This is a genomic window from Pseudoxanthomonas sp. F11 (assembly GCF_037046485.1).
In the GTDB taxonomy this organism is placed as follows: domain Bacteria; phylum Pseudomonadota; class Gammaproteobacteria; order Xanthomonadales; family Xanthomonadaceae; genus Pseudoxanthomonas_A.
Window position 1 is genome coordinate 60,001 of record NZ_JBANLZ010000003.1, and the last position, 434,040, is coordinate 494,040.

Sequence of the window (434,040 nt, forward strand, 5' to 3'; positions counted from 1 at the left end):
GTAGCTCGATCCAGCGCCACATCAGGTCGTCGCCGATCTTCATGGTCTTGGTGACGATGTCGATGGCCGGCTCGCTGACGCCGATGTAGTTGCCCAGCGACTTGGACATCTTGTTGACGCCATCCAGCCCTTCCAGCAGCGGCATGGTCAGCACGATCTGCGGCGCCTGGCCGTGGTGCTCCTGGAGTCCCCGGCCCATCAGCAGGTTGAACTTCTGGTCGGTGCCGCCAAGTTCGATATCCGCCTGCAGCGCCACGGAGTCGTACCCCTGCACCAGCGGGTACAGGAACTCATGGATGGCGATGGACTGCTGGGCCGCATAGCGCTTGGCGAAGTCGTCGCGCTCCAGCATGCGGGCCACGGTGTGCTGGCCGGCGAGGCGGATCATGTCCGCCGCGCTCATCCTGCCGAACCATTCGGAGTTGAAGCGGACTTCCGTCCTTTCGCGATCCAGCACCTTGAAGACCTGGTCCTCGTAGGTACGCGCATTGGCCAGCACGTCCTCGCGGGTCAGCGGCTTGCGGGTGACGTTCTTGCCGGTGGGGTCGCCGATCATCCCGGTGAAATCGCCGATCAGGAAGATCACCTGATGCCCCAGGTCCTGGAACTGCCGCATCTTGTTGAGCAGGACGGTGTGGCCCAGGTGAAGATCGGGCGCCGTCGGGTCGAACCCGGCCTTCACGCGCAACGGGCGCCCCAGCTTCAGGCGCGCCTCCAGTTCTTCGGGCTTGAGGATTTCGTCGGCACCGCGGCCGATCAGGGCAAGAGCTTCAGCGGAGGACACAGGGAACAGTTCCAGTCAGGGGGCGCCCGTGAAGGGCAAGTCAGTGAGGTGAAGTTACCGTTAAAAGAAGGTAAACAGTGATACCAATCAAAAAAACCATTCGACTCAATGGTTTGACGCGAAGTCTTCGCGTGTCTATGGTACGCCGATTGGGGCTTTGCCTTGGCCCCGGGGTGCAACCTTGATGCAGAGTCATGGGGGCGGCAACAGCCGCAAGCAACAGTTCCGCGAGCGCCTTGGCGTGCTTCGGGAGACCGCCGTGAAGCGGCACCTGCCGGAAGGCCGCTGGACGCGCCGCCACTGGATCCACGCCAGCCTGTTCACCACCATCGGCGTGCTGATGGCCACCATCGTGCCGGGCTTCTCCAGCGCCATCCAGGCACCCGTCTCCCAGCCCCGCAACACCCTGCTGCTCGAACTGCCCGAACTGTCCGCCGCGCGCCAGGCCGGTACCGCCGGCGACAGCTGGCAGGTGGTCCGCGTGAAGCCGGGCCAGACCATGGGGGCGATCTTCGAGGAGCTGGGCATTCCCGCCGCCACGCTGCATCGCATCCTGGAGAACAGCGATGCGAAGAAGGCGCTGACGCGCCTGAAGCCGGGCACCGAGATCGCCTTCGACCTGCCCGTCACCGGCGGCCTGCGCACGCTGCGGTACGACCGCGACCCCAGCCACCGCGTGGAACTGGTGGTCGGCGCCGACAAGATCACCGAGCGGGTCATCGCGCGCGAAACCACCACTCGTACCGTCGTGCTGAGCGGCAAGGTGGGACGTTCGCTGAACCGGTCGGCACGCAAGGCGGGGCTGACGTCGGCCAACATCAACTCGATGACCGACGAGATCTTCAAGTACGACATCGACTTCAACTCCGACCTGGGACCGGACGACCGTTTCAGCGTGGTGGTCGAGCAGACCTGGCGCGAGGGCGAACTGATCAGCACGGGACCGGTGCAGGCGGCCACCTTCACCGTCGACGGCAAGCTGTACTCCGGCTTCCGGTTCACCCGTCCTGGCGGCAAGCCGGAGTACTTCACCGCTGCCGGCCGACCGCTGAAGAAGAACTTCATCCGCATGCCCATCGCGTATGCGCGCATGAGTTCCAAGTTCGGCGCGCGGCGCCATCCCGTGCTGGGCACCATGCGCATGCACAAGGGCGTGGACTACGCGGCGTCGACGGGCACGCCGATCATGGCGGCAGGCGACGGACGCGTGCAGTTCGCCGGCTGGCAGGGCGGCTACGGCCGCACCGTGATCCTCGACCACGGCCGCGGCCACACCACGCTGTACGCGCACATGTCGCGGCTGGGCAAGATCAAGCAGGGCCAGCGCGTGGCGCAGGGCACCGTGATCGGCTACGTCGGCACGACGGGCCTGTCCACCGGCCCCCACCTGCACTACGAATTCCGCATCAACGGCGTGCACCGCAACCCGCTGTCGGTGACGATGCCGCCCCCCGAGCCGCTGTCCGGGGCGCAGCTGGCGGCATTCCGCACCTACACCTCGAATGCGCTGGCGCGCATCCGCACCGTCGAGGACATCATCTACGCCGATGTCGGCCCCGCCGAAGATGCGGCGAAGCCCGCCACGGCCGTGGCGTCCGCCAAGCCTGCCCCGGCCAAGAAGAACGGCAAGGGCTGACCCGGCCGCACATGGCGGGATATCCGAAAAGGCGGGACACTGTCCCGCCTTTTTCTTTGCCCGACCCTCCCGCATGACCGAAGCCACCGACGCCTCCGCCTCCGCGCTCTACCTGGGCCTGATGTCCGGCACCAGCGCCGATGGCATCGATGCCGCGCTGGTCCGGTTCGAGGGCGAGGGGCGTGCGCTCCGCTGCCAGCTGGTGCATGGCCGCACGTTCGCGTGGGACGAGGCGACGCGTACCCGGCTGGTCGCCCTGGGCCAGGGCGCTGACACCGTGTCGCTGGATGCGCTCGGTGCGCTGGATGCGACGGTGGCGCTGGCCTTCGCCGACGCGGCCCTGGCGCTGCTGCAGGACGCCGGCGTACCGCGGGGCCGCGTGCGGGCGATCGGCTCGCACGGCCAGACCATCCGCCACCGTCCGCAGGCCGATCCTCCCTTCACCTGGCAGCTGGGCGATGGCCACGTCATCGCCGAACGCAGCGGCATCGATACGGTGGCCGATTTCCGCCGCCGCGACGTTGCCGCCGGCGGCCAGGGCGCACCGCTGATGCCCGCCTTCCATGCCGCGCTGCTGGGGTCGCCGCAGGAAGACCGGGCGGTGCTCAACCTGGGCGGCATCGCCAACTTCACCTTGCTGCCCAGCGCCGGCCCGGTACGCGGCTTCGATACCGGTCCGGCGAATGCGCTGATGGATGCCTGGTGCGAGCGCCACACCGGTCGTGCCTACGATGCCGACGGCGCGTTCGCGGCCGGCGGACAGGTCGACGCGGCGCTGCTGGCGCGCCTGCTGGCCGAACCGTGGTTCGCACTGCCACCGCCCAAGAGCACGGGACGCGAGCATTTCCACCTGGACTGGCTGCAGGCACGCATGGGGGAGACGGTCCTGCCGCCCGCCGACGTACAGGCGACCCTGCTGGACCTGACCGCACGCACGGTCGCCGACGCGCTGCAGATGACGCAACCGGACACCCGCCGGGTGCTCGTCTGCGGGGGAGGCGTGCGGAATGCGGCGCTGATGGCGCGACTGGCCGCCTACCTGCCGCAGGCCATCGTGGAGTCGACCGCCCAGCACGGCCTGGACCCGGACTACGTGGAGGCGATGGGCTTCGCGTGGCTGGCCCGCGAAACGCTGTCGGGTCGCCCCGGCAATCTGCCGGCCGTCACCGGCGCCTCGGGGCGCCGCATCCTGGGCACCGTGTTCCCCGCCTAGAAACCCTTGCCGGGCGGCACGTCCTTCAGAGCGCTGATGGCTTCGGCCAGCACGTTGACTTCACGATCGTCGAAGCCGCCGCGCACTTCCGCTTCGCAGACGAACAGGCCCTGCTCCAGCAGGTTGAAGATGGTGTCGTGGATCGGCCATCCCCGCGCCTGCGAGACGCGGCGGATACGCTCGGCGAGGATCGGATCCACGTCCTTCAGCACGATGTCGGTCATTGCCCCGTCCCCTGCATGCCCCTTGGCCGGACTTTAGCGCACGCGCTCAGTCCGGTGCGCCGTCCACCGACCGGTCGATGCCGCTTGCCGGCTCGTGGTCGCCGCCGAACCGGATGCGCGGCGCCAGCCAGAAGAACAGCGCGACCGCCGGGATCGCCACCAAGGCAGTGATCCAGAAGTAGACCCCGTAGCCCGTCTGCTCCACGATGCCGCCCGACACCGCGCCCAGCAGCTTGCCCGGCAGCATCACCAGCGACGAGAACAGCGCGTACTGGGTGGCCGTGAAGCGCTGGTTGACCAGCGCCGACAGGAACGCCACCAGCGTGGTGCCCTGGAAGCCCTGGGCGAGGTTCTCGCCGGAGATCACCAGCGTGAGCTTCCACACGTCGCCGTCGGCGCCGATCAGCCACACGTACAGCAGGTTGCTGATCGCCCCCAGCACGATGCCCGCCAGCAGCGGCCACTTGACGCCCCAGCGCGCGACGGCGATGCCGGCGATGAACACGCCGACCAGGCCCACCCAGACGCCCCAGATCTTCGATACCGCGCCGATCTCGGTCTTGGTGAACCCCTGGCTGAGGTAGAACGGCGCCATGATGCCGCCGCCCAGCGACTGGTCGGAAATCTTCGCCAGCAGGATGAAGGCGAACAGGGCGATGGCCAGCGCGGCACCGAAGCGGCGGAAGAAATCGACGAACGGCTCCACGACGCCTTCCCGCAAGCCCTCGCTCCACGTCGTCATCCGTATCCGCACCACATCCGGTTCGCGCGACAGCAGGACCGCCACCACCGGCACCAGCATCACGACCGCCATGGCCTGGTAGACCAGCGGCCACGACACCTGATCGGCCAGCATCAGGGCCAGTGCACCGGTGATGATCAGCGCGATGCGGTAGCCCAGCGAGTAAGTGGCCAGCAGCGCGCCCTGCGATTCCTGCGGCGCGATTTCGATGCGGTAGGCATCCACCGCAATATCCAGTGTGGCGCCGGCGAACGCCGTCATCAGGGTGACCCAGACGAAGGGCGCCAGCCGGCCGGGTGTCAGATGCGCCATCAGCAGAAGGCCGACGATGACCACGGCCAGCGCGAACAGCAGCCAACCGCGCCGCTGGCCGAGACGACACAACAACGGCAGACGCCAGCGATCCACCAGCGGCGCCCACAGGAACTTCAGCGTGTAGCTCAGGCCGGCGCTCGCGATCAGGGTGATGTTCTTCAGTTCCAGCCCGTTCTCGGTCAACCAGTACGCCAGCGTGCCAGCCACCAGCAGGAACGGCATGCCCGAGGCGAAGCCGAAGAAGAACATCGTCCACGCCGACGGCTGCGCGAACGCACGCCAGACCGAAGGCTTGCCGGGACGTTCGCTCGCCGTCGTCGTCATCAGGTGTAGTCCACCGTGAAGGGGGCATGGTCGGAGAAACGCTGCTCGCGGTAGATCGAGCAGGCCTTCAGGCGGTCGCGCAGCGACGGCGTGACGAACTGGTAGTCGATCCGCCACCCCACGTTGTTGGCGCGCGCGGCGCCGCGATTGCTCCACCAGGTGTAGTCCTGGCCTTCCGGATGCAGCACGCGGTAGGCATCGACCCAGCCGCCGTCGTCCATGCACATCGCGTTCAACCAGTCGCGCTCGGGCGGCAGGCAGCCGGAGTTCTTCTGGTTGCTGGTCCAGTTCTTGATGTCCAGGCGGCTGCGCACGATGTTCCAGTCGCCGCACAGCACGTAGTGGCGACCACTGCGGCGCCACTCGTCCAGCACCGGCGCCAGCCACTCCATGACCCTGAACTTGAACCCCTGGCGCTCCTCGCCCGACGAGCCGGACGGGATGTAGAACGAGACCACGCTCAGGTCGCCGAAGCGCGCCTCGATGTAACGCCCCTCGTCGTCGAACGGCCCCCAGCCCAGCGCCGTGCGCACTTCATCGGGCTCGCGCCGGGCGTAGATCGCCACCCCGCTGTAGCCCTTCTTGGTGGTCGCGTCGCGGAACCAGGCCTTGTAGCCGGCGGGCAGGAATTCCGGCCCGGCCAGCTGGTGTTCCTGCGCCTTGGTCTCCTGCACGCACAGCACGTCGGCGTCCTGCGCGGCGAACCAGTCGAAGAAACCCTTGGTGGCCGCCGAGCGCAGGCCGTTGGCGTTGAAGCTGATGATGCGCATGGATACGTCGTTCGTCGGAAACCGGGCAAGCGTACCCGAACCGGCGGCCGGACCGCGCGGCGCGCAGGCCGCGGCGGTTATCCTGTCCCCTGTCCTGTTCAGTCCCTGCCCCCATGACCGACCATCGCGCCCGCTTCCTCCAGCTCGCCCTGCATGCGCAGGCCCTGCGCTTCGGCCAGTTCACGCTGAAATCGGGCCGGCAGAGTCCCTACTTCTTCAACGCCGGCCGCTTCGACAGCGGCTCGCTTCTGGCCGGCCTGGCCGCCTGCTATGCCGACGCGATCGAAGAAGCCGGCCTGCCGTTCGACCTGCTGTTCGGCCCCGCCTACAAGGGCATCCCGCTGGCGACGGCACTGGCCTGCGAGTTCGCCCGCCGCGGGCGCGACCTGCCCGTGGCCTTCAACCGCAAGGAAGCCAAGGACCACGGCGAGGGCGGCCTGCTGATCGGCGCACCATTGGAAGACCGGCGCGTGCTGGTCGTCGACGACGTGATCACCGCCGGTACCGCGATCCGCGAGGCGCTGGGCCTGATCCGCGCCGGTGGCGGCACCCCGGCCGGGATCGTCGTCGCGCTCGACCGTCAGGAAGTGCTGGGTGAACCGGGCGCGGCCGCGCCGCGCCGTTCGGCGGCGCAATCCGTCGCCGAGGAAACCGGCGTCCCCGTGGTGGCCGTGGCCAACCTGCACGACCTGCTTGCATTTGCCGGCGAAAGCGCCGACCTTGTCCGCCATCGCGACGACCTGCTGGCCTACCGGGCCCGCTACGGCAGCGCGACCCAGGACTGATGCAGCAGGGGGCTGCCATGACTGTCCGCACATCCATCCTGCTGGCCACCGCTGCGCTGGTGGCGATGCCCTGCGCGCTGGCGCAGGACAAGGGCGCCGCTGGCGCCAAGAAACTGTTCTGCTGGCAGGAGAAGGGCCAGCGCGTCTGCAGCGACGCCCTGCCCGCCGACGCCGTGAATGCCGCGCGCGACGAGATCAGCGCCAGCAGCGGCCTGCGCACGGGTGGCGTGGAGCGGGCCCTGACCGCCGAGGAGCGCGCCCAGGCCGCCGTCGAAGCCCAACAGAGGCAGATGGATGCCGCCGCCGCCGAGACGCGCCGCCGCACCGATGCCGCCATGCTGCTGTCGTACCGCAGCGAGGACGACCTGCGCCGCGTGTTCAACGAACGCACCGCCATCGTCGACAACAACGTGCAGACCGCGCGCTACAACGCGGTCAGCCTGCGCGAAGGCCTGATCAGCCTGCTGCAGACCGCTGGCGACCGCGAGCTGGCCGGCAAGCCGGTCACTGCCGAGATGGCCGCCGCGATCCACCAGCGCCATGCCGAACTGGTACGCACCCGCCGTCTGCAGCAGAGCTTCGAAAGCCAGCGTGCCGAGCTGGACGTGGAGATCGCCGACACCCTGCAGCGCTTCCGCGCGATGAAGGGCGTCACCGCGGAGCAGGCCGAAGCCGCCGCTACCGCCCCGTCGGACACGCCTCCCGACGCGCAGGCACCCGCCCGCCGCTGATCCGCTTTCTGACCGGCGCGATAGCCGGTGCCGGACACGACGACGCCGGGCATGCCCGGCGTCGTCGGCTTCCCGTTCCGGCGGCGGCCTCAGAACGTCATCGTCAGCTCCGGTGCCAGCGCCTGCAGGCGTGCGCGGAACTCGTCCTTGATGCGCTCCAGCGCCGCGCTATTGTCCGCCTCGAAGCGCAGCACCAGGATCGGGGTGGTGTTGGAGGCGCGCACCAGACCCCAGCCATCGTCCCAGTCCGCGCGCAGGCCGTCGATCGTGGACAGGCGCGCACCCTCGAAGCTGGCGCCCTCGACGAACCGCGCCACGATCTCGTGGGGCGTACCCGTCGGCACATCCACCTTGATCTCCGGCGTGGACACGCCGTCGGGCAGGGCCGCCAGCACCTCGGATGGCGTTTCGGCCCGGTTGGCGAGGATCTCCAGCAGGCGGGCGGCCGAATACAGGCCGTCGTCGAACCCGTACCAGCGCTCCTGGAAGAAGAAATGTCCGCTCATCTCGCCGGCCAGTTCGGCACCGCTTTCGCGCATCTTCGCCTTGATCAACGAGTGCCCGGTCTTCCACATCATCGGCGTGCCGCCGTGGCGCAGCACCCAGCCCTGCAGCTTTCCGGTGCACTTCACGTCGTAGATGATCAGCGCGCCGGGATTGCGTTCCAGCACGTCGGCCGCGAACAGCATCAGCAGGCGGTCGGGGAAGATCACCTCGCCTTCCCTGGTCACCACGCCCAGCCGGTCGCCGTCGCCGTCGAAGGCCAGACCGATGTCGGCATCGAAGCGCTTGACCGTCTGGATCAGGTCCTCGAGGTTGTGCGGCTCGCTGGGGTCGGGGTGGTGATTGGGGAAGGTGCCATCGACCTCGCAGTACAGCGGGATCACGTCCGCCCCGATCGCCTCCAGCAGCTGCGGCGCGATGTCGCCGGCCACGCCGTTGCCGGCATCCACCACCACCTTCAGCGGACGCTCCAGCTGCACATCGTCGGCGATGCGCTGGATGTAGTCGGCCGACACGTCGCGCTGCTGCAGGTCGCCGGGCACGTTGGCGACGTGCAGCCGGTTGTCGCGGATGCGCTCATACAGGTCGGTGATCGCATCGCCCGACAGCGTCTGGCCGCCGACCACGATCTTGAACCCGTTGTAGTCCGGCGGGTTGTGGCTGCCGGTCACCGCCACGCTGCTGCCGGTACGCAGGTGATAGGCGGCGAAGTACGCGACCGGCGTGGGCGCCAGGCCGATGTCGATGACGTTGCGACCGGCCTTGCGCAGGCCGCTGATCAGCCCGCCGACCAGATCGGGCCCGGACAGGCGCCCGTCGCGTCCGACCACGATGTCGGCCAGGTCTTCGTCGCGCATCACCGAGCCGATCGCCAGGCCGATCAGTTCGGCCACCTCGATGTTCAGCGTCTTTCCGACGATGCCGCGGATGTCGTAGGCGCGGAAGATGCCCGGGTCGACCTCGATCGCGCTGCGATCGGGAGGGCCGCCCTCTTCCTGCGCGCGCGCCTCGCGGGCGGCAGGCGTCGGCGGCGGTTCGCGCAGCAGCGCTTCGCCCAGGGTGGGCTCGTCGGTTTCGTCCATGAGGTCTCCTTTCTTTCCGAGTCTGGGCAAGCGTATACCGCCCCGCGCGACCAGCAAGGCCAGTACGGCCAGTGCCGCCAGCAGGCCGGCGGCCACCAGCGCGGAAATCGCGCCCAGGCCCAGCGGGCCCGGTTCGCTGTCCGGCACGGCGGTGGCCACGCGCAGGCCGGTCTTGCCGACGGCGTGCGCCATGCGTTCGGCGCCATCCTGCAGGCCGGCGTTGCCGCGCTCGCGCACGTTGAAGGCACCCTGCCGCAGCGCCAGGTAGCCACCGCCGGGCACGGCCACACCGTCGAACCCGCTGGTCAGCTGCGCCAGGGGCAGGCGTACGTACACCACGCCCTGCGGAACGGCCGCCGCCAAGCCGAAGGCCGTGGTCGTGCCATCCTTCACCACCCGGGCCGCCACCGCCTCGCCCTGCATGCCCGCTTCGAGCAGAGCGAGCTTGCTGAAGCCGAAGGCCGCCGCGTCGGCATAGGCCGACTCCAGCGCGCCGTCGTGGATCTCGACCTGCTCCACGCCCGTCCATCCCTCGCGCAACGCCGCGACGGCGGCGGCGGTGTCGTTCCGGGCCAGTGCGGCCTTTACCGGTGCCGACGCCAGGCGCTGGGCCAGCTGTCCGGTCTGCGCGCGGTACGCGCTCTCCACCGCCGAGGCTGCCGCGTCGCGGACACGCTGCATGTCCTCAAGCAGGGCCGCATCGCGCCATTGGCGCACCCCACTCCAGGCCAGCAGGCCGGCCAACAGCAGCAACAGCACCGCCAGCAACGGCAGCGCACGCCGCGTATCGCCCACGGGCATGCGCAGACGCTTGTCGTTCGTCGTGTTCATCGGCTTATCCCCTGTCACCGCACGCCGGTGTGGCCGAAACCACCCGTCCCCCGTGCGCTGTCGGCGAAAGTATCCACCACCTGCAGGCTCACGCGCACGACCGGCAGCACCATGATCTGGGCGATGCGGTCGCCCGGCTGGATGGTGAAGGCCTCGTGCCCGCGGTTCCAGACGCTGATCAGCAGCGGCCCCTGGTAGTCGGCGTCGATCAGGCCGGTGCCGTTGCCCAGCACGATGCCGTGCCGATGCCCCAGCCCCGAGCGGGGCAGCACCACCGCGCACAGCTGCGGGTCGCCCAGATGCAGCGCGATGCCGCTGGGCACCAGCGCGGCGTCGCCCGGCTCCAGTACCAGCGGTGCATCCAGCGCCGCGCGCAGGTCCATGCCGGCGCTGGCCTCGGTGGCGTAGGCCGGCAACGGCCATTCGTCGCCGAAGCGGGGGTCCAGCAGCTTCACTTCCACCGTGCGGGATGCGCTCATGCGTTCAGTCGCTCCACGATCAGGTCGATCAGTTCGTCCGCCAGCTGCGTCTTGGGCGCCGAGGCGAAGCTGCGCTCGCCTTCCTTCCAGTAGGCCGTCATCGCGTTCTGGTCGCTCTCGAACCCGCCATCGGCGATGCCCACGCGGTTGGCCACGATCATGTCCAGCCGCTTGGCTTCCAGCTTCTTGCGCGCGTACTCGGCCACGTTGTTGGTCTCGGCGGCGAAGCCCACCACCAGCTTGAGCGCCTGCGTCTGCGCCGCGACCTCGGCCAGGATGTCCGGGGTGCGCACCAGGTCCAGCGCCAGCGATTCGCTGGATTTCTTGATCTTGTCGGCGGCCGGCACGCGCGGGGTGTAGTCGGCCACGGCCGCGGCGCCGATGTAGACGTCGGCCGGCAGGGCGGCGAACACGGCCTGGTGCATCTGCGCGGCGGAACGCACATCCACCCGGGTCACGCCCGCCGGGGTGGGCAGGTGCACGGGGCCGGCGACCAGGGTGACCGCCGCGCCACGCTTTGCGGCACTGGCGGCGACAGCGAAGCCCATCTTGCCGCTGCTGCGGTTGCCCAGGTAGCGGACCGGATCCAGGTCCTCATAGGTGGGACCCGCGCTGACCACCACCTTCAACCCGGCAAGGTCCTGCGGCACCGATGGGGCATCGCCGGCGCGGTTGGCCAGTGCGGCCACGATCTCGCCTGGCTCGGCGAGCCGGCCGGGACCGGATTCGCCCTCGGCCAGCGGCCCGTCGTTCGGCCCCACCACCCGCACGCCACGGCTGCGCAGCGTGGCCAGGTTGGCCTGGGTGGCGGGATGTTCCCACATGCGGTGGTTCATCGCCGGCGCGATCATGACCGGCGCGGTGGTCGCCAGGCACAGCGTGGTGACCAGGTCGTCGGCCAGCCCATGCGCCAGGCGCGCCATCAGGTCGGCGGTGGCGGGCGCGACGATCACCTGGTCCGCCCAGCGCGCCAGTTCGATATGGCCCATGGCCTGCTCGGCCGCGCTGTCCCAGAGGGAGGTGCGGGTGGGGTGCCCGGACAACGCCTGGAAGCTCAGCGGCGTAACGAACTGTTGTGCCCCGGCGGTCATGGCGACCTGCACCTGCGCGCCCGCATCGCGCAGGCGGCGCACCAGTTCAAGCGCCTTGTAGGCGGCAATCCCGCCCCCCACGCACAGCAGCAGGCGACGTCCCGCCAGGCCCTGTGTCTTGTCCGATCCCGTCACGTCGGCCCATTCCTACATTTATACAGGCGATTAGCTTACCCGAACGGCCGTTGCCGCCCGATGCCGTACAGCCCGCACGTGCACCACAGTGCGTCCATGCACATCCGCGACTGGCCCCACCACGAACGCCCCCGCGAAAAGCTGCTGGCGCGGGGTGCCGGCAGCCTGAGCGACGCCGAACTGCTGGCGATCTTCCTGGGCTCGGGCCTACACGGGCGCGATGCCGTCGCCACGGCGCGCGAACTGCTGGCCCAGCATGGTCCGCTGCGTGTCCTGCTGGAACGCCCCCCGTCCGAACTGACCACGCTGCCCGGCCTGGGCCCGGCCCGCGCCTGCGCCCTGGCCGGGGCGCTGGAACTGGGCAACCGCCTGCTGCACGCCTCGCTGGAACGCGGCGACGCCATCAGCGACCCGGAGGCCGCCGGCCGCTATTTCGCGCAGCGGCTGCGCGGCCGGTCGCAGGAGGTGTTCGCCGCCCTGTTCCTCGACACCCGCCACCGCGTGCTGGGGTTCGAGGAACTGTTCCAGGGCTCGGTGGACAGCGCCGAGGTGCATCCCCGGGAGGTCGCGCGCCGCGCGCTGGCCATCAACGCCACCGCCCTGATCGTGGGGCACAACCATCCCTCCGGATGCGCAGAACCCTCCGTCGCCGACCGTGCCGTCACCCAACGGCTGAAGCAGGCGCTGGCGCTGGTCGACGTGCGCCTGCTGGACCACTTCGTCGTCGGCGACGGGCCGCCGCAGTCGATGGCGGCGCGCGGCTGGGTCTGACGGGCGGGACTACCGGGCCCGCCTGAACCGCGACGAGCCCACTCAGGGACCGGGAAAACCTAGAATAGGCGGTTCCCACGCAACACGACGGTCTCCCGTGAAAGCTTCCCTCCGCGCCTTGATCGCCCAGGGCATCGATGCCCTGCGCTCCGCCGGCACCCTGCCGGCCGACACCACCACACCGGATTTCGTGGTCGAGCGCCCCAAGACCCGCGAACACGGCGACTTCGCCACCAATGCCGCCATGCAGCTGGCCAAGGCCGCGCGCAGCAATCCGCGCGCCGTCGCCACCGCGCTGGTCGCCGCACTGCCGGCGAGCGAGGAAGTGGCCAAGGTGGAGATCGCCGGCCCCGGCTTCATCAACTTCCACCTCAGCCCCGGCGCCTACCAGCGCGAAGTGGCCACCGCGCTGGCGCAGGGCACCGCCTACGGCCGCAACGAAGGCGGCGCCGGGCGTACGGTGGGCGTGGAATACGTCTCCGCCAACCCGACCGGCCCGCTGCACGTGGGCCATGGCCGCGCCGGGGCGATCGGCGACTGCATCGCCCGCGTGCTGGCAGCCAACGGCTGGAACGCCCAGCGCGAGTTCTACTACAACGACGCCGGCGTGCAGATCGACAACCTGGCCAAGTCCACCCAGGCCCGCGCCCTGGGCCTGACACCGGACAGCGAGGGCTGGCCGGAAGACGGTTACCGCGGCGACTACATCGCCGACGTGGCGCAGGCTTACCTCAACGGCGACTCGGTCGAGGTCGAAGGCCACGTGGTCACCGGCGCGAAGGATCCGCAGGACCTGGACGCCATCCGCCGTTTCGCCGTGGCCTATCTGCGGCGGGAGCAGAACCTGGACCTGGCCGCGTTCGGCGTGTCGTTCGACCGCTATTTCCTGGAAAGCTCGCTGTACGCCGACCACAAGGTCGAGGAAACGGTGCGCAAGCTGATCGCTTCCGGCCATACCTACGAGGAAGGCGGCGCGCTGTGGCTGAAGTCCACCGACTTCGGCGACGACAAGGACCGCGTGATGCGCAAGTCCGACGGCACCTACACCTACTTCGTACCGGATGTGGCCTACCACCTCAGCAAGTGGCAGCGTGGCTACGAGCGCGCGATTACTGAGCTGGGCGCCGACCACCACGGCTCACTCACTCGCGTGAAGGCCGGCCTGCAGGCGCTGGGCGAGGGTATTCCGGTCGGTTATCCCGAATACGTGCTGCACCAGATGGTCACGGTGATGCGCGGTGGTGAGGAAGTGAAGCTGTCCAAGCGCGCCGGCAGCTACTTCACCCTGCGCGACCTGATCGAAGAGACCAGCGCCGACGCGACGCGCTGGTTCCTGATCGCACGCAAGCCCGATTCGCAGCTGACGTTCGACATCGACCTGGCCCGCCAGCAGAGCAACGACAACCCGGTGTTCTACGTGCAGTACGCGCACGCCCGCGTCTGCAGTCTGCTTCGGCAGGCCGGCGAGAAGGGTTACGCCTACGACCAGGCCAACGGCCTGGCCAACCTGGCGCGGCTGGACGACGACACCTCGCTGCAGCTGATGGTGGAACTGTCGCGCTATCCGGAAGTGGTGGAGGCCGCCGGCGACGCGCTGGAGCCGCATCTGGTGGCGCAATACCTGCGCGAGTTGGCCTATGCTTTCCACACGTGGTACGCCGCCACGCCGGTGCTGATCGACGATGCGGCCGCGCGCGATGCGCGCATGGCGCTGGCCCTGGCGGTCCGCCAGGCGCTGGCCAATGGATTGGATCTGTTGGGCGTCAGTGCGCCCGAGAAGATGTAAGTGGAGAAGCAGTACATGGCAGCAAGACGCGGCAAGAACCAGGCCACCCGCAATTCCGGTCACGCCACGCCCGCCTGGGTGTGGCTGGTACTGGGCCTGCTGATCGGCCTGGCGGTGTATTTCATCGTGCCGGGCCTGGGCAAGAAGGATGGCGACAGCTTCTTCCGCCCACAGCCCAACCCGGACGCGCAGCCCGCGCCGATCGACAGCGCCGATGTGGAAGCGGTGGTGCCCGACGCGCCCGCCAGCGATGCGCCGGCCACCGCCGCAATGCCCGACGAAACCGGCGCCAAGGAGACACAGTACGACTTCTACACCCTGCTGCCCGGCAAGGAAGTGCAGATGTCCGATGCCGAACTCGCCGCCAGCGCGCGCGAGGAAGAAGCCCGCAAGGCACGTGCCGCGCTGAGCGGCCAGTCGACGACCGTCGTGCCGACGCCTGCCGGCAACGACACGACACAGCCGGCACCGATCAACGAGACGCCGACGCCCCGCGCGACCGTAGAAACGCCGCGCGTACCCGACACGGCGCCGGCACCCAAGCCCGCCGCCATGGTGGCCAGTGCCGACAGCGGCGCCCGCTACATCCTGCAGGCCGGCGCCTTCGGGGCATCCGGCGACGCCGAAGCCACCAAGGCCAAGATCGCCATGCTGGGCCTGAGCGCACGCGTGGAATCGGCGCAGATCAACGGCAAGACCGTCTACCGCGTCCGCATGGGGCCTTACGGCACCGCCAGCGAACTGGCCGAAGCCAAGCAGAAGCTCGCCAGCGGTGGCCTGCCGGCCATGGCGGTGAAGGCGCAGTGAGCCGCCTTCGCCCCTGGCAGCGCATGGCGCTTGCCACGGCGCTGGTGCTCGTCGCCCTGCTGGCCGCGTCCTGGATTGCGTCGCGGTTCCTGCCGCCCGCCTGGCAACAGATGGTGCCCACGCCGCTGGGCTACCTCGCGCCGATCAGCTATCTGGTCACCGCCGCCTGCATGGCGCTCGGCGGGGTTATCGCCGGGCGGCGGTTCCTGGTGGTGGCGCTGGGGCTGACGTTCGCCCTGTGGATCGCCACGTTCGTGCTGTTGGCGAACATCGCGCTGCCAGCCGCCGATGGCGGGCGCCCGCTCCTGGCCATCTTCCGCATGAATGCCACCAGCGCCGTGTTGTCGCTCGCCGCGGCGGCGCTGGGGACCCATCTGGGTGCCCAGTGGCAGGCGCAGCGCACGCTGCGCGCGACCGCCTGGCCCGCCCCTTCCCCGTTTCCGCAGGATCGCCCATGACCCGCACCGCCCTCATCACCGGCGCCACGTCAGGCTTCGGTGCCGCTGCCGTCCGCCGCTTCGTGGCCGCCGGCTGGCGTGTCATCGCCACCGGACGCCGCGCCGATCGCCTGCAGGCACTGGTGAACGCGCTCGGGGCGGACAAGGTGCACGCCGCTGCATTCGACATCCGCGACGAAACGGCCCTGGACGCCGCCCTCGACGCATTGCCCGCGGCCTTCCGCGACATCGACCTGCTGGTCAACAACGCCGGACTGGCGCTGGGCACGGCACCTGCGCAGCAGGCTTCGCTGGACGATTGGCGCACGATGATCGAAACCAACGTGCTGGCGCTGGTCACCGTCACCCGCCGGCTGCTGCCGCTGCTGGTGGAGCGCAAGGGCGCCATCGTCAACATCGGCTCGATCGCCGGCAGCTACCCGTATCCGGGCGGCAACACGTATGGCGGCACCAAGGCGTTCGTCCGCCAGTTCTCGCTGGGCCTGCGCAGCGACCTGCACGGCACCGGCGTACGGGTGACCGACATCGAACCCGGCATGGCCGAAACCGAGTTCACCCTGGTGCGCACGCACGGCGACCAGGCGGCGTCCGACAAGCTCTACGCAGGCGCGCAGCCGATGACCGCCGACGACATCGCCGAACAGATCTTCTACGTCGCCACCCTGCCACCGCACCTCAACATCAACCGGCTGGAGATCATGCCGGTGACGCAGTCGTTCGCGGGATTCCAGGTGCATCGGGACGTCTAGGGCGGACGTCGGCGCCGGTCGCGCTGCAATGTCTCCCTGCCGGATTGAACCGTTTTCCTCGAATCCGGCACCTTGATTCCCGACAGACGGAGACGGGGACAGACGCGTGCAGCGGGACACGGAACGGATACTGGACGAGTACCTCGCAGCGGCGGCCCGCACGGGCGATCGCCCCGCGTGGGAGCGTCTGGTCGCGCGCTGGCAGCCGCGCCTGCTTCGGCACGCATGGCGGCTGACGGGTCATCCCGACCTTGCGCGCGACATGGTCCAGGAAGCCTGGGTCGAGATCCTGCGCGGACTCCGCCGGCTGGACGACGTAGCGGCGTTTCCGGCCTGGGCCTTCCGCATCGTCACCCGTCGCTGCGCACGTGCGATCCGCGGACGGCAGTTCGAGCGCGCTTGCTTCGTCGAGGCTGACCTCGATGCCGTGATGCCAGGCGAACAGGACGCGGCGGGCGAACGCGCGTCGGAGCTGGCCATCGTCAGGGCGGAAATGCGGGCCCTGCCCGCGCCCCAGCGCGCGGCGCTGTCGCTGTTCTATCTGGAAGACCTGAGTGTGGCGGAGATCGCCGTCGCGCTCGACGTGCCCCCGGGAACGGTCAAGACCCGGCTGATGCATGCGCGGCGCAAGATCCGCGCACGACTGGAAGGAAGCACCGATGAACAAGACTGATGACCTGATCAAGCAGACCCTCTCGGCCGAGGATCGCGACCTGTTGGCGCGGCATGGCGAACCCGGCTATTTCTCCCAGGCGTTCGGGCTGTTCCACGGCTCGCTGGGCTGGGTGGTGTGGGTGGCCTATCTGTGCGGCATCGCCGCCTTCGCGGGCTTCGGTGTTTCGCTATGGCGGAGCTGGCATGCCACCGAAGCGCTGGTCGCCGTGCAATGGGGCGTGCTGGCGATCGTGCTGTTCCAGTTCACGATGATCATGAAGTCGTTCCTGGGCAGCCACATGGAAGCCAACCGCATGCTGCGTGAGCTCAAGCGCGTGGAACTGCAATTGGCGCTGCTCAGGCAAGAGGCGTCGAAGACGTCGTCATGAACAAGCCGAACCGCAGAGGACGTACCCGTGGCTGACGTATGCCCGTACCTGCTTGCTCAGGCTGATGGTCGCGCTGCGGCAGGCCGCATTGGCCTGCTGCAGCATGCCTGTGGCCGGGTGACCGGCCTCAGCCCAGCGGCTCGTCCGACAGGTAGGTGTACCCAGTGAGGCCGGCTTCCAGCGCCTCGGACAGCGCCGCAGATTCCTCGGCCGAGAGGTTCGCTTCTTCCACCCGGGTGCGATACACCGTGCGCAGGTCGTCCAGCCGGTAGCCCACATAGTCGAGCATCACGTCGGTGGTGTCGCCGCGGCGCTGCTGGGTGATCAGGTAGCCGCTGCCGGCGTCGGCGCTGACTTCCACCGCGTCGGTGTCGCCGAACAGGTTGTGGATGTCGCCGAGGATTTCCTGGTAGGCGCCCACCAGGAAGATCCCGAGGCGATAGCTTTCGCCGGGCTTCATGGCATGCAGCGGCAGCGAGGAATCCAGGCCCTCGTTCTCGACATAGGTCTTCACCATGCCGTCCGAGTCGCAGGTCATGTCGGCGATGATGCCGCGACGCGCCGGCGCTTCGTCCAGGCGCTCGATCGGCACGATCGGGAACACCTGGTCGATGGCCCACACGTCGGGAATCGACTCGAACACGCTGAAGTTGACGAAATACTTGTCGACCAGCCGTTCGTTGAGTTCGTCGAGCAGGTCGCGGTGGCTACGCTCGTCGCTGCTCAGGCGCGCACGCACGGCATGCGCGATGGCGTAGAACAGGTCGTCGATGCGCGCACGGTGGACCAGGTCGATCTGGCCCAGCGCATACAAAGACAGTCCTTCGCTGTGGTGATGCTGTGCTTCGTGGAACAGTTCGACGGCCGGGCGCGTGTCGAGCTCGCCGTGGATCTCGCGCAGGTGGCGGATCACCGCCGGCTCGTCGTCGTGCGCGGGCGGCACGCGGCCTTCCGGCGCCTGCTCCACTTCCGACACGTTGACCACCAGCACGGCGTGGTGCGCCGTCATCGCGCGACCGCACTCGGTGACGATGCGCGGCGGCGCCAGGCCGTGCTGCTCGCAGGCCTCCGCCAGCGGCTGCACGATGTTGCTGGCGTACTGCCCGATGCCGTAGTTGATCGAGCAGTAGCTGCGCGAACGCGTGCCTTCATAATCGATGCCCAGACCGCCGCCAACGTCGACATGGCTGATGCTGGCGCCCAGCTTCGACAGCTCGATGAAATAGCGCGTCGCCTCGCGCATGCCGTTGGCGATGTCGCGCACGTTGCTGATCTGCGAGCCCATGTGGAAATGCAGCAGGTTCAGCGTGTCCTGCAGGCCCACGTCGCGCAGCTGCTTCCACAGGTCCAGCACCTGGCGTGGGGACAGGCCGAACTTGGCCTTGTCGCCACCGCTGTTCTGCCATTTGCCCGCGCCCAGCGTCGCCAGGCGCATGCGCACGCCGAGGCCGGGCTTGACGCCCAGCGCGCGCGACTCCTCGATGACCAGCGCCAGCTCGGACGGCTTCTCGATGACGATGAAGGTCTGCAGGCCCAGCTTGCGGCCGATCAGCGCCAGGCGGATGTACTCGCGGTCCTTGTAACCGTTGCAGACGATCAGCCCGCCCGGGCGCGACAGCGCCAGCACGGCCATCAGCTCGGGCTTGCTGCCGGCCTCCAGACCGAAGCCCTCGCCCGCATGCGAAGCCAGCGTGCCGGCGACGCCGCGATGCTGGTTCACCTTGATGGGATAGACCGCCGTGTAGCCGCCCCTGTAGTCCCAGTCGGCCTGCGCCTGCGCGAACGCGGCCTGCAGTTTGCCCAGGCGATCGCCCAGGATGTCCGGGAAGCGCACCAGCAGCGGCAGTTGGGCGCCCTGCGCGCGCGCGGCGTCCACCACCTCCGGCAGCGGGATCACCGGGCCCTGCGCGCCCTTGGGCGACACCACGATACGGCCGGCGGCGTCCACGTCGAAATACCCTTCGGCCCAGTGCGGGACGGAGTAGGTCTTGCGGGCGTGGTCGGTGGACCAGGACATGGCGGTTTTCCAAGGCAGGCGAGCGGACGCGCATTCTACAGGCTGCGGTCACATGGGTCCGTTACAATGCGCCGCCGCAGCGGCAGACCCCATCGCCGTTGCCATTCCCTTCATGCAGGACAGCCCCATGACCGCCAACGACACCTGGTTCATCGAACACTTCTCGCACACCGGCTCCGCCATCGGTTTCCGTACGACCGGCAAGCTGGACGAGGTGCAGTCGCCGTTCCAGAAGATCGAGATCTACGACAGCACCGACTGGGGCAAGCTGATGGTGATCGATGGCGCGATGATGCTGACCACGCGCGACAACTTCTTCTACCACGAGATGATCAGCCATCCGGTGCTGTTCACCCATCCGGCGCCCAAGCGCGTGGTGATCATCGGTGGCGGCGACTGCGGCACGCTGCGCGAGGTGCTGAAGCATCCTGGCGTGGAGAAGGCCACGCAGTGCGACATCGACGAGCAGGTCACGCGCATGGCGGAGAAGTACTTCCCCGAGCTGTGCGAGTCGAACAGCGACCCGCGCGCCGAACTGTTGTTCGACGATGGCGTGGCCTACATGGCCAACTGCGAGCCCGGCAGCGTGGACGTGGTCATCGTCGACTCCACCGATCCGGTGGGTCCGGCGGAAGGCCTGTTCAACAAGGCATTCTTCGAGAGCTGCTATCGCGCGCTCAAGCCCGACGGCCTGCTGGTGCAGCAGTCCGAATCGCCGCTGGCGCTACTGGACCTGATCAAGGACATGCGCGCCGAGATGGGCAAGGCCGGCTTCCAGTCGTTCAAGACGCTGCCGTTTCCGCAGCCGTGCTACCCCACCGGCTGGTGGAGCGTGACTCTCGCCAGCAAGCAGGCCGGCTTCGATTTTGCGTTCCGCGAAGCGGATGCCGCCGCCAAGCCGTTCGACACGCTGTACTACACGGCGCACCTGCACACCGGAGTGCTGGTGGCGCCGCCGTTCGTTGCGAAGGCGCTGGGCGAGTAATAGCGCTCGCTAGACCGTAAAAAAGCCCCGCAGCGCGGGGCTTTTTTTATCTGCCATCCAATCGCGGGCCAAGCAATTCTTCTATTTCGAGACGTTCCTGGGTGTCGCGCTGGAATCCCGCCGGGTAGACCGGCTCATGTGCGCCACCTTTGAGCAGGAAGATTCCTTCCGTACCGGTGAGGTCATCCTGCATCGTGCCGAGTTCGTAGTGCCACATTGACCACAACGGCACCTGCAGCGACGATGCCTCGGCTTCCGTGCGGTCGAAGAGCACTTCCTGCACGCGCAACGTCAGCCACATCCGGTTGTCCGATCCAGGCCCCGTGCGTGCTCGCCGGTCCGTGATCGGACGCCCTTTGCCGTCCACCATGCTGACCGCTTCGATGGTGGCCACCACGACAAGATCGGCCTCATGCACCATTTCGTCGAGTGGCTTCGGACGGACGGACGTGGCGATCGCTGCCAAGGCCATGCAGGCGAGCAATGCGCCCGTTGACCATAGCGCAAAGGACTTCATTACAACGCGTCCGCGTCCAATTCGCCCGTCCGGATGCGCACCACCCGCTCCAGGTCGTAGACGAACACCTTGCCGTCGCCGATCTTGCCGGTACCCGCGGCCTTCACGATGGCCTCGACCACCTGCTCGGCCTGATCGTCGGTGACGGCGACTTCCAGCTTCACCTTGGGCAGAAAATCCACCACGTACTCGGCGCCGCGGTAGAGCTCGGTGTGGCCCTTCTGCCGGCCGAAGCCCTTCACCTCGGTGACGGTGATGCCGGCGATCCCGGCTTCGGCCAGCGCTTCGCGCACGTCGTCCAGCTTGAACGGCTTGATGATGGCCATGACCATTTTCATGCAGGATCCTCCCGTGAATGCGGGGTGCAGGATAACGCGCCGCGATGGACCGCGGTTGCGGCAACGGGGCTTGTCGCGGTTCAATGGCCGCCTCGCCGCCCGGACTTTTCCGACAGTGCTGCGCAGCGATCCCCGATGGCGCGCCCTCCTGCACGCCTCGCAAGCTCGATGCACTGCCGGAGACCAGACATGATCGACCTCAACCACATCGACGACCTCGCCCGCCGCCTCAGCCAGCTGGTGCCGCCCGGCCTGCGCGACTCGCAGGAGGAACTGCAGCAGACCTTCAAGTCCGCGCTGCAGGCGGGCCTGGCGAAACTGGACCTGGTGACGCGGGAGGAGTTCGACGTGCAGCAGGCCGTGCTGCTGCGCACGCGCGAGAAGCTGGAAGCACTCGAACGCATCGTGGCCACGCTGGAAGCCCAGCTGGCCGACAAGCCCGCGCAGCCCTGATCCCGCCGCCATGAGTCTGGCCCTGGTGAACAGCCGGGCACGGGCGGGCGTGTCCGCGCCCCCGGTCCGCGTGGAGGTGCATCTGTCCGGCGGCCTGCCCTCCACGCAGATCGTCGGCCTGCCGGAAGCCGCGGTGCGGGAGTCCCGCGACCGCGTGCGCGCCGCCATCCTGTGCGCGCAGTTCGAATTCCCCACGCGCCGCATCACCGTCAACCTGGCGCCGGCCGACCTGCCGAAGGATGGCGGGCGCTTCGACCTGCCCATCGCGCTGGGCATCCTGGCGGCCAGCGGACAGATCCGGCGCGAGAGCCTTGCGGACTACGAGTTCCTGGGCGAACTCAGCCTGACCGGCGAACTGCGCGCGGTCGACGGCGTGCTGCCGGCCGCGCTGGCGGTGGCGGCCAGCGGGCGCACCCTGGTCGTCCCCGAGCCCAGCGGCGCCGAGGCCGCCCTGGCGCACCAGGGGCATGCGTTCACCGGCCGGACCCTGCTGGAAGTCTGCGCGCTGCTGGAAGGGCGCAAGGCGCTGCCCGCGGCCGTCGCCCCACCGCCGCTACCCTCCACCGTGCCCGACATGGCCGATGTGCGCGGCCAGGTGCACGCGCGGCGTGCGCTGGAAGTCGCCGCCGCAGGCGGGCACCACCTGCTCATGTGATAGCTGATTACAATAGCTTGAGGCGCCCGGCAGCCCCGCTACTCTGCCCAAGGATTAGGGGCTATGATCCACGTATGCCACTAGATGTTGTAGCTGCGGCGCGTCTCAGCAATTGCGAAGGCATAAGTCTAGGATGCGCTCGGTTATTCCAAGACGATCAACGCCAGGTTCGCTTGGTGCGATATCCGCCCCCTGTCCTTCAGGATTTGCCGCAGGTCCTCTATGGAGCAAGACTTCAACCGATGAACCATCCGATGGCAGTTTGCGCAGAGCATCGCTAGGTCATCGACTGTAGTAGCCACATTCTCTTCGATGGTGCTCAGGGGGACTCGATGGTGAGCCTCCATGAACTCCGAACCCAGTGGACCGTAGGTGTCCTCAAAATCTATGCCGCAACACTCACAAAACAGTTTTCCGTACGTAAGCCTGAATTTCTTCTTGGCTAGCTTCACTAGCTTTGCGTCCCGTTCCTTGTGGCGGTGTATCCGAATCTTCACCTTTCCTTCAGTGCCAACGTATTCCTCGATGATCTGGTCAGCCGAGTCCGCCGCCGCAGATTCCGGATCGAACGTTTCGGGTGCAGTTTCACTGTCCAGATACGGCAGAGCTTCATGTAGCTGCGTCGCAGCTTCTACGAGAACTTCCGCACTGTTGACCCCCGCGCCGATCGAGCCAATCCACCGATCTACAGCCGGATGTCCAGCATGCGCCAACATGTCCTCGACTCTAGCTTCGATGTCAATGTAGCTATCGGAGTTTCTTGGCTTCAGAAGAACTGGCTTGGCAACAATTCGAGTTTCGTCCTGATGGACAACTTCGAAGAGAACCTCGTCGACGACATAGGATTTGTCGGAGAGCGGAAACGATACCTTCCCCTCTTGATCCTCTCTGCGCGGAGTTGGCAATGCCGCAATCGCAGCGACCAACGGAGGCACGTTCAGCAGCGACCGATCGTTCGGCTTCTCTCTCCTCAGACGAGGCTTGCCATCCTTGATGCGGAAGCTAACGTCTGTAGCAATGATTGATTCGATGCCAGGAACTACAATGTCGATACGCTTACCAAGTACATTGAGGTTCTTCGCAATGTACTCATACTCTCCCCGTCCGCCGCTTGGTCTCCACCTGATGCTAAGCACTGGATGCACTCCTTGTCTGGAATGAGGAGCAAACCACAGTGAAGATTCTTATGGAAGTAGGAACCTGTTGAAATGGCCGACGGAAGCTCACGCTCAGACAGGAAAACTCCGGCTGCCAAGCAGCTTCGCCACGCGTCTTTTTTTTCGGGCATTGGTGGCTTTGATCTCGGCTTCGAGCTCGCAGGCATGAAGAGCGTCTACATGTGCGAGAAGAAGACCTTTTGTCGCACGATACTTAAGAAGCATTGGGATCACGTCCCCTGCGCCGAGGATATTAATGATGTCAACCCGAAAGAAGTCCCCAAAGCCGACGTCTGGTCAGGCGGGTTCCCGTGCCAAGACCTCTCCCTTGCACGAATGGGCGCGCGCGCAGGGCTTACCGGAAGCCAAAGTGGACTCTTCTATCGCTTTGCGGAAATTCTGGGAGAACGGCTTCCAAAAGTCGTTGTCCTCGAAAACGTCCATGGCCTTCTCACTAGCCACCGAGGAAGAGACTTCGCCATCGTACTCAAGACGCTGGATGAACTCGGGTATGGTCTCGCATGGCGTGTGCTTAACAGCAAAGATTTCGGAGTCCCCCAATCACGTCGGCGAGTCTTCGTTGTTGGAGTGCTTGGAGACGTCGGACGTGCCGGCAAGATACTTTTTGAGCCCGAACGCAGCGACTGGGATTCTCAGGCGAGTGGATCAGCAGAAGAGGAACCTACCTCCCTCTTTCAGAAAATCGTTGGAGATCCTGTCAAAGGACCCCTGACCAAGTCCATGGCTCACTGCATCTATGCGGAGTCAGCGAGACATACCGGCACAGACTGGTCGCGCAACTACGTTTGGTATCCAGACGGACGTGTACGCCGACTTACATCATCAGAAGTGGAAAAAGTGCAGGGGTTCCCGGAAGGCTGGACCCTGCCTACGAGCATGGCCAATGAAACGCCTAAGCTCGAGTCGCTGCGATATCACGCCGTCGGAAACAGTGTCACACCGGCTGTTGCACACTGGCTTGGGCGGCGCATAACTTCCGTGATGTCTCCCCAACCAGTTTCTTCATCACGCAAGAAATTGGAAGTAGCTTAGGAACAGAAGCCGGCACCCGCCGGCTTTTGTTTGACTAACTCCAAGGAAGCGTGAGCGCTGCTAGCTTTTTGCCCCGTCTTCCGCATCACGAATGACTTCCCAGATCCTGTGCCCGAGTCCACGGCATACCTTCTGGAGAGTGTCGAGCTGAAGGTTCTTCTCTCCCCGCTCGATTGCACTGTAGTACGTCCTATGCATACCGATGTGGTCTGCAAAAGCCTCTTGGCTGTACCCAGCGGCTTCGCGGCGGCTACGTATCGCTTTGCCCAGCTTCGAAAGGAGAGTGGCGGCAGTCATGCTGACCACCGTATGGAAACGCTCCTTTTGACTCTACAGATTCAGGAGTAGACTACCTATGGGTATAGTTAAATAGGGGGGATGGACGATGCGGAACCGGATCGGGCTTGGTGCTCTGATGCTAGTGGGCTTACTGCAGGGGTGCGGTCAGTCGCAAGAACCATTGGACTTTCCTGAGGATCAGCGAGCATTCTTCTCTTTGAACAAGGAGTGTAGGCACGCCTACTCAGCTGGCGCGAACGAAATCCAGAAGTCGCGAACCTTCAACGAATGCAATGAGCAGCGAGCGCGCTTCAACCGCAGCATTGATGGTTGGGTTGGAAAGATCACCGATATAAGCACCGACCAAGGTGGTGACTTCGCTTCGCTTACGGTGGAAGCTGACATCGACGATCACGAAATTTCGTTCTCGACTATCGGCACAGCACTAGCGGATCTTGATCAATCAACCTTGATCACACCGAACAGCCACCTGTTCGAGGTTCTTGCCGAGATGAAAGAAGGTGACATTGTTTCGTTTGATGCAACCTTCCTACCGCATCCTGATGATGCACGAGGGATCTGGGAGTCTAGCTTGACTGAGCGCGGCTCAGTTGAGAGCCCCGACTTCATCGTAAAGTTCAGCGGGATACGCCCCTATGGTTCACTGCGCGAAACGGTTGTAAAGCAGGAAAACGGTACCGTCGACTTAGATCGGACTGAGAGGACGGACTCTCAGACTTCTCATCTTCCTAGCACATCTCCGCCTGAGTTGACTGAGTTGTCGACGGCTGAACCGACCTCGACACCGAGTTTTGATTGCCGTTTAGCGCGCACGGACGCAGAGCACGCGATCTGTGAAAATTCGACTCTAGCGCGAGTTGATGTGTACACCGCTGAAATGTACCGATGCTTGAAAGAGATGCCAGGCTCCGATCCGAGCAGTCTTCAAGAAAAGCAACAAGCTTGGATAGCAGAACGGGAGCTATGTTCCGCAGATGTCGGCTGTCTGCGCTCGGCATACGGCAGAATCGCGGAAGAGTACATGGAGCTGAGCCAATTCGATCAATGTCAGGAGCGCGTGACTGGTTCGCTCTAGAGCTAATCTCGGTGAAGTCGTCCTTTACCGAGCTTCTCAAGTCGCGAAAGAATGTTCTTTACGCCAGCGGCGGACCAGCGACCGCCACGCTGAGTTCTGACCCTGCTGGCTTCAAGTGCAGCCGCAAGCCTTGCGTAGGAAGTTATGCCGCTTGCGCGCAAGGAATCAAGGGTAGGTTTCAACGCTAGCGCATACTCGTCGGCGCTCGCCTGTGCGCTTGCCACTCCTAGTGCGGAGACCTCAGCCGCTCTAGGATTGCCGAGAAGCACCCCACGTGATCTCGCTGCTGCAAGTGAGGCTTTCGTCCTTTGAGAGACCACATCGCGCTCGTACTCTGCCATCGCGGCGATGATGTGGATCGTTAGTTTGTTTGCGGAAGGCATATCCGCCGCGATGAACTCAATGCCTGACTCGAGCAGCTGCGATATGAAATGAACGTTGCGAGCGAGGCGGTCGAGTTTCGCGATGACTAACATCGCCTTCTGGGCGCGGCATTGTTGAAGGGCTGCCTTCAACTGTGGACGGTCAGAACCTTTTCCAGACTCCACCTCCTGGAACTCAGCAAGCAGTTTGCCGCCTACGCTGCTCACGTACCGACAGACAGCATCGCGCTGCGCCTCAAGTCCTAGACCGCTGCGCCCTTGAGCTTGGGTCGACACCCGGTAGTACCCGATGAATGCCGTCATCCGCCCCAACCTTATAAAACCCAAATGACCGTTTGGTAATTATAACCTACTGCATGCCTTTGGGGCGGGCTCCAGCCTGGTGGGCAAAACATTGAGTGACGGGTTCGTAGGGTGAGCTCACCAAGCCCAATGGAGCCACTCATGCGAATCTCAGATCGGTATCACCCCCTGCCCGCCGCTTTGCGGGACCCTGAACTCAGGCGCCGCCTCAGGTCCCTGATTAGCGAGGATCAGCCCAGCACGAAGAGCGGCGGCATGCCGGCTCCCCGTGCCGCGGATACGACTTCTTCTCTCCCCAAGTGGAATGGTGCTTACAAGCAGCGGGCTGTCGACGCGCTGCAGCATGCTGCCAACGAGCACTTCTCCCTCTACCCCTTCAATGGCGCCGCCGTCACTCTGACCTTTCGACCTTCGTTCAACGGATTTCCGTTGACGGAGGAAATTGCTGAGGCGGCGATTCGGGAGTTCTTGAAAAGGCTCGGGAGGTTCGCCGAACGCAAGATCAAGGGGCGGAGGCTCAAGGTCATTGCCATCAGGGAGGGAAGCACTAGATCACGCAGCGGGATGCCTAGGCTTCACTACCACCTGAAGATTGAGATCCCGCCCGGAATGGACCCGGAAAACTTTGCCTCGAAGATGGAGCAGTATTGGACCAAGCTTGACTGGGCTAGTCGCATCCAGAACTCGTTCGAAGCGGAATCCGACGCCGGCTGGGTCAGCTATATATTGAAGAGTCGCAGTAAGCCGGACTATGCGTACGCCATCGACTGGATGAATACGCAGGTCTAGCCCCACCCGATTGCCGAGGGCTCCCGTGGAGAACAGCCGCTCTATTGACCGCATCGAGGCGACGGCGTCGCCTTGATAGCTTTTGCGTGGGCGCTGCTCGTCTCGAGACGGTGGCGATTGAACTTGTAAACGAATTGAAGTGATCGCTCTGCGAAGCGAAATGACGGAATCCAGCAACGTCGCCGGAAAGGTCCCCTGCAGCTGCCAGCGTCTGGTTCTGTACCACTCTATTCGGCACGAAACTCGAGAGTCTTCATTCGCACATCCTTCTTCACTCGTGACACCTCACCTTCCATCGCGTCGTAGTGGACAACATCACCCCCCCGGTAGACTAGCGTCAGGTCGAAGCATAGGTCGCGGCAGAGTCTCTCTAGGTCTGCCATTGAGTCAACGCCGAGGTTAGCTCGCCAGTTCGTGTCCCCGTCCGCGATCTCCCACGCCACTCTCATGGCTGGGTGTACTACAACCTTTACTAGCAAACGCCTAAGCTCCGCCGAAATTGCACGTCGCGCCGACTCTCGATCCTCATTCGGATTGGTCAAGTGCGCCTGAAGCTTGCGGATGACTTCTAGCCTTCGCTCCGGATCTATTCTCGTCAGTTCGATGAGTTCTTCGTCCAGCACCTCAATTCTCGAAGTCGCTACAGCTATCGAGTCCTCAGTACTTTTCAGCTCAGCACCAAGAATTCGGCTTCCCGAGCCGCCATTCTTTACCGCATCCAAGATATTGTTGGCTTGGATTCTCAGTCTTTCGACCGAATCGATGAGCTCGGCTCTCCGTTGCCTGATGCTCCTGATCTTGTCTCCCAATCGAATTTCCCCAAAGACAACTCCCACATCGAGGTCTTCAACGGCTTCCAGCACGATCGATTCAAATAGGTCATAGCGTATTGCTTTGGCGCTACACGCTCCCTTCGAGAACGAAACTGAGCACTGGAGGTACTTCCCACCTTTCGGTGGTGACCCTTTGTTAATGTAGAGGTAGCCAGCTCCGCAGCTGCACCTCAGAATTCCTGTGAATAGGTTCGCATAGGTGGCGCCTTTCCTGCCTCTTCCTGTGCCTCGGCGGAGAGCTACGGCGCTACCTGCCTCAACAAAGTCCGCTAGAGAAACCACTGGAGGGTAGTAGTCTTTCAGCGGTTCCCCCTCAGGCAAGCGAACCCTCTTGCCTGAGACTTTGGTCATCACGTGTGGCTGATACTCGCCCAGTACAGTTCGACTGTTGAGAATTTTCTTAACGTACGACTCTCTCCATACAGCGTTCTTTCTTGTGCTCCAGGGGAGTTCTTTTCGCTGATTAAGCCGCCGTGCAATCGAGTAGGCGCCGAATCCATTCTTCGTCATATCAAAGATCTCTTGAACGATCTTTGCGCGCTCCGGAATAACTTCTACAACGCCGTTCTTCACTCGCAGCCAGCCAGGCACCTTGCTAGTCGTAACGACCCCGCCGCTGCGCGCATCCTTTCGCTTCTTTTTCCAAACTTCCGCTAGCATCGAAGACTTACGTCTGGACTCTTCGTGCGCTCTCGACATCGAGAGGAGGGCGCTCATCAGCGCGAACGTGTCCTCCTCGTTTGAGGTGTCAGAGTAGACCTTGTTGTCATCAATCGTAACTACACGAATTCCGCGGCTAGTAAGACCCAGCAAAAGACTCATCGCGCGGGGAACCGCCTGACGAGTCAATCGATCCATCGACTCAACCAGCAGATAGCTGCCTCGCTCAATCGCACCCTCGTCCACGAGCCTCGTGAACTCGCTTAGTGCACCAAACTCTGCGTTCCTGCCCGTGAATGCCGAGACCCCGAAGTCGTCGAAGCGCTCAACGATCTCCAGCTGGTTTGCCTCAGCGTATTGCCTGGCACTGTCGTCCTGACGTCGTCTCGAGTCACCCTTCATCTGGTCAGGCGTAGACATCCGGGTATACGAGTAAGCCTTCGGCACGAGACTCTCCATGGCTGGGCATAGGCAGCATTTAATCAGCTATTATATGCTGCTGATCGGCTCGCCCGGCTGCGGCAAGACGCTGCTGGCCTCGCGCCTGCCCGGCCTGCTGCCCGAAGCCAGCGACACCGAGGCCATGGAGAGCGCCGCCATCGCCTCGGTCAGCGGGCGTGGGCTGGACCCGGCCCGCTGGCGCCAGCGCCCGTACCGCGCCCCGCATCACACCGCCAGCGCGGTGGCCCTGGTGGGCGGTGGCGCGCAGCCGCGGCCCGGCGAGATTTCCCTTGCGCACAACGGCGTGCTGTTCATGGACGAACTGCCGGAATGGTCACGCGCCGCGCTGGAAGTGCTGCGCGAGCCGCTGGAATCCGGCACGGTCACCGTCTCGCGCGCCGCGCGGACCGCGGAATTCCCGGCCCGCTTCCAACTCGTGGCCGCCATGAATCCGTGCCCATGCGGATGGGCCGGCGATCCGAGCGGTCGCTGCCGCTGCGGGCCCGACCTGGTGCGCCGCTATCGCAGCCGCCTGTCCGGCCCCCTGCTGGACCGCATCGACCTGCACGTGCACGTGCCACGACTGCCGCCACATGAACTCCGGCCCGATGCGCCGGACGGCGAAGGCACGGCCGCCATCCAGGCCCGCGTCGTCGCCGCGCGGGCCCGCCAGCAGGCGCGCTGCGGCAAGCCCAATGCACGGATGGGCCAGTCGGAGACGATGCTCCATTGCCGGCTCCAGGCGCGCGACCAAGCGCTGTTGGAACGCGCCGTCGAGCGCCTGCAGCTGTCGGCACGCAGCCTGCACCGCATCCTGCGCGTGGCGCGTACCATCGCCGACCTGGCCGGCAGCGAGGCGATCGCCACCGCGCACGTGACCGAAGCCCTGGGCTACCGGGGACTGGATCGCGGCAACGCAGCATGACCTCCGGCCACGGCGGCGGACGATGCGGTGTGCTTTACTCGGGTCACACCTCGTGCCGGCGGACGTCCTGTCCGCTGTTCCCACTTCGCCACCCTGGAGTCCGCCCATGCGCCACCCCGCATTCCGCCTCACGCTGCTGGCCTCGACTGTCGCGTTCGCCCTCGCCGCGCAGGCTGCGCCGTCGGCCGCCGACCGCATCGCCGGTACCGAACTGATCGCGCGCGACGCCCTGTTCGGCAATCCCGAACGCGCCAACGTGCAGATCAGCCCCGACGGCAAGTACCTGAGTTGGGTCGCCGCCGTCGAGGGCGTGCTCAACGTCTGGGTCGCCCCGGCCGACAACCCGGCGCAGGCCAGGGCCGTCACCCAGGACAAGGCGCGCGGCATCCGCAGCTACTTCTGGTCCTACCAGCCCGACACGCTGCTGTACCTGCGCGACAGCGGCGGCGACGAAGACTTCCATCTGTATGCCGTGGACCTGAAGACCGGCCAGGCGAAGGACCTGACCCCCTTCCCGAAGACCACCGCGCAGGTCGTCGGGGTCAGCCCCAAGCACCCCGGCACGATCCTGGTCGGCATGAACGACCGCGACGCACAGTGGCACGACATCTACAAGGTCGATCTGGCCAGCGGCAACCGCACGCTGCTGGAGAAGAACGACGCGCAGATCGCCGGCTACATCGCCGACGCCGACTACACCCTCAAGTACGCGCAGCGCTCGCGCCCGGACGGTGGCGCCGATGTGCTGAGGCGCGGCGCCGACGGCGCATGGGAGAAGTTCGACGACATCCCGTTCGAAGACGTGCTGACCACCAGCCCCGGCGGGCTGACGCTGGACGGCAAGACGCTGTATTTCACCGATTCGCGCGGCCGCAACACGGCGGCGCTGTTCGCGATCGACGTGGCCAGCGGCGCGCGCACGCTGGTGATGGAGGACGCCCGCGCCGACGTGGGCGGCACGCTGGCCGACCCGGCAACGGGCAAGGTGCAGGCCGTGTCCGTGGACTACCTGCGCGACGAGTGGAAAGTGGTCGACCCGGCGATCCGGGCCGATCTGGAGAAGCTGAAGGCGATCGGCCCCGGCGATGTCTCCGTCAATACGCGCACGCTGGACGACAAGACCTGGATCGTCGCGTACTCGGCGGCCGAAGCGCCGCTGGTCTACTACCGCTACGACCGCGGCACCGGCACGCTCACCAAGCTCTTTTCCGCGCGACCGAAGCTGGAAGGCAAGCCGCTGGTCCCGCAGTGGCCGGTGGAGATCGCCTCGCGCGACAACAAGACGCTGGTCAGCTACCTGACCCTGCCGCGCAGCGCCGACGCGAACAGCGACGGCAAGGCCGAAACGCCCGTCCCGCTGGTGCTGCTGGTCCATGGCGGCCCATGGGCGCGCGATTCCTATGGCTACGGCAGTTACAACCAGTGGCTGGCCAACCGCGGCTATGCGGTGCTGTCGGTCAACTTCCGCGGCTCCACCGGCTTCGGCAAGGACTTCACCAACGCCGGCAACGGCGAGTGGGCCGGCAAGATGCACGACGACCTGATCGATGCCGTGCAGTGGGCGGTCAAGCAGGGCGTCACCACCCAGGACCAGGTGGCGATCATGGGCGGCAGCTACGGCGGCTACGCCACGCTGACCGGCCTGACCTTCACGCCGGATGCCTTCGCCTGCGGCGTGGACATTGTCGGCCCGTCCAACCTCAACACCCTGCTGAGCACGGTGCCGCCGTACTGGGCCAGCTTCTTCGAGCAGCTGGCCAAGCGCATGGGCGATCCACGCACCGAAGCGGGCAAGAAGTGGCTGACCGAACGTTCGCCACTGACCCGTGCCGACCAGATCAAGAAGCCGCTGCTGATCGGCCAGGGTGCGAACGACCCCCGCGTGAAGCAGGCCGAGAGCGACCAGATCGTGAAGGCGATGCAGGCCAAGAACATCCCGGTGACCTACGTGCTGTTCCCCGACGAGGGCCACGGCTTCGCCCGGCCGGAGAACAACAAGGCGTTCAACGCGGTGACCGAGGGCTTCCTGGCCCAGTGCCTGGGCGGTCGCGCCGAACCGATCGGCAAGGACTTCACCGGCTCCAGCATCAGCGTGCCGGTCGGTGCGGACGGCGTGCCCGGGCTGGCCGAGGCGCTGAAGGGGCATACGCAGGAAGTGAAGAAGTAGACCCGTTCCCTCTTCCGCTGCCGTAGAAGAGAAACGCCGGCGAACGCCGGCGTTTCTTCATGCGCATCCCTGCGATCGGCACTCAGGCCGCCTTTTCCTTTTCGTAGAACTGCTCTTCCTCGGTCGAGCCCTTCAGCGCGGTGACGCTGGAGCTGCCGCCCTGGATGACGGTGGTGACGTCGTCGAAGTAGCCCGCACCCACTTCCTGCTGGTGCGAGACGAAGGTGTAACCCTTCTCGCGTGCGGCGAATTCCGGCTCCTGCACCTGTTCGACGTAGTGCTTCATGCCCTCGCCACGCGCGTAGTCGTGGGCGAACTTGAAGGTGTTGAACCAGTTGATGTGGATGCCGGCCAGGGTGATGAACTGGTACTTGTAGCCCAGCGCCGACAGTTCGTCCTGGAAACGGGCGATCTGCGCATCGTCCAGGTTCTTCTTCCAGTTGAAGCTGGGCGAGCAGTTGTACGACAGCAGCTTGCCCGGATGCTTGGCATGCACTGCCTGGGCGAACTCGCGTGCGAAGCCGATGTCCGGCGTGCCGGTCTCGCACCACACCAGGTCGGCGTACGGCGCATAGGCGACACCGCGGCTGATCGCCTGCTCCAGGCCGTTCTTCACCCGGTAGAAGCCCTCCGCCGTGCGCTGGCCGGTGACGAAGGGCTGATCGTTGGCGTCGAAGTCGGACGTCAGCAGATTGGCGGCTTCGGCGTCGGTGCGGGCCAGCACGATGGTCGGCACGCCCAGCACGTCGGCCGCCAGGCGCGCGGCCTGCAGCTTCTGCACCGCTTCCTGGGTGGGCACCAGCACCTTGCCGCCCATGTGGCCGCACTTCTTCACCGCGGCCAGCTGGTCTTCGAAGTGCACGCCCGCCGCGCCGGCGATGATCATGTTCTTCATCAGCTCGTAGGCGTTCAGCACGCCGCCAAAGCCGGCCTCGCCGTCGGCGACGATGGGCAGGAAGAAGTCGATCGCGTCGGCTTCGTTCGCCTTGCCGTCGCAGATCGCCTTCCACTGGATCTCATCGGCGCGCTGGAAGGTGTTGTTGATGCGGCGGACCATCGTCGGCACCGAGTCGTAGGCGTACAGCGACTGGTCGGGGTACATGGTCTCGGAGGTGTTGCCGTCGGCGGCGACCTGCCAGCCGGACAGGTACACCGCTTCCAGCCCGGCCTTGGCCTGCTGCATCGCCTGGCCGGCACTGATCGCGCCGAACGCGTTGACGTAGCCCTTCTTCGCCTCGCCGTTGACGAGCTTCCACAGTTTCTCCGCGCCACGGCGGGCCAGGGTGTACTCCGGCTGCAGGCTGCCGCGCAGGCGGACGACATCCGCGGCGGCGTAGTCGCGCTTGATGCCGGTCCAGCGCGGGTTGCTGTCCCAGTCCTTCTGGATGGCGTCGATCTGCTGTTGCTTGGTGCTCATGGCGATGCTCCGTGATGTGGGGTGCTTCAGTGCGGTGCGGATGCGCGGGCGGAGGTGATGGGGTGGGCGCTACGAATCCCGATTCCCCATTCCCGAATCCCGGCCTTCAATCGATGCGGTCGTACGCGGGCAGGGTCAGGAAGTCGGCCAGCTCGTCGGCGCGGCTCAGCGCGTCGAGCAGGGCGATGGCCTCGGAGATGCGCTCCCCGCCCGGCAGCCGGCTGTGGTCGCCCAGCCTGGCGGGCAGCGCGGCCAGCGTGCGCTGCAGCAGGGCGTAGTCGATCTGGGTGCCGTCGCACAGGTGCACGTCGGCGACGTGCAGCCATTGCCAGATCTGCGTGCGCGAGATCTCGGCGGTGGCCGCGTCTTCCATCAGCCAGTGGATCGGCACGCAGCCGTTGCCGTCCAGCCACGCGGCCAGGTAGCGCACGCAGACCTCCACGTTGCCCTCGAAGCCGGCGCGGGTGATGGTGCCGGTGGACGGACGGATCAGGTCGTCGCGGGTAACCGTCACGTCCTCGCGCAGCACCCCGCGCTGGTTGGGCTGCGGCATATGCTCATCGAAGATCGCCTTCGCCACCGGGATCAGCGCCGGATGCGCCACCCAGGTGCCATCGTGGCCGGCGGTGACTTCACGCAGCTTGTCGGCGCGCACGCGGGCCAGTGCCTGTTCGTTGGCCGCTTCGTCGTTGTTGATCGGGATCTGCGCGGCCATGCCGCCCATCGCGTGCGCACCGCGCCGGTGGCAGGTCTGGATCAGCAGTTCCGAATACGCTTTCAGGAACGGCTGCGTCATCGTCACCTGGCCACGCTCGGGCAGCACCTTGTCGGCGTGGCGACGGAAGGTCTTCAGGTAGGAAAAGATGTAATCCCAGCGGCCGCAGTTCAGGCCCACGATGCGCTCGCGCAGCGCGTGCAGGATCTCGTGCATCTCGAACACCGCCGGCAGCGTCTCGATCAGCACGGTGACCTTCATCTGCCCGTGCGGCAGGCCCAGCGCCGACTCGATGTGCGACAGCGCGGTTTCCCACAGCGCGGCCTCTTCCATGCTCTGCAGCTTGGGCAGGTAGAAGTACGGGCCGCGGTCGCGGGCCTGCAGCGCGCGGGCGTTGTGCCAGGCGAACACCGCGATGTCGAACAGCCCGCCGGCGATCGGCGCGCCATCGATCAACACGTGCTTCTCGTCCAGGTGCCAGCCGCGCGGGCGCACCAGCAGCACCGCCTGCTCGTCCTGCGGCTTCAGCGCGTACTGCTTGCCGTTCTCGGCGGTGAACGCCAGGTCGCCCTGCACCGCGCCGATCAGCGCACGCTGGCCGGTCAGCAGGTTGTGCCAGGTCGGCGAGGTGGAATCTTCGAAATCGGCCATGAACACCTTCGCGCCGGAGTTCAGTGCGTTGATGACCATCTTCGGATCGACCGGTCCGGTGATCTCCACCCGGCGGTCCTGCAGGGCCGTCGGCACCGGGGCCACGGTCCAGTCGCCGTCGCGGATGGCGCGCGTGTCCTCGCGGAAGTCGGGCAGGCCACCGGCGTCGAAGAAGGCCTGGCGCTCACGGCGCGCCGCCAGGCGGGCCTGGCGCGCGGGCTCGATCGCGCGATGCAGCGAGACCAGCAGGGCCAGCGCGCCCGGGGGCAGCAGGGCGTCCTGCCCCACCAGGTTGGTGGTCAGGGCGATGCCGGGGGTGGGCCGATCGGCACGGGCGTCGCGCGGCGGCAGTGCGAAAGCGGTAGCGGACATCATGTGGAACTCCTGGCGTCTTGCTGGACTGGCACAGTGCTCCCCGCCTCAATTATTTGACAAAACAGTTTTGTCAATGCATTAAATAAGCTGTGCTTATATCTCGCTAGAACATGAGCTCTAAAGAAGCGCCAACCCCTCGATTTCCCTACAAATCCGATCGACTGAAGCCCCTGCGGGCGTTCTGCCAGACGGTGCGCCTGGGGTCGGTGTCGCGCGCCGCGGAGGCGCTTTTCGTCAGCCAGCCCGCCATCACCCTGCAACTGCAGGCGCTGGAACGGGAGCTGGGGGTCAGCCTGTTCGAGCGCAGCGGTCGCCGGCTGGCACCCAGCCGGGAAGGCGAAGTGCTGTACGAACTGGCCCAGCCGCTGGTGGCGGGCCTGGACGGGCTGGACGCGACCTTCCGCGAGAAGGTCAGCGGACTGGAGGCCGGCGAACTGAACGTGGCCGCCAACAGTTCCACCATCCTGTACCTGCTGCCGAAGATCGTGGAGCATTTCCGCCAGCAGCACCCCGAGGTGAAGCTGACCCTGCACAACGCCGCCAGCGCCGATGGCACGGATCTGCTGCGCTCGGACGCCGTGGACCTGGCCGTGGGCTCGGTGCTGGACGTGCCGGCCGACCTCAGCTACGCGCCGGTCTACCGTTTCGAACCGATGCTGATCACGCCGCCGGACCATCCGCTGGCAACCAAGCGCGACCTGCGCCTGGAGGATCTCTCGCCCTACGGCCTGATCCTGCCGCCCAAGCGGCTGGTCACCTACCGGCTGGTGGACCTGGTGTTCCAGCAGGCACGCGTGCCCTATACCGTCGCGTTGGAGGTGGGCGGCTGGGAAGTCATCAAGCAGTACGTCAGCATGGGCATGGGCATCTCCGTCATCGCCTCCATCTGCCTGACCGAGAGCGACCGCGACCGACTGACGGCGCGCTCGCTGAGCCAGTGGTTCCCCTCGCGCAGCTACGGGGTGGTGGTGCGCAAGGGCAAGTTCCTGTCGCCGCAGGCGCGCGCCTTCATCGAACTGATCCAGCCGCACCTGTTCGAGCGCCGCGACTACGATGAGAGCGGACATTCCGAACGCTGACGCCCAGCCTCCATGAGCGGCCGTTACCGACAACACGATTTCGCCCGCGACCAGTCCCTGCTCTGCCGCTGGGACTACGTGCAGGGCGCGCAGGCCACGCCCGCGCTGGTGCTGCCGGATGCCTGCATCGACCTGCTGTGGGATGGCGCGCGACTCAGCATCGCAGGGCCGGATACGCACGCCCAGTACGCCCGCATCGCACCCGGGGGTCGCGTGCAGGGCCTGCGGTTCGCACCGGCCATCGCCGCACGATGGCTGGGCGTCCCCTTGCATACGCTGGCCGACCAGCGCGTGGATGTGGGCGATCTCGGCAATCCTCGCCTGGCGACGCTGGCCGACCGGATGGCGGAGCGCGACACCGATGCGATGGGCTGGCTCGCCGAGCGGATCCTGCTCGACGCGCCGGCACGTGACGCCGCGATGCAGGCGGTGCATGCGCGACTTTCATGCGTGCAGCCCGCCTCGGTCGCGCAGCTCGCGCGCGATCTCGGCATCACCGAACGCACCCTGCTGCGCCGGTGCGACGAAGCGTTCGGCTACGGACCGAAACTGCTGGCACGCATCCTGCGGCTGCAACGCTTCCTGCACCGGCGACACGACGACACGACGCGGATGGAAGCGGCCCTGGACGCGGGCTATTACGACGCCGCCCAACTCGCTGGCGACACGCGACGCCTTACCGGCCTGACGCCGACGCAACTGGTGGCGCAGGTCGCGCGCTGACTGTCCGATTTCGCCAAGACACGCCGCTCGGACTTCGCCAGACTGGTGGCCTCTCTCATCGGGAATCCGCCATGAGCACCGCCGACCAGCACCACCGCATCGACTACCTCGAATTCAACGTCGCCTCCATCTCCACCTCGAAAGCCTTCTATGGCGACGCATTCGGCTGGACGTTCCAGGACTATGGCCCCGACTACTGCGAATTCCGCGACGGGCGTCTGACGGGGGGGTTCGCTCACGGCGCGGCGCAGCCGGGCGGCGCCTTGGTGGTGCTGTATTCGACAGCGCTGGAAGACAGCCTGGTGCGGGTGGAGCAAGCCGGAGGCCGCATCACCAAGCCGATCTTCGCCTTCCCCGGCGGACGGCGTTTCCAGTTCGCCGATCCCGACGGCTACGAACTGGCCGTGTGGTCGGCCGCCTGAGTCAGCGCGCGTCGTAGCGCGCCAGCAGCGCGCGGTGGCCCGAGCGCCACTGCGCGAGTCCGGCAGGCGAACCCTCGAACGTGCTGTCGAGGAACGCCAGCGACAACGATTCGGTGGCCCGCTTCACGTCCTCGCTGACCTCGCGCGAATCGAAATAGCGGTGGTCGGTGAACACGTTGTGGGTGCCGTACCGGTAGACCGCCAGTACCTTCCGCGTACCGCCGATGGCGTCGAACACCTTCAGGCGGTCGTCCACGCCCGAGCCGAAGCCGGGGATGCGGATGATGTCGTCGGCGGTGGTCACGTGCAGGGTGGGAATGCGGATGCCGGACAGGATGGGGCGGAAGTCCTGGTCGCCATAGAACGGCGGCGCGGAAATCACGATCGCGGCGCGGATGCGCGGGTCGCGCAACTGGATCGCACGACCGTGGCGCACGACACGCGCGCCGGCCGACATCAGGGTGGTGTTGGCGCCGTAGGAATGCCCCGCCGCGACGACGCGCGCGCGGTCGATGCGCGCGCCCCACTCGCCCGCCAGTACGCGGTCCAGGGCGAAGCGCTGGTCGCGCACGCGCTGGATGGCTTCGGCATCGCCTGCCGCGCGCTGGAAGCGGGACACCAGGGTGAACGGATTGCCTTCCCATAGCGCACGGTCGCTGCCGACATGCTGGACGTGGACGCTGGCGATACCGTGGCGCGCCCAGTAGCGCCCCAGGTAGGTGTAGCCGTCGCGCGCGCTGCCGATACCGTGCGAGAACACCACCAGCGGCACGGTGCGCGTCCGCGCCGCGTCCGGCCAGAACAGCTTGACCGGCACCGCGCGATCACGCGCCGGGTCGAACCAGTCCAGGTCCTGCACGCGGTAACCGGCGTGAAGGCCCGCATCCGCGTCGCCACCGGCGGGCGCGTGCGAAGACGCCGCCAACATCGGCGCCAGCAGCAAAAACGACAGCAGGGCCACCACGCGGTGGCGATGGAGGAAGGCGGCAACGTTCATCGGCAACACATCACGAAAGGAAGACCGCGCGCCTGGGCGACGCACGGGACGACACGCGCGCGGATCGCGGCGCCTATTTTTTCTTCGGGCGTCCGGCCTTCACCGGCGCCAGGGCATCCAGCGCCCGGGCGAGCGCCTGCGGCGACAACCCGGCCAGCGCGTGCAGGCCCGCGCGCAGCAACTCGCTCTTCTTGGCCGGCCGCTGCACCTGCAGGGCGCGGCCCTTCAGTACACCGACCAGCGCGAAGTCATCGGCCGGCATGGTGAAGCTGTCGCGCACGAGTTTGGCCAGTCGGTCATCGGCGCGGGCGGGCGTGCCCGTTCCGGCCGCTTCACGCACTTTGCGGGACCTGGCCATGCGGACTCCTGAAATCGTATAAACGATTTATACCTTTTTCCGATGTCCACCGCCAAGCCCATGGCCGCCGACGAACGGCCGTCGTTCATCGGGCGTCGTCCGGCGCCGGAGGCGTCCCACAGTCGTAGACTGGACCCCTGCCCCCGTGGGTCCTGCCGATGAGCCACCGTGTTGCCTCCCTGCGCACGGGCGAGCGTGCCGCCCTGCTCGCCGCCGAGGAAGCGTGCGCGCTGGTCACCGCGCTGGCCGTCGCACCGCACGATCCGACCGGCGTGCACGAAGCGCGCAAGAGTCTGCGCCGGCTGCGCTCGCTGCTCGCGCTGGTGCGCGACGCACTGGGCAAGGAGGCGGTGGACGCCATCGACGACGAACTGCGGGCCATGACCCGCGACCTGTCCGCCCTGCGCGACGGGCAGGTGGTGCAGGACCTGGCGCGCCTGCTGGCACGCGAAGCCACCGACCCCGGTGAACGGGAGAACTGGCAGGCCCTGCTGCCGGCACTGGCCCGGCGCCATGAGCAGGTGCTGGCCGCAGCCTTGTGCGAGGACCCCGGTTACATGCGCCGCCAGGCCCAAGCCCACCGCCAGGCCGAGCAGCTGCGACAACTGCCGTGGCAGCGGCTGAAAGCCGGCGACCTGCGCCACGCGCTGGCGCGCTCGGAGCGGCGCCAGGCACGCGCGCAGGCGAAAGCGATGGCCAGCGGCCAGGTGGACGACCTGCACGACTGGCGACGCAAGTCGCGTCGCCTGCGCATGCAGCTGTCGGCCTTGCGCAAGCTGCAGGTGACGCCGCGTGGCAAGGCCGCGCGACTGCCACCGCGGTTCATCAGCCAACTGGTCGACCAGTTGGGCACCCTGCAGGACCTGGTCCTGCTGCATCGCGCGCTGGAGGCGCTCGAACCCGCACACGCGCGAGCGAAACGGGTCATGCCGCGACCGCGCGTGCGCTTCGCTTCACCGATCCAGCCACTGGCGTAATTGCGTTTACCGCTTAATCGACGGCACGGTAACCCTCGTCAAGAACGACCCCCTGGGGCCGATACTGACGCATGAGGCCCTCCCGGCGCCGGCGGAACGCCAGACGCACGGCGACGCCTCGATCCGACGGGCTTGGCACGAAGCCTGCATGCCTCCGTTGGTCCACCCCATCGGGGCGGATCGCCTCTCACGCAGGAGTATTCCCCGCAGGTGGACGCCCCCTCCACGATCGCCGACGACGTATCCCCCCAGCGCCTGTCCTCTCCGCGCGCGCGGATGCCGCCGCTGGCGTGGGCGACGGTGGTGGTGCTGCTGGGCCTGTCGAGCACCGCGGTGGTGGCCCATCGCGAGTGGCGCGACCTGCAGGAACGCGCCGAGGAAGCCAGGCGCGAACTGGCCGACGCAGGCGCCGCGCGCCTGCGGGTGCCGCTGGAGCAGGCGGCCCTGATGCTGCGCGCCATGCAGACCGTGTTCCTGGCCAACGACCAGATGGACCAGGCGCGCTTCAGCCAGTACCACGCCAGCCTGCGCAGCCCGCTGCCCCCGACCGCCTACACCTCGGTGGCGTTTGCGCGCCGCTCGCCCGCGGGCGAGCCCCTGGCCGATCACGTGTCCTACCGCTACGAATTCGTCGCCCCCTACAAAGCCAACACGTCGCTGATCGGCTTCGACATGGTGACGCAGAAGGCCAACCTGGCCGCCCTGCTGCGCGCGCGCGATACCGACACCGTGGTCATTTCCGCGCCGTTCGCGCTGCAGCAGTCGGTACCCAGCGGGCAGAACCCGCTGGGCGTCACCCTGCGCCTGCCGGTGTATTCCGACGGCCCCACGCCGACCACGCCCAACCAGCGGCGCGCCCGGGAGATCGGCGCGCTGGCCATCGGCATCCGCCTGCAGCCGCTGGCGGAATCGGCCCTGTCGGGCCCGGTGCTGGACGGCTTCCGCGTGCGCATCTACGACGCCACCGCCAGCGCGCACCCGTTCTACGATTCCGGCACGCCCATGGCCGCCGGCATGCCCGTGCAGCAACGCCGCCTGGACATCGGCGGGCGGCAGTGGCGCATCGAGATGCTGCCGCGCCCGCAACCGCTGGAGCTCGGCCGTCTGCAGGCGCTGCTGGCGGGCGGCGGCACCATCAGCCTGCTGCTGGCCGCACTGGCGTGGTCGCTGGCCAGTACCCGGCGACGGGCCGAAGCGCTGGGCGAACAGATGAGCCAGCGCTACCGCGAGAGCGAACTGCGCTTCCGCGCCCTCAATGAGCTGCTGCCTGCCCTGGTCCTGCTGGCCGATGCGCGCGATGGCCGCATCGTCTACGCCAACCAGGCGGCGCGACTGCGCCTGGGCGACCCGACCGGACTGCCGCTGTCGGCCCTGTTCTCCGATCCTCAGCTGCAGCAGCGCGCACGCGACGCCGACACCATCGGCAACGACTGGGGCAACCTGGAGGCGGTGCTGCTCAGCCCCGGCGGCGACGCCTTCTGGGCCAGCGCCTCGATCGCGCATGTGGACGTGGAGGAACGGGCACACCTGCTGATGGTGGCCACGGACATCTCCGAGCAGCGCGAACTGACCGAACGCCTCAGCTACCAGGCGACCCATGACGCGCTGACCGAACTGTGCAACCGCCGCGAGTTCGAGCGTCGCGTCGAGGAAGCCCTCAGCGAGCGCAAGGGGCGCGCGGCGTGCGATCCCTGCGCACTGCTGTACATCGACCTGGACCAGTTCAAGCTGATCAACGACGTGTCCGGCCACATGGCCGGCGACCAGCTGCTGGCGCAACTGGCGCTGGCCATGCGCCAGCAGCTGCGCGGTGGCGACGTGCTGGCGCGCCTGGGCGGCGACGAATTCGGCCTGATGGCCTTCCACGTGGATGCCGAGGGCGCGCGCGCCCTGGCCGAACGACTGCGCGAGTGCATCGAGGCGCTGATGTTCGTATGGCAGGACCGCACCTACACCGTCAGCGCCAGCATCGGCGTGGTGGTGGTGGACCAGCAGGAGCCCACGCTGAAGGACCTGCTGGCCTGGGCGGACACCGCCTGCTACCTGGCCAAGGAGAACGGCCGCAACCGCGTGCACGTGTACCGCCAGGACAACGAGACCACGCGGCGCCAGGGCGAGATGGAATGGGCGGGCCGGCTGCGCTGGGCCGTCGAACAGGACCGCCTGCTGCTGGACTACCAGGAGATCGTGCCGCTGGATGGCAGCGACACCGCCACCAGCATCGAACTGCTGCTGCGCCTGCGCGACGAGGACGGCGGCGTGGTACTGCCCGGCGCCTTCCTGCCCGCAGCCGAGCGCTACGGGCTGATGCCTGCCATCGACCGCTGGGTGATCCGCAATGCACTGGCGCATTTCGGCCAGCTGCACGGTACCGGACTGCGCCTGGGCACCTGCGCGATCAACCTGTCGGGCGCGAGCATCGAGGACGAGGGCCTGGCGGACTTCATCCTGGCCCGCATCGCCGAGTACGCGGTGCCGGCGCACCGGCTGTGCTTCGAGATCACCGAGACGGTGGCCGTGCGCAACCTGCTGAAGGTGGTCGCCGTGATCGAGCGCCTGCGCCGCGCAGGCTGCCGGATCGCGCTGGACGACTTCGGCGCCGGCATGTCGTCCTTCGGCTACCTGAAGAACCTGCCGGTGGACCTGATCAAGATCGACGGCAGCTTCATCCGCGACCTGGAAACCGACCCGATGAGCCGCACCATCGTCAGCGCCATCGCCCAGATCGGTCACCAGCGCGGCCTGAAGGTGGTGGCCGAGTGGGTCGCCAGTCCGAAGAGCTGCGATGCGTTGCGTTCGCTGGGCGTGGACTACGGCCAGGGTTTCGCGCTGCATCGCCCGGAGCGGGTGCTGTTCCAGCGCGAACAGCCTCCCCCGCGCCGGCTGGCCGTGGTGCGCTGATCGCGCGCAACGCGGTTCAGCGCGCGGGCGTCTCCACTGCCCGCGGCCGCACGTGCTCCAGCAGGCTGACCAGCACCTTGCCCGGCTCCTCCCACGGGATCATGTGCGCGGAATGCTCGAACCACACGCCCTGCTTGTAGGGCGCGCGCACCTTCGCCAGCCAGGCCGCAGTGGGCTCGGATGGCGTGGTGTAGTCGTGCCGGCCCATGAACATCACCACCGGGATGGGAAACGTCTCCACCGCGTCGAAATCGACCTGCAGGAATTCGTCCAGCAAGCGTTCCAGCGTGAACAGGCTGCCGGCATGGATGGCACAGCGGGCGGCATCGTCGTAGTCGGGCGACAGGCGCGGCCCGCGGTAGAAATAGTCCGAACTGTCGCGGTAGGCGGTCAGCCCGCCATAGTGCTGCGGCCACTTGCGTGCGATGACGATGCGCTCGCGGGTGATCGGCTGGTCGCCCGGATACGGGGCGATGGCCTCCATCTCCCGCACCGCTTCCAGGTTGCCCTTCCCGCGTGCGGTACGCAGGCCGTAGTCGAAGCTGACCTGCTCGTTGGTCCGCACGTTGATCACCTGGCCGATGCCTACATAGGCGTGGAACAGGTCCGGCCGCTGCAGTGCCGCGTGCATCGCCACCACGGTGCCCCAGCTGTGCGCCATCAGCACCAGCTTGCGCTTGTGGTAGCGCGTGCGCAGGTATTCGGCCAGCGCGATGGCATCGTCGACATAGCGCTGGATGTGCAGGGTATCGGCGACCGCGTCGCGGTCGTTGAGCAGCAGCGTCCGGCCAGCGCCGCGCTGGTCGTAGTTGACGACCGTGAAGTACTCCTCCAGCGGGCGCTGGAACTGCCACAGCGTGGGGATGATCGGCGAGGCCGGACCGCCGTGCACGAACAGCACCATCGGATTGTCGCGATCCTGCCCGCGCACGTTCACCCACTGGCGGATACCGCCGATCTCCACCGCGTACGCCTCCTGCACGCCGGTGGGCGCGGTGATGCGGCCTAGGTCGGCGATGACCTCGCGTGCCGGCGCGTAGGCCGAACGGTCCGGGCAGCTCTCCTGCGCCTGCACGCCCAGCGGCAGCCAGGCGAGCAGGAAGGCGGCGAATGCGTGTTTCATCCTCATCTCCATCCGGGGGATGCCGCCATTGTCGGCCAGGCCAGGCGGAGACGACCGTGTCGTTGGTCCCTGTCGGCGATCAGAGATGCGTCATCCACTGCCGCAGCAGGGCCTGCAGGGCCGCTTCGCGAACCTCCACGTCCCCGGGGCAGCCGAAGTCCAGCGTCGCGCGATCGGCGCCGAGCCAGGTCAGCAGTCCCTGCGGATCGGCGATCGCGTCCGCCGGCAGCGCGCGCCTGCCCGCGCCCAGATGCAGCACCAGCAGCACGCGGTCCGCCCTCCTCAACTGCATCGTGGCGAAATGGCGGCCCTCCACGTGGAAACTCGGTGCGTTCCACTTGATGGCCTCGCCGATGCGCGGATCGGTGGCGCGGATCGCGATGCGCAGTCGCTGGAGGGTGGCGTCCTGCGGATGCGCCAGCGCGGCAAGGAACGCGCCGACATCGGCGGGCGCGGCGGCTTTCTTCCCTGGCATCGGGTCTCCGGAACGGGGGCAGGCGCGGATGTGTACCCGCACCACGGTACACGGCACGGCAGGCGATGCCTACGTCGGATGCGACCGTGGGACGGTCCGACGAGCGGCCAGCCAAGGTGGGCAAGGCTTGATCGGAATCAACGCGCCCCGTGCGTCCTCCCCGTAACGTGGGTGGCCTGTCGGGCCACTACCGGAGCAGCAGATGGACAGCACCATGAAGGCCGCCGTCGTGCGGGAGTTCGGCAAGCCGCTGGTGATCGAGGAAGTCCCTGTGCCGCGTCCCGCGGCCGGCGACATCCTGGTCAAAATCCAAGCCTGTGGCGTATGCCACACCGACCTGCATGCCGCCGAGGGCGACTGGCCGGTGAAGCCCAATCCCCCCTTTATTCCTGGCCACGAGGGCGTCGGCCATGTGGTGGCCGTCGGCGCCGGCGTCCGCCACGTGAAGGAAGGCGACCGCGTGGGCATCCCGTGGCTGTACTCGGCCTGCGGCCATTGCGAGCACTGCCTGGGCGGCTGGGAGACGCTGTGCGAGACGCAGCAGAACACCGGCTATTCGGTCAATGGCGGCTTCGCCGAGTATGCGCTGGCCAACGCCGGCTACGTGGGCCACCTGCCGGACAACGTGGGCTTCGTCGAGATCGCGCCGGTGCTGTGCGCGGGCGTGACCGTCTACAAGGGCCTGAAGGTCACCGACACGCAGCCCGGCGACTGGGTGGTGATTTCCGGCATCGGCGGACTGGGCCACATGGCCGTGCAGTATGCGAAGGCGATGGGCCTGAACGTGGCGGCGGTGGATGTGGACGATACGAAGCTGGCGCTCGCACGCCGCCTGGGCGCCACGGTCACCGTCAACGCCCGGACCACCGACCCGGTGGCGTACCTGAAGAAGGAAATCGGCGGCGCGCATGGCGCCCTGGTCACCGCGGTATCGCCGAAGGCGTTCGAGCAGGCCATCGGCATGGTCCGCCGCGGCGGCACGGTGTCGCTCAACGGCCTGCCGCCGGGGCAATTCCCGCTGGACATCTTCGGCATGGTGCTCAACGGCATCACCGTGCGCGGCTCCATCGTCGGCACGCGCCTGGACCTGCAGGAGTCGCTGGCCTTCGCGGCGATGGGCAAGGTGGCCGCGACGGTGGCGACCGACCGGCTGGAGAACATCAACGATGTGTTCGCGCGCATGCACGCCGGCACCATCGAAGGCCGCATCGTGCTGGACTTCGCCACCTGAGGGTCCCCGGATGGCACCGCCCCTGACCGACGCATCGCCCCGCGCAGCCACCCCTCCCCTGCAGGCGATCGCGACAGCGGCGGCGTTGCAGCGGATCGACACGGGGTCCACCGACGAGGAATGCGCTGCGCCGGCCACGGCCGGGCGCGCGTGATCACCCGGGGCTGGCCTTGCCGGCGATCATGCGCGCCGCCTGCGCCTTGCCGGCGGCCAGCGCGTCGTAGCAGGTGAAGTAGTCGCGGCCGTCGTGCCACGCCTCGCCCCAGGCGCCGCCCTGCGCGGCGCGCACGCGCACCGCCAGCGACCACGGCTGCCGGTCGTCGGTCCGCTCGATCACCACTTCGACCAGATGCCCCTGGCAGGTCGACAGGTCCACCTTCTTCTGCATGCACGGATCCCCGGCGGGATGGAGGTTCGCCCTGCCTGGCGTGCATTCCGGTCCGCCCTGGTCCATAACGGCCAACGCGGAAAGCCGACGACGCGGGCCAGCTACTCCGATGCCACGCCCGCGAGCTGCAGCACCCAGCCCGGCACCTCGGGTTCACCGGCGTAGAAGTCCTTCGGCTTGTTCTCCGCCATCGCCCAGCGGTGCAGCCAGCTGGGACCGTAGCGCCCGTTGTAGCCGTCCTCGCCGCGCGCATAGGCGGGGTCGCGCATCGCCTCGTCCAGCGTCACCACGCGGTAGCCGCGGCGCTGCACACCGGCCACCAGGTCCGCATAGGCGACGGCGTTCAGTTCGTTCGCATGCAGCAGCCACACCTGCGGCAGCGCGTAGCCCAGCAGGGCCTGCGACTGCCGCTCGTAGTAATCGACCTTGTTGAGCATGTAGGGAACATAGCCGCGCCGCAGCCGCTCCAGCGTGGCCGCGCGCGCGGGCGTGTCGGGCTGGCCATCCAGCACGTTCGCATAGGCGAAGGCCCACACCCATTCGCCGTTGTCGACGGTAACCGGCGCGATGCGGTAGCCGTGCTGGTCAAGGAAGGCCGACAGCGCGGCCCGCTCTTCCGGCGTGCGGCCGGCACGCAGGTAGGGGTGGCGGAACCAGCGCGGCACCTGGCCGCGTTCGGCCAGCAGCGGACGCAACACGCGCTCACCGTCCAGGATGTCCTGCTGGAACGCCGGCAACCCGACCGCATGCAGGTCGAGGTGGCCATGGGTGTGGTTGCCCAGTTCGTGACCCGCATCCCGCCAGTCGCGCAGCATCGCCACCCGCGCCGGCTGCGCCTGCCCGTCGATCTCCAGCTTGCCTTCATTGACGAAGCCCACCACGGGCACGCCGGCCTGCTTCAGCTGCGCCATCAGCTGCGCATGGCGCAGCGGCAGGTCTGCCGGCGGGGTCTTGTCCATGCGCTGCCATGGCAGGTCGTCGATCGTGATGGCGATGCGGCGGTCGGGTTCGGCGGCGCCCGCGCCGAAGGCGAGCAGCACCAGCAGCCAGGCGGTCATCGGAAGGCGCATGCGGTCGGCTTCGGGAGGGAGGGCTTGAAGCTTACCCGCGCATCCCGATCCGGTCACCGACGCAACACGTCCCGATCACGCGCTGGCCGACGCGCCGCTGCCCCGCCACGCCTCGATGACGGCGTGCAGGCCGGGATGCGCCGGCACGCGGATACCGAAGCCCTGCTGCAGTTCCGCGATCACCGCGTGCGCATCCGCCAGCGGCCAGCGCTCGCTGGCAAGGCCGATGCGGTGCAGCGCGACCCCGCCACTGCCCAGGGTCCTGCGCCACCCCGGACCGGTACGCGCCACGCGCAGCTGGCCCATGAACGGCGAGTCCGGGTGCGTGCTGACGTACCAGTTGCCGACCACCTGGTCGATCTCGGCCTGCGGCTGCAGGTCGAACGCGTACATTCGGCGCCATTGCCCGGCCACCTGCGCGTGCAGGGTGTATTCGTCGCCGTGGCGGGTGATGCGGTACGGCTCGTGCGGCGTGGACTGCACCGCTTCGGTCTCCAGGCGCAGTGGCGCGGTCGGCACCATGCCGCCGAAGCCGACATCGACGAGGTAGCGCTCGCCGTCCACCCTGACCAGCAGAAGCAGATGGGTCCGCGCGGGCACGGCGTCCTCGGCCTCACCCATCAGCACGCGGGCGGCGATGGCGCGTGCGTCGTAGCCCAGCGTGCGCAGCAGGGCCAGGAACAGCCGGTTGAGTTCGTAACAATAGCCGCCGCGCCCGTCGTGCAGCAGCTTGCGCTCGATCGACGGCAGGTCCAGCGGCACGGGCAACCGCAGCAGGCTGGACAGGGTCTCGAACGGGAACACGGCGGTATGGCGCGCCTGCAGCGCGCGCAGGGTAGCCAAGGTGGGGGCGGGCGGCTGGTCGTGGCCCAGGCGGTGCAGATACAGCGCGGCATCGGTGAGCAGCGGGGGCATGGGGACTCCTCGGAGGGCGGGACGCCAGCCTGCGACCTCGAGCGCGGTTGAGGTCAAGCGCGCTTGCGGAGCAGGCCTTTTGCATACCTTCACGCCGCGTGAGGATGCCGTGTCCTGCGGATGCGGCATGATGCGTAGGTAAGGATCACGGACCCTCAAGGATCATCTGATGCGTGCATGGCTGTTGCTGCCCTTCCTGCTGCTGACCTCCCTGGCCGCGCACGCGGCCGACCCCTGCCCGCAGCTGGCGCAGCAGACGCCGTCCGACGTCGCCACCCGCATCGCCGCCGTCGCCTGCCGCGAGCACCTGATGTGGTATCGCCCCTTCATCGACCGCGACGGCCGGCTGGCGAACGCGCCGGTGATGGAAGCCGAATCGTCGCTGTTGTCCATCGGCGAAGACCGTGCCTGGCAACGCGTGGCGCGTTACTGGCGCGACAGCGGCCTGCTGTCCGCGATCGGCCATCGCCGCGGTGCGACCGAGTGCCTGTATGCCTCGGCGACCGGCCCGCAGGCCGAAGCCTGCCGCGGCTTCGTGGTGGACACGCCGTGGTCGGCCGCCTTCATTTCCTGGGTGATGCGCGAAGCCCGGGTGCCGGGTTTCCGCGGTTCCAGCCGCCATTTCAGCTACGTGCGGGCGGCTTACCAGGACCCGTCGACGAACGCCTTCGACCTCATCGACGTGGCCCGCGCCACACCCATGCTCGGCGACCTGATCTGCTACGTGCGCCAGGCCGGCCGCCTGTTCGGCCATGAAGGGGTGCTGCCGCTGCTGCGTAGCGGCACCGGCCTGGACATGCATTGCGACATCGTGGTGGCGGTGAACCCCGGCAACGACAGCACCGCGTACGCGATCGGCGGCAACGTGCAGCAGGCGGTGACGATGCGGATGCTGCCGCTGAACCGCAACGGCGAGTTCTGGGGCGGCCTGCCGCTGCGGATCGGCGACGGCACGCTGTGCGCCCCCGACAACGAAGCGGCCTGCAACATGAACCGCCAGGACTGGGTCGCGATCCTGCGCCTGAAGTCGCCGGCGGAACTGGCGAAGCTTCCGGGCTATCTGCCGCCGGTACAGGACGCGCCCGAGGCGTCGCCGGAAAAGCAGGAATGCTGCGTGAACTGCGTGGTCGGTTCGGGCGTGCCACGCTGCCCCGCCGCGGCTACCCAAGCCACCGAACCTGCCGCGAACCCCTGAGCCGCGCCCTGGAGCCCTTCCATGAAGCCATACCCCACCGCCTCGACCGTCCGCCTGACCGCCACGATGGGCGCGTGCCTGGCGCTGGCCGCCTGCACCACCATGCCGGCCGCCCCCGCCTGGGTGCCGGGCCAGCAAGTCACGGTAGAAGGTCAGGTGGCCACCATCGACACCACGCCCTGGACGTACGACGGCAGCGCGGTGGTCACGCTCGCCACGCCGACCGGCAGCGTCGACGTACACCTGCCGGCGCGCTGGAATCTGTGCAAGGCACCGCCGCCAGACAACGTACAGGCGCTGAAGGCCGGCGACCGCGTGCGCGCCACCGGCACGGCATCCGAACCGCATACGCTGGTGGTCTGCGAGCACACCGGGCACGGCCTGCACCGCGCGCCGTGACGCTGGCCGGTGCGTGGATCGCTCAATCCGCGATCACCCACCGCCCATTGTCCTGCAGCACCACTTCGAAGCGCGCCCATTGCCGCAACTCGTCGGGACTGGCGACACCGGACGTGCCCGGCTGCTCGCCTGCGACCACGCGGTACTGCAATGTGGGGCCTTCGCCTTCCAGCACGTGGCGCACGCTCCACAGGCGGCCGAGTTTGCCGTTGCTGTAGAAGCGGCCGCGGATGATCGCGTCGGGGTGGGTGATGTTGCGTTCAGCGTGCTGCTTGGCGAGTTCCAGCAGTTCGGTGAGGTTCTCGGTGGTGATGTCGACGTAGGAGTTGAGCTGCGCCATCGCCGCGGAGAAGTCTTCCTGGGTCAGTTCGAACTGGCGCTGCGCGGGCTGGGTGATGCGTGAGGCCTGGCGGCGGCGATGCAGGTGGGCCGGGTAACGGCGCCACGGGAACAGGGCGTTGAAGGCGATGGCCATGGCCAGGATGGCCACCACGTTGATCAGCACGGGCATCAACAGATAGCCGTAGCCCAGCGCATGCACGTCCGGGCCACCGATCACTGCGGCCAGTGCGGTGGCGCCGCCGGGCGGGTGGATGCAGCGCAGGTAATACATGCCCAGCACCGCCAGGCCCACGGCGACGGCGGCGGTCCAGGCGTGGCCGGGGAACAGTTTCTGGCAACTCACGCCAATGAAGGCCGACAGCAGGTGCCCGCCCAGCACGGCCCACGGTTGCGACAGCGCGCCCTGGGGCACGGCGAACAGCAGCACGGCGGAGGCGCCCATCGAGGTGACCATCAGCGCGCCGCCGACGGCGGACGCAGCGTCGCTCGGAAGCGTCAACCGTGTCAGCGCGTACACCGCCAGGATGCCGAGCAGTGCGCCGACGCCCGATATCCACTTCTCGCCGTGACGCGTGGTGTTGCGCTCGATGCCCAGCAGCAGGCGCAGCTCGGTCAGGCGGGAAGGGGGGCTCATGGGCAACAGGGTGGGGCTGGGCGCCGCAGTCTATGCGAATCCGCCCGGGGCCCGGGGGCGCGAATAGGCCCTGGTGGGCCGGGTTTCCCCCGGCGGCGGCGGGGCCTACACTCGGGGCAGGCCGTGGGGGCACGGGCCGAATGCGACAGGGGACCAGGCTGATGATTCTGACGCTTCCCGATCTGATCACCCCCGAGGAGCTTGTGCTGATCAAGCAGAAGCTGGCGGCGGTGCCGTTCGCCGACGGCAAGGCGACGGCGGGGGAACTGCTGCACGCGAAGAAGCAGAACCAGCAGATCCCCTGGGACCATCCGGTGATGAAGGACATCACCAACCTGGTGATGCAGGCGTTGGGGCGCCACGATGCGTTCATGAGCGCCGCCCAGCCGCGGCGGCTGGCGGCGATGCTGGTGAGCCGTTACGGGCCGGGCATGGCCTACGGGTCGCACGTGGACTCGGCGGTGATGGGGGCGCCGCACCATGTGCGCAGCGATGTGTCGTTCACGCTGTTCCTGAGCGAGCCGGATACGTACGAAGGCGGGGAGCTTGCGTTCGAGGTGGCTGGCAGCGAGGTGTCGTTCAAGCTGCCCGCGCGGTCGGCGATCTGCTATTCGACCGGGCAGTTGCACCGGGTGCGGCCGGTGGAAAGCGGGGAGCGGCTGGCGGTGGTGGGTTGGGTGCAGAGCCTGGTGCGCGACCCGGGCATGCGCGAGCTGCTGCACGATCTGTCCACGGCCCGCGAGCTGCTGGTGGGCAAGGAAGGCGTGGAGCGTTCGCTGGAACTGGTCAACAAGTGCTATTCCAATCTCCTGCGACGAAACGCCGAGCCGTAGGACGCGGCTATCCCACGTAGGGCGGGCCCCGGCCCGCCGTCATGCGAATGTCAGGCGCGGGCGCTGAGCAATCCCATGCGGCGGAACCCCATCTCCAGCGGCACGGTCACCAGCGGCGGCACCGCGGCGGCGACCGCCAGCAGCGTGGCCCACCACGGCCAGCGCAGGCGCAGCGCCGACAGCACGGTGGCCACGACATAGAACAGGAAGGCGCCGCCATGCAGCGGGCCGAAGATCTTCACTCCCAGCTCGTTGCCCACCGGTCCGTACTTGAGCCACATGCCAATCAGCAGACCGGCCCAGGTGAAGCCTTCGATGAAAGCGGCGACAGCGAACAGGCGCCCGGCGGGCGCGAGGGGTCGGGACATGCTGGGACTCCAGTGAGGGAATGCCGCGACGCGATGGCGGCGGCGACGCTCGCTGGCGTTGGGATTCTAACGAATTAACGCGACAGGAAATATGTTGGGATTGAGTGAGGCAAGGCCTTCTTCACTCTAGTACTGACTTCAATGCAACTTGAGAGACGACCCCTCAATATCATTAGGCGACCCTCGGACCACCACCATCCTCTGGAGCGAGGTTGCCCGCGGCTTCAATGCCGATTGTCTTCAGATGCTTGACCACCCTCGATTCCACATCAATGTACCCCTCTAGGAATTGAGGAATTCTTTTCTCCGCTGACCTTGAGTAGAACTGAACTGCTCTACCACTCGAGGGGTCTTTTCGCTCCCCATGAACCGAGAACAGATCCAAATATCGTCTCGGAGCCACACCTTCAAAATGTAAGAAGCTAACTTTGCTACCCAATCTCCCATCTCTCTCCCACTGCACAAATCCAGGCTCTTCGTCTGCAGTGTGATCTATCGCATCTCCATGCAGCTCCACCGCCAAGCTTTTCTCATATGGCTCGATGAAGTACACCGCCCGAATGCCTGCTGCAATGATATGGCGCGCACAATTGTGGCAAGGATAGGTAGTTGTGTAGAGAACTCCGCCAGAAGCGGAAGCAGACCCGGTCCTGGCTAGTGCGACCAACGCATCCATCTCAGCATGCACCGAACGAGAGAACTCAAGTAGATCTTTGATTCTGGATTCTTCTCGCAGCTGATTAGCCACCGAACTAGCCAACAGATTAGAAATCTCCCGCACTCTTTGCTCTTTTCCAGCCAACTCTTCAACTTTACTCAACTCTTTGAGAAGAGAGACCCGAGCAAGCTGCTCCACCTCGGACCGGAGAGTGTCCTTCTCACGATGGTTGAAACACATCCCTCCATCCAAATGTACGCAACGATGATCATTTAAACCGTCGCCTTCCTTATAAAGTCCCCCACCCCCTTTGGGAACATCATTGCAGCCTGTTGCTATCAACTTCCCGTCTTTGTCCTGGATAGCTGCACCAACCTGCCTAGACAAACAAGCCGAGCCAAGAGCCGCGGAGTAGGCTGCGTACATTCCTTGCTCTTGTTCCGTTGGCGTAACGCCCACCTTTCCATGCATTAGGTGAAGAAATCGCACGATAGGCTCTTCTATCTGCAATGTATTTGAGCGCGCATTCCTGAGGAAAAAATCTGCATACTGGAGGGTCTTCTCAAGCTTTTGTCCATATTTTTCCTGCTGCTTCCTGTCTCGCTCCATGAGGTTCTCAGCCTCACTTGCCGAAACTCCTTCGGACTTCAAATTCTGCTTCCGCTGCTCGTAGCCGCACAGCACGCCAAGAAGAAAGAAATTGGCTCCGTATACGCCTCTAAGTAACTCTATTTCTTCTGGGTGCTTTAGCTGATCGATCAGGTACGCCACCTTCCCAGGTGTTACCTCACCAAGATCCTGACCTGGGTGACGCTTTGCTCGATCGACTGATATATGCATAACAGCCAACTGAGCAAGAATGTTGTTTTCCTTGTCGCTTCGAAGAGCGTTTCCCTGCTCCTGCAGATACTCGTAGCGATAAGCCTTGGACGTCTGCGTGAGATCCGGCTTGCTAGTTGCGTATTTCTGGATGAGATCCGAAATCTTTACGCGCACTACTGTGTAACCAATCTCCAAAAGATTAGTTTCGAACAAATTTATGACCGATTTCAGGCCAGAGCCGATAGGCCCACTAAAGCCTAGGACTAGCTCACGCGACTGAAGCGCATTGAGCGTTTCTCGAAGCCGCTTGTTATTGCCACCGCCTGGAACAGCCTTTAACTGCGGCGCCCCAACATCTCCAATAGCTGCCATCCATGCGTCCCCATAGAACCCAGGGCGCTGTTACATCACAGTTAACACCGCGTGACAAGTCTTCTCGTCAAGGGCGTCGTTTCAAACTCTCTGCATGGATTAAGACACGGCGAAGTGCTTCAGACTCGACGCTAACGGTCCTTGCCCCTCTGTGGTCAGCAAACGACAGGACCCTTGCGGTATTCGAACGAGGGGTTGGCAAGCCGACGCTGCGTTCAAAGGACAGCGACAGCTGGTCCTTGTTGCTTGGCTTTTTCATAACGCTCTCCGTGGGCAGTGGCAGCGTAGCACAAGAATTCAAATCATCAAACCTTTAAAAACAATAAGTTACGAGGTGCATGTCGAAAGATTCTGAAATAGAGCAGGCAGCTTAGGGTGTATCAACCTTCGCGTCGTCCTCTATCGCTCTCAACGAAAGCGGCGGATTCAACCGTCCATTCCTAAGAAGAAGCGGATGCGATCCAACTCTGCCTCTTGCCCAGTACGAAATACGCTCTCCCGCCCACGCCCCTCCACATACCCAAACGCCGCCAGCAGTTCCCCCTCAACCACACTGAGATTCCCCCACCCGATCACCCGGTCACCCCACAGCACCGGCAGCGCGTAGTACCCCAGCTTCCGCTTCGGTGCCGGCGTGTACGCCTCGAAGCGATACGTCCAGCCCCAGAACATCTCGAATCGCCGCCGGTCCCACACCACCGGATCAAACGGCGTCAGCAGCCGCACCTGGTCATCCGGCTTCCAGCGCCGTGAGCGCGGATCCTCGTCCGCCGGCCAGTACCAGTCCACCCCATCGACGCGGGCCGTGCCCAACCGCTGGCGCGCCCGCTTCAGCGCCGCCGCGCGCAGGCCTTCCCATTGCGGCACCCCGCGACGCAGATACGCCAGCAACTGACCCAGACTGGCCGCCGGCAGCGGCGCGTACTTGCGCACAATGATGTCGAGCAACGCATCCAGCCGCGCCTCCGCCTCGGACATCTCAACGGGTGACGCGTCACCGATGCGCGGCGCATAGACCCGCGTGCCGCCCTCGCGACGCGCGACCCGCAGCAGGCCCCGGTAATGCATGGCATCCAGCAATTGCGTGCTCGCGTTCGACGAACCCCCGAACCAGTTGGTCGTCTTGCCATGCCCGAAGTGCGCATCCACGTCCCGCGGATGCGCGGTGCCGCGCTCGCGGACGAAGGCCAGCACCGCCTGCGCCTGCTTCCAGCGCGCGGGCGTCCACGCCTCGCGCGCGGTGCGCGGATGCATCAGCTGGTGATGCGCGCGCGGCAGGAAGCCGTAGTTGACGAAGAAGTCCTCTTCCAGCGGCAGGCGCGGATACCGCCTTTCCAAGTCACCGGCGCGGTAACCGGCGACGCGGTGGCGCAGGGTCAGGTCCTGCGCACGTGCCGGCGCGCGGATCGGGTCCGCCTGCACGAAGCCCAGCCGCTGGATCGCCCGCGACAGCGTGGTCGGCTTGAACAGGCTGCGGGCGACGGCATAGCGGCGCAGGTGATCGAGGGTGAGCGTCATCGAGAGGAGGCACGCTGCCGGACGGTGTTGACACTCATCACTGCTGCTTGGCCTGCGCGACACGCCGCTTGCCTGCACCGGTTGGTGCAGCCGGGGCCACGGTCCGCTTGCCCGCCCTGCGGCTTGGCTTGGCGCGCTTGCTGACCAGCGCGAACCGGTAGCCCATCGCATCGGCCACCTTCAACACCGTGCCGAAGCTGGGGTTGCCGCTGCTGGACAGCGCCTTGTACAGGCCTTCGCGCGTCAGTCCGGTATCGCGCGCGAGCTGGCTCATGTTGCGTGCGCGCGCCGCCACACCCAGCGCATGCACCAGGAACGCCGGATCGTCGCCGGCCTCCTCGAAGCAGGCGTCCAGGTAGGCGGAGATATCCGCCTCGGTCTTCAGGTATTCCGCCGAATCCCAGAGCGTGGTCTTCAATGCCATGTCAGTTCTCCAACGCGTTCGCCAGCGCCAACGCCGCCTTGATGTCCGTGCGCTGCGATGCCTTGTCGCCTCCGCACAACAGCACGACCCATGCATCGCCGTGGCGGGTGAAGTAAACGCGATAGCCCGGACCGCAGTCGATCTTCATCTCGCACACCCCGCCGGTCAGCACGCGGTGCTGTCCCGGGTTGCCGAAGGCGAGCCGATCGATCCGCGCCTGGATACGCATCCTCGCCTGCCGGTCGCGCAGCGAAACAAGCCAGTCCTGGAATATCCGCGTCTTCCTGACCTCGATCATGCAGCGTCATCCATGACGTCGATCTGGCCCAGACTGTGAACCCTGGTTCACGGCCTGTCAATCGGTCGACCAACAAAAAAGCGGCCATGGGCCGCTTCTTCGTCCGGTCATCCTTCCCGCGTACGGAAAGGAACGGCGTGCATCACACCGTCACCGGGTTCGCCTTCTCCACATCGATCTTGTACTGCTTGATCGCGCGGGATACGTCCTTGGCGGTCATCTTGCCTTCCTTCGCCAGGGCGGCGATGGCGGCGTGGGCGATGTAGTAGCGGTCCACTTCGAAGTGGCGGCGCAGGTTGGCGCGGGTGTCGCTGCGGCCGAAGCCGTCCGTGCCCAGCACCGTGTACGCCATCGGCACGAACGCGCGGATCTGGTCCGCATACGCCCGCACGTAGTCGGTGGCGGCGATGGCCGGGCCCTGGCGGCCTTCCAGCAGCTCGGTCACGTAGGCCTTGCGCGGCGACTTCGCTTCCGGGTTGAGGCGGTTCCAGCGTTCGGCATCGAAACCGTCGCGACGCAGCTCGTTGAAGCTGGGGCAGGACCAGATGTCGGCGGTCACGCCGAAATCCTTGTCCAGCAGCTCGGCCGCGGCGATCGCCTCGCGCAGGATGGTGCCGCTGCCCAGCAGCTGCACGCGCAGCTCGCCCTTCTTCGGCTTGCCCGCGTCGGTGAGCAGGTACATGCCCTTGATGATGCCCTCGGCCGCACCTTCCGGCATGTCCGGGTGGGTGTAGTTCTCGTTCATCAGGGTGACGTAGTAGTACTCGTCCACCTGCTCCTGCAGCATCTTCTGCATGCCGTGCTGCAGCACCACCGCCACCTCGAAACCGAAGGTCGGGTCGTAGCTGCGCACGTTGGGGATGCCGCCGGCCACCACGTGGCTGAAGCCGTCCTCGTGCTGCAGGCCCTCGCCGTTGAGCGTGGTGCGGCCCGCGGTGCCGCCCAGCAGGAAGCCGCGCGTGCGCATGTCCGCCGCCTGCCAGGCGATGTCGCCGATGCGCTGGAAGCCGAACATCGAGTAGTAGATGTAGAACGGCAGCATCGGCACGTTGCTGACCGAATAGCTGGTGCCCGCCGCCATCCACGACGACATCGCGCCCGGCTCGCTGATGCCCTGCTGCAGCACCTGGCCGGACTGGTCCTCGCGGTAGTACATCAGCTGGTCGGCATCGACCGGCTTGTACTTCTGCCCGAACGGCGCATAGATGCCGATCTGGCGGAACATGCCTTCCATGCCGAAGGTGCGTGCCTCGTCGGCGACGATCGGCACCAGGCGCGGGCCCACCTGCTTGTCGCGCAGCGCGATGTTCAGGCCCTGCACGAACGCCATGGTGGTGGAGATTTCGCGGTCGCCGGTGCTCTTCAGCAGGCGGTCAAAGGCCTCCAGCTTGGGCGTCTCGAACGACTGGCTGGCCTTGCGGCGGCGCTGCGGCAGGTAGCCGCCCAGCGCGGCGCGGCGTTCCTTCAGGTACTGCACTTCCGGCGAGTTCTCGCCGGGGTGGTAGAACGGGATCTGCGACGCTTCTTCCAGCTGCTTGTCGGTAACCGGGATGTTGAAGCGGTCGCGGAACGTGCGGATGGCCTCGTCGTCCAGCTTCTTGGTCTGGTGGGTCGGGTTGAGCGATTCGCCCGCCGAGCCCATGCCGTAGCCCTTCACCGTCTTGGCCAGGATCACCGTGGGCATGCCCTTGGTGTTCACCGCCTCGTGATAGGCCGCGTAGACCTTGTGCGGATCGTGACCGCCGCGGTTGAGGCGCCAGATGTCATCGTCGGACAGGTTGGCGACCATGGCCGCCGTCTCCGGGTACTTGCCGAAGAAGTTGTCGCGCGTGTACTTGCCGCCGAACGCCTTGCAGTTCTGATACTCGCCGTCGACGGTCTCCATCATCAGCTTCTTCAGCACGCCGCCGGTGTCGCGGGCGAGGAGCGGATCCCAGTAGCTGCCCCACAGCAGCTTGATGACGTTCCAGCCGCCGCCGCGGAACACGCCTTCCAGTTCCTGGATGATCTTGCCGTTGCCGCGCACCGGGCCATCGAGGCGCTGCAGGTTGCAGTTGACCACGAAGATCAGGTTGTCCAGGCCTTCGCGGCCGGCCAGCGCGATGGCGCCGAGGGTTTCCGGTTCGTCGCTCTCGCCGTCGCCGATGAAGCACCACACCTTGCGGTCGGACTTCTCGATCAGGCCGCGGTGCTCCAGGTACTTCATGAACTGCGCCTGGTAGATCGCCGCCAGCGGGCCCAGGCCCATCGACACGGTGGGCGTCTGCCAGTAGTCCGGCATCAGCCACGGGTGCGGATAGGACGAGATGCCCTGGCCGTCGACTTCCATGCGGAAGTTGTCGAGCTGCTGCTCGCTGATGCGGCCTTCCAGGAACGAACGCGCGTAGATGCCCGGCGCGCTGTGGCCCTGGATGAACAGCAGGTCGCCCGGATGGCTGTCGCTGGGCGCGCGCCAGAAGTGGTTGAAGCCCACGTCATAGAGCGTGGCGCCGGAGGCGAAGCTGGCGATGTGGCCGCCCAGGTCGCCGGGCTTGCGGTTGGCGCGCACCACGGTGGCCATCGCGTTCCAGCGGATGATCGAACGGATGCGCCATTCCAGCGCAGCGTCGCCCGGGCTCTTGGCCTCGTTCTGCGGCGCGATGGTGTTGACGTATTCGGTGGTCGGCGAGAACGGCAGGTAGGCGCCGGCGCGGCGGGTGACTTCCACCATGCCTTCGAGCAACTGGTGAGCACGCAGGGCGCCGTTCTTCTCGATCACCGCCTGCATGGAATCGATCCATTCGCGGGTCTCCTGCGGATCCGGATCGCTCTGCAACATGTCGTTCAACCAGTTCATTCCCACTCCTGTTGCGCCGCGCGTGGGGCACGGCGTTGCCGTTCTTGTAGAGCCTTGAAGTGTAACGCACGCACCCGCGCCCAACCCGGCTACGCAGGCGTATGGAAGGGACGTAGCGTGCCTGTCCCGGGACAGCGACCACACCAAAATCAGACCTTTTCGCTATTGCAATGCAGCATGCCGCAGCGGCGTATGATCGGGATCCAGGGGAAGGCAGCGATCAGGGTCGGCATGCGCAACGCAGTGCCCAACGATGTCGTGCCACAGCAGGAAGCCGCCGGTGCCGGGCACTGGCGCAGCAGCCTGCGCACGCGCATCGCGCTGTGGGCCGGCCTGGTGAACGTGGCGCTGCTGCTGCTGCTGGTGCTGGGGACGGCGTGGTTCGCCCGCCGGCTGATCCTGGACGACGCGCGCCGCGATACCCACGCCACCACCCAGGAGGCGGCGCAGCGGCTGGACGGTGCGCTGCACGTGGTCACCATCACCACCCACGGCATCTCCGACCTGGTGAGCGGTGCGCAACTCTCGCCCGACGAACTGACGGCCACCCTGCGCGCCATGGTGAAGGCCACGCCCGGTTGCGCCGGCGGCCTGCTGATCCTGGAGCCGCGTACGCGCCGCGACGCGCCGTTCGCCCGGTACGTGGCCGCCAATGGCCGCGACCGCGACTTCATCGCCGACGGCTACCCGTTCCGTGCGCAGGGTTGGTATCAGCGCACCGTCGCCTCGCCCGGTGGCTGGTGGTCCGAGCCGTATCTCAACCAGACCGCCGGCGGTGTGTGGATGGTCACCTACAACATGCCGCTGCGCGATCCGGGCCGCGGCGCGCTCACCCGCGGCATGGTCAGCCTGGACCTGCCGCTATCCGACCTGACCGGGATGGTGGACGCGCTGGCGCACCTGCCGGGCTGGCGGGTCTCGCTGGTGGCGCCGGCCGGCACCCTGGCACTCAACCCTGAGGTGGGCGTGGAGCGGGGGGAGACGCTGGACGACTACATCGCCCGCGTCGGCCGCCACGACCTGGACGAGGCCGCCCGCGCGGTGCGCCAGCGCCGACCGCTGCAGTACGCGCATACCGACGCGATCAGCCAGGAGCGCCGCTTCACCGTGGTGGAGCCCGTGGGCGACAGCGGCTGGACCCTGCTGGTGGCACAGTCCTACGAACTGGTCATGGCACGCCTGACCGAGGCGCTGTGGCAGCTGGCCGCGGTGGGCGCCCTGCTGGCGCTGGTCTGCATGCTGGTGGTGCGCAAGCTGGCGCGCCACGTCAGCCAGCCGGTGGAGCGCCTGTCCTCGGCCGCCGCGCGGCTGGGACGCGGCGAATACGACATGCCCGTCCCATACGTGGCACGGCGAGACGAGGTGGGGCAGATGGCACGCACGCTGGAACATGCGCGCGGGTCGATCCAGCGCCAGCTGCGCGAGATCGCGGACATGACCGCCGCGCGCCAGAAGCTGGAGAGCGAACTCTCGATCGCGCGCGAGATCCAGCAGGCCATGCTACCGCCGGGCCTGGCCATCGACCGCGAGCACGCGCACCTGGAAGCCTATGCGCGGCTGGAGCCGGCCAAGGCGGTGGGCGGCGACTTCTACTGCTTCACCCAGACCGATCCGGACTGCCTGTGGTTCGCCGTCGGCGACGTGTCCGACAAGGGCGTGCCGGCGGCGCTGTTCATGGCGCGCACGGTGACGGTGCTCGAGGTGGCGGCCAGCACGCACGATTCGCCCGAGCGTGTGCTGGCCGAGGCCTCGCGCCGGCTGGTGCAGGGCAACGACGCCTGCATGTTCGCCACCGTGCTGTGCGGGTGCGTGGACGTACGCACGGGCGCCTGCGTACTGGCCAGCGCGGGCCATGATGCCCCGCTGCTGCTGCATGCGGACGGACGCGTGGAGGCGCTGCCCGTACAACCCGGGCCGCCGCTGGGATTCGAGGTGGGCGACGCGTTCCCGCTGTGGTCCGGGACGCTCCCCTCCGGTGCCACCCTGCTGGCCTGGACGGACGGCATCACCGAGGCCTTCGACGCCGGCGACCAGGCCTTCGGTGCGGAACGCATTCCCGACGCACTGCAGCCGGGGGCGAGCGCACGCGAACAATGCGAAGGGCTCATCGCACGGGTTCACGCATTCGCCGGCACCGCACCGCAGTCCGACGACATCACCGCGCTCGCCCTCCGTCGCCGGCTGGACAACGCCCCCGCTTCCCCCGAAGCTCCGCCACCCAAGGAGACCGCACATGCAGATGCGACTGTTCATTCCCCGTGAGCACGCCCGCGTCGACGACCTCAACGCGTCGCTCGAGGCCGTGCTGGCCAACAACGGCGTCAGCCGGGCCATCCAGGGCGACGTGCGCCTGATCGTCGAAGAGCTGGCGAGCAATGCCATCGACCACGGCGATCTGGCACGCGTGGAGGCGGAGGAACACGAACTGTGCGTGGACATCGCCATCCGCGAGCACCTGCTGACCCTTGAGTTCCGCGAGAGCGGCGCGCCCTTCAATCCACTGGAACAGCCGCCCCCGGACCTGGACGCCGACATCCTGGACCGCCCCACCGGCGGCTTGGGACTGCACCTGGTGCGGCAGGTGTCGGAACAGGCGACCTACCAGCGTGTCGGCAACTACAACGTGGTGCGCCTGACCCTGCGCATTCCCACCGAGGAGAACGGACCATGAGCCTGCGCATCGAGATCCTGCCGCCCGGCAAGGGCAGCCAGCGCGTCGCGGTGGATGGACGACTGGACACCCACACCTACGAAGACCTGGACGAGGCACTGGCGCCCCTGCTCACGCGCCAGCTGCACTCGCTGGTGCTGGACCTGTCGGGGCTGGACTACATCAGCAGCGCGGGCATCCGCTCCATCTTCAAGGCGCGCAAGGCGTTGGCCCCGCACGGCGGCAAGGTGCTGCTGGTCAACCCGCAACCGCAGATCCAGAAGGTGCTGGACATGGTCAAGGCGGTGCCGTTGAACGAGATCTTCTCGTCCACGGCCGAAGCCGACGCCTACCTGGACCTGATGCAGCGCCGGGTGCTGCAGGCCGACGAGGACGAGGACTGACGAACGCCATCCGCGTCGTCTCACTTTTCCATTACGATCCGACCTCCCCCTCCTCCCGGGGCCGCCCCCACCTGGGTACATCCGCTGCACCGAGATGCCTGATGACATTGGAGATTGAGGTCTACCCCGCCGTGAACGGCAACCAGTACGTGATGCTGGGGGGCCGTCTGGACACGCTGAGCCACGGGCAGCTGGACGAGGCGCTGGCCCCGATGCTGGCGGCGCGCCCGCAGGCGCTGGTGCTGGACCTGGCGCATCTGGACTACATCAGCAGCGCCGGCGTGCGCAGCATCCTGAAGGCGCGCAAGGCGCTGGCCCCGCACGAGGGCCGGCTGCTGGTGGTGCACCCGCAGGAACAGATCCGCAAGGTGATCGAGATCGTGCAGGCGGTGCCGATGGACGAGATCTTCGAGTCCACCGCCGATGCCGATGCCTACCTGGACGCGCTGCAGAGGCGGATCCTCGACGGCGAGGAGTGACCCTTCGCCGTGTCCTGGCCGCGCACGACAGGAAACACCGATATCCCCATCTTTCCGTAGGGCGGCGCGCGCCACGGAAAGTGCGTCGTCGTCGACGTCGCCGGGATACCGCGCATCTTTCGGCGGACATGCGGACGTACCGGAACGGTCGGGCGGCCGCGGCCGTCCTGAAGAATCCGGCGGCGCGCATGACGGCCGCCGCCAAGGGAGAGAAAGCCTGTGTGTCCGGCGGCCCGTACCTGCGGTGTCGCCCTTGGCCACAGGCTGAGGATCGCGCCCGCCCGCCGCATGCCCCGTACCTCACGGTGACTTGCATCCGCCGCCATTCGTCATGCCCCTGGCCGAACGTCACCGTGACTTTCGGCCGCACCGGTTTTTCATCCTGACCACCTGCATTCGCAGCGATGCGGCCGCGCTCCCTAACGTCGCGACCTCTGGCCGGCGGCATCGCGCCAGTGCCCCGCTTTTTCCCAAAACATGGAAAGGACCGATGAACAGAGGCCGCATACGAAAGCAGTTCCGCATCACCACCCTCAGCCTGGCACTGGGCGCGTGCTTCGCCAGTGGCGTGCATGCGCAATCCAATACCACCGGCAGCGTGTTCGGCCAGGCCGCCGAAGGCGACCGCATCACCGCCACCCACCTGGCGACGGGGCTCGAACGCTCGATCAGCGTCGGCGCCAACGGCGATTTCCGGGTCGGCGCCCTGCCGCCGGGCCAGTACCGCATCACCCGCATCAGCGCGACCGGCGAGACCAGCACGCGCGAAGTGGCGGTCAACACCGGTGCGGGCAGCAACGTCTCGTTCGTGGCTGCCGGCGACGCCGCCACGCTGGACACGATCACGGTGGTCGGTGCCGCCGCCGTCAATCCGATCGACGTCTCGTCGGTCGAGTCGGTGACGATCTTCACCGAAGCGCAGATCGACCGGCTGCCGGTGTCGCGCGACGTCACCAACGTCGCACTGCTGGCGCCCGGCACGGTCAAGGGCGATCCGCGCTTCGGTAACGTCGCTTCGTTCGGCGGCAGTTCGGCCGCCGAGAACGTCTACTACGTCAACGGCTTCAACGTCACCAACATCGTGACCGGGCTGGCGTTCAACCAGGTGCCGTTCGAGGCGATCGCCGAGCAGCAGGTGAAGACCGGCGGCTACGGCGCGGAGTTCGGTCGCTCGCTGGGCGGTGTGCTGAACATCACCACAAAGCGCGGCACCAACGAGTGGAAAGGCGGCGCCAACGTGTTCTGGAGCCCGGACTCGCTGTCCAGCGGCCGGGCGCTGGCGCACGACCCAGACCGCGACGGCCGCTATCGCATCGTGGAGAGCGGCTCCAAGGTCGACTCGACCACGTACAACCTTTACGGCGGCGGCCCGCTGGTGAAGGACAAGCTGTTCTTCTTCGGCCTGTTCCAGGGCCAGCGCGACGAAGAGGTGCTCGACTACGAGAACGGGCATGACAAGTCGAAGATCGATTCGCCTCAGGGCCTGGTGAAACTGGACTGGTACATCAACGACGACCACCGCCTGGAGCTGACCGCCTTCCGCGACAAGGCGGTCGAGGACGGCGTGACCTACCAGCGCCCCGCGGGCGACCTGTCCGTCGGGGGCGGCGATCCGATCGGCACCTTCCGGCGCACCACCGGCGGCGACAACTACATCGCCAAATGGACTGGCTACATCACCGACACCTTCACGCTCTCCGCACTGTACGGTTACGGGAAATACTCGCGCGGCAACGAGAACTCGAACTCTGAGGACTGCCCCTACGTCTACGACGGCCGTAACGCCGGCACCCCGCCCATCGGCGTGGCCGGTTGCTACATCGACTACCAGGTGGGCATTCCGGACGCGGGCGACACCCGCAAGGCCTTCCGCTTCGATGGCGAGTGGCTGCTCGGCGACCATACCGTCCGCTTCGGTCTGGACAACGAGGAGTTCGTCACCGTGGACGGCTCTTCGTATTCGGGCGGTGTGTACTGGCGCTACTACAACACCACGCCGGGAACGACCGTTGCGCCGGGCGTCGTGGTCCCCGACGGCGTCACCGAGATGGTCCGCCTGCGCGTGCTGGACAATGGCGGCACGTTCACCACAAAGAACAAGGCGTGGTACGTGGAGGACACCTGGCAGATCAACGACCGCTGGATGGCATACCTGGGCATCCGCAACGAAGCGTTCGAGAACCTCAACGCCGAAGGCGGCACCTTCATCGACATCAAGGACACCTGGTCGCCGCGGCTGGGCTTCTCCTGGGACGTCAGAGGCGACTCCAGCCTGAAGGTGTTCGGCAATGCGGGGCGCTACTACATCCCCGTCTACGCCAACACCAACGTCCGCCTGGCCGGCGCCGAACTCGACTACAACGAGTGGTACACCTTCACCGGCATCGACCCGGTGACCGGGATACCGACGGTGGGCCCGCAGGTCGGTCCGCGCAACTACAGCAGTGACGGCGAGATCAAGGATCCGCGCACCGTGGTCGACAACAACCTGGAGCCCATGTACCAGGACGAGTTCATCGCGGGCTGGCAATGGCAGTTCGCGCCCAAATGGACCGTGGGCATGCGCGGCGTCTACCGCGAGCTGAAATCGGGGATGGACGACATCTGCGCAGGGAGTGGCGCGGAGACGTGGGCACTGGCCAACGGCTACTCGGCCGCGCATGCGGCCGCGATCGCGGAGGCGTTGTCGCACTGCTTCCTGACCAATCCGGGCAAGGACCTGTCGGCCAACGTCGATCTCGACGGCACGGGCGAGCTGACCGTCGTCAACATCCCGGGCAGTGCGCTCGGCCTGCCGGTGGCTACGCGCAAGTACAAGGCGGTCGAGTTCATGCTGGAACGCGCCTGGGACGACGGCTGGTTCATGCAGGCCTCGTACACCTGGTCCAAGAGCCGCGGCAACACCGAGGGCTACGTGAAGTCGGACATCGCCCAGGACGATGCCGGCATCACCCAGGACTTCGATTTCCCCGGGCTGATGGATGGCTCCTATGGCTACCTGCCGAATGATCGCCGCCACAGCCTGAAGGTGTTCGGCGCCTACCAGATCAACGAACAGTGGCGCGTGGGCGCGAACCTGATCGCACAGAGCGGGCGCCCGGTGAACTGCTTCGGCGTCTACCCGTCCGATGGCCCTGACGGCGAAGCAGTGCAGTACGGCGCCGGCTCGTTCTATTGCGGTGAAGGCGTAGGAACGCCCTATTCGGTCGACGACAGTCTGCATCCGCGTGGCACCTCGGGTCGCGTGCCGTGGGCGACCACGGTGGACCTGCGGGTCGACTATGCGCCGACCTGGGCCAAGGGACTGAAGCTGGGCCTGATGGTGCAGAACGTGTTCGACAGCCAGGACTACTACCGCGTGGTGGAAATCTGGGACGACGGCGGCGGTGCGGCGGCCTACAACTACAAGCACCCGCGCAGCTTCGTGGATCCGCGCAGGATCACCCTCAGCGCAAGCTACGAGTTCTGATCCATCGGGGCACGGCATCGAGACGCGATGCGCCCGGTCCACCGGCGGCGATGCCGCCGGTGGACCGACCGGACCTTCTGCATTCGCCACCTCATCGCGATGCTTGCACGCGCTCCTCGCATGACGTTCGTCATGCCTGCGTACCGCATGACCACCGATCACACATGAAACCAATTACCTGCGGTGCGCACGCAGCGTGTGCCGCCTGACCGGCATCGCGCGGCGACTGCGTTCCAGCGGATTACAGGGGCCATTGTTTGGAACAGCATCCGGTGACACCAACCACGCATCTGGGCGCGCGTGCGCCCGATCCGCCCCCGCATCGCGCCGCCATCGGCGCAACGCCCAGCAATACACGCGTCGTACTCGCCCACCGGCCGTCAGGTCGTGACATCGCCGACTGCTTCCGCATCGAGCGGATGCCGTTGAGGCTCCCGCAGAACGGCCAGCTGCTGCTCAAGACGGAGCTGGTGTCGATCGACATCTGCTCGGCCAGCCGCATGCAGGAGCACGCACCCGATAGCGACATCCTGGCGCTCGGCCAGGTGATGCCCTGCAGCACCGTGTCGCGCGTGGTGGCGTCGCGGCACGCCGGCTTCAAGGCCGGCGACCTGGTACTGGCGCACACCGGATGGCAGAGCCATCAGGTAGTCGATGCCACCTCGATCCGGCGCAAGCTGTATCCCGGCGTGGCGCCGGTCAGCACGGCACTCGGCATCTACGGCATGTACGGCTTCATCGCCTGGTCGGCCGTGCGCGAAGTCTGCCAGCCAAGGCCCGGCGAAACCATGGTGGTGGCCGCGGCCAGCGGACCGATCGGTGCCACGGCGGGGCAACTGGCGCAGATGCGGGGCGCGCGCATCGTCGCCGTGACCAGCAGCGAGGAGAAGTGCCGCCATGTGCGCGAAACGTACGGCTTCTCCGTCGCGCTGGACCGCCATGCCGACGATTTCGCCGACCGGCTGCGGCTTGCCTGCCCGGACGGCGTGGACGTGTTCCTGGAAAGCGTGCATGGGCACTGCATCGATACGGTGATGCCGCTGCTCAACGACGGCGCCAGGATGCCGTTGTGCGGAATGATGGAAGGCGAACTGTGGCCGGAGCCGGCCACCGACCGGCTGCCCGCCTTCCTCGATGCCATCCTGATGCGCCGCCTGGTGGTGCGCTCGTTCACCCATCGTGACATCGCCCGCCTGCATCCGCAGTTCCTGGTCGATCCGGGCTTCATCAGCGACATGGGCGCCCTGCTGCGCAGCGAACGGCTGCGCTGGCACGAGGAATATGTGGACGGCCTGGAACTGGCGCCGCTCGCCCTGTCCCGGCTTGTCCGGGGCGACAATCTCGGCAAGCTGATCGTGCGGGTCGGCTGATCGCCCGACCCGCGACGAGCGTCGGCGCTTGGTGATCCACCCGCAGGAACGGATCCGCAAGGTGATCGAGATCGTGCAGGCGGTGTCGATGGACGAGATCTTCGAGTCCACCGCCGATGCCGATGCCTACCTGGATGCGCTGCAGAGGCGCATTCTCGATGGCGAGGAAGAGCCCTGATCGTATTCTGTAGAAGCGACGTCAGTCGCGACCGCATGAATCACGTGTCCAGGGTGTCTGATGGCATGCGGTCGCGACTGATGTCGCTCCTACAGGGATCCCCAACAGAAAAAAGCCCCGCATGCGGGGCTTTTCCTCTCCTGGACGGACCGCTCAACCCGGCCCGCTGCGCTCGGCCTCGCGTTGCTGGCGGATCTGCGCGTCGACGGCGGCGATGGCGGTCATGTTGATCACGCGGCGCGGCGTGGCGCTGGTGGTCAGGATGTGCACCGGCTTGGAGATGCCCATCAGGATGGGGCCGATGGCCACGCCATCGGTGACCACGCGCACCATGTTGTAGGCGATGTTGGCCGCGTCCAGGTTGGGCAGCACGAACAGGTTGGCGCGCCCGCTCAGCGTGCTGCCCGGCATGATCCGGTTGCGCAGCACTTCGTCCCAGGCGGTGTCGCCCTGCATCTCGCCGTCCACGTTGAGGTCCGGCTTGCGCTTGAGCAGCAGCTCGCGCACCTTGCGCATTTTCAGCGAGCCCGGCGTTTCGTGGCTGCCGAAGTTGGAGTGCGACAGCAGCGCGATGCGCGGCTCGATGCCGAACAGCTTCAGCCGGTAAGCCGCCTGCAGCGTGGCCTCGGCGATCTGTTCGGCGGTGGGGTCGTCCTGCACGTGCGTGTCCAGGAAGAAGTACGCGCCCTGGTTGTTGATCACGCCGGTCATGGCCGAGGTGGACTGCACGCCCGGATCCAGTGGGATCATGCTGCGCACGTAGCCCAGCTTCTTGTGGAAGCGCCCGACGATGCCGGTGATCAGGGCGTCGGCCTCGCCGCGCGCCACCATCACCGACGCGATCAGCGTGGGCCGCGAACGCATCAGGTTCTTCGCCGCGGCCGGGGTCACGCCGCGACGCGCGGTCAACGCATGGTAGTGCTGCCAGTAGTCGTTGAAGCGCGGGTCGTCGTTCTGGTTGGTCAGCTCGAAATCCACGCCCGCACGCATCCGCAGGCCCAGACGCTGGATGCGCGCGTCGATCACCTCGGGGCGGCCGATCAGGATGGGGAAGGCCAGCCCCTCGTCGATCACCGTCTGCACCGCGCGCAGCACGGTCTCCTCCTCGCCTTCGGCGTACACCACGCGCTTCTTGTCGGCGCGTGCGCGGTCGTACACCGGCTTCATCATCAGGCTGGTGCGGTAGACGAACTGGCCCAGCTTCTCGCGGTAGGCCCACATGTCGGCGATCGGGCGCAGCGCGACACCACTGTCCATCGCCGCCTGCGCCACCGCCGCCGCCACTTCCACCAGCAGGCGCGGATCGAACGGGCGCGGGATGAGGTATTCGGGGCCGAAGCAGGGCACATCGTCGCCGTAGGCGCTGCCCAGGTCGGACGCTTCGCGGCGCGCCAGGTTGGCGATGGCATGCACGCAGGCGACCTTCATCGCCTCGTTGATGACGGTGGCACCCACGTCCAGCGCGCCGCGGAAGATGTACGGGAAGCAGAGCGCGTTGTTGACCTGGTTCGGATAGTCGCTGCGGCCGGTGCCGATGATGGCATCCGGACGCACGGCCTTGGCATCGGCCGGCGAGATCTCGGGATTGGGGTTGGCCAGCGCCAGGATGACCGGCTTGTCCGCCATCGTGGCGACCATTTCCGGCTTCAGGATGCCGCCAGCCGACAGGCCCAGAAAGATGTCCGCGCCGGCGACGATCTCCGCCAGCGAGCGCTTGTCGGTGTCGCGCGCGTAGCGCGCCTTGTCCGGATCCAGGTTCGGGCGGCCGGTATAGATCACGCCATCGCGGTCGAAGGCGAGGATGTTCTCCGGCTTCAGGCCCAGCGCCACCAGCATGTCCAGGCAGGCGATGCCGGCCGCGCCGGCGCCGCTGGTGGCCAGCTTCACGTCGCCGATCTTCTTGCCCACCACCTCCAGCGCGTTGACCACCGCCGCGCCGACGATGATCGCGGTGCCGTGCTGGTCGTCGTGGAAGACCGGGATGTTCATCCGCTCGCGCAGCTTGCGCTCGACGATGAAGCATTCCGGCGCCTTGATGTCCTCCAGGTTGATGCCGCCGAAGGTGGGCTCGAGCGAGGCGATGATGTCGACCAGCTTGTCCGGGTCGGTCTCGTCGATCTCGATGTCGAACACGTCGATGCCGGCGAATTTCTGGAACAGCACGCCCTTGCCTTCCATCACCGGCTTGCCGGCCAGGGGGCCGATATTGCCGAGCCCCAGCACCGCGGTGCCGTTGGTGACCACGGCCACCAGGTTGCCGCGCGCGGTCAGTTCGCTGGCGCTGGTGGGATTGTCGACGATCGCCTCGCAGGCATAGGCCACGCCCGGCGAATAGGCCAGCGCCAGGTCGCGCTGGGTCAGCATCGGCTTGGTCGGTGCGACCTTGATCTTGCCGGGCGGGGACAGCCGGTGGTATTCCAGCGCGGCCTGTTTGAAATCGTCGTTCGTCATTGCGGACACGGTGCCTGTGGTGAAGGCGGGGGAGCGGCAATTCTAACCGGTCCCCGCCGGGGCCGGATTTCGTGGATGCGGCGCTGCATCACGCAGTACGCCCCCGTGCATCACCTGCGAAGATCAAGTGGCTGCAGGTGATCAGCCGTCGGCCGACAACTTGTCCAGCCGGATGCGGTTGGCGAACAGCGAGAACGCCAGCACGCCGGCCAGCCCGTTGGCGCGGCTGACCCAGCGCGGCAGCCAGCGCGGCGGAGCCAGCACGCCGTCCTCGAACAGCGGCTCGAAGGCGGTGACGTCCTCCAGGGTCATCTTGCCGGCGAACAGCCGCCGGCACAGCCGCAGCCGGTCCTGCTGCAGCGAGCGACGGAAGAAGGTATGCACGCCGATCAGGCCGCGCAGGTACACCGTGTCCTTGGTGAACGCCGATCCGCCCGCGGTGGGCACGCCGCGGAACACCCGCTGCGCCGAGGAGAAGCTTTCCGCCGCACTCTGTCCCTGGTCGCGGAAATAGTCGAAGACCTGGATGAAGTCGGCCCCGGCCAGGGCCATGGCTACCGCTTCGATGCGCAGGCTGATGCGCTTCATGCGCTCGATGTCGATGCTGCCGGTGATCTGTTCGGCAAACGTGGCCAGGCCCTCCTGGGTGGCGGTCACCCGGGGCGAGGCCAGCGCCAGGCTGGGCAGCACCGTCTGCTCGCGCCCGTTCAACGCGGTCAGCGAATGCACCAGCGCCTCGTGCTGCAGCAGCTGGCGGCGGTCGTAGTCGCTGAAAGCGGCGCCGTGGCGCAGGCGGATGCGGGTGGCGCCGGCCGCCGCCTTCGCGATCAGCGTGGGGTCCAGCTCGACAGTGATGACGCGACCGTCGAAGAACTCGTCCAGGTCGGCCTGCAGCTGCAACTGCAGGGCGGTGGCCGATACCGGGACGTGCTCCTCCGGCGCCAGCAGTTCGTGGTCCAGGTCGTTGGCGATGGCGATGAAGTGCCCGGCCGCTTCGCGCGTGGTCGGACCGTCGCCGGGCAGGCATGCTTCCGGGGTGCCGAACAGCGCCACCGAATGCGTGGTCACGGTCGGCGTCCCCAGCGACTCCAGCAACTGCGCGGCGATGTCCCAGCTGCGCACCGAATCGCGCAGGTAGCAGCCCAGCGGATGGTCGGGGTCCGCGGCGGCCGCGATGGCGGCCAGTTCCCGGCGCGCATCGCCGAAGTCCAGGCGCGGGTATTCGATCGCCGGCAATGCCGGCTGGCCGCGCGCCACGCCCGCCAGGAAGCGGCTCTGGGCGTCGGCCGGCCAACTGGCCAGGCTGAGCAGCTTGATGCCGCGCACGGCCTTGACCAGGCGCTCGTCGAGCGCGGCGTGATGGGCGATATCGGGCTGCATGGATCCTCCCTGGCGCACACTGTAGCCCAGCGCATGCGGTGGACGGCACAAGCGCCCACGCCTGGACTATGCTCGACGCTCTTCCATCGGTGCGGGGGCGGCATGCTGGAACTCGATGCGGTGCAGACGCTGGCCTTCGCCGGCCTGGCCCTCTTCCTCGGTTATGCGCTGTGTCGCGTGGTCCCGCTGTTCAACCGCTACAACCTGCCGGCGCCGGTGATCGGCGGCCTGATGGTGGCGCTGGCCGTGCTGGTGGCGCGCAGCCGCGAGGTCACCCTGTTCACCCTGGACACCAGCCTGCAGGCGCCGCTGATGATCGCCTTCTTCACCACCATCGGCGTCAACGCCAGCGTGGCGCTGTTGAAGCTCAGCGGGCGCCAGGTGCTGGTGTTCCTGCTGCTGGCGTCTGCATTCGCGATCGTGCAGAACCTGCTGGGCATGGCGGTGGCGTTGGGGTTCGGCCTGCATCCGCTGTTCGGCGTGCTGGCCGGCTCGACCACGCTGACCGGCGGGCCGGCGACGGGCCTGGCGTTCGCGCCGCTGTTCGAGCAGGCCGGCGTGACCGGGGCGGAATCGATCGCCGTCGCTTCGGCGATGGCCGGCATCCTGTGCGGCGGCCTGCTCGGCGGTCCCGTGGCGACCGTGCTGATCCGGCGTCACAAGCTGTATGGCGGCGTGCGCCTGGGCGCGCCTGACGAATCGGCGGCCGAACCGCTGGGTGCGCGCGATACGCCGGACTTCGCCACTCGCGAATCCAATGCGCTGAAGAGCATCGTGGTGATTCTGGTGGCCATGTGGCTGGGCGCTGGCGTCAGCGCCGGGCTGAGCGCGGCGGGGCTGACCCTGCCCGCCTACGTCGGCGCGATGATGGTGGGCGCGCTGATCCGCTACCTCGACGATCGCACCGGCTGGATCCGCCTGCCGGTGGCGACCACCGACCTGATCGGCAACGTCTGCCTGTCGCTGTTCCTGGCGGTGGCGCTGATGAACCTCAAGCTGTGGGAACTGGCCGGCCTGGCCGCACCGCTGCTGGTGAACCTGACGCTGCAGGTGGCGCTGGTGGCGCTGTTCTGCGGCGTGGTGTTCCGGGTGATGGGGCGCGACTACGACGCGGCGGTGATGGGCGGCGGCTTCATCGGCTTCATGCTGGGCACCACGGCCAATGCGATGGCGGTGATGCGCACCCTGGTGGAACGCTACGGCATGGCGCCGCGCGCGTTCCTGGTGGCGCCGCTGGTGGGTGCGTTCTTCATCGACTTCACCAATGCGCTGATCATCACCGGGTTCATCAATCTGTGGGATTGAAGCCGGACACCATCGCACTCAAGAAGGTGTTTGCGCCTTCATGACGCTGCCCCCTTGGCAAGGGGGCGACTCGCGCCTGCGGCGCGAACGGGGATCGGCCGCGTGGGCTGGGGCCCGCGCTTTGCGAAGCGAAGCGTGGGAGGTTCTTCGCGCGACGCGCGGAGGACCTAGCGCTTCCCGTACTTGTCCGTCAGGCGCTTGTTCAACGCCTTGTTCTGCACCTTCGCATTCGCCTTGTCGGCCAGGCGCGCGGCCAGCTTGTCCGCCGCCGCGGCGACCTCATCGCGCAGCTTGAGATAGTTGAGGAAGCGGCCCTCGTCCAGTTCTTCGCGCTCGATGGCCGCGCGCACCGCGCAGCCCGGCTCGCGGTCATGCGAGCAGTCGCGGAACTTGCACTGCTCGGCCAGCACTTCGATGTCGGCGAAACCGCCGTCGGCCAGGTCTTCCTCACCGGTGGGCTTGAGTTCGCGCATGCCGGGCGTGTCGATCAGGCAGGCGCCGGCCGGCAGCGGGATGAGGGCGCGGAACGTGGTGGTGTGGCGCCCCCGCGAGTCGCTTTCGCGCACTTCGCCGGTCTTCATGCGTTCGTCGCCGAGCAGCGTATTGGTCAGCGTCGACTTGCCCGCGCCCGACGACCCCACTAGCACGACGGTATGACCCGGTTCCAGCCACGGGGCCAGCTGCGCGACGCTGTCGGCATCCTTCGCATTGACGGTGAACACCGGCACGCCCTGCGTGGTGAGGTCGGCCAGCACCTCGACCGCGTCGTCGGCATATTCAGTGCGGTCGGCCTTGGTCAGCACCACCACCGGCTGCGCGCCGCCGCCACCGACCAGCAGCAGGTAGCGCTCGATGCGGCGCGGATTGAAGTCGGCATCCAGGCCGCAGACGATGAACACCGTATCGATGTTCGCGGCGATCACCTGCTGGTGGTAATGCTCGCCGGCCGCGCCACGCTTGATGCCGGTATGGCGCGGCAGCAGCGCCACGATGCGCGGGCGCTTGGAGGCGGCATCCTCCAGCAGCACCCAATCGCCGACGGCGGGGCGTTCGTGGGCGGGAAACCGCGGGCGCTGCCATTCGGGAAGCGATTCGGCCTTCACGCCCACGCCGGGGGCGTCCGCCACGACATAGCCCGAGCGGTGCTGCTCGATCACGCGTGCCGGGGTGGCGCCAGGGTGGGCCTCCATGGCGGCCCGCCACGCGCTGTCCTCCGGTTTCCCCATATAAGGCCAGCCGATCGATCTCAGCAGGGTGACGTCGGGCACGCGGGGGACGGGGGTTTCGGGCATGGCGCGCATTCTAGACGGCCCCTGAAGCCGACGGGGCCGGACAGGCCGAATATCCGCTAAGCTGGCCCTCCCCAGCTCATTCGCCCTTCTGCGGTCCCGCCATGCCCACCCCGCCCGTCAAACCGCTCGCCACGCGCGAACGCCTGTCCGAAGTCCGCTACGAAATCCGGGGCGAACTGGCGCGGCGAGCCCGGGAGCTGGAGGCCCAGGGGCAGAAGCTGATCAAGCTCAACATCGGCAACCCGGGCGCGTTCGGTTTCCGTGCGCCGGAACACCTGCAGCGCGCGATCGCCGACGACATGGGCCGCACCGATCCGTACACGCACCAGCAGGGCCTGCCCTCGGCGCGCGATGCGATCGCCGCGGCGTACGCCCAGCGCGGCACGCCGGATGCGCACCCGGACCGCGTATTCGTCGGCAACGGCGTGTCGGAACTGATCGACCTGTCGCTGCGCGCGCTACTGAATCCGGGCGACGAAGTGCTGGTGCCCTCGCCCGACTACCCGCTGTGGTCGGCGGCCACCATCCTCAACGACGGCCGCCCGGTGTACTACCGCTGCGATCCGGACAACGACTTCCTGCCCGATCCGGTCGAGATCGAGCAGCTGGTCAGCTCGCGCACCCGCGCCATCGTGCTGATCAACCCCAACAACCCCACCGGCGCGACGTACCCGCGCGAACTGCTGGAGCGCATCGTCGCCATCGCGGCCAAGCATCGCCTGCTGCTGATGGTCGACGAGATCTACGACCAGGTGCTGTACGACGGCGCGAGCTTCGTGCCGGTCGCCCCGCTCGCCGGCGACGTGCCGTGCATCACCTTCAGCGGCCTGAGCAAGGTGCACCGCGCCTGCGGCTGGCGCGTGGGCTGGGGCGTGGTGTCCGGCCACGGCGACGTGGTGCGCGATTTCCTGCATGCGATGGACCTGCTCAGCGCGCTGCGCCTGTGCGCCAACGTGCCCGGCCAGTACGCCATCGAAGCGGCGGTCAACGGCCCGGACACCATCAGCGCGCTGTGCGCGCCGGGTGGCCGCCTGTACGAAACCCGCCGCGCGGTGATCGAGGCCTGCGAGGCCAGCCCACACCTGGCGCTGGTGAACCCGGCCGGCGCACTGTATGCATTCCCGGCGGTGGTCGGCGATGCCGCCAAGGGCTTCGACGACCACACGTTCGCGCTGGAACTGATGGAAACCGAAGGCGTGCTGGTCGTGCCGGGCTCCAGCTTCAACGTGCCCTACCGCCACCACTTCCGCGTCACCCTGCTGCCGGAAGCGGCTACGATGCGCGAAGTCTTCGCCCGCATCGACCGCGCCCTGTCGCGCCGCGCCGAGGCCGCCACCAAGGTGGTGCCGATCAAGGGCACGTCGCGGCCGGCGGCGGCGTAAGCGCGTTGCCCCTGTAGGAGCGACGTGAGTCGCGACCGCACGCGGCGACCAGACGTTGCTCTGTTCGAGCGCGAGCAGGGCACCGCCGCTGGCGAAGTATCGGGTGCTCGACATCTTCCAGGCCCACCGGATTCACGGTCGCGACTCACGTCGCTCCTACCGTAGATCCGAAGAGCGCATCATTCGCCCATGACCACGATCTCCGCCCCCCACACCACTGCCCTCACCACCGAACTGCGCTACCTCGCGCTGGGCGACTCCTACACGATCGGTGAAGCCGTGGACGAGACGGGCCGCTGGCCCATGCAACTGGCGCGCCTGCTGCGGCAGGAAGGCGTGCTGCTCGGCGACCCACGCATCATCGCCACCACGGGCTGGACCACCGACGAGCTGGATGCCGCCATCACCGCCGCCGAGCCGCTGGGCCAGCACGACTTCGTCAGCCTGTTGATCGGCGTGAACAACCAGTACCGCGGCCGCGAGGTGGAGGAATACCGCACGCAGTTCGCCGCGCTGCTGTGGCGGGCCATCGGCTTCGCCGGCAACCGGCCCGAGCGCGTGCTGGTGCTGTCGATTCCCGACTGGGGCGTGACTCCGTTCGGGGCGAAGTCCGGCCGCGATGCCGCACAGATCGCGCGCGAACTGGATGCCTACAACCTTGCGGCGCGCGAGGCCTGCACGCAACGCGGCGCGGCCTTCGTCGACATCACCCCGGTCAGTCGTGCGCGGGGCGCCGAGCCGGCGATGGTGGCGGACGACGGCCTGCATCCGTCCGCTGCGATGTACACCGAGTGGACGCGGCTGGCGTTCCCGGTGGCGCACCGGTTGCTCGCCTAAGCCTCTCTGCCCCCGGGAGAGGGGCGGGGGCGCCCCCACAGCGCCTCCGATCCGATGAGGACGAACGAGCCGCAGCGCAGATGCCGGATAGGCGACGGTGGCACACCCTCATGCGGCGCTTCGCGCCACCTTCTCCCGGCGGGAGAAGGGATTCAAGCCGTCACGATCGACGTATCGCGTTGCACATGCTCATCCGGCAGCACCGTGCGATAGCCCTGCGCGTCCAGCCACGCCAGCAACTGCTCGAGGATCGCCACGTTGTGACCGTGCGCCGCCCCTTCATGCAACAGCACGATGGCGCCGGGCGCGATGTCGCGGGTGATGCGCGCAAGCACCTGGTCGGGCCGGCAGTTCACGCCGTCGAAGCCGCGCGCACTCCAGGCCACGCGCGCCAGGCCGTGCCGTTTCAGCGACAGCCCCACGAACGGGTTGGTCATGCCCACCACGCTGCGGTACCAGCGCGGGGTCTGCCCGGTGATCGCGGTGAGGATGGACTGCGTGCGGCCTATCTGGTCTTCCATGGCGGCCGGCCCCAGCCGCCAGAAGCGCGTATCGGGGTGATCGGCGCTGTGGTTGCCGATGCCATGGCCGCGGTCGCGGAGGGCCTGGACCAGGGCCGGATGCGCCCTGGCGCGTTCGCCCACCAGGAAGAACGTGGCCCTCGCCTGGTGGCGATCCAGCAGTTCCAGCATCGCAGCGGTGTCGTCGGAGGGACCGTCATCGACGGTCAGCCAGACCACGCGTTCGGCCGTCGGCAACCGCGCCAGCGCCGGGCAGAACAGGGTGGCGCGCGGATGCAGCGTGGCGGCCACCACCATCAGATGGGTGGCTACCATCACCGGCAGGCCGACCTGCCAGCCGAACCGCCACCAGAGGCAGGCCACGCCCACTTGCGACAGCACCAACAGGCCCAATATCAGGCCGGGACGGCGCGGCGGACGATGCAGTGTTCCTGTCGTGCTCATCCCCCATGATGCCATGGGGCGTAGAATTCCCCTCCCGCTGACCGGTACCCGTCCATGTCCCTCGACCCCGCCCTGCGCTCGCGCATCGAATCCCTCCTGCAGTCCAACCGCGTGGTGCTGTTCATGAAGGGCCAGCCGACCATGCCGCAGTGCGGCTTCTCGGCCAAGGCGGTGGGCGCGCTGTCGGCGCTGGGTGTGGACTACGCGCACGTCAACGTGCTGGCCGACCAGGAGATCCGCGAGGGCATCAAGGTCTATGGCGACTGGCCGACCATCCCGCAGCTGTACATCGACGGCGAACTGATCGGCGGCAGCGACATCATCGAGCAGATGACCAACTCCGGCGAACTGGCCACGCTGCTGGGCTTGGAAGCGCCGGACCGCACGCCGCCGGCGATCACCATTACCCCGGCCGCCGCCGAGATGCTGCAGAACGCCGTGGCCGATGCCGGTCCGGGTGCCGCGCTGGCACTGTCGATCAACGCGCAGTTCCAGCCGAACTTCCAGCTGGCGCAGTTCGACGCCAACGCCATCGCCGCCGAGTCCAATGGCGTGCGCGTGCAGTTCGATCTGGCCAGTGCGCGCCGCGCCGACGGCATCACCATCGACTGGGTGGACGACATCCGCGGCAAGGGCCTGGCCATCGACAACCCGAACGCGCCCAAGCCGGTGCAGGCGCTGTCGCCGATGGATGCCGACGCGAAGGTCCGTGCCAGCGAAGTGCTGCTGGTCGACGTGCGTCCGGCCGACGAACGCGCCATCGCCTCGGTGAAACTGCCGTTCAAGACCTTCGACGGCAACGGCCGTGCCGAACTGGAAGCGCTGCCGAAGGACACGGCGCTGGCCTTCCTGTGCCGCAGCGGCGGCCGCAGCCAGCAGGCCGCGGAAGAGTTCCGCGCACTCGGCTTCACCAACGTCCACAACGTCACCGGCGGCATCAATGCCTGGGCCGATGACGTGGACGGCACGATCAGCAAGTACTGAGCCGGCACGATTCAGGGTGTGCATGGGAAAGCGGGCTTCGGCCCGCTTTCTTTTTTTCCTCGGCGTAAAAGCATCGCGCCCATGGAGCGCTCCTACAGAGAAACCGGCTTTGTAGGAGCGCCCCATGGGCGCGATGCCTTTCCTTCACCACCTGCGACGCATCCGCAAGCCACCACCACCCGCCTATCCCGAGAAGCCGCCGCTGGCAAGGTAATCGCGCTCTTCCTGCGTGGAGATGCGGCCCATCGCCTCATTGCGATGGGGGAACCGGCCGAAGCGGGCGATCAAGTCGTAGTGCAACTGCGCGTACTTGATGTAGTTCTCATCACCGGTGGCACGGAACAGGTCCAGCGAACGCTGCTGGTCGTCCAGCGCTTCGGAATGCTCGTACGGCATGTAGAAGAAGATCTTCAGCGCCGGATCGACCTGCGCGTCGAATCCCGCCTCGATGGCCCGCGCGGCGTAGTGCCGCGCCAGCCCGTCGGTGGCGTACGAATGCGCGCTCTGCCGGAAGCAGTTGCGCGTGAACTGGTCCAGCAACAGGGTCAGCGCCAGCGCGCCCTCGGCATCGCCCATCCAGCCCTCGAGCTCCCGCCGCGCTGCGCGGAAGTGCAGCCCGCGGAAGCGCTGGTCGAACTCGGCGTCGAAGGCGTCATCGCGCGAGAACCACTTCTCGTAGCCGGCGTTGCGCCAGAAGGTGATGACGTCGCTGCTGTTGTCCATGTTGTTCTCCTGTGGAGACTGCGCTCGATACACCTTAATACACCGGTGCGGTGTGCAAGATTACGTAGGAGCGGCCCATGGGCGCGATGCTTTGCTTCTCGAATCTCGACAACGGCATCGCGCCCATGGGGCGCTCCTACAGGTGGGGAGGGCGGCCTATTCGTCAAACCGCAAATGCCGCACCGACTTCCCGTTACGGCGGATCAACCGCAGCGCTTCGATGCCGATGGTGATGTGGTTCTCGACGAACGAGGAGCTGACCTTGGCGTCGCTGGCTTCGGTCTTCACGCCTTCCGGGATCATCGGCTGGTCGCTGACCAGCAGCAGCGCGCCGACGGGGATGCGGTTGGCGAACCCGGCGGCGAAGACGGTGGCGGTTTCCATGTCGATGGCCATGCAGCGCATCGCCCGCAGGCGCTCCTTGAACGCGGTGTCGTGTTCCCACACGCGGCGATTGGTGGTGTATACCGTGCCGGTCCAGTAGTCGTGGCCCAGGTCGCGGATCATCGTGGAGACCGCGCGCTGCAGGGCGAAGGCGGGTAGCGCCGGCACTTCCGGCAGCAGGTAGTCGTTGCTGGTGCCTTCGCCGCGGATCGCCGCGATGGGCAACACCAAGTCGCCCAGCTGGTTCTTGCGCTTCAGCCCGCCGCACTTGCCGAGGAACAGCACCGCCTTGGGCATGATGGCCGACAGCAGGTCCATCATCGTGGCCGCGTTGGGACTGCCCATGCCGAAGTTGATCATGGTGATGCCGTCGGCGGTGGCGCTGGCCATCGGCCGGTCAAGGCCGACGATAGGCGCGCCGGTCAGCTGCGAGAACACGTTGAGGTAGCCGCCGAAATTGGTCAGCAGGATGTGTTCGCCGAACTGGTCCAGCGGCACGCCGGTGTAGCGCGGCAGCCAGTTGTCGACGATCTCGCTCTTGTCCTTCATGAAAGCCTCTTCTTCTTGTTGTTGTACCGGGATTCTGGCACGACTGCGACGCCTGCACTTGGCAAGGCGCGGCGCCGCCGGTTAGGTTTCGGGTCTCTTTCAGGGGAAACACGATGCGAACGACCTTGCTGGCCGGGCTGATCCTGGCCTCGCTGGGCGGCGGCGCGCTGGCCGCCACGCCCGCCTCCCGCTTCACCCAGGACCCGTACCCGAGTACCTACCGCGCCATCCCGGCCGCGCCGGTGCTCCTGGCCAACGCGACGGTGCTGACCGGCACCGGTGAACGCCTCGATGGCGCCGACGTACTGCTGGCCGATGGCAGGATCGCGGCGGTCGGTCGCGGCCTGTCCGCGCCCGAAGGCGCCACCCGTGTCGACGCGACCGGCAAGTGGGTAACGCCCGGCCTGATCGACGTGCACTCGCACCTGGGCGTGTATCCCAGCCCGGGCGTAAAGGCGCACAGCGACGGCAACGAGATGACCGCACCGGTGACGGCCAACGTGTGGGCGGAGCATTCCATCTGGGCACAGGATCCCGGGTTCCACACCGCGCTGGCCGGTGGCGTGACCTCGCTGCAGATCCTGCCCGGATCGGCCAACCTGGTCGGCGGCCGTGGCGTGACGCTGAAGAACGTGCCGTCCACCAGCTACCAGGGCATGAAGTTCCCTGGCGCCCCGTGGGGCCTGAAGATGGCCTGCGGCGAGAACCCCAAGCGTGTCTACGGCGGCAAGAGCGGTCCGGCCACGCGCATGGGCAACGTGGCGGGTTACCGCGCGGCCTTCATCGATGCCAGCGAATACCTGAAGAAGAACGCGCCCAAGCCCCAGCAGCCGAAAAAGAAGCGCTGGTGGGAGCGCGCCTCCGGCGACGACAAGGCCGACAGCTCCGGCGACAGCGGCGGTAAGCGGGACCTGAAGCTGGACACGCTGGCGGGTGCGATCAATGGCGAGATCCTGGTGCACATCCACTGCTACCGCGCCGACGAGATGACCACGATGCTCGATCTGGCGAAGGAGTTCGGCTTCAAGGTGGCCGCGTTCCACCACGGCGTGGAGGCCTACAAGCTGGCCGACCGGCTGGCGCAGGAAGGCGTGTGCGGCGCGCTGTGGGCCGACTGGTGGGGCTTCAAGATGGAAGCGTTCGACGGCATCCAGGAGAACATCGCGCTGGTGGACCGCCCCGCGAACGGCTGCGCCATCGTGCATTCGGATTCGGATGAGGGCATCCAGCGTCTCAACCAGGAGGCCGCCAAGGTGATGGCGAACGCGCGCCGTGCCGGCATGGGCGATATCCCGCCCGAGCGCGCGATCCGTTGGGTGACCAGCAACGCGGCGAAGTCGTTGGGCATCGCCGAGCGCACCGGCACACTGGAGGCCGGCAAGATGGCCGACGTGGTGGTGTGGAACCAGAACCCCTTCAGCGTGTACGCCAAGGCCGAGCAGGTCTACATCGACGGGGCACGTCTGTACGACCGCAACGACCGCAGCCGGCAACCGGTGTCGGACTTCATGCTGGGGCAGGAGGTGATGCCATGAGCCGCGCGCAGGATGTGTCCTTGCCGTCATCCCAGCGAACGCGGGGATCCACCTTGCTTGTGCTTTCAACGACGAGCGCAGCGGAAAAGACGAAAGCCATATGGGTCCCAGCGTTCGCTGGGACGACGGTGAGGGCGTGGGCGGTAGCTGTCGCACTGGCGTCGACCTCGTTCGCCGCCTTCGCGCAGGACGTGCTGATCCGCAACGCCACCGTGCACACCGCCGGGGCGCAGGGCACGTTGAAGAACGCAGACGTGCTGGTGCGCAATGGCGTGGTGCAGGCGGTCGGTACCGCACTGGCCGCACCCGCCGCCGCGACGGTGGTCGAAGCCGACGGTCGTCCGCTGACCCCGGCCTTCTTCGGCGGCATCACCGAGATCGGCATCGAGGAGGTCTCCGGTGAGTCGTCGACGGTGGATGCGGCGGTCACGCTGGAAGACCAGCCCATGCGTCCCGAGTTCGACGTGACGCTGGCCTACAACCCGGCGTCGGTGGTGATCCCGGTGGCGCGCGTGGAAGGCATCGGCTTCACCCTGCTGGCCGCAGCGACCGGCGGCTCCTTCATCGCTGGCCAGGGCGGCGTGATGCGGCTGGACGGCAGCGCCGACCCGGTGGGCCCGCGCGCCCTGTTCGTAAGGCTGGGCGGTGGCGCGTCCGAACTGAGCGGCAAGTCGCGCGCGGCGCAATGGATGCTGCTGGACCAGATGGTCGCCGAGGCGCGCGGCCGGGTGCCGGTGGATTCGCCGCATGCGCTGCTGACCCCGGCCGGGCGCGCCACGCTGGCGCGCTACCTGGCCGGCAATGGCCGCATCGTGGTGGCGGTGAACCGTGCCGCCGACATCCGCCAGCTGCTGCGCTGGGCGCAGCGCGAGAACGTGCGAATCGCCATCGCCGGCGGTGCCGAGGCCTGGAAGCTGGCAGCGCAGCTGGCGCAGGCCAGGGTACCCGTGTTCGTCGACGCGCTGGCGGACCTGCCGGCGGACTTCGACCAGATCGGCGCCACACTGGAAAACGCGGCGCGGCTGGATGCGGCCGGCGTGGGCGTCGGCTTCTCGCAGGCTGGCGATGCCTCGCACAACGCACGCAAGATCCGCCAGCTGGCGGGCAATGCGGTGGCCAACGGCCTGCCCTGGGAGGACGGCCTGGCGGGACTGACCCGGGTGCCAGCGGAGACGTTCGGCGTGGGCGACCGCGTGGGCACCATCGCGCCGGGCAGGCTGGCCGACCTGGTGCTGTGGAGCGGCGACCCGCTGGACGTGGCGAACACCGCGCAGCAGGTGTGGCTGGGCGGCCGCGCGATACCCATGCGTTCGCGCCAGACCGAACTGCGGGACCGCTACCTGGAACAGGCAGGCCCACTGCCGCGCGCGTACTCCAAGTAGTTCGGGGGTGTCGGATCAGTCGACGGAGGCGCCTTCGGGCGCCTTCGTGTCTTCCGGGACGCACGCCGGGGCGTCTTCCGTCATCACGCGGTCGCCGCCGGCACGCTTGGCCGCATACATGGCCTGGTCCGCACGCGCGATCAGCGACGCCACCGAATCCCCGTCACGCGCCTGGGCGACGCCGATGCTGGCGGTGACGGCGACCGCCACGCCTTCCACGCAGGCACAATCCCGGCGGATGCGCGCGCCCACCTGCTCGGCGATGCGCAGGGCCACCGGCCGCTCCACCCCCGACAGCACCAGGACGAACTCCTCACCCCCCAGCCGACCCAATTGGTCGCCGTACTGGAACTGCTCGCTCACCGCGCGCGTCACCGCGCGCAGGCAGGCGTCGCCGAGCGCATGGCCGTGGCGGTCGTTGATCTGTTTGAAGTTGTCCAGGTCGATGAACAGCAGCGACACCGGCATGCGTTCGCGCTCGCGCTCGATCAGCGCCCAGTCGAGCCGGTGTTCGATGCCGCCGCGGTTGAGCACGCCGGTCAGGCCGTCGCGCTCAGCATGGGCCTTGGCGCGGTCGCGTTCGCGCCGGAAGGTCAGCATGCGGTCGGCCAGGCCCAGCGCCAGCACCACCGCGGTGAATGCCTGCACCCACGGCAGGCCGTACTCCAGCCAGGGCTCGGCGCGTTCGCCCACGCTGAAGCGCAGCGCGCGCGCCATGGTGAAGGCGAGCAGCGGCACCCAGGCGATCAGGACGTAGGCGGCGTGCCGCTGGCCGCGGCGCCAAGCCACCACCAGCGTCACCAGCGCGATCGCATTGGTGAGCAGGAACAGGGCGTTGGCGATGTCCGGAAACCACGCCTTGTCGGCCGGCCAAGGGGAGACCAGTAACACCAGCGTCAGGCCGCCGCCATAGGCGCCGACGACACGTACGGCGGCCGCCAGCCGCGGCGTCACCTTGCGCAGGCCGGCATAGTCCAGCCACAGGTAAACCAGCAGGATGGTGGCCAGCGTGCCGACGGCCCAGATGCCCTGCGCGCCGAAACGCGCCAGCACCGAGAGTCCCGGCCATGCGTAGGCCTCGCCGTACGAGCACAGGGCATACAGCAGCTGGAACAGCATCGCGCCCGCGTACAGCAGGTAGACGCGGTCGCGCAGCATGGCCCAGAACAGCAGCACCGCCAGCGAGACGCCCAGCACGATGCCGATCGCCGGCAGTACCAGGCGGACATGCCACAGATCGGCGGCCGCGTAGTCCGGTCCCGGCTCCACGGCCACGCGCAGGGGATAACGCGCGCCCTCCACCTTCACATGGACCGGCCCGTCATCGCTCAGCGGGAACACCAGTGCCCGTCGGCTGTAACGTGGATCGAGATCGGGACTGAAGATGTCCTGGCGTCGCACCGCCCTGCCAGGCGCGTCCTGCACGCTGACCCGCGCCGTGTAGGGGTGGTAGAACACCAGCAGCGGTTCGCGCACGTCCGGACTAGGCGCGATACGCCACTCGCCGTTGCCGATCACGCGCAGCGACGCACCACCGCTTTCGAAGCGGCGTTCCGAGAACAATCCGGCGCGCTGTCCCGCCTGCTGTTCCAGCGCCTGCGGCTGGATGCGGTCGATGCGCACGATGTTCTCCGCTTGCGCGCCTGCCACCGTCAGCAGGGCCAGAAGCAGCAGCAGCGTCCACCGCCCCTGTTTCATGTTGCCCCATGCGTTCGGTGCGAGTGTCGGGCGCGTCCCGGTCATGGACAAGCGGGCGCGCACCGCATTTGTGACACTTGTCACATTAATACTGCGGAACAGGCCCGCATGCAAACGGGATGCACCCGAGAGTTTCCCACCCCCGGCCACCGCTCAAAAAGGTGATGCGAATCACACTTCATGCGTTTACGCGACGACTTGCCCGCTGTTGTCCGCTAGTTTTGCGGAGATAAGCACAAATGCGACGGATGCCGGGAGGGGCTGAAATGCGCATTGGGATAGTCGTCGACTCTGCGTGCGATCTGCCGCTGGAGTACCTGGAACGGAACAACATCGTCATCCTGCCCATCACGGTGCGCATCGGCGAAGCCGTATTGGCCGATCACCGCGATGAGCAGGCCACGCTGAGCTTCCTGCATGCCCACGTGGCCGAGCGCGGCCACGAGGCCGAGACCACGCCGTTCACCGTGAACCAGATCCGCGACCTGTTCCTGGGCCGGCTGGTGATCGATTACGACCACGTGTTCTGCATGACGATCACCAAGACGCGTTCGCCGATCCACGACAACGCGATGCAGGCCAGCTTCGCGATCCTCAACGATTACAAGCCGGTGCGGCAGGCCGCGGGCCACAACTCGCCCTTCGCCTTGCGGGTGATCGACACGCAGAACCTGTTCGCCGCACAGGGCATCACCGCGGTGGAAGCCGTGCGCATGCGCGACGCCGGTGCCAGCGTGCAGCAGATCCGCGTGCGGCTGGAAGAACTGGCGCAGAACACGCACGGCTACATGATTCCGCGCGACCTGTACTACCTGCGCAATCGTGCCCGCACCAAGGGCGACCGCAGCGTGGGCCTGCTGAGCGCGGCGCTGGGCAGCGCATTGGACATCAAGCCGGTGCTGTACGGCCACGCCGGCAACACCGAGCCGGTGGCCAAGATCAAGGGTTTCGAGAACGCGGTCGAACAGATGTTCAAGTTCACCGGCAACCGCGTCATGGCCGGCCTGATGACGCCCACCGTCTGCCTGAGCTACGGCGGCGAACTGGCCGAGATGCGGGCCCTGCCCGGCTACCAGCGCCTGCGCGACATCTGCGAGAACAACAAGGTGGAGGTGTTCGAAAGCGTCATGAGCCTCACCGGCATGGTCAACGTGGGCAAGGGCGCCGTGGTCGCCGCCTTCGCCGCGCCGCCCGCCCCGTTCAAGGCCGCATAACGGCGGCCTAACGCGGCGACGCTACGCTATGCCCCTGGCTCGAACCGGGGGCGCCATGGCGGTCCGTTACTACATCAGTCTTCCCGATCCCGCCCGCGCGCGCGGCGGCGATCCGGCTTTCAGCTTCGATGCGCATGGCGCGGACGAATTCGCCGCGCAGCTGCAGCATGCGCTGCGCACCAGCAGCCTGTTCGAGCGATGGCGCGCGCGCCAGGACGATCCGGATGACGTCGATCCCGGCCTCGCCGCCGTGGATCCGGAGGCCGCCGTCTCCGGCCAGCAGGACGACCTCAGCATCCTGCTGGTCGCACGCTCTTCCATTCCCGGTCATGTCCTGAAGCATCGCCTGCGCCTGCTCGCCGGCGGCGCCTGGGAATTGCGCGACGTCGCCGCGGCTTGAGCCGCACGCCCGTCCTGCTGGCCTGGAGCGGTGGCAAGGACGCCGCCTGGACGCTGCACCTCCTGCGGCAACGCGGTGATGTCGATGTCGTCGGCCTGCTGACCACCGTCACGCGCGAGTACGACCGCGTATCGATGCAGGGCATCCGCCGCAGCGTCTTGCATGCGCAGGCACGCGCGACCGGCTTGCCGCTGCTGGAAGCGATGATTCCCGCGCAGTGCTCGAACACCGACTACGAGCACGCCATGGCCGATGCCATCGCCCGAGCCCGGGATCGTTGGCCAGGGCTGCGCACGATGGCGTTCGGCGACCTCTTCCTCGAAGACATCCGCGCCTGGCGCGTGGCGAACCTGGCCCGCGTGGGCTGGGACGTCCTCACGCCGCTGTTCGGCCGCCACACCGCCTCGCTCGCGCAAGAAATGATCGACGGGGGACTGCGCGCGCGGCTGTGCTGTGTCGATACGCAGCAACTGGATGCCGGATTCGCAGGTCGCGACTTCGACCGGGCATTGCTCGGCGAGCTGCCTGCCCACGTCGATGCCTGCGGTGAGAACGGCGAGTTCCATACCTGCGTATCGGCTGGCCCGATGTTCGATGCGCCTCTGATCCTCGCGCAAGGCGACACCGAGCTGCGCGAGGGTCGCTTCGCCTTCACCGACTACGAACTCGCGGCTGCCACGTAGGGTGGGTCTCGGCCCACCGTCGCACACGCGGGCGGATCATCGGCAGGCGGGAGGCCGCCCTACGCCTTCAATGCCGCGGCGTGGTGCGCGATGTGGTCGCCGATGAAGCTGGCGATGAAGTAGTAGCTGTGGTCGTAGCCGGGCTGCAGGCGCAGGGTCAGCGGATGGCCGGCCGCTTCGGCGGCGGCCTGCAGTCGCTCCGGCTTCAGCTGCGTGTGCAGGAATTCGTCCGCATCGCCCTGGTCGACCAGTAGCGGCAGCCGTTCCGTCGCCCGCGCGATCAGTTCGACCGCGTCGTACGACTTCCACGCCGCGCGATCCTCGCCCAGATAGGCGGCGAATGCCTTTTCGCCCCACGGCACCTGCGTCGGCGCGACGATCGGCGAGAACGCCGAAACGCTACGGTAGCGGCCGGGATTCTTCAGCGCGATGGTCAATGCGCCGTGGCCGCCCATCGAATGCCCGCTGATCGCACGCCGGTCGCTGGCCATCGGATCGGCCTCGACCCAGGCCGGCAACTCGTCGACGATGTAGTCGTACATGCGGTAGTGCGTTGCCCACGGTGCCTGCGTCGCGTTGACGTAGAAGCCCGCGCCCTTGCCCAAGTCGTAGCCCTCGGCGTCGGCCACGCCCTCGCCGCGCGGACTGGTGTCCGGTGCGACGAGGATGATCCCGTGTTCGGCCGCGTAGCGTTGCGCCCCGGCCTTGGTGATGAAGTTCTGTTCGGTGCAGGTCAGGCCGCTGAGCCAGTACAGCACCGGGCACGGTCCCTGTTCGACCTGCGGCGGGAGGTAGACGCCCACCGTCATGTCGCAGCCGAGCACCTCGGAGCGATGGCGGTAGACGTCCTGCCAGCCGCCGAAGCAGGCACGGTGTTCGATGCGCTCGGTCGTCATGTCAGGCGACTCCCGTTGCGGGCGCCAGACGGATCTCGAAGGTCTTCAATGCACGCGCATCGCCTTTCGTCTCGATGCGCGATGCCTCGGCAAGCAGCCGGATCCGGGACGCGTAGAACATCTCCGGCAGATCCTCGTATTCGTCCGGGGCGGCAATCATGACGCCTGCGGTGATGAAACCCGCCTTCTTCCACTCCCGACCCAACGAAGACAGGATCGCCTGATCGATCTTCTGCAGGTCGTGTTCACCCAGTCGCGCAATCGCATCGCGGGCTTCCTGGTCGAGCGCGCCGCCCTCCATCGCTGCATCAGGCGTCGCGTCAAAGGGGGACTTTTCAAGGGACATTGTCATCTCAGTAATGCACCACCGACCGGATCGATTTGCCCTCGTGCATCAGGTCGAACGCTTCGTTGATCTCGTCCAGCGGCATGGTGTGGGTGACGAACGGCGCGAGTTCGATCTCGCCATTCATCGCGTCCTCGACCATGCCGGGCAGCTGCGAACGGCCTTTCACGCCGCCGAACGCCGTGCCCATCCACTTGCGGCCCGTCACCAGCTGGAAGGGACGCGTGCTGATCTCCTGCCCCGCCCCTGCCACGCCGATGATGACGCTCTGGCCCCAGCCACGATGCGCGCACTCCAGGGCGGCGCGCATGACGTCGACGTTGCCGATGCATTCGAAGGAGTGGTCCACGCCCCAACCCGTCATCTCCACGATCACCTGCTGGATGGGCTTGTCGTAGTCCTTGGGGTTGACGCAGTCGGTGGCGCCGAACTGCCGCGCCATCTCGAACTTGGACGGATTGGTGTCGATGGCGATGATGCGGCCGGCCTTCGCCTGGCGCGCGCCCTGGATCACGGCCAGGCCGATGCCGCCCAGGCCGAATACCGCGATCGAATCACCTGCCTGCACCTTGGCGGTGTTGTGCACGGCACCGATGCCGGTGGTGACGCCGCAACCCAGCAGGCAGACGTGTTCCGGATTCGCCTCGGGGTTGATCTTCGCCAGCGAGACCTCGGCGACCACCGTGTATTCGCTGAAGGTCGAGCAGCCCATGTAGTGGTACAGCGGCTGGCCTTCATAGGAGAAGCGCGAGGTCCCGTCGGGCATCACGCCCTTGCCCTGGGTGGCGCGCACCGCCGTGCACAGGTTGGTCTTGCCGCTCGTGCAGAACAGGCATTCGCCACATTCGGCGGTATACAGCGGAATCACGTGGTCGCCCGGCTTCACGCTGGTGACGCCTTCGCCCACCTCGACCACGATGCCTGCGCCTTCATGACCCAGCACGACCGGGAACAGGCCTTCCGGATCGTCGCCCGACAGCGTGAACGCATCGGTGTGGCAGACGCCGGTGTGGGTGATCTTCACCAGCACCTCGCCCTTCTGCGGCGGGGCGACGTCGATTTCGACGATCTTCAGCGGTTCGCCAGCGGCGAAGGCGACGGCGGCACGGGATTTCATGGTCAGTCTCCTGGGGGAAGGGCGATTTTCTGTAGGAGCGGACCATGCCCGCAATGCGTTTCCCGTCCTTGGCCGAGGAGCATCGCGGGCATGGCCCGCTCCTACCTCAGATAGGAACGGACCAGCGCGACGGCGGCATCGATGCCGGCCTCGCGCTGTTCGGGTGTCGAGGCGGGATGCGCGAATTCCTCGCGCAGATGGCTTTCCAGGATTTCCGACATCAGCCCGTTCACCGCACCGCGCACGGCGGCGAGCTGCTGCAGCACGGGCGCGCAGTCGGCGCCGTCCTCCAGCGCACGCTCGAGCGCATCCAGCTGACCACGGATGCGGCGCACGCGCGTAAGCGCCTTCTTCTTGTCGGCGGGGGAATGGGGCATGTCGGCCACGCACCTAGATAGTGGGGGGGAGTATAAGTCACTCACCCCCGCACATGAAGCCCCGCCCGTCCGGCTATCGCTACGTGGTGGCGCAGCAGGCGGGACCGCAGCAGGGACTGGCCGGTACGGCGGCGGCCTCTTCCTGACGCGCTTCGGCAAGCGGGGTCGCTACAGGTGCGGTCTCTTCCGCCACGCCGGACGCGGCTGTCACGGCGCGTGCCGCCAGGTCGCCCTTGCGTTCGCTGTAGCGGCTGGTCAGGTAGTCGCTGCGGTCGCGTACCAGCAGGGTGAACTTCACCAGTTCCTCCATCACGTCCACCACGCGGTCGTAGTACGGCGAAGGCTTCATGCGGCCTGCTTCGTCGAACTCCTGCCAGGCCTTGGGCACCGACGACTGGTTGGGGATGGTGACCATGCGCATCCAGCGGCCCAGCACGCGCAACGCATTGACCACGTTGAACGACTGCGAGCCGCCGCACACCTGCATCACCGCCAGCGTGCGGCCCTGGGTGGGGCGCACGCTGCCCTCGGACAGCGGCAGCCAGTCGATCTGGTTCTTGAACACCGCCGACAGAGTGCCGTGGCGTTCCGGACTGACCCAGACCTGGCCCTCGGACCACTGCGACCACGCGCGCAACCGCTGTACCGCCGGATGGTCCGCACCCACGCTGTCCAGGATGGGCAGGTCGTGCGGATGGAACACGCGCGTCTCCGCACCGAAATGCTGCAGCAGGCGCTCGGCTTCCAGCGCCAGCTTGCGACTGAAGGACTGCGGGCGCAGCGAGCCGTACAGAATGAGGATGCGCGGCGGATGCCCCGAACCGGCGATGGCGAGCTTGTCGGCGTCCGGCATGTCGAAGGCCTCGGGCGCGAGCTGCGGCAGCAATGGAACTGTCATGTCGGCTTGTTAGGCTTTGATTGTTCGATTATTCTAGAATTATGGAAATAACAAACGCAACCGTCGCCCTGGCCGCCCTGGGCCAGACCACCCGCCTGGCCGTCTTCCGCCTGCTGGTCGAAGCCGGCCCGGCCGGCCGCATGGCAGGGGAGATCGCCGAAGCCTTGGGGCTGCCGGGCGCGACGCTGTCCTTCCACCTAAAGGAACTGGTAGCCGCCGGACTGGTGCAGAGCGAGGCGCGGGGACGCCATGTCTGTTATCGCGCGGACTTCGCGGCGATGAACGGGCTGATCGAATTCCTGACCCGTAACTGCTGCGGTGGCGACACGGCACAGTGCGCGCCTGCCGCGCCGTGCGGCCCTGAAGGTTGCGCATGACGGTAGCCGATACGCCGCCGCTGTCGCGCCGCATGGGCGGTTTCGAGCGCCACCTGACCTGGTGGGTGCTGGGCTGCATCGGCGTGGGCACGGCGCTGGGCTATCTGCTGCCGGGCGCGTTCGCCACCTTGGGAGCGGCGGAAATCGCCAAGGTGAACCTGCCGGTGGCGGTGCTGATCTGGCTGATGATCATCCCGATGCTGCTGAAGATCGACTTCCGCGCGATGGGCGACGTGAAGCGGCACTGGAAGGGCATCGGCGTCACCGTGTTCGTGAACTGGGCGATCAAGCCGTTCTCGATGGCATTGCTGGCGTGGCTGTTCGTGCGCCATGTATTTGTCGATCACCTGCCTGCAGCGCAGATCGATTCGTACGTGGCCGGGCTGATTCTTTTGGCGGCAGCGCCGTGCACCGCGATGGTGTTCGTATGGAGCCACCTGTGCGATGGCGAGCCGCGCTTCACCCTCAGCCAGGTCGCATTGAACGACGCGATCATGGTGGTGGCCTTCGCACCCATCGTCGGCCTGCTGCTGGGCATCTCGTCCATCAGCGTGCCGTGGGCGACGCTGATGCTGTCGGTGGCGCTGTACATCGTGGTGCCGGTCATCGTCGCGGCGATGCTGCGTGGCTGGATACTGCGCCGCGGCGGCGAGGTGGCGCTGCAGGCGTTGCTCAGGCGGTTGGGGCCGGTCTCGCTGGGCGCGCTGCTGCTCACGCTGGTGCTGCTGTTCGGTTTCCAGGGCCGCCAGATCGTCGACCAGCCGCTGATCATCGCGATCCTCGCGGTGCCCATCGTGATCCAGGTGTATTTCAACGCCGGCGTGTCCTACTGGCTGAACCGCAGGCTGGGCGTGGCCCATTGCGTGGCGGGCCCGTCGGCGCTGATCGGCGCCAGCAATTTCTTCGAACTCGCCGTGGCCACGGCCGTGGGCGTGTTCGGCGTGCATTCCGGCGCGGCGCTGGCCACGGTGGTCGGCGTGCTGGTGGAGGTGCCGGTCATGTTGTCCGTGGTCCGCATCGTCAATGCGTCGAAGCCCTGGTACGAACGCCGCGCCTGATTCCTTCCTCCGTACCCACTCCTTTCCCTTCAGGACTCGCCCATGGACCGCCCCTACAACCTGCTGTTCCTGTGCACCGGCAATTCCGCCCGCAGCATCCTGGCCGAGGCCATGGCCAACCACCTGGGCAAGGGCCGCTTCCATGCCTACAGCGCAGGCAGCCATCCGCGCGGACGCGTGCATCCGATCGCGCTGCAGATCCTGCAGGACGCCGGCCTGCCGACCGCGACACTACGCAGCAAACCGTGGGATGAGTTCGCGACCGCCGACGCGCCAGCGATGGACCTGATCATCACGGTCTGCGACAAGGCCGCGGGCGAAGCATGCCCCGTCTGGCCTGGCCATCCCGTCACCGCGCATTGGGGGGTCGAAGATCCCGCCGCCGTCGCCGGCTCACCGGAGCAGGTACGCCAGGCCTTCGCCCATGCGCTGCACCTGCTGCAGCACCGCATCACGTTGCTGTTGGCGCTCAAGCCCGAGGCGCTGGATCGCCTGGCGCTGGAGACGCGGGTGCGCGAGATCGGCGCCTCGTCCTGAACGCAACATCCACCCGTCATTCCTTTTCCATCAAAGAACCTTCCATGAGCATTCGCGTTGGCATCAACGGCTTCGGCCGCATGGGCCGCCTCACCCTGCGTGCGGCCTGGGACAATCCCGAACTGCAGTTCGTGCAGATCAACGACCCCGCCGGCGACGCCGCCACGCTGGCGCATCTGCTGGAGTTCGATTCGATCCACGGCCGCTGGGACCGCGGGATCACTGCCGACGGCGAGGCGCTGGTGATCGACGGCACACGCATTCCGGTGACGCGCAACAAGGACATCGCGGCGACCGACTGGTCGGGCTGCGACGTGGTGATCGAATCCTCGGGCAAGTTCCGCAAACCCGACGTGCTGCAGCCCTACCTGGACCAGGGCGTGAAGCGCGTGGTGGTGACCGCGCCGGTCAAGTCGCCCGGCGTGCTGGACGTGGTGGTGGGCGTGAACGATCACCGCTTCGATCCCGCCCAGCATCGCATCGTGTCCGCCGCCTCGTGCACGACCAACTGCTTCGCGCCGGTGGTGAAGGTGATCCACGAAGGCATCGGCATCCGCCACGGCAGCCTGACGACGATCCACAGCCTGACCAACACGCAGGTGATCGTGGATGCACCGCACAAGGACCTGCGCCGTGCGCGTGCGTGCGGCAGCAGCCTGATCCCGACCTCCACGGGCTCGGCGACCGCCATCGCCGAAATCTTCCCCGAGTTGAAGGGGCGACTGAACGGCCATGCCGTGCGTGTGCCGCTGACCAATGCCTCGCTGACCGACTGCGTGTTCGAAGTGGAGCGTGCCACCACGGTGGAGGAAGTGAACGCGCTGCTGAAGACCGCCGCCGACGGCGTGCTGGCCGGCATTCTGGGCTACGAAACGCGACCACTGGTGTCGATCGATTACCGGACCGATCCGCGATCCAGCATCGTCGACGCGCTGTCCACCCTGGTGATCAATGGCACTCAGGTGAAGCTGTACGCCTGGTACGACAACGAGTGGGGCTACGTGAACCGTACGGCCGAACTCGTGCAGCTGGTCGGCAAGGCGGACTGACGGCATGCTCGCGCGCCTGTCGGCCGATGTCCGCCAGTACCTGCTGATCACCGGCAACTACTGGGCCTTCACCCTGACCGACGGTGCGCTGCGCATGCTGGTGGTGCTGCACTTCCACCAGCTGGGCTACAGCCCGCTGCAGATCGCGATGTTGTTCCTGTTCTACGAAGTCTTCGGTGTGATCACCAACCTGGTGGGTGGATGGCTGGGCGCGAGGATCGGCCTCAACCGGACCATGAACATCGGGCTGGCGATCCAGGTCGTGGCCTTGTCGATGCTGCTGGTGCCCGCGGCCTGGCTGACGGTCCCGTGGGTCATGGGCGCGCAGGCCCTGTCCGGCATCGCCAAGGACCTCAACAAGATGAGCGCCAAGAGCAGCATCAAACTGCTGGTGCCGGGCGACAGGCAGGGCCTGCTCTACCGCTGGGTCGCTGCGCTCACGGGCTCGAAGAACGCGCTGAAGGGCGTCGGCTTCTTCCTGGGCGGCGCGCTGCTGACCACCGTGGGCTTCGCCGCCGCGGTGGCGATCATGGCCGGCGCACTGCTGCTGGTGTGGCTGCTGAGCCTGTTGCTGCTCAAGCGCGACCTGGGCAAGGCCAAGGCCAAGCCGAAATTCCGCGACATCTTCTCGAAGAGCCGCTCCATCAACCTGCTTTCAGCCGCGCGCATGTTCCTGTTCGGCGCGCGCGACGTCTGGTTCGTCGTCGCATTGCCGGTGTTCCTGGCCTCCACACTGGGCTGGGATTTCTGGCAGGTGGGCGGATTCCTGGCGGCGTGGATCATCGGCTACGGGCTGGTGCAGTCGTTCGCGCCGTCCATCACCGGGCGCATGGCGCGCAGGATTCCGGACGGCCGATCCGCCGCCCGCTGGGCGTTCGTCCTGGCGGCCGTCCCAGCGGCCATGGCCGCACTGCTCGCACAAGGCGCACAGGCGGCGGGAGTGCTCGTGGCAGGGCTCACGATCTTCGGCGTGTTCTTCGCGCTCAATTCCGCCCTGCACAGCTATCTGATCGTCAGCTACGCCGATGAGGACGGCGTGTCGCTCGATGTCGGCTTCTACTACATGGCCAACGCCATGGGCCGCCTGCTGGGCACCCTGCTGTCGGGGTGGGTTTTCCAGCGATGGGGGCTGGAGGCCTGCTTGATGATTTCCGCCGCGCTGATCATCCTCGCAGCCCTCGTGTCCTTGGCATTGCCCCGCGGCGCATCCGATATGCCGGCCACGTAACGCCGGGCCATGCCATGGCCATCGGGCTCCCCATCATCGCTCCCCCTACGAGATACAGGTCCACATCGCATGAACGCCATTCGCTCCGCCCGCGCAGAAGACATGCCCGCCATCACCGCCCTGCTTGCCGGTGCGGCATTGCCCACGACGGATCTGGGAACGTCGCAGATCGCCTTCTGGGTGGATGAGACGGCAGGCGGCATCGTGGCGGCGATCGGTTTGGAACGGCACGTCGATGCCGGCCTGCTGCGCTCGCTGGTAGTCGCGCCCGCACACCGAGGCAGCGGACGTGCGCAGAGGCTGGTCGAGGCGGTGGAAGCCGCGGCACGCAGTAGCGGGCTTCGTGAGCTGGTGTTGCTGACGCAGACGGCCGAAGCCTTCTTCGCCAAGGCCGGTTATGCCGTGATCCCACGCAGCGAAGCACCGTCCGCCCTGCAGGAAAGCGCCGAGTTCCGCGCGCTGTGTCCGGCGTCGGCCATCTGCATGCACAAGGCACTTTGAGCGCGCCGGCCCACGCGCCGCGCGTTCACTTCACCCGCTGGCCGTGCTTGACCACGATGTCGACCCGCTGCAGCAGCGCCACCTGCTTCAGCACGTCGCCCTTCACCGCGATGATATCGGCGTACTTGCCCTCGGTGACGGTGCCGTAGTCCCTGTCGGCCTTCATCGCCACGGCCGGCCAGTAGGTGGCGGCGCGGATGGCGTCGATCGCCGGTACGCCGAGCTTGTTGACCCACACGTCGAGCTCGTTCCAGGTGCTGCCGCTGTGGAACTTCATCGGGATGCCGGAATCGGTGCCGATCAGCAGCAGGGCGCCGCTCTCGCGCAGCTGCTGGAACTTGCGCTGCAGGGTCGGCCAGCGCTGCGGGGTCTGCTGGAAGTAGCTGATGCGCTCCGGATGCTCCAGCGAGGCGCGGATGTCCTCGATGATCGCCGGGGTCAGACCGACGTGCCAGTCCGTGCCGTCGATGAATTCATGGTTCTTCACCGTGTACGGGAAGTTGTAGAGCCCCTCGATGGTCGGCGTCCAGAACAGCGGCCCGGCGGCCATGTTGCCGGTACGCTCGCGCAACGCGGCGATCACGTCCGGCGGATACTCGGGCGAGGCCGCGAGCCCGGTGTGTTCGAAGCAATCCACGCCGGCCTTCAGGCCGCGGCGGATCTCTTCCGGCCGGTGCGCGTGCGCAACGACGGGAAGGCCGTGCTTGTGGGCTTCGTCGACGATGGCCGCCAGTTCGGCGTCGCTCATGCCGTCCTGGTCGATCAGCTTCACCACGTCCACGCCGGCCTGCGCGATGCGTTTGATCTTCGCGCGCGCGTCGGCGGGCGAATCCACGCCCCAGCGGAACTGCTCGGTGCCGGGATAGGGCTTCTTCTGGATGAAGGGCCCCGACACGAACAGGGTCGGGCCGGGGATGCGGCCGCTGTTGATCGCATCGCGCACGGCGATGCTGTCCTCCAGCGGACCGCCCAGGTCGCGCGCACCGGTCACGCCGGCCAGCAGCAGTTGCCTGGCCGAGGCCGGCATGATCACGTCGCGGAACTGCGAGGGGTAGGTCTTGTCCCAGTGGTCGTAGTCGGCGTGCCCATTGATCATCAGGTGCACGTGCATGTCCCACAGGCCAGGCAGCACCGTCATGCCCTCGGTGGAGATGACCGTCGCGTCCGCCGGCACGGGCAGCGTCTTCACCGTGCCTACCGCGACGATGCGCTCGCCTTCGATCAGGATGACGCTGTCGCGGATCGGGTCGCTGAGCGTGCCGTCGACCAGCGTGCCGCCCACCATCGCCACGCGCTGCGCCTGCGCGAGCGGCACCAACGCCATGCACACCAGCACGACACCTGCCTTCCACCACATTGCCGCCCGCATCGGCCTTCCCCTGCATGGAAAGGCCCAGCCTAACCGGAGTGCGGTCAGTACGCGAATTCGCGGAAGACGCGGTCGATGTCGCCCTTCCAGGGTCCGTTGAACAGGGCCAGCTTGCGCTCGGCCGGGGTCTGGTTCGCCTCGACGATCTCCACCAGCGCATCGAGGAAGCCGGCTTCGTCCACGCCCTTGCTGTTGAGGCGTGCGCGGCGCTGCAACCCGCCGATGGCGATCTTCACCGCCTCGCGGGCGAGGTCGCGGACGGTGCCGCCGCGGAACGGCAGCTTCAATGCGTGCTTCGGCACGCCGTCGCGCAGGGCGTGGCGCTCGGCCAGCGAGAAGTCCTTGACCAGGTCCCAGGCCGCATCGAGCGCGGCATCGTCGTACAGCAGGCCCACCCAGAACGCGGGCAGGGCGCAGATGCGGTTCCAGGGGCCGCTGTCGGCGCCCCGCATTTCCAGGAACTTCTTCATCCGCACTTCCGGGAAGGCGGTGGTCATGTGGTCGGACCAGTCGCGCAGCGTGGGCAGCGCGCCCGGCAGCACGTCCAGCTCGCCCCGCAGGAACTTGCGGAACGACTTGCCGCTGGCATCGTGGTAGATGCCGTCGCGGTAGGAGAAATACATGGGCACGTCGAGCAGGTAATCGACGTAGCGCTCGTAGCCGAAGCCGTCCTCGAACACGAAGTCGAGCATGCCGGTGCGGTCGCCGTCAGTGTCGGTCCAGATGTGCGAGCGGTAGCTCTGGTAGCCGTTCGGCCTGCCCTCGGTGAAGGGCGAGTCGGCGAACAGCGCGGTCGCCACCGGCTGCAACGCCAGCGACACGCGGAACTTCTTCGCCATGTCCGCTTCGCTGGCGTAGTCCAGGTTGACCTGCACGGTGCAGGTGCGCGTCATCATGTCCAGGCCCAGCTGACCGACCTTGGGCATGTACGCCTTCATGATCTGGTAGCGGCCCTTGGGCATCCACGGCATCTCATCGCGACGCCATTTGGGCTGGAAGCCCATGCCGAGGAAACCGAGCTGCAGTTCGTCGGCGACCTGCTTCACTTCCTTCAGATGCGTACCGACTTCCACACAGGTCTGGTGGATCGTTTCCACTGCGGCGCCCGACAGTTCCAGCTGCCCGGCCGGCTCCAGGGTGACCGAGGCGCCGTCCTTCGAGAGGGCGATCACGCGCCCCTTCTCTTCAATGGCGTCCCAGCCGAAGCGGGTCAGCCCCTTCAGCAGCGCCTCGATGCCGCGGTCGCCGTCGAAGGTCGGCGGGCGCAGGTCGTCCAGGCGGAAACCGAACTTCTCGTGCTCGGTGCCGATGCGCCAGTCGGCACGCGCCTTCTCGCCGGAGGCGATGTAGTCCACCAGCTGGGCGCGGTCGGTGATGGGCGTGTCGGCGACGTGGCTGGGACTGGACAAGGGCAGGACTCGCAAGCAGAAGACGCGACGCCGGGCATGCGGGCCCCATCGCAAGGCCGGCACTATAACGTGACCGCCCGCACGCGATCGTTGCCACGGAAACGCCGCAGTATCCCATCCATGGAGACGATGACGTCCGGTCGACGCGCGGGGGCGGACCGGCGTACGCTGTCCGCATGCCACGCCATCCACGTACTCCAGCCACGCGTCACCGCGAACTGCACCGCACCGACCGCGTCGGATGGCTGCGCGCCTCCGTGCTGGGCGCCAACGACGGCATCGTCTCGGTGGCCGGCCTGGTGGTGGGCGTGGCCGCCAGCGGGGCGACGCCGTCCACCATCCTGCTGACCGGCGTCGCCGGCCTGGTCGCCGGCGCCATGTCGATGGCGGCCGGCGAATATGTCTCGGTGCAGTCACAGGCCGACGCCGAAGCCGCCGCCCTCGCTCTGGAGAAGAGCGAGCTGCGCGACATGCCGGATAGCGAACTGGCCGAGTTGACCCAGATCTACGTCGGCCGCGGACTGGAGCCCGCACTGGCGCGCCAGGTGGCCGAACAACTCACCGCACGCGATGCCCTGACCGCGCACATGCGGGACGAGCTGGGCATCACCGAGGAACTGCGTGCGCGCCCGGTGCAGGCGGCGCTGGCGTCCGCCGCCGCCTTTACCGTCGGCGCGCTGCTGCCGATCGCCACCACCGTGCTGGCGCCGGCCGGGAAGGTGGCCATGGTCACCACCGGCGCCACCTTCATCGGCTTGCTGTTGTCCGGCGGCCTGGCGGCGCGCGTGGGCGGCGCGCCGGTCCTGCGCGGCGCGTGGCGGGTCGGGTTCTGGGGGGCGATGGCGATGGGGGCGGCTGCGCTGGTGGGCCGCCTGTTCCACGTCTCGATCTAGCGCCTACAGGCCCAGCCACCCGGCCACGACGGCACGGGCCTCTTCCACGCCCTGCTTGGACTCGGCCGAAAAGGTCTGCACGCCGACGGTGTCGCCGAAGGAGGAGAACAGCTCCTTCTTCACCGCCTGCAGCGCCTGCCCCTGCTGGCCGCGCCCCAGCTTGTCGGCCTTGGTCAGCAGGGCATGGGCGGGCAGGCCGCGCTGCACGGCGTAGCCCAGCATCTGGCGGTCGTAGTCCTTCAGCGGATGGCGGATGTCCATCACCACCACCAGGCCCCGGAGCGCCTCGCGCGTGCGGAAATACTGGTCGATGAAGGCCTGCCAGTGCGCCTGCAGCTCCTGGGGCACCTTGGCGTAGCCGTAGCCGGGCAGGTCCACCAGATAGCGGTCGGGCTGGACCTGGAAGAACACCAGCTGCTGGGTGCGGCCGGGCGTCTTGGACACCCGGGCCAGACCGTTGCGGTGGGTCAGCGCATTGAGGGCGCTGGACTTGCCGGCATTGGATCGGCCGGCGAAGGCCACCTCCATGCCGCCATCGGCCGGCAGCTGCCGGGTGGTGTGCGCCGAAAGCAGGTACTGGGCGGGATTGAGCGGGTTCGACATGCCGCTAGGATCGCACGCGGCGGGCCGGATGCGCGGCTGAATTGACCGCAACGGCCGGCCGCGACGATAATTCGCGGGTTTCGCGGTGGCCTCGGGCGCCGCATCAGTCAAGGGTTTCGGAGCTTTAGCATGCGCCACGCTCGCGTTATGGGACTTGCCGGACTGGCCGTGTTGGCCGTGGGCGCAGTCGCTTTTGCACAGACCACCGTGGTCCCGGTGCCGGACAATGCGCCGGTCGAGACCGCGCCGCTCGACATCAACCTGGCCAAGACCACCTGGGGCGACGCCAAGGCCGGACAGACCAAGGCGGCCGCCTGCGCGGCCTGCCACGGCGCCGACGGCAACCCCAGCGATCCGCAGTACCCGCGCCTGGCGGGCCAGAGCGAGCGCTACATCGCCCAGCAGCTGGCGCTGTTCGCCTCCGGCGAGCGCAACACCGGCATGGCGGCGGTGATGGCGCCGTTCGCCCAGACCCTCAACGCGCAGGACATGCGCGACGTGGGCGCCTACTTCGCCACCCAGAAATCCGGTGCCGGCCTGGCCGACGACAGCCTCGTGGCGGACGGCCCGTACCAGGGCATGAAATTCTATGAAGTCGGCCAGCAGCTGTACCGCAACGGCGACGCCAAGCGCGGCGTGCCGGCCTGCATGGCCTGCCACGGCCCGACCGGCGCCGGCAACCCAGGCCCGGCCTACCCGCATATCGGCGGCCAGATGCAGGACTACACGGTCCGTCGCCTGACCGAATACAAGGCCGGCACCACCACGCTGAAGGACCCGGCGCACTTCAACATCATGGCCCAGGTGGCCGCGCCGCTGACCGAGCAGGAAATCCAGGCGCTCGCCAGCTACCTGCAGGGCCTGCACGCGCGCGCCGACGACCTGGCCGCGGCGAAGGCCGGCGGCAAGTAACCCCCGCGAACTTCCCCCGCCCCGCGCGGTCGGAAGTGCAAGCTCCTGTTCATTGCGCCGGCCCCACCATGGCCGGCGTTTCTTTTTCCTGCAATGGAGAATGCCGATGGCCTCGCGCCTGCTGCCCGTGCTGATCACCCTGCTGGCCCTGCTGCCGGCCACTGCGCTGGCCGCGGCGCCGGCGCTCGCGCCGCTGGTGGAAGGGCAGGATTACGAACTAATTCCGGAAGGCACGCCGTTCGCACCGGCCAAGGGCAAGATCGAAGTGGCCGAGGTGTTCGGCTACACCTGCATCCACTGCGCGCACTTCGAACCCACCCTCGCCGCGTGGAAGAAGACCCTGCCCCGCGACGTCCAGTTGACGCCGGTGCCCGCCGCCTTCGGCGGGTACTGGATTCCCTATGCCCGCGCCTTCTTCGCCGCGCAGCAGCTGGGCGTGCAACCGCGTACGCACCAGGCCGTGTTCGACGCCCTGCACAAGACCGGCGCCCTGCCCATCCAGAACGCCTCGCCCGAGGAGATCGCCGGCTTCTACGCCAGCCAGGGCGTGGACCGCGCCAGGTTCATGGCGGCCCTGCGCGGACCGCAGGTCGATGCGCAGCTGGCCCGGGCCCGCGACTGGGTGGCCGCCGCCGGCGTGGAAGGTACGCCCACGATCATCGTCAACGGCAAGTACCGCGTCATCGGTGGGCGTACCTACGACGACATGCTGAAGATCGCCGAGCGGCTGGTGGCCCGCGAGCGCGCCCGCAAGTGACGATCCCGTCATGGCGGCCTTCGCGGACGCCATGCAGAATGTCCCATCCCCGGCCCGGCCGGCGCCCCTCTTCTTTCGACCCGTTGGAGTACGCGCGATGAAATTCCGCCACGCCTTGATGCTGTCCCTGCTGCTGCCGGTGCTGGCCGCCTGCGGACCGAAGCCGTCCACCGACACCACGCCGACGGGCGATGCGCCGGCCGCCACGGCCCCGGCCGATACCGCCGCGCCGCCGCCGGCCGACGCCCCGGCCGCACCGGGCGATGCCGCCACGCCCTCCACCGACACCGCGCCGGATACGGCAACGGCCGCCAACACCAATCCGGTCCTGCCGCCGGAAGGTCCGGCGCCGGTCGCCGGCCGCGATTACGAGGAAATCGCCGGTGGCCAGCCCTATGCCCCGCTCAACGGCCAGGTGGAAGTGGTCGAAGTGTTCGGCTACGTGTGCCCGGCCTGCGGCGCGTTCGCCCCGCGCATGGCCGCATGGAAGGCCCGCCTGCCGGCCGACGTGCGCGTGAGCTACGTGCCAGTGGCGTTCGGCAAGGCCTGGGAACCCTACGCCAAGGCCTTCTATGCCGCCGAGGCCAAGGGCCTGGTCGACAAGACCCACGACGCCGTGTTCAACGCCATCCACCTGCAGCGCACGCTGCCTGGCGAAGGCAAGCCGCCGGCGGATCCGGCGCAGCTGGCCAAGTTCTACGCCGGCTATGGCGCCGACCCGCAGGAGTTCGTCGCCCTGATGAACAGCTTCGCGACCAACGCCAAGATGGGCCGCGGCATGCAGTTCGCGCAGCGCTCCGGGGTGACGGGCACGCCCACCCTCATCGTCAACGGCAAGTACCGGGTCACCGGCGGCAGCAGCTGGGACGACGTGCTGCGCATCACCGACCACCTGATCGCGATGGAGCGCGCCAAGCGCTGAGGCGCGGAAGCCCCCACTTCCATGACCGGATCCGCTCCTGCCGCCGCGCGCCGCCTGCGCGTGCTCAGCGCCAACATCCAGGCCGGCTCCAGCACCCGCCGCTACAGTGACTACGTGACCCGCAGCTGGTCGCACGCGCTGCCGGCGGGCAACAAGCGCGGCAGCCTGGACGCCATCGCGCAGCTGGCCGGCCAGCACGACATCGTCGGCCTGCAGGAAGCCGACCCCGGCAGCCTGCGCTCGGGCTTCACCAACCAGACCCACTATCTGGCCGAGCGCGCCGGCTTCGACTACTGGACGCACCAGCCCAACCGCAATGTCGCGCGGGTCGCGGGCAGCGCCAACGGCCTGCTCAGCCGGCTGGAACCGGTCGAGGTCACCGACCACAGCCTGCCCGGCCGCATCAGCGGCCGCGGCGTGCTGATGGCGCGCTTCGGCGAGGGCGCGGAGGGCCTGACGGTGGCGGTCGCGCATCTCTCGCTGGGCGCGAATTCGCGGCGTTCGCAGTTGGCCTTCATCGGCGAACTGCTGGCGGACCATCCCCACGCCGTGCTGATGGGCGACTTCAACTGCGTACCGGATACGCCGGAGATGGACCTGCTCTACAAGCGCACCCGGCTGCGCCCACCGGCGTTCTGCGTGCCCACGTTCCCAAGCTGGCGCCCGCAACGCGCCATCGACCACATCCTGGTCAGCGAAGGCCTGCGCGCCGACAACGCGCGCGCCATGCCCGCCGCCAATTCCGACCACCTGGCCCTGGCGATGGACATCGACGTCCCTGGCAGCGCGCTGCGCTGAAACCGTCGCGCCCCGGAAGACGTCATGCGCCCGGGCTCCGTCCGAAAGCAGGAGAGCCGCCCATAGGCGGCTCTCCTGTACGGCAACCACGGGCGATCCTCAGAACCGGTAATCCGCGCTCACATACCAGAACGCACCCGGCAGGTCGTACGTACCGGCGTCGTAGCCGTTGAGCGAGCAGGTCACGCACACCGGCGGCTCCTTGCCGAACACGTTGTTGGCGCCCAGCGACAGCTTCAGGCCGGTCAGCGCGAAGGCGTCCTTCCAGCCGAACTGCACGTCGTTGTAGGTGGTGGACCCCAGCGTGTTGACGCCCTCGTCGTTGAGGCAGCCCGGTACGGCGGAGATGACCGCGTTGCCGCAGTCTTCCTTCACCGCGCTGATGTAGCGGATGTTCCAGGTGGCATCGAAATTGCCGCGCTTCCAGCCCAGCTGCAGGTTGCCCTGCCAACGCGGGATGGCGCTGTCGGAGACTTCCCAGCCCACCTGCCGCTGCGAGCGGTTGCCGTCGATGTCCACCGCCTCGTAATTGAAGACGGTCGTGGCCTGCAGCGCCGCGGTCAACACACCCCAGCCCCAGTCCGGACTGGCCCAGTTGACCTTCACGTCCACGCCATCGGTCTCGATGGTGGCCAGATTGTCCAGGAAGTTCTCCGGCGGGTTGAGGTTGCCGCTGCTGCCGCGGGTGAACGGCGAGCACAGCGCCGGATCCTGGCCGCCGGCCGCGAGGCAGGCATTGAGCAGCGCCTGGATGTCGCGCGGGGCGATCGCATCATCGATCTTGTGGTGGTAGTAGCTCAGTTCGAAGTCCAGCTTGTCCGACCACGACAGCCCCTCCGCCCAACCCGGGCTGTACACCACGCCCACCGTATAGCTGTCGGATTTCTCGGGCGAAAGATCCGGGTTGCCGCCGGTGAAGGTGGTGATCTGCGTGTTCGCCTGCTCGAAGTTGTTCGGCACGCCCTGCGCCACGCACGCCGCCTCCAGCCCCGCCGAAACGCCGTTGGTGGTGTCCACCACCGGCGAACCGGTCGGACCGCAGGGGTCGACCAGCGTGGCGCCGAACTGGGTCAGGCCGTACAGCTCGCCCAGGTTGGGCGCGCGGAAGCCCTGCGAGTAGGTGCCGCGGAAGACCAGATCCTCGATCGGCTGGAAGCGGAAGCCCAGCTTGCCCGTGGTCTCGCTGCCGAAGGTGGAGTAATCGGAGAAGCGCACGGCGGCACTCAGGTCCAACGAGGCGAGCACGGGGAAGTTGAACTCGGTGTAGACCTCGCTGACGTCATAGTCGGCCGACACCGGCGCGGCGAAGGAGTCCTGCGACTCGCCCGTCTGGCGCAGCGGATCCGGGTTGAACTCGCCCTTGTAGCGGCGGTGCTCCACGCCGGCCGCGAACTGCGCCATGCGGTCGCCGATGCCGAACAGATCGCCGGTCAGATTGGCCGACGCGATGTCCAGCACCTGCTTGCTGCTGTCGATCTGGCGCGTGCGGATCCAGTCGATCATCGCCTGCGTCATCGGCCGGCCCTGCCCGCCGAACAGGTCCAGCGGCACGCAGCCGGGCACCGCCGCGCAGACCGTCGGATCGCCCAGCGCCAGCGCGATGTTGGCCATGTTGTAGCCGTTGAGGAACACCTGCTCGGCCTTGTTCTCGGCATGCACGTAGTTCGCATCCCAGCTGAAGCTGCGCTCGCCGAGGTTGAACAGCCCATCCAGGCCGATGTTGAAGTAGGTGGTGTCCACATCCTGGTTGAAGATGCGTGGGCCGACTTCCACCGGGCGCTTGGTGATCCAGCCGAAGTTCTGCCCGGGGATCAGGTCGATGCCGAACGGGTTGTAAGGATTCGCCGCCGAGATCGAGATGGTGTCGGCGATGCCGCCGGTGCCGGCGTACGGGCCGACGAAGATCGGCTCGGGTGCGGCCTGGTTCGCGGACTGGCGGTTGTTGTAGAGCATCTTCGCGTGCAGGCGCACGTTGTCGGTCAGGTCGAAATTGACCGAACCGAACATCGACTTGCGCTTGCTCGGCGTCAGCAGCAGGTTGTACGGCGCGAAGTTGAAGCGGTCGGCCCCAGTGAAGTCGTGGTACGTGCCCGCCGAGGGATCGGCCGGATTCCAGACCGGCGTGGTGGTGCCATCGTCCAGGGCCAGATCGTAGAAGAACTCCTCGCTGGGCGTGCAGGACCCATAGCTGCCGACCGGTCGCGCCGGATCGCAGAACGTGAAGCGGCCCTGCGGGATCGCCGAGCTGCCGGCGGCCAGACCCGCACCGGGTTCCGGCCATGCGGACTGCTCCCAGTCGCCCGCGCTGATGCGTTTCTGCTCGTAGTAGCTGGCCGAGAACACGCCGTTGAAGCGGTCGCCGCCACCGCCCAGCGTCAGCGAGGCCTCGGTGGTTTCGCCGCCACGGCTGTATTCGCCGTAATAGGTGTGGACCTCGACGCCATCGAACTTCTTGCGGGTGATGATGTTCACCACGCCGGCGATGGCGTCCGAGCCGTAGATGGCCGACGCGCCGTCTTCCAGCACTTCGATGCGGTCCACGATGGCCAGCGGGATGGTGTTGAGGTCGGCGCTGCCGCTGACGCCCGAGGCGGACGATTCGTTAACCCAGCGGATGCCGTCCACCAGCACCAGCACGCGCTGCGAGCCCAGGTGGCGCAGGTCGACCTGCGCGGAGCCGGCGCCGATGCCGCCACCATCGGAGGGATAACCGAAGTTGCCCGAGGAATTGAACTTCGCATTCAGCGCCTTGCCGCCGGCGGTGAGCTGCTGGAGGATTTCGCCGACGCTCTGCACGCCGGTCTGGGCGATCTTCTCGCGGTCCAGCACGAATACCGGCTGCGCGGTCACCGCATTGGTCTGCTTGATGCGGCTACCGGTCACCGTGACCGTATCGAGGGTGGTGGCTTCCTGCGCCACGGCCACGGCAGGAATGGCGAGGAGTACGGCAAGCTGGATGGCCGAAACCAGTTTTTTGCGGCGTGCTTTCATGGATGCTCTCTCCGGAGGGACGGGCCGCCCGGCCGATGCCGGACGTCGTGCGCCTTCGTTGTAAAGAATCCGTAAAACCGCCACAACGGAAACAAGTCACCCTTTCAAAAATGGTAACGGAGATTATCTTGGAGTAAATGCATATACCGAGAGTTTCTACACGCGGGCGTCACAAGCATTAACACGTAAATGCATGTAGATAATGCTGTCAGCCGCTGGCCAGGATGGCGATGCCCATCATCACCATGAACGCGGCGAACACCTGTTTCAGCGCCCTCCCGCCGATGCGGTGGGCCAGGCGCGTGCCGTAGGGCGCGGCCAGCACGGAGGCAATGGCCACCCCGATGGCGGCGGGCAGGTAGATGTAGCCCACGGCATGCGCCGGCAATGCGCCGGCGGGCGCATGCAGCGCATAGCCCGCCGCGCTGGCCAGGCCGATGGTCACACCGCACGCGCTGGAGGTGCCCACGGCACGCACCGGCTGCACGCCGCGCCACACCAGCAGCGGCACGGTCATGCTGCCGCCGCCTATGCCGACCACGGCCGATACCGCGCCGATGACCGAGCCGGCCGCACTGATGCCCACGCCACGAGGCGCAGGTACGCCACGTCCTTCCGGATGCGCGCGGCCACCGAACACCATCTGCGCCCCTGCGATGAAGCAGTAGCCGGCGACGATCCAGCGCAGCACCCGGTCGTCCAGCTGGACCGCCAGGCCGCTGCCCAGCCAGCCGCCCAGCAGCAGGCCCGGCACCATCCACGCCACCGTCGGCCACAGCACACTGCCGCGGCGATGGTGCGCGTACGCCGACGAGGATGCGGTCAGGATGATGCTGGCCAGCGAACTGGCCAGCGCCGCATGCATCGCGGCCTCCTTCGGAATGCCGTGCAGGGGCAGTATCCACGCCAGTGCCGCCACCAGCACCAGGCCTCCGCCGATGCCGAGCAGGCCTGCCAGGATGCCGGCCACCACGCCGAGCACGGGGAACATCCACACACCTTCCAAGCCTCACCTCGACGTCGTGTCCATCTACAGGGACGTTCAGCCGGCATGGGTATAGTCCCGGCATGGTCCGTATTCCCCTCATCGTACTCGCTGCCGCCACCGCCCTGTGCCTGTCCGTACGCGCTCACGCGCAATCGCTGGAGGCCCAGCGTCCCGCATTCCGCACCGCGCTCGCCAATGCCGAAGCGGGTCGCCTTGAACCCGCCAGCGCGGCCGCACTGGCGCGCCATCCCCTGTCCGGCTGGCTGGAGTTCGCGGCGCTGCGCCACGACCCTGACGTCGTGACGAGCGCGCAGGCGAGGGACTTCCTGCGCCGCCACGACGGCCAGGTGGTGGCCGCCCAATTCCGCACCCTGTGGCTGGCGGCGCTCGCCCGGCGCCAGGAATGGCCGACCTTCCTCGCCGCTTGGCAGCCCACCGACAGCGTGGCTCTGCAGTGCGCCCACCTGCAGGCGCGCCAGGCCACCGGACGCCTCGATGCCGCATGGACGGAACAGGCGCAGGCGATCTGGCGCAAGGGTGCCAAGTCGCTGCCCGACGGCTGCGACCCGGTGTTCAACCTGCTCGCCACCCAGGGCGGCCTTCCAGCGGCGCTGCGGTGGGAGCGCATCGAAGCCGCGGCCGCCGAGCGCCAGACCGGTGTCATGCGCAGCGCCGCACGCGGCCTGCCGACCGATGAAGCGGCGCTCGCCAACGATTACGCCGCCTTCATCGATGCCGTCCATCCGCGCGCGCTGAACTGGCCCAAGACCGACCGCAGCCGCCGCATGGCCGCCCATGGACTGGCGAAGCTGGCGCAATCCGATCCGGACACCGCCGAACGCCTGCTGCCGCAGTACGCGGATGCATTGGGCATGGGCGACACCGAGCGGGGCCAGGTGCTGTACCAGATCGCCCTGTGGACCGTCGCCTCGTACGGACCGGATTCCGCACGCCGGCTCGGCAACGTGCCCGAATCGGCCTACGACGAGCGCCTGCACGAATGGCGCGTGCGCGAGGCGATGGCGCGCGGCGACTGGCCGGCGACGCTCGCGGCGCTGCGGAAGATGCCGCCGTCGCAGCGTACGGACTCGCGCTGGCGCTACTTCGAGGCGCGCATGAGCGAGAAGACCGGCGACCGCGCCGGTGCGCAGCGCCTGTTCCGCGAGGCCGCCACCAGCCCTACCTTCCACGGCTTCCTCGCCGCCGACCGGCTGGGACAGGACTACGCGCTGTGCGCCTGGATCCCCCGCGATCCGCCCGAAGCCCGGCAGGCGGTGGCGCGCGATCCGGCCATCGTGCGCGCGATGGAACTGTGGCAGCTGGAGCGCCCGGGCTGGGCCACGGCGGAATGGAACGAAGCGCTGTCGCGCTTCAACGATACCCAGCGGCGGATCGCGGTGGAGGTGGCGCGCGACAACGGCTGGTTCGACCGCGCCGTGTTCTCGCTGGGCAGGCAGCCCGAGGAGCAGCGGCTGTACGAACTGCGCTTCCCGCTGCACCACGGCGACACCATCCGCCGCGAGGCGGCCCGGCACGCCATCGATCCGGCCTGGGTCGCCGCCGAAATCCGCGCCGAGAGCATCTTCAATCCGAAGGCCCGCTCGGGCGCGAACGCGATGGGCCTGATGCAGGTGCTGCCCGGCACGGGCGCGGGCGTGGCCAAGCGGCTGGGCATTCCCTATGCCGGCGCGTCCAGCCTGTACGACGCGGACACCAACATCGCCATCGGCACGGCCTACCTGCGCGAGATGGAGGACAAGTATGGCGTGCCCTATGTCGCCATCGCCGCCTACAACGCCGGGCCCGCACCGACGGCACGCTGGCAGTCGCAGCGCCCCGGTTTCGATCCCGACCTCTGGATCGAGACGATCAGCTACAAGGAAACGCGCGAGTACGTGGCGCGTGTGCTGGCCTTCAGCGTGATCTACGACTGGCGCCTCAACGGCAATGCATTGCCGGTGAGCGACCGGATGATGGGGCGCGTGCAGGCCAAGCGCAAAGCGTTCACTTGCCCCACCGCGCAGATGCCGAAGAGCTGAGCATGACCTGCGCCGCTATCATGGCGGCATGAAGACTTATCTCGTCGGTGGCGCGGTACGCGACCGGTTGCTGGGCCTGCCGCCCGGCGATCGCGACTGGGTGGTGGTCGGCGCCACACAGGCCGGGATGGAAGCGCGAGGCTTCAAGGCCGTGGGTCGCGACTTCCCGGTGTTCCTGCATCCCGATACCGGCGAGGAGTACGCGCTGGCGCGGACCGAGCGCAAGAGCGGACGCGGCTATCGCGGCTTCGTCGTCGATGCCGATCCTTCGGTGACGCTGGAAGAGGATCTGCAGCGGCGCGACTTCACGATCAATGCGATCGCGCAGGCCGACGACGGTACGCTCGTCGATCCGTACGGCGGTGCGCGCGACATCCAGGCTCGCGTGCTCCGTCATGTGGGCCCGGCCTTCGTCGAGGATCCCCTGCGGGTGTTGCGGGCCGCGCGCTTCATGGCGCGGTTCGCCCCGCTGGGCTTCACCCTCGCGCCGGAGACGGTGGCGCTGATGCGTGCGATGGTCGACAGCGGCGAACTGGATGCGCTGGTGCCCGAACGCGTCTGGCAGGAACTGCGGCGCGCACTGGGCTCGGCGCAACCCTCGGCCTTCGTGCGCACGTTGCGCGATTGCGGTGCGCTGGCCGTGGTGCTGCCCGAAGTGGATGCGCTGTACGGCATACCCCAGCGCGCGGAGTACCACCCGGAAATCGACACCGGCATCCACCAGGAAATGGTCTGCGACATGGCGGCGCGGCTCGCGCCGGGCGACGCGCGGATCGGCTTCGCCGCACTGGTGCACGACTTGGGCAAGGCCTTGACGCCGGTCGACGTGCTGCCGAAACACATCGGCCACGAGCATGCCGGCGTAAAGCCGGTGATCGCGCTGTGCGAGCGGCTGAAGGTCCCGGTCGATCATCGCGAGCTGGCGGTGATGGCCTGCCGGGAGCACCTCAACGTGCACCGCCTGTTCGAGCTGCGCGATGCCACCGTGGTGGAACTGCTCGCACGCTGCGATGCGTTCCGCCGGCCGGAACGCATTCCCTGGCTGGCCACGGTCTGCGAGGCCGACCAGCGCGGTCGCGGCGGCCAGGAGGAGGCCGACTATCCCCAGGGGCGCGCCCTGGTCGACCTGCACCGCGCCGCGCTGCAGGTCAGCGCGCGCGATGTGGTGCGGGAGGGCATGACGGGGGTGCAGATCGGTGAGGCGCTGCAGGCCGCGCGGGTGGCCGCCGTCCGGGAGCGACGACGGGCGGACAGCTGACGGACGGTCGCGATTTCGGCTCACCTTCGACGCGCGCCGAAGGTATGGTGGCGACGTGGCCGAGGGCCGCACCCCGCTACCTTGCGAAGGACCCGTCATGGAACGCATGCGCATTCTGCTGTCCGCCTGTCTCGTTGGTACCGGCCTGTGGAGTGTCGACGCCCGCGCCGACGACTACGTCACCTGCGAGAGCCGCAACGACCGCTACCAGCGTTGTCCGATCGAGACCGCCGGCTATGTCACGCTCGACCGGCAACTGTCCGGCGCGTCCTGCACGCAGGGCCGCACCTGGGACTACAGCCGCCGCGAGATCTGGGTGGACGACGGCTGCCGTGCGACGTTCCGCGTGCATACCGGTTCGTCGGGACACCACGACGACCACGACGCCAAGGTCGCCGCGGGCGTGCTGATCGGGGCCGCCATCCTGGGCGCCATCGCACACAACGCGAACAAGCACGAAGACCGCTACGACGACGACCGCTACCAGGGTGCGCGCCATACCTCGTACGTGCCCTCCTGGATGGTCGGCACGTTCGAGGGCTACAACGCGGTCTACGACCGCGACATCACCCTGACCATCGATGCCGATGGCCGCGCCACGGCGCGCACGCGCGACCAGACCGTCGACGGCTGGATCAACGAGGGGCGCCTCAACGTGGGCAACACCGTGTTCGACATCGACCAGACGCGCAATGGCCTGGTGACCACCCAAGTGGGCGACCGCCACAACGAAGTCCGTTATCGCCGCGTGCGCTAGAACGGCGCGCCCTTACGGCGCGGGCCTGCAACTCAGCTTGTTGCCGAAGAAGTCGACGCTGGCTTCGCCCTGGTGCTCCCAGTACTCGATGCCGACCCGGCCGTACTTCGCGCCGCTGGCGGCAGGCTGGAGGAACACGATCGCCTGGTCGTTGCCCCAGGTCATCACCGCCGCCTGCGGATCGATATCGTTGTAATACACCATGGTGAACGGCTTGCGGTTGTCGCTGCAGCGGTATTCCACGGTCTTGGGAACGACCCGCCCGGGCTCGCCGATCGCCAGTTCCACCAGACGGGTCCGGTACGCCTCCAGCACGCACAGGCGCAGGTCCTCCGCCTTCCAGCACGCGTCACGCCCCTTCACCCACCCGCGCTGCACGGCCGGGTCGACGTCCGTGGCTCGGGCGTAACGCTCGGCCAGCCGCCGATCCAGCGCTGCCAGCTCGGCATCGGCGCAAACCAGTTTCTCGGCGCTGCTGCCCGCCTTGGCGCAATCGAAGGAGGGTGGTACCCGCGCGGGCGCAGTGGGCGAAGCAGCCGATGGCGCCTTCGGCGGCGCAGCCGGCACGGCGGGCGGTGGAGGCGGCGCCGGCGCGCAGGCCGCCAGCAGGATGAAGGCAGGACACGACAGCGGCAGCTTCATGGCGATGCGCTCGACTCGGTGGCGACGGACCATGCTAGCGCCATCCGGACGAACGTCCGCGTCAACGCGACAGACGCAACCGGCTGATCGTGCCGCGCCCCGGCGCAGACTGGATGGACAGGGTCCAGCCCAGGTGTTCGCACAGGCGCGCCAGCAGGTCCAGGCCGATGCCGCCGCCCTCGCGGCCGCCACCGCGGGCCATCTGTGCGTACAGCCGACTGATGTCCTCCGGCGTCATGCCGTGGCCGGGGTCCTGCAGAGTGACCGTGGCGTCGGCATCCAGCCGCACGTGGATCTGTCCGCGGTCGCTGTTCTCGATCGCGTTGCGCAGCAGGTTGCCGATCGCGGCCTGGACGATGTGGAGCGGAGCGGACACGCTGCAGGGCTGCAGGTCGTCGACGATCACCTGCAGATCCTTCCCCGCCAGCAGGTGGCGGTGGTCGTCGATGATGTCGGGCAGCAGTTCGTGCAGCATCACCACGTCGCTGCTGCGCGACAGGCGCGCGGGATCCTTCGCCAGCGTCAGCAACAGTGCGATCAGGCGCTCGACGTCGCGTGCGGTGCGGTGGATGCGCTGGACCTGCTGGCGCGCCGGCGCCGGCAGGTCCGGCTGCTCCAGCGCCAGTTCGCTGGCGCCGGCGATGATGGCCACCGGCGTGCGCAGCTCATGGCTGGTGGTGTCGATGAAGATGCGCTCGCGCTCGACGAACGCTTCATGCCGACGCAGGTAGTCGTTCAGTGCGCCGGCGATCACCACCAGCTCGGTGGTCGCTTTCTCCGGCACCGTGATGCGCTGCCCGGTCCTGTCCGGCGACAGCGTGCCGATGTCCGCTGCGAGACCCGTCAGGGGACGCAGCGAACGACGCAGGCCCCAGGCCACCAGCGCGCCCATCACCACCACCAGGGTGATGGCCAGTCCGAGCACGATGAGCGTCAACGTGTCTTCCTGCGATTCGAGTTCGGTGATGTCGAGCACCAGGGTGTACTTCACGCCCTCGACGGTGCGCACCAGCACCAGTACCTCGCGGTCGCCCATGACCAGTTCGTCATGGATGCCTTCCGGCAGGCCGATCACCTCGCGCGGCAACGGGCGCGCATCGGTGGAGGCGTACAGCTGCAGATCGTCGGTGTCGCTCCAGCGGTAGCGCGGATCGTCGGCGTGGCGCTGCAGGTGGTGCTCGAGTTCGGTCTTCAGCAGCGAATCCCAGACCAGGCGCTCGGCGATCTCGTTGACCAGGAAGCCATGCAGCATCACCGCCGCCGTCAGCAGCAGGGCATAGCCGCCCAGCCACATCAGGATGTGCGCGCGCAGGCTGCGCCGGACCCTCACGCGTCCCCCGACGCGTGCGGCACGGCCAGCCGGTAGCCGGTCCGCGGCAGCGTCTGGATCAGCTTCACCGGGAACGGGCCGTCCACGCTGCGGCGCAGTTCGTAGATATGCGAGCGCAGCATGTCGCCGTCGGGCGGATGGTCGCCCCATAGCGCATGTTCCAGCTGCTGGCGGGTGACCGCGGCCGGGCTGGCCTGCATCAGCGTTTCCAGCAGCTTGCGGCACGCCGGGTACAGATGCAGCGGCTGGCCGGCGCGCGTGGCTTCCAGCGTGGCGAGGTCGAGCTTCAGGTCGTGCACCTCCAGCACCTTGCGGCGCTGGCGCCCGTGCACACGCGCCATCAGTGCCTCCAGCCGCACTTCCAGTTCCGGCAGCGCGAAAGGCTTGGTCAGGTAGTCGTCCGCGCCGGCACGAAAGCCGGCGATCTTGTCGGGCAGCTCGTCGCGCGCGGTCAGCATGATCACCGGCACGTCCGAGCCGTGGTCTTCGCGCAGGCGGCGCAGGACCTCGGGCCCCTCCAGCCGCGGCAGCATCCAGTCCAGCACGATCGCGTCGTAGACCTGGGTGCTGGCCAGGTGGAGGCCGGTGAGGCCATCCGGGGCGGCATCCAGGGTGTGTCCGCGCGCCTCGAAATAGTCGAAGAGGTTCGCCACCAGACTCCGGTTGTCTTCGATGACCAGCAGCCGCATCGGCGGATACCCAGCTACGCACAGGGGACCGGCAGTCTCGCAGGCCGGATGTCGAAGCGCCGTCGGAGTTCCGACGGTTCTCTTACGCGCCATGATCCACCATGATGCGTTCCGCTGCAGGCCACCGCGAACGCCGATGACCCCGATGCACCTCCGCAACGCCCCCCGCTGGCAGACCCCGCTGCTGCTCCTGCTGATGGCCTGGGCGCTGCTGGCCGGGCTGGGCATGCGCGAGCCGATGCCGGCCGACGAACCCCGCTTCGTGCTGGCGGCACGCACCATGGTGGAGACCGGGCAGTGGCTGTTCCCGCACCGGGGCATCGAGCTGTATGCCGAGAAGCCGCCCGTCTTCATGTGGCTGCAGGCCGCCAGCTACCTGCTGGTCCGCGACTGGCAGGTCGCCTTCCTGCTGCCGTCGCTGCTGGCGGCCCTGCTCACCCTGTGGCTGAGCGGCGACCTGGCGCGGCGCCTGTGGGGGCGCCATGCCGTGCCGTACGCGGTGTTCGGCCTGTTCGTCTGCCTGCAGTTCGCGCTGCAGGCCAAGCGCGCCCAGATCGACATGGTGCTGGTGGGCATGACCACGCTGTCGCTGTGGGCGCTGCTGCGCTACCTGCTGGAGAAACCCAGCCCCTGGCTGCTCGCCCTCGGCACGTTCGCCGCAGGCCTGGGCACGGTGACCAAGGGCGTGGGCTTCCTGCCGCTGCTGGTTTTCATCCCCTGGCTGTGGGTGCGGCTGAAGTCGCGGCAGGCACTGCCCCCGCATCGCGGCCTGCATGCGCTGGCCGGCGTGGCGGGCTTCGTCGCGGGCGCGGGCGTGTGGCTGGTGCCGATGCTGTCGGTCGCACTGACCTCCACCGATCCCGCCCTGCACGCCTACGCCCGCGAGATGCTGTTCAAGCAGACCGGCACCCGCTATGCCAACGCCTGGCACCACGTGAAGCCGGCCTGGTACTACCTGCAGACGATGCTGACGCTCTGGTTGCCGGGGGTGCTGCTGGCGCCCTGGTTGCTGCCCGCCTGGTGGCGGCGGGTGAAGCGCGTGGACGCACGCCATGCGCTGCTGCTGGGCTGGGCGCTGCTGGTGCTGGTGTTCTTCAGCGCCAGCCCCGGCAAGCGCGAGGTCTACATCTTCCCGATGCTGCCGGCGCTGGCGGTGGTCGCGGCGCCGTTGTTGCCCGGGCTGCTGCGCCGACGCGCAGTGCGCGCGACGCTGTGGGCTTACATGGCGGTGCTGGTGGTGGTGGCCGGCGCATTGGGCGCGTGGCTGCTGGCGGCGCCGCCTGAACGTCTGCAGTCGCTGGTCGAGGGCCGCGGCATGGACATGGACACCGTCGTCCAGCTGGGCCGGTGGCTGGTGGGTTTCGCGATGGTCGCCACGGTGGCGATGTTCGCCATTGCGCGTGCCTCCCGCCACCGCGTGGGGGTGGCCCTGGTGACCGTCACCGCCGCCCTGTGGACGGCCTACGGCATGGGCTTCATGCCGGCGCTGAGCCCCGACAGCTCCGCCCAGGCGCTGATGCAGCGCGTGGGACAGCGGATCGGGCCGGACGCGGAGCTGGCCATGCTGGGCTGGCGCGAACAGCACCTGCTGCAGGCGGACCGCCCCGTCACCGACTTCGGCTTCAAGCAGCCGTGGGTGGACCAGTGGCAGCACGCGCATGCCTGGTTGCTGGAGGCGCCGGAGCGTCGCTGGCTGTTCCTGCGCAAGGAGGCCATCGGGCCCTGCCTCGATCCGGCGAAGGTCGTCGACATCGGCGCTTCCAACCGCCGCGCATGGATCCTTGCGCCGGGCGACGCATGGCGAGAAGGCTGCGATGTGCCGGCCGACTGGTCGGCCGACGTCAGCGAAGACTGAATCCGCAGCAACGGCACACGCGCGCGAGAATCATTCGCGCGCGTTTTAACGGACTTCCGACGGCTGTCCGACCGCGTTACGACATCGCGACCACCAGCATGCGCGGACCTTCTTTCCGCGCCCGTACTGCATGTCGGCTTCCCCTTCGTACGCCCTGTCCTTCCCGCGCGATGGAACGTCGCGCCTGTTGTTCGCCTCACTGCCGCTCCTGCTGCTCGCATGGTGGGCCGCGCGGCAGATCGACCTGCACTGGGCGGGTTGGCTGTTCCAATGGGAGGGCGGTACGTGGGCGCTGAAGCGGAGCGTGCTGCTGGAGGGCGTGCTGCATCGGGGTGGACGCCTGTTGAGCCAGGTCGCCTGGACCGGCGTGCTGGTGGCCACCCTGTGGCGCTGGCGCTCGCCCACCGCCGTGTGGACGCGGCCGGCGGCGCGCCTGCTGCTGGCCGTGTTCGCGTCCATCGCCTGCGTGGCCGCGCTGAAGACGCTGACCCACATGGACTGCCCGTGGGATCTGGCCGGACTGGGCGGGCAGCGGCCCTTCATCGACCTGTTCGAAACACGCCCCGCCACACTGGGGCCGGCCGCGTGCTTTCCCGCGGCGCATGCCGCCGGCGGCTTCGCGTGGGTGGCGCTGTATTTCTTCTTCCTGCGTGTGGCGCCGCGCTGGCGCTATGCGGGCCTGGGCATCGGCCTGCTGGCCGGCGCGGTGTTCGGGCTGGCGCAACAGTTGCGCGGCGCGCACTTCCTGTCGCATGACATTGCCAGCCTGGCGGTCTGCTGGGGCGTGGCATGCGCGGTCGAGGCCTGCTTCGGCCGCAGCGGATCCGTGCCGACGGAGTCGCGCGCATGAGCACCGCCACCCTGCACGACTCGCCGTTCGTCCGCGTGTGGCAGCGCATGCGTGCCCTGCTCCTGGCGCGTCCGTGGATCGGCACCGAGACGCTGATCGTCGGCGCATGCCTGTACTTCAGCCTGTTCGCCAATGGCGTGTTCTGGCGGGCGGCCGCGCCGCAGCCGCTAGCGCAATGGCAATGGACGCTGTCGCTGTTCCTGCTGGTCACCGCGGCGAACGGCGTGTGGCTGACACTGCTGGTATGGCGACGCACCGCCCGCGTGGTGTTGTCGCTGCTGGTGGCGACGTCCGCGCTGGCCGGCCACTACATGGCGGCCTACGGCATCTACATCGACGCCGACATGGTGCGCAACGTGCTGCACACCGACTGGCGCGAAGCCAGCGAACTGGCCGGCGTCGACGCACTGCTCCCGCTTCTCGCCACGCTGCCCGCACTGGCGGTGATCTGGCGCGTGCGGCTGCGCGAACGTACGTGGAAGCGCACGCTTGCCCTGCGCGTCGCCCTGCTAGCCGGCATGGTCGGCACCGCCGTACTGGGCGTGCTGCCGGTGACCCAGCCCCTGACCGCGTTCCTGCGCAACCAGCGCGAAGTGCGTTACCTGGTGACGCCCGCCAACGTGCTGGTATCGCTGGCGAAGGTGGTCAGCGAGGAACCCCCGGGCCGTGCGCGGGTGCAACGACCGATCGGCGAGGATGCCGTGCAGTCGCCGGCGGCCACCATGCGCCGGCCGCGCCTGCTGGTGCTGGTGGTGGGCGAAACCGCCCGCGCCGCGAACTGGGGCCTCAACGGCTATGCGCGGCAGACCACCCCGGAGCTGGCGCGACGTGACGTGCTGAACTTCCCCCGCGTCACCGCCTGCGGCAGCAGCACGGAGGTCTCGCTGCCGTGCATGTTCTCGCCGTACGGGCGCGCGAAATACGACGAGAAAGCCATCCGCGGGCACCAATCGGTGCTGCACGTCCTGCAGCGCGCGGGCGTGGCCACGCTGTGGCGCGACAACCAGTCCGGCTGCAAGGGGGTGTGCTCGGGACTGCAGGTGGAGGACATGCACGCCCGCCAGGACGCGGCGCTGTGCAACGGCGTACGTTGCTACGACGCCATCCTGCTGGAGGGATTGGCCGAGGCCGCCCGCCGCCACGCGGGCGACCAGGTGATCGTGCTGCACATGCTGGGAAACCATGGCCCGACCTACTTCGAACGCTATCCGCCGGCGTTCCGGCGGTTCACCCCGGTCTGCGAGTCCTCGGACCTCGGGCGCTGCAGCCGTGAGCAGATCGTCAACGCCTACGACAACGCCCTGGGCTACACGGACCACGTCCTGGCGACGGCCATCGATACGCTGGCCACACTCCCCGACTACGACACGGCGCTGCTGTACGTGTCGGACCACGGCGAGTCCCTGGGCGAAAAGGGCCTGTACCTGCACGGTATGCCCTACTCGATCGCACCCCGCGAGCAGCTGGAGGTGCCGATGGTGGCCTGGTTCTCGGACGGCTGGCGCGCTTCCGCCCGGCTGGACGCGGCCTGCCTGCGGCGGGTGGCCGCCGTGCCCCGCAGCCACGACGACCTGTTCCATACGCTACTGGGCCTGACCGACGTGCGGACCTCGCTGTACCAGCCGGACCACGACATTTTCCTGACCTGCCGGGCCGGACAATAATCGGCTGTCCCCGCGAGGTCTGCCATGACGGCCCTTTCCATCGTGATTCCGGTGTTCAACGAGCGCGGCAACATCGGCCCGCTGGTCAACGAGGTGGTGCAGCACCTGCGGGGACGCATCCCGTTCGACATCGTCTGCGTGGATGACCAGTCCCAGGACGACACCCGCGACGTGCTGACGGCGCTGAAGGCCGAAGTGCCGGAACTGCGCGTGCTGGTGCACCAGCGCCGCAGCGGGCAGAGCACGGCCATCCGCACCGGCGTGAAGCACGCGCTCTCGCCCTGGATCGCCACGCTGGACGGCGACGGCCAGAACGATCCCGCCGACATCCCCAAACTGCTGGCCGCGCGCGAGCAGGCCGATGCGCAGACCAAGCTGTTCGCCGGCTGGCGCGTGGACCGCAAGGACACCGCCAGCAAGCGCTGGGCCTCGCGCTGGGCCAACCGGATCCGCCAGCGCCTGCTGCGCGACGATACGCCGGACACGGGCTGCGGCATCAAGCTGTTCGAGCGCGCCGCCTTCCTCGACCTACCCTACTTCGACCACATGCACCGCTACCTGCCGGCGCTGATGCAGCGCGCGGGCTGGAAGACGGTCAGCGTGCCGGTATCGCACCGCCCGCGCGGTTCGGGCCAGTCCAAGTACACCAACCTGGGCCGTGCGCTGGTCGGCATCCGGGACCTGATGGGCGTGTCCTGGCTGATCCAGCGCAGCCACGTCACCCCGGTCAGCGAGATCGGCACGGGACGCAAGCCATGAGCGTGATGAACCAGGAAATCGTCTGGCTGGGCTGGACCGGCCTGCACATGACGCCGTGGAAACTGATCGGCCTGACCGGCGCGGCGATGTTCGGCGGCCGCTGGCTGGTGCAGTTCGTCGCCTCGCGGCGCGCGCGCCGTCCGGTGATCCCGCGCCTGTTCTGGTACATGAGCCTGGCGGGCAGCCTGATGGCGCTGAGCTACTTCCTGTTCTCGTCCAAGCAGGACGCGGTGGGCGTGCTGCAGAACCTGCTGCCGGCGTTCACCGCCGCCTACAGCCTGTACCTGGACATCCGCCACTCGCGCCAGCAGCGCGAGGCGGAAGCCGCACGCTGATCAGCTGCGATTGGGCGTCAGCTTCAACAGACGCCCGCCGCCGCCGTCCTCCAGCAGCCACAGCGCGCCGTCGGGCCCCTGCTCGACTTCGCGGATGCGCCGTCCCATGGGGTAGCGCCGCACTTCGCGCGCCTGCGTGCCGTTGAATTCGATCTCGATCAGCGCCTGCGATGCCAGACCGCCGATGAAGCCCTTGCCCCGGTACCACGGGAAGAGGTTACCCGAGTAGATGACGAAGCCCGCCGGCGCGATCACCGGCGTCCACGAGGCTTCGGGCGCATTGAACTCCGGGCGCGTGGCATGGTCGGGGATCGGCGTGCCGTCGTAGTGGTCGCCGTTGGAGACGACCGGCCAGCCGTAGTTGCTGCCGCGCTCGATGAGGTTCAGTTCGTCGCCGCCGGCCGGCCCCATCTCGTGCGTCCACAGCCGTCCCGCATTGTCGAACGCGATACCCAGCAGGTTGCGGTGACCCAGCGTCCACACCTGCGCCGCGATGCCGCCCTGCGCGGCGAACGGATTGTCCGGCGGCACGCTGCCGTCGTCGTTGAGACGGATCAGCTTGCCGAGCGCGGATTGCAGGTCCTGCGCCGGCGTCATCGCCTGGCGGTCGCTGGAGGTGATCCACAACTTGCCCTCCGCACCGAACGCCAGCCGGTGGCCGTAGTGGCTTTCCCCGTTGACCTTGGGCAGCTGCCGCCAGATGACCTGCAGGTTGGACAGGCTGCCGCCGTTTCCGCTCGCATCCAGCGTCAGCGTGGCACGCGCCACCGCGGCACCACGCGTGCTGCCGCTGCCCGCTTCGGCATAGCTCAGGTAGACCAGACGGTTGTCGGCGAAGCGCGGATGCAGCAGCACGTCGCCGAGCCCACCCTGGCCCCCGTAGGCGACGGCCGGCACACCGGTGACCTGGCCCACCTGCCCGGTGGCGACATGGGCCAGGCGCAGGGTGCCGCGCTTTTCGGTGACCAGCAGGCGGCCGTCGGGCAGGAACGTCATCGCCCAGGGCTCATTGAACGTGGCGACCGGCGTGCTGGTGAACGGGGGGTCGGGCACGACGCGGGGTGGCGACATGCCGCCTGCAATGCGCCCTGCGCCGGATATCGGGGCACGCGTGGCCGATGCGTCGGGTGGCGTCGCCTGCGTGGCGGGAATTCCCGCGGTTGCGGCGACGCGCTGGGGGCTGGATGCCAGCACGACCCGGGCGCCGTTCTCGTCGACCGTCGCGCGCTGGCAGGACGCCAGGCACACCAGACAGGCAAGCAGCAACGGCCTCTTCATGCGGGTGCTCCGGCGACGGTGACCGTCGTTGTACGCCGCTTCGGCGAAGAAAAGCGTGACGGTCGCCGGGCCTTCAGACCTTCAGGTACCAGCCCCGCCGGTCCATCGCATATACGACCAGCCACCACACGCCGACGAACGACAGCGCGAACGCCAGCGACGGCACGTACGGGCCGAAGCGCGGCGTCATCCAGTCGGCGAATCCGGCCCGGTACAGCGGCTCCATCCAGCCGAGTCCGAGCAGTACGTACGTCATCACGGCCGCGCCGACGTACGCGGCGATGGCGTTGGCACCGAGGCGTCGCCCCACGGCCGGCCATCCCTGCCGGTCCACCGCCACATGGGCGAGCGCCAGCGCGAGCAACGCGCAGCCGGCGGTGAACAGCGCATAGGACGACGTCCACAGCGCCTTGTTCAACGGAAACACGCTGCTCCACGCCAGGCCGATGGCCACGGCCGCCATGCCGGCCAGCACCAGCATGCGAAGCGCGCCGCCCCGCAACCAGGCGCCGGCCCGCACGCCCAGTAGCGTGGTGGCGATGGCAGGCCATGTACTCAGTAGCCCCTCGGGGTCCTGGCCGCGCGCAAGCGTGGCATCCCACTGGTACAGCCACGGTGCGAACAGGGCCGTATCCACCCGCGCGGGCAGGTTCGTGTAGGGGGCATAGCCGAACGGCGCGAGCAGCGCCCAGTAGCCCAGCAGGATCACGCCGATCAGCGCCCACTGCGTGCGCGGTTTCGCATACAGCGCCACCAGCCCCACGATGGCGAAGCACGCGCCGATCCGCTGCAGTACGCCCCAGGGACGGACGTGCGCACGGTCCAGCAGCAGGTACGCCAGCAGATGCAGCGCCAGGCCGAGCGCGACGATCTTCGCCGCGCGCCACAGCAGCGCGCGCACCAGCACGTCGCGCGCCACGCCTGCCTCGGCACGCGGCACGATGCCCAGCGAAACCGACACGCCGACGATGAAGAGGAAGAACGGGAACACCAGGTCGGTCGGCGTCGCGCCGTGCCATTGCGCATGCAGCAGGGGTGCATACACGTGCGACCAGTCGCCGGGCGTATTGACCAGCAGCATCGCCGCCACCGTCAGCCCGCGCAGCGCATCGACGGACGCGAACCGGACCGGCGCGGCGCTCATGCGCACAGGATCACGCGCCGCCGATCCAGGTGCCGACGACCTGCAGCTCCTCGTCCAGCGCGACCAGGTCGGCCTGGTAGCCGGGCGCGATGCGGCCGTGCGTGGCCCCGAGGCCGAGCAGATCGGCGGGATAGGTGGACGCCATGCGCGCCGCTTCCTCCAGCGGCAGGTCCAGCAGCCGTACGCAGTTGCGCACGGCGGTCGCCATGTCCAGCGCCGACCCCGCCAACGCACCGGCGGCATTTCGCACCATGCCATCGGCGGCCGTGATGGTTTCGCCATAGAGATCGAACGACGGATCGTCCGCACCCACCATCGGCATCGCATCGGTCACCAGGAACACCTTGCCGCGCGGCTTGGCCGACAGCGCCACCCGCAGGCTGGCCGGGTGCACGTGCACGCCATCGACGATCACACCGCACCAGCAACCGTCGTCTTCCAGCGCCGCACCCACCGCGCCGGGCTCGCGGCCCTGCAGCGGCGACATCGCGTTGTAGAGATGGGTGAAGCCGGACACGCCGGCCTCGATGCCCGCGCGGATCCGCTCGTAGGTGCCCGCGGTATGGCCGGCGAACACGATGGCACCGCGCGCGACCATCGTGCGGATCGTGTCGGCTGGCACCTGCTCGGGGGCCAGCGTCAGCAGGGTCACCCCGTTGTCGAGCGAGGTCGCCATCGCGACTTCGTCCGCTCCCGGCACGCGGAACTTGGCCGCGTCGTGCGTACCCTTGCGCGCAGGCGCGATGTACGGCCCTTCCAGATGGATGCCCAGCACCCCCGGCACGCCCTGCGCGATGGCCTCGCGCGTGGCCGCGATCGCGCGCGCCATCACCTCGGCGTCGTCGCTGATCAAGGTGGGCAACAGGCCGGTCGTGCCGAAGCGCCGGTGCGCCTGCGCGATCGTGCGGATCGCCTCCACGCTCGTGTCGTTGTTGAACAGCGCGCCACCGCCGCCGTTGACCTGTGCGTCGATGAAACCGGGCAGCAATGTCGCGCCGTGAAGATCGTGCCGTACCACCTCTGAGGGGATCGCATCGTCCGCGACCAGGTCGGCGATGCGGCCGTCCTGCATCAGCACTGCCAGGCCTTCGACGAATCCGTCCGGCGTCAGCACGCGGGCATTGCACAGGGCGGTGGCGGTGCGCATCGCGTTCATACCGTCTCGGTGACCTTGTTGAGGTGCGGCGGCACGTCGGGATTGTGGCCGCGGCGCAACGCCAGCGCATTGATCGCGCGATAGAAGCTCTGGATGGTCAGCAGCGGCGCGCAGGCCGGATGCGGGGCTTCGGCCAGCGGCAGGTCGCCCTGGCGCGATGCGACCCACACCTGTGCGCCCCGACCGCGGAATTCCTGGGCCAGCGCCAGTGTGCCGGCCTCGGTTTCGTCCGGCTGGGCGAAGCAGAGCACCGGGAAGCCCGGACCGACCAGCGCCATCGGCCCGTGCTTCACTTCCGCCGAGCTGTAGGCCTCGGCATGCAGGCCGCAGGTTTCCTTGAACTTCAGCGCCGCTTCCTGCGCGGCGGCCAGGCCCAGGCCACGGCCGAGCACGAACAGGTTGTGCGCACCCGCCAGCCCATCGGTCAGCGGCGACCAGTCCGCCTGCCAGGCCCGCCGCAGCGCGTCAGGCAACGCCTCGGTGGCGGCATGCAACGGCGCTTCGTTCTTCCAGTGCGCGGCCAGCTGCAGGATCGCCGCGAGCGAGCCGAGATAGCTCTTGGTGGCCGCCACGCTGCGCTCGGGACCGGCACGCAGCGGCAGCACGGTATCGGCCAGCTGCGCCAGTGGCGAGTCTTCCACGTTGACCAGCGCCACCACGCGCGCACCGGCCTCCTTCGCCTGCGTCGCGTTGCGCAGCAGGTCCGGACTCTTTCCCGACTGCGAAATCACCACGTACAGCGCGCCCGCCAACCGCTGCTTGGCTTCGTACACCGAGCCCACCGACGGCGACGCCGAGGCGGTGACCACGCCGAGCTGCGTCTCGAACAGGTATTTCGCATACGTGGCTGCGTGATCCGAGCTTCCGCGCGCGCAGGTCACCACGAACGGCGGCGGGTTGCGCCGCAGGTCGTCGGTCAGCGCCTTCAGCGTGGCGGCGTTGCGCGCGTACTGGTCGGCGACGATGTCGGCGGTCTGGGCCGCCTCCTGATGCATCAGGGTGTCGGAAGGCGCGGGCAACGGCGTGTCGGTCATGGTGTCGGGGGTTCGGGTCGGTCCGCGCGCGGACGCACCGGCGCAGTGGAACCGCGCACCACCAGTTGCGGCACGAAGCCCTGGTTGTGCACGGCGGTGGGATGGTCGTCGTACGCGTCCTGGCGCAGGCCGGCGATCAGCAGGCGCGCGGCCTGCTTGGCGATGTCCTGCGTGGCCTGCTTAGCGGTGGTCAGCGGCGGCCACGACTGCTTGGAGAACGGACTGTCCTCGAAGCCGGCGATGGACAGGTCGTACGGCACGTTCATGCCGGCGGACTTGGCCGCCGCCAGCACGCCGGCGGCGATTTCGTCGTTGGAGCCGAAGATCGCGGTGGGCGGTTCGCGCAGCGCCAGCAGTCGGCGCGCGCCACGGAAGCCGTCGTCGAACGTGTAATCGCCCGGCACGACGAGATGCTTGTCGAGCGCGATGCCGTAGTCCTTCAGCGCTTTCTCGTAGCCGGCATAGCGTTCGGTGCTCGACCGGTGCGCCAGTCCGCCCCACAGGAAGCCGATGCGCTGGTGTCCGAGCTGGATCAGGTGTTCGGTGATCTCGTAGGCGGCATCGCGGTCGTCGACATAAACACAGGGCAGGCCGTCTTCCGGATCTTCCGTCGCGGCGATGATGCGCACCAGCTTCACCCCGCGCGCGGCCAGCGCATTCACCAGGTCGGCGCGCTCGGACATCGGCGCGGTCAGCACCAGGCCGGCCAGGCGCGAGCGCTGCACGAATTCCACCAGCTCCTCCGCCAGCAACGGCGAGGTGGAATCCACCGGATGGATCTGCAGGCCGAAGCCGGTTTCCTTGCACGCCGCCAGCACGCCGTTCTGCACGCCGATGATGTGGTACGGGTTGGGGTTGTCGTACACCAGTCCGATCACGAACGGCGTGCCGCTGCGCAGGTTGCGCGCGGACTGGTCCGGCTCGTAGTCCAGCTCGGCGATGGCGTGCAGCACGCGCGCGCGCGTGCCCTGCAGCACCGACGGTTCGTTGTTGATGACCCGGGACACCGTCTTCAGCGAGACCTTCGCGCGTTCGGCGACGTCCTTGATGGTGGGTCGGCGCATGGGCGTTTCCGTCATGGAGGCGAGTCCGCCATGATGCCGCGTTCCGGCACGGCCGTCGCCGGTCGCAGACGACTCGCCCGATGCCCTGCCGCCGCGCGGCGAAAGATGGCGGCCCGCTTGTTGCGGATGCCCGTCGGCGCCATGCGTCGTGCGGTGCCGTCGATCAGGCCCGGCATGCCCGCACCTGGGCGCACCGCGGGCTGCAGTGGCGCCAGACCTCCGCCGATGACGCACAGCCCGGCCGGCGCACGGGGATACCCCCATGGGAGGAAGGACCCGGCGAGCATCGCCGCCGCCCCTGTCATCGCGACCTGGCTGGTGGCCAGTCCCTTGCGTACGCCGCTGCGTCTGGACAGCGCCGCCGGCTGCGTCAGGAAGAAGCGGATCAGGCAGGCCACCGTCGACTTGAGGAAGGCATTGATGGAGCACGCGGTACCGACGAGGGCGAACGAGCGGAGCGGGGCGTAGCCGTTACCGGCGGTCATGCAATCCCCGGTTCCGACGCGCCCGCCAGGTCCGCGGCCAGCAGCGGGAATAACGTTGTCATGGCCGCGCGAACGGATCGAGAAAAGGCGAGGATCCGCCCCCCTTCGGGCTGACTGATGTGAGTGCAGCGGCGTCATGCACTGCAGCATGAAGTCCATCGGACTCACCCTTTCTCGCCTTCCGGAAGACTGCATTGAACCCATTCCTGCGCGCAATCGAATGATGAATACGGCAATTGTTGTCATTCTTCGACATCCCTTGGCCGCTCGAACGCCTATTTCATGACAGAGTCTTGACAACGTTGTCAAACACTTTTCACACTCCGGCCCCATCGGGATACGGGGTCCCGGCCGCGGACATCTGGGGAGACGTGTGGTCGCCATTGCCAATCCATTGCCGACAGAGGCCAGCCGCGGGGCGCACGACGCCTTCATCGCGGCGGACGTCGGTGGCACCCATGTCCGCATCGGTCTGGTGCGCGGCAGCGGCGACGCCGGCATGCCGGTCCACGTGCTGGAGTACCGCAAATACGCCTGCGCCGAGCACGCCGGCCTGGGCGACATCGTCCAGGACTTCCTCGCCCACCTGAGCCTCGCCCACGGACGGGTGACGCGCGGCGTGATCGCCAGCGCGGGTTATGCGCTGGAAGACGGCACCGTCATCACCAACAATCTGCCGTGGCGCCTGTCGCTGACCGACCTGCGCACGCAGCTCGGCTTCGACGACGTCCGCCTGGTCAACGATTTCGAAGCCGTGGCGCATGCCGCCGCGCAGGTGGATGCCAGCCAGGTGCTGCAGTTGACCGGCCCCACCATCGCACCGGCGCGCGGCCCGACGCTGATCTTGGGGCCGGGCACCGGTCTGGGCGCGGCTGTGTGGATCCCCGTCGGCGCACGCGCCGTGGTACTGGCCACCGAGGCCGGCCAGGCGGCGCTGACGGCGGGCAATGCACTGGAAATGGCACTCCTCGCCGAAATGCTGAAGACGCGCACGCACGTGCCGGTCGAACACGCGCTGTCCGGCCCCGGCCTGCTGACCCTGCACGCGGCGCTGTGCGCCGTCCGCGGGGCCGCGCCTTCGGGCTACACGCATCCGGGCCAGGTCACGGCCGCCGCGCTGTCGGGCGAGGACCCGCTGGCGCGCGAAAGCCTGGACGTGTTCTGCGGCCTGCTCGGCAGCGTGGTCGGCGACATGGCCCTGCTCTACGGCGTGCAGGGCGGTGTGTACCTCGCAGGCGGGATCCTGCCCAGGATCCGCGATTTCCTGATCCACAGCCGCTTCGTGGCGCGCTTCCTCAACAAGGGAACGATGCGCGAGGCGCTGGAACGCATTCCCGTGAAGCTGGTGGAGCACGGGCAGCTCGGGGTGGTGGGTGCCGCCAGGTGGTACCTGGAGCAACAGCAGGAAGATTGAAGAGCAAGCGCCGGGACAGGCGTGGCGTCGATTGCAGTAACGGCTTCAGCACGGCGGAGCAAGCGCGAGCAAGACCTGCCGAAACTCAAACAATGAATGATGGGAGAGACATCATGACGTACCGCAGATCCATCCTTTCCGCCGCCATCGTGACCTGTCTGGGTGTGGCGGTGCAGGCACACGCGCAGGACGCCCAGCCGACCGGCACCCAGGCGACCGACCTCGACACCGTGGTGGTCACCGGCATCCGTGGCAGTGTGGAGAAGTCGCTCGATGTCAAGCGCGAGGCCAAGAGTCACGTGGAAGTGATCACCGCCGAAGACATCGGCAAGATGCCCGACAAGAACGTCGCCGACTCGTTGCAGCGCATCCCCGGCGTGACGGTCAGCTCGGCCGGCGCCAACGAAGGCGGCTTCGACGAGAACGACCGCGTGTCGATGCGCGGCACCAATCCGAGCCTCACGCAGACGCTGTTCAACGGGCACAACATCGCCTCAGGCGACTGGTTCGTGCTGAATCAGACCGGCACGGTCGGCCGCAGCGTCAGCTACACCCTGCTGCCGTCGGAACTGGTCAGCCAGATCGTCGTACACAAGTCTTCGCAGGCCAGCCTGGTGGAAGGCGGCGTGGCGGGCTCTGTCGACATCATCACCCGCAAGCCGCTGGAGTTCGCGGAAAACTTCACCGCGGAAGCATCTATCGGTGCCGTCTATTCCGACCTCCCGAGCGAAACCGAACCGCAGTTCAGTGGCTTGCTGAACTGGAAGAACGACGCCGGCACCCTCGGCGTGCTGGTCCAGGCGTTCTCGGAAGAGCGCAGCCTGCGCCGCGACGGCCAGGAACTGCTGGGTTACGAGCAGATCGCGCCAGGCAGTGCGGTCGCACTCTCCAACCCCGACCTCGCCGGCGTGTGGTATCCCACGATGATCGGTTCGGCACTGTTCGAGCAGAAGCGCGAGCGCAAGGGCGGCCTGCTCGAAGTCCAGATCAAGCCGACCGACGACCTGACGCTGGGCGTGAACGCCTTCGTGTCGGACCAGAAGGCCGGCAACTACAACCGCAACTACCTGCTGTGGGTGACGCACTTTCTGGCCCGCGGCACGGGCCAGGCGCCGCTACCGGGTTACGTCGTCCGCAACGGCACCTTGGTGCAGGCCGACTTCGCCGGCGTCCCGGGCACGACGTATGGCGTGTACGACCAGATCTCGCGTCCTGATGCGAGTGCAGACTCCTCGTTCATCGCGTTCGATGCCAAGTGGCAGCCCAGCGACTCGCTGGTGCTGAAGGCGCAACTGGGCACGTCCGACGGCACCGGCGAGACGCCGACCCAGGACGTGGCGGAGTGGAACGTGGGCATCGGCGCCGGCGGTGGCTGGGGCCTCAACGGCGTCGGTGCGGCCGACTGGTACATCGGCGGCAACCCCGCCAGCAACGCTGCCGACACGCTGGGCTGGATCTTCGGCTACCAGGACGTCAAGGTCGAGGACGAAGAGAAGTGGGGCCAGATCGATGGCGAGTACTTCATCGACAAGGGCGCCATGTCCTCGCTGCAGTTCGGCGTTCGCCACGCCGAGCACAGCCGCGAGTCGCTGGGTGCGACCGGTCAGGGCCCGGCGTGCAAGGACGCGAGCGGCAACACCGTCGCATTCGACTGGAGCCAGCCGTACTTCTGCCCGGTCGGCGCGCAGTCGCCGTTCGATCCGGCCAACTACCCGACCGGCGGCTACGCCAACTATCCGGGCGACTTCGCCGACGGGCTGGGCGGTACGTTCCCGCGCGACATCTGGTACTACTCGCCGCAGCAACTGGCTGCCTTCAACGACCGCTTCACCAACCGCAACCCCACCACGCGCACCGACTGGGCCGGCCTGTACGGCATCCATGAGGAATCGTCTGCGGCCTACACCCAGCTGAACCTGGAAGGCGATCGCTGGAGCGGCAACATTGGCCTGCGCTATGTGCGGACCGAGCAGCGCATCCACAACAACGTTTCAGGCACGGGCTCGCCGGATGCGATCACCGGTTCGGATTTCGGTCCTTATCTGCCGGTCATCACTCGCCACACGTACACCGACCTGCTGCCCAGCGCCAACATCAAGTTCGACATCACCGAGGACCTGGTGGCTCGCGTCGCGGCTTCGCGCACGATGACCCGCCCGGACTACTCGGCACTCGCGGGTGCCGTCTCGCTCAGCCCACCCCCCTCGGTGGGCGCACCGGGTTCGGGCAGCGGCGGCAACCCGGATCTGAAGCCGATCCTGTCGACCAACTTCGACGTCTCGGTGGAGTGGTACTTCGCACCGCGCGCGCTGTTGGCCGCCAGCGTGTTCTACATGGACCTGAAAGACTACGTGTCCTATGGCCAGGAGACGCGCCAGTACATGACCTACAGCACGACCAACCCGCAGGGCTACCTGGCGGACTACGTGCTGACGGTGCCGGTCAACACCGACGGCAAGGTCAAGGGCGTGGAGCTCACGTACGAACAGCCGATCGGCGAGAACTTCGGTTTCAATGCCAACTACACGTATGCAGATGGTGAGCAGGACGATGGCCGCGACCTGGTGGGCACCTCGAAGAACACCTACAACATTGGTGCGTACTTCGAGAACGACCGCTTCAACGCGCGCGTGAACTACACCTACCGCTCCGAGTTCTACAGTGGCCTGGATCGTGCCACCGCGTTTTACCAGGACGAGACCGACGTGCTGTCCGCGTCGCTGGGCTACAAGGCGACGGACTGGCTGACGGTCACGCTGGACGGTTTGAACCTCAACGAGCCGAAGCTGAAGTACTACGCGCTCAACCGCGACCAACCGCGTTCGATCTACCAGAACGGCCGCCAGTACTACCTGAACTTCCGTTTCAAGTTCTGATCGCATCACCGATGTAAGGGAACGCTCTCCCTCTGCGGGCCTGGATTTGTCCGGGCCCGCTTTTTTTTGGCACTCTCCGCTCGTTCGCCCACGAGGATTCCGATGAAACGACCCTTCGTCCGTCGCGCCCTGGCCGGCATGGCCCTCTCCCTGCTGGTCCTGGCCGGCTGTGCCAGGACGGGCAGCGATGCCGGCGCCGCGACCGCTTCGGCGCCCATCACGCCGGCCCTGATTCCCGCGCCCGCCGCGCTGCAGGCGGGCGAAGGATCGTTCGTCATCAATGCCGACACCCGCCTGTCCGCCACCGGCGAACCGGCGACACGGGTCGCCGGCCAGTTCGCGGCCTACCTTCAGTCGGCAGGCGGGCCTACACTGGCGATCGCGGACGCCGATGGCAAGAACGGCATCCGCTTCGTACTGGAAACGGGCGATGCGGCTGCGGCCTCGCCCGAGGCCTACACGCTGGACATCACGCCCGATGGCGTCACGGTGAAGGCACGCGACGAGCGCGGCCTGTTCTACGGTGCGGTGACGCTGTGGCAGCTCGCCACCCAGGGCGACAAGGGCGGTGTCACGCTGCCGGCGCTCCATATCGAAGACGCACCGCGCTTCGCCTGGCGCGGCTTCATGCTGGACCCGGCGCGCCATTTCCAGACCGTCGACGAGGTGAAGAAGATCATCGACGCGATGGCCCTGCACAAGCTCAACACCCTGCACTGGCACCTGACCGACGACCAGGGCTGGCGCATCGAGATCAAGCAGTACCCGAAGCTCACCGAAATCGGCGGCTGCCGCATTCCCGCCGGCGATGGCGGCAAGGACCCGAAAACCGGTGAGCCTCGCCCCTACTGCGGTTTCTACACGCAGGACCAGATCCGCGACGTGGTGAAGTACGCCGCCGAACGCCACATCACCGTCGTGCCCGAGATCAATGTGCCGGGCCACGCGACCGCAGCGATCGCTGCGTACCCGGAACTCGGCTCCATCGACACGCCGCTGGTGCCGTCCAGCGAGTGGGGCGTGTTCCCCAATCTGGTCAATGTGGAAGAACCGACGATCGCTTTCTTCGAGAACGTACTGGGCGAAGTGGTGCAGCTGTTCCCGGGCACTTACGTGCACATCGGCGGCGACGAAGCGGTGAAGGACCAGTGGGAAGCGTCGGCGCGCGAGCAGGCCCGCATGCGCCAGGTCGGCGCGAAGACCGAAATGGATCTGCAGGGGTATCTGGTCGAGCGGCTGGAGAAGTATCTCGCCGGACACGGCAAGCGCCTGATCGGCTGGGACGAGATTCTGGAAGCCAAGCTGCCGCCTGAAGCCACGGTCATGTCGTGGCGCGGCATCGAAGGCGGCCTTAAGGCCGCGCGCCAGGGCCATGACGTGGTGATGTCGCCGTCGGACAAGACCTACCTGGACTATCTGCAGACGGCGTCGCCGAACGAGCCGCCGGGTCGCCCCTCGCTGATCACGCTGCAGGACGTCTACGCGTTCGAGCCGGTGCCGCCGGAGCTGGAGGAAAGCCAGCGTCACCATATCCTCGGCCTGCAGGCCAACCTGTGGACCGAACACACGCGTACGTTCGCGCGCCTGCAGCACAACGCCTTCCCGCGCCTGGCGGCGGTCGCCGAAACCGGCTGGACGCCAGCGGCGAAGAAGGACTTTGCCGACTTCACCCGTCGCCTGCCTACGCAACTGAAGCGCTACGACGCCATCGGCCTGGGCTACGCGAAGACGCCCTTCGAAGCGATGATCGCGACCGAGGACGACCGCAAGGCGGGTACCGTGAAGGTCACGCTGTCGAATCCGCTCGGCTATCCGGTGCACTACACCACCGACGGCAGTGAACCGACATCGACTTCCAAGGCGTTCGCATCGCCGCTCGACCTGAAGCTGCCGGTCACCGTGCGTGCGGCCGCCTTCGCCGAGGGTCGTGCACTGGCGCCCGCCGCCACGTTCGAACTGACGCCGGCCTCGATGCTCACCCGCACCGACGAGGCGATGGCCGTGTGCCCCGATGCGGGCCGCCTGTTGCTGCGTCTGGAAGACGACGGCCCGGCCGAGGGCGAACGCGCGATCTTCAATGCCACGATCTTCTACCCGTGCTGGCAGTGGAACCAGGCCGACCTGGACGGCATCGCGTCGATCAAGGTGCGTGCGGGGCGCATCCCGTACTACTTCCAGCTGGCGCACGACGAGCCGCACCGCACGTTCGAACCGGCGAAATCGTCGCTGGGCGAGCTGGAAATCCTGGGGGGCGGCTGCAAGGGCCACACGCTGGCAAGCGTGCCGCTGCCGGCAGCGCCGGGCGCGGATGGATTCCTCGACCTGGACGCACCGCTGCCCGCCGGCACCGCCGGCAGGCAGGACCTGTGCGTGCGCTTCACCGGCGACACCCGGCCGCAGATGTGGGTACTGGACCGCATTACGCTGACGCCGCGCTGAGGCAGGCCGCCGTCGAAGAAAAAGCCGGGCGATGCCCGGCTTTCTTCTTTTCCTGCTACGCGCGTCGTGGGCGAAGCCGCGTATCGAAGGCCAGCAGCATGTCATGCAGGGGCGTGAACAACGTGGACAGGCCGGCCAATACGCCGAGCGTATTGGCGAGGGCGTCGCGCGGATCGGCCATGCGGGTGGTGGTCAGCGCGCCCTGCGCGCACTCCAGACCGACACCCAGGGCGATCAGCAGCGCCGCCACGACCATGCAGCCGCGTCGCTTCGCGAACAGCTGCATGGCCGACGCAGACAACAGCGCATAGGCGAGAAAGTGCTCCACCTTGTCGCCGCCCTCCGGCACGGGCGGCAGCCCGCTCAGGTTCACCAGCGACAGGACGACCACGATGGCGACGGCGAGCAGCCACAGGACCAGCCACAGCCGCGGGCGATGGAACGGCTTCAGCGCGAAAACACCGCTCACAGGCGCCAGCTCAGGTCGTTGAACAGGAAGGCCGCGCCGAACTCGACATCGCGCGAGAAGCCCATCATCTGGAAGCGCTCACCCATCTCGCTGGGCAGCGTCAGCCGCTTGGCTTCGTTGCGCAGGCGCAACAGGGTGGCCTCGTCCGCACGCGCCTGCGCTTCGTCCAGCCGCTCCTGCAGACCGTTGCCCAGCAGGAAGTTCGCCTGCGTGGTGTAGCCGGCCAGGTCGAAGCCGGCATTCGTACCCGCCTCGGCCAACGCGGTGAAATCGACCGACGCGGTGATGTCCTGCAGGCCCGGCCACAAGTAGGCATCGTTGTGGACGCGATGGCGGTAGTACGCGCGCAGCGTGCCGTCGTCGCGGTCGGCCTGGTAGAACTCGCGCCGCGGGTAGCCGTAGTCGGCGAACAACATCGCGCCCCTGTCCAGGCCGCCCATCACCGCCTGGATCCAGTAAGGCAGCTGCGGCAGCAGCTCGGACCGGTAGCCATCGGGGAAAGGCGCATCCAGGTAGCGTTCGACATGGCGGACTGCGGCGGACAGCAGCGCGTCGGCCGGACGGTCGGTGCGGACGAAGCGACCCTCCCCGTCCAGCCCAACGCCTTCCTCGAACACTTCACCGTCACGCAGCGTGAAGCGCGGGGTGGGTAGCGCATCGATCACTTCGTTGGCGAACAGCACCCCATTCCAGGTCTCGTCCGGTGGCGCATCCAGCCACTCGACCAACTCGAACACCGGCGGGATGAGCCGGCGCCCCAACCGTTCGCGCTGGCGTTCGCGCAGATCGGCGCTGGGCTCGAGGATGGCGTAGCGCGCGGGCAGCGCATCCAGTTCCAGCAGCCGCTTGAGCATGATCTCGGCGAATGCACCGCTGCCGCCGCCGATCTCGACGAATCCGGCTTCCGGACCCAGCTGCTGCAGTACCGGCGCCACCGCCTGCGCCACGCAGCTGGCGAACAGCGGCCCCAGCTCCGGCGCGGTGGTGAAATCGCCCGCTTCGCCGAACTTGGTGCTACCCGCGCTGTAGTAGCCCAGCCCGGGCGCGTAGAGGCTGCACTCCATGAAGCGCGAGAACGGAATGCTGCCGCCCTCGGCGGCGATCTCGTTGCGGATGAAGGCCGCGAGGCGTTCGCTGTGCGCACGCGCGTCGTCGTCGGGGAGGGGCAGATCGGCCTGCATGGTGCACCGGGCAGCGGGAAACCCGGCCATTGTACGGGCCGTCTAACACTGGAATGGCGGCCCTAGCCAACCCCGGGGGTCGCGCATAGAATCGTGGTGCACAGCAGCAACGGACACGCCATGACCTATTGCGTCGGCATCGAAGTCAACGAAGGCCTGGTCTTCGCCGCGGACACCCGCACCAGCGCCTCCTTCGACGATGTGCGCGTGTACCGCAAGATGCACGTATTCGAATGGCCCGGCGACCGCGTGTTCGTCATCATGTCGGCCGGCAACCTGGCCACCACGCAGCTGACCATCTCGCGGCTGCAGCGCGATGCCGACGATCCGGATGCGACGCGGAGCCTGCGCACGTTCTCGCACCTGTACGAAGTGGCGGAGTACGTCGGCGACACCCTGGTCGCCAGCCAGGTGAAGATGAAAGACGAGGCGCAGCAGAGCGGCGTCAACGTGCAGTCCACGCTGATCCTGGGCGGCCAGATCGCGGGCGAGCGTCCCGGCCTGTACATGGTCTACCCGCTCGGCAACTGCATCGCCACCTCGCCGGAAACGCCGTACCTGCAGATCGGCGAATCCAAGTACGGCAAGCCGATCCTGGACCGCATCATCCGCCCGGAAACATCACTGGAGGATGCGGCGCGCTGCGCACTGGTGTCGCTGGATTCCACCATCCGCTCCAACCTGTCGGTCGGCATGCCGGTGGACATGGCGCTGCTGCGCAGCGGCGACCTGAAGATCAGCCAGAAGATGCGGCTGGAAGCGGACACCCCGCTGTACGCCGAGATCCACGACACCTGGTCGCGCAAGCTGGAAGCCGCCGTGCACAGCCTGCCGCGTTTCCCGTGGGAACCGCCGCAGGAACGCGAAGACGTGCCGGGACCGCTGCCGGCCATGCCGCCCCGCCGGATTCCTTCACGACAGGATCGGGGCGACGCACAGGGCCAGCAGCAGTAGCGACCGATGGCGGCCGGTGGCCTGAAGCCCTGGGTGGTCGCACTGCTCGTGTTCTGCGTGGGACTGGGGCTTACTGCCCTCTGCCTGGCATGGTGGGTACCGCCGGCATGGCGTATCGCGGCGGGCGTGGCCGGCACGTTGATCGCCAGCAAGCTCGCGGCCGTGTCGGCCGCTGCGTGGCGTGCCCGCGACTGATCGGGTTCACCCGTGGAAGTAACTCGCGGCGATGGCATCGTGCAGCGCGCCCAGGTGCGTCTGGACCTCGTCCATGAACGCGGCGGGGTTCCGCTCCGCCAGCACGGCCGGGTCGGCGTTGCGGGTCATCCCGATCACCCGGTTGAGATGGCGGTCCACGCCAGGGCGGGGCGGCATGGTGGGCAGCACGCTCTGCGCGCGCGTCAGGCAGAAGTGCACGCTGCGCGGAAACTCGTTGTTCTGCAGCAGGAACCGCAGCGCCAGTTCCGCGGTGACGCGCTGGCGCACGTGGCGACGGAACATCTGGTACGCGGCCAGCGAACGCAGCACGCTCATCCACTGCATGTTCTGGAACGCTTCGCGATCCTCTTCGTGGCGCGGCGTGACCAGGCCGGAGGCGCCGGCATCGATGATGCGCGTGGTCATGTCGGCCTGCTCCAGCGCCGTGCCCAGGCGCAGGAACTGGTACCCGATGTCGCGGCTGACGTTCGCGCTGAGCAGGCCGGAGACCTTCAGGCAGCCATCGACGATGCGCTGCAGGAACTCCATGCGGTAGCGCCGGCCCAGACTGCGCTCGCCCTGAGCGCCGATGTAGAGGTGCAGGTCGTTGATCGCTTCCCAGACGTCCTGTGGCAGCGTGTCGCGGATGCCGCGCAGGATTTCCCGGGCGGAATCCACGGACGTGCGCAGCGATGAGGGATTGCGTTCGTCCAGCAGCAGGAAGCGGATCACGTCCACGTCGCCTGCGGCGTCGCCGGCGTCCGGGTAGCACTGCTCGAAGCAGTCGCCCGCGCCCACCGTGTCGATCATCGGCCGCCACGCGAACCGCACCGAACGGGGCATGTCCAGCTGCAGCTGGCTGCCCACGCCGACCAGGCGCGCGGTGTTCTCTGCACGCCGCACGTAGCGGCTGAACCAGTACAGGTTGTCGGCGACGCGCGACAGCATCAGGCGTCCTCCCCTTCGTGGTCGGACAGGTCGACCACCCAGGTGTCCTTGGCGCCGCCGCCCTGCGAAGAGTTGACCACCAGCGAACCCTTCACCATCGCCACGCGCGTCAGTCCGCCGGTGGTGACATACGTGTCCTGGCGCGAGAGGACGAACGGGCGCAGGTCGATGTGGCGCGGCGACGGGCCCTGCTTGGTGACGATGGGCGCCGTGGACAGCGCCAGCGTGGGCTGCGCCATGTAATTGCGCGGGTTGGCTTGGATCAGCGCCTTGAACTTCTCGCGCTGCCGCTTGGTCGAGCGCGGGCCGATCAGCATGCCGTAGCCGCCGGATTCGTTGGCCGGCTTCACCACCAGCTGCTCGATGTGCTCCAACACGTACTTGCGCTCCTTGGCGTTGTGGCACAGGTAGCTGGGCACGTTCGGGAGGATGGGGTCCTCGTCCAGGTAGTACTTGATCATCTTCGGCACGTAGGCGAAGACCACCTTGTCGTCGGCCACCCCAGCGCCCGGTGCGTTGGCCAGCGCGACCCTGCCGGCACGCCAGCTGCGGATCAGGCCGGGCACGCCCAGCACCGAATCCGGATGGAACACCTCCGGATCGATGAACAGGTCGTCCACCCGGCGGTAGACCACGTCCACGCGCTTCGGCCCGTACACCGTGCGCATGTAGGTGCAGTCGTCGTCGGCGACGAACAGGTCGCTGCCTTCGACCAGTTCGATGCCCATGGCCTGCGCCAGGTAGGCGTGCTCGAAGTAGGCGCTGTTGAACACGCCCGGCGTCAGCAGCGCGATCACCGGCGTGTCGCCGGGACGCGGCGAGAGCGCGGCCAGGGTGTCGTACAGCTGGCTGGGGTATTCGTCCACCGGCAGGATCGAGCTGGTCTCGAACAGTTCCGGGAACACCCGCTTGGCCACCATGCGGTTCTCCAGCATGTAGCTGACGCCGCTGGGAATGCGCAGGTTGTCTTCCAGCGCGTACAGCGTGCCGTCGCCATCGCGCACCAGATCCGAGCCGCAGATGTGCGCCCATACGCCCAATGGCGGCGTGATGCCGACGCACTGCTCGCGGAAGTTCACCGAATCCTTCAGCAGCATCGCCGGGAACACCTTGTCCTTGACGATCTGCTGCCTGCCGTAGATGTCGCCGATGAACAGGTTCAGCGCGCGCATGCGCTGCTTCAGGCCGGCTTCGGTACGCTGCCATTCGCTGAGCGGGATGATGCGCGGGATCAGGTCGAACGGCAGCGTGCGGTCCACGTTGCGTCCGTCGGAATACACGGTGAAGGTGATGCCCTGCACGCGCGCCACCACGTCGGCGGCGAGCTGGCGTTCGGCGAGTTCGCGGCCGGACAGTCCGGCCAGGTATTCGACCAAGCGGCGTGCGGCCGGTCGCGGCCGTCCATCGGCCTGGATCAGTTCGTCAAAGGTCGTGGTGCGGTACTTCGCCCAGTCCATTCGCCTTCCTGCTGTCCCGGCCGGCGCATCCGGCACGGGGTGATGCGTCGCAACATGCCCGCTGGATGCTCGCGTCGTCAAGCATCCCTGCGGCGCAAAGATCGACTCACATTTTTCGGTGCCGTCTTGCGCCATTCCGGTGCAAAGCAGAGAGAATGCGGAGTCCTGTTCCGGAGCCTGCCATGCCCACGTCGCGTCGTGTCGTCCTCATCACCGGCGCCGCCCGTCGCATCGGCGCCGCGATCGCCCGCCGGCTGCATGCCGACGGCTATGACGTGGCGCTGCATTACCGGGACTCGGCCGCCGACATGCACGGTCTGGCCGACGAACTGGAAGCCGGGCGCCAGGGCAGCACGCTGATGCTGCAGGCCGACCTGGCGGTCTTCGACCGCCTGCCCGAACTGGTGGCGAGAACCGTGGGCCATTTCGGCCGCCTGGACGCCCTGGTCAACAACGCATCGGCGTTCTATCCCACGCCCGTGGGCGGCGCCACCCCGGCGCAATGGGAGGAACTGTTCGCGGTCAACGCGCGCGCGCCGTTCTTCCTGGCGCAGGCGGCAGCGCCGCACCTGCGGGCCGCACGCGGCGCCATCGTCAACATCGCCGACATCTATGCCGAGAAACCGCGTGCGGACCTGGCGGTGTACGCCGCCTCCAAGGCCGCGCTGCTGGCGGTCTCGCGCGGGCTCGCCGCATCGCTGGCGCCGGAGGTGCGGGTGAACGCGGTGTCGCCCGGCGCCATCCTGTGGCCGGATGGCGGCATCGATCCACACGTGCAGGACCGACTGCTGGCGCAGACACCGCTGGGCCGCATCGGCGACCCGGACGACATCGCCGGCACCGTCGCCTGGCTGCTCGGCGACGCCGCCGGCTACGTCACCGGCCAGGTGATCCACGTCGACGGCGGCCGGCACACGGCGTAAAGCCCCACGTAGCGTGCGCCATGCGCACGACCGCAGGATTGCCGACTCACGCGCACTGCCCGTTGCGCCGGATCGCGATCATGCGGTCGCGCAGCCGATGGTCATGAGGTCGTGCGCGCGGCGCACGCTACGGGAATGGCACCGCCTGGGGAGGCGTGGCGTGGTCGGGGTGTTCGCGCCACAGCGCCGCCAGCGTGCGTCCACTGCGCGGCTCGACCGCCTCCGGCGCGATGTCCACCAGCGGCAGCAGCACGAACGCGTGCTTCAACTCATCGCGGGGCAGCCGCAGGTTGCCCGGCCCCTGCAGCACCAGGTCGTCGTACAGCACGATGTCGATGTCGAGCGTGCGGTCGGAGAAGCGCGGCCCGCTGCGATCCCGGCCATGCGCATCTTCCAGCGCATGCAGCCAGTCGTTGAGCGCGAAGGGGTCAAGGTCGCTGTCGATCACGGCGGCGGCATTGAGGAAGTCGGTGCCGTCGAAACCGACCGAGCGGGTGCGGTAGACCGGCGACAGCACCACCTCGCCGAACCGCTCGCGCAGGGCGGCGACAGCGGCGCGCAGGTGGCGTTCGGGCTCGACGTTGCTGCCCAGGCTGAGGTAGGCCGTTCCCATGGCGTCAGGCCGGGCGTTCGCCGCGTTCGATCAGCACGCCCACGTTGCGGGCGCCGGTGACCGCGCCAGGCTTGCTGAGCTTCAAGCGCACCCAGGCCACGCCGAACTCGTCGCGGATGATCGCCGCGCACCGCTCCGCCAGTGTCTCGACCAGGCCGAAGTTCGCCCCCTCCACGAAGGCGATCAGCCGCTTGGACACCGCCTTGTAGTCCAGCGTGTGCGCGATGTCGTCGCTCGTCGCCGGCACGCGGTTGTCGAACGCCATCTCCACGTCCAGCGCCACGGTCTGGCGGATGCCGCGCTCCCAGTCGTAGATGCCGATGACGGTTTCGATGCGCAGGTCTTCGATGAAAACGATGTCCATAAGTGAAGAATGGGGAATGGGGAATGGGGAATGGGGAATCGTAAGGCTTTTGGATCCCCCGCTCCCGATTCCCTGTTCCCGATTCGCTATTCCCGGCTTGGCGCCACGGTCGCCAGCGTGGCCATGTCCCAGCGCGGCGTGACCCTCACTTCGGCCGTCTCGTGCTGGCCCGCCTCCAGCCTCAATGCGCCGGCGAAGGCGATCATCGCGCCGTTGTCGGTGCACAGCGACGGACGCGGGAAGCAGGCGCGGCCGCCGCGCCTGATCGCCATGTCCTGCAGTTTCGCGCGCAGGCGCTTGTTGGCGCCCACGCCCCCGGCGATGACGATGACGTCGCTGCCGGCTTCGTCCAGCGCGCGTTCGCACTTGATCGCCAGCGTGTCGACCACCGCATCCTCGAAGCCGCGCGCGATGTCGGCCTTGGTCTGGTCCGACTGGTCGCTGTCGCGCCAGGCCAGCAGCACCTGCGTCTTCAGGCCGGAGAAGCTGAAGTCCAGCCCGGGGCGGTCGGTCATCGGCCGGGCGAACTTGAACCGGCCCGGCGTCCCCTGTTCCGCCAGCGCGGCCAGCTGCGGACCGCCGGGGTACGGCAGGCCCATCATCTTGGCGGTCTTGTCGAACGCTTCGCCGGCGGCGTCGTCCAGCGTCTCGCCCAGCAGGCGGTAGCGGCCGATCGCATCCACGGCCACCAGCTGGGTGTGCCCGCCCGAGACCAGCAGGGCGACGAACGGCGCTTCCGGCGGGTCGTCTTCCATCAGCGGGGCCAGCAGGTGGCCTTCCATGTGGTGGACGGCCACGGCGGGCACGTCCAGCGCCCAGGCCAGCGACCGGGCCACGCCGGCCCCGACCAGCAGGGCGCCAACCAGACCCGGTCCCGCCGTATAGGCCACGCCGTCCAGGTCCCGGGTCTCCAGACCGGCCTCGGCCAGGGTCTGCCGGATCAGGGGCAGCAGCTTGCGGACGTGGTCGCGGCTGGCCAGCTCCGGCACCACACCGCCGTATTCGGCGTGCAGGGCGATCTGGCTGTAGACCGCGTGGGCCCGCAGGCCGGCCGCGCCGGACCGGCCGGTGTCGTAGACGGCCACGCCGGTTTCGTCGCAGCTGGTTTCGATGCCGAGGACTTTCATGACGGGGATCTGGGGCTCCTGGGGGACAGGGACAAGCCGGGGTGGGTTGCAGCGCCGGAGTCAGCCGCTATAATACGCGGCTCACCCGGTCTGCCCGGGCCTTTACTTCACCGAGATTACGTATGCCCAGCGTCAAAGTCCGCGAAAACGAGCCGTTTGAGTTTGCGCTGCGTCGCTTCAAGCGCACCTGCGAAAAGGCCGGCGTCCTGGCCGAAACCCGCAAGCGCGAGTTCTACGAGAAGCCGACCCAGGAGCGTAAGCGCAAGGCCGCCGCCGCGGTGAAGCGCCAGCTGCGCCGCAGCTCGCGCGACGTCACCAAGCGCCAGCGCCTGTACTGAGCCGCGTCGCTTCGCGAGAAGCCGGCACGCGCAAGCGTCGCCGGCTTTTTGTGTTTTTGGCGCCCGCGGGCGCCGCCCCACCCTCCGCAGGAGTCACCCATGTCCCTGAAACAGCAGCTCACCGATGACATGAAGGCCGCGATGAAGGCCGGCGAGAAGGATCGCCTGGGCGTCATCCGCCTGATCAACGCCGCCATCAAGCAGAAGGAAGTCGACGAGCGCGTGGAACTGGACGATGCCGCCGTGCTGGCCGTACTGGAGAAGATGGTCAAGCAGCGCAAGGATTCGGTCAGCCAGTACGAAGCCGCCCACCGTGAGGACCTGGCCGCCGTCGAGCGCGCCGAGATCGCGGTGATCGACGCCTACCTACCGGCCAAGCTGGGCGAGGCCGAGATCCTGGCCGCCATCGAGGCCGCCATCGGCGAGACCGGCGCGTCCGGCCCGGCCGACATGGGCAAGCTGATGGGCGTGCTGAAGCCGCGCCTGGCCGGCCAGGCCGACATGGGCCTGGTGTCCGCGCTGATCAAGAAGAAGCTGGCGGGCTGAGCCCAAGCCGCTCGGGGGACGTCTCCGTGGCATCCTGACGCCATGGAGACGCCTAAGATCATCCTGCGCCCGGCCACCCGCGCCGACATCCCGCAGATCCTCGATTTCATCCGCGGCCTGGCCGAGTACGAAAAACTCGCCCACGAAGCCGTCGCCACGCCCGCCCTGCTGGAACAGCACCTGTTCGGCCCGCGCCCCGCCGCCGAAGTCGTCATCGCCGAGGCCGACGGCACGCCGGCCGCCTTCGCCTTGTTCTTCCACAGCTTCTCGACTTTCCTAGGGCAGCCGGGGCTGTACCTGGAAGACCTCTTCGTCTATCCGCGCTATCGCGGCCTGGGGCTGGGCAAGCGGCTGATGGTGCATCTGGCGCGCCTGGCGGTGGACCGTGGATGCGGCCGCTTCGAGTGGTCGGTGCTGGACTGGAACACGCCCGCGATCGATTTCTATCGCCGCCTGGGCGCCACCGGCATGGACGAATGGACCGTGCAGCGCGTCAGCGGCGAGGCCCTGCGCGCGCTGGCGGACGCGTCCACCTGAACGTCCTGACGACGCCGCGCTAACGAAGCGCTGACACGCGGCGGGCCACCCTCGGCCCATGCACACGCCTGTCCGCCTTCCTGCGATCCGGAAACACCTGCAGCGGCTGGGTGCGCGCGCCGAGCGCAGCCTCCCCGTGGCGTTGATGCGCCGCTTCATCGAGACCGACCTGATGACGCAGGCCGCATCGCTGTCGTTCTATGCGCTGCTTTCGCTGGCGCCGCTGCTGATCCTGCTGCTGTGGCTGACGGCCTCGCTGTACCCGCCCGCTCAGCAGTCGCTGCTGGACCAGATTGGCCAGCTTGCCGGCTCCGATGCCGCCGCCGTGGCCAGGACCGTCATCCGCAACGCCGACGCCCGCCCCGACCTGGGCTCGCTGGCGGGGCTGTGGAGCACCGCGCTGCTGCTGGTGGGCGCGACCGTGGTCTTCGCCCAGTTGCAGGGTGCGCTGAACCTGATCTTCCGCACCGACGCGCAGCGTCTGAATGGCCTGATGGCGTGGCTGAAGAAGCGGGTGTTCTCGCTGGGCGTGGTGCTGGCCATCGGCTTCCTGTTGATCGTGTCGATGATCGCCACCACGGCGCTGCAGGTGGCCTTCGCCAGGCTGCCGTCGCTGCTGCCCTTGCTGGGCTACACCAGTACCCTGCTGCTGTACGCGCTCGCCTTCGCCTTCTTCTATCACTACCTGCCGGACCGGCGCGTGACGTGGAGGCAGGCGTTCCTGGGCGGCGTCATCACGGCGCTGCTGTTCGCAGGCGGGCGCTACCTGATCGGGCTCTACCTGGCCGAAGCGGCGCCCGGCAGTGCTTATGGCTCGATGGGCGCGCTGGTGCTGATGCTCGTGTGGATCTATTACGCCAGCGTGGTGTTCTTCGCCGGGGCGCTGATCACGGCGGTGATCGACGAGCGCAGAGTTCGAGAAGTGAGTGGGGAGGAGTGAGAAGTGAGCGAAAGCCGCTTTTCCTCACTCCTCACTCCTCACTCCTCACTCCTCACTCCTCACTCCTCACTCCTCACTCCTCACTCCTCACTCCTCACTCCTTCCAATCAGCCCGCTTGCTGGTCTGCCCGATGCCGGGGTTGAAGGTATTGGTGGGATCCAGCCCGCGGTAGAACGCGGCCAGCTGCGGCTTGGCGTGGTAGAGGTGGCCCACATTGTGTTCGGCCGGATACTCGGCGCCGCGCGCATCCAGCAGCTTCCAGAGCGCGTGCTCCACCGCAAGCGGATCCGTTCCCCGCCGCACGATGTAGTCCTGGTGGAAGACGTGGCAGAAGAAGTGTCCGTAGTAGAGACGCGCGACCATGGTGTCCGCCAGCGCGGGGGGCAGCATCTCCACCCAGTCGCGGTCGTCGCGGCGCAGGGCGACATCCAGCGCGACGATGTCCTCGACGGCGTCGCGATGCACTTCGCGATACCGGACGGCGGCGCCGGCGACGGCGAAACGGTGCAGAAACGCCTTGCGCCCCTCATCGGCATCGCAGGCGAAGAATGCGCTTTCGCGGTCGGCGAAGAAGCGGTCGAGGAAATCGCGCGTGGCACCTGCGTCCTGTGCCGACACCTTGAGCAGCAGGTGGTGCTCGTAGCGCGCGCGAAAATCACGCAGACGTGGCGGCAGGTGATCGGGCAACCATCCGGACACCGCCTGCAGCACGCGGTCGGTCAGGCCGCGCAGGCCCCACCGCTCGCACCAGCCGTCGATGCGGCTCTTCAGGGCGAACGCCGCCGGCACGCGGTCGGTGCCGAAGCGGTCGATCAACAGGAAGGTGTCCTTGCCGTAGCGGTCGCCGATATCGAAGGCGTCGCGATGCAGGTATTCGCCGGAGATCGGCAGCCGCTCGAAGGCGGTCAGCAGGTGGCGTCGTACTGCCGTCAGGTCGTCCGGATCGTTGCTGCCGATGTAGAACACGGCGGCTTCGTCCTTCTCGAACGTATCCAGCCGTACCGCGAACACGGCCAGCCGCCCCGCGCAGCCCGACGCCTCATGCAGGCGCGACGGATCGGCGTTGTAGCGCGCCGGCGTCGGCGCATCCACCTGCCGCACGTGGGTCGCGTAGCCGCGGTCGGAAGCCGCGCGGGCGGCATCGCGGGCGATGTCCGTCGCCGTGTAGTCGCCCGCCTGCAGCCGCGTCAGGATCTCCTCCGGCGTGTCGCCCAGGGCGATGCCGAGATGATTGACCAGCCGCAGCACGCCGTCAGCACCCACCTGTGCGTACAGCGCCAGCTCGGTGTAGGCCGGGCCACGCCGTACCAGCGCGCCCCCCGAGTTGTTGCACACGCCGCCGAGGACGGAGGCCCCGATGCAGGAGGAGCCGATGACGGAATGCGGTTCGCGCCCCAGCGGAGCGAGCGTCTTTTCCAGCACGTCCAACGTCGCGCCCGGCAGGCAGACCACCTGGCGGCCGTCTTCGATCACCTGCACGCCGGCCAGCCGCTGGGTGCTGACCAGTACGATGCCGCGGTCGTAGTCGTCGCCATCCGGCGTGGAACCACCGGTGAGCCCGGTGTTCGCCGCCTGCATCAGCACGATGCGCCCGGCCTGCACCGTGGCCTCCAGCACGCGCCACAAGGCCAGCAGCGTGCCGGGGCGCACCACGGCCAGCACCGGTCCGTCGCCGAAACGGTAGCCCTTGCGGTAGCGGCGCGTCGCCCGCGTACCGGTCAGGACGTGCGCCGCGCCCACGGCCTCGCGCAGTCGGGCCAGCAGGGCGTCGTCGGAGGGCATCGTCGCAGGCATGGCGGCATGGTAGCGCGCGACCCCGGCGGCCCGGCCGGGCATGGCATCCTATGTGGCCCATGGCCCGCATCCCCGACGCCTTCATCGACGAACTGCTCGCCCGGACGGATATCGTCGAGGTGGTGGGCGCGCGCGTGCCGCTGAAGCGACAGGGCAAGGAATACTCGGCCTGCTGCCCGTTCCACGACGAGCGCTCGCCCTCGTTCACGGTGTCGCCGACCAAACAGTTCTACCACTGCTTCGGCTGCGGCGCGCACGGCACCGCGCTGTCGTTCCTGATGAACTACGACCGCCTCGAGTTCCTCGACGCGGTGGAAGAACTGGCCCGCCGCAACGGCATGGAAGTGCCGCGCGAGACGCAGCAGCGCAACGAGAACAACGATACCCGCGACCTGTTCAACGCCCTGGAAGCGGCCGCGCGCTTCTTCCAGCGCAACCTGGAGGGCAGCGAGAAGGCCAAGGCCTACCTCGATGGCCGCGGCGTGGATGCGGCGATCCGCACGCAGTTCATGATCGGCTACGCGCCGGATGGCTATTCCGCGCTGAAGGACGCGCTGGGCACCGACGAGCGGCGGATGAAGCTGCTCGACCGCGCCGGCCTGTTCTCGAAGAACGACCGCGGCCACGTCTACGACAAGTTCCGCGACCGGGTGATGTTTCCCATCCACGACCGGCGTGGCCGCGTGATCGCCTTCGGCGGCCGCGTGCTGCACAAGGACGATGGCCCGAAGTACCTCAACTCGCCGGAGACCGCGCTGTTCCACAAGGGTCGCGAGTTGTACGGCCTGTGGCAGGTGAAGCAGGCCAACCAGAAGATCGCGCGGCTGGTGGTGGTGGAGGGCTACATGGACGTGGTCTCGCTGTTCCAGTTCGGCGTGAAGGAGGCCGTCGCCACGCTGGGCACGGCGACCACGCCGGAGCACGCCGAGCTGCTGTTCCGCAACGCGCCCGACGTGTATTTCTGCTTCGACGGCGACGCCGCAGGCCAGCGCGCGGCGTGGCGCGCACTGGAATCGGTACTGCCGCGCATGAAAGATGGGCGGCAGGCCTTCTTCCTGTTCCTGCCCGATGGCGAGGACCCCGACACCATCGTGCGGCAGGAAGGCGCGGCGGGCTTCGACGCGCGCCTGCAGCAGGCGATGCCGCTGTCGGAGTTCTTCTTCCAGGAACTGGGCAAGGACATCAAGCTGTCCACGCTGGACGGCAAGGCGCGTCTTGCCGAGCGCGCACGCCCCTTGTTGGCACAGATTCCCGATGGCGCCTTCGGCGACCTGATGCGCCAGCAGCTGACGGTCGTGACGGGCGTGGGCGCGGGCACGGCGACGCCGTCACCCGCGCCGGCACCGGCACGGCGCGCATCCGCTGCCAAGCCGGGCCAGAAGCCCAGCCTGGTCCGCCACATCATCGTGCGCCTGCTGCACAAGCCCGCGCTGGCCCTGGCGATCGAATCGACGCATGGTTTCTCGGGCCTTCGATTGCCGGGCATGGAACTGCTGCTGGAGCTGCTGGCCCTGGTCCATGCGCGCCCCGACATCACCACCGGCGTGCTGCTGGAGCATTTCGCCGAACGCGACGAGGCCACCGCGCTGCAGAAGCTGGCGATGCAGGACCTGCCCGGCGACGAGGACGGCTGGCGGCAGGAGGTCCTGGATGCCGCGGTTCAGCTGGAGAAGCAGATGCTGCAGCAGCGCCTTGACGAACTGCAGGCCAAGCAACGCAATATCGGGCTGGACGAAGCCGACAAGTACGAACTGCGTACGCTGCTGCAGGCCCGCATCGGCCGCCATTGAGGACTCCGTGATGAAACGCACCGCATCATCCCTGCTGCTCTCCGCGCTGCTGTGCGCAGCGTCCTTCGCCGTCACCGCCCACGATTTCGTCCAGCCCCGACCCGGGCTGCATACCGGTGGCCAGCCCTCGCGCGACGATCTTGCGCGCCTGCAGGCCGAAGGCGTGCGCACGGTGATCGACCTGCGCGCTCCCCAGGAAGATCGCGGCTACGACCAGGCCGCCGAGGTGCGTCGCCTCGGCATGGACTACATCGCCCTGCCGATCGCCGGCAAGGACGACATCACGCCAGCGAACGCCGCGGCCCTGCATGCCCTGCTGAAAGAACGCGACGGCGAAGTGCTGCTGCATTGCGCCTCGGGCAACCGCGTCGGTGCGCTGCTGGCGCTGGCGGCCGTCCAGGTCGATGGCGCATCGCCGGAAGCCGCGCTCACCCTGGGCCGTGCGGCCGGACTGAAGTCGCTGGAGCCGGTGGTGAGGGAGCGGTTGGCGAAGCCGGAACGCTGAGGGGTCTGTAGGAGCGACGTGAGTCGCGACCGCACGGACGAAGCCACGTTTCAAGTTCGTTCGTGCGGAAGCGCGGCAACGGCATCGCACGAGCCAAGCAGAAGAAGCGCCGATCAGGAGCGGTCGCGACTCACGTCGCTGCTACAGCAGCATCACCCCGCCGGCACGAACGCGATGCCGCCCACCGAGGCGGCCGGCCGCAGCAGCGGCATCGCCCAGTGGTCGACCAGCAGGAAGGCGAACAGCGCCATCAGGTAGACGATGGAGTAGTTGAACACGCGCATGGCGAAGAACTCGTCCGGCGGGTTCAGCAGGCGCCACGCGTACCACAGGAACACCGAGCCCAGTACCAGCGCGCCGCCCAGGTAGAAGAAGCCGCTCATGCCGAACACCACCGGCAGCACGGTCACCTCCACCAGCAGCACGGTGTAGAACAGGATCTGCCAGCGCGTGTAGGTCACGCCGTGCGTCACCGGCAGCATCGGCACCAGCGCGCGCGCATAGTCCTCGCGGCGGAAGATCGCCAGCGCCCAGAAATGCGGCGGCGTCCACACGAAGATGATCAGTACCAGCAGCAGCGCGTGCGGCCAGTCCCACTCGCCCTGCATGCCGGTCATCGTGGCCCAGCCCAGCAGCGGCGGCGCCGCGCCGGCGATACCGCCGATGACGATGTTCTGCGGCGTCGCGCGCTTCAGGAACACCGTGTACACCACCGCGTAACCGATCAGCGACGCGAAGGTCAGGATGGCCGTAATCGTGTTGACCCACAGCACCAGGATCGCCATCGACAGCGCGGCCAGCACCAGTGCGAACGCCAGCGCCTGCCACGGCTTCACCTGGCCCTGCACCAGCGGACGCCACGAGGTGCGCGCCATCTTCGCGTCGATGCGCGCATCCAGCAGCTGGTTGATGGCGGCGGCGCTTGAGGCGGCCAGCCAGATGCCGAGGAAGCCCAGCGCGCCGCGCAGCAGTTGCCCGCCATCGGGCAGACCCTCGATGGCCAGGCACATGCCCACCAGCGCGGTGAACACGATCAGCGCCACCACGCGCGGCTTGGTGAGGTCCCAGTACTGGCGGAGCGTCGAGGCCATCATTCCGGCCTGCGCAGGCGTGCGAGCAGCGAGACCATCGTGAACAGCAGCAGCACGGCGCCAGCGTTGTGCGCCACGGCGACCGGCAGCGGCAGGTTGAGCCTGACGTTGAGGATGCCCAGGGTGACCTGCGCGACGATCAGCACGATCAGCGTCAGCGACCAGCCGCGCATGCCCGGGGTGCGGAACAGGCGCAGCGCCAGCGCCAGCACGTACAACGCCACGACGACCGCCATGGCGCGGTGGGTCAACTGGATGGCGATGCGCGAAGCGCCGTCCAGCACGCCGCCCTCATAGTCCACGCCGATGCCGCGCCACAGCACGAAACCTTCGCGGAAGTCCGCCGGCGGCAGCCACTGGCCCACGCACTTGGGGAAATCCAGGCCGCAGGCCAGCGCTGCGTAGTTGGCGCTGACCCAGCCGCCCAGCGCGATCTGGATGCCGAGCAGCACCAGGCCGCCGGTCAGCCAGCGCCGCAGCACCCGGGCGTCGGCCAGCGTGATGGGCCGGTCGGTCGCGCGCCACGCCATCCACACCAGCAACGAGAACGTGGTCAGGCCGCCGAGCAGGTGGCCCATCACCACGATGGGCTTCAACAGCCACGTCACCGTCCACATGCCGAGCAGCGCCTGGAAGATGATCACCGCCAGCGTCAGGGTGGCGGCGCGCGCCAGGTCGATGTTCGACCAGCGCAGGGCTGCGAACAGCAGGATGGCTTCACCGAGGATCGCCAGCGCCGACGCGGCGACGTGTTCGCCATGCATGTACAGCGGGATGGCGGCACCGACCAGCCCGGCGGCCGCCAGGATCTGCGCGACACCCCAGCGGCGACGGCGCGCGGCCAGCACGGCCAGCACCAGCACCAGCACGCCCAGCGACGCGGCGATGTGGCGATGCACCTGTTCGCGCCACGCCTTGTGGGTCTCGAACGGACGGATCTCGCTGGCCACGTGCGAAGCCGCTTCGTCGACGGCCTTCGGCCATGCAGCGCGCCCGTAACAGGTCGGCCAGTCCGGGCAGCTCAGGCCGGCATCGGACAGGCGCACGAACGCGCCGAACACGACGACGCACAGCGTCAGCGCGACCGCCAGCCAGGCGATGCGGTGGAAATGTCGGTAGATCACGGGGCGCGCAACAGCATTCATCATGGTCTGCGGTTCGTTCGGGAGCTCAGATGAGCTTGATCAGCTTGGCGACGTCGGTACGCAGGTGGCCAGGGTCGAAGCCCGGGGCGTAGCGCAGGATGACGAAGCCGTGGGGATCGATCACGTACACCGGCGTGCCGGCGGCATCGTCCACCTGCGGAAGGCGCGCGCGCAGGGGATCGTCGGCCCGGATCTGGCGCAGCGCCGTGTGGCGCGGCGCCTGCGCCGGGTAGTCGCCGATCCACAGGATGTCGACTTCGTCGGCGTTATGGCCGAACAGCTGCCAGACCTTGTCCAGGTCCCGCGCCAAGGTCAGGCACGCGTCCGCGCAGCCGGGTGCGGGTGCGGCCACGATGCGCCAGCGGCGCTCGGCGGGCTGCCAGGCGTACGTACCGCCATCGGCGAGTGCAGGGGCCAGATCGCGTGCATCCGCGGGCGGCTGCAGCAGCTGTCCATGGTTCTTGTGCCCGGCAGGCTGCCAGCCGGAGAAGCGCAGCATGCCGGCCCCGAACACGGTGCCGAAGAACAGAGCGAACAGGCCGACGAGCATCCACCGCCCGCGACGCCGCTGGGCGGGATCGAATGGTTTGGGGTCCATGGGCGGCATTTTCTCATGCCCGGGCGCTCATTGCCCCTATGCCGACGCCGAACAACACGGTCCCGCAGGCCAAGCCCGCTGGATGTCGTACAAGGCCGCTCGATGGCCGTTCGTGGTGAGCCTGTCGAACCAGGCTCTTGGCAATGATCGACCCGTCACGGCAGCCCGGCCTGCCGTGGAAAACGGAGGCCGGCAGGCTCACTGCAAGCCGATCGCGTTTCCAGAGCGTCCGGGCATGGCGGGTCGAAGATGTCTACCGGCCCTGTCTACCGGCCCGCCGGCTGCGCCAGGTCAGGACCAGCGCCGTGATGAACACCGCAGCGCTCAAGCCGAACCACTGCACCGCGTAGCCCACGTGGCGTTCCGGCGGCAGCGTGTTCGGCAGGATGTCGAGATCGCGGGCGTAGCCCAGCGGCAGGTCCGGGTCCAGCTTCAGCACGCGCGGCGCCAGCGCCGGCAGGGACAGCGCCTGCGCCAGCGCCTCCCGCTGCAACGCGATCACCAGCAGGTTGCCGTCCGCCAACAGCGTGGGCGAGGCCTGGGCGATGCCTTCCGACGGTGGCGGCACCAGCAGGCCGGCGATGCGCTGCGGGCCCCGCAGCGGGGCCACGGCCGGCATCGTGCGGTCGCCGGGCACGGGCAGCCAACCCAGTTCCACCAGCAGCGGCTCGCCGCCGCCCGCGGGCAGGAACACGCGGTAGGCGCGCACGCCCGGCTGGCGGTCGCGCGTCTGGTTGTCCAGCAGGATGGCGGGGCCGGGCAGGAACTCGCCCTCGCCCATCACCCAATCGTAGGCCTGCCGCCGCGACGCATCCGCGGCCAGCGCCAGCGCCTGCGGCTGACGCTCGGCCAGCACGCGCCCGGTCTCGGCCAACATCGCCTCCTTCTGTTCGGCCCGACCCCACTGCCAGGCACCCAGGCTGCCGAACAGCGACATGGCCAGTACGGCCAGGGTCCAGCCGATCGGCAGCGGCATGCGCCGGCTCATGGACTGCGTCCGAATGTCGCACCCACCCCGGGCTCACGCCGGGGAAGCGATAATGCCGGCCTCATTGCCCGCGCCCCGCCGAGGACGCCATGAACGACTCGCTGAAAACCCTGCTGATCATCGCCTTCCTCATCCTTATCGTGTGGAACCTGGGCGCCGGCCTGTACTACATGCTGGTGGACAAGAGCGAGAGCAAGCGCACCGTCAACGCCCTGACCCGGCGCATCGCCCTGTCCGTGGGTCTGATCCTGCTGGTGGTGCTGGCCATCAAGATGGGCTGGATCCAGCCGCATGGGGTCAATCCCGGCTGACGCCGACCGGGATTCGGCAGCAGGATTCGGGATTCGCAAAAGCAAAGAGCGACGGTCCACCGTCGCTCTTTGCACATCCGTGATCCGCACGTGCGAATCACGAATCCCGAATCACCATCCCGGCTCTTACAGCACGTAGACGAACAGGAACAGGCCCAGCCACACCACGTCCACGAAGTGCCAGTACCAGGCCACGGCCTCGAAGCCGAAGTGGTTGTCCTTGCTGAAATGGCCCTTCGCGCAACGGAACCAGATGATCGCCAGCATGATCGTGCCCAGGGTCACGTGCAGGCCGTGGAAGCCGGTCAGCATGAAGAAGGTGGAGCCGTAGATGCCCGAGCCCAGCGTCAGGTTCAGTTCCTTGTAGGCGTGGATGTATTCCTCGGCCTGGAAGAACAGGAACGTGCAGCCCAGCAGCACGGTGGCGCCCAGCCAGATCAGCAGCTGACTACGATTGCCGGCCTTCAGCGCGTGGTGCGCGATGGTGATGGTCACGCCCGAGGTCAGCAGGATCAGCGTGTTGAGCAGCGGCAGGCCCCATGCGGGAATGGTCTGGAACTGACCGCCCACCTGGCCCGGGCCGGCGCTCGGCCACGCCGCGGTGAAACCTTCCCACAGCAGGCTGTTGGTCATCACGCCGTCGCCCTCGCCGCCCAGCCACGGCAGCGCCAGCGTGCGCGCGTAGAACAGGGCGCCGAAGAAGGCGGCGAAGAACATCACTTCCGAGAAGATGAACCACACCATGCCCATGCGGAAGGACACGTCCACCTGGCGGTTGTAGTTGCCGCCCACCGACTCGCGGATGACGTCGCCGAACCACATGAACAGCGTGGCGCAGAGCATCAGCACGCCGGCGTAGAAGGTCCACATGCCCCACGAGATGTCGTTCAGCCAGCTGGCCACGCCGACCATGGTGACGAACATGGCGATGGAACCCACGAACGGCCACTTGGAGCTGTGCGGCACGAAGTAGATGTTGGCGTCTGGCGAATGGGTTTGTCCCATGGCGTGGCTTCCGGTTGCTGAGCGTGATCAGGGTGCCGCGAGCGGCGAGGGCGATGCATGGCCCTTGCCGATCTGCGCGGTCAGTGCATCGTTCTTGAAGAAGGTATACGACAGGGTGATCGTCTTCACCTCCGCCGGCAGGTCCGGATCCACGATGAAGCGGACCGGCATGTCGCGGCTTTCGCCGGGCTGCAGGGTCTGGGCGGTGAAGCAGAAGCACTCGGTCTTGGTGAAATAGCCCGACGCGCGCGCCGGCGCCACCGACGGCACCGCGCTGCCCACGATCGGGCGCTCGCTGTCGTTGCGGGCGAAATACTTGGCCTCGTACAGCTCGCCGGGCACCACCTGCATGGTGAGTTGCTCGGGATGGAAGGCCCAGGGCAGCTTGGAGTTCACGCCGCCGTCAAACTGCACGGTGACCGTGCGCCTGGCCTTGGCGGCCGCGACGGCGGCGGCCTGACCGGGACCCTGCTCCAGGCGGATGCCGAACACCTTCTCGCAGGCGATGCGGTACAGCGGCACCAGCGAGAACGTCAGCACGAACACGGCCACGGCCACGCCCACCAGCTTGAACAGCCCGGCCGAGTTGGACGGGGACGCGCTCATGCGCCCAGCACCGCGCGGCCGATGAAGGCCACGAAGATGGCGAAGGCGATGCCGCCGATCACCCACGCGGTCCGCAGCACCGCCTTGCGGCGGCGCGCGACTTCCTCGGGGGTCAGGACGGGGGCGTTCATGGCGCGAGGGTCGACCGTATCAGTGCGTCACGTCGCCGTGCGCCAGGTCGCCGTCCTTGATGACCGGCGGCGTGGTGAAGGTGTGGTGCGGCGCCGGCGACGGCACGGTCCACTCCAGGCCCTTGGCGTTTTCCCACGCGCGGGCGTCGGCCTTCTTGCCGCTGCGCAGCGAGGACCACAGGATCGCGGCCATCATGAACGGCGTGACGAACATGCCGAACGCGCCGATCGAGCTGATCAGGTTCCAGTCCGCGAACACCGGGTTGTAGTCCGGGATGCGGCGCGGCATGCCGGCCAGGCCCAGGAAGTGCTGCGGGAAGAACAGCAGGTTGACGAACACGATGGTCCACCAGAAATGGACCTTGCCCCAGAACTCGTTGTACATGCGGCCGGTCCACTTCGGCCACCAGTAGTAGGTGGCGGCGATGATGGAGAACAGCGCGCCGGTCACCAGCACGTAGTGGAAGTGCGCCACCACGAAGTAGGTGTCGTGGTACTGGAAGTCCGCCGGCACGATGGCCAGCATCAGGCCAGAGAAGCCGCCGATGGTGAACAGGATGACGAAGCCCACCGCCCACAGCATCGGGGTTTCGAAGCTCAGCGAGCCACGCCACATGGTGCTGACCCAGTTGAACACCTTCACGCCGGTCGGGATGGCGATCAGCATGGTGGCGAACATGAAGTAGATCTCGCCGCCCAGCGGCATGCCCACCGTGAACATGTGGTGCGCCCACACGATGAACGACAGGAAGGCGATCGAGGCGGTCGCGTACACCATGGCCTGGTAGCCGAACAGCGGCTTGCGGCTGAAGGTCGGGATGATTTCCGACACCACGCCGAACGCCGGCAGGATCATGATGTAGACCTCGGGGTGGCCGAAGAACCAGAAGATGTGCTGGTACATCACCGGGTCGCCGCCGCCGGCCGCGTTGAAGAAGCTGGTGCCGAAGAACTTGTCGGTCAGCAGCATGGTCACCGCGCCCGCCAGCACCGGCATCACCGCGATCAGCAGGAACGCGGTGATCAGCCAGGTCCAGCAGAAGATCGGCATCTTCAGCAGGTCGATGCCCGGCGCGCGCATGTTCAGCACCGTGGCGATGATGTTGATCGCGCCCATGATCGAGCTGATGCCCATCATGTGGATGGCGAAGATGGTGAAGGCCACGTTGTAGCCGCCCTGCAGCGACAGCGGCGGATACAGCGTCCAGCCGCCCGCGGGCGCGCCGCCCGGCAGGAACAGCGACATCAGCAGCAGGCTGAAGGCGAACGGCATGATCCAGAAGGACCAGTTGTTCATGCGCGGAAGCGCCATGTCCGGCGCGCCGACCTGCAGCGGGATCATCCAGTTGGCCAGGCCCACGAAGGCCGGCATCACGCCGCCGAAGATCATGACCAGCGCGTGCACGGTGGTCATCTGGTTGAAGAACTCGGGGGTGACCCATTGCAGCCCCGGCACCATCAGTTCGGCACGGATCACCACCGACATGCCGGCGCCGATGATGAACATGATGAAGCTGAAGATCAGGTAGAGGGTACCGATGTCCTTGTGGTTCGTGGAGAAGAACCACCGCTCGATGAAGCCCTGCTGGTGACCGTGGTGATCGTCGTGATGGTCGACGGCGGAGTTGGCCATGTGCTTGCTCTCTTGCAGCTGATGCGTGCGGTCGATCAGCCCTGCGCCGACGGCGCGGGGGTCTCGGCGATGGGGGCGGCGTCGGTGGCCGGCGCGTCGGTAGCCGGCGCGGCTTCCGGCGCGGCCGGTGCGGGTTCGGCGGCCGGGGCGGGCTTCTTGGAGGCCAGCCACTGCTCGAACTCGGCCTTCGGCACGGCCTTCACGACGATCGGCATGAACCCGTGGTCCTTGCCGCACAGCTCGGCGCACTGGCCACGGTAGATGCCCGGCTCCTTGATGTCGGTCCAGGCCTCGTTGACGATGCCGGGGATGGCGTCCTGCTTCCAGCCCAGCGCCGGCACCCACCATGCATGGATCACGTCATCGGCGGTGATGACGAAGCGGATCTTGGTGTTGGTGGGCAGCACCAGCGGATTGTCGACATCCAGCAGGTAGTGCGGGTTCTTGGCCAGGTCGGGCTGCTCGCCGCTCTGGCGGATGCGGTCGGATTCGCGGTCCAGGCGGCTGGTGAAGGACACGTCCTCACCCAGGTAGTCGTACTTCCACATCCACTGGTAGCCGGTGACCTTCACGGTCATCTCGGCGTCGCGGGTGTCGTACATGGCGATCAGCTTGGCGGTGGCCGGCCAGGCCATCACCACCAGGATCAGTACCGGGATGACGGTCCAGATGATCTCGGCGGTGGTGTTGTGGCTGAACTGCGCCGGGACCGCGCCCTTGGACTTGCGGAACTTGAACATCGCATAGCCCATCGCGCCGAACACGATCAGGCCGATCACGATGCAGACGATCAGCGCCACCATGTGCGCGTCGTAGGCGTGCTGGGACGAGGCGGTGACGCCCTTGCCCATGTTCAGCTGCCACGGCTTCGGGTCCGCCGACTGCGCCCACGCCAGCGCCGGCATCGCCAGCAGCATGCACGCCATCACCAACCGCTTCCACATCCCATTCACTTGCGTCATTGCCTAGACCCCAATGCGTCATCGGTTGCGGCCGCTCGCGGCCGCCAGTAGATCCTGCAGCGTGTCCGCCAACTCCCGGCGTTCGGCCGGACCCAGGAAACCGCCCACCTGGACCTGCCTGCCGCTGGAAGCCAGCGAAACCCGTTCGCCTCCCCGCTCGATGCACAGCCGCACCCAGTAGGGATGCGCCCGGAACACCGCCCCGGACCGGGAGGTGGTCACCTCCACCGCCTCGGGACCGATGCGGATCTCCTCGCCCCGTTCGCCGCCGCGCCACAGCGCGCGCAGCGCCAGGGCGAGGATGACCGAATGGAGCAATGCAAAAGCCGGCGCGAAGGCGTTGCCTCCCCACCAGCCCAGCATGGCGACGATCCACATCGCGCCCGACAGCACGGCGAACAACAGGATGAACTGGCGGCGCGAAAGCGCCCTCGGTGGCCGCAGCCTAAGCCGCGCACCGTGTCCGTCCCACGTTGACGGCACCACTTCGATCATGTCGTCCGCCACACGATCCGGGCTGCGGAAAACCGCCAAATGGTAGCCCCGGCCACACTTTGCGGCAAGTTGCATTGATCCTGGACAAGGCGCGCCGGACCGTCATGCCCGCGCCGGCGCGGCATTCCGGAGGCATTCCGCGACCGCCATCACCGCGCGGACAAGCGCGCCTGCGGCCCCCTGCAGAGGGCGGGCGACGGGCATATCCGGGCCGACCTTGCGGCCCTAAACTAATGGACTGCCTTTGGACTGCCTTGCCGTCATGTCGAGCCCCTCCCCCTTGCCGTCGTCCGCCGCCCCGCCCGCGGACGGCATCATCGCCCCCGAACTCCCCGCACCGCCGTCGCCGCTGCGCGCCGCCATCACGGCTGCCTGGCTGCGCGACGAGACCGAACACGTGCGCGAACTGCTGGAGCAGGCCCGCCTGCCCGCCAGCGAGCAGGCCCAGGCCCAGCGGCTGGCCGTGGACCTGGTGAAGCGGGTCCGCGCCCGCGCCCAGGACCAGGGCGCCATCGAGGCCTTCATGCGCCAGTACGACCTGGGCAGCGAGGAGGGCGTGCTGCTGATGTGCGTGGCCGAGGCCCTGCTGCGCATCCCCGACCAGGACACCGCCGACAAGCTGATCCGCGACAAGCTGGGCGATGCGGACTGGGAGAAGCACCTGGGCCAAAGCGACTCCGTGCTGGTCAACGCCTCCACCTGGGGCCTGATGCTGACCGGCAAGCTGGTCAACCTGAACGACCTGACCCGCGCCGACGTGCCCGGCGCGCTCAAGCGCCTGGTCGGCCGCGTGGGTGAACCGGTCATCCGGCTGGCCGTGCGCCAGGCCATGCGCATCATGGGGCACCAGTTCGTCATGGGCCGCACCATCGACGAAGCCCTGTCGCGCAGCCGCAAGGGCGACAACGCCGACTACCGTTACTCCTTCGACATGCTGGGCGAGGGCGCGCTGACCACGAAGGACGCCGCCCGCTACCTGGAGGCCTACCGCCAGGCGATCCATGCGATCGGCCGCACCGGTCCCTTCACCGACGTGTTCGCTGCGCCCAGCATCTCGATCAAGCTGTCCGCCCTGCATCCGCGCTACGAGCACGCCAAGCGCGCACGGGTGATGAAGGAACTGGCCCCCGCCATCCTGGAGCTGGCGCAGCTGGCCAAGTCGTACGGGATCGGTTTCACCATCGATGCCGAGGAAGCCGACCGGCTTGAGCTGTCGCTGGACCTGATCGAGGCCACCTTCTCCGACCCGTCGCTGGACGGTTGGGAGGGCTACGGCCTGGCCGTGCAGGCCTATCAGAAGCGCACGCCGTACGTGATCGACTTCCTGGCCGACCTGGCACGGCGCGTCGGCCGCCGCATGCCGGTACGCCTGGTGAAGGGCGCCTACTGGGACGCCGAGATCAAGCGCGCGCAGATCGACGGCCACCCGGGCTACCCGGTGTTCACCCGCAAGCCGAACACCGACGTGTCGTACCTGGCCAACGCGCGCCGCATGCTCGACCAGGGCGATGCGCTGTACCCGATGTTCGCCACCCACAATGCGCAGACGATCGCGGCAATCCGCTCCATCGCGCAGGGCCGGCCATACGAGCACCAGAAGCTGCACGGCATGGGCGACGACCTGTATGCCGAAGTGGTGCCGAAGCATCGACTGGACATCCCGTGCCGCGTCTATGCGCCGGTCGGTTCGCACGAGGACCTGCTGCCGTATCTGGTGCGCCGCCTGCTCGAGAACGGCGCCAACAGCAGCTTCGTCAACCGCATCACCGACGAGAACGTGGCCATCGAGGACCTGGTGCGCGATCCGGTACAGACGGTGTCGGAATTCGACGCCATTCCGCATCCGCGCATCCCGCTGCCGGTCGACCTTTTCCGGAGCCAGCCGGCTCCCATCCAGAATTCAGACAGGGACAATTCCATGGGCGCCAACCTCGCCAACGACAACGACCTGCGCGTGCTGGCCGAGCGCGTCAACGCCGCCGTCAAGCCGTGGCGCGCCGCGCCGCTGGTGCCGGGCGCCGTCGTGTCCAGCATGGCGCTGCCGGTGACCAATCCCGCCGACCGCCGCCAGACCGTCGGCGAGTGGCAGCCCGCCGACAGCGGCACCGTCGAGAAGGCGCTGGCGAACGCGGTGGCCGCGCAGCCGGCCTGGGACCGCACGCCGGCCGCCAGCCGCGCGGCGATCCTCGAACATGCCGCCCACCTGCTGGAACAGCGGATGGCCGACTACATCGCCCTGTGCGTGAAGGAGGCCGGCAAGACCATCCCCGACAGCGTGGCCGAAGTGCGCGAAGCGGTGGACTTCCTGCGCTATTACGCCGCCCAGGCGCGCGCGCAGTTCGGTGCGCCCGAACAGCTGCCCGGCCCCACCGGCGAGTCCAACCAGCTGCAGCTGCAGGGCCGCGGCGTGTTCGTCTGCATCAGCCCGTGGAACTTCCCGCTGGCGATCTTCCTGGGCCAGGTCAGCGCCGCGCTCGCCGCGGGCAACAGCGTGATCGCCAAGCCCGCCGAACAGACAAACCTGATCGGCCATGCCGCGGTGAAGCTGCTGCACGAGGCCGGCATTCCCGAGGCGGTGCTGCAGTTCCTGCCCGGCGACGGCGCCACGGTCGGCGCCGCGCTGACCCAGGACCCGCGCGTGGCGGGCGTCGCCTTCACCGGCTCCACCGAGACCGCGCGCGCGATCAACCGTGCGCTCGCTGGCCGTGAGAGCGGTCCGATCGCCACGCTGATCGCCGAAACCGGCGGCCAGAACGCCTTCATCGCCGACTCCTCCGCACTGCCGGAACAGCTGGTGAAGGACGCGATGGGCTCGGCCTTCACCTCCGCGGGCCAGCGCTGCTCGGCCGCGCGCGTGCTGTTCGTGCAGGACGACATCGCCGACAAGGTCATGACGATGCTGGCCGGCGCGATGGACGAGCTGAAGGTCGGCGACCCCGGCCTGCTGTCGACCGACGTCGGCCCGGTGATCGACGCCGATGCGCTGAAGATCCTCGAGGACCACGCCGCGCGCATGGCCAAGGAAGCGCGCCTGATCAAGCAGGCCAATGCCGGCGAGGACACCGCGCATGGGACGTTCTTCGCGCCGCGCGCATGGGAACTGACCTCGCTGGACCAGCTGCACAAGGAGATCTTCGGACCGGCCCTGCACGTGGTGCGCTGGAAGGCCGATCAGCTGGATGCGGTGATCGACCAGATCAACGCCACCGGCTACGGCCTGACCCTCGGCGTGCACTCGCGCATCGACGAAACCATCGACCGCATCGCGGCGCGGGTGAAGGTGGGCAACGTCTACGTCAACCGCAACCAGATCGGCGCCGTGGTCGGCGTGCAGCCGTTCGGCGGCCAGGGCCTGTCCGGCACCGGCCCCAAGGCCGGCGGCCCGCACTACCTGCCGCGCTTTGCCACCGAAAAGACCGTCACCGTCAACACCACGGCCGCCGGCGGCAATGCGTCGCTGCTGACGCTGGGCGACTGAGCCGTACGCGATACGCCCGTCGGCGATCTTCGAGCCCCGCTCCGGCGGGGCTTTTCTTTTGTGCCGTCCATGACCAACCGCACTGAATCCATCGGCGCGGAGAGGTGATGCTGCGCGTGCGCCTCGCCATCGCTGACCCTTCACGCCGCGCACCGCAGCATCCGCCGCGGCACGCTGCCGGATCACGGCACTTTCCGCGTTGGAGCGACCACAGGGAGATACACGGCCATCAAGGCCCCGGGCATGACCACCGATTTCTACAATCTGCTGCTGACCGACTGTGCGCTGGCGGCGGTGCTGCTGGCGTTGTTCCTGTATGTCGGCCGGGTGTCGCGCGGCGTACGCGGCATCGCCACGTGGGGCGCCGCGCACTTCCTCTATTCGCTGGGCGCGGCGATGCTGGACGGCACCGCGCAGGAACTGGCACGTGCGGGCGACGATGGCCTCGCGCACTGGACCGCGGGCCTGGGTGGACTGCTGGCCTGTGCGGGCCTGGTGGGACTGGCCTGGTCGATCATCCAGTTCGTGCAGCAGCGTGCGCTGTCGCGGTGGGAGCGCACGCTGCTGCCGGCGTGCATCGCGTTCTCGCTCGCCGGCTGGGTGCTGCGCGGCACGGTGGATGCGCAGGGCGCGGCGATGAGCGCCACCGAAGTCATCGTGCTGTTCGTGATGATCGGCCACCTGTTCGTGCTGCGGCGGGCACCGGACCATGTCCCGGCGCGCCTGATGATCGGCGGCTGCCTGGTGCTGTTGTGGCTGTACGGCAGCGACCTGCTCTCCGCCTTGACCGGCCGCTACGGTCCCAACCCGATGTGGGTGAACCTGGACCTGTCGATCTGGTACCTGCTCAACTTCTGCATGCTGATGCTGGCCAGCTTCCGCGCGGCCGAGCCGCTGCGCCGGAGCGCGCTCTTCGATCCGCTGACCGGCGCGCTGAACCGCCGCGGCCTGGACAACGAACTGCAGTCGCAAGGCGCGTGGCGCGCGGCCGAGCACGGGCTGGCGGTCATTGCGCTGGACCTGGACCACTTCAAGACAGTCAACGACGACCATGGGCACGAGGCCGGCGATCTGGTGCTGCAGCGGTTCTCGGACGTGGTGCGCGGGTGCATCCGCAGCGACGATCTATTCGCGCGGCTGGGCGGTGAGGAGTTCATGCTGGTGCTGCGCGACACCCAGGCCGATGCCGCGCAGGCACTGGCCGAGCGCATCCGCCAGCAGGTGATGGCGCTGGAATTCGCGCCGATCGGCACCGGTTTCCGCGTCACCGTGAGCCTGGGCATGTCGTTCACCGCCGACCGCCATGCGCCCTACGACACCCTGGTGCGGCTGGCCGACGAAGCCCTGTATGCCGCCAAGCACAAGGGCCGCAACCGGATCGAGGTACGCTGGCACCCCGCCTGACCCCGAGGACCGCCGTGCCGCGCACCCATCGCCTTGCCCTGGCCCTTTTGTTGTGGGGCATCGCCCCGCTCGCCCAGGCATCCGCCTACCGCTCGGTATGCCCCGCCGATCCGGGCCATGCGCCTTCGGGCGAGCTGACTGCGACACGCGTTTCCGCCGCGACCGTCGACGACGACCAGGACCGCCTCTATGAAGGTGCGGTGTGGAAGGACGGCGCGCTCTACCTGTCGGATTTCGTGCACAACGGACGCTTCCCTTCGCGCATCCGCCGATTCACCCCGCCCGACCGCTGGGAGACCGTGGTCGAGGACAGCGGCAGCAATGGTCTGGCGCTGGATACCGAGGGCCACCTCATCGCCGCCACCCACGACCGCAAGCAGGTGGCGCGCATCGCGCTGGACAACGGCACGCGGACGGCGCTCGTTTCCACGTTCGAGGGCGCGCCGTTCAATTCGCCGAACGACCTGGTGATGGCTGCAGACGGCACGCTGTTCTTCACCGATCCGGACTACCAGCGCAAGGCGGCGCCGGGCGGCCAGCCGCTGACGCGCGTGTACCGCCATCGCGACGGCGCGACCGCCGTGGTGGACGACACGCTGCGCAATCCCAATGGCATCGCGCTCTCGCCGGATGGCGGCACGCTCTACGTGGCCGCAGGCACGGCCGACGGCGACGTGCTGCGCGCTTATCCGGTGGTCGATGGCATCCCCGGGGCCGGCCACGACCTGGTCCGCATCTCGGGCGGCGACGGCCTGACGGTGGACTGCCTGGGCAACGTCTACGTGACCGAACACGGCGAACGGCGCGTACGCGTGTTCTCGCCGGCGGGCGAGGTGCTGGCCACCATCGGCGTGGATGCCAACATCACCAACGCGGCCTTCGGGGGTGCCGACCGCCGTACGCTATTCCTGACAGGCGCGGCGAGCCTGTGGTCGATCGAGCTGGACGTTGCCGGTCTGCCGTACTGACGCCATGAAAAGAAAAAACCCCGCCGAGGCGGGGTTTTTCGTCGGACTGATGCGCGCAGCGATCAGAACCGGTACTGCATCGACACGCCGTACAGATCGGCGCCGCCGTCGAACTCGCCGACCAGGCGCGCACGCGTGCTGGTGGTCAGGTCCACTTCCGGCGTATCGACGATGTCGATCTTCACGTAGCTGGCGTTGATCTCGAAGTTCTCCGACAGCGCCCAGGTCAGGCCCAGCGAGTACCACATGCGGTCCTGGTCGGGCAGGCGCGGCGTGCGGTACGGACGGCTCACCGGGGAGTCGTCGCGGGCCACGCCGGCGCGGAAGGTGAACGCGTCGCTGAACTTGTATTCGCCGCCGATCGAATAGAACCAGTTCTCGGCCCAGTTGTACTCCTCGGCCGAGTCCGGCTGGCCGGGGTTGTCGAACTCGATGCGGATTTCCTGCAGCGAGGTCCAGTCGGTGCGGCTGGCTTCGGCCATCACGCTGAAGCGGTCGGTGGCGTAGTACGTGGCGCTGAAGGTGTCCACGGCCGGCGTGGTCAGTTTGGCCAGCGCGCCGCCATCCAGGAACAGCGGACGGGTCAGCGGGTTGGCGTCGAACGCGGTGCGCACGGCCGGCGGTACCGTGAAGTCGCCGTCGCCTTCCAGCTCATGATCGATTTCGGAGCGGTGCGAGTAGCCCAGCGACCACTTCGCGCTCGGACGCCAGTTCACGCCAACGATCCAGCCCCAGCCGTTGTCGGTGCCGTTGACGTGCGCCAGGCCGTCGTTGCGCTGCGGGCCGTAGGGCGAGCCGGGCGTCAGGCAGGCGGCGGGATTCTGGCCGCAGATGATGGTGCCGAAGTCGACGGCGTTGGACAGGGTGACATCGGCGTGCTCGTAGATCAGGCCGGCACCGACCGAGAAGCTGTCGCTCAGTTCGAGCGACGCGGCCAGGGTCAGATCGATGATCTTCACATCCGATTCCAGCGCGTGGTAGCGGCCCTTCCAGCCGGCGTCGTATTCGGTCTTCAGGCCAAACGGCGCGCTGATCATGGCGCCCAGCGTCAGGTACTCGAAGTCGCCGCTCAGCGGCAGGACGAAGGACGCGGCCGGCACGGCGGCCACGTCACCGGCGTCGCCGCCGTTGCCGCCGGTCAGCGGTTGCTGGAACGGCGTGCCGGTGGCGGCGGTACCGTTGCCGGTGAACGTGTAGGACAGGTCGATCGCGGTGACGTCGGCCTGCAGCGTGCGCTCGGTGAAGGTCGACATGACGGCCGGGTTGTTGGCCACGACGGACGCATCGCCCTTGGCGGAGGCCGCACCGGCCATCGCGCGGCCCTGCGCCTTGACGCTGTTTTCCTTCAGCTGGAAGGCGGCCGCATGCACGTCGCCGTAGGCCAGCACGCCGGCAATGCCGAGGGCCAGCGCGGAAACGCGGGCCAGGTTCTTGGTGAATTCCATCAGTGATCTCTCCGGAGACGTGGGTAAAAAGTTCGTCTGCGTCGTTCACGGCCGCGGTGTGTAATCCACCTTTCCGGCCTGCCGGAAGCCCCTCCCGACATACGACGCCGTATGCAGTATACCCGCTAACCAAACACTAACAATCGGCTGTAAGTCATTGCCCCTATTCAGTTTCGTTGCGGCGCAACATGGGCAGTGCGGCGGCGACCCGGTACAGTGCGGCGCCATGTTCGTCTCGCTGCCTTCCCGCCGGAAACCCCCTGTCCGCTGGGCCACACCGGCGCTGCTGGTGCTGCTGTCGGCGACGTTCTGCTGGGCGTTGACCCTGGAAGAAGCGGCCAAGGCCCACCTGTTGACCCAATGGGGCGCGCTGACCGGCGGCATGGTGGCGCCCGAAGTCTGGCTGGCCTCGCTTCAGCGCGGCACGGTGCTGCGGCTGTTCACGGCGCTGTTCCTGCACGCGGACTGGGCCCACCTGCTGGGCAACCTGGTGTTCCTGCTGATCTTTGGCCTGCCCGCGGAGCGGGCCATGGGGCCGTGGCGGTTCCTGCTGCTGTTCCTGGTGGGCGGCGCCGTGGCCAATGTCGCGGCGGTGCTGAGCATCGGCACACCCGACCGCGTCATCATCGGCGCCAGCGGCGCCATTTCCGCCGTCATCGGCGCCTACCTGGCCCTGTTCCCGACCGCCAAGCTGGGCGTGGTGCTACCCCTGGGACTGTTCCTGGAGTTCGTGAAGGCTCCGGCTTCGTTGCTCATCGGCATCTGGGCGCTGCTGCAGGTGGTGTTCGCCTACACCGGCCCGGCCTTCGGCGCGGTGGCCTGGTGGGCGCACATCGCCGGTTTCCTGTTAGGCGTGGTGTTCGCGCTGTTCGTGCGTGCGGCGATTGCCCGGCGCATGCGCAAGCGGCAAGGCTATTGAAGCAGGAGTGAGGGGAGAGGAGTGAGGAGTGAGTAGAGCAGGACCGCTTTTACTCACTCCTCACTCCTCTCCACTCACTCCTATAATCGCCGCATGAAGAAGACGCTCTACAAGATCACCTTCCACAACCACACCAAGGTCTATGAGCTGTACGCGCACAAGGTGGCGGCCAGTGGACTGTGGGGGTTCACCGAGGTCGCCGAACTGGTGTTCGACGTGCACGAAGGGCTGGTGGTGGACCCCACCGAAGAACGCCTGCGCGACGAGTTCGGCAACACCAAGGTGCTGCACCTGCCGATGCAGAGCATCATCCGGGTAGAGGAAGTGGAACGGAAAGGCCAATCCGCGATCCGCGATGCCGCCACCGGCGAGAAAGTGGTCACGCCGTTCCCCATGCCGGCCAAGCCGCGCTGAGCGGGAAAGTAGACCATCCTGTGGGAGCGGCGTCAGTCGCGAATCACCGAAGCCGGCATCGCGACTGACTTTGTTCCCACGCCGCCCTGCTCAGCGCCGCTGCCGACCCGACGGCGCCCGCGCCGTCGCCACCACCTTCTTCAGCTCCGCCAGCGCGGCACTCACCGGCGCTTCGCCGTCCAGCACATCGCCGGGCGTGTAGCCCGCCACACCTTCTTCATCGCCGCGCAGATGACCGGGCAGAGTGGCCTCGGTGACATAGAGCCGGCCGTCCTGGCCGAGCACCGCATCCGGCGCTCCCTCGGGCTTGACCACCACGTCGGGGACGATCCCGCTGGCCTGGATCGACTTGCCGCTGGGCGTGTAGTAACGGGCAGTGGTGAGCTTGACCGAATCGCCGTTGTCCAGCGGCAGCACCGTCTGCACGGAGCCCTTGCCGAAGGTGCGGCTGCCGACCACGCGCGCCCGGCCGTTATCGCGCAGCGCGCCGGCCAGCACTTCCGAGGCGCTGGCCGAGCCGGCGTCGACCAGCACCACCACCGGCGCGCCGTTCAGACGGTCGCCCGGCGTGGCATCGAACTTGGAATCGCTGATCGGCAGGCGCCCCCGCGTGCTGACGATGGTGCCCTTGTCCAGCAGGTCGTCGGCCACCTGCACGGCCGCCAGCAGTAGCCCGCCGGGATTGCTGCGCAGGTCCAGCACCAGCCCGCGCAGGGCGCCGCCTTCCTGCAGGCGCTCGAGCTGCTTCTGGAAATCGGCGGCGGTGTCGGTCTGGAACGCACCGATGCGCACGTAGCCGTAGCCCGGCTCCAGCAGGCGGCCGCGCACGCTGGTCACGCGGATGGTGTCACGCACCAGGGTGACGTCGAACGGCTTGGGCGCGCCTTCGCGCACGATGGTCAGCACGATCTTGCTGCCGGGCGCGCCACGCAGCGGCTCCATGCCGTCTTCGGCACTGATGGGCTTGCCGTCGATGGCGGTGATGAGGTCGCCGGACCGGATGCCGGCGCGGGCGGCGGGCGTGTCGTCGATGGGCGCGACCACGCGCAGGCTGCGGTCCGGCTCCTGCTGCAGCTCCACGCCGATGCCTTCGTAGGCACCGTTGGCCTGCTCGTCGAACGCCTCCGAGTCCGCCTTGTCGAAGTAGGTGCTGTGCGGGTCCAGGTCCAGCAGCAGCCCACGGATCGCGGACTGCATCAACTGCTTGTCCTCCACCGGTTCCACGTACGCTTCCTTGACCGCATTGAACACGGCGACGTAGCGGCGGATCTCCTCCAGCGGCACCTTCGACGGCGCGTTCTCGGCGGCATCGGGGTCGTCGCTGGGCGCCACCACCGGCGGCGATTCCTGCGGCGCCGGCTGCTGCGCCCGCGCGGGCATGGCCGCGAGCAGCGCGACCGTCAGGAGGGCCAGGGGAAGACGCTGCAGCATGCGGAACTCCGGGTGGGGCCTGGATGGACTCCGCGCACGGTGCGGGAGTTCCCCCGGATTATGCGTGAACCCATGCGGCGCGGATGTTCAAGCCCGGTTATGCGCCGCGACGCCGTTCATCGCCGCTGCAGCCATGAGGACGGATCGACGGGTTGGCCATTGCGCCGCAGTTCGAAGTACAGCGCCGCCTGGCCCTGTCCGCCCGAGGTGCCGACGCGAGCCACCGCATCGCCACGCTTGACCCGGTCGCCGCTGTCCTTGAGCAGGCTGTCGTTGTGCGCGTACAGGCTCATGTAGCCGTTGCCGTGGTCGAGGATGAGGATCAGGCCGTAGCCGGTCATCCATTCGGAAAAGACGACGGTGCCGTCCGCCACCGCCGTCACCGGCGTGCCCGCCGCTGCGCCGATCAACACGCCGGTGCTGGTGCGGCCATCGGGCATGCGGCCGCCGTAGCGCGCCAGCAGGCTGCCCGAGACCGGCCAGCCCAGTCCGCCCACCTTCAGCGGTGGCGCCGATGCGACTACGGGTCGCGCAGGCGCGCTGTCGCGCGTGGACCGACCGGTGCCCGCGGCGTTCTCGCGCTTCTTCGCCGCGGCGGCTTCGGCCGCGGCGCGGCGCGCGGCGGCCCGGCGTTCGGCTTCGGCACGCGCAGCGGCGGCGCGCAGGTTGGCGAGCAGGCGTTCCAGCGAACGCGCATCCTGGCCCAGGGCCTTTTCCTTGGCCGCGCGGTCCTGGTAGCGCTCGTCCAGGTCGGCGACCAGGCTCGCGCGCGCCTTGCGGTCCTTTTCCAGCTGCAGGACCGCGGCGCGCTGCTGCGCGCGCGCGGCCTCCAGTTCGGCGCGGCGCGCGACGATCTCCTGTTCCACCTGCTCGAGCGCCGCCAGATCGGCGGACAGCGTGCCGATCCGGCGCGCCTGATCGCGTTGCACGTAGCGGTGGTAGGCCAACAGGCGGTTCGCGTCGGCCACGCGGTCCTGCGACAGCAGCACCTTCAATGGCGCATCCCCACCCTGCTGGTACGCCGCACGCACCAGGGCACCCAATTGTTCCCGCTGGCGCTGCCGCTGCGTCTGCAGCGTGTCGCGCCGCTGCTGCAGCTCGGCCAGTGCCGCGGCTTCGCGGCGCATGGCGGCTTCCGTCTCGGCGAGCGACCGCGACGTGCGGCCGACCTGCTCGTCGGCCTCGCGCAGCTGACGGGATGCCGCGCCGCGTTCGCCCTCCAGCTTGCGGCGTTCCTGGGCGATCGATTTCAGCTCGCTGCGCACGCGCTGCAGCTTCTGCTCGGCCTCGCGCGAGGTCTGCGCCGGCGCGGCCGCCACGAACGACACCCCGGCCAGCAGGACCGCGATGCAGGTGGCGCGCAGGCGATGCGGCATCAGGCGACGATCAGGCTGCGGCCGGTCATGTCGGCCGGTTGCGGCAGACCCAGCAGGTCCAACAGCGTCGGCGCGACATCGCGCAGCGCGCCGCCGCTGCGCAGCGTCGCTGCGCGCTCGCCGACGTAGACCAGCGGCACCGGACCCACGGTATGGGCCGTGTGCGGCTGTCCGGTCTCCGGGTCGCGCATCATTTCCAGGTTGCCGTGGTCGGCGGTGATGATCAGCGCGCCACCGACGGCGCGCACCGCGGCGTCGACTTCGCCGATCGCCTTGTCCACCGCCTGAGCGGCCAGGATCGCCGCCTGCAGGTCGCCGCTGTGGCCGACCATGTCGGGATTGGCGATGTTGCAGACGATCGCGTCGAAGCGGCCGGAACGGATGGCCGCCACCAGCTTCTCGGTCAGTTCGGGGCAGCTCATTTCCGGCTGCAGGTCGTAGGTGGCGACCTTCGGGCTGGGAATCAGGATGCGCTCCTCGCCGGCGAACACGTCTTCGCGCCCGCCACTGAAGAAGAACGTCACGTGCGCGTACTTCTCCGTCTCGGCGATGCGCAGCTGGGTCAGGCCGGCCTCGGCCAGCAATTCGCCGAAGGTATGCCGCAGGTCGTCGGGCGCGAACGCCACCGGCGCGGGCAGCTTGGCGTCGTACTCGGTCAGACAGACGAAGCGCGCCAGCGCCGGCACGCGCGCGTCGAATCCGTCGAACGTCGGCGACACGAACGCCGCGGTCAGCTGGCGCGCGCGGTCGGCGCGGAAGTTCATGAACACCACCGCATCGCCATCAGCCATGGGCTGCGCGCCGTCGATGACGGTCGGCAGCACGAATTCGTCGTTCTCGCCGCGCGCGTACGCCGCTTCCAGCGCGGCGACGCCGTTGGGCGCGTGGTGGTCGCTGCGGGCTTCGACCATCGCATCCCACGCCAGGCGCACGCGGTCCCAGCGCTTGTCGCGGTCCATCGCGTAGTAACGGCCACTGACCGAGGCGATGTGCGCGTTGCCCAGCGTCGCGCACAGGTCCTGCAGTGCACGCAGGCTGGGTTCGGCGGACTTCGGCGGCGTGTCGCGGCCATCGAGGAAGGCATGCACCGCCACCCGCGGCACGCCCTGGCGCCGGGCCAGGTCCAGCATCGCGAAGATGTGCTGCTCATGGCTGTGCACGCCGCCCGGCGACAGCAGGCCGAACACGTGCAGGGTCTTGCCGTCGGCCTTGGCGGCCTGGCATGCGGCCACCAGCTCGGTGTTGGTGTAGAAGCTGCCGTCCTCGATGGCGGCGTCGATGCGGGTCAGGTCCTGGTAGACGATGCGGCCGGCGCCCAGGTTCATGTGGCCCACTTCCGAATTGCCCATCTGTCCGTCCGGCAGGCCGACGTGGCGGCCCTCGGTGTGGATCAGCGTATGCGGCGCGGTGGCCAGCAGGCGCCGCCAGTTCGGCAGCTCGGCCTGCGCGAGCGCGTTGTCGGCGGGGTCCTCGCGGTGGCCCCAGCCATCCAGGATCAGCAGCACGACGGGCTTGGGACGGTTCACGGACGCGGAGGATGCGGACACGGCGGATTCCGGTGACTTCAGGCAGGTGCCGATTGTAGCGAAGCATGCTCCCATGCATCCCGATGCGACGCGCTTAAACCCTCGGGCACGCCGCCGCATCAGACCGATACGAGACCACCCGAGAGGCAACCCCATGACCCGTACCCATACCGCACTGCTGCTGACCCTGGCCCTGGCCACCACGCCCGCCCTGGCCCAGCAGGACGTTTCCAAGGTGAACGGCAGCGTCTCCGCCGACGCCGGCCAGGCCTATGGCGACCTGGAAACCGTCAACGGCAGCGTCAGTATCGCCGCCGGCGCCACGGTGGAGGACGCCAGCACCGTCAACGGCAGCATCACCGTGGGCGACAAGGCCCAGGCGGCCTCGCTGGAAACCGTCAACGGCGCGATCCGCGTCGGCAAGGACGTGCAGGTGCGCAAGGACGTGGAAACCGTCAACGGCAGCATCTTCATCGATCGCGGCACCACCATCGGCGGCAATGTCGATACCGTCAACGGCGCCATCGGCCTGGTCGGCACCCGGCTGGCCGGCGGCATCGAAACGGTCAACGGCGACATCACCGTAGGCATCGGCTCGCACGTGAAGGGCGGCATCAAGGTGGAGAAGCCGCGCGGCTGGAGCATCAAGCCGCGGCGCGACCCGCGCATCATCATCGGACCCAACGCCGTCGTCGAAGGTCCGCTGGTATTCGAGCGCCCCGTCACCCTGTACGTGCACACCAGCGCCAGGATCGGCGCGGTAACCGGCGCCACCGCCAAGCCGTTCAGCACCGACACTGCACCGACCGAGTAAGTCCGCGCACCGGTGGCGGCGGCACAGGTCCGGGCCGCCGGTTATGGCTAGAATCGGGATTCCTTTCGTTGAGGAATCCCGATGTCCCGCAAGTTGATGCTGGTGCTTGCCGCCACGGCCGCATTGGCCGCGTGCAAGCGCGAACCCGAGGCGCCCGTCGCCACGCCCGAAGCCGCCACGCCGCCCGTCGCGGCGCATACCTTCACCGCCGACATCACCGAGGCCGACTTCGCCGACATGGTGAAGGCGCTGTCGTCCGATGAGTTCGAAGGTCGCGCGCCCGGTTCGGTCGGCGAAGAAAAGACCGCCGCCTACCTCGAAGCGCAGATGAAGCGCATCGGCCTGGAGCCGGGCAACAACGGCAGCTATTTCCAGGACGTGCCGATGGTGGAAACCACCGCCGACGAGGCCGCGACTTCGCTGTCGCTGACGACGTCCTCCGGCAAGCGCGACCTGAAGTTCGGCACCGACTACGTCATCGGTACCCGCACCGGGCAGACCGAGGTCAAGCTGGACGCAAGCGACATGGTGTTCGTCGGCTACGGCGTGGATGCGCCGGAGCAGCAGTGGAACGACTACGCCGGCCAGGACTGGACCGGCAAGACGGTGGTGATGTTCGTCAACGACCCCGGTTTCCACGCCAAGGACGAAGCACTGTTCGGCGGCAACCGCATGACCTACTACGGCCGCTGGACGTACAAGTTCGAAGAAGCGGCGCGCAAGGGCGCTGCGGCGGCGCTGATCGTGCACGACACCGCCGGCGCCAGCTATGGCTGGGACGTGGTGAAGAACTCCTGGGCCGGCCCACAGTACGACCTGCCCGCGAAGGACGATCCGGAAAAGCGCATCCCGCTGCAGGGCTGGCTGAGCGCGGACGCAGCCCGGCAGCTGTTCGCCGACGCCGGGCTCGACCTGGACGCCGCCTACGCCAGTGCCGGCAAGCGCGGCTTCAAGCCGGTGCCGCTGAAGGCCAAGGCCACCGTTTCGCTGAAGAGCAGCATCACCGAGAAGACCTCGCGCAACGTGATCGGCGTGCTGCCGGGCGCCACCAAACCCGACGAAGCCGTGCTTTACATGGCGCACTGGGACCACCTGGGCAAGCATGAGGGCGAGGAAGGCGACAACATCTACAACGGTGCCGTCGACAACGCGACCGGCGTGGCCGGCATCCTGGAGATCGCCGAGGCGTTCGCCCACCAGGATCCCAAGCCGGCACGCTCGGTGGTGTTCGTGGCGGTGACGCTGGAAGAGTCCGGCCTGCTGGGCTCCAAGTATTACGTCGCCCACCCGACCTTCCCGATGGACAAGATCGCCGGCGTGATCAACCTGGACGCGATGAGCGTGGGTGGCAAGTCGCGCGACTTCGTCGTCACCGGCAAGGGCAATTCGGAGCTGGAGGACATGCTGAAGGTTTACGCGGACCAGCAGGGCCGCGTACTCACCGAGGAAGGCAACCCGGCTGGCGGCTACTACTTCCGCAGCGACCACTTCAACTTCGCCAAGGCCGGCGTGCCGGCGCTGTACGCCAAGGGCGGCAACGATCTGCTGGAAGGCGGCGTGGAGGCCGGCAAGGCGGCGAGCGAGGAGTACGCCAAGCGCTACCACCAGGCCAGCGACGAGATGCACGAAGGCTGGAAGCTGGACGGCGTGGTGCAGGACCTGCAGGCGCTGTACGGCGTGGGCAAGGACCTGGCCGTCGAGGACAAGTGGCCGAACTGGTACGAAGGCAACCCCTTCAAGGCCGCGCGCGACGCGATGATGAAGGCGGAGCCGGCGAAGCAGTAAGCCGCGTTCAGATGAGATATGAAAACGGCGCCGGAAGGCGCCGTTTTTCTGTTTCTTCTCCCCGCCTGCGGGGAGAGGGCAACCGCCCATGGACGCCTTGCCGCCGTACCCACTACCCTGCGTCATCCTCGGAGGGAAACGTCATGTCCATCGCCTATTGGTGCATCCTGGTCACCGCCCTGCTGCCGTACCTGTGGGTCTTCATCGCCAAGCGCTCGGGCGAGCGCTACAACAACCGCAATCCGCGCGCCTGGATGGCCAAGCAGGAAGGCAACTACAAGGTGCAGCGCGCCAATGCGGCGCACCTCAACGGTTTCGAGGCGTTCCCGGCGTTCGTGGCCGGCGTGCTGATGGCGCAGTTGGCCGGCGTGCCGGCGGACACCATCACGCCGCTGGCCATCGGTTTCGTCGTCGCGCGCGTGCTGCATGGCGTGTTCTACCTCACCGACAAGCACACCCTGCGGAGCCTGTCGTGGCTGGTAGGCATGCTGTGCGCCGTGGGACTCATGGTGCTGGCGGCGCTGCGGGTCGGGTGACCTCTGGATCCAGGCCGGTGCGCGGCACCAACAGGTCTTCCAGGAAGAAAGCGGCCAGTTCGGACCGCCCGGCCAGCCCGGCTTTGGCATAGATCGACGCGGACTGCGTGCGCACCGTCTTCTCATGCGTGCCGCGCAGTTCCGCGATCTCCCGCAACCCCAGGCCCTTCAGCAGCAGGAAGGCGACCTCCTTCTCGGCGGGCGACAGGCGCCATCCCTCCAGCTGCGCGTCGATCGAGCGAGAGAGACCTTCCACGTGGCGGCGCGCCTGTTGCCGCCAGGCCTCGGCCTGCGCGCGCACCTGGCTGAGGTCTTCCGCCTGCCGGACCAGACGGCGGCGCAGGCGCAGCGTGCTGCGCAGCAGGTGCACGGCGCCCAGCAGGGCCAACCCGGCCGCCAGGATCTCCAGCGCCACGTGCCAGGCGGAAGCGCCCTGGCGCAGGTCGCCCACGACATCCGCGACCACCAACAACGCGATCAGCAGCAGGACGCCCGCGATGACGCCGCGTTCGCTGCCCTGCAGGGGACGACGCTCAACCGTGGGGGACATCCTCGGCCCGCTCCTCGCGCGCATGCGCTTCATGTTCGGCCTGCTCGCCGTCGGCCCCACTCCGTTCCCCGGACCCCTCGTCCGCTTCACGAAGCATCAGCGTCTGACCAAAGAGCGTGACCTGGCCACGGCTCGCATCGTAGCGGCTCGCTACGCCTGCGCCCACCGCCACCAGCACCGCGACGAAGGCCATCGCCACCCCCGCGTGCGGACGCACATCGGTCTCTCCGGCGGGAATGCCGCGCTTGCGCCCGGTCACCATGCTCAACGGCAGGGCGTCGCGGTGTCGCAGTACGTGCACCAGCACGCCGGCCACGTGCAGCAGCGCCACGGCCAGGAAGGCGTTGGCGAGCACCTCGTGCACCTCCTCGACCGCGTGCGGTGCCACGCCCGCGACCATCGCCAGTCCGGTGGCCGCCATGCCCAGGCCCAGGCCCATCATCACCAGCGCCGCCCAGCTGGAGGCGGGGTTGTGTCCCGCCCACGTCCGCGCCTGGCCGGACAGCACGCCACGCAGGTAGCCCACCAGCGCGGCAGGGCTCAGGCTGAAATCCGACAGCCGGGCGTGCCGCGTTCCCGCCACCCCCCACACCAGGCGCAGCAGCACCGCCGTCGCCAGCAGGCCACCGGCCAGCATGTGCAGCACGAACCGCGGCGATTCGTCATCGACCGTACTGCCGATGGCGTACGCGGCAACGAACAGGCCGGCGAAGGTCCAGTGGAAGGCCCGCGTGGGCAGGTCGTAGATGCGGGGAGAGGACATGACGGCGCGCTCCGGAGGAAGGGAGCCCCACCTTCGCGCCGGCGTGCTGCGGCGTCATCGGACAAATGCCGCATCCCTTCCGCATCAAGGCGTTACGGGATCAGCGCAGATCCTCTTCCCAGCCGAACAGGGCGAAGGCCTTGCGGAATTCCGCATCCAGCGGCGCCACCGCCTCGATGCGCTCGCCCGTGGCCGGGTGCGGAAACGACAGCCGCACCGCGTGCAGCAGCATGCGGTGCACGCCCTGCATGCGGAAGTGGCGGTTGTGCCGTCCATCGCCGTGGCTGGTGTCGCCGATCAGGTGATGGAAGGCGTGCTTCAGGTGCCGACGGATCTGGCGGAAGCGTCCGGTCTCCGGCTGGCAGCGCAGCAGCGCATAGCGCGAAGTCTCGAAGCCCCCCGACGGCAGCGGCAGCGCGCCGGTGGCCAGGCGCACGAATCGCGTCAAGGACGGCTTCTTCTCCGGCTTGCCCGGGCCGCCATCCAGCGGATGGTCGACGATGAAATCCGGCTCCGGCCAGCCGCGGCAGACGGCCAGATAGTCCTTCTCCACGGCGCGCGACATGAACACCTTGCCCAGCGCCGACGCGCTCTCGCGGTCGAACGCCACCAGCAGGCAGCCGCCGGTGGCGCGGTCCAGCCGATGGATCAGGAAAACGGGCTTGCCGAACTGCACGCGCAGGCGGTCGGCGACGAAGTCGGTCTCCCCGCCCGCCAGCCTGCTGTCGTGCGCCATCACGCCCGCGGGCTTGTCGACCACCGCGATCTGCGTATCCGCATACAGCACCGGCAATGCGCCGTCGTCCGTCTTCGTCTCACGGTAATCCATGAATCTGCGCGCCTTCCGAATCTGCGAAACTCGGGGTTCGCCGCACGCGATGGACGCACGCGGCCCCGATGGAGAATTGAGGATGAAGTCACCCCGTTTCATTGTCGCACTCGGCCTGGCCGTGACGCTCGCCCTGGGCCAGCCGGCCTGGGCCGATGCCCCCGTCACGCTGCCCAGGGGCGTCGCCGCCGGCCCCAGCATCGAAGGCATCAGCGAGTACACGCTGTCCAACGGCCTGCGCGTGCTGCTGTTTCCGGACGCCACCAAGCCCACCGTGACCGTCAACCTGGTCTATGGCGTCGGCTCGGTGCACGAGAACTACGGCGAGACCGGCATGGCCCACCTGCTGGAGCACCTGCTGTTCAAGGGCACGCCCACGCAGTCGGACATCAGCGGCGAAATGAAGAAGCGCGGCATCGACTTCAACGCCACCACCAGCCTGGACCGCACCAACTACTTCGCCTCCTTCCCGGCCAACGCCGACACCCTGGAGTGGGTGCTGAAGATGGAAGCCGACCGCATGGTCAACTCGAATGTCGCGAAGAAGGACCTGGACAGCGAGATGACCGTGGTGCGCAACGAACTGGAAGCCGGCGAGAACAATCCCGCCAGCGTGCTGTTCCAGCGCATCCGTTCCACTGCCTTCCTGTGGCACAACTACGGCAACACCACCATCGGCGCGCGCAGCGACGTGGAGGGCGTGCCGATCGACAGGCTGCAGGCGTTCTACCGCCAGTGGTACCAGCCGGACAACGCGACGCTGGTGGTCGCCGGCCGCATCGACAGCGCCGACGTGCTGGCGCGCGTGGCGCGCCACTTCGGCCCGCTGAAGAAGCCCGCACGCGTACTGCCGCGGTTCTACACCACCGAGCCCGCCCAGGACGGCGAGCGCGACGTCACCGTGCGCCGCGTCGGCAACCTGCGCCTGGTCGCGGCCGCCTACCACATGCCTGCGCTGGCGCATCCGGACAACGCGCCGCTCAGCGTACTGGCCAACGTGCTGGGCCATACACCCGGCGGCCGCCTGCACAAAGCGCTGGTGGAAGCCAAACTGGCCGCGGCGGCCGGTGCCAACGGCGAGTCCATGCGCGACCCTGGCCTGCTGACCGCCATCGCGGTGGTGCCCAACGACGGCGATGCCGCCAAAGCCGAAGCCGAACTGCTGAAGCAGGTCGAACAACTCGCTGCGCGCCCGATCACCCAGCAGGAAGTGGACGAAGCCAAGCAGCGCATCGCCAACGCGTACGAGCTGTACCTCACCGACGTCAACGCGGTGGGCATGGGCCTGGCGGAATTCCAGTCCGCCGGCGACTGGCGCCTGCTGTTCACCAGCCGCGATGCGGTGGAGAAGGTCACCGTCGCCGACGTCAACCGCGTCGCCGCGGCGTACCTGAAGTCCAGCAACCGCACGCTGGGCCGCTTCGTGCCCACGCCCGCACCGGACCGCGTGGAGATCCCCGCCGCGCCGGCGGTGGCCACGCTGGTGGATGGCTACACCGGGCGCGCGGCGGTCAGCGCGGGCGAAGTGTTCGACCCCTCGCCGGCGAACATCGATGCGCGTACCCAGACCTTCACCCTTGGCGACGGCCTGAAAGTCTCGCTGCTGCCGAAGAAGACCCGCGGCGGCACCGTCATCGTCGATGCGAACTTCCGCTTCGCCGACGAAACCGCGCTGAAGGGCCGCGAAGGCGCCGCCGGCATCGCCGGCGCCATGCTGATGCGCGGCAGCAAGACGATGACGCGCGAGCAGATCGACCAGCGCCTGGAGCAGCTGAAGACCCAGGGCAACGTGGGTGGCGGCCTGCAGGGCGCCACCATCGGCCTGCAGACGCGGCGCGAGCACCTGGCCGACGCGCTGGCGCTGGCGGCCGACGTGCTCCGCAACCCGGCGTTCCCGGAGAGCGAATTCGAGCAGCTGCGCACGCAGGCCATCACCGGCATGGAGGCCTCGCGCTTCGAGCCCGGCGCCATCGCCGGCCGCGCCCTGGCGCAGTACTTCGATCCGTGGCCGGCCGGCCATCCGCTGCGCAACCGCACGCTGGATGAATCGCTGGCTGAACTGAAGGCGCTGGAACTGGAGGACGTGCGCGCGTTCCATCGCGACTTCTACGGCACCGCCCAGGGCGAGATCGCCATCGTCGGCGACTTCGACGCCGCCGCCGTGCGCGCGCAGCTGGAACAGCTGTTCGCCGGCTGGAAGAGCGGCAAGCCGTTCGCCTCCATTCCTACGCAGTACACCGAGGTCGCGACGAAGCAGGCACGCTTCGAAACCCCGGACAAGCCCAATGCCGTCCTGCTGGCCCGCCACAACCTGCCGCTGAAGGTCACCGACGCCGACTACCCGGCGCTGGTGGTGGCCAATCGGATCTTCGGTGGCGGCGCGCTGAAGTCGCGCCTGGGCGATCGCATCCGTCAGCAGGAAGGCCTCAGCTATGGCGTCTCCAGCGGCGTGCGCGCCGACGACAGCCTGACCGGCAAGGACGATGCCGGCAGCTTCAGCATCCAGGCTATCGCCGCCCCGGAGAACATGGCGAAGGTCGAGGCGCTGGTGCGCGAGGAGCTGGCCAGGCTGGTCAAGGACGGCATCACCGCGGAGGAGCTGAAGGACGCCGTGGCCGGCACGCTGACCGAGCGCCAGCAGGCGCGCGCCGAGGACGGCACCGTCGCAGGGATGCTGGCCGACCAGCTGTTCTACGGTCGCACCATGCAGTTCACCGCCGACCTGGATGCGAAGTACGCGGCACTCACGCTCGACCAGGTGAACGCTGCGATCCGCAAGCACTTCAAGCCGGACGCGCTGAGCGTGTTCCTGGCGGGCGACTTCGCAGGGAAGGCCGGAGCAGCGGCTGGCGCGGCGCCGACGAAGTAGACCGCACGACGTGACACCGAACGGCCCCGCAAGGGGCCGTTTTCGTTCTCGCGCCCGCAGAAGATCCTGTCCCGCGCAGATGTTCCCCTCTCCCCCGCAGATGTTCCCTTCTCCCCGCAAGCGGGGCGAAGGGAAAGCCGTCATCGCGTGCCAGAACGTCGCGAAGGCCTGGCGAGCCCCCTCCGGCCCCACATGAAGCCTTGCACACCGGCCTCGGAACCCGGCGATGGAGCCCCGGGCTCCGTCGATGGCGCTCGGAGCGCCATCTCTCTCACATTGAGCTCCATGCGCGAGGCGCGGAAAGCCATCGATGGAGCACGGAGCCCCATCTTTCTCACATTGAGCTCCACCCGCGAGGCGCGGAAAGCCATCGATGGAGCTCTGAGCCCCATATTTCTCACATTGAGCTTCGCTCGCGAGGCTTACGGCAACCGTAGCGTCACCACCAGCGGGAAGTGGTCGGACGGGTACCGATGGTTCCAGCGCGTGGTCACCGAGGTGATCGACTCCAGCTGGGCGCCGCGGACGAAGATCCAGTCGATGCGCCGGTCGGCCTTGCCGGTAAATCCATGAAAGGTGGCGTCGATGCCTTCCACCCGCGGCGCGGTCATCCATGCGTCCTGCAGCGTCTGAGCCAGCACGGCATGCACGTCCGAATCGGGCGCGGTGTTGAAATCGCCGGTCAGCACCACCGGCACATCGTCCGGCAGCGTCGCCAGGTGGCGCGCGATGGCCTGCGCGCCTTTCAGGCGCGCGGCTTCATCCTCGTCTCGGTACGGCAGGTGGGTGTTGAACAGGTAGAAGCGCTTGCCATCGCTGTGCTGTTCGAACAGTGCCCACGTCACCATGCGGGGATGGGGGTGGCCCCAGGTGATGCTGCCCGGCACCTCGGGTGTGTCGGACAACCAGAAGTCGCCGGACTCGATGACCTTCAGCCGATCCTTCCGGTAGAACACGCCCATGTGTTCGCCGCCGCCATCGGCCTCGCGCCCGCGACCGAACCAGGCGTACTGCGGCAGTTCGCGTGCGAGGTAGTCGGCCTGCGCCTTCACCAGCTCCTGCAGGCCGATCACGTCGGGCTGCTGCTCGCGCAGCATGCGCACCGCAAGCGGTTTGCGCGTCTCCCAATAATCCACACCGTCGCTCTCCGCCGGCAGGCGGATGTTGAAGCTCATGACGGAAAGCGGATCGGTGGCACGTGCCTGCATCGACGCAAGGCCCAGCAGGCCTGCCAGCACCAGACTCCAACGGCTCATGAGCGATTCCACGATGGCGGGCCGCCATTGTCTCGCAGGCCGCGGTTGAACCGCGAGCGAACGCGGGGCCGGCCTGCGTCCATCGCAGGCGTTCGCATCGTGCAAGATGCGTACGTAGGAAAGGAGACTCCATGCTTGCGCACGCCTTGATCGTCGTACTGGCCACCGCCGCGTCCGGGCAGCCTCCGCCGCCCGTGACCCTCACCCTCGACACGGGCACGCAGGCACCCGCAGATCCGGTAACCGCCTGTGCGGCGCGGCGCCTGAAACCCTTCGTCGGCCCATACGGCGTACAGCAAGCATGGCCGGTGATGGCATCGCCGCCCGCGGGGCTGCATCACACGATGGGAACCCCGCTGTCCGACGCCGGCATGATCGCCGACGGCTACCAGCAGTTCCTGCACGTCGACACCGCTGCACGCACGGTCTACGTGGTCGAGCAGGGCGGCTTCGCCGGTACGTTCAAGGTGTATGGTCCGTTGCCGCTGCCGCAGTGCCCGTCTGGCGTCGATACCTTAGAACAGCCGAGGTCGCCGCGCTGAGCGGCGGCGGGAGCCCGGCCTGGGAGCTCGGGTTTACGCCGAACGCCGCTGGCCGCCGTGCGCGCCTTCGGCGATTTCCTCCACCAGTTTGGCGCAGAAGGCGGGCAGGTCCTTCGGCGTGCGGCTGGTCACCAGGCCCTTGTCGACGATCACCTCGTCGTCTTTCCAGTTCGCACCCGCGTTCTCCAGGTCCTTGCGGATGTTGGGTACCGAGGTGACGGTGCGGCCACGCAGCACGTCGGCATTGGCCAGCACCCAGGGGCCGTGGCAGATCGCACCGACCGGCTTACCGGCCTCGAAGAACCCGCGGGTGAAGGCCAGCGCCTGATCGTCCACGCGCAGCGCATCGGGATTGAACAGGCCCCCGGGAATGACCAGCGCGTCGTAGTCCTTGGCCGACACCTCGGACAGCACATGATCCACTTCGACCTGATCACCCTTGTCGAAGTGCTTGAAACCCTGGATGCGGCCGCCGTCCGGCGAGACGATGTCCACGTCGGCCTTGTGCTCGCGCAGCGCGCGCAGCGGCTCGGTGAGTTCGGACTGCTCGAATCCATCGGTAGCGAGGATGGCGACGCGCTTTCCGGTGAGATGGCTCATGGCGTGTGCTCCTTCAGTGGGGAAGAGCGACTACCGTAGTCCCCGCGATGCGCACGAGGCGCGAAGGAATCGTTGCGAGCGCGTCAACGCACATACGCCATGCTTCAATGGCGCCTCCGTTCATGATCGAGGGCCTGCGTGTGGGACGTCGTCGCTTCAGTGTGGTGCTGCGGAGCGTGCTGGCGCTCGCGCTTGCCGTGGTCGCGGTGCCGCTGGTGAACCTGGCCGGTGGCGAGCTGGCGTCGCGGTTGGGCCTGCCGCGCGGGGGCGATGCCCGACTGGCCTACGACCTGGTGTGGGTGTTCCTGGCCGGGCTCGTGGGCAGCGTGCTGATGGTCGGCGTCGCAGCGGTGGCGAAGACCGCGCATGCCTGGGCACTGTTCGCGCTCTACCTGGCGCTGGACCTGTACGTCACGGTGATGGCGTGGGACGACTTCCCGCGCTGGTTCACGCTGGCCTGCCTGCTGACACTGCCCGCACAGGTGTGGCTGGGCTGGTGGCTGGCGGTCAAGCGAGGAACGAGTGGGGAGAAGTGAGGAGTGAGCGAAAGCCCAGACGCCTCTGCTCACTCCTCACTTCTCTGCACTCACTTCTCGCTTCACCGCCTGGGCCATGCCGCCAGCAGCGCCCACAGGCCACCGATGCCCGCGATCCAGGCCGAGGCCGGGATGTCGAGCAGGCGCGGACCGCCGGCTTCCAGCGCATACAGCACCGCCGCGACGATCAGCAGGCCCACACCGAGGATGGCGGCCACCACGCGGCGCTGCAGTCCCTTCACGGTCTGCGTCAGTTCGGTGAGGTCGCGGGACCGCATCGACAGTTCGTGGCGGCCCTCCACCTGCTGGCTCAGCCACGCATGCACCAGGCGCGGCATGTCCGGCGCGTGGGTCATGATCTCGGGCAGGCGCTTGCGGAATTCCTGCGCGGCGCGCTGCGGGCTGTAGCGCTCCACCAGGATGCGTTCCAGTACCGGCTTGGCCACGGCCCAGATGTCGATCTGCGGGTCCAGCTGGCGGCCCACGCCTTCGATGTTGAGCAGGGTCTTCTGCAGCAGGATCAGCTGCGGCTGCAAGGTCAGTTCGTAGCGCTGCGCGGTGCGGAACAGCTTGGCCAGCACTTCGGCCAGCGAGATCTCGCTGAGCGGGCGGGTGAAGTACGGCTCGCACACCGCGCGCGCGGCGGCTTCCAGTTCGTCGATGCGGATGTGCGCGGGCATCCAGCCGGCCTGCACGTGCAGCTCGGCGATGCGGCGGTAGTCGCGGTTGAAGATCGCCATGAAGTTCTCGGCGAGCCAGTACTGGTCGTCGCGCGAGAGCTGGCCCATGATGCCGAAATCCAGCGCGATGAAGCGCGGATCGGTCTTGCGTTCCGGATCCACCCAGATGTTGCCGGCGTGCGCATCGGCGTGGAAGAAGTTGTCGCGGAACACCTGCTGGTAGAACACGCGCACGCCCTTGGCGGCGAGCGCCTTGCGGTCGATGCCGGCCGCGTCCAGCGCGGCGATGTCGTCCGACGGGATGCCGCGCACGCGCTCCATCGTCATCGCACCCTGCGCCGTGTGCGACCAGATCACTTCCGGTACGTACAGGTCGGGCGACCCGGCCCAGTTGCGGCGCAGCAGACTGGCATTGCCGGCCTCGCGCTGCAGGTCGAGTTCGGCGGCCAGCGTGTTCTCGATCTCGGCGACGATCTCGCGCGGGCGGATCTTGTCCGCGTTGGGATGCGCGCGTTCGACGATGGCGGCGATGCTCTCCAGCAGCGCGATGTCGCCCGCGATCTGGCGGCCGATGTCCGGGCGCAACACCTTCACCACCACCTCGCGCCCGCCCGGCAGCGTGGCCGCATGCACCTGCGCGATGCTGGCCGACGCCAGCGGCGTGGTGTCGAAGGTCTCGAAGGCGTCGCGGATGTCGCGCGCGAGTTCCTGCTCGACCCGCGCACGCGCGCGTTCGCCGTCGAACGGCGCCACGCGGTCCTGCAGCAGGGTCAGCTCTTCGGCGATGTCGGGCGGAATCAGGTCGCGCCGCGTGGACAGGATCTGGCCGAACTTGACGAAGATCGGGCCCAGCTCCTGCAGCGCCAGCCGCAGGCGCGCGCCACGCGGCTGCGCGGCGATCTCGGCCGACGCGCGCGGCACAAAGGGGCGGGCCAGCCTCAGCCAGCGCTCGACCGGGGTGCCTTCCAGCAGGTCGTCGAGCCGATACCGCAACAACACGCGACCGATGCGGCTGGCCCGCAGCACCGACTTCATGCGCGGTGCTCCACGCGGGCGGCGAGGCGACCGATGCGCACGGCGAGGCGCTCGACGTCGTCGCGGACGGCGTCGACATCGTCATGGAAGGCGTTGAGTTCTTCGCGGCCGACCACGTCGCGCGATTCCTCGGTGACGTACTCGGCGGCGCTTCCTGCCAGGCTGCCTGCGGCGACACGCGCCTGCTGCAGGCCTGCGCGCAAGGCATTGGCGACCTGCACGCCGACGATGTCGCCGAACACGCGGGTGAAGGGCAGCGACCAGTCGGGATCGAAACGGGCGGCCAGGGTCTGCAGGCGGCGTGCCAGTTCGGCATCGCCGGACACCTTCACCTTGCCGACCGGCGTGGCGTGGTCGCGACGGAAGAACGGCAGTTGGCCCAGCAGGCCGCCCAGTGTGCCGCGCACGGCCAGATCGGCTTCCCGCACTTCGCTGGCGGGGCCGACCTGCAGTCGGCCGCCCCCGACCATGATGTCCATCGCCAGGGATGGCGCGTCCACGGCTACCTGGATGCGGCGTCCTTCCAGCGGACGCAGCGCGGCTTCGGTATCGGGATCCAGGGCGAGGGCGTGGTTGAGCGCGGTTTCCAGCGCACGGCCGGCGAGCGGCTTGAGGGCATCGAACGGAGACAGGTCCATGCGGCCATTCTAGCGGCAAAGCCTGCACGCCCCGCCCGCCCGTTCGCCTGCTTCATGCAGGCTCGGGGCGGGCTCGACGGCGTCCTGCCGTCCCGGCGGAGAGAGACGGTGAGGCGTCAGACGCGCTTGCCGCGCAGCAGCGAGATGATCGCCAGGATCACGAACACGACGAACAGCACCCAGGCGATGTTGGTGGCGGCGCCGGCGATGCCGCTGAAACCCAGCACGGCGGCGATCAGGGCGATGACGAAGAAGATGATGGCGTAGCGCAGCATGGAAACTCCCTTTGGCATGTGGCCAGTGGTACAGCCGTTAGTGGCGTGCGCCATGCTGGAATGCGGGAAGTCGTCGCCGCGTGATTGTCGCGCGGGGCGATATGGACGGCCTTCAGCGTCGTGATTCGTGCGTGAAGGCTGCTGGAGGCTCGCCGAGCGCCCCCTCTCCCGTCGGGATGCCTTGGCAGACCGGTCGACTCCCTTGCCACGCGGCGTGGCGCGCATCGACGCATCTACGGCGAGGTGTTCCAGGCGCGGGCTGAAGCCCCTCCTACACAGGATGATCGCGCAGCCAGGCCCTCAGGCGTGCGAAGCCTTCGTCCATCGACACGCGCGGCACGTAACCGAAGTCGCGGCGCGCCGGCGCCATGTCGTACCAGTGGGCGGTGCTGAGCTGTTCGGCCAGGAAGCGCGTCATCGGCGGCTCGCCCTTCAGCGGCAACACCGTCCACAGCGCCTCGCACACCGCGCCCACGCGGTAGGCCGCCTTGAACGAGAGGTGCTTGTCCACGTGCGGAGCGCCGGCCGTTTCCAGCAGCGCGTTGAGCAGCTTGCGCATCGGCCAAGGCTCGCCATTGGAGATGAAGTAGGCCTTGCCTGCGCAGGCGGCACCCGGCGCGAGATGGTCGAAAGCGTCGAAGTGCGCCTGCGCGGCGTTGTCGATGTAGGTGGTATCGACGTGGTTCTCGCCGCTGCCGACGATGCGCAGCCGGCCGGCGCGCGCGCGTGACACGAGCCGCGGCAGGATCTGGTGGTCGCCCGGGCCCCAGATCAGGCGCGGCCGCAGCGCCACTGTCGCCAGTGATGCGTCGTTGGCGGCGAGCACCGCCTTCTCGGCGATGGTCTTGGTGGTGGCGTAAGGCGCCTTGAAGCCTTCGCCGTAGGGCACGCTGTCGGCGGTGCCGCCCTCCACCGGATGGGTGGCGCGATGGGTCACGCTGGGGGTGGAGGTGTAGACCAGGCGCGCGATGCCGTGCAGCCGGCAGGCATCCAGCACGTTCTGCGTGCCGACCACGTTGGCATCGTGGTAACTCTTGTAGCTGCCCCAGGCGCCGGCCTTGGCCGCATTGTGGAAGATCGCGTCCACGCCGTCGGCGGCATGCCGCACCGCGTGCGCATCGGCGAGGTCGCCCTGCACCTGGCCCACGCCGAGTTCGCGCAGCACGGGGTAATAACCGCGATTGAGGCTGATGACCTCATGCCCGCGTTCGACCAGACCGCGGCACAGCGCCTGGCCCAGAAAACCACCACCGCCGGTGACGAGGATCTTCATGCGTGCGGCTCCTTCTGCGCAGCGGCCCATAAGGCCAGCGTCTCGCGGCCGATCTTGGCGTTGTGGCGGATATCCACCGGAAAGCCCGGGTGCGGCAGGAACGTGGCGATGCGCGCGGTATGCGGATGACGCGCACCGATGGCGCGCAGCTCGGCCTTCATCCGCGCGCGGTCGGTGCCGACACCGGGCTGCAGTTCGTAGCAGAGCACTGGCGTTTGGCGTCCGGGTTCGCCGACCCCGACCAGCGCGGTGCGGCGGACCTGGGGATGCGTGTTGAACACGGGCTCGACCTGCTCGGTGTAGAGCTGACCGTCGGCGGTTTCGACGCGCTGTGTCTTGCGGCCGCAGAACCACAGCCGGCCCTCGCCATCGAACCATCCCACGTCGCCCATGCGGTGCACGATGCGCTCGCCACCGTCGGGCAGCGCTTCGCGGATCTTGGCGATGCGCGTGGCCGCATCGCGGCGGAAATAGGTATCGGTGGCGGTCGGCCCGGCGACGGTGATTTCGCCGACTTCGCCATCGGGCACGACGTCGACGTCGTTCCAGTCGGCGATGGGCGCATCGACGATGCGGATGATGCGGACTTCGTTCGGCGGCACGGCACGACCGACGCAGGTGCCGGCGCCGGCCTCGGTCGCCGCACGCGTGGATTCCAGTTCGCGGCCCTCGATGACGGCGACGGGCAGGCATTCGGTGGCGCCGTACGGCGTCCAGAACTGCGCATCGTCCGGCAGCAGGGTGCGGATCTTCGCCACGGTGTCCGGCGGCACCGGGGCACCGGCGGAGGTCACGCGCTGCACGGTGGGCAGCGGCGCGCCGTGGTCGGCGAGCACCTTCATCAGCGCCGGCGAGCCGAACAGCTGGGTGACGCCGAAACGCGCGATGGCCGCGTGCAGCTTGCGCGGATCGGCGCTGGCCGGGCGGGTGGGGTCCATGTCGGGAATCACCGAGGTGAGCCCGAGCGCAGGATCGAACAGCGCGAACGGTGGGAACGTGGGCAGATCCACGCCGCCCGGCTGCAGGCCGAAGGCATTGCGCAGCAGGTCGATCTGGGCGACGAAATGGCGATGGCGGTAGACCACGCCCTTCGGCACGCCGGTGGAGCCGCTGGTGAACAGGATACCGGCGACATCGTCGGGTGCCGTGTCCGCCAGCTGCGGACCGGCACTGGCACCGCGTGCCTCGATCTTCGCCAGCGTGGTCCCGCCCCAGGCCCAGCGCGGGCCGACGGTGACGATCTTCTTCGCCGACTTCGCCCAGCCCAGCACGCGACGCGCGAACTGGGCCAGCGGGATGCCGATGAAGGCCTCCGGCTCGGCTTCGTCCAGACACTGCTTCAGCGCGCGCCGGTCGATGCCGGGGTCCACCAGTACCGGTACGGCGCCGGCCTTGAACAGCGCGAACATCAGCAGGAAGAACTCGGGCGTGGGCCGCACCATCACCACCGTGCGGCTGCCGCGGCCGATGCCGTAGGCGCCCAGACCGGCCGCGATGGCATCGCTGCGGGCATCGAGCTGCGCGTAGGTGAGCTCGCGGGTGTAGCGGCCGGCGCCATCGGGGCAACGCATGGCCACGCGGTCGGGCTGCTCGCGGGCCAGCCGGGGCAGACTGGCGGCGATGTTGCACGGATCGGTCATGTGGGCATTGTCGCCGCTGGACGGTACTTGCGTCAGCCCGCAGCGTTGGCAGAATGCGCGTCCCGCCCGCGCCCAGCCGCCAGCCCGCCCAGATGCATCCCTGCCTGACCTGCGGCGCCTGCTGCGCCCACTTCCGCGTCAGCTTCCACTGGAGCGAGGCGGACCCCGAGCAAGGCGGCGTGGTGCCGATCGAACTGACCGAGCCGTTGCGCGTGCACGAGCGGGTGATGCGTGGCACCTCGCAGAAGGACCCGCGCTGCGTGGCCCTGGATGCCGACATCGGCCGCTACAGCCGCTGCACGATCCACGACCGGCGGCCGTCGGTTTGCGCGCTGGTACCGGCTTCGCTGGAGTTCGGCGAACGCAGCGCACAGTGCGACAAGGCGAGGCTGGCGCATGGGTTGCCGCTGCTGGTGGAGGCGGATTGGGCGGGTGTGGTGGAGGCCGAGAAGAACCCGTTGCCGGCGCTTTGAGCCTTCTCCCCTTGCGGGAGAAGAGCCTGCCCCGTACTCGGTACGGGGTGGCGCGCAGCGCCGGCTGAGGGGAGGCGAGGCGAGCCGCTCGGGCATCCCTCAAGCAAAGCAACGGCAAGAGCGCCCCTCATCCGCCCCCGTATCAGGTCCGGGGCAGGCTTTCGGCACCTCGCCCCGCTGGCGCAGGGAGAAGGGATCAGCCCGGTGCGGAGAAAGATTCAATCCAGCGGATGGCGATCCAGGAAGTCGCGGATCAGCGGCACCAGGATCTCGTGCTTGTCTTCCAGCACGTAGTGGCCGGCATCTTCGTAGGCATGCACTTCCGCCTTCGGCAGCGCGGCACGGAAACCGTCGAGGAAATGCCTGTCGAACACGAAGTCCTTCAGCCCCCAGCCCAGGAACGCCGGACGGTCGGCGAACGACGGCAGCGCCTTGCCGGCGGCTTCGAGCAGCGGCCACGCCTTGTCCTGCGGCCCGAGCGGGATGTCCTGCATGAAGCGGATCGTGGCGATGCGGTTGGCCCAGGTGTCGTAGGGCGACACGTACGCGCGGCGCACGTCGGCCGGCATGCGGCGCTCCACGCCGATCCACGAGGCACCGGCGGAGAAGGCGTTGAAGCCGCGGATGATCCATTCGCCGATCGTCCAATCGCGGCCGAGCGCGATCTGCCAGGGCATCTTCTTCGCCGCGGGCATCGGGAACGCCGCGGTGTTGGTGATCACCAGGCGCTTGACCTGCGCGGCGTGCGAGAGCGCCCAGCCGAAACCGATCATGCCGCCCCAGTCGTGCACGGCCAGCGTCACCGGACCGGTGATGCCCAGATGGCGCAACAGCGCGGCCACGTCGTCCACGCGCGACTGCAGGGTGTATTCATAGCGACTGTCGTCGGGCTTGTCCGACAGGCCCATGCCGATGTGGTCGGGCACGATGCAGCGATAACGCTTGCCAGCAGCGGGGTCGGACAGACCCGCCACCAGCGTGCGCCAGTAGTAGCTCCACGACGGATTGCCGTGCAGCATCACCACCACCTCGCCGTCGCGCGGGCCTTCGTCGAGGTAGTTCATCGACAGGCCCGGTCGGACCTCGAAGCGCTTCGGTTGGGAGGGATAGCCGGGAAGGTTCATGGGATCTCTGCGTTCATGGCTTACAACAGCGAAAGCTGGTCGCCGCCCTCGTCTCGAAGGACTTCCGCGCGGCGGATCATCTGCTGAACCTCCGGCACCGCATGGATCGCGACGAGTTCGACCTCGGGATGCTCGTTGGAGAACACGCGGAATATCTCGTCGGCGAAGGCTTGCCCGATGGTTGTCACGCCCTCGAAATCCAGCATGACGCAGCGGAATCGATCGACGCGCAGCAGCAGGCGCTTGGCCTGGGACCGGGAAATAAGGTTTTCGTCCCCCACCTTGGCCAGACGTACCGGCACCACGGTCTTGGCGAATGCGTACTCGTCCGGCCCGCTGGAGAACGCATCGAAGACCTGCCTTGCGGTTCGCGGGGAATCGGCAGCGATCGCCATGCGGACTGCGGTACCACCGACATCCGCTGATTCATCGATGTCCAGCAGGATGTCGTCCGGTTCGGTGGCATCGTGGTCGAAGACAAGTCCCCCCGACACTATCTCGAAGTGATCGAACATGCGGGACGTGAAAAAAACGCCCTCCCCCGAGTGGCGCTTGGGATCGGTGGTCAGCTTGCCCTTGGACAACTCCAGCAACGCGAGGCGCTCATCCGGCAGGGAAAGGGCGCGCGTGATCTTGCGGAAGATCCCGATACCGTCGTCCACGACGGACAGCTCGACCCGCCCTTCTTTCATCACCACCTCGATGCGGACTTCACTGCCTTCCGAATGATCGATGGTGTTGTTGACCATCTCGGTGATCGCGTGATGGCAGATATCCAGCACGTTCGCGGACAGGCCGCGCAGCAGCGGCGCCACGTCGTGCGACCAGACCCGGTCTTCCTGCAGATCCGCGAGTGCATGACGGAATTCGGCGCGGCGGTTGGGTCCACGGCGATAGGTGGGGCGCGTGGTCCCTTCCTTCTCGAGGAAACCCGCTTCGACCAATACTCTCACGCGCGCCGCCACGGCCGTCCTGCTCAGGCGCATCAGGTTGGCCACTACCCGCACGAGGTCCTGCGGATGGGCATCGACCTCACGCAGCAAAGCACGTTCGATATCTTCGGAGCGGTCTGGACGTGCCATGCACGGATTGTAAAGTTAAGCGCGCTCACTTGAAAGTTAAACGCACTAACTCAAAAGAAAATCTCACTTGATGGAGAGAATCACCACTCCACCTCGGCCATCGTGCAGTTCAGGCCCGAGCCGATGCCAAGCAGGGCGATGCGGTCGCCCTTCTTCAGCTTGCCCAGTTCCTTCAGCTTGCTCAGCACGATCGGCACGCTGGCCGGGCCGATGTTGCCGTGTTCGGTGAAGATGGTCATCACCTTCTTCGGGTCGATGCCGAAGGACTTGATGAAGGCCTGGGTGTGCGGCCGGCTGACCTGGTGGATGACGAACTGGTCCAGCTCGTCCACCGCCCAGCCCAGCGCCACCTTGGCGGCGGCGAAGGTCTTGTTGGCCAGCTTCATGCCCTCGATCAGCAGCATGCGGGTATCGGTGACCATGCGGTCGAGGTTGCCGCGGCAGAGCTTGTTCCACTCGGTGGCCGAACGGGTCACGCCGCCCTTGTAACGCGGGGCTTCCGGCGCCAGTTCGCGACGCGCCATCACCATCGCCACGGCGCCGCAGCCCAGGGTCAGGGCGGCCAGTTCGTCGCGGAACTGCTGTTCGGTGACGTCGGGCGCATTGAGGCGCTCGATGGTCTTCTCGTAGACCAGGTTGGCGGTTTCGCCATCGACCACCAGCGCGTAGTCGATCTCGCCACGCTCCAGCATGCGGGCGGCGATGTCCATGCCGTTGATGAAGGCCAGGCAGGCGTTGGCCACGTCGAAGGTCTGGCACTCGTCGCCCACGCCCAGATTGCCGCAGACGATGCTGGCGGTGGACGGCTCGAGGTAGTCGCGGCTGACCGAGGTGTTGACCACCAGGCCGATCTTGTCCGCACCGATGCCGGCATCCAGCAGGGCCTTCCGGGCGGCCAGGGTGGCGGCGTCGGAGGCCTGCACGTCGGCGTCCCACAGGCGACGGGAGTGCACGCCGGCGATGTCGTTGAGCACGTCGGTCTTGATGCCCAGGCGGTCGAGCGTGGGCTGCAGGCGGGCGTTGATCTCGTCGGACGTCAGCGTGTGCGGCGCATCGATATGCGCCAGTCCCGCGATGGAGACATTCTTGAAGAGCATCGAGGTTAGCGCCAAGGCTCAGGCAAAGGGGGGCGACAAGGGTACTCACTTCCCGCCTTCACCGCATCTTTACGCACGATCACGCCGCGCGTACGCGCCGCAAAAGCGTGACAAAGATCACATTATCGCCCGCAACGGAACGCTGCGAACCGCTGCTCGCCATGGGCCGGATCGCCCAGCGGCTGCAGGGTATCGGCCTGCAGTCCCGGCGCTTCGTTGCGGGCCAGGGTTTCCAGCTCGTCGCGGACACGCAGGGTATTGCGCTCGTAGAACGCCACGCTGTCCTTGACCGACACCGACACCTCGCCGCGCTTTTCGCAGCCGGCCGGGGTCGCGCCGCCGGGGATCACCCGCACATTCTTCGCGGCCGGGGCCAGGTGCACCCAGGTGCAGGCGGACAGCAGCATGGCGGAGGTCGCGGCAAGGAGGGCAAGACGCATCGAAGTTACCTTGGGAGGTGAGTCGCGGGCATTCTGGCCGATCCCGGATGAATCGATCCGGGCCGTCGGCCGCCCCTCCAGGGAGGGGCGGCGAGCGGGCTCACTTCTTCACGTTGCCGTCGGCATCCAGCTGGACCGCCTCGCCCAGCTGCAGCGCGCGGACCGAATCGCCCACCTTGGACAGGTCGCCCACCACCACCCAGGTCAGGGACGCCGGCGACAGCGTGGCGGCGGCCTTGGCCACGTCGGCGGCGCCGATGGCTTCGTTGCGGGCCTTGTACTGGACGATGTAATCGTCCGGGCGGCCATAGCGCTGGTTGGAGACGATCTGGCCAAGCACCGCCGAGGCGGTTTCGTACGCACCCGGCAATTCCAGCGTATTCGCCGCGCGGATCTTGGCGATTTCCTCCGGCTTGGCCGGAGCCTGGCCGGTGGCGAACTGGCTGATTTCCTTCTGCAGTTCCTTCATGGCGTCGGCCGTGCGGTCGCTCTGCACCGCCGCGCTGGCCCACCAGGGACGCTGGCCCAGCGTGTTGCGCGCGCCACTGTAAGCGCCATACGCCCAGTGCTTGTCCTCGCGCAGGTTCATGTTGAGGCGCGAGCTGAATTGGCCGCCCAGCACCCCATTGGCGAAGTCGAAGTCGATGGTGCCGGCATCGCCGGTGGGGGGCACCAGCTGCGCGGCATAGACATTGGACTGGATGGCACCGGGCTGGTCGATCAGGAACACACGCGGCTTGGTCGGATTGGCCACCTTCGGCACCGCGGGCAGCTTCGGCGCGTTCGGCGCGGACTTCCAGTCGCCCAGGCGGGCTTCCAGCAGCGGCACGATCTGCGCCAGCGTGGTGGCGCCCACGACGGTGATGCGGGCCCGGTCCGGCTGCAGCCAGTCGCGATGGAAGGCGACCAGGTCGTCGCGGGTCAGCGAGGCGATGGAGGCCTCCGTGCCCGAACCGGTGAACGGAATGGCGTACGGATGGCCGGCACCGTACAGCAGCGGCGGCAGCGTGCGCAGTGCGGCGGTCTGCGGACGTGCTTTTTCCTGCTTGATGCCGGCGATCCAGGTGGCGCGCACGCGCTCGATTTCGGCCGGATCGAAGGTCGGCCGGCGCAGCAAGTCGGCCAGCAGGTCCAGCGACGGCTCCAGCTTCTCGGTCAGCGCGGACAGGCTTACCGAGGCCGAATCCAGTCCGCCGGCGGTGCTGAGCTCCGCGCCCAGGGCTTCCTTGCGTGCGGCGAGCGCCAGCGCGCCGTACTGGCCGGCCCCCTCATCCATCATCTGCAGCGCGAAGCTTGCGGTGCCCAGCTTCTTGCCCACGTCGGCCGCATAGCCGCCCGGGAACTCGACATTGACCTGCACCACCGGCGTCTCGTGGCGCTCGGCCAGCACCACCTGCATGCCATTGGACAGCGTGGCGCGCTGCACGGCGGGGAACTTCAGGTCGGGGAAGGTGGTGGTCTTCGGCACGCCGGCGCTGCGGTCGACGTCGGTCTTCACCGTCTTGAACTTCGGGTCGACCTTCGGGGTGGCGGCCGGCGTAGTGGCCGGCGCCGCGAACACGGTTTCCGGCAGCGCAGAGGCCGGCGTTTCGCTGGGCTGCACGAGGATGGTGTGCGACGCACCCGCCAGCCACTTCTTCGCGGCCGCCTGCACGTCGGCCGCAGTCGCGTTGGCGAGGATGTCCAGCTCTTCCTGGTAGCAGTCCGGCGTGCCCTGGTAGACGGCGCACGAGGCCAGCACGTCGGACTTGCCGCCGAAACCGCCGATGCGCTCGATGCCGCGCACGAATGCCGCGCGACCGGCCACCTTGGCGCGTTCCAGCTCGTCGGCGGTGGGGCCTTCGGCGATCAGGCGCTTGAGTTCTTCGTCCAGCGCCTTCTCCACTTTGGCCGGGTCCACGCCTTCCTTCACGGTCGAGACCAGGAAGAAGGTGCCGCTGATCTCGCTGCTCCACTGGTAGGCACTGGCCTGGTCGGCGATCTTGTCGCCGTGCACCAGGCGGGTATCGAAGCGCGAGGCCGCGCTGCCGCCCAGCACCTGGGCGAACAGGTCCAGCAGCGTCGCGTCCCGGGTGCCCATCTCGGCCACCGGCCAACCGCGGTACAGGCGCACCTGCGGTACACGGTCCGGAATGGTCTCGCGGGTGTCCTGGGCGTGCTTCGGAATCTGGGTCTTCATGTCGGCCAGCGTGGCGCTGGCCGGAATGTCGCCGAAGTAGCGCGTCACCTTCTCCTTGGCGGTGGCCACGTCGATGTCGCCGGCCAGCACCAGCACGGCGTTGTTGGGGCCGTACCAGCTGCGGAACCAGGTCTTCACGTCATCCAGGGTGGCGGCGTCCAGGTCGGCCATGGAGCCGATGGTCTGCCAGCTGTAGGGGTGTCCGGCCGGATACAGCGCCTCGAACATGCGGGCCATGATGCGGCGGCCATAGGGCTGGTTCTCGCCCTGGCGCTTTTCGTTCTGCACCACGCCGCGCTGCTCGTCCAGCGCCTTCTGGTCGATCGCGCCCAGCAGGTGGCCCATGCGGTCGGATTCCATCCACAGCGCCATGTCCAGCGCGGTGGTGGGCACATTCTGGAAGTAGTTGGTGCGGTCCTGGTTGGTGGTGCCGTTCTGGTCGGTGGCGCCGACCAGTTCGAAGGGGGTGAAGAACTCGCCGTCATGGTTCTCGCTGCCCTGGAACATCAGGTGCTCGAACAGGTGGGCGAAGCCGGTACGGCCGGGTGTCTCGTTCTTGCTGCCCACGTGGTACCAGATGTTCACCGCCACGATCGGCGCCTTGCGGTCGGTATGCACGATCACGCGCAGGCCGTTGGGCAGGGTGAACTCCTCATAGGGAATGACGATGTCCGCGGCGGCGGCCGGCTTCGCGTACGTGGGTGCCGGCGCATAGGCCAGGCCGCCGAGGGCGGTGGACAGGGCGAGGGCAAGCAAAGCGGCGCGGGGCCGGCGGGTAAGGCGCATCGGACACTCCTTTGTAATACGGGATCGGCAAAACAGAACGCCCGATGCTAACCGCGGCCCTGGCTCATTACACTAGGCCACAAGCCATGACGGATGGCCCATGCGTCCGTGGGCCCCTGCCATTCGCGCCTTCCCCGGAGGTTGCATGGACCGCAAGCACTGCCTGGTCACCGGCGCCAATCGCGGGTTGGGCCTGGAACTCGTCCGCCAGCTGCTCGGCCGACACTGCCACGTTGTCGCCACCTGCCGCCAGCCGGGCAAGGCCACCGCCCTGAATACCCTGGCCGGCGAACATCCCGGGCGCTTGCACGTGCTGCCGCTGGATGTGGCCGATCCCCGCAGCCGCGCCGAACTGGTGCGCGAACTGCCCCTGGTGACCGACGAAGAGCCTCTGCACCTGCTGATCAACAACGCCGGCGTGCTGCGCGGGGGGGAACGTTTCGGCCAGGTCGCGCCGGCCGACCTCGATGCCAGCTTCCACACCAATGCGGCGGGCCCGTTCCTGCTGACCCAGGCGCTGGCGCCCCGACTGGCCGACGGCGGCGTGGTCGCCAACATCTCCTCCGAGGTCGGCTCGATCGGCCTGCGCCAGGAATTCCGAACGCCCAGCTATGCCATCGGCAAGGCCGCACAGAACATGGCCACCTCGCTGCTGGCGCAGGCGCTGTCCACCCGGCACGTCACCGTCGTGGCCCTTCATCCCGGCTGGGTGCGCACCGACATGGGCGGTCAGAACGCCGCGCTGTCGGTGGAGGAGTCCGCTGCCGGGCTGCTGCACGTGATCGACCGCCTCACGCCCGACGACAGCGGGTCCTTCCTCGATTGGCAGGGCCAGTCCCTGCCCTGGTGAACCTGAACGTCATCCCCGGCGTTCCGGTGGAACTGCAACGGTTCCTGGCTAAACCGCATCACAACCGGCACACCCCAAGCTGACCGGCCTCCGGCCCAGGTGGCGTGTTCGCAGTCACAACACTCGCCCGGCCGCGTCTTGTGCATGCAGGACGGACAACCGGACGGACACGCAACCCGGACACCGGACAGCAACGCTCCATATTTAAATTCAACTGGATCAATAACTTACGTTTGGCACGGTTCCTGCTCTATCCATAACAAGACGCCCGCTGTTCCGAACCAAACCTGACTGAACCCTGAATCAGCTCATCGAAACAACAGGTTTCGCTTGACCGCTCTGTCTAGGTGTACTACCTTACTACCACACCACCCCACAACATCACTACAGAGGCATGACAATGAACGCCAAGAACCTCCTCCCGCTGACCGCCGCCGTCGTCTTCGCCCTGTGCGCCGGCGCCATGGTCGTCTCCGCCACCCAGGCCGAGAGCACGGCGCCTACCGCCACGGCTGCCGCAGAGCGCATCGTCGACCTGCCGACCGTCACCGTCACCCCGGATGCCGCCGATCTGGCCCACTACCACACCTACAAGGACGCCAAGATCGTCGACCTGGCCGCCGTCAACGTGACGCCGACCGCCGAGGACCTGGCCTACTTCGTCGCCCAGCAGGCGGTGCGCGTGGTCGACATGCCGGTGGTCACCGTGCGTCCGTCGGCGGAAGACATGCAGCAGGTCGCCGTGCAGGCAGGTGTGCTGGCCAGCCAGCTGGCTTCGCGTTGATACGCAGGCAACACGTTCCACCCGCGTGATACGCAAGCCGGCCCTGGCCGGAGTTCCACCGCACCACCCGCCCGCGAGGCCATGCAGCGCCGCGTAGAATGCGCGCCATGACCGACGCCCTGGACCTCGATGTCCTGCTGTACCAGCCGGAAATTCCCCCGAATACCGGCAATGCCATCCGCCTCTGTGCGAATACCGGCGCGCGGCTGCACCTGATCGAACCCCTCGGGTTCACGCTGGAAGACAGGCAGCTCAAGCGCGCCGGCCTGGATTACCACGAGTACGCCACGCTGCAGGTCCACGCTTCGCTCGAAGCGGCCCTGCAGCGCATCCGTCCCGGCCGCCTGTTCGCGCTGAGCACGCGCGGCACGGTGCGCTACGACCAGCCCGAGTATCGTCCCGGCGATGCCTTCCTGTTCGGCCCCGAAACGCGCGGCCTGCCGCAGGACGTGCTGGACGGCCTGCCGCCGGACCAGCGCCTGCGCCTGCCGATGCGGCCGGACAACCGCAGCCTCAACCTCTCCAACACCGTGGCGGTGGTGGTGTTCGAGGTTTGGCGCCAGGCAGGGTTCGTGGGCGGCGCGTGATCGTTGCCCTTCTGTAGGAACGACGTAAGTCGCGACCGCACACATGGACGCCGCTGCACTTCCATCAGGCAACCGGGGCGACGAGACACGCGTGCTGCCGGCAGCAAATCGCTTTGATCGCGAATCCGTAGGTCTGACGATCCGGGGTCGCGACTGACGTCGCTCCTACAAGTGGATCGGCTAACCGAACCGCGCCAGCCCATACGGCGTCAGCGGTATCTCCGTCGCCTCACCCGCCATCAACTGATCGAGCAGGCGCCCGGTCACGGGTCCCTGGGTGAGGCCCAGATGGCCATGCCCGGTGGCGACGAAGATCTCCTCGCCGGGCACCCGGTCGATGATCGGCAGCGAATCGGGCGTGCACGGCCGATTGCCCGCCCATTCCGAGACCGGTTCGCCGGTGATGCCGGGGAACAGCTTGCGCGCCTCCGGGTCGAGCCGGCGGATCAGGTGATAGTGCGGATCGCGGTCGAGTGCGGTCAGTTCCTTGATGCTGGTCATGCGGATGCCCGCCTGCATGGGCGACACCACCATGTAGCGCTCGGCCCACAGCGTGGGACGCCCGACCACGGCCTGCGCCTGCGGATACATCAGGTGATAGCCGCGTGCGGGAATCACCGGAATCTTCAGCCCGAACGGCCGCAGCAGCGCATTGCTCCACGCCCCTGCCGCCACGACGACACGGCCTGCGTGCACCGGACCATGGTCGGTATCGACCTGGTAGCCGCCATCGCGGCGCGCGATCGACGATACGCTCGCGGTCAGCGGCATGGCGCCGCGCGCGCTCAGGTGGTTGAACAGGCGCCGGCAGAAATCGCCCGGGTCGCGCATCGCCAGCGATTCGCGCTGGAACACCGCGCGCTGGAAGCCCGTGCCAATCCCGGGCTCCAGTTCGCGCAGCTGCGCGGCATCCAATACGTCGAAGGCGACGCCGTGCCTGCGCATCAGGTCGCGCTCCCACTCGCCCTTCTCGAACGTCTCCTGTTCGCTGTAGACGTGCAGGTAGCCGGTATGTGCGATCAGGTCCTGCGCCTGGATGCGCTCACCCAGATCGAGCCAGGCGTGGCGAGAAGCGCGGTTGATCGCACTCAGCGCATCGATGATCGGCAGCACGTGCTGCGGACGTCCCTGCACCAGGAACTGCAGCAGCCAGCGGGCGTACGAAGGGCTGACGCCCCAGTCCAGCTTCAGCGGGGCCAGCGGGTTGGCGAGCATGCGCAGCGCCTTCACCACGATGCCCGGCGTCGACTGCGGCATCACGTTGCCGACGGAAATAGAGCCCGCGTTGCCGAACGACGTCTCGCCCGCCGGACCCTTGGGATCGATCAGCATGCAGGACAGGCCGCGGTCGAGCAGGTGGTGCGCCGTCGACAGGCCGACGATGCCGCTGCCGATCACCGCGACATCGGCAGTGCGCGGCGGCAGGGAGGAGGGGGAGGAAGTCATTGGATCGGAACGTCGTACGCGGTTTGGGGGGAGGGCTCGGGCCGGAAGGTGAAGTGCCACCATTCCATCGGGTAATTATGGAACCCGTGTCTCGCCATCGCATCGAGCAGGCGCGCGCGGTTGGCCCTCTGTGCAGGCGACAGGTCGGCATGCGCGGTGTTGGCGCGGGGATCGAAGAAGTCGAAGGGCGTGCCCATGTCCAGGTCGATGCAGGTTCCGCGCTCACAGCGGGTCAGCGTGAGATCCAGTGTGGCGCCGCGACTATGCCCGGAGGTTTCCGCGATGTAGCCATCGAGCAACGCCGCTTTCTCGACGTTCGGATAGAACGCAGGCTTGGTGCGCTGGTCGGCGGCGTCGCGTGCCCAGGCCACGAAATGCTTCACCGACCGCACCGGCCGGTAGCAGTCGAACAGCTTCAGCGACAGGCCCTCGCGTTGCACGTCCGCCTGCACCTTCGCCAGCGCCTGCGCCACCGGCGCCAGCAGCAGGCAGGTGTTGGCCTCATAGCCGGGCACGCGCGCGCCAGTGAAGTTGGCGGTGCCGGCATAGCGCATGTCCAACTGCACGCCCTTGGCCAACGGCGCAACATCCACCAGGCCCGCGGTGGCCGCATCGGTGGCCGGCGATACATCGACCTTCGCCGTGGGTGCCGCATCGCACGCCGCCACGCGGGTGAAGGCCAGGTCCTGATAGTCGTAGCTGAAGTCCGCTTCGGGATCCACGTGCGAAAGCGCCAGCGTGGTCGACCCGGCATCGGCCGCGAAATGCAGCCAGGGCTCGGCGTCGACGCTGTCTTCGTCCCAGTCGACCAGCCAGCGCCCGTCCACCTGCATCACGGTGCCGGTGAGCATGGGCGAACGCGCCGACGCGAAGCGCACGCGATCGCCGTGCGCGCACACCGTCACATCGCCGAACCAGGGATCCCGGTAGCGGCCCGTCCAGGCTGACAGCGCCGCCGCGCTGGCGGGCTTGCGATGACGGGTGTCCGGCTTGGGTTTGGCGGCGCGTTCGCCCGCGCGCTCCTCGTCCAGCAGCGCGGCGTAGTGCGCCACGCTGTGCGTCTCGCCGGGCCGGGTGATCTGCTTGGTCAGCACTTGCCCCAGCGCGGTGCGTGCGGCCTCGCCTTCGCCATTGATCAGGATGACGATGCCGGTGCGCTGATCGGGCAGCAGGATCACCGACGAATACATGCCCGCCAGCGTCCCGGTGTGGGCCACCTTCCAGACGCCGTCGACGTCGGACAGCCGCCATCCGTAGCCATAGGCGGAAAAGTGGCTGTTGTCCCAGGCGCGCATGCGCGCGCTCACCGGCATCGGCATGTGGGCCGTCCAGACGGCCCGGCGCTGCGCGGGCGACAACCAGGCCGGCTGCGCGTCCGGTGACAGCCACATGCGCATCCAGGACAGCATGTCGTCGAGGCTGCAACGGATGCCGCCGGCGGCCATCGAGGTGACGTTGGGCACCAGGACCGCGTCCTCGCGGATGACCCGGTTGCCCTGCGGCGTGCGCATGTGCGGCTGCGCCACGTTGCCAACCTCGGCGCGGTTCCATTCACCCACCTGGCAGCGCGACAAGCCGAGCGGTTGGAACAGTTCACGCTTGACCAGCGCCTCGTAGGGCGCGCCGCCTGCCGCGGCGGCCACTTCGCCGGCGACCACGTACAACAGGTTGTCGTAGGCGTAAGCGGCACGGAAGCTGTGGGTGGGCTTCAGGTGCTGCAGGCCTGCGATGATGTCGGCGCGGGTGAACCGGTTGGGCTCCGGCCACAGCATCAGGTCGCCGGCGCCCAGGCCCAGGCCGCTGTTGTGGATCAGCAGGTCGCGCACCTGCATCTGCTGCGTGACCCACGGGTCGTGCATGCGGAACTGCGGCAGGTGCTTCGTGACCGGGTCGTCCCACTTCAACTTGCCGGCATCGACCAGGCGCGCCAGCACGCCGGCCGTCATCGCCTTGCTGTTGGAGGCGATCTTGAACAGCGTGGCGCTGTCGATCCGTTCTCCGCCGCCGGCTTCGCGTTCGCCCAAGGTGCGCGTGTAGACGATCTCGCCGTCGCGGATCACGCCGACGGCAAGGCCGGGCAGGCGGTAGTGTTCGAAGGCCTCGACGACGGCCCGGTCGCGGGCCGCACGCAGGCCATCGTCACCGGCCAGCACCTGGCCACCAGCCAGCCCCGAGAGGGCCAGCAGCATCGCGCATGCCTGCCGCCATCCCCGGGATGGCCGAAGCAGGTTCGTTGTCTTTCGCACGCTTGCTTCCTCCGCCACCGTAGCGACGTGGCGTTCGTACTGATGCGGCACGGCCGGTCCAGCGACCGGCCGCGCCTGGGGCTCGGCACTGCCGCTCAGCGGAACTTGTATTCCATCAGCAGGCTGTACGCCCGACCACGCGGGTCGGCGATGCGCGTCTCCCACGCTGCGCCCGCGGCGAAGTCGTTCTGATGCGCGGTGAACGGCGGATCCTCGTCGAACAGGTTCTTGATGCCGAAGGTGAGCTTCATCCTTTCGATGCCCGAATACACCAGGCTGTAATTGTACGTGGTGTAGTTGGAAACGCGCGGGTTCCAGTTCTCGGGGATGTAGCTGTTGTTGCGCACGCTCACCGGCAGTTCGTCGTTGTAGCCGTCGCGGTAGATCTGGCTGACGTTGTGCGACCAGTCGCCCTTCTGCCACGTGAAGGTGAGCGTGTGCTTCCACTTGATGGGGAGGTTGTAGTAGCGGACGTAGTCGCCAACCAGGTTGCCCGTGTATGGCAGCGTTTCCAGCGCCTTCGTCTTGAAGGTATTGATGTAGCTGCCGTTGAGGTTCAGGCGGAAGGTGCCCCCGGCCAGGTCGCCCATCACGTTGCCGTCAATCTCGATGCCACGCATCAGGCTGCCGCCCGAGTTGATGTAGCGCCGGTCAATGGCGACGACCTCGCCGCTGGCGTCGCGGATCCAGTTGGCGGCGAACACGTCGTAGTACTGGATCAGGATGTCGCGCGGGGCGGACCGGATGGTGTTCTCGCGCTCGATCTCCCACCAGTCGACGCTGACGTTGAGCCAGTCGACCGGGGCCAGCACCACGCCAAAGCTCTTCTGCGTGGCCTCTTCCGGCTGCAGGTCTTGCTTGCCTCCGAACAGTTCCACCGGGCGGATCGATTCGCAGCCGGCGACCGCCGGGTTGGCGATGCCGCTCGGGCACGTCGCCGGGTCGGCCAGGTCCAGGCCGGTGTACTGCGTCTCGGTCACGCCATTGAACAGCTGGTTGAAGGAAGGCACCTTGAATCCGGTGCTGTAGGCGCCGCGCAGCGCCACGCCATCGAATGGCGCGAACTTGAACGACACCTTCGGATTGGTCGTGCTGCCGAAGCCGTCGTATTCGTCATAGCGGCCGGCCACCGTGATGTCTAGGTTGTCCAGCAGCGGCAGGTAGACTTCGGCGTAGACCGCCTTGATGTCGCGGCTGACATTGTCGAGGATGTTGGACTCGTCGAACGGCGCATTGAAGATCGGACGCTTGTCCACGCGCGAGTCGCCATCGAACTTGAATTCCTCGCGGCGCAGGTCGATGCCGGTGGCGGCCAGCACTTCGCCGCCGGGCAAAGAGAAACCCAGGCTGCCGGAGAACGTCGCATCCAGCGTGGTAAGGATGGACTCGCCGCCGTAAAGCATGACCCCGGTGGCGGATGCCGCCTCAAGCGCGGACATCGCAGCGGCGCTCTGTTCCTGGCCCGGAAGCAGGAACGGATTCAGCAGGCCGCTGCCCAGCAGCGTGCGTAGCTGATCGGTGTAATGGTAACCGCCGCCGAGCGTGGATTCGGACTTGCTAGAAGCCCGCGACAGGCCCACGTTGTAGTCCCACTTGCTGCCCAGCGAGCCTTCGACCGCGGCAAGGAAGCGATAGGACTTGGTGGTCGTCTCGATCTGGCGCTGGCCACAGGCGATACAGCGCCAGCGGTAGGCGATCGGAGCACCGTAGTTGAGGTTGCCCGTGCCAAAGTAGGCCGCCAGCGCGTTGTAGATCGTGTCGTAGGTGGCCTGCGTGGTGGGATTGAGCGGATACCACGTACTCGGGCCCAGCGCGGTCGTCGCCGTGGACGTGCTGGAGGAGATCTGGTTCGGCTCGAACGTCTTTTCCACGTCGACCTGCGACCCCACCAATTCCACATAAGCCTGGTGGTTGTCGCTGATCTTGAACGTGGCGCGACCGATGAAATCGACGCTCTCCTGCGGCTGTTGGATGATCGCGGCCGCCGGATAATCCCAGGCGCAAGCGTAACGCGAGGCCGCGCTGCTCCACAGGCGATGATCGTACGGACCCATCATGTCGCCGCCGCTCTCGCACCCCGCCGCACCGGGCAGGTCGAGGATGTTGATCGCGGTCTGGCGCAGCGGTGTCGTGCTGGCGGGGTCGGCCGGATCGACCAATCCGTTGCGGATCAGGCTGCTGGCGCCCACGCCCGTGCTGCCGAGACTGAAGACGGTCGCGAACGGCGTGCCGCGCGTATCCGGCGACAGGCCACGGTCGGCCTGGAAGGTGTTGGAGAAGTCGCGATCGGTGCCACGCAGGATTTCGTTCTTCTTGAAGGTGACCGTGCCAAAGACATTCCAGCGGTCGTTGTCCAGGTCGCCCCAGCCGCCCAGCAGGTTCGCGCGGAAGATATTGCCGCCGCCCGCTTCGGTCACGTCGACGAAGGTCGACGCTTCCAGACCGGTGTAGTCGGTCTTGGTGATGAAGTTGATGACGCCGCCGATCGCGTCGGTGCCGTACACCGCCGACGCGCCATCGCGAAGCACTTCCACGCGATCCAGGGCAGCGAACGGGATCGAGTTGAGGTCCACCGCGCGACCCTTGAGCCCGTGGGTGGCGACGCGGCGCCCGTTCAGCAGCACCAGTGTGGCGTCCGCGCCCTGTCCACGCAGGTTGGCGCCGGATACGCCGTTGTTGCCGCGCTGCTCCTCGCTGACGATACCGCCGTTGCTGGCAAGGTTGTCCGAGCTGTTACCCGCGATGTTGAGGAACATCAACAGCTGCTCGGCCGAGGAGATCCCAAGCTGGTCGATGCGCTCCTTCTGCAGCACCGTGATCGGCAACTGGGTCTCGATCTCCGTGCGCTTGATGCGCGAGCCGGTGACGGTGACGGTATCCAGCGTGCGCGCGCTCTTTCCGCTGTCCGGCGCGGCGTCCTGCGCAAGTCCGATGCCGGGAACGGCGAGCCCCAGCATGATGGCGGCGGCGAGATGGCTTGGCTTGAGCGGAAGGGAGCGAATGGGCATGCGGAATCTCCGGGCTGAAAGGACGCTGCACTACATGGTCGATGCGATGCGCTGCGTTGCGCGGAGCACGTCGCCCCTGAGGTTGCGCGCTTGCGGTGGGTCCTGACAGGACATGGACACCGCGTTGATGCATCCCCGGAACGTATGGATCCCCATCCGTGCCACCCGGCGCATCCCGTTCCGGACGCGCATTGCAGGCATTGCCTGGTGTTTCGGTTGTTGCGCCGGCACCCCCGCCGGCCACCTCACCGCCGGCCCCTACAGCGATCGACGGAAACCCCTTTCCTGGCGGTGTAGCATGCCCCTCACGATGAGTCAATAAATTATTCTCCCACCAGAAACAAACTGACTGGAATATTCCTGATCACGGCGACGCCGGCGCCGGCGACGGCGTGTCGGCAGCGCGCGTGAGCGCATGCAGGATGCGCAGGTCCTGCGCGTCCAGTTCGGTGCCTTCCATTCCGCGGAAACGGTGGTGGAATGCGCGCACGGTATCTGCACGGTTGTCGACGGCGTAGCCGATGGCCTGCAGCGCCAACCAGGGATCGAACCCGGCCGGGGGGTCCTGTGTGGTATCGGCGGGCCACAGGCCGAAACCCGCATCGTGCAGCCGCTTCCATGGGAACAGCGGACCCGGATCGATCTTGCGCGTCGGCGCCAGGTCCGAGTGACCGATGATCTGCGTGGGCGGTATGCGCAGACGCGTGGTCAGGTCGCGCAGCAGGACGATCAGGCTGTCGATCTGCGCATCGGGGAACGGACTCTTGCCGTCGTTGTCGATCTCGATGCCGATGGAGGCGTTGTTGACGTCGGCGATCGCGCCCCAGCGTCCGGCGCCCGCATGCCAGGCACGCTTCGCGTCGCTGACCAGCTGGTAGATCTTTCCGTCCTTGCCGAGCAGGTAGTGCGAACTGACGCGCCCTCCGCTGTTGCGGCTGCGCAGCGTATCCAGCGACTGCTCGACGGAGTCCTGCTCGGTGTAGTGCAGCACGATGACCACCGGCCGGCGCTCATCGAAATTCTTCGACGGGACCCAGGTGGCCAGCGGGTTGCGCGGACCGCTGTGCGCGCAGGCGGCCAGCAGCACGGTCAGGGCGGCGACGGCCAGGATGCGCCGCGCGGGCGGGACGGACAGAATCATGACGGGTTCCTCCGCAAGAGCAGGGCTACAGGAATAGCATGGCGCACGCACTCCTGCGCGCGCATGCCGCGACAAAAGAAAGGCCTGCCGCGAACGGCAGGCCACGGGAGAGACACAGCTTCGACCGCATGCGCTGCGCGATCAGAAGTTCCAGGTCACCACGAGCTGGGCGTAACGGGGTGACTGCCAGCGCGTACCGGTACCGAACGTGGTGCGGTAAACCCCGGGCTGCTTCTCGTAGCGACCACGCACGTTGATGACTTCCTGGTCATTGAGCAGGTTGTAGACCGAAAGACGCGCCTTCAGGTCGATCCCTTCCACCGGCAGCGTCCAGGTCACGTTGGCGCCCAGGTTGTAGGTCCATGGCATGCGACCGAATGCGCCACGCTCGGTGAACTCATAGACGCGCTGGTTGTAGGCGCCGCCGCAGTTCTGCACGCAGATCCAACCGGTGCCGCCGCCGCTGCCCTCGCTGGTATAGCTGGCCACTACCAGGTTCTCGTCCGGCCACGTCACGCCGAAGGCGGTGATCGGCCCGCCCGAGAGCGCGGTGAACGTACCGCCCACCGCCCACATCTCGTTGAACTTGTAGCTCGCACGCAGCTTGATCTGGTGCTCGTGGTCGTTGAACAGCACGCCATAGCGTTCGTTGTTGGCCGGGTGGTCCCAGTGCTGGACCATGCCGGTATCGCCGTAATTGGTGTCGGAGTTGACCGGGCCCTCGTGGTTGCCTTCCGACTTCGACCACAGATAGGACGCATTGAACGCCCACTTGTCGTCCCACGCGCGGTCGATCTGGAACTCGACCGCCTTGTAGGTGCGCTTGGGCTTGGAGTAGCCGATGATCCGGTTGCTGCCGCTGGTGATGTAGCCTTCCCGCGAGGTATCGATGGTGACCCACCCGTCCTGCGCGCAGCCCATGGCGGTGGTGCCCCAGAGGGTGAGCTGGTCGCCGGGGTTGGCGATAGGCCACAGGTTGCCGTGGCGCACGCCGCACAGCGCGTTGATGCGGATGTCGTCCAGCGCGTTGGTCATCCTGCGATACGTGGCATTGACGCCCCACGACCAGGCCTGGTTGATCATGGTCTGGAAGCCCAGGATCGCCTCGTCCTGGTAGACCGCGTCGAGGTCGCGATCCACGCTCTGGCGCAGGTCGCCGACGCTGACGTTCATGTCGTCGTCCACCGGACCGATCTGGGCTCCGAGTACCGGCTGCATGTAGCTGGAGCCGGTGATCGGGTTGGTCGCCGGGCTCCAGCCGCTGAGCGCCCAATAGGTGTATTCGTCGGTCAGACCGCCGGCAAAGGTGTAGTTGATGTTGTTGGTGACCGGCAGGTAGTAGCGGCCCAGGTTGCCGAACAGCTTGGTGCTGCCGTCGCCCTTCATGTCCCACGAGAAACCGAAGCGCGGCGAGACTAGGTCGTCGATCTTGATGAAGCTGCTGCCGGCCGCCGTCTTGTTGTTGAACGCATCGACGCGCAGGCCCAGGTTCAGCAGCAGGTTGGGCGTGACGCTCCAGTTGTCCTCGATGTACCAGGCGTTGGCGGTGGTGTCGAACACGCCGCCATCGATGCGCTTGCGCCCCATCACGACGGCGTTGACGCCCGCCGGCACGGTGGCGCCGTTGTCCAATGCGGACCCGGGCGTCATCGAATAGACCGTATAGGTCATCTGCGACGGACCCGGATAGAACGAGGCGCGATCGGTCGTCATCACCTCGCGATCCAGACCGAAGCGCAACAGGTGATCGCCGAGCGCCCATTCGAAGTCGAGACGACCGACTTCGCGCTTGTCCTCGTGACTGATGACTGAGCCACCGGGATGACAGCTGACGGGTGGGCTGCCCATGCCCGCGTAGACGGTGTTGTAGCTTGAGTTTATGAACACTTGCGAGCACAGCGCATCGGCAGGCGAGCGCACGAAGCTGCTGCTGTTGTTCTCGCCATACATCGCCTTGACGGAGAAGTTGTCGCCGAAGCGGCCGGTGTAGGTCAGAGAGCCGCTCTTGCCACCGCTTTCGTTGGTGCTCTTGCCGCTCATGTCACCGCGCGTTCCGGTCGCCCAGTCGTACGCATAGTTCGTGCTGTCGGTGTCGCCCTCGTCGGAGAACGCCAGCAGCTCCAGGCGATGATCGTCGGTGATGTTCCAGTCCAGCTTGGTGCCCCAGAATCCATTACCCGACTCGCCGGTCGTCCACGAGGAGGCCATAGTGTTGGTGGCATAGCTCGTGCGGTTGTCGCGCTGCTCGAACATGGCGAACAGGAACAGCTTGTCCTTCACCACCGGCCCCGAGGCCCAGACGTTGGTCTTGCTGAAGGTGCGCTTGTCGCGGCCGGGGCGATAGTACACCGGCACGGGGTTGCCGCTTGCATCGGTATCATAGAACTGGTGATTGTCGGCCGAGGCACGGAACGCGTCCGGTTCGAACGTCAGCTCGACTCCCCCCTTGAACTCGTTGCTGCCCGAACGCGTCACCGCATTGATCACGCCACCGGTACTGCGACCGAATTCCACCGAGTAACCGCCGGTCTTGACCTGGAATTCCTGGAAGAACGCGAACGGCGCAGTGGAGAAGCTCTGGCGACGGTAAAAGTCGGTGACGTTCAATCCATTGATGAACACCGAGTTCTCGGCCACCGACGAGCCGCCGAAGGAAATGCCGCCGAAGCTGGAGTTGCCGCCGACCACGCCCGGTGCGAGCAGGGCGACCGAGCTGAGATCCTGCGCCACCGGCAGGCGGGCCAGTTCTTCACGGTTGATGGTGGTCGCCGACTCCGTCGACCGTACGTCCACGCGGTTGATCACGCGCGAACCCACCACCTGCACGGCGTTGAGGTTCACCACGCCACCGTCGCTGCCCAGGTTGACGGTGGTGGTGCCACCCAGCGCGACGTTGACGGCCACGGCTTCGCCCACGTCCTCGCCGTTGCGCTTGACCTGCAGCTGGTAGTCGCCCACCGGCAGCTGGCTCAGGCGGTAGCCGCCGTCGCCGCCCACGGTCACCGAGCGCGTCGCGCCGGTTGCCGTGTTGGTGATCATGATCTGGTCGCCCGCGCTGGCGCGGCCGGCGACCGCACCGGTCGCGCTCTGCGCCATCGCCAGGGGCGCCATCGACGCCAGGCAGGCGCCCAACGCCACGCCCAGAGCCGCCTTCTTCAGAACCTTGCCTTTCATCCCCGCTCTCTCCTGCTAAAGATGGTGTTGAATCGTGTGGTGGTGGTGTTGCGATCAGCCGCGCCCGTCCCGGGGCAGCACGGTCCATTCGAACTGGTAATCCCATTGGTCGAAGTAGAGGTTCCCGCCCCTCCACTCCACTTCGCCGCGCTGCAGGTCCACCGTCTCGGAGCGCTCGTGCTGCTTGGCGGGGATGAAGTCGCGCGAATAGTCGTCGTTGAAGGCGACGCGGTAGGCATCCAGCCCGCCCAGGTAGAACCAGCGCAGCGCGGGATCGTCCGACTCCAGCTGGCCGCTGGTCACGTCCATCGGCACCCAGCCATAGGGCGCCAGGTACAGCGCGCCCCAGTCGTGCATGGTGTCGTGGCCTTCGACGTCTTCGGAATACGCCCATCCCGACTGCCAGCGCGCGGGAATGCCGTTCATGCGCAGCAGGGTGATCAGCAACAGCGTCTGCTGACCGCAGTCGGCGTGGCCGGCGCGGAAGGCGTAGTCGCTGATGTTGCTGATCGTGGAGTATTCGCGGGCACCTGCCCACGGGATGCGGTCCACCGCCGCGAACAACTTCTGCGCGATGCGGTAGGGGTTGGTCTCGTCGCCGACGACGTCGGCGCTGAAGCGGCGCAGGTCGTCGCTGAAGATGACGTGCGGCGCGCGTTCGGCCACGAACGGCTCCAGCTCCGGCGTCAGCGTGGGCGGCACCACCCGTTCCGGATCTATCGCGACGCGGCGCGCATGCACGGTGACTTCGTAGGTCAGCGAGAAGGTCGTCGGCTGGCCCGCGACCGCCGGCCGCTCCAGGTAGGCGGTGCGCTGCAGCGCGCGCTCGGGCGCGACCTGCGGTCTGGCCGGTCGGCTCTCGACCAGGGCGATGGCTTCCTGCTGGCCGGCGATGGCGCGCGGATAGGGAATCCATGCGCGCACCGTCTCGCCAGCGGGCACCGCGTCGGGCTTGACGGTGATGCGGTGGGTGATGCGGACGCGGCGGGGCAGCACGCTGGCCGCGCCCGTCGCCTTGGATATCTGGACCACATCGCGGTGATGGCGATGCAGCGTTTCGTATGGCCCCTGGACGAAGGGTTTCACCGGCGACGCACGGCGGCCGGCCGCTTCCGGGCTCAGCCGGAACAGGTTGGACACCGAGCGGTTGAAGTAGCGGGGCTCGCCGTCGATGTCGAGGCGTTCGATCAATCCGGCGGCGTCCCACCGCTGGAACTCGTCTTCGCGCAGGTCCGGTACCTGCGCGCGGATCCGCTGCCTGACCGCCGCGCCATCCAGGCCGAAGTCCAGGCGGATGCGGCGCATGCGCTCGCGCTGGAACTGCAACGCCCGGGCGTCGGCGGCGTTGCGGCCACCCAGTGCCCGTTCGATCGCCTGCTCGGCCTCATGGAAGCGCCCGCGATCGATGTCGGCGATGATCGTCGCCAGCGGATCGCCCGCCATGGCCAGTCCCGGCGCCAGGAGTACCATCGGCCACCCGCCCAGACACAGCCACGCGGCCAGCCGGCGCTGCCGCCGCCTGCCGCGTACTGCAATGGTGTGCTGGCTACCGCTGGCATCCACGTCGAACATCCCCTAGCCGACTGGTCACGGTTGTGTAACACGAGGCAAATGCGGGGGTCAATAATTTATTCTTGATTTTTATCTCGCGAGAAATAAATATTCTTGCGGAACCCGCCCCGGCATGGCGTCATGTGCATCCAAGGGCGGGACTGACGGAGGGGAGTGGATGAACGTATCGACGTCGTATCGGCCCGGCGCGTGGCCGCGCACGCCCGGACGCGGCACCTTGGCCCGCGCATTGGCGTTGGTCCTGCTGGGCGCCACGCTGTCGGCCACCGCACGCGAACCCCTGCCGGTGCCTCGCCATGCGGTCATCGGGGTGGAAGACCACCACCTGCAGGCCGACTACTGGATCGGCAAGCTGGCCCAGCCGCAGCGCGTCCTGCTGGATGCTGCCGGGGTCGCCGCGCAGAACGCGCGCATGCGCCAGCAGGACCGCCACGTCCACGACCTGGAAGCCCTGCCCGCGACGCTGTCGCGCACCGAGGTGCGGGCATGGCTGGATCCGCTGTCGGCCCCGCCCACCCGCACGCTGTACGACGACCAGGGCCGCGAGATCGCGGCGGCCCGCCTGGTGGCGATCGCGGCCAACGCGGCGGTCGATGCCGTGGCCGAACACGCCCCTGCACGCTACGGTCTGGTGGTCCACCGCGCCGACCTGCGGACCTTTCCGACCCGCGAGCGCGTATTCAACAGCGTGGGCGACACCGACATCGACCGTTTCCAGGAAAGCGCGCTGTTCCCCGGCACGCCGGTGGTCATCGCGCACACCAGTGCGGACGGCGCCTGGTACTTCGTGGTGAGCCCGCTGTATGCCGCCTGGATCGAGAAGCGGCATGTCGCCGTGGGCAGCCGCGACGCCGTTTTCGGCTATGGCCGCAACGGCCCGGGCCTGGTGGTGACGGGCGCGACCGCCCGTACCGTCTACAACCCCGAGGAGCCCGGCCTGTCGGCGCTGCAACTGGACATGGGCGTGCGCGTACCGGTGCTGGCCGACTGGCCGGCCGATGCCCCGGTGAACGGGCAGCACCCCTACACTTCGCACGTGATCCAGCTGCCGGTGCGGCGCGAGGACGGCTCGCTGGCTCTGCTGCCCGCCCTGTTGCCGCGCACGGCCGATGTGGCGCCGGACTACCTGCCGATGACGCCGGCCAACCTCCTGCAGCAGGGCTTCAAGTTCCTGGGCGAGCGCTACGGCTGGGGGCACGGGTACGACAGCCGCGATTGCAGCGGATTCGTGTCCGAGGTCTACCGCAGCATGGGCATCGTCCTGCCCCGCAACACCAGCGCGCAGGCGGTCAGCCCCGCACTGGAACGCATCGGCTTCGACCCCGGCGACAGCCACGAGAAGCGGCTGGCGGTACTGCGCACGCTGCAGGTAGGGGATCTGGTGTACATCCCCGGCCACGTGATGATGGTGATCGGCCACGACAACGGCATTACCTACACCATCCACGACACCACCGGCATCACTTACCGCGGCGCCGACGGCAAGACCGTGCGCGCCACGCTCAACTCCGTGGCGGTCACCCCACTGGAGCCCTTGCTGTTCAACAGCGAGCACTCCACCGTCGACCGCATCACCGCCATCCAGCGCATCCGTCCCCAAGGGGCTCCATGAAGATCACCGACATCAAGTTCGGCATGCTGCGCGTGCCGTTGAAGACACCGTTCAAGACCGCCCTGCGCACGGTGGACACGGTGGAGGACATCGTGGTGATCGTGCACACGGACACCGGCCATGTCGGCTACGGCGAGGCGCCGGCGACCGCGGTCATCACCGGCGACACGCACGGTTCCATCGTCGAGGCGGTCGGCAAGTTCATCCGGCCCCGCCTGATCGGCCAGGACATCGCCAACCTCAACCGCATCACCGACCTCATCCAGACCGCGCTGGAGCGCAACACCAGCGCCAAGGCCGCGGTGGAGATCGCGGTGTACGACCTGTGGGCGCAGCTGTACGACGCGCCGCTGTACAAGATGCTGGGCGGCGGCGATCCGGTCATCACCACCGACATCACCATCAGCGTGGATTACATCGACAAGATGGTGGCCGACTCGATCAGTGCGGTGGAACGCGGCTTCGAGTCGTTGAAGATCAAGGTGGGCAAGGACATCGGCCTGGACATCGAGCGGGTGAAGGCCATCTATTCGGCCGTCGAGGGCCGCGCGCTGCTGCGCCTGGACGCCAACCAGGGCTGGACCGCCAAGCAGGCGGTGTTCGCCATGCAGCACCTGGAGGACGCGGGCGTGGTGCTGGAGCTGCTGGAACAGCCGGTGAAAGCCCGCGACCTGGACGGACTGAAGTACGTCACCGACCGCGTGCACACGCCGGTGATGGCGGACGAGAGCGTGTTCGGTCCCACCGAGGTGATCGACCTGATCAAGATGCGCGCCGCCGACATCATCAACATCAAGCTGATGAAGACCGGCGGCATCTCCAATGCCATCCGCATCGCCGACATCGCCTCGCTGTACGGGGTGGAATGCATGATCGGCTGCATGATCGAGACCAGCATCAGCGTGGCCGCCGCCGTGCACGTGGCCGCGGCCAAGGCCAACGTCATCACCAAGGTGGACCTGGATGGCCCATCGCTGGGCCAGTTCAATCCGGTCGAAGGCGGGGTGATCTTCAACGAATCGGAGATCACGATCACCGAAGCGCCCGGCTTGGGCATTCGCGAGATCCGCGGGCTGGAGCTGCTGCCGGGCTGAGCCCGGCGGCGACGGCCCGTTGTCAGCGCTGTCCGGCCCCCTCACACTCCGGCCATGACGAACCCCTTGGTGAAGATCCGCTCCGAACGCGACCAGATGTCGGCCATCGAGCGCCGCATCGCCGACTTCATCTTGGACAACGCGCACCTGCTGCGCGACTACTCCTCGCAGCAGCTGGCCAGTGCGCTGGGCATCAGCCAGTCCAGCGTGGTGAAGTTCGCCCAGAAGTCCGGCTTCAAGGGCTATCCCGACCTCAAGTACACCATCGGCGAAGCGATCGCCCGCAACGGCAACGGCCACACCCAGGAACCGGAGGCCGTGCAGGACGATGCGCCCGACGCCTACCAACGGCTGCAGGATGGATTGCGCCGCAGCAAGCTGGCCGCCGAGGAGGAGACCCGCAGCCTCAATCCGCGCGCGCAGATCGAGCCGATCGTGGAGATGATCGACCGGGCCGGCAAGGTGTTCGTGTGCGGCTTGGGCGACGATGGCCTGTTCGCGCGCGAGTTCGCCATGCGGCTGTCGTTGCTCGGGCTGCTGACGGTCCATCACGCCGACCCCATCCTGATGATGGCCAACCTGTCCGCGGCACGGCCGGGCGACGTGCTGCTGATGTTTTCCGAGTTCGGCAAGCTGCCCGAGCTTTCGCAGGTCAGCCGGCAGTTCCAGGCGTGCGAAGGCAAGGTCATCTCGATCACCCGCCATACCGCCAACCCGCTGCGGGCGCATGCGGACGCCGCCCTGGTGATCTCCGCGCACGATCCGGCGCCGCACGTGGAACAGCTGCTCTACCGCTCGTCGCTGCAATCGCTGCTCGACTTCGTGTTCGTCCTGCTGTGCCAGGCCAATCCCGACCGTCACCGCCAGCTCGCCATCAACCTCGAACGCATCCATCACCTGCTGGAGTCGTGATGCCCATACTGTCGTTTCCGCGCCGCTCGTTGCGCTCTTTCGGCCTGGCCGCCCTGATGGCATGCGGCGCCAACGCGTGCGCCACCAGCCAACCGGCCGCTGCCCCGCAGGCCTGGCGCGATGCACGCCAGCTGGTGCTGGTGGTGACCGATGGCTGGGACGCCACCACCGGTACGCTGCAGCGCTTCGAACTTCGCGATGGGCGATGGCAGGCAGCGTCGACACCCTCGCCGATTTCGGTGGGACGCAACGGCGCGGCGTGGGGCGTGGGGCTGCATCCGGCCCAGTCCGGCGGACCGCAGAAGCAGGAAGGCGACGGACGCGCGCCGGCAGGGATATTCACCCTTGGCGAGGCATTCGGTTACGCGGACGAGGCCGCCACCGCCATGCCCTACCGGCCGATGCAGGCCACCAGCTACTGCATCGACGTACCGGATTCGCCGCTCTACAACCGCATCATCGATACCCGTACCGAAGGCGAGGCCGCGGCGAAGGGCTCGACCGAACCGATGCGCCTGGACCTGCACAACAACGGCGATCCGCGTTACCGCGAAGGTCTGGTGATCGGCCACAACCCGACGGCTACCCCACGGGCCGGCAGCTGCATCTTCGCCCACCTGTGGCGTACACCGGGCGAGCCCACGGCCGGCTGCACCGCGATGGCGGCCGAGACGATGGACGGCATGCTGGCCTGGCTGCGTCCCGACGCCCGACCGGTGTTCGTGCTGTTGCCGCGTGCAGAGTACGACCGCCTCGCCCATGACTGGCGACTGCCGGAGCGTGCGCCATGAGGTGGCCCGGCGCCACCGCGCGCGTCCTGCTCGGCCTGGCGGCCGGTGCCCTGGTCGGCCTGTCGCTGGCGCACTGGCTGCCCGCGACCGCAGGCACGGCGGTGGCCATCGCCCAACCCATCGGCAAGCTGTGGCTCAGCGGCCTGCAGATGACCGTCGTGCCGCTCGTGCTGTCGCTGGTGATTCTCGGCGTCGCGACCGCAAGCGATGCGGCCGCCTCTGGCCGTGTCGCCCGTCGCGCGATGGTGGTGTTCATCGCCCTGCTCTCGCTGTTCGCCGCTTATGCCGCCATCGTCGCGCCGCTCGTGCTTTCGATGGTGCCGCCCAGCGAAGCGCTGACGGCGACCCTGCGCGGCACGCTGCCCGCCGCCGGCGAAGTGGCCGCGCCCGCGCTCTCCGACTGGATCGGCTCCGTCGTTCCCAGCAACGCCATCATGGCCGCGGCGCAGGGCGCGATGCTGCCGGTGGTGGTGTTCGCCTTGTTCTTCGGTTTCGCGCTGACCCGCGTGCAGGAGGACCGGCGCGCCCAGATCATCGGCTTCTGCCACGGCATCGCCGACACGATGATCGTCATCGTGCGCTGGATGCTGCTGGCCGCACCCATCGGCGTGTTCGCGCTGGTACTTGCGGTCTGCGCGCAGGCGGGCATCGGCGTGATTGGCGCGCTGGCGGGCTACATCGCCCTGCAATGCGGCATGTATCTGGGTGCGACCCTGATCTGCTACGTGCTGGTCGCGGTGCTGGCGCGCCAGTCCCCCCTCGCCTTCGCCAAGGCCATCCTGCCCGCGCAGGTGGTGGCCGCCAGCACGCAGTCGTCGCTGGCGTCGCTGCCCGCAATGGTGGAAAGCGCGCGCTTCCGCCTGGGTCATCCGCGGGCGGTGGCCGCGCTGGTGTTGCCGATGGCGGTGACGCTGTTCCGCATCACCAGCCCCATCCAGTACATCGTCGCGGCATGCTTCGTCGCCTGGGCCTACGGCATCGACGTGAATGCCGTGACGCTGGCGGCCGGCGCGGCGTTGGCCGTGGTGATCAGCCTGGGATCGATCGGCCTGCCGGGGCAGGTGAGTTTCATGGCGACGGTGATGCCGGTGACGCAGTCGATGGGCCTGCCGATCGAACCCCTGGGCCTGCTGCTGGCGGTGGACACCATTCCGGACGTATTCGCCACCACCGGCAACGTCACCGGCGACCTGACCGCCACCAGCATCGTCGCGCGCCAGTCGCCCGATGCGCGCGACGCCGACGCGCCCGACGACTGAGTACGACGTCCGCGGCCCTGCCGCAGGGCCTGGTTCCGCCAGGCGACCTGGGCAGGTGCGTTCAGTGCGGGTGGCCCGCGGGAAAAGCCCGCGTACGCCGGTAGGCGCCGACCAGTCGCCGAAGCGGGACGGCCTTCTCGGGCCGACCATCGAGGGCAGCGATCACCTTGTCCCACAGGCCCTCGTGGGCCCAGCGCGTGAACCGGACGTACACGCTGTGCCACGGTCCGGCGCCTGGCGGCAACTGCACCCACGGCTGGCCGGTCGCGGCGATCCACAGCACCGCGTCCAGGAAGGCCCTCGTGCCCGCGCTGTTGCGTGCGCGCGCGCTCACCAGCGGCGGCAATGCCGCCAGCACCGCGCGCCAGTCTTCGTCGCCCAGGCGTAGTCCTGCGTCCATGTCCGGCGCACCCGCGTCGCGCTCGTCCGTCTCCCCTGTACGTCCCTGTCCTTCGATCATCACGCGTCTCCTGACCGTTCGAAAAACCCGCGCACCTTGCATGCGCTGCGAACTCCTTCCGCCTGCAGATTGATTCGTCGCGTCCGGCCGTGAACGGACATCCGCGCTGCACGCAAGCGCCGCAAGTTCCCCCGCCGCACGCTTAATTCATGTACTGGTCAGTTTGATATTCAGGGGATGTTGTGACGTGAAGCGGATACTGCGCCCACCGTCGCCGTGCACCGCGATGGACACACAACAACAACAGAAAGGCGTTCCCCATGAAGAAGTCCTTGCTTGCCCTGACCCTGCTGGCTGCCGCTCCGTTCGCTGCTTCGGCCGCCGAAGGCGTGTCCTACAACTACGTGGAAGGCGGCTATGTCGCATCCAACCTCAGCGACGGCCTGCCGGATGCCGATGGCTGGGGTGTGAAGGGTTCGGTGGCCATTGCGCCGAACTTCCACCTGTTCGGCGACTACACCACCCAGGAATTCGACGACATCAACGTCGACCTCGACAACTACCGTTTCGGCGTGGGCTACAACCACGAGATCAGCCAGCGCGCCGATCTGATCACCCGCGTGGCCTATGAGCGTTACAAGGTGCCGGGCGACCATCTGAACGGCTACAGCGCCGAAGTGGGCGTGCGTGGCGCGATCGCGCCGAAGTTCGAAGGCTTCGCCACCGTCGGTTACGAAGATGGCAGCGATTTCGATGGCGATTTCTACGGCCGTCTGGGCGCGCAGGTGAAGTTCAACCAGAACTGGGGCCTGAGCGGCGACGTGAAGTTCGCCGACAACGACACCCAGTGGTTCGTCGGTCCGCGTTTCACCTGGTAACAGGCAACACCCTCCCCCCGCGACGCGTCCTCTCTCCCCGCGTCGCACCCAGCCCGGCCTTCGTGGCCGGGCTTTTTCATGCGGCAAAGAAAAAGCCCGGCGGTGAGGCCGGGCTGTTCGCCTGCGCTGCGTTACTTGAACAGCGTTTCCGGATACTCCGGCTTCTGTTCGCGCGCGAGCAGCTGTTGCAGGCCGTCGCGCGGGGTCAGCTCGCCATGCAGCACGGCGCGCACCGCACTGGAGATGGGCAGGTCGATGCCGTGGCGGTCGGCCTGGCGCATGACTTCGTCCGCCGTCTGCACCGATTCGACCACCTGGCCGATCTCACGCACGGCGTCCTGCAGCGACTGCCCGCGACCCAGGGCCAGGCCCAGGCGGCGGTTGCGCGAGAGGTCGCCGGTACACGTCAGCACCAGGTCGCCCAGACCGGCCAGGCCCATCAGCGTCTCCGGCTTGGCGCCGATGGCGGCCGACAGGCGCAGCATCTCGTTGAGGCCGCGGGTGATCAGGCCCGCACGCGCATTGAGGCCCAGCTGCATGCCATCGGCCACGCCGGTGGCCACGGCCAGCACGTTCTTCATCGCGCCACCGAGCTCGGCCCCCACCATGTCGTCGCCGGTGTAGGCACGGAACGCAGGGCCATGCATCACATCGGCCACGGCCTGCGCGAACACGGGATCGGCGCCATGCACGGTCACCGCGGTGGGCAGGCCGAGCGCCACTTCCTTGGCGAACGAAGGACCGGTGACGACGGCCAGCGGCACGTCGGGACCCAGGATGTCTTCGGCCACCTCGTGCAGGAAACGGCCGGAGCCGGTCTCGAAACCCTTGGTGGCCCAGGCGACGCCCGCGCCCGGTGGACGCAGCGGCGCCAACTTGCGCAGCGTTTCGGTGAAGGCATGCGAGGGCACCACCACCAGCACCTGGTCGGCGCCCTCGAGCGACGTTTCCAGATCGGTGGTGGCGCGCAGCGTGGGCGGCAGCGGGATACCGGGCAGGTAGCGCGTGTTCTCGTGCTGCCCATCGATGGCCGCGGCGACCACGGGATCGCGGCCCCACAGAGTGACCGCGTGGCCATGCCGCGCCATCAGCGCGGCCAGCGCGGTGCCCCATGACCCGGCACCCAGCACCGCGATCTTCAGCGGCGTGCCTGCTTGCAGATCAGTCATCCGTCACCCCTGTGCGAAGCGTCGCCGCCCTGACGGGATTGTGCATCACGGATCAGGCGTTGCCGGCAGGTTCCGAGTTGGCCAGTCCGGCGTCGCCCTGCGCGGCGCGCTGGCGCAGCGATTCGGCGTACAGGGCATCGAAGTTGATCGGCTGCAGGAAGAACGGCGGGAAGCCGCCGGCCTGCACCAGGTCGCTGACCAGCTGGCGCACGTACGGGAACAGGATGTTCGGGCACTGGGTGCCGAGCAGCACGTCCACGGCCTGCGCTTCCAGGCCCATCAGGCCGAAGATGCCGGCCTGCTGCACTTCCGCGACGTAGGCGGTCTTGTCGCCGGCCTTGCAGGTCAGGGTCACGCCCAGCACCACTTCGAAGGCGTTCTCGCCCAGGCGCTGCACGCGCTGGTTGAGGTTGAGCTGCAGCTCCGGCTGCACGTTCTCGGTGAAGATCGCCGGGGCGCCGGGCACCTCGAAGGAAACGTCCTTGACGTAGATCTTCTCGACAGTGAAGGCAGGGCCAGCGGCTTCGGCGGGCGCGACCGCGCCGTTGGTGGTCTCGTCGGACATTTCGTACTCCGGAATCAGATTGATGCAGTGAATGGAAGATTATGGCATGGCGCCGGCACGGGCCCGCTTCAAGGGGCCGTAACGGCCAGGCGGCTCAGCGGCCCTTGACCAGCGGCAGGTCGGCCTGCTGCCAGGCGGCGACGCCGCCCTCCAGCACGTAGACCTTCTCGAAGCCGGCCTTCTTCAGGCGCTTGGCGGCACCGCCCGCGGTCTGTCCGGTGCGGCACACCAGCACCACCGGCTGGGACTTCGCCCCGGCCAGCAGCTTGTGGTCGGGACCGAAACTGCTGGGCAGCACGTTGCGGCTGCCGGCAATGTGGCCCTTCTCGAAATCGTTGCTCGCCGACAGGTCCACGACCAGGGCGTTTTCGCTGTTGACCAGCTGGGTCAGTTCGGCCGGGCGCAGGCCCTTGTAGCCGCGGAACAGGCGCGCGATCTCGGTGTACACGATGGCCACCGTCAGAGCGACCAGCGCCAGCGAAAGGATCTGGTTGAAGGGCGAACGGGTGGCGAAAGCCAGGATTTCTTCGAGATTCACAGAGTTGGCGACCGTGGAGCGGGCGCCGATTGTCGCACAGGACGCCGCCACGGACGCCGGGTGGCTACTGGCCTTTCCACAGGTCGGGCATGCCCACCACCAGCCACCAGCGCTTGGCCTCGGGATCCCAGCGCCAGCGCTCGACGTAGCGTTCCGTCCGTTCGGCCATGGTGTGCTTGTTGATGACGCGCAACTCCACGGCCCGCTCGACCGTGCCGTCGGGCCCACCGCGGGTCGAGAGATCGCGGTAACCGGATATCTGGATCTGCTTGTAGCGCTCGAACTCCAGTTCGGTCATCGGGTGTTCGGCGCGGTAGGCCGGGTCGACGGCCTGCCAGGCGTTCTCGAAATCGCCCCAGCGGATGGAGGCCGCGTAGGCATCCTGCACCTGCTGCAGCTTGCCGCGCTGCATCCGGCTCTGGGCCCCTGCAGGCGTCAGCACTGCCAGCAGTCCCAACACCCACAGCATTCGTGCGATCACCCGCATGGCATCCCCTCCCGTTGCTGACCGCATGCTACCGCTTCGCGATGGCGACGTAGCGCCCGCTGAGCGTGGTGGCCAGTCCGCCTTCAGGCAGCAGGACCTTCGCCTCGACCTGGATGCGGGCGCGCCCACGTTGCACGAGCGTGTCGATGAACGTGTCCCAGGATTGCCCTTCGGCGGGCATCGCCTCGGCGATCAGGTCGTTGTACAGCGGCGCGAGATAGCGGATCTGGCTGTCGGCCACGTAGACCTCGGCCTTCACGCCGGCCAGGCGCAGCTTCAGCGTGACCAGTCCCCAGCCGGCCACCGTCATCAGCGACGTCAGGCTGCCGCCGAAGGCATTGCCCTTGTCGTTGACGTTGGCCGACAGCGGCGCAGTCAGCCGCAGCGCGTCGCCGCGCATGCCCTCCACATCGACCTGCATCGCCGCCACCGGCGGCATGCCGCGGCAGTACTCACGCAGTTCCTGCAGGGCTTCTTCCAGACTCATCGCTCATAATCCGCGCATGGGACATCCAACGCCGCCGGCATGGTACGTCATCTCGCTTCGGCCCCAGGGCGGCCACGCGGCGCTGCGCCGCGCCGCTCGCCGGCACGGCGCAGGTCTGCTGGCGCTGTCGCCGTGGCGCATCCGCCGTTGCGACGACGCCAACACCCGTGCCGACTTGCGGAAGGCGCTGCAGTGCCCGCGGGTCGTATTCACCAGCCCCGCCGCCGTGGCCGCCGCGGATGCGCTCGAACGGCTGCATGCACGTCCCGGACAGGCCTGGTTCGCGGTCGGTGCCGGGACCGCCGCGGCACTCCGTCGCGCCGGCATCGCAGAGGTGTCGTTTCCCGATCGCATGGACAGCGAGGGCTTGTTGGCACTGCCCGCGCTGGCCGACCTGCGCGGTGCGGAGATCGGGTTCGTCACCGCGCCCGATGGCCGCAACCTGCTGGTGCCCACGCTGGCAGCGCGCGGCGCGCGCGTGCATCGCGCCGAGGTCTACCGGCGCGAATCCGTTGCGCTGTCCCGCCGCGCGCTGGACGCCCTGGCGACGCTGCAGGCCCCCGCCTGCCTGTTGTTGAGCAGCGGCGGCGCGCTGGAGCAGGTCCTGGCTCAGCTCCCCGAAGCGCTGTCTACGCGGCTCAAGAAGGCCGGTGCCGTCGCCGCCAGCGCGCGGTTGGCCGACGCGGCGCGGACGGCGGGCTTCGCCCGCGTCGTCCAGGCCGAAGGCCCGCGCCCGGCGCAGCTGATGAAAGCGGCGTGCACGATCCGGCCGGCCGGCATCCGGTAGCATCTGCGGCCTCCATCACGTTTCGTCCCGCGACCAGGATGCTTGTGTGAACGACGAACCCGCCCCCCGCCGCCGCACCCCTGCTGCCGGCCGCCTCATCGCGCTGGCCGTCCTGGTGCTGGTGGTCGGTCTGGCGGCCTGGCGTGGCTGGGCGTGGTGGCAGGCCCAGGGCGAAGGGAAACGGGACGAGCAGGCCATGACCGTGCAGCGCCTGGAGGCGCTGGAGGCGCGCGCCGAAGCCCTGCGGCGCGACCAGCGCGCGCAAGCCCAGCGCCTGCTGGACGCCGCGGCCACCAACCGCGTGCTGCGTGACGAAGTCCTGGGCCTGGGCCAGCGCGGCGCCCTGCTCGAGGAAAGTGTCGCCAAGCTGACCGACCCCGACCGCCACGGCGCCCAGGCCTTGCGGCTGGACGAGGTGGAGCTGCTGCTGTCCCTGGCCGCGCAGCGGCTGGAGATCGCCCACGATCCGGCCGGTGCCCGGCGCGCTTACGCCCTGGCCGCCGGCGTATTGGACGGCCTGGACGATCATCGGCTGCTCAACCTGAAGCAGGCGCTGGCGCAGGAACGCGTCGCTGTCGACGCGCTCGGGGCCGGCGCGCGTGCCAAGGCCTTCGCTGACCTGGATGCCTTGGAGGACGCACTGACCGGCCTGCCTCGTCAGGTGCCGGCGACAGCGCCGGGCCAGGTGCGCCCTGCGTGGCAGCGTTGGCTGGCGCCGCTGGTGGATGTGAGACCCTCGCGCGACACCACGCTGGTGGCGCCCGACCAGCGGGCCGCGGCGGATGTGGCGTTGCAGATCGAGATCGGCCTGGCGCGGGCCGCCCTCGAGCGTGGCGACGACGCTGCGTACCGCGCCGCGCTGGCCCGTGTGGACGGATGGCTGCCACGGCTGTGGCCGGACTCGCCGGCACGACGTCAGGTTCACGCACGGCTGCGCACATTGCAGCAGGCGCAAGCGCCCGCGCGCCCGGCCGAAGTGGGCAGCACGCTGCAGCAGTTGCGCGTGTTGCGCAGCGCCGGCATGCGGTTGCGTCCGACCACGGAGACGCCGGAGGTGACGCCATGAAACCGTTCCGCACCGTGGTGGCGATGCTGGTGCTGGTGCTGGCCGGCGTGCTGGCGGCGCAGTGGATGGCCGGCACCGACCGCGACCTGGGCGAGGTGTTCATCCGCTTCGCCGGCTACGACCTGCATACCAACGTGCCGCGGGCCGTGCTGGCGCTGCTGCTGGCCGGCGGTGTGGCGTGGCTGCTCTGGCGGGTGCTCACGCTGCCGTTCCGTGCCTGGGGCCGGCACCGCCGCAAGCAGGCGCGCGCACGGCTCATCGACGGCCTGGACGCGCTGCATGCCGGCCAGTGGCAGAAGGCCGGGAAGCTGCTTGAACGCGCCGCCGACGATGAAGAAGTCGGCGCGGTCGCGCGTGTCGCCGCGGCGACGGCAGCGCAGGCCCGCGGCGACGAGGCGGCGATGCAACGCCAGCTTGCGGCGCTGCGCGAACGGTCGGCACCCGCGCACGCGATCCTGGCCGCGCAGCTCGCACTGGACGCCGGACGTCCGCAGGACGCGCTGGCGGTGCTCGACGCCTCCGACGTGCAGCCGCTGCCGCCGCGCGGCCTGGCCCTGCGTGCCGAGGCCCTGGCGGACACGGGGCAGGCCGGGGAGGCTTACGGCCTGCTGGGCGCATTGAAGCAGCAGCAGGCCCTGGCGCCCGCTGCCCTGGACGCGCTGGAGACGCGCCTGGCGACCCAGTCGCTGCGTGAAGCCGCCGACCCCAACGTGCTGGCCGAGCGCTGGGAGGCCCTCACCAAGCCGTTGCGGCAACAATCACCCGTGGTCGCTGCCTATGCCGAACGCGCGGCCGCCTTGCGCTGGGAAGACGCGGCCACGCGCAGCATCGAACAGGCCTTGGAGGCCCGCTGGGACGAGGACCTGGTGGCGCTCTACGGCCGGCTGCCGGTAGCCAAGCTGGATTCGCGCCGCGCCAGCGCCCAACACTGGCTGCAGGTCCACCCGGCCAGTCCCGCGCTGCTGGTCGCCCTGGGACGCCTGGCCCGCCAGCAGGGGCAATGGACGCAGGCGCAAGAGTTCCTGCATCGCGCGGTCGCGCAGGGCGCAGGCGCCGACGCCTGGGAGGAGTTGGGCACGGGCTTCGCCGACGCCGGCGACGCCGCATCGGCCCAGCAGTGCTACGCCAACGCGCTGAAGACGAAACGCGGCGAAGCCGCCGCGCAGCTCGCCGTGCGCGACATGAAGCAGACGATCCACGACGAAGCCGTCATGGAAGAACGCGACGCGCACGGGCTGCCGCGGCTGCGCGATTGACGCCCCGCTACGACGCTGCCGGGCGCGGATGCGTCTTGCGCCAGCGGCGCCATGCCACCGCGGCCGCGACCACCATCAGCCACAACGGCCACAGCGCGGCCAGGGCGATGACGATGTCCAGCGCGGCGCGCCAGCCGACCGCCAGCGACTCGCCAAGACGGGAGAAGAAGCCCGGCCCGTTGTCGCGGAACACGGCATCCACGTCCACCCGTTCGGCGCGGCGCACCTGGGCATCCTGACGCAGCGACAAGGTGATGGTGCTGAAGGCCACACGATCCTCGAATTCCTTCTGCGCGATCAGGGCTTCATCACGAGTGGCGCGCGCTGCACCGCGTGACTGGATCGCATCGGTCCTGTCGGCGAGCTTGCCGCCGGCCTGCACCGCGTCACCCAATTCGCGCTGCTCGTCCTGCGCGCGCTGGCTGGCCAGTTGCTGACGCAGCAGATCGAACTGCGCGTCGCGGGCCGAGAAGCTGCGCCGGTCGAGGAACTCCATCTGCGCAGCCACCGCGCGCAGGAACGCCTGCGTGCGCTCGCTGGGCACGCGCACCGTCAGCTGGCCCTGCAGGCTGTATTCGGTCAGCTCCAGCCGCTTGCCCGGCGCCAGCGGCCGGCTCAGCACGCGCTGGACCTGCGACGAGATCTCGTTGTCGACGACGAAGCCGCCCTGCGAAGCCACCTCGTCCTCGATCGCCAAGGCGGTGCGGTACACGTCCTTCACCTGGAATTGCGCTTGCGCCGTGCGAATGAAGCGACGCTGCGGATCGACCTGGGTCGCCACGTCGGACGCCACCTGCGAGGGATCGACCCCCGGCCCCTGCAGCATCGGGGCCTCACGGTTCTGTGGCGCTACTTCTACCGCTGCCGCTGCCGCAACGGCAGCGGATTCGCCCATGGCAGGCGCGGATTCTGCGGTGGCGTCCGCATCGGCCGCCCTTTCGTGCCTGCTGCAGGAGGCGGCCAGCAACAACACGATCAACGAGAAAGCGGCAAGGGACATCCTTTTCGTACGCATGAGCACTCCGGGAGGGTAATGAGGAAGAGACCGGATCGCCGCATCGCTTTCCAACGGCTGGGGCCTTCCAGTCGGGTCGACGGGACTACGGGTCCGACGGTTCGCAGATCGAGCAGCGGCCACCCAAGCGCTGGTTGCCCCGCGCCGCCTTCAGGACCCGGTTGGCTTCTGCCTCTCGACGCGCCATCACCTCGGTGTCGGCGCCATAGCGCCGGGCCAGGGCATACAGCGCGACGACATTCTCCATCGGGCCGCCTGCCATGTTCAGCGCTGCCCAGTCGGACAACAGGTTGGCGACCACGGGGTCCCGCGGCGCCACGAACTGCATACGTTCGCCCAACTGATAGGCGAACGCATGGTTGAGCGCGTAGGTGCTGACAGGCCGACCATCGTTGCCAGCGGGTCGCGAGGTCGGCAATGGCGGGACCGTCGCATCACCGAACTGCACACCTGCGATCGACTGCCGCGTGAGCCGCGTGGGATCGTTCACCGAGGCGAGCTTGCTTTCCAGAATCCGAACGTGCAGCCATTCACTGAGGAAGTGCTCCGCCGGGTTACGCCGAATGCCGAGACGTATCCAAGCCAGTGCCGGCGCATCGTGCCCCGCCAGCTCCAGCGCGGTCCCCAGGTTGGCGGCCGTCTCGTGGTGGCCCGGCCAGCGCCGTTCGATCGACAGGAGCAATCGCGCGGACTGCGCGTGCTGACCCTGATAAATCAGCAGGATCGCCAGTTTCGTGAGGCGCTCCAGGTCCGGCGTGGCCTTCGCGTCAGCGATGATGGTGCGCGCCGATCCCACGTAGAACGCCTTCGCCGAGTTCGAGGTGAGCCGCTCCGCCAACCGCTCGCCGACCTCCTCGTGCAGAGGAAAGTGCCGTCCCTGGTGGTCGGTCCCGATGGCGTTGATGCATGCCTGCGCAGGATCCGCCACGCCGAGGGCCAGTGTGCCCAGCAACCTCCATCCCCACGTCCGCATTCCCCTGCTCCCGGCATCCATCCCGATGGACAACGCTAGCTGATGGCGGGCGCGACGGAAACAGGTAAGCGCACCGGAGGGCGTGTGACACCCGGCAGGCCCGCCCTTCGCCGACCGCGATCCCTCCCTGGCCGATCCCGAATGCGTGGATGCGTCGGTGGCGGATCTGCTCAGCGAGGCGTACGCAGCGCAAAGGCGCGCGTCGATCGATCCCGCCCGTGCAGCGCCCGGACCGGTCGCCTCGGGCGATCCGTTCGCCTTCCAGCAGGACGCAAGCTAACCTTTGCGCCCCGTGCCGCGGGCGCTGCAGCCGGAGAGCACGCACACCACGCATATGACCGTGTCCGACAAGGACGGCAACGTCGTCGCCACTCGCTGGTGCAACGTGTTCGCTTACCGCTCGATGATGGCAACGACGCCCATGCCGCCGGCCGTGCAGATGGACACCAGCGCGCGGCCGCCGCCGCGCTGCTTCAGCTCCTTGGCCACGGTGGCGACGATGCGGGCGCCGGTGGCGGCGAACGGATGGCCCGTGGCCAGCGAGGAGCCGTTGGGATTCATCTTCGCCGGATCGATCCTGCCCAGCGGCGCATCCAGGCCCAGGCGGTTGCGGCAGTAGTCCTCGCTCTCCCACGCACGCAGCGTGCACAGCACCTGCGCGGCGAACGCCTCGTGGATCTCGTAGATGTCGAAGTCCTGCAGGGTCAGGCCGTTGCGCTTCAGCATTTCCGGCACCGCCACCGTGGGCGCCATCAGCAGGCCTTCGCCGTGCACGAAATCGACGGCGGCCACCTGCGCATCCCGGAGGTAGGCCAGCGGCTCGTGGCCGTGCGCCTTCGCCCACTCCTCGCTGGACAGCAGCACCGCGGCGGCGCCATCGGTCAGCGGCGTGGAGTTGGCGGCCGTCAGCGTGCCGCGGCCGGAGGTCTTGTCGAAGGCCGGCTTCAGCGTGGCCAGCTTTTCCAGCGACGTGTCGGGGCGCAGGATGTTGTCGCGCTCCTGGCCACGGAACGGGGCGACCAGATCGTCGAAGAATCCGCGCTCGTAGGCGGCGGCCAGCTTCTTGTGCGAGGCCACGGCCAATTCGTCCTGCGAGTCGCGCGAGATGTTCCACTCCTTCGCCATGTCCTCGCAGTGGTCGCCCATGCTCTTGCCGGTGCGCGGCTCGGCCACGCCGGGGAACTCGGGCTTCAGCTCGCTGAACTTGAAGCCGCTCACCAGGGCCTTGATCTTGTCCTGCGTGGTCTTGGCGCGGTTGGCGGCCAGCAGGCGTGCGCGCAGCTTCTTGCCGTAGACGATCGGCACTTCGGAGGTGGTGTCCGACCCGCCGCCGATGCCCGATTCGATCTGCCCCAGCGCGATCTTGTTGCCGATGTGGAGGATGGTGTCCAGGCTGGTGCCGCAGGCGCGCTGCAGCGTGATGCCCGGGGTCAGCGGCGACAGGCCGGATGAGAGAGCGGCTTCGCGGCCCAGGTTCCAGTCCGACGAATGCTTGATCACCGCGCCCATCGCCACTTCGCCCAGCTGCTGGCCGTGCAGGCCGAAGCGCTCGACCAGCGCGCCCAGCGTGCGCACCGACATGCCCAGGTTCCCCACATCCGCGTAGGCCGTGTTCTGGCGACAGAACGGAATGCGGACGCCGCCGAGGATGGCGACGGGGCGGGGACCGGGCATGGGGACCTCTTGGCGTTGGCGATGAAGGGAGGGGTGAAGATGCGCCTGCGTACGGCAGGCATAATGGGGGAGTGTAATGCGCCCCTCCACCGCCTCCAACCGCTGACATGACTCGATCCCCAACCGGCCCCGTCGTCATGGGCGTGATGGCCCTGGAACTGATGGCCGGCAGCACCCCGCGCCACGCGGCCCTGCCCGCCGCCGAGGCGAGTGCACTGGCCGGCATGCTGGGGCGCGACCTGGCCGCGCATGCTCCTCAGGTTCGTGACCTGGATCTCGTCGTGGCCGCAGCGCATTTCGATCCGGCCGAAGCGTTGCGACCCGGCTGGTCGCTGCACCAGCGTCTGCGCGAGCTGCACCAGCGTGCGCCCGGACGGGGCGAAGGTCCCCGCGTGATCGCCTTCGGCGCCGATGAGACGGGCGACATCCCCCTGCCGCTGCAGGCCGATGAGGGCCTGCGCGGCGGCCTGCTGCGCGTGGTGCCCTTCCTGCTGGCCGGCGACGACCCTACGGTCGAGGCCGTGGGCGAACGATTGGAGACCGTGCTGCTGGAGACCGGCATGGCCCAGGCGGACACCGCCCTGCTGACGCAGAACGCGTTTGGCGCGCGGATCGAACATGCGCGTTATATGACCCTGCATGACCTGGCCGCGATGACAGCCATGCAGTACGAACACGGCGGGCTGGGCGCATTGTGGCCCGTGATCGAGACCGCCCTGATGGCGCCGGCGGAAGAGCAGTGGCTGGATGCGCCGCCGGAGCCGCTGCTGCGCTATGCCCATGGCGAAGTGCACATCGCGCTGTTCGAACCGATGGCCTGGCGCGCGCGTTACGCGCCGCAGGAAGCGACCGACGAGCGGCTGGAACGCGCCTACCAGCACTTCCAGGCGCGCCAGCAGCAGATCGCGGCCGTGCTGGAAGCGCACGGCATCCCGGTGACGTTCGCGCATTGCCCGGGCAAGACCGACGCGCGGGAAACGCTGCAGTCGTAGCGTGCGCCATGCGCACGCTAAGGCAGGAGCGGCACCGCCGCTCCTGCGATTGCGGGTCGGTGTTATTGCGTGACCTTGATGAGGCCGCAGGCCACGCGCGCACCGGCGTTGCCGGCCGGCTGGCTGGCGTAGTCGTCCGGGGCGGCGTGCACGATCAGCGCGCGCCCGGCCACGTCGTTGATGGCGCCGCCGCCCAGGGTGACGCCTTCGATGTGTGCGTCGACCTTGGCCACGCCCTCGGCGTTGGCGGTCAGGTTGTTCATGTCGCCGGCATGGTGCGCGCCGCTGCCCGCCTTGCCATGCGCGGTGTTGAACGGATTGAAGTGCGGACCGGCGCTGCTGGCGTCGGCGGCGCTGCAGTCGCCCTTCTCATGGATATGGAATGCGTGCGTACCGTTCGCCGGCAGGCCACCTATCTCACCGGTCAGGTGCAGGCCCTTGCCCATGGGCGTGAGCGTGACGCTGCCGCTGACCAGGCTGCCGGACGCCGAGGCCAGCACCGCGACCGCCTGCCTGGCGGTGCTGGTGGTGGGAACGTCCGGCGTCCGCGCCTTGGGCGCGGAGGACGTGGTGCCGCAGGCGGCGAGGACGAGGGTGGACGCGGCAGCCAGCAGGGCGATGCGCATGGGGAAACTCCTGTTGCAGGGCGTGGCCCGCTAACGTAACCACCGCTTCCTTCACGTTCAATGAAAACGGCGCCGCGCACTCATCCGCGCTTGCGCCCGGGCCCCAGCTTGCGGGTGACGGTGTTCCTGCCCACGCCAAGGCGGGCCGCGGCTTCCGCGCGGCGTCCGTGGGTCAGTTCCAGCGCGACCTGCAGCAGCGTCCGGTCGAGCCGCTCACGCGCTTCGGCATGCAGCGATTCGGCGCCCTCCAGCAGGCGCCGGCGCGCCCATTCGCCCAGGGCGTGGTCCCATTCGCCGCGACCGCCGGCCAGCGGCGCGTGCGACAGCGCACCCTGCAGGTCGGTGGTGTTGATGACATCCGCCGGCGCCAACGCCGCCAGACGCCAGCAGACATTCTCCAGCTCGCGCACGTTGCCCGGCCAGTCGTGGGCCTGCAGCAGGTCCAGCGCAGCATGGCTGAAGCGTTTGGGCGCGATGTCCAGCTTGCGCGTGGCCATGGCCAGGAAGTTCTCCGCCAGCTGCGGCACGTCGGCGCGGCGCTCGCGCAACGGAGGAAGCTGCAGCCGCACGACATTGAGGCGGTGCAGCAGATCGGCGCGGAAACGGCCCTCGGCCACCAGGCCGTCCAGGTCCTGGTGGGTGGCGGCGATGACGCGCACGTCCACGCGGATCAATTCGCGCCCGCCTACGCGGAAGAACTCACCCTCCGCCAGTACCCGCAGCAGCCGCGTCTGCAGCGGCAGCGGCATGTCGCCGATCTCGTCCAGGAACAGGGTGCCGCCATCGGCCTGCTCGAAGCGGCCGATGTGGCGCTTCTGCGCACCGGTGAAGGCGCCGGCTTCGTGGCCGAACAGTTCGCTCTCCAGCAGCTCCGACGGAATCGCGGCGGTGTTCAGTGCGACGAACGGCTTGCGCGAACGCGGCGACTCGTGGTGCAGCGCATGCGCGACCAGTTCCTTGCCGGTGCCGGTCTCGCCGGTGATCAGTACCGACAGCGGCGCCTGCGCCAGGCGGCCAATCGCGCGGAACAGAGCGCGCATCGCCGGCGTGTCGCCGATCAGCTGGGGCGTGGGCGCAGCATCGCTGTCCTGTGCGGCCTCGGCGGCTTCTTCGGCGTCCGGCAAGGTGCGCGCGGCCAGCGCCACGGCATCGTCCAGGTCGAACGGCTTGGACAGGAATTCATGCGCGCCACCGCGGAACGCGCCGGCGGTGCTGGCGACGTCGGTGTACGCCGACATCACGATCACCGGCAGCTGCGGGTGCGTGGCCTTCAGCTTGTCCAGCAGCACCAGGCCGTCGTCGCCGGGCATGCGCACATCGGTGAACAGCAGGTCGGGCGCACCGCGCGCACCCAGGGCCTGCAGGGCGGCGGCGGCGCTGTCGAAGCCGTCCACCGTGTAGCCCGCATCGCGCAGGGCAGTGGCCAGCACGAAGCGTACCGAGCGGTCGTCGTCGACCACCCAGATGCGGCGTGTGTCGGCGGTGCTGCCGGAAGCGGCCAGGCGATCAGTGGACATGACGTTCCTCGTCGGGGTCGTGCGACGACTGCGGCAGCAGCAGGGTGAAGACCGTATGGCCGGGGCGCGAGCGGTAGGTCAGCGACCCCCGGTGTTCGCGCGCCACCTGCTGCGACAGCGCCAGGCCCAGGCCGCTGCCTTCGGCACGGCCGCTGACCAGCGGCAGGAACAGGTGCTCGGCGAGCGCTTCGGGCACGCCGCGGCCGTCGTCGACGATCTCCACCCGCAGCGCCATGGCGTGCAGATGGTCGTGGATGCGCGCGCCGTGTTCGACACGGGTGCGCAGGATGATGTTGGCGGCGCCCGCCTGCAGGGCGTTGCGCACCAGGTTCCAGACCGCCTGGGTCAGGCGGTCGGCATCGCCGGACAGTTCCGGCAGGCTGGGGTCGTAATCGCGCTGCAGGCGCACCGACCAGCCGCCTTCATTTTCGGCCAGGCGCAGCACGCGCTCCAGCACGGTGTGGATGTTCAGCGGTGCGTGCGGACGCTGTGGCGAAGGCGACAGCAGCTGTTCCAGCAAACTGTTGAGGCGGTTGATCTCGGATTCGATCAGTTCGATCAGCTCGCGCTCGTCGTCGTTGTCGTTGCGATGGGCGGCCCGGCGCGCCAGCAACTGCGCCGCGCCCTTCAGGCCGGCCAGCGGATTGCGCAGCTCGTGCGCCAGCCCCTTCAGCGCGGCGCTCAGGGCATTGGGCAGGACCTGGGTGGGATCCAGCGCGGGGAACTCGTCCACCGGATGCGCTTCCAGCAGCCAGCCGCCGCCGTCCAGCCGCGACAGCCAGCCTTCGGCAAAGCACGGCGACTCGCCAGGCATGCCCAAGGCCATGCGATGCAGGCGCAGGACGTCGCGGTCGGTGTTGTCCAGGAAGCGCGCCATGGCGTCGCCTTCGATCTCCAGGGCCGCCAGCGGTTGCCCGATCAGGCGGCGGGTACTGACGCCCAGCCAGCGGGCGAAGGCCGGATTGAGGCCGCGGATCAGGCCATCGGTATCCGCCCACGCCACCGGCGTGCTGAGCGCGTCGGTGGCGGGTTCGGAATGCATGCGGGACGGGGTCGGGGACGACATTGCACCAGTTTAGTGCAAAGCCGTCCCCGGGATCCCTCAGGCCTCGTAGGCCGATTCGCCGTGGGAGGTGATGTCCAGACCCTCGCGCTCGGCCTCTTCAGGCACGCGCAGACCGACCGTGTACTTCACGATCAGGTACGACACCAGCGCCACCACGCTGGACAGCACCACCGTGATCAGCACGCCCTGCGCCTGTACCCACACCTGCGAGCCGATGGAATACTCGGCCACGCCGGTCTCGGTGACGTAGTCCCAGATGCCTGCGCCACCCAGGGAGGGCGCCGCGAACACGCCGGTCAGCAGCGCGCCGGTGATGCCGCCCACGCCATGCACGCCGAATACGTCCAAGCTGTCGTCCGCACCCAGCATCTTCTTCAGGCCGCTGACGCCCCACAGACACAGGACGCCGGCGATGGCGCCGATGGCCAACGCGCCGTTCAGGCCCACCAGGCCCGCGGCCGGGGTGATGGCGACCAGGCCGGCCACCGCGCCCGAAGCCGCACCCAGGAGCGACGGCTTGCCCTTGGTGATCCACTCCACCAGCAGCCACGCCACCACTGCCGCGGCCGTGGCCAGGAAGGTGTTGACGAAGGCGATCGCGGCCACGCCACCAGCTTCCAGCGCGGAACCGGCGTTGAAGCCGAACCAGCCCACCCAGAGGATCGAGGCGCCGACCATGGTCAGGGTCAGGTTGTGCGGCTTGATGGCTTCACGCCCGTAGCCGGTGCGCTTGCCGATCACGTACGCACCCACCAGACCGGCGATCGCCGCGTTGATGTGCACGACGGTGCCGCCGGCGAAGTCCAGCGCACCCTTCGCCCACAGGTAGCCCGACTTGGCCAGCACTTCCGGCACCACTTCGTTGCTGGTGAACGCGTCCGGACCGGGGAAGAACCACACCATGTGCGCCATCGGCAGGTAGGCGAAGGTGAACCACAGCACGGTGAACAGCATCACGCCGGCAAACTTCACGCGCTCAGCGAACGCACCGACGATCAGCGCGCAGGTGATGCAGGCGAAGGCGCCCTGGAACACGAAGAACGCCAGTTCCGGAATGTAGACGCCCTTAGTGAACGTCGCGCCGATGGACGATGCATTCAGGCCCGCCGCGAACAGGCGATCGGTGCCGCCGATGAAGGCGTTGCCCTCGGTGAATGCGAAGCTGTAGCCGTACACCGCCCACAGCACCGCCACCAGCGAGAACACGGCCAGGTTCTGGATCAGGATCGACAGCACGTTCTTCGAACGCACCAGACCGCCATAGAACAGCGCCAGGCCCGGCAGCGTCATGAAGATCACCAGTACCGCCGATACCAGCACCCACACGGTGTCGGGCTTACTGATGGTCGGGGCCGGCGCCTCCTCGGCCGGAGCTTCTTCGGCGGGCGCCTCAGCCGGGGCCGCCACGGTTTCCGCAGGTGCGGCGGCTTCGACCGGCGCAGGCGCGGCGTCGCTGGCGGGTGCTTCGGTCGTTGGAGCGACAGTGTCCTGCGCGGCGAACGCCGTCGAGGCCACACCTGCCGTCATCAGGCCGCACAACGCGGCCAGGCACAACATCTGCGCACGGGTCTTCCACCCGGAGAACAGTCGAGTCTTCATGTGGGGGCTCCGAGTGTTAGAGCGCGTCCGCGCCGACTTCGCCGGTGCGGATGCGGATGACCTGGTCGATGGTGGTGACGAAGATCTTGCCGTCGCCGATCTTGCCGGTGCCGGCGGCCTGCTGGATGGCCTCGATGACGGCCTCCAGTCGCTCGTCGGTGACGACGGTCTCGATCTTGATCTTGGGCAGGAAATCGACGACGTACTCGGCGCCGCGGTACAGCTCGGTGTGGCCCTTCTGCCGGCCGAAGCCTTTCACTTCGGTCACGGTGATGCCGGACACGCCCGCCTGCGACAAGGACTCTCGGACCTCGTCGAGCTTGAACGGCCGGATGATGGCGGTGATCAGTTTCATGCGCATACCCCGATGGTGGATGGAACCGGCCGACCGGAGCCGGCCGGCGGTTTCAAGGCACCCGTGCGCGCGACCCCCTGGCGGCGTGCACGTGATCGGTGCGGAGCGATGCATGAACCGCACCCGTGCCCGCCGCGATCGGTTGCGACGGGAACGGATGACGTGGGAGGGAGCAGCGGTTCATGGACCTCTCCTGTGTTTCCCCAGTTGCAGCGTTGGTGCGATCTCCAGGAATCGAAGACGGGTGTTGCCCCGGTTCCCCAACCGGGCCGACGCATCGCAGCGCGATGCGTCGGAGAAGGTGCGGCGATGGCGACGGGTGGGAGGGGAGATCCGTCGCCATCGCCGCGAGAACTCAGTGCGCTGCCGCTGCAGTGCGGTGGGCCGATGCCTGGCCCTCCGCGTGCATGGCGATGTGCGCGTGCGCCGGCATCAGCTGGCGTAGTACAGCTGGTATTCCAGCGGGTGCGTGGCCGCGCGGAACTTGGTCACTTCCTGCATCTTCAGCGCGATGTAGGCATCGATGAAGTCGTCGCTCATCACGCCGCCGGCCTTGAGGAAGTCGCGGTCCTTGTCCAGCGCGTCCAGCGCCTGGTCCAGGCTGGAGCAGACCTGCGGGATGTTCTTCTCTTCTTCCGGCGGCAGGTCGTACAGGTCCTTGTCGCTCGGCGCGCCCGGATCGATCTGGTTCTTGATGCCGTCCAGGCCGGCCATCATCAGCGCGGTGAAGGTCAGGTAGCCGGACTGCAGCGGATCGGGGAAGCGCATCTCGATGCGGCGCGCCTTCGGGTTGGCCACCCACGGGATGCGGCACGACGCCGAACGGTTGCGCGCCGAGTAGGCCAGCATGACCGGCGCCTCGAAGCCCGGCACCAGGCGCTTGTAGCTGTTGGTGCCCGAGTTGGAGAAGGCGTTGATCGCACGGGCGTGCTTGAAGATGCCGCCGATGTACCACAGCGCCAGCTGCGACAGGCCACCGTAGCCGTCGCCGGAGAACAGGTTCTGGCCGCCCTTGGCCAGCGACTGGTGCACGTGCATGCCGCTGCCGTTGTCGCCGACGATCGGCTTGGGCATGAAGGTGACGGTCTTGCCGTTGCGGTGGGCCACGTTGCGCACCACGTACTTCATGCGCTGCAGTTCGTCGGCCTTCTTGACCAGGGTGTTGAACTTGGCGCCGATCTCGCACTGGCCGGCGGTGGCGACTTCATGGTGGTGCACTTCGACCTCGATGCCGACCTGTTCCAGCGTCTTGCACATCTCGGCGCGCAGGTCGTGCAGTGAATCGGTCGGCGGCACCGGGAAATAGCCGCCCTTGATGCCGGGACGGTAGCCGCTGTTGGCGCCGTCGTAGCTCTTGCCGCTATTCCAGGCGCCTTCCTCGGAATTGACCTTGAAGAAGGTGTTGCCCATCTCGTTGGCGAACTGCACCGAATCGAAGATGAAGAACTCGGGTTCCGGACCGAAGAACGCCAGATCGGCCACGCCGCTGGACTTCAAATAGGCCTCGGCACGCTTGGCGATGCCGCGCGGATCGCGCGAGTAGCCCTGCATGGTGGCCGGATCCAGGATGTCGCAGACCAGCACCAGGGTCGGGTCGGCGTAGAACGGGTCGATGTAGGCCGAGGTCGGGTCGGGCAGCAGCACCATGTCCGATTCGTTGATGCCCTTCCATCCCGAGATCGACGAACCGTCGAACATCTTGCCGTCCTCGAACAGCGACGCGTCCACGATGCCGACCGGGAAGGTGACGTGCTGCTCGATGCCGCGCATGTCGACGAAACGCAGGTCGACGAACTCGACCTTGTGGTCCTTGATCAGCTTCTCAACGTTGTCCAGGGACATCTCGGAACCTCGGGTTGGATAAGGGTTGTGACGGGTTAGAGCAATCCCCGTGCCAACCCCAGGCCAACCCTAAGTCACTGATTTACTTGATCGTGACAAGATAGTCTCGTGAGAGTCATCCCCAACTTGGGGCGCCATTCGGACAAGTCGCACTCAGTTGGTGCGATGCATGACTGTCGTCGGGTATTGCCTCGATCGGAGCTTGCGGGGAGGATGCGCAGCCGCCTTCTGCCCTTCCTCCATGGACCTGCTTTCCCTCGACCAGTTCGCCGGCTGCCTCCACGAGACCTTCTCGGCGGACCTGCAGGGCATGCAGATCGCCTTCGTGCTGGTGGAAGCGCTCCCGCTGCCGAACGCCGGACCGGATGGGCAGCGCGCGCCGTTCTCGCTGGTGTTCCACAACGATTCGGCCCTGCTGTTTCCCCAGCAGACGTACCGGATGCAGCACCCGCGCCTGGGCGGCGTCGACATCTTCCTGGTGCCGGTCGCCCAGGACAAAAGCGGATTCCTTTACCAGGCCGTTTTCAACTGACGCGCGCCGGTTCCCAGTCCATCCGCAGGTAGGGCGAGGACCGGTCCTCGCCCGCCACGAAGCCGAGGCGCTCGTAAAGACGGCGGGCACGCCGGTTCTGTTGCAGCACATGCAGCATGACGCCGCAACCCTGCGCCGTTGCCTGCCGCTGGATCGCCGCGATCAGTGCCGTCCCCAAGCCTTGGCCGCGCGCATGGGGAAACAGGCTGACATCGACGATCAGGTGGGCGGGCGTGGTGCGCTGCAGGTAGAGACGGCCCAGGGGCCGGTCGCCGAGGTCGCAGACGGCCAGGAAGTCCGCGTTGCCGTAGCGCTGCAGGTAGTGCCGGTGCTGGGCGTCGAACTGCTGGTCGAGGAAGTGGCGCTTCTGCGCCGGTGTCCACGGCACCGCCGCCATTTCGTCCTCACGCGTGCCGCCGTAGAGCTCGCGCAGCCAGGGCAGGTCCTGCGCAGTGAGCCAGCGCAGGCGTTCACCCCGTGCTGTCAAAGCGTCCGGCGTCCACAAAGACTGCGTGGGTTCGGGCGGAAAGCCCGGACGCATGGCGTACTCAGGGGAAAGAGGGATAGACACCCTGCAGCGCAATGCAGAAGTTGACGCCGAGGTACGGCTGCTGGTTCTGGTGTGGCTGCCCGCCGCCGATGGAGGCCTGCAGCATGCCGGGCGCGAACGTGGTGTTGGGGGTGCCGGCGAAAAATGGTTTGTTGGCGGTGTTGCCGGGCTGCGAGAGGCCTCCGTTGGCGACGGGAGTGCCGGCGCGCTTGCCGGCATCGCTCTGCAGGTAGGCGTTGATTCCGTGCGAATGCTGAGGAATCTGGTTGCTGGTCAGCGTCACGGTGTTCGCACCGAAGCTTTGGGCCAGGCTGCGCGGCGACAGGCCCGGCCCGTTGCCCTGCTGGCAGCCTGCGCGGCCCGCGAAGTTGGGCAGCTGGTAGGTCGTCTGCCCGTTGCCGCCGTAGAGCGTGCCGATCAGCGAGAACAGCGCCGTGTTCTGCGCGATAGGCAGCGTGGCACCGTTGCAGTATGCCCAGCCCATGGGATTGAAGTTGAAACCGAACAGCTGGATTTCGCCGATGAAAGGCTGGGTCACGGTGCAGCTCCAGGAACATGGGGCACGCGCACATGCGTGCCGATGAAGAAGGACACGACAGATATCACGCCTGGCTGGGAAAGACGCCTTCGGTGGCGATGCAGTACTGCACCGTCAGCGTGGGCATGCAGTTCTCATGAGGCTGGCTTCCGCCGCTCAGCGACACCGACTGGGTGGACATCGCCACCGGCGTGGCGCCGGCGATATCGGACACATAGAAGGTTTCGCCACTCAACGCTCCGGGCATCAGGCCGCCCCCCGGAGACGCCGCGGTCGCCGCCGACGACGTGACCGCCAGCGTGTGGGTATGTGCGGGCATCTGCGTGGGCAGTACGGTCACCGTTTCCGTGCCCGCACGCTGGCCGATGACGTAGTTGCTCAGTCCTGGTCCCTGGCCTTGGTGGATCGGTACGCGGCCACGCAGGTCGGGCACGGCGAAGGTAGTCTGCCCGTCGCCGCCGTAGGTGGTCCCCAACAGTGCGAACAGGACGTCGTACTGCGAAATGGGCAGCAGGCTGCCATCGCACGCCTGCCAGCCGGTCGGCGCACCGCGGGTACCGAATCCGAACATGCGGATCTCGCCGATGTAGGGAGTGCTCATGAATGCTCCAATGCCGTAGGACGCATCGCGTTCGGCTCAGTTGCGCGAAGGGAAGATGCCGCTCAGCGCAATGCAGAAATTGATGACGCTGTAGGGCTGCAGGTTGGGATGCGGCTGATTGCCCCCGGACGGCGCCACCGTCTGCGGATGCTGCGGCACCAGGGCGCCCGGGGTCGCGTAGAGGTTTGGCGGCGTGCCGCTGCCCGCGCTGGTGGCGAACAGTCTTCCAGCCGGCGAGCGGTTGTTGCCGTTGGTGGTGGTGCTGTTGACCGAGTGCGTGTGGCTGGGCAGGTTGGTGCTCAGCAGGGTGACGTTCTCCACGCCGGAGGATTGGCCGATCTGGACCGACGGCGGCTGCCAGCTGGGATCCACCGAGGAGGCATAACCGATCGGCGTTCGGCTGCGCAGGTCGGGCAGTGCGAAGTTGGTGGTGCCGTTGCCGCCGTACTGGGTGCCCAGCAGCGAGAACAACGCCTGGTTCTGGTTGATCGGCAGCAGCTGGCCATTGGCCAGGGCCCAATACTTGGGCGCGAAATTGAAACCGGCCATCATGATCTGGCCGATGAAGAACTCGCTCATGAACCCTTTCCCCAGGTGGTGAGCGCAACGCCCCGATGCGTCGCTGGGGCGTACTGTGACCGCGAACCGGCAACCGGGCAAGCCCTTCAGTGACCGATTCCACAACTTCCCCTTCCGCCGGTGGACGTGATCTGCTCCAATAGGGTAGGGGAGAGGCCCGCTGCACCCTGTGGGAACGCGGCGCGCCAGGATTCCATGTCTTCATCGCAACGCATGCAGTCGCACGCGCGCCCTGTCGGGGGCGATACCGCGGTCCGCGTTTTCTAGGGGAACAACATGATGTCGATCGTTCGAGCTGACGCCGTGCGCCGCGCACGGCTGATGGTGACCACGTGCCTGCTGGCCGGTCTTGGCCTGCTGTCGCCGGGCACCGCCCTCGCGCAACATTCCTCCGCCGAATGCCCGCCCCAGACGGCGACGGTCACCAGCGGCGGCACGGTGACGATCGATGTCAGCGATTGCGAGTTCGACAGCGGCTTCGGTGGTATCGGCGCCATCGATGGCGGCAGCTTCGGCCCTGGGGATTTCGAGGATCACGGTACCGCCACGCTGCGCCAGACGGCCGGCGGATGGTTCCTCGATTACAGCCACAACGGCTCGACCGGCATCGGCTCGACCGATGTCTTCGAATTCGCCGACGGGTCCTTGAACGGCGATGGCGATGTACAGGTAACGATCACGATCACTCCGTCGGCCTCGCCGATCACGGTGTCGCCGGCGGCTCTGCCTACGCTCACCGCGGGCACGGCATTCTCACAGACGCTGTCGTCCAGCGGCGGCCTGGCGCCGTACACCTACAGCCTGCAGAGCGGCGTATTGCCCGTCGGCGTCAGCCTGACCAGCGGCGGCGTGCTCAGCGGCACGCCCACCCAGCGCGGCGCCTATTCGTTCAGTGTCCGCTCGACCGATTCCACCTCTCCGACCCCACAGTTCGTGGACAAGGGCTACACGGGAACGGTCCAGAACCCCACGTTGACGCTGTCCACGCCGTCCGGCACCGCCGTCCAGGGCGCGCCGTTCTCGCAGACGCTGTCGACCAGCGGTGGCGTGGCGCCCCATACGTATGCGCTGGAGACCGGCAGCTTTCCCGCCGGCATCACGCTCTCCAGCGGCGGTGTGGTCAGCGGCACCACCTCGGCCGCACCCGGCAACTACCCGGTCACGATACGGGTGACCGACAGCAGCACCGGTCCGGGCACCTACTTCGAGGTCGAGAACTACACCCTGACCGTCAGCGCCGCTCCGAACGTCAGGATCGAGGTATCGCCGGCCAGCGTCAGCGAAGACGGCGCGACCAACCTGACCTACACGGTCACGCGCAGCCTGAGCCTGTCCTCGCCCACGGTGGTCAACATCAGCACCTCCGGCACGGCGACTGCAGGCGCCGATTACACCGGCAATGTCGCGACGGTGACGATTCCCGCCGATGCGACCACCGCGACGATCACCATCGACCCGACCGTCGACGGCACCATCGAAGCCGATGAAACCGTCACCCTGACGGTCGCCGCCGGCACCGGCTATACCGTCGGCGTGCCGGCCAGCGCGACCGGCACCATCCTCAACGACGACGTGCCGAGCGCAACGATCAGCGTGACGCCGCTGAATGTCGCGGAAGACGGTGCGCCGAACCTCGTTTACACGGTCACCCTGAACCAGGCGTCCTTCTCCGCGCTCTCCATCGGCTACGCCATCGGCGGCACCGCGACCAACGGCACCGACTACGCGACGATCGCCTCGCCGCTGGTCATTCCGGCGGGCAACACCACCGGCACGATCACGGTCAACCCGACCGCCGATGCCACCATCGAAACCAACGAAACCGTCATCCTGACCCTGAATGCCGGTGCCGGCTATACCGTCGGCGTGCCCAACAGCGCCACCGGCACGATCCTCAACGATGATTTGCCGAACCTGGCGATCAACGACGTCACGGCGAACGAAGGCAATGCCGGCATCACCAACTTCACCTTCACGGTCAGCCTGAGCGCGCCGGCAGGTCCGGGCGGCGTGACGTTCGACATCGCCACCGTCAACAACTCCGCCATCGCCGGCCTCGACTACGTGGCCAGCAGCCTGACCGGCCAGACCATCCCCGCCGGCAGCAGCACCTACACCTTCACGGTGCAGGTCAATGGCGACACCGCCAACGAGCCCAATAAAACCTTCTTCGTCAACGTCACCAACGTGGTGAACGCCGTGGTCGTGGACGGCCAGGGCGTGGGCACCATCGTCAACGACGATCCGCAGCCGAGCCTGTCGATCGACGATGTCAGCGTGGTCGAAGGCAATGCCGGCACCGTCAACGCCGTATTCACCCTTACCCTGAGCGCCGCCAGCGGGCAGACGGTGTCGGTCAACTATGCGACGGCCGACGGCACCGCGACCCAGCCGGCGGACTACACCAGCACCTCCGGCAGCCTGACCTTCACGCCGGGCCAGACCACGCGCACGCTCACCGTGCCGGTGATCGGCGAGACAGTGCCGGAGGCCAACGAAACCTTCTTCGTCAACCTCAGCGGTGCGATCAACGCGACGATCAGCGACAACCAAGGCGTGGGCACGATCACCAACGACGATGTCCCGGTGACGGTCAGCCCGGGCACGCTGCCCAATGGCACCGTGGCCACCGCTTACAGCCAGACGATCACGGCCAGCGGCGGCACCGGTCCTTACGGTTTCGCGGTCACCGCGGGCGCCCTGCCTGCCGGCTTGACGCTGTCGCCCGGCGGCGCGCTGACGGGTACGCCCAGCGCCGGCGGCACGTTCAACTTCACCGTCACCGCGACCGACGGCAGTGCGTTCCCCGGTCCGTTCTCGGGCAGCCAGGCGTACACGCTGACCCTCGCCGCACCGACCATCGCGCTGCCGGCGACCCCACTGGCCGGCGGCACGCTGGGCGCGGCGTACTCGGCCGCGATCACCCCGGCCTCGGGCGGCACGGCTCCCTATTCGTATGCCGTCACCGCCGGCGCACTGCCGGGCGGCCTGACGCTCAATGCGTCGACCGGCGCCATCACCGGCACGCCGAGCGCGCTGGGCACCTTCAACTTCAGCATCACCGCCACGGACAGCAGTACCGGCACGGGACCGTACACCGCCACCCAGGCTTACGCGATCACGGTGATCGATGAGGCGCCGACGGGTGGCAACTCGTCGCTGACGGTGGCCTACAACGCCCCCGCCACGAACGTGCCGCTGACGCTCAGCGGCGGTGCGCCCACGTCGCTGGCCATCGCCACGCCGCCGGTGAACGGTACCGCCATCGTCAGCGGCACCACCATCACCTACCAGCCGAATGCCGGGTACGCCGGGCCTGACAGCTTCACCTACACCGCGACCAACAGTGGCGGCGCGTCCGCGCCCGCGACCGTGAGCGTGACCGTGCAGGATGCGGTGATCACCATCACCGCCGCCGGCGGCTTCGCCGCCACGGTGGCCGCGCCGTACACGCAGACCTTCAGCTTCAACGGCGGCACATCGCCGTGGAGCGGTTACCAGGTCACCAACCTGCCGGCCGGCCTGGCGATCACCGGCACTACCGCCAACACCGTGACGGTCTCGGGCACGCCAACGCAGGCCGGCACGTTCAACCTCAACGTGTCGGCGACCGACGGCAGCACGGGCAACGGTCCGTACACGGTCGGCCAGGGCTTCGCGCTCACGGTATCCGGCCCTGTACTGACGCTGGCGCCCGCGTCACCGGCACTGAACGCCACCTACGCGGCGGCATTCACCCAGACGTTCTCGACCACAGGCGGCGTGGGCCCCTACACCTATGCCGTGAGCGGCACGCTGCCGGCAGGTGTGAGCCTGAGCGGCGCTACCCTTTCCGGCACGCCCACGGCGCCCGGCAGCTACAGCTTCACGATCACCGCCACCGATGCGGGCGCGAGCGGTGTCGGCGCTCCTTTCACCACCAGCCGCGCGTACACGCTGGAGGTGGCAGCCCCGACCTTGACGTTGACGCCCGCGACGCTGCCCGCCTCGACCGCGGGCACGGTGTATACCCAGGCGTTGTCGGCCAGTGGAGGCGTTGCTCCTTATTCGTTCGCGCTCTCCGCCGGCACCCTGCCGGCCGGACTGACGTTGACCGGTTCGGGCACGCTCTCGGGCACCCCGACCGAAGCGGGGACGTTCAACCTGTCCATCACGGCCACGGACACGTACGGTCAGGCCGTGACCGGCGCGTATACGCTCGAGGTTGCACAACCCACGCTCACGCTGGCGCCCGGCGGCGGTGCGTTGCCCAACGCTACGGCCGGCGTGGCATTCAGCCAGTCGCTGGTGGTGAGCGGCGGTATCGCGCCCTACACGGCGACCCTCAGCGGCGCGCTCCCGACGGGCATCAGCTTCAATCCCGCCACCCTGATGTTCACCGGTACACCGACCGAGTCAGGCACCTTCACGTTCGACGTGATGGCCACGGACAGCACCGGCGGCACCCCCGGCACCGTGACGGCCACGTATTCGCTGACGGTCCTGGTGCCCACGCTCTCGCTGTCGCCGGAAACGGTGCAGGGCGCGACTGCCGGCGTGACCTATACGCAGGCCTTCGTTGCCACGGGAGGTGTCGCTCCCTACCAGTACACACTGAGTGCGGGCACGTTGCCGACAGGCCTGACGTTGGACGTCTCCACCGGCCAGCTTGCAGGCACGCCGACGCAGGCGGGCAGCTTCGACTTCAGCATCACCGCCACCGACAGCACAGCCGGCACCGCAGCGACCGCAACGCGCGCATACACGCTGGCCGTTTCGGCCCCGACGATCGTGGTGGACCCCGACACGCTGCCGACCGCGCTGCAGTCGGTCGCGTACACCCAGGCACTCTCCGCCCGCGGTGGCACCGCGCCGTACACGTTCACGCTGGATGCGGGCACGCTGCCGACCGGCATGACGCTGACGGCCGAGGGTGCGCTGTCGGGCACGCCGACCGCGACCGGCAGCTTCGAGGTGACCATCCGCGCCACCGACGCGCTGGGTTTCAGCGGCACGCGGACCTATGCGCTCACCGTGATCGCGCGTCCCGACCCGACGCGTGACGCGGAAGTGCGCGGATTGCTGGAGGCGCAGGCCGAAGCGACGCGTCGCTTCGCCGCCGGCCAGATCGCCAACTTCCAGCAGCGCCTGGAGCAGTTGCATGGCGGCGCGACGGCGGACGGCATGCGCAACGGCGTGTCGTTCACCACCCGCGAACGGTGCCAGGACAACCGTGCCTACACGGACCTGGATGCCTGCGGCGCCAGCGCGCGCGCTGCCGATGCCAGGCAGACTGCGACGGGCGAGCAGCGCCTGTCCGGCGGCGCCAGTCCGGATGAGGAAGGAACCGCATCGCAGGCGGATGCCGCCGCATTCGGGTTCTGGACCGGTGGCACGCTGCGCTCGGGCAATTTCGACGGACGCGCGGGCCGCAACAGCCTGGATTTCGAAACCGAAGGCGTGAGCGCCGGCGCCGACCGCCGCTTCCATCCGGACTTCGTGGCGGGCCTGGGCTTCGGTTACGGCCAGGACAGCACGACGATCGGCAACAACGGCACCCAGCTCGAGGGCAAGGCGTGGACGCTGGCGATGTACGGCAGCTATCACCCCGGTGAGCGCCTGTTCGTTGATGGCCTGCTGGGCTACCAGCGCCTGTCGTACGACCTGGAACGCTTCGTCACCGCCAATGACGGCCGTGTCCGCGGTTCGCGCGATGGCGACCAGTGGTTCGCGTCGCTGTCCATCGGTACCGACCTCACGCGTGGTGCCGCCCAGCTGACGCCCTATGCGCGCGTGGACGCGATGCGGGCCACGCTGGATCCGTACACGGAGCGTGGCGACGCCATCCATGCGCTGACCTACGGCCAACAGGACGTGGACACCACCACCGGCAACATCGGCCTGCGCATGGCGTTCCGCCGCAACGCGACCTGGGGTGCGTTCTCGCCGCAGGCGCGCTTGGAATACCAGCACGACTTCACGGCGGACAGCCGCACGTTCATGCAGTACGCCGACCTGCTGGGCCCGACCTATGCGACCTCGGTCAGTGGCTACGACCGCAGCCGGTTCATGCTGGGGCTGGGCGTGCTGTTCGACTTCGGCGCGTATTCACTGCAGGTCGACTACCGCGGCGTGGTGGGCAGCAGCGACCAACGCGACAACGCCCTGCAGTTGATGTTCCAGGCAGGCCGGTGATGCTGAGCGCACCGGCCCGCGAAACCCTGACCAAGGAATAGACGGACATGACACGCTCTGACTGGATGGCCCAGGTACTGCGATTGGCCCGCATCGGCCAGGCATGCGCGCGCACCGGCGACGAGGTGGGCGAAGCCGTCGCGCGCGGCGCGCCGGACAGCCAGGACCGCCGCCGCCTGATGCAGGCGGCCGTCGGCGGCGTGGCCGCGGCGGGGCTCGGTGCGATGGCCCCGCCCCTGCTCGCCGCCACCGCGCGGGACGCACGCGCGGTATACGCGCGGCTGACCCACACGCGCGGCGTGGCCGTCGTGGGCGCGGGCCTGGCCGGATTGGCCTGCGCGACGGAACTGATCCGTCTTGGCGTACCGGCGAGCGTGTTCGAGGCGTCGCAGCGGGTCGGCGGCCGCTGCTGGTCGGCGCGCAACGTGTTTCCGGGACAGGTGGCCGAACGCGGCGCCGAGTTCATCGGCAGCTCCCATCACGCCATGCTGGGCTATGCGCGCGCACTGGGCCTGCCGCTGGAGACGGTCGACGGCCACCCTGGCCGCAGCGCCTTCCACCACTTCGCCGGCCAGCGCCATACCGAAGCGGAGATCGCGGACGAGTTCCGTGCGTTCGCCGACTTCATCCGCCAAGACCTGGAGCCGCTGGGCGCGCCGCACGCGGAGCGCTTCTGTGCGCGCGCCGAAGCGCTCGACTTCATGACGCTGGATGAATACCTCACGCTGTACGGCGCCAGCGGCCTCTTGCGCAGCGTGCTGGGCAACGCCTTCCTCGGCGAGTTCGGCAGCGACCTGGACGAAGTCAGCGCGCTGGCGTTCCTGCGCTTCGTGTACGGCGACCGTCGCAGCACGTTCGCCCTGCAGGGCGCAGGCGAGTCGCTGCGCGTGGTCGGTGGCAACGACCTGATCGCGGCCGGACTGGCGCAGACACTGCCGCAGCCGGTGCAGCTGGGCCACCGCCTGGTGGCCGTGACCCGCCGTCTGGGCGGCACGGTGCGGCTGACGTTCGACCTGCGCGGCAAGTACGTGCAGCGCGATTTCGACGCCGTGGTGCTGGCGATGCCTTTCAGCGTGCTGCGCGAGGTGGAAATGCGTGGCGTGGAGATGTCGGCGTGGAAGCGCCAGGCGATCGACAAATCGGAGATGGGCGACAGCAGCCGGCTGCTGGTCGGGTTCTCGCGCCCGTACTGGCGCGAAGCCGGCGCCAGCGGCAGCGGCAAAGCGGACCTGCCGAACCTGCAGAACGCGTGGGAAACCAACCCTTCGCGTGCCGGTCGTGCCGGTGCCGTCATCGCGCACCAGGTAGGCGGCCAGGCTGCACGCAGCCTGCTGCCCGCCAGCCTGCAGATGGATGCGGTGGGCTTCGTGGCCTCGTTGGAAGAAGTGCTGCCCGGCGCGATGCAGGCGGTCTCGCGCGATCGCCGCGGCAGGATCCTCGCCACCAGCCAGAACTGGAGCGCCGATCCCAACAGCCGCGGCGCCTTCCCGCGGCCGCAGCCGGGCTACTTCACCCGCATCGCGCACGCAGAAGCCGGCGCCGTGGACAACCTGCTGTTCGCCGGCGACCACACCAGCAGCTTCTACGAATGGCAGGGCTTCATGGAAGGCGCCGTGCTGTCGGGCCTGCGTGCGGCCAGCGAGGCCAGCACGCTGTTCCGCGGCGGCTGAGGCCGGCGGCACGCAGAGGGCGGCCAGTGCCCCGGCCGCCGTCTTTGCAGCGGGGGAGGACGATCTCCCCACAGGGGACGGAGGGCTTTCCGTTATCCTGACCGTCTCCCGTCCGAAGCCCGCCCATGACCGACCTGCTCGCCGCGCTGCTGCTCGGCATCCTCGAAGGCCTGACCGAATTCCTGCCCATCTCCAGCACCGGTCACCTGCTGATCGCGCAGCACTGGCTGGGCCCGCGCTCGGACTTCTTCAACATCGTCATCCAGGCCGGCGCGATCCTCGCCACCACGCTGGTGTTCCGCCGCCGCATCTGGGAACTGGCCACCGGCTGGCGCGATGACGCCACCCGCGACTATGCGCTGAAGCTGGCGGTCGCCTTCCTGGTGACCGCCCTGGTCGGCTTGCCGGTGCGGCTGGCGGGCTGGGAATTGCCGGAGACCGTCACCCCCGTGGCATGGGCCTTGATTCTGGGCGGCGTGTGGATGCTGGCGGCAGAGCACTTCGCCGAAAAGCGCGGCGATGTTGCCACCATCACCTGGAAGGTGGCGGTGCTGGTGGGCCTGGCGCAGGTGGTGGCCGGGATCTTTCCCGGCACCTCGCGCTCGGCGGCGGCCATCTTCATGGCGATGCTGGCGGGCACCAGCCGACGCTCGTCGGCAGCGGAATTCGTGTTCCTGGTCGGCATCCCCACCATGTTCGCGGCCAGCGGTTACGCGTTCCTGGAACTGGTGAAGGACGACGCGCTGGGCAGCGAGAACTGGGGCGAGGTGGCCCTGGCTTTCGTCGCCGCCACCGCCACCGGTTTCGTGGTGGTGAAGTGGCTGCTGGGCTTCATCAAGGCGCACCGCTTTACCGGATTCGCGCTCTACCGCATCGTGCTGGGCGCCTTGCTGCTGTTGCTGATGCCGGCCGGCAGCTGAGCCCGGGCCGGGTTTCACCCCGTTCCGACCCCTCGCGCGTTTGCATAAGCCACCCCTGAAGGAGGACGCCATGAAACGACTGCTGCTGCTTGCCCTTCCCCTGGCCCTGGCCGGCTGCCCCAAGCCGGCCGAACAGGCCGCCGCCCCGGCGCCGGTATCCGCCCCCACCCCTGAAACACCTGCGCCATCCATCGACGCCCCGGCGCTGCTCCGCCAATACCACTGGCGACTCACGGACGCGAACGACGCGCAGGGCAAGCGCATCGAGGCCTTGTTCGTACGCGCCGACAAGCCCGTGCAGCTCGACTTCAGGGACGGCCGGCTGGGCGTATCCAACACCTGCAACCGCATGGGGGGCAGCTACACCCTGTCGGATGCCAGCCTCACCATCGGACGCCTGGCGTCCACCCTGATGGCCTGCACCGACAGCGCCTTGATGGCACTGGACCAGGAAGTGAGCAAGCGGCTGGAAGGAACGCTGAAGCTCGCTGCGACGCAGGAGGATGCGGCCCGGCTGACGCTGACCACGGCGACCGGCGACACCCTCGTGTTCACCGGCGACCCCACCGCCGAAACCCGCTACGGCGGCCCCGGCGAGCGCGTTTTCCTGGAAGTGGCGGCCGAGACCAAGCCCTGCAGCCACCCGCTGATTCCCGACAAGCAATGCCTGCAGGTGCGTGAGATCCAGTACGGCGACAAGGGCCTGAAGGTCGGTACGCCCGGCGCGTTCCAGCACTTCTACGACAGCATCGAGGGTTACACGCACGAGCCCGGCATCCGCAACGTGCTGCGCGTGGACCGCTACACCGTGAAGAACCCGCCTGCCGACGCATCGTCCAGCGCCTACGTACTGGACATGGTGGTGGAGTCGGCGAACGAGAAGAAGTGATGCCGTCGGCGGTGGCGCGTCGCCGTTATAGTGGCGCGCCACCGTAGCCCACAAACCCGATGAAGCCTTTCGCACGGAATGCGACCCTCTCCTGGCTCGCCGTCTCTCTGTTGGGCGTCGCGGCGCTCGCCCTCTGGGTGCCGGCGCTGTGGACGCCTTTCTGGGGCGACGACTACGTCTTCCTGTACGGCGCGCACGCGACCAATGCATCCGGTGCGCCGTGGTGGTCGGATTTTTGGCCCGCCTCGCCGGTGCGCTTCTGGCGCCCGCTCTCGCAGGAGGCCTACTGGCGCTTCGTCGATGCCGTGCTGCACGGCAATGCCTTTGCGGCGCACGGGGTGAATCTGGCGTTGCACGTGTCGGCGTCGTCGGGCGTGGCACTGTTGGCGCATCGCGTGGCACACGCCTGCGCCTGGACCGATGCCGGCAGGATCGCCGCACTCGCCGGCGTCGCCTACGCTGCGTTGACGATGCACCTGCTGCCGGTGCATTGGGTCGCCGCCGCCAACACCGCCCTGCTGACCCTGTTCACCACGCTTGCGCTGGCCGCGTGGGTCAGCGCGCGCCATGTCCGCGGCATCACGCGCGTCGCCCTGCTCGCGTCGGTGCCGGTGCTGTTGATCCTGGCCCTGCTCTGCAAGGAGTCCGCCGCCCTCACACCGGGACTGATGTTGGTCGTGGCCATGTTCGTCGGCCTTCGCCACCCCTTCAAGGGCGAGATCGCCACCTGGCTGACCACTGTCGTCGTCGTGCTTGCATGGCTGGTGCTGCGCGCACGATTCACCGCAGACACCGATGCCGCCTACGAGCTGGGCCTGGGCGCCCATGTGCTGCGCAACATGGCTTCGTTTGCGGCATGGCTGCTGAATGTCCCGCGTGAAGCCATGCGCATGGCGGTCGCGGGCGACCGGCTGGCGGGCCTGGCATGGATCGCCGCGACGGCGCTGCCGATGCTGGCCGCCTGGGTTCTCGCGTTCTGGCGCTGCCGCGCCGCACTGGCGCCGCGGCAATGGCTGGCACTGCCGGCCTTCGCGGTGCTGGCTTACGCCCCCTATTTCCTGTTCGCATGGAACAGCTACGAGTACTACGCCGCCGTCGCCGTGGTCCTGCCGCTCATCGCGATGGCGCGCTGCATCGTCGACACGCCGCGCGCGCTCGCCGTCGCGGCGCTGCTCGTGCTGTCCTCATCGATCGCCGTCGAAGGCACACGGCGTCTCGACCATCCCGGCCTGATCGGTCGCGCCCGCTGGGCGGAAGCGACCTTGCAGGCGCTCGAACGCCAGCCCCCGCCGGCCCTGCCCCTGCATGTCAGCGTCGCGGACGAGCAGCGCTTCTACGCCATCGGCGCATGGGGCCTGGCATGGCGTCTCGATGTTCCGTTGCAGACCATCGGCGTCGCACGCGAATGCCCGGCGACCGGTCCTTGCCTCGTCATCGATGATCAAGGCGCCGTGCGATGGCGGGAAGCGCACTGACGCTCCCGCACGCGCGGCCGACGTTCTTCCGCTTCAGCCGCGCAGCGCAGGATTCAGCGTATACGTGCCGTGGATCGCCGCTTCGGCCAGTACGTGACCCTGCATCGCGCGTTCGACATCCGCCGCGGTGAAGCGCTCCGGCAGGTCGAGGGCCGCCACGTCCAGCGCGAACAGGCGGAAGAAGTAGCGGTGCACGCGCAGGTCGTTGAACGGCGGATAGGGGCCGTCGTAACCGGAATAGTCGCCGCCCATCTGCGCGTCGCCCGCGAACCAGCCGGTGTAGTCGTTCAGTCCCTGGCGCGCGCCGTGGGGGCCCGCCGGCTGCCGCTTGCCGCCCGCCGTGACGCCGTCGCTGCAACTGCCGGCGGCGATCGTGCGCACGTCGGGAGCGATGTCCGCCATCACCCAGTGGATGAAGTGCGCACGCGGCTGTTCGACCGGGATCTGCACATCGTCGCGACCGACCGTTTCGGGAGCGGTCGGTGCATCCGGGTCGATGCAGAGCAGCGCGAACGACCGCGTGCCGTCCGGTACGTCGGACCACGCCAGATGCGGATTGCGGTTGGGCGCGAACCCGTCCGGCTGCCCCATCGCGAACTCCGACGGGATCGGGCGGGCATTCTCGAAACTGTCGCTCCAAAGGCGCATGTGCGGCTCCTGTCGAAAGGGGATGATCAAGCCTCGGAATACCCCAGGCTCACGGCGACCGGGGTGAGAGTGGCAAACGGACCGGCTAGGGCCTGCGCGTACTGGCGCCAGTGACCGGCCGGGAAGCCCACGCTGCCCACGCGCACCGGCGCCGGTAAGGGGGCACCGCCCAGCGCCTGGCCCAGCGCCGATGCGAGGCGTTGCGGATCGTTCTCCATGCCATCGATACGGAGGACGACGGCCGGATACAACTGCTGTTCCAGCAGACCGGCCAGGTGCTCGAGCACGCCGGCCAGCCACGCGGCCGCCACTTCCGTGGACGGGATCTCCATCATCGACGGCGTTCCCCATGCCAGCCATTCCAGCAGCATGTCGCGCGGATCGCGCAGGATCGCCAGCAGACGTCCCTGCGGCAACTGCGGACGCAACGCCTGCAGCAACGTGTTGTCCCACCACACCAGCCAGTCGATCACGTTGCCGCTGCGCGCGCCACGCGCGGGCAGCGTGCTGCGCCAGCTCGCCACGAGCGTCGCCGCGTCGGCCTGTCCGGACAACAGCTGTTCCACCGTGGCGAACGGTTGCAGTGGGTCTTTCGGCGGCGTCGTGCCGAAACGGTCCGCAAGCAGTGCCGCACGGGCCTGCGTGAGTACGGCGACGATGCGCTCCACCCCAGATCCCGGTGGCCCCCAGAGCAGGAGCGGCCATTCGTTGTTTCCCTCCGGCACGGCCGCCAGCGCAGGCCAGGCCTGCGCTGACGGGCCGAGCATTGGCAAGGGCAACGAAGGCGAGTGCTGTGCGCGCACGCTCCAGCTGGCCACGGCATCCGCGGCCTGCCCCGCGCGGTCCTGCGCCATGCCCAGCCAACCGTACAACAGTGCACGCGCATCGCTACCGTGTGCCTGCGCCAGCAGTGCCTGGACATGCGTCACGGCGGCGGCCGGATCGCGCGCCACCAGCGCATTCACCTTGCGCGCCTGCGCCGCACCATGGCCCGGCTGCAACGCCACGATCCGGTCGGCGATGGCGTCCGCCTCGTCCAGGCGGCCTGCGTGCTCCAATGCCGCCAGCCTGCCTCCGAGGGCATTGACCGACTGCGGCTGGGCTTCCACCCAGCGCCGGGATATCTCCAGGGCGTCGCTGCTGCCGATGTCCTCCAGCGCCAGACGTGCCAACCACAGATCGGCGTTGCCCGAGGCGAATGCCAGGCATGCCTCCAGCGCCTGCCGTCCTTCTTCGCACCGTCCCTGCCGGTGCCACAGTTCCAGCAGGGACGAGAGCAGTTCGCGATCCTGCACGCCTCCCGCAAGCGCGGCCTGCAGCAGGGGCGCCGCCTGTTCCAGCCGGCCCGCCTGCAGGTGCAGGCGGCCCGCGAGGCTGCGCACGCCGGCAGTCGCCCGCTGTGCGTCTGCGAGGACCGGATCGAGCAGCTCGAGCGCCTCTTCCGGCCGCCCCTGACGGCCCGCCAGGCTGGCGATGAGCAGGGTTAGATCCGTGGCGGCCGGGACCTTCGCCGCGATATTGCGGAACGTCTGCTCCGCGAACGCCAGGTGACCGCGCGCCATGTAGACGAAACCGAGCGCGTGCATCAGCTGCAGGTCGTCCGGCGCACGCTGCAGCGCGGCCGACAGCTGCTTCAGCGCAGCTTCCGCATCACCTTTTCGCAACAGCACCATGCCCTCGACGAACGCCAGGCGCGGATGCTCGGGCGCCACACGTGCCGCCAGCCGGTTGAGCCGCTGCGCCTCGTCCAGGTCGCCGCGGCCCAGCGCCAGCTGGGCCTGCACGACATAGGCATTGAACTGATTGGGGTCCAGCCCGGTGGCCTGGTCCAGCGCGGCACGCGCTTCATCAGGCTTCCTGCTGCCCACCAGCACGCCCGCGCGTGCCAGATGGAGTTCGGCGTCTTCCGGCGCCAGCGCGATGGCGCGGTCGATGCTGGCCAGCGCCGCATCGGCCTGGCCGCTCTGCAGCTGGGCGGCGGAAAGCCAGCGCAGCGCCTGGGCGTCGTCAGGGCGCTCGGCCGCCAGGGCTTCCGCCGCGGCCAGGGCGTCGGCCACCGCACCACGGCGGAGGTCGTTGAGGATCGGGTCGTACATGGGACTACCGGTTGCGGGCAAACCCCGATTGTAACGGCCGCCCCGGCCTCAGGCGCCGCCGGCGGACAGCCGCTCCGCCACCCAGCGTTCGGCGTAACCATCGCAGGCCGCGTTCTCGATGAACCCGCAGTGCCCGCCCCACGGGGCGATTTCCAGCGTGGCATGCGCCGGCAACGCCCAGTCGCGGAACGTGTCGAAGGGGATGACCGGGTCGTCTTCGGCCATCAGGATGTGCGCAGGGACCCTCAGCTCCGCCAGGCGGTCGCCGGCGATGGCATAGCCGTCGAAGTAGGCCTCCAGCGTACCGAAGGCGGTATGGCGCCGCACCAGCCAGTCGGTCAGCGCGCGGATGTCCAGCGCCAGCACGGAGTCGTCGAAATCGTGGCGCTGCGGGAACAGGCTGCGCTTGCGTTGCAGCGAGCGGCGCCATTTGCGGGCGAAGTACCAGTCGTACAGCGGCAGGCCGCTTTCGATGCGGTCCATCGTCGTGGCCGGATCCAGCAAGGGACACACCGCGGCCACCTGCGCCAGCGCCAGCCCGGAGTCCGGCGCGCGCAGCGCAAGCCGCAGCGCGAAGTTGCCGCCCAGCGAATAGCCGGCCACCCGCATAGGCAGCTCGCCGGCGAAGCGCCGCGATACGTCCAGCGCCGCATGCACGACTTCGTCGAGCCGGTTGGAGTGGAACAGGTCTTCGTTCAGATGATGGGTGTCGCCGTGGTCGCGGAAGTTCAGCCGGAACACATCGAATCCCCGCCGCAGCAGCTGCGCGGCCGTCAGGCGCATGTAGCTGGAATCTGCGCTGCCCTCCCATCCGTGCAGCAGCAGCACCAGCCCGCGCGGCGCGCGGTCCGGCATGCGGCTGAGGAAACCCTGCAGGCGTACGCCGTCGCCGCCATCGACGATATGCTCCGCCGTCACCGCACCGCTGCCCAGCAGCGCGCGCAGGCCGCGACGGCGGCGCAGTGCGCTGGAACCCAGCACCGACTGCAGGTGCGGATTGCGCAGCCAGCGCGGCGGTCGGTAGTCGGCGGCAGTGATCATGGGGTCGTCGCGGCAGCGTCAGGGCGAGGGTGGCACCGGTGGGTCGAGTATTCCCTCGAATCCGTCACCATGCCATCACGGCGTGCGTCAGGCCTGCGCCATCGCCTGCACGATGCGCTCGCGCGACAGGTCGGCGATGCGGCGGCGGCCTTCCACGTCGCTCACCTGGATGGGCTCCAGGAAGCAGATGTCGGCCGTGCGCGCGGGTTCGCCCAGAAGACGCACGAAGTTGGCGAAGAAGCTCTCCTTCGGCCCGAACGCCACCACCGGCTGTGCGCTGCCGCGCGCACCGTAGCGCAGGGCCACCGGCTGCACCGGCACGCCCGCTTCGACGGCGGCCAGGAAAATGCGCGCATGGAAGGGCCCGACCGCGTGCCCGTCCCGGGTACGTCCCTCGGGAAACACGCCCACCGAGCGTCCCTCGCGCAAGCGCTGCATCATCGCCTGCAGCACGCCGCCCAGCGATTCCTGGCTGCCGCGCTGGTGGAAGATGGTCTGGCCCTGCGCCGCCAGCCAGCCGACCACCGGCCAGCCGCGGATCTCGTGCTTGGCGACGAAGCCCATCATGCGCTGGCTGTGCAGCGCCTCGATGTCGATCCAGCTGACGTGGTTGGCCACGAACAGCGTGGGGCCGGGCAACGGCTTGCCGACGCGCCGCAGCCGGAAGCCGAAGATGCGCATCAGGCCAGCCGACCACCAGCGCACGGCCACATCGCCAGCGCTCTCGTCGCCCACGCGGATCCACACCAGCAATGGCGACAGGCACAACAGCGTGACCGGCAGGAAGACCAACAGGTGGACCAGCAGCAGCGGCAGGCGGTACGCATAGCGGATCGACCGCGCCACACCATTTCCGTGGGCAGTATGAACAGGGGAGGACGTCATCCCGTCACCATACCGGATGCATCCGTCGATCGGAATCGGTACGCGCATGCCGGCGACCTGCCGCCGCGTGAACGGGCCTGCGACCGGCGTGACCTCCGGGACGGGTCCGCGACGTAGCATGGGTTGAATCTCACCCTCCCCCTCTCCGGAGCCTTTCCATGCACCGTGCCGTCCTGCTGGTCCTTCCCGTGATGCTGGCCGCGATGACCGGCCAGGCGCGTGAGGCACGCCTGCGCATGCCCGACGGCATGCCCGAGGCCGTGGACACCCTGAACGTGAGCGGCCACTCGCCGCGCCGACACGGTGAGCCCGTGCGGATAGGCCCCTACAGTGCCCTGGAACTGCGCGAAGGCGATCGCTTCGGCTGGGAGATTCCGCTGGGGCGCCCCGCACTGCGGGGCCTGGACACCGGCTGGGCCTTCACCCAGATCGCCATCGGCCAGGCCCCCGTGCAGGTGCAGTGTCGCGCGCGCGCCCGCGCGCTGGTGCACGGCGATGCAGACTCTACGCTCAGCGTGGACCTGGACATGCTGCGCACCCGCCCCGTGCTGGTCTGCGCGTTCCGCAGCGACGGCGAGGAGCGTCATGTCCTGGAGCTGTTCCGCCGGGGCGAACGCCTGGAGGGCACCGCGTCGGGCCCGGACGGGGCATACCGGGTCGCCAGCCTGCATGGGCTGGAGGGCACGCCATTGCCCAGTGGCACGCCGGCCGGCTACCAGGTGCGGGAGGACGGCCGGACGGTGATGGTCGTGGACCGTCTCAACGCGGGCGCCGTGTCCCTGGACAGCGGCCTGTCGCCCGCGCAACGCGTGCCGCTGGCCGCCCTGGCCACCGCGCTGCTCATGTTCGACCCGGCCTTCGGCGACGATTAGCCCGGGCGCGACACCGGTACCACCGCCAGGGTCAGGCGCGACACACAGACCAGCTTGCCGTCGTCGTTCTCGATGCGGATCTCCCACAGCTGCGTGCTGCGGCCCACATGCAGCGCGCGCGCCGTGCCGGTGACCGTGCCGCCCCGCATCGCACGTACATGGTTGGCGTTGATCTCCAGGCCCACCACCATCTCCTTGGTCGTGTCCACGCACAGGTTGCCGGCCACGCTGCCCAGCGTCTCGGCCAGCGCCACCGAGGCGCCGCCATGCAGGATGCCGTACGGCTGCCGCGTGCGCGCATCCACCGGCATGGTGCCGCGCAGCCAGTCGTCGCCGGCTTCGGTAATGACGATGCCGAGGTTCGACACCAGGGTGTCGGCGGCGTGGGCGTTGACGGCAGCGAGATCGACAGGAGCGCGGAAAGCCATGGCGATTCTCGGGAGGAGTGAGTGGAGAGGAGTGAGGAGTGAGCGGGGCAGGAGCGCGAGTTTTACTCACTCCTCACTCCTCTCCACTCACTCCTGCATTACAGGATCGGCACCAGGCCCGCACCGAACGCGGTCAGCACCCGCGTGTAAAGCCATTTCGGCCCGACGTTGACCTCGGGGAAATCGCCGACCGCCACGTAGCACCGATGGAATGCGGGATCCTTCGGGGCCACCGGCAGCGGGCAGTCCGGGCCCGGCCGGAACTCATAACTGGTGGCGTAGCGCCAGGGCCAGATATCGAAGATGGGCAACGCCTCGGACACCTTGCCCAGGCTGTAGTCCAGCCCGGAAAACACCGGTGGCTTGGCCCGCGGGGCGATCACCCACGCGTTTTCCGGCGACATGTCGCGGCGGATGCTGTCGGCCAGCGCCTGCGCGAAGGCCGGGTCGTCGATCACGACCGCCGCCTCGGTGTTGTAGTTCTCCGAGCGCGGGTCGAAGTTGTGCGTGCCGATCACCGCCGTTTCGCCGTCGATCACCATCGACTTGGCGTGCAGGCCCATGCGCACGCCGGCGCGCTTGAGCGGCAGCGGCTCGGACGCGGCACCGCTGCTGAGGAACGAGGGCCGCGACTCGGTACGCTGCAGGCGGCGCGTGGTCTCGCCCTGGGACCCGGCCGAGGGCCCGATCGAGCCCGAAGGTCCACGGATGCGTCCGCTGCCGCTGCCGGACGCCGGACCTCCCTCGTCCGACGGCGCCACGGGCGGCCCTTCGGGCATCAGCGCGGCGTAGTCCACCGGCGCGTCCTCCGGGAACGGTTTGTACTCGTGGATGCGGAAGCCGAACTCGCGCAGGTAGCGGCGCTTGTACTTGAAGGACATCGAATAGACGACCGGGTTGTCGGTCGCCGCCAGGCTGTTGGTGGACACCACCACCTGCGGCGGCGGCTGGCGCTTGCGCATGTCGCGGAACATCGCCTGCGCCTGCTTGGACATGACCAGGTACGGCGTCTGCAGCAGCACTTCCTCCTGCGCGCCGCGGATCAACGCTTCCAGCTCGGGGGCGGCCGGCGCATCGTCGTCGCGGCGTTCGCGGCGGTGCTTCTGCGGCAGGTCGGCGATGTAGCGCACCGCACCCACCGCGAAGGCGGGTTCGACGAAGCGCGCCCGCACCAGGTCCGGATCGCCGGCGTCGGCCTGCGCCGCCAGCACGCGCTCCGGACGCAGGTAGCGCGGCACCGGCATCGCCGGCACGCCCTCGCGCAGCAGGGTGCGGCCGACATCGTTCAGGCGCTCGGCGGGCACGCTGCGCCGTGCCTCCCAGAACGCCTGGAAGTTGGCCGCCATCGCCGCGGCCTCCGGGCCGGCGACCAGCACGTCGCGGTCGCGGAAGTTGTATTCGGCGTCCCAGTCGAAGTAGTCGTCCTGGTAATTGCGCCCGCCGCTGATGCCGATGCGGTCGTCCACCAGCAGCAGCTTGGTGTGCATGCGCTGGTTGAAGCGGCGGAAACAGCACAGCACGCTGCCGGCGTAGTCCAGGTAGTTCAGCTTGGCCTTGCCGAAGCTGGGGTTGTAGATGCGCAGGGAGAAATTCTGGTGCGCGCCGGACAGCGCGGCCAGGATCTGCAGGTCGGCGATCGCCGACAGCTGGTCGATCAGCACCCGCACCTTCACCCCGCGTCGCGCCGCCGCCAGCAACTCATCCAGCACCAGCCGCGCGCTGTCGTCCTTGTCGAAGATGTAGGTCTGCAGGTCGATGCGTTCGCGGGCGCTGCGGATCAGGTTCAACCGTGCCAGCAGCGCGTCCGAGCCCTGGTCCAGGATCACCGCGTAGTGGCGCGGCGCCTCCGGCGTGGACGCCGCGCGCGCCTGTCCGGCCAGATCGTAGAGCGGCGACGACAGCGCGCAGGCATCGGCCTGTTCGCACTCGATCACCGTCGAGCGGGCGCCAGCGGCGATGCCGGCGGCACGATCGCGCTGGCGATCGGACAGGCTGGCGCAGGCGCTGCACAGCAACGCCAGCCACAGGACCGCGCAGCGCGCGGCGATCACGGCGGTACTGCGGCGGTTCACGGCGTCCTGGCGCTCCTGATGCGCGCGCGCAGCACGAACACCACGCGGTCGCTGACGGCCAGCATCCAGTCGTCCATGTCGTAGTCGCTGCGGCGCACCGCGCCGGTGGCCACCACGTCGCACCCGACCGCCGGGCGCGGACAGGTCGCCGGCGCCACCTCCAGACTGCGCGGGCGGCTGATGCCCTTGATGCTCAATTCCCCCTCCAGCTTGCCGCCGTCGTACAGCAGCAGCGGATCGTAGGGCCTGGACGTGAACGTGACCACCGGATAGCGGTCGGCATCGAAGAACTGCTCGCTGCGCGCCCAGTCGCTGTAACGGGGGTGGCCGACGATCTCGACATCGCGGGTGTACATGCGCAGGCGCACCTGCTGGCGCCCGTCCGGCAGGTGCTCCACCGAGCCTTCGTAGCGGCGGAACACGCCATCCAGCACCTGGCCCCAGCGCGTGCGCAGCTCGAATCCCAACCGCGTGTTGTCCGGGTCGAAGTCGTTGCGCCCCTGCGCCAGCACGGGTACGGCCAACAGCACGCCCACCGCCAGCGCGGCCAGGCGCAGGCCGGCGGCCGTCGCCTGCGTCATGGCCACCAGAAGGCGGAGAGCTGCGCCACGCCGGGTTCGAAGGAGGCATCGGCCGGCAGCGTCAGCACCACCACACCGGCCGGCGGCATGCCTCGGTACTCGCTGGTCACGCCGGAGTACATCAGCGCGGCCAGCTGCTCCAGCCCCGGGTTGTGTCCCACCAGCAGCAGGCGCTCGGCCTCGCGGTGCTGGTCGGCCAGGTCGGCCAGCGTGCCGGGCGTGGCTTCGTAGATGCGCTCTTCCAGGCGCTGCTCCACGTAGCCGATCGCGTCCATCACCGCTTCCAGCGTCTCGCGGGTGCGCCGGGCCGGCGAACACAGCACGCGGTCCGGCACCAGACCCTGCTCCTTCAGCCAGCGCGCGACCGCCTCGGCCTCGGCCAGGCCCTGCGGCGAGAGGGGACGGTCCAGGTCGGACTGCCCGGTGGTGGCCGGTTCGGCATGGGCATGGCGCAGCAGGATCAGTTCACGCATGGGACGCTTGCTCCTTAGGCTTTCTTGATCCACTTCAACAACGGTTCCCAGTCGGCCTGATGCTCGCGCACCTGCGCCGAACGGTAGTCGAACAGGCTGCGGCCCAGGCCCGCCATCACCACGTAGGCCTGGGTATCGCGCAGCTGGGTGATGACCGGGTAAGGCCAGGTCTTGAGCATCTCCACCGCCTGCTGCGACGCATTGGTCCAGGGCTTGCTGCGGTTGACCACCAGGCCCACGGGCAGCTTGCGCTTGTGCACGCGCGGTACCTTGGCCAGGGTGTTCAGGAAGCCGACCGTAGCCTCGATGTCCAGGGCGGACGGCAGCACCGGCACCACCACGGCGTCGGCATGCTCCAGGAAACTGCCCAGGTCGTCGGCCATGGCGCCGGCCGCGGCATCCACCACCACCCGCTCGGCGTCTTCCGGCAGCCACGCGCGCCAGGCGCGCCGGCCGCTGGCGTCGATCGGCAGTACGGCCGACTCCAGTTCCGCCCGGCGCTCGGCCCAGCGGGTAGACGAATGCTGCGGATCGGCGTCCACCAGCACCGTGCGCTTGCCATCGAGTGCGAAATACGCGGCCAGGTTGGTCGCCAGGGTGGTCTTTCCCGCGCCGCCCTTGGAGCTGGCGACCAGAATCGTCTTCATGCGCGCACCTCGTTGCCCGGGGAGCCCGCAGGGTACACCGGGGGAGGTGAAGCAGAAAGACAGGAGTGAGGGGAGAGGAGTGAGGAGTGAGCGAAGGCAAGACCCGGCTTCCCCTCACTCTTCACTCCTCCCCACTCACTGCTTGCTGTTATCGTTCCGTCCCCACGGACCGGACGCCCCATGAACGAGCTGCAGGACCTCACCGCGCTGATCCGCGCCAACACCCCGCTGATCGTCATCGAAACCCAGGACGAAGCGCGCGTGATCGACCTGTTCCGGCAGGCCCTGGGCCAGGTGTGGCGGGCGTTGTTCCGCTGGAGCATCACCGAGGGCCTGCGCCGGCTGGACATGGACCGCGAGGACGACGCCATCGGCCCGCCCGACGCCAGCGCCGCCCTGCAGGCCATCAAGCAGGCCGAGCAGCGCGGCATCTACCTGCTGCTGGATTTCCACCCCTACCTGGGCTACGCCAGCAGCCAGCGCCAGCTGCGCGACATCCTGCAGCGCCGGCACAGCCTGCCGCACGTGGTGGTGCTGGTGGGCGCGACGATCGAACTGCCGGCCGAACTGGACGCGCTGGCCGTGCGTTTCAGCCCGCGCCTGCCCGACGGTAACGCCCTGCTGAAGATGGTCCGCGAGGAAGCCGAGCACTATGCCCGCGAGCACGGCGGCCGGCGCGTCGAGGCCGATGGCGAGGCGGTGAAGCAGATCGTGCGCAACCTGCAGGGCCTGAGCCTGGTCGACGCACGCCGCATCGCGCGGCAGCTGATCTTCGCCGACGGCGCCCTGACCGCCAGCGACCTGCCCGCGCTGAACAAACTGAAGTTCGAGCTGCTCAACCGCAGCGGGCATCTGCACTATGAATACGACACCGCGAAGTTCGCCGACGTGGCCGGTGCGTCGCGGCTGAAGCGCTGGATCGAACAGCGGCGTGCGGTGTTCGTGTCTGGCAACCCGCCGCCGGGGCTGGACCTGCCCAAGGGCGTGCTGCTGCTGGGCGTGCAAGGCTGCGGCAAGTCGATGCTGGCCAAGGCCACGGCCGCCGGCTTCGGCGTGCCGCTGCTGCGGCTGGATTTCGGCACGCTGTACGACAAGTACCACGGCGAGACCGAGAAGAACCTGCGCGCGGCGCTCGCCTCGGCCGAGCAGCTGGCGCCGTGCGTGCTGTGGATCGACGAGATCGAGAAGGGTCTGGCCAGCGGCGGCGACGAGGATGGCGGGGTGTCGCGCCGCGTACTCGGCTACCTGCTGACATGGATGGCCGAGCGCAAGGCCGGTGCGGGCAGCGGACAGGTCTTCCTGGTCGCCACCGCCAACCAGGTGCAGGATCTGCCGCCGGAGCTGCTGCGCAAGGGCCGTTTCGACGAGATCTTCTTCGTCGACCTGCCTTCGCCCGAAGCGCGGGTGGAGGTGCTGCGCGTGCACCTGGCACGCCGGCAGCTGGATCCTGAAGGCTTCAACCTGCCCGCACTCGCGGCGGCGGCGAACGGTTTCTCCGGCGCGGAACTGGAACAGGCCATCGTCTCGGCGCTGTACGCCGCTCACGCGGAACAGAAGCCGCTGGACACCGAGCTGGTGATGCACGAGATCCGCAGCACCCGCCCGCTGTCGGTATTGATGGGCGAACAAGTGCAGGCGCTACGGGATTGGGCGCGGGAGCGGACTGTTCCTGCGGACTGAACGAAACCTACGCCACCCGCCTTCGCCGCGCGATCGATGCGCTCAACGCTGCGGCGCCGCGTACGGATCCATGCGCAGGGTCGATGCCAGCGTGTGCGCGCTGGATGCCTTCGTTTCGCCCGTGCACCGATACTCGCGCTCCACCTGCCAGCGTTCGCACGAACCGTTGCTTCCACCCGTGATGCAATGCCGCGTACCGGAGGTCTCCGCAACGCCGCTGTAGCCGGCCCACTTGCATTGCCGCATCGCCAGACGATCCGCCATGCGTGCATCAACCGGGAAGCTCTCCAGCTCTTCTGTCTCCTGAGCAATCTTCACGGTGCGATCGACGGAGCTTCGATCGGCCGAAACTAGCCATGCACCGGTTGTCGCGCAGCCAGCAAGCAATACCAGAGGGAAACACATCAAATGCGTTCTCATGAAAATCTCCTTTTCGCATGGGCCGGCATCAGAAATCTCGCAGCTGCCGCGGCTATCCACGACAGCGCTTTCGATTGTGGACCGCTCCAGGTGCAGCTGCAACCTGGCGAAGGAATCTCGAGCCTCCGTTTGCAATCCCTCCGTTCCGCGCATCGTGCCAGTCGATTGAGGCCGGGGTAGCTTCAGCCGATCCGGCTGCCGACGGCATGGATGAGCGAGACCGGGATCGTCGCTAGTAAGTAGGATGGGTTGAGCCGAAGGCGATACCCATCACGTTCAATCTGGAAAGCCCAGCGCGAACGAGCTATCGAGCGTGCGGCCGCTCCAGTATGCCTTCCTGCGAATGGAGCGGGTGATGGGTATCGCCTTCGGCTCAACCCATCCTACTCGCTATGCGACACCCCTATAGAGCGCTAACGCTTCAATCAACCCGACCCGCGAGGCGGGCTCGGCTGAATGATCTGCTAGATCAATAGCCATCAATCTGTAATCGCTTGTTGCAGTGTGCCCCAGCTCCGTAAAGATCTGGGAACAGACTGGCGTGGTTGATGTTCATTTTGTTGAGCATCTTCAAGCAGTCGGGGCGATCCCGGTTTGGAATGATGATCTTGATCAAAGTCATATACTTTCCATCATCCTTGAAGTATTCCTTCACCCAACTCTCAACCGTGTGCCCGTACGGAGTCTTGGTGAACAAGCCAGACTGACTGACGAGACGTGAGTTCTCGTCCTGCAGTGGCCTAATTAACTCCAAGATAGGCGGTGAATCTGGCCCCTTGTGGGAGGAGGTGATCTCTTTGTTCTTAAGAGATACACCACCTAAGGCCCAGATTGCGCGCCTATCAGTGGCCGGAGCCTGCTCTTTATCAAAGGCGAAGTACAGTGCAGCAAATGGCGATTCTGTCCAGTCCAGCAAGGGAGTTGCTAGGCCAGCGATGCGCTGCATGGCGGCGTCGGACAGGCCGCGCGCATCCAGCACCACGCCGGCGGGATTGCCGCCGCTCGGGTCGGTGGTAAAAGCGCTGTAGCGCAGGACCGCGGGCGTCATCGTGTTTCTCCTTCGACCGCAACGGCGACGGGCGCGTCGAGGCGCACCACCAGATGGCGCAGGAAGAACTGCGTCAGCGGCCCCACGCCGAAAGCGAACACCAGCGTGCCCACACCCGCGACGCCGCCGAGCAGCACGCCGATGGCCAGCACGGTGACTTCGATCAGCGTGCGGATGCGGCGGATCGACCAGCCGGTGCGGCGCGCCAGTCCTGTCATCAGGCCATCGCGCGGACCCGGCCCCAGCTGCGCGCCGATGTACAGCGCGGTGGCGACGGCGCACAGCACCACGCCGGCCAGCAGGTAGGCGCAACGCAGCGGCAAGCCCTCGGGCGTCGCCAGCCAGGCAAGGTTGAGGTCGGCGAACGGCCCCAGCAGCAGCGTGTTGGCCAGCGTGCCCAGGCCGGGCATCTGCCGCAGCGGGATCCAGGCGAGCAGCACGGCCACCGCCGCAAGGATCATCACCGTGCCGAACGACAGCGGCAGATGGCGCGACACGCCCAGGTGGAATACGTCCCAGGGCGAGGCGCCCACGGCGCCTTCGATCATCAGGGCGATGGCCAGGCCGTACAGCCACAGGCCGACGAGCAGGCGCAGCACACGTTCGGGCAGGCGCCCGGCCTTGAGCTGGGCGAGGGGGCCGAGGTTGGCCAGGCCAATGGGAGAGGCAGATTTCATGGGGCCACCTTCCCTTCAATTGGCTCTTTTCGATAGAGCCAATCGTGCGATAGTGGTCTCATGAACCGCGTATTGGCCCCTGATCGCCTCGCCATGCTGGTCGGCGACTTCCCCCGGTCGCCCGCCTACCGCGGGCTGCGCCAGGCGCTGCAGGAGCTGATCGGCGACGGCCGCATCCCGCTGGACACCCGCCTGCCCAGCGAACGTGCCGTCAGTGAAGCGCTCGGCGTGTCGAGGAACACCGTCACCCGTGCCTATGCGGACCTGGTGGCCGCCGGCTTCGCCACCGCCCGGCAGGGCGCGGGCACGTTCGCCACGGTGCCGCTCGATCGCCGCCGCGCGCATGACCACGCACTGCACGCCGTCGGCACGGCACCTTCATCGGGCATCGCCATCGACCTCAACTGCGCGGCCGGCGCGGCCACGCCCGGCGTCGCCGCCGCGTATGCGCGCGCGCTGGAGGCATTGCCCGCCTACCTGGCCAGCGACGGCTATCTGCCTTCCGGTCTGCCCGCACTGCGCGCCCGCGTCGCGGCGATGTACGCGCAACGCGGCCTGCCCACCACGCCCGAGCAGATCGTGATCACCTCGGGCGCGCTGTCGGCCATCGCGATCATCGCCCGCGCGCTGACCCGCCCGGGCGACCGCCTCATGATCGAGTCGCCGGTGTATTCGAATGCGATCGAGGCGCTGCGCCTCGGCGGCGCGCGCCTGGTCAGCGCGCCGATGGGCGACCCGCTGGGCGAGGACGGCTGGGACCTTGCCGCCATCGAGGCGACATTGCGGCAGACCTCGCCGCGGCTGGCGTACCTCATTCCGGATTTCCAGAACCCCACCGGCTTCCTGATGGGTGAAACGCAACGCGCGCACTATGCCGCTGCGCTGCGCGCCACGCGCACGATCGCCCTCGTCGACGAAACGCTGCAGTCGACCCGACTGTCCGACACGCCGATGCCGGCACCGTTCGCCGCATTCGCAGCCGATGCGTTCACCATCGGCAGTGCGTCCAAACGCTGCTGGGGCGGCCTGCGCGTGGGCTGGATCCGTGCGCCGCGCGAGCATATCGAACGCCTTATCGCCACGCGCGTGCAGATGGACCTGGGCAGTTCGCTGTTCGACCAGTTGGTGGTGGCGGAGATGCTGGACGCCCACGGCGCCCTCGCCGCGCGACGCGCCCAGATGCGGGAACGACGCGACACCCTGGCGCAGGCCCTGCGCGAGCACTTGCCCGACTGGCGCTTCCGCCTGCCCGAAGGCGGCCTGTCGCTGTGGGTACGGATGCCTCACGGCAGCGCCACCGCACTGGCGGCGGACGTGGAACGCAAGGGTGTGTATCTCGCGCCGGGCCCGGTCTTCAGTGTGGAAGGCGGCAACGACCAGTGGCTGCGCATTCCCTATGCCAAGCCCGAAGCCATGCTGGTGCAGGCGGTGCGGGTAATGGCTGAAACCTGGAAGGCGCATCCGCGCGATGCACGACATCAGCGCGACGCGGCACGACGCCTGATCGCGTGAGGCGCTAGCCGTCGTCGGTGCGCTTGGCGACACGCCGCTCCAGCCATGCCAGCACCGACAGCACGGCGAACGTCAGCAGCGTTGCCAGCAACGCCAACCAGCCATGGCCGAAGCCGACGGCCACGCCGATCACCGCCACCATCAGCAGCGACGCCGCCGTGGTGATGCCGGCGACCACGCGGCCGCGGTGGGCGATCATCGTGCCGGCGCCGATGAAGGCGACGCCGGCGATCACCGCTTCGACCAGCCTGAACGGATCGATCCGCACGCGCTCGTCGCCCCCGTGCTGCGCCAGCGCCAGCATCATGTCGCCCATGCCGGTGAGCATGGCCGCCGCGCCGGCCACCAGCATGTGCGTGCGGAAGCCGGCGGGGCGGTCCTTCATCTCGCGCTCCAGCCCGATGGCGCCGCCCAGCAGCATCGCGAACGCGATGCGCCCGACCACCGGCGCCTGTGCTTCCCATCCGTCGAACATGGCATGACCTCCTGCGCCGATGCTTCCACCGGCGCGGTCAACGCGATGCGAAGGCAGCTCAGGGTGCGGTGGGCGATTCGCCGGTCAACAGGGCACGATGTTCCGGGCTGTCGGGCAACCAACCGGCGGGCGGCTCGCCCGCAATGCCGTTGGCCTGCAGTTGATGACGCATGGCGGCGAGTTCGCCGTCGCGCAGGAAGACATCGACGTAGTCGGCCGGCAGATGTCGCGCGGCCGCAGGTCGCTGGTACAGCCGCATGACGTTTTCGTACACCCACGCGAACTGGCGCAGGCGCTCGCGCGCCGCCTCGCGCTCCACATCACCGTCGGCCCACTGCACCAGCTGTGGCAGCGCGATGGCCGGCCCGATCATGATCGAGTCGTCGGCGGCCAGCAGCGTGTAGATCCGCTTGCAGGCGGTGCGTGCGTCGGCGGGCAGCGCACCGACCTGGACCCGGCAGCGTTGCATGATCGGCTGCAGGGTCGGGATCGCGATGGCCGCAGTGATGGCCATGACCGCTACATCCGCCATGTCCTGCGGCGTGGCAGCCCGGCCGATCCCGAGATCCTCGCCGATGGCGGCTGCCAGCGCGGGATCCAGCGGCGGTGCCGGCACCTGTCGCAGCGTCGTGGCCATCAGCAGGCCGACGTCGCTGAAGTGCGCGCGGTAGTGGGTCGCGTCGGCGGCCGCCTGCCAGTACCGCTCGGCGGCAGCCATGTCCCTGCGTTGGACGGCATCGGCATAGGTCGCGAGCAGGAGTTCGGCATTGCCCGGATCGGCGGCCATCAGGCGTTGCAGCAGCAGGCTGCGGTCGCAGCGGGCGTCGTTCGTCGCGCAGGCGTCCAGCAGTGCCCAGTCCACCAGCGGATCGTCGCCCCTGGATGCGGCGTGGGCGGCCTGGAGCCATGCGCGCGCCTGGGTGTCCGCGTCATCGTCACTCCGCGGCCACAGCCAGCCGGCCACCAGCAGGTCACGCGGCGTGCCACGCGCGGCGACGGTACGCAGATGCGCTTCGACGTTGGCGCGCCATGCGTCGTGCCAGGCCCGGCTGGCAGCGGCCAGCTGCGGATCGGATTCGACCCGGCCCGGCACCTCCGGGGGCGGACCGTCCTGCGCCAGAGAGAGCGATGGAGCCAGCATCGACGCCATCAACATCAGCCACATGCCCGCCTGCATTGTCATGCGCATTGCCCACTCCTGTCGGGAACTGCGACCACGTTCGCACGACCAGCGCACCGCGCGCCAGCGCCCGCCTATGCGGCCAGGCGCCCCACCACCCACGCCCACATCGGCAGCGTCGCCAGCGACAGCAGGATGCCGTAGCCGACCAGCGCAGCGGCCAGGCGCGGGGCGAGCTGGTGCGAGATGGCCAGCGCGGCGGCCGTGATCATGGTCGGCATGGCCGACTCCAGCACATTGGCCTGCAGCATCTCGCCGGACATGCCGAACGCCAGCGACAGCGGCAACGCCAGCGCCGGCATCACCAGCAGGCGCAGCAGCAGGCCGACCGCCAGCGGCTTCACCTCGTCGCGCGGCAGTTTCAGCTGGATGGTCAGGCCCACCGCCAGCATCACCAGCGGCAGCAATGCATCGGCCAGCTTCTGCAGGGCCCCGCCGATCCAGGCCGGGGGCTGCTCCGGCATCAGCGTCAGTCCGACCAGCAGGGCCCACACCGGCGGGAACTTCAGGATGCGCAGGCCGATCTCGCGTGCGGTGGGGGGCGCATCGCCGCCATAGCGCGCCAGCACGTACAGGCCGAACGTGGACAGGAGGACGAAGGTGCCGAACTGGTCGTACACCACCGCGTACGGCAGCGCGTGTTCGCCCAGCAGCGCGCGCACCATCGGGTACCCGATGAAGCTGCTGTTGCACAGGGCCACGCACAGCAGCAGTACCGCATGCTCGTCGCGACGGAAGCCGAACAGGCGCGTGGCCAGGGCGACCAGGGCGATGGTCGCGGCCGTCAGCACCCAGGGCGTGACGACCACGCCCAGCAGCGACGCGTCCACGTGCAGGCGTGGGACGTAGGTCAGCACCGCGGCAGGCAGGCAGACATACAGCACCACGCGGTTCAGCACGTCCGCCGCGTTGTCGGGAAACACCCGCAGGCGCGCGAACACCATGCCCAGGGCCAGCATGGTCAGGATCAGGGCGAAGGCATCGAATGCCATGGTGCGGCGGGAGCGGCGTGGGGCTGCGCAGGATCGCACACAGGGGTACGCCGCGCCGCCGGACCATCGTCGTATGCGGAGTCCCGTCTTCAGACGGCTCCCAACGGTCGATGGCGGGTCACGCCGCAACGACGGGGCCAGGTCGGCGCAGGGCTTATCATGGGCGGCATGACGACTCCCGCCTTTCCCACCGCGTCCGGCCCGATCACCCTGGAGGGTCCCGAAGGGCCGCTGGAAGCCCATGTCGACTGGCCGGAAGACGGCGAGCCGGTAAAGCCGGTCACCGCGGTGATCTGCCATCCCCTGCCCACGGAAGGCGGCACCATGCACAACAAGGTGGTGGTGATGGCCGCGCGCAGCCTGCGCGAACTCGGTGCGGTGACGGTGCGCTTCAACTTCCGCGGCACGGGCGCTTCGGCCGGCCTGTTCGACCATGGCGACGGCGAAGTGGACGACCTGCGCGCGGTCGTGGCCTGGGTGCGTGCCCAGCGTCCCGGCACCCAGCTGTGGCTGGCGGGCTTCAGCTTCGGCGCCTACGTATCGCTGCGCGCCAGCGACAGCCTGCAGCCGGATGCACTGGTGTCGATCGCGCCGCCGGCAGGCCGGTGGGATTTCGCTTCGATCACGCCCCCCACGTGTCCGTGGCTGGTGATCCAGGGCGAGGAAGACGAGATCGTCGAGCCGCAGGCCGTGTACGACTGGATCGACACGCTGAAACAGCCGCCCGAACTGATCCGCATGCCCGAGACCAGCCATTTCTTCCACCGCAAGCTGATGGACCTGCGCGGCGCCATCAAGCATGCGATGAAAGCCTACGTACCGGCGTGATGACGGACGACGCTCGGGAGACGGCCCCGACGCCGTCGCAGGTCTACGCACGCGGCGCCTCGGAAGGCCAATGGCAGAACGATCCGGCGCAACATCCCGCGCTGGCCGAACTCGACCGCATCCATGCGGCCTTGCTGGCGGAGCCGCCGTCGCCCGGCCTGTTCGGCAGGCTGTTCGGCAAGCCACCGGAAACCGTCAAGGGCCTGTACTACTGGGGCGAAGTCGGGCGCGGCAAGACCTTCCTGGTGGACCTGTTCTACGACACCCTGCCGTTGCCGACGTACTCGGTTTCGCAGAACAAGGCGCATGGCGAAGGCGGCGGCAAGTACCGCACCCACTTCCACCGCTTCATGCGCGGCGTGCACGAGCGCCTGCGCCTGCACGCCGGCGAGAGCGATCCGCTGGCGAAGATCGTGCGTGAAGTCCGCGGCAAGCTGCGCGTGCTGGTGCTGGACGAGTTCTTCGTCACCGACATCGGCGATGCGATGCTGCTGGCGCGCCTGCTGGAGCGCATGTTCGCCGAAGGCATCACCCTGGTGACGACCTCCAATACCGCGCCGCAGAACCTGTACAAGGACGGCCTGCAGCGCGCGGGCTTCCTGCCAGCGATCGACCTGCTGCAGACGTACTGCGTGGTGCTGCGCTCGGACGGGCAGGAAGACTACCGCCTGCGCGCGCTGACCCGCTCGCCGGTGTACCGGACGCCGCTGGACGGCGCGGCCGACGACTGGCTGGCGATGCGCTGGCGCGAACTCAGCGGTGGCGAAGCCGCGCACGGCGGCAACATCGAGATCGACAGCCGCAAGATCCCGGTACGCGGCCGTGGCAAGAGCATCGCCTGGTTCGATTTCGCGGCGCTGTGCGAGGGTCCCCGCGGCACCACGGACTACATCGAGATCGCGCACGAGTTCAACACGGTGCTGGTGGGCGGCATTCCGCGCTTCGATGCCTTGAACGAAGACGCCGCGCGCCGCTTCGTCAACCTGATCGACGAACTGTACGACCGCCACGTCAACCTGGTGTGCACCGCCGCGGACGCGCCGACGGTGCTGTACACCGGCACGCGCCTGCAGGGCGCGTTCGAGCGCACCGCCTCGCGCTTGATCGAGATGCAGAGCGCCGAGTACCTGGCCACGCCGCACAAGGCCTGAGCGGATGGACGTGGTGCCCGCTGCGATAGACGATGCGATGCGCCGGACGATCGACAACGGCGGCCGTGTCTGCGTGCTCACCGGCGCCGGCATGTCGGCCGAGAGCGGCATCCCCACCTTCCGCGGCACACACGACAGCCTGTGGTCGCGCTTCGATCCTATGCGGCTGGCGACCGCCGAAGCGTGGCGCGAGGATCCCGCGCTGGTGTGGGGGTGGTACCGCTGGCGCATGCAACTCGTCCGCGATGCGCAGCCGAATGCCGGTCATCGTGCGCTGGCGGCGCTGGCGCAACGCGTGCCGCTGTCATTGGTCACCCAGAACGTCGACGACCTGCACGAACGCGCCGGCAGCATCGTCGATGCGCATGTGCACGGCAGCCTGTTCGCGTTGCGCTGCTTCGCCTGCGGGCGCGCGCATGACGGCCCGCTCGACGACTACCTGGAAGGCATGCAACGGGTCGAACCGATGCGCTGCGCGGCCTGCGGCGACCGCATGCGCCCGGGCGTGGTGTGGTTCGGTGAAGCTCTGCCGGGCGACGCATGGAGCACGGCGACTGATGCGGCGACACGCTGTTCGCTGATGCTGGTCGTGGGTACGTCGGGGCTCGTTCATCCCGCCGCCGGATTGCCTGCATTGGCACGCCGCAGCGGGGCCACGGTAGTGGAGATCAATCCCGAGGCCACCGCGCTGTCCGCGGAGGCGGACCACGTCTGGCGGGCGACCGCAGCGCAGGCGTTGCCGTTGCTGGTGCGCTAGGCACTGCTCCTTGTCTTCTCTCGGCTGGCGAGGAGAAAGTGCCCGAAGAACCTGCTCTCGCTTGATCCGGGGAAACAAGGTGCGCTGTCGTGGGAGCGACGCAAGTCGCGATCCGCTGTCGGTATAGCCTCATCGCGACTCACGTCGCTCCCTCGGTGGCAGGCGCTAGTTCACATGGCGCTGCACGAACGCATCCACGGCTTCGGTATAAGCCGACGGCGCGCCCAGCAGGTGATTCACCTCGCCGTGCGAGAGGTCTTCCGGCAGCACCTCCATCGCGACCCCCAGCGTCTTCGCCCTCTCCGCCATCGCGCGACCCTGTGGGCAGGCATCCTGCCGGCGCGAGGAGCAGACGAACAGCATCGGCACCGCGTCGCGGGTGAGCTGGTGGTAAGGCGAAGCGGCGATCCAGTCGGCGGGATTCCTGCCGAACGCCGCATCGTAGATGCGCGGCAGCGGGGGCTTCTTCATCGTCTGCGGCACGTCGAGCGCGCCGCTGTCCAGCGAGACCACGCCTCGCGGCCGTGCGGCGCCCGCGTCCCGCCACAGCGTGGACGACGCACCCACCAGCGCGGCGAGGTGCGCGCCGGCCGAGTGGCCCATCAGCATCACGTTCGCCGGATCGGCGTTCCAGGACGGTGCGCGCTTCTGCACGTCGGCCAGGGCGCGCGCCACGTCGCGGGCCTGGTCGATGGGCGCGGTGTCCGGTCGCATGCGGTAGTTGATCGAGACCAGCACGTAGCCTTTCGGCAGCCAGTACGCGGCCTTGTTCTCGACCACGCCGGGATTGTCCTTGTTGCCGTTGGCCCAGCCGCCGCCGTGCACGAAGAGGATCACCGGCGCGCGCTGCGGCTGCGCCGGCAGGTAGACGTCGTAGCGCTGGCGCGGGTCGTCGCCGTAGGCGACATCGCGCAGCGCACGGGCGCCGGCGGGTAACGCCGGTGGGCTTGCAGCCGGCTGGCGCGACGCGTCGCGCGCCTGCTGCAGGCGTTCGCGGAAGGTCTGCGCGGCCAGCGGCAGCGCAGCGGTCAGGACGCAGGCCAGCAGGCCCGTGCGGAACAGCATCGTCTTCATCGCATCACCTTGTTGGGGGAGATCAACCGGCCCGCAGCCACAGTTGCGCGCGCAGGCCCTGGGGCGTATTCGGCAGCAGGCGCAGTTCGCCGCCGTGCTGGCGGGCCACGCGGTCGACGATCGGCAGGCCCAGGCCGCTGCCGCCGCCTGCCTGGTCGTGGACGAACGGCTGGCGTGCGCGCTCGGCGGCTTCGGCGGAGAGGCCCGGACCGCCATCGGCCACCTGGACCACCCACGCCGGACCTTCGGCCCACAGCCGCAACGACAGCGGCAACGCGCCATGCCGCTCGGCGTTGACCAGCAGGTTCTCGACCGCGCGCAGCAGCGCCATCGGCTTGCCCGCCAGCAGCGCGTGCTCCGGCAGTTCCACACGCCAGCCTTTCGAGGCCGCGGCGACCGCATGGCGGCAGATCGCGGCCAGGTCGACCGTTTCGCTGCCTTCGTCGCGGCCATCGCGGGCGAAGGCGATGAACTGGCCCAGGATCGCGTCCATTTCCATGATGTCGCGCTGCATGCTGCGGGTCAGGTCGGGATCGGTGTCGGGCACCATCTCCAGCGCGAACTGCAGGCGGGTGAGCGGCGTGCGCAGGTCGTGCGAGATACCGGCGAGCAGCAGCGCACGTTCTTCCGCCGCCGCGCGCACGTCGCGGCTTGCTTCGCCCAGCGCCTGTGCCAGGCCAGCGACTTCGCGCGGCGCGCGCGCCGGGACGATCGGCGGGGCGTCGCCGCGCACGATGGCCGGCGCCGCGGCTGCGAGCTGGCGCAACGGCTGCACCAGCCGGCGCGCGAAGTACGCGGCGGCCAGCCAGACCAGCGCCACGCACCCGATCAGCATGAACACCGAGAAGCGGCGCATGCCGTTCCCCGGGCGGTCGTAGGCGAACGACACCCACAGCGGTTCGCGCGTGGCGGGTTTCAGCCAGATCACCCGCAGCCCGCGGCCGGCCTCCATCCGCAGTTCGCGCCCGGAGCCCAGCGTGCCTGCCGCCCGTTCACGCAGTTCGCGCAACAACGGGGCGAAGCGCGGCCGGGCGTCGGCGGGCGGCGTGCTGCGCACTTCCAGCCCGGCATCCCGCAGCTGCGCGACCGTGCGTGCATGCGGCTGGTGCTGATCGAGCGCTTCGACCACTTCGGCAAAGCCCTGCATCGCGCGCAGCAGCTGTTCGGCCGCCGGCCGCGTGGCGAGTTCGCGCCCAAGCAGGACCGCCAGTACGCCCGCGCCCACCAACACCAGGGCGATGACCAGCGCCAGCTGGCCGAACACGCTGCGCGGCAATGGCGCCCTCATGGCGCGGCCTCAGGCGGGACGAACACGTAACCCACGCCCCAGACCGTCTGGATCAGGCGCGGCTGGCGCGGATCGTCCTCCAGCAGGCGGCGCAGGCGCGCGATGGTGACGTCCATGCTGCGCTCGAAGGCCTCGTGCTCGCGGCCGCGCGCCAGACTCATCAGGCGGTCGCGGCTGAGCGGCTGGCGTGGATGCCGCAACAACACCGACAGCACCGCGAATTCGCCGCTGGTCAGCCGCAGCAGCGCGCCGTCGCGGGTGAGCTCGCGCCGACCCAGGTCGAGCGTGAAAGGCCCGAACACCACCTCACCGCCGTCGGCCTGCGGCGCACCGGGCGCGGGGCGCGTGCGCCGCAGCACCGAACGGATGCGCGCCAGCAGCTCGCGCGGATTCACCGGCTTGGGCACGTAGTCGTCGGCGCCGATCTCCAGTCCGACGATGCGGTCGATCTCGTCGCCCTTCGCCGTCAGCATGACGATGGGCGTGGCGTCGCCCTGTCCGCGCAGGCGGCGGCATATCTCCAGGCCGTTCTCGCCGGGCAGCATCAGATCCAGCACGATCAGGTCGAAGTGGCCGCGATCCAGCGACTGCCGCATCTGCGCGGCATCGCCCACGCCGCGTACCTCGAAGCCCTGCGATTGCAGGTATCGCTGCAGCAGCTCGCGCAACCGCACGTCGTCGTCCACCAGCAGCACGCGGGGCAGGGTCTCGTCCATGCGGCCACTATCGCCCGCCGCCGCGACACCCGGCAAACCCCGTTTCCGGCCGGTTTGTAAGCAGATGTTTCCGGCGCGGGCGGCAGACACATCTGCTGTCAACCGCGACACACCTGCCGCCGTTGCCCGCCCTACCTTGGCCCTGCCGCCGCTTCCCCGTGCGGCCACCCCCACCCCGATGAGGATTCCGCCATGAGCAAGACCCCGTTGCTGATCGCCACCGCTTTCGCCCTGTGCGCCACCACCCTGATCGCCGACCAGGCCGAAGCCCGCGAACGCAGCCGCGCCGTGCAGCGCACCGCCCAGGGCGGCAGCGTCGCCGTCGAGCGCAGCAATGCCCGCTTCGACAGCCAGCGCCAACGAGGCTGGCAGGCCGATGGCCAGGGCAATGCGAGCGCCGCGCGCAGCGGCAGCCTCAGCGGTGCCAACGGCGGCAATGCCGGTTACGACCGCAGCGCCTACCGCAACGCCGACGGCAGTGCCGGCCGCCAGGGCAGCGCGTACGCCAACGGACCGAACGGCGGGACCGCCAGCACCAACGGCGGCATCAGCCGCGACGCGGACGGCAACGTGACCGGCGCACGCAGCACCACCGCCACCGGCGCGAACGGCAATAGCTACACCGGCAGTACGACCGTCTCGGACGGCACGCTGGTGCATACGCGCAGCTGCACCAATGCCGCCGGTGACGCCATCGCCTGTCCGCGCGGCCACTGACCGACCGGCTGCACCCCTTTCCCGCAGGCGCGGCGGCCTGGCACCTCCCCTGCCGCAAGGACGCATTCCCGACCCGCCGCGCCTGCACCTGTTCCTTCCCTCACCCGGAGATTACCGATGTCCCGATCCATCCTGCTTCCCCTCGCCACCGCCCTGTCCGTATGCGCACTGGTGGCGCCCGCCCATGCCCAGCAGCGCACCCTGACCGACGAACAGAAGGCCACGCTGCAGGAACGCCTGAAGGCCGCCGACACCAATGGCGATGGCCTGATCGACAAAGCCGAGGCCGACGCGAAACTGCCGCGCCTCGCCAAGCGTTTCGACACCCTGGACGCCGACGGCGACGGCAAGCTGTCGCCCGATGAAATGCGTGCGGCCGGCCAGAAGATGGCCGCGCGCCGGTCGCGCTGAGGCGGCAGAATGGACGGCTTCCGCCTGTTCGCCGGCCTGTCTCTGCTGGTGCTGGTCGCCGTCGCCACCGTGGAGGCCGCCTGGCTGATGCGACGCGGCGTCCGCTACGACTGGAAGGGCTACTGGGCCTCGCTCGGTGACGCCGCCGGCCGTGCGCTGCTGGGCGTGCTGATCCAGGGCGGCGTAGTGGGCGTGCTGCTGTTCGCGATCTGGGAGCTCCGCCTGACCACGATCGCGATGGACCGTCCCTGGCACTGGCTGGCGCTCTTCGTCGGCCAGGAGTTCTGCTACTACTGGATGCACCGTGCCGATCATCGCGTGCGCTGGTTCTGGCTGAACCACTCGGTCCACCACTCGGCCACGCAGTACAACCTGTCCACCGCGTACCGGCTGGGCTGGACCGGCAAGCTCACCGGTGCGGCGGTGTTCTTCGGTCCGCTGGTGTGGCTGGGCTTCCCGGTGCCTTATGTGGTCGGCGCGCTGGCGCTGAACCTGCTGTACCAGTACTGGCTGCACACGGAATTGGTGCCGCGACTGCCGCGCCCCGTCGAGTTCGTGTTCAACACGCCGGCGCACCACCGCGTGCACCACGCCAGCAATCCGGAGTATCTGGACTGCAACTACGGCGGCGTGCTGATCGTGTTCGACCGCCTGTTCGGTACCTGTCGCGACGAACGCCCGGACGTGCCGATCCGCTACGGGCTGGTGGATCCGCTCCACAGCTACAACCCGGTGACCATCGCCTTCCACGCCTGGGTGAAGCTGGGGCGCGACCTGCGCCGCGCGCATGGCCTGCGGCAGGTGGGGATGACCCTGTTCGGCCCGCCCGGGTATGTCCCCGGCGGCGCGGACGGAGACCGCCCGGGCCGCTGAGAGTGGCCCGGGCCCTCGCGGCCGGCGACAATACGCGCCCCCCGCGGCCCCCACGCCGCCCGCCCGCCGAGCCCCATGACCGCCTTCGTTTCCCCCGACCGCATCCGCGGCCTGTTCGCCCAGGCCATGTCCGACATGTACCGCGCCGAGGTGCCGCTGTACGGCGACCTGATCACGCTGGTCGGCGACATCAACAACGCGACGCTGCAGCGCGACGCCGCCCTGGCCGAGCGCCTGCAGCGTACCGGCGAGACCGAGCGCCTGGACCTGGAGCGCCATGGCGCGATCCGCGTGGGCACGCCGGCCGAACTGGCGATGCTGGGCCGCGTATTCGCGGTGATGGGCATGCACCCGGTGGGCTACTACGACCTGACGGTGGCCGGCGTGCCGGTGCATGCGACTGCGTTCCGGCCGCTGACCGAAGAGGCGCTGGCGGCGAATCCGTTCCGCATCTTCACCTCGCTGCTGCGGCTGGAGCTGATCGCCGATGCCGCGCTGCGTGCCAAGGCCGAGGCGATCCTGGCCAAGCGCGACATCTTCACCGCCGACGCGCGCGCGCTGCTGGCGCAGGCCGAACGCGACGGCGGACTGGGCGAGACCGATGCGCAGCGCTTCGTCGCCGAAGTGCTGGAAACCTTCCGCTGGCACGGCGATGCGACCGTCACGCTGGAGACCTATCGCGCGCTGCACGGCCTGCACCGCCTGGTGGCCGACGTGGTCAGCTTCCGCGGCCCGCACATCAATCACCTCACCCCGCGCACGCTGGACATCGACGCCGCGCAGGCCGCGATGCTCGAACGCGGCCTCCAGGCCAAGGCGCTGATCGAGGGCCCGCCGCGCCGCGCCGTGCCCATCCTGCTGCGCCAGACCAGCTTCAAGGCGCTGGAAGAGGAAGTCGCCTTCCCCGACGCCACCGGCACGCTGGTGCCCGGCAGCCACAGCGCGCGCTTCGGCGAGATCGAGCAGCGCGGCCTGGCGCTGACGCCGGCCGGGCGCGAACTCTATGACCGCCTGCTCGCGCAGGTGCGCCAAGTCGGGGGTGCCGGCAATACGTCGGCCGACTATCCGCAGCGGCTGGCGGCGGCGTTCGCGGAATTCCCGGATGACGAGACCACGCTGCGCCGCGAAGGGCTGGGCTACTTCCGCTACCGCCTGTCCGACGGCGGCGCGGCGTTGTCTGCGGCCGAGCGCGCGGCGATGACGCCGGATGCGATGGTCGACGCCGGCTACGCCGTCGTGGACCCCATCGTCTATGAGGACTTCCTGCCGGTCAGCGCCGCGGGCATCTTCCAGTCCAACCTGGGCGGCGGCGAGCAGCGCGCCTACGACGCGCATGCCAACCAGGACGCATTCGAGGCCGCCCTCGGCGCGAAGATCCACGACCCGTTCGCGCTTTACCAACAGGCGCAGGACGCGTCGATCGCGGCGCTGCGCGGTTGACGGCAGGAGTGAGGCGTGAGGAAGAGCTTTCGCTCACTCCTCACTTCTCTCCGCTCACTTTTCGGGCACGACGCCGTGAAACCCGCATCGCGTCGACACCGACTGTTCCACACAACATTTGGTGTTGACGCCTCCTGCTTGCCCCACTATGTTGTGCCCGTCGGTTCCGGTGGTCGCAAGCCACGGGATTAAAACGGGAAGCCGGTGACGCGTTCGCGCCACTCCGGCACTGCCCCGCAGCGGTAATTGGGAACGAACCCGCCACCAGCACTGAGGCGCCATGCCTTGGGAAGCGGCGGGTGTAGGTGGAGCAGGAGTGAGTGTGGAGAAGTGAGTAGTGAGCAGAGCCAAGGCACCGCCTTCGCTCACGCCTCACTTCTCTTCCCTCACTCCTCGCCTCCAAGCCCATGAGTCCGAAGACCTGCCGACAGCCGCGCGATGCACACCGCGCGGTGCCGGCCGCGGAATCTCCGGGGGGAGAGGGCTGGCGAAGCAGGGGCCGCCGGTCGTCCGTGCGCGCGTCTTAGCCCCTGCGACGCCGCTTCCCCACTGTTGACCTCCATCCGGCCTTGCGCAGCCCCGCGAGGGACGGGCCGCCGCGTGCACCACGCATGGAGGATTCTCGTGACCCAGATCGACAGCGCCGTCGCCGACGCCGGCACCGCTCCGTCCCAGAAAGACGCGTTCTCGCTGACCCCCCCGCCCACCGCCACCGCGATGAGCGTCACCAAGCGCAACGGCAGCCGCGAGCCGGTGGACCTCAACAAGATCGTGCGCGCAGTGCAGCGCAACTGCGAAGGCCTGCACGCCATCGACCCGATGCGCGTGGCCACCCGCACCATCTCCGGCCTGTACGACGGCGCCAGCACGCGCGAACTGGACGAACTGTCGATCCGCACCGCCGCGCTGCTGACCGGTGAAGAACCCGAGTACAGCCGCCTGGCCGCGCGCCTGCTGGCCGCCTACATCACCAAGGAAGTCACTGGCCAGGAGATCCACGCATTCTCGCAGTCGGTCACCCGCGGCCACGAGGTCGGCCTGATCAACGACCGCCTGCTGAACTTCGTGCAGACCAACGCACGCAAGCTCAACGGCGCACTGGACGCCTCGCTCGACCTGCACTTCGACTACTTCGGCCTTCGCACGCTGTACGACCGCTACCTGCTGCGCCATCCGCACACGCGCAAGGTGATCGAGACGCCGCAGCAGTTCTTCCTGCGCATCGCCTGCGCACTGAGCGAGGACGTGCCGGAAGCGCTGGCGCTGTACCGCCGCATGGGCAATCTGGACTACCTGCCCAGCTCGCCGACGCTGTTCAACAGCGGCACCACGCACGAGCAGCTGTCCTCGTGCTTCCTGCTGGATTCGCCGCAGGACACGCTGGAATCCATCTACGCCCGGTACGGCGACATCGCCCAGCTGAGCAAGTTCAGCGGCGGCATCGGCGTGAGCTACACCCGCGTGCGTTCGCGCGGCTCGCTGATCAAGTCCACCAACGGCCACAGCAACGGCATCGTGCCGTGGCTGAAGACGCTGGATTCCTCGGTCGCGGCGGTCAACCAGGGCGGCAAGCGCAAGGGCGCGGCCTGCGTGTACCTGGAAACCTGGCACGCCGACATCGAGGACTTCCTGGAGCTGCGCGACAACACCGGCGACGAGGCGCGCCGCACGCACAACCTCAACCTGGCCAACTGGGTGCCGGACCTGTTCATGAAGCGCGTCGAAGCCGACCAGGAGTGGTCGCTGTTCGATCCGCGCGTGGTGCCGGAACTGACCGACCTGTACGGTGCCGCATTCGAGCTGGCGTACACGCAGGCCGAGCTACAGGGCAAGGCCGTCAAGACCATCCCGGCCCGCAAGCTGTACGGCCGGATGATGCGCACGCTGGCCGAGACCGGCAACGGCTGGATGACGTTCAAGGACAAGTGCAACGCGGCCAGCAACCAGACGCTGCGCGCGGGCAATGTCATCCACCTGTCCAACCTGTGCACCGAGATCCTCGAGGTCACCTCGGCCGAGGAAACGGCGGTGTGCAACCTGGGCTCGATCAACCTGGCCCGTCATTTCGACGAGGACGGTTACTTCGATTTCGACAAGCTCGCCGAAACCGTCCGCCTGGCCGTACGCCAGCTGGACCGCGTGATCGACCTGAACTTCTATCCGATCGAAACCGCCCGCCGCGGCAACCTGCGCTGGCGTCCGGTCGGCCTGGGCTGCATGGGCCTGCAGGACGTGTTCTTCAAGCTGCGCCTGCCGTTCGACAGCGCCGAGGCGCGCGCGCTGTCGGCGAAGATCGCCGAGACCATCTACTTCCATGCGCTGGAAACCTCAGTGGAACTGGCGCAGGAACGCGGCCGGCACCCGTCCTTCGCCGACACCCGCGCCGCTAACGGCGAACTGCAGTTCGATGCCTGGAACATCACGCCGGAGAACGCCGAGCGCTGGGACGCGCTGCGCACGCGCATCAAGGAGCACGGCCTGCGCAACTCGCTGCTGATCGCCATCGCGCCCACGGCGACGATCGCCTCCATCGCCGGCTGCTACGAGTGCGTGGAGCCGCAGGTGTCCAATCTGTTCAAGCGCGAGACGCTGTCGGGCGACTTCCTGCAGGTTAACCGCTACCTGGTGGACGAGCTGAAGAAGCTGGGCCTGTGGACGCCGGAAACGCGCGACGCGATCAAGCTGGCGGAAGGCTCCATCCAGGGCATCGCGCAGATTCCGGAGACGTTGCAGCAGGTCTACCGCACGGCGTGGGAACTGCCGATGCGCGCGCTGATCGACATGGCCGCCGACCGTGGCGCCTTCATCGACCAGTCGGCCTCGCTCAACCTGTTCATGGAAAGCCCGAACATCGGTGCTATGTCGTCCATGTACATGTACGCGTGGAAGCGGGGCATCAAGACCACGTATTACCTGCGCTCGCGCCCGGCGACGAAGATCGCGAAGACCACGGTCAGCAGCGCGACGGCCGCGGCGCCGAAGCGAGACTACACGCCGACCGAGGCTATCGCCTGCTCGCTGGAGAACCCGGAAGCCTGCGAGGCGTGTCAATGAGGCAGGAGTGAGTGGAGAGGAGTGAGGAGTGAGGGAATGACTCTCAGGCCTCGCTCCTCGCCTTGCGTCGAAGGGTGGTGAGCATGCGACTTGTTTCATCGGCCAGCTGGAAAAATTCAGTCAGCGACGCTGCTGACAGCCAGCCGACGCGGATGCACAAGGTCAGTTGCGTATGGAGTTCGGACAGGGAACCGTGGGCGACGGAAAGGAATTGCCGTCGTTCTCTCCTGGACTCCCGTGTCCAGCCCTCGGCGATGTTGCTGGGGACTGAGATGGCGGCACGCGTGATCTGCGAACGTATCCCGTACCGCTCGGTTACCGGCAAGCCCTCGACGATCAGACAGACCAGCTCCGCAAGCCGCATCGCCTTCTTCCACACAATTGCTTCGCTGTAATGCATGAGGTCCTCCTGCCGTCCGACTATGCGGACGCCATGACGACCCCTCTATCAGGAAAGTCCCAGACCCATGTCAGCCATCGCCCCGCTCACTCCTCACTCCTCCCCGCTCACTCCGCGCCTCCTCGACCCCGGTTTCGAACTGACGCTGCGCCCGATGCGCTATCCGCAGTTCTATGACATGTACCGCGACGCCATCAAGAACACGTGGACGGTGGAGGAGATCAATTTCCAGATCGACATCACCGACCTGCATGCCAAAATGACGCCGGCCGACCGCCACCTGATCCACCGGCTGGTCGCCTTCTTCGCCACCGGCGATTCGATCGTGTCGAACAACCTGGTGCTGAACCTGTACCAGCACCTCAACGCGCCCGAGGCGCGCATGTACCTGTCGCGGCAGCTGTACGAAGAAGCGCTGCACGTGCAGTTCTACCTGACGCTGCTGGACAACTACCTGCCCGACCCTTCGGAGCGCTTCAAGGCGTTCGCGGCGGTGGAGAACATCCCGGCGATCAAGAAGAAGGCCGACTTCTGCTTCAAGTGGATCGACAGTATCCAGGACCTGAAGCGGATCGAGACGCGCGACCAGCGCCGGCAGTTCCTGCTCAACCAGATCTGCTTCGCCGCGTGCATCGAGGGCCTGTTCTTCTTCGCCGCGTTCGCCTACGTGTACTACTTCCGCTCGCGCGGCCTGCTCCCCGGTCTGGCCAGCGGCACGAACTGGGTGTTCCGCGACGAGAGCTGCCACATGGAGTTCGCGTTCGAGTGCGTGCGCACGGTGCGCGAGGAAGAACCGGACCTGTTCGACGACGTCATGCAGCAGCAGGTCTACGACATGCTGGAAGAAGCGATCGAGTGCGAAGTGCAGTTCGCCGAGGACGTGCTGTCCGGCGGCGTGGCGGGGATCTCCACACGCGACATGCGCCAGTACCTGCAGCACTGCGCCGACCAGCATTTCGCCAAGCTCGGCATGCCAAAGCGCTACGACGTGCGCAACCCGCTGCCCTTCATGGAGCTGCAGGACGTGCAGGAGCTGACCAACTTCTTCGAACGCCGCGTGTCCGCCTACCAACTGGGCGTGCAGGGCGAAGTCGGCTTCGACCACGCGTTCTAGCATGCGCTCTCTGTAGGAGCGACGTCAGTCGCGACCGCGGCAGTGGGACCTCATGTCGCTGCGCCACCCCTGGAATGTCGGCAGCAGGCACTACGTCACAGGTGACCCGTCGGGTATTCCGGACATTCGTTCATGCGGTCGCGACTGACGTCGCTCCTACACCAGCACAACATCCGGCGCGCTATGCTCACGCCGGGAGCACGCAAACCGGAGCATCACCATGACCGAACTGGCCAACGCCGAAGCGCGCCCGACCGAGGCGCGCCTGCTGCACATGGTCTTCCCCGACCACACCAACCACCTGGGCACGCTGTTCGGCGGGCAGGCGCTGGCGTGGATGGACATGTCCGCCTTCATCGTCGCCTCCCGCTACGCGCGTACCACCGTGGTCACCGCGCGCTCGGAGCAGGTGGATTTCAACCAGCCCATCCACAAGGGCGACCTGGTCGAAGTGGTGGCGCGCGTGGTGAAGGTCGGCCGCAGTTCGATGAACGTCGACGTGGAGGTCATCACGGAGAACCTGCTGACCGGCGAGCGCAAGCTGTGCACGCGCGGGCATTTCGTGATGATCGCGCTCGACCCGCTCGGCCGGCCGACGCCGGCGCCGCCGCTGCCGCCGGCCATCGCGCAGGACTGACGCGGATTAGAGGGTGGAGGTCGTCTCGCTGCAAGCGTCTGCCAGGATGCGCTCGGCCTGGCGCTTCTGTTCGGCCGACAGTGCATGGACCACGACCGCTGAGTCGCCCTCGCGCAGCGCGCCAAGCACTTTCAGTACATAGGCGTCGTGGTCGGGCCGAAGGGTAACCAGCCCGCCCAGCATCAAGCCGGCGATCGCGCCGAAGAAGAGCAGCGTTCCCAACGACAACCACGGCGACTGGACGATCATCGGAACCGCCTGCATGCGCAGCACCGCATAGGCCAGCAGGCCGGCAAGCGCGCCGAAGACCCCAAGCCTGGCATGCGACCACAGCATCGTGCGATAGATGCCATGGCTTTCCGGTTCCAGCTTGCGCCCTGGCTGCGTCTCTCCCGGCACCAGGACCTGCACCTGCCGCTCGGAAAGGTGCAGTGCCTCGCGCACCCGGTTCGCCTGCAGGCGGGCGACGGCAACGCTGGGGCAGATCGCCGCGACCTTGCTGTTGGAGACTTCCTCGGTGAAGAACACGGTCCCGGTCATGGTCGACTCCCGGTGTGGACATGCGGCTACCGTCTCGCCGGTCACGTTGCGGGGGAGTGAACAAGGCGTCGAGCCCATGTTGGGCGGCTCTTCACGTTCATGCGCGAGCATTGGAAGGCGGGGTCGGCCACGCTCGTCCGTCTTCCTTCCGTATGCCTCCCCGTGCGCACCTCCCATGACGCCAGACGCCACCCCGACATCCCTGCAACGCCGCCGCTGGCTGTCCAGCGTGGCGGCGATGCCGCTGGCCACGCTGGGCTGGCCCCGCCTCGCCTCTGCCGCCGCCTGCGACGACACCGCGAACTGGATTCCACCCGACGACTTCCTTTCCGACCTGCCGCGCCTTATGCAGGCCCTGCGCGTGCCAGCCATCGGCATGGCCGTCGTGGAGCGGGGCGAGGTGGTATGGGCGCGCAACCTGGGCGTGACGAACGCGGAGACCCGGGCGCCGGTGGCGGACGACACGCTGTTCGAGGATGCCTCGCTGAGCAAGCCGGTGTTCGCCTACCTGGTGCTGCAGCTGGCAGACCAGGGCGTGATCGACCTGGACGCGCCGCTGGTGCGCTATCGGCGGATGGGCTACCTGGCCGACCATCCGTGGGTGGACATGGTCACCGCGCGGGACGTGCTGCGCCATTCCACCGGCATGCCGAACTGGCGCAAGGACCCGGCCCACGAGAAGCTGGTGCCCGCCGTGAAGCCCGGCACGCGCATCGACTATTCGGGCGAAGCGATCTTCTGGCTGCAGCTGGTGGTCGAGACGCTGACGGGAGAGAGCCTGGACGAATCGATGCAGCGTCTGCTGTTCGGCCCGGCCGGCATGCGCGACAGCAGCTACACATGGAGCACGGATCTCGCCGCGCGATCGGTCTATGGGCACCGCGCCGTCGAGGATGAAGAAGCCGGCATGCCGCCGCAGATGCTGCGCGAGACATGGAACGCGGCACAGACCGTCGCAGACCGCTGGGGCAAGCCGCTGTCGGCATGGCGGTACGAAGACGCCCAGCGCGCACTGCCCGAAGTGCAGGCCATCACGTCGAAAGGCCTGGTGAACTGGCCCGGCGACATCCTGGCCAACGCGGCCGCCAGCCTGCGCACCACGCCCTCCGACTACGCGCGCTTCATGGCGCTGATGGTGCGCACGCCGCGCGCACCGTGGCAGATCAGCGAGGCCACGCGCACGGCGATGCTAGCGAAGCAGATCCAAGTGCCCGGCCGCTGGACCGACAAGGGCTTGGGCTGGAACCTGGAAGCCACCCCGCGCGGCCCGGTGTTCTACCACTCGGGCAGCAACGGCGGCATCTTCAAGAACTTCGCCCTGGGCGACGTCCGCGGCCAGCGCGCGCTGGTGGCGCTGACCAACGGCGGCAGCGGCAACGTGCTGTACCGGCGCGTGGTGCGCGCGGCCACCGGGCACGACCTGCTGGCCTTCGACCTGTAGCTACAGACCCTGGAACACGAACGGTTCCGCCGGTCGGAAGTCCCTCACGGTGTTGCCGGCGAACACATTGCGCTGGTCGGGGCCCAGGTCCAGCCGCAGTACCTTGCCGGTCTCCTTCGAGAAGTCGATGTCCTTGAGGTCCACCCAGAACGTGTTCGGCGTCAACGCGGACTCGAAGAAATAGAGCCTGCGCTTGTGGTCGGCGACCGTGCGCCAGCGGGTGGAGGAGATGTTGGGTTCCTCCGGCGTGTTGATGCCGAACGGCACCGACGCGTTGCGGATCACGCTGAAGACGCTGGCCAGCGCCTTCACCGGGTCCTCGCTCTTGGGAATCGCGTTGACGTAGAACGAGGCGCGCGCGAAGCGGTCCGCTGCGCGGTTGGTACCCGGCAACATCACCGTGCCGCCGATCTGCTTCCAGTACGTGTTGAGCGCGAGCTGCTGGTCGAACACCGGCGAGTTGGTCATCACCTGGTAGTCGCGGCTATGGTGGATCACCTGCTTGCCGCCGATGTACTCGATGATGGCGCTGTCGCCGCTGGCGTCGGACATCGACAGGTGCAGGGTGGCCAGGCGGTCCTCCCCCGGCACCTTGTCGGTCACCACGGTGAAGGGCTGCGCACGCAGGGCCTCGACGGCTTCCTTCACCGTGCCGTAGTTGTCCAGCACGTACTGCGCCCACGCCGCGATGCTCAGGCCCGGGCCGCGCCCATCGTAGGCGGGGTATTCGGATTCCACCAGCCACAGCACGTTGGCGACCAGGCCCGCCTCGTTCATGCCGTCGGTGGTGGAGACCTCGTAGCCGGTGGCGATCACGCTGCCGTACTTGGAGGTCCAGGCGATCGAGTTCGGGCCGGCCTGTCCATTGCGGGCCATGCCGCGCGGAAAGATCCACAGGTTCGTCGCCACGTCGGTCTTCCAGTCCATGGACCGGGCGGTGATCACGTCATCGTGGGCGCCCAGGTAGACGACGCGGGTGCAGGCATCGGCGGGAGGCGTGGCGGCGAGCGAGGACAGCAGGGTGGCGGCAAGCGCGAACGGCAGGACGAAGCGACGATCCATGGCGGTCTCCGTGAAAGGGGGGAACAGAGGATGCGCGGCGGCGCCCGCCCTTTATGCCAGCGGGTGTGTTAAACAGCGATCCCGTCCCCTGAGATGCTGCCATGGCCCTCCCCCTGCTGTCGCACCGTTCGTCCACCCGCGCGCCGTTCCTGCTGCTGGGCATGCTGGCGCTCTCCGCCTGCGTCAGCACGCCCGGCCCACAGGTGGCCGGCAGCGGCCGCTGCAGCGATGCCTCGCTGGGCTGGGCCATCGGCCAGCCGGCGGACGAGGCCACGCTGCGCCGCCTGTCCGGCGAGAGCGGCGCCGGGCTGGTCAATCCCATCGGACCCGCAACCGTGGTCAAGCACGACACGCGCAGCGACCGCCTGCGGGTATACATCGACGCCGACAACCGCATCACCGCGGCCCGCTGCGAGTAAGCCCGCTCGATGCGCCGCGACCACATCCTCACGCTCTCGTGCCCGGACACCACCGGCATCGTCTACCGCGTCACCGGGCTGCTGTTCGATGCCGGCTGCAACATCCTGGATGCCCAGCAGTTCGGCGATGAGGAGTCCGGCCGCTTCTTCCTGCGCGTGCACTTCGACCTGCCCGAAGACGTCTCGGTCGAAGCACTGCATGCACGCTTCCAGCCGCTCGCCGACGCGTTCGCGATGGACTGGCAGCTGCACGACGCGCGCCGCAAGGCTCGCCTGATGGTGCTGGTGAGCAAGCAGGGGCATTGCCTCAACGACCTGCTGTTCCGCGTGCACAGCCGGCAGTTGCCGGTGGAGATCGCCTGCGTGGTCTCCAACCATGCCGACTTCGCGCCGTTGGCGCAGTCGTACGGCGTGGCCTTCCACCACCTGCCGGTCACGGCTGACCACCGGGACGAACAGGAGCAACGCATCATCGATCTGGTCGAACGCGAGCGGATCGACCTGGTGGTGCTGGCGCGCTACATGCAGATCCTCTCGCCGACGCTGTGCGATGCGCTGGCCGGCCGCGCCATCAACATCCACCACAGCTTCCTGCCGAGCTTCAAGGGCGCCAGACCGTACCACCAGGCGCATGCGCGCGGGGTCAAGATCATCGGTGCCACCGCGCACTACGTGACGCGCGACCTCGACGAAGGACCGATCATCGAACAGGACGTCGCCCGCGTGGACCACGCGATGACGCCGAAGGAGCTGGTGCGCATGGGCAGCGACATCGAATCGCTGGTGCTGGCCCGCGCGGTGCGCCGCCACGTGGAACACCGCATCCTGCTCAACGGGCACCGGACGGTGGTGTTCCGATAGGCCGTGGCCTGATGTAGGAGCGACGTGAGTCGCGACCGCACCGCACTCCCTGCAACGCCTGGCTTGCATCCATCATGCGATGCATGACCCATCCCGGCGGATCGATTCCCGCGGTCGCGACTCACGTCGCTCCTACAAAAATCAGGATCAGAAGGACGCCACCCACACCCGCACCGGGTGCTGCGGGTCGGCCAGCAGGCGGATCGCCAGCGCGATCGACACGGTGACCAGCAGCGGCTTGATGATGCGCGCGCCCTGCTTCATCGCGAAACGCGAACCGAGCTGCGCACCGAGGAACTGGCCCGCCCCCATCAGCAGGCCGACCTTCCACAGTACGGCACCATGGACGAGGAACACGGCGAACGCGCCGACGTTCGAGCCGAAGTTGAGGAACTTGGTGTGCGCGGTCGCCTTGAGGATGCCGAAGCCCGCCAGCGCGACGAACCCCAGCATCAGGAACGAGCCGGTGCCCGGGCCGAACACCCCGTCGTAGAAACCGATCACGGGCACGAACGTCAGCGCGAACACCTGCGGGCGCATGCGCTGGTGACGATCCACATGGCCGATGTCGGGCTTCAGGCCGAAGTACATGGCGATGCCGACCAGCAGGAACGGCAGCGCCCACTTCAGCCAGTCCACCGGAATGACCGTGGCCAGCAACGCCCCGCCTACCGCGCCCAGCGCGGCGGTCAGCACCATCGGCAGCTGGCCCTTGAGGTCGACGTGCCCATGGCGCGCATAGGCCCAGCTGGCCGAGCCCGAGCCGAACAGCGACTGCAGCTTGTTGGTGCCCAGCACCTGCAGCGGCGGGATGCCGGCCAGCAGCATGGCGGGGATCGTGATCATGCCGCCGCCGCCGGCGATGGCATCGATGAAGCCCGCCAGCATCGCGGCGAGGAACAGCAGCAGGAGCACCTGCAGGGCGAGGTCGGGCATGGGGTGGTGGAGGTTGAGGATGGCATCGCCCGTGACGACACGGCCGTGCGGATGCGTGTGTATTCTAGGGCTTCCTCCATCGCCAAGGATGATGACGGTGCACACGCCAAGGGTCCTGATCGCATGCATATGCCTTTGCGCTGCAGGCGTTGCGCAGGCGGCCGAGTATCGCGGTGCCGTCGGCGCCTACAAGGCCAAGGACTATCCCGCCTGCGCGCGCCTGTATGGTCAACAAGCAGATCGCACGCCGCCGGTGCGCGGCGCCGCCTACGATGCGGCGTGCTGCCTGGCCCTGGCGGGCGACAAGGAAGCGGCCTTGGCCCGATTGGCCGCCACGCCCTCGGATCAGCTGCGCAGCCATATCGCCGATGACGCCGATCTGGTGTCCCTGCACGATGATCCGCGATGGACAGCCTTGCTTGCGCGCCATCGCCGCGACATGACAGCCGAGATGTCCCGCCGCGACGATGCCCTCCTGGAAGAGTTGCAACGGCGGATCGACAGGGACCAGGATGCGCGCAACCAGGCGATGCTGGCGCCCGCGGATCCGGCGCTTGCCGCCGCGATGGGCGACGTGGATCGCGACAACACTGCGTGGCTGAAGTCCTATCTGGATGCGCACGGATGGCCTGGCTACGACAAGGTGGGCCGGAGCGGCAGCATGGGATTCTTCCTGCTCGCCCAGCATGCTGATCACGAACCCGCCTTCCAGGAGCAGGTCCTGGGGATGCTGCAGGATGCGGTTGAACGGGGACAGGCCTCGGGCATCCACTTGGCCTATCTGACCGACCGCGTGCGGATCGCCCAAGGCAAGCCGCAGCTTTACGGCACCCAGTTCCACAGCGTGGAAGGCGTGCCACAGCCCCGGCCCATCGAAGATCCGGAGCACGTGGAGGCGCGCCGCGCCGCCCTGGGCATGCCGTCGTTGGCCGAGTACACCGCGAACATGCAGGACATGTACGCGACACCGAAGAATTAACGGACTACTGTCTGATCCCTCGACTCCTTGCCGGACATCGCCATGCCCAACCCTCTGCTGCTTTCCGTCATCGCGCTGGCCATCGCCTCGCTTGCCCCCACGACCGCCGCGCAGGACGCCCCACCCACGCAGCGGCCGGAAGTCGTCGCCGCCGGCAAGGCGATGCAGCAGCAGGTGATCGACTGGCGGCGGCATTTCCACCAGTACCCGGAACTGTCCAACCGCGAGGAACAGACGTCAAAGCGCGTGGCCGAGGAACTGCGCAAGCTGGGCCTGCGACCGCGCACGGGCATCGCGCATCACGGCGTCACCGCGGTGATCAAGGGCGGCAGACTCGGCCCGCGCATCGCCCTGCGCGCCGATATGGACGCGCTGCCGGTCACCGAGCGCAACAGCCTGCCGTTCGCTTCGAAAGCCACATCGACGTATCGCGGCGAAACCGTCGGCGTGATGCACGCCTGCGGCCATGACGCGCATACCGGCATCCTGCTGGGCGTGGCGAAGGCGCTGGTCGGCATGCAGGACACGCTGCCGGGTGAAGTACTGCTGGTGTTCCAGCCCGCCGAGGAAGGCGCGCCGGCCGGCGAGGAGGGCGGCGCGTCGCTGATGCTGAAGGACGGCGTGTTCAAGGACTTCACGCCGGAGGCGGTGTTCGGCCTTCATGTGTTCTCGTCGATCCCGGTCGGCCAGATCGGCGTTCGCCAGGGGCCGCTGATGGCGGCCTCGGACAGCTTCACGCTGAAGGTCGTCGGCCGGCAGACGCACGGCTCGCGGCCGTGGGGCGGCGTGGACCCGATCGTGGCGATGGCCGACGTGATCGGCACCACCCAGACCATCGTCAGCCGTCGCACCGACATCTCCCGGCTGCCCGCCGTGGTCAGTTTCGGCGCGATCAAGGGCGGCATCCGCTACAACATCATTCCCGACGACGTGGAGGTGGCGGGCACCATCCGCACCTTCGACGAGGGCATGCGGCAGAAGATCTTCGCCGACCTCAAGAACGTGGCCACCCATGTGAGCGCCGCGCACGGCGCGAAGGTGGAGGCCAGCGTGCCCGACAACGACGGCAATCCGGTCACCGTCAACGATCCGGACCTTACCGCGCGCATGCTGCCCAGCCTGCAGGCGGCGGTGGGCGCGGACAACGTGATCACCCCGCCCTTGCAGATGGGCGCGGAGGACTTCTCGTTCTACGCGCGCGAAGTGCCGTCGATGTTCTTCTTCGTCGGCAGCACGGCCAAGGGCATCGACCCGGTCACCGCGCCCAGCAACCACTCGCCCGAGTTCATGCTGGACGAGGCCTCGCTCGACGTGGGTCTGCGCGCATTGCTGCAGGTGACGCTGGATTACCTGGAGAAGCCGAAGGGTTGAGCGCTCTTCCCCTCTCCCTGCGAAGCGGGGAGAGGGTGCCACAGGCGGGTGAGGGGCGAGCGGAGACGCGGTGTCGTTAACGTCCGCGTGCCAGCAACAAGCGATTCGGACACGACGCGCTTCACGTCCGCACGCGCGCCTCATCCGGCCTTCGGCCACCTTCTCCCCGCCTCGCGGGGAGAAGGACGCAGATGCGCCTTGCTACTCGAGCCACCCACACGGCAAGACAACTCCCCTCGCGTGACGGGGAGAAGGGGTCAAGCTCACTGGTGGTCGCCATCCACGTACAGCCACCGTCCGTCGATGCGGACGAAGCGGCTGCGCTCGTGCAGGCGCACCGCGCTGCCGCCGCCGACGCGGTAGCGGGCGACGAACTCGACCTCGGCCGTCTCCGGCCCGGTGACGCGGTGCGATTTCACCGTCAGCCCGAGCCACATGGTCTTCTGTGCACCGGGGGCATCCAGGCCGAGTTCGTCTGGCCGGGTGTCGGGATGCCAGGTCGCACGCAGGTAGTCCGCGTTGCCGGTGACGAAGGCGCTGTAGCGCGAGCGCATCAGCGCCTCGGCGTCGGGCGCGGCGTCACCGGCGTGATAGCGGCCACAGCAGACGGCGAGATCGCGGCCAGTGCCGCAGGGGCAGAGGTTCATGGCATCGCTTCACTGTAGGAGCGACGTGAGTCGCGACCGGGCACCCTCAGGCAACGGGACGACGGAATCCTTGAGATGAGCAAGCCGATGGACAGTGACGTCATGCGGTCGCGACTTATGTCGCTCCTACAACAACGACACGCACTCAACGCTTGCCGTGACCCGTCTCGATGAAGCGCAGGAATTCGGCGCGGGTGCGCGCATCGTCGCGGAAGGTTCCCAGCATCTTGCTGGTCACCATGCTGACGCCGCGCTTGTGCACGCCGCGGGTGGTCATGCATTCGTGCGCGCCATCGACCACGACGGCCACGCCGCGGGGCTGCAGCACGTCCTGGATGCACTGCGCGATCTGCGCGGTCATCTTCTCCTGCACCTGGAAACGGCGCGCGTACACGTCCACCACGCGCGCCAGCTTGCTGATGCCCACCACCTTGCCGTCGGGCAGGTAGCCCACGTGCGCGCGGCCGATGATCGGCGCCATGTGGTGCTCGCAATGGCTTTCGAACTCGATGTCGCGCAGCACGATCATCTCGTCGTAGCCGGCGACTTCCTCGAAGGTGCGCGCCAGGTACTCGCGCGGGTCCATCTGGTAGCCGCTGAACCAGTCGCGGTAGGCCTTGGCCACCCGCTTGGGCGTGTCCAGCAGGCCTTCGCGCGTGGGATCCTCGCCCGCCCACTCCAGCAGTACGCGCACGGCGTCCTCGGCCTGGGCCTGGGTCACCTTGCCGGGATTGTCGTCGGAATGGCTCATCGCATGGACTCCTGCGGGGGCGTGGAGGATAACCCATCGGACCTCCCGCGACCCGAACCGGCCTGGTGATCGATGCCTGCGCTGGTACGGGCGAGGCGACGCGCCGGATGCAGCGCCGCAGGCAGATCCGCTACTCCGCCGCGACAGGGGCACCCATGTTGCCTTTGCTGTACATCCCCGAACGATCGAAGCAGCACGCACGCCGCTTGCCGGACGCCAGCATGTCGCAGGCGGTGGCGATGCGCTTGACGCGCGTCTCGGCCTTTTTGCCCGACGTGATCCAGTGGATCCAGTCGCGCCGCGCCGTCGCGGTCAGGCTGTCCCATACCGCCTTTGCTGCGGGCGCGGCCGCCAGCGCCTTGCGGACATCGGCCGGCACCACCGGCTCGGGTTCTTCCTTCACCGGCGCGATCACCAGGTCGACCCGGTCGCCGGCGACGACACCCGCGGATGCCAGCAGCGCCTTCTCCACTTTCAGCCAGTGGCTGCCCGCTCCGTCCGGCTGCAGCGTGGCCTGGAAAGGCTGGCCGGCCAGCGTGCCCTCCACCGTCACCAGGCTGCGGGTGGGCAACTTCGCGCTGGCCGCGGCAGGCACCACCAGGAACGTCCATGCCGCTGCTTTCGGCTCGGCCGGACGTTGCAGCGTGGCGGAGAAGCGGATCGCGGCGGAGGTCGTCATGGGCGCATGGTACCGGTCGCGTGGACGCGCATGGACGCGGGCCGTCACGCCGGGTCGGGGAACAGGCCGGTCACCGCGCGTACCGCGTCCACCCGCGCCCCCAAGCCCAAGGCCATCACCTGCAGGGCGTGGCGGCGTCGTACGGGTGTGATCGCGGCCACGGCATCCTGTGGCACCCAGACCGCGTACTCGCGCATGTTGGCGCCCTGCGCAGTGGCCAGTACGCAGGAATCGGCGGACAGGCCGGTCAGCACCAGCCGGCGCGCGCCCAGCTTGGCCAGCAGGATGGCCAGCGGCGTGGCGAGGAAGCCGGAGTGTTTGGGCTTGAGCACGTGATAGTCGTGCGGGCGCGGGGCCAGGCGCTGCACGATCGAAGCGGACGCACCTCCGGCGTCGCGGCAGGCGGCCACCAGGTCGCCGAACTGTCCCTGCCAGTGCGAGAAGTTGTCGTTCACGTAGATCGTGGGCGCGCCCGCCGCGTCGAACCGAGCACGCAGCGCCTCGATGCGCGGCACGATGGCCCGCGCCGCCTTCGCCAGACGGTCACCGCCTTCGAAGTCGAACCGGTTCACCATGTCCAGCACCAGCAAGGCGGTGTCGCTCATCGACCTTTCCCGTGCTCCGGCGCGCGTTTGGACTTGTGAACGTCGTGCATGCGTCGCCCTCACCTCGTGTTTGCGTACAAGCGCCTAAAACAGGAACTCCTTCCAACCCCCACGGAGTCTAGCCATGGCGCGTTCCGCCAGTGTCAACACCGATCAGGTCCATGAACTGTTGCTGCAGGCGCTGGAAACCGAGCGCGGTGGCATCCAGATCTATACCGCCGCCCTCAAGGCCGCCGTCAACGACGACCTGAAGAAGGAATGGAGCGAGTATCTGGAGGAAACCCGTACGCACGAGCAGGTGCTCACGCGCGTGTTCGAGCAGCTGGAGCTGGATACCGAAGCCGCGTCGCCGGGGCGCGAGGTGGTGGCGCATCTGGGTGCCTCGCTGGTCAAGGCCATCGAGATGGCGATCAAGCACGACACCCCGGAAGCCGCCCAACTGGTGGCCGCCGAGTGCGTGGTGCTGGCCGAAACCAAGGATCACCAGAATTGGGAACTGATCGGCAAGGTCGTGGAACAGGGCGGTGCCCTGGCCAAGGTGCTGGAGCCGGCCTACAAGGCGGTGGAAAGCGACGAGGACCACCACCTGTACCACACCATGGGCTGGGGCCGGGAGTTGTGGATCCAGTCGCTGGGCATGCCGGCCGTGCTGCCGCCGCCGGAAGAGGTCAAGAACGTCGAGACCGCCATCGGCGCTTCGCGCGCCGAGCAGAGCCGCGAGCAGATGCTCGGGCGCAAGCACTGAGTTGCGGGCGCTCCATGTCGCGCGATGTTCCTGCTGATCTCCGGGGCCGCCTAGCCGAGGCGGTCCCGGTCGATCCGGCGCTGCTGACCTTCGGCATCGATGTGTTCCAGGCCGTGATGACCGGCGCCATGCCTATCGACGAATACGACGGCGACGACCTGCCCTGCCTGGGCATGAGCGCCATCACCCGGCAGGTCAGCGGGCATGGCCTGACCCCGCAGGAGGAGACCTCGCTGGTCATGCGTGTGGTCGCCTTCGGCGAGCTGCTGGGCCAGGCCGAGCATGACAGCCGCATCGCCGGCCATATCGCGCCGGCCCAAGCCGGCGGCTACCGGATCACCACGGCGTTCCTGCAGGCGGCGGCGGGCGCCGATATCGTGCAGCGCGCCGACGGTGGCTTCGCCTACGATCTGGAGAGCGTCGCCGCACGGCTGGTTCACTGATCGTCGGAATCGCGCTGCTTGCGGCGGACGAAGGTGATCTCGCCGGACGACTCCAGCACCGCCAACGCGATCTCCCCCAGCGTGGCGTAGCCGGCCGAGCGACGCGCGATGGCGAAGTCCTCCTCACTCATCGACTGCCGCGCCAGCTCGTCACGGAACAGATGGCCGTGATGCACCAGGATCACCGGCTTGCCCTCCACCATCCCGTGGAACCGCGGCGAACGCGAGGACAGCCGGGCGACGGTCCAGTTCAGGGACAGCAGCGTCGCCGCCAGGATCAGCCCACCGAGCAGCGAGGTGTCTTCGCCGATCAGCGAGTTCTGCACCGCGGTACCGAGCAGCACCACCACCAGCAGGTCGAACGGAGTGAACTGGCCCACCGTGCGCTTGCCGCTCAGCCGCACCATCACCAGCACCACCACGTAGACCGCGACCGCGCGCAGTACGAACTCCCACCATGGCATGCCAAGCTCGAACAGGCTGCGCAAAACACGGTCCATGTCATCCCCTCGTCTGCATCAGGATCGGCCCGCCGGACGCTCGCCGCCCGTGGCGGTATAAGCCGGCGGTGAATAGAAGTTCACCGTCTTCAAGGGCGCGTCGCCCGTCGCGCGGATCTCGTGCCGCTCGCCCCGTTCGATCAGCAACAGGCTGCCGGGCCGCAGCGCGCGCCGCACGCCTTCCACAATGGCCATGCCGCGGCCGGATGCCACGAACAGCCACTGATCCGCGCCGCGATGAACGTTGTCGGGTCCCCCTTCGCGCCCGCCGGGCGGAATGACCATCTGCGCAGCCTGCACGCCATGGGCCTCGAAGAGGGGAAGGAAGCCGATGCCCATGCGCAGGTGCCTGGATTTCACGTGCCTGCCTCGCGTTGCCGGGGGACATGCAGCATCCGCGCTCGCGCGTGCAGGCCCCGTCAACGCACAGGCGTGCCGACGCTTTCCTGGTGCGTCAGGTACAACCGAAGATCGAACTCCAGCTGGTGATAGTCCGGTTCCATGTGCGTGCACAGGGCGTAGAAGGCCTTGTTGTGTTCGGCTTCCTTCAGGTGCGCGAGTTCGTGCACCACGATCATCTTCAGGAACTCGGCCGGGGCGTCGCGGAACACGGTGGCGATGCGGATCTCGCGGCTGGCCTTCAGGCGGCCGCCGTGTACGCGCGAGATGGCGGTGTGCGTCCCCAGTGCGTGCTTCATCACCTGCAGCGTGCTGTCGTACGCCACCTTGCCCAGCGGTAACGAGCGGCGCAGGTGCCGTTCCTTCATTGCCTGCACGTAGTCGTACAGCTGGCCGTCGTTGCGCACCGCATGCGCCTGCGGGTACTTGTCCGCCAGTATCGTGCCGAGCCGGCCCTGTTCGATCAGCGCGCGCACGCGGGCCTGCAGGTCCTGCGGGTAGCCGGTGAGGTAGACGAGCGGTTCCATTGGAAGGGGAAGTGGGCGCTGCGGGACGGGTATCATGCCGCCAAATCCCCAAGGAACCCCGCGATGGCGAAGGGAAACCCGCTGCAGGAACAGCTGCTCAAGGCCGGACTGGTGAAGAAGTCCAAGCTGGCCGAGGTCGCGCGCGAGCAGCACAAGGCCCGCCACGGCAAGGGGGCGCCGGCACCCAGCGAGATCCAGCGCGACGCCGAGCGGGCGCGCGCGGAAAAGGTCGAGCGCGACCGTGCCCTGGAGGCCGAACGCAAGGCGCAGGGCCGCGCGGCGGAACTGCATGCGCAGGCGCGGCAGATCGTCCAGGACCGCAAGGTGTCGCGCAGCGGCGAAGTGGAGTACCGCTTCACCGCCGACGGCGCCATCCGCACCCTGCTGGTCAACGACGATCTGAAGAAGAAGCTGTCCACCGGGGCGCTGGTCATCGCGCGCATCGACGACTGCTACGAACTGCTGCCACGCGTGGCGGCCGACAAGGTGCGCGAACGCGATGTCGCGATGATCGTGCTGGACCATGGCCAGGCCAATGAACCCGCAGCGGCCACGTCCGAAGACGATGCGTACTACGCGCAATTCAAGGTGCCCGACGACCTGGTGTGGTGACCGTCGGCGCAGCGTCGGACCCTGATGGCGACGCCGGACCGCGGGGGACTTGACGACCCGTGTAGGGTGGAATGAGGCCTCCGCGGAAACCGCCATGCAGCAGCACGAACTCGACGCCCTCTTCGACCAGCAGGCCGCCGGCTACGACGCACGCTGGGTGCGCATGGCCCCGATCCGCGACAGCCTGCTGTTCCTGATCGACACCGTGTTCGCCCCCTTGCCGGACGACGCCCATGTGCTGTGCGTCGGCGCGGGTACCGGCGCCGAGATCGGTCATCTGGCGCGGCGCTTTCCGCGTTGGACCTTCCTCGCCCTGGATCCGTCCACGCAGATGATCGCCGCCTGCCGCGAACGCGCGTTGCGCGAGGGCTTCGCCGATCGCTGCAGTTTCCATGCTGGCGTGGTCGAGACGCTGCCGGAGGAGGCCGCGTTCGACGGGGCCACCTGCCTGCTGGTCTCCCAGTTCCTGCTCGATCCGGACGCGCGCACCGCCTTCTTCGCCTCCATCGCGCACCGGCTCAGGCCTGGCGGCACGCTCGTGTGGGCCGACCTGGCCTGGGATACGGAGGCGCCCGACTACCCGGCGATGCTGCGCCTGTGGATGGAGACCATGTCCGGCGCCGGCCTCGACGCAGCCGCCCTCGAACAGATCCGCGCCAACTACGCCCGCGATGTCGCGATCCTTCCTCCGGATCGCGTGGCCGCGCTGGCGGAAGCCGGCGGCTTCGCGCCGCCATTGCGCTTCCACCAGGCGGGAATGATCCATGGATGGTGCGCGCGAACGAAGGACGCGTCCGTATCTTCCACACGGTGAAGCCCCACGCGACCGGCACACCGGATTGCCCGGCGCCACGTTCCCTAACGCACTCGCCTGCCGGTGTCGCCGTACAACTGGATCGTCGTTGCTTCGCCTTCGCCATCGAAACTTGCGCGCACGCCGGTGTCGGCATGGATGAAGGCGCGGGGCAGGCCCTTGATGGGGCTGAGCGGATAGCGGTCGCCGTTGGGGAATACCAGTGTCAGCACCCCGGCCTCCGTCACCACCTCCACCACCGGGCCATCCTCGAAGCCATAACGGCCTGCGAGCGACTGCAGGATATCGGCCGGCGGCGTTGCCGCCCTTTCCACCCGTGTCGGCCCGAAGCTCGACCACCCGTAGGTATCCGACACGGCGGCGAAGAACTCCATCCCCAGGTCCATGCCGCTGTCCGCATTGGCCATGAACACCGCCCCGTCGCCACTGCGCAGATTGAGCGTCATGCCGGCGCGGTAGCCGACCGTGCCGCCGTAGTGAGTCAGGAACACCTGCTCGCCATCGCCGATCAGACGAAAACCATAGGCATGTTCCTCGAAAGGCCGGGCCAGCAGGTCGTGGACGCTGGCCTGGGCGAACACGGTGCTGGTGCCAAGCCAACCCTTGCGCAGTTCGATCAGGAGGGCGGCCAGATCGGCTGGCGTGGCCCATAAGCCCGCCGCCGCCTGTTCGGGATGGGCGTGCCAGCCCCCGGGTACTGGCTGGCCATCGGCCTGGTGGCCCCATGCGATGTGTTCTTCCCCTTCTCTCGGCGCCGGTTGGCTGAAATCGGCATGGCGCATACCGACGGGCCCGGTCAGCCAGGTGCGCATCAACGACTCGAACGGTCGCTTGAGGTGTTGCTGCAGGGCGATCTCGGCCACGGTGTAACCGGGGCCGGAATAGCGCAAGGTCGTGCCCGGCACCGCCAGCACTTCCGCCTTGCGCGCGTTGGACGGCGGCAGGCCCTGCGCGGTCTGCAGGTCGGTGGGCAGGACGGCGTTGCGCGGGTATCCCTCGTACCCGCCGGGGGTGATGCCCGCGGTGTGGGCGAACAGGTGGCGCAGCGTTACCGGATGCTCGGCATCCTGGCGACCGGCCGGCAGTTTCCACGGCGCCAGATACGCATCGACATCGGCATCCAGATCGATCGCGCCCGCCTGCTGCATGCGCCATGCGGCCAGGACCGTGGCGGGCTTGGCCAGCGACCCGGCCTGGAACAGGCTGCGGCAGGTGGCGGCTGCGCCATCGGCCTGCTGTCGGCCCCAGGCGGCGCTCCAGTCCAGCGTGCCGGCCCGGATCACCGCCACGGAGAGCGCTGGTACGCGATGCGCGGCCATGCGTGCCTGCACGGATGCCGGCGCCGTTTCACCGCTGAACATCACGCGCGGCAGCAGCCCCTGGACGACCCGGTCTCGCCGCGCCTGCGCATCCGGCGCGGTAAAGCACGCCTCGGGTGAACCCGCCGCAGACTCGACAGACGCCAGCGTGGGCATCGTCATTGCACCGGGCCCCAAGCCGGCCAGCACCCACGGGATGAGGCGAAAACGGTTCATGCGGACTCCGGCAAGGAACAGGACCGCGTCAAGGGTGCATGGGTGCTTCGGGGGAGGGCAATCGCAGCCGACGGAACAGGTCCTGCGGGGGACGGAACGCGGACGGGGCCGACGAAGTCGTGCATCCCTGCCGCCGGAGTGGCCGTGCGCCTTGCACGCCGCCCCGTCTCAGCGCGTCATGAAGAATTCGATAGGGATCAGCTCCACCGCCCAGCCCCCCTCTTCGCCCAGGATGGCGGCAGGATGCATGGAGGCGAGGCGTAGCGCCTCGTCATGGTCATCGGCCTCGATGATGAACAGCCCGCCCATCACTTCCTTCGATTCCGTGTAGGGCCCGTCGCTGACCTGCGTCCGGCCATTGCGGGGGCGCAGCGTGGTCCAGCCGGCCACATCGCCCAGCGATGCGGCCAGCAGCACCCTGCCGGTGGCACGCATCTTCTCGTCCAGCGCGGGGCACTGGCTCACCAGGCGCTCGACATCGTCGCGCGCCATCGCCGCGAACTTGTCCGGGGCGAAATAGGCAAGGCCGAGATATTTCATGCGCGCTCCTTGAGGCGTTGATCGTATGGACGACGAAGCCGGCAATGGCGAATCGACAGCCTTGAGAGCCGCGGCAGCGCGGCACGATCACCAAGGAAATGCGTCCGCCCCTGTCTCCCGAAGCGTGCCCTGCCGCGAACCTTTGCGATCCGCGATGGGGCAGACGGACGCGGGCTGGCCGCGCCTCAACGACGGGGACGGTGTCAGCGCCAGCTCGCCTTGCGCGAAGGCGGGGGCGGCGTGGGCGCGGGGTCGATGACGGGCACCAGCATGGACAGTCGCGCCCGGGCGAAATCGCCGCTGCCGTCGACATCCAGCTTGCCGGCGCTGTTGGCGTTGATCAGGCCGGTGTCGAGGAACACTTCCTCGCCGACCGCCACGCGGTGGCGCGTGCTGCACAGTTTCGACGGCACCTGCAACACGCTGATGCCATCGCGCTGCCATTTGGTTTCCGGGGCCAGGCGCCGGACGATGGAACCGTCCACCCACACGTCCACCGAATCCGACTGCACCGACCGGCACTTGCCGATCCCGACATCAAAGGTCATGCACCCTCCTACAGGGCGGTATGTGTAAGCGTGAAGAGGAATCCGCGCGCTTCGAGCAGCGCGCGCATGCGCCGTTCGGCCGGCGCGCGATGGAACTCGCGGCCGGCCCACAACCCGAAACAGGGCCTGCCCGTGTGGTTGCCGTGACCCGGCGGGCGTCGCGATACGGCGATGTCGAGCGATTCGCAGGCCGTGGCCCACATCACGCGCAGATCGCCCGGTCCGATGGATTGCTGGGACCCCAAATGGAGAATGAAGACCTGGGTCTGATGGTTCGCCACACATACCTCGTCGGCACGCGCAGATCGCGCGGAAGGGGCCGAGAGGAGATAGCCAGCAGCAGAATGCGGCGAAAGGGACTGCCCGTCAGCAGGAACAGGTATACGCCGTTGGGGGGGTTATCGCAAACGACCTGGGGCACGGGCGAGCCGATGCATGCAGGCTGGGAGCGTGTTCAGCGTGCACCCAACCGCCACCCCAGGCCCGACCACCGGCCCGCATGCCGCGCCAGCGCTTCGCGGATCACCGCGTCGCTGCCGGCGATGTGCAGCGCGCGGCGTGCGCGGGTGATGCCGGTGTAGACCAGCTCGCGCGACAGTACGCGGTTGCCGCGTGCGGGCAGCAGCAGCCACACCATATCGAACTCCGAGCCCTGCGCCTTGTGGACGGTCATGGCGAAGGCGGATTCGTGCGCGGGCAGGGCCGCCGGATGGAAGGCGCGCGGGTGGCCCGCATCGTCACCGGGAAACCACGCCACCAACGTCCCCGCCGTATCGCGCAGGCAGACGCCGATGTCGCCATTGAACAGGCGGTGGCGGTAGCTGTTCTCGGTGACGATCAGCAGCTGGCCCTGGAAGTGGCCTTGCGGGGCGCGTCCCGCTCCGCCGCCTTCGGCGAGCAACCGTTCGATCCGCGCATTCAGCGTGCGCGCTCCCTGCGGACCTTCGCGCACCGCCGTCAGCAGGCGCAGTCGCGTGGACTGCGCCAGCGCGTCGGCAGGTGTCTCGGCGTGGCCCAGCGCGCGGAAATGCGCCAACAGGGCATCGCGCTGCGGCTCCAGCGGGTCGGCCACTCCTTCGTGGAAATGCACGTTGGACAAGGTGCCGCCGCGCAGCTGCGCCAGCGCGGCGTCAGCGTCGCCCTCGCGCACGGCGGCCGCCAGCGGCGCGAGATCCAGCGCCTCGCTCTGGCGCCATCCGCGCTGCAGGTGCACGCGGATGCCGGAGAAGCGTGCTTCGCCCCCTTCCTGCGCAAGGACAGACGTGTCGTCGGCATCGCCGAGCAGGGGCCGCAGCACGTCGGCATCCCCGCGCTCCATGGCGTCGCCTTCGCCCGCGGCCCCGAGGATGGCCGCCAGCACGTCGCCGGCTTCCACCGAGGGCAGCTGGTCGGGGTCGCCGAGCAGCACCAGCCGCGTGCCGCTGGCGACCGCATCGACCAGTTTGGCCATCAGCGGCAGATCGATCATCGACGCCTCGTCGACGACCACGACATCGAACGGCAGCGGGTTGTCGCGGTCGTGGCGGAAGCGTGGGGAATCCGGAATCGTGCCGAGCAGGCGATGCAGGGTGGCGCCGCTGGTGGGCAGTGCGGCGAGCAGATCCGCGTCCACGCCCGATGCGGCCAACGCCTGTACCGCCTGGCGCACGCTCTCGGCCATGCGCTCGGCGGCGCGGCCGGTGGGCGCGGCCAGCGCGATGCGTGGCGACGCGCGACCTGCGTGCAACGCCTGCGCGACCAGCAGCACCAGCAGGCGTGCGGTGGTGGTGGTCTTGCCGGTGCCCGGGCCGCCAGTGACCAGCAGCAGCGCATGGCGCAGGGCGAGCGCGGCCGCGCGCGCCTGGCGGTCGTCGTGCGTGGCCTGCGGGAACAGGCGGGCGAACAACGGGGCGAGCGGCTCGATGTCTGTTTCCGGCACCGGCTGCGTGGCGATGCGTTGCAGGCCCAGCGCCAGCGCGCGCTCGTACTCGCGATAGCGACGCAGATAGAGCAGGCCGCCTTCCAGCACCAGCGGCGCATGCGGATCGGCGACAGCGGTGGCATCGTCCGGCGTGTCGACCCAGGGCGAGGCCGCGAGCTGTCGTGTCCACGCGGTGGCATCGGGCCAGGCGATCTCGGCCTCGACCAGCGCATCCGCCGCACCGAGACGCACGCCGGCATGGCCCTTGGCCACCGCCAACGACGCCAATGCCGCCGCGGCGAGCACGGCATCGGGCGTGTCGCGGTCCAGCCGGCGCAGGCTCTGCGCCAGCGCATGGTCGAGCGTGCGCAGGTAGCCGCCCTTGTGGAGCGCGTCGAGCAGACTCATGCACCGGCCTCCGTCGCATGGCCGGCGAACAGTGCATCGAGCGCCTGCACCAGCTCGGGCGCAAAGCGCTGCGCATGCACCCCGGGCGACCGTGGCTGGGTCAGATCCAGGCCACGGCAGAACAGGTAGCGGATGCCGCCGAAGTCGCGTGCGTAGTCGTAGGCATCGCCCAGGCGGAAGCGCAGCCAGCGGTGCAGGGCCAGCGTGTAGATCAGCGCCTGCAGGTCGTACTCGCTGTGCGCCATCGCCTGCTGCATCGCCGCCGCGTCGTAGGCGGGCAGCTGGTTCGACTTGTAGTCGAGCACGTACCAGCGGCCGTCGTGGCCGTAGGTGAGGTCGATCAGGCCGGTCATCAGGCCCTCCAGCCGCGCGCGCGTGCCGAAGGCGCTGCGATGGCGCAGCAGGCCGTGCCGATGCAGCAGCGCCAGCAGCGCCGGCACGGCGGTGGGCTGCATGGCGAAGTGGAACTCGATTTCCGCGCGGCGCGACGCCGCCGGCACGTCGGCCAGGCGCACGCCTTCCGGCAGCGTGGTGCACAGCGTCTGTCCCACCAGCGGCACCAGCACTGCGAGGCCGTCCTCGATGTCGGCTTCGGCGTAGCCGCCTTCGTGCAGGGCCTGCACGATGACATCGGCCTGGCCGTCGGGCGCGGGATCGCCCGGCTGCCAGTCGCGCCATGCAGCAAAGTCCGCGTTCTCCAGTGCGGCGTGCATCACCACGCCGAAGCGGCTGCCGGCAAAACGCGGATCGGCCTGCACCAAAGGCGTGACGGCCGCATCGGGCAGTCCGTCGGTATCGGACGCGGGCGCTTCGTCTTCGCCGCCGGGATCGGCCTGGGTGGCGGCGGACAACGGATCGGCGCCTTCGGCATGCGCGAGCTGGGTGAAGCTGTAGACCCACCAGTCGGCGGCGACGCGGCCGCGTGCGGTGCGGGCCGGCGCGACGACGGTCGCACCGTCCTGCGCCAGGCGCGGCGGCGGCGGCTCGGCAGGGCCGTCGACGATGCGCACGTCGGCCTGCGTACGCAGGCCGGCGATGCCGGCAAGCAATGGCGCAAGACGGCTCCTGTCGAAATCCTTCACATCGCCCGCCGCGATCCACAGCGCATGCGCCGCGCGGGTCAGGCCGACATAGAGCAGCCGCGCGTCCTCGGCGATGGCATCGCGCCTGGCCGCCTCACCGGCCGCTTTCCATGCGGCATCGTCCTTGTCGATCTTCCATTGCAGTACGCGGTGGCCATCGTCGTCGTGCACGATGCGGTGACGGCTGGTATCAGGACGGTGAGTGCCCAGCCCGGCGAACGGCAGGTAGACCAGCGGATATTCCAGGCCCTTGCTCTTGTGCAGGGTGACGATCTGCACACGCAGCGCATCGCTTTCCAGCCGCAGCAGCTGCGCTTCATCGCCGGGATCGGCACGGGCGATGCGCATCTGCAGCCAGTCGAGCAGACCCTGCAGGCCCAGCGTGCGGGCGGCGGCCTCCTGCAGGTGTTCGCCCAGTTGCAGATAGTTCGTCAGTCGCCGCTCTCCGTCCAGCAGGCCGAGCAGCCGCGCGGCCTGTTCGGCGCACAGCTCGGACACCAGTGCGAACGGGCCGCTGCGCTGCCAGCGTTCGCGCCAGTGCAGCAGCTTCGCCTGGTGAACGCGCTGCGCATCGCCTCCGTCCTCCAGTGCAGCGATGGCGGCGGCGTCCTGCCCCAACAGCACCGTGGACAGTGCCGCGCGCAGTCGGCCGCTGTCGGAGGGGTGCAGCAGGGCGAGCAGCAGGATGCGCAGCTCGCCGGCCTCGGCGGTCTCGAACAGGCTCTGCCTGCCCGCGGCGACCGCCGGCACGCCGGCGCGCGCCAGGGCCTGCTGCACACGCGTGGCATCCTTGTGGTTGCGCACCAGCACGGCGATGTCGCCGGGCTGCACGCGCCGACCCCTGATCAGGGCGCGATCCCCGCGGGCCGCGGCCAGGACGCCATGGATGTCCGCCACGCAGGCGGCGACGGCGGCTTCCCGCGAGGCGTCGGCGTCGAGCGGTCCACCGTCGCCGCGCAGCAGCCGCAGCGTCAGTGCCGGTGCGGGCGCGCCATCGCGCAGGTAATGGTCGTCGCGCTGCGCACCCCCGGGTTCGACCGCCTCGAAGTGGATGCCGGGATGCGCGAAGGCCTCCTGGCCCGCCGCCGCCGCGCCGGCATAAAGCGCCTGCACCGCGCGCAGCACGGCAGGTCGCGAGCGGAAGTTGTGGGTCAGCGGATCGGCGTGGATGGTGGCGGGATGGCGCTTGGCGGACAGGTACGTGGCGACGTCGCCGCCCCGGAAGCCGTAGATGGCCTGCTTCGGATCTCCGATCAGGAACAGCGCGGGCGCGTCGCCGATCGCACGGACGGCGTCGGAATCGCCGAACACGCGGGCGAAGATCTGCCACTGGCGCTCGTCCGTGTCCTGGAACTCGTCGACCAGTGCGATCCGGTACTGCGCGCGCAGGCGGGACACCAGCGTCAGCGTGTCCGGACCACCTGCCAGCGCGTCGGCGACGCGGTCGATCAGGTCGTCGTAGGTCTGCACGCGACGCGTGCGCTTGAGCAGCTGCAGGCGCTGGCGCGCTTGGTCGCGCAGACGGTGGAGCAGCGCGGCACGCCGGGCGAGTTGCATCTGCTGCCAGGCATCGTCGGCCTCGCACCAGTCGCGCAAGGCGTCGAACAGCGGCGATACCGGCACGCGTGCCTCCTGCCCTTCCTTGCAGTAGCCCAGCAGGGCGTCCGGCAGCAGTTTCTGCAGGTGCGTCTTGTCGGTGCGCGGCCAATCGGCAAGGACGGCCCCGGCCTGCAGTTCGTCGAACGCCTTGTCGAAGCTCGGGCGGCGCGCGCGGCGGCCATCGAACACCTTGGCGTCGAACGCCGCCGCGATCACGGCGCGCGCCTCCGCCAGGTACAGGCCGATCGCCTCGACCAGGTGCGCGGCCCGTCCTGCACGCGTCGCATCGACGGCGACCTGCCGTTCCTCATCCCCTTCCGCCGGCGCCACCGGGTACAACGACAACGGCCTGCACAGTGCGGGCAGATCTTCGGCCAGGGTGTCGGGATCCTTCCACAGACCGATGAGGGCGTCGGCGGTCTCCGGATCGGCGGCATGCACGCGCCAGAGGTCGGCGGCGACCTCGGCATACAGGTCGCGCGCGTTGCCGAGCAGTTCGACGGCGGCCAGGCCCTGCCCCACTTCCAGCGCATGTTCGCGCAGCACGCGGGCGCAGAAGCCGTGGATGGTGAAGATGGCGGCGAGGTCGGTTTCCTCCACCGCGGTGCGCAGGCGGCGCGCCAGCTGCGCCGGCGTCTCGGTGCCGCCGGCGAGATGGCGGTCCAGGATGAAGCGCGTCAGCGCGGTCTCATGGTCCTCGTCGTCCCGCACCGGCATGCCGATCACGTTCGCGGCCAGCGCCAGCCGCTCCCGGATACGCTTGCGCAGCTCCTGGGTGGCGGCTTCGGTATAGGTCACCGCCAGCACCTGACCCATGCGCAGCCGCTGTTCGACGATCAGGCGGGTGAACAGCGTCGCCAGCGTGTAGGTCTTGCCGGTACCCGCACTGGCCTCGATCAGTTGTACGCCGTCCAGGGCGCGCGCCAGATACGGCTCGACCGCCAGGTCGGGGGTGCTCATGCCGCATCTCCGTCGTGGCGCGTACGGCCGTGGCGAAGCAGGTCGTAGACGTCCAGGCTGGTACGCTCGAGTTCGGCATAGTCGTCGTCGCGCGCGAAGGGATCGCGACCGCGCAGGGCGAGCCGGATCGCCTCGCCCTCGCCTTCCGCCCAACCGCCGTTGCCATCGCCGTGCCAGCGCTTCCAGCCGGCGGCGCGGCGCTTTCCGGGCTCGGCGTTCCAGATATCCCAGCCGGTGGACGGGGCGAACAGCAGGGGCGCCTGCAGGCCTCGCGCGTGCAGGGCCAGCAGGCAGCGCAATGCCGTGCGCGCCTGCTCCGGCGCCAGCGCCTCGATCAGGTGCGGCCCCGGATGGTCGCCGTCGTGGAACTGCACCAGCGGCAGGCGCGCACCCGCCGCATTGGCCAGCAACCAGTCCAATCCCCAGCGCAGCGCAGCGGTGCCGTTGAGTACGTCCGCGCGCAGGCGCACCAGCCCGCGCGCGGTCACGTCGGCGACGCGGCCGTGCAGGCGGCGGCCATCGAGCTCGATGGCATAGGCCGCAGAGGCCGCCGTCTCGCCCGCCAGCCACGCGCGACGCGCCCGCGCGAACGGAGACGCCTGCGCCAGCATGGCCTCGAACTGGCGGGTGCCGAGCGCACCCGATGGCAGCAGCGCGCGTGCACGCAGGCGCTCGCGCAGGCCGGCTTCCTGGCCGGCATCCATCGCGTCGATCAGCGCCTGTTGTAGCCGCGCGCGTTCAAGCCCGCGACCGGGGACGACCAGCGGCTCGACATCCTCGCCCTGGTCGACCGGCTCAGGCAGGCGCAGGCCCAGGCGCTGCTGCAGGAAGCGCCCCTGAGGATCGGCGAAGAAGCGCCGCAGCGCATCGAGCGACAGGTCGGTCGTGCCGGCGTCCTCCGGCGGCAGCGGCTGCAACAGCCAGGGCGCCAGGGCGTGTCGTGCTTGGCCCAGGCGCTGGCTGGCCTCGCGCCAGCGCGCACGGTAGCTGAAGCGGCGCGGTTCATCGCCGCTGCCGAACGCCTCCGGCGCGAACGGCTGCAGCGTGTGGCGCACGACCAGTCGCATCCTCGCGTCAGGATCGGCGTGGTAGCGCGCGGCGACGTCGAGCAGTTCGCTGACCAGCACCGACGGCTCGCGCACGCTGCCGTCGCGCGGGTCGTTGCCCAGGTAGCTGAGGTAGAACACGTCCTGCGCGGCGGCGAACAGCTGCAGGAACAGGAAGCGGTCATCCTCCCGCGTCGAACGGTCGCCGGGCAGGCGCCGTCCCGCATGCAGTTCGGCGGTCAGCTTGTTGAGGCCGGCGGCGGGATCACGACGGGGGAAGTCGCCGTCGTTCATGCCCAACAGGCAGATGACGCGGAATGGCAGCAGGCGCATCGGCACCATGCGGCCCACGCTGATGCCGCCGGTCAGCAGCGGTGCGCGCGTGTCCGCCTGCGACAGCAGGTCGGCGAAGTGCGCGCGCACTACCTCCGGCGGCACGGTGCCGCCATAGCCGGCGGCCTCCGCGTCGCGGGCGAAGCCGTCGATGAGGGTGCGCAGGCGGTCCAGCGCGCGTTGCGCGCGCGGTGCGACCGGTCGTTCCGGCAACAACGCATCGAGCAGGTGCAGCAGGCGCTCGCGCCACCGTGCGGGCGTCTGCGCTTCGCCGAGCACGCGCCGCTGACGGGCGAGTTCGCGCAGCAGGCGCACCAGCGTATCGAGCGCGTCCAGGCCGCTGCCTTCCAGCTCCGGCCAGGGCGCGACACCGGCGATCTCGTCTTCGCTGCCGCTCGCGTGGCCCAGCAGCAGACGGTCCAGCGCGAACTGCCAGGTGTAGGCGTCGTCGGCCGGCGCATCGGAGGCGACGCGATGCGCGGCATCCAGGCCCCAACGCGCGCCTGCCTGGCGCAGCCAGCCATGCAGGCGGTCGATGGCGTCGCTGTCCAGCCCGGAGGCTTCGGCCATGGGCGCGCTGGCCAGCAGGTCGAGCACCTCATCCAGGCCGAAGCGCGACACCGGCAGGTCCAGCAGGCGCAGGAACACCTCGGCCAGCGGTTCGCTCGCCAGCGGGCTGGTATCGGCCAGCGCCCAGGGCAGCGCATCGTCGTGGCCGGTGCCGCCGAACACCGCATCCAGGTAGGGCACGTACGGATCGATGTCCGGCGCCAGCACCGCGATCTCGCGCGGCTGCAGCGGCGGATCGAAGCGCGGGTCGTCCAGCAGGCCGCGCAGCTGGTCGTGCAGCACCTGCAGCTCGCGCAGGCGGGTGTGGCAGGCGTGGACCTGCAGGCTGGCATCGGCCAGGCCCAGCCAGGCGCGCGGTGGCGGCACGGCCGGCGCGCGACGGTGGAACAGGTCCGACTGCAGGCGCCGCAGCAGCGTGTCGGGGCCTTGGGCGGACAGCGGATCGGCGTAGACGTCGATCTCGGCGCGCGGGTGCACCACCTCGTAGTCCCCCAGCAGCGCCATGAAGTCGCGGCCGGCGGCGCCCCAGGCCTGCAGCAGCGGGTTCTCCTGCACGTCGTCGGCAAACAACGCGCTGTCGCCGCTGCGGCGGCGCTCGCGCAGCGTCTGCAGGTCTCCCCAGTAACCGCGCGCCGGCGTGGGCAGGTAGAAATGCAGCGTGCCCACGCGCGCCTGGGTGGCCAGCACGCGGAGCACGTCGGGCGAGATGTTGAGGGTGGCGAACACCAGCAGGCGTTTCGGCAGGCCCTGCGGGAGCGGGCCGTCGTCGCGGCCGAAGCGCGCGAGGTAGTCGTGGATGCGGCGTGCACGGTAGTCGCGCCCGGCGGCGACCGCGCGCCACAGTCGAGCCTGGGCGTCGTCCTGGTCGGCGCCTGCTTCCCAGCGCAGCAGCCAGTCGCGGCGCCAGGCCTGATACTTCTCGTACACGCCGGCCAGTTCGCCGGCCAGCGCCCACGGCTTCAGCGGGTCGCCATCGCCCAGCCAGGCGTCCAGAGACGCCATCGCGGGCGTGCCGCGCAGCGTCGGATCGCCCAGCGCGCCGTACAGGCGCCACTGCAGGGCGGCCATGTCCAGGTCGTCGGTGCTCGGACCGAGATTGGCGTCCAGCGCGCGGGCGACGAACTCGCCGGGGGTGAGGAATTCCAGGTTGGCGGCCACGCCGTACCGGGTCGCCAGCGTCGCCTGCAGCCAGCGCCGCATCGCCACCTGGGGGATCAGCACGACATCCGGTGCAAGCGGCGACTGGCCCGGCACCGGATTGCGCAGCTCCTCGGCCAGCAACGCCGCCAGCAACTCCAGCGCGTTGGAGGGATACAGGCGGAAGTCGGGCGCGGCGTCAGCGGTCATCGTCGCCGTCATTGTGCCGGATGGCGGTCGCAGCACCAGAGACCGGATGGTCTGGGCCACAGCATCCCGCACGGCCATGCACCCCGGGCGCTGCCCGGGTGCCACAATAATCAAACTGCGCGGTACGGTTTATGTTCAGCCGCTGGCCGCGAAGCTACACCGTTGCTTTTCCGTTAACCCGTGGCCCCCGGTCCACGGATCCGCTCGCCGACGACGCCCATGACGCCTGCCGACGCCCCTGCCGTGCACCTGTCCGGCCTCCGCCTTGACCGCGGCGGCCGCACCATTCTGCGCGGCATCGACCTGACGGTGCCGCGCGGCAGCATTACCGCCGTCCTTGGCCCGTCCGGCAGCGGCAAATCGACGCTGCTGGCCGCGCTGACCGGTGAGCTGCCGCCTGCCGCGGGTACGGTGGAGGTGTTCGGCCAGCCCGTGCCGCACGGCAGCCGCGCGCTGCTGGAGATGCGCAAGGGCATCGGCGTGCTGCTGCAGGGCAACGGCCTGCTGACCGACCTGACCACGGCGGAAAACGTGGCGCTGCCGCTGCGCACGCATACCAAGCTGCCAGAGGCACTGATCCGCCGGCTGGTGGACCTGAAGTTGAACGCGGTGGGCCTGCGCGCGGCCGCCGATGCGTACCCGCGCGAGCTGTCTGGCGGCATGGCGCGCCGCGTCGCGCTGGCGCGCGCGCTGGCGCTGGACCCGCCGCTGATGCTCTACGACGAGCCGCTGACCGGCCTGGACCCCATCGCCTCGGGCGTGATCATGAGCCTGATCCAGCGCCTCAACGACACCCTGGGCCTGACCAGCATCATCGTCAGCCACCACGTGCACGAGACCCTGCCGATCGCCGACCAGGCGGTGGTGATCGCCAATGGCGGCCTGGTGTTCTCCGGCACCCCGGCCGAACTCGACGCCACGTCGGACCCGCTGGTGAAGCAGTTCCTGCGTGGCGAGCCGGACGGCCCGATCGCCTTCGACACGGTCAAGCGCGGGGAGGCCGCCTGATGCCCTTCGCCACCGCCATCCGGTCGCTGGGCCGTGCCGGCCTGTTCTCGCTGTCGGTGTTCCGCGCATCCACGCCGACCCGCGACTTCCTGGCCGAACTGACCCGCGAGATCTACAAGATCGGCGGCCGTTCCCTGCCCATCATCGCCGTCGGCGGCGCGTTCGTGGGCCTGGTGCTGACGCTGCAGGGCTACCGCACGCTGACCACGTTCGGCGCCAGCGATGCGCTGTCCACGCTGCTGGGCCTGTCGCTGTACCGCGAACTGGGCCCGGTGTTGACCGCGCTGCTGTTCATCGGTCGCGCCGGCAGCTCCATCGCCGCCGAGCTGGGCCTGATGCGCGCCACCGACCAGATCAAGGCGCTGGAACTGATGGCGATCGATCCCGTGGCCAAGGCCGTGGCGCCGCGCTTCTGGGCGGCGGTGCTGACGGTGCCGTTGCTGACCGGCTTCTTCTGCTCGCTGGCGATCAGCGCCAGCTACTTCGAGGCCGTGCACGTGCTTGGCCTGGACAACGGCACGTTCTGGTCGGCGCTGCAGAACAGCGTGGATTTCTGGGACGACTTCGGCGTGGCGCTGCTGAAGTCCGCCGTGTTCGGCGGCACCGCCGCGCTGGTGGCCGCCTACGTGGGCTTCCACGCCGAGCCGACCATCGAGGGCACCTCCGTGGCCACCACCCGCGCGGTGGTGAACGCCTCGCTGCTGGTGCTGATGTTCAATTTCGTCATGTCTGCATTGCTGTTCAGGAGCTGACCCATGTCCATCCGTGGACCCCGACTCGAATTCGCCGTCGGCGCCTTCCTGCTGCTGGCCCTGGCCTCGCTGCTGGTGCTGGCGCTGGCTTCCACCAACAAGCGGTTCGGCGTGGGCGGCGGCAGCTACGAGCTGACCGCGCGCTTCTCCAACCTGGGCCAGCTGCGCAAGCAGGCGCCGGTGAAGATCGGCGGCGTGGTGATCGGCCAGGTGGCCGACATCCGGCTGGATCCGGTCAAGTTCGACTCGCTTGTCACGCTGTCCATCGACAGCCAATACAAGGACCTGCCCGCCGATACCGCCGCCGGCATCTTCACCAGCGGCCTGCTGGGCGAGAACTACGTCGGCCTGTCGCCTGGCGGCGATCCTGAGCCGCTGAAGGACGGCGACGAGATCGCCTTCACCCAGCCTGCGGTGGACCTGCTGCAGCTGGCCGGCAAGTACATGTTCAGCGGCGGCGCCAACAATGCCGACGCAGGCTCCGGGGAAACCCCGGCCAGCGGCCAGACCGCGCCCCCCGTTACGGAAGAACCCACACCATGAAGACCCTGACGAAGCATTCCCTTCTGTCCCTCGCCCTCTCGGCGGCCCTGCTGGCGGCCGCGCCAGCCACCGTGTCCGCGCAGGGCGCCGTCCCGGCCGCCGCCGCGAAGCAGAACAGCGCAAGCCAGGTGGTACTGGGCAGCAGCACGCGCATCCTGGCCACGCTCGACCAGCGCCGCGCCGAGTTCAAGGCGAACCCGGCCGCGCTGCGCCAGTACGTCACCAGCGAGTTCAACACGCTGTTCGATGGCGACTATTCGGCCCGTCTGGTGCTGGGCGTGCATGGCCGTGGCGCCTCCGACGCCGACGTGAAGCTGTTCGGCCAGGCCCTGACCGAGCGCCTGCTGTCGGCTTACGGTGCGCGGCTGGCCGACTTCAACGCACGGCTGAAGGTGCGGGTGAAGTCCGAGTCGCCGCTGCCGGGCGGCAAGGGCGTGAAGGTCGAGACCGAGTTCGTGCAGCCCGACCAGACGGTCACTCCGATCACGTTCTATGCGCGCAACGTCGGTGGCCAGTGGAAGGTGTTCGACGTGCTGCCGGAAGGCGTCTCGTTCGTGCAGACTTTCAAGACCCAGTTCGACACCCCGCTGCGCCAGAAGTCCATCGCGCAGGTGGCGGCGGACCTGAAGTCCGGCAAGCTGCAGGTCAATGGCAGTGCCAGCAGCAAGTGACGCCCACCTCAGGCGGGACGGGGACGCGCTGGTGTTCGCCGGCGCGCTGGACCGTGCAGCGGCCGCCGCGCTGTGGGCGCAGGCCGCGGCGCAGTTGTCCGGCGTGCAACGCTTCGTCCTGACCAACGTCACTACCGTCGACAGTGCCGGACTGGCACTGTTGGCGGAACTGGCGGCGCGCGCGCGCGCCGCCAGCGCGGTACCGCGCGTCGAAGGCCAGCCCGCCGGTCTGGCCGATCTGCAGGCCGCGTATCGTCTCACGCCGGAGCTGGATTTCCCGGCGTAACCCCCCACCCGCAGTTTCCAGGAATCAGGATGAATCTGTTCCGCCTCAGTACCGTGGTCCTGCTGGCCGCCCTGGCGAGCGCCTGCGCGTCGGCACCCAAGCCGTCGGCGGCCGCGCCGGCTGAGGCCACGGTGATCGACAGCACCGCCACGGCGACGACTCCGTTGCCCCCCGAGCCGCCGATCGATCCCGCCAGTATCGATGCACCCGCACCGATGGCGGACAACGCCACGGCGTCTGAAGGCGAGGACGATTTCGCCGCCATCTACGGCCAGAGCGCCACCTACGATCCGGTCGCCGATCCCACCCTGCCCGCGCCGGCGCAGGCGCCGGTCGCGTACGACCCCTGGGAGAAGTTCAATCGCCAGGTCCACCGCTTCAACAACGCCGTCGACCGCACCGTCGCCCGCCCGCTCGCCCGTGCCTACGTGGCGGCGGTGCCGCGCCCGGTTCGGCTGGGCGTGGGCAACTTCTTCGACAACCTGCGCCAGCCGCTGACCATGGTGAACCAGCTGCTGCAGGGCCGCCCGCGCGATGCCACGCAGACGTTCGGGCGCTTCGTGGTGAATTCCACGCTGGGTATCGGCGGCATCTTCGACCCGGCCAGCGACCTGAAGATGAAACGCCGCAGCGAGGATTTCGGCCAGACGCTGGGCACGTGGGGCTGGCGGCGTTCGCGCTACGTGGAGCTGCCTTTCTTCGGCCCGCGCACGGTCCGCGATGTGCTGGGGATGGCCGGCGACATGCCGCTCAGTCCGGTGCGCCAGATCGAGGACGACAAGACCCGCATCTTCCTGCAGGGCCTGAACCTAGTGGACACGCGCGCGCAGCTGCTGTCGCTGGACAGCCTGCGTGAGGGTGCGGTGGACGACTACGCGCTGGTCCGCGACTCGTGGCTGCAGCGCCGCAACTACCAGATCGAAAGCCACCGCACTCCGCAGCAACCGTCCGAAGGCGAGTTGCCGGAATACCTGCAGGACGAGACCGACCCCACCGTGCCGGTCGACGCCATGCCGATGCCGGAGATCAATGGCGGCGGTTGAGGCGGGACTGACCGGATGAATGACAACGGCGCCGTTCGGCGCCGTTGTCATTCGAGGGGGAGCGACGGCAGTAGGGATCACTCCTTGTCGCGGCCATCACCCCGGTCGGGCGCCGTGAGCTGCTGAAAAGTATCGGGCTGTAGTTCAGGCGGCAAGGCGCGCTTTGCCTTGCTTCCAAGTTCCGCGAGACGTCGCGCGCGATGGAGCGCGGACTGAGGGGAGTCAGCGAGACGATTACGTGCGCGATTGAAAGCCTGACTGGCGTCGTCCAGTCTCTTGCCAACCGTATCGAACTCGCTGAGGAATGCGGTCAGCGCGTCAAGCACTCGTCCGCCGGCCTCACTGATCTCCAGCGCCTGCTTCTGCACTTTGTCCCTCGTCCACAGGCGCTCAGTGACCCGCAGCAAAGCCATCAGAGTATTGGGGGACGCGAACACCACCCGGCGATCGAAGGCGTACCCTTGGAGATCCGTATCTGTACCAAGCGCAGCAGAAAGCGCACCCTCAATGGGCACGAAGGCGATGGTGATGTCTAGGGCGTTCTCCCCGACCGCCTTCGGATAGTTTTTGTCACCCAGCTCCTTCACATGCTGGCGCAAGCCCACTGCATGACGACGCAATGCGTCCTCTTGCTCGTCCGGGGTCGCCGCATTCATTGCTTCCTGCCAAGCGATGAGGTTGACCTTGCTGTCGACAACCACCTTGCGCTGGTCCGGGAAGTTCACGACGACGTCGGGCCGCAGTCTTCCACCTTCGTCGTCCACGGCGTGCTGCTGGCGCTCGTAATGTGTGCCCTCCTCCAATCCTGACCCACGAAGCACGCTATCCAGCATCAACTCGCCCCAGTCGCCACGTATGCGCGCATTACCTTTCAGCGCTTTAGTCAACGCCGCGGCCTGGGTAGCCATGTCCTGATTCAGCGTCTTCAGTTCACCGACCGCGCCCAACAGACTCGCCCGCTCACGCGACTCCTCGCCGTACACGGTGTCGACGCGCTGGCGAAACTCCCCCAGCTTGTCGGAGAACGGCTTGAGCAGCCCCTCGATATCAACGCGTGACTGAAGCGTCGCCTGCCGGACGTTCTTCTCAAATTGCTGCCCTCGCTCCTCGAACACCTTACCGGCCAGTTCTGCAAAGGCACCGGACAGCTTCTCCTGAGCGCTATCCAGATAGGCACGCAACTCCTGCTGCGCCTGCCGCGAATGCTGGAGGTCTGCGGCGATCTTGGCATGCTCGCCGTGCAGGCGCTGGTACGCCAAGCGCTGACTGTCCAGCTGCCCTTCCAGTTCGGTCATGCGCTGCTTGGCTTGCAGCGCGTCGGCGACACGTTCGGCCAACTGCGCATCACGCTCAGCAGATAGAGTCACTTCCCGCTCGATGCGCTGCCTTGCCTCCGCCAGTTCTTTCGCATGGACCACCGAACGCGCACGCTCAGCATCGAGTTCGGCTTGCAGCGCGTCCAGCCAGCCACGTTGTTGCGCAGCTTCCACTGCGATCGCCTGGCTTCGTGCACGTTCCGCCTCCAAGTCTCCAAGCAGCTTGTCATCGGCCGGTCCGTTTCCGGCACGCAGGCGCAGCACCAGCACCGCCAGCAGCACGACGGCGATGGCGACGAGAATCAACAGCAGGACGAGCAGGGTCTGGGAATCCATGCCGACAGTGTAGCCGCTGGCGTCTCAGGGCCTGAGGCGCGCACAGCGCGAACCACCCCGCACGGGAAGCGCGCGCTACGTCACGGGACGTGGATGCGCGGCTTGACCCCCGGGGGGCGGCAACGCACAGTCGCGGCGCACTGACCGCTTGGGGAAGGCCGGCATGCTGCAACGTCTCCGCACACTGATGGGCGCCGCGCCCGATCCCGCGCCTGCGCTGGCGGCCGCGCGCGACGCCGCCCTGCATGCGGCGCTGGGCGAACCCGAGCGCATCGATCGCGACGGCGACCGGCGCCATCGGGTGGACGTGCATGTGTACGCGCGCGATTTCGCCGGAGAACCCGGTGCCGGCGCGCCCGGAGGTTGCATGCTGGTCACCAGCGGGATGAGCGACCGGCTGATGGCGATGCCCGAAGGCTACGACGGCGACGAGTCCGCCCTGCGGGAACTGCTCTGGTACGTGCGCGCGCCGCACCCGGCTTTCATCGAGCGGCTGCGCTGGCTGGCCAAGCTGCCGTTCGCCGAAGGCAGCTGGCTGGGCTGCGGCCACACCATACCGCTGCCGGAACCTCCGCTGGCGGGCTCGCCGTTCTCCACTTTCCTGCTGCTGCCGCCGGTCGTGGCGGCCGACCGCCATCTGTTCGACGACCTGCACCTGCATGGCCAGGGCGTGGAGCTGCTGGCCGTGCACCTGGTGTCCGATGCCGAATACGACCTGGTACGTTCGGACGAGGGCCTGGACGTATTCCTTGACCTGCTGGACGTGCGCCGCTACCCGCTGGTATTCGACCCGGCGCGACCCTCGTATCTCTGAGGCCTCCCGCCGCGCGCGACGTGGTGCACCGCCGATTGCCAGCCGTAGCGTGCGCGCATAGGCTGCTGGCGGCCCCGGGGCGGGGATGCGCCCGCGGGTCATGCCCCCCTCACCTTTCCATGCCGACCTGTCGCCGGCATGCCGCCCCATTGACGCATTCGAGGAGTTCCCATGACCTGGCTACGGCGCAAATCCATCGACCGGATCACCCAGCACGAAGAAGGACGCCGGCTGGTGCCCACGCTGGGCTGGCCTCACCTGGTCGCACTGGGCATCGGCGCCATCGTGGGCACGGGCATCTACACGCTGATCGGCGTGGGTGCGGACAAGGCCGGTCCCGCCGTGCTGCTGTCCTTCGTCATCGCCGGCGTAGTGTGCGCCTGCGCGGCACTGGCCTATGCCGAGCTATCGACGATGATGCCGGCCGCGGGCAGCGCCTACACCTACAGCTACGGCGTGCTGGGCGAGTCCATCGCCTGGATCGTCGGCTGGAGCCTGATCCTGGAGTATTCGCTGGTGGTCAGCACCGTGGCCGTGGGCTGGTCCGGCTACTTCGTCGGGTTCCTGCAATGGGTGCAGCAGAACTTCGGCTGGAACGTCACCCTGCCCGCCGCCCTCGCCGCAGGTCCGCACGCAGGCGGCGTCATCAATCTCCCGGCCATCGTCATCACGTTCATGGTCGCCGGCCTGCTGATGGCCGGCACGCGCGAGAGCGCCACGCTCAACGCGATCCTGGTGGTGTTCAAGCTGATCGCCCTGGCGGTGTTCATCGCCGTCGCGCTGCCGGCGTTCAACCCGGACAACCTGCAGCCGTTCATGCCGTTCGGCTTCCCGAAATCGCTGGATGCGGCCGGCGTCGAACGCGGCGTGATGGCGGCCGCGGCGATCATCTTCTTCGCCTTCTACGGCTTCGACGCGATCTCCACTGCGGCGGAGGAAACCAAGAACCCCGGCCGCGACCTGTCGATCGGCATCATCGGTTCGATGATCGGCTGTACGCTGATCTATCTGCTGGTGGCGCTGGCCGCGGTGGGCGCGATGAGCTACACGGTGTTCGGCAAGAGTGCCGAGCCGCTGGCGCTGATCATGCGAGAACTGGGCCATGGCACCGCTGCGCTGGTGATCGGCATTGTGGCGATCATCGCCCTGCCCACCGTGCTGCTGGCGTTCTTCTACGGACAAAGCCGCATCTTCTTCGTGATGTCGCGCGACGGCCTGCTGCCGCGTGGCCTGTCGAAGGTCAATGCGCGCACCGGCACGCCGGTGGCCATCACCGTGTTCACCGCCATCCTGGTGGCGGCGCTGGCCGGCGTGGCGCGGCTGGACGAGATTGCCGCCCTGGCGAATGCGGGCACGCTGGCCGCCTTCGTCGCGGTCGGCGTCTGCCTGCTGGTGCTGCGCAGCCGCGAACCGGCGCGCCCGCGCGTGTTCCGCACGCCGCTGGCATGGATCGTCGGCCCCGTCGCCATCCTCGGCTGCCTGTACCTGTTCTGGAGCCTGCCGCAGAGGACGCAGCTGTGGTTCCTGGTGTGGAACGCTGTCGGCTTCGTCGTCTACCTGGCCTACAGCCGGCGCAACAGCGTGCTGGCGAAAGGCGGCGATGCGTGATGGCAGCTCGGCATGCATGACGACAAGGCGGGCTTCGGCCCGCCTTTTCTTTGTCCACGCGCCGGCCATGGCGCCATCCCATACGCCGGCGTGTGCATGCACAGTGCTTCATTCCCGGCGCCCGCGGCACTAAGATGCCGCGCAGGCACACCATCCCCCGGGTTACGACGTTGATCATCCATCCCAAAGTCCGCGGCTTCATCTGCACCACCACCCATCCGCTCGGTTGCGAGCTCAACGTGCGTGACCAGATCGCCGCCACGCGCGCGCAGGGCGTGCGCAGCGACGGACCGAAGAAGGTGCTGGTGATCGGCGCGTCCAGCGGCTACGGCCTGGCGGCGCGGATCAGCGCGGCGTTCGGTTTCGGCGCGGACACGCTGGGTGTGTTCTTCGAGAAGCCGGGCAGCGAGAAGAAGGCCGGCACCGCGGGCTGGTACAACTCGGCCGCGTTCGACAAGTTCGCCAAGGCCGAGGGCCTGTACAGCCGCTCGATCAACGGCGATGCGTTCTCCGACGAGGCACGCGCCAAGGTGATCGAGCTGATCAAGACGGAAATGGGCGGCCAGGTGGAACTGGTGGTCTATTCGCTGGCTTCGCCGGTACGCAGGCTGCCTACCACCGGCGAAGTGAAGCGCTCGGCGCTGAAGCCGATCGGCGCGCCGTACACCTCCACCGCCATCGACACCAACAAGGACGCCATCGTCCAGGCCACCATCGAGCCGGCGACCGAGCAGGAGATCGAAGATACCGTCACCGTGATGGGCGGGCAGGACTGGGAACTGTGGATCGATGCCCTGGACAAGGCCGGCGTGCTGGCCGACGGCGCGCGCACGGTGGCCTTCAGCTACATCGGCACCGACATCACCTGGCCGATCTACTGGCACGGCGCGCTGGGCCGCGCCAAGGTGGACCTGGACCAGACCGCGCAGCGCCTGGACGCGCGCCTGCGGAAGACCGGCGGCGGCGCCAATGTGGCCGTGCTGAAGTCGGTGGTGACGCAGGCCAGTTCGGCCATCCCGGTCATGCCGCTGTACATCAGCATCGTCTTCAAGGTGATGAAGGAACTGGGCCTGCATGAAGGCACCATCGAGCAGCTGGACCGCCTGTTCCGCGACCGCATGTACCGCACCGACGGCGCCCCGGCCGCGACCGACGACGAGAACCGCCTGCGCCTGGACGATTGGGAGCTGAAGCCCGAGGTGCAGACGCAGGCCAAGGCGCTGTGGCCGCAGGTCACCAGCGAGAACCTGTTCCAGCTGACCGACTACGCGAATTACAAGCACGAGTTCCTGAAACTGTTCGGCTTCGAGCGCAACGACGTGGACTACGACGCCGACGTCAACCCGGACGTGCAGTTCGACTGCATCGAGCTGTCGCCGGAGAGCTAATCGCCGCGCATGGCGCATGAAGAGGCGGGCTTCGGCCCGCCTTTTTTGTTTGCTCTCCTGTAGGAGCGACGTCAGTCGCGACCGCACGGCCGGACAGCAGGGACCTCATCAACAATCGCAGGTGCGCCGGGATGCATCATCCGGCGCCATCGACATCTGTCAGCGCGCGGTCGCGACTGACGTCGCTCCTACAGTGAAGCCGGCTTGCAATCCGGGCCCAGCGCCCGGATACGCAGGCTGCGCAGATACACCGCATTGCCATGGTCCTGCAGCGCGAGATGGCCGCGGCGCGCCTTCGCGAAGTCCGCCTGCCCGGCGAACTTGCTGGCAGCGACGCGACGTTTCCAGTCATCGCTGTCGAGGTCGTAGGTCGCCACGCGCACGCCATTGAGCCAGTGCTCCACGTGCGGTCCGCAGGCGACGATGCGCGCGTGGTTGTATGCGTCGATGGGACGAAGCGCGTCCTGTCCGGGCGCCACCAGGTCGTACACCGCACCGGCGCGATGGCTTGGCACGATGCGGTCCTCGGCTTCGCGGTCGTCCAGCAGCTGGTACTCGACTGCACGTGCCCACACGGGCGAGGCATCGACGGCACGATAGAACACACCGCTGTTGCCGCCCGCAGGCAGGCGCCATTCGAATTCGAGTTCGAAGTCGTCATAAGCAGCGACACTGATGATGTCGCCACCCCCCGCAGCCGTCAGCGCGAGTTCGCCATCGCTGGCCTGCCAGCGCGGATCCAGTGCGGACTCGCCGACGCTGCGCCACTGCGCGATATCGGCCAGCGACTGCCACGGTACGGCCGGTGTGGACGCGCAGCCGGCTGCCAGTGCGGCGAGCAGGATCGGAACGATCCGCGCGCCGTGCATGCTCAGTCGACCACGCGGCAGAACACCGCCTTCAGATAGCGCGATTCCTGCACGTGCGCCATGAACGGATGGTCGGGGCCCGCGCCGGCGACCTTCAGGATCTGGATCGTGCGGCCGGAGAAGTACGCGGCGCGGCGCAGCATGTCGAGGAACTGCTCCTCGCTGACCAGGCCGGTGCACGAGAACGTCGCGAACAGGCCGCCGGGCTTCACCACGCCCAGCGCCAGCTTGTTCATGTCCAGGTACTTCTTCAGCGCGGCGATCACCTGCTCGCGGTCGCGCGTCATCTTGGCCGGGTCCAGGATCACCACGTCGTACTGTTCGCCGCGATTGGCCGCTTCGCGCAGGTAGGGGAAGATGTCGGCCTGCACGAACTTGGGCCGCACGTTGTTGAGCCGGGCGTTGCCCTTGGCGATCTGGATGACGTCCTGGTCGATGTCCACGCCGATGACCTCGCTGGCGCCGCGTGCCGCCGCGTACACCGCGAACCCGCCGGTGTTGCAGCACAGGTCGAGCACGGTCTTGCCGTCCACCTGCCGGCTGAGCCACTCGCGGTTCTCGCGCTGGTCGGCGAAGAAACCGGTCTTGTGCGCGCCGGCCGGATCGGCACGGAACTTCACCCCATATTCGGTGATGACGGCCGCTTCGGTGGTGGTGTTGCCGTGGAAGTCGAAGCTCTCCTGCTTCTGCACGTGTTCGTCGGCGAAGCTGTGGAAGCGGCAGCCCGGGAACTGCTCGCGCAGGGCCTCGTAGATCCATTCGCGGTGGCGGAACATGCCGGCCGCGAAGAACTCCACCACGATCAGGTCGCCGTAACGGTCCACCACCAGGCCGGACAGCCCGTCGCCCTCGCTGTGCACCACGCGCCAGGCATCGCTGACGGCATCCAGCTTCAGCACGTCCCGGCGCAGCGAAACCGCATCGGCGATCTTGCGCGAGAACCAGCCGGCATCCACCGGGATGTCGGGGTGGGTCTCCAGGATGCGCACGGCGATGCGCGAATGGCCGTTGTAGAAGCCGCGCCCGATCCACTCCCCGTCCACGCCGACCACCTCGACGAGGGTGCCGGACTTGGGCTTGGCGGCGGGCTTCTCGACCAGTTTCTGGAAGATCCACGGGTGGCTGGAACGCCAGGCGTTCTTCAGGCGTACGGTCGGGTTGGGCGTATTCATGAACGGCATTTTACCTGCCCCGTTGACCTGGCCGGGCGCCATCAGGACAATCCGCGCCAGAAGGGGAGTAGCTCCCAACGTGCCGGCCGTCATTTCGAGCAGCGATGCTCCGGTCCCACGGCAGCCCACCAGGCTGTGAGCGAGACCTTCGCCGCGATGGCGAAGGCACCCCGGATCCCCGTTTCCCGGTTCCGAGTTGTCTGCGCCTGCGGCCGTCCTTCACTTTTTTCGGGAATCTCGATGGAAACGATTGGCAACCCCTGGTTGTGGGCCGGCTTCGGCGGCCTGGTGGTGATCGCGCTGCTGGTCGACCTGGTGCTGATGCGCCACGGTGGCGCGCACAAGGTGACGTTCAAGGAAGCGGCGTGGTGGAGCCTGGGCTGGGTCGCCTTGGCCATGGTCTTCAACGGCGCGCTGTGGTGGTACGTCGGCCAGACCGCGGGTGCGGTGGAAGCCAACCGCGTGGGCCTGGAGTTCCTGACCGGTTACCTGGTCGAGAAGGCGCTGGCGGTCGACAACATCTTCGTGTTCCTGATGCTGTTCACCTACTTCGCCGTGCCCGAGGAGCAGCGCCAGCGCGTGCTGGTGATCGGCATCCTGGGCGCCATCGTCCTGCGCGCCATCCTGATCTTCGTGGGCGCCGCGCTGCTGGCCAAGTTCCACTGGCTGCTGTACCTGTTCGGCGCGTTCCTGCTGCTGACCGGCATCAAGATGTGGTTCGCCGCCGGCAAGGAGCCGGACCTGGACAAGAATCCGGTGCTGCGCTGGATCACCGGCCACCTGCCGCTGATCAACCGCTATTACGGGGCGGCGCTGTGGCTGGGCCGCGGCAAGCGACGCCGCTACACGCCGCTGTTCGTGGTGCTGGTGATGATCGCGGTGACCGACGTCATCTTCGCCGTGGACAGCATCCCGGCGATCTTCGCCATCACCTCGGACCCGTTCATCGTGCTGACCTCGAACGTGTTCGCGGTGCTGGGCCTGCGCGCGATGTTCTTCCTGCTGGCCGGCATGGCCGACCGCTTCCACCTGCTGCCCTACGGCCTGGCCGTGGTGCTGGCCTTCATCGGCAGCAAGATGCTGCTGGTGGACGTGTACAAGATCCCGGTGCTGTGGTCGCTGGGCACGGTGGCGATGATCCTGGCCGTGACCGTGGTGCTGAGCCTGGCGCGGCCGCAGAAGGCCGACATGGCGGCCTGACGGCGATCCCGGCAGACCATCCCGTGCGCGGGATGGTCTGTCCAGGGTGGGCGGGCCTTGCATTCGTCTGCCCCGTCGCCAGAACTGGACCATGGACCTGCATCCCGACGATCCGGCATTCGATCCGGAAACCCAACAGCGCCACGACCGCCGTCGCCTGTTCCGCGCCCTCAACCTGAGCCTGGCCTTCGTGCTGCTGCTGGCCATCGTGTATTCGGCGCAGGGCAGCTTCGACGTGCGGCCGTTCACCATCGCGCCGCTGAAGGCGGACGGCCTGCTCGGCATCCTCACGGCACCGCTGCTGCACGGTTCGCTGGAACACATCGCCGCCAACGCGTCGGCGCTGCTGATCCTCGGCACGCTGGCCGGCGCGGTCTACCCGCGGGCCACGCTGTGGGCGATCCCGCTGGTATGGCTGGGGGCCGGGCTGGGGCCGTGGCTGCTGGCCGACCCCGGTACGCACACGCTGGGCGCCAGCGGCCTGACCCATGGCCTGATGTTCATGATCTTCATGCTGGGCCTGCTGCGCCGCGACCGGGCCGCGATCGCCGCCGGCATGATCGCCTTCCTGTTCTACGGCGGCATGGTGCTGACCGTGCTGCCGCGCGAGGCCGGGGTGTCGTGGCAGGCGCACCTGGGCGGCGCGGTGGCGGGCCTGATCGCGGCGTTCCTGTTCCGGCGCCTGGACCCCGAACTGCCGAAGAAGAAGTACAGCTGGGAGATCGAGGAGGAGGAAGCCGCCGCGCGCGGCGACCACGAACTCGAACTGCCGGCGCCGCGCGAAGTGCCGTTGCTGTGGGTGCGCCCCGAGACTTCCGAAGCGGAGCAGCGCGGCGTGGTGCTGCGATTCCCCCCGCGGGAGCCGCCGACGTCGTGATCGTTCCTGTCTGAGCGACGGGAGTCGCGACAGCTGCGGGTTTACTGACAACCCAAAAGAAAAGGCAGACCGTTCGGTCTGCCTTTGTCTTCACGGCGATCTCGTTTCTCGGTCGCGACTCGCGTCGCTCCCACAGTGGAACCGTCAGAACTTCGCGCTGAACTCCACGCCCACCGTGCGCGGCTCGTTGATGAAGCCGGTCAGGTTGTTGAAATCGATGCCGCCGACGATCCGGCGCTGGTCGGTGATGTTGCGGCCGAACAGCGCCACTTCGTAGTCGCCGTAGTTCCATGCGTAACCGATGCGCAGGCCGCCTTCCAGCGACGACTTGCCGGTGAACTCGATGGCGTCGTACAGGAAGAAGTTCACCTCGCTGCGATAGGCCCAGTCGGTGTACAGATACAGCTCGCTGCCGTCGCCCAGGCCGATGCTGTAGCGCGCGGTCAGGTTGTGCACCCACTTCGGCGCCTGCGGGAGGCGGTTCCCGCCGATGTAATAGCGGCCCGTCGGGTCGCCGTCCTGGTCCAGCACCTGCTCATCGGTCACGGTGCAGGCGGCGCATACGGCCACGTTCAGATCGCCGTCCTTGATTTCGGTGTCGTTGTAGCTGCTGCCCAGGGTGACCAGCAGGTTGTCCAGCACGTAGGCCTGCAGGTCAAGTTCGAAGCCCTTGCCCACCGACTTCTCGGCATTGAGCAGGATATTGGCGTTGGCCGCACCGCCGACGGCGGTCAGCTGCTGGTCCTTGACGCGGTAGTAGTACACGCCGGCGCTGAGGCGCGCGCGCTTGTCCCAGAAGTCGGCCTTCACGCCGGTCTCGAACGAGGTCACCGTTTCCGGGCCAGCCACGGACTTGCCGTTGAACGCGCCCGCGCTCTGGATGCTGCTGCCGCGGAAGCCAGTAGCCGCGCGCGCGTACAGGTTCACGTCATCGTTCAGCGCGTACGTCGCCGACAGGTCCCAATTGAACTTCTTGTCTTCCGGTGCCGCCGACAGGTCGCCGTCGGGCTCGAGTGCGGCCAGCTGCGCCAGGGTGCACTTGCCCGCCAGCACGCAGGCGGCGAAGCCGGTGTTCCAGTAATCCTCCACCGTCAGCTTCTTCTCGTCGACGGTATAGCGGGCGCCCGCGCGCAGTTCCAGCTTGTCGGTGGCCTGCCACGTCACCGCGCCGAACGCCGCCCACGCGTCGTTGGTCTGGCGGATGCGCTGGTAGCCGTCCTGCGCGCTGTTGTTGAGCGAGTCGTAGCTGAAGCTCTCGACCTTGTAGTCCTCCTTGAAGTAGAAGACGCCGGCCTGCCAGTTCCACGGGCCCGCGTATGCGGACTCCAGGCGGAACTCCTGCGTCCACTGCGAGTGCTCCGGGATGCCGTCGGCGGTCTCGGACGCGAACGGGATCACGCCGGGGCCGGAATCGGGCAGGAACGCCGCACCGTAACCGCCGTCGATGTCGCCGCGGTTGATCGTCTCCACGCTCTCGTAGCCGGTGATGGAGTACAGCTTGTGCTGGCCCAGGTCCCAGCTCAGGCGGGCGCTGGCGCCGTGGGAGCGCAGCTCGGAGTAGTTCAGGCCGTCCTGCGACACCTCGTCCTCATCGAAGCCGGGCACGAAGTCGTTGGTGCCGGGCTGGATGATGTTGGCGCGGAACAGGCGTGCGGTGCCGTTGAGCCTGCGCGCATGCGCGTTGAGCAGGGCGTCGAAGCCATCGCCTTCGTAAAGGACCTGCACGCGGGCTGCGCCCTCGTCGTAACCCTCGAACCCATCGTTCGGACCGGGATAGGTATTGGTCACCCAGTCGTCGCGGCGCTGGAAGAGCGCGGAGCCGCGGGCCGACCACCGGGGGCTCAGCGCGCCGCCGATGGCGGCCTCCAGATTCCACATGTTGTCGCTGCCCACGCCGACCTTGGCGTATCCGCTGGCCTCCTGCGAGGGCTTGGCCGATTCGAACTTCACCACGCCCGCCGGGGTGTTGCGGCCGAACAGCGAACCTTGCGGACCGCGCAGGACTTCGACCTGTTCCAGGTCGAACAGCGGGAAGCCCTTCAGGATCGGGTTTTCCTGCACCACCTCGTCGTACACCAGCGACACCGGCTGCGAGGTGTTGAGGCGGAAGTCGGTGTTGCCGTAGCCGCGGATGTAGAAGCGCGGGAAGGCCCGGCCGAAGGAGGATTCGATGTTCAGGCTGGGCACGCGGCCGGACAGGAAGCGGATGTCGGTGCCCCCGGAGGCCAGTACGCCCAGCTGTTCTCCGCTGACGGTGCTGATGGACACCGGGACATCCTGGATGTTCTCCACCTTGCGCTGCGCGGTGACCTGGACGGTATCGAGCGTGGCGGCATCCTTTTCCGCCACGGCGGCGGTCTCCTGCGCGGAGGCGGCACCGAAGGGCAGCAGGACGGCGATGGCGGCGGCGAGGCGGTGCGGCCGTGCGGCCGTGCGGAGTCGGGACATGGTGGTGGGCTTCCGGGTGTTGGGTGGCGGGGCGCGCGGCGGCATTAGCAGGCGAATGTTGCATTACAGCAACACCGCGAGCAATGGCCGGAAGTCCCGTTATCGGGAAGGTAACCGTGGTTCCATTGGCTTGCGCTGTCGCCTCACACATACAGGGGCGTGCTGCGGGGGATGTGACCTGTGGCCTCTGACCATCCGGGGGCCGGAAGCTAGACTCTTCGTCCCCCTCACAGGCTCCGGACCGCCCCCATGACCCAATGGTTCTTCCATACCCCGGCCGACAACCAGCGCCACGGCCCGCTGGACGAGGCCGCCGCGCTGGCCTTCGCCCAGCGGACCCCGGCCGCGCTGGCCTGGCGCGAAGGCATGCGCGAATGGAAGCCCGTGCGCGAGTTGCCCGAACTGGCCGGCACCGCCACGCCTCCCCCGCATCTGCCGCCGCTGCCGGGGACCGGTGGCCGCCGCGGCGCGGACGAGATCGACTTCCGCATCGTCGGCCATGAGATGCAGTTCGTCGAAGTGGAACTGGACCCCGGCGAGAGCGCCATCGCCGAAGCCGGCGCGCTGATGTTCAAGGACAGCGCCGTGCAGATGGATACGGTGTTCGGCGACGGCTCGCACAGCGGCCAGGGCGGCGGCTTCATGGACAAGCTGTTCTCGGCCGGCAAGCGCGTGCTGACCGGCGAGAGCCTGTTCACCACCATGTACACGCATACCGGCCAGGGCAAGGCCAAGGTCGCCTTCGCCGCGCCCTACCCGGGCACCGTGCTGGCGATGAAGCTGGACGAGCACGGCGGCCGCCTGATCTGCCAGAAGGACAGCTTCCTGGCCGGTGCGCGCGGCGTGTCGGTCGGCATCCACCTGCAGCGCAAGATCCTGACCGGCCTGTTCGGCGGCGAGGGTTTCATCATGCAGAAGCTGGAAGGCGACGGCTGGGTGTTCGTGCATGCCGGCGGCTGCGTGGTCGAGCGCGAACTCCAGGCCGGCGAGCGCATCGATGTGGACACCGGCTGCGTGGTGGCCTACCACGCCAGCGTGAACATGGAGGTGCGCCCGGTCAGCGGCATCAAGAGCATGTTCTTCGGCGGCGAAGGCATGTTCCTGGCCACGCTGACCGGCCCCGGCAAGGTGTGGCTGCAGTCGCTGCCGTTCTCGCGCCTGGCCGGCCGCATGCTGCAGGCCGCGCCGCAGGGCGGTGGGCAGGCCCGCGGCGAGGGTTCGGTGCTGGGCGGCCTGGGCCGCATCCTGGACGGCGACAACAACTTCTGAGAATGCGAGGCGGTTGGCGTCCATTGCGGCGGCGCACGCTATGCTCCGCCGCTGATCGCCCCCCCATTCTGCCCCATCCCATGCACCTGATCCCGCGTACGCGCCCCCTGCTGCTCGCCGCCTGTGTCGCCCTGCTGGCCGCGTGCGGCGGCGACAACGTCAAGCCCACGCCACCGCCGGCGGCGGTGAAGCCGACACCCGCGGCACCGAAGGTGAAGGTGGGCATCGCGCTGGGCGGCGGTGCGGCGAAAGGGTTCGCCCACATCGGCGTGATCAAGATGCTGGAGGCCAACGGCATCGAGCCGCAGGTCGTGTCCGGCACCAGCGCCGGCAGCGTGGTCGGCGCGCTGTACGCCAGCGGCATGGATCCCTTCCGGATGCAGACCCAGGCCTTCGCGCTGGACGAAGCGAAGATCCGCGACGTGCGCCTGTTCTCCGGCGGCCTGGTGCAGGGCCAAAAACTGCAGGACTACGTCAACGACCTGGTCGGCAAGCGCACCATCCAGCAGCTGAAGAAGCCCTTCGCCGCCGTATCCACGCAGCTGGAGAACGGCGAGCGCACGGTGTTCGTGCGCGGCAACACGGGCCAGGCGGTGCGCGCGTCCAGCAGTATCCCGGGCGTGTTCGAACCGGTGGTGATCGGCAAGGCCAGCTACGTCGACGGCGGCGTGGTCAGTCCGGTGCCGGTGGACGCGGCACGCCAGCTGGGCGCGGACTTCGTCATCGCCGTGGACATCTCCACCAAGGCGCCGGGCACCAAGCCCGGCAGCATGCTGGGCATCGTCAACCAGTCCATCAGCATCATGGGCCAGCGCCTGGGCGAACAGGAACTGGCGCGCGCCGACATCGTCATCCGGCCCAAGGTCAACGACATCGGCCCGGCCGATTTCGAGCAGAAGAACACCGCCATCCTGGAAGGCGAACGCGCCGCGCTGGCGGCGATGCCACAGATCAAGGCCAGGCTCGCCGAACTGCAACGCACCCGCAACGCCGCACACGCAGCGCGCCACGCGCCACCGAAGCCCGACCCGCGCTGCCTGGAAGAACCCTCGCGGCTGGGCCGCCTGTTCGGCCGCGACGTGAAATGCGACGCCGCCGGGCAACCCGTAAAACGGTAGAGCGGAGCTCGCTCCGCTGCTTCCAGCCCCAGCGCTCGACGACACCGTACGGAGCCGAGCGGCCTGGCTCTACGCGACGGTGACGCGGCGCAGGTTGTCGCGCGCCCTCGCCTCCAGCCTGTCGTGGAAATGCGGCGTGCTGTAGATGGCGGGCCGATCGAGAAAACCCGTGAGGATCTCGCGTCGCTTGCGGCGGAACAGGAAGCCGGGCACGTACGCATATTCCTTGCGGATCTGCTGTTCGTACTCATCGAAGCGCGCGCGCGCCGCGCCGAGAATGGACAGGTCGATGTCGACCAGCAGGCGTTCGTCCTGCCCCGACGGCACCGCGGCGTGCCGTGTCGCCATCACCAGGTCGTGCACGCGCTGCGCCGGTCCGGCGTCGACGCCCGCATCGCCAAGCGCATCGCGTGCCCAGTCCGCGCTGCGTTGCTCGTTGTGGTGACCCTTGATGTCGTAGATCGCATCGTGGAACCACAGCGCCATTTCGACTTCGGCCGGGCGCTCGGCCAGCGCGCGCGCGCCGTCGAATGCCGACAGGCATTCGCCGAGGTGCTGCTGCGTGTGGTAATGGCGCTGCGGTTCGGCGTAGGCCGCCATCAGCCGCGCGAACAGCGCGTCGCCCTCGCCTGCTGCGCCGATGCCGGCCCAGGCGCGCTGCCAGGAGAGAAGGAAGTAATCCATGGATGTCCAGGCAGGAGCGGTGTTCCCATTGTAGGAGCGCCCTCGGGCGCGATGCTTCTGGCTTGTTGATGTGGCCGGAGTAAAAGCATCGCGCCCGAGGGCGCTCCTACAAGGACGACGGCAATCCATGACCACCCACCGGCACCGTCTCGACATGGCGGTCGAAGCCGGCGATCAGCGGCCGTGCCTTCGCGATGGCCTGCTGCACGGCCGGCAGCGAGAGCGATGCGGTGTGGCTGGCCGCGTCGGTCCAGACCTCGGTGATCCAGATCGCCTCGGCATCGGTGGGGTCCTGCGCAACGACGTAGCTCAGGCAGCCGGGCATGGCCTCGGTGCCTTCCAGCAGGATGGCCAGCAACGCCTCGCGCTGGCCGGGCGTGGCGCGCATCTTGCCGATCAGTCCGTACATGGGAGGCCCTCATGGAAACTGCGCGCGTTGTAGCACGCGTCGAGGACAGGGTATGCCCTCGTCAAGCACCGGGCAGCGGCAGGCCACCGTCGGTCTTCACCGCGCGCAGGACGAAGCTGGAGTTCACATCGGCCACGCCGCTGGCATTGAGCAGGTTGTCGAGCAGGAAGCGCGAGAAATGCTCCAGGTCCTGCACCACCACGTGCAGCAGGTAATCCATGTCGCCGGTCAGCGCATAGCAGGCGACCACCTCGTCCCAGGCCTGCACGCGGTCGCCGAACTGCTGGACGCTGGCCGGGTCGTGCCGTTCCAGCTGCACGCGCACGAACGCCTGCAGGCCCAGGCCCACCGCCTTGGGATCGACGCGCGCCGCGTAACCGGCGATCACCCCGGTGGCCTCCAGCCGCTGGATGCGGCGCAGGCAGGCCGACGGCGACAGGTTCACCTGGGCGGCGATGTCGGCATTGGTCGCCCTGCCGTTGCGCTGCAGCAGGGCCAACAGGCGCAGGTCGGTACGGTCGAGAACGGATGATTCGGTCATTTGATGCAGAGAATAGCCTATTCACGCTGGATCATTGCGCCACAGATCCGATCAGGCGCAACTTTGCAAGCCTGTTGCGCGGCTCTGCCGCTAGCATCGTCCCATCACCCGCCGATCGAAGGGAATCGCCATGAACGAGCCACGCCGCGTCGAGCACCAGCAGACCGACAAGGGCTACGTGCCGGTCTACACGACCGCCATCGTGGACCAGCCGGCGGACTACCCCGCCGACGACCACGCCACCTGGGGCGCGCTGTACGAGCGCCAGCGTGCGCTGCTGGTGGGACGCGCCTGCGACGAGTTCCTGCACGCGCAGGACGCCATGGGCATGACGCCGGACCGCATCCCGCGCTTCGATGCATTGAACGACGTGCTGCGTGCCACCACCGGCTGGCAGCTGGTCGGCGTGGAAGGCCTGCTGCCGGAGCTGGAGTTCTTCGACCATCTGGCCAACCGCCGCTTCCCGGTGACCTGGTGGATCCGCCGCCCGGACCAGATCGACTACATCGCCGAGCCCGACCTGTTCCACGATCTGTTCGGCCATGTGCCGCTGCTGATGAACCCCGTGTTCGCCGACTACATGGAAGCCTACGGCAAGGGCGGCGTGAAGGCGCATGGGATCGGCCCGGATGCGCTGCAGCAGCTGACCCGGCTGTACTGGTACACGGTGGAGTTCGGCCTGATCGACACGAAGGACGGCCTGCGCATCTACGGCGCCGGCATCGTGTCGTCGAAGGGCGAGTCGCTGTATTCGCTGGAATCGGACGCGCCTAACCGCATCGGCTTCGATCTGGAGCGGATCATGCGGACGCGCTACCGCATCGACACGTTCCAGAAGACCTACTTCGTCATCGACAGCTTCGAGCAGCTGATGAACGCCACCGCGCCGGATTTCACCCCGATCTACGCGCAGCTGGAAGCACAGGACGCGATCCCGGCCGGCGATGTGCGCGACGGCGACCGCGTGTTCCATCGCGGCACGGGCGAGGGCTGGGCGGACGGCGGCGACGTCTGACCCGCACCGTACAATCGCGGGCATCCCCCTCCGGTCCGGATGCCCCATGCTGCAACGCCTGTTCCCACTGATCGTCCTCTGCGCGCTGTTGTCCGTCCCAAGCGCCGCATTCGCCCGCAACTGCGCGATCACGGTGGAAGCGACCGACATGATGACCTTCAACCTGAAGACCCTCCGCGTGCCGGGCGACTGCGGGCAGCTGCGGGTGGTGCTGAAGCACGTGGGCCGCATGCCGGCGCAGGCGATGGGGCACAACTGGGTGCTGACGGAAACACGCCACCACCGCGACGTAGGCCTGGCGGGCGGACGCATGAAACTCGCCGACGACTACCTGCCGCGCAACGACGCGCGGGTGATCGCGCACACGCCGGTGATCGGCGGCGGCCAGTCCACCGAGGTGGTGTTCCCCACTTCGCGGCTGCGCAAGGGTGGGGCGTACACGTTCTTCTGCTCGTTTCCGGGCCACTGGAACATGATGAAGGGCACGCTGGTCTTCGAGTGAGGGGGGACGGGCCCGCCGGGGGCCCGTACCGTCCAGCCGCCGTTGGTATGATGCGCGCCGGTACCGTGACGGAGTTCTCACGATGGCCTCTGCCGAAGCGTTGTGGCGCTGGCTGCGCCAATGGCGGCGCGAACACCTGCAGGTCGATCGGGCCGCGGTGTTGCGCAACGTCGACGAAGGAGGGCAACTGGGCCCGCGCTATGCCTTCATGACCGTGATGGCGTGCGGCATCGCCACGCTGGGCCTGCTGCAGAATTCGGTCGCGGTCATCATCGGCGCGATGCTGATCTCCCCGCTGATGGGTCCGATCGTCGAACTGGGCATGTCCCTGGCCACCTTCGACTTCCGCAGCCTGCGCGAATCGCTCAAGACGCTGGCGGTCGGCACCGCGGTGGCACTGACCACGGCCACCGTGATCGTCCTGGTCTCCCCGCTGCAGGAAGCGACGCCGGAGATCCTGGCCCGCACCGAACCCACGCTGTTCGACCTGCTCGTGGCCGTGTTTTCCGGCCTGGCCGGCGCCTACGCCACCATTACCCGCAAGGGCGAGACCATCGTCGGCGTCGCCATCGCGACCGCCTTGATGCCGCCGCTGGCCGTGGTGGGCTTCGGCATTGCGACGTTGAACGCGGGCATCGCCGGCGGCGCGCTGTTCCTGTTCATGACCAACCTGCTGGCGATCGCCTTCTCGGTCACCATCATGGCGCGCTGGTACCAGTTCGGCGGGGACGATACGCCCAAGCAGACGGCGTGGCAGGCCACCATGATCGTCGGGACGTTCCTGCTGCTGTCGATCCCGCTGGGAGTGGCCTTGCGCGACATTGCGGCGCGCGGCGTGGCCGACCGCACCATCCGCAACATGATGGATGAAACCGCGCGCCGCAATGGCGGGCAGGTCACCTCCCTGCGCGTGGACCGCAACGGAAACACGCTGAACATCGATGCGGTGATGCTGCTTCCCCGGCACAAGCCACAGTTGGATCGCGAGATCGAACACCGGCTGGAGTCGGTGCTGTCGCGCCCGGTGGTGGTGTCGCTGCGCGAACTGCTGACGGCGGACGAGCAGGCACAGGCCAGCGAACAGGCCTCGCTGGCGCAGCTGCGCGAGAGCGTGCTGCGTCTGCAGAGCGTGGCCGAGCGGGATGCGCAGGCGCGGTCGGCCGGCACCCGCGCCGCCGAAGCCCTGCACCAACGCGTGCTGGCGCACTTCGGCCAGTTGGACGTGCTGGAGGGCGGCCAGCAGGCCCGGTGGCGGCTCAATGGCCGGTCCGGCCTGGACATCGCCGCGGCCCGCCGGCTCGAACAGTCGCTCTCCACGAACGGAGAGGGGTTGAAGGTGCAGGTGGTACCGGCCATGCAGGCCTTGCCGGCGATCGCGTTCGGCGACGACGACGCCACGCTGACCGAGGACCAGGCATCCCGCCTGGAGACCATGGCGTGGGCGCTGCAGCGATGGGGTGTGGAGCGCGTGCAGGTGGATGGGTATGCCGGCAACGATACGGCGCTGGCCCAGGCACGCGCCCAGGTGGTCGCCGATGCGTTGGCACGCCACGGTATCCGCGACATCACGGCCCATGCCGTAGACGGTGCGGCCGCACGGGCAACGGCAACCGCCGAGGGAAGGCCCGTGCTTCGCGAAGCGCGCGTGCGGTTCGCCAACCCGTGAGCGCAACGGCCGGCGCAGGTTGATGATGTCCGTCAACGCATCGCCGGTTTCTTTCCGACGACAGACCGTCGTCTCCCATCGATAATGTGCCCCTCCGGTAGCATAGGGAAACGCGCCCGGCCTGCGCCGCGCGCGCTTCGTTCACAGCAGACCGCACGCCATGAATACCGAATTCCGCACCTCGCTCCCGGGCACCGCGCTCGACTATTTCGACGCGCGCGCCGCGGTTGATGCCCTGCAGCCCGGCGCCTGGGCCACGCTGCCGTACACCGCGCGCGTGCATGCCGAGAACATCGTGCGCCGTGCCGATCCCGCACGCCGCGACGACTACCTGCGCCAGCTGGTCGAACGCCGCCGCGACCTGGATTTCCCGTGGTTCCCGGTGCGCGTGGTCTGCCACGACATCCTCGGCCAGACTGCATTGGTGGACCTGGCCGGGCTGCGCGATGCGATCGCCGACATGGGCGGCGACCCGGCGCAGGTGAACCCGGTGGTGCCGGTGCAGCTGATCGTCGACCACTCGCTGGCGGTGGAATGCGGCGGCTACGATCCGGATGCGTTCGCGAAGAACCGCGCCATCGAGGACCGCCGCAACGAAGACCGGTTCCATTTCATCGACTGGACGAAGCACGCATTCAAGAACGTCGACGTGATCCCGCCGGGCAACGGGATCATGCACCAGATCAACCTGGAGAAGATGTCGCCGGTCGTCTACGTCCAGGATGGCGTCGCGTTTCCCGACACCTGCGTGGGCACCGACAGTCACACCCCGCACGTCGATGCGCTGGGCGTGATCGCCATCGGCGTGGGCGGGCTGGAAGCGGAGAACGTCATGCTCGGCCGCGCCTCGTGGATGCGCACGCCGGATATCGTCGGCGTGGAACTGCAGGGCCGACCGGCGCCCGGCATCACCGCCACCGATGTGGTGCTGGCGCTGACCGAGTTCCTGCGCAAGGAAAAGGTGGTCGGCGCCTACCTGGAGTTCCGTGGCGAGGGCGCCGCGGCGCTGACCATCGGCGACCGCGCGACGATTTCCAACATGGCACCCGAGTACGGCGCGACCGCCGCGATGTTCTTCATCGACGACAACACGCTGGACTACCTGCGCCTGACCGGCCGCAGCGACCAGCAGGTGGCACTGGTCGAGACCTACGCGAAGACGGCAGGCCTGTGGGCCGACGACCTGAAGGCCGCGCAGTACGAACGCACGCTGCACTTCGATCTGTCCACGGTCGTGCGCAACATGGCCGGCCCGTCCAACCCGCACAGGCGCCTGCCGACCAGCGCGCTGGCCGAGCGCGGCATCGCCGACGAGGGCAAGCTGCGGGCGGGCAGGGCGGAGGAGGCGCAGGGCCTGATGCCCGATGGCGCGGTCATCATCGCCGCCATCACCTCGTGTACCAATACGTCGAATCCGCGCAACGTCATCGCGGCCGCACTGCTGGCGCGCAATGCCAACGCGAAGGGACTGGTGCGCAAGCCGTGGGTGAAGAGTTCGCTGGCGCCCGGCTCCAAGGCCGTGCAGCTCTATCTGGAAGAATCCGGCCTGCTGCCGGACCTGGAGAAACTCGGCTTCGGCATCGTCGCCTTCGCCTGCACCACCTGCAACGGCATGAGCGGCGCGCTGGATCCGAAGATCCAGCAGGAGATCATCGACCGCGACCTCTACGCGACCGCCGTGCTGTCGGGCAACCGCAATTTCGACGGGCGCATCCATCCCTACGCCAAGCAGGCCTTCCTCGCCTCGCCGCCACTGGTGATCGCCTATGCCATCGCCGGCACCGTGCGCTTCGACATCGAGAAGGACGCGCTGGGCTTCGACGCCGACGGCAACCCGATCACGCTGAAGGACATCTGGCCCAGCGATGCGGAGATAGACGCGGTCGTGAAGGCCAGCGTGAAGCCGGACCAGTTCCGCAAGGTCTACGAGCCGATGTTCACCGTGCGCGCCGAGCACGGCGGCCGCGTCGAGCCGCTCTACGCCTGGCGCCCGCAGAGCACCTACATCCGCCGTCCGCCCTACTGGGAGGGCGCTTTGGCCGGCGAACGCACGCTGCGCGGCATGCGCCCGTTGGCGGTGCTGGGCGACAACATCACCACCGACCACCTGTCGCCGTCGAACGCGATCCTCGCCTCGAGCGCGGCAGGCGAGTACCTGGCGAAGATGGGCCTGCCGGAGGAGGACTTCAATTCCTACGCCACGCATCGCGGCGACCACCTCACCGCGCAGCGCGCGACCTTCGCCAACCCGCAGCTGGTCAACGAGATGGCGGTGGTCGATGGCGAAGTGAAGAAGGGCTCGCTGGCGCGCGTCGAACCGGACGGGCAGGTGGTGCGCATGTGGGAAGCCATCGAGACCTACATGGACCGCAAGCAACCGCTGGTCATCATCGCCGGCGCCGACTACGGCCAGGGCAGTTCGCGCGACTGGGCGGCGAAGGGCGTGCGCCTGGCGGGCGTGGAAGCGATCGTGGCCGAGGGCTTCGAGCGCATCCACCGCACCAACCTGATCGGCATGGGCGTGCTGCCGCTGGAGTTCCAACCGGGCCAGACGCGCAAGACCTGGGGCATCGACGGCACTGAAACGTTCGATGTGGTGGGCGAGCGCCGGCCGCGCGCGACGTTGACGCTGGTGATCCACCGTGCGAACGGCGAGACCGTGGAAGTCCCGGTAACCTGCCGGCTGGACTCGGACGAGGAAGTCTCGATCTACGAGGCCGGCGGGGTTCTGCAGCGGTTCGCCCAGGATTTCCTGGACGCGTCGAAAGCGGCCTGAGCTGTTCGTCGTATCGGCACACCCACCGCACAGGAGTCCGATCATGTCCGACAACGCCACGCCCGGCACCGTCCGCCTGCACCGCGTGCTGCGCGCGCCGCCGTCGCGCGTCTACCGCGCCTTCCTCGATCCCGACGCGATGGTGAAGTGGTTGCCGCCGCACGGCTTCACCGGCAAGGTCCATGCGATGGACGCCCGCGTGGGTGGCGGCTACACGATGTCGTTCACCAACTTCGGCACCGGGTCCAGCCACTCCTTCGGCGGCACCTACGTGGAACTGGTGGAGAACGAACGGTTGCGCTACACCGACCAGTTCGACAACCCCGGCCTGCCGGGCCAGATGCAGGTCACGGTGACGCTGAAGAAGAGCGTCGTCGGCACCGAGCTCAACGTCGTGCAGGAAGGCATTCCCGCCGCGATCCCGGTCGATTTCCGCTACCAGGGCTGGCAGGAATCGCTGGAGATGCTGGCGAAGCTGGTGGAGCCGGAGATACCGGACGGGGCGTGAACCGGCTCCGGACGACGCTTGCGTCTGACGGTGGTTCAGCGCACACTCGCATGGCAATTTTTGCCAACGGAGCCGTCATGGCCACGATGAACATCTCACTGCCCGACGAACTCAAGCAGTTCGTCGACGCACAGGTTTCCGAGCATGGGTACGGTTCGACCAGCGAATACCTGCGCGATCTGATCCGCAAGCAGCGCGATGTCGAGAAGCTGCGTGGCATGCTGCTGGAAGGCGTCAAGTCCGGACCTGCTACGCCGATGGAGCCGGATTTCTTCGACAAGATGCGCGAACGCGCGCACGCCCGCGCCGCGGGTCCATGAAGCCCCTTCATTGGCATCCGCTGGCCCGGCGCGATGCCGACGAAGCCGCCGCGTGGTACGCGCAACAAGGCGGGCTGCCGCTCGAACTCGGGTTCACGGACGCGTTGCAGGCCGCGACAGGGTTGATGTCTGCGCATCCGGGCATCGGCTCCCCTCGCTATGCAACCGTCCTGAATCTTCCCGGCCTGCGCCTCTGGCCCGTCGAGGGGTTTCCATACCTGGTCTTCTACGTCGAGCGCGAGACGCAATTGGACATCTGGCGCGTGCTGCACGCACAACGCGACATTCCGGCGTGGATGGGAGCGTCCGAATGAACCTGTTCAACGAGGATTGACATGTCCCACGTCCCCCAGATCCGCATCCCCGCCACCTACATGCGCGGTGGCACGTCGAAAGGCGTGTTCTTCCGCCTGCAGGACCTGCCCGAACGGGCGCAGCTGCCGGGACCGGCGCGGGATGCGTTGCTGTGCCGCGTGATCGGTTCGCCCGATCCGTATGGCAAGCACACCGACGGCATGGGCGGGGCGACGTCCAGCACCAGCAAGGTGGTGATCATTTCGCCGAGCACGCAGCCCGGGCATGACGTGGATTACCTGTACGGACAGGTCCCGATCGAAGGCGCCTTCATCGACTGGAGCGGCAACTGCGGCAACCTGTCGTCGGCGGTGGGACCCTTCGCCATCGCGAACGGAATGATCGACCCGGCACGCGTGCCGCGCGACGGCCTGTGCACCGTGCGGATCTGGCAGGCCAACATCCAGAAGACCATCGTCGCGCATGTGCAGGTGACGAATGGCGAGGTGCAGGAAACGGGCGACTTCGAGCTGGACGGGGTGACGTTCCCGGCCGCGGAAGTGCAGCTGGAGTTCATCGACCCCGCGGATGAGGGCGATGGCGACGGCGGTGGCGCCATGTTCCCCACCGGCCACCTCGTCGACGACCTGGACGTGCCCGGCGTGGGCATGTTCAAGGCCACGATGATCAACGCCGGCGTGCCGATGGTGTTCGTCGACGCCGCCGCACTGGGCTACGACGGCACCGAACTGCAGGGCGCCATCAACGAGGACAGGGCCGCCCTGGCGAAGCTCGAGGCGATCCGCGCGCAGGGCGCGGTGCGCATGGGGCTGGTCGCCGATGCCGCGGCCGCGGCGAAGCGCCCGCTGACGCCCAAGGTCGCCTTCGTCGCACCGCCGAAGGACTACGTGTCGTCCAGCGGCAAGCCTGTGAAGGCCGCCGACATCGACCTGCTGGCGCGCGCGATGTCCATGGGCAAGCTGCACCACGCGATGATGGGCACGGCCTCGGTCGCCATCGCCACGGCCGCCGCTGTGCCGGGCACGGTGGTCAATGCGGCGGCCGGCGGCGGCACGCGTGAGGTGCTGGTGTTCGGCCATCCATCGGGCACGCTGCGCGTGGGTGCCGACGTCAAGCAGGTGGACGGCGCGTGGGCGGTGACGAAGGCGGTGATGAGCCGCAGCGCGCGCGTGCTGATGGAAGGCTCGGTACGCGTACCGGGCGACGCGTTCTGACAGGTTCCGGCTGACCTGCCGGAAGTCACCACTTGCGCCGCGGCCATTGCCCCGGCGCGAGGCAGGCGACAGCATGGGCGCATGTGGACCGCCCTGACCCGATTTCGCGAACCCATGACACTGGCCGGCGTGTTCACGCTGGCGGCCGTGTCGTTGGGCCTGCGCTTCCTGCCGGCGGAGGTGCTGCCCGCCGCGGCCGCCGCGCTGGCGGCTTACGCACTGGGATTCCTCCTGTTCGCCCTGGCGCCGGAAACGTGGCAGCGGCCGCGGCGGATCGCCCTGGTGACGATGGCCTGCCTCGCGCTGCTGCTGGCCTGGCTGACGCCGCGCGTGGGCACCGCGCAGGTGCTGCTGGTGGTCTGGGTGGCGTGCGCGGTGAACGTACTGTCGCCACGCGGGGTCGTCGGTGCCGCGCTGGTGTTGAACGTGGCGTTCTACCTGCTGATGGTGCACCACCAGTTCGGCGCGCCCCTGACGATGACGCTGATCAACATCGGTTTCCAGGCGCTCGCCGGCCTGTGTGTGCACTACGCCCGCCGCGCAGAGGATTCCCGCGACCAGTTGGCGTTGGTGAATGCGGACCTGCTGGCCACCCGTGCCCTGCTGGCCGACAGCGCGCGCGATGCCGAACGCCTGCGCGTGGCGCGTGAGCTGCATGATGTCGCCGGCCACAAACTCACCGCGATGAAGCTCAACCTGCGCGCGCTCGCCAGCGACCCCGTGTTCGCTGCGCGCGACGAGGTCCGCATCGCGCAGCAGTTGTCCACCGAACTGCTGGACGACATCCGCAGCGTGGTGCAGGCCCTGCGCGATGCGCGCGGGCTGGACCTGCAGACGGCGATCCGGGCGCTGGCGGCCCCGCTGCCCCGACCCGCGCTGCGGCTGGCCATCGCCGACGGCGTGAAGGTGGAGGACCCCGCGGTGGCGGAATCGCTGCTGCGCATCGTGCAGGAGTGCCTGACCAATGCCGCCCGCCACGCGAACGCGGACACGCTGACGGTTTCACTGAATAACGAGGACGCGGGCATGCATCTGCACATCGAAGACGACGGCAGGCTCAAGGGCCGCATACACGAGGGCAACGGTCTGTCGGGGATCCGTGAGCGTGTCGCCGCACTCGGCGGCGAGATGCAGCTGGGGAGCAGCGCGAGCGGTGGCCTGCGCCTGGACGTGAGGCTGCCGGCATGACAGTGCGTGTTGCCCTGGCCGACGATCAGGCGCTGGTACGTGCCGGGCTGCGTGCGCTGCTGAAGGCGCAGCAGGTGGAGGTGGTGTTCGAAGCCGACGACGGCGCCGATCTGCTGGCGAAGCTGGAAGCGCAGCCCGTCGACGTGGTGCTGAGCGACATCCGCATGCCGGGCGTGGACGGCATCGAGGCCTTGATCAAGCTGCGCGAACGCGGCGACCGCACGCCGGTGCTGCTGCTCACCACCTTCGACGACAGCGACCTGCTGCTGCGCGCGACCGATGCCGGTGCACAGGGCTTCCTGCTGAAGGACGCCGCACCGGAGGACTTGCACGATGCCATCCGCCGCGTGGCAGGCGGCGAGACGCTGCTGCAGCCGGTCAGTACCGATCCGGTGCGCGCGCGCTTCCGCTTCCGCGACGAGGTCCCGCCCAGCGACACCTTCAGCGAGCGCGAAGTCGCAATCCTGCGCCTGCTGGCCGGCGGCTATTCCAACAAGGAAATCGCCCGCACGCTGTTCCTCGCCGAGGGCACGGTGAAGAACTACGTATCCACCATCCTGGACAAGCTGGGCACCCGCGACCGCACCCGCGCCGTGCTGAAGGCCATCACGCTGCGGATCATTTGAGGCGGCGCCCTCTGCGGGCCACCTGTAGGAGCGCCCCATGGGCGCGAAGCCTTTCGGTCGGCAGACAGGAAAGCGGAAAGCATCGTGCCCATGGGGCGCTCCTACAGGGAATAGGGTGTCACTGGATCCGATGGCATTGACCTTATGCCAGCGCCACCATCGCCGCCCCCGCCGCCAGCGCCGCCATCAGCCCCGCCGAGACGCGCAGACCATAGGCCGCCCCCCCACTGACCCACGCGATCACCGATTTCGCGATCAGGCTGGCCGCCAGCAGCGCCAGCATCCACCCGCGCGCTTCGGTGGCCTCCAGGCCACCGCGTGCGAACTGATTGGCCAGCGTGGCCACGGCGGCATGCAGTTCGGCCACGGCCGACAATGCGGCGGCGGTGAGTGCGCCGCGCGGGCCGATCCATGCGGCCAGCGCGGCGGCGATGAAGGTCAGCGCTGCGACCACCAACGCGAAGCCCAGCGCCTGCCCGAAGCGGAACATGCGACTCTCCGATGTCGGCGGTTTCACCGCATCGTCCTCGCCGCGATGCAGGCCCAGCAAACCGCCGGCCAGCAGGACCGCACCGATGACGCCCAGCTCCGGCAGCAGGCCGCGCACCAGCGGCGGCGACACGGCCCACAGGATGGGCACGCACAGGGTCAGCGACGCGAGGTTGGACAGCAGCGCCGCGGCCACCGCGGAGCGCAGCAGCGACGGGGTTTCCTTCGCCCGCTGGCCGAAGCCGATGGTCGCCGCGGTGGACGACACGTAGCCGGCGAAGAAGCCCGCCGCCGCCAGGCCCCAGCGATTGCCGATCACGCGCAGGACCACGTGGCCCAGCGCGCTCACCGCCATCACCAGCACCACCAGCTTCCAGATGGTGGCCAGGTTGATCGCCTTGTAAGGACCGATGGGACGGTCCGGCAGGATCGGCAGGATGACCAGGGCCGACGCCAACAGCAGCAGGCCATCGAACACCTCGCGCTCGCTGAAGGTCTCGCGCGTGAGCTCGTGCAGCGGCTCCTTGGCGTACAGCAGCACCGCCACCACCACCGCCAGCCCCGTGGCCAATGCAGGCGTGCGCATGGCCATGGCGCCCAGCAGGAAGGTCAGCACCAGCGTCACCTCGCTGGTCAGGCCCGGGTCGTCCGCCGACGTGGCGCGGTAGCCCATGGCGGCGAGCAGGCCGGTCAGCGCCAGCGCCACCAGCAGGACGGGAACACCCAGCGACATGGCCACCGCGGCCGCCAGGGCCACCAGCGCGTGCGTGCGCAGGCCCGCGATGGCATGCGCGCGCCCCGGACGGCGCTCACGCACCAGTCCGATCAGCAGGCCCAGGCCCAGCGCCGAGGACAGCGCCAGCCAGGTTTCCGGAGTTGCTTGGTCCATCGCGTCGTTCCTGTGGCCGACCCTGAGCATAGCGAATGGTCTTGCATTGGTCTCGTCAACCCGGACAATGCGCGCACCTTCGCCGTGGACTCCATCATGCCCGCTTCCGCTCCGTCCGCCGTCTCGCTGAGCCGTTACCTGATCGAAGAACAGCGTGCGGGCCGCATCAGCGCCGACCTGCGCCAGCTGATCGCGGTGGTGGCCCGCGCCTGCACCAGCATCTCCATCGCGGTCAGCAAGGGCGCGCTGGGCGGCGTGCTGGGCGATGCCGGCACCGGCAACGTGCAGGGCGAGGCGCAGAAGAAGCTGGACGTGCTGAGCAACGACATCCTGCTGGAAGCCAATGCCTGGGGCGGCCACCTGGCCGCGTGCGCCTCGGAGGAAATGGACCACAGCCAGCCGATCCCGGACGCCTACCCGCGGGGCGGCTTCCTGCTGCTGTTCGATCCGCTGGACGGCAGCTCGAACATCGACGTCAACGTCTCGGTCGGCACCATCTTCTCGGTGCTGCGCTGCCCGGACGGCGTGACCACGCCGGGCGACGAGCATTTCCTGCAACCGGGCCGCGAGCAGGTGGCGGCCGGCTACTGCATCTACGGCCCCAGCACGATGCTGGTACTGACCACCGGCAACGGCACGCATGCGTTCACGCTGGACCGCGAGCAGGGTGCGTTCGTGCTGACCCAGCGCGACATGCGCATCCCGGAGGAGACCAAGGAGTTCGCCATCAACATGTCGAACCAGCGCCATTGGGAGGCGCCGATGCAGGCCTACGTCGCCGATCTGCTCGCCGGTCGCGAAGGCCCGCGCGGCAAGGACTTCAACATGCGCTGGATCGCCAGCATGGTGGCCGACGTGCACCGCATCCTGACCCGCGGCGGCATCTTCATCTATCCCTGGGACCGCAAGGACCCGGGCAAGGCCGGCAAGCTGCGCCTGATGTACGAGGCCAACCCCATGGGCATGCTGGTGGAGCAGGCCGGCGGCGCGGCCAGCACGGGCCGCGAGGACATCCTGTCGCTGCGCCCGACCCAGCTGCACCAGCGCGTGCCGGTGTTCCTCGGATCGAAGAAGGAAGTCGAGGCGGCCGTCGGTTACCACCGGGCCCACGACACCGCCGCCGCCTGACCGCGACGCGGATGGCTAGAATCCGTCCATGACGCCGCATCCGCATCCCGCCGACTTCATCGAGGTCTACCACGACGCGCTGGACGCGGCGACCTGCCAGGCCATCGTGGCGCGCTTCGACGCCAGCCGGCAGGACCGGCCGGGGCAGGTCGGGGGCGGCCACCATCCGGAGCTCAAGCACAGCCGCGACATCAGCATCAGCGGGCAGGCCGACTGGCGCGACGTGGAACAGCGCCTCAACCTGGCCGTGCTCGCCGGGCTGAAGCAGTACCTGCGCACCTATCCCTTCAGCCTGATCGCACCGCTGATGCTGCAGCAACCAGGCGAGGACGGGCAGCTGCACCGCCTCGGTTACGAGGACGTCGCCGGCATGGACGACGATGCGCTGATGCGGCTGATCATGGCGGTGTTCGTGCCGGGCCGGATCAACCTGCAGCGTTATCCGGCCGGGGAAGGCGGTTATCCCTACTGGCATTGCGAGCTGTTCCCCAAGGGCGCCGATGCGGAGCCGCTGCACCGCCACGTGTTGTGGACGCTCTACCTCAACGATGGCTTCGAGGCGGGCGAAACCGAATTCTTCCACCAGCAGCGCAAGATCGCACCGCGCACCGGCAGCCTGCTGATCGCTCCGACCGCGTTCACCCACACGCACCGCGGCAACCGTCCCATGGGCGGCGACAAGTACATCGCGACCAGCTGGATTCTGTTCCAGCGCGCCGAACGGCTGTACGGCGGCCGCTGACGCGGCTCAGGCGGTCCTGCGACGGGCGTTGAGGTCGTGGCGCAGGCGCTGCAATGCCGCTTCGGCATCGCCCACCACCATCACGCAGGGCACGGCAAGCATCAGGTTGAGCGGCAGGCCGAACTCCTCCAGCTGCCAGCCCTGCATGTCGTTGCCGGCGTCTTCGCCCAGGTATTCCGGGCAGCGCCGGCGGATGCGTTCGGCCAGGCTGCCGCCTTCGGGCACGTACCCGTAGACCGGCTTGCCGCGGGCGATGGCATAGCCCACTTCGAAGCAGGTGCCACTGTCCGGTTCGGCGCCACGGAAGAAATCCAGGTTCGCCAGCACCGCATCGGCCGCGTCGAGCAGGCCGATGTCGGCACGGTAGATCCAGCGCGCGGTCTCCAGCGGATCGCCGGTGGCGTGGCCGGCCACCTGGGCATCCAGCGGAAACAGGCCTTCAAAACCATGACGTGCGCACAGCGCCTTGAGCTGCTCGCCGCGGGCGGCGGCATCGGGGCGGAAGATGTCGGGACCGGCAAGGTAGAGCGACTGGATCATCGGCACGGGGCGCACGGCGGGGAGGGTGGATTGTCCCTGCCCGTCGGCGGGTCGCCACGTGACCGATCGTCGCAGTAGTGCCGTCGCCGGCGTCAGAACAGCTCGCCCTGCGGCGACGGCACGCGGGGCGGCACGAAGCGCGTGCCGTCGAACGGGGGATGGCGCCGTCCTTCGAAGCCCAAGCGCTTCAACGCCAGCGCGAACCGCCGCGCCAGCAGGTCGGCGTACACGCCCTCACCGCGCAGGCGCACGCCGAACCGGCTGTCGTAATCCCGGCCACCGCGCAGCTGCTGCACGGTACTCATCACGTGCGCGGCGCGATCGGGCAGGTGCGTCTGCAGCCAGTCGCGGAACAGCGGCGCGACTTCGTGCGGCAGGCGCAGCAGCACGTAGCCGGCCGCCGTGGCGCCGGCATCGCGCGAGGCTTCGAGCACCGCTTCCAGCTCGTGGTCGTTCACCCAGGGAATCACCGGGGCGAACATCACGCCCACCGGCACGCCCGCCTCGCTGAGCCGCGCCACCGTCTTCAAGCGGCTGTGCGGCGCGGACGCGCGCGGCTCCAGCCGCGAGGACAGTCCGTTGTCGAGCGTGGTGATCGACAGGTAGACATGCACCAGCCGCTCGCGCGCCATCGGCGCCAGCAGGTCCAGGTCGCGTTCGATCAGGGCATTCTTGGTGATCAGCGAAACCGGGTGCTTCGTCTCCGCCAGCACTTCCAGGATGCGGCGGGTCAGTTGCAGCTTGCGCTCAGTCGGCTGGTAGGCGTCGGTATTGATGCCCAGCGAGATCGGGCTGGGCCGGTAGCCCCGCTTCGACAGCTCCTGGCGCAGGATCTGGGGCGCGTTCGTCTTGGCGAAGATCCGGGTTTCGAAATCCAGGCCGGGCGAGAGGTCGAGATAGGCATGCGACGGACGCGCAAAGCAGTAGCTGCACCCATGCTCGCAGCCCCGGTAGGGGTTGAGCGACTGCTCGAACGGGATGTCGGGCGACTGGTTGCGGGTGATGACGCTGCGCGCGACTTCCTCGCGCAGCTCGGTATGCGGAGACGATGACGGGTCGCCTTCGGTGTCGGCGTCGTGCCAGCCATCGTCGACCGCATCCGGCGTGGTTACGGCGAAACGGCCGGGCAGGTAGCCGGTGGAACCGCGTCCCTTGATGCCCGGTCGAGTACGCGTCGTCATCGGCGCAGCTTACGCCGCCCGCGTCGCAAGCCCCGCGACACCGCATAGAATCGGCGTATGCACGATGCCCTCGGCACCCTCCGCGACATCCTCGGCTCGCTGCCGCACCTGCAGTGGTGGATCGCCGGCGCGTGGCTGCTCTACCTGGTGCCGCTGTGCGCCTGGATCGTCCTGCAGAAGCGGGAACCCGTGGCCACGCTCAGTTGGCTGCTGTCGTTGGCGCTGCTGCCCTACCTGGGGTACCTGATCTATTTCCTGTTCGGTCCCCAGCGTATCAAGCGCCACCAGCTGCGCCGCACGCGTTCGCGCGAAGGCGTGGGGCGCTACGAGGTCTTCGCGCCCACCGACGGCAACAGTGCCGAGTTGCCCATGCTCGCGCAGAAGATCACTGGGTTGCCGCCGTCGTCGGCCACGTCGGTGCAGCAGCTGGTGGACGGCTGCGCGACGTATCAGGCCATCCTGGACGCGATCGCTGTGGCCGAGAACCACATCCACCTGGAGTACTACATCTTCAACGGGGACCGGACGGGCCAGCGCGTGCTGGAGGCGCTGACGGCGAAGGCGCGTGAAGGCGTCAAGGTGCGTCTGCTGCTCGACGCGGTGGGCTCCAACCGGTTGAAGAAGCGCGCCCTGCGTCCCCTGCTGGACGCCGGCGGCGAGTATGCCTGGTTCCATCCGACCCGGTTCCGGCCCTTCACCCGGCCCTGGCTCAACCTGCGCACGCACCGGAAGATCGTCGTGGTCGACGGCCGCATCGCCTTCACCGGCGGCATCAACGTGACCGACGACGAGGACGAGTCCCTGCGCGAGGACGCCTACCGCGACCTGCACCTGCGGCTGGAGGGCGAGATCGTCCGCAACATCCAGCAGGTGTTCGTCGAAGATTGGGTGTACGCCACCGGGCAGCAGCGAAAGGACTTCCAGGGTACACGGCTGTGGAGTGCGGCCGACGCCAGCATCCGTGGGGGGATCGCCGCGCAGGCGTTGGTGTCGGGACCGGATTCGGCGTGGGAGCCGATCCACCGGATGAAGGTGGCGGCCATCCACGAGGCGAAACAGCGCGTATGGCTGGTCACGCCTTACTTCGTGCCGGGCGAAGCCGCACGCATGGCGTTGACGTCGGCGGCACTGGGCGGGCTGGACGTGCGCCTGGTGGTCCCGAAGGTCAGCGATTCGCGCCTGGTGACGCTGGCGGCGCGTTCGTATTTCGACGAGCTCATCGCCGCGGGCGTGAAGGTGTACGAGTACGGCCCGCGCATGATGCACAGCAAGGCGCTGCTCTGCGACGACGGGCTGGCCATCATCGGCAGCGCCAACTTCGACCACCGCAGCTTCCGCCTCAACTTCGAGATCTCCATGATGTTCCGCGACCGCGGGGTGGCAGGCACGCTGGCGCAATGGCTGGAGGGCGAGATCGCCGCGTGCGAGCCGGTGAGGGTGCAGCGCGACCGCTCGCTGTGGCGGCACCGCCTGCCCGAGGCATTGGCCCGCCTGCTGTCGCCGTTGCTGTGAAGCACGGCGGTTTTTGGCCTGCGGCGCAGGCGTTAAGATGCCGCCAGCAACCCGGGGGTGGATGATGCACTGGCTCTTCCTGTTGATGGCGGTGGGCGCGCTGTATGTCGGTTTCACGGTCACCTCGACGCCGGTGATGGTGGTCGCCCTGCTGGCCTCGCTGGTGTTGTTCGTGGTGTGGATCATGGGCTGGTATGCGCGCCGCGCCGGCGAGGGCAGCCAGGACCCCTCGATGATGATCGACCCGGCGGAATTGCGCCGGCTGCGCGAGATCGCCGAAGCACGGCGCGCGAGCGCGGCGCCTCCCTCCGAGCCTCCCGCGCCATGACCCAGCTCAGCGTCAACGTCAACAAGATCGCGGTGCTGCGCAACTCCCGCGGCGGCAATGAGCCGGATGTCGTGCGCGCGGCGCGAGCCTGCCTGGCGGCCGGCGCGCATGGCATCACCGTTCATCCGCGCCCGGACCAGCGTCACATCCGCAGCGCCGACGTGCATGCGCTGTCGGCGCTGACGCGCGAACACGGGGTGGAGTTGAACGTGGAGGGCAACCCCTTCGCGCCGCCGCGTGCGGGGTATCCCGGCTTCCTTGCCCTGTGCGAGGCAGTACGCCCTGCGCAGGCGACCCTGGTGCCGGATGACGACGGCCAGATCACATCGGACCATGGGTTCGATTTCGCACGCGACGGCGCGCGCCTGCAGCCGCTCGTGGCCCAGCTGAAGGCGATGGGCTGCCGGGTCAGCCTGTTCGCTGACGCGGGCTGCGAAGGGCTGGAAGAGGCGGTACGGATGGGCGCGGACCGGATCGAGCTCTATACCGGCCCCTTTGCCGAAGCCGCCGCCCGCGGTGACGCGGCCACCGAACTGGCCCGCTGTGCCGCGACCGCACGCCAGGCGCAGGCCCTGGGATTGGGCGTCAACGCGGGGCACGACCTCAGCCAGGACAACCTGGGCATGTTCGTGGCCAACGTCCCGGGGGTACTCGAGGTGTCCATCGGCCACGCCCTGATCGGCGAAGCGCTGTACGCCGGACTCGATGCGACCGTGAAGGCCTACCTGCAGATCCTGCGCCGGACGCAGGCGGGCGGTGGCCGCGGCTGAGTATCTCCCGCGGCCGGTGCCGGTCAGTCCCTCATCACGATGTGGCCGATGCCGCTGGCATGCGCCTGTGCCAGTGCGCTGACCAGTTGCTGGTAGTCGGCGCCGGCGGAGGCTTCCACCTGCAGCACCGTCTCCGGATCGGCGATGCGTGCGTCTTCCAGACGAACGCGCAGTTCGGCCAGCGAGACGGGGCGGTCGTCCAGCGTGTAGTCGCCGGCCAGCCCGAGCTTGAGGACCAGGTCGTTCGGCGGTACGCGCTGTGCATCCGGGACAGGTTGCGGCAGCTGGGCGTCGATGGGGCGGGACAGCAGCGGCGCGGTGACCATGAAGATCACCAGCAGGACCAGCATCACGTCCACCAGGGGGGTGATGTTGATCTCGGCCAGTTCACGACGGCTTGCGGGAGCGGAGAACGCCATGGCACACCTCCTCTGTCGGACCGTGCCCCCGACGCTACGCCCGTCCCCGCACCCCCGCAAGAGGGGGGGGGCGGCCCAATAAAAAACGCCGCCCGGGTGGGCGGCGTTCAAAGGTAAGTTGCGCGTCAGGGTTACTGCACGAAACCGATCTTCATCATCTGCGCGTTCTTGGCGGCGGCCAGGACCTTGGCCATCACTTCGTAATGCGCTTCCGAGTTCGCTTCGATGCGCAGCTCCGGCTGGTTGGTCGGATCGCGCTGCACTTCGTCTTCCATCTTCCGCTGGAGGTCGGCCACGTTCACGGGGCTGTTGTTCCAGTACACGGTGCCGTCCGCGTTGATCCGCAGGTCGATCGGCGGCGGCGGCTCGCGCACCTGCGGCGGCGGGTTGATCACGCGCTGCGGCAGGGCCACTTCGATCGGGTACGTCATGATCGGCGCGGTCACGATGAAGATGATCAGGAGCACCAGCATCACGTCCACCAGGGGCGTGACGTTGATGTCGGCCATGGGACCCTTGCTTCCACCACTGCTGAATGCCATGGCTTACTGCCCCTTCTCTTTCGTGGCCACGTAGCCGATGTCCAGCATGCCCTGGCTCTGGGCAATCTTGGTGACCTCGGCGATGGTGCCCATCTTGGTCGTCTTGTCGCCGCGCAGGTTCAGCTTCGGCTGCGGCTGCAGCTGGGCCGCACTGGACAGGCGCGATTCCAGGATTTCCTTGCTGACCGGCTCGTCGCCCCAGAACAGGTCGCCATTCTCCTTCACGGAGATGGTGATCGGCGGGGTCTTGGGCGCTTCCTTGTCCTTGTCCTGGACCAGGTTCGCCTCGGGCAGTTCGATCTTCACCTTGTGCGACATCAGCGGCGCCGTGATGATGAAGATGATCAGCAGCACCAACATCACGTCCACGAGGGGCGTGACGTTGATCTCGGCCATCGGGCCACCGCTATTACCACTACTGAAAGCCATGACGGGCTCCGTCTAAACGTTGCGTTGACTGCTTGTACCGCCGGCTCAGCGAACGCGCGAGCCGGTGGCGAAGAAGTCGTGCAGGTCGTGCGCGAACGTATCGAACTTGGCGATGACGGCCGCGTTCGTCTTGCTGAAGAAGTTGTAGGCGAACACGGCCGGGATGGCGACGAACAGACCGATGGCGGTCATGATCAGCGCTTCACCCACCGGGCCGGCGACGGCGTCGATCGAGGCCTGGCCGGTCGCGCCGATGCGGATCAGGGCGCCGTAGATGCCCCACACCGTACCCAGCAGACCCACGAACGGCGCGGTCGCACCGACGGTGGCCAGCAGCGTCATGCCGCCCTGCAGGTTGGTGCTCTCGCGGGTCACGGCCTGACGCAGTGCGCGGTCGACGAACTCGGAGCGGCTCAGGGTTTCACCCAGGCCCGTGCCCGAACCTTCGGCGCGCTGGTGGTGCGCGGCGGCCTGGGCGGCGTCGAGGGCGATCTTGGAGAACGGCTCGTTCTTCGGCTGTTCTTCCATCAGGCGGATGGCGTCCTGCGCGTTCGGGGTTTCCCAGAAGGCGCTGGTCACGCGGTCGGCCTGGCCCTTCAGGCGGGTGCTGCGCAGCACGTTGATGACGGTCCAGTACCAGGACATCGCGGACATGATCACCAGGGTCAGCAGCACGACCCAGGAGACGATGAACTCGCCGGGCTTGTTGATCATTTCGCTGATCATGTGCTCGAAGCCCATCTGCGACAGGGCATTCGCGGCGTTGGTGCCCCCGGCGGCGGCGGCGAAAAGGGTTTCCTGCAGCATGACGCTTACCTTTATATAAGTGTTGATTGAGAGTGTTGCGGGTTACGAACGAAACGGGGACGAGAGCGGCGACCGCCCTCAACCACCCATGTTGAAATCGACCGGCACGCGGACACGGCCTGCGGCCTTCTGCCCGTTGACCACCGACGGATTGAAGCGCCACTTGCGGGCGGCTTCCATCGCGGCGCGGTCCAGATCGCGGTTGCGGCTGGATTTTTCCACCGCCACGTTGGTCACGTTGCCGTTGGCGTCCACGTCGATGATCAGGATGACCGTGCCTTCGATACCGGCGCGCGCGGCGGCGGGCGGGTAACGCGGCGGGTTCATGTTCTTGGACGAGATGTCCACCGTGGCGGCAACGTCGGCGATCGGGGCCGGCGGGGCCGGGGGCGACGGCGGCGTCACGATGTCGGTGGGACGCGGTTCGGCGACGTCGACCGGCGGTGCTTCCGGCGGCGGCGGCAGCGGCGTGGTCTTGGGCGGCGCCAGGTTCTTGACCGGCGGCGGCGGCGTGTCCTGCTTCGGCGGCGGCGGCGGCGGCGGTGGCGGCGGCGGCGGCGCATCGACGATGACGACCGAAGTGCGGCGCTCCTGCTCCTTTTCCGCCGGCGGGGCTACGGCCGGGATCAACAGCGCAAGCAGGGCGGCTGCATGCAACGCGATCACGAAGGCAATACCGATGATACGGGGCCAGTTGAGGCTGGTGTCCTCTTCTTCTTCCCGGTACCTGTTGATGACCAGTTGTTCAGCCATGCGCCAATTAACTCAAGGTTGATACGGACGCCTGGGCGTCTCGTTGATTCTGGGCCCTGCCGGTGAGGTTTTCACCGGCGGAACCCTCAGCTTATACCAATCCGACGCTCCGGTGCCATCATCCGTACGGATTTTTGGCCTTCGGTGTCACGGAATCGCGTTACGGCAGCGCGATGATCTTCTTGGCGTCGTCAGGCTTCTTCAGACCCTTCTCCAGCGCGGCGCGAGCCGCGACCTTGGCTTCGGGAACACGGCCTTCCTGCCACAGGACGCGGGCGAGGTTGAGGTAGGTTTCGCCGTCCTTGGACAGCGGCGCCGCCTTCTGCCAGGCCTCGATCGCCTGCGGGATCTGCTCGGAGTAGTAATACGCCTGCGCCAGCGCCAGATAGGTCTGGTAGTCCGGCTTCACCACGCCCTTCTGCAGGCCCTCGTTGACCACGGCGATCACGTCCTTCTCCTTGCCGTCCATGTTCGCGTAGGTCAGATAGAGCTGGCGGTAGTCCTTCTCTTCCGTCATCAGGCCGGCAGCGCGCAGCTTCTCCAGCACGGCGGCCGCCTTGGCCTCCTGCTCCGAATTGAGATAGATGCTGGCCAGGTTCATCTGCGCGCGCTTGTCGGTGGGCGACTTGGCGGCCAGCTGTTCGGCCACCTTGACCGCTTCGGCCAGCTGTCCGGCTTCCTGGTAGCAGACCATCAGGATCTGCGTCCAGTTGTCGACCTTGTCTTCGGGATTGGTCGAGGTCTCGATGGCCTGCTTCAACGGCGGGATGCACTCGGCGAAACGGTCGGCCTGGTAGAGGTACTGGCCCTTGAAGGCGAAATCGGCCGGGCGCTTGCTCTTGGATTCGGCCAGGTACTTGTCCAGCGTGGCGAAACCGTTGGTGTAGTCGTCCTTCTGCAGCTGCAGCTGCGCCAGTTGCAGCATCAGCTGGAAGTGCTGGTTGTTGCCCAGGGCGTTGGCATCGATGGCCTGCTTGAGGTAGCCCTCGGCGGCGGCTTCATCGTCGGTGTTCAGCGCGGCCTGCGAGGCGATCTGGGCCGCGAGCGCCTTGTCGTAAGCGTTCGCCGAGCCGTTGGCGATGATCTCGTCCGCCAGCGTGCGGGCGGTGGTGTAGCCGGCGGTGGCTTTGGCCTCGTCTTCCTGCTCGAGCGCCTTGTTGTAGGCCTCGATCAGCTTGTTGAGCTTGGTCAGTACCTTGGGCGAGCCCTTGGCCTCAGGCTCCTGACGCGTCGTGTCCGGGAACAGGACTTCCTCCTTCTTCTGCTCGCCGCGGCGGGCCGCGTTCGCATCGAGGACGGCGCCACCGCAGAACGCGGCCACCAGGGCCAGGCTGAGCAGGGTGGTCTTGGGATTACGGAGCTTCATGTCTAAACCTCATGGGGCCATGCGGGAGATGACAAGGCATCCCGCCGACGTGCGGGGCCGGCAAAACTAACAGAAACCGAGGGTGGGCGGATACCGTTTCAGGTGCTGCTTAGCAGCAATACCGAGCCGTGTGTCAGCCGCATTTCGGCACGTTTCCGGCCCTCCTGGCCGCCTCGTACGTGGGCACGAGGGAAGGTGCATCGCGTTCCAGCTCGCGGATGCGGTTGGCGGGATCCGGATGCGTGGACAGCCACTGCGGCGGCCGATTCGCGCTGGCGGCCATCATGTTCTGCCAGAGCCCCACAGCCTGGCGGGGATCGAAGCCCGCCTGCGCCATCAGCCGCTGGCCGACGACATCGGCCTCGCTTTCCTGCGTACGCGAGCCCGGCAGCAGGAAGGCGGCTTGCGCGGTCATTCCACCCAGCTGGTTGACCGTGTTGGCCGCACCTTCGCCATAGCGCGCACCGGCCAGCGCACCCAGTACGCCAAGACCTGCCTGCGCACCCATCTGGCGGGTGATGCGTTCTTCGTGATGTCGTGCGATCACGTGGCCGATTTCATGGCCCAGGACGGCGGCCAGCTGGTCCTGGTTCTTGGCGACCGTGAAGATTCCCGTATTGACACCCACCTTTCCGCCCGGCAACGCGAAGGCATTGGGCTCGTTGTCGGCGAACACGGCGGTTTCCCACGCGACGCGGCGCTGTTCGGGCGGCAGCTGGCGTACCAGCGCGTTGACCACACAAGTGACGTAGCCGTTCTGCCGTGCATCGCGGTTGAGGGCTTCCTTCGCCTTGGTTTCGGCGAACGCCTGCGCGCCCAGCTGATCCAGTTGCGCCTGGGAGACGCCGCCGACCATTTGCGTGCGGCCGGTGGGCGAGGTGGTGGTGGCGCATGCGGTCAGCGCCAGCGCCATGGCCGTTCCGAGGATCCGGTGTTTCATGCTCGCCCCCTGCGATATTGCGTGGGGACAGAGTCTGGGCAAGCGTGTCTTAAACTTTCGTCAATCACATTAGACCGGCGCACTGCCGTAAACCTGCAGGACAGCCAGCGCTATCGCATTGTTCAGGATGTGGGCCGCAATCGGTGCCCACAGGGTTCCCGTGCGGCGGTACACCCAGGCGAAGATCGCCCCCATGCCGGTGTAGACGAGGATCAGGAAGGCCGTGCTGCCGGCCGGCTTGCCGTTGAGCCCCGGCATTTCGTGGACCAGCGCGAAGATCAGGCTACTCAGCGCCATACCCAGTACCGGCCATCCCGCATGCCATAGCCGTCCGAACAGGACGCGCCGGAACAGCAGCTCTTCGTACAGTGGCGCCAGCACCACGGCGAACAGCGCCAGGAACACGGGAAATCGCGCGAAGCCTTCGCGGATCAGGTCCAGGTTGCTGGCCTGCAGATCCAGTCCGAGCGCGCGACCGCCGGCGCTCATGAGCGAACTGAAGAGGAAGGTCGCCAGTCCCGCACCTGCCGCCCAAAGCCAGGTGACAGGCCGGCGCAGCCGCTCGGCGGATCCACGCCGTTCGGCCGCTGTCGCACGGCGGCGCCACAGGTACAGCACCAGGGCAGTGCCCCCCGTGCTGAGCAGCGTCATCACGATCAGGAACAGTACCGGCGGCGCGCCCAGCGTGGACTGCAGCGCGGTCGCACCCGGCGCGCCCTCCGCGGCTTGCGCCAGCTGGATGCCGCGCCATGCCGCCCATCCGAACAGGCCCGCCATCATGATGGACACCGACAGCGCCATGGCGATGCCGACGTCCAGGCCGAACGCCGGCAGTACGCTGCGCAGTGGCAGCGGCAACGTCGCCGCATCGGGCGTGCGGACCTGGCTCATGGCGGCGTCAGACGTCGAGGTTGGATACCTTCAGCGCGTTGTCCTCGATGAACTCGCGTCGCGGCTCGACCACATCGCCCATCAGGGTGCTGAAGATCTGGTCGGCGGCCACCGCGTCCTCGATGCGGACCTGCAGCAGGCGGCGCGTGTCCGGGTTCACCGTGGTATCCCACAGCTGCTCGGGATTCATTTCGCCCAGGCCCTTGAAGCGCTGGATGCTGCGCCCCTTCTTGGCTTCTTCCATCAACCAGGCCTGCGCTTCGGCGAAGGTGGCCACTGGCTGCGCCTTGTTGCCGCGCACGACCTGCGCACCTTCGCGCACCAGGCCGTGCAGCAGCGCGGCGGCTTCGCGCAGCGGACGCAGTTCGCCGCTCTCGAACGCCGACAGCGACAGCACCTGCACCAGCTCCTCGCCCATGTGGCGGCGCGTGGCGAGCAGCGCGGCAGGGCGTTGTTCGGTGGCCGACTGCAGCGTCAGCGAATAGCGCGCACTGCCCAGGCTGCCACGGTTGAGCTTGGCTTCGAGAGCATCGAGTTCATGCCGCTCATCGATGTTCTGCTGCAGGTGTTCGGCATCGAGCGGGGTGAAATCAATCAACGACTCCAGCAGCGCCGGATCGTAGCGGTGCGCGTTGCGTGCGATGGCGTCGCGCGCGGTCGTGAAGACGAGCAGCAGCTTCTCCAGCGCCTCGCCTGAGATCGGCGGCTCGCCGTCGGCGGGAATCAGCGACGCACCTTCCACCGCGTTGTTCGCCAGGTAGACGTTCAGTGCTGCGTCGTCCTTCAGGTACAGCTCCTGCTTGCCCTGCTTGAGCTTGTACAACGGCGGCAGGCCGATGTAGACGTGACCGCGCTCGATCAACTCCGGCATCTGCCGGTAGAAGAACGTCAGCAGCAGCGTGCGGATGTGCGACCCGTCGACGTCGGCGTCGGTCATGATGATGATGCGGTGGTAGCGCAGCTTGTCGGGGTTGTATTCGTCCTTGCCGATGCCGGTGCCGAGCGCGGTGATCAGCGTGCCGACTTCGGCCGACGCGAGCATGCGGTCGAAGCGCGCGCGTTCCACGTTGAGGATCTTGCCGCGCAGCGGCAGCACCGCCTGGTTCTTGCGGTTGCGACCCTGCTTGGCGGAACCACCGGCCGAGTCGCCCTCGACGATGAACAGCTCCGACAGCGCCGGATCCTTCTCCTGGCAGTCGGCCAGCTTGCCGGGCAGGCCGGCGATATCCAGGGCGCCCTTGCGGCGGGTCAGGTCGCGGGCCTTGCGGGCGGCCTCGCGGGCGCGGGCGGCGTCGACGATCTTGCCGGCGATGGCGCGGGCCTCATGGGGGTGTTCCTGCAGGAACTCCTCCAAACGTGCACCGAACGTGCTTTCAACGACCGGCCTTACGTCGGAACTGACCAGTTTCTCCTTGGTCTGCGACGAGAAGCTCGGATCCGGGACCTTCACCGACAACACGGCGATCATGCCTTCGCGCATGTCGTCGCCGGACAGATTGACCTTGGCCTGCTTGGCGATCCCGTTTTGTTCGATGTAATTGGTCAGCGTGCGCGTCAGCGCGGCACGGAAGCCGATCAGGTGGGTACCGCCATCCTTCTGCGGGATGTTGTTGGTGAAGCAGAACATCGTTTCCTGGTAGGCGTCGGTCCACTGCAGGGCGACTTCCACCGTGATGCCGTTCTGCTCACCACTGACCGCGATGACGTTGGGGTGCAGCGGCGTCTTCAGGTGCGCCAGATGCTCCACGAAGCTGCGGATGCCGCCTTCGTAGTGGAAATCGTCATGACGGCCCTCGCCACGCTCGTCGACCAACACGATCTTGACGCCGGAATTGAGGAACGACAGTTCGCGCAGGCGGCGGGCCAGGATGTCGTAGTGGAATTCGACGTTGCCGTGGAAAGCGGTCACCGACGGCCAGAAGCGCAGGGTGGTACCGCGCTTGGTGGTGCTTTCGAGCTGGCTCAACGGCCCCAGGGCGGCGCCGTTGCTGTATTCCTGCCGGTAGTGGAACCCGCCCTGGAAGATGTCCAGCTGCAGCTTCTCGGAGAGCGCGTTGACCACGCTGACGCCGACGCCGTGCAGGCCGCCGGACACTTTGTAACTGTTGTCGTCGAACTTGCCGCCGGCATGCAGGACCGTCATGACGACTTCGGCCGCAGATACCTCGCGCCCCAGCTTGGCGCTCATCTGCGCATGCTTGCCGACCGGGATACCGCGGCCATTGTCGGACACCGACACCGAGCCATCGGCGTGGATCGTCACCGCGACATGGTCGGCGTGACCCGCCAGGGCTTCGTCGATGGAGTTGTCGACGACTTCGAACACCATGTGGTGCAGGCCCGTGCCGTCATGCACGTCGCCGATGTACATGCCGGGGCGCTTGCGGACCGCTTCCAGACCTTCCAGTGCGGTGATGCTGTTGGCGTCGTACGTATTGCCGTTGGGTGCAGAAGAGGTCGTTTCGTCGGTCATTCGCTTCGTGTCGGCTGCAAGGCGGGCGTCGCGTCACCGGGTCGGTGGGCGCGCTACGCAGGCCAAGGGATCAAAGCGGAATTATAGCACTGGTGCGCACTTAGCCCCGGCGACCGGGTTAGCCGAGACGCTGCACGGTGCCGTGTTCCACGTGGAACAGCGTTGGTGCGACCCCGGTGCCGGCCAACCCTGCCGGTGGTTCCGTCCCGGTAATGAAAACCTGGGCACCGCTCGCCAGCAGGCGCTCCAGGGTGCGCCGCTGGTGGTGACGGTCCAGCTCCGAGGCCAGGTCATCCAGGGCCATGATCGGCCACTCGCCGCGCCGACGGGCGAAATCCTGGGCCTGCGCCAGCAGGCAAGCCAGCGCCGTCAGCTTGGCCTGGCCACGCGACAGGGTTTCACGCTGGGGCAGGGTGGAATAGTCGATCCGCCAATCGGCCCGGTGGGGACCGACCGTGGTGTAGCCGGCCGCACGGTCACGCTCACGGGCCAGCAGCAAAGCGTCCCCCAACGCCAGTTCATGGCGACGCCAGCCCGGCTGGAACATCAGGGTCGCCGCACCCAATGAGGGCGCCAGATCGGACACGACCGCGGTGAGGTCCTGCTGCAAGGCATCCAGGTAGCGCTGGCGATGGTCGGTAAGCGGTTCACCGGCGTCAGCCAGTTCATGGTCCCAGGCATCGAGTTGTCCGCCACCGATCCCGGCCTTCAGCAGGGCATTGCGTTGCTTGAGCGCACGCGCATAACGCCGCCAGAGGGGCAGGAACCCTGCCACCCGCCCCTGTTCCACGTGGAACAAGCCCCAATCCACGAAGCGGCGGCGTGGTTCTCCACCGCCCGTCACCAAGGCGTGGCTCCCAGGCTCGAAGCTCACGACCGCCAGGGCCGCGCAAAGATCGCCAAGCTGGGCCACCGTCTCGCCATCCAGCCGCCCGGTCCAGGCCTGCCCCGTGTGCCGAAGACCGCCACGGCGAGGCCGGAGTGGGTCACCTTCGCACCACTCCACGAAGACTTCCACCGCCTCGGACTGCGTCCTGACAAGACCATCGCGCACCCGGCCGCGAAAGCTGCGTCCGTAGGCCATCAGGTGCAATGCCTCCAGCAGGCTGGTTTTGCCCGCACCGTTGTCGCCGGTGATCAGGTTCAGTCCGGGTTGCGGCGCCAGCGTCACCCGTTCGAAACGCCTGAGGCCGCTGGCCTCCAGTCGGGTTACCTGCACAGACCCGCCCCGTCATGCATGGCCACCCGGCCCTCATCGCGCAGGCGCAGAATAGAGGTCGTCCGGGTACGGAAAAGCGGGGGCATGATGAATTGTAGCGTGCCAGGCCGAAACGGCTGTGAGGGATGGGGTGCCCGGACAGGGACACAGACCCCTAAAACCGGATCGCCCGGCACAGGGCCGGGCGATCCGATGTGTTTCACGTGGAACAGGAACGTCAGAGACGCAGCGGCATCACCACATGGCGTGACTTCTCGCTGCTGGCCTCGCGCACCAGGGCGGATGAATTGGCGTCCCGCAACTGCAGCACGACATGTTCGTCGCGCAGGGCCGACAAGGCATCCAGTAGGTAGTTGACGTTGAAGCCGATCGCCAGGCCATCGACCTTGGTGTCGGCCTCGATTTCTTCCTGCGCTTCTTCCTGCTCGGGATTGTGGGCGCTGATCTTCAGCTGCCCGGGCGACACCTCGACGCGAACGCCCCGGTATTTCTCGTTGGACAGGATGGCGGCGCGCTGCAGGGCAGCTCGCAATACTTCGCGGTCCAGCCGCACCTCGCGGTCGGCTCCGATCGGGATCACCGCGGCGTAGTCGGGGAAGCGGCCGTCGATCAGCTTGGAGGTGAAGGTCACGTCGTCCCGCTTCACGCGAATGTGGCTGCGGCCGACTTCCAGCTCGAGGCTGCGATCGCCGCCTTCCAGCAGGCGCTGCAGCTCGGTCACGCCCTTGCGCGGGACGATGATCTGGCGCTTGCCCACGGGCGCGCCTTCCAGCTGCGACTCGCACATGGCCAGTCGGTGACCATCGGTCGCCACACAACGCAGCGTCCGTTCGCTCAGGTCGAAGAGCAGGCCGTTGAGGTAGTAGCGCACGTCCTGCTGGGCCATGGCGAACGAGGTGCGTTCGATCAGTTCCTTCAGCGTCGCTTCCGGCACTTCGATCCGCTCGGTCGCCTCCACCTCGTCCACCGACGGGAAATCGTTGGCCGGCAGGGTTGCCAGGGTGAACCGGCTGCGGCCCGCCTGCACGGTGACCTTGTCCCCGGACTGGCTGACGGTCACCTTGCTGCCATCGGGAAGGGCGCGAATGATGTCGAACAGCTTGCGCGCGGGAATCGTGGTTTCGCCGTCCTGCGCGTCGTCGACGGCGCTGCGCGAAATCATCTCCACTTCCAGATCGGTACCGGTCAGCGACAGCTGGCCGTTCTGCACCTGAACCAGGAAGTTCGCCAGTACCGGCAGCGTCTGCCGGCGTTCGACCACGTTGACCACCTGGGCCAAGGGCTTGAGGAAAGCTTCGCGCTGCAGACTGAAACGCATGAGTGTTGGAGCCCCTTCGCTTTGGATTTTGAAGACTAAAAGCTTAAAAGCTGGTGGTGATGGTAGGCCCAGAAATCCGGGAAAACCAACATAACCTTATGAATTTGTTTGATTTATTCTTCCTGCAACCCGGTGGACAGGGTCGGGTGTGCCTATGCAGAAACCTGTGGACAACTTTCCGGCCCGATTCCACGCACATCTTATCCACAGAAGGCAGGCCTGCTTGTCCCCGATGTTATGCGTTGCCGCGGTTCACCGGCTTGCCTACAGTGTCGCCACGGGTGCGGTGGCGGACTGAGGCAACAATCTCGAAGAGGAAAACGACACGTCAGGCGACGTAGAGGACCACTCGACCCGCGCGCACGGAACACCCCCCTCACTTGCCGTATAACGTGAAGCGCTGGCCCGGATACCGCGTGAACGAGAAGGTCGCCTCAGGACGACCCGCGCTTACTCGCTGAGCTTCCGGATCAGCTTGTCCCAGTCCTCACGCAGCTTGCCGTCCGCCTCCATCAGGGTGCGGATCTGCCGGCAGGCGTGCAGCACGGTCGTATGGTCGCGACCGGCGAACGCGTCGCCGATTTCCGGCAGGCTGTGTTCGGTCAGTTCCTTGGCCAAGGCCATCGCCACCTGCCGCGGGCGCGCCAACGAGCGCGTGCGCCGCTTGGACAGCAGGTCCTTGACTTGCAGACCGTAGTAGTCTGCCACGGTCTTCTGGATATTGGGGATGCTGATGGCCTGCTGCTGCGCGCGCAGCAGGTCGCGCAGGGTTTCCTGGGCGAACTCGGTGGTGATGGCGCGCCCGGTGAAGTTGGCGCGGGCCGCCAGCGTATTGAGCGCACCCTCCAGATCGCGCACGTTGCTGCGCATCTTCTTGGCCAGCAGGAAGGCCACGTCGTCGGGAATCTGCGCGCCGCGCTCGTGGGCCTTGGCCAGCACGATCGCCGCACGCGTCTCGAAGTCCGGCGGGTCGATCGCCACGCTCAGGCCCCAGGCCAGCCGCGACTTCAGGCGCGGTTCCAGGCCTTCCACCTCTCGCGGATAGCGGTCGCAGGTCAGGATGATCTGCTGGCGGCCGTCGAACAGCGCATTGAAGGTGTGGAAGAACTCTTCCTGCGTGCGGTCCTTGCCGGCGAAGAACTGGATGTCGTCGATCAGCAGCGCATCGACCTGCTGGAAGCGGCGCTTGAACTGGTCCATCGACTTTTCGATCAGCGCCTTGGTCATGGCGCTGAAGAACTGCTCGCTGCGCAGGTACAGCACGCGGGCATTCGGGTTCTGCCGGCGCATCTCGTTGCCGGCGGCGAACATCAGGTGCGTCTTGCCCAGGCCGGTGCCGCCGTACAGCAGCAGTGGGTTGTGCGCACGGTCGCCGGGTTTCTGCGCGGCCTGCCACGCCGCGGCGCGGCCCAGCTGGTTGCTGCGACCCTCGACGAAGTTGTCGAAGGTGTAGTGCAGGTCCATGTTGCCGGCGAACGGCTCCGCAGGGGCGGCCGTGCTCACGCCCGCAGGGGCCGCGGCGCTGGTCGACGGCTCGGCCGCCCTGCTGCGCGAGCCGATTTCGAGGGACACGTCATCGTGGCCGGCGAAGTAATCCAGCAGCTCGCGGATGCGACCCAGGTAGCGCTCGCGCACCTGTTCGACGATGAACGCGTTGGGTGCGTACAGCACCATCGCGTCGCTGCGCTGCTCGGCCTGCAGCGGCTTCAGCCAAGTGTGTACATCCTCGGCCGGCAATTCGGCTTCCAGGCGTTCGAGGCAACGGGGCCAGGCATCCATCAGGTGGAACAACTCGCAAGTGGGGGCGGAACGGGGGCATCCCGCATTGCCGGGGGCAGCGCGGGGCGGAATCCATGGGGTCGGCCAGACTACCACCGGCGCCGGGACCCGCCAACGATCCTGTGTATAAGATGTGGATGAAAGGACGAATGGCAGTGCGCCCACCGTCGCTGGGCGGCATATCCATCGAAAGCACGGAGGGAGTTGACCGTAACCCGGCGGTTCCTATAGAATTTCCGGTTCTTTCCACCCGAACACGCACGAGGGCCCCATGGCCACCAAGCGCACTTACCAACCCAGCAACCTCAAGCGCAAGCGCGACCATGGTTTCCGTGCCCGTATGGCCACGGCCGATGGCCGCAAGATCCTGGCCCGTCGCCGTGCCAAGGGCCGCAAGCGCCTGACCGCCTGATGGCTCGGCCGTCGTTCGACGGCCAGCATCCATGCGTTCCCCGTATCAAAAGGAGCCCGCCCGTTCACGAGCGGGCTTCTTGCTGAGATGAGCACGGCTTTTCCGCGCAGCGCACGGGTACGCGCGAGCGCCGACTATGCGCGCGTGTTCGAGCAGGCCCGCCGCACGTCCGATCCCCTGATGAGCCTGCACTGGTTGCCGGGCGACGGCGCCGCGCGCCTCGGCCTGGCGGTGTCGCGCAAGGTGGATACGCGCGCCGTGGGCCGCAACCGCATCAAGCGCCGGTTGCGCGAGCATTTCCGTCGCCTCCGTGCCGCGCTGCCGGGCGGCGACTACGTCGTCGTCGCGCGTCCGCCGGCGGCGAAAGCCGATCCAGGCCAGCTGCGTGCGACGTTCGAACGCGTCCTGGCGCGCGCCGGCGCATTGCCGGCATCCGCACCGGGCGGCACAATGCCGCCGGGCTTGAATTCCCCCGCGCCGCCTACCACTCCTTCTTATCCGACCAAACCGGTTTCCGACGCCGGTTGAGACTGCCTGCCTGATGAACCAGACCCGTGTATTCCTGATCTTCGCCTGGCTAATGGTGGCGACCCTGTTGTGGTTCGAATGGAGCCGGGACAAGGCGGCGCCCGCCCAGCCAGCGGTCGCGGCGCAGACCGCAACGGCGCCGGCCGGAAGCACCGTACCCACCGCAACCGATGCAGCGCCCGCCACGGGCACGGTACCGGCGGCTCCGGTGGCCACGCCGGGCGTCACGCAGGCTCCCCGCGCTGCGGCGGCGCCGCGGGTGACGGTGAACACCGACGTGCTGCGCCTGGTGCTGGACGGCGGCAGCGTGCTGCAGGCCGATCTGCTGCACTATCCCCAGAGCAAGACGCCGGGCAGTGGTCCGGTCCGCCTTTTCAGCGAGGATCCGCAGCACTTCTATACGGCGGAAAGCGGTTGGGTGAGCAATGGGTCGAAGGCGCCCGATCATCACGCCTTCGTGCCCGAGAACGGGGCGGGCGAAGTCGCGTTGGCCAAGGGCAGCGACAGCCTAAGCGTGCCGTTCGTGTGGCAGGGTCCGGAGGGCGTGACCATCCGCCGTACCTACACCTTCAAGCGTGCCAGCTACGAGATCGAAGTCCGCGACCAGGTCGTCAATGCCGGCACCGGCACATGGCAGGGTACGGTCTACCGCCAGTTGCTGCGCACGCCGCCGCAGGTCAAGAGCGGCATGACCAATCCCGAGTCCTTCAGCTTCAACGGCGCCACGTGGTGGGACGGCAGCTACCAGCGCCGCAAGTTCAACGAGGACTACCTGGAAGACGGCCGCGTCAACGCGCAGGTGAAGGGCGGCTGGATCGCGATTCCGCAGCACCACTTCTTCAGTGCGTGGATCCCCAGTGCCGACGACACCACCACCATCTCGCTGGACACCCCGGACAACGGCGCACGCGCGCTGATCCGCGAGATGGGCCCCGGCGTCAACGTCGGCCCCGGCCAGCAGGCCACCACCACCGCGCGCCTGTGGGTGGGCCCGAAGCTGGTCGACAAGATCCACGCCATCAACGCGCCCGGCATCGACCGCGTGGTGGACTACAGCCAGTTCGCGATCCTCGCGTTGCTGGGCCAGGGCCTGTTCTGGGTGCTGAACTTCCTGCACGGCTTCATCGGCAACTGGGGCTGGTCGATCATCGGCCTGGTGATCCTGGTGAAGCTGGCGCTTTATCCGCTGTCCGCCGCGCAATACAAGAGCTTCGCCAAGATGCGCAAGTTCCAGCCGCGCATCCAGCAGCTGAAGGAACGCTACGGCGACGACAAGCAGAAGTTCCAGGTCGCCATGATGGAGCTGTACAAGAAGGAGAAGATCAACCCGATGGGCGGCTGCCTGCCGATCCTCGTGCAGATGCCGGTGTTCCTGGCGCTGTACTGGGTGCTGGTGGAAACCGTGGAGCTGCGCCAGGCACCGTGGTTCGCGTGGATCCAGGACCTGACCGCGCGCGATCCGTACTTCATCCTGCCGGTGCTCAACATGCTGGTCATGTGGCTCACGCAGAAGCTGACGCCGGCGCCGGGCATGGATCCGATGCAGCAGAAGATGATGCAGTTCATGCCGCTGGTGTTCGGCGTGATGATGGCGTTCTTCCCGTCGGGCCTGGTGCTGTACTGGGTCACCAACGGCGCGCTGGGCCTGCTGCAGCAGTGGTGGATGACCAAGCGCCATGGCGAATCGGCTACGCCGCCGAAGACCGCCATCGCGAAGTGATCGCGCGCCATTGCGATACGACGAAGCCCGCCTTCCGGCGGGCTTCGTTTTTCCGTTACGCTGAAACCTCTTCGTCGCACCCAGGCACATGACGCCAACGCAGGACACCATCGCGGCCATCGCCACGGCTCCCGGTGCGGGAGGCGTCGGCATCGTGCGCCTGTCCGGACCGCGCGCGCAGGCGATCTCGGAGACGGTCTGCGCGCGCGCGCTGTCGCCGCGCCGTGCGCACCACGTACGGTTCCTGGATGCCGACGGCGGCACGATCGACGATGGCATCGCGCTGTCGTTTCCCGGCCCGGCGAGTTTCACCGGGGAAGACGTGGTGGAGCTGCAGGCGCACGGCAGTCCCGTCGTGCTGCAGCAGCTGATCGCGCGCGCCTGCGCACTAGGTGCGCGGATGGCACGGCCGGGGGAGTTCTCCGAACGCGCCTTCCTGAACGGCAAGCTCGATCTCGCCCAGGCCGAAGCCATCGCCGATCTCATCGCGGCCGCCGATGCGCGCGCCGCACGCGCCGCGCGGCGCGCGCTCGATGGCGTGTTCTCCGCGCGTGTCGACGGCATCGGCCGGTCGCTGCTGGCGTTGCGCGTGCACGTGGAAGCCGCCATCGACTTCGCCGACGAGTCCCTCGACACGCTCGGCGGCGAACAGGTCCGTCTGCGCCTGGCCGAAGCCCGGCAGCAGCTGGACGCGCTGATCGCCGATGCCGAACGCGGGCGCAAGCTGCGCGACGGCGTGCATGCGGTGATCGTCGGCCCGCCCAACGCCGGCAAGAGTTCGCTGCTCAACGCGTTGGCCGGCAGCGACCGTGCCATCGTCACCGATGTCGCCGGCACCACCCGCGACACCTTGCGCGAAACCATCCGCTTGGACGGACTGGAACTGCACCTGGTGGACACCGCCGGTTTGCGCGACGGCGGCGATGCGATCGAGCGCGAAGGTATGCGCCGCGCCCGCGCCGAACTGCAGCGCGCCGACGTGGCGCTGGCGGTGGTCGACGCGCGCGATCCGGCGGCGGGCCGGGCGGCCGTCGCCGACGACATCGTGGGCGTGCCCGCAGTGCTGTGGATCCACAACAAGGTCGATCTGTTGGCGCGCGTGCCGGCGGACGATGGCGACAGCCTCCATGTGTCCGCCGCCAACGGCATCGGCATGGACCGCCTGCACCATCGCCTGCGTGCGTTGGCCGGCGCGGAGTCCGGCGAGGCCGGCGATGGCGAGTTCTCGGCGCGCGCCCGTCACGTGGACGCGCTGCAGCGCGCCGCCGTGCACGCCGGTGCCGCCGCCGACCAGCTGCGGCACGAACACCTTGAACTGGCGGCCGAAGAGCTGCGCCTGGCCCACGACGCGCTGGGCGAGATCACCGGCCGCCTCAGCGCCGACGACATGCTGGGCCACATCTTCTCCACCTTCTGCATCGGCAAGTGATGCAGACAGGGTGGAGCCCATCAAAACTGTGACGCAGGTCAAGTGTCGGCAGCAAGGTGGCGACGTACCCTGAACACCGGGTAGGGGTACCCGGAAGGCATCGTGCCGCTTCGCACCGGGCCCATGGCCGCCGTGCGGCGACGGGCCTGCGCTGACCATCCATGTCCGGACCCGCGCTGCGCGGGCCGGGACCGCGTCGCCAACATTAGAAAAATGCACCTGGGGGAGTTGAAACCGATGTCCTTGACCAACACGACCGGACGCCTGCGTTACGTCGCGCCATTGCTGCTGATCGTCGCCGTGGCGGCGTGCTCCAAGCAGGACGAAGCCGCGCCCGCCACCACGTCTGCGGCCGCCACACCCACCGCGCCGCCGCCTGCGGTTTCGGCCGAAGTCCAGGCAATGGATGCCGACGCGTTGCGCGAAGCCGCCACCAAGGCGCTGCGCGAGAACCGCATCTACGCGCCGGGCGGCGACAACGCCATGGAGTACTACCTGGCGCTGCGCGACAAGCTGCCCAACGATCCGGGCGTGACCAGCGCATTGACCGACCTGATGCCCTACACGCTGATCGCGGCCGAACAGAGCATCGCGCGGGAAGAGTTCACCGAGGCCCAGCGCCTGTCGGCCATCATCGAGAAGGCCGATCCGAAGGCACCGGCGCTGCCGCGCCTGCAGCAGAGCATCGCCGCTGCCCAGCAGGCCGTCGCCCAGCGCGCGGTGACGGACGACGCCAAGACCAAGGCCGATGAAGAGGCGCGCCTGAAGGAGCAGCAGCGCCTGGCCCAGCAGGCCGAGCAGCAGCGTGCCGCCGAGGCCGCGGCCGCCCAGCAGCTGGCCCAGCAGCAGGAGGCGGCGCGTCAGGAAGCGGCCCGCCAGGAAGCCGAACGCCAAGCTGCCGCGCAGCGCGAAGCGGCCGAACGCCAGGCGGCGGCCGCGCGTGCCGCCGTTCCCGCCGCCGCGCCGGCGCAGACGCTGCGTGCGGTCAGCACGCCGGCCCCGCGCTACCCGCCCGAAGCCCTGCGTTCGGGGACCCAGGGCGAGGTGCTGGTGGAAATCACCGTCGGCACCGACGGCTCGGTCACCAACGCGCGCGTCGTTCGCGCCACGCCGGCCCGCGTATTCGATCGCGAGGCGCTGAACGCGGTGCGCCGCTGGCGCTTCGAGCCGCTGGATGCGCCGGTCACCACCCGCCGCACGATCGGGTTCAATCCGGGCAGCTGATCCGCGCGGCGAATCGAATCAGGACAAACGCCGGCCTCGTGCCGGCGTTTCTCTTTCCCGGCGCCGGAAAGCGAACGGCCACCTCGCGGTGGCCGTTGCTCTTTGGCGTTCCTGGGCTGACTTCAGCCGGCGATCGCCAGCTTCTCCTGGTGGTAGCGCCGCACCGCGGCGTACCACAGCAGCGCCGCCACGCCGAACGCGGCTGCCACGTAGATGCCCCAGGTCTGCGCGCTGATGTACTCGTTGCGGATCACCTTCAGCAGCAGCTGGTTCTGTGCCAAGAACGGCACCGCGAACTGCCAGGGCTGGCTCTTCAACGGATTGGCCATCAGGGCGAAGGTGGGGATCATCGGTAGCAGCATCAGCCAGGTCATGTGGCTCTGCGCCTCTTTCATGCTCTTGGCCGACGCGGCGAGATACGTCAGCAGCGACGTGCCGATGAACAGCATCGGCACCAGGATCAGCAGCATCTTGCCGATGGCCAGGAACGACACGTTCAACTGCCGTCCCAGCGTGCCCGCGAACTGCGCGCTGAACTTGAAGGCCAGCAGGGTGAGCAGCAGCGTGGCCAGGCCGATCATGCAGGCCGCGGCGATCTTGCCGCTGACTACCGCGCTGCGCGGCGCGGGCGTCGCCAGCAGCGGTTCCAGCGACTGGCGCTCACGCTCACCTGCCGTCGCATCCAGGATCAGGTAGGCGCCGCCGATGAACGAGGTCAGGATCAGCAGGTAGGGCAGCAGCACCGACAACAGCATGCCCTGCTTGGCTTCTGGCGTGGCCATGTCCTGCAGGCCGATATTGACCGGTCGCGCGACGGAGGCATCGATGCCGCGCGCGAGCAGGCGCAATGCGCCGACCTGCTGGCTGTACGCGTTCAACGCGGCCTGCAGGCGCTGCGTGGGGATGTCCGCATCGCGCCGCGTGCTGTCGCGGATGATCTCCACCAGCGCGGGACGGCCGTTGCGCCAGTCTTCGGCGTAGTCCGGGCTGATGCGCAGTGCCGCGTCGATCTCCTGCGAGCGGATCGCGGTGTCCAGGTTCGCAGGCGCCGCCTTCGCGGTGATGCCATTGGTGGCGAGGAACTTCACCAGGTTGGGCGCATGTTCGGCACCGACAATCGGAATCTCCAGAGGCTTGTCCACCTGCGTGCGGATCCGGTTTTCGGTCAGGTAACCCATGCCCAGCATCAGCGCCGGGTAGAGCAATGGTCCCAGGAACAGGGCGAGCGCCAGCGTGCGGCGGTCGCGGGAGAGGTCGCGCAGTTCCTTGCGCATCACGGTAAAGACGGTACGGAACATGTTCATGCCAGCAGGCCCTCCTCCGAACCGATCACCTTGACGAAGGCTTCCTCCAGGTTGTCCTCGCCCGCCTGTTCGCGCAGCTCGTCGGCGGTCCCGGCGGCGACCACCGTGCCCTTGGCGATGATGACGATGCGGTCGCAGAGCGCGGCCACCTCCTGCATGATGTGGCTGGAGAAGATCACGCAGCGGCCCTCCTCACGGAGTTGGCGCAGGAAGCCGCGCATCGCGCGCGTGGTCATCACGTCCAGGCCGTTGGTGGGCTCGTCGAGGATGACGTTGCGCGGGTCGTGCACCAGCGCGCGGGCGATCGCCGTCTTGGTACGCTGGCCCTGGCTGAAGCCTTCGGTCTGGCGGTCCAGGATGTCGCCCATGTCCAGCGCATCGGAGAGCGCCTTGGTGCGTTCGGCGATCTGCTTCGACGACAGGCCGTGCAGTTCGCCGAAGTAGGCGATGTTCTCGCGTGCGGTCAGGCGCTTGTACACGCCGCGCGCATCGGGCAGCACGCCCAGTGCGCGCCGCACCGCGACCGGGTCGCGCGCGGCGTCGATGCCATCGACGGTGACGGTGCCGCGGTCCGGCGTCATCAGCGTGTACAGCATGCGCATGGTGGTGGTCTTGCCGGCGCCATTGGGGCCCAGCAGCCCGGTGATCTGGCCGTCGTGGGCGGTGAAGCTGACGCCGTCCACGGCGGTGACCTTCCCGGTCTTGGTCTTGAAGGATTTGTGCAGGTCGTTGGCGATGATCATTCGGTCATGTCCCTTGAAGGTGGCGGGCGCGCGGTGCGCGGCTCACGGTTCCCAGCCGTTGAAGCTGGTGAAGGGCGGCACGTAGTCCAGGCTGTCCAGGCACTTGGCGTCCAGACCCTTGGCATCGGCCGTCTCCAGGAAGCGGCCCAGCAGCTTGGGCATGCAGCCCACGGCGAACGTCCCGTGGCCCTGTCCCTTCAGCACCAGGTGGCGACCGTTGGACAGCGTGCGCAGCACCTGTTCGCCATAGCGCGGCGGTGTGACCGGATCCAGCTCGCCGGAGGTCAGCAGCGTGGGGATGTCCGACGTCCATGCGGTGTGGAAATCCGCCGGCCGCTTGCCGGTGGGCCATGCCGCGCACTGCGCCTTCAGCGTGTCGCCCATCGCACTGCCCAGCACGGTGTCGCCGTCGGCGGGGTCGGTCTTGAAGAGATCGGCGTCCTCGGCGCAGATCACCGACAGCTGCATCCCGTGCATGAACTGGTCGCCCACCTGCGCTTCCAGCAGCTTGGACAGCGACATCAGCGAGCCGTAGCGGCCCTGCTGGGCTTCGTTGAGGACCAACGGCAGCAGCGCGGCGCCCTGCGGGTAGTACGAATACATGCGGGTGATGCCGGCCACCGTGCCGGCGTTGACCTCGCCGGTGAGCAGTTCGCCGGTGGAGGGATCGCGGTACTCGGTGTTCACCGGCGCGGCCGCCAGGCGCGTCATCAACGTGCGCAGCTGCCCGCGCAGGTCGTCGCCGAAGCGGCCCTTGCAGGTGTCGTTCGCCTGGCACCGCTGGAACTGCAGTGCCAGCGCCGCATCCAGGTTGCGCGCATGCTCGCTGCCCAGCACCAGCTCGTTCGGTACCACGCCGTCGATCACCACGGCGCGCGTGCTGTCGGGATGGCGCATGGCGTACTGCTGGGCCACGCGCGTGCCGTACGAGCCGCCGACCAGGTTGATCTTCGCCGCGCCCAGCGCCTTGCGCACACTGTCCAGGTCGCGCACGGCGTCGGCGGTGGTGTAGAAGCGGGGATCGGCCTTCAGCGAGGCGGCGCAGTCGCGCGCAAAGGCGGCCGCCGCAGCCTCGCTGAGGTCATCCGGATCGCTGTAGGCGTTGCGGCCTTCGTCATCCTTGCAGGCCAGCGGATTGGACTTGCCGGTGCCGCGCTGGTCGACCAGCACGACGTGGCGCGACTTGCGCACCTCGCGGAACGCGCCGTCGATGGCCGGCCAGACCTGCACGGCCGATTGGCCGGGGCCGCCGGCCAGGAAGAACACGGGATCGTCGGTGGCCGCTCCTTCGTTGGTCGCGGGCAGCCAGGCGATGTTCAACGCCACCTTGCGGCCTTCCGGCCTCGCCGGATCCTCGGCCACCTCGTAGGTCGTGCATTGCGCCTCGACGTTGGTGGTCAGGTAGGGCGCCGTCAGCGTGCAGGGGGTGAAGGCGAGGGCGCCGTAATGGCGGACGGCCTGCTGGTCGGGTCCGGGGGCGGTGCCGCTGCAGCCTGCAAGCGCCAGGGCGCCCAGGGCGGTCGCGAGTGTTAGACGAAACTGGTGTTCCATGCATCTGTCCCGTTTGAGCTGGTTCCAGCATGCCATGACGGCGCAGCGGGACGGATGTGACCGGCGGTTGAGGCGCCGGCCGCTACTTGCTGCTTACATATTTTTCCCGGCGGACCTGGGGTACCGGCAGCCCGTGTCCCTTCAGGGCTTCGAAGCAGGCATCCACCATGTCGGGATTGCCGCACAGGTAGGCGATGTCGCGCGCGGCATCGGGTGCGAACTCGCCCAGATGCTGCTGCACGTAGCCGTGGCGCACGTCGGGGTGGGGATCCGGCGGAAGTTCGCGCGACAGGCAGGGAACGTAGCGGAAGCCGGGATGCGCGTCGGCGAAGGCGCGGAACTCGTCGCCGTACAGCAGCTCGGCCGGCGTGCGGGCGCCCTGCAGCAGCACGACCTCCACGCCGCGCCCGGCCATCAGCGCCTGCAACTGCGGCAGCATCGAGCGGTACGGCGTGACGCCGGTCCCGGTGGCGATCAGCAGGTAGCGTGCATTGCGGTCGCCCGGCATCAGGCAGAAGCGGCCGAACGGGCCGCTCGCTTCCACGTGCCCACCTGCCGGCAGGCCTTCGAACAGCGCGGTCGCCGCGCCACCGGGCACGTAGCTCACTGCGATCTCCACCGCTTCGCCCGGGCCCAGCGCATGGTCGTGGATCGTCGCCAGCGAATAGCTGCGCTTGGCCGGCGTGTCGTCGGCGTAGCGGAAATGCACCTGGATGAACTGGCCGGGGACGAAGTCCAGCGGCTGCCCGTCGTCGCGGACGAACTGGTAGTGGCCCACGCTGGGCGCCAGCATGCGGCGGCCTACGAGCTTCAACGGGAAATGCACGATCGCCAAGGCGTCTGGAACACTGTGTGGCCCGGGGCGGCCCCGGCGGGACGCCTATAATAAGCGCTCGATTCCCCCGGGCGCCGTCGTGGCGCCACAAGGTACCCCATGGCGTCTGCGACAACGGCTTCCGCGGCGGCGCCCGCGCTGGCCATCTCCGACCTGCGCAAGGTCTACGACAACGGCGTGCAGGCCCTTAAGGGCGTATCGCTGCAGGTCGAACCCGGCGACTTCTTCGCCCTGCTCGGCCCCAACGGCGCCGGCAAGTCCACGCTCATCGGCATCGTCAGTTCGCTGGTCAACAAGAGCAGCGGACAGGTCGGCGTGTTCGGGGTGGACATCGACCAGGACCGCGACGGCGCCATGTGCCTGCTGGGCCTGGTGCCGCAGGAGATCAACTTCAACATGTTCGAGAAGCCGCTGGACATCTGCGTGAACTACGCGGGTTTCTACGGCATCCCGCGCGCCGAGGCGCTGGTGCGGGCCGAAGAGGAGCTCAGGCGCGCGCAGCTGTGGGAAAAGGCCCACGTCATGAGCCGCACGCTGTCCGGCGGCATGAAGCGCCGCCTGATGATCGCCCGCGCCATGATGACGCGGCCGAAGCTGCTGATCCTGGACGAGCCCACCGCGGGCGTGGACATCGAGATCCGGCGCGGCATGTGGAAGACGCTGAAGGATATCAACGAGTCCGGCACCACCATCATCCTGACCACGCATTACCTGGAAGAGGCCGAGAGCCTCTGCCGCAACCTGGCCATCATCGACCGGGGCGTCATCGTCGAGCAGGGGCCGATGCGCGCCCTGCTGGCCAAGCTGGATGTGGAAGGCTTCCTGTTCGACATCGACGGCGACCTGCCGGCGCAGCTGCCGGTGATCGAAGGCACTACGCTGTCCGCCACCGACAGCCACACCCTGGACCTGGACATGCCGCGTGCGATGGACCTCAACCGCGTGTTCGCCGCACTCAACGACGCCGGCATCCGCGTGCGCTCCATGCGCACCAAGAGCAACCGGCTGGAAGAGCTGTTCGTGCGCCTGACCGGCGATGAAGCCGCCGCCAAGCGGGAGCAGGCCGCATGAGCGCCGCCCATCCGCAGGAGACCGCCATGACCACGCCGCTGCAGAAGAACCTGGTCGCACTGGGCACCATCGTCCGCCGCGAAGTGAACCGCATCCTGCGCATCTGGGGCCAGACCCTGGTGCCGCCGGCCATCACCATGACGCTGTACTTCCTGATCTTCGGCGGGTTGATCGGCAGCCGCATCGGCGACATGGGCGGCTACACCTACATGGAGTTCATCGTGCCGGGCCTGGTGATGATGAGCATCATCCAGAACAGCTACGGCAACATCAGCTCCAGTTTCTTCGGCGCCAAGTTCGGCCGCCACGTGGAAGAGCTGCTGGTCAGCCCGATGCCGAACTGGGTGATCCTGCTGGGTTACGTGGCTGGCGCGGTATTGCGCGGCCTGATGGTGGGCGCCATCGTGCTGGTCATCGCGATGTTCTTCACCAAGGTGCGCGTGCCGCATCCGCTGGTGACCATCACCACGGTGCTGCTGGGTGCCACGATCTTCTCGCTGGCCGGCTTCGTCAACGCGGCCTATGCCAAGAAGTTCGACGACATCGCCATCGTGCCGACCTTCATCCTCACCCCGCTGACCTACCTGGGCGGCGTGTTCTATTCGGTGAAGCTGCTGCCGCCGTGGGCCGAGGCGCTGACCCACGCCAACCCGATCTTCTACATGGTCAACGCATTCCGCTACGGCCTGCTGGGCACCAGCGACGTCCCACTGTGGATCGCCTACGTGTTGATGCTGGCGTTCGTCTTCGGGCTGGGTGCGCTGGGCCTGTGGCTGCTGAAGAGAGGCGTGGGGCTGCGCAGCTGATGCGGCTGCTCGTGCTCGGCGCCGGTGGCACCGGCGGCTATTTCGGCGGCCGCCTCGCACAGGCCGGGATCGATGTCAGCTTCCTGGTGCGTCCCGCACGCGCCGCCCTGCTGCGGGAACGCGGCCTGCGCCTCCGTAGTCCGCTGGGCGACGCGGATGTTCCCGCACAGGTCGTCACCGAGGACCAACTCCACGACGCCGCGCCGTTCGATCTGGTCTTGCTGAGCTGCAAGGCCTACGACCTGGACAGCGCGATGGACGCCATCGCGCCTGCCGTGGAAGCCGGCGCGCGCGTGCTGCCGCTGCTCAACGGCCTGCGCCACTACGAAGCGCTCGACGCGCGCTTCGGCTTCGCCAACGTGCTCGGCGGGCTTTGCTTCATCAGCGCCACGCTGGGTGCCGACGGCGAGATCCTGCACCTCGGCAAGCCGGCATCGGTCACGTTCGGTGAACGCGACGGCCAGCCCGCCGACGTGCGCCTGCAGTCGCTCGCCGCCGCCTGCACGCAGGCCGGCATCGACCACCTGCACACGTCGGACATCGCGCAGGCGCAGTGGGTGAAGTACAGCTTCCTCACGGCGCTCGCGGCGGGCACGTGCCTGATGCGCGCACCGATCGGCACGATCGTGGCGGGCGAAGGCGGCGCAGACTTCATGGCGGCCCTGCACGGGGAATGCCTGGCCGTTGCGGCGGCATCCGGTCAGTCGGTACCGGACGCAGCGCAGGCTTCGGCGCGCGACACGCTGACCGCCGCCGGTTCGCCGATGAAGGCCTCGATGCTGCGCGACCTCGAAGCGGGCCAGCGTGTCGAGGCCGCGCACATCGTCGGCGACATGGTCCACCGCGCGGCGGCGCATGGCATCGCCACGCCCCACCTGCAGGCCGCGTGGGTGCACCTGCAGGCGTACGAGGCGCAGCGACCCGCCTGAGTGAGGGGCTTCACGCCGCCCTGACGGCGGCTGCCTCCATGCTGCGCCACCTTCCTGGTAGCGCCGTCATGAAGCACCTGCACAAGCTCTTCCTCGCCGGCCACGTGGCCATCATCGCCCTGTTCTTCGTTGCGGCCGTCTCGCTCGTCGTCCTGGCTGCCAGCGAGTTGTGGCATGGCGCGATCCTGGCGGGCACCGACGCCGGCCTGCGCGGTCGTTTCGACAATATCCTCGAGAGCATCGGGATGCTGACCATCGGGCTGGTCGCGCTGGAACTGGCGCAAACGGTGTTCGAAGAGGAAGTACAGCGCGACGTGAAAGTCAGCGGTCCCACCCGCGTGCGTCGCTACCTGTCGCGTTTCCTGGTGGTCATCGTCATCGCGTTGTCGATCGAAACCCTGGTGGCCACGTTCGAGCTGATGCACGAAGACCCGCGCCAACTGCCGTACGTCATCGCCATCGGCGGCTCGGCGGCGCTGCTGCTGGTGGCGTGGGGCGTATTCGTCCGTCTCAACCGCAGCGCCGAGGAGCTCGAACCCGAGGCCATGCAACAGGCCAAGTCCGAGGACGACAAGGTCGGGTGACGCGGTCCGGACTCAGCGGCCGGCCGGCAAGCCGAAGAACGCGCGTGCCGTGGCCGTCGTCGCCGCGGCCGTGACCTCGACCTCCTCGCCGCGGTCGCGCGCCAGTTCCGCGACGATGTGGGCTAGGTACATCGGCTCGTTGCGGCGGTGCGAGGGCTGTGGCTTCACCGTGCGCGGCAGCAGGTAGGGCGCGTCGGTCTCGATCATCAGCCGATTGGCCGGGATGCTCTTCACCAGCTCGCGCAGGTGCAGGCCGCGGCGCTCGTCGCAGAGCCAGCCGGTGATGCCGATGTGCCAGTCCTGGTCCAGGCAGTCGAACAGTTCCTTCTTCGTGCCGGTGAAGCAGTGCACGACGGCCGGGCCCAGCCGGCCGTCGAAGTTCTTCAGCATGGCCACGAAGTCGTCGTGCGCATCGCGCTGGTGCAGGAAGAGCGGCTTGCCGGTATCCACGGCGATCTGCAGTTGCCGCTCGAATGCCCGGCGCTGCGCCGGCCGCGGCGAGAAATCGCGGAAGTAGTCCAGGCCGCATTCGCCCACCGCGACGACCTCCGGATGCGCATGCAGCGCACGCATCTCGGCGTCGCATTCGTCGGTGTATTCGGTGGCGTGGTGCGGGTGCACGCCCGCGGTGGCGAACAGCTCGCCCGGGTGCGCCTGCGCCAGGCGCAGGGCCATGGGCGAATGCTCGCGGCTGGCGCCCGTGATCACCTGCTGCACCACGCCGGCTTCGCGCGCGCGCTGGAGCACCGCGTTGCGGTCGTGGTCGAAGCTTTCGTGGGTGAGGTTGGCGCCGATGTCGATGAGATCCATGGGGGCATTTTACCGGCCACTGGATAATCTGTAGGAGCGCCCTCGGGCGCGATGCTTCTGGGGTGGATTCCGGTGAAGAGCATCGCGCCCGAGGGCGCTCCTACAGGGGAAAAGGCTCAGGCCTTATCCTTCGCACCGCATGCCATCGCCCACGTTCCCCATCACGCCGCTGCTGCCGGACATCGTCCGCCGCCTGTCCGACCATCCGCGCCTGGTGCTGGAGGCCCCGCCCGGTGCGGGCAAGACCACCCAGGTGCCGCTGGCGCTGCTGGACGAGCCGTGGCTGCAGGGCCGCAAGATCGTGATGCTGGAGCCGCGCCGCGTGGCGGCGCGTGCGGCGGCCGGCTTCATGGCCAGGCAGCGGGGCGAAGCGGTCGGCGGCACGGTCGGCTACCGCATCCGTTTCGAGAACAAAGTCGGGCCGGACACGCGGATCGAGGTGGTCACCGAAGGCATCCTGACCCGGATGATCCAGGACGATCCGATGCTGGAGGGGATCGGGGCGATCCTGTTCGACGAATTCCACGAGCGCCATCTGGCCGGCGATCTCGGCCTGGCATTGGCGCTGGACGTGCAGGCGCAGCTGCGCGAGGACCTGCGCATCGTCGTGATGTCCGCCACGCTGGACGGCGAGAAGCTGGCGCGGTTCCTGGATGCGCCGCGGCTGAGCAGCGAAGGCCGGGGCTTCCCGGTGCAAGTGGCGCACTTTCCCGCGCGCCGGGATGAGGCGATCGAAGTCCAGGCACGCCGCGCCATCGAACACGCCGTGCTCACGCACCCTGGCGATGTGCTGGTGTTCCTGCCGGGCCAGCGCGAGATCGCGCGGGTGGAGGCGATGCTGGCGGATGTCTTGTCAGAGGACATCGTCGTCCTCGCCCTGCACGGCGAACTGCCGGTGGAGAAGCAGTCCGAAGCCCTGCAGCCCGATCCCCAGGGTCGCCGCCGCGTGGTACTGGCGACCAACGTGGCGGAGTCGTCGGTGACGCTGCCCGGCGTGCGCGTGGTGGTCGACAGCGGGCTGGCGCGGGAACCTTCGTACGATCCGAACAGCGGCTTCTCGCGCCTGGAGGTGACCCACATCTCGCAGGCTTCCGCCGACCAGCGTGCCGGCCGTGCGGGTCGCGTGGCCGAAGGCTGGGCGTATCGCCTGTGGCCGCAATCGCAGCGGCTCGATCCGCAGCGACGGCCGGAGATCGCGCTGGTCGAACTCGGCGCCCTGGCTTTGGAGTTGGCTGCGTGGGGCAGCGACGACCTGCGCTTCGTCGATGCGCTGCCGCCCGGGGCGATGAATGCCGCGCGCGACCTGCTGCGCCGGCTCGGTGCGCTGACGGCACCGAACGCCATCACGCCGCTGGGCAAGCGCATGCTCGCGCTCGGCACCCATCCGCGACTGGCCGCGATGCTGCTGTCGGCGGAGGAGGGCGAAGACCGCGCGCTGGCGTGCGACCTCGCCGCGCTGGTCGAAGCGCGCGATCCGCTGCGCATGGGCGGGGACGCGCTGGCCGCGCGCTGGCGTGCGCTGGCGGCATTCCGCAACGGCCGCGCGCCCCAGGACGCGAACCGTTCGGGCCTGGCCGCGATCGACGCCGCCGCGAAGCAGTGGCGACGCCGCGTCCGCGAGGCCACCGCGCCGCCGGCCTCGGTGGAAGCGCATCGCTTGGGCGACCTGCTGATGCATGCCTTCCCGGACCGCATCGGCTTCCAGCATCCGCAGGACGCGCGTCGCTACCTGCTGGCGAATGGACGCAGCGCGCGGCTGTTCGACGACAGCGCCCTGGTCGGTGAGCCATGGATCGTCGTCAGTGAGCTGCGCCACGAAGCACGCGATGCGCTGGTGCAACGCGCAGTACCCGTGGACGAGCGGTGCCTGCGGCGCGACTTCGCCGACCGTTTCGTCACCGAGGACACCGTGCGCTGGGATGCATCGCGCCGTGCGTTGTCGGCGCAGCGCGAATCGCGCTTCGACCAGATCGTGTTCGATGCGCGGCCTGCCGGGCGCGTCGATCCTGCGCTTGCCGCGGCAGCGCTGACCGACGCGGTGCGCGACCTGGGCCTGGACGCGCTGCCGTGGCCCGAATCGCTGCGGCAATGGCGCGAACGCGTGCGCTGCCTGCGCGACTGGATGCCGGACCTCGGCCTGCCGGACCTGTCCGACGACGCGCTGATGGCGACGCTCGATGACTGGCTGCAGCCCGCCTTCGCCGGCAAGACCCGCCTGGATGCGCTGGGCGAAGACGAGCTGGCGAACGCGCTGAAGTCGGGCCTCGACTGGTCGCAGCGCCAGCGTATCGACGCGCTCGCGCCGACGCGGATCACCGTGCCGTCGGGCATGGAACGCCGCATCGAATACGCGCACGGCCAGCCGCCGGTGCTGGCGGTGAAGCTGCAGGAGCTGTTCGGCCTGGCCGATACGCCGCGCGTGGCCGATGGTCGCGTGCCGGTGCTGCTGCACCTGCTGTCGCCGGGCGGCAAGCCCCTGCAGGTGACCTCCGACCTGCGCAACTTCTGGAACTCGACCTATGCCGAGGTGAAGAAGGAGATGAAGGGGCGGTATCCGAAGCATCCGTGGCCGGATGACCCCTGGAGCGCCCAGGCCACCCATCGGGCGAAGCCGCGCGGTACATAGCGCGTCGTTGTCGCCTGCCGCGGCGGCGGCGCACGCATTACGTTGGCGGTGGATTCCACTCGGCGCGGCCGGATGACCCCTGGAGCGCCCAGGCCACCCATCGGGCGAAGCCGCGCGGTACGTAGCGTGCAGCGCACGCTACGTGTCCGTTCAGCTGATGAGTGCCGAACTAACACCGTGTAAACATCGCCGCACGGACACTGGCGTCCTCCCCACCTCTCTCAGGGAAGATCCCATGAGCAAGCTGACCACCATCACGGACCGCGCACTGGAACTGGCCAGCCAGGCCGGCACCAGCCTGAAGCATGCCGTTCCCAGTGCCGACAAGCTGTTGCAGACCGGCGCCGCGCTGGGCGTGGCCAAGACCGGCGGCAAGCTGGCGGTGAACTTCATGCGTCGCAACCCGGCGGTTGCCGTGGCCACCGGCATCGGCGTGGGCCTGCTGGCGCTGGTTGCCTACCGCAAGCGCAAGCAGGACCAGGCGAACGGCCCGATCGAAGGCAAGTCGCGTCGCGTGGAAGCGCGCAAGGTCAATGGCACCAACCGCACGTCCACCGCGCGCAAGACCGGCACGCCGCGCAAGCCGCGCAGCACGACGCGTTCTGCCGAAAGCTGATGTCGCAGGGCGCCCGCGTCAGAGCGGGCGCCATTCCCCGGGCGCGAGGTCGCCCAGGCGGGCATCGCCCATCGCCATACGCACCAGCCGCAGGGTAGGCAGGCCTACCGCGGCCGTCATGCGCCGCACCTGGCGGTTGCGGCCTTCGGTGATCGTCATCGACAACCACGCATCCGGCACCGTCTTGCGGAAGCGGACCGGCGGATCGCGTTCCCACAGCACCGGCGCAGGCTGGAGCGTCTCCACCTGTGCCGGACGCGTCGGTCCATCGTTCAGCACCACGCCACGGCGCAGCGCGTCGAGCTGCTCGTCCGTGGGTGTGCCTTCCACCTGCACCCAGTAGGTCTTGGGCTGCTTATGGCGTGGATCGGTCAGCCGGTTCGCCAGCGCACCCTCGTCGGTGAGCAGCAACAAGCCTTCGCTGTCGTAGTCCAGCCGTCCCGCCGCATAGACGCGCGGCGGCAGGCCGAAGCCGGCCAGCGTCCGCCGCGGCGGATCACTGCGGTCGGTGAACTGGCACAGGACATTGAACGGCTTGTTGAAGGCGATCAGCACACGGAGTCTTCCGGAGAGACGACAGCGCGCATTGCACCGTCATCGGCGAGCCGCGTCCAGCGCGCGAACGCCCTCATGCTTCCGGTCGCGCCTCCGGATCCGGGTCGACCTTGGTCGTGGTCGTGGTCCTGGATCGTCCACGGGCCATCGCCTCGAACACGCCATCGCGGCGCACCCAGGCGTGATGCAGCGCAGCGGCCATATGCAGCAGGATCAGCGCGAACAGCGCATAGCCCAGCCATCCATGCGCCTGCCGCAACAGGCTGTACAGCGCCGGATCGGGCGGCAGGATCGGGGGTAGCGCGAACGACGGCGTCATGCGCACCGGATACCCGCCCGCCGACAGCATCGCCCAGCCCAGCAGCGGCATGGCCAGCATGGCGGCGTACAGCGCCACATGCGATGCACGGGCGGCGAGCGCCTGCGCGCGCGGCAGCGACGCGGGCAGCGGCGGGGGCGGATGACGCCAGCGGTACAGCAGGCGGATCACGGCCAATACCAGCAGCGCGATGCCCAGCGGGCGGTGCAGGTCGATCAGCACCGGCCGCAGCGACAGCGAGGCGACCATGCCCACGCCGACGAACAGCATCGCCAGGATCAGCACCGCCATGCCCCAGTGCAGTACGCGCGCGAAGGTGTCGAAGTGCTCGCCGCGATTCATCGTGTCGCCTCCGTACCGTGCGCAGGTGCGGGCCTGGCGATATCGCCGCGGGCGGTCTCGCGCTCGCGCCGGTTGAACGAGACGCTGTAGGCGGCCGCGCGCGCGGCCAGAATGGGGTCGTTGGACAGCGCGATGCCGTCCGGCACCACCGTGGGGTCGTAGTTCACGTCCCGGCACGTGCCCGTAGCCTGCGCATCGCTGCGCTCCAGCACCAGCGTGCCGGCGAGGTGCCTTGGCCGCGATACCGGCCATGGCTGCGACGGATCGTCGACCGGATCGCCGGCCGCCGCTTCGGTGACTACCAGGTCCCAGCGCAGCGGACCCTGCGCCAGTCGCTCCTGCAGCTCGCGCTGCAGGTAGTCCGCCTCGGCCTGCTGACGGGTCGTGTCCGCCAGCGGCTCGAACGGAGCCTGCGGCTGCATCGACCAGCGCACGAAGCGCGACCGGCCCTGTGCATCGATGAAGCGGAAGGCATTGACGCCGTTGTATTCGGTATTGGCCCAGCTGCTCGACCACGGCGCGGATTTGGCCCAGGCCTGGAAACGGGCGGCTTCCGGATACCGTTCCAGGAACGCGGCCATCCTCGCCGGATCGGGCTTGCCGGTGGCCGGGTCGGGCCGCGAGGCCAGCAGCTGCGCGTGGAAGCCCGCCGGCGTGGCCACGGCGAGGAACGGAAAGCTGTTCATCGCCATCCGCCACTCCTGCCCGTCGTCGGTCCGCAGCGACAATGCCAGGCTGCGCACGCGCGCCTGCGCTTCGGCGCCGAAGGGATCGCCGCCACCGATCGACAGGCGTCCCTGCACCGGCGTGCGTGGCTGCCGGAACACCCGTGCACGCGACAGCGTGACCGCCCCGGCGCTGGGTTCGAAGTAGCCGGCCACGCAGACGCCCCGGCTGTGCGCGCGCCGGAAGCCGGGGAAGGGCTTGCCGTTCTCGATGTCGTCCACCAGGCGCGGTGCGGTAAGCCGTCCGGCCGGCCCGATCCATCCCGCCACCCAGGCGAAGACCAGCGACAGGCCCAGCGTCAGGCCGGCGATGGCGGCCCAGGCACGCCAGGGGCGGGGGGGCGGCGAGGGCGGTGATGGATCGTCTGGGAGGGGCGGCATGAGGGGTTCCTGTTCGTGGGATGTCGGTGGGACGCGTAGGTGCCGGATTTATTCCCGCGCCGGGCGTGTGCATCCGGATGCATACGCGAACGGGAATAATCCGGATATGGGTGCGTCCTACCCTCATTCCTGCCATGACCGGCCCATGCCCGACCGACCGCCCCCCCTGGACGACGAGACCCTGCACACGCTGATCCCGCGCCTGCGCCGGTTCGCGCGCTCGCTGGCACCGGACGCCGCGGCCGCCGACGATCTGGTCCAGGCCACGCTGGAGCGCGCGCTGACGCGCGGCGCCGACATGCGCGACCCGGCCGCCCTGCAGGCCTGGTTGTTCTCGGTGCTGTACCGCCTCTTCGTCGACGAACACCGGCGCGCGGCACGGTGGAAGCGCATCGCACGGTTGTTCTCGGCCGAGGACGACGCCTCACCGCCCACGCCTGAGCAGGTGTTCGAAGCGCGCACCTCGTTGGCGGGCTTCGCCTGCCTGACACCCGAGCAGCGTGCGCTGCTGACGCTGGTGAGCGTGGAAGGGCTGGCCTACCGCGAGGCCGCCGAGGCGCTGGGCATCCCGGTGGGCACGGTGATGTCGAGGTTGTCGCGCGCGCGCCAGGCGTTGCGCGCGATGCAGGAGCAAACGCCGCCCACGTCCGCCCTGAAGGCTTTGCCATGATCATCAAGACCCTGCACGACGCACCCACGGACGACGACCTGCATGCCTACGTCGATGGCCGGCTCGACCCCGCGCGCCGTGCGTCCGTCGTCGCCTGGCTGGAGGCGCATCCCGAGCGTGCGGCCGAGATCGACGGCTGGAAGCGCGATGCCGAACGCCTGCGCGTGTTGGCCGCCAACCCCGAGTATTGGGCGCCTAACCCGTCGCTGGCGCCCGCACGGGTCAGGCGTCGGCTGCAGGCGCGGCGTCGCCGGCGCCTGGGTATCGCCGCGTCGTGGGTGTTTGCCTTCGTCATCGGCGGTGGCGTGGGTTGGCAGATGCACGAGCTACGCCCGTCGCCTTCGAACCTGCCCATGGCGGATGCGGTGGCCGCGTACCGCCAGTTCGCCGAGGCCGATGCGCCGCCGATGGAATTCGACACGGCCCGTGCGGACGACCTGCAGCGCTGGCTGCTGCGTCACTTCGGCGAGGCCGGACGGATGCCCGATCTCAGCCAGGCCGGGTACCGGCTGATGGGCGGTCGCCTGCTGTCCACCGAGCAGGGCGCCGCCGCGATGCTGGTCTACCAGGACGGATCGGGCGCGCGGGTCGGCTTCTATCTGCGGCCGCGTGGCCGGCTGGCCGGCGATGGACAACGCCGCGATGGTGACCTGCTGGCGCAGTACTGGTCCCGCCGCGACACCAGCTTCGCGCTGGTCAGCGATGCCGCCGATGCCGCTGCGCGCGCATTGCCGCGTCTGCTGGAGAACGGCTGACCGCCGGTGCGGCCCCGGACGGGCCGCACCGGGCGCGACTCAACGCGGTTTCACGAACCGCAGTGTCATGCGGTCGCTCTCGCCGATGGCCTGGTACTTCGCGCGGTCGGCTTCCGGATGGTTGTTGGATGGCGGCAACGTCCACACGCCGTTCGGGTGGTCCTTGGTGTCCTTCGGGTTGGCGTTGACCTCGCTCTTCGCGTCGAGGCGGAAGCCCGCGGCTTCGGCCAGCGCGATCACCTGCGCCTCGCTGACGTAGCCGGTATCGTCGTCGGCCGCCACATCCCGGTTCGCCCGGTGCTCCACCACGCCCAGCACGCCGCCCGGCTTCAGCACGGCGAAGAAGCCCTTGAACATGCCCTCGGCCTGGTTGGCGCTGCGCCAGTTGTGCACGTTGCGGAAGGTCAGCACCACGTCGGCGGAGCCTGCGGTGCCGAACACCGGCGCGGCCGGGTCGTACTTCACTACGGCGGTCTTGTCGAACTGCGCCGGACCGTCGGCGAACTTCTTCTGCAGCCCGTCCAGGCTGCGCTGATAGTAGTTGCGGCTCTTCTCGGACGCCTTGGCCGGGTCCACGACGGCGGCGACATAGCGACCCTTCGCCTTCAGGTAAGGCGCCAGCACCTCGGAGTACCAGCCGCCGCCGGGCGTGATCTCCACGACGGTCTGCGTGGGCGTCACGCCGAAGAACGACAGCGTTTCCCGCGGATGGCGATATACGTCGCGCGCCACGTTCTTCGGGTCGCGCCACTCGCCCTTCAGTGCCGCATCCAGTGCGGCCGCGTCGGCGGCGGGCAGCGTCTGCGCGGCGTCCGCGGGCTTGGCCGGCGAGGCGGCGAACGACGCTTGCGAAGTGGCCAGTGCAGTCACCAGCGCCAGGGACAGCGGAACAATGCGGATCGTCATGTGTCAGCCCTCCAGAAAGGTGCGCGGAGCCTAGCACGCGGTCTGTTCACCGGGCATCGCGGCCGTCGCAGCATGGGCACGCTTCACCGCACGCGGACGCGGCATCGCTAGACTGCCTGTCCTGGCTGCTCCGGAGATCGCTCATGACCGCCCACGACGCCACGCAGAACACCCGCATCGTGCTGGCCGCGCGTCCGCGCGGCGAGCCGACCGCCGACGACTTCCGTGTGGAACACGTGCCGCTGCCCGTGCCCGGCGAGGGCCAGGTGCTGCTGCGCAACCGCTACCTCTCGCTGGACCCGTACATGCGCGGCCGCATGAATGCCGGCCGTTCCTACGCCAAGCCGGTCGAGATCGGCGAGGTGATGGACGGCGGCACGGTGTCGGAAGTGATCGATTCGCGCCATCCCGACTTCCGGACCGGCGACATGGTGCTGGCGCACGGCGGCTGGCAGACGCATGCCGTCGCCGATGGCCGCCTGCTGAAGCGCAGGCTGGATGCGCGTGCTGCGCCGCTGACCACCGCACTGGGCGTGTACGGCATGCCCGGTTTCACCGCCTATGTGGGCCTGCACGAGATCGGCAAGCCGCAACCGGGCGAAACCGTCGTGGTCGCCGCGGCCAGCGGCCCGGTCGGCGCGACGGTGGGACAGATCGCGAAACTGCAGGGCGCCCGGGCCGTCGGTATCGCCGGCGGCGAGGCCAAGCGTGCCTACCTGCGCGACGCACTCGGTTTCGACGTGGCGCTGGATCACCGTGCGCCGGACTTCGCCGACCAGCTTCGGGCCGCCTGTCCCGACGGCATCGACGTGTATTTCGAGAACGTCGGCGGCGCGGTCTTCGATGCGGTCGTGCCGCTGCTCAACGACTTCGCCCGCATCCCGGTGTGCGGCCTGGTGGCGCACTACAACGACACCGCGCTGCCGCCTGGCCCGGACCGCATGCCGTGGCTGATGAGCCAGATCCTGACCCGCCACCTGACCGTGCGCGGCTTCATCCAGCACGACTTCATCGCGCTGTATCCGCAGTTCCTGCGCGAGATGGGCGGATGGCTCGCTGACGGGAAGATCCGCTACCGCGAGGACATCGTGGAAGGCCTGGAGAACGCCCCGCGCGCGCTGATCGGCCTGCTGCGCGGGGAGAACTTCGGCAAGGTGGTGGTGAAGCTTTAGGCGGCGAGCCTATGCGTTCGCCGCTACCGGCAGGTTGACGTTCATCAGGGTGGGATCGTCGGGATCCAGCTTCACGGTGAAGCCCAGGCTTTCGCACATCGCCAGCATGGTGCGGTTCTCGCGCAGCACCTGGCCCTCGATGACCTTCAGGCCCAGCCATCGCGCGTACTCGATCATGATCTGCATCAGCTTCCAGCCGATGCCGTGGCCCTTCAGGTCCGAGCGCACCAGGATGCCGTACTCGCCCTTCTCGTAGTTCGCGTCCGCGTGCAGGCGCACCGCGCCCAGCATCTCGTGCGTCTGCGGATGGATCGCCACCAGCGCGATCGAGCGCGCATAGTCGAGCTGGGTCAGGCGCGCGATGAATTCGTGGCTGAAGTGACGCACCGACTGGAAGAAGCGCAGGCGCAGGTCTTCGTCGGTCACGTGGGTGAAGAATTCGCGGAACATCGCATCGTCTTCCGGCCGTACCGGGCGCACCAGCGCCGGCTGGCCATCGGCGAGCTCGATGGTGCGTTCCCATTCCTTCGGATACGGGAAGATGGCGAAGCGCGGATGGCCGCGGCCCTTGTGCAGCGCACGCCCGCGCGCCACCGCGATGCGGGCATCGACGGCCACCACGCCTTCGCGGTCGGCCAGCAGCGGGTTGATGTCGAGCTGCTGGATCTCGGGGATATCAGCCGCCAGCTGCGCCAGCTTCACCAGCACCAGCGCGACGGCGCGCTCGTCGGCGGCCGGCACGTCGCGGTAGGCCTTCAGCACACGCGACACGCGGGTGCGCGCGATCAGCTCGTGCGCCAGGCGCAGGTCCAGCGGTGGCAGGGCGACGGCCTGGTCGTTGATCACTTCCACGGCGGTGCCGCCCCGACCGAAGGCGATCACCGGTCCGAACACGGGGTCGTCGGCGATACCGGCGATCAGCTCGCGCGCCTTCGGCCGCAACACCGTCGGCTGCACCAGGACGCCTTCGATGCGCGCCTCGGGTCGGCGTTCGCGGGCGCGCTGCAGGATGCCGGCCGCCGCCTCGCGCACGGCGCTGGCGTTCGCCAGGTTGAGGCGGACGCCGTCCACATCGGACTTGTGCGGAATGTCGGGCGAGAGGATCTTCACCGCCACCGTCGCCCCCTCGGCCAGCAGCGGCGCCGCGATGCGGGCGGCGTCGTCGGCGTCGTCGGCGCGCCACAGCGGCGCCATCGGGATGCCGTACGCGGCGAGCAGCTGTGTGGTGGCCAGCGGATCCAGCCAGGTCTGGCCGGCATCCAGCGCGGCGTCGACCAAGGCGCGCGCCAGGGCCACGTCGGGACTGAAGTCCTCCGGCAGGCTGGGCGGCGTCTCCATCAGCGCGGCCTGCACCTCGCGGTGGCGCACCAGGTGCATGAAGCCGGCGACGGCGTCCGACTCGTTCGGATAGCGCGGCACCTGGGCGGCGTCGAGCAGGGCTTCGGCCTGCGGGTCGTTGCCCAGCCAGACGGTGAAGACCGGCTTCTGCGTGCCGTGGCCCGGCCGTTGCGACAGCACGCGGGTGACGGCGTGGGCCGCTTCCGATGACGACGACAACACCGTGGGCACGTTGACTGCGAGCAAGGCGTCGTTGCCGGGGTCGGCCAGCAGCGCCTCGATCGTCGCGGCGTAGCGGTCGGCATCGATGTCGGTCAGCAGGTCCACCGGATTCGTGCGCGACCAGCCCACGGGCAGGATGCGGTCCAGCGCATCGCGCGTGGTCTCGGACAGCGTGGCCAGCGTGCCGCCCTGTTCGTACAGGTGGTCGACCGAGAGCGCACCGACGCCGCCGCCGTTGGTGAGGATGGCGAGCCGCCGGCCCTGGAATGGGCGGACCTGGCCCAGCGTGCGCGCCGCGGCGAACAGCTCGTGCAGCGAGCGAACGCGCAACAGCCCCGCCCGTCGGAAGGCGGCGCCGTAGACCGCGTTGGGTCGCGCCAGGTTCTGCGTATGCGTGCTGCCGGCCGGCGTGACCAGCGGACTCCCGCCATGGCCGGACTTCACCACCACCACCGGCTTGGTGCGCGCCGCCGCGCGCGCGGCCGACATGAACTTGCGCGCATCGCGGATGGCTTCCACGTACAGCAGGATGGCGCGCGTGCGGCTGTCGGTGGCGAAGTAGTCCAGCAGATCGGCGAAATCCGCGTCCAGCGCATCGCCCAGCGACACCACGGCGGAGAAGCCGACCGGCTGGCTCATGCTCCATTCCACCAGCCCGCCGGAGATGGCGCCGGACTGGGAAATCAGCGCCAGGTCGCCCGCCTTCGGGAAGCGGCTGGCGAGGCTGGCGTTGAGGCGCGCATGCGGCGCGATGACGCCCAGGCAATTCGGGCCGAGCACGCGCAGGCCCTTCTCGCGCGTCAGCGCCTCCAACTGCGCAGCCGGCGAACCCGGGCCGCTGCCCATCGCGGCGGTCAGTACGACCACCGCGGCGGCGCCCTTCTCGGCCGCCTCGGCGGCGAGCTGCGGCACGGTCGCCGCCGGCGTGGCGATCACCACCAGGTCCGGCGTCCACGGCAGCTCATGCAGGTGGCGCACGGTCGCCACGCCGTCCATCGGCGAGGGATGCTTGTTGACCAGGCCGATGGGGCCGCTGAAGCCGGAGGCAAGCAGATTCTCCACCACCGCGCGGCCCACCGAACGCGGGCGCGACTGGCTGCCGACCACGGCCACGGCGCGCGGGCGGAAGATCGAGTCGAGGCGGTAGGTGCTCATGGCGGGAAGGCGGTCTCCTCGGTGCGGCTAGGGTAACGCGCCGCCTGTTGCGCGGACTTGCGCGCCGTCACGCCAGCCTGAGCGCGTCCGGATAGGGAGGAGTATCGGGATAGTCGCCGGCGGCGAGGTGCGACTGAAGGTCGCGCCACCAGGCCGGACGGAACAGGTCGCCGTGCGCGGCCTTCAAGGCCTTCGCCTGCGTCTCGGGCAGGCCGAGGAACTGCGGGAACCGCTCCGGGAACACATCGCCCGCATCCACATGGAACCAAGGCGCATCGGCCATCTGCTCTTCGTAGGTCGTGGCCTGCGGCCAGTCGCGGAAGCGGCAGTCGGTGACCAGCCGCAGCTCGTCGTAGTCGTAGAACACCACGCGTCCGTGCCGCGATACGCCGAAGTTCTTCAGCAGCATGTCGCCGGGGAAGATGTTGTTGCGCGCCATGTCCTTGATGGCCTGGCCGTAGTCGAGCGCGGCCGCGCGCCCGGCCTCGGCCTTCTGCTCGCGCAGGTACAGGTTCAAGGGCCGCAGCCTGCGCTGCACGTAGCACAGGTGGACGATCAGGTCGTCGCCATCTTCGCTCAGGCTGTGCCCGCAGCTTTCGCGCAGTTCATCCAGCAGGGCGGGCGCGAAGCGTGCGCGCGGGAAGCGCAGGTAGCGGAACGTCTGCGTGTCCAGCAGGCGACCGACGCGGTCCAGATGGAAGACCAAGTCGTACTTGTCCTCCACGTCCTGCCGGCTCATCGCCTTGGGGTAGGCGAAGCGGTCGCGGATCACCTTGAACACCAGCGGATAGCTGGGCAGGGTGAACACCGCCATCACCATCCCGCGCGTGCCTTCGGCATGCACCAGCTGTTCGTCCGGCTGCGCGGCGAAATGGTGGAAGAAGGTGCGGTAGCGTTCGGTCTTGCCCTGCTTGGCACGGCCCAGCACGGTGTAGATCTCGTCGATCGGCTTGCCCGGCAGCAGCGAGCGCAGGAACACCACCGCGTCGCCGACCGTCGCCAGGTCGGCATGGAAGTAGCTGCGCGAGGTGCCGAACAGGTGCGCCACGTCGGCCCGGCGGGTCAGCACAGCTTCCGCCTTCAGCTGGCCGCCGTCGTTGACCAGGGCGATCACGCACGGCGAGAACCGGTGCTCGCCGAACACGCGGCCCACCAGGTAGGCGCGGCGCTCGCGGTAGAACACGGTATCCAGCAGTTCGATGGCGCGTACAGGCTGGGCGCCCCAGTGCGCCAGGTCGTCCTGCAGCCGCACCGCGATGGCCGCTGCGCAGCGCGTGCGGTGCGCGTAGGGCACGTCGAAGCCGTAGTCCGCCAGCACCCGCGCGAAGGTCTCGGTCGGCCGCTGCTCCGACACCGCATAGCTGTGGCGCGCGACCGGATGGGTGATCGCATCGGTGGGCTCGACGTCGAGCGCGACGAACTCCAGGGCCGGGTCCACGCCGCGGATGCGGAAGAAGCGCCGGCTGAGCGTGTTGTAGAAGGTCTTGTAGAGCTCCTGGTCGATCTGTCCGGCGACCAGCGCCTCGAACGCACCACGTGCGGCCATCCACAGCGACCGGTCGTGGGCCTGCCCCAGCAGGACCGACTGCAGCCGCAGCGCGCATTCGGCGATGCACTGGTCGTACAGTTCGATGCGTTCGACGGCATCGGCGCGCGCAGCAGCCCAGTCCTGCGTCTCGAACCGCGTCTTCGCCCGCCGGGTGATCTCGGCGAACCGCGCGTGGTAGTCCGCGAACGCGTCGTGGATCAGGCGGGCGATGGCGTCGGCGGGAACCATGCGCGCGATGTTAGCGGGGACGTGCTGGAGTCATCGCTCCACCGCCACGCCGGCCTGCTCCAGCAGCCAACCGCGCACCTTGCGGAAGCCCGGATGGCCCAGGCTGCGTTCCGGATACACCAGGTAGTGGGCGAAGTCGGCCTGCAGGCGCTTCTTCGTCAGCGTCACCAACCGCCCGGCCTTCACCAGCGGCTCGGCCAGCGTCCAGCGCGCCAGCGCCACACCCACACCCTGCGCGGCGGCCTGGTGCAAGGTCTCGGTGTCATCGAACTGCGCCACGTAGCGCGCCGGCGGCTGACCGCCGAAATGCTCGAACCAGTCCTTCCAGCGGTTGGCCGGATCGCCCAGCAGCGGCAGCTTGGCCATCTGGTCCGGCGCCGGCCGGCCGTGCTGCTTCAGAAGCGCCGGGCTGGCGACCGGCGTGATCCATTCGGGGAACAGGAATTCCGCGTGCACGTTCGCCCAGCGTCCGCCGCCCAGCCGCAGGGCGAGGTCGACGGGCTCGCGCTCGAAGTCGACCACGTGCGTGCTCGACTGCAGGTTGAGGCCCAGCTCGGGATGCGCGGCAAGGAACGCCGGCAGGCGCGGCACCAGCCAGGCCGTGGCCATGGAGGGGATGAGGCTGAGCGTCACCGTGTGGTCGTTGCGCAGCGTCGCGCGCCGCAGGGCGTGGTCGATGGTGTCGAGCGGCCCGGAGATCGCATCGAACAGGCGCTGCCCGTCGGGCGTCAGTTCCACGCCGCGCGGGCCCCGTGCGAGCAGCTTGTGGCCTAGCCGCTGTTCCAGCAGGCGCATGCGGTGGCTCAGCGCGCTCACGGTGAGGTGCATGGCCTCGGCGGCACGGGTCAGGTTGCGCAGGCGCGCGGCCGTGACGAAGGCATCCACCTGGTCCAGGGGAAGTCGGCTCATCTTGAACACACCTCAAGGCTGGCTTGCGGAGCTTTCGCTTTTTCGCAGCGAATCATGCGCCTACCTTGGGAGTCCTTCAAGCCGGACACCGGCGCCACGGAGCAGTCCCATGCAAACCGGAACCAGGAAGCAGTGGTGGCAGCAGCTGGGTGGAATGAGCCAGGGCATGCTGTTCCTGCAAGGCCATATCGCCCATGACGACAGCCCGCTGCCGGAACCCGTCCACCGGCACCACGTCCACGACGCAGCAGGCCAGGCCCGCCATCGTGAAGCGGTACAGCGGCTGGGCGCACGCCGCCTGCGCGCGATGACCTCGCTGTCGATGTTCCGCTGAGCACCCGCCAGCGTGGGAGCGACGTCAGTCGCGATTGGCCACCGCGGCGGTTCATCGCGACTGACGTCGCTCCCACCGGAACCGACCCGAAACAAGACGCCCGGCGTGAAGCCGGGCGTCGGTGATGCAGCGGCGGCTGGACGGTGCCTTACAGCGCGGCCAGCGCCTCGTTGAACATCTTGCTCGGTCGCATCGCGGCGGCGGTCCTGGCGAGGTCGGGGTGATAGTAGCCCCCGATGTCGATCGCCTTGCCCTGCGCGCCGTTCAACTCGGCGAGGATGGTCGCTTCGTTGTCGGCCAGCGTCTTCGCCAGCGGCGCGAACTTCGCCTTCAGTTCGGCGTTCTCGTCCTGCGCGGCCAGCGCCTGCGCCCAGTACAGGGCCAGGTAGAAGTGGCTGCCACGGTTGTCGAGCTCGCCGACCTTGCGCGCGGGTGACCTGTTCTCGTCCAGGATGCGGCCGTTGGCCACGTCCAGTGCATTGGCCAGTACCTTCGCCGGCGTGTTGAGGTAGCGCTGGCCCAGGTGCTCCAGCGACGCCGCCAGCGCGAGGAATTCGCCCAGCGAATCCCAGCGCAGGTAGTCCTCTTCCAGGAACTGCTGCACATGCTTCGGTGCGGAACCACCGGCGCCGGTCTCGAACAGGCCGCCGCCGGCCATCAGCGGCACGATCGACAGCATCTTGGCGCTGGTGCCCAGCTCCATGATCGGGAACAGGTCGGTCAGGTAGTCGCGCAGCACATTGCCGGTCACCGAAATCGTGTCCTGGCCCTTGCGGATGCGCTCCAGCGACACCTTCATGGCCTCGACCGGCGGCAGGATGCGGATGTCGAGATTGTCGGTGGTGTAGTCCTTCAGATAGCGCTCGACCTTGGCGATCACCTGCGCATCGTGCGCGCGGGACTTGTCCAGCCAGAAGATCGCCGGCGTCCTGCTCAGGCGCGCGCGGCCGACGGCCAGCTTCACCCAGTCCTGGATCGGCGCATCCTTGGTCTGACACATGCGCCAGATGTCGCCCGCTTCCACTTTCTGTTCGAACACCACCTGGCCGGCATCGTCGGTGACGCGCACGGTGCCATCGGCGGGGATCTGGAAGGTCTTGTCGTGGCTGCCGTACTCCTCGGCCTTCTGCGCCATCAGGCCGACATTGGGCACGCTGCCCATCGTGGCCGGGTCGAACGCGCCGTTCGCCTTGCAGTCCTCGATCACCGCCTGGTAGATGCCGGCGTAGCAGCGGTCGGGGATGACGGCCTTGGTGTCCTGCAGCTTGCCTTCGGCATTCCACATCTTGCCGGAGTCGCGGATCATCGCCGGCATGGAGGCGTCGACGATCACGTCGCTGGGCACGTGCAGGTTGGTGATGCCCTTGTCGGAGTTGACCATCGCCAGGGCGGGGCTGTCCGCATACACGGCCTGCAGGTCGGCCTTGATCGCCTCCTGCTGATCGGCCGGCAGCGCGCCCAGGCGCGCGTACAGGTCGCCGATGCCGTTGTTGGCGTCGAAGCCGATCTGCTCCAGCAGCGCGGCGTGCCTGGACAGCGCCGTCTTGTAGAACTCGTTGACGACCACGCCGAACATGATCGGGTCGGAGACCTTCATCATCGTGGCCTTGAGGTGCAGCGAGAACAGCACGCCCTGCGCCTTCGCATCGGCGATCTGTTCGGCCACGAAGGCGGCCAGCGCCTTGCGGCTCATCGCCGATGCATCGACGATCTCGCCCGCCTTCACCTTCACCTTGTCCTTCAGCACGGTGACCGTGCCGTCGGCGGCGACCAGTTCGATCTTCAGCGCGCCATCGGCGGCCAGCGTGGCCGACTGTTCGCTGCCGAAGAAGTCGCCGGCGGCCATGTGGGCGACGTGCGACTTGGAATCCGCACTCCACGCGCCCATGCGGTGCGGATGCTTGCGGGCGAAGTTCTTGACCGACAGCGGTGCGCGGCGGTCGGAATTGCCTTCGCGCAGCACCGGGTTCACCGCGCTGCCCTTGACCTTGTCGTAGCGCGCCTTGGCGTCCTTTTCCTTGTCGTCCTTCGGTTCGTCCGGGTAGTCCGGCAGCGGGTAGCCCTGGGACTGCAGCTCCTTGATGGCGGCCTTCAGCTGCGGCACCGAGGCGCTGATGTTGGGCAGCTTGATGATGTTGGCTTCCGGCTGCGTCGCCAGCTGGCCCAGCTCGGCCAGGTCGTCGCTGATCTTCTGCGCATCGCTCAGGTAGTCGGGGAACTGCGACAGGAGGCGGCCGGCCAGCGAGATGTCGCGGGTCTCCACGGCGATGCCGGCGGGTGCGGTGAACGCCTCGACGATGGGCAGCAGCGACTGAGTGGCGAGGAACGGGGCTTCATCGGTGAGGGTGTAGATGATGCGGGGCGTATCCGACATGGGGACAAGGGCTCTCGACAAGGGGCGATGGGGAACTCAGCGCGCCATTGTCGCGCGCCGCCGCACGCAGGGCAAAACGAGGGGGTATGGACGGGACCGGGCTTTCCACGCACGGCCGGTCACGCCGGGAAGGTTGCGGGTGGAACTTTCCGAAGCCGGTATCCGCGCAAAAAAAAGCGGGCGTGGATTCCTCCACGCCCGAGCTTGCCCCACACACGTGGGAGAGAGACTTGCCTTGCGGATTACTTGACTTCGATTTCCTGGGTCATGCCGACCGGCTGGCCGTTCAAGGTCACGTCGACCTTGTACTTGCCGGCGGGCCAATCAGTGGCCTTGGTGAACTCGATGTTGGTGGTGCCCGCGTCCTCGGCCTTAACGGTCGTGGACTGCTTGGCGGCTTCCTGGCCGTCCTGGAAGGTCAGTTTGGCCTCGATGGTCGCGTCGGCCGGCGTGGTGGCGTCGGTCTTGACCGACACGACGATCTTGTCCTTCACGCCGAACATGCCAACGGCCGCGACAGATTTGTCCGCTGCAATCGTGTTGCCGACGGTGACGCTGGTCGCGCTGATGGGCATGGGGGCAGGTGCGGGTTCGGCGGGTGCAGGCGCCGGTTCAACGGCGGCCGGCGGCGCGACGACGGGTTCTTCCTTCTTCTTGCAACCGACCAGAGCGACGGTGCCGACCAGCGCGGCGGCCAGGGCGTAGGAAATGCGGTTCTGTTTCATGGGTTCGATCCTTCTGAAAAAGTGGTGCCAATCAGGCGTCAGCGGGTTTGGGCGGCAGCTTGATCACCTGCCCGGGGAAGATGCGGTCGGGATCGTCGATGGTGTCGCGATTGGCTTCGAAGATCTGCTTCCACGCATTGGCGTTGCCGAGGTGTTGCTTCGCGATCTTGGAAAGCGTGTCGCCCTTCTCGATCGTGTAGGTCTGCTGACCCACGATCTCTTCGGTGCTCTCGACGCGCGCACTGACGTCGGAGAAATCCGCTTTCTCGACGATCTGTTCGGTTGACGTCACCTTCGCGCTGACGTCCGAGAAATCGGCCTTCTTCTCTGTGCTCATGGCAACCACCCTTCCTGGCGGGCTGTTGGGATGAGCAAGCGTTGCACGCGCGCTGTTAAGAAACCATAGCGCGCGCGTGAAATCGCCTCAATTGTTAGTTGTGCAACATTACTGCCGCAGGTCGCGCTTCATCGGCGGGACCTCCATGTCGGCCGTGGCACGCCACGGATTGATGTCCAGCCCGCCGCGACGGGTGTAGCGCGCTTCGACGGACAGCGACGAAGGCCGGCAGTGCGTCAACACATCGTGAAAGATCCTTTCGACGCACTGCTCGTGGAATTCGGCATGGTCGCGGAAGCTCACCAGGTAGCGCAGCAACTCGACGCGGTCGATGCGCGGGCCGCGGTAGCGGATGACCACGGTCGCCCAGTCGGGCTGGCCGGTCACCGGACAGTTCGATTTCAGCAGTTCCGATGACAGCGTCTCGTCGACCTGTACTTCAGGATCGGCGGCCAGGAACTCGGCGCGCGGGGGGCCGTAGTGGTCGATCTCCACATCCACGCCATCGATCGATTCGCCCTCGGGTGCCTCGGCGAGCGGCGGCAGGCCGAATACCACACCCACGTCCGCGCCGGCGCGGGCCGACAGGTCGGTGGCGATGCGCTCCAGCACCGCGGCGTCGCTGTTGAAGCGCGTGCTGTTGAGCGAGTTGAGGTAGAGCTTGAGCGACTTGGATTCGATCAGGCAGGGCGATGCGCACGGCACCGTCAGGGTGGCGGTGGCCACGCGCGGCTTGCCGCGGGCATCCAGCCAGCTCAGTTCGTAGGCATGCCAGCGGTCGTGGCCGACGAAAGGCAGGGCATCGGCGGCGATGCCGATCTCATCGCGCGCGCCCTGGCGCGGGATGGGAAACAGCAGGGTGGGGTCGTAGTGCGCGGGATACGCCACCTCGCGACCCAGCGAGGAATCCTGGGGGGTGTTGTTCATGCGGCCATTCTACGGACGGGGCCTAAAGCGGCGGTGTATAACGCACCCGTTTCTACTGAGGGCGCGACGATGAGGGCATGGGGGGTCACCGGTTTGTGCGTGCTGCTGTCGGCCTGCGCCAGCGGAGCGGCGGCGGATGGCGGACCACCCGACACGTTGCCGGACGACGGCATCGTCCGCCCCGCGGGCACGGCGCCGGTGGCGATGCGGGTCGGTCAGGTCCTGGAGATCGCCCTGATGTCCAACGCCAGCACCGGCTATCAGTGGGAGTTCACCGCAGACGGGGCTCCCGTCCTGGCGCGCACCCCGGGCCCGGCCACGCCGCCGCCGATGGATACACAGCCGCCGATGCCCGGCGCTTCGTCGATCGCGCGTTGGTGGTTCCGGGCGGAAAAGGCCGGCGAGACGACCGTGCGTCTGGAATACCGGCGGCCCTGGGAGACGCGGCCGCCGGTGGAGGTGGTGGAATACCGGATCGAGGTGCGCTGACGGTACTGCAGGGTCGCAATCGCGCGTCGCACAGGGCAAAGTGGCGCCTCCCCCCAGAAGGCCAGGGAGGCCGAGATGAGGTCCAACGCGACCGTCCTGCTGCTGTCGATGGCGATGGTGGTTCCCGCCATCGCGCAGACGCTGCCTGCATCCGGTGCAACGCCACCGCGTCCATTGCCTGTCACCCCGGCGCCTGACCCGGCGGCGCCGACACCCGCGCCGGACCCGCTGTTCGCCACCTGCATGACCCGCCTGCGCGGCGTCACCGAGAAGCAGGGCGTCACGACGGCCAGTTTCGACACGTACACGCACGGCCTGGCCGCCGACATGAGCGTGCTGGGCCTGCTGGATGCGCAGCCCGAGTTCACCACGCCGCTGTGGGACTATCTGGCGGCCCTGGTCGACGACCAGCGCGTGAGCGATGGACAGGCCATGCTGACCACGCACGCCGAACTCCTGGGCCGGGTATCGCAGGCCTATGGCGTGGACCCCGCCACCGTCGTCGCGGTGTGGGGCGTGGAGAGCGACTACGGCCGCGTATTCGGCAAGCGACCGCTGCTGGTGTCGCTGTCGACGCTCTCGTGCTTCGGCCGGCGACAGGCGTTCTTCCGCGGCGAATTCCTCACCACGCTGAAGCTGCTGCAGGCCGGCGACATCCGTGCCGACGGACTGACCGGATCGTGGGCCGGGGCGTTCGGCCACACGCAGTTCATGCCCAGCACGTACGAACGCATCGCGGTCGACTTCGATGGCGATGGGCGACGCAACCTGATCGACAGCATTCCCGACGCGCTGGCCTCGACCGCAAACTACCTGGTGAAGTCCGGCTGGCGTACCGGCGAGCCGTGGGGCTACGAAGTGCAGTTGCCTGCAGGCTTCGATGTCGCGCAGGCCGGCCGCACGAACCGCAAACCATTGACCCAGTGGGTCACGCAGGGGGTCGCCCGCGTCGACGGGCAGCCGTTACCGGCGGATGACCGCGCAGCGGCGGTGCTGGTGCCCACCGGCGTCACGGGGCCGGCGTTCCTCGTGTTCAAGAACTACGACGCGATCTATTCGTATAACGCGGCCGAAAGCTATGCGTTGGCCATCGCGCTGCTGGCCGACCGCCTGCGCGGCGGCAAGGGGCTGCTGACGGGGTGGCCGACGGACGACCCAGGCCTGGGCCGTCCGCAACGCCGAGAACTGCAGACGTTGCTGCTGGCGCGCGGGCATGCGATCGGTACCGCGGACGGCATGATCGGCACGCAGACGCGGCGCGCGATCGTCCTTGAACAGCAGCGTCTGGGCCTGCAGCCCGCCGATGGCCGCGCGGGGGCGAAGATCCTCGCCGCGCTGAAGGCGGAAGGGCCGCCGGTCGCACCACCGCAGCGAGGAACGCCATGAGCGCGCTCCCCGATGGCATCACCCGCGAGGTCTGGCACGACATCGACGTACTCCGCGTCGAGACGCCGTCGTCCACCGCCCGCATCAGCCTGCATGGCGGACAGGTGCTGTCGTTTGCGCCCGCCGGGTTCGACGATCTGCTGTGGCTGTCGCCGACCACGGCGATGCCGCCGAAGGCGATCCGCGGCGGCGTGCCGGTGTGCTGGCCCTACTTCGGCCGACAGGGACAGCCGGACGATGCACCCCAGCATGGCCATGCGCGCGTCTCGCGCTGGCCATTGAAGGAGGTGAAGCGCGAAGCCGACGGCAGCGTCGTGCTCATGCTGGCGCTGCCGCTGCGCGAGGGCGTGCCGCTGGAGCTGGTCCAGACGGTGCGGGTCGGGCGCGAGCTCCGGCAAAGCCTGGACACCGTGCACCGCGGCGAGTCGGCGGTGACGCTGACCCAGGCGCTGCACACATACTTCCGTGTCGCCGACGCGACGCAGGTGGCAGTCACCGGCCTGGATGGCCTTCGCTACGCGGACAAGTACGACGGCGATACGCACGCGCAGTCCGGCGACTGGTCACTGAACGATGCGCGCGATCCCGGCCGCAGCGATCGGATCTACACCGGCACCGGTCATCGGTTCGAGCTGATCGATCCCGCGGGTGGTCGGCGCATCCGGCTGGACACCTTCGGCAGCCGTTCGCTGGTGGTGTGGAATCCCGGTGAGGCCGGGACCCGCGCCATTGCCGACCTGCCCGGTGATGGGTGGCAGAAGTTCCTCTGCCTGGAGGCCGCGAATGCCGGCGAGGACGCCATCGAGCTGGAGCCGGGACAGCGGCACCGGCTAAGCCAGGTGATCTCGGTGACGCGGTTGTAGGAGCGCCCTCGGGCGCGATGCTTTTTTCGCCCAGGTTCGGGAGCAGAAGCATCGCGCCCGAGGGCGCTCCTACAGGCGCCGGCACGGTGGGCGGCGGTCCGATGCCCTACACTTGCGCACCTTTTCGCCGGTTCCGTTCCGTGAACGCCGAAGCTTCCGCACCCGCCGGCCGCCGCGCCGCCCTGGTCTTCATCTTCATCACCGTGCTGATCGACATCCTGTCCTTCGGCGTGATCATTCCCGTCCTGCCCGGCCTGGTCCGCCAGTTCACCGGTGGCGATTTCGCGCAGGCGGCGTGGTGGGTGGGCACCTTCGGCATGCTGTTCGCCGCCATCCAGTTCGTCTGCACGCCGATCCAGGGCGCGCTGTCGGACCGCTTCGGTCGCCGCCCCGTCATCCTGTTGTCCTGCCTGGGCCTGGGTATCGACTTCGTGCTGATGGCGCTGGCGCAGTCGCTGCCGTGGCTGCTGGTCGCCCGCATCTTCTCCGGCGTGTTCTCGGCCAGCTTCACCACGGCCAATGCCTACATCGCGGACATCACCGCGCCGGAAAAACGCGCGCAGGCGTTCGGCATGATCGGTGCAGCGTTCGGCGTGGGCTTCATCATCGGCCCGATCATCGGTGGCCAGCTCGGCGCCATCGACCTGCGGCTGCCGTTCTGGTTCGCGGCCGGACTCGCGCTGCTGAACTTCCTGTATGGCTGGTTCGTGCTGCCGGAGTCGTTGCCGAAGGAGCGCCGCACGGCGAAGTTCGACTGGTCGCACGCCAATCCGGTCGGGTCGATGGTGTTGCTCAAGCGCTATCCCCAGGTGTTCGGCCTGGCGGCGGTGGTGCTGATCGCGAACCTGGCGCACTACGTCTATCCCAGTGTGTTCGTGCTGTTCGCCGAATACCAGTATCGCTGGAACGAACGACAGGTCGCCTGGGTACTCGCTGCCGTCGGCGTGTGCAGCGTGATCGTGCAGGCGGGTCTTGTCGGTCGCGTCGTGCCGAAGTTCGGCGAACGCCGCACGCTGCTGTTCGGGCTGGCCTGCGGCGTGGTCGGCTTCTGCATCTATGGCATGGCGGACCTGGGCTGGATGTTCCTGATCGGTCTGCCGATCAGCGCGCTGTGGGGCCTGGCCGGCCCGGCCACGCAGGCGTTGATCACCCGGCAGGTCGGCGCCGACGTGCAGGGCCGCGTGCAGGGCGCGCTGATGAGTCTGGTCAGCCTGGCCGGCATCGTGGGGCCGATGATGTTCGCCGGCACGTTCGCGCTGTTCATCGGCAAGGCGGCGCCCGCGCACCTGCCGGGCGCACCGTGGTTGCTGGCGGCGCTACTGCTCGCCATCGGCTGGCTGGTGGGCTGGCGCTTTGCCCGGCCGCCATCAGCGGCAGCGCAGTGATGCGAAGAAGGCCGCCCAAGGGCGGCCTTCTCCGTTACGCGGCCTGCGCGATGATCAATCGTTCTCGACGTGGATGATCTCGCCGGTGTTGGCGGCCAGGTGGATCTCGACGTCATTGCCATCGGCGCGTTCGGCCTCGGCCTTCCAGACGCCGTCGTCGAAGTCGACGTCATGGATCTTGGAATAACCGGCGGCCGTCAGCTTGGCTTTCACATCGTTCTCGCTGAGGTCGGACACGAGCTTCTCGGCGATCACGTCGCCGGTGGCCGGATTGATGCGCACGTCCACGCGGTCGCCATTGGCGCTGGTGGCATCCGTTTCCCACATGCCGTCCTCGAAATCGAGGTCGTCGATGTTCGTGTAGCCCCTCTCGGTGAGCAGGGCGCGCACCTGCGGTTCCTTCAGGGCGTCCTTGCCGGCCGTCGGTGCCGGCGCCTGCGCGAAGGCGGCGCCCGACAATGCGGCGAGTGCGGCCACGGTCAGCAGTCGATGGCGCGGGTGAACGTTCTTCATTGGGAATCTCCTGTGAGGATGGTGGGCCGATCCTGCCCACGCCCCCATCACCCGCAGGTGAATCCGAGCCGCTGAAACTGAACACTCCACGCCGCGTTCACCCGCATGAGCGGAATGCGAACGTGGGTCAGGTGCGACGCAGCACCATCAGCGTCATCACGCCCGCCAGCAGACCCCAGAACGCGGAGCCGATGCCTGCAAGCGACAGGCCCGAGGCCGTGACCAGGAACGTCACCAGCGCAGGCTCGCGCTCGGCTTCCTCGCGCAATGCCGCCGCCAGGCTGTTGCCGATGGTGCCCAGCAGGGCAATACCGGCGATCGCGAGGATCAGCTCCTTCGGGAACGCAGCGAACAGCGCCGCCACCGTGGCGCCGAACAGGCCGACGACCAGATAGAACACGCCGGCCGCGATGGCGGCCACATAACGACGCGAGGCATCCTCGTGTGCTTCGCGGCCCATGCAGATCGCGGCGGTGATCGCGGCGAGATTCAGCGCGAACGCGCCGAACGGCGCCAGCAGCAGGTTGACCACGCCGGTCCAGCCGACGACGGGGGAGATCGGGATCGCATACCCCGACGCGCGGATCACCGCCACGCCGGAGACGTTCTGCGACGCCATCGTCACGATGAAGAGCGGCAAAGCGATGCCGACGATGGCGACGAGCGAGAATGTCGGCGTGGTGAAGACCGGCTTCGCCAGCTGCAGGGACAGGCCGTCCACGCGCAGCAGCCCAAGTCCGGCAGCGAAGGCGATCCCGACCAGCAGGGTCAGGATCACGGCGTAACGCGGCAGCAGACGGCGGGCGAGCAGATATACCGCGAACATCGTCAGTACCATGCCCAGCTGCGTTTTCATTGCGGCGAACGCGTCGATGCCGAAGCGCAGCAGCACGCCGGCCAGCATGCCGGACGCCAGCGAGACCGGGATGCGGCTGATCATCCGTTCGAAGAAACCCGAGAAGCCCGACACCGCGATCAGCAATGCCGAAATGAGGAACGCACCGATCGCATCCGACAGCGGCAGCCCGGCGACGCTGCCGATCAGCATGGCCGCGCCGGGCGTGGACCACGCGGTCACCACCGGCATGCGGTAGCGCAACGACAGGCCGATGCAGGTCAGTCCCATGCCCAGGCCGAGCGCCCACATCCACGAGGAGATTTCTTCCGGCGAGGCGCCCAGCGACTGCGCCGCCTGGAACACGATCACCGCCGAGCTGGCGAAGCCGACCAGGACGGTGACGAAGCCGGCCGCGATGGCGGACAGGGAAAGGTCCTTCAGCAGGTGGCGGGAGGGGGTGTTCATGCGTTCTGCCGTTCCTGTAGGAGCGACGTAAGTCGCGACCGTAATGGCTGAACTATCTCGTCCTGTCGATGGGTGTGGTTCGGGTCCGAAGGTAGTCCGGGCGTGCGGTCGCGACTTACGTCGCTCCTACAAGAATCCCGCGCTTGTTCACCGCCTCGCACCACCTTTTCGCCACCGCCAGCGAGGTGGTGCACACCGCTTCATCGGTCACCGTGGTCACCGCGCGCTCGAGCAGCTGGATGTCGGCCTCGTGCTGGCGTGCCACGTGCGGGTCCTCGAAGAAGATCACCCGCTGGCAACGGTGCTCCAGCACGCGGTCGGCGATCTGCGCGTCGCCGCCGAGCGGGCCGCTCTGGAAGCGTTCCACCCACGGCGTGTCCTGCGGCCAGCCGCGGCTCCAGGCCAGTTCGTTGAGGCGCTGGCCGGTGGTGCCGGTGGCCATGCGGTGGGCGAAGCGGGACAGCACGTCGAAGTGCGCGTCGGCGAAGGCGAGCATCTGCGGCTTCATGGCATCGTGCGCGATCAGCGCCAGGGTCTGAGATTCCAGCGCGTGGAAGCGGTCCGCGGTCGGGTCGGGCGCCAGGCCCGCATGGATGCGTTCCATCTCCACCCAGTCGCGCGCCGAGGCGACCGTCGACAGGAACGGTTTGCCATGGATCACGCACTGGCGCTTCAGCGCCGTGGCCTCGGGGAAGATCGAAGACGGATCGACCGGATCGATGAAGTAGATCGCGCCGTCGAGGCTGCGTTCCGCGCCTTCCAGCCCGACGACTTCCGCCACCAGCTTCATCAGGCCGCCATCGCGCCCGTAGGGATAGCGCCTGAGTCCGTCGTAGCCGCGCAGCATGCCGGCGGCGGCGATCGCATCATGCGTGCGGCCGACCGCATGCAGCGCGAGTTGCAGGTCGCGGATGCCGGGTTCGCAGGCACGCAGCCAGCGGAACAGCGCCGCGTCCTCGGTGTGGTGGTGCAGGCGGTTGGCGGCCAGGCCGAGGCGCATGTTCGATCAGGTGGACGAGGGTATTGCGAGTCTAGCGTAGAGCCGAGCTTGCTCGGCTGCCGAAAACCGCAGAATCAGAAGCAGCGGAGCAAGCTCCGCTCTACGAGAGCAGGGTGACGATGCTCCCCGCCGCATCGCGTCCCTCTGCGACCGCGGTGACCACCAGGTCCGCGCCACGGACGGCGTCGCCGCCGGCGAAGAGCTTCGGGTGCGTGGTCTGGAACGGCAGGCGGTCGCCGCCACCGGCGACGATGCGGCCGTTCGGCGTGCCTTCCACGCCAACCTCGGCCAACCATGCCGGCACCGTCGGCGAGAAACCGAACGCGATGATCACCACGTCCGCCTCCAGCACCGATTCGCTGCCTTCGATCGGCACGGCGCTCTGGCGGCCACGTTCATCCGGTTCGCCCAGCTTCGTCTCGACCACCTGCACACCGGCGAGCTTGCCGTCCACGCCGGCCACGATGGCCAGCGGCTGGCGATTGAACAGGAAGCGCACGCCTTCCTCGCGCGCGTTGGCGACCTCGCGCGCGGAACCGGGCATGTTCGCCTCGTCGCGGCGGTAGGCGCAGGTGACCTTGGCCGCACCCAGGCGGATCGCGCTGCGCACGCAGTCCATGCCGGTATCGCCGCCGCCGAGCACGACCACGCGCTTGCCGTGCAGGTCGGGCAGTTGCAGCTGGTCCTCCCAACCGGCAATGGGACGGCCCCACGGATCGTTGCCGCTGATGATGCGGCCGTTCTGCACCAGGAAGGGCAGGGCCGGCAGCACGCCGTCCAGGTCCTGGCCGGGCAGGCGGCCGTCGGTATAGCGGTAGGCGCCGGTGCCCAGGAACACCGCGTCGTAGTCGTCCAGCAGCTGTGCCAGCGTGATGTCGCGGCCGACCTCCACGCCCAGGCGGAATTCCACGCCCATGCCTTCCAGCACCTCGCGGCGCTGCGCGATGACGTTCTTGTCGAGCTTGAAGCTGGGGATGCCGAACTGCAGCAGGCCGCCGATCTGTTCGTAGCGGTCGTAGACCACGGCCTGGATGCCGGCACGCGCCAGCCGGTCGGCGCAGCCCAGGCCCGCCGGCCCCGCGCCGATCACCGCCACGCGCTTGCCGGTGGGCTGCACGTCGCTCAGGTCCGGCCGCCAGCCATTGGCCAGCGCGGTATCGACGATGTACTTCTCGACCGCGCCGATGGTGACCGCGCCGAACTCCTCCAGCGTGCAGCTGCCTTCGCACAGGCGGTCCTGCGGACAGACGCGGCCGCAGACTTCCGGCAGCGGGTTGGTCGAATGGCAGAGCGCCGCGGCTTCCTCGATGCGGTTCTCCTGCACCAGCTGCAGCCACTGCGGGATGGCGTTGTGCACCGGGCACTTCCAGCTGCAGTACGGATTGCCGCAGTCCAGGCAGCGGCCGGCCTGGTATTGCGCCTCCTCCTTGCCGAACCTGCCGTACAGCTCGCCCCAGTCGCCGGACGTGCGCAGTTCCAGCGGGATGCGCTGCGGCATCGTCCGCGGCAGATCGAGGAACTGGAAGACGTGCTTCTTGCTCATGGGGTGCGGCTCTTCATCAATAGGTTTCTGCCGTCATCCCAGCGAACGCTGGGATCCCTCTTGCCTCGCGCGGCCATCTTCAGAGGCAGGATCAAAATGGATTCCGGCGTTCGCCGGAATGACGGTCCGGGGCGCATCACGCAGCCCTCCGCAACGTCTCGCTCAACGAATCGATGCTTGCCGCCTTCGGCTTCACCAGCCAGAACTTGCCCACGTAGTCGCGGAACTCATCGAGGATCTGCTGCGCCCAGATGCTGCCGGTCAGTTCGCGGTGGCGGGTGACCAGCGTGTGCAGGTGCTGGCGGTGGCTCTCGAAGCCTTCCGGACTGATGCGGTGGATGTCGATCAGCTCATGGTTGTAGCGGTCGACGAAGTCGCGGTCCAGGTCGAGGACATAGGCCAGTCCGCCGGTGAATCCGGCGCCGAAGTTCAGACCCACCCTGCCCAGCACCAGCACGATGCCGTCGGTCATGTACTCGCAGCAGTGGTCGCCGGCGCCTTCGATGACCGCCAGCGCGCCGGAGTTGCGCACCGCGAAGCGTTCGCCCGCCCGACCCGCGGCGAACAGTTCGCCGCCCGTCGCGCCGTACAGGCACGTGTTGCCGATGATCGGCGTGTTGCGCGCCTCGAAGCGCGCGCCCCGCGGCGGACGCACCACCAGCCGGCCGCCTGCCATGCCCTTGCCCACGTAGTCGTTGGCTTCGCCCTCCAGCTCCATCAGCAGGCCACCGGCGTTGAAGGCGCCGAAGCTCTGGCCGGCGCTGCCGCGGAAGCGCAGGTTCAACGGCGCGTCGGCCATGCCATGGTTGCCATGCGCGCGCGCGATGGCGCCGGACAGGCGGGTGCCGATGCTGCGGTCGGTGTTGTGGATCAGGAAGCGGTGGTCGCCGCCGCTCTTGGTGCGGATCGGTTCGGCCAACAGGCCGTCCAGCTGGGTGGCCAGGCTGTCGGGCGACTCGTACAGGCGCTGCGCCGCACAGCCGCTGCTGTCGACCTGTGCGCCTTTCAGCAGGCGCGACAGATCGATGCGCACGCCTTCTCGCGGCGCTACGTCGAGCTGCTGCAGCAGGTCGGTGCGGCCGACGATCTCGTCCAGCGAGCGCGCCCCCAGATACGACAGCCACTGCCGCACTTCCTCGGACAGCAGGCGGAAGAAGTTCTCCACGCGCTCGGGCAGGCCGGTGAAGTACTGCGTACGCAGTCGCTCGTCCTGCGTGGCCACGCCGGTGGCGCAGTTGTTGAGGTGGCAGATGCGCAGGTACTTGCAGCCCAGCACGATCATCGGGCCGGTACCGAAGCCGAAGCTGTCGGCGCCGAGCAGCGCGGCCTTGACCACGTCCAGGCCGGTCTTCAGGCCGCCGTCGGTCTGCAGCACGGTGCGGTCGCGCAGCTGGTTCACCACCAGCGCATGGTGGGCTTCGGCCACGCCGAGTTCCCACGGCACGCCGGCATAGCGGATCGAGCTCACCGGGCTGGCGCCGGTGCCACCGTCGTGGCCGGAAATGGTGATCAGGTCCGCGCCTGCCTTCACCACACCTGCCGCAATGGTGCCCACGCCGGCATGGCTGACAAGCTTCACCGAGACCAGCGCGCTGGGGTTGACCTGCTTGAGGTCGTAGATCAGCTGGGCGAGGTCTTCGATCGAATAGATGTCGTGATGCGGCGGCGGCGAGATCAGGCCGATGCCGGGCCTGGCGTAGCGCAGGCGCGCGATCAGCTCGTTGACCTTGTGGCCCGGCAGCTGGCCGCCTTCGCCGGGCTTGGCGCCCTGGGCGACCTTGATCTGCAGCACTTCGGCGTTGACCAGGTATTCCGGGGTCACGCCGAAGCGGCCGGAGGCGACCTGCTTGATCTTGCTGCGCTTCTCGGTGCCGTAACGCGCAGGGTCTTCGCCGCCTTCGCCCGAGTTGCTGCGGCCGCCGAGGCGGTTCATCGCGATGGCGAGCGCTTCGTGCGCCTCAGGCGACAGCGCGCCCAGCGAGATCGCTGCGGTGTCGAAGCGGCGCAGCAGGTCGGTTGCGTCGGCCACCTCGTGCAGCGGTGTCGGCGTGTCGGCCTTTTTCAGCTGCAGCAGGTCGCGCAGCGCGGACGGCGGCCGCGAGTTCACCGCATCCGCGTAGGCCTGCCAGTCGCGGGCGTCGCCGGTGCGCGTCGCACGTTGCAGCGTCATCACCACGTCCGGGTTGTACATGTGGTACTCGCCGCCGTGGACGTACTTCAGCAGGCCGCCGACCTCGGGCGATTCGCGGTCGTTCCAGGCGCGCGCGTCCAGCTGGCGCGCTTCCAGGTCGAGGCGTTCGAAGCCGACGCCGCCGATCCGCGACGGCGTTTCGGCGAAGCACAGGTCGACGACCTCCGGATCCAGGCCGACGATCTCGAACAGCTGCGCGCCGCGGTAGCTGCTGATGGTGCAGATGCCCATCTTCGAGATGATCTTCGACAGGCCCTTGTAGATGCCCTTGCGGTAGCTGCGGCCAATCTGCGCCTGCTCGCCGCCCTTCTTCAACTGGAGGATGCCGCGGCGGCCCAGGTCGAACAGCGTCTGGTACGCCAGGTACGGATACACCGCGGTGGCGCCCACGCCGATCAGGCACGCCATGTGGTGCGGATCGCGCGCCGTGCCGGTTTCGACGATCAGGTTGACGTCGCAGCGCAGGCCCACGCGGCACAGGTGATGATGGACGGCGCCGGTGGCCAGCAGGGCATGCGCCATCGGCCGGCCCGGCTGCGGGTAGCGGTCCGACAGCAGCAGCATGACGTCGCCGGCGCGCGCGGCCTGCTCGGCCTCGCGGCAGATCCGTTCCAGACCGGCCTTGAGGCCTTCCTCCGGCGCGTAGGACAGGTCGATCAGACGGTTCTTCTCGACGTACTGCGGCATCTTCAGCAGCTGCCGCAGCTTGCGCTGGCTCAGCACCGGCGAGTTGAGGATGACGTGGTTCACCGTCTCCGGGCCGGCGTGGAAGATGTTGGTCTCCCGTCCGAGCTGGGTGGTCAGCGACATCACGCAGTCTTCGCGCAGCGGATCGATCGGCGGGTTGGTGACCTGCGCGAACGCCTGGCGGAAGTAGTCGTACAACGGGCGCGTCTGCCGGCTCAGTACGGCCATCGGCGTGTCGTCGCCCATCGACCCGGTGGCTTCCTGCTCGGTCTCGGCCAACGGGCGCAGCACCTGCTCCACTTCCTCGGTCGAGAGCTGGAACAGCTTGTGGTAGCCGCGCAGCGTGCGCTCGTCGAACGGCTCCTCGACCAGCGACGGATCGATCAGCTCGGTCTGCAGGTAGGTGACGCCCTGGTTCAGCCACTGCTTGTACGGCGCGCGTCCGCGGTTGATGCGGTCCACCGCCTCGCTGTCGAGCAGGTCGCCGCGCTTGAGGTCGATGGCCATCATCTCGCCCGGACCGAGCTTGCCCTTGCGGGTCACCCGTTCGGCCGGCACTTCCCACACGCCGGCTTCGCTGGCGACGATGAAGTGGCGGTCGCTGGTCAGCATCCAGCGCGCGGGGCGCAGGCCGTTGCGATCCAGCGTGCACGCGGCGTAACGCGCATCCATCGAGACGATACCGGCCGGGCCGTCCCACGGCTCGGTGTTCAACCCGTAGAACTCGTAGAACGCGGCCAGGTCGGCGTCCTTGAATTCCAGCGACTGCGTGGCCGGCGGCACCAGGATGCGCAGCGCCTGGATCAGCTCCATGCCGCCGGCGACCAGCAGCTCCAGCATGTTGTCCAGGCTCTGCGAATCCGAGCCGTGCATCGAAATGACCGGGTCGAACTCGCCGATATCGAAGCGCGGCGTCTTCCACACCTTGCTGCGCGCCTGCGCCCAGCGACGGTTGCCCTCGATGGTGTTGATCTCGCCGTTGTGCGCCAACAGGCGGAACGGGTGCGCCAGCGGCCAGCGCGGCAGCGTGTTGGTGGAGAAGCGCTGGTGGAAGACCACCGCGCTGCTGGCCAACTCGCCGCGCTGCAAATCCGGATAGAACGTCGCCAGCTTGTCCGGCAGCACCATGCCCTTGTAGCCGATGGCATGCGGCGACAGCGTCACCACGTAGAAGTCGGGCGCCGGCACGCGCAGCTGCTGTTCGCTGCGGCGGCGTGCGAGGAACAGCGCCAGCGTGAAGGCGTCGCCGCTCTGTTCGGCGCCCGCCTCCACGAACAGCTGCTCGATGCGCGGCAGGGTGTCCTTGGCCAGCTGTCCGCATACCGCGTCGTCGATCGGCGGCACGCGCCATCCCTTCACCGCCACGCCGGCGCGGAACAGCTCCGCCTCCAGGGTCGCGCGGCACTGCGCGGCCAATGCGTCGTCGTGCGGCAGGAACACCAGGCCGGCGGCGAAGCGCGCGCCGGGGTCGATGCCGGATTCGGCGGCGAGCGCGCGGAGGAAGGCCTCCGGTTTGCGGATCAGCAGGCCGCAGCCGTCGCCGGTCAGCCCGTCGGCGGCGACGCCGCCGCGATGGGTCATGCGCGAGAGCGCGGCAATGGCGGTGTCGACGAGCGCGCGCGAGGGCTGGTCGTCGAGCTGCGCGATCATGCCGAAGCCGCAGGCATCGCGTTCGTCGTTGGGGTCGTAGAGACCGGGGTCAAAGCCGCCTTGGCGATGGCGAGGGGCCATGTCTTGCCTCAAACCGGAGTGACGGCGACACCGTGCCCTGCCCGCGCAGCGGCACTTCGAAATGTCACCGGAAATCCGACTAGACCATAGATGTTGCGACGCCGCAACAACACCTCTGACACACCACTTGTTGGTTGCAGAAGCAACTTTTTGCGCGACAAAAACGTGCGTGCCGGACAACGAAAAACCGCCCGCGTTGCCGCGAGCGGTTCAAGGTTCCGCGAGGCTGTCGCGATGCGTCAGCCGCAGTTGACCGAGGCGACCGCGCCCTTCTCGTCCAGGATGATGTTCAGGCGGTTCGGGTTGAAGTCCATCGTCGCGGCGTCACCCGGTTTCAGGCTGCGCACGGCGTCGGACTTGCTGTCGCTCTTGGCCTGTTCGACATCCTTCTCCGTCGGCGTCTTGCCGATGATCCACTGCGCCTGGGTGTCGTCGCAGCTGCCGGCGAGTTCGGCCGGTGCAGGGGCGGCGGCGGGCGGCGTGGCCGCATCGCTGGCCGCGGCCTGGGACTGTTCGGCGGCGGCGGTCTGTTCGTCGGTCTCGGGCGAGGAGCAGGCGGCCAGCGAGAGGGTCAGCAGCAGGGCAGGGATCGCCGTTCGGATCATGCGGAACTCCGGAAAGGTGAGATGGACGACAGGATTGCGCACGGCGCATTCGGGAGTCGTTAACCGGGTGCGGAGCGCCTGCGCTCCAGCCACCACAGCAGCGCACTCGCGGCGAGCCAGGCCAGGAACCAGGGCCAGGCGGGTCCGCGCGCACCTTCCGAGACGGACTGCGTCGCAGCGACCTCCGCCCTGGCGGCCCGCTGCAGGGTCTGCGACCGGACGGCGGCGCGATGCAGTGAAGGCGCATCGTCCCGGGCGCGGACGAAGAACGGGGTCGCAGCGTCCCCGACCCTCAGCTGATGCCAGCCTGCATCCCGTGGCCAGAAACCCGCGCAGCGCGCGTTGCCGCTCGCGGGATCGCGCAGTATCCGTGTGGTGGTGCCGTCGGGCGCGACGATCCGGGCCTCGTCGGCGATGCCGCACAGCGCTGCGCGTTCGCCTGCGCGCGCCTCGTCCGGGATCGCAGCGATGGCCGGCGCGCCGGCGCGCGCCAGCGTGGCGAAAGCCTGCGCCCACAGTGCGGCGTGCACGTCGGCGTGGCCCGCCAGCACCAGCGTGTAGGTATCGGCCGGCGTCCACACGGCCACGCGGCCGCGGCCCATCGCATGCCACCAGGCGAGTGGTGCGCCGGCGGCGTCGCGGAGCAGCGCCACATCGTCGCCCGCCGGCATCCGGGTCGTGCGGCGCGTGAGCACGGGCAGGCCCGCGGGTACGGCATCGGCATCCACCGGCAGGTCGGCCGTGCCGGCGCCGCGCCGCGCACGCCAGGCGTCGTCGTCCGGCGCCGGACGCGGAAGGCGGAATTCCACCTCCTCGCTGCCCACGGCAGGGATACCCAGCAGGCGCTGTACGGGTGCGGGGATCGGTCCGTCGGCGCGCACCAGCACGCCAAGCCCGTCGCGCACCGCCGTGCCGAGCGCCGCACGTTGTGCCTCGCCGAGTCCCGCGGCACTGCGCGCGTCCAGCACCAGCAGGTCGAAGCGACGCAGCGTTTCGGCATTCAACGGCAGCGGCGTATCGCCCAGCTGGATGCCGCCACCCAGGCTGACCTGCAAATGAAGCGGAATGCCCACGTCCGTCGCCCAGCGGCGGAGGTACTTGCCCTCGGCAGTGGGTGCACCGGCGAGCATCCACACGCGGGGCGGCGGCGTCGGCTGCGTCCAGACCGGCAGCGACGCGGCATCGGCCACGCTGCCGCGTGCTTCCCGCACCTCCACCCGGAACAGCGCCGGGCCAGGCAGACGGGCGATACCGGTCAGGCGGAAGCGTCCCTGCCGGTCCGCAGGCCCTGCATCGATGCGCTGGCCCGCGGGATCGCGCAGTACCACGGTCGCCCGCGCCACACCGTTGACGCGGCCGCTCACGACGAAAGTGTCGCCGGGAGCGACGACGCGCACCCGTGAGAGTTCGACGAAGCCGCGTGGCATCGCGGTGGGGGAGAACGTCACGCGCTGGTCGCCCAGCGCATCCAGGTCGCGGGCGTGCAGGCCATCGCCGACGAAGTGCAGCGTGCGCACGTCCGGACGGCGCCGCAGCGCCGTGCCCAGGTCCGGCAAGCGCTCGCTGCCGGCGGTGGCCGTGGCCTCCGGCAGGGAGACGCGAGGCTGGCCCTGCAGCGCCGCGGGCAGGGCGACCTGTCCGGCGTTCGCGGTCATCACCACCAACGTGCCGGGGGACGATGCCTGCCGCGGCGGGAGCAGGGTGAAGTAGAGCAGCAGCGCGCAGATGGGTTGCAGCGCGCACAGCAGCAGGAAGCGGGAGCGGGAGCCGCGCACGCCCGTGGAAGCACCATGACGGCGCGCGATCAGGCGCGCCCACGCGAGCAGCACGCCGAGCGTGAGCAGGCCGGCCAGCAGCCAGGGCGGGAGCGCGGTCAGGGTCATCGCGCGGGCTCCTGCTGCAGGGCGTCGAGGTAGCGGCGGCCGGCATCGTCCGGCGCTGCCCGACGGGGGACCTGTGCGGGCGGTTGCGGCGACGCCGACCACAGCAACGCGCGCAGACGCGCACGGCAGGGCGCGCAGGCTGGATCGCCCCGGACTTCATCGATGGCGGCGAACAGGTCCAGCGCATCCGGCACGCGCGCCTCGTTCGTGCGTAGCCAGGTGTGCAGGGCATCCAGGTCCGCGCTATCCGCCGCCGCGCGATCATTGGCCAGGGCGCGCCATGCGCGTGCGGGGGCCGCGTCGACGTCGTCGGGCATCGGGGCGAGTGGGCCGAGCGCGCGGGAGCCGATGCCCGTGCGATCGCCGCCCATCCGGCGCGTTTCGTCGATGGGCGGCAGTTCCGGTCCCACGCGGGCCAGGTAGATGCGCGTGGCCTGCTGCACCTGCTTGATGTACTCCAGCGCCTTGTACGCGAACGGCAACGCGCGGTCCGGTTGCCCCTGGCGCAGGTGCAGTTCCGATTGCCACATCTGGTCCAGCGCCTTCTTCAGCGTGGCGCGCGTCTCGGGGTCGAGCAGTGTGGCGGCCTCGGCGTGGTCGTGCGTGTGCCCGTAGGCTTCCAGCACGTCGGCTTCGCGGCCGAAGCTCGCGCCGGTCGCCGACGTCGCATGGTCGTGATCGTCCTGCACGGCGGTCGGCGCTTGGGCGTGATCGTGTCCGTCGTCGTCCGCGTGATCGTCGTCGGCGTCGCTGGTCGGCGGCGGTTGCGGTTCGCCTTCGGCTTCCTCGCCGAGGAACTGGCCGTAGCGCAGGCGCAGGATGCGTTGGTCCACGCCGATCGCGTCCGAGCGCGTGACGAAGGTGTCCGCCGCCAGGCTGCGCTTCTGCTTCTGCAGGGCTTCTGCGTCGATGATGATCTGGCGCTGGCTGCGGAAGTAGGCCGGCATCACCTTCTTCACCAGTCCTTCCAGGCCCGTGCTTTCCTGGCCCAGGTCCGCCGGCCAGCGCAGGATCAGGCCGGGGCTCTGCGCGGTCTGCGGCGTCGGGGCACGCGTGTCGCGCACGGTGAGCTGCGCGATCAGGTCGTCGCCGACGGCCATGCCGACCGCCGCGAGGTCGAGCGACGCGGTGAAGCGGCGCGCGGTCGCCGGACCGGTGCCGTGCAGCGTCATCGCCTGTTCCTTGAACGCGATGTTCTCACCGCTGCCCTGCGCGAGCGTCAGCTTCAGCATGGCGGCCGCGGCCACGCCGTAGTCGTCGCGTGCTTCGAAGGCGAGCGCCCAGCGCGTCTGTCCGACCGCCACCAGGCTCAGGCCACGGTCGGGCGCCAGCACCTTCACCTGCGGCGCGCGATCGGGAATGGCATCCAGCCGCCGGAGTTTCGACGGCGGTTGCGCCTCCGTGCCGGCGGCCACCACACGGTACAGCGTGGATTTCGCGAGGGTGTGCGTCGCTCGCCAGGTGTCGCCGTCGCGCTGCAGCGCGATGCGTTGGCCGTCGTGGAAGACGAGATCGGCGCGGGTGGGTTGCGGTTCGAAGCGCAGTGTCCAGGCGAGCCTCGAGCCGACGGGGGCTTTCGCATCGAGCGTGGCTTCATCGCGTGCCGGCTGGCCCGTGTAGGACGGCGGCGCGACGTGCAAGCCCTGGCCGACCAGGCGCGGGACGCCGGGGATGACCGGTGTTTCTTCGTCCGCAGGCGCAAGCGTGCTGGCCATCGGTGCGCGCGCCGGCCACAACGCCGACACCGCGATCACCCCGCCGGCCACCAGCCACATCGCCACGATGCGCGGCCACGGCCACGGTGTGCGCAGATCCGGTGCCGGCTGGCTGCGCAGCCGTTCGCGGACACGCGCCTGCTGCAGCTGTTGCAGCGGCGTCAGCGAGGCGGGCGGCGCCAGCAGCAGATCGCTGCTGTCGTCGAGGTCCTTGCGGCGCGCATCCAGCTGACGCACCAGCCAGGCGGTGTCGAACGCGCGTGTCCGCCGCCAGGCCAGTGCGGCGAGGACCGCGATCCCGGCCAGCGCGACGGACACGGCTACCGCGGGCGATGCGAACCGCCACAACACACCGGCGAACGCGACGGGCATCGGCGCTCCCAACACCAGCTGGCCGAGCGCCGCATGGCGACGGACCTGGGCGAGGCGGTCGAAGGCCGACAACGTCATGGCGCCACGCTCCGCGTGCGTCGCGTCGCCATCCAGCGCTCGACCACCGCCAACAGCGCAATCAACAGGGCCAGCCAGGGCTGCAGGTCGCGTGGTGCGACGGGATAGGTCGCGCCACCGCCTGTCGGCGCATAGTCCGTCGCCAGCACGCGCGCGGGTGCGGGGGCGGGACGGTCGAACAGGGCGCGCAGGCGGTGCGGGAAATCGGCGTCGAGCAGGACCGGCATCGCCTCCGGTCGCAGCGGCCGGGTGAAGCGCATCACCCGGCCCCGGCCGAGCGGGGCGCCTTCGACCAGCGGCGCACCCTCGGCGTCGTGCCAGGCCATCGGTGACATCACGATGTCGTCCACCGCGCTTTCGTGGGCCAGCAACGCGACACCGCCGGCGGAAATCCATTGCGTGACCGGCACAGGCACCGGTCCGGGGACGAGCCATACCAGCGGCTGCGAGGATGGAGGCAGCGGTGCGTCGCTCGTGTCGATCTGCGGGGTCGCGGCCCCGCTTGGCCGCCACGCGCGTACGGCGGCACGCAGGTAGCGCAGCGCATGCTCGTCGCCCGCCGGATGGCGGATTGCCAATGAAGGCGGCGGCAAGGCCTTCGCCGACGAAGCCGGCATCGCGCCGTCGACGACGCTCCACGTCACCGCGCGCGACAGCGCAGGCCGTTCGGCATCCGCGCCTTGCAACGTTGCAGGCACGATCACGGTCAACGCGACGCCGGTCGGGAGTTCCGCATCGAGCTGGCGCAGCAGACTGCCGATGGCGGTTGTGCCGGCGGCCACCGGCTCTTCCAGCGAAGGAAAGCCGGGTGCCAGCCAATGCATCCGTGCACCGGCCTCGCTGGTCTGAATGCGCACGTCATCGGCCTCCACGCCCGGCACCACGACGACCCACGGGCGCGTATCGTGCATGCCGGACAGCACCGGCCGGGCGAGCCAGAGCGCGAGCAGCGCGAGCAGGAGCAGGCGCAGCAGCAGCAACGGCCATTCGTCGAAGCGGATCCGGTGGCGCGGCTTCGGCTTCTGCCGCAGCCAGCGCAGTGCGGCGAAATCGGTCGGTGTCTGCTCGTTCCGGCGCGCGAGGTGCAGCAGCAAGGGCACCAGCAGTGCGGCAAGCGCGGCCAGGCCGGCCGGCAGCAGGAACGCCAGGCTCATGCGTACTCCGCCGCGTCGCGCGCGCCGAACAGCCGCCGCAGCGGCAGGTCCAGCGGTTGGTCGGTGTAATAGCGCGTATGGCGTATCCCGCTGGCATCGAGTCGCGCATCCAATAGGCGCTGCGCCTCCACCAAGCGTTGCAGATAGTCCGCACGCAGCGCGGCGGCATCGCCCAGCAACTCCTCGCCGGTTTCCGGATCGCGAAAACGGTGGCCGCCGGTGAACGGGAAGTCGCGCTCATCCGTGGTCAGCAGCTGGATCGCCAGCACCTCGCGCCGCGCAGCGGCCAGGCGTTCCGCCAAGGCGGGTATCGCATCATCGAACCAGTCGCTCAGCACCAGTACCAGGTCGCCGGCACCGATGCGTTCGAACACGGGGCCCAACCGTTCCTGTGCGGGGAACGCCCCGTCGGCATGCAGGCCGTGCAGGGCGAGCAGCAGTTGGTCGCGCTGGCGCGCGCCGTTACCGGGAGCCACCAGGCGGACGCCATCGCCGTGCAGCACGAGCAGGCCGAAGCGGTCGCCCTGGCGCAGGGCCAGTTCGACGACACAGGCCGCGAGACTGCGCGCGGCATCGAAACGCGTGCCGCGCGCGCCATCCCGTTGCGCCATCGACGCGGTCGCGTCGAGCACGATCCACACCGTCAGCGGACTCTCGCGCTCGGCTTCGCGCACGAAGAAGCGGTCCGAGCGCGCATACAACTTCCAGTCGATCTGGCGCAGCTCGTCGCCCGGCTCGTAGGCGCGGTACTGCGCGAACTCCAGGCCGGCGCCGCGGCTGCGGCTGTGGTGCAGGCCGATCCCCTGCGCGCCGATCGCACGACGCGCGGTCAGCCGCAGGTCCTTCAACCGGCTGCGGACATCGGCGGGGATCAGGTCGTGCGCCACGGCGTCGCTCAGGCGGTGAGCGGCACGCCGCGCAGCAGCGCGGCGATCACGTCGTCCGCGCTGACCTGCTCGGCCTCGGCGGCGAACGACAGCAGCAGGCGGTGGCGCATCACCGGCTTGGCCAGTGCAACGATGTCCTCGCGCGTCGCCGCCAAGCGCCCGTGCAGCAGCGCACGCGCCTTCGCGGCGAGCACCAGCGACTGGCCGGCGCGCGGGCCGGCACCCCAGCGCACGTAGCTGCGGACCTCGTGGGGCACGCCGTCGCCGGGACGACTGGCACGGACCAGCTTCGTGATCCAGCGCAGCAGGTCGTCGCTGACATGCACGTCGCGGACATGCTTCTGCAGCGCCAGCACCGCGTCGCCCTCCATCACCCGCGGCACACCGCCGTCGGCGCGGCCGGTGGTCTGCACCAGGATGTCGTGCTCTTCCTGCTCGGTGGGGTAGTCCACGCGGATGTGCAGCAGGAAGCGGTCAAGCTGCGCTTCCGGCAGCGGATAGGTGCCGGCCTGCTCCAGTGGGTTCTGCGTGGCCAATACGAAGAACGGCGATGGCAACGCATGCGTGGTGCCGGCGTAGCTGACGGTGCGTTCCTGCATCGCCTCCAGCAGCGCAGCCTGGGTCTTCGGCGGCGTGCGGTTGAGTTCATCGGCGAGCAGCAGATTGGTGAAGATCGGGCCGGGCTGGAAACGGAAATGGCGATGGCCCGTCCCATGGTCTTCCTCCAGCAGTTCGGTGCCGAGGATGTCGCTGGGCATCAGGTCCGGGGTGAACTGCACGCGGCGGAACTGCAGGTGCAATGCCTCGCCCAGTGAGCGGACCAGCAGCGTCTTGCCCAGGCCGGGCACGCCTTCGAGCAGGCAGTGGCCGCCGGCAAGGAGGCCGATCAGCAGCTGCTCGACGACCTCCTGCTGGCCGACGATGGCCCGGCCGATGGCGGCGCGGAGTTCGCCGAGCTTGGCGAGTTGCTGCTGGAGGTCGGATTCGGTGATCTGCGTCATGGCGTTTCCAGGGTGATGTCAATGCAGCGAATTGCGACAGCATGTGCCGTCATCCCAGCGCAAGCTGGGATCCAATCTGATGGTGTTCCTGCGCTTCAGGTGCCTGGGCGAGCACGGCGCAAAGGTCACGATGGATCCCAGCTTGCGCTGGGATGACGGCGGAGAGGACATGGGTGCAGCCATCTTCATGTCGTCAGCGCATAGATCACGACGTTGACGCCGAACTTGGTGTTGTCCTCGGCCAGGAAACGCTTGTTGCGCCAGTCGTAGTCCCATTCGCAGCCGTAATCCTTGTTGCTGTAGAGCACGCCGAGGCGGCCGTTGATCTCGATGCCCTGCAGGTAGTCATGCACCAGATCGTCGCCCCAGCCGTTGAGCTCGAAGCTGGTGGCCGGCGGGCCATCGAACTTGAAGAACGAGGAATAGATCGCGTGCGTGTTCGGCAGCTTCTTCATCGCCTTCGCGCCGAAGATCGACGCCATCTGCGCCTCGAACGACTTGGCGAACAGGCCGTCGATGTCGTGATTGCAGTCGTCGACGAAGACGAAGCCGCCGTTGCGCACATAACGCTCGAAATGCCGCCGCTCCACCGGGTTGAACTCCACCAGTTTGTGCCCGGCCAGGTAGCAGAACGGGGCAGCGAGCATGCGCGGGTCGGACAGCGCCAGCACGTGTTCCTTCGGGTCCACGCGCAGCGTGGTGTAGTCGATCAGCGAAGTGATCAGGTTGGACGGCATGCGCGCATCCACGTCCCAGTCGCCGGAGTCGTACTTCAGGCGGGTGAACCAGAAGTCGTAATTGCCCGCCGCACGCGCGCTGCGCGGTGCGCCGGCCAGCAGCGCGCCAGCCAGGCCGGCGCTCATCAGTCTCAGGAACTCGGTGCGGGTCATGACGCAGGAGCGAGTGGAGAGGAGTGAGAAGTGAGCGATGCGCGCACGCTGCCTGCCTTGCCTCTACTCACTCCTCACTCCTCTCCACTCACTTCTCGCCCTTACACCGCGTCGGACAGCGAGGTGAAGGTGAAGTCGCGCAGCTTCATCGGCGGGATCATCATCACGAAGCTGGACTCGTCGCCGGCCACGCGCACCGGCTTGCCCAGTTCCTCGATGTTGTTGAGCATGATCACCGGCGACTCGTTGAAGCGGAAGTTCTTCACCGGGTGCTTGATCTGCCCGTTCTCGATGTAGAACGTGCCGTCGCGGGTCAGGCCGGTCAGCAGCACCGTCTGGGGATCGACCATGCGGATATACCAGGTGCGCGTGACCAGAATGCCCTTCTGCGTCCCGGCCACCAGCTCCGCCGTGGACTTGGTGCCGCCCGCCATCAGCAGGTTGCCCGGGGAACCGATCGCGCGCTTGCCCTGCTTCTGCGCCCAGAAGCGGGAGTACTCCAGGTTGACCACCTTGCCGTTCTCGACGATGGCCATCTTTTCGCGCGGCAGGCCTTCGCCATCCCAGGGCATGACTTCAGCGCCTGGGTGCCACGGGTCGGCGCTGATGTTCACGCGCGGGTCGTAGACCTGCTCGCCCAGTTTATTGCCGCCGCCCTTCTTGGATAGGAAGCTGCGGCCTTCGTCGGCCTGGCGCGCGTCGAAGAAGTTCATCATGAAAGAGATCAGGCCCGCCGCCGCGGCCGGCTCCAGGATCACCGTGTACTTGCCCGGCTCCAGCGCCTTGGCCTCGGCCGATTCGCTGGCCTTGCGCATGGCGATGCGGATGTCGCTGTCGGCCTTGAACGCGTTGGCGTCCTTCAGGTTGCGGCCGACCCAGCCGGAACCGCGGCCGTCTTCCGTGCGCACCGTGCAGGTGTAGTTGAACGCGGTCGCGCGCTGGTAGCCGAAGTTGCCCTTGCTGTTGGCGAAGGCGACGAAGCTCTGGCCATCCTCCAGGAAGCCGGCGGCGATCAGCTTCTCCGCCTTGCAGGGGCCGATCGAATCGGCGGCGACCTGGGCGCGGAACTCGGGCGTGATGGCGGCGGTGGATTCGCTGAAGGTGGCGCTGGGCGTGTAGGTCTGCTTCTCGACGGCCGGCATGAACTCGGGATTCTCCGGCGCCAGCCGGGCGAGGTCTTCGGCACGGCGGACCACCCGCTCCAGCGCGGCGTCGTCGAACTCGTTGATCGTCGCGATGCCCACGCGCTTGCCGAACGCCACCTGCACGCCCAGGTCGGTATTGCTGACGATGCCGCTGGTGGACACGTTGTTCAGGGCGAAGCGGATGTTGCCGTCGACGGAGCCGGTGAGGGACGCAGTGCATTCGTCGGCGGTGGAGAGCGCGATGACCTTGTCCAAAATGGCCTTGGCCTGCGCTTCGGTGAGGATGCTCATGTTCTAGGGTCTCCTTGCGCCGGTCAGCCGAGCGAACGGGCGGTGTTGATGACGTTCATGCCGTTGAAGCGCGCGGTGGACGACCCGTGCGACACCGCGGACACCTGGCCGGGCTGGCCCTTGCCGTCGAAGAACGAGCCGCCCAGGCGGTAGTCGCTCTCGTCGCAGATCGCGGTGCAGGCGTTCCAGAATTCCGGCGTGCGGATCTGGTAGGCCACATCCTCGATCTGCCGGGTGATCCTGCCGTTCTTGATCTCATAGAACAGCTGTCCGCCGAACTGCGCGTTGTAGCGCTGCTGGTCGATCGAGAACGAGCCGTCGCCGATGATGTAGATGCCGTTCTCCACGTCCTTGATCATGTCGGCGACCGAGAGCTTGGCCTTTCCGGGCGCGAGCGACACGTTGGCCATGCGCTGGAACTGCACGCTGCTCCACGAGTCGGCGTAGCAGCAGCCGTCGGATTCGGTCTTGCCCAGGATGTGGGCCTGGTCGCGGATGGTCTGGTAGTCGACCAGCTTGCCGGCGCTCACCAGGTCCCAGCGCTTGGTCTTCACGCCTTCGTCGTCGTAGCCGACCGCGCCCAGGCTGCCGGGCTGTACCTTGTCGGCGAACAGGTTGACGATGTCGCTGCCGTACTGGAAGGCTTCCTTGCGCTTGTCCAGGGTGGCGAAGCTGGTGCCGGCGTAGTTCGCCTCGTAGCCGAGCACACGATCCAGTTCCAGCGGGTGGCCGACGTTCTCGTGGATGGTCAGCCAGGTATGCGACGGGTCCAGCACCAGGTCGTACTTGCCCGGCTTCACCGACGGGGCGGTCAGTTTGGCGCGCGCCTGCCTGGCCGCGGCGATCGCGTCTTCCTTCATGTCGTAGGACAGGCCGTAGTTGACCACGCCGTTGGGGGAAGTGAACTTCTGCCCGGCGTCGCCATCCAGGTACTCGTAGCCCAGCCCCATGGGCGCGGACAGACCGTCGCGCGTGCGGAACTTGCCGCTGGCCTTGTCGATGGCGGTGACCGTCATCGGTACCCAGATGCGGTGCACGTCCTGGTCGATGTAGGAGCCGTCGGTGCTGGCGAAATACTTCTGCTCGTTGACCAGGAACATCATCGAGTTGACGAAGTCGGCACCGGCGTTGATCGCTGCGGCGTTGACGCCCAGCAGCAGGTCGACCTTGTCCTTGATCGGCACCTCCATCGCGTTCTTCTTGATCGGCGTATTCCACGACACTTCGCCGAAGCCCGGCGCCTTGGCCAGCTGCACCGGCGCGGTCTGGGTCTTGCTGTTGGCCTTGGCGATCGCGGCCGCCTGGCGCGCGGCGCTGGCCACGCCTTCGGCGGTCAGCGTATTGGTGGCGGCGAAGCCCCAAGCGCCGTTGGCGATCACGCGGATGCCGGCACCGGTGGATTCGGTATTCACCACGTTCTGCACCTTGTCCTCGCGGGTGATCACGAACTGGCGCAGGTAGCGGCCGATGCGCACGTCGCAGTAGCTGGCGCCGGCCTGCCTGGCCGCGGCGAGCGCGGCATCGGCGAGGCGCTTCTTGAAGGCGACATCGAGGGTGGACTGGAGCTGCTCGGCGGCGATCGCCTTGCCGAGGAAGGACGGCACCATCAGGCCGCCCAGGCTGAGGCCGGTCATGGCCAGGAAGTCACGACGTTGCAAGGCAGTTCTCCACCGGTTGGGCCTGCAGGGCAGGCGGGGCTGCGACGATAGTGCGTCGGCCCGCGCAGTCCCCGCGCAGGTCGTTTCCGATTCTTGCCCTGCGTACCGACAGCGTCAAATGACTTTAGGCATAGAAGAAGCCGGTTAGCGGATCGAACGCACCATCCTGGGTCCATTCGCACACCTCTTGTCGTCATCCCAGCGCACGCTGGGATCCATTGGCTCTTTTCCTTGGCGTAGACCCACAGCATCAGGAGCAAGATGGGTCCCAGCATGCGCTGGGACGACGGCTGAAGAGCTATCCGAGGCTGCGCGCGGTGTTGATGATGTTGATGCCGTTGAAGCGCGTGGTGGCCGAGCCGTGCGATACCGCCGACACCTGGCTGGGCTGGCCTTTGCCGTCGAAGAACGATCCGCCCAGGCGGAAGTCGCGCGCGTCGCAGATCGCGGTGCAGGCATTCCAGAACTCCGGCGTGCGGATCTGGTAGGCCGCGTCCTCCACCTGCCGTGTGACCTGCCCGTTCTTGATCTCGAAATAGAGCTGTCCGCCGAACTGCGCGTTGTAACGCTGTTGGTCGATCGAGTACGAGCCCCGGCCGTGGATGTACAGGCCGTTCTCCACCTCCTTCACCATCCCGGCTACCGTCAGCGGCGCCTTGCCGGGCGCCAGCGAGACATTGGCCATGCGCTGGAACTGCACGCTGCTCCACGAATCGGCATAGCTGCAGCCGTGCGAGGCGTCCTCGCCGAGGATGTGTACTTCGTCGCGGGTGGCCTGGTAATTGACCAGCACGCCGTCCTTCACCAGGTCCCAGCGGCGCGTCTTCACCCCTTCGTCGTCGTAACCCACCGCGCCCAGGCTGCGCGGCTCGGTCTTGTCGGCGGTGAAGTTGACGATCGGACTGCCCCATTGGAAGCGCTGCTCGCGCTTGTCCAGGGTGGCGAAGCTGGTGCCGGCGTAGTTGGCTTCGTACCCCAGCACGCGGTCCAGCTCCAGCGGGTGGCCGACGTTCTCGTGGATGGTCAGGAACAGGTTGGACGGATCCAGCACCAGATCGTACTTGCCGGGCTTCACTGAGGGTGCGGTCAGTTTCGCGCGTGCCTGCTTGGCCGCCGCGATGATGTCCTCGCGCAGATCGTAGGACGCGCCGTAGGCCACCACACCGCCTGGCAGCATGAACTTGTCCGCGGCGTTGGCGTCCAGGTATTCGTACCCCATGCCCATCGGTGCGGACAGGCCATCACGCGTCTTGAACCGGCCGCCGGCCTTGTCCACCACCGTCACCGTGAAAGGCACCCAGATGCGATGCACGTCCTGATCGATGTACGAACCGTCGGTGCTGGCAAAGTACTTCTGCTCGTTGATCACGAACATCCGCGACGCCGCGAAGCTGGCGCCGGCCGCCAACGCGGTGGCATTCGCGTCCAGCAGCAGGTCCACCTTCTCCTTTACCGGCACCGCCATCGCGTTCTTCACGATCGGCGTGCGCCAGCTCACCTCGCCGACACCCTTCAACGGCGCGAGCTGTACGGGCTTGCCCTGGATGCGTGCATTGGCGCGCGCGATCACCACGGCCTGGCGCGCGGCGGCGGCGACGCCATCGGGTGTCGGGTCGTTCGTCGCCGCGAAGCCCCATGCGCCCTGCGCGATCACGCGCACGCCGACACCGGAGGATTCGGTGTTCACCACGTTCTGCACCTTGTCCTCGCGGGTGATCAGCGACTGGCGCAGGTAGCGGCCGATGCGCACGTCGCAGTAGGTGGCGCCGGCCGCAGTGGCTGCCGCCAGCGCTGCATCGGCCAGGCGCTTCTTCTTCGCCACGTCGCCGGGTTCCAGCAGGGCTTCGGCGGCGATCACGCGGGTGCCGGGCAGGGCGAGGCCGGCGAAGGCCAGGCCGCCGAGGGTCAGGAAGTCGCGGCGGTGCATGCGCGTGTCCGGGCGGAGGAGCCCCGGACTGTCGTCGGCATGCCGCGCAGCGTCAAGTGACGCCGGTCACGGGCGGGTGACGTGGTGCACAATGCGCGCACCCCGCACAGGAACGCGCCCGTATGAAGTCCCGTCCGTCCGTACGCCCCGAGAGCGACGACGAGCAGCCGCGGCTGGCCGTGCTGATCGATGCCGACAATGCCCAGCCCGCGGTGATCGAGGGCCTGCTGGCCGAGGTGGCCAAATACGGGGTGGCCAGCGTGAAGCGCATCTATGGCGACTTCACCAGCACCCGCATGACGCAATGGAAGCAGGCGCTGCTGAAGCACTCGATCAACCCGGTGCAGCAGTTCGCCTACACCAGCGGCAAGAACGCTACCGACAGCTCGCTGATCATCGATGCGATGGACCTGATGTATACCGGTCGCTTCGATGGCGTCTGCCTGGTGTCGAGCGACAGCGACTTCACCCGCCTGGCCCAGCGCCTGCGCGAGGAAGGGCTGACCGTGTACGGCTTCGGCGAGCGCAAGACGCCGGATGCCTTCGTGCAGGCCTGCGACAAGTTCATCTACGTGGAGGTGCTGCGCAGCGAAGCAGGCGCGCCTGCCGCTCCGCCCTCGCCGTCCAAGCCCGCCAAGAAGGCGGCCAGGCCGGCGGCGAAGAAGCCCGCCGGGCAGGCCGAGCCCACCGCTGCCCCCGTGGCCGAATCCGGCAGGCACGAATCGCTGCCGCTGAAGCTGATCCGACAGGCCATCGAGGAGGCCAGCGACGACCAGGGGTGGGCCTTCCTCGGCAGTGTCGGCAGTTACCTCAGCAAAGTGCGGCCGGACTTCGATACCCGCCTTTACGGGCACAAGAAGCTCAGCGACCTGATGAAGGCGCACCCGCGCCATTTCACCGTCGAGGAGCGGGCGGGCGAGGGCGGTGCGAAACGGTTCTACGTGCGGGCCGCGTAGCGTGCGCTGCGCGCACGGCGTCATGGTCGTTCGGGCAATACGAGGTCGTGCGCGTGGCGCACGCTACGCCTCGTGACCAAACCCTTCGCACCGTCGTGTGTGCGCAACCAGGGGCCGATCCTGGAAGTGCTGCAACGCCACCTGGGCGCCACGCGCCGCGTGCTGGAGATCGGCAGCGGCACTGGCCAGCACGCCGTGCACTTCGCCGCCGCGATGCCGTGGCTGTCGTGGCAGTGCAGCGATCGCGCGGTTAATTTGCCCGGCATCACGCAGTGGCTCGATGAGGCGGCACTGTCCAACACGCCGCCCGCGATCGAACTCGATGTCGACGGACCTTGGCCAGGGAACAGGTTCGACGCGGTCTTCACCGCCAACAGCCTGCACATCATGGGGTGGCCACAGGTGGAGGCGTTCTTTGCCGGGGTCGGCGAAGTGCTGCAAGAAGACGGCCTGTTGATCGTCTACGGCCCGTTCAACGATGGCGGCGACTTCACCAGCGACAGCAACCGCGCGTTCGATCAGTGGCTGAAGGACCGCGATCCCGCCTCGGGCATCCGCGACTTCGAGGCGGTCGATGCGCTGGCGCGCGGCGTCGGCCTGTGTCTGGTCGAAGACAACGCCATGCCGGCCAACAACCGCTGCCTGGTGTGGCGGACAGTCCGTTAGTCACGCCTCTGAGGGGGCCTTGAACTGCTGCAGGCAGCGCCGACACGAGGCTTCGATCTCGCCTACCAGCCGATCGAGCACCGCGTGCCCCATGCCGTCGCCGCGGAACTGCGCGAGCAGCCGTTCCGCCTGGCGCGGCAACTGGAGGCACATCCGCGCGAGTGTCCTGAGCGCGTCGTCGGCATCCAGATGCATGTCTTCCGCAGTGGCCTGCCAGTCGCGCAGCTGGATGTCCCACCAGCGATAGTGGCTGCCGATCTTCATCGCCATCTTGATCTTGCGCTTCTGCAGGGCGGGATAAGGCAGCGCACTTGAGATGTCGTACAGCGGCGCCAATCGGATCCTGCCACCGGCGCCGGACAGGATCGAATAGTTCTTCGCATGAGCGTCGGTGCCGCCCACCAGATAGTTGAACATCAGCGCACGAAGCAGCGACTCCACATCCGTGCGGGGTTGGGAGGAGTGCTGCCAAAGCACATCGGCAAGGGCGGCCGGACCCGGACCCCCCTGGTTCTGGTACTTGATGTGCGGCATTACGCCCAATGCCTGGCAGAAGTCCTCCTGGTGGATGCGCTGCCACGTCCCGTCGACCAGCACGCGGTCATAGCGCTCCACGCAGATCGCCGTTTCCTCGCCCAGCACAAGTTTCTCCGACCAGGCTGCGGGAAGATCCAATGTGCGCGCCAGGCGCAGGCAAAACATTTCGTTCTCGACGAAGCCCTCATAGTCGCCGCTTGGCGGCTTGAGGATATGCGTGGTCGGAACTCGGCCGCTGGGAATCGCCCAGCCTGCGGCGGTCTTGAGCAGCGCGATCTTCGCCTGTGCGCCTGCCAGACTGAACTGGCCGGCATCGTCGATGATCCGCCCGGCACCGACATCCTGGCGCACGCGCGCCAGGCGTTGCGCCACGTCCTGGTCGGTCAGGAGCTCGACCCGGTCCGACTTGCCGGACAATACCGCCTGCAGGCGGTCTTCCGTGACGAATTGCACCGCGCCGGCGCAGTCTTCGCCGACATGCGCGAGCAGAGCTACCGGATTGCGTGGTGACACATGAAAACGGGAGCCCCAGCGCTGGAGCGTGTTCTCGTTGTCCGGCAGCAAGCCCCAGAGGACGGCAGAAACCACATCGGTCGGATGCGTGGATCGGCCCAGTGGCAGGCTCAGCGACAAGGGCGAGGCCCCCGCCGATTCCCGCCAGTCCGCGCGATACAGCAGCTCGGGATGGCCGTGTCGGTCCGATTGCAGTTCCCCGATGGGTTGCCCGGACATCAGCACGTGCAGGCTCATGCTTTCGGATTCTTCTTTGCGATGGTCCCGAGCGGTCGAATGGGCTCGCCGCTTGCTAGCGCCCCCGCCTCGTCCTGGGCCGTCGCCCCTCGGGCGAGCTCTTCCTCGGCCTGCCTGAGGATGTCCTCGAACGCGGAGCCTTGCGATGCCTCCCTGATCTGCATCTCGGGAGAAGTGGACGGTGGCGCAACCAAGGGGTAGCGCACTGTCGTACGGCGATTTTTTTCCAGTATCTGGTCGATGTCCGGTGGTGCGGTACGCCCCGCGGGACTGGACGAGAGAGCCTCGGGCGTGCCGGCGATCAACTGCAGCCCGAGCACGTTCAAGGTCCGCAGGACCAGCTGCAGCTCGGCGCGCGGTTTGCCTTTTTCGACCTGGATGATCCACTGGCGGCTGACGCCGACTTCGTGCGCCAGCGCCGCCTGATCCCACCCCAGAACCTTGCGGCGCTGACGGATCACGGTGCCGAGGTCGGCAGGAGTGCGCAGATTACCCATACGCGAATATGTAAGCGAGTGCTGACAAGATTGCAATAGTCAGCGAGCGATAACATTCAATGAAATGTCAGCGAAAAGTGACATTGCATTGAAAGTCTTCGTTCGATTACATGCTCCAACAGCCGGCGAACGCCATCCTTCAGGCGGCCTGTACGATATGCAGCGACTTCGGATTGCGCCACAGGCCCAGCAGTTCCGCTTCGCGGGCCTTGGCGGCGTGCAGGTGTTTTTCCTTGACGTGTCCGTAGCCGCGAATGTGCTCCGGGATGCTGGCGATCTCCACCGCCAGCCCCAAGCGATCGGCATCCAGTGCGGCCAGCAGTTCGCCCACGGTCTTCTCGTAGTCGGCAATCAGCTGGCGCTCACCCTTGCGCTCGTCGGTGTAGCCGAACACGTCGAAGGTGCCGCCACGCAGGAAGCGCAGCTTCGCCAGCAGGCCGAAGGCCTTGAACACCCACGGGCCGTATTCCTTCTTCATCAGGCGGCCGTGCGCATCCTTCTTGGCGAACAGCGGCGGCGCCAGGTGGAAGTGCACTTCGTAGTCGCCTTCGAATTGTTGCTCCAGCCGGCGCTTGAACTCGCCGCTGGTGTACAGGCGCGCGACTTCGTACTCGTCCTTGTACGCCATCAGCTTGAAGAAGTAGCGGGCGACCGCTTCCGTCAGCGCGGTCGAACCCGGCGCGCGGGTGTTCTCGGCGGTGCGCACCCTGGCCACCAGGTCGGTGTAGCGCGCGGCGTAAGCGGCGTCCTGATATTCGGTGAGGAAGGCGCTGCGGCGCGCGATCAGTTCGTCCAGCGAGCGCGACAGGCGCAGATCGTCCAGCGGCAGGAACGCGACATCGTCGCCGTTCGCGCCGTCCTCGGGCAGGCCGCGCAGTTCGCTCTCGTTGCCGGGATTGCGCGGCGCGGCGTTCGCGCCCCACTCGGTGCTTTCCCATTCGCCCGGCGGCAGCACCTGCAGGGCGCGCGGGGTGCGCTCGCTCTCGGTCTGTGCATTGCGGATCAGCCCGGCGGCCTCCTGCACGGCCTGCGGGTTGACGACCGCCAGCCGGCCCCAGGCGAAGGCGGTCCTGTTCATCTCGATGGCGGCGCCGTTGAGCTCGACGGCGCGCATGATCGCCTCGAACGAGATCGGCACCAGCCCTTGCTGCCAGGCATAGCCCAGCATGAACAGGTTGCTGGCGATCGCATCGCCCATCAGCGCGGTGGCCACCTGTGTGGCGTCCACGAGCATCGGCTCGCGGCCGCCGAGGGCGACCTTCACTCCGGCGATGATGTCGGTGGCCGGGAACTGCATGTCCGGATGCGTGGTGAACGTGCCGGGCATCGCCTCGTAGGTGTTCAGCACCACCTGCGAGCGCTCGCCGCGCACCTTCGACAGCACCCAGTAGTCGTTGACCACCACCATGTCGCAGCCCAGCACCAGGTCGGCCTCGCCGGCGGCGATGCGGACGGCGTGGATGTCTTCGGGCGTGCGCGCGATGCGGATGTGCGTGGTCACCGCACCCCCCTTCTGCGCCAGGCCGGTCTGGTCGAGCACGCTGGCGCCCTTGCCTTCCAGATGGCCCGCCATGCCGAGCAGGGCGCCGATGGTCACCACGCCGGTGCCGCCGACGCCGGTGATCAGGATGTTCCAGGGCTGGGCCAGGTCCGACTTGAACGCCGGCGCCGGCAGTGCGGCCAGCAGGTCGGCGGCATTCGCCTTCTTGCCCTTGCGCGGATTGCCGCCGTGCACGGTGACGAAGCTGGGGCAGAAGCCGTCGACGCAGCGGAAATCCTTGTTGCAATTCGACTGGTCGATCTCGCGCTTGCGGCCGAACTCGGTTTCCTTCGGCAGCACCGACACGCAGAAGCTCTTCACGCCGCAGTCGCCGCAGCCTTCGCAGACCAGCGTGTTGACCATCGTGCGCTTGGCCGGGTCCGGCAGCTTGCCGCGCTTGCGGCGGCGGCGCTTCTCGGTGGCGCAGACCTGGTCGTAGATCAGGATGGAGACGCCCTTCACCTCGCGCAGGCGGCGCTGCACGTCGTCCAGGTCCTTGCGGTCGAAGAACTCCACCCCCGAGGGGAAGATCTCGCGCTTGCTCCACTTGCCCACTTCGTCGCTGACCACGACGATGGTGTCCACGCCCTCGGCGCGCATCATGTGCGCGATCTGCGGCACCGACAGCGTGCCGTCCACCGGCTGGCCGCCGGTCATCGCCACCGCGTCGTTGTAGAGGATCTTGTAGGTGATGTTCACCCCGGTGGCCACCGACTGGCGCACCGCCAGCGAGCCGGAGTGGAAGAACGTACCGTCGCCCAGGTTCTGGAAGACGTGTTCGGTCTCGGTGAACGGGGCCTGCCCGGACCAGGTGACGCCTTCGCCGCCCATGTGGGTGAAGGTGTCGGTGTTGCGGTCCATCCACGTGACCATGTAGTGGCAGCCGATGCCGCCGAGCGCGCGCGAGCCTTCCGGCACCACCGTCGAGGTGTTGTGCGGGCAGCCCGAGCAGTAATGCGGCACGCGCGGGAAGTTCGCGCGCGGCAGCGCCATCTCGGCTTCCTTCTCTTCCATCCAGCGCAGGCGCTGTTCGATGGATTCCGTCGTGAAGAAGCGCTGGATGCGCTTGCCGATGACGCCGGCGATGGTGGCCGGCGTCAGTTCGCCGGTGGACGGCAGGATCCACTCGCCGCCTTCGTCGTACTTGCCGACGATGGACGGGCGTGTGCCCGCGCTGGCCGGCCAGTTGTAGAAATACTCCTTCATCTGCCGCTCGATGAAGGCACGCTTCTCCTCCACCACGACGATGTCTTCCAGCCCCTTGGCGAACGCGGTGATGCCCACCGGTTCCAGCGGCCAGGTCATGCCCACCTTGTAGACGCGGATGCCGATGTCGGCGCAGGCTTGCTCGTCCAGGCCCAGGTACTCCAGCGCCTGCAGCACGTCCAGGTAGCTCTTGCCGGTGGTGACGATGCCAAGGCGCGCGCGCGGCGAATCCAGCACGATCCGGTCCACCCCGTTCGCGCGGGCGAAGGCCTGCGCCGCGGCGACCGCGTACTTGTGCAGGCGCATCTCCTGGTCCAGCGGCGGGTTCGGCCAACGGATGTTGAGGCCGCCCGCGGGCATGGCGAAATCCTCCGGCAGCACGATCTCGCGCGCGAACGGGTCCACCTGCACCGACGCCGACGACTCCACCGTCTCAGCGATCGTCTTGAAGCCGATCCAGCGGCCCGTGTACCGGCTCATCGCCCAGCCCACCAGGCCCAGGTCCAGGATGTCCTGCACGCCGGCCGGGTTGAGGATCGGCATCATCGCGCTGACGAATTCGTCCTCCGAGCCGTGTGGCAGGGTGGAGCTGCGGCAGTTGTGGTCGTCGGCCGCCAGCGCCAGCACGCCGCCGAACTTCGAGGTGCCGGCCGCGTTGCCGTGCTTGAACACGTCGCCGCAGCGGTCTACGCCGGGGCCCTTGCCGTACCACATGGAATACACGCCATCGACCTTGGCGCCAGGGAACAGGTTGGTCTGCTGCGTGCCCCACACCATCGTGGCGCCCAGGTCCTCGTTCAGGCCGGGAGTGAACTTCACGCCCGCTGCCTCCAGATGCTTGCGCGCGCGCCACAGCTCCAGGTCGAAGCCGCCCAGCGGCGAGCCGCGGTAGCCGCTGATGAAGCCGGCCGTGTTCAGGCCCGCGGCCTGGTCGCGCAGGCGCTGCATCAGCGGCAGCCGGACCAGCGCCTGCACGCCGCTCAGGTAGATGCGGCCGTCGGTGCGGGTGTACTTGTGCTCCAGCGTGTAATCGCTGTCGATCACCCCGAGCTGCGGCGTGTTGGCGGACGAGGGTGAGGTGAGTTCGGCGGTGCTGGTCATGGCGGGCCCGTGCAAGCGGCTGGCGAGGCCCGACAACCCCCGGGCGCGAAGGCGCGCATTGTAACAGCGCCCTTTTCTGTGACGTCGGTCACTTCGTCATTGTGCGTTGCAGCGGTTAGCATGGGGTCGGGGTACATCGGCTGTCTGGGGGACGTTCGTGAAATCCGGTAAGTGCATGCTGCTGGCCGCCGTGCTGGCATCCCTGGTGTTCTCCGCGCACGCACAGAGCGTGCCGAAGCCCAAGGAGTTCTATTTCGACGAAGACAAGACGACGGCGCGACCGATCGTCGTGGTCGAGGGCGAGGGAGAAGCCCAGGTGCAGGCACTCGTGCGCGAACGCGACCGCGGCCGTCGGCAGCTCGAGGCCACCGCGCAGCTGGCCCACATCGCTTACGGCGACGGACGTGCCGACCTCGGCGGCCAGCTCTACCAGCAGGTTCTGGCGCAGACGGATGCCAAAGGCACACTGGGGCGCGCCGTGCGGTGGAACTATGCGTGGGACCTCTTTCGCGCGGGCCAGGTCGAGCCCGCACTGACGCGCTGGGTCGAAGTCGCCAGCGCCTACGGATCACCCTCGTGGGCCCCGCCCACGTTGGCGCTGGCACTGTGGCGCCTGGACCGGAAGCAGGAAGCGGTCGCCTGGTTCGGCGCCGCCGTGCGCACGGAACCCGCCGTGTGGATCGACGCACGCAATTTCGCCTCGCAGCTCCCGGACTGGAAGCAGGAAGATCGCGACACGCTGGCGGAAGTCCTCGCCGCCTGGCAGGCCAATCCGCCAACCTGGCCCTGACCGCATGAGACAATAGACCGCGTGGGCGGCTGCGTTGTGCGGCTGCCGGAATGGCACATGCCTCGCGATGATCAACAACGACCTCCGCATCGAGTCCTATCGCGCGCGCCTGGATGCGGTCGGTAGGGTCCAGATTCCGGCGTTCCTGCAGGAGTCGTCCGCGGAACGTCTGCGGCAGTGCCTGAGTCGCGAAGTACCGTGGGAGCCCGGCCAACGTAGCGACAGGCCGCCACTCCTGTCATCCACCGCTCAAGAACTGTCTCCCCTCCAGCAGGATCGGGCTCGCCTCATGGAGGCGGTACGCAGGGCGATGAGCGGGTTCGAGTTCTTCTTCGATCGTTTCAAGATGATCGAAGCGCGCCGTGACGGAATGCATCCTGAGCTGGTGCTGCACGTGGTGGTGGATTTTCTGAACTCGCCGGACTTCCTGGCCTTTGCGCGCGAACTTACCGGCGATCACGGTATCCGGATGGTAAGCGCGATGGCCGTGCGCTACCGTGCCGGCCACTTTCTCCGTATGCACGACGACAAGTCGCACGGGGAAGACCGCGCGTTCGCCTACGTCATCAACCTGGGACGCAACTGGGAAGCCGACTGGGGTGGTCTGCTTCAATTCGTCGATGATCGGCAGAACGTCGTCGAAACATTCACTCCGCACTGGAACAGTCTCAGTCTGTTCCGCGTACCACAGGCGCACCAAGTCAGTCAGGTGGCGCCTTGGGCGGGAGATCACCGTTACAGCATCACCGGCTGGTTCCGCCGCAGCTGACGTGTCCGCGCGCGGGCACTTTCCCTTTGCTCGTGAGGAGTTCCCGATGTTCCTGATGCGTCCGCTGACCTCTTGCCTGCTGTTTGCCGTCGCGCTGCCTGCCTTCGCCGCCGACCGCATCGCCGGTCGTTCGTTCGCCACCCGCTCCGATGTCATCGCCCCGCACGCGATGGCGGCCACCTCGCATCCGCTGGCCACGCAGATCGCGCTGGACGTGATGAAGCAGGGCGGCAGCGCGGTGGATGCGGCGATCGCCGCCAACGCCGCGCTCGGCCTGATGGAGCCCACCGGCAACGGCATCGGTGGCGACCTGTTCGCCATCGTGTGGGACCCGAAGACGAAGCAGCTGCACGGCTACAACGGCTCCGGGCGTTCGCCGAAATCGCTGACGCTGGATTACTTCAAGCAGCACGGCATCACCGACATTCCCGCGCACGGGCCGCTGCCGGTCAGCGTGCCGGGCACGGTGGATGCGTGGTTCGCGCTGCACGGGCGCTTCGGCAGGCTGCCGGTGAAGGACCTGCTGGCACCCACGATCCGCTACGCGCGCGAAGGCCACCCGGTGCACCAGACGATCGCCTACTACTGGGAGCGGTCGGTGCCGCGGCTGTCGAAGTTCCCCGGCTTCACCGAGCAGTTCACCCTCGACGGGCGCGCGCCGCGTACTGGCGAGATGTGGAGGAACCCCTATCTTGCCGACACGCTGCAGAAGATCGCCGACGGCGGTCGCGACGCGTTCTACAAGGGCGACATTGCCCGCACCATCGACGCCTACTTCAAAGCCAATGGCGGCTTCCTGTCGTACGAAGACATGGCCGCGCACCACGGCGAGTGGGTCGAACCTGTCAGTACCAATTACCGCGGTTACGACGTCTGGGAGCTGCCGCCGAACGGGCAGGGGATCGCGGCCCTGCAGATGCTCAACGTGCTGGAAGGCTACGACTTCTCGAAGATTCCGTTCGGCAGCCCCGAACACGTGCACCTGCTGGTGGAAGCCAAGAAGCTGGCCTTCGCCGATCGCGCGCGCTGGTACGCCGACCCCGCCTTCCAGCCGGCACCGGTCGCGCGCCTGATCTCCAAGCCGTATGCGCGCGAACGCGCCAGGCTGATCTCGCCCGACAAGGTGCTGCGCGAAGTGCAGCCCGGCACGCCGAAGGAACTGGACGAAGGCGACACCATCTACCTGACCGTCGCCGACCAGGACGGGATGATGGTCTCGCTGATCCAGTCCAACTACCGCGGCATGGGCAGCGGCATGGCGCCGACGGGCCTGGGCTTCATCCTGCAGGACCGCGGCGAAATGTTCGTGCTGCAAGGGTGCGACGGTGCCGCGCCGCATCCCAACTGTTACGCGCCGGGCAAACGCCCGTTCCACACCATCATCCCCGCCTTCATCACCAGGGATGGCAAGCCGTGGGTCAGCTTCGGGGTGATGGGCGGCGCCATGCAGCCGCAGGGCCACGTGCAGATCGTGATGAACCTGGTCGACTTCGGCATGACCTTGCAGGAAGCCGGTGACGCACCGCGCATCCAGCACGACGGCTCGACCGAACCGGTCGGCAGCGCCACCGCGATGACCGACGGCGGCGTGGTGCAGCTGGAATCCGGCTTCCCTTACGAAACCGTGCGCGCGCTGATGGACAAGGGTCACCACGTCGAATGGGCACTGGGGCCCTACGGCGGCTACCAGGCGATCAAGCGCGACCCCGAGACCGGCGTGTACTACGGCGCCAGCGAGAGTCGCAAGGATGGGCAGGCCGCGGGGTATTGAGGGGCTCGAAGGCACTTCAAAAGTGGGGGATGAACTGAGTGAGCCCCAACGTCACTGCCGTGGAACGTCTGCGTGTTGGGGGTTATAGGCTCACCTCAACCTGTGGCAACTCACCTGACACATGGAACTGGAGACTTGGATGCGCGACGGAATGATCGTGGCACTACTGATGTGGATGGCCTCTCCTGCAATCGCTAACGAGGCGAAAGGAGAGCGCTGGCAAACATTGTGGGAGAAGCAAGCGGCACAGACCGCGACATGGGAGGGCTCCTCCTATGAACAGCGATTGATTGCCAGCCACAATGCGTTCTGGCCAAGCCTGTATGCCAAGTGCTCTGGTGCAGCAATTGAAGGGGGCGTCAACGAGTTCAACGCGGTGGCGGTGATAGATGCGGAAGGTAAGGTCATCGAGTTCGTGATCTTCTCGAACAACGAGGCGTTGAACTGTTTCTCCAAGGAAATGGTCGGCAGAGAATACCCGGCTCCTCCTGTTGCGCCTTTCCATGAAGGATTCACGATCACCCTGACGAAGCACTGATGAAACAACGGGCTTCGCTTAACGCGCCCTGCGAATCCGGACATGCACATGGCCAAGCTCCCCGCCCTCCCCGAACTCGCCCCCGGTCTCTACCGCCACTACAAGGGCAACGACTACGAAGTGATCGCGCTGGCACGTCATAGCGAGACGCTGGAGCCGGTGGTGCTGTACCGCGCGCTGTATGGCGAAGGCGGCTTGTGGGTGCGGCCGTACGCGATGTTCTGCGAAGAGGTGGTGGTAGACGGGCGCAGTGTGCGGCGCTTTGCACCGATCGGATGAGCCGCCCATGACCACCTACATCGCCCTGCTCCGTGGCATCAATGTTGGCAAGGCCAAGCGCATCGCGATGGCGGACCTGCGCGCGCTGCTGGAAGGGCTGGGCCATGCCGACGTCGCCACGCTGCTCAACAGCGGCAACCTGGTGTTCCGCTCAAACAAGAAGACGCCCGCGAAGATCGCCGCGGAGATGTCCGCCGCGATCGCTGCGCAGCTCAAGATCGACGTGCCCGTCATCGTGAAGTCGGCGAAGGACCTGGCCACGATCATCGACGACAACGCGCTGGCCGATGCGGCCGCCGATCCCTCACGCCTGCTGGTCGCCTTCGTGCAGGAGGCCGATGCACTGCCGGCGCTGTCCGCCATCGCACCGCACGTGGTGCCGCCGGAACAGTTCCTGCTCGGACGCGAAGCCGCCTACCTGCATTGCGCGCGCGGCATCCTCGAAAGCAAGGCCGGCGAGGCGTTGGTGGGCAAGGCCGGCAAGGCCGCCACTACCCGCAACTGGGCCACTGTGCTGAAACTGCAGGCGCTGGTGGAGAAGATGGACGGGTGACGTGCCCTGTTCCGTGGGAGCGACGTCAGTCGCGATGATCTACCGCGAAGATGTCATCGCGACTGAGGTCGCTGCACAGGCGAGGTCGCCTACAGGTCGAATCCCAGCAGCAACGGGTCGTGATCGGAGCTGCGGAACGGCACCGTGGGGTCGCCGTCGGCGTAACCCTGCGCATCCTGCTCGTCGGCGTTGATGTGCCACTCGGCGGCGCCGCGCAGCTGTTTCGCCAGTGACGGGCTGAGCAGAGCGTGGTCGAGGCGACCGGTGAGGCCGTTGTAGACGTAGCTGTAGGGTTGCGCGATACCGGCCTGCGCGAACGCATCCACCCAGCCTGCGTCTTCGCGCAGCCAGCGCACCGGGTCTTCCATCGCATAGGCGTTGAAATCGCCGAGCATCACGATGCGGTCGCTGCGCGTGCGCGTCGGGTCGGTCTTCAGCCAGGCATCCAGGCGCTTCGACGAATCCACCCGCAGCGCGTTCCAGCAGCCGGCGCCGTCCTTCTGGTCGGCGTCCAGGCCGGTGGCTTCCGAGCAACCTTTCGACTTCAGATGATTGGCGACCACGACGAAGGGCTGGCCGCTGCCGCGTACGAACGCCTGCGCCAGCGGGCTTCGACTGCGTTCGCCGAACGGACCTTCCTGCAGTGTGGCGGGTTTGCCGGCGGGCTTCACTTTGTCGCTGCGGAAGATGATGCCCACGCGGATGGTGTCCGGGCCGGGGCCCTGCTTGGCGTCGACGAAGCGCCAGGTGCCACCCCCGACATTCAGCGCAGCGACCAGCTGCGCGAGGCTGGAGTCGGCGCCGTAGCCATCGTTCTCCAACTCCATCAGCGCGGCGATGTCGGGATCCAGGCCGCGGATGGTGGTGACCAGCTTCGCCATCTGCGCCTTCAGCTGTTCCGGCGTCTTGGCGCCGCGCTCGGTGGGAAACCCACCGCCGCGGCCGTCGCCGTTGAACAGGTTTTCCAGATTGAACGCGGCGATGCGCAGGTTGCCGGCGACCTGCGGCGCGGCCGGGCGTTCCGGTGCAGCGATCGTCGGCGCGTTGGTGAGTTGCAGGCGCCAGCTGCCCAGGCGCTGTTCCACGATGCCCTGCACGCCGGTCAACACGGTGCCGGTGCGCAGCGGCTGGCCGTCTTTCACGTACCACACGCCGGCGGGGTCGCGTTGGGCGCTGCCGTCGTCCAACAGCAGGGTGCGGCGCGCGTTGTCCGCCGCGAGGCGCTGGGCGTCGGCGCTGCCGGGTACGGCGAGTTCGCTGGGCTGCCAGAGGCGGCCGTCGAAGCTGGCGATCAGCTCGCCGAAGCGCTCGAGCGTGTGCGTCCCGCTGAGCGTGAGCGGGGCGTCGATGCGGACCAGCATGCCTTCCAGCGGTTCCCAGTCAGCGGGCCGTGCGGTCAGCACGGTGGGCGCGATGCGGCCGGTGCCGCGCGGCTGGATCACCGGAGCATGCAGCGCGGTCAGGGTGTCGTCGCCCCCGGCCTTGCGCTCGCCGACGATGCCGCGCACGCGGATGCGGTCGCCCACCGTGAGAACAGGGGCGGGTGTGCCGTCTTCGAAGGCGACGAACAGCGCGTCGGACGTCGTCGCCTTGCCGTCGCCGGCGTCCTGCACGAACACGCCGCCCATGTCGGCGAAGGCCGCGGTGACCAGGCCTTCGACGGTGACGGCCTGTCCGTCCAGCGGGCTGCGCGCGCCATCGCCCTGCACCTCGCCGATCGGCACGATGCGCTCCTTCGGTGTGGCCGCGCAGGCGGGCAGGGCGAGGGTGGCGAACAGGGCGAGGGTGAGCAGCGAGCGGGGAGATGTCATCGAGAGGCGACCGTTGAAGCGAGGGGGCAAGGGTAAGCGGAATGGGTGACGGGCAGAGGCGATGCCTGCGTGGCGCCCTCGCGCCGTGTGCGGAGGGAAAGACACTCACGTCAACGTGGCGTGCCGCGCAAACAAAAACGCCGCCCCAGGGGCGGCGTTTCATGAAAGGCGCGACGCCTTACTTGCTGTTGGCCAGCATCCAGTCGACCGTGGCCTTCACCTGCTCGTCGGTCAGGGCCGGGTTGCCGCCCTTCGGGGGCATGATGCCGCCGTCCGGACCGGTGAAGCCCTCGATGGCGTGCTTGTACAGCATGTCCACGCCCTTGGCCGCGCGCGCGCCCATGCCGGCGGCATTCAGCATGGGGGCCTTGCCCACGCCGTTGGTGTGGCAGGCGCCGCACAGGTTCTTGTAGATCTCGCCACCGTCCAGGGTGCCGCCGTAGGCGACCTGGGACGAAGCCGCGGCCGCGGCGGCCGCGGCGGCCGCGGCCTGCGCCGCCGCACCGGTTTCACCGGCGTAGACCGCGCCGGCGGGGGCGATGCGCGCCTCGGTGATCTGGGCGGCCTTGGGGTTCACTTCCGGCGGCAGGCTGTCGTGCAGGAAGTACGCGCCGACGATCAGGCCCGCGGTGACCAGCATCAGGAAGCCGATCACCATCGAGAAATGCTTGAGGAATTCGAGGTCGTAGTTACGCACTTTCCACCTTTGGCAGCACGGCCACGAGGCCGTGCATGGCTACGAAACGGGGGCCGGCGGACGGCGCAGGGCGCGATCCTGGCGGGACCGGGCGCCGGAACGCCGCGGGCAAGGCGGCATTATAAGCAGTGAGGCCGTCTTTGCCTCAACACCGGCGCGTGGCGGTCACTGCGTCAGATAGACCTGCAGCGGGGCGCGAAGGGCCTGCAGTACGGCGCGGATGGGATAGCCGGCGCCGGCCCCCTGGCCCGAAAGAGCCTGCTGCAGCACCTGCCGCTTCTCGCCGCCCTCGATGTGCAGGTACAGGCGGCCGGCATCCCGCAGCACGGGCAGGGTCAGGGTGATGCGCGGTTCGCCTGCGCCGGGGGCGCGCATCGGCAGGACGGTGGCGGTCGTGGCTAGGTCCATCGCGTCGGCGAGACGGTCGCCGCCGGGGAAGAACGAGGCGGTGTGCCCGTCCCCCCCCATGCCCAGCACGACCACGTCGAGCGTGGTCGGCAGGGCGGCTGTCAGGTCGGCCAGCACCTCGTCCGGTGAAGCCGTCGGGCGGTACAGCGGGACGAAGTTGGCGTCCGCCGCCGCATCCTGCAGTAGATGCTCCTTCACCAGCCGGGCATTGGAGCGCTCATGGCGGTCATCCACCCAGCGCTCGTCGACCAAGGTGAGGGTGACGTTCGCCCAGTCCAGCGGCTGTCGCGACAGCGCCTGCAGGAAGCGGCGCGGAGTGGTGCCGCCGGACAGGGCGATGCTGGCCTGGCCGCGCAGCGCGAGGGCGGTGCGCAGGTCGTCGGCCACGGCCTGGGCCAGCGCCTGGGCGACGGCGTCGCCGTCCGGGAACGGGTGCAGCTGGATCTGCAGCGAAAGATCGGTGGGGGGCATGGGGCGACTCGGGAGTGGGGGCTTCCCGGGGGAAGACAGGTTGGCGTGAGGTGCCGGATGAAGGCCCCGCAGGGCGGGGCTGGAGACGTCAGACGGTGTCTTCGTGCCAGGTGCGGCCGTCGCGTTCGACCAGCGCCACGGCGGCGCTGGGACCCCACGAGCCGGCGGTGTAGGGCTTGGGCGCGTCGCGCAGGTTGTCCCAAGCCGACAGGATGGGGTCGATCCAGGCCCAGGCGGCCTCGACCTCGTCGCGGCGCATGAACAGGGTCTGGTTGCCGCGCACCACATCCATCAGCAGGCGCTCGTAGGCTTCCGGCTGGTGCACGCCGAAGGCCTCGGCGAAGCTCATGTCCAGCGGCACGTGCTGCAGGCGCAGGCCGCCCGGGCCCGGGTCCTTGATCATCAGCCACAGCTTGACGCCTTCGTCCGGCTGCAGGCGCAGCACCAGCTTGTTGCCCATCACCGGGCCGGCGCTGTCGTCGAAGATCGAGTGCGGGATCTGCTTGAAGGCGATAACGATTTCGGACACGCGCTCGGCCAGACGCTTGCCGGTGCGCAGGTAGAACGGCACGCCGGCCCAGCGCCAGTTGTCCACTTCCGCCTTCAGCGCCACGAAGGTCTCGGTGCGGGAATCGGGCTTGCCCAGTTCCTCCAGATAGCCGGGCACGGCAGCGCCGCTGCTGGCGCCGGCCCGGTACTGCCCGCGCACGGACAGATGGGCGACGTCTTCGCCGCGGATCGGCTTGAGCGAGCGCAGCACCTTGAGTTTCTCGTCGCGCACCGCATCGGCCTGCAGCGCCGCCGGCGGTTCCATCGCCACCATGCACAGCAGCTGCAGCAGGTGGTTCTGCACCATGTCGCGCAGCGCGCCGGAGGTGTCGTAGTAGCCGGCGCGCTTCTCCAGGCCGACGGTTTCGGCCACGGTGATCTGCACGTGGTCGATGCGGCTGGCATTCCACAACGGCTCGAACAGGATGTTGGCGAAGCGCAGCGCCAGCAGGTTCTGGACCGTTTCCTTGCCCAGGTAATGGTCGATGCGGAAGATCTGGCTTTCGGCGAACGCGCTGCCCACGGCGTCGTTGATGACGGCGGCGCTGGCCGAATCGTGGCCGATCGGCTTCTCGATCACCACCCGGGCGCTGCCGGTATTCAGGCCGTGCGCGCGCAGGCGGTCGCAGATGGCGACGAACAGGGTAGGGCTGGTGGACAGGTAGAAGACACGGATGCGCTCGCCGGTGGCCAGCAGGCGGGTGGCGAACTCGTCCCAGCCCTCGTCCTTGGTGGCGTCCAGGGCCAGATACCCCAGCTTGTCCAGGAAGGCGGGCAGCTTGGCCTGGAGGGCTTCGTCGGCAGCGGCGATCCGGGCCAGGGCTTCGCCCACCTTTGCACGGTACTCGGCATCTCCCTGCCTGTCGCGGGCTACGCCCAGGATGCGGCTGTCTTCCGGGATCTGGCCGTCGGCATACCGGCGCAGCAGGCCGGGCAGCAACTTGCGCAGCGCCAGGTCGCCCGTGCCGCCGAAGATGACGAGATCGAAGGGGTCGACGGGCAGGGTCTTCGCGGTCACGGACGTGTCTCGACGCAACGGGGATGAGTCGTCACCATACCACCGCGGTACCACGGGATGCCAACAGGTCCGCTATGTGAAGGGTTTGTTGCCATATTGGTACGTCACTGGTATCTTGAGGTTTATGCAAACCAATCTGCTTGAGGAATACCAGCGGCTGCAGACCGGTGAGTCCACCCGGGCTGTCGCCTACCTGCGCCTGCGCCGCGCGCTGCAGAACCTCATGGATGCCGGGGTGTTGCGGCCCGGTCAGGCGCTTCCCAGCGAGCGCGACCTGGCCCAGCTGCTGGACCTGTCGCGGGTGACCATCCGCAAGGCATTGGCCGGCCTGATCGAGAGTGGTCTGCTGGTACAGCGACAGGGGGCGGGTACCTTCGTGGCCGAGCGGATCCTTCGGCAGTTCTCCCGTCTGACCAGCTTCACCGACGACCTGCGCGAGCGCGGGCTGAACCCGCAGGTGAAGTTCCTGGAGCGCACCGTCGGCGAGGTGACCCCGGAAGAATCGATGGCCCTCAACCTGTCCCCGGGCAGTGGGGTGGTACGCATGTACCGCCTGCGGCATGTCGATGGCTCTCCGATCGCCATCGAGCGCACCCTGGTGCCGTACGCGCTGCTGCCGGAGCCGGACAGCGTGACGACCTCTTTATATGAAGCGCTGGATGCCTATGGCCACCGGCCCAAGCGGGCCCTGCAGCGTCTGCGGGCCGTGGCGCTGGATGAGGAGGCGGCCCGCCACCTCGAATTGCCGGTGGGCGCGCCGGGCCTGCTGGTCGAGCGCCGTGCCTTCCTGGAAGACGGACGGGTCGTCGAGTCCACCCGGTCCTACTATCGTGGCGACGCCTACGACTTCGTCGCTGAGCTTCAGAGCGACTGACGCCTGCCGCAGGCCCTGACAGGCCTGCTCACCCCCGCCCCCGGACCCCTCGGCCTGCCACCTCCCCGGTGGCGGGATGCCCGCGCGTGTGCGTTGGGCGGGCTCCGCTCCGTGCAGGTTTCAGCTTGCACCCGTCAGAAAGCCGACGCATGGCGTGTTAAAAACGTGATGAAGTACATGAATTTACTGTTATGCGGCTACAATTTGGCGCTAATATTTCATAAATACGTAATCGCGATCACACTTTATTGTTCCATGTCCTCTTTGCGTCATGGCACGCGAACTGTGACGTACGCCCCGAAAAATGCCACACGCAATGCGTGGCACGGAGGGGGCGGCAACCAAGACAGCCTTGGGGGAGGGCAGTCCCCGGCTGGCTCGTTCGGATTCAGCGCAAGGGACCACCGTGTACGGCCTGACCTCTTCTTTCAAAGCGGCTCTTCTTCGCCACCTGGTGACCACATCGGGTCTGGCGCTGGTCACGTTGGCAACGCTTGCACCCGCCTTGGCGCAGACTCAGCGCCAAGTTCAGAACACTGCCACGGTGGCCTTGCCCCCCGGCTCTCCGGTCGTCGAGAGCAACACGACGAACAACACGTCCACCGCGACGGTCCACGTGCTGGCGCGCCTGACCCTGGTCAAGCAGGTGGTCAACGACCAGGGCGGCACCGCAGTTCCTACGGCGTGGACGCTGGTCGCCACCGGTAGTACCGCCACGATTTCGGGTGCCACCGGCTCGGCCGCCGTCACCGGCGCCATGGTACCGGTAGGAATCTATGCCCTCTCGGAAACGGGTGGGCCCTCCGGCTACGCCGCCGGGACGTGGAGCTGCGTCAAGAACGGCGGCGCCGCGGTGTCCGCCAACAGCATCAGCCTGTCCGGCGGCGATGTCGCCACCTGCACCATCGTCAACGACGACCAGGCGGCCACGCTGACGCTGGTCAAGACGGTCATCAACGACAATGGCGGCACCGCCACGGTCGCCGACTTCCCGTTGACGGCGAGCGGCCCGACGCCGATCACCGGCGTGTCCGGCACGGCGGCGGTGACCAATGTTCCGGTCAGTGCTGGCGTGTACACGCTGTCGGAAGTGACGGCCGCCGGCTACACCGCCGGCGCATGGAGCTGCTCGGCCGGCACCCTGTCCGGTAGCCAGCTGACCCTGGCCAACGGCCAGAACGCCACCTGCACCATCGTCAACGACGACCAGGCGTCGACGCTGACGCTGGTCAAGACGGTCATCAACGACAATGGCGGCACCGCCACGGTCGCCGACTTCCCGTTGACGGCGAGCGGCCCGACGCCGATCACCGGCGTGTCCGGCACG

395 protein-coding genes, 7 pseudogenes and 1 riboswitch (1 of these 403 only partly in view) are annotated in these 434,040 nt (G+C 68.1%); of the genes and pseudogenes, 187 read left to right on the plus strand and 215 right to left on the minus strand.

The window, feature by feature from the left end; all coding sequences use genetic code 11:
• On the minus strand, nt 1-784 hold the 5' portion of the coding sequence (tyrS, locus tag V8246_RS10790; protein WP_336189140.1) for a tyrosine--tRNA ligase. 425 nt of this gene lie to the left of the window's left edge; 784 of the gene's 1,209 nt are visible here — the first part of the coding sequence; its start codon is at nt 782-784; its stop codon lies beyond the left edge, outside the window.
• A gap of 184 nt (nt 785-968) precedes the next feature.
• On the opposite strand from tyrS, the gene V8246_RS10795 reads away from it, so the two are divergent.
• Together V8246_RS10795 and V8246_RS10800 are read left to right on the plus strand one after the other, a co-directional pair.
• Nucleotides 969-2,420: a peptidoglycan DD-metalloendopeptidase family protein gene (locus tag V8246_RS10795; protein ID WP_336189141.1), complete on the plus strand. Its 1,452-nt coding sequence runs from the start codon at nt 969-971 to the stop codon at nt 2,418-2,420.
• 73 nt (nt 2,421-2,493) lie between these two features.
• Nucleotides 2,494-3,633 (plus strand): anhydro-N-acetylmuramic acid kinase, encoded by a 1,140-nt coding sequence (locus V8246_RS10800; RefSeq protein ID WP_336189142.1) that lies wholly within the window; start codon nt 2,494-2,496, stop codon nt 3,631-3,633.
• Here V8246_RS10800 and V8246_RS10805 read toward each other — a convergent pair.
• The 3 genes from V8246_RS10805 to V8246_RS10815 all read right to left on the minus strand — a co-directional run bounded on the left by V8246_RS10805 (nt 3,630) and on the right by V8246_RS10815 (nt 6,008).
• The gene (locus V8246_RS10805) at nt 3,630-3,857 is read right to left on the minus strand and encodes a hypothetical protein (RefSeq protein ID WP_162110872.1); all 228 of its coding nucleotides are present in this window, start codon (nt 3,855-3,857) and stop codon (nt 3,630-3,632) included. The two genes, V8246_RS10800 and V8246_RS10805, sit on opposite strands and share 4 nt — an antisense overlap.
• 46 nt (nt 3,858-3,903) lie before the next feature.
• Nucleotides 3,904-5,163, minus strand: a complete 1,260-nt coding sequence (locus V8246_RS10810) for an MFS transporter (protein ID WP_336189503.1) — start codon at nt 5,161-5,163, stop codon at nt 3,904-3,906.
• Nucleotides 5,164-5,237: 74 nt separating this feature from the next.
• Entirely contained in the window at nt 5,238-6,008 is a 771-nt protein-coding gene (locus V8246_RS10815; RefSeq protein ID WP_336189143.1) for an exodeoxyribonuclease III, read from the minus strand.
• Nucleotides 6,009-6,121: 113 nt separating this feature from the next.
• Between V8246_RS10815 and pyrE the strand changes: the two genes are divergently transcribed.
• Both pyrE and V8246_RS10825 read left to right on the plus strand, forming a co-directional pair.
• Nucleotides 6,122-6,793: an orotate phosphoribosyltransferase gene (pyrE, locus tag V8246_RS10820; RefSeq protein WP_336189144.1), complete on the plus strand. Its 672-nt coding sequence runs from the start codon at nt 6,122-6,124 to the stop codon at nt 6,791-6,793.
• Nucleotides 6,794-6,810: 17 nt separating this feature from the next.
• Nucleotides 6,811-7,524 (plus strand): hypothetical protein, encoded by a 714-nt coding sequence (locus V8246_RS10825; RefSeq protein WP_336189145.1) that lies wholly within the window; start codon nt 6,811-6,813, stop codon nt 7,522-7,524.
• 89 nt (nt 7,525-7,613) lie between these two features.
• Here V8246_RS10825 and V8246_RS10830 read toward each other — a convergent pair whose 3' ends face one another.
• From V8246_RS10830 to coaBC, 3 genes are read right to left on the minus strand one after another with little or no spacing between them, the layout of a single operon-like run.
• The gene (locus V8246_RS10830; RefSeq protein ID WP_336189147.1) at nt 7,614-9,941 is read right to left on the minus strand and encodes a phosphomannomutase/phosphoglucomutase; all 2,328 of its coding nucleotides are present in this window, start codon (nt 9,939-9,941) and stop codon (nt 7,614-7,616) included.
• Between the two features lie 14 nt (nt 9,942-9,955).
• The gene (gene dut / locus V8246_RS10835) at nt 9,956-10,420 is read right to left on the minus strand and encodes a dUTP diphosphatase (protein WP_336189148.1); all 465 of its coding nucleotides are present in this window, start codon (nt 10,418-10,420) and stop codon (nt 9,956-9,958) included.
• On the minus strand, nt 10,417-11,646 hold the full coding sequence (gene coaBC / locus V8246_RS10840) for a bifunctional phosphopantothenoylcysteine decarboxylase/phosphopantothenate--cysteine ligase CoaBC (RefSeq protein WP_336189149.1): 1,230 nt from the start codon (nt 11,644-11,646) through the stop codon (nt 10,417-10,419). Before coaBC ends, dut begins: the two co-directional genes overlap by 4 nt.
• A gap of 96 nt (nt 11,647-11,742) precedes the next feature.
• On the opposite strand from coaBC, the gene radC reads away from it, so the two are divergent.
• The 7 genes from radC (at nt 11,743) to V8246_RS10875 (ending at nt 17,260) form a co-directional block, all read left to right on the plus strand.
• Nucleotides 11,743-12,417, plus strand: a complete 675-nt coding sequence (gene radC / locus V8246_RS10845) for a DNA repair protein RadC (protein ID WP_336189150.1) — start codon at nt 11,743-11,745, stop codon at nt 12,415-12,417.
• Nucleotides 12,418-12,514: 97 nt separating this feature from the next.
• Nucleotides 12,515-14,203 (plus strand): arginine--tRNA ligase, encoded by a 1,689-nt coding sequence (gene argS / locus V8246_RS10850; RefSeq protein WP_336189151.1) that lies wholly within the window; start codon nt 12,515-12,517, stop codon nt 14,201-14,203.
• 15 nt (nt 14,204-14,218) lie between these two features.
• Nucleotides 14,219-15,010, plus strand: a complete 792-nt coding sequence (locus V8246_RS10855) for an SPOR domain-containing protein (RefSeq protein ID WP_336189152.1) — start codon at nt 14,219-14,221, stop codon at nt 15,008-15,010.
• Nucleotides 15,007-15,468, plus strand: coding sequence for a hypothetical protein (locus tag V8246_RS10860; RefSeq protein ID WP_336189153.1), 462 nt, complete (start codon nt 15,007-15,009; stop codon nt 15,466-15,468). The genes V8246_RS10855 and V8246_RS10860 overlap by 4 nt, the downstream gene beginning before the upstream one ends.
• The gene (locus V8246_RS10865; RefSeq protein WP_336189154.1) at nt 15,465-16,217 is read left to right on the plus strand and encodes an SDR family NAD(P)-dependent oxidoreductase; all 753 of its coding nucleotides are present in this window, start codon (nt 15,465-15,467) and stop codon (nt 16,215-16,217) included. The genes V8246_RS10860 and V8246_RS10865 overlap by 4 nt, the downstream gene beginning before the upstream one ends.
• Before the next feature lie 106 nt (nt 16,218-16,323).
• Nucleotides 16,324-16,890 (plus strand): sigma-70 family RNA polymerase sigma factor, encoded by a 567-nt coding sequence (locus V8246_RS10870; RefSeq protein WP_336189155.1) that lies wholly within the window; start codon nt 16,324-16,326, stop codon nt 16,888-16,890.
• Nucleotides 16,877-17,260 carry a DUF6768 family protein gene (locus tag V8246_RS10875; RefSeq protein WP_336189156.1) on the plus strand — a complete coding sequence of 128 codons (384 nt, stop codon included), beginning with the start codon at nt 16,877-16,879 and terminating at the stop codon, nt 17,258-17,260. Before V8246_RS10870 ends, V8246_RS10875 begins: the two co-directional genes overlap by 14 nt.
• 127 nt (nt 17,261-17,387) lie before the next feature.
• Here V8246_RS10875 and speA read toward each other — a convergent pair whose 3' ends face one another.
• Complete coding sequence (gene speA, locus V8246_RS10880) at nt 17,388-19,277, minus strand: arginine decarboxylase (RefSeq protein WP_336189157.1); 1,890 nt, start codon at nt 19,275-19,277, stop codon at nt 17,388-17,390.
• 127 nt (nt 19,278-19,404) lie between these two features.
• Here speA and speE point away from each other — a divergent pair, with 127 nt between their 5' ends.
• Nucleotides 19,405-20,262, plus strand: a complete 858-nt coding sequence (gene speE / locus V8246_RS10885) for a polyamine aminopropyltransferase (protein WP_336189158.1) — start codon at nt 19,405-19,407, stop codon at nt 20,260-20,262.
• A 46-nt stretch (nt 20,263-20,308) separates the two neighbouring features.
• Here the strand turns inward: speE and V8246_RS10890 are convergent, their stop codons facing one another.
• Nucleotides 20,309-20,779, minus strand: coding sequence for a hypothetical protein (locus V8246_RS10890; RefSeq protein WP_336189159.1), 471 nt, complete (start codon nt 20,777-20,779; stop codon nt 20,309-20,311).
• Nucleotides 20,779-21,117, minus strand: a complete 339-nt coding sequence (locus V8246_RS10895; protein WP_093294821.1) for a P-II family nitrogen regulator — start codon at nt 21,115-21,117, stop codon at nt 20,779-20,781. The genes V8246_RS10890 and V8246_RS10895 overlap by 1 nt, the downstream gene beginning before the upstream one ends.
• Before the next feature lie 189 nt (nt 21,118-21,306).
• On the opposite strand from V8246_RS10895, the gene V8246_RS10900 reads away from it, so the two are divergent.
• Together V8246_RS10900 and V8246_RS10905 are read left to right on the plus strand one after the other, a co-directional pair.
• A complete protein-coding gene (locus tag V8246_RS10900) occupies nt 21,307-21,570 on the plus strand; it encodes an accessory factor UbiK family protein (protein WP_336189161.1) in 264 nt (87 codons plus the stop codon).
• A gap of 10 nt (nt 21,571-21,580) precedes the next feature.
• Nucleotides 21,581-22,222 (plus strand): annotated as a pseudogene (locus V8246_RS10905) (magnesium chelatase domain-containing protein); the annotation flags it as partial.
• Between the two features lie 146 nt (nt 22,223-22,368).
• On the opposite strand, the gene V8246_RS10910 reads toward V8246_RS10905, so the two are convergent.
• Nucleotides 22,369-23,361, minus strand: coding sequence for an HNH endonuclease (locus V8246_RS10910; protein ID WP_336189162.1), 993 nt, complete (start codon nt 23,359-23,361; stop codon nt 22,369-22,371).
• A gap of 72 nt (nt 23,362-23,433) precedes the next feature.
• On the opposite strand from V8246_RS10910, the gene dcm reads away from it, so the two are divergent.
• Nucleotides 23,434-24,435: a DNA (cytosine-5-)-methyltransferase gene (dcm, locus tag V8246_RS10915; RefSeq protein ID WP_336189163.1), complete on the plus strand. Its 1,002-nt coding sequence runs from the start codon at nt 23,434-23,436 to the stop codon at nt 24,433-24,435.
• Between the two features lie 60 nt (nt 24,436-24,495).
• Here dcm and V8246_RS10920 read toward each other — a convergent pair whose 3' ends face one another.
• Nucleotides 24,496-24,732, minus strand: coding sequence for a helix-turn-helix transcriptional regulator (locus V8246_RS10920; RefSeq protein WP_336189164.1), 237 nt, complete (start codon nt 24,730-24,732; stop codon nt 24,496-24,498).
• 88 nt (nt 24,733-24,820) lie between these two features.
• Here V8246_RS10920 and V8246_RS10925 point away from each other — a divergent pair, with 88 nt between their 5' ends.
• On the plus strand, nt 24,821-25,810 hold the full coding sequence (locus V8246_RS10925) for a hypothetical protein (protein ID WP_336189165.1): 990 nt from the start codon (nt 24,821-24,823) through the stop codon (nt 25,808-25,810).
• A 2-nt stretch (nt 25,811-25,812) separates the two neighbouring features.
• Here the strand turns inward: V8246_RS10925 and V8246_RS10930 are convergent, their stop codons facing one another.
• Nucleotides 25,813-26,496 (minus strand): recombinase family protein, encoded by a 684-nt coding sequence (locus V8246_RS10930; protein WP_336189166.1) that lies wholly within the window; start codon nt 26,494-26,496, stop codon nt 25,813-25,815.
• Nucleotides 26,497-26,751: 255 nt separating this feature from the next.
• On the opposite strand from V8246_RS10930, the gene V8246_RS10935 reads away from it, so the two are divergent.
• The gene (locus V8246_RS10935; protein ID WP_336189167.1) at nt 26,752-27,285 is read left to right on the plus strand and encodes a hypothetical protein; all 534 of its coding nucleotides are present in this window, start codon (nt 26,752-26,754) and stop codon (nt 27,283-27,285) included.
• A gap of 227 nt (nt 27,286-27,512) precedes the next feature.
• Here V8246_RS10935 and V8246_RS10940 read toward each other — a convergent pair whose 3' ends face one another.
• Complete coding sequence (locus V8246_RS10940; protein WP_336189168.1) at nt 27,513-29,225, minus strand: recombinase family protein; 1,713 nt, start codon at nt 29,223-29,225, stop codon at nt 27,513-27,515.
• A 40-nt stretch (nt 29,226-29,265) separates the two neighbouring features.
• Here V8246_RS10940 and V8246_RS10945 point away from each other — a divergent pair.
• Both V8246_RS10945 and V8246_RS10950 read left to right on the plus strand, forming a co-directional pair.
• Nucleotides 29,266-30,144, plus strand: a pseudogene (locus V8246_RS10945) (YifB family Mg chelatase-like AAA ATPase); the annotation flags it as partial.
• 106 nt (nt 30,145-30,250) lie between these two features.
• Complete coding sequence (locus V8246_RS10950) at nt 30,251-32,311, plus strand: S9 family peptidase (RefSeq protein WP_336189169.1); 2,061 nt, start codon at nt 30,251-30,253, stop codon at nt 32,309-32,311.
• A gap of 82 nt (nt 32,312-32,393) precedes the next feature.
• Here V8246_RS10950 and aceA read toward each other — a convergent pair whose 3' ends face one another.
• Both aceA and aceB read right to left on the minus strand, forming a co-directional pair.
• Nucleotides 32,394-33,728 carry an isocitrate lyase gene (gene aceA, locus V8246_RS10955; RefSeq protein WP_185894896.1) on the minus strand — a complete coding sequence of 445 codons (1,335 nt, stop codon included), beginning with the start codon at nt 33,726-33,728 and terminating at the stop codon, nt 32,394-32,396.
• 106 nt (nt 33,729-33,834) lie between these two features.
• Nucleotides 33,835-35,466 (minus strand): malate synthase A, encoded by a 1,632-nt coding sequence (gene aceB / locus V8246_RS10960; RefSeq protein ID WP_336189505.1) that lies wholly within the window; start codon nt 35,464-35,466, stop codon nt 33,835-33,837.
• Between the two features lie 113 nt (nt 35,467-35,579).
• Here aceB and V8246_RS10965 point away from each other — a divergent pair, with 113 nt between their 5' ends.
• The 3 genes from V8246_RS10965 (at nt 35,580) to V8246_RS10975 (ending at nt 37,693) form a co-directional block, all read left to right on the plus strand.
• Nucleotides 35,580-36,548, plus strand: coding sequence for a LysR family transcriptional regulator (locus V8246_RS10965; RefSeq protein WP_185894894.1), 969 nt, complete (start codon nt 35,580-35,582; stop codon nt 36,546-36,548).
• Nucleotides 36,549-36,560: 12 nt separating this feature from the next.
• On the plus strand, nt 36,561-37,271 hold the full coding sequence (locus V8246_RS10970) for a helix-turn-helix domain-containing protein (RefSeq protein WP_336189170.1): 711 nt from the start codon (nt 36,561-36,563) through the stop codon (nt 37,269-37,271).
• A 71-nt stretch (nt 37,272-37,342) separates the two neighbouring features.
• Nucleotides 37,343-37,693 carry a VOC family protein gene (locus V8246_RS10975; protein WP_336189171.1) on the plus strand — a complete coding sequence of 117 codons (351 nt, stop codon included), beginning with the start codon at nt 37,343-37,345 and terminating at the stop codon, nt 37,691-37,693.
• 1 nt (nt 37,694) lies between these two features.
• On the opposite strand, the gene V8246_RS10980 is transcribed toward V8246_RS10975, so the two are convergent.
• Both V8246_RS10980 and V8246_RS10985 read right to left on the minus strand, forming a co-directional pair.
• Nucleotides 37,695-38,690 carry a hypothetical protein gene (locus V8246_RS10980; RefSeq protein ID WP_336189172.1) on the minus strand — a complete coding sequence of 332 codons (996 nt, stop codon included), beginning with the start codon at nt 38,688-38,690 and terminating at the stop codon, nt 37,695-37,697.
• 73 nt (nt 38,691-38,763) lie between these two features.
• Nucleotides 38,764-39,048, minus strand: coding sequence for a hypothetical protein (locus tag V8246_RS10985; RefSeq protein ID WP_336189173.1), 285 nt, complete (start codon nt 39,046-39,048; stop codon nt 38,764-38,766).
• A 158-nt stretch (nt 39,049-39,206) separates the two neighbouring features.
• Between V8246_RS10985 and V8246_RS10990 the strand changes: the two genes are divergently transcribed.
• On the plus strand, nt 39,207-40,025 hold the full coding sequence (locus V8246_RS10990) for a CHAD domain-containing protein (protein ID WP_336189174.1): 819 nt from the start codon (nt 39,207-39,209) through the stop codon (nt 40,023-40,025).
• Between the two features lie 210 nt (nt 40,026-40,235).
• Nucleotides 40,236-42,926 carry an EAL domain-containing protein gene (locus V8246_RS10995; protein ID WP_336189175.1) on the plus strand — a complete coding sequence of 897 codons (2,691 nt, stop codon included), beginning with the start codon at nt 40,236-40,238 and terminating at the stop codon, nt 42,924-42,926.
• Nucleotides 42,927-42,942: 16 nt separating this feature from the next.
• Here the strand turns inward: V8246_RS10995 and V8246_RS11000 are convergent, their stop codons facing one another.
• Both V8246_RS11000 and V8246_RS11005 read right to left on the minus strand, forming a co-directional pair.
• Nucleotides 42,943-44,049 carry an alpha/beta hydrolase gene (locus tag V8246_RS11000; RefSeq protein WP_336189176.1) on the minus strand — a complete coding sequence of 369 codons (1,107 nt, stop codon included), beginning with the start codon at nt 44,047-44,049 and terminating at the stop codon, nt 42,943-42,945.
• A gap of 79 nt (nt 44,050-44,128) precedes the next feature.
• The gene (locus V8246_RS11005) at nt 44,129-44,524 is read right to left on the minus strand and encodes a DUF1801 domain-containing protein (protein WP_336189177.1); all 396 of its coding nucleotides are present in this window, start codon (nt 44,522-44,524) and stop codon (nt 44,129-44,131) included.
• Between the two features lie 202 nt (nt 44,525-44,726).
• Between V8246_RS11005 and adhP the strand changes: the two genes are divergently transcribed.
• Together adhP and V8246_RS11015 are read left to right on the plus strand one after the other, a co-directional pair.
• A complete protein-coding gene (gene adhP, locus V8246_RS11010) occupies nt 44,727-45,755 on the plus strand; it encodes an alcohol dehydrogenase AdhP (RefSeq protein ID WP_336189178.1) in 1,029 nt (342 codons plus the stop codon).
• Between the two features lie 10 nt (nt 45,756-45,765).
• Nucleotides 45,766-45,909 (plus strand): hypothetical protein, encoded by a 144-nt coding sequence (locus V8246_RS11015; protein ID WP_336189179.1) that lies wholly within the window; start codon nt 45,766-45,768, stop codon nt 45,907-45,909.
• Here the strand turns inward: V8246_RS11015 and V8246_RS11020 are convergent, their stop codons facing one another.
• From V8246_RS11020 to V8246_RS11030, 3 genes are all read right to left on the minus strand, one after another.
• Nucleotides 45,910-46,143, minus strand: coding sequence for a hypothetical protein (locus V8246_RS11020; RefSeq protein WP_336189180.1), 234 nt, complete (start codon nt 46,141-46,143; stop codon nt 45,910-45,912).
• A gap of 101 nt (nt 46,144-46,244) precedes the next feature.
• A complete protein-coding gene (locus V8246_RS11025) occupies nt 46,245-47,213 on the minus strand; it encodes a polysaccharide deacetylase family protein (protein ID WP_336189181.1) in 969 nt (322 codons plus the stop codon).
• A gap of 75 nt (nt 47,214-47,288) precedes the next feature.
• The gene (locus tag V8246_RS11030) at nt 47,289-48,128 is read right to left on the minus strand and encodes an arylamine N-acetyltransferase (protein ID WP_336189182.1); all 840 of its coding nucleotides are present in this window, start codon (nt 48,126-48,128) and stop codon (nt 47,289-47,291) included.
• A 169-nt stretch (nt 48,129-48,297) separates the two neighbouring features.
• Here V8246_RS11030 and V8246_RS11035 point away from each other — a divergent pair, with 169 nt between their 5' ends.
• Together V8246_RS11035 and V8246_RS11040 are read left to right on the plus strand one after the other, a co-directional pair.
• Complete coding sequence (locus tag V8246_RS11035) at nt 48,298-49,323, plus strand: DUF2272 domain-containing protein (RefSeq protein ID WP_336189183.1); 1,026 nt, start codon at nt 48,298-48,300, stop codon at nt 49,321-49,323.
• 21 nt (nt 49,324-49,344) lie between these two features.
• Nucleotides 49,345-49,722, plus strand: a complete 378-nt coding sequence (locus V8246_RS11040; RefSeq protein WP_336189184.1) for a hypothetical protein — start codon at nt 49,345-49,347, stop codon at nt 49,720-49,722.
• A gap of 22 nt (nt 49,723-49,744) precedes the next feature.
• Here the strand turns inward: V8246_RS11040 and V8246_RS11045 are convergent, their stop codons facing one another.
• Nucleotides 49,745-50,698, minus strand: a complete 954-nt coding sequence (locus V8246_RS11045) for an HPP family protein (RefSeq protein ID WP_336189185.1) — start codon at nt 50,696-50,698, stop codon at nt 49,745-49,747.
• 161 nt (nt 50,699-50,859) lie between these two features.
• Here V8246_RS11045 and V8246_RS11050 point away from each other — a divergent pair, with 161 nt between their 5' ends.
• A complete protein-coding gene (locus V8246_RS11050; RefSeq protein ID WP_187574066.1) occupies nt 50,860-51,531 on the plus strand; it encodes a Fe2+-dependent dioxygenase in 672 nt (223 codons plus the stop codon).
• 50 nt (nt 51,532-51,581) lie between these two features.
• Here V8246_RS11050 and V8246_RS11055 read toward each other — a convergent pair whose 3' ends face one another.
• The 6 genes and pseudogenes from V8246_RS11055 to aceE all read right to left on the minus strand — a co-directional run bounded on the left by V8246_RS11055 (nt 51,582) and on the right by aceE (nt 58,827).
• Nucleotides 51,582-51,899 carry a DUF3817 domain-containing protein gene (locus V8246_RS11055; RefSeq protein WP_336189186.1) on the minus strand — a complete coding sequence of 106 codons (318 nt, stop codon included), beginning with the start codon at nt 51,897-51,899 and terminating at the stop codon, nt 51,582-51,584.
• Between the two features lie 172 nt (nt 51,900-52,071).
• Complete coding sequence (locus V8246_RS11060; protein WP_336189187.1) at nt 52,072-53,751, minus strand: anti-phage dCTP deaminase; 1,680 nt, start codon at nt 53,749-53,751, stop codon at nt 52,072-52,074.
• Nucleotides 53,752-54,177: 426 nt separating this feature from the next.
• Nucleotides 54,178-55,269 (minus strand): crosslink repair DNA glycosylase YcaQ family protein, encoded by a 1,092-nt coding sequence (locus tag V8246_RS11065; RefSeq protein WP_336189506.1) that lies wholly within the window; start codon nt 55,267-55,269, stop codon nt 54,178-54,180.
• Between the two features lie 145 nt (nt 55,270-55,414).
• Nucleotides 55,415-55,693, minus strand: a pseudogene (locus V8246_RS11070) (addiction module antidote protein); the annotation flags it as partial.
• Nucleotide 55,694: 1 nt separating this feature from the next.
• Complete coding sequence (locus V8246_RS11075; RefSeq protein ID WP_336189188.1) at nt 55,695-55,991, minus strand: type II toxin-antitoxin system RelE/ParE family toxin; 297 nt, start codon at nt 55,989-55,991, stop codon at nt 55,695-55,697.
• A 142-nt stretch (nt 55,992-56,133) separates the two neighbouring features.
• Entirely contained in the window at nt 56,134-58,827 is a 2,694-nt protein-coding gene (aceE, locus tag V8246_RS11080; protein ID WP_336189190.1) for a pyruvate dehydrogenase (acetyl-transferring), homodimeric type, read from the minus strand.
• A 231-nt stretch (nt 58,828-59,058) separates the two neighbouring features.
• On the opposite strand from aceE, the gene V8246_RS11085 reads away from it, so the two are divergent.
• The 7 genes from V8246_RS11085 (at nt 59,059) to V8246_RS11115 (ending at nt 67,377) form a co-directional block, all read left to right on the plus strand.
• On the plus strand, nt 59,059-61,089 hold the full coding sequence (locus V8246_RS11085; RefSeq protein WP_336189191.1) for a SpoIIE family protein phosphatase: 2,031 nt from the start codon (nt 59,059-59,061) through the stop codon (nt 61,087-61,089).
• A complete protein-coding gene (locus V8246_RS11090) occupies nt 61,061-61,498 on the plus strand; it encodes an ATP-binding protein (RefSeq protein WP_336189192.1) in 438 nt (145 codons plus the stop codon). The genes V8246_RS11085 and V8246_RS11090 overlap by 29 nt, the downstream gene beginning before the upstream one ends.
• On the plus strand, nt 61,495-61,881 hold the full coding sequence (locus V8246_RS11095) for an STAS domain-containing protein (protein WP_336189193.1): 387 nt from the start codon (nt 61,495-61,497) through the stop codon (nt 61,879-61,881). The genes V8246_RS11090 and V8246_RS11095 overlap by 4 nt, the downstream gene beginning before the upstream one ends.
• 98 nt (nt 61,882-61,979) lie before the next feature.
• The gene (locus tag V8246_RS11100) at nt 61,980-62,360 is read left to right on the plus strand and encodes an STAS domain-containing protein (RefSeq protein WP_336189507.1); all 381 of its coding nucleotides are present in this window, start codon (nt 61,980-61,982) and stop codon (nt 62,358-62,360) included.
• Nucleotides 62,361-62,850: 490 nt separating this feature from the next.
• Nucleotides 62,851-65,829 carry a TonB-dependent receptor gene (locus tag V8246_RS11105; RefSeq protein ID WP_336189194.1) on the plus strand — a complete coding sequence of 993 codons (2,979 nt, stop codon included), beginning with the start codon at nt 62,851-62,853 and terminating at the stop codon, nt 65,827-65,829.
• Between the two features lie 272 nt (nt 65,830-66,101).
• Nucleotides 66,102-67,199 (plus strand): NADP-dependent oxidoreductase, encoded by a 1,098-nt coding sequence (locus V8246_RS11110; protein WP_336189196.1) that lies wholly within the window; start codon nt 66,102-66,104, stop codon nt 67,197-67,199.
• A 31-nt stretch (nt 67,200-67,230) separates the two neighbouring features.
• The gene (locus V8246_RS11115) at nt 67,231-67,377 is read left to right on the plus strand and encodes a hypothetical protein (RefSeq protein WP_336189197.1); all 147 of its coding nucleotides are present in this window, start codon (nt 67,231-67,233) and stop codon (nt 67,375-67,377) included.
• 153 nt (nt 67,378-67,530) lie between these two features.
• Here V8246_RS11115 and V8246_RS11120 read toward each other — a convergent pair whose 3' ends face one another.
• Together V8246_RS11120 and V8246_RS11125 are read right to left on the minus strand one after the other, a co-directional pair.
• Nucleotides 67,531-69,828 (minus strand): NADP-dependent malic enzyme, encoded by a 2,298-nt coding sequence (locus V8246_RS11120; RefSeq protein ID WP_336189198.1) that lies wholly within the window; start codon nt 69,826-69,828, stop codon nt 67,531-67,533.
• A 141-nt stretch (nt 69,829-69,969) separates the two neighbouring features.
• The gene (locus V8246_RS11125) at nt 69,970-71,208 is read right to left on the minus strand and encodes a flavohemoglobin expression-modulating QEGLA motif protein (RefSeq protein ID WP_336189199.1); all 1,239 of its coding nucleotides are present in this window, start codon (nt 71,206-71,208) and stop codon (nt 69,970-69,972) included.
• A 102-nt stretch (nt 71,209-71,310) separates the two neighbouring features.
• Between V8246_RS11125 and gltS the strand changes: the two genes are divergently transcribed.
• Nucleotides 71,311-72,513, plus strand: a complete 1,203-nt coding sequence (gltS, locus tag V8246_RS11130; RefSeq protein ID WP_336189200.1) for a sodium/glutamate symporter — start codon at nt 71,311-71,313, stop codon at nt 72,511-72,513.
• Nucleotides 72,514-72,680: 167 nt separating this feature from the next.
• Here gltS and rsgA read toward each other — a convergent pair whose 3' ends face one another.
• The gene (rsgA, locus tag V8246_RS11135) at nt 72,681-73,814 is read right to left on the minus strand and encodes a ribosome small subunit-dependent GTPase A (RefSeq protein WP_336189201.1); all 1,134 of its coding nucleotides are present in this window, start codon (nt 73,812-73,814) and stop codon (nt 72,681-72,683) included.
• A 92-nt stretch (nt 73,815-73,906) separates the two neighbouring features.
• Here rsgA and V8246_RS11140 point away from each other — a divergent pair, with 92 nt between their 5' ends.
• Nucleotides 73,907-75,187, plus strand: coding sequence for a pyridoxal phosphate-dependent aminotransferase (locus V8246_RS11140; RefSeq protein ID WP_187574057.1), 1,281 nt, complete (start codon nt 73,907-73,909; stop codon nt 75,185-75,187).
• Between the two features lie 189 nt (nt 75,188-75,376).
• Complete coding sequence (locus V8246_RS11145; RefSeq protein ID WP_336189202.1) at nt 75,377-76,024, plus strand: SGNH/GDSL hydrolase family protein; 648 nt, start codon at nt 75,377-75,379, stop codon at nt 76,022-76,024.
• A gap of 152 nt (nt 76,025-76,176) precedes the next feature.
• On the opposite strand, the gene V8246_RS11150 is transcribed toward V8246_RS11145, so the two are convergent.
• Nucleotides 76,177-76,989 carry a polysaccharide deacetylase family protein gene (locus tag V8246_RS11150; protein WP_336189203.1) on the minus strand — a complete coding sequence of 271 codons (813 nt, stop codon included), beginning with the start codon at nt 76,987-76,989 and terminating at the stop codon, nt 76,177-76,179.
• Between the two features lie 54 nt (nt 76,990-77,043).
• Between V8246_RS11150 and grxD the strand changes: the two genes are divergently transcribed.
• Complete coding sequence (grxD, locus tag V8246_RS11155) at nt 77,044-77,973, plus strand: Grx4 family monothiol glutaredoxin (protein WP_336189204.1); 930 nt, start codon at nt 77,044-77,046, stop codon at nt 77,971-77,973.
• Nucleotides 77,974-78,156: 183 nt separating this feature from the next.
• Here the strand turns inward: grxD and V8246_RS11160 are convergent, their stop codons facing one another.
• Together V8246_RS11160 and V8246_RS11165 are read right to left on the minus strand one after the other, a co-directional pair.
• Nucleotides 78,157-78,696 carry a DUF924 family protein gene (locus V8246_RS11160; protein ID WP_336189205.1) on the minus strand — a complete coding sequence of 180 codons (540 nt, stop codon included), beginning with the start codon at nt 78,694-78,696 and terminating at the stop codon, nt 78,157-78,159.
• Between the two features lie 156 nt (nt 78,697-78,852).
• A complete protein-coding gene (locus V8246_RS11165) occupies nt 78,853-79,629 on the minus strand; it encodes an AMP nucleosidase (RefSeq protein ID WP_336189206.1) in 777 nt (258 codons plus the stop codon).
• A gap of 113 nt (nt 79,630-79,742) precedes the next feature.
• Between V8246_RS11165 and V8246_RS11170 the strand changes: the two genes are divergently transcribed.
• Together V8246_RS11170 and V8246_RS11175 are read left to right on the plus strand one after the other, a co-directional pair.
• A complete protein-coding gene (locus V8246_RS11170; protein WP_336189207.1) occupies nt 79,743-81,164 on the plus strand; it encodes an amidohydrolase in 1,422 nt (473 codons plus the stop codon).
• Nucleotides 81,165-81,292: 128 nt separating this feature from the next.
• On the plus strand, nt 81,293-82,546 hold the full coding sequence (locus tag V8246_RS11175) for an amidohydrolase family protein (RefSeq protein ID WP_336189208.1): 1,254 nt from the start codon (nt 81,293-81,295) through the stop codon (nt 82,544-82,546).
• 15 nt (nt 82,547-82,561) lie between these two features.
• Here V8246_RS11175 and V8246_RS11180 read toward each other — a convergent pair whose 3' ends face one another.
• Nucleotides 82,562-84,244 (minus strand): diguanylate cyclase, encoded by a 1,683-nt coding sequence (locus V8246_RS11180; protein WP_336189209.1) that lies wholly within the window; start codon nt 84,242-84,244, stop codon nt 82,562-82,564.
• Between the two features lie 266 nt (nt 84,245-84,510).
• On the opposite strand from V8246_RS11180, the gene V8246_RS11185 reads away from it, so the two are divergent.
• Genes V8246_RS11185 through V8246_RS11195 form a run of 3 tightly spaced genes read left to right on the plus strand, consistent with a single transcriptional unit; the run spans nt 84,511 to nt 86,541 of the window.
• The gene (locus V8246_RS11185) at nt 84,511-85,458 is read left to right on the plus strand and encodes a DegV family protein (RefSeq protein WP_336189210.1); all 948 of its coding nucleotides are present in this window, start codon (nt 84,511-84,513) and stop codon (nt 85,456-85,458) included.
• A gap of 55 nt (nt 85,459-85,513) precedes the next feature.
• Nucleotides 85,514-85,858 (plus strand): hypothetical protein, encoded by a 345-nt coding sequence (locus tag V8246_RS11190; protein WP_336189211.1) that lies wholly within the window; start codon nt 85,514-85,516, stop codon nt 85,856-85,858.
• The gene (locus V8246_RS11195; RefSeq protein WP_312772116.1) at nt 85,855-86,541 is read left to right on the plus strand and encodes an ATP-binding protein; all 687 of its coding nucleotides are present in this window, start codon (nt 85,855-85,857) and stop codon (nt 86,539-86,541) included. The genes V8246_RS11190 and V8246_RS11195 overlap by 4 nt, the downstream gene beginning before the upstream one ends.
• 59 nt (nt 86,542-86,600) lie before the next feature.
• Here the strand turns inward: V8246_RS11195 and fghA are convergent, their stop codons facing one another.
• From fghA to arsH, 5 genes are all read right to left on the minus strand, one after another.
• Complete coding sequence (gene fghA, locus V8246_RS11200) at nt 86,601-87,437, minus strand: S-formylglutathione hydrolase (RefSeq protein WP_336189213.1); 837 nt, start codon at nt 87,435-87,437, stop codon at nt 86,601-86,603.
• A gap of 1 nt (nt 87,438) precedes the next feature.
• Nucleotides 87,439-87,783, minus strand: coding sequence for a DUF3658 domain-containing protein (locus tag V8246_RS11205; protein WP_336189214.1), 345 nt, complete (start codon nt 87,781-87,783; stop codon nt 87,439-87,441).
• A 7-nt stretch (nt 87,784-87,790) separates the two neighbouring features.
• Nucleotides 87,791-88,900: an S-(hydroxymethyl)glutathione dehydrogenase/class III alcohol dehydrogenase gene (locus V8246_RS11210; RefSeq protein WP_336189215.1), complete on the minus strand. Its 1,110-nt coding sequence runs from the start codon at nt 88,898-88,900 to the stop codon at nt 87,791-87,793.
• Nucleotides 88,901-89,001: 101 nt separating this feature from the next.
• Entirely contained in the window at nt 89,002-89,277 is a 276-nt protein-coding gene (gene frmR / locus V8246_RS11215) for a formaldehyde-responsive transcriptional repressor FrmR (protein WP_336189216.1), read from the minus strand.
• Between the two features lie 79 nt (nt 89,278-89,356).
• Entirely contained in the window at nt 89,357-90,175 is an 819-nt protein-coding gene (gene arsH, locus V8246_RS11220; protein ID WP_336189217.1) for an arsenical resistance protein ArsH, read from the minus strand.
• 41 nt (nt 90,176-90,216) lie between these two features.
• Here arsH and V8246_RS11225 point away from each other — a divergent pair, with 41 nt between their 5' ends.
• The 6 genes from V8246_RS11225 (at nt 90,217) to arsN2 (ending at nt 94,925) form a co-directional block, all read left to right on the plus strand.
• Nucleotides 90,217-90,552 (plus strand): metalloregulator ArsR/SmtB family transcription factor, encoded by a 336-nt coding sequence (locus V8246_RS11225; RefSeq protein ID WP_336189218.1) that lies wholly within the window; start codon nt 90,217-90,219, stop codon nt 90,550-90,552.
• A 32-nt stretch (nt 90,553-90,584) separates the two neighbouring features.
• Complete coding sequence (arsB, locus tag V8246_RS11230; RefSeq protein WP_336189508.1) at nt 90,585-91,610, plus strand: ACR3 family arsenite efflux transporter; 1,026 nt, start codon at nt 90,585-90,587, stop codon at nt 91,608-91,610.
• A gap of 42 nt (nt 91,611-91,652) precedes the next feature.
• A complete protein-coding gene (locus V8246_RS11235; RefSeq protein WP_336189219.1) occupies nt 91,653-92,147 on the plus strand; it encodes an arsenate reductase ArsC in 495 nt (164 codons plus the stop codon).
• Between the two features lie 44 nt (nt 92,148-92,191).
• A complete protein-coding gene (locus V8246_RS11240) occupies nt 92,192-93,196 on the plus strand; it encodes an ArsJ-associated glyceraldehyde-3-phosphate dehydrogenase (RefSeq protein ID WP_336189220.1) in 1,005 nt (334 codons plus the stop codon).
• A 4-nt stretch (nt 93,197-93,200) separates the two neighbouring features.
• Nucleotides 93,201-94,424 (plus strand): organoarsenical effux MFS transporter ArsJ, encoded by a 1,224-nt coding sequence (arsJ, locus tag V8246_RS11245; RefSeq protein ID WP_336189221.1) that lies wholly within the window; start codon nt 93,201-93,203, stop codon nt 94,422-94,424.
• A gap of 69 nt (nt 94,425-94,493) precedes the next feature.
• A complete protein-coding gene (gene arsN2, locus V8246_RS11250; RefSeq protein ID WP_336189222.1) occupies nt 94,494-94,925 on the plus strand; it encodes an arsenic resistance N-acetyltransferase ArsN2 in 432 nt (143 codons plus the stop codon).
• 25 nt (nt 94,926-94,950) lie between these two features.
• On the opposite strand, the gene V8246_RS11255 is transcribed toward arsN2, so the two are convergent.
• Together V8246_RS11255 and V8246_RS11260 are read right to left on the minus strand one after the other, a co-directional pair.
• The gene (locus tag V8246_RS11255; RefSeq protein WP_336189223.1) at nt 94,951-96,282 is read right to left on the minus strand and encodes an amidohydrolase family protein; all 1,332 of its coding nucleotides are present in this window, start codon (nt 96,280-96,282) and stop codon (nt 94,951-94,953) included.
• A 56-nt stretch (nt 96,283-96,338) separates the two neighbouring features.
• Nucleotides 96,339-97,703 carry a glutamate--cysteine ligase gene (locus V8246_RS11260; protein WP_336189224.1) on the minus strand — a complete coding sequence of 455 codons (1,365 nt, stop codon included), beginning with the start codon at nt 97,701-97,703 and terminating at the stop codon, nt 96,339-96,341.
• 176 nt (nt 97,704-97,879) lie between these two features.
• Here V8246_RS11260 and V8246_RS11265 point away from each other — a divergent pair, with 176 nt between their 5' ends.
• On the plus strand, nt 97,880-98,596 hold the full coding sequence (locus V8246_RS11265) for a VIT family protein (protein WP_336189225.1): 717 nt from the start codon (nt 97,880-97,882) through the stop codon (nt 98,594-98,596).
• 3 nt (nt 98,597-98,599) lie between these two features.
• Here the strand turns inward: V8246_RS11265 and yihA are convergent, their stop codons facing one another.
• A complete protein-coding gene (gene yihA / locus V8246_RS11270) occupies nt 98,600-99,199 on the minus strand; it encodes a ribosome biogenesis GTP-binding protein YihA/YsxC (protein ID WP_245089814.1) in 600 nt (199 codons plus the stop codon).
• A gap of 129 nt (nt 99,200-99,328) precedes the next feature.
• Between yihA and V8246_RS11275 the strand changes: the two genes are divergently transcribed.
• The 4 genes from V8246_RS11275 to V8246_RS11290 all read left to right on the plus strand — a co-directional run bounded on the left by V8246_RS11275 (nt 99,329) and on the right by V8246_RS11290 (nt 102,588).
• Nucleotides 99,329-100,111: a c-type cytochrome gene (locus tag V8246_RS11275; RefSeq protein WP_336189226.1), complete on the plus strand. Its 783-nt coding sequence runs from the start codon at nt 99,329-99,331 to the stop codon at nt 100,109-100,111.
• A 100-nt stretch (nt 100,112-100,211) separates the two neighbouring features.
• Nucleotides 100,212-100,868 (plus strand): thiol:disulfide interchange protein DsbA/DsbL, encoded by a 657-nt coding sequence (locus V8246_RS11280; RefSeq protein WP_336189227.1) that lies wholly within the window; start codon nt 100,212-100,214, stop codon nt 100,866-100,868.
• A 97-nt stretch (nt 100,869-100,965) separates the two neighbouring features.
• Complete coding sequence (locus tag V8246_RS11285) at nt 100,966-101,790, plus strand: thiol:disulfide interchange protein DsbA/DsbL (RefSeq protein ID WP_336189228.1); 825 nt, start codon at nt 100,966-100,968, stop codon at nt 101,788-101,790.
• A 21-nt stretch (nt 101,791-101,811) separates the two neighbouring features.
• Entirely contained in the window at nt 101,812-102,588 is a 777-nt protein-coding gene (locus tag V8246_RS11290; protein WP_336189230.1) for an endonuclease/exonuclease/phosphatase family protein, read from the plus strand.
• A 99-nt stretch (nt 102,589-102,687) separates the two neighbouring features.
• On the opposite strand, the gene V8246_RS11295 is transcribed toward V8246_RS11290, so the two are convergent.
• Both V8246_RS11295 and V8246_RS11300 read right to left on the minus strand, forming a co-directional pair.
• Nucleotides 102,688-105,579, minus strand: coding sequence for a TonB-dependent receptor (locus V8246_RS11295; protein WP_336189231.1), 2,892 nt, complete (start codon nt 105,577-105,579; stop codon nt 102,688-102,690).
• Nucleotides 105,580-105,787: 208 nt separating this feature from the next.
• Entirely contained in the window at nt 105,788-106,570 is a 783-nt protein-coding gene (locus tag V8246_RS11300) for a sulfite exporter TauE/SafE family protein (RefSeq protein WP_336189232.1), read from the minus strand.
• 77 nt (nt 106,571-106,647) lie between these two features.
• Here V8246_RS11300 and V8246_RS11305 point away from each other — a divergent pair, with 77 nt between their 5' ends.
• From V8246_RS11305 to V8246_RS11315, 3 genes are all read left to right on the plus strand, one after another.
• On the plus strand, nt 106,648-108,606 hold the full coding sequence (locus V8246_RS11305) for a transglycosylase SLT domain-containing protein (protein ID WP_336189233.1): 1,959 nt from the start codon (nt 106,648-106,650) through the stop codon (nt 108,604-108,606).
• A 28-nt stretch (nt 108,607-108,634) separates the two neighbouring features.
• Entirely contained in the window at nt 108,635-109,864 is a 1,230-nt protein-coding gene (locus V8246_RS11310; protein ID WP_336189234.1) for a multifunctional CCA addition/repair protein, read from the plus strand.
• Between the two features lie 97 nt (nt 109,865-109,961).
• Nucleotides 109,962-110,621: a DUF3011 domain-containing protein gene (locus V8246_RS11315; protein ID WP_336189235.1), complete on the plus strand. Its 660-nt coding sequence runs from the start codon at nt 109,962-109,964 to the stop codon at nt 110,619-110,621.
• 12 nt (nt 110,622-110,633) lie between these two features.
• Here the strand turns inward: V8246_RS11315 and V8246_RS11320 are convergent, their stop codons facing one another.
• From V8246_RS11320 to V8246_RS11330, 3 genes are read right to left on the minus strand one after another with little or no spacing between them, the layout of a single operon-like run.
• Nucleotides 110,634-111,296: an MliC family protein gene (locus V8246_RS11320; RefSeq protein ID WP_336189236.1), complete on the minus strand. Its 663-nt coding sequence runs from the start codon at nt 111,294-111,296 to the stop codon at nt 110,634-110,636.
• Between the two features lie 28 nt (nt 111,297-111,324).
• Nucleotides 111,325-112,557 carry a HAMP domain-containing sensor histidine kinase gene (locus V8246_RS11325; RefSeq protein ID WP_336189509.1) on the minus strand — a complete coding sequence of 411 codons (1,233 nt, stop codon included), beginning with the start codon at nt 112,555-112,557 and terminating at the stop codon, nt 111,325-111,327.
• Between the two features lie 32 nt (nt 112,558-112,589).
• Entirely contained in the window at nt 112,590-113,282 is a 693-nt protein-coding gene (locus V8246_RS11330) for a response regulator transcription factor (RefSeq protein WP_185894832.1), read from the minus strand.
• A 136-nt stretch (nt 113,283-113,418) separates the two neighbouring features.
• On the opposite strand from V8246_RS11330, the gene V8246_RS11335 reads away from it, so the two are divergent.
• From V8246_RS11335 to V8246_RS11355, 5 genes are all read left to right on the plus strand, one after another.
• Nucleotides 113,419-115,137 (plus strand): glycosyltransferase family 39 protein, encoded by a 1,719-nt coding sequence (locus V8246_RS11335; RefSeq protein ID WP_336189237.1) that lies wholly within the window; start codon nt 113,419-113,421, stop codon nt 115,135-115,137.
• Between the two features lie 130 nt (nt 115,138-115,267).
• A complete protein-coding gene (locus tag V8246_RS11340) occupies nt 115,268-115,987 on the plus strand; it encodes a phosphatase PAP2 family protein (protein ID WP_336189238.1) in 720 nt (239 codons plus the stop codon).
• Nucleotides 115,984-117,651 carry a phosphoethanolamine--lipid A transferase gene (locus V8246_RS11345; RefSeq protein WP_336189239.1) on the plus strand — a complete coding sequence of 556 codons (1,668 nt, stop codon included), beginning with the start codon at nt 115,984-115,986 and terminating at the stop codon, nt 117,649-117,651. The genes V8246_RS11340 and V8246_RS11345 overlap by 4 nt, the downstream gene beginning before the upstream one ends.
• A gap of 24 nt (nt 117,652-117,675) precedes the next feature.
• Entirely contained in the window at nt 117,676-118,410 is a 735-nt protein-coding gene (locus tag V8246_RS11350) for a glycosyltransferase family 2 protein (protein ID WP_336189240.1), read from the plus strand.
• Entirely contained in the window at nt 118,407-118,745 is a 339-nt protein-coding gene (locus V8246_RS11355; protein WP_336189241.1) for a lipid-A-disaccharide synthase N-terminal domain-containing protein, read from the plus strand. Before V8246_RS11350 ends, V8246_RS11355 begins: the two co-directional genes overlap by 4 nt.
• On the opposite strand, the gene V8246_RS11360 is transcribed toward V8246_RS11355, so the two are convergent.
• From V8246_RS11360 to V8246_RS11385, 6 genes are all read right to left on the minus strand, one after another.
• The gene (locus V8246_RS11360) at nt 118,746-119,816 is read right to left on the minus strand and encodes a PQQ-dependent sugar dehydrogenase (RefSeq protein WP_336189510.1); all 1,071 of its coding nucleotides are present in this window, start codon (nt 119,814-119,816) and stop codon (nt 118,746-118,748) included.
• Nucleotides 119,817-120,096: 280 nt separating this feature from the next.
• Nucleotides 120,097-121,167 carry a heparan-alpha-glucosaminide N-acetyltransferase domain-containing protein gene (locus V8246_RS11365; RefSeq protein WP_336189242.1) on the minus strand — a complete coding sequence of 357 codons (1,071 nt, stop codon included), beginning with the start codon at nt 121,165-121,167 and terminating at the stop codon, nt 120,097-120,099.
• Between the two features lie 10 nt (nt 121,168-121,177).
• Complete coding sequence (nagA, locus tag V8246_RS11370) at nt 121,178-122,323, minus strand: N-acetylglucosamine-6-phosphate deacetylase (RefSeq protein ID WP_336189243.1); 1,146 nt, start codon at nt 122,321-122,323, stop codon at nt 121,178-121,180.
• Nucleotides 122,320-123,357, minus strand: coding sequence for an SIS domain-containing protein (locus tag V8246_RS11375; RefSeq protein ID WP_336189244.1), 1,038 nt, complete (start codon nt 123,355-123,357; stop codon nt 122,320-122,322). Before V8246_RS11375 ends, nagA begins: the two co-directional genes overlap by 4 nt.
• Nucleotides 123,354-124,421, minus strand: coding sequence for a LacI family DNA-binding transcriptional regulator (locus tag V8246_RS11380; RefSeq protein ID WP_336189245.1), 1,068 nt, complete (start codon nt 124,419-124,421; stop codon nt 123,354-123,356). Before V8246_RS11380 ends, V8246_RS11375 begins: the two co-directional genes overlap by 4 nt.
• A gap of 11 nt (nt 124,422-124,432) precedes the next feature.
• The gene (locus V8246_RS11385; RefSeq protein WP_336189246.1) at nt 124,433-124,906 is read right to left on the minus strand and encodes a hypothetical protein; all 474 of its coding nucleotides are present in this window, start codon (nt 124,904-124,906) and stop codon (nt 124,433-124,435) included.
• Nucleotides 124,907-125,288: 382 nt separating this feature from the next.
• Here V8246_RS11385 and V8246_RS11390 point away from each other — a divergent pair, with 382 nt between their 5' ends.
• The 3 genes from V8246_RS11390 to V8246_RS11400 all read left to right on the plus strand — a co-directional run bounded on the left by V8246_RS11390 (nt 125,289) and on the right by V8246_RS11400 (nt 131,635).
• Nucleotides 125,289-126,320, plus strand: a complete 1,032-nt coding sequence (locus V8246_RS11390) for a glucokinase family protein (protein WP_336189511.1) — start codon at nt 125,289-125,291, stop codon at nt 126,318-126,320.
• A gap of 113 nt (nt 126,321-126,433) precedes the next feature.
• A complete protein-coding gene (locus V8246_RS11395) occupies nt 126,434-129,196 on the plus strand; it encodes a TonB-dependent receptor (protein ID WP_336189247.1) in 2,763 nt (920 codons plus the stop codon).
• Between the two features lie 102 nt (nt 129,197-129,298).
• Nucleotides 129,299-131,635, plus strand: coding sequence for a family 20 glycosylhydrolase (locus V8246_RS11400; RefSeq protein ID WP_336189248.1), 2,337 nt, complete (start codon nt 129,299-129,301; stop codon nt 131,633-131,635).
• A gap of 55 nt (nt 131,636-131,690) precedes the next feature.
• On the opposite strand, the gene V8246_RS11405 is transcribed toward V8246_RS11400, so the two are convergent.
• Nucleotides 131,691-132,113: a VanZ family protein gene (locus V8246_RS11405; RefSeq protein WP_336189513.1), complete on the minus strand. Its 423-nt coding sequence runs from the start codon at nt 132,111-132,113 to the stop codon at nt 131,691-131,693.
• Nucleotides 132,101-133,285 carry an SAM-dependent methyltransferase gene (locus tag V8246_RS11410; protein WP_336189249.1) on the minus strand — a complete coding sequence of 395 codons (1,185 nt, stop codon included), beginning with the start codon at nt 133,283-133,285 and terminating at the stop codon, nt 132,101-132,103. The genes V8246_RS11405 and V8246_RS11410 overlap by 13 nt, the downstream gene beginning before the upstream one ends.
• 120 nt (nt 133,286-133,405) lie before the next feature.
• Here V8246_RS11410 and V8246_RS11415 point away from each other — a divergent pair, with 120 nt between their 5' ends.
• Together V8246_RS11415 and V8246_RS11420 are read left to right on the plus strand one after the other, a co-directional pair.
• Complete coding sequence (locus tag V8246_RS11415; protein ID WP_336189250.1) at nt 133,406-134,239, plus strand: 20S proteasome subunit A/B; 834 nt, start codon at nt 133,406-133,408, stop codon at nt 134,237-134,239.
• 6 nt (nt 134,240-134,245) lie between these two features.
• On the plus strand, nt 134,246-134,434 hold the full coding sequence (locus tag V8246_RS11420) for a hypothetical protein (RefSeq protein WP_162108617.1): 189 nt from the start codon (nt 134,246-134,248) through the stop codon (nt 134,432-134,434).
• Nucleotides 134,435-134,440: 6 nt separating this feature from the next.
• Here the strand turns inward: V8246_RS11420 and V8246_RS11425 are convergent, their stop codons facing one another.
• Both V8246_RS11425 and V8246_RS11430 read right to left on the minus strand, forming a co-directional pair.
• On the minus strand, nt 134,441-135,382 hold the full coding sequence (locus V8246_RS11425) for an alpha-E domain-containing protein (protein WP_336189251.1): 942 nt from the start codon (nt 135,380-135,382) through the stop codon (nt 134,441-134,443).
• Nucleotides 135,382-136,839 (minus strand): circularly permuted type 2 ATP-grasp protein, encoded by a 1,458-nt coding sequence (locus V8246_RS11430; protein ID WP_336189252.1) that lies wholly within the window; start codon nt 136,837-136,839, stop codon nt 135,382-135,384. The genes V8246_RS11425 and V8246_RS11430 overlap by 1 nt, the downstream gene beginning before the upstream one ends.
• Before the next feature lie 182 nt (nt 136,840-137,021).
• On the opposite strand from V8246_RS11430, the gene V8246_RS11435 reads away from it, so the two are divergent.
• Nucleotides 137,022-137,762 (plus strand): pteridine reductase, encoded by a 741-nt coding sequence (locus tag V8246_RS11435; protein ID WP_336189253.1) that lies wholly within the window; start codon nt 137,022-137,024, stop codon nt 137,760-137,762.
• A 127-nt stretch (nt 137,763-137,889) separates the two neighbouring features.
• On the opposite strand, the gene folK is transcribed toward V8246_RS11435, so the two are convergent.
• The 3 genes from folK to tsaD all read right to left on the minus strand — a co-directional run bounded on the left by folK (nt 137,890) and on the right by tsaD (nt 139,866).
• The gene (gene folK / locus V8246_RS11440) at nt 137,890-138,375 is read right to left on the minus strand and encodes a 2-amino-4-hydroxy-6-hydroxymethyldihydropteridine diphosphokinase (RefSeq protein WP_336189254.1); all 486 of its coding nucleotides are present in this window, start codon (nt 138,373-138,375) and stop codon (nt 137,890-137,892) included.
• A 4-nt stretch (nt 138,376-138,379) separates the two neighbouring features.
• Nucleotides 138,380-138,739 carry a dihydroneopterin aldolase gene (gene folB, locus V8246_RS11445; protein WP_336189255.1) on the minus strand — a complete coding sequence of 120 codons (360 nt, stop codon included), beginning with the start codon at nt 138,737-138,739 and terminating at the stop codon, nt 138,380-138,382.
• Nucleotides 138,740-138,825: 86 nt separating this feature from the next.
• Nucleotides 138,826-139,866 carry a tRNA (adenosine(37)-N6)-threonylcarbamoyltransferase complex transferase subunit TsaD gene (gene tsaD, locus V8246_RS11450; RefSeq protein ID WP_336189256.1) on the minus strand — a complete coding sequence of 347 codons (1,041 nt, stop codon included), beginning with the start codon at nt 139,864-139,866 and terminating at the stop codon, nt 138,826-138,828.
• A 122-nt stretch (nt 139,867-139,988) separates the two neighbouring features.
• Here tsaD and rpsU point away from each other — a divergent pair, with 122 nt between their 5' ends.
• The 4 genes and pseudogenes from rpsU to V8246_RS11470 form a co-directional block, all read left to right on the plus strand.
• Nucleotides 139,989-140,204: a 30S ribosomal protein S21 gene (gene rpsU / locus V8246_RS11455; RefSeq protein ID WP_002808376.1), complete on the plus strand. Its 216-nt coding sequence runs from the start codon at nt 139,989-139,991 to the stop codon at nt 140,202-140,204.
• A 99-nt stretch (nt 140,205-140,303) separates the two neighbouring features.
• Nucleotides 140,304-140,750, plus strand: coding sequence for a GatB/YqeY domain-containing protein (locus V8246_RS11460; RefSeq protein WP_187574007.1), 447 nt, complete (start codon nt 140,304-140,306; stop codon nt 140,748-140,750).
• A 42-nt stretch (nt 140,751-140,792) separates the two neighbouring features.
• Entirely contained in the window at nt 140,793-141,287 is a 495-nt protein-coding gene (locus V8246_RS11465) for a GNAT family N-acetyltransferase (protein ID WP_336189258.1), read from the plus strand.
• 58 nt (nt 141,288-141,345) lie between these two features.
• Nucleotides 141,346-142,197 (plus strand): annotated as a pseudogene (locus V8246_RS11470) (YihY/virulence factor BrkB family protein); the annotation flags it as partial.
• 124 nt (nt 142,198-142,321) lie between these two features.
• On the opposite strand, the gene dld reads toward V8246_RS11470, so the two are convergent.
• Nucleotides 142,322-144,010, minus strand: coding sequence for a D-lactate dehydrogenase (dld, locus tag V8246_RS11475; RefSeq protein ID WP_336189514.1), 1,689 nt, complete (start codon nt 144,008-144,010; stop codon nt 142,322-142,324).
• Between the two features lie 71 nt (nt 144,011-144,081).
• Between dld and dnaG the strand changes: the two genes are divergently transcribed.
• Both dnaG and V8246_RS11485 read left to right on the plus strand, forming a co-directional pair.
• On the plus strand, nt 144,082-145,812 hold the full coding sequence (gene dnaG / locus V8246_RS11480) for a DNA primase (protein WP_336189259.1): 1,731 nt from the start codon (nt 144,082-144,084) through the stop codon (nt 145,810-145,812).
• Nucleotides 145,813-145,822: 10 nt separating this feature from the next.
• Nucleotides 145,823-146,317, plus strand: a complete 495-nt coding sequence (locus V8246_RS11485) for a sulfur transferase domain-containing protein (protein WP_336189260.1) — start codon at nt 145,823-145,825, stop codon at nt 146,315-146,317.
• Nucleotides 146,318-146,469: 152 nt separating this feature from the next.
• On the opposite strand, the gene cyoE is transcribed toward V8246_RS11485, so the two are convergent.
• The 4 genes from cyoE to V8246_RS11505 form a co-directional block, all read right to left on the minus strand.
• Nucleotides 146,470-147,408, minus strand: a complete 939-nt coding sequence (gene cyoE / locus V8246_RS11490) for a heme o synthase (RefSeq protein ID WP_336189261.1) — start codon at nt 147,406-147,408, stop codon at nt 146,470-146,472.
• Complete coding sequence (locus tag V8246_RS11495; protein ID WP_336189515.1) at nt 147,408-148,553, minus strand: COX15/CtaA family protein; 1,146 nt, start codon at nt 148,551-148,553, stop codon at nt 147,408-147,410. Before V8246_RS11495 ends, cyoE begins: the two co-directional genes overlap by 1 nt.
• A 25-nt stretch (nt 148,554-148,578) precedes the next feature.
• Nucleotides 148,579-149,151 (minus strand): hypothetical protein, encoded by a 573-nt coding sequence (locus tag V8246_RS11500; RefSeq protein ID WP_336189262.1) that lies wholly within the window; start codon nt 149,149-149,151, stop codon nt 148,579-148,581.
• Between the two features lie 253 nt (nt 149,152-149,404).
• Nucleotides 149,405-150,139, minus strand: a complete 735-nt coding sequence (locus tag V8246_RS11505) for an SURF1 family protein (protein WP_336189264.1) — start codon at nt 150,137-150,139, stop codon at nt 149,405-149,407.
• 89 nt (nt 150,140-150,228) lie between these two features.
• On the opposite strand from V8246_RS11505, the gene V8246_RS11510 reads away from it, so the two are divergent.
• Nucleotides 150,229-150,450 (plus strand): twin transmembrane helix small protein, encoded by a 222-nt coding sequence (locus V8246_RS11510; RefSeq protein ID WP_162108604.1) that lies wholly within the window; start codon nt 150,229-150,231, stop codon nt 150,448-150,450.
• A gap of 126 nt (nt 150,451-150,576) precedes the next feature.
• Here the strand turns inward: V8246_RS11510 and V8246_RS11515 are convergent, their stop codons facing one another.
• From V8246_RS11515 to V8246_RS11540, 6 genes are read right to left on the minus strand one after another with little or no spacing between them, the layout of a single operon-like run.
• Nucleotides 150,577-151,455 (minus strand): cytochrome c oxidase subunit 3, encoded by an 879-nt coding sequence (locus V8246_RS11515; RefSeq protein WP_336189265.1) that lies wholly within the window; start codon nt 151,453-151,455, stop codon nt 150,577-150,579.
• A 27-nt stretch (nt 151,456-151,482) separates the two neighbouring features.
• On the minus strand, nt 151,483-152,061 hold the full coding sequence (locus V8246_RS11520; RefSeq protein WP_336189266.1) for a cytochrome c oxidase assembly protein: 579 nt from the start codon (nt 152,059-152,061) through the stop codon (nt 151,483-151,485).
• Nucleotides 152,058-152,192, minus strand: coding sequence for a hypothetical protein (locus V8246_RS11525; RefSeq protein WP_260618863.1), 135 nt, complete (start codon nt 152,190-152,192; stop codon nt 152,058-152,060). Before V8246_RS11525 ends, V8246_RS11520 begins: the two co-directional genes overlap by 4 nt.
• A gap of 19 nt (nt 152,193-152,211) precedes the next feature.
• Nucleotides 152,212-153,825 (minus strand): cytochrome c oxidase subunit I, encoded by a 1,614-nt coding sequence (gene ctaD / locus V8246_RS11530; RefSeq protein WP_336189267.1) that lies wholly within the window; start codon nt 153,823-153,825, stop codon nt 152,212-152,214.
• A 35-nt stretch (nt 153,826-153,860) separates the two neighbouring features.
• Entirely contained in the window at nt 153,861-154,769 is a 909-nt protein-coding gene (gene coxB, locus V8246_RS11535) for a cytochrome c oxidase subunit II (protein WP_336189516.1), read from the minus strand.
• 36 nt (nt 154,770-154,805) lie between these two features.
• Nucleotides 154,806-155,282 (minus strand): DUF2244 domain-containing protein, encoded by a 477-nt coding sequence (locus V8246_RS11540; RefSeq protein ID WP_336189269.1) that lies wholly within the window; start codon nt 155,280-155,282, stop codon nt 154,806-154,808.
• Nucleotides 155,283-155,544: 262 nt separating this feature from the next.
• On the opposite strand from V8246_RS11540, the gene putA reads away from it, so the two are divergent.
• From putA to V8246_RS11555, 3 genes are all read left to right on the plus strand, one after another.
• Nucleotides 155,545-158,760: a bifunctional proline dehydrogenase/L-glutamate gamma-semialdehyde dehydrogenase PutA gene (putA, locus tag V8246_RS11545; RefSeq protein WP_336189270.1), complete on the plus strand. Its 3,216-nt coding sequence runs from the start codon at nt 155,545-155,547 to the stop codon at nt 158,758-158,760.
• Between the two features lie 243 nt (nt 158,761-159,003).
• Nucleotides 159,004-160,164, plus strand: coding sequence for a GGDEF domain-containing protein (locus V8246_RS11550; RefSeq protein WP_336189271.1), 1,161 nt, complete (start codon nt 159,004-159,006; stop codon nt 160,162-160,164).
• Between the two features lie 14 nt (nt 160,165-160,178).
• Nucleotides 160,179-161,132: an SMP-30/gluconolactonase/LRE family protein gene (locus V8246_RS11555; RefSeq protein ID WP_336189273.1), complete on the plus strand. Its 954-nt coding sequence runs from the start codon at nt 160,179-160,181 to the stop codon at nt 161,130-161,132.
• Nucleotides 161,133-161,194: 62 nt separating this feature from the next.
• On the opposite strand, the gene V8246_RS11560 is transcribed toward V8246_RS11555, so the two are convergent.
• Entirely contained in the window at nt 161,195-162,577 is a 1,383-nt protein-coding gene (locus tag V8246_RS11560) for an outer membrane protein transport protein (protein ID WP_336189274.1), read from the minus strand.
• Nucleotides 162,578-162,803: 226 nt separating this feature from the next.
• On the opposite strand from V8246_RS11560, the gene V8246_RS11565 reads away from it, so the two are divergent.
• On the plus strand, nt 162,804-163,496 hold the full coding sequence (locus V8246_RS11565) for a rhomboid family intramembrane serine protease (protein WP_336189275.1): 693 nt from the start codon (nt 162,804-162,806) through the stop codon (nt 163,494-163,496).
• Between the two features lie 93 nt (nt 163,497-163,589).
• A complete protein-coding gene (locus V8246_RS11570) occupies nt 163,590-163,910 on the plus strand; it encodes a DUF1820 family protein (RefSeq protein WP_336189276.1) in 321 nt (106 codons plus the stop codon).
• Nucleotides 163,911-164,003: 93 nt separating this feature from the next.
• Here V8246_RS11570 and V8246_RS11575 read toward each other — a convergent pair.
• The 3 genes and pseudogenes from V8246_RS11575 to gpmI all read right to left on the minus strand — a co-directional run.
• Nucleotides 164,004-165,290 (minus strand): annotated as a pseudogene (locus V8246_RS11575) (S41 family peptidase); the annotation flags it as partial.
• Between the two features lie 167 nt (nt 165,291-165,457).
• Nucleotides 165,458-166,717: a peptidoglycan DD-metalloendopeptidase family protein gene (locus tag V8246_RS11580; RefSeq protein WP_336189277.1), complete on the minus strand. Its 1,260-nt coding sequence runs from the start codon at nt 166,715-166,717 to the stop codon at nt 165,458-165,460.
• On the minus strand, nt 166,717-168,264 hold the full coding sequence (gene gpmI / locus V8246_RS11585; protein ID WP_336189278.1) for a 2,3-bisphosphoglycerate-independent phosphoglycerate mutase: 1,548 nt from the start codon (nt 168,262-168,264) through the stop codon (nt 166,717-166,719). Before gpmI ends, V8246_RS11580 begins: the two co-directional genes overlap by 1 nt.
• A gap of 133 nt (nt 168,265-168,397) precedes the next feature.
• Here gpmI and V8246_RS11590 point away from each other — a divergent pair, with 133 nt between their 5' ends.
• From V8246_RS11590 to V8246_RS11600, 3 genes are all read left to right on the plus strand, one after another.
• A complete protein-coding gene (locus tag V8246_RS11590) occupies nt 168,398-169,057 on the plus strand; it encodes a hypothetical protein (RefSeq protein WP_336189279.1) in 660 nt (219 codons plus the stop codon).
• Between the two features lie 81 nt (nt 169,058-169,138).
• Nucleotides 169,139-170,842, plus strand: a complete 1,704-nt coding sequence (locus tag V8246_RS11595) for a M28 family metallopeptidase (protein WP_336189280.1) — start codon at nt 169,139-169,141, stop codon at nt 170,840-170,842.
• 143 nt (nt 170,843-170,985) lie between these two features.
• On the plus strand, nt 170,986-171,378 hold the full coding sequence (locus tag V8246_RS11600; protein ID WP_336189281.1) for an MAPEG family protein: 393 nt from the start codon (nt 170,986-170,988) through the stop codon (nt 171,376-171,378).
• Here V8246_RS11600 and V8246_RS11605 read toward each other — a convergent pair.
• The 3 genes from V8246_RS11605 to V8246_RS11615 form a co-directional block, all read right to left on the minus strand.
• Nucleotides 171,347-171,928 (minus strand): helix-turn-helix transcriptional regulator, encoded by a 582-nt coding sequence (locus V8246_RS11605; protein ID WP_336189282.1) that lies wholly within the window; start codon nt 171,926-171,928, stop codon nt 171,347-171,349. The two genes, V8246_RS11600 and V8246_RS11605, sit on opposite strands and share 32 nt — an antisense overlap.
• The gene (locus V8246_RS11610) at nt 171,912-172,691 is read right to left on the minus strand and encodes a cytochrome b/b6 domain-containing protein (RefSeq protein WP_336189283.1); all 780 of its coding nucleotides are present in this window, start codon (nt 172,689-172,691) and stop codon (nt 171,912-171,914) included. The genes V8246_RS11605 and V8246_RS11610 overlap by 17 nt, the downstream gene beginning before the upstream one ends.
• Before the next feature lie 100 nt (nt 172,692-172,791).
• Complete coding sequence (locus tag V8246_RS11615; protein ID WP_336189284.1) at nt 172,792-173,520, minus strand: pseudouridine synthase; 729 nt, start codon at nt 173,518-173,520, stop codon at nt 172,792-172,794.
• 82 nt (nt 173,521-173,602) lie between these two features.
• Here V8246_RS11615 and V8246_RS11620 point away from each other — a divergent pair, with 82 nt between their 5' ends.
• Nucleotides 173,603-176,389, plus strand: a complete 2,787-nt coding sequence (locus tag V8246_RS11620; RefSeq protein ID WP_336189285.1) for a pitrilysin family protein — start codon at nt 173,603-173,605, stop codon at nt 176,387-176,389.
• A gap of 422 nt (nt 176,390-176,811) precedes the next feature.
• On the opposite strand, the gene V8246_RS11625 is transcribed toward V8246_RS11620, so the two are convergent.
• Nucleotides 176,812-177,645, minus strand: coding sequence for an endonuclease/exonuclease/phosphatase family protein (locus V8246_RS11625; RefSeq protein WP_336189286.1), 834 nt, complete (start codon nt 177,643-177,645; stop codon nt 176,812-176,814).
• A 131-nt stretch (nt 177,646-177,776) separates the two neighbouring features.
• Between V8246_RS11625 and V8246_RS11630 the strand changes: the two genes are divergently transcribed.
• Nucleotides 177,777-178,187: a hypothetical protein gene (locus V8246_RS11630; RefSeq protein ID WP_336189287.1), complete on the plus strand. Its 411-nt coding sequence runs from the start codon at nt 177,777-177,779 to the stop codon at nt 178,185-178,187.
• 33 nt (nt 178,188-178,220) lie between these two features.
• Here V8246_RS11630 and V8246_RS11635 read toward each other — a convergent pair whose 3' ends face one another.
• Nucleotides 178,221-178,787, minus strand: a complete 567-nt coding sequence (locus V8246_RS11635) for a type 1 glutamine amidotransferase domain-containing protein (protein WP_336189288.1) — start codon at nt 178,785-178,787, stop codon at nt 178,221-178,223.
• A 107-nt stretch (nt 178,788-178,894) separates the two neighbouring features.
• On the opposite strand from V8246_RS11635, the gene V8246_RS11640 reads away from it, so the two are divergent.
• Entirely contained in the window at nt 178,895-179,323 is a 429-nt protein-coding gene (locus tag V8246_RS11640) for a hypothetical protein (RefSeq protein ID WP_336189289.1), read from the plus strand.
• Between the two features lie 62 nt (nt 179,324-179,385).
• On the opposite strand, the gene ubiB is transcribed toward V8246_RS11640, so the two are convergent.
• The 5 genes from ubiB to oleC form a co-directional block, all read right to left on the minus strand.
• Nucleotides 179,386-181,038: a ubiquinone biosynthesis regulatory protein kinase UbiB gene (gene ubiB / locus V8246_RS11645; RefSeq protein WP_336189290.1), complete on the minus strand. Its 1,653-nt coding sequence runs from the start codon at nt 181,036-181,038 to the stop codon at nt 179,386-179,388.
• The gene (locus tag V8246_RS11650) at nt 181,035-181,676 is read right to left on the minus strand and encodes an SCP2 sterol-binding domain-containing protein (protein WP_336189292.1); all 642 of its coding nucleotides are present in this window, start codon (nt 181,674-181,676) and stop codon (nt 181,035-181,037) included. The genes ubiB and V8246_RS11650 overlap by 4 nt, the downstream gene beginning before the upstream one ends.
• 116 nt (nt 181,677-181,792) lie before the next feature.
• Nucleotides 181,793-181,951, minus strand: coding sequence for a DUF1328 domain-containing protein (locus V8246_RS11655; protein ID WP_082563134.1), 159 nt, complete (start codon nt 181,949-181,951; stop codon nt 181,793-181,795).
• Between the two features lie 271 nt (nt 181,952-182,222).
• On the minus strand, nt 182,223-183,224 hold the full coding sequence (oleD, locus tag V8246_RS11660) for a 2-alkyl-3-oxoalkanoate reductase (protein ID WP_271250975.1): 1,002 nt from the start codon (nt 183,222-183,224) through the stop codon (nt 182,223-182,225).
• Complete coding sequence (oleC, locus tag V8246_RS11665; protein ID WP_336189293.1) at nt 183,221-184,864, minus strand: olefin beta-lactone synthetase; 1,644 nt, start codon at nt 184,862-184,864, stop codon at nt 183,221-183,223. The genes oleD and oleC overlap by 4 nt, the downstream gene beginning before the upstream one ends.
• Before the next feature lie 92 nt (nt 184,865-184,956).
• Here oleC and V8246_RS11670 point away from each other — a divergent pair, with 92 nt between their 5' ends.
• Nucleotides 184,957-185,337 (plus strand): YkgJ family cysteine cluster protein, encoded by a 381-nt coding sequence (locus V8246_RS11670; RefSeq protein WP_336189517.1) that lies wholly within the window; start codon nt 184,957-184,959, stop codon nt 185,335-185,337.
• 218 nt (nt 185,338-185,555) lie between these two features.
• Here V8246_RS11670 and V8246_RS11675 read toward each other — a convergent pair whose 3' ends face one another.
• The 5 genes from V8246_RS11675 to V8246_RS11695 form a co-directional block, all read right to left on the minus strand.
• Nucleotides 185,556-186,461: an alpha/beta fold hydrolase gene (locus V8246_RS11675; RefSeq protein ID WP_336189294.1), complete on the minus strand. Its 906-nt coding sequence runs from the start codon at nt 186,459-186,461 to the stop codon at nt 185,556-185,558.
• Nucleotides 186,462-186,481: 20 nt separating this feature from the next.
• Nucleotides 186,482-187,543 carry a DUF4325 domain-containing protein gene (locus tag V8246_RS11680; protein ID WP_336189295.1) on the minus strand — a complete coding sequence of 354 codons (1,062 nt, stop codon included), beginning with the start codon at nt 187,541-187,543 and terminating at the stop codon, nt 186,482-186,484.
• An 80-nt stretch (nt 187,544-187,623) separates the two neighbouring features.
• Nucleotides 187,624-188,640, minus strand: coding sequence for a 3-oxoacyl-ACP synthase III (locus tag V8246_RS11685; RefSeq protein WP_298150234.1), 1,017 nt, complete (start codon nt 188,638-188,640; stop codon nt 187,624-187,626).
• Between the two features lie 122 nt (nt 188,641-188,762).
• Entirely contained in the window at nt 188,763-189,080 is a 318-nt protein-coding gene (locus V8246_RS11690; RefSeq protein WP_336189297.1) for a DUF4156 domain-containing protein, read from the minus strand.
• A gap of 100 nt (nt 189,081-189,180) precedes the next feature.
• A complete protein-coding gene (locus V8246_RS11695) occupies nt 189,181-192,045 on the minus strand; it encodes a pitrilysin family protein (RefSeq protein WP_336189298.1) in 2,865 nt (954 codons plus the stop codon).
• Between the two features lie 145 nt (nt 192,046-192,190).
• Between V8246_RS11695 and V8246_RS11700 the strand changes: the two genes are divergently transcribed.
• From V8246_RS11700 to trmL, 3 genes are all read left to right on the plus strand, one after another.
• The gene (locus tag V8246_RS11700; protein WP_336189299.1) at nt 192,191-192,895 is read left to right on the plus strand and encodes an SDR family oxidoreductase; all 705 of its coding nucleotides are present in this window, start codon (nt 192,191-192,193) and stop codon (nt 192,893-192,895) included.
• A gap of 394 nt (nt 192,896-193,289) precedes the next feature.
• Nucleotides 193,290-193,679 carry a hypothetical protein gene (locus V8246_RS11705; protein WP_336189300.1) on the plus strand — a complete coding sequence of 130 codons (390 nt, stop codon included), beginning with the start codon at nt 193,290-193,292 and terminating at the stop codon, nt 193,677-193,679.
• Nucleotides 193,680-193,786: 107 nt separating this feature from the next.
• Nucleotides 193,787-194,266: a tRNA (uridine(34)/cytosine(34)/5-carboxymethylaminomethyluridine(34)-2'-O)-methyltransferase TrmL gene (trmL, locus tag V8246_RS11710; RefSeq protein ID WP_313223096.1), complete on the plus strand. Its 480-nt coding sequence runs from the start codon at nt 193,787-193,789 to the stop codon at nt 194,264-194,266.
• Nucleotides 194,267-194,446: 180 nt separating this feature from the next.
• Here the strand turns inward: trmL and V8246_RS11715 are convergent, their stop codons facing one another.
• The 7 genes and pseudogenes from V8246_RS11715 to V8246_RS11745 all read right to left on the minus strand — a co-directional run bounded on the left by V8246_RS11715 (nt 194,447) and on the right by V8246_RS11745 (nt 206,724).
• A complete protein-coding gene (locus V8246_RS11715) occupies nt 194,447-195,712 on the minus strand; it encodes an FAD-dependent oxidoreductase (protein WP_336189301.1) in 1,266 nt (421 codons plus the stop codon).
• Nucleotides 195,709-196,395: a M15 family metallopeptidase gene (locus V8246_RS11720; RefSeq protein ID WP_336189518.1), complete on the minus strand. Its 687-nt coding sequence runs from the start codon at nt 196,393-196,395 to the stop codon at nt 195,709-195,711. The genes V8246_RS11715 and V8246_RS11720 overlap by 4 nt, the downstream gene beginning before the upstream one ends.
• A pseudogene (locus V8246_RS11725) lies at nt 196,393-197,901 on the minus strand (serine hydrolase); the annotation flags it as partial. The pseudogene V8246_RS11725 and the gene V8246_RS11720, both read right to left, overlap by 3 nt.
• A 152-nt stretch (nt 197,902-198,053) precedes the next feature.
• Nucleotides 198,054-200,966, minus strand: coding sequence for a TonB-dependent receptor (locus V8246_RS11730; protein WP_336189302.1), 2,913 nt, complete (start codon nt 200,964-200,966; stop codon nt 198,054-198,056).
• A 364-nt stretch (nt 200,967-201,330) separates the two neighbouring features.
• Entirely contained in the window at nt 201,331-202,107 is a 777-nt protein-coding gene (locus V8246_RS11735) for an N-acetylmuramoyl-L-alanine amidase (RefSeq protein WP_336189303.1), read from the minus strand.
• Between the two features lie 141 nt (nt 202,108-202,248).
• Nucleotides 202,249-205,281: a TonB-dependent receptor gene (locus V8246_RS11740; protein WP_336189305.1), complete on the minus strand. Its 3,033-nt coding sequence runs from the start codon at nt 205,279-205,281 to the stop codon at nt 202,249-202,251.
• Nucleotides 205,282-205,335: 54 nt separating this feature from the next.
• Nucleotides 205,336-206,724, minus strand: coding sequence for a transglutaminase domain-containing protein (locus tag V8246_RS11745; RefSeq protein WP_336189520.1), 1,389 nt, complete (start codon nt 206,722-206,724; stop codon nt 205,336-205,338).
• Nucleotides 206,725-207,010: 286 nt separating this feature from the next.
• Here V8246_RS11745 and V8246_RS11750 point away from each other — a divergent pair, with 286 nt between their 5' ends.
• Genes V8246_RS11750 through V8246_RS11770 form a run of 5 tightly spaced genes read left to right on the plus strand, consistent with a single transcriptional unit; the run spans nt 207,011 to nt 212,521 of the window.
• Entirely contained in the window at nt 207,011-208,465 is a 1,455-nt protein-coding gene (locus V8246_RS11750) for an SH3 domain-containing protein (protein ID WP_336189306.1), read from the plus strand.
• Nucleotides 208,462-209,559, plus strand: a complete 1,098-nt coding sequence (locus tag V8246_RS11755; RefSeq protein WP_336189307.1) for a dipeptide epimerase — start codon at nt 208,462-208,464, stop codon at nt 209,557-209,559. The genes V8246_RS11750 and V8246_RS11755 overlap by 4 nt, the downstream gene beginning before the upstream one ends.
• A gap of 54 nt (nt 209,560-209,613) precedes the next feature.
• The gene (locus V8246_RS11760) at nt 209,614-210,471 is read left to right on the plus strand and encodes a MurR/RpiR family transcriptional regulator (protein ID WP_336189308.1); all 858 of its coding nucleotides are present in this window, start codon (nt 209,614-209,616) and stop codon (nt 210,469-210,471) included.
• Nucleotides 210,471-211,262, plus strand: coding sequence for a hypothetical protein (locus V8246_RS11765; RefSeq protein WP_336189309.1), 792 nt, complete (start codon nt 210,471-210,473; stop codon nt 211,260-211,262). Before V8246_RS11760 ends, V8246_RS11765 begins: the two co-directional genes overlap by 1 nt.
• Nucleotides 211,259-212,521 carry a dicarboxylate/amino acid:cation symporter gene (locus tag V8246_RS11770; protein ID WP_336189310.1) on the plus strand — a complete coding sequence of 421 codons (1,263 nt, stop codon included), beginning with the start codon at nt 211,259-211,261 and terminating at the stop codon, nt 212,519-212,521. The genes V8246_RS11765 and V8246_RS11770 overlap by 4 nt, the downstream gene beginning before the upstream one ends.
• Nucleotides 212,522-212,582: 61 nt before the next feature.
• Here V8246_RS11770 and V8246_RS11775 read toward each other — a convergent pair whose 3' ends face one another.
• Complete coding sequence (locus V8246_RS11775; RefSeq protein ID WP_336189312.1) at nt 212,583-212,981, minus strand: transposase; 399 nt, start codon at nt 212,979-212,981, stop codon at nt 212,583-212,585.
• Between the two features lie 260 nt (nt 212,982-213,241).
• Here V8246_RS11775 and V8246_RS11780 point away from each other — a divergent pair, with 260 nt between their 5' ends.
• The gene (locus V8246_RS11780) at nt 213,242-213,799 is read left to right on the plus strand and encodes an Ax21 family protein (RefSeq protein ID WP_336189313.1); all 558 of its coding nucleotides are present in this window, start codon (nt 213,242-213,244) and stop codon (nt 213,797-213,799) included.
• Nucleotides 213,800-213,930: 131 nt separating this feature from the next.
• Here the strand turns inward: V8246_RS11780 and V8246_RS11785 are convergent, their stop codons facing one another.
• The 5 genes from V8246_RS11785 to V8246_RS11805 form a co-directional block, all read right to left on the minus strand.
• Complete coding sequence (locus V8246_RS11785; protein WP_336189314.1) at nt 213,931-214,968, minus strand: NAD(P)H-dependent glycerol-3-phosphate dehydrogenase; 1,038 nt, start codon at nt 214,966-214,968, stop codon at nt 213,931-213,933.
• A 52-nt stretch (nt 214,969-215,020) separates the two neighbouring features.
• A complete protein-coding gene (secB, locus tag V8246_RS11790) occupies nt 215,021-215,533 on the minus strand; it encodes a protein-export chaperone SecB (protein ID WP_336189315.1) in 513 nt (170 codons plus the stop codon).
• Between the two features lie 94 nt (nt 215,534-215,627).
• Nucleotides 215,628-216,071 (minus strand): rhodanese-like domain-containing protein, encoded by a 444-nt coding sequence (locus tag V8246_RS11795; RefSeq protein WP_336189316.1) that lies wholly within the window; start codon nt 216,069-216,071, stop codon nt 215,628-215,630.
• A 64-nt stretch (nt 216,072-216,135) separates the two neighbouring features.
• Nucleotides 216,136-216,558 (minus strand): hypothetical protein, encoded by a 423-nt coding sequence (locus V8246_RS11800; RefSeq protein WP_336189317.1) that lies wholly within the window; start codon nt 216,556-216,558, stop codon nt 216,136-216,138.
• A gap of 28 nt (nt 216,559-216,586) precedes the next feature.
• A complete protein-coding gene (locus V8246_RS11805) occupies nt 216,587-217,045 on the minus strand; it encodes a YiiD C-terminal domain-containing protein (protein WP_336189318.1) in 459 nt (152 codons plus the stop codon).
• 16 nt (nt 217,046-217,061) lie between these two features.
• Between V8246_RS11805 and V8246_RS11810 the strand changes: the two genes are divergently transcribed.
• Genes V8246_RS11810 through V8246_RS11820 form a run of 3 tightly spaced genes read left to right on the plus strand, consistent with a single transcriptional unit; the run spans nt 217,062 to nt 220,154 of the window.
• Entirely contained in the window at nt 217,062-217,832 is a 771-nt protein-coding gene (locus tag V8246_RS11810) for a uroporphyrinogen-III synthase (protein WP_336189319.1), read from the plus strand.
• 46 nt (nt 217,833-217,878) lie between these two features.
• Nucleotides 217,879-218,898 (plus strand): uroporphyrinogen-III C-methyltransferase, encoded by a 1,020-nt coding sequence (locus V8246_RS11815; protein ID WP_336189320.1) that lies wholly within the window; start codon nt 217,879-217,881, stop codon nt 218,896-218,898.
• Nucleotides 218,895-220,154, plus strand: a complete 1,260-nt coding sequence (locus tag V8246_RS11820) for a heme biosynthesis HemY N-terminal domain-containing protein (RefSeq protein ID WP_336189321.1) — start codon at nt 218,895-218,897, stop codon at nt 220,152-220,154. Before V8246_RS11815 ends, V8246_RS11820 begins: the two co-directional genes overlap by 4 nt.
• A 7-nt stretch (nt 220,155-220,161) precedes the next feature.
• On the opposite strand, the gene V8246_RS11825 is transcribed toward V8246_RS11820, so the two are convergent.
• The 3 genes from V8246_RS11825 to V8246_RS11835 form a co-directional block, all read right to left on the minus strand.
• Nucleotides 220,162-220,980, minus strand: coding sequence for a DUF4349 domain-containing protein (locus tag V8246_RS11825; RefSeq protein WP_336189322.1), 819 nt, complete (start codon nt 220,978-220,980; stop codon nt 220,162-220,164).
• A gap of 274 nt (nt 220,981-221,254) precedes the next feature.
• The gene (locus V8246_RS11830) at nt 221,255-222,121 is read right to left on the minus strand and encodes a hypothetical protein (RefSeq protein ID WP_336189323.1); all 867 of its coding nucleotides are present in this window, start codon (nt 222,119-222,121) and stop codon (nt 221,255-221,257) included.
• A 414-nt stretch (nt 222,122-222,535) separates the two neighbouring features.
• Nucleotides 222,536-223,816, minus strand: coding sequence for an acetyl-CoA C-acetyltransferase (locus tag V8246_RS11835; RefSeq protein ID WP_336189324.1), 1,281 nt, complete (start codon nt 223,814-223,816; stop codon nt 222,536-222,538).
• A gap of 107 nt (nt 223,817-223,923) precedes the next feature.
• Between V8246_RS11835 and V8246_RS11840 the strand changes: the two genes are divergently transcribed.
• A complete protein-coding gene (locus V8246_RS11840; protein WP_336189325.1) occupies nt 223,924-224,808 on the plus strand; it encodes a hypothetical protein in 885 nt (294 codons plus the stop codon).
• Nucleotides 224,809-224,870: 62 nt separating this feature from the next.
• Here V8246_RS11840 and V8246_RS11845 read toward each other — a convergent pair whose 3' ends face one another.
• The 6 genes from V8246_RS11845 to glnA form a co-directional block, all read right to left on the minus strand.
• Nucleotides 224,871-225,434 carry a superoxide dismutase family protein gene (locus V8246_RS11845; protein ID WP_336189326.1) on the minus strand — a complete coding sequence of 188 codons (564 nt, stop codon included), beginning with the start codon at nt 225,432-225,434 and terminating at the stop codon, nt 224,871-224,873.
• An 80-nt stretch (nt 225,435-225,514) separates the two neighbouring features.
• Nucleotides 225,515-226,951: a nitrogen regulation protein NR(I) gene (gene ntrC / locus V8246_RS11850; protein ID WP_336189327.1), complete on the minus strand. Its 1,437-nt coding sequence runs from the start codon at nt 226,949-226,951 to the stop codon at nt 225,515-225,517.
• Nucleotides 226,941-228,017 (minus strand): ATP-binding protein, encoded by a 1,077-nt coding sequence (locus V8246_RS11855; protein ID WP_336189328.1) that lies wholly within the window; start codon nt 228,015-228,017, stop codon nt 226,941-226,943. The genes ntrC and V8246_RS11855 overlap by 11 nt, the downstream gene beginning before the upstream one ends.
• 36 nt (nt 228,018-228,053) lie before the next feature.
• The gene (locus V8246_RS11860; protein ID WP_336189329.1) at nt 228,054-229,616 is read right to left on the minus strand and encodes an ammonium transporter; all 1,563 of its coding nucleotides are present in this window, start codon (nt 229,614-229,616) and stop codon (nt 228,054-228,056) included.
• A 16-nt stretch (nt 229,617-229,632) separates the two neighbouring features.
• Nucleotides 229,633-229,971, minus strand: coding sequence for a P-II family nitrogen regulator (locus V8246_RS11865; RefSeq protein ID WP_055941078.1), 339 nt, complete (start codon nt 229,969-229,971; stop codon nt 229,633-229,635).
• Between the two features lie 432 nt (nt 229,972-230,403).
• Nucleotides 230,404-231,813 (minus strand): type I glutamate--ammonia ligase, encoded by a 1,410-nt coding sequence (glnA, locus tag V8246_RS11870; protein WP_336189330.1) that lies wholly within the window; start codon nt 231,811-231,813, stop codon nt 230,404-230,406.
• 241 nt (nt 231,814-232,054) lie between these two features.
• Between glnA and V8246_RS11875 the strand changes: the two genes are divergently transcribed.
• A complete protein-coding gene (locus V8246_RS11875; protein WP_336189331.1) occupies nt 232,055-232,345 on the plus strand; it encodes a hypothetical protein in 291 nt (96 codons plus the stop codon).
• Here V8246_RS11875 and V8246_RS11880 read toward each other — a convergent pair.
• From V8246_RS11880 to V8246_RS11895, 4 genes are all read right to left on the minus strand, one after another.
• On the minus strand, nt 232,338-232,832 hold the full coding sequence (locus tag V8246_RS11880; protein ID WP_336189332.1) for a GNAT family N-acetyltransferase: 495 nt from the start codon (nt 232,830-232,832) through the stop codon (nt 232,338-232,340). The genes V8246_RS11875 and V8246_RS11880 overlap by 8 nt on opposite strands.
• Nucleotides 232,833-232,893: 61 nt before the next feature.
• Nucleotides 232,894-233,433, minus strand: coding sequence for a tail fiber protein (locus V8246_RS11885; RefSeq protein WP_336189333.1), 540 nt, complete (start codon nt 233,431-233,433; stop codon nt 232,894-232,896).
• A gap of 64 nt (nt 233,434-233,497) precedes the next feature.
• On the minus strand, nt 233,498-234,034 hold the full coding sequence (locus V8246_RS11890; RefSeq protein ID WP_336189334.1) for a tail fiber protein: 537 nt from the start codon (nt 234,032-234,034) through the stop codon (nt 233,498-233,500).
• 36 nt (nt 234,035-234,070) lie between these two features.
• Nucleotides 234,071-234,613: a tail fiber protein gene (locus V8246_RS11895; RefSeq protein ID WP_336189335.1), complete on the minus strand. Its 543-nt coding sequence runs from the start codon at nt 234,611-234,613 to the stop codon at nt 234,071-234,073.
• Between the two features lie 276 nt (nt 234,614-234,889).
• On the opposite strand from V8246_RS11895, the gene V8246_RS11900 reads away from it, so the two are divergent.
• From V8246_RS11900 to V8246_RS11920, 5 genes are all read left to right on the plus strand, one after another.
• A complete protein-coding gene (locus tag V8246_RS11900) occupies nt 234,890-240,787 on the plus strand; it encodes a putative Ig domain-containing protein (protein WP_336189336.1) in 5,898 nt (1,965 codons plus the stop codon).
• A 47-nt stretch (nt 240,788-240,834) separates the two neighbouring features.
• Nucleotides 240,835-242,457 (plus strand): NAD(P)/FAD-dependent oxidoreductase, encoded by a 1,623-nt coding sequence (locus V8246_RS11905; protein WP_336189338.1) that lies wholly within the window; start codon nt 240,835-240,837, stop codon nt 242,455-242,457.
• 125 nt (nt 242,458-242,582) lie between these two features.
• Complete coding sequence (locus tag V8246_RS11910) at nt 242,583-243,377, plus strand: undecaprenyl-diphosphate phosphatase (protein ID WP_336189339.1); 795 nt, start codon at nt 242,583-242,585, stop codon at nt 243,375-243,377.
• Nucleotides 243,378-243,447: 70 nt separating this feature from the next.
• On the plus strand, nt 243,448-244,266 hold the full coding sequence (locus V8246_RS11915; RefSeq protein WP_336189341.1) for an META and DUF4377 domain-containing protein: 819 nt from the start codon (nt 243,448-243,450) through the stop codon (nt 244,264-244,266).
• 59 nt (nt 244,267-244,325) lie between these two features.
• Nucleotides 244,326-245,741, plus strand: coding sequence for a hypothetical protein (locus tag V8246_RS11920; protein WP_336189342.1), 1,416 nt, complete (start codon nt 244,326-244,328; stop codon nt 245,739-245,741).
• A 33-nt stretch (nt 245,742-245,774) separates the two neighbouring features.
• Here V8246_RS11920 and V8246_RS11925 read toward each other — a convergent pair whose 3' ends face one another.
• The 4 genes from V8246_RS11925 to V8246_RS11940 form a co-directional block, all read right to left on the minus strand.
• Complete coding sequence (locus V8246_RS11925; RefSeq protein ID WP_336189343.1) at nt 245,775-246,389, minus strand: YbhB/YbcL family Raf kinase inhibitor-like protein; 615 nt, start codon at nt 246,387-246,389, stop codon at nt 245,775-245,777.
• 26 nt (nt 246,390-246,415) lie between these two features.
• A complete protein-coding gene (locus V8246_RS11930; RefSeq protein ID WP_336189344.1) occupies nt 246,416-248,485 on the minus strand; it encodes a tetratricopeptide repeat protein in 2,070 nt (689 codons plus the stop codon).
• 48 nt (nt 248,486-248,533) lie between these two features.
• A complete protein-coding gene (locus V8246_RS11935; protein WP_336189521.1) occupies nt 248,534-249,523 on the minus strand; it encodes an alpha/beta fold hydrolase in 990 nt (329 codons plus the stop codon).
• A gap of 90 nt (nt 249,524-249,613) precedes the next feature.
• Entirely contained in the window at nt 249,614-250,411 is a 798-nt protein-coding gene (locus V8246_RS11940) for a lysophospholipid acyltransferase family protein (protein ID WP_336189345.1), read from the minus strand.
• A gap of 158 nt (nt 250,412-250,569) precedes the next feature.
• Between V8246_RS11940 and V8246_RS11945 the strand changes: the two genes are divergently transcribed.
• Entirely contained in the window at nt 250,570-251,283 is a 714-nt protein-coding gene (locus V8246_RS11945; protein WP_336189346.1) for a hypothetical protein, read from the plus strand.
• On the opposite strand, the gene V8246_RS11950 is transcribed toward V8246_RS11945, so the two are convergent.
• The 5 genes from V8246_RS11950 to V8246_RS11970 form a co-directional block, all read right to left on the minus strand.
• Nucleotides 251,280-251,711 carry a hotdog fold thioesterase gene (locus tag V8246_RS11950; protein WP_336189347.1) on the minus strand — a complete coding sequence of 144 codons (432 nt, stop codon included), beginning with the start codon at nt 251,709-251,711 and terminating at the stop codon, nt 251,280-251,282. The genes V8246_RS11945 and V8246_RS11950 overlap by 4 nt on opposite strands.
• A 98-nt stretch (nt 251,712-251,809) precedes the next feature.
• Nucleotides 251,810-253,783 carry a phospholipase D family protein gene (locus tag V8246_RS11955; protein ID WP_336189348.1) on the minus strand — a complete coding sequence of 658 codons (1,974 nt, stop codon included), beginning with the start codon at nt 253,781-253,783 and terminating at the stop codon, nt 251,810-251,812.
• The gene (locus V8246_RS11960; protein ID WP_336189349.1) at nt 253,780-254,364 is read right to left on the minus strand and encodes a YceI family protein; all 585 of its coding nucleotides are present in this window, start codon (nt 254,362-254,364) and stop codon (nt 253,780-253,782) included. The genes V8246_RS11955 and V8246_RS11960 overlap by 4 nt, the downstream gene beginning before the upstream one ends.
• The gene (locus V8246_RS11965) at nt 254,361-254,837 is read right to left on the minus strand and encodes a histidine phosphatase family protein (protein WP_162109883.1); all 477 of its coding nucleotides are present in this window, start codon (nt 254,835-254,837) and stop codon (nt 254,361-254,363) included. The genes V8246_RS11960 and V8246_RS11965 overlap by 4 nt, the downstream gene beginning before the upstream one ends.
• Nucleotides 254,838-254,851: 14 nt before the next feature.
• Complete coding sequence (locus tag V8246_RS11970) at nt 254,852-255,484, minus strand: ParA family protein (RefSeq protein ID WP_245090056.1); 633 nt, start codon at nt 255,482-255,484, stop codon at nt 254,852-254,854.
• A 180-nt stretch (nt 255,485-255,664) separates the two neighbouring features.
• Between V8246_RS11970 and V8246_RS11975 the strand changes: the two genes are divergently transcribed.
• Nucleotides 255,665-257,164 carry an AAA family ATPase gene (locus V8246_RS11975; RefSeq protein ID WP_336189350.1) on the plus strand — a complete coding sequence of 500 codons (1,500 nt, stop codon included), beginning with the start codon at nt 255,665-255,667 and terminating at the stop codon, nt 257,162-257,164.
• A gap of 42 nt (nt 257,165-257,206) precedes the next feature.
• Here the strand turns inward: V8246_RS11975 and V8246_RS11980 are convergent, their stop codons facing one another.
• The 3 genes from V8246_RS11980 to V8246_RS11990 form a co-directional block, all read right to left on the minus strand.
• A complete protein-coding gene (locus tag V8246_RS11980) occupies nt 257,207-257,584 on the minus strand; it encodes a hypothetical protein (RefSeq protein ID WP_336189351.1) in 378 nt (125 codons plus the stop codon).
• A 469-nt stretch (nt 257,585-258,053) separates the two neighbouring features.
• Complete coding sequence (locus tag V8246_RS11985) at nt 258,054-258,632, minus strand: FRG domain-containing protein (protein ID WP_336189352.1); 579 nt, start codon at nt 258,630-258,632, stop codon at nt 258,054-258,056.
• On the minus strand, nt 258,629-259,309 hold the full coding sequence (locus V8246_RS11990) for a hypothetical protein (protein WP_336189353.1): 681 nt from the start codon (nt 259,307-259,309) through the stop codon (nt 258,629-258,631). Before V8246_RS11990 ends, V8246_RS11985 begins: the two co-directional genes overlap by 4 nt.
• A 60-nt stretch (nt 259,310-259,369) precedes the next feature.
• Here V8246_RS11990 and V8246_RS11995 point away from each other — a divergent pair, with 60 nt between their 5' ends.
• Complete coding sequence (locus V8246_RS11995; RefSeq protein ID WP_336189354.1) at nt 259,370-260,821, plus strand: PLP-dependent aminotransferase family protein; 1,452 nt, start codon at nt 259,370-259,372, stop codon at nt 260,819-260,821.
• 4 nt (nt 260,822-260,825) lie between these two features.
• Here the strand turns inward: V8246_RS11995 and V8246_RS12000 are convergent, their stop codons facing one another.
• The 3 genes from V8246_RS12000 to V8246_RS12010 all read right to left on the minus strand — a co-directional run bounded on the left by V8246_RS12000 (nt 260,826) and on the right by V8246_RS12010 (nt 263,468).
• A complete protein-coding gene (locus V8246_RS12000) occupies nt 260,826-261,296 on the minus strand; it encodes an MgtC/SapB family protein (protein WP_336189356.1) in 471 nt (156 codons plus the stop codon).
• Nucleotides 261,297-261,354: 58 nt separating this feature from the next.
• Entirely contained in the window at nt 261,355-262,479 is a 1,125-nt protein-coding gene (locus V8246_RS12005) for a hypothetical protein (protein WP_336189357.1), read from the minus strand.
• A gap of 71 nt (nt 262,480-262,550) precedes the next feature.
• Nucleotides 262,551-263,468: an AEC family transporter gene (locus V8246_RS12010; RefSeq protein ID WP_271251027.1), complete on the minus strand. Its 918-nt coding sequence runs from the start codon at nt 263,466-263,468 to the stop codon at nt 262,551-262,553.
• Nucleotides 263,469-263,636: 168 nt separating this feature from the next.
• Between V8246_RS12010 and V8246_RS12015 the strand changes: the two genes are divergently transcribed.
• Genes V8246_RS12015 through V8246_RS12025 form a run of 3 tightly spaced genes read left to right on the plus strand, consistent with a single transcriptional unit; the run spans nt 263,637 to nt 266,204 of the window.
• Entirely contained in the window at nt 263,637-264,296 is a 660-nt protein-coding gene (locus V8246_RS12015; RefSeq protein WP_271251028.1) for an alpha/beta fold hydrolase, read from the plus strand.
• Nucleotides 264,296-265,447, plus strand: a complete 1,152-nt coding sequence (gene zapE / locus V8246_RS12020) for a cell division protein ZapE (RefSeq protein ID WP_284448482.1) — start codon at nt 264,296-264,298, stop codon at nt 265,445-265,447. Before V8246_RS12015 ends, zapE begins: the two co-directional genes overlap by 1 nt.
• 13 nt (nt 265,448-265,460) lie before the next feature.
• Nucleotides 265,461-266,204, plus strand: a complete 744-nt coding sequence (locus V8246_RS12025; RefSeq protein ID WP_336189358.1) for an NAD-dependent deacylase — start codon at nt 265,461-265,463, stop codon at nt 266,202-266,204.
• Nucleotides 266,205-266,369: 165 nt separating this feature from the next.
• On the opposite strand, the gene V8246_RS12030 is transcribed toward V8246_RS12025, so the two are convergent.
• The 3 genes from V8246_RS12030 to ompR are packed head-to-tail and all read right to left on the minus strand — an operon-like array spanning nt 266,370 to nt 269,282.
• Entirely contained in the window at nt 266,370-267,278 is a 909-nt protein-coding gene (locus V8246_RS12030) for an alpha/beta hydrolase (protein WP_336189359.1), read from the minus strand.
• A 22-nt stretch (nt 267,279-267,300) separates the two neighbouring features.
• Nucleotides 267,301-268,566 (minus strand): ATP-binding protein, encoded by a 1,266-nt coding sequence (locus V8246_RS12035; protein WP_336189360.1) that lies wholly within the window; start codon nt 268,564-268,566, stop codon nt 267,301-267,303.
• The gene (ompR, locus tag V8246_RS12040) at nt 268,563-269,282 is read right to left on the minus strand and encodes a two-component system response regulator OmpR (RefSeq protein WP_336189361.1); all 720 of its coding nucleotides are present in this window, start codon (nt 269,280-269,282) and stop codon (nt 268,563-268,565) included. The genes V8246_RS12035 and ompR overlap by 4 nt, the downstream gene beginning before the upstream one ends.
• A gap of 192 nt (nt 269,283-269,474) precedes the next feature.
• Between ompR and V8246_RS12045 the strand changes: the two genes are divergently transcribed.
• The 5 genes and pseudogenes from V8246_RS12045 (at nt 269,475) to V8246_RS12065 (ending at nt 275,777) form a co-directional block, all read left to right on the plus strand.
• The gene (locus V8246_RS12045; protein WP_336189362.1) at nt 269,475-269,999 is read left to right on the plus strand and encodes a hypothetical protein; all 525 of its coding nucleotides are present in this window, start codon (nt 269,475-269,477) and stop codon (nt 269,997-269,999) included.
• Between the two features lie 117 nt (nt 270,000-270,116).
• A pseudogene (locus V8246_RS12050) lies at nt 270,117-270,368 on the plus strand (hypothetical protein); the annotation flags it as partial.
• A 51-nt stretch (nt 270,369-270,419) separates the two neighbouring features.
• Nucleotides 270,420-271,283 carry a sterol desaturase family protein gene (locus tag V8246_RS12055; RefSeq protein ID WP_336189363.1) on the plus strand — a complete coding sequence of 288 codons (864 nt, stop codon included), beginning with the start codon at nt 270,420-270,422 and terminating at the stop codon, nt 271,281-271,283.
• Nucleotides 271,284-271,358: 75 nt separating this feature from the next.
• Nucleotides 271,359-272,723, plus strand: coding sequence for a VOC family protein (locus V8246_RS12060; protein ID WP_336189364.1), 1,365 nt, complete (start codon nt 271,359-271,361; stop codon nt 272,721-272,723).
• A 144-nt stretch (nt 272,724-272,867) separates the two neighbouring features.
• A riboswitch (cobalamin riboswitch) is annotated at nt 272,868-273,167 on the plus strand.
• Nucleotides 273,168-273,440: 273 nt separating this feature from the next.
• Nucleotides 273,441-275,777 carry a ribonucleoside-diphosphate reductase subunit alpha gene (locus V8246_RS12065; RefSeq protein ID WP_336189523.1) on the plus strand — a complete coding sequence of 779 codons (2,337 nt, stop codon included), beginning with the start codon at nt 273,441-273,443 and terminating at the stop codon, nt 275,775-275,777.
• A gap of 43 nt (nt 275,778-275,820) precedes the next feature.
• Here the strand turns inward: V8246_RS12065 and V8246_RS12070 are convergent, their stop codons facing one another.
• The gene (locus V8246_RS12070) at nt 275,821-276,177 is read right to left on the minus strand and encodes a four helix bundle protein (protein WP_336189365.1); all 357 of its coding nucleotides are present in this window, start codon (nt 276,175-276,177) and stop codon (nt 275,821-275,823) included.
• Between the two features lie 67 nt (nt 276,178-276,244).
• On the opposite strand from V8246_RS12070, the gene V8246_RS12075 reads away from it, so the two are divergent.
• Together V8246_RS12075 and V8246_RS12080 are read left to right on the plus strand one after the other, a co-directional pair.
• Complete coding sequence (locus V8246_RS12075; RefSeq protein WP_336189366.1) at nt 276,245-277,291, plus strand: ribonucleotide-diphosphate reductase subunit beta; 1,047 nt, start codon at nt 276,245-276,247, stop codon at nt 277,289-277,291.
• 220 nt (nt 277,292-277,511) lie between these two features.
• Nucleotides 277,512-277,928, plus strand: coding sequence for an acyl-CoA thioesterase (locus tag V8246_RS12080; protein ID WP_162109119.1), 417 nt, complete (start codon nt 277,512-277,514; stop codon nt 277,926-277,928).
• A gap of 6 nt (nt 277,929-277,934) precedes the next feature.
• Here the strand turns inward: V8246_RS12080 and V8246_RS12085 are convergent, their stop codons facing one another.
• The gene (locus V8246_RS12085; protein ID WP_336189367.1) at nt 277,935-278,468 is read right to left on the minus strand and encodes a hypothetical protein; all 534 of its coding nucleotides are present in this window, start codon (nt 278,466-278,468) and stop codon (nt 277,935-277,937) included.
• A gap of 175 nt (nt 278,469-278,643) precedes the next feature.
• On the opposite strand from V8246_RS12085, the gene V8246_RS12090 reads away from it, so the two are divergent.
• Entirely contained in the window at nt 278,644-279,909 is a 1,266-nt protein-coding gene (locus tag V8246_RS12090; RefSeq protein ID WP_336189368.1) for a serine hydrolase domain-containing protein, read from the plus strand.
• On the opposite strand, the gene V8246_RS12095 is transcribed toward V8246_RS12090, so the two are convergent.
• The gene (locus V8246_RS12095) at nt 279,910-280,971 is read right to left on the minus strand and encodes a linear amide C-N hydrolase (protein ID WP_336189369.1); all 1,062 of its coding nucleotides are present in this window, start codon (nt 280,969-280,971) and stop codon (nt 279,910-279,912) included. It lies immediately after the preceding gene.
• Between the two features lie 161 nt (nt 280,972-281,132).
• On the opposite strand from V8246_RS12095, the gene V8246_RS12100 reads away from it, so the two are divergent.
• Both V8246_RS12100 and purU read left to right on the plus strand, forming a co-directional pair.
• Nucleotides 281,133-281,390 (plus strand): hypothetical protein, encoded by a 258-nt coding sequence (locus tag V8246_RS12100; RefSeq protein ID WP_336189524.1) that lies wholly within the window; start codon nt 281,133-281,135, stop codon nt 281,388-281,390.
• Between the two features lie 9 nt (nt 281,391-281,399).
• Nucleotides 281,400-282,251, plus strand: coding sequence for a formyltetrahydrofolate deformylase (gene purU, locus V8246_RS12105; protein ID WP_187573928.1), 852 nt, complete (start codon nt 281,400-281,402; stop codon nt 282,249-282,251).
• A 147-nt stretch (nt 282,252-282,398) separates the two neighbouring features.
• Here the strand turns inward: purU and V8246_RS12110 are convergent, their stop codons facing one another.
• On the minus strand, nt 282,399-283,187 hold the full coding sequence (locus V8246_RS12110) for a TSUP family transporter (RefSeq protein WP_336189370.1): 789 nt from the start codon (nt 283,185-283,187) through the stop codon (nt 282,399-282,401).
• 19 nt (nt 283,188-283,206) lie between these two features.
• On the opposite strand from V8246_RS12110, the gene V8246_RS12115 reads away from it, so the two are divergent.
• Both V8246_RS12115 and V8246_RS12120 read left to right on the plus strand, forming a co-directional pair.
• Nucleotides 283,207-284,166, plus strand: a complete 960-nt coding sequence (locus V8246_RS12115; protein ID WP_336189371.1) for a DUF6624 domain-containing protein — start codon at nt 283,207-283,209, stop codon at nt 284,164-284,166.
• Between the two features lie 42 nt (nt 284,167-284,208).
• Nucleotides 284,209-285,537: an amidohydrolase gene (locus tag V8246_RS12120; RefSeq protein ID WP_336189373.1), complete on the plus strand. Its 1,329-nt coding sequence runs from the start codon at nt 284,209-284,211 to the stop codon at nt 285,535-285,537.
• 263 nt (nt 285,538-285,800) lie between these two features.
• Here V8246_RS12120 and V8246_RS12125 read toward each other — a convergent pair whose 3' ends face one another.
• From V8246_RS12125 to V8246_RS12140, 4 genes are all read right to left on the minus strand, one after another.
• Nucleotides 285,801-286,184, minus strand: coding sequence for a YchJ family metal-binding protein (locus V8246_RS12125; RefSeq protein WP_336189374.1), 384 nt, complete (start codon nt 286,182-286,184; stop codon nt 285,801-285,803).
• Nucleotides 286,185-286,329: 145 nt separating this feature from the next.
• Complete coding sequence (gene folE / locus V8246_RS12130; protein ID WP_162109104.1) at nt 286,330-286,935, minus strand: GTP cyclohydrolase I FolE; 606 nt, start codon at nt 286,933-286,935, stop codon at nt 286,330-286,332.
• Nucleotides 286,936-287,065: 130 nt separating this feature from the next.
• Nucleotides 287,066-287,614, minus strand: a complete 549-nt coding sequence (locus tag V8246_RS12135; protein ID WP_336189375.1) for a YdeI/OmpD-associated family protein — start codon at nt 287,612-287,614, stop codon at nt 287,066-287,068.
• A 44-nt stretch (nt 287,615-287,658) separates the two neighbouring features.
• Nucleotides 287,659-288,219 (minus strand): isochorismatase family cysteine hydrolase, encoded by a 561-nt coding sequence (locus V8246_RS12140; RefSeq protein ID WP_336189376.1) that lies wholly within the window; start codon nt 288,217-288,219, stop codon nt 287,659-287,661.
• A 124-nt stretch (nt 288,220-288,343) separates the two neighbouring features.
• On the opposite strand from V8246_RS12140, the gene V8246_RS12145 reads away from it, so the two are divergent.
• Entirely contained in the window at nt 288,344-288,964 is a 621-nt protein-coding gene (locus tag V8246_RS12145; protein WP_187573921.1) for a hypothetical protein, read from the plus strand.
• A 14-nt stretch (nt 288,965-288,978) separates the two neighbouring features.
• Entirely contained in the window at nt 288,979-289,407 is a 429-nt protein-coding gene (locus tag V8246_RS12150; protein ID WP_336189377.1) for a hypothetical protein, read from the plus strand.
• On the opposite strand, the gene V8246_RS12155 is transcribed toward V8246_RS12150, so the two are convergent.
• The 3 genes from V8246_RS12155 to V8246_RS12165 all read right to left on the minus strand — a co-directional run bounded on the left by V8246_RS12155 (nt 289,401) and on the right by V8246_RS12165 (nt 290,833).
• Nucleotides 289,401-289,895 carry a YetF domain-containing protein gene (locus V8246_RS12155; protein WP_336189527.1) on the minus strand — a complete coding sequence of 165 codons (495 nt, stop codon included), beginning with the start codon at nt 289,893-289,895 and terminating at the stop codon, nt 289,401-289,403. The genes V8246_RS12150 and V8246_RS12155 overlap by 7 nt on opposite strands.
• Before the next feature lie 30 nt (nt 289,896-289,925).
• Entirely contained in the window at nt 289,926-290,246 is a 321-nt protein-coding gene (locus tag V8246_RS12160; protein WP_336189378.1) for a cupin domain-containing protein, read from the minus strand.
• An 80-nt stretch (nt 290,247-290,326) separates the two neighbouring features.
• Nucleotides 290,327-290,833: a M48 family metallopeptidase gene (locus V8246_RS12165; RefSeq protein WP_336189379.1), complete on the minus strand. Its 507-nt coding sequence runs from the start codon at nt 290,831-290,833 to the stop codon at nt 290,327-290,329.
• A 63-nt stretch (nt 290,834-290,896) separates the two neighbouring features.
• Here V8246_RS12165 and V8246_RS12170 point away from each other — a divergent pair, with 63 nt between their 5' ends.
• Both V8246_RS12170 and V8246_RS12175 read left to right on the plus strand, forming a co-directional pair.
• Nucleotides 290,897-291,445 carry a DUF2058 domain-containing protein gene (locus tag V8246_RS12170; RefSeq protein WP_336189380.1) on the plus strand — a complete coding sequence of 183 codons (549 nt, stop codon included), beginning with the start codon at nt 290,897-290,899 and terminating at the stop codon, nt 291,443-291,445.
• Nucleotides 291,446-291,539: 94 nt separating this feature from the next.
• Nucleotides 291,540-292,259: a class I SAM-dependent methyltransferase gene (locus tag V8246_RS12175; RefSeq protein ID WP_336189382.1), complete on the plus strand. Its 720-nt coding sequence runs from the start codon at nt 291,540-291,542 to the stop codon at nt 292,257-292,259.
• A gap of 44 nt (nt 292,260-292,303) precedes the next feature.
• On the opposite strand, the gene V8246_RS12180 is transcribed toward V8246_RS12175, so the two are convergent.
• From V8246_RS12180 to recC, 7 genes are all read right to left on the minus strand, one after another.
• Nucleotides 292,304-293,794, minus strand: a complete 1,491-nt coding sequence (locus tag V8246_RS12180; RefSeq protein ID WP_336189383.1) for a serine hydrolase domain-containing protein — start codon at nt 293,792-293,794, stop codon at nt 292,304-292,306.
• Nucleotides 293,795-293,962: 168 nt separating this feature from the next.
• The gene (locus V8246_RS12185) at nt 293,963-294,334 is read right to left on the minus strand and encodes a YciI family protein (RefSeq protein ID WP_336189384.1); all 372 of its coding nucleotides are present in this window, start codon (nt 294,332-294,334) and stop codon (nt 293,963-293,965) included.
• A gap of 203 nt (nt 294,335-294,537) precedes the next feature.
• Entirely contained in the window at nt 294,538-294,882 is a 345-nt protein-coding gene (locus tag V8246_RS12190; protein WP_271251055.1) for a hypothetical protein, read from the minus strand.
• A gap of 8 nt (nt 294,883-294,890) precedes the next feature.
• Nucleotides 294,891-295,163, minus strand: coding sequence for a hypothetical protein (locus tag V8246_RS12195; protein WP_185894694.1), 273 nt, complete (start codon nt 295,161-295,163; stop codon nt 294,891-294,893).
• A 173-nt stretch (nt 295,164-295,336) separates the two neighbouring features.
• Entirely contained in the window at nt 295,337-297,190 is a 1,854-nt protein-coding gene (gene recD, locus V8246_RS12200; protein WP_336189385.1) for an exodeoxyribonuclease V subunit alpha, read from the minus strand.
• Nucleotides 297,187-300,831 carry an exodeoxyribonuclease V subunit beta gene (locus V8246_RS12205; RefSeq protein WP_336189386.1) on the minus strand — a complete coding sequence of 1,215 codons (3,645 nt, stop codon included), beginning with the start codon at nt 300,829-300,831 and terminating at the stop codon, nt 297,187-297,189. The genes recD and V8246_RS12205 overlap by 4 nt, the downstream gene beginning before the upstream one ends.
• Nucleotides 300,828-304,127 carry an exodeoxyribonuclease V subunit gamma gene (gene recC, locus V8246_RS12210; protein ID WP_336189387.1) on the minus strand — a complete coding sequence of 1,100 codons (3,300 nt, stop codon included), beginning with the start codon at nt 304,125-304,127 and terminating at the stop codon, nt 300,828-300,830. Before recC ends, V8246_RS12205 begins: the two co-directional genes overlap by 4 nt.
• A 219-nt stretch (nt 304,128-304,346) precedes the next feature.
• Here recC and V8246_RS12215 point away from each other — a divergent pair, with 219 nt between their 5' ends.
• Genes V8246_RS12215 through V8246_RS12240 form a run of 6 tightly spaced genes read left to right on the plus strand, consistent with a single transcriptional unit; the run spans nt 304,347 to nt 308,430 of the window.
• Nucleotides 304,347-305,135, plus strand: a complete 789-nt coding sequence (locus V8246_RS12215; RefSeq protein WP_162109083.1) for an ATP-binding cassette domain-containing protein — start codon at nt 304,347-304,349, stop codon at nt 305,133-305,135.
• Complete coding sequence (locus V8246_RS12220) at nt 305,135-305,887, plus strand: MlaE family lipid ABC transporter permease subunit (RefSeq protein ID WP_336189389.1); 753 nt, start codon at nt 305,135-305,137, stop codon at nt 305,885-305,887. The genes V8246_RS12215 and V8246_RS12220 overlap by 1 nt, the downstream gene beginning before the upstream one ends.
• Before the next feature lie 3 nt (nt 305,888-305,890).
• Nucleotides 305,891-306,430: an outer membrane lipid asymmetry maintenance protein MlaD gene (gene mlaD / locus V8246_RS12225; protein WP_336189390.1), complete on the plus strand. Its 540-nt coding sequence runs from the start codon at nt 305,891-305,893 to the stop codon at nt 306,428-306,430.
• Nucleotides 306,427-307,101, plus strand: a complete 675-nt coding sequence (locus tag V8246_RS12230; protein ID WP_336189391.1) for an ABC transporter substrate-binding protein — start codon at nt 306,427-306,429, stop codon at nt 307,099-307,101. Before mlaD ends, V8246_RS12230 begins: the two co-directional genes overlap by 4 nt.
• Nucleotides 307,085-307,387, plus strand: a complete 303-nt coding sequence (locus V8246_RS12235; protein WP_336189392.1) for an STAS domain-containing protein — start codon at nt 307,085-307,087, stop codon at nt 307,385-307,387. The genes V8246_RS12230 and V8246_RS12235 overlap by 17 nt, the downstream gene beginning before the upstream one ends.
• Before the next feature lie 29 nt (nt 307,388-307,416).
• On the plus strand, nt 307,417-308,430 hold the full coding sequence (locus V8246_RS12240; RefSeq protein WP_336189393.1) for an MlaA family lipoprotein: 1,014 nt from the start codon (nt 307,417-307,419) through the stop codon (nt 308,428-308,430).
• Nucleotides 308,431-308,507: 77 nt separating this feature from the next.
• On the opposite strand, the gene rmuC is transcribed toward V8246_RS12240, so the two are convergent.
• Complete coding sequence (gene rmuC, locus V8246_RS12245; RefSeq protein WP_336189394.1) at nt 308,508-310,082, minus strand: DNA recombination protein RmuC; 1,575 nt, start codon at nt 310,080-310,082, stop codon at nt 308,508-308,510.
• A 163-nt stretch (nt 310,083-310,245) separates the two neighbouring features.
• On the opposite strand from rmuC, the gene V8246_RS12250 reads away from it, so the two are divergent.
• From V8246_RS12250 to fabV, 3 genes are all read left to right on the plus strand, one after another.
• A complete protein-coding gene (locus V8246_RS12250; protein WP_336189395.1) occupies nt 310,246-310,896 on the plus strand; it encodes a suppressor of fused domain protein in 651 nt (216 codons plus the stop codon).
• A 171-nt stretch (nt 310,897-311,067) separates the two neighbouring features.
• The gene (locus V8246_RS12255; protein ID WP_336189396.1) at nt 311,068-312,504 is read left to right on the plus strand and encodes an amino acid permease; all 1,437 of its coding nucleotides are present in this window, start codon (nt 311,068-311,070) and stop codon (nt 312,502-312,504) included.
• A gap of 170 nt (nt 312,505-312,674) precedes the next feature.
• On the plus strand, nt 312,675-313,892 hold the full coding sequence (gene fabV, locus V8246_RS12260; RefSeq protein ID WP_336189397.1) for an enoyl-ACP reductase FabV: 1,218 nt from the start codon (nt 312,675-312,677) through the stop codon (nt 313,890-313,892).
• 188 nt (nt 313,893-314,080) lie between these two features.
• Here fabV and V8246_RS12265 read toward each other — a convergent pair whose 3' ends face one another.
• Complete coding sequence (locus V8246_RS12265) at nt 314,081-314,761, minus strand: DUF1080 domain-containing protein (RefSeq protein WP_336189399.1); 681 nt, start codon at nt 314,759-314,761, stop codon at nt 314,081-314,083.
• Nucleotides 314,762-314,763: 2 nt separating this feature from the next.
• Complete coding sequence (locus tag V8246_RS12270; RefSeq protein WP_336189400.1) at nt 314,764-315,933, minus strand: class I SAM-dependent rRNA methyltransferase; 1,170 nt, start codon at nt 315,931-315,933, stop codon at nt 314,764-314,766.
• A gap of 240 nt (nt 315,934-316,173) precedes the next feature.
• On the opposite strand from V8246_RS12270, the gene V8246_RS12275 reads away from it, so the two are divergent.
• Together V8246_RS12275 and V8246_RS12280 are read left to right on the plus strand one after the other, a co-directional pair.
• Complete coding sequence (locus V8246_RS12275) at nt 316,174-317,133, plus strand: TerC family protein (protein WP_336189401.1); 960 nt, start codon at nt 316,174-316,176, stop codon at nt 317,131-317,133.
• Nucleotides 317,134-317,224: 91 nt separating this feature from the next.
• Nucleotides 317,225-318,010 (plus strand): rhomboid family intramembrane serine protease, encoded by a 786-nt coding sequence (locus tag V8246_RS12280; RefSeq protein WP_336189403.1) that lies wholly within the window; start codon nt 317,225-317,227, stop codon nt 318,008-318,010.
• Nucleotides 318,011-318,154: 144 nt separating this feature from the next.
• Here V8246_RS12280 and V8246_RS12285 read toward each other — a convergent pair whose 3' ends face one another.
• Nucleotides 318,155-320,458: a TonB-dependent receptor gene (locus tag V8246_RS12285; protein ID WP_336189404.1), complete on the minus strand. Its 2,304-nt coding sequence runs from the start codon at nt 320,456-320,458 to the stop codon at nt 318,155-318,157.
• 249 nt (nt 320,459-320,707) lie between these two features.
• Here V8246_RS12285 and V8246_RS12290 point away from each other — a divergent pair, with 249 nt between their 5' ends.
• Nucleotides 320,708-321,727: a TIGR00266 family protein gene (locus V8246_RS12290; RefSeq protein WP_336189405.1), complete on the plus strand. Its 1,020-nt coding sequence runs from the start codon at nt 320,708-320,710 to the stop codon at nt 321,725-321,727.
• Nucleotides 321,728-321,807: 80 nt separating this feature from the next.
• Entirely contained in the window at nt 321,808-322,845 is a 1,038-nt protein-coding gene (locus V8246_RS12295; RefSeq protein ID WP_336189406.1) for a patatin-like phospholipase family protein, read from the plus strand.
• Nucleotides 322,846-322,914: 69 nt separating this feature from the next.
• On the opposite strand, the gene V8246_RS12300 is transcribed toward V8246_RS12295, so the two are convergent.
• The 3 genes from V8246_RS12300 to V8246_RS12310 form a co-directional block, all read right to left on the minus strand.
• Nucleotides 322,915-323,529, minus strand: coding sequence for an N-methyl-D-aspartate receptor NMDAR2C subunit (locus V8246_RS12300; RefSeq protein WP_336189407.1), 615 nt, complete (start codon nt 323,527-323,529; stop codon nt 322,915-322,917).
• A gap of 106 nt (nt 323,530-323,635) precedes the next feature.
• Nucleotides 323,636-323,938, minus strand: a complete 303-nt coding sequence (locus V8246_RS12305; RefSeq protein WP_336189408.1) for a putative quinol monooxygenase — start codon at nt 323,936-323,938, stop codon at nt 323,636-323,638.
• 61 nt (nt 323,939-323,999) lie between these two features.
• Nucleotides 324,000-324,479 carry an Lrp/AsnC family transcriptional regulator gene (locus tag V8246_RS12310; RefSeq protein WP_185894672.1) on the minus strand — a complete coding sequence of 160 codons (480 nt, stop codon included), beginning with the start codon at nt 324,477-324,479 and terminating at the stop codon, nt 324,000-324,002.
• Between the two features lie 130 nt (nt 324,480-324,609).
• Here V8246_RS12310 and phhA point away from each other — a divergent pair, with 130 nt between their 5' ends.
• From phhA to V8246_RS12360, 10 genes are all read left to right on the plus strand, one after another.
• Entirely contained in the window at nt 324,610-325,494 is an 885-nt protein-coding gene (phhA, locus tag V8246_RS12315) for a phenylalanine 4-monooxygenase (protein ID WP_336189409.1), read from the plus strand.
• 46 nt (nt 325,495-325,540) lie between these two features.
• Nucleotides 325,541-325,996 (plus strand): azurin, encoded by a 456-nt coding sequence (azu, locus tag V8246_RS12320; protein WP_336189410.1) that lies wholly within the window; start codon nt 325,541-325,543, stop codon nt 325,994-325,996.
• A gap of 82 nt (nt 325,997-326,078) precedes the next feature.
• The gene (locus tag V8246_RS12325) at nt 326,079-327,662 is read left to right on the plus strand and encodes a TIGR00341 family protein (protein WP_336189411.1); all 1,584 of its coding nucleotides are present in this window, start codon (nt 326,079-326,081) and stop codon (nt 327,660-327,662) included.
• 160 nt (nt 327,663-327,822) lie between these two features.
• The gene (gene acnD / locus V8246_RS12330; protein ID WP_336189412.1) at nt 327,823-330,438 is read left to right on the plus strand and encodes a Fe/S-dependent 2-methylisocitrate dehydratase AcnD; all 2,616 of its coding nucleotides are present in this window, start codon (nt 327,823-327,825) and stop codon (nt 330,436-330,438) included.
• Nucleotides 330,439-330,481: 43 nt separating this feature from the next.
• A complete protein-coding gene (locus V8246_RS12335; protein WP_336189413.1) occupies nt 330,482-330,946 on the plus strand; it encodes an SRPBCC family protein in 465 nt (154 codons plus the stop codon).
• Between the two features lie 77 nt (nt 330,947-331,023).
• Nucleotides 331,024-331,266 (plus strand): type II toxin-antitoxin system ParD family antitoxin, encoded by a 243-nt coding sequence (locus tag V8246_RS12340; protein WP_336189414.1) that lies wholly within the window; start codon nt 331,024-331,026, stop codon nt 331,264-331,266.
• Complete coding sequence (locus V8246_RS12345; RefSeq protein WP_336189415.1) at nt 331,263-331,580, plus strand: type II toxin-antitoxin system RelE/ParE family toxin; 318 nt, start codon at nt 331,263-331,265, stop codon at nt 331,578-331,580. Before V8246_RS12340 ends, V8246_RS12345 begins: the two co-directional genes overlap by 4 nt.
• A 21-nt stretch (nt 331,581-331,601) precedes the next feature.
• A complete protein-coding gene (prpF, locus tag V8246_RS12350; RefSeq protein WP_336189416.1) occupies nt 331,602-332,795 on the plus strand; it encodes a 2-methylaconitate cis-trans isomerase PrpF in 1,194 nt (397 codons plus the stop codon).
• 477 nt (nt 332,796-333,272) lie between these two features.
• A complete protein-coding gene (locus V8246_RS17020; protein WP_345786374.1) occupies nt 333,273-333,983 on the plus strand; it encodes a histidine kinase in 711 nt (236 codons plus the stop codon).
• Complete coding sequence (locus V8246_RS12360; RefSeq protein ID WP_336189418.1) at nt 333,980-334,609, plus strand: response regulator transcription factor; 630 nt, start codon at nt 333,980-333,982, stop codon at nt 334,607-334,609. The genes V8246_RS17020 and V8246_RS12360 overlap by 4 nt, the downstream gene beginning before the upstream one ends.
• A gap of 142 nt (nt 334,610-334,751) precedes the next feature.
• Here V8246_RS12360 and V8246_RS12365 read toward each other — a convergent pair whose 3' ends face one another.
• A complete protein-coding gene (locus V8246_RS12365) occupies nt 334,752-335,987 on the minus strand; it encodes a DUF4010 domain-containing protein (RefSeq protein ID WP_336189419.1) in 1,236 nt (411 codons plus the stop codon).
• 96 nt (nt 335,988-336,083) lie between these two features.
• Here V8246_RS12365 and V8246_RS12370 point away from each other — a divergent pair, with 96 nt between their 5' ends.
• Together V8246_RS12370 and V8246_RS12375 are read left to right on the plus strand one after the other, a co-directional pair.
• The gene (locus tag V8246_RS12370; RefSeq protein ID WP_336189420.1) at nt 336,084-337,115 is read left to right on the plus strand and encodes a class 1 fructose-bisphosphatase; all 1,032 of its coding nucleotides are present in this window, start codon (nt 336,084-336,086) and stop codon (nt 337,113-337,115) included.
• A gap of 28 nt (nt 337,116-337,143) precedes the next feature.
• The gene (locus tag V8246_RS12375; protein ID WP_336189421.1) at nt 337,144-337,857 is read left to right on the plus strand and encodes a 2OG-Fe(II) oxygenase; all 714 of its coding nucleotides are present in this window, start codon (nt 337,144-337,146) and stop codon (nt 337,855-337,857) included.
• 6 nt (nt 337,858-337,863) lie between these two features.
• Here V8246_RS12375 and V8246_RS12380 read toward each other — a convergent pair whose 3' ends face one another.
• Both V8246_RS12380 and V8246_RS12385 read right to left on the minus strand, forming a co-directional pair.
• A complete protein-coding gene (locus V8246_RS12380) occupies nt 337,864-338,397 on the minus strand; it encodes a nucleoside 2-deoxyribosyltransferase (RefSeq protein WP_336189422.1) in 534 nt (177 codons plus the stop codon).
• A 92-nt stretch (nt 338,398-338,489) separates the two neighbouring features.
• The gene (locus tag V8246_RS12385; protein ID WP_336189423.1) at nt 338,490-339,578 is read right to left on the minus strand and encodes a PA0069 family radical SAM protein; all 1,089 of its coding nucleotides are present in this window, start codon (nt 339,576-339,578) and stop codon (nt 338,490-338,492) included.
• Between the two features lie 57 nt (nt 339,579-339,635).
• On the opposite strand from V8246_RS12385, the gene cls reads away from it, so the two are divergent.
• The 3 genes from cls to V8246_RS12400 all read left to right on the plus strand — a co-directional run bounded on the left by cls (nt 339,636) and on the right by V8246_RS12400 (nt 342,188).
• Nucleotides 339,636-341,090: a cardiolipin synthase gene (gene cls, locus V8246_RS12390; protein ID WP_336189424.1), complete on the plus strand. Its 1,455-nt coding sequence runs from the start codon at nt 339,636-339,638 to the stop codon at nt 341,088-341,090.
• A gap of 64 nt (nt 341,091-341,154) precedes the next feature.
• Nucleotides 341,155-341,418: a hypothetical protein gene (locus V8246_RS12395; protein ID WP_185897177.1), complete on the plus strand. Its 264-nt coding sequence runs from the start codon at nt 341,155-341,157 to the stop codon at nt 341,416-341,418.
• Nucleotides 341,415-342,188: a pyridoxine 5'-phosphate synthase gene (locus V8246_RS12400; protein WP_336189426.1), complete on the plus strand. Its 774-nt coding sequence runs from the start codon at nt 341,415-341,417 to the stop codon at nt 342,186-342,188. Before V8246_RS12395 ends, V8246_RS12400 begins: the two co-directional genes overlap by 4 nt.
• 23 nt (nt 342,189-342,211) lie before the next feature.
• On the opposite strand, the gene V8246_RS12405 is transcribed toward V8246_RS12400, so the two are convergent.
• The 12 genes from V8246_RS12405 to dnaA all read right to left on the minus strand — a co-directional run bounded on the left by V8246_RS12405 (nt 342,212) and on the right by dnaA (nt 355,124).
• The gene (locus tag V8246_RS12405; protein ID WP_162109041.1) at nt 342,212-342,607 is read right to left on the minus strand and encodes a biopolymer transporter ExbD; all 396 of its coding nucleotides are present in this window, start codon (nt 342,605-342,607) and stop codon (nt 342,212-342,214) included.
• Between the two features lie 131 nt (nt 342,608-342,738).
• Nucleotides 342,739-343,149 carry a biopolymer transporter ExbD gene (locus tag V8246_RS12410; protein ID WP_162109040.1) on the minus strand — a complete coding sequence of 137 codons (411 nt, stop codon included), beginning with the start codon at nt 343,147-343,149 and terminating at the stop codon, nt 342,739-342,741.
• A gap of 3 nt (nt 343,150-343,152) precedes the next feature.
• On the minus strand, nt 343,153-343,578 hold the full coding sequence (locus tag V8246_RS12415; RefSeq protein WP_162109039.1) for a biopolymer transporter ExbD: 426 nt from the start codon (nt 343,576-343,578) through the stop codon (nt 343,153-343,155).
• A 45-nt stretch (nt 343,579-343,623) separates the two neighbouring features.
• A complete protein-coding gene (exbB, locus tag V8246_RS12420; RefSeq protein ID WP_336189428.1) occupies nt 343,624-344,385 on the minus strand; it encodes a TonB-system energizer ExbB in 762 nt (253 codons plus the stop codon).
• A gap of 78 nt (nt 344,386-344,463) precedes the next feature.
• Complete coding sequence (locus tag V8246_RS12425) at nt 344,464-345,138, minus strand: energy transducer TonB (RefSeq protein ID WP_336189429.1); 675 nt, start codon at nt 345,136-345,138, stop codon at nt 344,464-344,466.
• Between the two features lie 160 nt (nt 345,139-345,298).
• Nucleotides 345,299-346,504 (minus strand): tetratricopeptide repeat protein, encoded by a 1,206-nt coding sequence (locus tag V8246_RS12430; protein WP_336189430.1) that lies wholly within the window; start codon nt 346,502-346,504, stop codon nt 345,299-345,301.
• 133 nt (nt 346,505-346,637) lie between these two features.
• Nucleotides 346,638-347,444: a M48 family metallopeptidase gene (locus V8246_RS12435; RefSeq protein WP_336189431.1), complete on the minus strand. Its 807-nt coding sequence runs from the start codon at nt 347,442-347,444 to the stop codon at nt 346,638-346,640.
• A 69-nt stretch (nt 347,445-347,513) separates the two neighbouring features.
• Nucleotides 347,514-348,335, minus strand: coding sequence for a type II CAAX endopeptidase family protein (locus V8246_RS12440; protein ID WP_336189432.1), 822 nt, complete (start codon nt 348,333-348,335; stop codon nt 347,514-347,516).
• A gap of 7 nt (nt 348,336-348,342) precedes the next feature.
• Entirely contained in the window at nt 348,343-350,808 is a 2,466-nt protein-coding gene (gyrB, locus tag V8246_RS12445; RefSeq protein ID WP_336189434.1) for a DNA topoisomerase (ATP-hydrolyzing) subunit B, read from the minus strand.
• Between the two features lie 118 nt (nt 350,809-350,926).
• On the minus strand, nt 350,927-352,012 hold the full coding sequence (gene recF / locus V8246_RS12450) for a DNA replication/repair protein RecF (protein ID WP_336189528.1): 1,086 nt from the start codon (nt 352,010-352,012) through the stop codon (nt 350,927-350,929).
• Nucleotides 352,013-352,244: 232 nt separating this feature from the next.
• Nucleotides 352,245-353,345, minus strand: coding sequence for a DNA polymerase III subunit beta (dnaN, locus tag V8246_RS12455; RefSeq protein ID WP_336189436.1), 1,101 nt, complete (start codon nt 353,343-353,345; stop codon nt 352,245-352,247).
• Nucleotides 353,346-353,795: 450 nt separating this feature from the next.
• Complete coding sequence (gene dnaA, locus V8246_RS12460) at nt 353,796-355,124, minus strand: chromosomal replication initiator protein DnaA (RefSeq protein WP_336189529.1); 1,329 nt, start codon at nt 355,122-355,124, stop codon at nt 353,796-353,798.
• A 271-nt stretch (nt 355,125-355,395) separates the two neighbouring features.
• Between dnaA and rpmH the strand changes: the two genes are divergently transcribed.
• The 5 genes from rpmH (at nt 355,396) to V8246_RS12485 (ending at nt 360,437) form a co-directional block, all read left to right on the plus strand.
• Complete coding sequence (gene rpmH, locus V8246_RS12465) at nt 355,396-355,536, plus strand: 50S ribosomal protein L34 (protein ID WP_027083663.1); 141 nt, start codon at nt 355,396-355,398, stop codon at nt 355,534-355,536.
• 87 nt (nt 355,537-355,623) lie between these two features.
• Entirely contained in the window at nt 355,624-356,064 is a 441-nt protein-coding gene (gene rnpA / locus V8246_RS12470; protein ID WP_336189437.1) for a ribonuclease P protein component, read from the plus strand.
• Nucleotides 356,065-356,077: 13 nt separating this feature from the next.
• Complete coding sequence (yidC, locus tag V8246_RS12475) at nt 356,078-357,784, plus strand: membrane protein insertase YidC (protein WP_336189438.1); 1,707 nt, start codon at nt 356,078-356,080, stop codon at nt 357,782-357,784.
• Nucleotides 357,785-357,872: 88 nt separating this feature from the next.
• The gene (gene mnmE / locus V8246_RS12480) at nt 357,873-359,213 is read left to right on the plus strand and encodes a tRNA uridine-5-carboxymethylaminomethyl(34) synthesis GTPase MnmE (protein WP_336189439.1); all 1,341 of its coding nucleotides are present in this window, start codon (nt 357,873-357,875) and stop codon (nt 359,211-359,213) included.
• Between the two features lie 237 nt (nt 359,214-359,450).
• Nucleotides 359,451-360,437 carry an energy transducer TonB gene (locus tag V8246_RS12485; RefSeq protein WP_336189440.1) on the plus strand — a complete coding sequence of 329 codons (987 nt, stop codon included), beginning with the start codon at nt 359,451-359,453 and terminating at the stop codon, nt 360,435-360,437.
• A gap of 122 nt (nt 360,438-360,559) precedes the next feature.
• Here the strand turns inward: V8246_RS12485 and V8246_RS12490 are convergent, their stop codons facing one another.
• The 4 genes from V8246_RS12490 to V8246_RS12505 form a co-directional block, all read right to left on the minus strand.
• A complete protein-coding gene (locus tag V8246_RS12490; RefSeq protein WP_336189441.1) occupies nt 360,560-361,741 on the minus strand; it encodes an ABC transporter permease in 1,182 nt (393 codons plus the stop codon).
• On the minus strand, nt 361,738-362,484 hold the full coding sequence (locus V8246_RS12495; protein ID WP_271251110.1) for an ATP-binding cassette domain-containing protein: 747 nt from the start codon (nt 362,482-362,484) through the stop codon (nt 361,738-361,740). The genes V8246_RS12490 and V8246_RS12495 overlap by 4 nt, the downstream gene beginning before the upstream one ends.
• A 42-nt stretch (nt 362,485-362,526) precedes the next feature.
• Nucleotides 362,527-364,035, minus strand: a complete 1,509-nt coding sequence (locus V8246_RS12500; RefSeq protein ID WP_336189442.1) for an alpha/beta hydrolase — start codon at nt 364,033-364,035, stop codon at nt 362,527-362,529.
• A gap of 82 nt (nt 364,036-364,117) precedes the next feature.
• Nucleotides 364,118-364,864, minus strand: coding sequence for a ferredoxin--NADP reductase (locus tag V8246_RS12505; protein ID WP_336189530.1), 747 nt, complete (start codon nt 364,862-364,864; stop codon nt 364,118-364,120).
• Between the two features lie 105 nt (nt 364,865-364,969).
• Here V8246_RS12505 and V8246_RS12510 point away from each other — a divergent pair, with 105 nt between their 5' ends.
• From V8246_RS12510 to V8246_RS12525, 4 genes are all read left to right on the plus strand, one after another.
• Nucleotides 364,970-365,941, plus strand: a complete 972-nt coding sequence (locus tag V8246_RS12510; protein WP_336189443.1) for an ABC transporter ATP-binding protein — start codon at nt 364,970-364,972, stop codon at nt 365,939-365,941.
• Nucleotides 365,938-366,747, plus strand: coding sequence for an ABC transporter permease (locus V8246_RS12515; protein WP_336189444.1), 810 nt, complete (start codon nt 365,938-365,940; stop codon nt 366,745-366,747). Before V8246_RS12510 ends, V8246_RS12515 begins: the two co-directional genes overlap by 4 nt.
• Nucleotides 366,747-367,676 carry a 2-dehydropantoate 2-reductase gene (panE, locus tag V8246_RS12520; RefSeq protein WP_336189445.1) on the plus strand — a complete coding sequence of 310 codons (930 nt, stop codon included), beginning with the start codon at nt 366,747-366,749 and terminating at the stop codon, nt 367,674-367,676. Before V8246_RS12515 ends, panE begins: the two co-directional genes overlap by 1 nt.
• A 68-nt stretch (nt 367,677-367,744) precedes the next feature.
• Nucleotides 367,745-368,260: a hypothetical protein gene (locus tag V8246_RS12525; RefSeq protein WP_336189446.1), complete on the plus strand. Its 516-nt coding sequence runs from the start codon at nt 367,745-367,747 to the stop codon at nt 368,258-368,260.
• Between the two features lie 12 nt (nt 368,261-368,272).
• Here V8246_RS12525 and V8246_RS12530 read toward each other — a convergent pair whose 3' ends face one another.
• Nucleotides 368,273-369,070, minus strand: coding sequence for a TatD family hydrolase (locus V8246_RS12530; protein ID WP_336189447.1), 798 nt, complete (start codon nt 369,068-369,070; stop codon nt 368,273-368,275).
• Between the two features lie 139 nt (nt 369,071-369,209).
• Between V8246_RS12530 and hrpB the strand changes: the two genes are divergently transcribed.
• Nucleotides 369,210-371,696 (plus strand): ATP-dependent helicase HrpB, encoded by a 2,487-nt coding sequence (hrpB, locus tag V8246_RS12535; RefSeq protein ID WP_336189448.1) that lies wholly within the window; start codon nt 369,210-369,212, stop codon nt 371,694-371,696.
• Nucleotides 371,697-371,931: 235 nt separating this feature from the next.
• Complete coding sequence (locus V8246_RS12540; protein ID WP_336189449.1) at nt 371,932-372,312, plus strand: hypothetical protein; 381 nt, start codon at nt 371,932-371,934, stop codon at nt 372,310-372,312.
• An 18-nt stretch (nt 372,313-372,330) separates the two neighbouring features.
• On the opposite strand, the gene V8246_RS12545 is transcribed toward V8246_RS12540, so the two are convergent.
• The 3 genes from V8246_RS12545 to V8246_RS12555 form a co-directional block, all read right to left on the minus strand.
• On the minus strand, nt 372,331-372,867 hold the full coding sequence (locus V8246_RS12545; RefSeq protein WP_336189451.1) for a pseudouridine synthase: 537 nt from the start codon (nt 372,865-372,867) through the stop codon (nt 372,331-372,333).
• 73 nt (nt 372,868-372,940) lie between these two features.
• A complete protein-coding gene (locus V8246_RS12550) occupies nt 372,941-373,528 on the minus strand; it encodes a cytochrome b (RefSeq protein WP_336189453.1) in 588 nt (195 codons plus the stop codon).
• On the minus strand, nt 373,525-374,634 hold the full coding sequence (locus V8246_RS12555) for a catalase family peroxidase (protein ID WP_336189454.1): 1,110 nt from the start codon (nt 374,632-374,634) through the stop codon (nt 373,525-373,527). The genes V8246_RS12550 and V8246_RS12555 overlap by 4 nt, the downstream gene beginning before the upstream one ends.
• A 145-nt stretch (nt 374,635-374,779) precedes the next feature.
• Between V8246_RS12555 and V8246_RS12560 the strand changes: the two genes are divergently transcribed.
• Together V8246_RS12560 and V8246_RS12565 are read left to right on the plus strand one after the other, a co-directional pair.
• Nucleotides 374,780-375,304 (plus strand): sigma-70 family RNA polymerase sigma factor, encoded by a 525-nt coding sequence (locus V8246_RS12560; RefSeq protein ID WP_336189455.1) that lies wholly within the window; start codon nt 374,780-374,782, stop codon nt 375,302-375,304.
• Between the two features lie 11 nt (nt 375,305-375,315).
• Nucleotides 375,316-376,059: an anti-sigma factor gene (locus V8246_RS12565; protein WP_336189531.1), complete on the plus strand. Its 744-nt coding sequence runs from the start codon at nt 375,316-375,318 to the stop codon at nt 376,057-376,059.
• Between the two features lie 39 nt (nt 376,060-376,098).
• Here V8246_RS12565 and V8246_RS12570 read toward each other — a convergent pair whose 3' ends face one another.
• Nucleotides 376,099-376,965: a methyltransferase gene (locus V8246_RS12570; RefSeq protein ID WP_336189456.1), complete on the minus strand. Its 867-nt coding sequence runs from the start codon at nt 376,963-376,965 to the stop codon at nt 376,099-376,101.
• Between the two features lie 143 nt (nt 376,966-377,108).
• Between V8246_RS12570 and V8246_RS12575 the strand changes: the two genes are divergently transcribed.
• Entirely contained in the window at nt 377,109-378,137 is a 1,029-nt protein-coding gene (locus V8246_RS12575; RefSeq protein WP_336189457.1) for an NADP-dependent oxidoreductase, read from the plus strand.
• 9 nt (nt 378,138-378,146) lie between these two features.
• Here V8246_RS12575 and V8246_RS12580 read toward each other — a convergent pair whose 3' ends face one another.
• From V8246_RS12580 to V8246_RS12590, 3 genes are all read right to left on the minus strand, one after another.
• Complete coding sequence (locus tag V8246_RS12580; protein ID WP_336189458.1) at nt 378,147-380,852, minus strand: bifunctional acetate--CoA ligase family protein/GNAT family N-acetyltransferase; 2,706 nt, start codon at nt 380,850-380,852, stop codon at nt 378,147-378,149.
• Nucleotides 380,853-380,919: 67 nt separating this feature from the next.
• Nucleotides 380,920-382,629, minus strand: coding sequence for a bifunctional isocitrate dehydrogenase kinase/phosphatase (gene aceK, locus V8246_RS12585; RefSeq protein ID WP_336189459.1), 1,710 nt, complete (start codon nt 382,627-382,629; stop codon nt 380,920-380,922).
• 30 nt (nt 382,630-382,659) lie between these two features.
• Complete coding sequence (locus tag V8246_RS12590; protein WP_336189460.1) at nt 382,660-383,538, minus strand: LysR substrate-binding domain-containing protein; 879 nt, start codon at nt 383,536-383,538, stop codon at nt 382,660-382,662.
• Between the two features lie 109 nt (nt 383,539-383,647).
• Here V8246_RS12590 and V8246_RS12595 point away from each other — a divergent pair, with 109 nt between their 5' ends.
• Entirely contained in the window at nt 383,648-383,872 is a 225-nt protein-coding gene (locus V8246_RS12595; RefSeq protein WP_336189461.1) for a hypothetical protein, read from the plus strand.
• 148 nt (nt 383,873-384,020) lie between these two features.
• Here V8246_RS12595 and V8246_RS12600 read toward each other — a convergent pair whose 3' ends face one another.
• The 4 genes from V8246_RS12600 to queF all read right to left on the minus strand — a co-directional run bounded on the left by V8246_RS12600 (nt 384,021) and on the right by queF (nt 388,235).
• Nucleotides 384,021-386,246 (minus strand): NADP-dependent isocitrate dehydrogenase, encoded by a 2,226-nt coding sequence (locus V8246_RS12600; RefSeq protein ID WP_336189462.1) that lies wholly within the window; start codon nt 386,244-386,246, stop codon nt 384,021-384,023.
• A gap of 242 nt (nt 386,247-386,488) precedes the next feature.
• Complete coding sequence (locus tag V8246_RS12605; protein WP_336189464.1) at nt 386,489-386,971, minus strand: hypothetical protein; 483 nt, start codon at nt 386,969-386,971, stop codon at nt 386,489-386,491.
• Between the two features lie 31 nt (nt 386,972-387,002).
• Nucleotides 387,003-387,308, minus strand: coding sequence for a LysM peptidoglycan-binding domain-containing protein (locus tag V8246_RS12610; protein WP_336189465.1), 306 nt, complete (start codon nt 387,306-387,308; stop codon nt 387,003-387,005).
• A 108-nt stretch (nt 387,309-387,416) separates the two neighbouring features.
• Complete coding sequence (queF, locus tag V8246_RS12615; RefSeq protein ID WP_336189466.1) at nt 387,417-388,235, minus strand: NADPH-dependent 7-cyano-7-deazaguanine reductase QueF; 819 nt, start codon at nt 388,233-388,235, stop codon at nt 387,417-387,419.
• A gap of 69 nt (nt 388,236-388,304) precedes the next feature.
• Here queF and V8246_RS12620 point away from each other — a divergent pair, with 69 nt between their 5' ends.
• From V8246_RS12620 to V8246_RS12635, 4 genes are all read left to right on the plus strand, one after another.
• Complete coding sequence (locus V8246_RS12620) at nt 388,305-388,724, plus strand: protease inhibitor I42 family protein (RefSeq protein WP_336189467.1); 420 nt, start codon at nt 388,305-388,307, stop codon at nt 388,722-388,724.
• A 75-nt stretch (nt 388,725-388,799) separates the two neighbouring features.
• On the plus strand, nt 388,800-390,110 hold the full coding sequence (locus tag V8246_RS12625; RefSeq protein ID WP_336189468.1) for a lytic murein transglycosylase: 1,311 nt from the start codon (nt 388,800-388,802) through the stop codon (nt 390,108-390,110).
• The gene (locus V8246_RS12630; RefSeq protein WP_336189469.1) at nt 390,107-390,973 is read left to right on the plus strand and encodes a D-hexose-6-phosphate mutarotase; all 867 of its coding nucleotides are present in this window, start codon (nt 390,107-390,109) and stop codon (nt 390,971-390,973) included. The genes V8246_RS12625 and V8246_RS12630 overlap by 4 nt, the downstream gene beginning before the upstream one ends.
• A gap of 101 nt (nt 390,974-391,074) precedes the next feature.
• Nucleotides 391,075-392,358 carry a TCR/Tet family MFS transporter gene (locus V8246_RS12635; protein ID WP_336189470.1) on the plus strand — a complete coding sequence of 428 codons (1,284 nt, stop codon included), beginning with the start codon at nt 391,075-391,077 and terminating at the stop codon, nt 392,356-392,358.
• Nucleotides 392,359-392,412: 54 nt separating this feature from the next.
• On the opposite strand, the gene V8246_RS12640 is transcribed toward V8246_RS12635, so the two are convergent.
• The 15 genes from V8246_RS12640 to V8246_RS12710 all read right to left on the minus strand — a co-directional run bounded on the left by V8246_RS12640 (nt 392,413) and on the right by V8246_RS12710 (nt 414,932).
• Nucleotides 392,413-392,871 (minus strand): PepSY domain-containing protein, encoded by a 459-nt coding sequence (locus tag V8246_RS12640; protein ID WP_336189471.1) that lies wholly within the window; start codon nt 392,869-392,871, stop codon nt 392,413-392,415.
• A gap of 127 nt (nt 392,872-392,998) precedes the next feature.
• Complete coding sequence (locus tag V8246_RS12645; protein ID WP_336189472.1) at nt 392,999-394,174, minus strand: benzoate/H(+) symporter BenE family transporter; 1,176 nt, start codon at nt 394,172-394,174, stop codon at nt 392,999-393,001.
• Between the two features lie 115 nt (nt 394,175-394,289).
• Nucleotides 394,290-395,174, minus strand: a complete 885-nt coding sequence (locus tag V8246_RS12650; RefSeq protein ID WP_336189473.1) for a methylglyoxal synthase — start codon at nt 395,172-395,174, stop codon at nt 394,290-394,292.
• A gap of 100 nt (nt 395,175-395,274) precedes the next feature.
• Complete coding sequence (locus V8246_RS12655; RefSeq protein ID WP_336189474.1) at nt 395,275-396,717, minus strand: FAD-dependent oxidoreductase; 1,443 nt, start codon at nt 396,715-396,717, stop codon at nt 395,275-395,277.
• Between the two features lie 136 nt (nt 396,718-396,853).
• Complete coding sequence (gene gltB, locus V8246_RS12660) at nt 396,854-401,326, minus strand: glutamate synthase large subunit (RefSeq protein WP_336189475.1); 4,473 nt, start codon at nt 401,324-401,326, stop codon at nt 396,854-396,856.
• A gap of 239 nt (nt 401,327-401,565) precedes the next feature.
• The gene (locus V8246_RS12665) at nt 401,566-401,931 is read right to left on the minus strand and encodes an I78 family peptidase inhibitor (RefSeq protein WP_336189476.1); all 366 of its coding nucleotides are present in this window, start codon (nt 401,929-401,931) and stop codon (nt 401,566-401,568) included.
• 59 nt (nt 401,932-401,990) lie between these two features.
• Nucleotides 401,991-403,814, minus strand: a complete 1,824-nt coding sequence (locus tag V8246_RS12670) for a carboxypeptidase regulatory-like domain-containing protein (protein WP_336189477.1) — start codon at nt 403,812-403,814, stop codon at nt 401,991-401,993.
• Nucleotides 403,811-405,979 carry a hypothetical protein gene (locus V8246_RS12675; RefSeq protein ID WP_336189479.1) on the minus strand — a complete coding sequence of 723 codons (2,169 nt, stop codon included), beginning with the start codon at nt 405,977-405,979 and terminating at the stop codon, nt 403,811-403,813. Before V8246_RS12675 ends, V8246_RS12670 begins: the two co-directional genes overlap by 4 nt.
• Nucleotides 405,976-407,133, minus strand: a complete 1,158-nt coding sequence (locus tag V8246_RS12680) for a BatA domain-containing protein (RefSeq protein ID WP_336189481.1) — start codon at nt 407,131-407,133, stop codon at nt 405,976-405,978. Before V8246_RS12680 ends, V8246_RS12675 begins: the two co-directional genes overlap by 4 nt.
• Nucleotides 407,130-408,020, minus strand: a complete 891-nt coding sequence (locus V8246_RS12685; protein WP_336189482.1) for a DUF58 domain-containing protein — start codon at nt 408,018-408,020, stop codon at nt 407,130-407,132. Before V8246_RS12685 ends, V8246_RS12680 begins: the two co-directional genes overlap by 4 nt.
• A gap of 8 nt (nt 408,021-408,028) precedes the next feature.
• A complete protein-coding gene (locus tag V8246_RS12690) occupies nt 408,029-409,021 on the minus strand; it encodes a MoxR family ATPase (protein WP_336189483.1) in 993 nt (330 codons plus the stop codon).
• A gap of 185 nt (nt 409,022-409,206) precedes the next feature.
• A complete protein-coding gene (locus V8246_RS12695) occupies nt 409,207-409,884 on the minus strand; it encodes a DUF4159 domain-containing protein (protein WP_336189532.1) in 678 nt (225 codons plus the stop codon).
• 128 nt (nt 409,885-410,012) lie between these two features.
• Nucleotides 410,013-411,347 (minus strand): TldD/PmbA family protein, encoded by a 1,335-nt coding sequence (locus tag V8246_RS12700; RefSeq protein ID WP_245126290.1) that lies wholly within the window; start codon nt 411,345-411,347, stop codon nt 410,013-410,015.
• A 23-nt stretch (nt 411,348-411,370) separates the two neighbouring features.
• Nucleotides 411,371-413,005: a TldD/PmbA family protein gene (locus V8246_RS12705; protein WP_336189485.1), complete on the minus strand. Its 1,635-nt coding sequence runs from the start codon at nt 413,003-413,005 to the stop codon at nt 411,371-411,373.
• Nucleotides 413,006-413,303: 298 nt separating this feature from the next.
• Nucleotides 413,304-414,932 (minus strand): TldD/PmbA family protein, encoded by a 1,629-nt coding sequence (locus V8246_RS12710; RefSeq protein ID WP_336189486.1) that lies wholly within the window; start codon nt 414,930-414,932, stop codon nt 413,304-413,306.
• 122 nt (nt 414,933-415,054) lie between these two features.
• Between V8246_RS12710 and V8246_RS12715 the strand changes: the two genes are divergently transcribed.
• Nucleotides 415,055-415,888 carry an NYN domain-containing protein gene (locus V8246_RS12715; RefSeq protein ID WP_336189488.1) on the plus strand — a complete coding sequence of 278 codons (834 nt, stop codon included), beginning with the start codon at nt 415,055-415,057 and terminating at the stop codon, nt 415,886-415,888.
• Nucleotides 415,889-415,960: 72 nt separating this feature from the next.
• Entirely contained in the window at nt 415,961-416,554 is a 594-nt protein-coding gene (locus V8246_RS12720) for a DUF938 domain-containing protein (RefSeq protein ID WP_336189489.1), read from the plus strand.
• Here V8246_RS12720 and V8246_RS12725 read toward each other — a convergent pair whose 3' ends face one another.
• The 3 genes from V8246_RS12725 to V8246_RS12735 all read right to left on the minus strand — a co-directional run bounded on the left by V8246_RS12725 (nt 416,555) and on the right by V8246_RS12735 (nt 422,185).
• Nucleotides 416,555-417,841 (minus strand): type II toxin-antitoxin system HipA family toxin, encoded by a 1,287-nt coding sequence (locus V8246_RS12725; protein WP_336189490.1) that lies wholly within the window; start codon nt 417,839-417,841, stop codon nt 416,555-416,557.
• Nucleotides 417,838-418,338 (minus strand): helix-turn-helix transcriptional regulator, encoded by a 501-nt coding sequence (locus V8246_RS12730; RefSeq protein WP_336189491.1) that lies wholly within the window; start codon nt 418,336-418,338, stop codon nt 417,838-417,840. The genes V8246_RS12725 and V8246_RS12730 overlap by 4 nt, the downstream gene beginning before the upstream one ends.
• Before the next feature lie 139 nt (nt 418,339-418,477).
• On the minus strand, nt 418,478-422,185 hold the full coding sequence (locus V8246_RS12735; protein WP_336189492.1) for an indolepyruvate ferredoxin oxidoreductase family protein: 3,708 nt from the start codon (nt 422,183-422,185) through the stop codon (nt 418,478-418,480).
• A 175-nt stretch (nt 422,186-422,360) separates the two neighbouring features.
• Here V8246_RS12735 and V8246_RS12740 point away from each other — a divergent pair, with 175 nt between their 5' ends.
• From V8246_RS12740 to V8246_RS12765, 6 genes are all read left to right on the plus strand, one after another.
• A complete protein-coding gene (locus tag V8246_RS12740) occupies nt 422,361-422,975 on the plus strand; it encodes a tetratricopeptide repeat protein (RefSeq protein ID WP_336189533.1) in 615 nt (204 codons plus the stop codon).
• Nucleotides 422,976-423,042: 67 nt separating this feature from the next.
• Nucleotides 423,043-423,744: a 2OG-Fe(II) oxygenase family protein gene (locus tag V8246_RS12745; protein ID WP_336189493.1), complete on the plus strand. Its 702-nt coding sequence runs from the start codon at nt 423,043-423,045 to the stop codon at nt 423,742-423,744.
• 55 nt (nt 423,745-423,799) lie between these two features.
• Nucleotides 423,800-425,515 (plus strand): gamma-glutamyltransferase, encoded by a 1,716-nt coding sequence (gene ggt / locus V8246_RS12750; RefSeq protein ID WP_336189534.1) that lies wholly within the window; start codon nt 423,800-423,802, stop codon nt 425,513-425,515.
• 121 nt (nt 425,516-425,636) lie between these two features.
• The gene (locus tag V8246_RS12755) at nt 425,637-426,053 is read left to right on the plus strand and encodes a hypothetical protein (protein ID WP_336189494.1); all 417 of its coding nucleotides are present in this window, start codon (nt 425,637-425,639) and stop codon (nt 426,051-426,053) included.
• A 48-nt stretch (nt 426,054-426,101) separates the two neighbouring features.
• Entirely contained in the window at nt 426,102-426,332 is a 231-nt protein-coding gene (locus V8246_RS12760; RefSeq protein ID WP_336189495.1) for a DUF1653 domain-containing protein, read from the plus strand.
• Nucleotides 426,333-426,339: 7 nt separating this feature from the next.
• Complete coding sequence (locus tag V8246_RS12765; RefSeq protein ID WP_336189496.1) at nt 426,340-426,885, plus strand: DUF1697 domain-containing protein; 546 nt, start codon at nt 426,340-426,342, stop codon at nt 426,883-426,885.
• An 89-nt stretch (nt 426,886-426,974) separates the two neighbouring features.
• Here V8246_RS12765 and V8246_RS12770 read toward each other — a convergent pair whose 3' ends face one another.
• The 4 genes from V8246_RS12770 to zwf all read right to left on the minus strand — a co-directional run bounded on the left by V8246_RS12770 (nt 426,975) and on the right by zwf (nt 431,839).
• Complete coding sequence (locus V8246_RS12770; RefSeq protein WP_336189497.1) at nt 426,975-428,696, minus strand: ExeM/NucH family extracellular endonuclease; 1,722 nt, start codon at nt 428,694-428,696, stop codon at nt 426,975-426,977.
• Between the two features lie 178 nt (nt 428,697-428,874).
• Entirely contained in the window at nt 428,875-429,393 is a 519-nt protein-coding gene (locus tag V8246_RS12775) for a c-type cytochrome (protein ID WP_336189498.1), read from the minus strand.
• 165 nt (nt 429,394-429,558) lie between these two features.
• The gene (gene pgl, locus V8246_RS12780) at nt 429,559-430,272 is read right to left on the minus strand and encodes a 6-phosphogluconolactonase (protein ID WP_336189499.1); all 714 of its coding nucleotides are present in this window, start codon (nt 430,270-430,272) and stop codon (nt 429,559-429,561) included.
• Nucleotides 430,273-430,360: 88 nt separating this feature from the next.
• On the minus strand, nt 430,361-431,839 hold the full coding sequence (zwf, locus tag V8246_RS12785; protein WP_336189500.1) for a glucose-6-phosphate dehydrogenase: 1,479 nt from the start codon (nt 431,837-431,839) through the stop codon (nt 430,361-430,363).
• A 124-nt stretch (nt 431,840-431,963) separates the two neighbouring features.
• Here zwf and V8246_RS12790 point away from each other — a divergent pair, with 124 nt between their 5' ends.
• Together V8246_RS12790 and V8246_RS12795 are read left to right on the plus strand one after the other, a co-directional pair.
• On the plus strand, nt 431,964-432,713 hold the full coding sequence (locus V8246_RS12790; protein ID WP_336189501.1) for a GntR family transcriptional regulator: 750 nt from the start codon (nt 431,964-431,966) through the stop codon (nt 432,711-432,713).
• A gap of 544 nt (nt 432,714-433,257) precedes the next feature.
• Nucleotides 433,258-434,040: hypothetical protein (locus V8246_RS12795; protein ID WP_336189502.1), on the plus strand; the 783-nt coding region annotated here is incomplete at its 3' end.

Bases quoted from the DNA above. Each gene is read 5' to 3' on its own strand.
- aceA (WP_185894896.1), bottom strand. From the start codon at position 33,728: ATGAGCACCAAGCAACAGCAGATCGACGCCATCCAGAAGGACTGGGAC.
- V8246_RS11980 (WP_336189351.1), bottom strand. From the start codon at position 257,584: ATGAGAACGCATTTGATGTGTTTCCCTCTGGTATTGCTTGCTGGCTGC.
- V8246_RS12220 (WP_336189389.1), top strand. From the start codon at position 305,135: ATGCCCTTCGCCACCGCCATCCGGTCGCTGGGCCGTGCCGGCCTGTTC.
- V8246_RS11190 (WP_336189211.1), top strand. From the start codon at position 85,514: ATGGCGGTCCGTTACTACATCAGTCTTCCCGATCCCGCCCGCGCGCGC.
- V8246_RS10950 (WP_336189169.1), top strand. From the start codon at position 30,251: ATGCGCCACCCCGCATTCCGCCTCACGCTGCTGGCCTCGACTGTCGCG.
- V8246_RS10795 (WP_336189141.1), top strand. From the start codon at position 969: ATGCAGAGTCATGGGGGCGGCAACAGCCGCAAGCAACAGTTCCGCGAG.
- V8246_RS12485 (WP_336189440.1), top strand. From the start codon at position 359,451: ATGTCCTTGACCAACACGACCGGACGCCTGCGTTACGTCGCGCCATTG.
- V8246_RS12760 (WP_336189495.1), top strand. From the start codon at position 426,102: ATGGCCAAGCTCCCCGCCCTCCCCGAACTCGCCCCCGGTCTCTACCGC.
- V8246_RS10825 (WP_336189145.1), top strand. From the start codon at position 6,811: ATGACTGTCCGCACATCCATCCTGCTGGCCACCGCTGCGCTGGTGGCG.
- V8246_RS11510 (WP_162108604.1), top strand. From the start codon at position 150,229: ATGAACGACTCGCTGAAAACCCTGCTGATCATCGCCTTCCTCATCCTT.
- V8246_RS12185 (WP_336189384.1), bottom strand. From the start codon at position 294,334: ATGAAATATCTCGGCCTTGCCTATTTCGCCCCGGACAAGTTCGCGGCG.
- V8246_RS11400 (WP_336189248.1), top strand. From the start codon at position 129,299: ATGAAACGACCCTTCGTCCGTCGCGCCCTGGCCGGCATGGCCCTCTCC.
- V8246_RS11515 (WP_336189265.1), bottom strand. From the start codon at position 151,455: ATGGGACAAACCCATTCGCCAGACGCCAACATCTACTTCGTGCCGCAC.
- V8246_RS12400 (WP_336189426.1), top strand. From the start codon at position 341,415: ATGACCCAGCTCAGCGTCAACGTCAACAAGATCGCGGTGCTGCGCAAC.
- V8246_RS11255 (WP_336189223.1), bottom strand. From the start codon at position 96,282: ATGTGGTGGAAGGCAGGTGTCGTGCTGGTGTGCATGGCGTTGGTGCCG.
- V8246_RS11550 (WP_336189271.1), top strand. From the start codon at position 159,004: ATGACCACCGATTTCTACAATCTGCTGCTGACCGACTGTGCGCTGGCG.
- V8246_RS11465 (WP_336189258.1), top strand. From the start codon at position 140,793: ATGGAGACGCCTAAGATCATCCTGCGCCCGGCCACCCGCGCCGACATC.
- V8246_RS11565 (WP_336189275.1), top strand. From the start codon at position 162,804: ATGTTCGTCTCGCTGCCTTCCCGCCGGAAACCCCCTGTCCGCTGGGCC.
- V8246_RS12150 (WP_336189377.1), top strand. From the start codon at position 288,979: ATGTCGCGCGATGTTCCTGCTGATCTCCGGGGCCGCCTAGCCGAGGCG.
- V8246_RS11890 (WP_336189334.1), bottom strand. From the start codon at position 234,034: ATGAGCACTCCCTACATCGGCGAGATCCGCATGTTCGGATTCGGTACC.
- V8246_RS12640 (WP_336189471.1), bottom strand. From the start codon at position 392,871: ATGAAGAACGTTCACCCGCGCCATCGACTGCTGACCGTGGCCGCACTC.
- V8246_RS11365 (WP_336189242.1), bottom strand. From the start codon at position 121,167: ATGAGCGCCGCGCCGGTCCGGTTCGCGTCCGTCGATGCGCTGCGCGGG.
- V8246_RS12410 (WP_162109040.1), bottom strand. From the start codon at position 343,149: ATGGCATTCAGCAGTGGTGGAAGCAAGGGTCCCATGGCCGACATCAAC.
- pyrE (WP_336189144.1), top strand. From the start codon at position 6,122: ATGACCGACCATCGCGCCCGCTTCCTCCAGCTCGCCCTGCATGCGCAG.
- panE (WP_336189445.1), top strand. From the start codon at position 366,747: ATGCGGCTGCTCGTGCTCGGCGCCGGTGGCACCGGCGGCTATTTCGGC.
- dnaA (WP_336189529.1), bottom strand. From the start codon at position 355,124: ATGGATGCCTGGCCCCGTTGCCTCGAACGCCTGGAAGCCGAATTGCCG.
- V8246_RS11755 (WP_336189307.1), top strand. From the start codon at position 208,462: ATGAAGATCACCGACATCAAGTTCGGCATGCTGCGCGTGCCGTTGAAG.
- arsH (WP_336189217.1), bottom strand. From the start codon at position 90,175: ATGACAGTTCCATTGCTGCCGCAGCTCGCGCCCGAGGCCTTCGACATG.
- oleC (WP_336189293.1), bottom strand. From the start codon at position 184,864: ATGACCGATCCGTGCAACATCGCCGCCAGTCTGCCCCGGCTGGCCCGC.
- V8246_RS12110 (WP_336189370.1), bottom strand. From the start codon at position 283,187: ATGCCCGACCTCGCCCTGCAGGTGCTCCTGCTGCTGTTCCTCGCCGCG.
- V8246_RS10970 (WP_336189170.1), top strand. From the start codon at position 36,561: ATGAGCGGCCGTTACCGACAACACGATTTCGCCCGCGACCAGTCCCTG.
- V8246_RS10800 (WP_336189142.1), top strand. From the start codon at position 2,494: ATGACCGAAGCCACCGACGCCTCCGCCTCCGCGCTCTACCTGGGCCTG.
- V8246_RS12610 (WP_336189465.1), bottom strand. From the start codon at position 387,308: ATGAGCACAGAGAAGAAGGCCGATTTCTCGGACGTCAGCGCGAAGGTG.
- V8246_RS11895 (WP_336189335.1), bottom strand. From the start codon at position 234,613: ATGAGCGAGTTCTTCATCGGCCAGATCATGATGGCCGGTTTCAATTTC.
- V8246_RS12745 (WP_336189493.1), top strand. From the start codon at position 423,043: ATGATCAACAACGACCTCCGCATCGAGTCCTATCGCGCGCGCCTGGAT.
- V8246_RS11205 (WP_336189214.1), bottom strand. From the start codon at position 87,783: ATGTCCCTTGAAAAGTCCCCCTTTGACGCGACGCCTGATGCAGCGATG.
- V8246_RS11810 (WP_336189319.1), top strand. From the start codon at position 217,062: ATGGGACATCCAACGCCGCCGGCATGGTACGTCATCTCGCTTCGGCCC.
- V8246_RS12205 (WP_336189386.1), bottom strand. From the start codon at position 300,831: ATGAGCACCCCCGACCTGGCGGTCGAGCCGTATCTGGCGCGCGCCCTG.
- V8246_RS12435 (WP_336189431.1), bottom strand. From the start codon at position 347,444: ATGAAACACCGGATCCTCGGAACGGCCATGGCGCTGGCGCTGACCGCA.
- V8246_RS12140 (WP_336189376.1), bottom strand. From the start codon at position 288,219: ATGAGCGACACCGCCTTGCTGGTGCTGGACATGGTGAACCGGTTCGAC.
- grxD (WP_336189204.1), top strand. From the start codon at position 77,044: ATGTCCCTCGACCCCGCCCTGCGCTCGCGCATCGAATCCCTCCTGCAG.
- V8246_RS11350 (WP_336189240.1), top strand. From the start codon at position 117,676: ATGACGGCCCTTTCCATCGTGATTCCGGTGTTCAACGAGCGCGGCAAC.
- V8246_RS10975 (WP_336189171.1), top strand. From the start codon at position 37,343: ATGAGCACCGCCGACCAGCACCACCGCATCGACTACCTCGAATTCAAC.
- V8246_RS11380 (WP_336189245.1), bottom strand. From the start codon at position 124,421: ATGCGCCGACCCACCATCAAGGACGTCGCCGAACGCGCGAAGGTCTCG.
- V8246_RS12340 (WP_336189414.1), top strand. From the start codon at position 331,024: ATGGCCACGATGAACATCTCACTGCCCGACGAACTCAAGCAGTTCGTC.
- V8246_RS12045 (WP_336189362.1), top strand. From the start codon at position 269,475: ATGAGCAAGACCCCGTTGCTGATCGCCACCGCTTTCGCCCTGTGCGCC.
- rpsU (WP_002808376.1), top strand. From the start codon at position 139,989: ATGCCCAGCGTCAAAGTCCGCGAAAACGAGCCGTTTGAGTTTGCGCTG.
- V8246_RS11125 (WP_336189199.1), bottom strand. From the start codon at position 71,208: ATGCAGCCCGATATCGCCCATCACGCCGCGCTCGACGAGCGCCTGGTC.
- V8246_RS11875 (WP_336189331.1), top strand. From the start codon at position 232,055: ATGGACCTGCTTTCCCTCGACCAGTTCGCCGGCTGCCTCCACGAGACC.
- V8246_RS11840 (WP_336189325.1), top strand. From the start codon at position 223,924: ATGACTCGATCCCCAACCGGCCCCGTCGTCATGGGCGTGATGGCCCTG.
- V8246_RS12170 (WP_336189380.1), top strand. From the start codon at position 290,897: ATGGCGAAGGGAAACCCGCTGCAGGAACAGCTGCTCAAGGCCGGACTG.
- V8246_RS10925 (WP_336189165.1), top strand. From the start codon at position 24,821: ATGCGGAACCGGATCGGGCTTGGTGCTCTGATGCTAGTGGGCTTACTG.
- V8246_RS11630 (WP_336189287.1), top strand. From the start codon at position 177,777: ATGCTTGCGCACGCCTTGATCGTCGTACTGGCCACCGCCGCGTCCGGG.
- V8246_RS12560 (WP_336189455.1), top strand. From the start codon at position 374,780: ATGCCCGACCGACCGCCCCCCCTGGACGACGAGACCCTGCACACGCTG.
- V8246_RS11655 (WP_082563134.1), bottom strand. From the start codon at position 181,951: ATGCTGCGCTACGCCATCATCTTCTTCGTCATCGCCCTGATCGCCGCC.
- V8246_RS11785 (WP_336189314.1), bottom strand. From the start codon at position 214,968: ATGACTGATCTGCAAGCAGGCACGCCGCTGAAGATCGCGGTGCTGGGT.
- V8246_RS11640 (WP_336189289.1), top strand. From the start codon at position 178,895: ATGGCGCCTCCGTTCATGATCGAGGGCCTGCGTGTGGGACGTCGTCGC.
- V8246_RS11385 (WP_336189246.1), bottom strand. From the start codon at position 124,906: ATGACCGCCGGTAACGGCTACGCCCCGCTCCGCTCGTTCGCCCTCGTC.
- folK (WP_336189254.1), bottom strand. From the start codon at position 138,375: ATGGGAACGGCCTACCTCAGCCTGGGCAGCAACGTCGAGCCCGAACGC.
- V8246_RS11225 (WP_336189218.1), top strand. From the start codon at position 90,217: ATGGAAATAACAAACGCAACCGTCGCCCTGGCCGCCCTGGGCCAGACC.
- V8246_RS11915 (WP_336189341.1), top strand. From the start codon at position 243,448: ATGAAACGACTGCTGCTGCTTGCCCTTCCCCTGGCCCTGGCCGGCTGC.
- ntrC (WP_336189327.1), bottom strand. From the start codon at position 226,951: ATGTCCACTGATCGCCTGGCCGCTTCCGGCAGCACCGCCGACACACGC.
- V8246_RS12710 (WP_336189486.1), bottom strand. From the start codon at position 414,932: ATGCACCGCCGCGACTTCCTGACCCTCGGCGGCCTGGCCTTCGCCGGC.
- V8246_RS11315 (WP_336189235.1), top strand. From the start codon at position 109,962: ATGGAACGCATGCGCATTCTGCTGTCCGCCTGTCTCGTTGGTACCGGC.
- V8246_RS12425 (WP_336189429.1), bottom strand. From the start codon at position 345,138: ATGGCTGAACAACTGGTCATCAACAGGTACCGGGAAGAAGAAGAGGAC.
- V8246_RS11620 (WP_336189285.1), top strand. From the start codon at position 173,603: ATGAAGTCACCCCGTTTCATTGTCGCACTCGGCCTGGCCGTGACGCTC.
- V8246_RS11340 (WP_336189238.1), top strand. From the start codon at position 115,268: ATGTCGGCTTCCCCTTCGTACGCCCTGTCCTTCCCGCGCGATGGAACG.
- V8246_RS11940 (WP_336189345.1), bottom strand. From the start codon at position 250,411: ATGACGTCCTCCCCTGTTCATACTGCCCACGGAAATGGTGTGGCGCGG.
- V8246_RS12695 (WP_336189532.1), bottom strand. From the start codon at position 409,884: ATGAGCGCCGGCCTGGCTGGCGCGCTGCTGGCCGGCGCACCGCGCAGC.
- V8246_RS10830 (WP_336189147.1), bottom strand. From the start codon at position 9,941: ATGAACACGACGAACGACAAGCGTCTGCGCATGCCCGTGGGCGATACG.
- V8246_RS12090 (WP_336189368.1), top strand. From the start codon at position 278,644: ATGACGCCAGACGCCACCCCGACATCCCTGCAACGCCGCCGCTGGCTG.
- V8246_RS12360 (WP_336189418.1), top strand. From the start codon at position 333,980: ATGACAGTGCGTGTTGCCCTGGCCGACGATCAGGCGCTGGTACGTGCC.
- V8246_RS11460 (WP_187574007.1), top strand. From the start codon at position 140,304: ATGTCCCTGAAACAGCAGCTCACCGATGACATGAAGGCCGCGATGAAG.
- V8246_RS12300 (WP_336189407.1), bottom strand. From the start codon at position 323,529: ATGGATTACTTCCTTCTCTCCTGGCAGCGCGCCTGGGCCGGCATCGGC.
- V8246_RS12790 (WP_336189501.1), top strand. From the start codon at position 431,964: ATGCAAACCAATCTGCTTGAGGAATACCAGCGGCTGCAGACCGGTGAG.
- gltS (WP_336189200.1), top strand. From the start codon at position 71,311: ATGCTGGAACTCGATGCGGTGCAGACGCTGGCCTTCGCCGGCCTGGCC.
- V8246_RS11945 (WP_336189346.1), top strand. From the start codon at position 250,570: ATGCACCGTGCCGTCCTGCTGGTCCTTCCCGTGATGCTGGCCGCGATG.
- V8246_RS12510 (WP_336189443.1), top strand. From the start codon at position 364,970: ATGGCGTCTGCGACAACGGCTTCCGCGGCGGCGCCCGCGCTGGCCATC.
- V8246_RS11705 (WP_336189300.1), top strand. From the start codon at position 193,290: ATGACAATGAACGCCAAGAACCTCCTCCCGCTGACCGCCGCCGTCGTC.
- V8246_RS10985 (WP_336189173.1), bottom strand. From the start codon at position 39,048: ATGGCCAGGTCCCGCAAAGTGCGTGAAGCGGCCGGAACGGGCACGCCC.
- V8246_RS12495 (WP_271251110.1), bottom strand. From the start codon at position 362,484: ATGATCATCGCCAACGACCTGCACAAATCCTTCAAGACCAAGACCGGG.
- V8246_RS12275 (WP_336189401.1), top strand. From the start codon at position 316,174: ATGGAAACGATTGGCAACCCCTGGTTGTGGGCCGGCTTCGGCGGCCTG.
- tsaD (WP_336189256.1), bottom strand. From the start codon at position 139,866: ATGAAAGTCCTCGGCATCGAAACCAGCTGCGACGAAACCGGCGTGGCC.
- V8246_RS12325 (WP_336189411.1), top strand. From the start codon at position 326,079: ATGGCCTCTGCCGAAGCGTTGTGGCGCTGGCTGCGCCAATGGCGGCGC.
- dcm (WP_336189163.1), top strand. From the start codon at position 23,434: ATGGCCGACGGAAGCTCACGCTCAGACAGGAAAACTCCGGCTGCCAAG.
- cyoE (WP_336189261.1), bottom strand. From the start codon at position 147,408: ATGGCCTCGACGCTCCGCCAGTACTGGGACCTCACCAAGCCGCGCGTG.
- V8246_RS12180 (WP_336189383.1), bottom strand. From the start codon at position 293,794: ATGAACCGTTTTCGCCTCATCCCGTGGGTGCTGGCCGGCTTGGGGCCC.
- V8246_RS11590 (WP_336189279.1), top strand. From the start codon at position 168,398: ATGACCCGTACCCATACCGCACTGCTGCTGACCCTGGCCCTGGCCACC.
- fghA (WP_336189213.1), bottom strand. From the start codon at position 87,437: ATGACGACCGAGCGCATCGAACACCGTGCCTGCTTCGGCGGCTGGCAG.
- V8246_RS11930 (WP_336189344.1), bottom strand. From the start codon at position 248,485: ATGTACGACCCGATCCTCAACGACCTCCGCCGTGGTGCGGTGGCCGAC.
- V8246_RS12555 (WP_336189454.1), bottom strand. From the start codon at position 374,634: ATGCCGCCCCTCCCAGACGATCCATCACCGCCCTCGCCGCCCCCCCGC.
- V8246_RS11805 (WP_336189318.1), bottom strand. From the start codon at position 217,045: ATGAGTCTGGAAGAAGCCCTGCAGGAACTGCGTGAGTACTGCCGCGGC.
- V8246_RS12135 (WP_336189375.1), bottom strand. From the start codon at position 287,614: ATGACGACCTCCGCCGCGATCCGCTTCTCCGCCACGCTGCAACGTCCG.
- V8246_RS11375 (WP_336189244.1), bottom strand. From the start codon at position 123,357: ATGACCGACACGCCGTTGCCCGCGCCTTCCGACACCCTGATGCATCAG.
- V8246_RS11325 (WP_336189509.1), bottom strand. From the start codon at position 112,557: ATGTGGCTGGGCGGCTATGCCCTGCTGCTGACGGCGGCGGTGATGCTG.
- V8246_RS11095 (WP_336189193.1), top strand. From the start codon at position 61,495: ATGAGCCTGCGCATCGAGATCCTGCCGCCCGGCAAGGGCAGCCAGCGC.
- V8246_RS12115 (WP_336189371.1), top strand. From the start codon at position 283,207: ATGGCATCGCCCGTGACGACACGGCCGTGCGGATGCGTGTGTATTCTA.
- V8246_RS11180 (WP_336189209.1), bottom strand. From the start codon at position 84,244: ATGAAACAGGGGCGGTGGACGCTGCTGCTGCTTCTGGCCCTGCTGACG.
- rmuC (WP_336189394.1), bottom strand. From the start codon at position 310,082: ATGGATTCCCAGACCCTGCTCGTCCTGCTGTTGATTCTCGTCGCCATC.
- V8246_RS12145 (WP_187573921.1), top strand. From the start codon at position 288,344: ATGGCGCGTTCCGCCAGTGTCAACACCGATCAGGTCCATGAACTGTTG.
- V8246_RS12345 (WP_336189415.1), top strand. From the start codon at position 331,263: ATGAAGCCCCTTCATTGGCATCCGCTGGCCCGGCGCGATGCCGACGAA.
- V8246_RS12290 (WP_336189405.1), top strand. From the start codon at position 320,708: ATGACCCAATGGTTCTTCCATACCCCGGCCGACAACCAGCGCCACGGC.
- V8246_RS10990 (WP_336189174.1), top strand. From the start codon at position 39,207: ATGAGCCACCGTGTTGCCTCCCTGCGCACGGGCGAGCGTGCCGCCCTG.
- V8246_RS12175 (WP_336189382.1), top strand. From the start codon at position 291,540: ATGCAGCAGCACGAACTCGACGCCCTCTTCGACCAGCAGGCCGCCGGC.
- V8246_RS12440 (WP_336189432.1), bottom strand. From the start codon at position 348,335: ATGAGCCAGGTCCGCACGCCCGATGCGGCGACGTTGCCGCTGCCACTG.
- V8246_RS12725 (WP_336189490.1), bottom strand. From the start codon at position 417,841: ATGAGCCTGCACGTGCTGATGTCCGGGCAACCCATCGGGGAACTGCAA.
- V8246_RS12095 (WP_336189369.1), bottom strand. From the start codon at position 280,971: ATGGATCGTCGCTTCGTCCTGCCGTTCGCGCTTGCCGCCACCCTGCTG.
- V8246_RS11290 (WP_336189230.1), top strand. From the start codon at position 101,812: ATGACCGGATCCGCTCCTGCCGCCGCGCGCCGCCTGCGCGTGCTCAGC.
- hrpB (WP_336189448.1), top strand. From the start codon at position 369,210: ATGCCATCGCCCACGTTCCCCATCACGCCGCTGCTGCCGGACATCGTC.
- V8246_RS11970 (WP_245090056.1), bottom strand. From the start codon at position 255,484: ATGAAGACGATTCTGGTCGCCAGCTCCAAGGGCGGCGCGGGAAAGACC.
- V8246_RS12310 (WP_185894672.1), bottom strand. From the start codon at position 324,479: ATGACCGAATCATCCGTTCTCGACCGTACCGACCTGCGCCTGTTGGCC.
- V8246_RS11425 (WP_336189251.1), bottom strand. From the start codon at position 135,382: ATGCTGTCGCGCGTCGCCGACAACCTGTACTGGTTCAGCCGCTACGTG.
- V8246_RS12580 (WP_336189458.1), bottom strand. From the start codon at position 380,852: ATGAGCACCTACCGCCTCGACTCGATCTTCCGCCCGCGCGCCGTGGCC.
- V8246_RS11995 (WP_336189354.1), top strand. From the start codon at position 259,370: ATGAACCGCGTATTGGCCCCTGATCGCCTCGCCATGCTGGTCGGCGAC.
- V8246_RS11335 (WP_336189237.1), top strand. From the start codon at position 113,419: ATGACCCCGATGCACCTCCGCAACGCCCCCCGCTGGCAGACCCCGCTG.
- V8246_RS12265 (WP_336189399.1), bottom strand. From the start codon at position 314,761: ATGCACGGCGCGCGGATCGTTCCGATCCTGCTCGCCGCACTGGCAGCC.
- V8246_RS11925 (WP_336189343.1), bottom strand. From the start codon at position 246,389: ATGCGCCTTTGGAGCGACAGTTTCGAGAATGCCCGCCCGATCCCGTCG.
- V8246_RS11085 (WP_336189191.1), top strand. From the start codon at position 59,059: ATGCGCAACGCAGTGCCCAACGATGTCGTGCCACAGCAGGAAGCCGCC.
- V8246_RS11680 (WP_336189295.1), bottom strand. From the start codon at position 187,543: ATGGCACGTCCAGACCGCTCCGAAGATATCGAACGTGCTTTGCTGCGT.
- V8246_RS11960 (WP_336189349.1), bottom strand. From the start codon at position 254,364: ATGACGCAGGCGACGGCCGCCGGCCTGCGCCTGGCCGCGCTGGCGGTG.
- dnaG (WP_336189259.1), top strand. From the start codon at position 144,082: ATGGCCCGCATCCCCGACGCCTTCATCGACGAACTGCTCGCCCGGACG.
- V8246_RS12740 (WP_336189533.1), top strand. From the start codon at position 422,361: ATGCTGCTGGCCGCCGTGCTGGCATCCCTGGTGTTCTCCGCGCACGCA.
- V8246_RS11950 (WP_336189347.1), bottom strand. From the start codon at position 251,711: ATGGCTTTCCGCGCTCCTGTCGATCTCGCTGCCGTCAACGCCCACGCC.
- mnmE (WP_336189439.1), top strand. From the start codon at position 357,873: ATGACGCCAACGCAGGACACCATCGCGGCCATCGCCACGGCTCCCGGT.
- yihA (WP_245089814.1), bottom strand. From the start codon at position 99,199: ATGTCGAACCCGCTCAATCCCGCCCAGTACCTGCTTTCGGCGCACACC.
- secB (WP_336189315.1), bottom strand. From the start codon at position 215,533: ATGTCCGACGAGACCACCAACGGCGCGGTCGCGCCCGCCGAAGCCGCT.
- V8246_RS12385 (WP_336189423.1), bottom strand. From the start codon at position 339,578: ATGACGACGCGTACTCGACCGGGCATCAAGGGACGCGGTTCCACCGGC.
- V8246_RS11780 (WP_336189313.1), top strand. From the start codon at position 213,242: ATGAAGAAGTCCTTGCTTGCCCTGACCCTGCTGGCTGCCGCTCCGTTC.
- V8246_RS11965 (WP_162109883.1), bottom strand. From the start codon at position 254,837: ATGCGTGAACTGATCCTGCTGCGCCATGCCCATGCCGAACCGGCCACC.
- gltB (WP_336189475.1), bottom strand. From the start codon at position 401,326: ATGGCCCCTCGCCATCGCCAAGGCGGCTTTGACCCCGGTCTCTACGAC.
- V8246_RS11410 (WP_336189249.1), bottom strand. From the start codon at position 133,285: ATGCAGGCCGATCTGCCCCTCCCCGACGACGACGCGCGTGCGCACAGC.
- V8246_RS12070 (WP_336189365.1), bottom strand. From the start codon at position 276,177: ATGCATTACAGCGAAGCAATTGTGTGGAAGAAGGCGATGCGGCTTGCG.
- V8246_RS11690 (WP_336189297.1), bottom strand. From the start codon at position 189,080: ATGCGTCTTGCCCTCCTTGCCGCGACCTCCGCCATGCTGCTGTCCGCC.
- V8246_RS12395 (WP_185897177.1), top strand. From the start codon at position 341,155: ATGCACTGGCTCTTCCTGTTGATGGCGGTGGGCGCGCTGTATGTCGGT.
- speE (WP_336189158.1), top strand. From the start codon at position 19,405: ATGACCGCCAACGACACCTGGTTCATCGAACACTTCTCGCACACCGGC.
- V8246_RS11760 (WP_336189308.1), top strand. From the start codon at position 209,614: ATGACGAACCCCTTGGTGAAGATCCGCTCCGAACGCGACCAGATGTCG.
- V8246_RS11015 (WP_336189179.1), top strand. From the start codon at position 45,766: ATGGCACCGCCCCTGACCGACGCATCGCCCCGCGCAGCCACCCCTCCC.
- V8246_RS11355 (WP_336189241.1), top strand. From the start codon at position 118,407: ATGAGCGTGATGAACCAGGAAATCGTCTGGCTGGGCTGGACCGGCCTG.
- V8246_RS17020 (WP_345786374.1), top strand. From the start codon at position 333,273: ATGACGCTGATCAACATCGGTTTCCAGGCGCTCGCCGGCCTGTGTGTG.
- V8246_RS11150 (WP_336189203.1), bottom strand. From the start codon at position 76,989: ATGAGCACGACAGGAACACTGCATCGTCCGCCGCGCCGTCCCGGCCTG.
- V8246_RS11065 (WP_336189506.1), bottom strand. From the start codon at position 55,269: ATGACGCTCACCCTCGATCACCTGCGCCGCTATGCCGTCGCCCGCAGC.
- prpF (WP_336189416.1), top strand. From the start codon at position 331,602: ATGTCCCACGTCCCCCAGATCCGCATCCCCGCCACCTACATGCGCGGT.
- phhA (WP_336189409.1), top strand. From the start codon at position 324,610: ATGAACGAGCCACGCCGCGTCGAGCACCAGCAGACCGACAAGGGCTAC.
- V8246_RS11540 (WP_336189269.1), bottom strand. From the start codon at position 155,282: ATGATCGAAGTGGTGCCGTCAACGTGGGACGGACACGGTGCGCGGCTT.
- V8246_RS12655 (WP_336189474.1), bottom strand. From the start codon at position 396,717: ATGAGCAAGAAGCACGTCTTCCAGTTCCTCGATCTGCCGCGGACGATG.
- V8246_RS11285 (WP_336189228.1), top strand. From the start codon at position 100,966: ATGAAATTCCGCCACGCCTTGATGCTGTCCCTGCTGCTGCCGGTGCTG.
- dut (WP_336189148.1), bottom strand. From the start codon at position 10,420: ATGAGCGCATCCCGCACGGTGGAAGTGAAGCTGCTGGACCCCCGCTTC.
- V8246_RS12000 (WP_336189356.1), bottom strand. From the start codon at position 261,296: ATGTTCGACGGATGGGAAGCACAGGCGCCGGTGGTCGGGCGCATCGCG.
- V8246_RS12030 (WP_336189359.1), bottom strand. From the start codon at position 267,278: ATGAAGACGATGCTGTTCCGCACGGGCCTGCTGGCCTGCGTCCTGACC.
- V8246_RS11635 (WP_336189288.1), bottom strand. From the start codon at position 178,787: ATGAGCCATCTCACCGGAAAGCGCGTCGCCATCCTCGCTACCGATGGA.
- V8246_RS11305 (WP_336189233.1), top strand. From the start codon at position 106,648: ATGGTCCGTATTCCCCTCATCGTACTCGCTGCCGCCACCGCCCTGTGC.
- V8246_RS12035 (WP_336189360.1), bottom strand. From the start codon at position 268,566: ATGAGGGCGCCATTGCCGCGCAGCGTGTTCGGCCAGCTGGCGCTGGTC.
- V8246_RS11165 (WP_336189206.1), bottom strand. From the start codon at position 79,629: ATGAAGGACAAGAGCGAGATCGTCGACAACTGGCTGCCGCGCTACACC.
- V8246_RS11505 (WP_336189264.1), bottom strand. From the start codon at position 150,139: ATGAGCCGGCGCATGCCGCTGCCGATCGGCTGGACCCTGGCCGTACTG.
- V8246_RS11295 (WP_336189231.1), bottom strand. From the start codon at position 105,579: ATGAAAGCACGCCGCAAAAAACTGGTTTCGGCCATCCAGCTTGCCGTA.
- V8246_RS11775 (WP_336189312.1), bottom strand. From the start codon at position 212,981: ATGATCGAAGGACAGGGACGTACAGGGGAGACGGACGAGCGCGACGCG.
- trmL (WP_313223096.1), top strand. From the start codon at position 193,787: ATGACCGACGCCCTGGACCTCGATGTCCTGCTGTACCAGCCGGAAATT.
- dld (WP_336189514.1), bottom strand. From the start codon at position 144,010: ATGCCCTCCGACGACGCCCTGCTGGCCCGACTGCGCGAGGCCGTGGGC.
- folB (WP_336189255.1), bottom strand. From the start codon at position 138,739: ATGGACATCGTTTTCATCGAAGACCTGCGCATCGAAACCGTCATCGGC.
- V8246_RS11415 (WP_336189250.1), top strand. From the start codon at position 133,406: ATGACCTATTGCGTCGGCATCGAAGTCAACGAAGGCCTGGTCTTCGCC.
- radC (WP_336189150.1), top strand. From the start codon at position 11,743: ATGCACATCCGCGACTGGCCCCACCACGAACGCCCCCGCGAAAAGCTG.
- cls (WP_336189424.1), top strand. From the start codon at position 339,636: ATGCACGATGCCCTCGGCACCCTCCGCGACATCCTCGGCTCGCTGCCG.
- exbB (WP_336189428.1), bottom strand. From the start codon at position 344,385: ATGCTGCAGGAAACCCTTTTCGCCGCCGCCGCCGGGGGCACCAACGCC.
- V8246_RS12755 (WP_336189494.1), top strand. From the start codon at position 425,637: ATGGAACTGGAGACTTGGATGCGCGACGGAATGATCGTGGCACTACTG.
- V8246_RS11525 (WP_260618863.1), bottom strand. From the start codon at position 152,192: ATGAACGCCCCCGTCCTGACCCCCGAGGAAGTCGCGCGCCGCCGCAAG.
- speA (WP_336189157.1), bottom strand. From the start codon at position 19,277: ATGTCCTGGTCCACCGACCACGCCCGCAAGACCTACTCCGTCCCGCAC.
- V8246_RS11905 (WP_336189338.1), top strand. From the start codon at position 240,835: ATGACACGCTCTGACTGGATGGCCCAGGTACTGCGATTGGCCCGCATC.
- arsB (WP_336189508.1), top strand. From the start codon at position 90,585: ATGGGCGGTTTCGAGCGCCACCTGACCTGGTGGGTGCTGGGCTGCATC.
- V8246_RS11145 (WP_336189202.1), top strand. From the start codon at position 75,377: ATGACCACGATCTCCGCCCCCCACACCACTGCCCTCACCACCGAACTG.
- glnA (WP_336189330.1), bottom strand. From the start codon at position 231,813: ATGTCCCTGGACAACGTTGAGAAGCTGATCAAGGACCACAAGGTCGAG.
- V8246_RS12270 (WP_336189400.1), bottom strand. From the start codon at position 315,933: ATGAATACGCCCAACCCGACCGTACGCCTGAAGAACGCCTGGCGTTCC.
- V8246_RS11185 (WP_336189210.1), top strand. From the start codon at position 84,511: ATGCGCATTGGGATAGTCGTCGACTCTGCGTGCGATCTGCCGCTGGAG.
- V8246_RS11820 (WP_336189321.1), top strand. From the start codon at position 218,895: ATGAAACCGTTCCGCACCGTGGTGGCGATGCTGGTGCTGGTGCTGGCC.
- V8246_RS12060 (WP_336189364.1), top strand. From the start codon at position 271,359: ATGACCGCCTTCGTTTCCCCCGACCGCATCCGCGGCCTGTTCGCCCAG.
- V8246_RS12575 (WP_336189457.1), top strand. From the start codon at position 377,109: ATGACCGCCCACGACGCCACGCAGAACACCCGCATCGTGCTGGCCGCG.
- V8246_RS11600 (WP_336189281.1), top strand. From the start codon at position 170,986: ATGTCCATCGCCTATTGGTGCATCCTGGTCACCGCCCTGCTGCCGTAC.
- V8246_RS11430 (WP_336189252.1), bottom strand. From the start codon at position 136,839: ATGGACTGGGCGAAGTACCGCACCACGACCTTTGACGAACTGATCCAG.
- V8246_RS11395 (WP_336189247.1), top strand. From the start codon at position 126,434: ATGACGTACCGCAGATCCATCCTTTCCGCCGCCATCGTGACCTGTCTG.
- V8246_RS11000 (WP_336189176.1), bottom strand. From the start codon at position 44,049: ATGAAACACGCATTCGCCGCCTTCCTGCTCGCCTGGCTGCCGCTGGGC.
- ggt (WP_336189534.1), top strand. From the start codon at position 423,800: ATGCGTCCGCTGACCTCTTGCCTGCTGTTTGCCGTCGCGCTGCCTGCC.
- V8246_RS11170 (WP_336189207.1), top strand. From the start codon at position 79,743: ATGCGAACGACCTTGCTGGCCGGGCTGATCCTGGCCTCGCTGGGCGGC.
- V8246_RS12165 (WP_336189379.1), bottom strand. From the start codon at position 290,833: ATGGAACCGCTCGTCTACCTCACCGGCTACCCGCAGGACCTGCAGGCC.
- V8246_RS11685 (WP_298150234.1), bottom strand. From the start codon at position 188,640: ATGCTCTTCAAGAATGTCTCCATCGCGGGACTGGCGCATATCGATGCG.
- V8246_RS11420 (WP_162108617.1), top strand. From the start codon at position 134,246: ATGGCGGCCGGTGGCCTGAAGCCCTGGGTGGTCGCACTGCTCGTGTTC.
- V8246_RS12650 (WP_336189473.1), bottom strand. From the start codon at position 395,174: ATGCGCCTCGGCCTGGCCGCCAACCGCCTGCACCACCACACCGAGGAC.
- V8246_RS11605 (WP_336189282.1), bottom strand. From the start codon at position 171,928: ATGTCCCCCACGGTTGAGCGTCGTCCCCTGCAGGGCAGCGAACGCGGC.
- putA (WP_336189270.1), top strand. From the start codon at position 155,545: ATGTCGAGCCCCTCCCCCTTGCCGTCGTCCGCCGCCCCGCCCGCGGAC.
- V8246_RS12540 (WP_336189449.1), top strand. From the start codon at position 371,932: ATGAGCAAGCTGACCACCATCACGGACCGCGCACTGGAACTGGCCAGC.
- V8246_RS12120 (WP_336189373.1), top strand. From the start codon at position 284,209: ATGCCCAACCCTCTGCTGCTTTCCGTCATCGCGCTGGCCATCGCCTCG.
- rsgA (WP_336189201.1), bottom strand. From the start codon at position 73,814: ATGCGCGCCATGCCCGAAACCCCCGTCCCCCGCGTGCCCGACGTCACC.
- V8246_RS12600 (WP_336189462.1), bottom strand. From the start codon at position 386,246: ATGTCGGATACGCCCCGCATCATCTACACCCTCACCGATGAAGCCCCG.
- V8246_RS11005 (WP_336189177.1), bottom strand. From the start codon at position 44,524: ATGCCAGGGAAGAAAGCCGCCGCGCCCGCCGATGTCGGCGCGTTCCTT.
- V8246_RS11615 (WP_336189284.1), bottom strand. From the start codon at position 173,520: ATGGATTACCGTGAGACGAAGACGGACGACGGCGCATTGCCGGTGCTG.
- V8246_RS11020 (WP_336189180.1), bottom strand. From the start codon at position 46,143: ATGCAGAAGAAGGTGGACCTGTCGACCTGCCAGGGGCATCTGGTCGAA.
- V8246_RS12255 (WP_336189396.1), top strand. From the start codon at position 311,068: ATGACCTGGCTACGGCGCAAATCCATCGACCGGATCACCCAGCACGAA.
- recD (WP_336189385.1), bottom strand. From the start codon at position 297,190: ATGAGTCTGCTCGACGCGCTCCACAAGGGCGGCTACCTGCGCACGCTC.
- V8246_RS11825 (WP_336189322.1), bottom strand. From the start codon at position 220,980: ATGCTGCAGGGGCCGGGGGTCGATCCCTCGCAGGTGGCGTCCGACGTG.
- V8246_RS12590 (WP_336189460.1), bottom strand. From the start codon at position 383,538: ATGAGCCGACTTCCCCTGGACCAGGTGGATGCCTTCGTCACGGCCGCG.
- V8246_RS12500 (WP_336189442.1), bottom strand. From the start codon at position 364,035: ATGGAACACCAGTTTCGTCTAACACTCGCGACCGCCCTGGGCGCCCTG.
- V8246_RS11855 (WP_336189328.1), bottom strand. From the start codon at position 228,017: ATGTCGTCCCCGACCCCGTCCCGCATGCATTCCGAACCCGCCACCGAC.
- V8246_RS10810 (WP_336189503.1), bottom strand. From the start codon at position 5,163: ATGTTCTTCTTCGGCTTCGCCTCGGGCATGCCGTTCCTGCTGGTGGCT.
- V8246_RS11650 (WP_336189292.1), bottom strand. From the start codon at position 181,676: ATGGACCTGTCTCCGTTCGATGCCCTCAAGCCGCTCGCCGGCCGTGCG.
- nagA (WP_336189243.1), bottom strand. From the start codon at position 122,323: ATGAACGCGATGCGCACCGCCACCGCCCTGTGCAATGCCCGCGTGCTG.
- V8246_RS12085 (WP_336189367.1), bottom strand. From the start codon at position 278,468: ATGACCGGGACCGTGTTCTTCACCGAGGAAGTCTCCAACAGCAAGGTC.
- ctaD (WP_336189267.1), bottom strand. From the start codon at position 153,825: ATGGCCAACTCCGCCGTCGACCATCACGACGATCACCACGGTCACCAG.
- ubiB (WP_336189290.1), bottom strand. From the start codon at position 181,038: ATGAAGTCGGTGCTGCGGGCCAGCCGCATCGGTCGCGTGTTGTTGCGG.
- V8246_RS12490 (WP_336189441.1), bottom strand. From the start codon at position 361,741: ATGAACATGTTCCGTACCGTCTTTACCGTGATGCGCAAGGAACTGCGC.
- V8246_RS11500 (WP_336189262.1), bottom strand. From the start codon at position 149,151: ATGGACCCCAAACCATTCGATCCCGCCCAGCGGCGTCGCGGGCGGTGG.
- V8246_RS11060 (WP_336189187.1), bottom strand. From the start codon at position 53,751: ATGGCAGCTATTGGAGATGTTGGGGCGCCGCAGTTAAAGGCTGTTCCA.
- V8246_RS11570 (WP_336189276.1), top strand. From the start codon at position 163,590: ATGAAGAAGACGCTCTACAAGATCACCTTCCACAACCACACCAAGGTC.
- V8246_RS12770 (WP_336189497.1), bottom strand. From the start codon at position 428,696: ATGACATCTCCCCGCTCGCTGCTCACCCTCGCCCTGTTCGCCACCCTC.
- V8246_RS11210 (WP_336189215.1), bottom strand. From the start codon at position 88,900: ATGAAATCCCGTGCCGCCGTCGCCTTCGCCGCTGGCGAACCGCTGAAG.
- V8246_RS11750 (WP_336189306.1), top strand. From the start codon at position 207,011: ATGAACGTATCGACGTCGTATCGGCCCGGCGCGTGGCCGCGCACGCCC.
- purU (WP_187573928.1), top strand. From the start codon at position 281,400: ATGCGCCGCGACCACATCCTCACGCTCTCGTGCCCGGACACCACCGGC.
- V8246_RS11610 (WP_336189283.1), bottom strand. From the start codon at position 172,691: ATGTCCTCTCCCCGCATCTACGACCTGCCCACGCGGGCCTTCCACTGG.
- rpmH (WP_027083663.1), top strand. From the start codon at position 355,396: ATGGCCACCAAGCGCACTTACCAACCCAGCAACCTCAAGCGCAAGCGC.
- V8246_RS12430 (WP_336189430.1), bottom strand. From the start codon at position 346,504: ATGAAGCTCCGTAATCCCAAGACCACCCTGCTCAGCCTGGCCCTGGTG.
- V8246_RS12125 (WP_336189374.1), bottom strand. From the start codon at position 286,184: ATGAACCTCTGCCCCTGCGGCACTGGCCGCGATCTCGCCGTCTGCTGT.
- V8246_RS11770 (WP_336189310.1), top strand. From the start codon at position 211,259: ATGAGGTGGCCCGGCGCCACCGCGCGCGTCCTGCTCGGCCTGGCGGCC.
- V8246_RS12380 (WP_336189422.1), bottom strand. From the start codon at position 338,397: ATGATCCAGTCGCTCTACCTTGCCGGTCCCGACATCTTCCGCCCCGAT.
- V8246_RS12285 (WP_336189404.1), bottom strand. From the start codon at position 320,458: ATGTCCCGACTCCGCACGGCCGCACGGCCGCACCGCCTCGCCGCCGCC.
- V8246_RS11920 (WP_336189342.1), top strand. From the start codon at position 244,326: ATGAAGCCTTTCGCACGGAATGCGACCCTCTCCTGGCTCGCCGTCTCT.
- V8246_RS11435 (WP_336189253.1), top strand. From the start codon at position 137,022: ATGCCCACGTCGCGTCGTGTCGTCCTCATCACCGGCGCCGCCCGTCGC.
- V8246_RS12515 (WP_336189444.1), top strand. From the start codon at position 365,938: ATGAGCGCCGCCCATCCGCAGGAGACCGCCATGACCACGCCGCTGCAG.
- azu (WP_336189410.1), top strand. From the start codon at position 325,541: ATGCTGCAACGCCTGTTCCCACTGATCGTCCTCTGCGCGCTGTTGTCC.
- V8246_RS12670 (WP_336189477.1), bottom strand. From the start codon at position 403,814: ATGACCCTGACCGCGCTCCCGCCCTGGCTGCTGGCCGGCCTGCTCACG.
- V8246_RS11765 (WP_336189309.1), top strand. From the start codon at position 210,471: ATGCCCATACTGTCGTTTCCGCGCCGCTCGTTGCGCTCTTTCGGCCTG.
- V8246_RS11700 (WP_336189299.1), top strand. From the start codon at position 192,191: ATGGACCGCAAGCACTGCCTGGTCACCGGCGCCAATCGCGGGTTGGGC.
- V8246_RS11910 (WP_336189339.1), top strand. From the start codon at position 242,583: ATGACCGACCTGCTCGCCGCGCTGCTGCTCGGCATCCTCGAAGGCCTG.
- V8246_RS11320 (WP_336189236.1), bottom strand. From the start codon at position 111,296: ATGGTCCGTCGCCACCGAGTCGAGCGCATCGCCATGAAGCTGCCGCTG.
- V8246_RS11625 (WP_336189286.1), bottom strand. From the start codon at position 177,645: ATGAGCCGTTGGAGTCTGGTGCTGGCAGGCCTGCTGGGCCTTGCGTCG.
- yidC (WP_336189438.1), top strand. From the start codon at position 356,078: ATGAACCAGACCCGTGTATTCCTGATCTTCGCCTGGCTAATGGTGGCG.
- V8246_RS12370 (WP_336189420.1), top strand. From the start codon at position 336,084: ATGCCCGCTTCCGCTCCGTCCGCCGTCTCGCTGAGCCGTTACCTGATC.
- V8246_RS11865 (WP_055941078.1), bottom strand. From the start codon at position 229,971: ATGAAACTGATCACCGCCATCATCCGGCCGTTCAAGCTCGACGAGGTC.
- V8246_RS10920 (WP_336189164.1), bottom strand. From the start codon at position 24,732: ATGACTGCCGCCACTCTCCTTTCGAAGCTGGGCAAAGCGATACGTAGC.
- zapE (WP_284448482.1), top strand. From the start codon at position 264,296: ATGACGGACGACGCTCGGGAGACGGCCCCGACGCCGTCGCAGGTCTAC.
- V8246_RS11280 (WP_336189227.1), top strand. From the start codon at position 100,212: ATGCCGATGGCCTCGCGCCTGCTGCCCGTGCTGATCACCCTGCTGGCC.
- V8246_RS11040 (WP_336189184.1), top strand. From the start codon at position 49,345: ATGAAGCCATACCCCACCGCCTCGACCGTCCGCCTGACCGCCACGATG.
- V8246_RS12690 (WP_336189483.1), bottom strand. From the start codon at position 409,021: ATGACGCAGATCACCGAATCCGACCTCCAGCAGCAACTCGCCAAGCTC.
- V8246_RS12415 (WP_162109039.1), bottom strand. From the start codon at position 343,578: ATGGCTTTCAGTAGTGGTAATAGCGGTGGCCCGATGGCCGAGATCAAC.
- V8246_RS12375 (WP_336189421.1), top strand. From the start codon at position 337,144: ATGACGCCGCATCCGCATCCCGCCGACTTCATCGAGGTCTACCACGAC.
- V8246_RS12525 (WP_336189446.1), top strand. From the start codon at position 367,745: ATGAAGCACCTGCACAAGCTCTTCCTCGCCGGCCACGTGGCCATCATC.
- V8246_RS11160 (WP_336189205.1), bottom strand. From the start codon at position 78,696: ATGGACAACAGCAGCGACGTCATCACCTTCTGGCGCAACGCCGGCTAC.
- V8246_RS11310 (WP_336189234.1), top strand. From the start codon at position 108,635: ATGAAGACTTATCTCGTCGGTGGCGCGGTACGCGACCGGTTGCTGGGC.
- V8246_RS12005 (WP_336189357.1), bottom strand. From the start codon at position 262,479: ATGACAATGCAGGCGGGCATGTGGCTGATGTTGATGGCGTCGATGCTG.
- V8246_RS12550 (WP_336189453.1), bottom strand. From the start codon at position 373,528: ATGAATCGCGGCGAGCACTTCGACACCTTCGCGCGCGTACTGCACTGG.
- V8246_RS11105 (WP_336189194.1), top strand. From the start codon at position 62,851: ATGAACAGAGGCCGCATACGAAAGCAGTTCCGCATCACCACCCTCAGC.
- V8246_RS11345 (WP_336189239.1), top strand. From the start codon at position 115,984: ATGAGCACCGCCACCCTGCACGACTCGCCGTTCGTCCGCGTGTGGCAG.
- V8246_RS12730 (WP_336189491.1), bottom strand. From the start codon at position 418,338: ATGGGTAATCTGCGCACTCCTGCCGACCTCGGCACCGTGATCCGTCAG.
- V8246_RS11055 (WP_336189186.1), bottom strand. From the start codon at position 51,899: ATGTCCCGACCCCTCGCGCCCGCCGGGCGCCTGTTCGCTGTCGCCGCT.
- mlaD (WP_336189390.1), top strand. From the start codon at position 305,891: ATGTCCATCCGTGGACCCCGACTCGAATTCGCCGTCGGCGCCTTCCTG.
- V8246_RS11800 (WP_336189317.1), bottom strand. From the start codon at position 216,558: ATGCGGGTGATCGCACGAATGCTGTGGGTGTTGGGACTGCTGGCAGTG.
- V8246_RS11120 (WP_336189198.1), bottom strand. From the start codon at position 69,828: ATGACGAACGACGATTTCAAACAGGCCGCGCTGGAATACCACCGGCTG.
- V8246_RS12405 (WP_162109041.1), bottom strand. From the start codon at position 342,607: ATGGCGTTCTCCGCTCCCGCAAGCCGTCGTGAACTGGCCGAGATCAAC.
- V8246_RS12305 (WP_336189408.1), bottom strand. From the start codon at position 323,938: ATGTACGGACTGATCGGCAAGATGCGCGCCACGCCCGGCCAGCGCGAG.
- V8246_RS11140 (WP_187574057.1), top strand. From the start codon at position 73,907: ATGCCCACCCCGCCCGTCAAACCGCTCGCCACGCGCGAACGCCTGTCC.
- V8246_RS10980 (WP_336189172.1), bottom strand. From the start codon at position 38,690: ATGAACGTTGCCGCCTTCCTCCATCGCCACCGCGTGGTGGCCCTGCTG.
- V8246_RS12190 (WP_271251055.1), bottom strand. From the start codon at position 294,882: ATGACCTTTGATGTCGGGATCGGCAAGTGCCGGTCGGTGCAGTCGGAT.
- folE (WP_162109104.1), bottom strand. From the start codon at position 286,935: ATGAGCCATTCCGACGACAATCCCGGCAAGGTGACCCAGGCCCAGGCC.
- pgl (WP_336189499.1), bottom strand. From the start codon at position 430,272: ATGCCCCCCACCGATCTTTCGCTGCAGATCCAGCTGCACCCGTTCCCG.
- V8246_RS11030 (WP_336189182.1), bottom strand. From the start codon at position 48,128: ATGCCCCCGCTGCTCACCGATGCCGCGCTGTATCTGCACCGCCTGGGC.
- oleD (WP_271250975.1), bottom strand. From the start codon at position 183,224: ATGAAGATCCTCGTCACCGGCGGTGGTGGTTTTCTGGGCCAGGCGCTG.
- V8246_RS11090 (WP_336189192.1), top strand. From the start codon at position 61,061: ATGCAGATGCGACTGTTCATTCCCCGTGAGCACGCCCGCGTCGACGAC.
- V8246_RS11715 (WP_336189301.1), bottom strand. From the start codon at position 195,712: ATGACTTCCTCCCCCTCCTCCCTGCCGCCGCGCACTGCCGATGTCGCG.
- V8246_RS11835 (WP_336189324.1), bottom strand. From the start codon at position 223,816: ATGCCCGGTCCCCGCCCCGTCGCCATCCTCGGCGGCGTCCGCATTCCG.
- V8246_RS12055 (WP_336189363.1), top strand. From the start codon at position 270,420: ATGGACGGCTTCCGCCTGTTCGCCGGCCTGTCTCTGCTGGTGCTGGTC.
- V8246_RS11235 (WP_336189219.1), top strand. From the start codon at position 91,653: ATGGACCGCCCCTACAACCTGCTGTTCCTGTGCACCGGCAATTCCGCC.
- adhP (WP_336189178.1), top strand. From the start codon at position 44,727: ATGGACAGCACCATGAAGGCCGCCGTCGTGCGGGAGTTCGGCAAGCCG.
- V8246_RS10930 (WP_336189166.1), bottom strand. From the start codon at position 26,496: ATGACGGCATTCATCGGGTACTACCGGGTGTCGACCCAAGCTCAAGGG.
- V8246_RS12365 (WP_336189419.1), bottom strand. From the start codon at position 335,987: ATGGACCAAGCAACTCCGGAAACCTGGCTGGCGCTGTCCTCGGCGCTG.
- aceE (WP_336189190.1), bottom strand. From the start codon at position 58,827: ATGAACTGGTTGAACGACATGTTGCAGAGCGATCCGGATCCGCAGGAG.
- V8246_RS12700 (WP_245126290.1), bottom strand. From the start codon at position 411,347: ATGAGCATCCTCACCGAAGCGCAGGCCAAGGCCATTTTGGACAAGGTC.
- V8246_RS12230 (WP_336189391.1), top strand. From the start codon at position 306,427: ATGAAGACCCTGACGAAGCATTCCCTTCTGTCCCTCGCCCTCTCGGCG.
- V8246_RS11730 (WP_336189302.1), bottom strand. From the start codon at position 200,966: ATGCCCATTCGCTCCCTTCCGCTCAAGCCAAGCCATCTCGCCGCCGCC.
- V8246_RS12280 (WP_336189403.1), top strand. From the start codon at position 317,225: ATGGACCTGCATCCCGACGATCCGGCATTCGATCCGGAAACCCAACAG.
- V8246_RS12605 (WP_336189464.1), bottom strand. From the start codon at position 386,971: ATGAAACAGAACCGCATTTCCTACGCCCTGGCCGCCGCGCTGGTCGGC.
- V8246_RS12715 (WP_336189488.1), top strand. From the start codon at position 415,055: ATGAAGTCCCGTCCGTCCGTACGCCCCGAGAGCGACGACGAGCAGCCG.
- V8246_RS12075 (WP_336189366.1), top strand. From the start codon at position 276,245: ATGTCAGCCATCGCCCCGCTCACTCCTCACTCCTCCCCGCTCACTCCG.
- V8246_RS12335 (WP_336189413.1), top strand. From the start codon at position 330,482: ATGTCCGACAACGCCACGCCCGGCACCGTCCGCCTGCACCGCGTGCTG.
- V8246_RS10900 (WP_336189161.1), top strand. From the start codon at position 21,307: ATGATCGACCTCAACCACATCGACGACCTCGCCCGCCGCCTCAGCCAG.
- V8246_RS10875 (WP_336189156.1), top strand. From the start codon at position 16,877: ATGAACAAGACTGATGACCTGATCAAGCAGACCCTCTCGGCCGAGGAT.
- V8246_RS12630 (WP_336189469.1), top strand. From the start codon at position 390,107: ATGAGCGCGCTCCCCGATGGCATCACCCGCGAGGTCTGGCACGACATC.
- V8246_RS11975 (WP_336189350.1), top strand. From the start codon at position 255,665: ATGAACGAGCTGCAGGACCTCACCGCGCTGATCCGCGCCAACACCCCG.
- V8246_RS12530 (WP_336189447.1), bottom strand. From the start codon at position 369,070: ATGGATCTCATCGACATCGGCGCCAACCTCACCCACGAAAGCTTCGAC.
- V8246_RS11300 (WP_336189232.1), bottom strand. From the start codon at position 106,570: ATGTTCCCCGTGCTCGGCGTGGTGGCCGGCATCCTGGCAGGCCTGCTC.
- V8246_RS11670 (WP_336189517.1), top strand. From the start codon at position 184,957: ATGCATCCCTGCCTGACCTGCGGCGCCTGCTGCGCCCACTTCCGCGTC.
- V8246_RS11745 (WP_336189520.1), bottom strand. From the start codon at position 206,724: ATGGCGGGCGATCCGCTGGCGACGATCATCGCCGACATCGATCGCGGG.
- V8246_RS10965 (WP_185894894.1), top strand. From the start codon at position 35,580: ATGAGCTCTAAAGAAGCGCCAACCCCTCGATTTCCCTACAAATCCGAT.
- recC (WP_336189387.1), bottom strand. From the start codon at position 304,127: ATGACCGCTGACGCCGCGCCCGACTTCCGCCTGTATCCCTCCAACGCG.
- V8246_RS12665 (WP_336189476.1), bottom strand. From the start codon at position 401,931: ATGATCCGAACGGCGATCCCTGCCCTGCTGCTGACCCTCTCGCTGGCC.
- V8246_RS11860 (WP_336189329.1), bottom strand. From the start codon at position 229,616: ATGAAGACTCGACTGTTCTCCGGGTGGAAGACCCGTGCGCAGATGTTG.
- V8246_RS11050 (WP_187574066.1), top strand. From the start codon at position 50,860: ATGATTCTGACGCTTCCCGATCTGATCACCCCCGAGGAGCTTGTGCTG.
- aceB (WP_336189505.1), bottom strand. From the start codon at position 35,466: ATGTCCGCTACCGCTTTCGCACTGCCGCCGCGCGACGCCCGTGCCGAT.
- V8246_RS11330 (WP_185894832.1), bottom strand. From the start codon at position 113,282: ATGCGGCTGCTGGTCATCGAAGACAACCGGAGTCTGGTGGCGAACCTC.
- V8246_RS12250 (WP_336189395.1), top strand. From the start codon at position 310,246: ATGCTGCAACGTCTCCGCACACTGATGGGCGCCGCGCCCGATCCCGCG.
- V8246_RS11025 (WP_336189181.1), bottom strand. From the start codon at position 47,213: ATGCGCCTTCCGATGACCGCCTGGCTGCTGGTGCTGCTCGCCTTCGGC.
- frmR (WP_336189216.1), bottom strand. From the start codon at position 89,277: ATGCCCCATTCCCCCGCCGACAAGAAGAAGGCGCTTACGCGCGTGCGC.
- V8246_RS12635 (WP_336189470.1), top strand. From the start codon at position 391,075: ATGCCCTACACTTGCGCACCTTTTCGCCGGTTCCGTTCCGTGAACGCC.
- V8246_RS11075 (WP_336189188.1), bottom strand. From the start codon at position 55,991: ATGATCGAGGTCAGGAAGACGCGGATATTCCAGGACTGGCTTGTTTCG.
- coxB (WP_336189516.1), bottom strand. From the start codon at position 154,769: ATGTGGAAGCGGTTGGTGATGGCGTGCATGCTGCTGGCGATGCCGGCG.
- V8246_RS10890 (WP_336189159.1), bottom strand. From the start codon at position 20,779: ATGAAGTCCTTTGCGCTATGGTCAACGGGCGCATTGCTCGCCTGCATG.
- V8246_RS11740 (WP_336189305.1), bottom strand. From the start codon at position 205,281: ATGAAAGGCAAGGTTCTGAAGAAGGCGGCTCTGGGCGTGGCGTTGGGC.
- V8246_RS11035 (WP_336189183.1), top strand. From the start codon at position 48,298: ATGCGTGCATGGCTGTTGCTGCCCTTCCTGCTGCTGACCTCCCTGGCC.
- V8246_RS12065 (WP_336189523.1), top strand. From the start codon at position 273,441: ATGAGCGTCACCAAGCGCAACGGCAGCCGCGAGCCGGTGGACCTCAAC.
- V8246_RS12010 (WP_271251027.1), bottom strand. From the start codon at position 263,468: ATGGCATTCGATGCCTTCGCCCTGATCCTGACCATGCTGGCCCTGGGC.
- aceK (WP_336189459.1), bottom strand. From the start codon at position 382,629: ATGGTTCCCGCCGACGCCATCGCCCGCCTGATCCACGACGCGTTCGCG.
- V8246_RS11045 (WP_336189185.1), bottom strand. From the start codon at position 50,698: ATGAGCCCCCCTTCCCGCCTGACCGAGCTGCGCCTGCTGCTGGGCATC.
- V8246_RS12735 (WP_336189492.1), bottom strand. From the start codon at position 422,185: ATGACCAGCACCGCCGAACTCACCTCACCCTCGTCCGCCAACACGCCG.
- V8246_RS12675 (WP_336189479.1), bottom strand. From the start codon at position 405,979: ATGACGTTGTCGGCCTTCGACCGCCTCGCCCAGGTCCGTCGCCATGCG.
- V8246_RS12215 (WP_162109083.1), top strand. From the start codon at position 304,347: ATGACGCCTGCCGACGCCCCTGCCGTGCACCTGTCCGGCCTCCGCCTT.
- V8246_RS11485 (WP_336189260.1), top strand. From the start codon at position 145,823: ATGAAACGCACCGCATCATCCCTGCTGCTCTCCGCGCTGCTGTGCGCA.
- V8246_RS11595 (WP_336189280.1), top strand. From the start codon at position 169,139: ATGTCCCGCAAGTTGATGCTGGTGCTTGCCGCCACGGCCGCATTGGCC.
- ompR (WP_336189361.1), bottom strand. From the start codon at position 269,282: ATGGACGAGACCCTGCCCCGCGTGCTGCTGGTGGACGACGACGTGCGG.
- arsJ (WP_336189221.1), top strand. From the start codon at position 93,201: ATGCTCGCGCGCCTGTCGGCCGATGTCCGCCAGTACCTGCTGATCACC.
- V8246_RS11360 (WP_336189510.1), bottom strand. From the start codon at position 119,816: ATGTCGCCACCCCGCGTCGTGCCCGACCCCCCGTTCACCAGCACGCCG.
- V8246_RS12570 (WP_336189456.1), bottom strand. From the start codon at position 376,965: ATGACGATCCGCATTGTTCCGCTGTCCCTGGCGCTGGTGACTGCACTG.
- V8246_RS10895 (WP_093294821.1), bottom strand. From the start codon at position 21,117: ATGAAAATGGTCATGGCCATCATCAAGCCGTTCAAGCTGGACGACGTG.
- V8246_RS11695 (WP_336189298.1), bottom strand. From the start codon at position 192,045: ATGCGCCTTACCCGCCGGCCCCGCGCCGCTTTGCTTGCCCTCGCCCTG.
- V8246_RS11735 (WP_336189303.1), bottom strand. From the start codon at position 202,107: ATGATTCTGTCCGTCCCGCCCGCGCGGCGCATCCTGGCCGTCGCCGCC.
- V8246_RS11495 (WP_336189515.1), bottom strand. From the start codon at position 148,553: ATGAATGCTGTTGCGCGCCCCGTGATCTACCGACATTTCCACCGCATC.
- rnpA (WP_336189437.1), top strand. From the start codon at position 355,624: ATGAGCACGGCTTTTCCGCGCAGCGCACGGGTACGCGCGAGCGCCGAC.
- V8246_RS12015 (WP_271251028.1), top strand. From the start codon at position 263,637: ATGACGACTCCCGCCTTTCCCACCGCGTCCGGCCCGATCACCCTGGAG.
- V8246_RS10865 (WP_336189154.1), top strand. From the start codon at position 15,465: ATGACCCGCACCGCCCTCATCACCGGCGCCACGTCAGGCTTCGGTGCC.
- V8246_RS10815 (WP_336189143.1), bottom strand. From the start codon at position 6,008: ATGCGCATCATCAGCTTCAACGCCAACGGCCTGCGCTCGGCGGCCACC.
- V8246_RS12160 (WP_336189378.1), bottom strand. From the start codon at position 290,246: ATGGGCATCGGCTTCCTTCCCCTCTTCGAGGCCCATGGCGTGCAGGCT.
- V8246_RS12295 (WP_336189406.1), top strand. From the start codon at position 321,808: ATGCACCTGATCCCGCGTACGCGCCCCCTGCTGCTCGCCGCCTGTGTC.
- V8246_RS12765 (WP_336189496.1), top strand. From the start codon at position 426,340: ATGACCACCTACATCGCCCTGCTCCGTGGCATCAATGTTGGCAAGGCC.
- V8246_RS10855 (WP_336189152.1), top strand. From the start codon at position 14,219: ATGGCAGCAAGACGCGGCAAGAACCAGGCCACCCGCAATTCCGGTCAC.
- arsN2 (WP_336189222.1), top strand. From the start codon at position 94,494: ATGAACGCCATTCGCTCCGCCCGCGCAGAAGACATGCCCGCCATCACC.
- V8246_RS11560 (WP_336189274.1), bottom strand. From the start codon at position 162,577: ATGGAATTCACCAAGAACCTGGCCCGCGTTTCCGCGCTGGCCCTCGGC.
- V8246_RS11675 (WP_336189294.1), bottom strand. From the start codon at position 186,461: ATGAACCTTCCCGGCTATCCCTCCCAACCGAAGCGCTTCGAGGTCCGA.
- gyrB (WP_336189434.1), bottom strand. From the start codon at position 350,808: ATGACCGACGAAACGACCTCTTCTGCACCCAACGGCAATACGTACGAC.
- V8246_RS12680 (WP_336189481.1), bottom strand. From the start codon at position 407,133: ATGAGCCTGGCGTTCCTGCTGCCGGCCGGCCTGGCCGCGCTTGCCGCA.
- acnD (WP_336189412.1), top strand. From the start codon at position 327,823: ATGAATACCGAATTCCGCACCTCGCTCCCGGGCACCGCGCTCGACTAT.
- V8246_RS11985 (WP_336189352.1), bottom strand. From the start codon at position 258,632: ATGACGCCCGCGGTCCTGCGCTACAGCGCTTTTACCACCGACCCGAGC.
- V8246_RS12620 (WP_336189467.1), top strand. From the start codon at position 388,305: ATGAGGGCATGGGGGGTCACCGGTTTGTGCGTGCTGCTGTCGGCCTGC.
- V8246_RS11240 (WP_336189220.1), top strand. From the start codon at position 92,192: ATGAGCATTCGCGTTGGCATCAACGGCTTCGGCCGCATGGGCCGCCTC.
- V8246_RS11265 (WP_336189225.1), top strand. From the start codon at position 97,880: ATGCCACGCCATCCACGTACTCCAGCCACGCGTCACCGCGAACTGCAC.
- V8246_RS11845 (WP_336189326.1), bottom strand. From the start codon at position 225,434: ATGCGCATCGCCCTGCTGGCTGCCGCGTCCACCCTCGTCCTCGCCGCC.
- V8246_RS12645 (WP_336189472.1), bottom strand. From the start codon at position 394,174: ATGAACACCCCCTCCCGCCACCTGCTGAAGGACCTTTCCCTGTCCGCC.
- V8246_RS10805 (WP_162110872.1), bottom strand. From the start codon at position 3,857: ATGACCGACATCGTGCTGAAGGACGTGGATCCGATCCTCGCCGAGCGT.
- dnaN (WP_336189436.1), bottom strand. From the start codon at position 353,345: ATGCGTTTCAGTCTGCAGCGCGAAGCTTTCCTCAAGCCCTTGGCCCAG.
- V8246_RS12240 (WP_336189393.1), top strand. From the start codon at position 307,417: ATGAATCTGTTCCGCCTCAGTACCGTGGTCCTGCTGGCCGCCCTGGCG.
- V8246_RS10935 (WP_336189167.1), top strand. From the start codon at position 26,752: ATGCCGGCTCCCCGTGCCGCGGATACGACTTCTTCTCTCCCCAAGTGG.
- queF (WP_336189466.1), bottom strand. From the start codon at position 388,235: ATGAACAACACCCCCCAGGATTCCTCGCTGGGTCGCGAGGTGGCGTAT.
- V8246_RS12625 (WP_336189468.1), top strand. From the start codon at position 388,800: ATGAGGTCCAACGCGACCGTCCTGCTGCTGTCGATGGCGATGGTGGTT.
- V8246_RS12100 (WP_336189524.1), top strand. From the start codon at position 281,133: ATGCTGGCGCTCTCCGCCTGCGTCAGCACGCCCGGCCCACAGGTGGCC.
- V8246_RS12595 (WP_336189461.1), top strand. From the start codon at position 383,648: ATGCAAACCGGAACCAGGAAGCAGTGGTGGCAGCAGCTGGGTGGAATG.
- V8246_RS11990 (WP_336189353.1), bottom strand. From the start codon at position 259,309: ATGAAATCTGCCTCTCCCATTGGCCTGGCCAACCTCGGCCCCCTCGCC.
- V8246_RS12080 (WP_162109119.1), top strand. From the start codon at position 277,512: ATGACCGAACTGGCCAACGCCGAAGCGCGCCCGACCGAGGCGCGCCTG.
- V8246_RS11580 (WP_336189277.1), bottom strand. From the start codon at position 166,717: ATGCCGCATCGCCTGCGCGCCACCTGCATCGCGGTCCTGCTGGCCGGG.
- V8246_RS11520 (WP_336189266.1), bottom strand. From the start codon at position 152,061: ATGAGCGCGTCCCCGTCCAACTCGGCCGGGCTGTTCAAGCTGGTGGGC.
- V8246_RS11900 (WP_336189336.1), top strand. From the start codon at position 234,890: ATGATGTCGATCGTTCGAGCTGACGCCGTGCGCCGCGCACGGCTGATG.
- V8246_RS11275 (WP_336189226.1), top strand. From the start codon at position 99,329: ATGCGCCACGCTCGCGTTATGGGACTTGCCGGACTGGCCGTGTTGGCC.